Below are 461,373 nucleotides of genomic sequence, written 5' to 3'. Positions count from 1 at the left end.
CGTCGATGATGCGGGCGCGGGCCGGCTTCTGCTCCATGTGCTCTCCAACGAAGCTTGACGAGTGGGTGAGTACCCACTCACTCTAGAGGTGAGTGAACACTTACCCACCCTAGGAGGGTGTGCCATGAAGCTCACGGTGTTCGGCGCGACAGGCGGTATCGGGCAGGAGATCGTCCGCCAGGCGGTGGCGGCGGGGCACGAGGTGACGGCGGTGGTCCGCGATCCCGCGCGGCTGCCGGTGCCGCTCTCCGGCCTCACGGTCCACACCGCGGCCCGTATCGACGACCCGGAGGCGCTGCGCGAAGCGGTCGCGGGCCGCGACGCGGTGCTCTCCGGTCTCGGCGCCCGGGGCCGGAAGGCCGACGGGATCGCGGAGCGGCTGACCCGCAGCGTGCTGACGGCCATGGAGGCGGAGGGGACCCGGCGGCTGCTCGTGGTGAGCGCGGCCCCGGTCGCCCCGAAGCCCGCGGACGACCCGCTGCTCGACCGCATGATGCTCGCGGCGATCGGCGCGATCCTGAAGGAGGTCTACGCGGACCTCACCGCCATGGAGGCCGCGCTGGCGGCCTCCGCGACGGACTGGACGTCGGTCCGTCCCCCGAAGCTCACCAATGGACCGCTGACGGGCCACTACCGGACGGTCATCGGCAGCAACCCGCGCAGCGGCCGGTCCATCTCCCGGGCGGACGTGGCGCACGCGATGCTGGCGCTGACCGACGACCCGGCGTCGGTGAAGCAGGGGGTGGGCGTGGCGTACTGAGGCCCCGCGCCTACAGGCTCACGCCGACGGTCACCGGTTCGTTGACGAGCGTGACGCCGAAGACGTCGTGGACACCGGCGACGACCTCGCGCGCCAGGGCCAGCAGATCCTCGGTGCTCGCCGCGCCGCGGTTCGTGAGGGCCAGGGTGTGCTTGGTGGAGATGCGGGCGGGCCCGGAGCCGTATCCCTTGGTGAAGCCGGCCCGGTCGATGAGCCAGGCCGCCGAGGTCTTGGTGCGTCCCTCGCCCGCGGGGAAGGCGGGGGGCGTGACGTCCGGTCCGAGGTGCTGCGCCACCCGGGCGAGGAAGGCCTCGAACTGCGCCGGATCCAGGATCGGGTTGGTGAAGAAGGACCCGGCCGACCAGGTGTCGTGGTCCTCGGGGTCGAGCACCATGCCCTTGCCGGCGCGGAGCCGGAGCACGGTTTCACGGGCGGCCGCGGCGGGAACGCGCTCCCCCTCCTGCACACCCATGGCACGTGCCGTCTCGGGGTACTTGAGGGGCGCGGAGAGGCCGCCCGCCTCTTCCAGCCCGAAGCGGACACGCAGCACCACGAACCGGTCAGGTTCGGCCTTGAAGCGACTGTGCCGGTACGCGAAGGCGCACTCGGAGTTCGGGATCGTCACCGTCTCCCGGGTGCGCCGGTCGTAGGCGACGACTTCCGTGATGGTGGACGACACCTCCTGCCCGTACGCCCCGACGTTCTGGATCGGGGTGGCCCCCGCCGAACCGGGGATGCCGGCCAGGCATTCGAGCCCCGCCAGTCCGGCCTCCACACTGCGGGCGACGGCGTCCGTCCAGACCTCCCCGGCGGCCAGCTCGAGCGTGGGACCGTCCAGCACGAAGCCCTTGGTCGCGATGCGCAGGGCGGTGCCTTCGAAGCCCTTGTCACCGATGACCAGGTTGCTGCCGCCGCCGATGACCAGGAGCGGGGTGCCACTGTCGTCTGCCTCGCGAACGGCCTCGACCACTTCGGCGTCGGTCGTCGCGGTGAGGAGGCGGGTGGCGGGGCCGCCGAGCCGGAAGGTGGTCAGGGGGGCGAGGGGCGCGTCGTGGAGTTCCTGCACGGGGACAAGAGTACGGTCCGTGCTCCGGGGACCGGGCACCTCGGCCCCTGGGCCGCGCCCCCTGCGTGACGGGCGGGCCCCAGGGTGACGACCCCATGCGTAAGGGGCACGGCCCCATGGACCGCGCCCCTTACGTCAGTACCTCGCGACGGTGTCAGCCGAGCTGCACCACGGCGCGGGACATGCCCAGCACCTTCTTGTCACCGCTCGTCGCCGTCAGGTCGACCCGCACCCGCTTGTCGTCCAGCAGCGCGCCCACCTTGGCGCTGACCTCGATCAGCGCGCCCTTGTCGTCATTGGGGACGACGACCTGCCGGGTGAACCGCACCCCGTACTCGACGACCGCACCCGGGTCACCGGCCCAGTCCGTGACCACGCGGATCGCCTCGGCCATGGTGAACATGCCGTGGGCGATCACGTCCTCCAGCCCGACCTCGCGCGCGAACTTCTCGTTCCAGTGGATCGGGTTGAAGTCGCCCGAGGCGCCCGCGTACTGCACGAGCGTCGCGCGGGTGACCGGGAAGGACTGCGGCGGCAGCTCCGTACCGACCTCGACCGAGTCGTAACTCACCTTCGCCGTCATCACGCCTCCTCGGCGGCGCGCGCCACCAGCTTCGTCCACGCCGTCACGACATGCTCACCGGACTCGTCGTGGACCTCGCCACGGATGTCCACGATGTCGTTGCCCGCCAGGGACTTGATCGCCTCGATCGTCGAGGTGACCGTCAGCCGGTCCCCCGCCCGCACCGGACGCACATAGACGAACTTCTGGTCACCGTGCACGACGCGGCTGTAGTCCAGGCCCAGCAGCGGGTCCTGAACGACCTGACCGGCGGCCTTGAAGGTGATCGAGAACACGAACGTCGGCGGCGCGATGACATCGCTGTGACCGAGCGCCCTGGCCGCTTCGGGGTCGACGTACGCCGGATTGGCGTCGCCCACCGCCTCGGCGAACTCTCGGATCTTCTCCCGGCCGACCTCGTACGCCGGGGTGGGCGGATAGGTCCGCCCCACGAAGGACTGGTCGAGCGCCATGAGCTCGCAACCTCCTGATGAAAGATGAAGGGGCCGCAGCACAGCTACAGCCACAGCTACAGGTACAGCCCAGTACAAACGACACGAGGCCGCCCCCAATGGGGACGGCCTCGTGTACGAGCCTGATTCAGCGCGTTTCGCGGTGCGCAGTGTGCGAGTTGCAGCGCGGGCAATGCTTCTTCATCTCAAGACGGTCCGGGTTGTTACGCCGGTTCTTCTTGGTGATGTAGTTCCGCTCCTTGCACTCCACGCAGGCCAGCGTGATCTTCGGGCGGACGTCGGTGGCAGCCACGTGAGTGCTCCTTGGACGGACGATGGACGGATGAACGCAAAAAAAAGAGTAGCCGATCGGAGGACCGACCCCACAATCGGCTACTGTTAGTAGCGGTGACCGGACTTGAACCGGTGACACAGCGATTATGAGCCGCTTGCTCTACCGACTGAGCTACACCGCTTTGATGACTGAGTCCCCCCGCCGAAGCGGGGTTTCCCGATCACCAGAGCCCCAATGCGGAATCGAACCGCAGACCTTCTCCTTACCATGGAGACGCTCTACCGACTGAGCTATTGGGGCGAGCGATGAAGACATTACACGGTCGGCCGCCGATCGCCCAAATCCGTTTCGAAGCCCCGTCCCGAGCCCTTGATCAGCGCCGCTCCACGGCCTCGGCAGGCCCCGCTCCAGGCCCTTGATCAGCAACTCCTCCACCCCTGTCCCTCACGTGAGCCCCGGCCTCTCACGCCCCACGGGACCGCGCCGGTACGACTATTTCGCTCCTCCTCGAACCGGGCCGGGCACACCCCTAGGCTCGTCTCACTCTGAGTGATCCTGACCCCCTCCCAGGAGCCGTGATGCCCGACAGTCAGCCGCGGCAGCCGGACGACCACACGGCCGACGCCACCGGCATCCCGGCGAGCTCCGCGCTGACCCTCTGCGGCGCCCGTCTCACCGACGGCCGTCTCGTGGACGTACGGCTCGGCAGCGGCCGCATCGAGGCCGTCGGCACCGCCGGGAGCCTCGTCGCGCCCGGCGCCCGCCTGGACCTGCGCGGCCACCTGCTGCTCCCCGCCCCCGCCGAACCGCACGCCCACAGCGACACCGCGCTCACCGCCGACGGCGCCGGACCCGGTACCCCCGGGCCCGCCTCGCAGCACCCCGACGACGTCCAGCGGCGCGCCACCGAGGCCGCGTTGCTGCAACTCGGCCACGGCGCGACCGCCCTGCGCTCGCACGTGCGGATCGGCGACGTACAGGGCCTGGGCGCCCTCGAAGCCGTCCTGCAGGCCCGTCGCTCGCTGCGCGGGCTCGCCGATCTGACCGCGGTCGCCGTCCCCCGGCTGCTCACCGGCGTCGCGGGCGCAGGCAACCTGGCGATGCTGCGCGACGCGCTGAAGATGGGGGCCGGCGCGGTCGGCGGCTGCCCCGATCTGGATCCCGACCCGGCCGGGTACACGGAGGCCGTCCTGGAGGTCGCGGCCGAGCACGGCTGCCCCGTCGACCTGCACACGGACAGTGACGATCCGGCCCGGCTGGCCCGGTTCGCGGCGATGGCGGGCGGAATGCGGCAAGGGGTCTCCATCGGCCCGTGCGCCGGCCTCTCCCGGCTTCCCGAGGAGGCCGCCGCCCGCGCCGCCGACCAGCTCGCCGCGGCCGGTGTGACGGTCGTCTGCCTTCCCCAGGGCGCCTGCTGCGGGGCCGAGCGGCGGGGCACCGCTCCCGTACGGCTGCTGCGGGCGGCCGGTGTGCGGGTCGCGGCGGGCAGCGGGGCGTTGCGCGACCTCGCCAACCCGGTGGGGCGCGGCGACCCGCTGGAGGCCGCCTTCCTGCTGGCGTCCCAGAGCGGACTGCGGCCCGAGCACGCCTACGAGGCCGTCTCCACGGAGGCCCGGCGTGCCATGGGGCTGCCCGAGGTCCGGGTCGAGGCGGGCTTCCCCGCGGAGTTGCTCGCCGTGCGCGGGGAGCAGCTGGCCGGGGTGCTCTCGCTGGCGTACAGCCGCATCGTGGTGCACCGCGGCCGGGTGGTCGCCCGGACCAGCGCGGTGCGCGAGTACTGCGACTCCGGGACGGACGGCTCGTTCGGACTGCCACGCCAGGGAAGGCCGGATTCCGGGACGGGCGGCGGGCCTTGAGCGCGGCGGCGCTCCGCGGCGTACCGTCGACTTCATGCGCATTGTCATCGCAGGTGGACATGGTCAGATCGCGCTGCGGCTGGAGCGGCTGCTCGCTGCGCGCGGGGACGAGGCGGCGGGCATCATCCGCAACCCGCAGCAGAGCGAGGACCTCCGGGCCGCAGGAGCCGAACCCGTGGTCCTGGACCTCGAGTCGGCCACCGTGGAGGAGGCCGCCGAGGTGCTGCGCGGCGCCGACGCGGCGGTCTTCGCGGCCGGAGCGGGCCCGAACAGCGGCACGGACCGCAAGGACACGGTGGACCGGGGAGCCGCGGTGCTCTTCGCGGACGCGGCGCAGCGGGCCGGGGTGCGGCGTTACGTCGTGGTGTCGTCCATGGGCGCCGACCCGGACCATCCGGGCGACGAGGTGTTCGATGTCTACCTGCGGGCCAAGGGGGCGGCGGACGCGTACGTGCGCGCGCAGAAGGCCCTCGACTGGACGATCCTGCGCCCCGGGATGCTGACCAACGACGCGGGCACCGGCCAGGTCCTGCTCGCCGCGTCGACCGGGCGCGGCCCGGTGCCGCGCGACGACGTGGCGGCGGCGCTCGCGGAGCTGCTGGACACCCCGGCGACGGCGGGCCTGACGCTGGAACTGATCTCGGGCAATGTCCCGGTGTCGGTCGCCGTGAAGGACATCGCGGGGAACTGACGCGCCGGGGCCGCGCGGAGGTCGCGGCCGGTCAGTCGCCGGTCGCGGGGCGGACGGCGATGCCGTGCCGCTCCAGCAGGGCTGCGGTGACCCCGTCGCCCTCGCGCAGCTCGCCGGTGAACGTACCGTCATAGACCGTGCCGCGCCCGCAGGAAGGGCTGCGGGCCAATGAGCACCGCCTCGGTGCAGCCCGTCCCGCGCGCGGCCTCCAGTGCCCGCCTGGCGCCGTCCACGAAGGCCTCGGTCACATCGTGTCCGGTGTCGTCCACGACACGGGCCCGGCCGTCCAGCACGTCGTACCCGTCGCCGCCGACGATCTCGGCGGGGCGGCGGGGCGTGGGCAGTCCCGCCGCGACCTCGGGGCAGAAGGGGACGGGCGCCCGCCCGCCGAGGGCGGCGGTCATCTCCACCGAGGCCCTGCCCCGCCCGTCGAACCGGCAGGGCACACCCCGCAGACACGCGCTGACCAGCACGGATTCCATGTTCACGCCCCTCGTCGCAACACAGCGTGGCACAACAGAGAAGGCCCCCGTCCATAGGACGGGGGCCTTGCTATGTGGCGGCGCCAGGGTTCGAACCTGGGTAGGCTGAGCCGGCAGATTTACAGTCTGCTCCCTTTGGCCACTCGGGCACACCGCCAAGGGATGCTGCCGTCGGACCCCGCCTTGCGGCGGCGCTCTGTGGCAACGACGTAAACGATACCTGATGCCCGGGGGTGCTACGCCACTGGATTGATCAGCGGCCGGGACGGGCGCGGGTGGCTAGGCTTTGTGGGCGGCGTGGTGCCCGAGGGCGCCGCGACCGCCCCTGTAAGCACTTCCTTTCCAGCACCCCGATACAAGGAGCCACACGTCATGGCCGACTCCAGTTTCGACATCGTCTCGAAGGTCGAGCGGCAGGAGGTCGACAACGCCCTCAACCAGGCCGCCAAGGAGATCTCCCAGCGCTACGACTTCAAGGGCACCGGGGCGTCGATCTCCTGGTCCGGCGAGAAGATCCTGATGGAGGCGAACGGCGAGGAGCGCGTCAAGGCGATCCTCGACATCTTCCAGTCCAAGCTGATCAAGCGCGGTATCTCGCTGAAGTCGCTGGACGCGGGCGAGCCGCAGCTGTCCGGCAAGGAGTACAAGCTGTTCTGCACGATCGAGGAAGGCATCTCCCAGGAGAACGCCAAGAAGGTCGCGAAGATCATTCGTGACGAGGGCCCCAAGGGCGTCAAGGCCCAGGTCCAGGGCGACGAGTTGCGGGTCAGCTCGAAGAGCCGGGACGACCTGCAGGCCGTGCAGGCGCTGCTGAAGGGCCAGGACTTCGAGTTCGACGTCCAGTTCGCGAACTACCGGTAGGACGCGGCGGTCCGGGAGCGGGGCGGAACACGCCGTTCCGCACCCGGACTGCATGTCCGAATACCGCCGGTCGCGGGAGTTCGGGCGACGCAGACTGGTCCGTGCCTGCCGGCGATCCGGCGGGCCGACGGACGAGGAGAGGGACGAGTCATGACCATGTACGCGACGGTCGACAGCCCGCTGGGCGAGCTGCTGCTGGTCGGCGAGGAGACCGCGGGCTCCGCGGGAATCGCGCTTGTCTCGTTGTCCCTCCCGGCCCAGAAGGGCGCGGCTGTCGTCCAGGACGGCTGGCGGCACGAGCCCGCGGCGTTCGAGGGGATCGCCGCCCAGTTGCGGGAGTACTTCGAGGGGCGGCGGACCCGCTTCGACGTCCGGTACGCCGACGGGCGGGGCACGGACTTCCAGCGCCGGGTCTGGGCCGCGCTGGACGCCGTTCCCTACGGGGAGACGGTGTCGTACGGGCAGATCGCCGAGCGGGTCGGTTCCGCCGGGGCGGGTGTCCGGGCCGTGGGGACGGCGATCGGGCGCAATCCGCTGCTGGTGGTGCGGCCGTGCCACCGGGTCATCGGTGCGGACGGGGCGCTGCGCGGTTACGCGGGCGGCCTGGAGCGCAAGGAGCAGCTCCTGGGGCTCGAGGGCGCCCTGGCCGCGGGCTGATGACCGGGCTCTTCCCCAGGCCGCGGGCGGTGGTCGCGCCGGGCGCCGTACACGTACCGGAGTGGCTGTCGGCCGAGCAGCAGCGGGAGTTGGTGGCGGCGTGCCGTGCGTGGGCGCGCGGGCCCGTTCCGTTGCGGCACACGGCGCTGCCGGGTGGTGGGGTGATGTCCGTGCGGACCGTGTGCCTGGGGTGGCACTGGCAGCCGTACCGGTACACCCGCACGGCGGACGACGTGAACGGTGCGCCGGTCGCCCCGTTCCCGCAGTGGCTCGCGGAGCTGGGGCGGGCGGCGGTGGCGGAGGCGTACGGACCGGAGGGTCCGGTACGGGCGTACGCGCCCGACGCCGCGCTGATCAACTTCTATGACGACGCCGCACGGATGGGCATGCACCAGGACAAGGAGGAACGGTCCGGTGCCCCCGTCGTATCGCTCAGCATCGGCGACACCTGCGTCTTCCGCTTCGGCAACACGGAGAACCGGGGGCAGCCCTACACGGACGTGGAGTTGGGCTCCGGGGACCTGTTCGTCTTCGGCGGGCCGTCACGCCACGCGTTCCACGGAGTTCCGAGGATCCGTCCCGGCACGGCGGGCCCCGGGACGGGGATGAGCGGCGGCCGGCTCAATCTGACGCTGCGCGAGACGGGTCTCGGGGCCCCGGGGCCCGGCGAGGCGCGTCAGCGGCGTTCGCGGGAGTTCCCGAACAGCAGCCGGTAGCCGATCAGCAGGACGAGCGAACCGCCTATGGCCGAGACCCAGGTCGCCGGGTCGAAGAAGTCCTCGTTGTCGATCGTGCGGTCCAGGAAGCGTGTCGCTATCCAGCCGCCCAGGAAGGCGCCGACGATCCCGATGAGGGTGGTCCCCACGAGGCCGCCGGGGTCGCGGCCCGGCAGCAGGATCTTGGCGATGACGCCCGCGACGAGTCCGAGAATGATCCAGCCAATGATGGTCATGCGCGCCAACCTACCCGTCACTCGGTCCTGGAATCCAAGACGTTCGTGCCGGGTCGGCTGGTTGCGGAGAACGGCTGTGAACTGGTGTGAACCGCCTGTCCTCCGCTCGCCGTGCGGCTTGGCTACCAGCCGGCGAACTGGTCGTCGGTGCTGACGATCTCCTTGCCGAAGGGCATCAGCGAGACCGGGATCAGCTTGAAGTTCGCGATGCCCAGAGGGATGCCGATGATCGTGATGCACAGCGCGATACCGGTGGTGATGTGACCGAGCGCCAGCCACCAGCCGGCGAGCACCAGCCAGAGCACGTTGCCGACGCAGGAGGGCGCGCCCGCGTCCCGGCGGTCGACGACGCGGTGGCCGAAGGGCCACAGGGCGTAGAGGCCGATACGGAAGGCCGCCAGGCCGAACGGGATGCCGATGATCGTGATGCACAGCAGGAGTCCCGCGAGGATGTACCCGAGGAACATCCAGAAGCCGCACAGGACCAGCCAAATGACGTTCAGAATTGTCTTCACGGGCGATGACCTGCCATCTGCTCGAGTCGGGCGATGCGCTCCGCCATCGGCGGGTGGGTCGAGAACATCTTGGACATGCCCTGCCCGGGGCGGAACGGGTTCGCGATCATCATGTGGCTCGCGGTCTCGATCCGGGGCTCGGGGGGCAGGGGAAGCTGCTTGGTGCCGGCGTCCAGCTTCCGCAGGGCACTGGCCAGGGCGAGCGGGTCGCCGGTCAGCTGGGCGCCCGAGGCGTCCGCCTCGTACTCCCGGGAACGGCTGACGGCCAGTTGGATCACGGACGCGGCGAGCGGGCCCAGGATCATGATCAGGAGCATACCGAGCAGGCCGGGGCCGTCGTCGTCGTTGGAACGGCCGATCGGGATCAGCCAGGCGAAGTTGACCAGGAACATGACCACGGAGGCGAGCGCCCCGGCAACGGACGAGATCAGGATGTCGCGGTTGTAGACATGGCTGAGCTCGTGGCCGAGGACGCCGCGCAGTTCCCGTTCGTCCAGGATCTGGAGGATGCCCTCGGTGCAGCAGACCGCGGCGTTGCGCGGGTTACGGCCGGTCGCGAAGGCGTTGGGGGCCTGCGTCGGGGAGATGTAGAGCCTCGGCATGGGCTGGCGGGCGGCGGTGGAGAGCTCCCGGACCATGCGGTAGAGCTGGGGCGCCTCGAACTCGCTCACCGGACGGGCGCGCATGGCCCGCAGCGCCAGCTTGTCGCTGTTCCAGTACGCGTAGGCGTTGGTGCCGACGGCTACGAGGAGCGCGACGATCAGGCCCGTGCGTCCGAAGAAGCTGCCGATGACGATGATGAGTGCGGACAGGCCCCCGAGGAGTACGGCGGTTCTCAGCCCGTTGTGCCGGCGGTGCACGGTACGCCCTCCAAATGGTGCAGCAGGGGAACCCTTGCTTGGTGGTGCTCCACTCCCCAGTGGAGCCTCCCGTACTGGTCAACGCCAGGCGGGGAAAGCTAGTTCCCTTGTGCTCACGGCCGCGGGGCCCGGCCCGCTCCGGGCGTTCGTGCCGGAGCGGGCCGTAGGCCGTACGGGTGGAGGGGTGCCGCCGGCTCAGCGCTGGACGGGCAGCTTCGCGAGCGCCAGGGCCTCGGGGTCGGGCTCGACCTCACTGGTGCAGTGGGCGCAGCGGGAGGCGACGGCGGGGATCGCCGTGTAGCAGCGGGGGCAGTCGCGCAGGGCGGCCTTGATGTCGACCTGCTCCTGGTCCTTCTTGGCGGTGAAGCGGTCCTGGACCTTGGCCATGGGCACGACGACGCAGAAGTAGAGGACCGCGGCGGTGATGAGGAAGGCGATCGCGGCGCTGACGAAGAGGCCGTAGGGGAAGTCGACGCCGTCCAGCTTGAAGTGCGCCTTGCTGAAATCACCGGTTCCGCGGGTGATGACGCCGATCAGCGGCACGATGAACGCGTTGCTGAACCCGGTGACGACGGCCGTGAACGCCGCTCCGACGGCGAGGCCGATCGCCATGGAGATCACGTTTCCGCGAAGGATGAAGTCCTTGAACCCGTTCAGCACTGCCTCTGACTCCTCTGTTGTGATGTGAAGGTTGTATGCGCCATGCGCGCGGGCATGACCCTGCCCTGTGCGGGCTGCCGGGGGCAAACCGATCTTGCAGGCGCGGCGGGAGAAGGCGTCAGAACAGGTTGACGTCGGCGAATCTGAGGACGGTCTGCGGGGCGCCCGACAGGGCGATACCGGCGACGGCCGTGAGCACGATGGCGACGGTGAGCGGGGCAGGGGCGCGGTGCCGGGTGACGGGCCCCTGCTCCTGCGTACCGTCCTCGGCGAGACTGCGGAACAGGGCCGCGGTCCACTGGAGGTAGTAGTAGAGCGCGATCACGACGTTCACCGCCATGACGACGGCGAGCCAGCCGAGTCCGGCGTCGACGGCCGAGGAGAAGACCGTGACCTTGGCGAAGAGTCCGATGATGCCCGGCGGCAGTCCGGCCAGGCAGAGCAGGAAGAAGCCCATCGCGAGTGCGGCGAGCGGGCGCGTGGCGTACAGACCCCGGTAGTCGGCGATGCGGTTGCCGGGGTGGGTACGGGCGACGAGCGCGGCGACCGCGAAGGCGCCGAGGTTCACGACGGCGTACATCAGGGCGTAGGCGACCGTGGAACCGATCTGCCGGTCTCCTGCGTAGGCGGCGGCGGCGATCGGGACCAGGAGGTAGCCGGCCTGGGCGACGGACGACCAGGCGAGCAGGCGTACGGCGCTGCGGGCGCGGGTGGCGCTCTGGCGCAGCGCGGCGACGTTCCCGACGGTCATGGTGAGTGCGGCGAGGACGGCGAGGGCGGGGCCCCAGACGTCCGCGTACGACGGGAAGGCGACCACGGTGACGAGGATGAGGCCGGAGAAGCCGACCGCCTTGCCGACGACCGAGAGGTAGGCGGCGATCGGCAGGGGGGCGCCGACGTAGGTGTCGGGGACCCAGAAGTGGAAGGGCGCCGCGGCCGTCTTGAAGGCGAAGCCGACGAGGGTGAGGGCGACTCCCGCCTGGGCCAGGGTGGAGAGCTGACCGGGGACGTCGTCGAGGCGGGCGGCGATCTCCGTGAGGTGGAGGGTGCCGGTCGCCGCGTACACGAAGCTGACGCCGAGGAGCATCACGGCGGTCGCGACGACGGAGGAGAGGAAGAACTTCAGCGCGGCCTCGGAGGAGCGCCGGTCGCCGCGCTTGATGCCGACGAGGGCGAAGGCGGGCAGCGAGGCGACTTCGAGGGCGACGACGAGGGTGGCGAGGTCGCGGGCGGCGGGCAGGAGTGCGGCGCCCGCGGCGGAGGACAGCAGCAGGAACCAGAACTCGCCGGCGGGCAGCTTGCGGGTGTCGCCGATGGAGAGCAGCGCGGTGAGCAGGGCGCCGCCGAGGACGAGGGCCTGGATGACCAGCGTGAAGTGGTCGGCGGTGTAGCTGCAGGCGCGGGTGCCGCTGGTGAGGCAGAAGGTGGAGCGGTCGCCGTCGTGCAGCGGGACGATGAGGGCGAGCGCGGCGACGAGTCCGGCCACGGCCCCGTAGCCGAGGAGCGGCTTGCGGGCCGCGGGGACGAAGAGGTCGGCGACCAGGACGGCCAGGGCGACGGCCGCGACGACGACCGGGGGCGCGATCGCGAGCCAGTCGACGGACTGGACGAGGCTGGTGGTGCTCTCGGCCGCCGACTGGGCGATGCCGGCGGTTGCGGCCGCGGTGGTCACGACTTGCCTCCTGCGAGGAGCTTCTGCACGGCCGGGTCGGTCAGGCCGAGGAGGACGGCGGGCCACAGGCCGGCGAGGACGGTGAGGGCGGCGAGGGGCGTCCAGGCCGCGAACTCGTAGCTCTGGACGTCGGCGATCGGGTGCGGTTCCTCGCGCTTGGCGCCCATGCAGACGCGGCGGACCACGATGAGCAGGTACGCGGCGGTGAGCAGGGTGCCGAACGCGGCGATGGACATGAAGGTCAGGAAGGCTGCGCGGTTCAGGCCCTCGGCGGGGTCGAAGGCGCCGAACAGGGCGAGCATCTCGCCCCAGAAACCGGCGAGGCCTGGCAGCCCGAGGGAGGCGACCGCGGCGAACGCGAGGAGGCCGCCGAGGCGGGGCGCGCGGCCGTAGAGCGCGGCGCCGGTGGCTCCGGCGAGGGTGTCGAGGTCGGCGGTGCCGTACCGGTCCTTGACCGCGCCGACCAGGAAGAACAGCAGGCCGGTGATGAGGCCGTGGGCGATGTTGGCGAAGAGCGCGCCGTTGACGCCGGTGGGGGTCATGCTCGCGATGCCGAGGAGGACGAAGCCCATGTGGCCGACGGAGGAGTACGCGATCAGCCGCTTCAGGTCGCCCTTGGCACCGGGCCGGGCGAGCGCCAGGCAGGCGAGCGATCCGTAGATGATGCCGGCGACCGCGAAGGCCGCGAGGTAGGGCGCGAAGGTGTGCATGCCGTCGGGGGCGATCGGGAGCAGGATCCGGACGAATCCGTACGTGCCCATCTTCAGCATGACGCCGGCGAGGAGGACGGAGCCGACCGTCGGGGCGGCGGTGTGGGCGTCGGGGAGCCAGCTGTGGAGCGGCCACATCGGGGTCTTCACCGCGAGCCCGATACCGATCGCGAGAACGGCGATGACCTGCACGGACGAGGTGAGCCCACGGCCGTTGTCAGTGGCGAGTGCCACCATGTCGAAGGTGCCGCTCTTCAGTCCGATGAGAAGCAGGCCCAGCAGCATGACGACCGAGCCGAGCAGTGTGTAGAGGATGAACTTCCAGGCGGCTGCCTGCTTCCGGGCACCGCCCCAGCGGGCGATGAGGAAGTACATCGGGATGAGCACCATCTCGAACGCCAGGAAGAACAGCAGCAGATCGAGGACGGCGAAGGTCGCGAGGGTGCCGGACTCGAGGACGAGGATCAGTGCGACGAAGGCCTTCGGGGAGGGGCCCTCAGGCATTTTGAAGTAGCTGTAGAGCGCGCAGAGGAAGGTCAGCAGCGCGGTCAGTACGAGCAGGGGGAGCGAGATGCCGTCGATGCCGAGATGGATGCGGACGTCGAGCGCCGGGATCCAGCTGATGTCGGTGGTGGCCTGCATCTTCGACGGGTGGTCGTGGTCGAAACCGGCGGCCAGCACGATCGCCGCGATGAGGATCACGCCGGTGACGGTCACGCCGTGGCGGAGCACGGCCTGGTCCGGGTTCCTGCCCTTCAGCCCGGGCGGGGCCGGCAGAAGAGCGGCCACGGCACCGAGGAGCGGGGCGACGACGACGAACGCCAGAAGGAACTGCATCACGGATGCGCTGATATCGATCACGGCTCACGACCCGGCGTTGACGTTGGCGAAGACGACGGCGGCGACCGCCAGGACCAGCGAACCGGCGAGCAGTGCGCTGAGGTAGGTCTGCACGTTGCCGGTCTGTGCACGGCGGACGGCGGTGCCGAGCCAGCGTGCGCCGGTGGCGGAGCCGCGTACGTAGGTCTCGACGACCTCGCGGTCCAGGAAGCGGACGAGGCTCGCCGAGGCCTGGACGGGGCGGACGAACAGGGCCGCGTACAGGGCGTCCAGGTGGAAGCCGGTGGCGGCGTGGCGGTGGAGGGGGCCGAGCAGCAGGCGGCCGGGGTCGGCGGGGTCGGGGGCGTCACCGGCGGTGCCGTAGGCGGCGGTGTGGCTCTCCAGGGCCTCGATCTCGACGAGGGCCGGTTCCGCGTCGGGGTGGGCGACGACCGAGCCCATGGGGATGCGGGCGGCGAGTGCCGTGGTGTGGCGCCAGGCTCCGTAGGTGACGAGGCCGCCGACGAGTCCGACGCCGGTCGACAGCACGGCGGTGGTCAGCGACGGGGTGAGGCTGTGGCCGTCGAACCAGTCGGCGATCACACCGACGGTGAGTCCGAAAGCCATGGTGGGGACGGCCAGCACCCACAGGACCGTGGTCATGGCGACGGGCTGCCTGCCGTGGTCGGGGGCTTCGGCGCCACGGCCACGGAAGGCGAGGAGCCAGAGGCGTGTGGCGTAGGCGGCGGTGAGCACGGCGGCGAGGAGGCCGGCGACGAGGACGGTCCAGCCGGCCGCGGCCGGCGCGACGTGCCGGTCGCCGAGGGCGGTGTGTTCGGCGGCGACGAGGACGGCTTCCTTGGAGAAGAAGCCTGCGAACGGCGGGATGGCGGCCAGCGCGAGGAGGGCGACCGTCATCGTCCAGTACGCGTCGGGGATCCGCTTGGCCAGGCCTCCCATGCGGGACATGGCGGCCAGTGAATTGGTGCCGGCGGCGTGGATGACCACGCCTGCGGCGAGGAAGAGGACGGCTTTGAACGCACCGTGCGAGATGAGGTGGAAGACGGCGGCCCCGCGGTCGCCGACGGCCAGGGCGCCGGACATGTATCCGAGCTGGCCGATGGTCGAGTAGGCGAGGACGCGCTTGATGTCGTCCTGCGCGAGAGCGGCGAGTCCGGAACCGATCATCGTGACGGCGGCCATGACCGCGAGGACGACGAGGGCGGCGCCGGATTCGGCGAAGACGGGGAGGAGCCGGGCCACGAAGTAGATGCCGGCGGCGACCATCGTCGCCGCGTGGATCAGCGCGGAGACGGGCGTGGGGCCTGCCATCGCGTCGGGCAGCCAGGTGTGCAGCGGGAACTGCGCGGACTTGCCCGCGACACCGGCGAGGAGGAGCAGCGCGATCAGCGTGGGGTGGTCGAGACCGCCGTGGGCGACGGAGCCCAGGATGCCGGTGATGCGGAAGGTGCCGGTGTCGGCGGCGAGGGCGAACAGACCGATGAGGAAGGGGACGTCGCCGAGCTTGGTGACCAGGAAGGCCTTGAGGGAGGCGGCGCGGGCCTCGGGCGTCTCCCAGTAGTGGCCGACCAGGAAGTACGAGCAGATGCCCATGATCTCCCAGCCGACCAGGAGCACCATCAGGTCGCCGGAGTAGACGACGAGCAGCATCGCGGAGGTGAAGAGGGAGACCAGGGCCGCGTACGAGGGGTAGCGGGGGTCGTCGCGCAGGTAGGCGGTCGAGTAGATCTGCACACAGCTCGCGACGAGGCCGACCAGGACGGCGACGAGGACGGCGAAGCCGTCGAGGTGCAGCGCGAGGTCGATCGGGACCGAGCCGGTGGGCGTCAGCTGGGTCGCGGCGTCGATGGCCGGGCCGCCGCCCTGGCGTGCGGCGACGACGGCCGCGAGGACGAGCGAGGCGAGGGAGGGCAGGACGGCGAGCGGCCGGACGAAGCCCGGTGCGCTGCGGCCGAGGAGGAGGCCGGCCGCCGCGCCCAGGAACGGGAGCAGGGGCACGAGTACGGCGAGGGTCGTGGTGGTCACGCGGTGGCCTCAGCCTTCTTTGCCTTCCCTGCCGGAGCAGTGGTCTGGTCTTCGGTGGCTTCGGCGTCGGACGCGTCGTTTGCGTCGTCCGGGAGTTCCTCGGCGTCGTCGGTCTCGGCGGTGTCGCGGAGGCGGTCGACGTCGGAGCTGCCCCGGTTGCGGTAGACGGCGAGGACGATCGCCAGGCCGATGCCGATCTCCGCCGCCGCGATGGCGATGGTGAACAGGGTGAGGGCCTGGCCGGAGTGGAGGGCGTCGCGGAGCCACACATCGAAGGCGACGAGGTTGAGGTTGACGGCGTTGAGCATCAGCTCGACGGACATCAGAACGAGGATCGCGTTGCGCCGGGCCAGGACTCCGTACAGCCCGGTGCAGAAGAGGAGGGCGGCGAGCACGGCGGGATAGGCGAGGTGCATCAGCGCTTGTCCTCTCGGGGTGCGTTCGCTCGGGGTGCGCTCACTCGTGGGGCGTTCGCTCCGGGCGCGGTCCCCCGGGGGGCGTTCGCTCCGGGTGCGGTCTCCCGGTCCTTGCGGGACAGCACGATCGCGCCGACGAGGGCGGCGAGCAGGAGGACGGAGAGCGCCTCGAAGGGCAGCACCCAGTGCCGGAAGAGGAAGGATCCGGTCGCCTCGGTGGAACCCTGGGCCGGTCCGTCCAGTTCGATCCAGGTGGTGCGGAAGGCGTCGACGACGACCCAGACGAGGGTGCCGGCGGCGGCGACGGCCACCGCGAGGGCAGCCCAGCGGTTCTCCGAATCGGCGTCCGGAGAGTGGCCGATGGGGGCCCTCGTGAGCATCAGGCCGAAGAGGAGGAGGACGACCACGGAACCGACGTAGATCAGTACCTGAACCCAGGCGATGAACTCCGCGGTGAGCAGGAGGTACTCGACGGCGAGACCCCCGAGCGCCACGATCAGCCAGAGGGCGGCATGCACCAGCTGTCTGGTCGTGACGGTGACGAGCGCTGCGCCGAGGGTGGCGATGCCGACGAGGACGAAGGCGATCTCGACCCCGGTCGGGGAGAGGAAGCCGGGGTGGCTCGCGGCTGCGGTGAGGACGGGACCGGGGGCGTCCACGAGGGCGGCGCCGATGGTGGTGATCACGCCTGTCCCTCCTGATCCGTCGGTGCGGGCCCGGCTTCCTCGGCCGCGGCTTCCTGTTCGCGCTGGGCGCGGAGTTTGTCCGCCGTCTTGCGGGCGGCTGCGATCTCCTTCGGTTCCTCGGCGGCCGGGTCGAGGGCCGGCGGCTCGGGAACCGTCCACATCCAGTCGCGCAGCTTGTCGCGCTCATGGGTGAGTTCGAGGATGTCCGTCTCCGCGTACTCGAACTCCGGTGACCAGAACAGCGCGTCGAACGGGCAGACCTCGATGCAGATACCGCAGTACATGCAGAGCGAGAAGTCGATCGCGAAGCGGTCCAGCACGTTGCGGCTGCGCTCGCGGCCGCCCGGGACGGCTGCGGGCACGGTCTCCTTGTGGGAGTCGATGTAGATGCACCAGTCCGGGCACTCGCGCGCGCAGAGCATGCAGACCGTGCAGTTCTCCTCGAACAGCGCGATGACACCGCGGGAGCGGGGTGGCAGGTCGGGCTGCACGTCCGGGTACTGCGCGGTGACGGTCTTCTTCGTCATCGTCCGCAGGGTGACGGCGAGGCCCTTGGCCAGACCTGAGCCGGGGATGCGGGGCCGGGAGGGCGGGAGCGGTGCGGCCACTAGTTGATCGCCACCTTCACGATGCCGGTGAGCGCGATCTGCGCGAGGGCGAGCGGGATGAGTGTGGTCCAGGCGAGCTTCTGGAGCTGGTCCTCGCGCAGCCGCGGATAGCTCACGCGCAGCCAGATGACGACGAAGGCGAGGATGCCGACCTTCAGGAGCGTCCAGACCCAGCCGAGTCCGTCGGCGCCGAGCGGACCGTGCCAGCCACCGAGGAAGAGGACGGTGGTGAGTCCGCACAGCACGACGATGCCCGCGTACTCGGCGAGCAGGAAGAGCGCGAAGCGGAGGCCGGTGTACTCGGTGTACGCGCCGAAGATGATCTCGGAGTCGGCGACCGGCATGTCGAACGGCGGGCGCTGGAGTTCGGCGAGTCCGGCCACGAAGAAGACCAGGGCACCGACGATCTGCCAGGGCAGCCACCACCACTCGAAGGCGTCGAGGATGCCGGGGAGCGAGACGGTGCCGGCCGCCATCGCCACGGAGGCGGCGGCGAGCAGCATCGGCAGCTCGTACGCGAGCAGTTGCGCGGCGGTACGGAGGCCGCCGAGCAGGGAGAACTTGTTGGCGGACGCCCAGCCCGCCATGAGGGAGCCGAGCACGCCGACGCCCATCACGGCGAGCACGAAGAAGATGCCCGCGTCGACGACCTGGCCGACCGCGCCCTCACCGGGGCCGATCGGGATCGCGACGAGGACGAGGAGATACGGAAGCAGCGCTACGGCGGGGGCGAGCTGGAAGACCCTGCGGTCGGCCTCGGCCGGGACGATGTCTTCCTTCTGCGCGAACTTCACACCGTCCGCGACGAGCTGGGCCCAGCCGTGGAAGCCGCCTGCGTACATGGGGCCGAGGCGGCCCTGCATGTGGGCCATCACCTTGTGTTCGGCCTGCCCCACGACGAGGGGGACGACCATGAACACGGCGAAGACGATGACGAGGCGGAGGGCGACGTCCAGTACGTCGTTCACTCGGGGTCGCCTCCGGCGGGGGTGTTGGGGGGCCCTTGGCCCTCGGGGGCCTCGGGGGGCTTGGGGGCCTCGGGGGGCTGCTCGGTGGGGGGTTCAGGGGTGGTCGGCGCGTCGGGGGTGGTCGGCGCGTCGGGGGTGCCGCTGCGCGGGGCTTCTCCCCTGCCCGCCCCTTCCCGTACCGGGGGCTCCGCCCCCGGATCCCCGCTCCTCGATCGCCGGAGGGGCTCGATTTCACGGGCGTCAGCAGGTTCGTCGAACGCCGGGCGGGCGTCGTGCCACGGCGCGGCGGGGGCAGCGGCCGGGGGTGCGGGCGTGGCAGGGGCCGGGGCCGTCGTCGCCTCCGGGGCCGTCTTCGCCTCCGGGGTTGCCGATTCCTGGCTGGCCGAGCCCTGTGATGCGCTGCGGGTGCGACGGGGCGAGGGCGCCGGGTCCGTGGCCGGCGCGGCAGGTGTGGCGTCGCTCGCGCTGCGGGCGCGGCGGGGCGGGCGGTCACCTGTGGCGCGGGCCGCGCGGGCCGGGGCCGGCGGGAGCTGGCCCTTCAGGGGGCCCCACTCGTTCGGGTCGGGAACGCCGGGTGGCAGCATCGTGCGGCGCTTCGGGCCGCCGTGCTCCGACTCCCCCGGCTCCTTGGCTCCCGGCCAGGCCTTCGCGACCCGGGCCGCCAGAACGAAGTCCTTGCGCAGGGGGTGGCCCTCGAAGCCCTCGGGCAGCAGGAGGGGGACCAGGTGCGGGTGACCGTCGAAGCCGATCCCGAACATCTCGTGGGTCTCGCGCTCGTGCCACTCGGCGCCGGCGTACACACCGATCGCGGTGGGCAGCACGGCAGCCTCGTGCGGAACCGTCGTACGGAGCAGCAGTCGGCGGACGCCGCCGCCGTCCGCGTCCGGCAGCGCGGCGACATGGGCGCAGACCCGGAACCCGGTGCCCGGTTCGTCCACGGCACTCAGCCAGTCGAAGTAGGTGCAGCCGAGCCGGTCGCGCGCCGTTTCGAGGGCGGTGGTCCAGGAGGCGGGTGGCACATCGACGGTCAGCAGTTCGTACGCCTGCTCCGCCGTGGCGTCCTCACCGAAGATCTCGGTGACGGCGTCCGGGAGCCGGCCGAAGTCTTCGGTGCGCTCGGAGGCGGTCACTTTCCCTCCTCCCCCGACGAATCCGACGAGTCCGATGAGCCCGACGTGCTCGGCGTGCCCGACGTGCTCGGCGTCGGCGGTGCGGCGACCAGGCCGCTGCGGAGTGCGGCGGTGGAGGGACGGCTGCCGGCGCCCGTCGCGTAGCGCTCACCGAGCGACTCGCGCGCGATCTTCTCCTGGAGCTTGAGAATGCCCTGGAGCAGGGCCTCCGGCCGGGGCGGGCAGCCGGGTACGTAGACGTCGACCGGAATGATCTGGTCGACGCCCTTGGTCACGGAGTACGAGTCCCAGTACGGGCCCCCGCAGTTGGAGCAGGCGCCGAAGGAGATGACGTACTTGGGCTCGGGCATCTGCTCGTACAGCCGCTTCACCGCGGGCGCCATCTTGTCCGTCACCGTGCCGGAGACGATCATGAGGTCGGCCTGGCGGGGCCCCGGCGCGAACGGGATCACACCGAGCCGGATGAAGTCGTGACGGGCCATGGAAGCGGCGATGAACTCGATGGCGCAGCAGGCGAGTCCGAAGTTGAAGACCCAGAGGCTGTAGCGGCGGCCCCAGTTGAGGACCACCTTCATCGGCTCGGGAGCCAGCCGGGAGAGCACCCCCAGGCGTTTCGGTTCCGGGAGGAACGTGGGTACGGGGGCGAGTTCGCCACCCGACTCGGAGGACGACGGGCTCGTCACGTCCATTCGAGGACGCCCTTCTTCCATGCGTAGAGCAGTCCCACGGCCAGGAAACCGAGGAAGATGAACATTTCCACCAGCGTCGTCGCGCCGTATCCGGGCGCGGCGAACACGGTCGCCCAGGGGAACAGGAAGATCGAGTCGACGGCGAAGATCACGTACAGGAAGGCGTAGACGTAGTAGCGGACCTGGGTGTGTGCCCAGCCCTCCCCCACGGGGTCCACGCCGCATTCGTACGTGAGGAGCTTCTCCGGCGTCGGCACCACGGGACGCAGCAGTCGGCCGGCTCCGAAGGCGACGGCGACGAACAGCACGCCGATCACCGCGAGCAGGCCGACCACCGAGTAGCTGTGGAAGTAGTCCGACGCGAGAACGGCCGATCCCGACGGGCTCGTCACGTCGGGCAGAGCTGTCAGGCTCGTCACGTCGGGCAGAGGTGTCAGGTCCGTCACGCCCGGCAGAGCTGTCAGGTCCGTCACGTCCGGCAGGCTCGTCACGTCCGGCAGTTCCGCCACGTCCGTCACGTCCGCCCCCTCGCTCCCTCAGAACCTGTTCGCCGATCTGTACGCACGGGAGTCTAGGCCCTGTAAAGGGACGGTAAGCAGCCGCGTCGGGCAACTGGTAGGGATATCCCTACTTCGCCCCCACCCACGAGCCCCATGGCGTCCGGGGGCCGGGCCCGGCAGGCTGGTCGTATGACCATGAGCCCTCAGGTACCCGACCACGACGGGCCGCCTCCTGTCCGCTTCGCCTTCGACCGGTGGACGTGGAAGGAGATCGCGCATCTCCTCGCCAATCTCCCCATGGCGATCGCCGGATTCGTCTACACCGTGCTGATGGTCTCCATCGGCGTGGGGCTGGCGGTCACGGTGATCGGTCTGCCGTTGCTGGCGCTGGGGCTCCAGGGCGCCCGGCTGCTGGGGCGGGCCGAGCGGGGCCGGGCGCGGGGGCTGCTCGGCGTGCGGATCGAGGAGCCGAGCCCGATGGCCCGGGTCCGCCGGGAGGAGGGGTTCTTCGCCTGGCTGTGGTCGAGCCTGAAGGATCCGGTCGGCTGGCGCTCGGTGCTCTACTCGTTCATACGGCTGCCGTGGGGCGTGGTCACCTTCGCCGTGACACTCGTGGGCCTCTTCGTCCTGTGGCCGGTGCTCCCCTTTGTCGCGCGGTTCCTGACCAACGCCGACCGCGGGATGGTGCGCGGGCTGCTCTCCCCCTCCGACGAGCTGGAACGCCGGATCGCCGAGCTGGAGTCGGACCGCGGTGTGGTCGTGGACACGGCCGCCGCCGACCTCCGCCGCATCGAACGCGACCTCCACGACGGGGCCCAGGCCCGACTCGTCGCCCTCGCCATGGGTCTCGGGCTGGCGAAGGAGAAGCTGACCGACGACCCCGAGGCCGCGGCCAGGATGGTCGACGAGGCCCACGGCGAAGTGAAGGTCGCCCTCCAGGAACTCCGCGACCTCGCCCGCGGCATCCACCCCGCCGTCCTCACCGACCGCGGCCTCGACGCCGCACTCTCCGCCATCGCCTCCCGCTGCACCGTCCCCGTCACGGTGGCGGTGGATCTGCCGGGGCGGCCGGCGCAGGCCATCGAGGGCATCGCCTACTTCACCGTGTCCGAGCTGCTGCAGAACGTCAGCAAGCACAGCGGGGCGCGTGCGGCGTCCGTCGATGTGTGGCGTTCGGCGGACCGGCTGCTGATCCAGGTCACCGATGACGGACGGGGCGGGGCCTCGATGGACGGCGGTACGGGGATGTCGGGCCTGGCCGAGCGGCTGGGCGCCGTCGACGGGTTGTTCGTCCTCGACTCCCCGGCCGGCGGCCCGACGACCGTCACCGCCGAGCTGCCCTGGCGCGACCGCGAGAGCGAGAAGAGCGCCGCCGGAGCCCGTACGGCCTGACTCCTGCCGGGGGACGGGCGACAGCCCGCAGGCCGGGGTGGGGAAAACCCCCGGTCGAAGAGGGAGACCGCCCTCATGGTGCGCAGACGTACGGGCCAGCACTCTTCTCAGTAGACGCACGAAGTACGTACACGGCACACAGTCGCAGCCCCGCAGGCGCAGAAGCAGAAGCAGAAGCAGCACACGCAGCGGACACACGGACACAGCGGACACAGAAGAAACGGACGGAATCCCATGGCCACGGCATACGGACCGGACACACGGGACCCCCAGCGGTCGGGTAGCAGTTCGGAGAACCGCCTCGCGGCGAATCGCTTCCTGCCGGCCGCGCTGCGGGCCCCCGTCGAGGCCAGGACCTGGCGCGAGTTCGCCTACCTCATGCTGAGCTTCCCGATCAGCACCGTGCTGTTCTGCTTCGCGGTCACGATGACCTCGCTGAGCGCCGGGCTGCTCATCACCTTCCTGGGAATCCCGCTGCTGGCCGCCGGCCTGGCCGCGTGCCGCGGCCTCGGCATCCTGGAGCGGGCCCGCGCCCGTGCCCTGCTCAAGCTGGACGTGGCCGAGCCCGAGCCGGTCCGGGGCCGGACCGGCGGCCTGATGTCCTGGGTCGGGGCGGTCCTGAAGAGCGGAGTGTCCTGGCGGCACCTGCTCTACACGCTGCTGCACTTCCCGTGGGCGGTCTTCGCCTTCTGCGTCTCGCTGAGCCTGTGGACGTGGGGCTGGGCGGCCCTGACGTACCCGGTGTACGCCTGGGCCTTCCCGGCCTACGCGGGCATCGACGGGGTGCAGCTGTACGGCGACGGCACGCACAACGTCTACCTCGACTCCCCCTTCGAACTCGCGCTGACCAGTGCCGTCGGGCTGGCGGTCGTCCTGGGCACGGCATGGGTCATCCGCGGCCTGGCCGCGGTGGACCGCCTGATGGTGGTGGGGCTGCTCGGCCCGTCGCGGCTGGCGACCCGGGTCACGGAGCTGGAGTCGGACCGCGGTGTGGTCGTGGACACGGCCGCCGCCGACCTCCGCCGCATCGAACGCGACCTCCACGACGGAGCCCAGGCCCGGCTCGTCGCCCTCGCCATGGACCTGGGGCTGGCGAAGGAGAAGCTGACCGACGACCCCGAGGCCGCGGCCAAGATGGTCGACGAGGCCCACGGCGAAGTGAAGGTCGCCCTCCAGGAACTCCGCGACCTCGCCCGCGGCATCCACCCCGCCGTCCTCACCGACCGCGGCCTCGACGCCGCACTCTCCGCCATCGCCTCCCGCTGCACCGTCCCCGTGACCGTCGAGGTCGACCTGGCGTCCCGCCCCGCGCAGGCCATAGAAGGCATCGCCTACTTCACCGTGTCCGAACTGCTGCAGAACGTCAGCAAGCACGCCCGCGCCACCCGCGCCTCCGTCGACGTGTGGCGGTCGGCCGACCGGCTGATGCTCCAGGTCACCGACAACGGGCGCGGCGGTGCCGACCTGACGTCGGGCAGCGGCCTGGCCGGTCTGACCGAGCGGCTGGACGCGGTGGACGGCATCCTCGTCGTCGACTCCCCGGTGGGCGGCCCGACGAAGGTCACGGCCGAGCTGCCCTGGCGCGGCTGAGCCGCCGGCTCCCTTCCCGTACCCGGTCGCCGGGCGGACCCGTACACCGGGCCGCCCGGCGACCGGCCGTTTCCGTCCGCCCAGGACCGCCCAACGGCCCGCGCCGGGCCCCGAGCCCGGAATCGGGGCCGGGCCCGCCACGACGCAACTCCGCGAAGGCTCGCGGCGTCACTGCCGGTACTGGGATGCTGGACGGCGTACAGGCGGGACAGCCGGACCAGCGGTCTGCCCGACCGGCGGACCTGTGAACAAGCGGACAACCGAACAGTGGGGGATTCAGCGTCGTGGTGGAGGACAGGGTGCGTGTAGTCATCGCCGAGGATTCGGTACTGCTCCGGGAAGGACTCACCCGGCTGCTGACCGATCTCGGGCATGACGTCGTGGCGGGCGTCGGGGACGCGGAGGCGCTGATCAAGACGGTGGGCGACCTCGCCGGGCAGGACGCGCTGCCCGATGTGGTGGTCGCCGACGTGCGGATGCCGCCGACGCACACCGACGAGGGCGTGCGGGCCGCGGTGCGGCTGCGCAAGGAGTATCCGGGGATCGGCGTGCTGGTCCTGTCGCAGTACGTCGAGGAGCAGTACGCCACCGAGTTGCTGGCCGGGTCCAGCCGGGGCGTGGGGTATCTGCTGAAGGACCGGGTCGCCGAGGTCCGCGAGTTCGTCGACGCGGTGGTCCGGGTGGCTCAGGGCGGCACGGCTCTGGACCCGGAGGTGGTGGCGCAGCTGCTGGGCCGGAGCCGTAAGCAGGACGTGCTGGCCGGGCTGACGCCTCGCGAGCGCGAGGTGCTCGGCCTCATGGCGGAGGGGCGGACGAACTCGGCGGTGGCCAGGCAGCTCGTGGTGAGCGACGGCGCGGTGGAGAAGCACGTCAGCAACATCTTCCTGAAGCTGGGGCTGTCCCCCAGCGACGGTGACCACCGGCGCGTCCTGGCCGTGCTGACCTATCTGAACTCCTGAGCTGCCCGAGCACCCTGACCGAACACCCCGCCCGAGCTCCCGAACCCGGTCCGAACTCCTGAACTCCTGATGCCGCACCGCGATATCTGACATTCTGTCAGATATCTTTGGAGGCACTCCCCGCACCGCCCCGACCAGGCAACCCGCGACTCGCTCCACGCTGACTCCACCAAAGGTCCGACGAGGAACCGCGCGGCTGATGAATCATGACGGAACAGCACCGAAAAGCGTCTCAAAACGCCGTCCACCATGTGATCGGCCAGAGGAAGGCGACCCTTACAGACGTAGGGTGGGGCTCGGGACCGCCGGCGGGCCGGATGGTTCCGAGCCGCCGCGCCGAGGGAGGTCCAGTAAGTGACCAGCCAGGTCAGTAGCCCAGCCGAACAGGCCGATGGAGCCAGTGAGGCACTCGTAGGGGGACAGCGTGCCCCCCAGTCCGCAACAGCAGGCGCCGGCGGGAAAGAGATCCGCCGCCTGGACCGGGTGATCATCCGCTTCGCGGGTGACTCCGGAGACGGCATGCAGCTCACGGGTGACCGGTTCACCTCGGAGACCGCTTCCTTCGGGAACGACCTCTCCACGCTGCCGAACTTCCCCGCCGAGATCCGTGCCCCCGCAGGAACCCTGCCGGGCGTGTCCTCGTTCCAGCTCCACTTCGCCGACCACGACATCCTGACCCCGGGCGACGCCCCGAACGTGCTGGTCGCGATGAACCCGGCCGCGCTCAAGGCCAACATCGCCGATGTGCCGCGTGGTGCCGACATCATCGTCAACACCGACGAGTTCACCAAGCGGCCGATGGCGAAGGTGGGTTACGAGACCAGTCCGCTGGAGGACGGCTCGCTGGAGGCGTACCACGTCCATCCGGTGCCGCTGACGACGCTCACCATCGAGGCCCTGAAGGAGTTCGGGCTCTCCCGCAAGGAGGCCGAGCGCTCCAAGAACATGTTCGCGCTGGGCCTGCTGTCGTGGATGTACCACCGGCCGACCGAGAACACCGAGAAGTTCCTGCGGACCAAGTTCGCCAAGAAGCCGCAGATCGCCGAGGCGAACGTGGCGGCGTTCCGGGCCGGGTGGAACTTCGGGGAGACCACGGAGGACTTCGCGGTCAGCTACGAGGTGGCCCCCGCGTCCCATGCCTTCCCCACCGGCACGTACCGCAACATCTCGGGGAACCTGGCGCTGTCCTACGGTCTGATCGCCGCGGGCAGGCAGGCGGACCTGCCGCTGTACCTGGGCTCGTACCCGATCACTCCGGCCTCGGACATCCTGCACGAACTGTCCCGGCACAAGAACTTCGGCGTACGCACCTTCCAGGCCGAGGACGAGATCGCCGGCATCGGCGCCGCGCTCGGCGCGGCCTTCGGCGGCAGCCTCGCGGTCACGACCACCTCCGGCCCGGGCGTGGCCCTCAAGTCCGAGACGATCGGCCTGGCCGTGTCCCTCGAACTCCCCCTGCTCATCATCGACATCCAGCGCGGCGGCCCGTCCACCGGCCTGCCGACCAAGACCGAGCAGGCCGATCTCCTCCAGGCGATGTACGGGCGCAACGGCGAGGCCCCGGTGCCGATCGTGGCCCCGAAGACCCCGGCGGACTGCTTCGACGCGGCGCTCGACGCCGCCCGGATCGCCCTGACCTACCGCACCCCGGTCTTCCTGCTCTCCGACGGCTACCTGGCCAACGGCTCCGAGCCGTGGCGCATCCCGGAGGTCGACGAACTCCCCGACCTGCGCGTCCAGTTCACCCAGGGCCCGAACCACGAGCTGGCCGACGGCACCGAGGTGTTCTGGCCCTACAAGCGCGACCCGCAGACCCTGGCCCGCCCCTGGGCCGTCCCGGGCACCCCCGGCCTCGAACACCGCATCGGCGGCATCGAGAAACAGGACGGCACCGGGAACATCTCGTACGACCCCGCCAACCACGACTTCATGGTCCGCACCCGCCAGGCCAAGGTGGACGGCATCGAGGTCCCGGACCTGGAGGTCGACGACCCGGCGGGGGCGAAGACCCTGGTGCTCGGCTGGGGGTCGACGTACGGCCCCATCACGGCCGCCGTCCGCCGGCTGCGCGCCGCCGGGCAGCCGATCGCGCAGGCCCATCTGCGCCACCTCAATCCGTTCCCGCGGAATCTCGGCGAGGTGCTGAAGCGTTACGACAAGGTGGTCGTCCCCGAGATGAACCTCGGGCAGCTGGCCATGCTCATCCGGGCCAAGTACCTGGTGGACGCGCACAGTTACAACCAGGTCAACGGCATGCCGTTCAAGGCCGAGCAGCTTGCGACGGCCCTTCAGGAGGCCATCGATGCCTGAGACCAACGAACTGCTCCAGCTGGTGCCGAAGGCCGAGGCCAAGCAGTCCATGAAGGACTTCAAGTCCGACCAGGAAGTGCGCTGGTGCCCCGGCTGCGGTGACTACGCGGTCCTCGCCGCCGTGCAGGGCTTCATGCCCGAGCTCGGACTGGCGAAGGAGAACATCGTCTTCGTCTCCGGCATCGGCTGCTCCTCCCGTTTCCCGTACTACATGAACACGTACGGGATGCACTCGATCCACGGCCGCGCCCCGGCGATCGCCACCGGACTCGCCTCGTCCCGGCGGGACCTGAGCGTCTGGGTGGTGACGGGGGACGGCGACGCGCTGTCCATCGGCGGCAACCACCTCATCCACGCCCTGCGCCGCAATGTGAACCTGAAGATCCTGCTGTTCAACAACCGGATCTACGGGCTCACCAAGGGCCAGTACTCCCCCACCTCCGAGGTCGGCAAGATCACCAAGTCGACGCCGATGGGTTCGCTCGACGCCCCCTTCAACCCGGTGTCCCTGGCCATCGGCGCGGAGGCCTCGTTCGTCGCCCGTACCGTCGACTCCGACCGCAAGCACCTCACGAGCGTGCTGCGCGCGGCGGCCGACCACCCCGGTACGGCGCTGGTGGAGATCTACCAGAACTGCAACATCTTCAACGACGGCGCGTTCGAGGTCATGAAGGACAAGGACCAGGCCCAGGAGGCGGTGATCCGGCTGGAGCACGGCCGGCCGGTCCTCTTCGGCACGGACGACTCCAAGGGCGTCGTACGGGATCCGCTGACGGGTGATCTGCAGGTGGTCGCCGTCACCGAGGAGAACCGTTCGCAGATCCTCGTCCACGACGCGCACGCCCCCAGCCCGACCACGGCGTTCGCGCTGTCCCGGCTGGCCGATCCGGACACGCTGCACCACACCCCGATCGGAGTGCTGCGCGACGTCGAACGGCCGGTCTACGACACCCTCATGGCCGACCAGCTCGACACGGCCGTCGAGCAGCAGGGCAAGGGCGACCTCGGCGCCCTGCTCGCGGGCAACGACAACTGGACGGTCGCGGGCTGAAGCCCGCACGGTCCCGGAGCGCCTGCCCTTCCCGTACACACGGGAAGGGCAGGCGCTCCGCCGTTCACACCCCCGGCTCGCGCTCCTGCTTGCGCGCGTCGTACGCCGTGCGCGCCGCGTCCACCGCGTCCAGACTCCGTTCCGACCAGCGCGCCAGGGCCCACACCTGCCCGGCGGCCTCCCGGCCCAGGTCCGTGAGGGAGTAGTCCACCCGCGGCGGGATCACCGGCTTGGCGTCCCGGTCGACGAAGCCGTCGCGCTCCAGGGTCTGGAGGGTCTGCGCCAGCATCTTCTCGCTGACACCGCCGACCTCGCGGCGCAGCTCGCTGAAGCGGTACGAGCGCTCCAGCAGGGCGGCGAGGACCAGGACGCCCCAGCGGCTGGTGACGTGTTCGAGGACCAGCCGTGAGGGGCACATCGGCTGCCGCACATCGGGCCCGCGCTCCAGGTTGCTTACGCTCATACCAGTACCTTACTTCAAAGTGGGTACTTTCGTTTAGTTAGCGCCATCCCTAAGGTGAGTGAAAGAACGCACGAACAGGAACATGAGCACCTGAAGAGGAGAAACACCCCCATGAGCATCGTCGTCACCGGAGCCACCGGAGAGCTCGGCCGTCTCGTCGTCGAGCAGCTGCTGACCACCGTCCCCGCGAGCGGCATCGCCGCCGTCGTGCGCGACAAGGAGAAGGCCGCCGGTCTCGCCGTCCGCGGCGTGGAGCTCCGGATCGCCGACTACAACCGCCCCGAGACGCTGGCCGACGCCTTCCGGGCCGGGGACCGGGTGCTGCTCATCTCCGGCAGCGAGGTCGGCCGCCGCGTCGCACAGCACACCGCGGTCATCGACTCGGCGAAGGCGGCGGGCGTGGCGCAGCTCGCGTACACCGGCATCCTCGGCGGCCCGGACGCGGACATCCGGCTGGCCGACGAGCACAAGGTGACCGAGCAGCTGATCCTCGACTCCGGCCTGCCGTACACGTTCCTGCGCAACGGCTGGTACACGGAGAACTACACCGCGAACCTGGCCCCGGTCCTGGCCCACGGCGCCGTCGTGGCCAACGCGGGCGAGGGCAGGATCGCCTCCGCCACCCGTGCCGACTACGCGGCCGCGGCCGCGGCGGTCCTGACCGGCGAGGGCCACCTCGGCAAGGCCTACGAGCTGAGCGGGGACGTCGCCTGGTCGCTCGCGGAGTACGCCGCCGAGATCGCCAAGGCCTCCGGCAAGGAGATCGTCCACGAGAACGTCCCGGCCGCCGTCCACCAGGAGATCCTGGTCGGCGCCGGTGTGCCCGAGGCCTTCGCCGAGATCCTCACCGACGTGGACGAGGGCATCCGGCGCGGGCTGCTGGCCGGCACCAGCGGCGACCTGGCCCGGCTGATCGGCCGCCCGACGACGCCGCTCGCCGAGACCGTCGCCGCGGCGGTCGCCGCCCAGTAGGCACCCGGGCGCACCGCGGGCCAAGGGCTCCCGAGCCCGGTGTCATGACCGTCTGGCGATACGGCAATGACACCGGGCCGCGTCGGCGCTACCTTCGTCAGGTTGACGAAGCCGTCGACGGACACCCGCCAGGAGGGGCCCGTGAAGGGAAAGAACGAACAGCGGGCCGGGCTTCTGTCCGGTGTGGCGGCCTACGGACTGTGGGGGATCGTCCCGCTCTTCTGGCCGCTGCTGAAGCCGTCCGGCGCGGTCGAGATCCTCGCCCACCGCATGGTCTGGTCCCTCGGCGTCGTCGGTGTCGCGCTGCTCGTCCTGCGCCGCTGGGCCTGGATCGGCGAGCTGCTCCGGCAGCCGAGGAAGCTGGGGCTGATCACCGTCGCGGCGGCCGTGATCACCGTCAACTGGGGCCTGTACATCTGGTCCGTCAACAACGGGCACGTCGTCGAGGCCTCCCTCGGCTACTTCATCAATCCGCTGGTCACCATCGCCATGGGCGTCCTGCTCCTCGGCGAACGGCTGCGCCCCGTGCAGTGGGTGGCGGTCGGCACGGGCGTGGCGGCCGTGCTCGTGCTGGCGATCGGTTACGGGCAGCCGCCGTGGATCTCACTGGTCCTGGCCTTCTCGTTCGCGACCTACGGCCTGGCGAAGAAGAAGGTCAACATGGGCGGCCTGGAGTCGCTCGCCGCCGAGACCGCGGTGCTGTTCGTGCCCGCGCTCGGCTATCTGGTGTGGCTGGGCACGCGGGGCGAGTCGACCTTTGCCTCCGAGGGCGCCGGCCACACGGCACTGCTCGCCGCCACCGGTCTGGTGACCGCGATTCCGCTGATCCTGTTCGGGGCCGCCGCGATCCGCGTACCGCTGTCCACGCTGGGCCTGCTGCAGTACCTGGCACCGGTCTTCCAGTTCGTTCTCGGGATCCTGTACTTCCACGAGGCGATGCCCCCGGAGCGGTGGGCGGGCTTCGGTCTGGTCTGGCTGGCTCTGACCCTGCTGACCTGGGACGCGCTGCGGACCTCACGGCGTACGCGCGTCCAGGCGCAGGCCGCACGGCTGGCCGCGGCCGGGCAGACCGCCGCGGCGTCTCCGGAAACCCGGGTGATCCCGGAGGCACCGGAGACACCGGAGGCACCGGAGACCTCGACCTCCGCTCGATCCATTACCTAGTTGCTTTTTTAACTCGGTTACGTTTCCATTGGCCGCAACGGACACGCACCCGAGGAGTACGCATGCCCACCTCTCCGACCACCGTTCTCGTCGTCGGCTCCGGGCCGACCGGACTGACCCTGGCCATCGATCTCGCCCGGCGGGCCGTCGACGTGACGATCATCGACAAGGCCCCGCAGTTCCCGCGCAGCTCCCGCGCCAAGGGCCCCAACTCGCGCTCGCTGGAGGTCCTGGAGGACCTCGGAGTCGTCGAGGAGGTCCTGGCCGCCGGTGCCGCGCCGCTTCCGATGCGCAAGTACCGGGGCGGGGTGGCAATCGCCGAGGCCGACCCCTTCGCCGAGGTGCGCCCGACACCGGACTCCCCGTACGCCCTGCCCCGGACGGTCGCCCAGTGGCGGCTGGAGGAGGTCCTGCGGGGCCGGCTCGCGACGTACGGCGTACGGGTCGCCCTCGGCGCCGAGCTGGTGGGGCTGGCCCAGGGCGACACCTCCGCGACGGCGACCCTGGCCGACGGCCGCGAGATCGAGGCGCGGTACGTCGTCGGCTGCGACGGCGCCCATAGCGCGGTGCGCAAACTGCTCGGCATCCCCTTCGAGGGAAAGACGGACGAGACGCAGATGATGGTCTGCGGCGACGTCGAGGCCGAGGGCCCGGACCGCGGAGTCTGGCACCAGTGGTTCGACGAGGACGGCGCCGTGATGCTCTGCCCGATCCCCGGCACCCGGTCGGGCTGGTGGTTCCAGGCCGGCCCCGAGACCGACGCCTCCGGCACTCCCGTACCCCCGTCGCTGGACAGCTTCCAGCGGTTGTTCGCCAAGCACACGGGGCTGCCGGGCACCCTGCTGTCGCAGGCCGCCCTGCTCTCCACCTACCGCGTCAACGAGCGCATGGTGGACCGCTACCGGGTGGGCCGGGTGTTCCTGGCGGGTGACGCCGCGCACGTGCACTCGATCGCGGGCGGACTGGGCATGAACACCGGCATCCAGGACGCGTACAACCTCGGCTGGAAGCTCGCCCGGGTCGCCTCCGGCCGGGCGGACCCGGCCCTGCTCGACACGTACGAGGAGGAGCGGCTGCCCGTCGCGGCCGACGTCCTGGACCTCAGCGCGGAGCGGCTGCGCGCCACGCTGGAAGCGATCAAGAAGCCGGGCGGCGGTCTCGACTCGGCGAACACGCCGCTCTCCCACGGCCCGGGCTCCAGCTACCCCTGGAGCTCGCTGGCCCGCCTCGGCGCCACGCCCCGGCTGCGCGCGGGCGACCGCGCCCCGGACGCCCCCTGCCGCGACCTGGCCACCGGAGCCCCCCTCCGGCTGTTCGAGGCCTTCGCCGGACCGCACTTCACCCTGCTCGGCTTCGGCGCGGGCACGGCACCCGAACTGCGGGAGGCGTCGGTGGCGTACGAGGGCGAGCTGCGGGCGTACGGAGTGGACGCGGGCCACAGCGCGGAATCGGGCGGCACGCGCGGCCTGGCCGATGACGGCGGCCACGCCGGCTCGGCGTACGGCATCGCGCCGGGCGAGGACACCCTGGTCCTGATCCGCCCGGACAACCACATCGGACTGATCGTCCCGGCCGGAGAACTGCGGGCGGTCGGGGAGTACCTCAACGCTGCGGCATTGGAGCGAGCTTGAGCGCGTCACGGTGGGTAATCCACCCTTGACGCACAGTTTATAATTTCCTCACACTTATGACCCGACCCCTGCGCACCTCCGGGACGTCACGCACGCTCCTGCGCACCGCGACCACCACCGCCGCCCTGTCCGCTCTCACACTCCTCGCCTGCGGGATCGCCCCCACCGCGGGCGCGGAGGACACGGTGCAGACCGTCAACCCGTCGGGCCTCGGCCCGGCGGGCCCCTGGTTCCGACTCCAGGAAACGACACCCGACCGGGACCCCGGCATCCAGGAGGTCTCCCCGAAGCCCGACCCGGTCCATCTGAACGGCAGCCTGCGCCTGGCCATCGGCGCGGGCGAACAGGCCCAGGCCGCCCACTACTTCAACTCGACGTGGACCCCCGAGCCGATGCAGCCGCTGCTGGACGCGGGCATCTCGTACTGGGCGTACACCTCGACCGAGGGCTCCAGCAACACCAGCATCGGCGCCAACCTCCAGCTCCCGGCCTCCTGCGGCGGATTCACCACCCTGTCGTTCGAGCCCGGCAGCAATGCGGACGTCGAGGGCTCGGCGCTGAAGCCGGACACCTGGCAGAAGTACCGCTTCACCGCCGACTCGGTGATGCGGACCTCGCGTGCCGTGGCCGGCATCCCGGCGGGCGGGGACGCCCCGCTGTCGCACTTCGTCGCGGAGTGCGAGGGGGCGTACGGGGTGATCGCCAACATCGGCCGGCTCGGCGACCCGAACGGCACGCTGAACACCTACGTCGACAACATCACCGCCGACGGCACCGCCTGGGACTTCGCCGTCACCGGCAGGGCGACGGCCGCGCTCACCGTGCCCGAGGAGATCGAGGCAGGGGACGGCCCCCGCCCGGCCGACGCCTCCTACACCGACCCGGCGGACGGCCCGCAGTACCCGGGCATCGGCACCCACCTCACCCTCAAGGGACCGGCCGGCCTCCGGGCTGACCAGCTGACCGTCATGTCCGAGGGCTCCGAAGTCCCCCTGACCCAGGGGACGGACGGAACGCTCACCGGCGAGCTGCGGACCAACCTCCGGGCCGGCGGCACGCTGGAGCCCGGCGGGAAGGCGGGCGCCGCCTTCACCCTCGCCGCCGCCGAGGGCGCACCCACGGGCCCGCTCGACGTGACGACCGAACTGACCGTCACCATCGCCGGAGTCGACGGCCCGCAGCGCACCGGCGTCAGCGCCACGGACCGCACCCTGATCACCGCCCAGGACGTGGAGCCCAGCCCGTCACCCAGCCCCACCCGCACCCACCACCCCAAGCCGACACCGTCCGGTGGCCACGGCGGTGGCAACGGCGGTGGCCACTGGGGCGGCGGCCACGGGAACGGGAGCGGTGGCAACGGCGGCGGCCACGGGAACGGCCCCATGCCCAACGGCCCGGTCGACGCGGGTGACGGCTCCACCGCCCTGACCGGCAGCGGCTCCACCGGCCTCTCCGGTACGGCCCTGGCGGCCGGCGCGGCCGGACTGCTGGCAGCGGCGGGCGCCGCTCTCGGCGGGCTCCGCACCGTCCGGCGCCGACGCGGTTGAGCGCGCGCACCCCGCGGGAACGGCCCTCACGGCGGCCGTTCCCGCGCCTGATCGCGGCGGCCGGGCTGGTCCCGGCCGCCGCGGCGGCACTCGTCCTGCTCCTGGGCTCGCCCCTGACGGAACCCGGCGCCCCTGCCGCCCCCCGGTCGGGCGCCGCGTCCACGACGACGGCACCCCTGCCCGCCGCCCCCCGCCCCCTCCGCGTCGACATCCCCGCCCTCCACGTCAGCGCACCCCTGGTGGACCTGGCCCTGGACAGCCGGGGCAAGCTCGGCGTGCCCGATCCGGCGGAGCGCAATCTCGCCGGCTGGTACCGGGCCGGGGTGACCCCCGGTTCCCCCGGCACCGCGATCGTGGTCGCCCACGTCGACACCCCGACCGGCCCGGCCGCCTTCGCCGGGCTCGACACCCTGCGCCCCGGCGCGACGGTCGACGTGCACCGGGCGGACGGGACGGTCGCGGCCTTCCGTATCTACGCGATCGAGGAGTACGAGAAGAGCGCCTTCCCCAGCACCCGCGTCTACGGCCCGGCCAAGGACGCCCAACTCCGCCTGCTCACCTGCGGCGGCGCCTACGACCCGGCCGCGGGCGGCTACCAGTCGAACGTGGTCGCCTTCGCCCGCCTGATCGCGATTCACCCACCGGAATCAACCGTTCCGGGCCAAAATGATCCTCATGACTCTTGAGTGGAAAGTCGTCGTCGACGCCGCGGACCCGCACGCCCAGGCCGGCTTCTGGGCCGCGGCACTCGGCTACGAGATCGAGGACAACAGCCCCTTGGTCGAACGCCTCCTGGGCCTCGGAGCCGTACCGGAGGCGATCACGACGACCGCACACGGACGGCGGGCCTGGCTCGACCTGGCGGCGGTGCGGCACCCGGACGACCCCTTCGAGCCGGAGAGCGGGACGGGCCTGGGGCGGCGGCTGCTGTTCCAGCGTGTACCGGAGCCCAAGACGGTGAAGAACCGCCTCCACCTCGACCTGCACGCCGGCCCCGAACGCCGGGACGCGGAGGTCGCCAGGCTGGAGGAACTGGGCGCGAAGGTGCTCCGCAAGGTGGCGGAGCAGGGCGGGACGTGGACGGTGCTCAGCGACCCGGAGGGCAACGAGTTCTGCGTGCAGTGACCTATTCGCGGACCCGGCGCGCATCCTCCGGCGCCCGCGCGTCCTCCGAGGCCCGCGCGTCACCGCCGTCCGCGCTGTCCGTACTCTCCGCGCCGAGTGCCGCGAGCAGCCGCAGCCCGTCCTCGGCGGGGCTGCCGGGGGCCGCCGACAGCACCAGCAGCTCCGTGCCGGAGTCGTCCGGCAGCGCGAAGTTCTCCTGGTGCAGCTCCAGCAGTCCGACCAGCGGATGCCGGTACGCCTTGCGGCCGTGGGTCCGGGCGCGCACGTCCGCACGGGCCCAGAGGCGGCGGAAGCGCTCGCTGCCCATCGCCAGCTCGCCGATGAGCGAGGCCAGGCGGGGATCCTCGGGATATCTGCCGGCGGCCAGGCGCAGGTGCCCGACCGCGTCGAGCGTGCAGGTCTCCCAGTCCGCGTAGAGGCCGCGCTCGGTCTCCTCCAGGAAGAGATGCCGGGCGGTGTTCAGCCCCGGCACGGGCCGGCCGTACAGCAGCCCCGCGAGACGGTTCCCGGCGAGGACGTCCAGGCGGTGGTCCATGATCAGCGCAGGTGCGTCGACGACCAGGTCCAGTACGCGCAGCACCTCCGGCCGCACCCGCCCGCCCGGCGCCTTCGCACGTCGCCGCCGCTGCCGGGCGAGGCGGTGGAGGTGCTCGCGTTCGGTCTCGTCGAGGCCGAGGACGCGGGCGAGTGCGTCGAGGACCTGCTCGGAGGGCTGGGTGGCCCGGCCCTGCTCCAGGCGTACGTAGTAGTCGACGCTGACTCCGGACAGGTGGGCGACCTCTTCGCGGCGCAGCCCCTCGACCCGGCGGCGGCTGTCGGCCGGGATGCCGACGTCCGCCGGGTCGACCCGGGAACGCCGGGTCCGCAGGAAGCCCGCGAGATCGAGATCGTCCATTCCTCCAGTATCACCGCGGTCCGGCCCGTGAGGGTGGCCCTGCCAGTCCCAGGAAGTCCGGTCCGACGGAAGAGGCGCCCCTGAACGCCGGGCCCCGGAACGCCTTGAATCGAAGGCACCCGACCTTCCCGAAGGAGTTCCCATGAAGACCCTGATCGTCCACGCCCACCCGGAGCCGAAGTCGCTCAACAGCTCGCTGAAGGACCTCGCGGTGTCCACCTTGGAGGCCGCCGGCCACGAGGTGCGGGTGAGCGACCTGTACGCGATGAACTGGAAGCCGGTCGTGGACGCCTCGGACTACGGCCCCGACGCCTCCAGCCCGCTGAGTGTCGCCCGGGACTCGGGCCGGGCCTTCGACGCCGGCACGCTCACCCCGGACGTCCGCGCCGAGCAGGAGAAGCTGCTGTGGGCCGACACGATCATCTTCCAGTTCCCGTTGTGGTGGTACTCGATGCCCGCGATCCTCAAGGGCTGGGTGGACCGGGTGTTCACCTTCCACTTCGCGTACGGCGTAGGCGAGCACAGCGACACCAAGTACGGCGAGCGCTACGGCGAGGGCACCCTCGCGGGCCGCAGGGCGCTGCTGTCGGTGACAGTCGGCGGCCAGGAGTCGCACTACACCGCTCGCGGCATCAACGGCCCCATCGACGACCTGCTGTTCCCGATCCAGCACGGCATCCTCTACTACCCGGGCATCGAGGTACTGCCGCCCTTCGTGCTCTACGGCACCGACCGGATGACCGGCGCGGACTTCCCGGACGCCGCCAAGGCCTGGGAACAGCGCCTGCTCACCCTGGAGTCGACCGAACCGATCGCGTTCCGGCGCCAGAACTTCGGTGACTACGAGATCCCGTCACTGCACCTCAAGGAGGGACTGGAGCCGGCCGGCCACACGGGGTTCGGGCTGCACGTGCGCGGCTGACCGCCATCGCACCCTGCCGACCGGCCCGGCGGGGCCTTGCGTCAGCGAGCCGCACAGGCAGGGAAGGCGAGCCGCCCGAGCTCCGTCTCAGGCCGATCCGGCCCGCGGAAATCGTCACCTCCCACGGAGATCCCGCCGTCGTCCTGCCGGCCGACATGGCGCGCGATCATGCCGTCCCCGCCCGACTGGAGGACCTGGAGCTCGGAGCGGCCGTCGCGGTCGGTGTCCGTGACCCACACCCCGGACACGAACGCCTGGCTGCCCGTGCGGATGGTCCCGGTCCGGTCACCGCCCAGGTCGCGGGCGAGAGGCCCGTAGCGCACCTCGTAACAGCATCAGGCAGCAGACTCACCCTCGCGGCCTTCGTCGTGGTCACGTGCACCTTGGTCGGAGCACATGATCAGACGAGGGCCGCCGCCACGTTCGGCGAATCCCCAGGTGATCGACTCAGTTCGAGACGCCATTCGAGGCCGGAGGATGAAGAACAAGCCCGTGCAGGCGACGACCGCTTGCCGACCTGACGATGATTCAGCCCAGCAGATTGCGGATCTCCCGGGCGAGGTCGATGGAGGCGTCGATCTCCAGTTTGCGGTTGGTGAGGCTTTCGACGTTGATCCCGAAAGGCAGGCCAAGGCGGCGGCAGTACGCGATCAGGGCCCGGGCGTTGAGGAGGCACTGCTCGTACGACGCGGCGAGGGGGTCGCCGCGGGTGATCTCGGCCTGGAGCCATCGCGGGACCTCGATGCCGAGCCAGGTCATGAACTCCAGGGTCTTCACCGACCCGCACGGGGCCAGGGTCAGCACCACCGGCTTCGGGGCCAGGCCCTGATCGCGGCAGCCGTGGGTGTAGTCGGAGAGCAGGTTGCGGGTGTGGTCCAGGTCGTAGCAGACCTGGGAGACGAAGAACTCGCAGCCGGCGTCCTGCTTGTGCAGCATGCGTGCGTGCTCCGTCCCCGAGGCGGCGTGCCGTTCGGCGATGACCACGCCGCCCATCCGCGGCGGGAGGGAAAGCCCGGCATGCCGGCGGTAGGCCTCGGGAAGGCTCGTCCGGCCCACCTGGTGCCGGGAGGCCGCGCCAACCAGGACGGTCAGCACCCGGTCGCGGTCGGCCTGCGACCACCAGCGGTCCAGCTGGTCGCCGGTGTACTTGCCCACGGCGCGGTAGACGATCACCGGGCCGGCCCAGTCGGCGAGGTGGCCGTCGAGGAAGTGGGCCGGGTCCATCATCGGCATGAACGGGAACGGTCGCGGGGCCTCGGTCCGGTCGGCCTCGGCGTCCACGTCGTAGAGGATGAGCCCGTCGACCTGCACCGACCGGAGCCGGGTCAGGGCCGCGGCGGCGACGGCGTCGGCCTGCTCGGGGGTGGTGGTCTGCCGTGGCGGGGTCAGGCCGAAGAGCAGGACGCCGTCACGGGTGCGGTCCATGAGCTCGGCGGCCGTCACGGTTTCGGGGGAAGCCATTCGTGCATGATGTCATCCCACTCCTTGTTCTTTATTTACCAAGATCTTCCGGGCTTGCCGATGGCCTTGAGGGCTCGGGGCGTTTGACGGTTTTGCCGACGTTGTAGCGGGGTGCCCGGTGTCTGTTCGGCAGTGGTGGGTTTCTCCCAGGGCCTGCAAAGGTCCGCGGCGAGCGGCCGGGCAAGCCCGGAAGATCTTGGTAAATAAGGAACACGTTTAGGACGTGTTTCGAATGTCCCCCTGCTCGGCGACGCCTGGCACGCACGCTCGCTCCGGGCCGCGCGCGGATTCTCCCCCGCCCGCTCCCCGACGCTTGCCGCGCAGCCGGTACGTTTCCTCCCGATACGCACCCACGCCCTCCCGGCCGCCTCCCCGTTTCGGACCATCGCCGCAGGTCAGCGCATCACGGCGGAATCCCGATCTCCCTAGGCTTGACCCATGCCCTTCCCGCCCGCATATGCCCTCGTCGCCACGGACCTGGACGGCACCCTGTTGCGTCGCGACGACACCGTGAGCCCTCGCACCCGCGCGGCGCTCGGCCTCGCCGCAGCCGCCGGAGCCCGGCACCTCGTGGTCACCGGCCGGCCGGTGCCCGGAGTGCGGGCACTGCTCGCGGCCCTGGACTACCAAGGGCTCGCGGTCTGCGGTCAGGGGACGCAGCTGTACGACGCCGGGGCGGGGCACATCGTCCACACAGTCACCCTTGACCGGGAGTCGGCCGACGCGGCGCTCGGCAAGATCGAGGCGCAGGTCGGCCAGGTCTTTGCGGCGGTGGACCAGGACGGGCCCGACGGCCGGACCCTGATCGAGCCCGGCTACCGGATGCCGCACCCCGCGCTGCCGGCCCAGCGCGCCCGACACCGGGACGAGTTGTGGGCCGCCCCGGTCGTCAAGGTGCTGATCCGTCACCCGGACCTGGACGACGACGCCCTGGCAGCCGCCGCCCACGCGGCGGTCGGGGACCTCGCCACCGTCACGCATTCCGGCCCGGGAACGGTCGAACTCCAGCCGTACGGCATCGACAAGGGCGCCGGAATCGCGGCGGCCGCCGAGCACCTGGGCCTGGACCCGGCGACCGCGATCGCCTTCGGCGATATGCCCAACGACCTCCCGATGTTCCGAAGTTGCGGGTACGGCGTGGCGATGGCCAATGCCCACCCGCTCCTGCGGGCGGCGGCGGACGAAGTCACGCTGTCCCACGAGGAGGACGGGGTCGCCGTGGTCCTGGAACGCGTCTTCGGCTGACGCCGCCGCCGGGGCCCGGAAGTTGAGAGCGAATCACGGGTGCGACGGGCGCGTTGACGGGGCGCTGCTGGTAAGTGGGCGCGGCAGGGGCGGCCTCGTCGCAGGGTGGGCGCGCACATCGCTCTCGACTCCGAGTTGCGTGAGGTGCTGCTCCGCCGGACTGGCCCCCAGGGCGTCGCCCGTCAGCCCTCCCCCGCCCCCAGCGACCGCAGCACGTGCCCGACCAGCGCCCCCACCGTCCCCTCGTCCTGCATCGGCTTGCGCAGGACGTGGCGGTAGTAGACCGGGCCGTAGAGCATCTCCACCGCCAGGCGCAGATCGGCGCCCGGCGGGATCTGGCCCTGTTGCTGGGCGCCGCGCAGGCGGTCGACGGCGGCTTCGAAGCGGGGATCGATCAGTTGGGTGCGGACCGTTTCGGCCAGGGCGTCGTCGTGGTGGAGCTCGGAGAGTATGCCGGCGTACGCGGGACCGAAGGGCGGATCGGCGAGGAACCTCACCGCGCCCGTCACATGGGTGCGCAGGTCCGCGGCGATGTCGCCGGTGTAGGCGAACGGGGTGGCGGTGACCAGGGCCTCCGTGAACGCCTCCAGCAGCACCGCGCTCTTCGACGGCCACCAGCGGTAGATCGTCTTCTTGCTGACGCCCGCCCGGGCCGCGATGGCCTCGACCGTGACTCGGCCGTACCCCTTCTCGGTGCAGAGGTCGAGGGCGGCCTCCAGCGTCGCCCTGCGTGAGCTCTCGCTCCGGCGCAGCGAACTCGGCGATGTGATCATTCGGTGAGCATAGGTCCGATCGAGCCAATCCTTGTTGACAGTCCGTCGCCAGAAGTCGAACAATGCCCATGCGGGAAACGGAACGTACCGTGTCGGCTCGTTCCTTGCCTTTCGCACCGTTCGTGCCGTTCGTGCCGCGACGAGCCGATCGGGGGACGGCTCGCCGGCCGACGGTACGGGTGCCGGAGCCGCTCCCGTCAGGCCGTGATGTCCTTCGCCGTGAAACGGGCCCAGGCCGCCGAGCCGAACACCGCCGCGTACAGCGCCTGCAACTCCAGGTTCTTCAGCACCTCGTCCCAGTAGAACGGCTCGCGCAGCAGGTCCGAGAAGGACAGCCAGTAGTGCGAGAAGAGGTAGGGGGCGATCCCGCTCAGCTGCGGGATCGCGTCCAGGATCTGCACGGTGATCAGCACCCCGACCGTCGCCGCCATGGCCGCGATCCCGCTGTTGGTGAGGGTCGACACGAAGAGTCCGAGTGCCGCGAATCCGATCAGTGACGCCGCGACCGCCACCGCGACGAGGCCCGCCCGGAGCAGTCCCTCGCCGAAGCTGATCCGGGTCCCGGAGATCGTCGTGAGGTCGTCCACGGGGAAGAGCAGCGCGCCCACGGCCAGTGCGGAGGCGGCGACGACCAGGGTCGCGATCAGGCAGAAGACCAGGGTGGAGGCGTACTTGGCGAGGAGCAGCCGGGTGCGGCCGGCCGGTGCGACCAGGAGGTAGCGCAGCGTTCCCGCGCCGGCCTCGCCCGCCACCGAGTCGCCCGCGACGACGCCCACCGCCATCGGGAGGAAGACCGGGAGGACCGCGGCGAGGGAGGCGAAGACCAGGAAGAGGCCGTTGTTGGTGACCTGGGAGAGGAACGCGGGGCCTGCGCCGCCCTCGCCGGGACCGGCCGGCGAACCGTCGGCCGTCTCGATGCGGACCGCGATCCCGATCAGTACGGGGACGGCGGCCAGCACACCGAGCAGGGCGAGGGTGCGCCAGCGGCGCAGGGTGGTGGTCAGTTCGGAGCGCAGGATGCCGAGTGTCCACAGCGGGCCCTGCCGGTCCCTGGTGGTCCCGGCCGGTGCGAGTTCAGCCTGCGACATCGAATCCCTCTCCGGTCAGTGCGACGAACGCGTCCTCCAGCGAGGCCCGTTCGACGCCGAAGGAACGGACCCGGATGCCTGCGTGGACCAGGGCCGCGTTCAGGTCCGCGAGTTCGACGGTGCCGGCCGGGGAGTCCGCCCGGACCCGGTCGCCGTCGAGGGTGATGCCGGTGATGCCGTGCTCCTTCAGGACGCGGGCGGCGTCGGCCGGGTCCGGTGTGGTGACGGCGAGCCGGCCGAGCGAGCCCGCGGCGAGGTCGGCGACCGGTCCCTGGGTGATCAGGCGGCCCCGGGCCATGACCGCGGCGTGCGTGCAGACCTGCTCGATCTCGTCGAGGAGGTGGGAGGAGAGGAACACCGTGGTGCCCTCGGCGGCCAGCTCCCGGATCAGGGCGCGGATCTCCCGCATGCCCTGCGGGTCCAGGCCATTGGTCGGCTCGTCCAGGACGAGCAGCCTGCGGGGCCGGAGCAGGGCGGCGGCGAGGCCGAGCCGCTGCTTCATGCCGAGCGAGTAGGCCCGGGCCTTCTTGCCGGCCGCGGCGGCCAGCCCGACCCGTTCCAGGGCGTCGCCGACGCGGGCGCCACGGGTGCGCGGATCGGCGGTGGGGTCGGCGCAGTCGAAGCGCACGAGGTTGTCCCGGCCGCTCAGGAACCCGTACAGCGCGGGGCCTTCGATCAGCGCCCCGACCTCGGGCAGCACGCTGCGGGTCGCGTCCGGCATGGGGCGGCCCAGGACGCTCGCGGTGCCGGACGTCGGATCGATCAGGCCCATCAGCATCCGGATCGTGGTGGTCTTCCCGGAGCCGTTGGGCCCGAGGAAACCGAAGACGCTGCCGCCCGGAACGGCGAGATCGAGCCCGTCGACGGCGAGCTGGCCGCCCCGGTACCGCTTGGTGAGACCCCGTGTCTCGATCACGGGCACGGTGTCGGCCTCTGTCATGTGTGCTCCCCAGGTCGCCCGTTTCGCGTTCGCCCCGTCCCGCCGTACGGAGGCTACGGCGGGACGGGGCGGTGCCGGAGCGGGACGGCGTACGAAGTGGTGTCAGCCGGCCTGGTTCGCCGCGTCCACCAGCGCGTCCTTGGTGACCGCGCCGACGTAGACACGGCCGTCGTCCGTCATCAGGGCGTTGACCAGGCGGGTCTTGAAGACCGTGCCCGAGCCGAACTTTCCGGTGACCTTGTCGCCGAGGGCGTCCAGGAACTGCTGCGCCCCGGCCGGTACCTCGCCCGATTCCGCCGACGGGAGGGCTGCCCCGCCGGGGGTCTTGATCTCGGCGACGGTGTTCCAGCCCTTGCCGATCACGTTCATGCCCTCGAAGGCGCTCAGGTCGCCCATCGCCTTCTCGGCCTCGGCCTTCCCGTGGCCCTCCGCCTCGTCCGCCTCGGTCACCTCGGCGCCCTTGGGCGGGGTGAAGGAGAACGAGGACGCGTCGGGCTTGCCGAAGTCGACCGTGGTGAACCCGGCGTCGACCGCCGCCTTGCCGCCGCTGCTGGGCCGCAGGGTGAACTTGAGCGGTACGCCGGTCTCCGCGTCCACCGCGATGGTGATCGAGCCGATCGTGGAGCCGCTCTGCTCGGGCTTGACGACCAGACGGTACGCGTCGCGCCCGGCGACCTGCGCGGTGCCGTCGACCGTGACGGACGTCGTGCCGTCGGCGGCCTTCAGAGCCTGATCGGCCAGTGCCTTCGGGGTGGTGGGTACGCCGTCGGGGGCGGTCTGCTCCTTGCCCCGGCCGGCCTTGTCGTGTGCGTTCCCGGCGCTCTCGGCGTGGTACACCGCGTTGGACTTGCTGTCGTACGCCCACACCTGATCCCCGTTGTGGATCAGGCTGTACTCGGACGCGTCGTCCAGGATGGACAGGCGCTGCTTGTCGGGGCCGTCGGCGGCCACCCGGAGGGTGTGGGTGCCCGAGGCCAGTTCCGTGAGCTTCTTCTGCGGGTCGGCGCTCGCCGAACCCTGGTCGCCCCCGCCGTCGGGGGCGAAGGAGCCGGCCAGGCCGCCCATCGACGGGATCCCGAGGTCGGTGCTGATCTTCACCGTGCCGGAGAGCTGCTGCGTGTCCGAGGCGGCGATCTTCTCGATGAGTTCCTGCGCGGTGATCTTCGGCAGATCGGGGTCTCCCGAGCTCGCGAGCGCCGGGACCAGCCCGATCGTCGCGGCCGCCACCCCCGCCACCGCGACGGGGACGATGTAGCGCACCGCCTTCCGGCGGCCTGCGCCGGCGACCGTGGTGCCCCGCACTGCCGAGCCGTTGGTGTCTGCGCTGTCGTTCGGTGCCATGTGTGCCCTACCTCCGTGGTCGGCGGCTTCCTTCCGGATGCACTCGTCCACTCCGTGCCGCCATTCTCGCCCGATTCGCTCAGGAGTGGTTGTTCTCCATCTGACCAAATCGGGCGGCTTCAGGCGTCAACCCGCGGGAGCAACTCCGCCTACCTCTCCGGGATGACACCGAGGGGCGGTTTCTCCGCCGACCAGTAGGGGTCGGGAAGCAGGCGCTCAGCCCGCGCGGTGCACCACGGCGTCGCACATCTCTTCCAGCGCGTCCTTGGCGTAGCACGAGGGCAGCGGCTTCAGGGTGGCCCGCGCCTCCTGCGCGTACCGGACCGTGTCGCGTCGTGCCTGGTCGAGCGCGGGGTGGGCGCGCAGCCGGCGCAGTGCCTCGTCGAGCCGGCCGGGCTCGTTCAGGTCGCCGTCCAGCAGTTCGACGAGCTCCAGGTCGTCCGGCTTGCCGTCGGCCGCGGCCTGCGCCCTCAGGTGGAGCACCGGCAGGGTCGGGATGCCTTCGAGGAGGTCGGTGCCGGGGGTCTTGCCGGACTCGTGGGAGTCGGACGCGATGTCGAGGACGTCGTCGGCGAGCTGGAAGGCGACGCCGAGGCGCTCCCCGTACTGGGTGAGGATGTCGGTCGTCGACTCGTCGGCGCCGGACATCATCGCGCCGAAGCGGCAGGCCACGGCGATCAGTGAGCCGGTCTTGCCGCGCATCACGTCGAGGTAGTGCTCGACGGGGTCGCGCCCGTCGCGCGGTCCCGCGGTCTCCAGGATCTGGCCGGTGACCAGGCGCTCGAACGCCTCGGCCTGGATACGGACGGCCTCGGGGCCGAGGTCGGCCAGGATGTGCGACGCGCGCGCGAAGAGAAAGTCGCCGGTCAGCACGGCCACCGAGTTGCCCCAGCGGGAATTGGCACTGTCGACTCCGCGGCGTACGTCGGCCTCGTCCATCACGTCGTCGTGGTACAGCGTCGCGAGGTGGGTCAGCTCGACGACCACGGCGGCGGGCACCACGCCCGGGGCGTCGGCGTCACCGAACTGGGCGGCGAGCATCGCCAGCAGGGGCCGGAACCGTTTGCCGCCCGCGCGCACCAGGTGCTGGGCGGCCTCCGTGATGAACGGGACCTCGCTCTTGGTGGCATCGAGCAGCCCCGACTCGACAGCAGCCAAACCGGCCTGGACACCGGCCTCAAGAGCCTGGTCCCGCACGCTCAGTCCGAACGGCCCGACGACGGTCACGAGGGGATCTCCTGTCTGCTGACGATCACACGGAATGTCGATGTGTCGCTGTCATCACTCAAGTCAGCGTATCCGGTCCTGTTTGGATCACCGTGGGCGCCTTCCCGCCACCGCCGGTATGTTCGGGATCAGCTCATACGATCAGGAGTTGTCCCTTTGTCCCACACCGCCACCGACACCGAACCGACCCAGCCGCCGCCGGGCGACGACCATGCCTTCTTCGGCCAGCCACGGGGTCTGATGACCCTGTCCGGCCTGGAGGTCTGGGAGCGGTTCTCGTTCCTCGGCATGCAGGCGATCCTGGTCCTCTACTTCGCCGACACCGTCGCCAACGGCGGCATGGGGATGGAGGCCGGCACCGCCGCCTCGGTCTCCGCCGCCTACGGAACCCTCGTCTACCTGGTCTCCGTGGCCGGCGGCTGGCTGGCGGACCGGATCCTCGGCTCGTACCGCGCCGTCCTGTACGGCGGCATCCTCATCGCCATCGGCCATTACGCCATGGCGGTGCCCACCGATGCCATGACCTGGGTCGGCCTGGGGCTGATCAGTGCCGGAACGGGCCTGCTCAAGCCCAATGTCGCCACCATGGTCGGCAAGCTCTACCGCACCGACGACGAGCGCCGCGACGCCGGCTTCGCCCTCTACTACATGGGCATCAACATCGGCGCGTTCCTCGGCCCGCTGATCACCGGCTGGCTCGGTGACCACGCGAGCTGGCACTGGGGCTTCTCGGCCGCCGCCTTCGGCATGACGCTCGGCCTGATCCAGTACGTGCTGGGCCGCCGTCACCTGGCCGGGCGTAAGAACACCGCCGAATTCGCCCTGGCTCCCGGACCCATGCGCCGGGCGGTCCGGCTCATCGTCATCGGCATCGTCGTGGTCGCCGCCGTCGCGACCGCGCTGGCCCTGGCGGGCTGGCTGACGATGGACCGCTTCGTCGACCTGCTCACCCTCGTCTCCGTGATCGCGCCGGTCGTGTACTTCGCGGTGATGTTCAGGAGCCCCCGGGTCACCGCGGAGGAACGCGGCAGGCTGCGCCCGTACGTGGTGCTGTTCCTGGCCTCCGTCGTGTTCAACTTCATCCTCTTCCAGGCGTACTCGACGATGATGCTGCTCGCGTCGACCAACGCCCGCACGGAGATCTTCGGCTTCCACTTCCCGGCCAGCTGGTACGCCTCCGCGCTCGGGGCCTTCGAGGTGGCGCTCGCCCCGGTGGTCGCGGCCGTCTGGGCGAAGATGGGGCCGCGCCAGCCGCACGCGTCCAACAAGATCGCGATCGGGGTGATCCTCGGCGGGCTCTCGTTCCTGCTGATGGTCCTGCCCACCTCCGGGCACTCCTCGGACACGTACAAGATGGCCGCCTGGTGGATCGTCGGCTCGTACCTGCTGCTCGGACTCGGCGACATCCTGCTGGAGACCTCCGGCATGTCCGCGACCACCAAGCTCGCCCCGAAGGCGTTCGCCAGCCAGACGATGGCGCTCTGGTTCCTCTCCCTGGCCCTCGCCAACGGCATCCAGGCACAGATCGTGAAGCTGTACGGCGAGGTCTCCAACCCCGCCTACTTCGGTGTCAATGGCGCCATCGCGGTCGCGGCCGGTGTGGCCGTCATCGCCGCCGCCCCCTGGCTCAGGCGCACCATGCACCCCGTCCACTGAGGTAGCCCCCCATGCACATCCAGACCTCTTTCCCGTACGAGACCACCCGCGAGGACATCTACGTCCCGCTCCCGGACGGCACCCAGCTGTACGCCCGGATCTGGCGGCCGGTCACCGACGAACCCGTGCCCGCGCTGCTGGAGTACCTGCCGTACCGGCTGAGCGACTGGACCGCGCCGCGGGACTGGCAGCGCCACCCCTGGTACGCGGGCCACGGCTACGCCTCGGTCCGGGTCGACGTGCGCGGGCACGGCAACAGCGAGGGCATGCCGGGCGACGAGTACGACGCGCAGGAGCTGGCCGACGGGGTCGCCGTCATCCACTGGCTGGCCCAGCAGGAGTGGTGCTCGGGCCGGGTCGGCATGTTCGGCATCTCGTGGGGCGGCTTCAACTCGCTCCAGATCGCCGCGCTCGCCCCCGAGCCGCTGAAGGCCATCGTCACGGTGTGCTCGGCCGACGACCGCTACGACAACGACGTCCACTACATGGGCGGCTCGGTCCTCGCCGTGGACATGCACGCCTGGGCGGCCACCATGCTGGCGTTCGTCTGCCGGCCGCCGGACCCGGCGGACGTCGGCGACGACTGGCGGCAGATGTGGCTGGACCGGCTCGAAGCCGTGGACCCCTTCATCCACACCTGGCTGTCGCACCAGACGCGCGACGACTACTGGAAGCACGGCAGTGTCTGCGAGGACTACTCCGCCATCAAGGCGAACGTCCTCGCGGTCGGCGGCTGGCACGACCCGTACCGCGACACCGTGCTCCGCCTCGTCGAGCACCTGGCCCCGGAGAAGGTCCGCGGGCTGATCGGGCCCTGGTCGCACCAGTACCCCGACCGCGGACTGCCGCCCGGGCCCGGGATCGGCTTCCTCCAGGAGACGCTGCGCTGGTGGGACCAGCACCTGAAGGACAAGGACACCGGCGTCATGTCCGAACCGCTGCTGCGGTCCTGGATCAGCGAGTCGCACCGGCCGGCCACGGTCTACGAGACGCTGCCCGGCCGCTGGGTCGGGGACACCAGCTGGCCCTCGGAGAACGTGGCGCCGGTCGCGTACGCCCTCCAGGGCGGGCCGCAGATCGTCGACTCACCGCAGCAGACCGGGCTGGACGCCGGCCGGTTCTTCCCGTTCGGCAACGACGCCGACCTGCCGCCCGACCAGCGTGACGAGGACGCCAAGTCGGTCTGCTTCGAGTTCCCCGTGGAGGCCGCCCCGATCGAGATCCTCGGGCGCCCCCGGGTGAAGCTGCGGATCCGGATGGACGTCCCGCGCGGCCAGGCCGTCGCCCGGCTCTGCGACGTCGCCCCCGACGGCTCCTCCACCCTCGTCACCCGCGGCGTCCTCAACCTCGCCGCCCGCGACGGCCGGGACCGTACCGAGGACTGGCCCGTCGGCGAGACCGAGGACGTCACCTTCGACCTGAACGGGATCGGGCACACCTTCCCGCCCGGCCACCGGATCAGGCTCGCGGTCTCCTCCTCGTACTGGCCGTGGATCTGGCCGCAGGCCGGTTCGAAGGGCTTCACCCTGGACGCCGACGGCAGCTTCGTCGAACTCCCGGTGCGCCGGCACACCGAGGACCCCTCGATCCGCTTCGAGGAGCCCGAGCAGTCCGAGCCGCTCGGCGTCGTGTTCCCCGTCACGCTCGACGAACAGCGACCCGAGCGGCTGGTGGTCCGTGACGTCGCCAAGGGCGAGTGGCGGATGGAGGTCGACCCGCGGTACGGCGGCACGCGCGTCTACCCGGACGGTCTGGAGTTCACCGAGGACGCGGTGGAGACGTACACGATCCAGGAGAGCGATCCGCTCTCCGCGCGCACCCGCTCCGACTGGACGATCCGGCTGCACCGGCCGGAGATGGCCTGGGACGTGCTGGTCGAGACGCGCTCCGAGATCTCCGCCGACGCGGACGACTTCATCACCTCCAACGAGGTGGTCTGCAAGGAGGGCGGCGAGGTCGTCTTCCACCGGACCTGGGAGAAGCGGATTCCGCGCACGGCCGGGTGAACCCCGCCGCCGTGTCCCCGTGTTCGCGGGGACACGGCGGAACTTTCCGGGCAATGGGGATGGTTGCGGATGATTGAGGCACTGCCGCTGGGGGATGTCCCCCACGTAACGTGTCCCCCACAGCGACCTGGAAAGCGAGGCAGCAACAGATGCCCGAGCAGAGCAGCCCGCTCGACGTGGCCGAGGGCGATCCCTTCGGTCCGCACCACCTTCCGTACGGTGTCTTCTCCACCACCGACCGGCCCGGCGAGCGGCGCGTCGGCGTCCGCATCGGCGATCACGTGCTGGACGCCGGGGCGGCCGCGCACGCGCTGGGTTCGCCCTATGCGCAACTGCTGGCCCAGCCCGACCTGATGGCCCTGCTCGCGGCCGGCCGCACCGCCTGGAGCGATGTGCGCCGGGCGCTGACCGCCTGGGTGACGGTGCCGGCCCACCGCGCGGACATCGAACCGCTGCTGCACCCCGTCGACTCCGTGACGCTCCACCTGCCCTACCGGGTCGCGGACTACGTGGACTTCTACGCCAGCGAGCACCACGCCACGAACGTCGGCCGCATCTTCCGCCCGGACGGCGACGCGCTCACCCCCAACTGGAAGCACCTGCCCATCGGTTACCACGGCAGGGCGGGCACGGTCGTGGTCTCCGGTATGGACGTGGTGCGCCCCTCGGGGCAGCGCAAGGCCCCCACCGACCCGGCTCCCGTCTTCGGCCCGTCCGTCAAGCTGGACATCGAGGCCGAGGTCGGATTCGTCGTCGGCGTCGGTTCGGAGCAGGGCCGGCCGGTGCCGCTCGCCGACTTCCGCGACCACGTCTTCGGCCTGTCGCTGCTCAACGACTGGTCGGCGCGGGACATCCAGGCCTGGGAGTACGTCCCGCTGGGCCCGTTCCTCGGCAAGTCCTTCGCCACGTCCGTGGCCGCCTGGGTGACACCGCTGGAGGCCCTGGACGCCGCCCGGACCGCGCCGCCCGCACGGGACCTCCCGCTGCTGCCCTATCTCGACGACGCGGACGAGGAGGAGCCCGGCGGCTTCGACCTGCGGCTCTCCGTCGCGATCAACGGCCGGGTCGTCTCGGAGCCGCCGTTCTCCACGATGTACTGGACGGCGGCCCAGCAGCTGGCACAGATGACGGTCAACGGCGCCTCGCTGCGCAGCGGTGACCTGTACGGCTCCGGCACCATCAGCGGCGCCGAGCCGGCCCAGCGTGGCTCCCTGCTCGAACTCACCTGGAACGGCCGCGATCCGCTGGACCTCCCGGACGGCAAGCGGACGTTCCTGGAGGACGGCGACACGGTGACGCTGACGGCCTGGGCCCCGGGCCCGCACGGCACCCGCGTCGGCCTGGGCGAGGTCACCGGACGCATCGTGCCCGCGGCATGAACCTGCCCCCCGGACCCACGCTGCCCGAGGAACTGCTGCTGCTCGCGCTGGACCCCCTGCGCGGCACCCCGTACTGCCGCAACCGGATCCTCGAGTACGCGCTGGCCGGGGCGGCCCTGGCGGAGCTGGAGCTGCAGGGTCGGGTCACCGGACAACGCGGCGACATCCAGGTGGTCAACCCGCTGGAGCCGCCGGACCCGATCCTGGCCGCGCTGATGCGCAGCCTGCCCGCTCCGGGCAAGGGCCGCTCGGGCGTCCCGGCCCAGGGCTGGGTCCGGCGCGCCGGGCAGCCGGCCGGGGCCATGTATCTGGAGGCCGCCGTGCAGCGCGGTCTGCTGCTCCGGGAGACCCGCCGCTTCCTCGGCCTGGTGCCCTACCACCGCCACCCGGCGGGGCCGCAGAGCTACGCGGTCCATGTCCGGGAGCGGTACGCGGCGGCCGAGCGGGCCGGGCTGCCGGACCACCGCAGCCGCGCACTGGCCTCGCTCGTGGCGGCGGCCGGCCTCGACCGGCATGTGCCCGGGGCCGGCCTGGCGTCCCGTTCGGCGACGCGGTCACTGGTCCACGAGCGGTGGCCCGCCCACGCGGTGTACCGCAACGTCCGCCGGGACGCGACGGATCAGTCCGGGAGGCGGGCAGGGGGTATGACGACGAGCAGCGGTGGGGAGTGAGCCCGGGCTTCCGGTGAGTTACGGCCCGGGACGCCGGTCTGACCTGGGCGGGGCGGGCGAGTGACGGCGATACGGGGGCGGTCAAGGGCGCGTGACCCGCTCACACGTTTGGGTAGGCCCGAGCTGGTTCCTTACGGATACGCTGGACGAACCCGCCAGACTCCGGCACATGGGAGCACTGATGAGCGTCGAACCCGAGGCCCCCGAGCCGCGGTGGGCGGTCCCGCCCGTGGGCGGCTGGACCGCCGATGACCTGGACACGCTTCCGAATCTGCCTCCGCACACGGAGCTGATCGACGGGAGCTTGGTTTTCGTGAGTCCGCAGACCCTTTTCCATTCGCGGGCGGTCGACTTCTTCAATTGGCAGTTGCAGTCACTAGCTCCGCCCGAGCTGGAGGTCGTGCGGGAGTTCACTATCGACGTCGACTTCCAGAACCGGCCCGAACCCGATGTGGTCGTCGTCCGCGGCGACGCGGTCGAGAGTCTGCGGCAGACCCGGTTCCCCGCAAGCAGCGTGCTGCTTGCGATCGAGGTCGTGTCCGACGAGTCCGTCACCCGTGACCGGGAGACCAAGCCCGTGAAGTACGCGCGGGCGAAGATCCCCCACTACTGGCGGGTGGAGAACCAGGACGGCCGCGCGGTCGTGTACGTCTTCGAGCTGGAGCCGGCGACCGGTGCGTACACCTCGACCGGGATCTTCCACGACCGGATGAAGGTCTCCGCGCCCTTCCCGGTCGACCTCGACCTCACCGCGATCGTGTCGCGCCGCCGGGCGGCGGATCCGCAGTAGGTCCGCCGCTCCCCCGCCTCAGTCGAACTCCGGCGGTTCCTCGTCCCAGCCGAACTCGGGGTCGGCAGCCGGAGCGGAAGTCCGGGCCGGGGCCTGGCTCGCAGCCGCGGGTGCCCCCGGGGCCGCCTCCGCAGGGGCCGCCTCGCCCGGAAGGTCCGCCAGCACCTCCAGCACCCCCTCCCCGTACGTCGCCAGCTTCTTCTCGCCCAGGCCGCTGATCCCGCCCAGTTCACCGAGCGACGACGGACGCAGGGTCGCGATCTCGCGCAGCGTCGCGTCGTGGAAGATCACATACGCGGGCAGGCCCAGCTCCTTGGCCTGCGCGCCGCGCCAGGCGCGCAGTGCCTCGAAGACCGGGAGGGCCTCCGCCGGGAGCTCGGCCGCGGCTGCCGAGGACTTCGCCTTCCGCTCGCCCTTCGACGAGGAGCGGGACGACGTGGGCTTCTTCGGCTCCTTGCGCAGCAGCACCTCGCGCTCCCGGCCGAGCACGGTGCCGCTCTCCTCCGTGAGCACCAGCGTGCCGTACTCGCCCTCGACGGCGATCAGGCCCTGGGCCAGCAGCTGGCGGACCACTCCGCGCCACTCCGCCTCGGCCAGCTCCTCGCCGATGCCGAACACCGAGAGCTGGTCGTGGTCGAACTGGATGACCTTGGCTGTCTTGCGGCCGAGCAGGATGTCGATGATCTGGCCGGCGCCGAACTTCTGCCCTCGTTCCCGCTTCAGCCGGACCACCGTGGACAGCAGCTTCTGGGAGACCACCGTGCCGTCCCAGGTCTCGGGCGGGTTCAGGCAGGTGTCGCAGTTGCCGCAGGAGGACGCGGCGGGGTCCTGGCCGAAGTAGGTGAGCAGCTGGGCCCGGCGGCACTGGACGGTCTCGCAGAGCGCCAGCATGGAGTCCAGGTGCGCGGCGGCCCGGCGGCGGAAGGCCTCGTCGCCCTCTCCGCCCTGGATGAGCTTGCGCTGCTGGACGACGTCCTGGAGTCCGTACGCCATCCACGCCGTCGACGGGGCTCCGTCACGGCCGGCCCGGCCGGTCTCCTGGTAGTAGCCCTCGACGGACTTCGGCAGGTCGAGGTGGGCGACGAAGCGGACGTCCGGCTTGTCGATGCCCATGCCGAAGGCGATCGTCGCGACGACGACGAGGCCTTCCTCGCGCAGGAAGCGGGACTGGTGGGTCGCACGGGTCCCGGCGTCCAGGCCCGCGTGGTACGGGACGGCCTCGATGCCGTTGCGGCAGAGGTACTCGGCGGTCTTCTCGGTGGAGTTGCGCGAGAGGCAGTAGACGATGCCCGCGTCGCCCTCGTGCTCCTCCTTCAGGAAGGAGAGCAGCTGCTTCTTCGGGTCCGACTTCCCCACGATGCGGTACTGGATGTTGGGCCGGTCGAAGCTGGCCACGAAGTGCTTGGCGTCGGGCATGCCGAGGCGCTGGGTGATCTCGCGGTGCGTGGCGCCCGTCGCCGTGGCCGTCAGGGCGATGCGCGGGACGTCGGGCCAGCGCTCGCCCAGCACGGACAGGGCCAGGTAGTCCGGCCGGAAGTCGTGGCCCCACTGGGCGACGCAGTGCGCCTCGTCGATCGCGAAGACGGAGATCTCGCCGCGGGAGAGCAGGCCGAGGGTGGAGTCCAGGCGGAGCCGCTCGGGGGCGAGGTACAGCAGGTCGAGCTCGCCGGCGAGGAACTGGGCCTCCATCGAGCGGCGCTCGTCGAAGTCCTGCGTGGAGTTGATGAAGCCGGCCCGCACACCGAGCGCCCGCAGTGCGTCGACCTGGTCCTGCATCAGGGCGATCAGCGGGGAGATCACGATGCCCGTACCCCGCCTGACCAGGGACGGGATCTGGTAGCAGAGGGACTTGCCGCCGCCGGTGGGCATGAGTACGACGGCGTCCCCACCGGCCACCACGTGGTCGACGACGGCTTCCTGCTCGCCGCGGAAGGTCTCGTACCCGAAGACCCGGTGCAGCGTCTGCCGCGCCTCGCTCTCGGTCACGTCCGTGGTCACGCCCGTGGTCGAATCCGTGGTCATGTCCGTCACGCCTGTCCCGCCCGTGCTCACGTCCGTCACGCCTGTCCCGCCCGTCATGCTCATTGCTCTGTTCCCCCGACGGCTGTCCCGTTCTGTCCCTGCGCTCTCCCCTGCCACGATAGGCGCCGCCTACGACAGCGCCGGACGGGCTTGACTTCCAAGCCCGTCCGGCGCTGGTCCAGCAGTGGTGCTTTCGGCTACCTCACGAACACTCCCGCCTGGCTCGCCAGGTCCAGGAAGTACTGCGGGGCCAGGCCCAGCACCAGGGTGACCGCGACGCCGACCGCGATCGTCGTCATCGTCAGCGGGGACGGGACGGCGACCGTGGGGCCGTCCGCCTTCGGCTCGCTGAAGAACATCAGCACGATGACGCGGATGTAGAAGAACGCGGCGATCGCCGAGGAGATCACACCGACGACGACGAGTCCGCTCGCGCCGCCCTCGGCCGCGGCCTGGAACACCGCGAACTTTCCGGAGAAGCCCGAGGTGAGCGGGATACCGGCGAACGCCAGCAGGAACACCGCGAAGACCGCGGCGACCAGCGGGGAGCGCCGGCCGAGCCCGGCCCACTTCGACAGGTGCGTCGCCTCGCCGCCCGCGTCACGCACCAGGGTGACGACGGCGAAGGCGCCGACCGTCACGAAGGAGTACGTGGCCAGGTAGAAGAGCACCGAGGAGATGCCCTGCGGGGTGGCCGCGATGACACCGGCGAGGATGAATCCGGCGTGCGCGATCGAGGAGTAGGCCAGCAGGCGCTTGATGTCGGTCTGGGTGATGGCGACGATCGCGCCCCCCACCATCGTGACGATCGCGATGCCCCACATGACCGGGCGCAGGTCCCAGGTGAGGCCCGGCAGCACCACGTACAGCAGGCGCAGCAGCGCACCGAACGCGGCGACCTTCGTGGCCGCGGCCATGAAGCCGGTGACCGGGGTCGGGGCGCCCTGGTAGACGTCCGGGGTCCACATGTGGAACGGGACGGCGCCGACCTTGAAGAGCAGTCCGGTCAGGAGCATCGCGCCGCCGATCAGCAGCAGCACGTCGTTGCCCATGGTGTCGGCGAGCGCCGGATCGATCTGCTGGATGGACCCGTCGACGACGGTGGCGATCTGTGCGTACGAGACGGAGCCCGCGTACCCGTAGAGCAGGGCGATCCCGAAGAGCAGGAACGCCGAGGAGAAGGCGCCGAGCAGGAAGTACTTCACCGCGGCCTCCTGCGACATCAGCCGCTTGCGGCGGGCGACGGCGCACAGGAGGTAGAGCGGGAGCGAGAAGACTTCCAGGGCCACGAACAGCGTCAGCAGGTCGTTGGCCGCCGGGAAGACCAGCATGCCCGCCACCGCGAAGAGGAGCAGCGGGAAGACCTCGGTGGTGGTGAACCCGGCCCTGACCGCGGCCTTCTCGCTGTCGCTGCCGGGGACCGACGCGGCCTGCGCGGCGAACGAGTCGACGCGGCTGCCGTGCGACTCGGGGTCGAGGCGCCGCTCGGCGAAGGTGAAGACGGCGACCAGCGACGTCAGCAGGATGGTGCCCTGGAGGAACAGGGCGGGTCCGTCGACGGCGATGGCGCCCATCGCGGCGATGTGTGCCTTGGTCGTGCCGTATCCGGCGGCGGCCAGGCCGATCACCGCGGCGAACGCGGCGACCAGGGCGGCGACGGTGAGGAACACTTGTGTGTAGTAGCGGGCCCGGCGCGGCACGAAGGCCTCGACGAGCACGCCCAGGACGGCGACTCCGATGACGATCAGGACCGGCGTCAGCTGGGTGTACTCGATGACGGGGGCCTTGAACTTCTCGTCCGGGGCGGCCGATGTCACCCCGCCCGCCATTGTCCACAGGCTGTGGACAGCTGTTGCGCTCACTTGGCGGCCTCCACCTCGGGCTGGGGGTCCTTCTTCTGTACGTCCGACATGGTGTGCTGCACCGCCGGGTTGACGATCTCCGTCAGCGGCTTCGGGTAGACGCCCAGGAAGATCAGCAGAGCGATCAGCGGGACGACGACCACCAGCTCGCGGACCTTGAGGTCCGCCATGCCCTGGACCTCGGCCTTGACCGGTCCCGTCATCGTCCTCTGGTAGAGGACGAGGACGTAGATCGCGGCGAGCACGATCCCGGTGGTGGCGATGATGCCGACCGCCGGGTACGCGGCGAACGCGCCGACCAGGACGAGGAACTCACTGACGAACGGGGCGAGCCCCGGCAGCGACAGCGTGGCCAGACCGCCGATCAGGAACGTGCCGGCCAGGACCGGCGCCACCTTCTGCACTCCGCCGTAGTCGGCGATGAGCCGCGAGCCGCGCCGGGTGATCAGGAAGCCCGCCACCAGCATCAGCGCGGCGGTCGAGATGCCGTGGTTGACCATGTAGAGCGTCGCGCCCGACTGGCCCTGGCTGGTCATCGCGAAGATGCCCAGGATGATGAAGCCGAAGTGCGAGATCGACGCGTAGGCGATGAGCCGCTTGATGTCGCGCTGGCCGACGGCGAGCAGCGCCCCGTAGATGATGCTGATCAGCGCCAGCACCAGGACCACCGGGGTGGCCCACTTGCTGGCCTCCGGGAAGAGCTGGAGGCAGAAGCGCAGCATCGCGAAGGTGCCGACCTTGTCGACGACCGCGGTGATCAGCACGGCGACGGGGGTGGTCGCCTCACCCATGGCGTTGGGCAGCCAGGTGTGCAGGGGCCACAGCGGGGCCTTCACCGCGAAGGCGAAGAAGAACCCGAGGAAGAGCCAGCGTTCGGTGCTCGTCGCCATGGTGAGCGAGCCGTCGGCCCGGGCTGCGGCGATCTCGGAGAGCGAGAACGTCCCCGTGACCACGTAGAGCCCGATGACCGCGGCCAGCATGATGAGGCCGCCGACCAGGTTGTAGAGGAGGAACTTGACCGCGGCGTACGAACGTTGGGCCGCCGCGTTCTCGTCGCTCCCGGAGTGGGCCCGGTCCCCGAAGCCGCCGATGAGGAAGTACATCGGGATGAGCATGGCTTCGAACAGGATGTAGAAGAGGAAGACGTCGGTGGCCACGAAGGAGAGGACCACCATCGCTTCCACCATCAGGATCAGGGCGAAGAAGCCCTGGGTGGGGCGCCAGCGGGAGGAGTTCGTCTCCAGGGGGTCGGCGTCGTGCCAGCCGGCCAGGATGACGAACGGGATCAGCAGGGCGGTGAGCGCCATGAGCGCCAGCCCGATGCCGTCCACCCCCAGCTCGTACCGCACGCCGAAGTCCTTGATCCAGGCGTGCGATTCGGTGAGCTGGTAGCGGCTGCCGCCGGGCTCGAAGCGGGCGAGCGCGATGCCCGCCAGCACGAGGGTGCCCAGCGAGAAGGCGAGCGCCAGCCATTTGGCGGCGGTGCGCCGGGCGGCCGGGACGGCGGCGGTGGCGACCGCGCCGATCGCCGGGAGCGCCGCCGTCGCTGTCAGGAGGGGAAAGGACATGTGATCAGACCGCCCTCATCAGCAGGGTCGCGGCGATGACGACCGCCGTACCGCCGAACATCGAGACCGCGTAGGTGCGGGCGTAGCCGTTCTGCAGTTTGCGCAGCCGGCCGGAGAGCCCGCCCATCGAGGCGGCCGTGCCGTTGACGACGCCGTCGACCAGGGAGTGGTCGACGTAGACCAGGGAGCGGGTGAGGTGCTCGCCGCCCCGGACCAGGACCACGTGGTTGAAGTCGTCCTGGAGGAGATCGCGGCGGGCCGCCCGGGTGAGCAGCGAACCGCGCGGGGCGACCGCGGGCACGGCCTTGCGTCCGTACATCGCCCACGCGATGGCGACACCGATGACGAGCACCACCATGGTGGCGGCCGTGACGGTGGTCGCGCTGACCGGGGCGTCCCCGTGGCTGTGTCCCGTGACGGGCTCCAGCCAGTGCAGGAAGCGGTCGCCGATGGAGAAGAACCCTCCGGCGAAGACCGAGCCGAACGCCAGGACGATCATGGGGATGGTCATGGACTTCGGGGACTCGTGCGGATGCGGCTCGTTCCCCTCCGCGTCGGGCTGCCAGCGCTTCTCGCCGAAGAACGTCATCAGCATCACGCGCGTCATGTAGAACGCGGTGATCGCGGCGCCCAGCAGCGTGACCGCTCCGAGGATCCAGCCCTCGGTGCCGCCCTTGGCGAAGGCCGCCTCGATGATCTTGTCCTTGGAGAAGAAGCCGGACAGACCGGGGAAGCCGATGATCGCGAGGTAGCCGAGGCCGAAGGTGATGAAGGTGACCGGCATGTATTTCCGCAGGCCGCCGTACTTCCTCATGTCGACCTCGTCGTTCATGCCGTGCATGACCGAACCGGCGCCGAGGAAGAGCCCGGCCTTGAAGAAGCCGTGCGTGACCAGGTGCATGATCGCGAAGACGTAGCCGATCGGGCCGAGCCCGGCGGCCAGGATCATGTAGCCGATCTGCGACATCGTCGACCCGGCGAGGGCCTTCTTGATGTCGTCCTTCGCACAACCGACGATCGCACCGAAGAGCAGCGTGACCGCTCCGACGACCACGACGACCAGTTGGGCGTCGGGCGCGCCGTTGAAGATCGCGCCCGAGCGGACGATCAGGTAGACACCCGCGGTCACCATGGTGGCGGCGTGGATCAGGGCCGAGACCGGGGTCGGGCCCTCCATCGCGTCACCGAGCCAGGACTGCAGCGGCACCTGGGCGGACTTGCCGCAGGCGGCGAGCAGCAGCATCAGGCCGATCGCCGTCAGCTTGCCCTCGCTCGTCTCCCCGGTGGCTTCGAGGACGGGGCCGAAGGCGAAGGTGCCGAAGGTGGTGAACATCAGCATGATCGCGATCGACAGGCCCATGTCGCCGACCCGGTTGACCAGGAACGCCTTCTTGGCGGCGGTGGCCGCGCTGGGCTTGTGCTGCCAGAAGCCGATGAGCAGGTACGACGCCAGACCGACGCCCTCCCACCCGACGTACAGCAGCAGGTAGTTGTCGGCGATGACCAGGATCAGCATCGCCGCGACGAACAGGTTCAGATAGCCGAAGAAGCGGCGCCGGCGCTCGTCGTGCTCCATGTAGCCGATCGAGTAGATGTGGATCAGGGTGCCCACACTCGTGATCAGCAGCACGAAGGTCATCGACAACTGGTCGAGCTGGAAGGCCACATCGGCCTGGAAGCCCTCGACCGGAATCCAGCTGAACAGCTTCTGGTGCAGCGCGCGGTCCTCGGCGCCCTTCCCGAGCATGTCGGTGAAGAGCACCACGGCGACGACGAAGGAGGCGGCGGCGAGCGCGGTGCCGAGCCAGTGGCCCACGCGGTCAAGGCGTCGGCCGCCGCAGAGCAGCACCACCGCTCCGAGCAGGGGCGCCGCGACAAGCAGCGCAATCAGGTTCTCCACAGTTCAAGCGCCCCTCTACAGCTTCATCAGGCTGGCGTCGTCGACCGAGGCCGAGTGGCGGGAACGGAACAGCGACACGATGATCGCGAGCCCGACCACGACCTCCGCGGCAGCCACGACCATCGTGAAGAAGGCGATGATCTGGCCGTCGAGATTGCCGTGCATCCGGGAGAAGGTGACGAACGCGAGGTTGCAGGCGTTGAGCATCAGCTCCACGCACATGAACACCACGATCGCGTTCCGCCTGATCAGCACCCCGGCCGCGCCGATGGTGAACAGCAGAGCGGCGAGATAGAGGTAGTTGACCGGATTCACTTGGCGACCTCCTCTTCTTCTGCGGTGTCCCGGCCGAGCCGCTCACCGGAGCGCTGCTCCAGTGCCTTGAGGCCGGCCAGCGACTCGTGGGACACATCGCGCATCTGGCCGCGCTTGCGCAGCGTCTGCATGACGGTGAGTTCGGACGGTGTGCCGTCCGGGAGGAGTCCGGCGATGTCCACGGCGTTGTGCCGGGCGTAGACGCCGGGAGCGGGCAGCGGCGGCAGGTGGTTGCTGCGCACGCGGTCCTCGGACATCTCCCGCTGGTTCTTCGCCCGTTCGGTGCGCTCGCGGTGCGTGAGCACCATCGCGCCGACCGTGGCGGTGATCAGCAGAGCGCCGGTGATCTCGAAGGCGAAGACGTACTTGGTGAAGATGAGGCTGGCGAGCCCCTCCACGTTTCCGCCGTGCGCGGCGTTGGCGGCACCGAGCCCGTTGAAGCTGTTCAGCGAGGCGTTGCCGATACCGGCGACCAGGAGGACGCCGAAGCCGAGCCCGCATCCGGCGGCCAGCCAGCGCTGGCCCTTCAGGGTCTCCTTCAGCGAGTCCGCCGCCGTGACACCGACGAGCATGACCACGAAGAGGAACAGCATCATGATCGCGCCGGTGTACACGACGACCTGGACGATGCCCAGGAAGTAGGCGCCGTTGGCGAGGTAGAAGACCGCCAGGATGATCATGGTCCCGGCGAGGCTCAGCGCACTGTGCACCGCCCGCTTCATGAGCACCGTGGCCAGGGCGCCGATCACGGCGACCGTGCCGAGCACCCAGAACTGGAAGGCCTCGCCGGTCGAGGTCTGGGAGGCCGCTGCGGCCAGGCCGTTCATGCGTCCACCTCCTGCGCCGCGCCGTTGCTCTCGTTGTCCCCGTCGTCCGGCTTCTCACCCTTGGAGACGGCGAGCTGCCGTTCCGTACCCGGGGCGGCCTCGGTCACCAGGCCCCGGTAGTAGTCCTGTTCGTCCGTGCCGGGGAAGATCGCGTGCGGGCTGTCGACCATGCCTTCCTCCAGGCCCGCGAGCAGCTCGTCCTTGGTGTAGATGAGGCTCTCGCGGGTGGTGTTGGCGAGCTCGAACTCATTGGTCATCGTCAGCGCCCGGGTCGGGCAGGCCTCGATGCACAGTCCGCAGAGAATGCAGCGCGCGTAGTTGATCTGGTAGACGCGGCCGTAGCGCTCCCCCGGGGAGTAGCGCTCCTCTTCGGTGTTGTCCGCGCCCTCGACGTAGATCGCGTCCGCCGGGCAGGCCCAGGCGCACAGCTCGCAGCCGACGCACTTCTCCAGGCCGTCCGGGTGGCGGTTGAGCTGGTGCCGGCCGTGGAAGCGCGGCGCCGTGACCTTCGGCGTCTCCGGATACTGCTCGGTCAGCCGCTTCTTGAACATGGCCTTGAAGGTCACGCCGAAGCCGGCCACCGGATTCTGGAACTTGTCCTCCGAAGAATCCGAGGACCGCGAAGCTTCCGAAGATCCCGAGGAACCGGAAGCCTGCGTGGACTTCGCCGGCCTCTTGGACCCTGGCGACTCAGACAGTTCAGACACCGCCGGCCTCCTTTCCGTCACTCGGATTTCCGTCACTCTGAGTATCCATGCCGCCACTGACAACGAGCTCCCGCTCGCGGCGCGGCCTGCGCCGGGGCACGGGCGGCAGGGTCTGTCCGGGCAGCGGCGGCACCGGGAATCCGCCCGCCATCGGGTCGAACGCCGGCTCCGGTTCCGCGTGGGCCTCGGCTTCCCGGCCCTTCCTGTCGCGGAAGATGTCGACCACGAAGGAGATCAGCAGGACCGCGATCACGGCCCCGGCCACGTAGAGCAGGATCCGGGAGAAGTCGTAGCCCTCGTTGCGCAGCGCCCGTACCGTCGCGACCATCATCAGCCAGACGACGGAGACGGGGATCAGGACCTTCCAGCCCAGCTTCATCAGCTGGTCGTAACGGACCCGGGGCAGCGTGCCGCGCAGCCAGATGAAGAAGAACAGCAGAAGCTGGACCTTGAGGACGAACCAGAGCATCGGCCACCAGCCGTGGTTCGCGCCCTCCCAGAAGGTGCTGATCGGCCACGGGGCCCGCCAGCCGCCCAGGAACAGGGTCACGGAGACCGCGGAGACGGTGACCATGTTGACGTACTCGGCGAGCATGAACATCGCGAACTTGATCGACGAGTACTCGGTGTTGAAGCCGCCGACCAGGTCGCCCTCGGACTCCGGCATGTCGAACGGGGCGCGGTTGGTCTCACCGACCATCGTGATGATGTAGATGATGAAGGAGACCGGCAGCAGGATGATGAACCAGCGGTCCTCCTGCGCCTCCACGATCTTCGAGGTCGACATCGACCCGGAGTAGAGGAAGACCGAGGCGAACGCGGCGCCCATCGCGATCTCGTAGGAGATCATCTGCGCGCAGGAACGGAGTCCGCCGAGCAGCGGGTACGTCGATCCGGAGGACCAGCCCGCCAGCACGATGCCGTAGATCCCGACCGAGGCGACCGCGAGGATGTAGAGCATCGCGATCGGCAGGTCGGTGAGCTGCATCGCCGTACGGTGCCCGAAGATCGACACCTGGTTGTCGGACGGCCCGAACGGGATGACCGCGATCGCCATGAACGCGGGGATCGCCGCGATGATCGGGGCGAGGACGTAGACGACCTTGTCCGCCCGCTTGACGATGACGTCTTCCTTCAGCATCAGCTTGATGCCGTCGGCGAGCGACTGGAGCATGCCCCAGGGGCCGTGCCGGTTGGGGCCGATGCGCAGCTGCATCCAGGCGACGACCTTGCGCTCCCACACGATGGAGAAGAGCACGGTCACCATCAGGAACGCGAAGCAGAAGACCGCCTTGATGACGACGAGCCACCACGGGTCGGTGCCGAACATCGACAGGTCCTCGGCGGCGAGCACGGCGCCGTTCGGGGCCGTGGCCAGTTGAGCGAAGGCACTCACGCCCCCACCTCCGGTGTGACGTCGGAAATGCCGGGTGCGGCGGGACCGATCCGGACCGGGCTGCCGGGCTGGACGCCGGTGTCGCCCGGGACACCACGCCCGACGGAGTTCAGCGGCACCCAGACCACCCGGTCCGGCATCTCGGTGACCTGGAGCGGCAGTTGTACGCTGCCCGCCGGGCCGGAGACGGCCAGCAGATCGCCGTCCTTGACGCCGGTCTCGGCGGCGGTGGCGGCGGAGAGCCGGGCGACCGCCGCGTGCCGGGTGCCGGCCAGCGCCTCGTCGCCCACCTGGAGCCTGCCCAGGTCGAGCAGCATCCGGTGGCCGGCGAGGATGGCCTCGCCGTCGGCGGGCCGGGGAAGCGGCTGGGCGGAGGCGCGCGGGTCGTCCGCGTGCGCGCCCTGCCAGCCGCCGAGCCGGTCCAGCTCACGGCGCACGGACTTCAGGTCCGGCAGCGCGAAATGGACGTCCAGCGCGTCGGCCAGCATGTGCAGCACCCGGGCATCGCCCGGCGCGAGGTTCCGCGTCATCTGCTCGGGCTTCAGCGCGGCCTCGAACATCCGCGCCCTGCCCTCCCAGTTGAGGAAGGTGCCGGACTTCTCCGCGACCGCGGCCACCGGGAACACCACGTCGGCGCGGTCGGTGACCTCGCTGGGCCGGAGCTCCAGGGAGACCAGGAAACCGACCTGGTCCAGGGCCTCCAGGGCGCGGGCCGGATCGGGCAGGTCGTCGGCCTCGACACCGGCGACGAGCAGCGCGCCCAGTTCGCCGGAGGCCGCGGCCTCGACGATCTGGCCGGTGTCGCGGCCGAAGCGGGACGGGAGTTCGGCGACGCCCCAGACGGACGCCACCTCTTCCCGGGCCCGCGGGTCGGTCGCCGGGCGGCCGCCGGGCAGCAGCGACGGGAGTGCGCCCGCCTCCACCGCACCGCGCTCGCCGGCCCGGCGCGGGATCCACACCAGGGTGGCCCCGGTCGCGGTCGCCGCCCGTACCGCGGCGGTCAGCCCGCCGGGCACCCCGGCCAGCCGCTCACCGACCACGATCAGGGCGCCGGCATCGCGCAGCGCCTCGGCCGCGACGGCACCGTCGCCGTCGAGGCCGACACCGCCCGCGATCGCGTCCAGCCACTCGGTCTCGGTGCCGGGCGCGGCGGGCAGCAGCGTGCCGCCCGCCTTCGTGAGGCCGCGGGTGGCGTGCGAGGCGACGGAGAAGGTGCGCTGTCCGTGCTTGCGGTTCGCCTTGCGCAGCCGCAGGAAGACGCCGGGCGCCTCCTCCTCGGACTCGAACCCGACCAGCAGCACGGTCGGGGCCTTCTCCAGCGAGGTGTACGTGACCCCGCTGCCGTCCAGGTCACGCCCGCGTCCGGCGACGCGGGCGGCCAGGAAGTCGGCCTCCTCGTTGCTGTGCACCCGGGCCCGGAAGTCGATGTCGTTGGTGTCCAGGGCGACCCGGGCGAACTTGCTGTACGCGTAGGCGTCCTCGACGGTCAGCCGGCCGCCCGTGAGGACACCGGTCCTGCCGCGTGCGGCGGAGAGACCGGCGGCCGCGGCGGCCAGCGCCTCGGGCCAGCTCGCCGGCTCCAGCTCGCCCGCCTCGTTACGTACCAGCGGGGTGGTGAGCCGGTCGCGCTGCTGGGCGTAGCGGAAGCCGAAGCGGCCCTTGTCGCAGAGCCATTCCTCGTTGACCTCGGGGTCGTTGGAGGCGAGGCGCCGCATGACCTTGCCGCGCCGGTGGTCGGTGCGGGTGGCGCAGCCGCCCGCACAGTGCTCGCACACCGAGGGCGTCGACACCAGGTCGAAGGGACGGGAGCGGAACCGGTACGCCGCCGAGGTCAGCGCCCCGACCGGGCAGATCTGGATGGTGTTGCCGGAGAAGTACGACTCGAACGGGTCGCCCTGGCCGGTGCCGACCTGCTGGAGCGCGCCGCGCTCGATCAGCTCGATCATCGGGTCGCCCGCCACCTGGTTGGAGAACCGGGTGCAGCGCGCGCAGAGCACGCACCGCTCACGGTCCAGCAGCACCTGGGTGGAGATCGGGACGGGCTTCTCGTACGTCCGCTTCTTCCCGTCGAAGCGGGAGGTCGCGTCGCCGTGCGACATCGCCTGGTTCTGCAGCGGGCACTCGCCGCCCTTGTCGCAGACCGGACAGTCCAGCGGGTGGTTGATGAGCAGCAGCTCCATCACACCGCGCTGCGCCTTGTCGGCGACCGGCGAGGTGATCTGCGACTTGACGACCATGCCGTCGGTGCAGGTGATGGTGCAGGACGCCATCGGCTTGCGCTGGCCCTCGACCTCGACGATGCACTGGCGGCAGGCGCCGGCCGGGTCGAGGAGCGGGTGGTCGCAGAAGCGCGGGATCTCGATGCCGAGGAGTTCGGCGGCGCGGATGACCAGGGTGCCCTTGGGCACGCTGATCTCGATGCCGTCGATCGTCAGCGTGACGAGGTCCTCGGGCGGGAGCGCCGCCTCGCCGCCCCCGGAGGGCGCGTTCGTGGTGACTGTCATGCCTTCACCCCCTGGGATGCGTTCTTGTCGTCGGCCCAGACGGTCGACCTGGCGGGATCGAAGGGGCAGCCCTTGCCGGTGATGTGCTGCTCGTACTCGTCGCGGAAGTACTTCAGCGAGGAGAAGATCGGCGAGGCGGCGCCGTCGCCGAGGGCGCAGAACGACTTGCCGTTGATGTTGTCGGCGATGTCGTTCAGCTTGTCGAGGTCGGACATCTGGCCCTTGCCCGCCTCGATGTCGCGCAGCAACTGGACGAGCCAGTACGTGCCCTCACGGCATGGCGTGCACTTGCCACAGGACTCGTGGGCGTAGAACTCGGTCCAGCGGGTGACGGCCCGCACGACGCAGGTGGTCTCGTCGAAGCACTGGAGCGCCTTGGTACCGAGCATGGATCCGGCGGCGCCGACGCCCTCGTAGTCGAGGGGCACGTCGAGGTGCTCCTCGGTGAACATGGGGGTGGAGGAGCCGCCCGGGGTCCAGAACTTCAGCCGGTGGCCGGGGCGCATCCCGCCGCTCATGTCGAGGAGCTGGCGCAGCGTGATGCCGAGCGGGGCCTCGTACTGGCCGGGTCCCGAGACATGGCCGCTGAGCGAGTACAGCGTGAAGCCCGGGGACTTCTCGCTGCCCATGGACTTGAACCAGTCCTTGCCCTTGTTCAGGATCGCGGGAACCGAGGCGATGGACTCGACGTTGTTCACCACGGTGGGGCAGGCGTACAGACCGGCGACCGCGGGGAAGGGCGGGCGCAGCCGGGGCTGGCCGCGGCGTCCTTCGAGCGAGTCGAGCAGCGCGGTCTCCTCACCGCAGATGTACGCACCGGCACCCGCGTGCACGGTGAGTTCCAGATCGAGTCCGGAGCCCATGATGTTCGTACCGAGATAGCCCGCCTCGTACGCCTCGCGGACGGCCTCGTGCAACCGCCGCAGTACGGGGACGACTTCGCCGCGCAGGTAGATGAAGGCGTGCGAGGAGCGGATCGCGTAGCAGGCGATCACGATGCCTTCGATCAGGCTGTGCGGGTTGGCGAAGAGGAGCGGGATGTCCTTGCAGGTCCCGGGCTCCGACTCGTCGGCGTTGACCACCAGGTAGTGCGGCTTGCCGTCGCCCTGCGGGATGAACTGCCACTTCATCCCGGTGGGGAAGCCTGCGCCGCCGCGGCCGCGCAGACCGGAGTCCTTGACGTACGCGATGAGGTCGTCCGGTGACATGGCCAGCGCCTTGCGCAGCCCTTCGTACCCCTCGTGGCGGCGGTAGGTCTCCAGGGTCCAGGATTCCGGCTGGTCCCAGAAGGCGGACAGGACAGGCGCGAGAAGCTTCTCGGGACTGGTCCCGTTCTTGTCGATTTCGGCGGCCAACGTCATCACTCCCCCTCCTCGGCGGCGGGACCGGCCGGGTGGTCCGGGTCGGAGGCCGAGGTCTGCTGTGGCGCGTCATGGGAGCTGAGGTGTTCGGCGCCCTTCTGCGGTTCGTCGCGCGGGGCCTCGCCCCGCGGTCCCACCACGCGGGGCTGCGGTGCGGCCTCGCCCTTGGCCAGCTTCAGGCCGATGAGCGAGGCGGGGCCCGCGCCGCCGGACGCCGCGACGGCGCCGGGGCGCTCGTCGGGGAAGCCGGCCAGGATCCGGGCGGTCTCCTTGTACGAGCAGAGCGGGGCGCCGCGGGTCGGCTCGACGGTGCGGCCGGCGATCAGGTCGTCGACGAGCTGCGTCGCGCTCTCGGGCGTCTGGTTGTCGAAGAACTCCCAGTTGACCATCACGACGGGCGCGAAGTCGCAGGCCGCGTTGCACTCGATGTGTTCGAGGGTGACCTTGCCGTCCTCGGTCGTCTCGTCGTTGCCGACGCCGAGGTGGTCCTTCAGCCGCTCGAAGATCGCGTCGCCGCCCATCACCGCGCAGAGCGTGTTGGTGCAGACGCCGACCTGGTAGTCACCGCTGGGCCTGCGCCGGTACATCGTGTAGAAGGTGGCGACCGCGGTGACCTCGGCGGTGGTGAGGCCGAGCACCTCGGCGCAGAACGCCATGCCCGTACGCGAGACGTACCCCTCCTCCGACTGCACGAGGTGCAGCAGCGGCAGCAGCGCGGAGCGGCTGCCGGGGTAGCGGGCGATCACCTCCTTCGCATCCGCTTCGAGCCTGGCGCGCACCTCGGCCGGGTAGGCGGGGGCGGGGAGCTGCGGCATCCCCAGACTGACTTCGCTACGTGCTTCGGTCACCGGTCGACGCCTCCCATCACGGGGTCGATGGATGCGACGGCGACGATGACGTCGGCGACCTGGCCGCCCTCGCACATCGCTGCCATGGCCTGGAGGTTGGTGAAGGACGGGTCGCGGAAGTGGACCCGGTAGGGGCGGGTGCCCCCGTCCGAGACGACGTGCACGCCGAGTTCGCCCTTGGGCGACTCGACCGCGGTGTACGCCTGCCCGGCCGGGACCCGGAAGCCCTCGGTCACCAGCTTGAAGTGGTGGATCAGGGCCTCCATGGAGGTGCCCATGATCTTCTTGATGTGGTCGAGCGAGTTGCCGAGTCCGTCCGGTCCCAGCGCGAGCTGCGCGGGCCAGGCGATCTTCTTGTCGGCGACCATGACCGGTCCCGGCGCGAGCCGGTCGATGCACTGCTCGATGATGCGCAGCGACTGGCGCATCTCCTCCAGCCGGATGAGGAAGCGTCCGTAGGAGTCGCAGCTGTCCGCCGTGGGGACGTCGAACTCGTAGTTCTCGTACCCGCAGTAGGGGTCGGTCTTGCGCAGGTCGTGCGGGAGCCCGGCGGAGCGCAGGACCGGGCCGGTGGCGCCGAGCGCCATGCAGCCGGTGAGGTCGAGGTAGCCGACGTCCTGCATACGGGCCTTGAAGATGGGGTTGCCGGTGGCGAGCTTGTCGTACTCCGGCAGGTTCTTCTTCATGGTCTTCACGAACTCGCGCAGCTGGTCGACCGCGCCCGGGGGAAGGTCCTGGGCGAGGCCGCCGGGGCGGACGAACGCGTGGTTCATCCGCAGGCCGGTGATCAGCTCGAAGAGATCGAGAACGAGTTCACGATCGCGGAAGCCGTAGATCATGATCGTGGTGGCGCCGAGCTCCATGCCGCCGGTGGCGATGCACACCAGGTGCGAGGAGATCCGGTTGAGCTCCATCAGGAGCACGCGCAGGACGGTGGCCCGGTCGGGGATCTGGTCCTCGATGCCGAGGAGCTTCTCGACCCCCAGGCAGTACGCCGTCTCGTTGAAGAACGGCGTCAGGTAGTCCATGCGCGTGACGAAGGTGGTGCCCTGCGTCCAGTTCCGGAATTCGAGGTTCTTCTCGATGCCGGTGTGGAGGTAGCCGATGCCGCAGCGGGCCTCGGTGACGGTCTCGCCGTCGATCTCCAGGATCAGCCGGAGCACACCGTGCGTGGACGGGTGCTGGGGGCCCATGTTGACGATGATGCGCTCGTCGTCGGACTTGACCGCCGATTCGACGACCTCGTCCCAGTCGCCGCCGGTGACCGTATATACAGTCCCCTCGGTTGTCGCACGAGGTGTTGCGTGGGGAGTGGTCATCAGGAGTACGACCTCCGCTGGTCCGGAGCCGGGATCTGGGCGCCCTTGTACTCGATGGCGATGCCGCCGAGCGGGTAGTCCTTGCGCTGCGGGAAGCCCTGCCAGTCGTCCGGCATCATGATCCGGGTGAGGGCGGGGTGCCCGTCGAAGACGAGCCCGAAGAAGTCGTAGGTCTCGCGCTCGTGCCAGTCGTTGGTCGGGTAGACCGCGACGAGGGACGGGACGTGCCGGTCGTCGTCCGGCGCGGACACCTCCAGCCGGATGAGCCGACCGTGGGTGATCGAGCGCAGGTGGTAGACGGCGTGCAGCTCGCGTCCCTTGTCACCGGGGAAGTGGACGCCGCTCACCCCCGTACAGAGCTCGAAGCGCAGTGCCGGGTCGTCGCGCAGGGTCCTGGCGACGGTGGGCAGGTGCTCGCGGGCGATGTGGAAGGTGAGCTCGTCGCGGTCGACGACCGTCTTCTCGATGGCGTTCTCCGGAAGCAGTCCCTGTTCTTCCAGGGCCCCTTCGAGCTCGTCGGCCACCTCGTCGAACCAGCCGCCGTACGGGCGCGCGGTGGCGCCCGGCAGGGCGACGGTACGGACGAGGCCGCCGTAGCCGGAGGTGTCGCCGCCGTTGTTGGCGCCGAACATGCCCTTGCGTACGCCGATGACCTCGCCGTGCTCGTCACGCGGGGCGGGAACGCCGCCCGCGCCGGACTCCTGGTCGCTCATCGCAGCAGCCCCTTCATCTCGATCAGGGGCAGTGCCTTGAGGGCCGCGTCCTCCGCCTCGCGGGCGGCCTCCTCGGCGTTGACCCCGAGCTTGGAGCCCTGGATCTTCTGGTGGAGTTTGAGGATCGCGTCCATCAGCATCTCGGGCCGCGGCGGACAGCCCGGCAAATAGATATCAACCGGGACAATATGATCAACACCTTGAACAATGGCGTAATTGTTGAACATTCCGCCCGATGACGCGCAAACCCCCATGGAGATGACCCATTTGGGGTTCGGCATCTGGTCGTAGACCTGCCGCAGGACGGGCGCCATCTTCTGGCTGACCCGTCCCGCCACGATCATCAGGTCCGCCTGCCGCGGCGATCCGCGGAAGACCTCCATGCCGAACCGGGCCAGGTCGTAGCGCCCGGCCCCGGTCGTCATCATCTCGATGGCGCAGCAGGCGAGGCCGAAGGTGGCCGGGAAGACGGAGGACTTCCGTACCCAGCCGGCGGCCTGCTCGACAGTGGTCAGCACGAAGCCGCTGGGCAGCTTCTCTTCGAGTCCCATGTGTGCCCCTCAGCCCCTCAGTCCCATTCCAGGCCGCCACGTCGCCATACATACGCATAGGCGACGAAGACGGTGAGCACGAAGATCAGCATCTCGACGAGCCCGAAGATCCCGAGGGCGTCGAAGGTGACCGCCCAGGGATAGAGGAAGACGATCTCGATGTCGAAGACGATGAAGAGCATCGCCGTCAGGTAGTACTTGATGGGAAAACGGCCGCCTCCGGCTGGAGTCGGGGTGGGTTCAATACCGCACTCGTACGCTTCGAGCTTCGCCCGGTTGTACCGCTTGGGACCGATAAGCGTGGCACTGACCACGGAGAAGATCGCAAAGCCTGCCCCGAGGGCGCCGAGCACGAGGATGGGCGCGTAGGCATTCACGCTCCTCGCTCCTTCCAGTCGTCCTTGACCGTTGGACCGCATCGGGCGACCTGGCTCGCCACCTCACCAAGATCGTGCACATGTGAGGCAGTTCACAAGCCCGACTGCCCCGCATCCTATGCCTGCCGTCCTGTGATCTGCGACACGGGGTACGACAACGCCTTTGTGATCTCCACCACCTGACGAACGATCATGAAGTCGGATGAGCGGTGATCTTCGTACACGAAGCGGCCGAGTGATCACGAGACGTGACACCTCCTGCTGTTACCCCTGGTCAAAGGGGTGTCGCTCTATCAAGCGACAGCGCCGGGCACCAAATTGGCGATGGACGCGATCGGGTGATAAAGGGATCTGCCCCACTCTGGGCCCAGGCCGGCGTCACTCGCGCGGGGGCCCGAGGGAGCGAAGTGGACGCACCCCGGCATACGCCCCCAATCGGGCGAATCATTCGCGGCACGCGGCCAGTTCCCCGGCGCCGGACATCCGCGGCGGAGCACTCCTCGCGCGAGCCCCTCGTATGCCCGTCAGGCAGAGACCATGCTGTGACCTGCGTCACTCGCGCGAGGGGGCCGGAGAAGCGGGCTTGGCCAACGGTGTGAACGGATGGTAAGTGACGGGCAATTCGGGCGTATTGCTGAAAACCCGTGATCACAGCGGTGATCACGGGTGCCCGTTTTGCCCGTTACGGCGTCAATAAAGGCCCTCAGAAAGCGGATTCACAGATTCCGGACGTAACTGTGTCGCAACACACGTTTCTTGATGGGACCCCTGAGGCCCTGATAGCGCTAGTACCCATGTCCCACACCGCTCTCATACCCAGCCACCGGAAGCCCCGCCGAAACGCCTCGAAGACGGCGCTGCGAGCCGGAGTTGCCGGTGGCGTCCTCAGCACCATCGCGGTCGCAGGCGCTGCCGGTCCGGCCCAGGCCGAGCCGGTGACCCAGACGATCGAGATGCCGACCATCACGGCCGGGGTCTCCACCACCGTCGCGGCGTCCGCCGAGGCCACGCAGCAGGTCGCCCTGGACCTGGAGACGCAGGCCCACGAGGAGGCAGCGGCCGCCACCGCCGCCAAGGACGCCAAGAAGGCCAAGGCCGAGGCGGTCCGCAAGGCCGAGGCCAAGAAGAAGGCCGAAGCCAAGGCGAAGGCCGAGGCCGAGGCCAAGGCGGAGGCCGCCGAGCGCGCCTCCCGCTCCGCCGAGCGCACGACGCTCAGCACGTCCTCCGGCTCGTCCTCGTCCGGCTCCTCGTCGACCGCGACGACGTCGTACTCCTCCACCGCCACCGGCACCGCCGCCTCCGTCGTCGCGTTCGCGCAGGCGCAGATCGGCGACGCGTACGTCTCCGGCGGCACCGGCCCCAACTCCTGGGACTGCTCCGGCCTCGTCCAGGCCGCGTTCCGCACGGTGGGCGTCGACCTGCCGCGCGTCTCGCAGAGCCAGTCGACCGCGGGCACCCAGGTCTCGCTGAGCAACCTCCAGCCGGGCGACATCCTGTACTGGGGCGGCGCGGGCAGCGCGTACCACGTCGGCATCTACGTGGGCGGCGGCCAGTTCGTCGGCGCGCAGAACTCCTCCACCGGTGTGGTGCAGAAGTCCCTGGACTACGACCCGCCGTCGGGTGCGGTCCGCGTCCTCTGAGTTCACGGATTCGAGTTCACGGATTCGAGTTCACGGATTCACAAGCGCCTCGGCGCACATCGAAGGGCCGCGGCTCCCCCGCTCGGGAGCCGCGGCCCTTCGGCGTTCCCGGCAGGTTCCCGACCTCACCCCCAGCGGCCGGGGGTGAGGTCGGGAACCTGCCGGACTCCGTACCCGGGAGCTTGTGAACTGGAGCGAACAGCTCCCGCGTCACCGAACCCAGGACGGCCCGCCATGTCCACCACGACCGCACCCCGTACCGACACCGCGTCCCCCACGCCCTTACGCGGCCCACTGGCGGTCCTCTCCGTGACGCTGGGCATCTTCGCCGTCGTCACCACCGAGATCCTGCCGGTCGGTCTGCTGACGCCGATCGGCGCCGACTTCGCCGTCGCGGACGGCACGGCGGGCCTGATGATGACGATGCCGGGCCTCCTGGCCGCCGTCGCCGCCCCGGTCGTGACCCTCGCGACGGCCCGCGCCGACCGGCGGCTGATGCTCGCCGCCTTCGTTCTGCTCCTCGCGGTGGCCAACTTCCTCACCGCCGCCGCGACCGCCTACTGGGTCGTGCTCGTCGCCCGGGTCCTGGTCGGCATCACCATCGGCGGCTTCTGGTCGATCGGCGCCGGTCTGGCCGGCCGGCTGGTCCCCGCCCCGTCCGCCGCCCGGGCGACCGCGGTCATCTTCGCCGCGGTCCCCCTCGGTTCCGTGCTCGGAGTCCCCGCCGGAACCCTCATCGGCGATCTGGCGGGCTGGCGCACCGCGTTCGTCACGATGGGGCTGCTGTCCACGGGCGTGCTGGCCCTGCTGCTCCTGACGCTGCCCGCGCTGCCGCCGGAGCGGGTCACCCGCCCGGCCGTGCTCCGCGCCCTGCTGCGCCGCCCGGACACCCGGTTCGCACTGCTGATGACGTTCCTCGTCGTACTGGCACATTTCGGCACGTACACGTATGTAACGCCGTTCCTCCGGGAGTTCGCCGACGCCGGTCCGGGGACCATCACCGGATTCCTGCTCGTGTACGGGGCAGCAGGCGTGGCCGGCAACTTCCTCGGGGGCGCCCTGGTGACGCGCCGGCCGCACACCGCCTTCGGGGCCGCCGCCGCCACGATCGCCGCGGCGACGGCGCTCCTGCCCGTCCTCGGCCGGTCCGAAGCGGGCGCGCCGGCACTCCTCGTTCTGTGGGGGCTCGGCTACGGCGCGGTCCCGGTCTGCTCACAGACCTGGTTCACCCGCGCGGCGCCCCGCACCCCCGAGGCGGCCTCGGTCCTGTTCACCGCCTCGTTCCAGGCGACGATCGCCGCCGGCGCACTGGCGGGCGGCTCCGTCGTCGACCACGCCTCGCTCCACGCGGTCATGTGGCTCGGAGCCGCGACGGCACTTCTCGTGGTGCTCGCGGCCCCGGTCCACTTCGTACGGACGAGGCAATGCCCCAAGGCCTAGGCGCGGAGCGCGACTACGCCCCCATGCCTAGGCGCGGGGCGCAACCTTCGTCAGGCCGTTAATGATGCGGTCCATCGCGTCGCCGCCCGTCGGGTCGGTGAGGTTGGCGAGCATCTTCAGGGTGAACTTCATCAGCAGCGGGTGGGTGAGGCCGCGCTGGGTCGCGACCTTCATGACCTTCGGGTTGCCGATCAGCTTCACGAAGGCGCGGCCCATCGTGTAGTAGCCGCCGTAGGTCTCCTTGAGCACCTTCGGGTAGTTGCTCAGGGCCAGTTCGCGCTGGGCCGGGGTCGCACGGGCGTGGGCCTGGACGATGACGTCCGCGGCGATCTGACCCGACTCCATGGCGTACGCGATGCCTTCGCCGTTGAACGGGTTGACCATGCCGCCCGCGTCACCGACGAGCAGCAGGCCCTTGGTGTAGTGCGGCTGACGGTTGAAGGCCATCGGGAGGGCGGCACCGCGGATCGGCATCGTCATGTTCTCGGGCGTGTAGCCCCAGTCCTCGGGCATGGACGCGCACCAGGCCTTGAGCACCTCGCGCCAGTCCAGCTCCTTGAAGGCGGAGGAGGAGTTGAGGATGCCGAGGCCGACGTTGGAGGTGCCGTCGCCCATGCCGAAGATCCAGCCGTAGCCGGGCAGCAGACGGTCCTCGGCGCCGCGCTTGTCCCAGAGTTCCAGCCAGGACTCCAGGTAGTCGTCGTCGTGGCGGGGCGAGGTGAAGTACGTACGGACCGCGACACCCATCGGGCGGTCCTCGCGGCGGTGCAGGCCCATCGCGACGGAGAGCCGGGTCGAGTTGCCGTCGGCGGCGACGACGAGGGGGGCGTGGAAGGTGACCGGGGTCTTCTCCTCGCCGAGCTTCGCCTCCACGCCGGTGATCCGGCCGGTGCGCTCGTCCTTGACGGGGGCGCCGACGTTGCAGCGCTCGTACAGCCGCGCGCCGGCCTTCTGGGCCTGGCGGGCCAGCTGCTCGTCGAAGTCGTCGCGCTTGCGGACCAGTCCGTAGTCCGGGTACGAGGCGAGATCCGGCCAGTCCAGCTGGAGCCGGACGCCGCCGCCGATGATGCGCAGGCCCTTGTTGCGCAGCCAGCCGGCCTCTTCGGAGATGTCGATGCCCATGGAGACGAGCTGCTTGGTGGCACGCGGTGTGAGGCCGTCGCCGCAGACCTTCTCGCGCGGGAAGGCGGTCTTCTCCAGGAGGAGGACGTCGAGTCCGGCCTTGGCGAGGTAGTACGCGGTGGTGGAGCCGGCCGGGCCTGCCCCGACGACGATCACGTCCGCACTGTGTTCGGACAGGGGCTCGGTCACGGTCGGATCTCCCGAAGACTCGAAATCGCGTGCCGCGCGGCACATGTCCCGTGCAGTCTATGGGGGCCTGTAGATCAACCCTCCGAAGGGCTCCCCGATGTCGCTCGCACCTCCCGCGCTCCCCGTCGTACAACTGCGTGTCCCGACCGACGAGGACGCGGTGGCCTGGCACCGCGTCTTCGACGACCCGGAGGTCATGGAGTTCTTCGGCGGCCGTCCGTCCGAACTGTCCATGTACGAGGAGTGGACGGCCCGCCAGCGCAGACATGACGCTGAGCTGGGCTTCTGCCTGTGGACCGTGCTCGACGGGAACGGCGAGGTGCTCGGCTTCACGGGTGCGCAGCCGTGGCCGCACAGCACGTACGGTCCCGTGGGCGAGATCGAGATCGGCTGGCGGCTCGCCCGTCCGGCCTGGGGCCGCGGCTACGCGACCGCGGCCGCGCGCCTCACGCTGGAGCGGCTGCGCGCGGCCGGGGTGGAACGGGTGGTGGCGACGATCGACGCGCTCAACGAGCGGTCGATCGCGGTGGCCCGGCGTCTGGGCATGGAGCAGGCGGAGAGCTTCACGACGCCACGGGCGGGCCAGGAGGCGGTGTGCTTCCGGCTGGAGCTGTCACGGTGACGTCCCGGGCCGGCCGTTGACGTGAAGCGTCGGGAGCGGCGGGGGCGTTGACCGGCGGACATGTCGGTGTCGGACTGTTCCGTGGCGGGCTCCTCGGTCCCCGGCACCGGATGTCTCCCGGCGGCCCCCGCCGGGAGCGCCCCCGGACGCCGTCAGGCGCGTACGCCCCGGTGCAGCGCGACGATGCCACCGCTGAGGTTGCGCCAGGCGACCTTCGACCAGCCGGCCTGCTGGAGCCTGGACGCCAGCCCGGCCTGGTCGGGCCAGGCGCGGATCGACTCGGCGAGGTAGACGTACGCGTCGGGGTTGGACGACACCGCACGCGCGACCGGGGGCAACGCCCGCATCAGGTACTCGGTGTAGACGGTCCGGAACGGTGCCCAGACCGGCTGGGAGAACTCGCAGATGACCACCCGGCCGCCCGGCTTGGTCACCCGGTACAGCTCGCGGAGCGCCGCGTCCGTGTCCTGGACGTTGCGCAGCCCGAAGGAGATGGTCACCGCGTCGAACGTCTCGTCGCGGAACGGCAGTTTCGTGGCGTCGCCCGCGGTGAAGGGCAGCCAGGCGTTCCGCTTCTTGCCCTCGCGCAGCATGCCGATGGAGAAGTCGCACGGCACGACGTACGCACCGGTCGCCGCGAACGGGAGCGAGGACGTCGCCGTCCCGGCGGCCAGGTCGAGGACCTTCTGCGCGGGCCGGGCGTCGACCGCCTTGGCGACCTCCTTGCGCCACAGCCGGGCCTGGCCGAGCGAGAGCACGTCGTTGGTGAGGTCGTAGTTCGCCGCCACGTCGTCGAACATCGAGGCGACTTCGTGCGGCTGCTTGTCCAGGGAGGCTCGGGTCACCCACCCATTCAAGCAGCCCGGCCCTGCCGCGACGGGGCGGGCCCGCTGTCGGGGAACCCCGCGCCGCCGATCAGCGGCGCATGGCCTCGGGGGATCCGACGAGGGAAGCGACTTAGGGGATGCGCCGCCGTCACCGGCCGAGCCGATGCCGGCTGCGGGCAGGAGACCACTTGAATGCTCCCGTTCACGGCCTGGCCGGCCGGTGCCGTATCCACCGCGCCCGAGCGCGTTCCGAGGGGGCCGGCAGGCAGACACGCCGGCCCGTGAGCACGCCCGCCACGGCACCCACCCTGTGTGTCCGGGAACCACTCCCGATCCGGCTTCAACCTTTCCGGCCCGTCGGCACTCAGTAAGAGACGTATTGACGTCCTCCCTCAGCTGAAGCAGGGGGATTCCTAGCTCAGGCAGCCTCCGGGAGCGGTGCTCCCGGAGGGCTTCCACCATCAGCACCAGCCGGGTTGAGACCTGCCCGGACGAGCATCACGCGGGCGGAGTTCCTGTCCCTGGGGGACACGGCTCCGCACGCGGTGCACGCGTACGTTCGTTCAGAAAGGGGGAGCGTGTGCTTGGTTCTCGCACCGCACCGTGCGCAGTCCATCGTGGTGTGGGCCGGGTGCACGAGGTGCACGATGCGGCCGTGCTTGCGGGCCGTCCCGGTCAGCGCGGTCCTGGTCACGCCGATCGCGGCGTCGGCGGCCTCGCGGGCCAGCGTGGACTTCGCGCGGAACTTCGGCTCGAAGTCCTCGACGGCGAGCTGGTCGAAGTCACGCACGACCGTCTTGGCCCACTTGCGGCCGGTGTCCTGCCGCTGCCGGGCCACCTTCTTATGAACCCTGGCCGCCGCGCGGGACGCCGTCCGGTAGCCCTTCGACGCAGCCTTCCCACGTGGGGGCTTCCGCCTCGCCATCTGCTTCTGGTGCCGGGCCGGCTTCGCGGCGGCGGTGCGGCCGTGCTGCGCGTGGGGAAGGTCATGCGCGTCCGAGGTGGTGGTCGCGGTCTCCTTGGCACCCCAGTCGATACCGATCACCGTGCCAGTCGCGGGCAGCGGCTCTGCGGCCGTCTCCACGACGAACGAGGCGTACCAGTGGCCGAGGCTGTCCCGGTACACCCGGACCGACGTCGGGTCGGCCGCCAGGTCACGGGACCACACCACGGTCAGCGTGATGCCGCCCGCGAGGTGCGGGCGTCCGTCTTTCAACCGGAAGCCGCGCCGCGTGGAGTTCATCGACGGCAGCGCATCGCGCTTGCGCTTGATGCGGGGCATCCCGGCGCGCTGCCGCATCGGCAGCCCGGCCTTGACGTCCTTCAACGCTTTGGCGCGGGACGTGGCGAAGTCACGGATGGTCTGCTGCTGCGGCACCGAGCCTTCGCGCAGCCATCCCATGGCGGTGCGGGCCTCGGTCAGCATCTTGTCGAGCTGCGCCGGACCGCACGTCACCTTCTCGGTGGCGGTCTTGTTCAGGCCATGGACCTTGCGGGACATGGCCACGCATTCATTCCAGATCCAACGGCAGCGTGCCCACTCGGCATCGAGTCCGGCGAGCGCGGTCGACGACACGCTGAGGCGGTAGGCGTACCGGGCATGCCCGGACCTCACCTGCTTGCTGTCGCGTCGTCATGCCACCACTTTGCCACCAGAATTGGCGTAAGAATCATGAAGAAACCCGCATCACGCTCCGCCTGCCCACCGACCTCCATTCCTGGCTCACGGCACAGGCCAAGACCAATCGGCGGTCACTCAACTCCGAGATCCTTCACCGCATCGAGGGCGACTTCCGCACCGCCACAGCAAACACCGAATCGCCCTGACGGCAATTCGACCACCCCTGCCCTGCTCCACAGGAGTCCGATACCTCCCCGGCCCGAAGGCCGGGCGTCCGCGGAGGACTTCGGTGACCACCGACAGACCGCAGAGGAGGCCGGATGACAGCCGGACGCAGCCCGGACGCCGCTGGCTTCGAGGAGTTCGCCCGCGCGAGTCAGCGCCGGCTGTACCGCACCGCGTACCTGCTGTGCGGGGACGCCGACGCCGCCCGTGATCTGACCCAGACGACGCTGGCGAAGCTGTTCCAGCACTGGGGCCGGGCGAGCGCGGCGGATCATCCGGACGCCTACGCCCGCACGGTGCTGACCCGTACCTACATCGCCGAGCGCCGGCGCCGGCTGCGGGACTTCCGTGCCCACACGCCGATCGCCGCGCCCGCTCCCGAGGTGGGTCCCGAGCTGACGGTCACGCTGCTGGCCGCGCTCGCCGAACTTCCGGCCCGCGCCCGGGCCATGGTCGTCCTGCGGTACTGGGAGGACCTGAGCGTGGAGACGGTCGCCGGACTGCTGCGCTGCAGCCCGTCCACCGTGAAGAGCCAGTGCTCACGCTCGCTCGCCACCCTGCGCACCCGGCTGGGCGACGCGCGTCTCTACACCACCCGAAGCTGAGGAGACCGTCGTGGACATGTTTACTGACCGTTCCCCCGGCCGGGGCCCGGACCCCGAGGCCGATGACCTGCTGATCAGAGCCGCCATGAAGCAGGCCGTCGAGGGCGCGCCGGCCCTGCCCGATCTGGTGCCCGTCGCCCTGGTCCAGGGCCGCAGGCGCCGCAACCGCGCCCGTGCCGCCGTCGGGGCGGGGGTGACCGGTGTGGTGGCCCTGGGCGTGTTCGGCGCGGTGGTGTCGATGTGGGGCGGGGACGGAGGTACGCAGCCGACGCAGACCTGGTCCGCGGCCTCGCAGAGCACGGCCGTCAGCCCGCCACCGTCCCCGGCCGCCACATCGACCCCCCGGCCCGTCCCCACGCCCGTGCACATCGAGCCGGACCCGGGCGAGTCGAGCATGGCCGACCTGCCGGCGGCCGAACGGCTCCGGCAGGAGGAGTTCCAGCTGCAGGCCGCGGCACTGCTCGACGAGTTGTTCCCCCGGCGGCTCGGCCCGGTCCGGCCGGTCGATCTGGCCGTCAACCAGTACCGGGCCGGGCAGGACGGCAACACGTTCCCCGTCATCTTCTCCGTACGCCCCAAGGCCGCGCCACGCGGCGCCCCCGCCGATCCCCCGTGCCGCGACATCCCGTCGAAGGGTCTCCGGTGCCGGTCCGTGACGCTGCCCGGCGGCATCACCTTCCGCTCCGTCACGGTGGCGGGAGACGCGAAGGAGTCGCCGACCGTCACCGATGTCGACATCCGTTTCAGCTACGGCTTCAGCACCGTCCGGCTCTCGGTCGACGGGGACCACTCCTCGATGGTGTCGGCGCCGGTCAACTCGGACCAACTGCTGGCGGTCGCCCACGACCCAAGGTTCATGGAGCTCGTGAAGTACGCGGACAGACATCCGATGGAAGACAAGGAGCACTCCGTTCGTGGCGGCTGACAGAGGACGGCAGCAGGCATCGATGCGTGGCCGGGGGCGGCGGCGCTCCCGGCAGAACCGGCGTCGCGACCGAATACGGGTCCTGGCCGCGGTACTCGTTCCGGCGGCGCTGATCGGCGTGGCCGTGATCGCCGCTCCCCGGTGGGCGGGCGGGGACGGCCCGTCGGCCGCGGCGGCCGCTCCGGTGTCCCCGGACCCCGCCCACACGTCGCCCTCCCCCGCCGCGAAGCCGAAGGAGAGGCCGAAGCCGACGACCGTGTCCCCTTCCCCGTCTCCGTCCGTCACCGCCACTCCTCCCCGTATCCCGGCGTCCGGCCCCGGCACCTTCGCGGTCGCCCGCGCGGGCGCCTCCTCCGGCGGCGGGAACGCCTACCGGGTCGAGGTGGAGGACGGTTCGGGCGTCGACCCGGACACGGCGGCCGCCCTGATCGCCGACGTGCTGGCCGCGCCGCGCGGCTGGGGGCACGGCGGGGCGCACACGTTCCACCAGGTGGCGAACGGGCCCGCCGGGCTGGTGGTCCGGATCGCCACCGCGGCGACCACCGACCGCATCTGCGGGGCGCAGGGCCTCAACACCCGTGGCGAGGTCAACTGCCGCGTGGGCGAGACGGTGATGGTGAACCTGAAGCGCTGGCAGACCGGTTCGCCGGAGTTCCACGGCCCGCTCGCCGACTACCGTGCCCTGATCATCAACCACGAGGTCGGCCACTGGCTCGGACACGGCCACGAGACCTGCCCCGGCAAGGGCCGCCCCGCCCCCGCGATGATGCAGCAGATCTACGGCCTCAAGGGATGCGTCTCCAACGCCTGGCCCTACGACGCCGAAGGGCAGTACCTCGGCGGTCCCTCCGTACCGTGACGCTCCGCCGGACCCGTACCCGGCGATGGATATGGTTGTGGACTGAACCAATTGGCCCCGGCGCGGGTCCTTACAGCGGGGAAGGCAAACCGCAGAGGACTGGGGAGGGGAGCGGATGTCCGCAGGGGATGTGCGCCGGAGAGGGCCGCGGGAACGCGGCCGGAACCGGCTGTTCGCCAAGGCCGTCGCGCCGGTGGTGCTGATCGCGGCGTCCGTCGTGGGCATCCGGTGGAGCGGTGGGCACGATCCGAGCACCTCCTCCGCGTCCGCCACCTTCACGGTCGCCCGCGAAGGTGCCACGCGGACCGGTACGGGCGACGCCTACCGGGTCGAGGTGGAGAAGGGCTCCGGACTGGACGCGGACGAGGCCGCCGCCGAGGTCGCCCGCATCCTGGCGGCGCCGCGCGGCTGGACGCACCACGGCGAGCACGTCTTCCGGCAGGTCGCCGAGGGCCCGGCGGGACTGGTCATCCGGATCGCCACCCCGGAGACCACCGACCGCATCTGCGGAAAGGGCGGCCTCGACACCCACGGCGAGGTCAACTGCCGGGTCGGGACGGACGTCATGGTGAACCTCAAGCGCTGGGAGACGGGTTCGCCCGAGTTCGACGGTCCGCTCGCCGACTACCGTGCCCTGATCATCAACCACGAGGTCGGCCACTGGCTCGGACACGGCCACGAGACCTGCCCCGGCAAGGGCCGTCCCGCGCCGGCGATGATGCAGCAGATCGACGGCCTCAAGGGCTGTGTCGCCAACGCCTGGCCGTACACCGCCGATGGGAAGTACCTCGGCGGCCCTTCGGTGCCGTGACACCGGGGGCGGGGAGCGTTGCCTGCCGGCCCTTGTTCCTAACGGCGCCGGTAGACCAGTCGTCCCGCCGCCACCGTCGCCACACAGCTCGCCGCGCCCGCCGCCAGCAGTGCTGCCTCGTCCGGCACGTCGAAGGCCGCGAGATCGGCCCGTCCTCCGACGGTGAGCGGCGCCGCCGTCACGTCGGCCACCGCCCCGGCCCCGGCCAGCGGGTCGAGCCGCGGCGCGGTGCCGGGGCGAGCCGGAGCGCCGGTGACCAGGAGCCCGGACCGGCGCATGGCCGTGATCAGGGCGGGCGGTGCGGTGGGGCCGGCCGTCGCCGCGGTCGTGCCGTGCCGGAGCATCCGGTGCAGCCCCCGCCGCACGCTGCCGGCCCGCCAGGTGTCGTCCGGCCCGAGCGTGTCGAGTGCCTCGCCGGTCAGCGGCTCCGTGCCCAGGGTGTCCGCCTCGCGCGGATCGGGGAAGTACGACTCCTCCAGCAGCCGGACCGCGTCCCGCTGCAGCAGCCCCGGGGTCAGGACGCCCGGCCAGCGCCGGACCCGGGCGGCGGGGTGGGCGGCGGCCAGTTCCCCGTACGGTCCGAAGTCCGCGACGACCGCGTCCTGCACGGCGACCGCCCCGCCGGGCACGGGTGCACGGCCGCCGCCCGGCAGGAGCAGGGCGGCGGCGTGGATCGTCAGCAAGGCTGAAGACCCTAGTTGGCGTTGAGGAGCTTGAGCTCCGGGTGGGCCGTGCCGCCCTCGATCGCGGTGGACGAGATGTGCGAGACGACGCGCTCGTCGACCGGGTCGTTCGCCGGGTCGTCGTGGATCACCAGGTGCTCGTACGTGGTGGCGCGCTGGGCGGGAACCCGGTCCGCCTTGCGGATCAGATCGATGATCTCCAGGCGGTTGGAGCGGTGCTTGGCACCGGCGGAGGAGACGACGTTCTCCTCCAGCATGATCGAGCCGAGGTCGTCCGCGCCGTAGTGCAGCGACAGCTGGCCGACCTCCTTGCCGGTGGTGAGCCAGGAACCCTGGATGTGGGCGACGTTGTCCAGGAAGATCCGGGCGATGGCGATCATCCGCAGGTACTCGAAGAGCGTGGCCTGCGTCTGGCCCTTCAGCTTGTTGTTCTCCGGCTGGTACGTGTACGGGATGAAGGCGCGGAAGCCCCCGGTCCGGTCCTGTACGTCGCGGATCATGCTCAGGTGCTCGATGCGCTCGGCGTTCGTCTCGCCGGTGCCCATCAGCATGGTGGAGGTCGACTCGACACCGAGGCCGTGGGCGATCTCCATGATCTCCAGCCAGCGCTCGCCGGACTCCTTGAGCGGGGCGATCGCGGTGCGCGGCCGGGCCGGGAGCAGCTCGGCACCGGCACCCGCGAAGGAGTCGAGCCCGGCGGCGTGGATGCGGCTGATGGCCTCCTCGGCGGAGACCTTGGAGATCCGGGCCATGTGCTCGATCTCGGAGGCGCCCAGCGAGTGGATGACCAGCTGCGGGAACGCCTTCTTGATCGCGGAGAAGTGCTCCTCGTAGTACTCCACGCCGTAGTCCGGGTGGTGTCCGCCCTGGAACATGATCTGCGTGCCGCCGAGCTCGACGGTCTCCGCGCAGCGGCGCAGGATGTCGTCGAGGTCGCGGGACCAGCCCTTGGCGGTGTCCTTGGGCGCGGCGTAGAAGGCGCAGAACTTGCACGCCGTGACGCACACGTTCGTGTAGTTGATGTTGCGCTCGATGATGTATGTCGCGATGTGCTCCGTACCCGCGTAGCGGCGCCGGCGCACGGCGTCCGCGGCCGCGCCCAGGGCGTGCAGGGGCGCCGACCGGTAGAGGTCGAGGGCCTCCGCCGGAGTGATCCGGCCGCCTTCGGCGGCTCGGTCGAGGATGGGCTGGAGGTCGGCCTTCTCGGTCACCGGGCTGTCACCTTTCGGCGGTTCTTCAACGGATCGTAGGGTCTGTGCCGGGTTCCCCGTCGTCGCCCGAAGGGCGGCCCCGGGACCCGACACAGTCCCTTTCGGACCGGTTCAGCGTACGCCAGCCCTGCTCCGGGTCATTGGCCGGACCGGGTCAGCGTGCCGTACGGAAGTCCGGCGCCCCGCTCGTCCGACCGGTACCGCAGGGTTCCGTCGGCGGCGAGGGTGAAGTGGACGCCGGAGACGGTGCTCGTGCACAGGCCCGCGGTGCTGGGCCGGTCCGGATCGGCGCGTTCCCGCAGCGTCAGCTCCTTGTCGGTGCCGGAGGTGAGGGAGGCGATGCTGTTGCAGCTGACCTCGATGCCGAGGGTGGAGACCGTCGTGTTCATCGTGACGACGTCGGCGCCCTTCTTCCCCTCCTTGAACACCGCGGTGAGCGTGCCGTGCGGCTGGCCGCTCGTCTTCTCGGTGACCGGCCCCTTCCAGGTGCCGATGAAGCCCTTGGGGACCTCGGTGACCTGCCGGGCGCCGCCGGTGGCGGAGGCCGAGGGTCCGGGTGTGGGTTCCTTGCCCGACGGGGTGGCGGCCGGGGCGGTGCCGGTGTCGGTGCCCCCGTGCTCGGCCGTGGGGGAACTGCTGCCGCCCGGCATCAGGTCGAAGAGGAACGCGCTGCCCACGGTCACCGCGGCGAGCGCGCCCGCCACCGCGAGGGCGACGGTGCAGCTCAGCCGTCGCCCGCCGCGCTCCCCCGGACCGGACTCGGTGCTCACACCGACGGTGAACCGCGGATCGGGGGTGCGCTGCCCGGGCACCCCGCCCGCCCCGGCGGTGGGCGGATACGACGGCGGGGTCGGGCCGGGCGTGGCGTACGGGCCGGCTGCGGGGTACGGGCCGGGCGTGGACTGCGGGCCGGGCGTGGACTGCGGTTCGACCGGCGGGCCGAACGCACCCGGGGCAGGGCCCCCGTTGAAGCCGAACGACGCCTGGGTGAACGGCACCGGCCCCGACTGCACCGGCGCTTCCTGCGGTTCCAGGTCGAGCAGCGCCACCGCCGACCTGCTGACCTCGCGCACCAGCGGACCGGGCAGCCAGCCCGCCGCCACCGCGGCCGCCGCACCGCCGGGCACCAGCTGCCGCGCGAGCTCCGCCGGAGTGGGCCGTCCGGCCGGGTCCTTCGCGAGGCAGGAGGCGATGACGTCACGCAGCCCGCCCTCCAGCTCACCCAGTTCGGGCTCCTCGTGCACCACCTTGTAGAGGAGTACGGCGGAGGAGTCGCCGAGGAAGGGAGCGGACCCGGTCGCCGCGTACGCCAGCACGGCGCCCAGTGAGAAGACGTCGGCCGACCCCGAGACGTCCAGGCCGCGGATCTGCTCCGGCGCCATGTAGCCGGGCGAGCCGACCGAGACGCCGGTGGAGGTGAGCGAGGCGGTGGCGTCGATGGCCCGGGCGATACCGAAGTCGATCAGCCGGGGGCCGTCGAGGGCGAGCAGCACGTTGGACGGCTTCACGTCCCGGTGGATCAGGCCCTGGCCGTGGACGGCGGCCAGCGCCTCGGCGAGCCCGGCGCCCAGGGTGCGTACCGCCTGCTCGGGCAGCGGGCCGTGCTCGGTGACGGCCTCCGAGAGCGGCGGCCCTGCCACGTAGCCGTGGGCCACCCACGGAACGGGGGCGTCCGGGTCGGCGTCCAGGACGGGTGCGGTCCACTGCCCGCCGATCCGCCGCGCCGCGTCCACCTCCAGCCGGAACCGGGCACGGAACTGTTCGTCGAGCGCGAAGTGCGGGTGGACGACCTTGACCGCGACGGTCCGGCCGCCCGCACTGCGCCCCAGATACACCCGGCCCATGCCGCCGGCCCCGAGTCGGCCGAGCAGCCGGTAGGCACCGATGCTCAGCGGTTCGCCGGCTTCGAGCGGCTGCATATGAGGACTCCCCTTGTGGACCGGCCGGACCTCCGACCGAAGCCTAGGGGCGAAGGTCATCGGGTCACAGGGGAAACCATCCGCCGATTTCGCCCCCAAGGGAACGAACGGCGCCATTCACCACAACAAAAGGCGTGAATGTGCCGTTCCCCGGTTCGATTGGGGGAGACGCCGCGAACGCACTCCCGCTCTCCCCGGGCCTCCCGCCAATCGGCCATTCACCGCGAATTCACCCGAACCGATATCCATACATCCGCACGGGTTGCGAGTTGTTGTCGATCGGCACGCGGCGGGAGAGCCCATGGACGGTCAGCCGCCGAGCAGTTCCACGTTCACGTCCGCGGGAAAGCCCGTGGTCGGGCCGGTCCGGCGGGCGAACTCCGTGACACCGGCCAGCTGGGCGGGGCCGAAGCGGAAGTCGAGGGTCGTGAAGTAGCGTTCCAGGACCTCCGCGTCGAAGGCCTCCCAGCGCGCGGCCTGCTCCGCGACCTTGGTGACCTCCTCCAGGGACACGTCCCGCGAGGCCAGGAACGCCTCGTGCACCTTCTTCACCGCGAGGGGTTCGGCCGCCAGGTAGTCCTTGCGCGCGGCCCAGACGGCGAAGACGAACGGCAGCCCCGTCCACTCCTTCCACATCGCGCCCAGGTCGTGGACCTGGAGCCCGAGCCGGGGGGCGTCGTGCAGGTTGGCGCGCAGCGCGGCGTCACCGATGAGGACGGCGGCGTCCGCCTCCTGCATCATCAGGCCGAGATCGGGCGGGCAGGTGTAGTAGTCGGGCGTGACGCCGAACCGCTCGGCGAGCAGCAGCTGCGCCAGCCTCACGGAGGTGCGGGAGGTCGAGCCGAGCGCGACCCGGGCCCGGTCGAGGTCCTCCAGGGGGCGCTGCGACACGATCACGCACGACATGACGGGCCCGTCGCACCCGACCGCGATGTCGGGGAAGGCGACCAGGTCGTCGGCGTTGCGCAGGAACTCCACGAGGGTGACGGGACCGATGTCCAGATCGCCTCTGATCAGCTGCTCGCTGAGCTTCTCCGGGGTGTCCTTCGAGAGCTCCAGATCGAGCAGGGTTCCGGTCCGTGCGAGCCCCCAGTAGAGGGGAAGGCAGTTGAGGAACTGGATGTGGCCGACGCGCGGCCGGCTGCGACGGTCGTCGCCTGCGACGGTTGAGACGGTTGAATTGTCCACATCGCGAGGCTAGACCCGCGACCGGCGGACGGCCTCACCGGGGGCGCGCGGCGTCGCGCCGGCCCCTCTTCCGGCGCTCCGGGAATGGTCGCCGAAGGGGTCTCGGAAGGCCTCTCGGGAAGGGGCCGGGAGTCACCCGGAAGGAGCATCCCGAGCGCTCATCCGCACGGCTGCCAAACATCCGATTGAAGTGATCTTTCCCTCTACCGTTCCTCACATGCTGCGTGCTAGGCTCATCGCCAAGTTGCAGTTTGGTTTCCCTTGCAGTACAGAGCCTGCGGAGCATGTAACCCGCAGGCTTTTGTAGTTTTCAGACTTCTTTGCAGGTTCTGGAGCAGGGCAACCCTTTGGCCCAAGGAGGGCTTATGGCTACCGGAACCGTCAAGTGGTTCAACGCTGAAAAGGGCTTCGGCTTCATCGCCCAGGACGGCGGCGGCCCGGATGTCTTCGTCCACTACTCCGCGATCAACGCGTCCGGGTTCCGCTCCCTCGAGGAGAACCAGGTCGTGAACTTCGACGTCACTCAGGGACCCAAGGGTCCGCAGGCTGAGAACGTCACCCCGGCCTAGTTGCCCGGGTCGGCCGATCGCGGCCGGTAATGCAGTACCCAAGGAGCCCCGCTCCCCCGCCCCGGCGGAGGAGCGGGGCTCCTGCCTGTATGGGGGAGCGCACCGTCCGCAGCGCCGGCGCTTGACCTTCACGCCGTGTGAGGCCTTGCACTGGGAGACATCATGTTCACCATCGGAGACTTCGCCAGGTACGGACGGGTGTCGGCCCGGATGCTGCGTCACTACGACGCCGTCGGACTGCTGCCCCCCGACCGTACCGACCCGGCCACCGGCTACCGCTACTACGGCGCCGCCCAGCTCGCCCGGCTCAACCGGATCATCGCCCTCAAGGACCTCGGCTTCACGCTCCAGCAGGTGCGGGCCGTCCTCGACGAGGAGGTGGGCCCGGAGGAGCTGCGCGGAATGCTGCGGCTGCGACGCGTGGAGCTGGAGGCGGCGATGGCCGCGGCGGCGGCCCGGCTGGCACAGGTCGAGGCGAGGCTCCGGTCGATCGAGAGCGAGGGACACATGTCCATGGACGATGTCGTGATCAGGTACGTCCCGGCGGTACGGGTCGCGGAGCTGACCGCCGTGGCCGCGGGGTACGGACCGGAGGAGATCACGCCGGTGATCAGCCCGCTGTACGAGCGGCTCTTCCCGCTGCTGGACGAGGCCGGGGTGCGCCCCACGGGCCCGGGGATCGCCCGTTACGAGGACGCCCCGGAGGGCGGCGGCGCGATCGTCGTCCATGCCGGGGTGACGGTCTCGGCTCCGGTCGGGCCGCTGGGTGACACCGGGGTCGCGGTGATCGAGCTGCCGCCGGTCGAGGCGGCGACCATCGTCCACCGGGGCTCCATGGACGGGATCCTGCCGACGGCGCAGACCCTGGCCCGGGGGATCGAGGCGAGCGGCTACCGCTCGGCGGGGTACGCGCGCGAGATCAATCTGGAGTGCCCCGAGGACCGGGAGAAGTGGGTGACGGAGCTCCAGGAGCCGGTGACCCGGGCCTGAGGACCATGGGCGAGGGGTGGGGGCGGGCCCGCGTGCGGCCCGTCCCCGCCCCTCCCCCGTTCACGCGCCGGTGCCGGGCCCCGCCCAGAGCCCGTCGTCGGTCAGCCCCAGCAGGTCGATCGCGTTGCGGCGCACGATGCGGTCCACGACATCGGCGTCCAGGTGCCCCATCTGTGCCTCACCGACCTCGCGGGACTTGGGCCAGGTCGAGTCGGAGTGCGGGTAGTCCGTCTCGTACAGGACGTTCCCCACCCCGATCGAGTCCAGGTTCTTCAGCCCGAAGGCGTCGTCGAAGAAGCAGCCGTAGACGTGCTCGGTGAACAGCTCCGACGGCGGACGGTGGACCTTGTCGGCCACTCCGCCCCAGGCGCGGTTCTCCTCCCAGACGACGTCGGCGCGTTCCAGGATGTACGGGATCCAGCCGATCTGGCCCTCCGCGTACATGATCCGCAGGTTCGGGAAGCGTTCGAACTTGCCGCTCATCAGCCAGTCGACCATCGAGAAGCAGCAGTTGGCGAAGGTGATGGTGGAACCGACGGCCGGCGGGGCGTCGGCGGAGGTGGACGGCATCTTCGAGGACGAGCCGATGTGCATGGCGATCACCGTCCCCGTCTCGTCGCAGGCCTGGAGGAACGGGTCCCAGTCGTCCGTGTGGATGGACGGCAGCCCGAGATGCGGCGGTATCTCGGAGAACGCCACGGCCCGCACCCCGCGCGCGGCATTGCGCCGGACCTCGTCGGCCGCCAGCCGCGCGTCCCAGAGCGGGACCAGGGTGAGCGGGATGAGCCGGCCGTGCGCGTCGGGCCCGCACCACTCCTCGACCATCCAGTCGTTGTACGCGCGCACCCCGAGCAGGCCCAGTTCGCGGTCCTTCGCCTCGGTGAAGGTCTGGCCGCAGAAGCGGGGGAAGGTCGGGAAGCAGAGGGCGGACTGGACGTGGTTGACGTCCATGTCGGCGAGCCGCTCGGGCACCGAGAACGAGCCGGGACGCATCTGCTCGTACGTGATGACTTCGAGCTTGATCTCGTCCCGGTCGTAGCCGACGGCGGTGTCGAGCCGGGTGAGCGGGCGGTGCAGGTCCTCGTACACCCACCAGTCGCCGATCGGCCCGTCGTCCCCCTTCGCACCCATCACGGGCGCGAACTTGCCGCCCATGAAGGTCATTTCCTTGAGCGGCGCCCGGACGATGCGCGGACCGGAGTCCGCGTACTTGGACGGGAGCCGGTCCCGCCAGACATGAGCGGGCTCCACCGTGTGGTCGTCCACCGAGATGATCTTCGGGAAGGTCTCCATGTGTACCAAGGTAGCGCTGATCTGACGAACCGTCAGCTGTTGGGACCCGTCCGGAACTCCGGACAGGCCCCGCGACGGGGCCCCGTTCCACAATCGTTGTCGAGGGCTTGTGCAGAGAGTCACCCACTGCTGACGCGCGCCCCGTTCACAAGGCAGACTGTTGACGGCGATACCAACGGTATGGAGCAATCCGGATGGTCCAGGTGAATCCGGATAAATGCCAGGTGCCGGGCAGCGCACAGAGCAGGACAAGGAGACAGCAATGGGCCGTGACGACGGGCCACGGGTACGTGTTCCGGAGCAACGCGCCCCGGACCGGGCGACGGTGGAGGAGGCCGGGCTGCACTTTTCCCTGCTCGGCCCGGTGCGGGCCCGGCGGGGCGAGGAGTCACTGCCCTCCGGCTCACCCCAGCAGCGCGCCCTGCTGACGGCTCTGCTGCTCAGAGGCGGCCGCACCGCGACGGCCGCCGAACTCATCGACGCCATCTGGGGCGAGGACCCGCCCTCCCAGGCCCTGGCCGCGGTGCGCACCTACGCCTCACGCCTCCGCAAGACCCTGGGCCCGTCGACCCTGGCGAGCGATTCCGGCGGGTACGCGATGCGGATCGGGCCCGAGGCGCTCGACCTGACCGTGGCCCAGGACCGGGCCGCCGACGCGGAGAAGGCCCGGGCCTCGGGCGACCGCTGCAGGGCCCGGACCCTGCTGAACGAGGCGCTCGGCCTCTGGGACGGCGAGGCCCTCGCCTCGGTGCCCGGCCCGTACGCGGAATACCAGCGCTCCCGGCTGGAGGAGTGGCGGCTCCAGCTCACCGAGACCCGCCTCGACCTGGACCTGGAGGTCGGCTGCCACGCGGAGGCCGTCTCCGAACTGACCGCGCTCACCGCCGCGCACCCGCTGCGCGAACGGCTGCGGGAACTCCTGATGGTGGCCCTGTACCGCAGCGGCCGCCAGGCGGAGGCCCTCGCCGTCTACGCCGACACCCGGCGGCTGCTCTCCGAGGAACTGGGCGTCGACCCGCGCCCCGAACTCGCCACGCTCCAGCAGCGCATCCTCCAGGCGGACGAGGACCTGGCCCGCCCGGCGGACGAACCCACTCCGGCCGCCGCACCGGTCCGCCCGGCGCAGCTCCCCGCCACGGTCCCGGACTTCACCGGACGCTCCTCCTTCGTCCGCGAGCTGGGCGACCGCCTGGCCACGGCGGAGGGTTCCGTCATGGCCGTCTCCGCCCTCGCCGGCATCGGCGGCGTCGGCAAGACGACCCTCGCCGTGCACGTCGCCCACCAGGCCCGCCCGCACTTCCCCGACGGGCAGCTCTACGTAGACCTCCAGGGCGCGGGCGCCCGCGCCGCCGAGCCGGAGACGGTGCTCGGCGCGTTCCTGCGGGCCCTGGGCACGGCGGACTCCGCGATCCCCGACTCCCTGGACGAACGCGCCGCCCTCTACCGCTCCACGCTGGACGGCCGCCGCATCCTGATCCTCCTGGACAACGCGCATGACGCGGCCCAGATCCGCCCCCTGCTGCCCGGCACGGCGGGCTGCGCGGCGCTGGTCACCAGCCGGGTCCGGATGGTCGACCTGGCGGGCGCTCACCTGGTCGACCTCGACGTGATGTCCCCCGAGGAGGCGCTCCAGCTCTTCACCCGGATCGTGGGCGAGGAGCGCATCAACTCCGAGCGCGAGGCGGCCCTCGACGTGGTGGCCGCCTGCGGCTTCCTCCCCCTCGCCATCCGCATCGCGGCCTCCCGGCTGGCGGCCCGCCGCACCTGGACGGTCTCGGTGCTGGCCGCGAAGCTCGCGGACGAGCGGCGCCGGCTGGACGAGCTCCAGGCGGGCGACCTCGCGGTGAAGGCCACGTTCGAACTCGGCTACGGCCAGCTGGAACCGCCCCAGGCCCGCGCCTTCCGCCTCCTGGGCCTCGCGGACGGCCCGGACATCTCCCTGGCAGCGGCGGCGGCCCTGCTGAACCTGGAGGTGCATACGGCGGAGGACCTCCTGGAGGCGCTGGTCGACACGAGCCTTCTGGAGTCGGCGGCCCCGGGCCGCTACCGGTACCACGACCTGGTGCGCCTCTACGCGCGTTCGTGCGCGGAGCGGGACGAGGAGGCTCCGGAGGAGCGGGAGCTGGCGCTGTCGCGGCTGCTGGACTTCTATCTGGCGACGGTCGCGAAGGTCAGCGCGATGGAGAAGCCGGGCGACACCCTGGTCAACCACCTCACGGCAACCTCGTACCCCGGCCTCGGGTTCGCCGGACGACGCGAGGCACAGGACTGGCTGTACGCCGAGGCCGGCACCCTGCTCGCCTGCGCCCGGCAGTCCGCCGGGGGCAGAACGCTCTCCCGGGCGGTCGACCTGCTGTGGATCGCCATCGATCTCGCGGAGTCCGGCGCCATCTCCAAGGAATACGAGGCGACCGTGACCGCGGCCGCGGCGGCCGCGCAACTCGCCGGTGACGCCAGGTCGGAGGGCCGCGCCCTGCTCATCCTGGCCAACGTGCACCACGTCTCCGGCCGCTTCGACCTGACCACCGAGGAGTGCAGCCGGGTGCTGCACCTGTCGGGCATCGCGCAGGACCCGCTGCCCGCCTGCTGGGCGAGCAACCTGCTCGGCATCATCTCCCTCTACGAGAACCGGCACACGGAGGGCGAGAGACATCTGGCCCGTGCCATAGAGCAGTTCCGCGACCTCGACGACCTTCCCGGTCAGGCTTCCGCCCTGTGCAATCTGTCGCGCGTCCATCTGGCGATGGGCCGGACGCCGACGGCCGTCTCGCTGGCGCGTCAGGGAACCGCGATGTACGACGAGATGGACCATGCGCTCAAGGGTGCCAACGGCCGCTACGCGCTGGGCCTGGCACTCACGCAGAGCGGGCAGCTGGACGCCGCGGCGGAGAGCCTGCACCAGGCTTACCAGGTCTTCAAGGACAGCCGGCAGCGGCTCTGGGAGGGCATGGCGCTCTTCCGCCTTGCCGAGGTCGACATCGCGGCCGACCGGCCCGCGCAGGCCGCGGCCGGGGCCGAGGTCGCCCTCACGGTCCTGCGCGGTATAGGCGGTGAGTGGCGGCGTGCCAACGTGCTCACCGTGCTGGGCAGTTCATTGGCAGGCATCGGCCAGACGGGCCGCGCCCAGGTCTGCTGGCGCGAGGCCCTGGCCATCTTCGAGACGCTCGACTCCCCCGAGGCGGAAGAGGTGCGTACGCTTCTGCGCGCCAGTGTGGGAGTCTGATCGCCCCCCTGCCAGGCCGTTCATCGTTCGTTTATCGCGGCACGACACTCTCTGAGCAGTCGATCCGTCGCGTCGGGGGGCAGACGGGGCGACCAAGGGCCGTGGCACTAGTGTGAACGGCCCCGACAGGCCCGTCCGGCAGTCCACGGGGGAACAGCCGGACGGGCCTTGCCGCAGCACACCGAATTACCAACGGGAGTAGACGATCATGGCCGACGCACAGAGCAACGACCCGATCATCAAGCCGCTCAACACCCACGCCACCAGCGAGCCGCTGAACGTCCTGGGTGCGGACGGCGAGATCAAGCCCTTGAACACCCACGCCACCAGCGAGCCCGCCGGCGGGGTCACGGACACCACCGACAACACCCACGCCACCACGGAGCCGGCCAACTGACGACTTCTCTCGACGGGGGCAGCGGCCGCGGCGGCGCGGAGGGGGAGCCGTCGCGGCCGCTGCATGTCCGTGCCCGATGGTCGGCGCGATGGCGTCGGCGTTCGCCGCTCTCCGCCCAGGGGCCCGCCACCGTCCTCGGCCGCGGTCTCACGCGGACGACCGGGCCCGCCTCCGGGCGCCCCGCACCCGGCCGCCGCACAGCGGCTGGGCGGGGCCGCCTCCGGGACGTCGTCCACGACGAGCGGCCGGGCGAGCCCGCGGGGGAACGGGGCCTGCCCGGAGCGGGCCGGGTACGCGGTACGTCAGCGCCCCCGCAGCTCCCCCTTCACCACCTTGCCGCTCGCGTTGCGCGGGAGCTCGCTGACGAACTCCACCGCCCTCGGCACCTTGTAGTTCGCCATCTCCCGCCGCGACCATGCGATCAGGTCGTCCGCCGTCACCGTCGCACCCGGCCGGCGCACCGCGTACGCCTTGCCGACCTCGCCGAGGCGCGGGTCGGGGACGCCGATCACCGCGACGTCGGCGACGTCCGGGTGCAGGCCCAGGAGCTGTTCGATCTCCGCGGGGTAGGCGTTGAAGCCGCCGACGATGAACATGTCCTTGATCCGGTCCGTGATGCGCAGGTTGCCGTCCTCGTCGAGGATGCCCACGTCGCCCGTGTGCAGCCAGCCGTCCGAGGTGATCGTGGCGGCCGTGGTCTCCGGGTCCTCGAAGTAACCGCTCATGACGTGGAAGCCGCGGACCAGGATCTCGCCGGGTTCGCCGGGGGCGGCCAGCACGCGGAGTTCCGTGCCCGGGATCGCCCGGCCCGAGGTCGAGGCGATCACCTCGGCCGGGTCGCCGCGGCGGCACATCGTGACGATGCCGCTCGCCTCGGAGAGGCCGTAGGCGGTCAGGACCGTGGCGATGTGCAGCTCCGTGCGGAGCCGTTCCACCAGTTGGAGGGGGACGACCGCCGCCCCCGTCACCACCAGGCGCAGGGCCGACAGGTCGTGGGAGGAACGGGCCGGGTGGTCCAGCAGGGACTGGTGGAGCGTGGGCGGGCCGGGCAGGACCGAGATGCGTTCGGCGGCGATGTTGGCGAGGACCGTGTCCACGTTGAAGACCGGCTGCGGGACCATCGTCGCGCCCCGCATCAGGCACGCGATGATGCCCGCCTTGTAGCCGAAGGTGTGGAAGAACGGGTTCACGATCAGATAGCGGTCGCCCTCGCGCAGACCTGCCAGCTCGCTCCAGATCGCGTAGCAGCGCAGGGTCTGGGCGTGGCTGATGACGGCGCCCTTGGGGCGGCCCGTCGTGCCCGAGGTGTAGATGATGTCGGAGGGCGCGGAGGCCGGGACCGCGTCGGCCCGTGACCGTACCTGCTCGGCGGATGTCCCCTCCCCCGATGCCAGGAAGTCCTTCCAGGTCATGTAGTCGTCGGCCTCGGGTGCGGTGTCGGCCAGCACCACCACCCGCTCCAGGTGCGGGAGTTCGATCTCGGACCGGCGCAGGGACGCCACGTACGACGTACCGAGGAAGGTGCCCGTGACGAAGAGCAGCTTCGCGCGGCTCCGCTCCAGGACGTACGCCGCCTCCGTGCCCTTGAAGCGCGTGTTCAGCGGGACCAGGACCGCGCCGGCGGTCACCGCGCCCAGTGCGGAGACGATCCAGTCCAGTGTGTTCGGCGCCCAGACCGCGACCCGGTCCCCCGGCTCCACGCCCGAGGCCATGCACGCGGCGGCGGCCCGCTCCACGCGTTCGCCGAGCTCCGTGTACGTGATCCGGGTGCGGCCCTCGACGACCGCCTCCCGCTCGCCGTACCGTTTCGCCGCCGCCCGCACCAGGTTCGGGACGGTGGACCATTCCTCGTCGCCGCGCATCTCGTGCCCTCCCGCCGAACCGGAACCCGCAGTAGCCGCCTCGTAGCTGACTATCCGTCAGATTAGCTGTAGCCTCCTCCGCTGTCAGCAGTCATGACGGCCTCGGAGGTGGCGGGTGGCGACGCTCAAGGACAAGGCAGCGATAGCCGGTATCGGGCAGACGGAGTTCGCGAAACACCTGCCCGAGTCCGAGAAGACCCTGGCGTGCCGGGCGATCACCGCGGCGCTGGACGACGCGGGCATCGCCGCGTCGGAGGTGGACGCGTTCGCCTCGTACACGATGGAGGAGACCGACGAGGTCGAGGTCGCCAAGGCGATCGGCGCCGGTGACGTCACCTTCTTCAGCAAGGTGGGATACGGGGGTGGTGGTTCCTGCGCCACGCTCGCGCATCTCGCCGCCGCCATAGCCACCGGACAGGCGAGCGTGGGCGTCGCCTGGCGGTCGCGGAAGCGCGGGTCGGGACCGCGGCCCTGGAAGAACACCGCCGTGCAGCTGCCCACCCCCGCCCAGTGGACCCGGCCCTACGGGCTGCTGCGGCCCGCCGACGAGATCGGGATGCTGGCCCGGCGGTACATGCACGAGTACGGGGCGACCCGCGACCACCTCTTCAACGTCGCGCTCGCCTGCCGCAACCGGGCCAACCAGAACCCGGCCGCCGTGATGTTCGAGCGCCCGCTGACCCGCGAGATGTACATGACCTCGCGCTGGATCAGCGAACCGCTCTGCCTCTTCGACAACTGCCTGGAGACGGACGGCGCCCTGGCCTGCGTCATCGTCTCCGCCGAACGCGCCCGCGACTGCCGGCAGAAGCCCGTCTACCTCCACTCCGTCGCCCAGGGACTGCCCGCCCAGCACCACGGGATGGTCAACTACTGGAACGACGACCCGCTCACCGGACCCGCCTGGACGGCGGCCCGACAGCTCTGGAAGCAGGCCGACTTCGGGCCGCAGGACGTCGATGTGGCCCAGATCTACGACGCGTTCACCCCCCTCATCCCGCTCTCCCTGGAGGGCTACGGGTTCTGCGGGCGCGGCGAGGGCGCCGCGTTCACCGAGGGCGGGGCGCTGGAGAGCGGCGGGCGGCTGCCGATCAACACGGGCGGCGGCGGACTCAGCGAGGGATACGTGCACGGCTTCAACCTCATCAACGAGGGCGTGAAGCAGCTGCGCGGCATCTCCACCGCCCAGGTCCCCGACGCCTCGACCTGCCTGGTCACCGCCGGGGAGGGCGTCCCGACGTCCGCCGTACTGCTGAGGAACTGAGGAGCTGACCTCGATGGCCCCGATGGATGACCTTCTGCTGCCCGTCGTCGACGAGGACGGCGCACCCTTCTGGGAGTACGCGGCCCGCGGCGAACTGCGCGTCCAGGCGTGCGCCGCCCCGGACTGCGGCCGGCTCCGCTTCCCGCCCCGGCCGTGCTGCCCGCACTGCCAGTCCTTCGAGAGCGAGTGGCGGGTGATGAGCGGACGCGGCCGCATCTGGTCGTACGTGCTGCCGCATCCGCCGCTGCTGCCCGCGTACGCCGCCCAGGCCCCGTACAACGCCGTGATCGTCGAGCTGGCGGACGCACCGGAGATCCGGCTGGTCGGCAACGTGGTCACGGGGCCGGACGCCCCGCTGAACTCCGTCGACCCGGCGCGGCTGCGGATCGGGGCGGCGGTGAAGGCGGTCTTCTGCCCCGTCTCCCCCGACGCGCCGCCCCTGGTCCGCTGGACGCTGGAACGGTGACCCGATATGACCCTGCGCACGGAGACGGACAAGGAGACCGGGGTCGCGCTGCTCACCCTGGACCGACCGGAGAAACACAACGCGATCGACTTGGCGACCGCTTCCGAACTCACCGCTGCCTGGCGGGCGTTCCGGTTCGACGACGAGGTGCGCGCCATTGTGGTCACGGGAGCGGGAGGGCGGGCGTTCTGCACGGGAATCGACCGGAACGTGGACGTCCCGCAGCCCTCGTCCCCGTACACGATCGACGATCCGCTGCTCACGATCGGGCCGAAGGCCAACGACCTGTGGAAGCCGGTCGTCGCGGCCGTGGAGGGGATGGCCTGCGGCGGGGCCTTCTACCTGCTGGGCGAGTCGGAGTTCGTCATCGCGTCCGAGGAGGCGACGTTCTTCGACCCGCACACCACGTACGGCATGGTCAGCGCGTACGAGGCGATCGCCATGGCCCAGCGGATGCCGTTCGGTGAGGTCGCCCGGATGACCCTGATGGGGACGGCGGAACGGGTCTCCGCCCGTCGTGCGTACGAGACCGGGCTGGTCAGCGAGGTGACCCCGCCCGGTGGCGCGGTGGCTGCGGCGCTGCGGGCGGCGGCCGTCATCGCCTCGTACCCGTCGGTCGGGGTCCAGGGGACGGTGCGCGCGCTCTGGTCCGCGAAGGAGGCCGCCCGGACCCAGGCGTTCGTCCACGCCCCGCACCTGATCGCCCTCGGGAACCTGGCGCCGGAGCGGCAGGCGGAGCTGTTCAGGGAGCGGGGCGGGGGTGGCGACGCGTTCCGGCTGCGGTGAGGACGGGGCGGCCGGTGTCGGTCAGTAGTCGAGTTCGGCGATGACCGAGCACTTCTTCACCCGGGAGACCTTGCTCGGGCTGGCCATCCGGACGGAAACGGTCTTCGTCTCGCCGCCGTCCGCGGACACGGTGGTCTCACCGGTCGTGACGACGTTGCCCGCCGCGTCGAGGAAGCGCACGTCGACCTCGTACGAGTGGCTGCCGACCGCGTTCGCCGTGAGCCGCACCGTGGAGGTGGTGACGGCCTTGCGCTTGCCCTTGCGGGGGGTCACGCAGCGGAACACGTACGCCTGCGGGGCGTCCGTGGCGGTGGCGGTGGGGGTCACGTTCGTGGAACCCGAGGAGCCGCTCGACGAGCCGTAGTCGTCATCGTCGTAGTCGGAGTCGGTGTCGTGGTACGTGCCGTTGCTCTTCTTCGAGCTGGAGCACCCGCCGCCGCTGCTGCTGCTCGACTTGCTCTTCCCGCTCCTGCTCTTGCTGCCGCCCTTGCCGCCGCTGCTGGAAGTGGAGAAGCCGGTGAGCGCGAGTACCACCGCGACCAGGACGACTGTGAGCTTCACGTGTTGCCGCACCATCGGTACGTCCCCCTTGTGTTGTGCTTCGTCTGTGCTGCGTGCCGGCCCCGTTGCCGGACGGCCGCGCGACACCGTAGCGCAGAGCATGGCGGGTCCCGACCGGCAGCCCGGTCATGACCCTGTCACGGTCTCGTCATCATCCGTCTGGTGGCGTGGGTCATGCCTCCGGCGTAGCGTCGAGTCGAGAGCGGTGAAGATCGGCGTCGCCGGCCGGCACGCGTCTCCCGCCCGCGGGAGGTACCGGACATGATCCGCAACGTCCTCGGCTCGATCGTCGCTCTCCTAGGAGCGGCGGCCGCCGTGCTGAGCCCCTTCCGTGACTGGTACGACGGCCGCCTCGGGCGGTACTACGGGGTCGACGACCTGTTCACCGGCGTCACCTCGGCCCACCCCGGCGTGCTCGGCTCGATCCTGCTTCCCTTCCTCTTCGCCGCGGTCCTGGCGATCGTGGGCGTGGTGCTCCGTTTCCGGCCGCTGGTCGCGCTCGCGGGTGTGCTGGTGCTCGGGTTCACGGTGTTGTGGATGGTGCGTCAGGGGCAGGCGGCGGGCAGCCTGACGGTGGCGGGTGACGGTTCCGGACTGCAGCAGGGGGTGGCGGGCGCGGCGGGCGGTGGCGTACTGCTTCTGCTGGGTGCGGCGCTGATGTCGGGGCGCGGGCGCCGTGTCCGGCCGGACCGCCGCGAGCAGCCGTACGCGGCGCCGGGGTCGGCGGACCCGGACACGTGGCCGCCCACGCGGGAGCCGGGGCCGTCGGTGCAGACGAGTCCCTGGCCGGAGCCGGAGGCGGACCCGTACGTGGGTCCGGGGTCGGGTGCGTCACCCGGGCCCGGGGCCGGGCCGCCGCCCGGACCGCCGCCCGGCCCCAGGACCGGGCCGCCGGCCGGGGCCCCGCGTGACCCCGACACGGAGCCGACCGCGACGTACCCGGTCCAGGACCGCCCGGATGACCCGGACCGCTCGGATGGCCCGGGCAAGGCAAGCCCGCCCGGCCAATCAAGCCCGTCCGGCGATTGAGGACGAAGCGGCCACCGGGCGCCCCCGGACCCTCTGTGTACCGCCCACCACATCCCCGGTTCCGTCCTCAAACGCCGGACGGGCTGGAGGTGGGCGGCCCAGCCCCCGGACGCCCCGGGGCGGGCGGCGCGGCCCCCGGACGCCCCGGGGCGGGCGGCGCGGCCCTCGGACGGGCCGGGGTGGGCGGCCAAGCCCGGGTCGGGAAGGGTTACGCGCGGGCCCGGTTCCCCGTGCCCGTGCCCTTCAGCGCGTCCAGCGCGTACACGCAGCGGTCCTTGCTGCACGCATAGACCACCCCGCCCTGCGCCACCGGCGACCCCGTGATCTCGCCGCCCGTGGCCAGCTTCCAGCGGAGCTGGCCGCCCGCCGCGTCCAGGGTGTAGAGCACATGGTCGGCCGAGCCGAAGTGGACACGGCCGTCGGCGACGACCGGCGCGCCCACCACCTCGCCGCCCGCGGCGAACCGCCACTTCGGGGTGCCCGTGACCGCGTCCAGCGTGTACAGCGCGCTGCCGCTGCCGACGTGCACGTTGCCCGCCACCACCAGCACCGGCTCGATGGACTGGCGGGACTCGGTGGCGATGCGCCAGCGGTCCTTGCCGGTCGAGGCGTCGAGGGCGTACACCGTGCCGAGGTAGTCCGCGAGGTACACCCCGCCGCCGGTGACGGCCGGGCCGGGGACGAAGGCGGGCGGGGAGAGGAAGACGGCCGGGGACTCGAAGTGCCAGCGCACATGGCCCGAGGCGATGTCCACGGCCAGGACCCGGGTCCCCGCCGAGACGTACACGTAGCCGTCCGCCGCCGGGGTCACCCGGACGGGCACCCCGCCGCAGGAGGCCGCGTCGCCGACCGGGTAGGACCAGCGCTCAATGCCGGTGCGGGCGTCGACGGCCCGCAGCCGGGCGTCCTGCCAGAGGTAGACCGTGCCGTCGTGCAGCGCCGGTCCGGCCTCCGCCGTCTCGAAGTCCGTCTGCGCGCCGTGGATCTCCCAGAGCCGCTCGCCCGTGGAAGCCTCCCACGCCTGGACGCCGCCGCCCCGCGTACCGGTGACGACCGTGCCGCGTTCGGCCTTGAGGGAGTACACCCACGCGTCGGACTGAAGCCGCCAGCGCTCGGTGCCGGTCGTGGCGTCCAGGGCGTAGAGGGACGGGCCGTCGGAGGCGAGGATGCTGCCGCCGTCCACGGCCATCGCCCAGGCCACGTCACGGGTCTTGAACTGGCGCCGGCCGTTGCCGGTGTCCAGCGCGTGCACCTCGAAGGAGGTGACGTACAGCAAGTCACCGACGACGACCGGCGTCCCCCACACGTCGTTCGACATCCGGAACCGCCAGGGCCGCCAGCGCCCCGGGCCCTCGGGCGCGCTGTCGGGCGCCTGCGCGGGAGCGGGTACGGGCGCGGTCGGGGCGGTGACTGCCCCGTTCACCCCGGCGGGTGGTCGCACCCAGCCGGTCGCCGGACCGGCCTCGGCGGTGGCCGCCGAGCCACGTACGTCCTGGGCGCGCGGGCCCGGACCGATCGGCACGTGCACACCGGACAGCCGCACCGGACCACCGTCGGACACGTGGGCCGGCGGCTGCGCGGGCGGCGCCACGGGTGCGGGAGGGACAGGCGCGGGAGGAACGGGTGCGGGCGCGACGGCGACCGCGCGTCCGCCGCCGCGGCGCTGTTCGATCATCGCGGTCGCGGAGGCCGGCAGCCAGGCCGAGGCCGTGCCGCTGTCGTCGCTGCCGGAGGCGAAGAGGTGCGGGGAGAGCTGGGCCTGCAGTTCGGCGGGGGTGGGCCGCATCGAGGCGTCCATCTGCATGCACGACTCGATCAGCGACCGCAGGTCGTCGGGCAGACCGCTCACGTCCGGGCCCTCGCGCAGCAGCATGAAGACCGTCTCGACCGGGTTGGCCCCGTGGAACGGGGCATGGCCGGTCGCGGCGAAGACGAGGGTCGAGCCGAGCGAGAAGATGTCGCTCGCGCCGGTGACGCTGCGCGAGTCACGCGCCTGCTCGGGCGACATGTACGCCGGTGTGCCCACGGCGACGTTCGTCATGGTGAGCCGGGTGTTGGAGACACCGGACGCGATCCCGAAGTCGATCACCCGGGGGCCGTCCTCGACGACGAGCACGTTGGACGGCTTCATGTCGCGGTGGACGAGCTTCGCCCCGTGGATGGACTGGAGGGCCTCCGCGATGCCCGCCGCCAGCCAGCGCACGGCCTGCGTCGGCATCGGCCCGCACTCATTCACTATCTCCTCGAGGGAGGGCGCGGGCACGTAGGCGGTGGCGAGCCAGGGCACCGCGGCGCGCGGGTCGGCGTCGACCACGGCGGCCGTGTAGAAACCGCTGACGGCTCGGGCGGCCTCCACCTCACGCGTGAAGCGGACCCGGAACAGCTGGTCCTCGGCCAGTTCCGTACGGACCGTCTTGATCGCCACCCGTCGGCCGGACGCCGAGCGGGCGAGATAGACCAGCCCCATGCCACCGGCCCCGAGCCGTCCCAGCACCTCGAACGGACCGATCCGCCTCGGGTCGTGCTGCGTCAGCTGCTCCACCACTTGCCTGCCACCTCCCCGTACGGACCTCGGTTGAGGAGAGGTCCGCGAAAAACCCGCCGTGTGCAGCGTCTCATCAGTGGGCACCACTCGGCGGTGCGCACCCCGATTGTTCCTGGCCCGGGCCCCGGTTGCGAACCCGGGGGCGGATCGGGGTGTCCCGGCTCACTTTGCCCCGTATCAGGACACCGGCGGCTGAAGTACGGCGAACACGGCGCCCTGGTCGTCCTGGAGGACCGCCATCCGCCCGTAGGGGATGTCGAAGGGCGGCTCGGAGACGCGGCCGCCGAGCCGTTTGACGGTCTCGGCCGACGCGTCGCAGTCCGCCACGGCGAAGTAGGTGAGGAAGTAGCTGGGCATCACGGCGGGGAACGCGTCCGTGATGACGCTGCGCCCGCCGACCGCCGTGTCGGGGCCCGGTTCGGTGCCGGCCGGGGACCACATGCGGAAGTCGACGCCCGACTCGGCGGTGCCCGGGTCGCCGGTGCCGGACTCGTCGAGCTCCGCCGACCTGAAGCCGAAGACCTCCTCGTAGAAGGCGTCGACCCGGTCCTTCTGGCGGGTGTAGACCTCGGTCCAGCAGAAGGAGCCGGGCTCGTTCTGCTTCTGGAAGCCCTTGCGCTCACCCGCCTGCCAGAGGCCGAACACCGCACCGCCGGGGTCTGCGGCCTGGGCGAGCACCCCGGACCGGCCGGCCCGGACGGGGTCCGTGATCACCTGGCCGCCGTTTTCGCGGATCCGGGCGACGGAGGCGGTGATGTCGTCGGTGGCGAAGTAGACGCCCCAGGCCGTCGGCATCCGGCCGTCCTGCTTGGCGGCGAGGGCGGCCACGAGAGCGCCGCCGCTGAGGGCGTCCGCGTACGGCCCGTCGCCCGCCCGGAAGGTCCAGCCGAAGAGCTCACCGTAGAAGCGCTTGCCCGCTTCGAGGTCGGGGAGCTGCACATCCACCCAGCACGGGGCGGACTGCGCGAATGCGGCCATGGGCCCGGATCCTTCCGTCGTGGTGACGCTCATCCGTGGTGACGCTCGTCCGTGGTGACGCTCGTCCGTGGTGACGCTCGTCCGTGGTGACGCTCGTCACACCCAACGTAGCCGCGCACCGGCCCGCCCGCGCCCCAGCCCCTCCGATGCGAACACATTTTCGATACGCACGCCGCGCGCACCCTCGTTACGGAAAGTTATCCACCGAAGTTGTCCACAGGCTGTTGATAACACTAGTCAGACCGTGGAGAACCGGCGGTGCACCCCTGGGGCGCATCCCCCGAAATCCCCCCACTCCCCCCACCGCACCTGCCGCACTCCCCATTTGCAGTCGGCCGAATCGCGCTCCGATCACCCGTCGGTAAGCTGACGGCATGACAGGACAAGTACGCACCGTCGACGGCCGCGTGGCCGGTCGGCGAGGACAGGCGACGCGGCAGAAGCTGCTCGACTGCCTCAGCGAGATGCTCAGCTCCTCGCCGTACCGGGACGTCAAAGTCATCGACGTCGCCCGGAAGGCGGGGACTTCACCCGCAACCTTCTACCAGTACTTCCCCGACGTCGAGGGCGCCGTCCTCGAAATCGCCGAAGAGATGGCCAAGGAGGGCGCCGGACTCACCGAACTGGTCGCCGGACGCTCCTGGGTCGGAAAATCCGGATGGCAGGCAGCCGAAGAACTCGTCGAGGGATTCCTCGACTTCTGGCGGCGCAACGACGCCATTCTGCGCGTGGTCGACCTCGGTGCCGCCGAGGGCGACAAGCGGTTCTACAAGATCCGCATGAAGATCCTGAACTCCGTCACCAACTCCCTTACGGACTCGGTCAAGGAGCTCCAGGCCAAGGGCAAGGTCGACAAGGACGTCAGCGCCGCGGCGATGGCGGGCTCCCTGGTCGCGATGCTGGCCGCCGTCGCCTCGCACCAGAAGGGCTTCACCACCTGGGGCGTCAAGCAGGCCGAACTCAAGCCGAACCTCGCGCTGTTGGTGCATCTGGGCATCACCGGCAAGAAGCCCACGAAGTAGCGCCCGCGCCGGAACCCCGTACTGGGTGACGCGCGGTGATCCCGGGCGCCCCAGGTCCTGTCTCACCGACGGCGGACCACGCATGTGGTCCGCCGTCGGCGTTCCCGGACACCTCCGGACATCACACCGGAGATCACGCAGGACCGTCGCACCCCTCCACCGCATCCGCCCCGTCCACCGGCTCCGCCCCATCCACCCGATCCACCGCATCCAGCCGGAACAGCCGGATCTCCCGGTCGATCCGGGCCTGGTACGCGGCATAGGGCGGCCAGAACTTCAGCGCCGCCTCCCACACCCCGGCCCGCTCCTCCCCCGCCAGCAGCCGTGCCCGTACGGGAATGTCGCGGCCCTTCCAGTTGATGACGGCCGCCTCCGGGTGCGCCAGCAGGTTCGCCGTCCAGGCGGGATGCCCCGGACGGCCGAAGTTGCTGCCGACCAGGATCCAGTGGCCCGGACCGCCGTCACCCGGCTGCGGCATGCAGGCCAGCGGGGTCGTCCTGAGCTGCCCGCTGCGCGCCCCCGGCACCGTCAGCACCACCCCCGGCAGCATCTGCGCGCTGAGCAGCACCCGGCCACGGGTGAGCCGGTGCACGGTGCGGTCCATGGCGGGCACGACGTGCGGGGCGATCCGCGCGAAGACGCGGGTCGAGGACACCTTCTGGACGAGCCGGACCCCGGGCGCCATCAGACCGCCACCTGACCGGCCGGCCCGCACCCCGCCGGGCCGCCGGCCCGCTCCTGCCCGAACAGACCGGCCTGCCCCTGTCCGAACAGTCCGGCCCGCTCGGCCGCATGGTCGCGGAGCCGGTGCACGGGGCCGAGGAGCAGCTCGTCGGACGCGGCCCGGTTGAAGTACAGCCGCGCCTCGTCCTCCCAGGTGAAGCCGGCGCCGCCGTGCAGCTGCACGGCCTCGGCGGTGGTGATCCGCAGCGCTTCCAGCGCCTGGGCGAGCGCGAGACCGCCGGATTCCGGGTCCCAGGCCGCGTAGTACGCGGCGGAGCGGGCCGAGCGCACACGTACGTACAGGTCCGCCAGGCGGAGTTTCACGGCCTGGAAGGCACCGCCCGCCCTGCCGGACTTCTCCCGCTCCCCGACGTGGTCGGCCGTCCGCTCCAGTGCGCTCGCCGCCGCCCCGGCCGCCTCGGCGGCGAGTGCGACGGCCGCCGTGCGCCCGGTGGCCGCGAGCGCGGCGATCGCGTCCACGGCGTCGTCGGCGCCGAGGAGTTCGGCCTCGGTGTCGCGCAGTTCGATCCGGGCGAGCGGCCGGGTGACGTCGAGCGAGGTCTGCCGGGTGCGGACGAGACCGGCGGGCGGCTGCGGCCCGTCGGTCCTGACCAGGAACAGCAGGGTGCGGCTGCGCGGAAAGCCGCCCGTGTGCGCGGCGACCAGGAGCAGTCCGGCGCTGTGCCCGTCCAGCACCTGGGCGGCCTCCCCGTACAGCCGCCACCCGCCGTCGCCGCCGGCCGGCCGGGCCTGCACGCCGCCCGCCCGTCCGCCGCCCGCCCAGGCGCCGCCGGTGAGATCGCCGGTGAGGCCGAGCGCGGTGGAGAGCGAGCCGCCGGGGACGGCCAGGGCCGCGGTGAGCTCGCCCGCCGCGAGGGGCGGCAGCAGGGCGGCACGCTGCTCGTCGGTGCCGAGGGCGAGGACCAGGGGGGCGGCGAGTACGGCGGTGGCGAGCAGCGGGGACGGCAGCAGAGCCCGGCCGGTCTCCTCCAGGGCGACGGCGAGCTCGGCCGGGCCGTGGCCCCCGCCTCCGTACTCCTTCGGGAGCGCGAGTCCGGGCAGCCCGAGCTCCCGGGAGAGCCGGTGCCACAGGGCGGTGTCGTACTCGTCCGGCGTCGCCGCAGCCCTCCCCGCATCGTGTTCGGCCAGCAGGTCACGCAGGGTGCGGCGGATCTCGTCCTGTTCCGCGGTGAAGGCGGCATCCATCGGCGGGCTCCTTCTCCTCGGAGGCCGACGGCCTCCGATCTGACGGGCCGTCATGCTAGGGGGGAAGCAGCGAGATTCCCAGAGTCTCGCAGAGCGACAGGCGCCACAAGATCCGCGCACTGCACGGCGGTTCACCTTCCATAAATCTGATGTACCGTCAGATCCATGCCTGCCACGCCCTCTTCCCGCCGCAAGGTCGCTGCCGTCGGCATATCCCTCGCCGACTGCGGACGCGTCGACACGGCCACCCCGTACGCCCTGCACGCCCAGGCCGCCCGCCGGGCACTCGCCGACTCGGGCCTCGACCGGTCGGTCGTCGACGGCTTCGCCTCCGCCGGCCTGGGCACGCTCGCCCCGGTCGAGGTCGCCGAGTACCTGGGACTGAAGCCGACCTGGGTGGACTCCACCTCGGTAGGCGGCTCGACGTGGGAGGTCATGGCGGCCCATGCGGCCGACGCCATCGCGGCAGGCCGCGCCAACGCCGTCCTCCTGGTGTACGGATCGACGGCCCGCGCCGACATCAAGGCGGGCCGCCGCACGTCCAACCTCTCCTTCGGGGCCCGTGGTCCGCTGCAGTTCGAGGTGCCGTACGGGCACTCGCTGATCGCCAAGTACGCGATGGCCGCCCGTCGCCACATGCACGAGTACGGCACCACACTGGAGCAGCTCGCCGAGGTGGCGGTGCAGGCCCGGGCGAACGCGGCGGCCAACCCGGACGCGATGTTCCGCACCCCGGTCACGGTCGACGAGGTGCTGTCGGGCCCGATGATCGCCGACCCGTTCACGAAGCTGCACTGCTGCATCCGCAGCGACGGCGGCTGCGCGGTGCTGCTGGCGGCCGAGGAGTACGTACCGGACACGGCGAAGGCCCCCGTCTGGATCCTCGGCACCGGCGAGCACGTCTCGCACTCCACCATGTCGGAGTGGGACGACTTCACGGTCTCCCCCGCCGCCGTGTCCGGCCGCCTCGCCTTCGAACGGGCGGGGGTGACGCCCGCGGACATCGATCTGGCGGAGATCTACGACGCGTTCACCTATATGACGCTGGTGACGCTGGAGGACCTGGGCTTCTGCGCGAAGGGCGAGGGCGGGTCATTCGTGGAGAAGGGCCGCACGGGCCTCACCGGCGAGCTCCCGGTCAACACGGACGGCGGCGGCCTCTCTGCCTGCCACCCCGGAATGCGCGGACTGTTCCTGCTGGTCGAGGCGGTACGCCAGCTCCGCGGCGAGGCGGGGGCCCGCCAGGTGCGCAAGGCGGGGGGCCGGCTGCCGGAACTGGCGGTGGCGTCGGGGACGGGCGGCTGGTTCTGCTCGTCGGGGACGGTGGTGCTGGGGCGGGGGTGAGGGGGCGGGCTCGCCGCACGGGGTGGAATGGGGGGATGACTGACGCATCGGCCTCCCCCACGCAGGACGCCTTCCTCGACCTCCTCCACGCCCAGCGCGTCTGGGACATCGAGCTCCCCGCCTTCGACCCGGCCGGGGCGCCCCCCGCTCCCCTCCCCCTCTTCCACGCCTGGTTCGCGGAGGCGGTCGCCGCCGGGCAGGCCGAGCCGCACACCATGACGCTGGCCACGGCCGACGCGGAGGGCCTGCCCGACGTACGCACGCTGATGCTGCACGACGCCGACGCGCGCGGCTGGCACTTCGCCACGCACGCCACCAGCGCGAAGGGCCGCCAGCTCGCCGCACGTCCGTACGCCGCGCTCGGCTTCTACTGGCCGGCGCAGGGGCGGCAGGTACGGGTCCGGGGACCCGTCACCACCTGCTCCCCCGCCGAGAGCAGCGTCGATCTGCACGCCCGCTCGACGGGCGCCCTCGCCTCGGCGCTGGTGGGGCGGCAGAGCGAGGTGCTGGGCTCGACGGGGGAACTCGACCGGGCCTCGGACGCCGCCTGGCAGCGGGCGCAGGAGGAGCCGGACGCGGAGGTGGCGAGCTGGACGCGGTACGTGGTCGAGCCGCGCGAGGTCGAGTTCTTCCAGGGCGACGCCCGGCGGCGGCACGTACGGCTGCGCTACCGCCGGGACGGCACGGGCTGGGAGCGGGAGCTGCTCTGGCCCTGATCCCTGACGCCTGACCCCTTGCTCAGGTCACCGTGATGGCCTGTACGGGGCAGGCGCGGGCCGCCTCGCCGACCATGGGCCCGGGCTCGGCCTCCGCCAGGAGCTCGCTGAGCCCGTCGTCGTCCTGCGTGAACACCTTGGGCGCGGCGAGCGCGCACTGCCCGGCGCCGATGCACACGTCCCTGTCGATATCGATCCGCATGTCCGCCATCTCCGTCCGTCCTTCCGCTCGGGTCCCGGTCACCAGGTCACGGGCAGTTCGATGAGCCCCTGGACCGTGTCCCCCGGTTTGAACGGGATCTCCTCGGCCGGCACCGCGAGACGCAGGCCGGGCAGCCGGCGGAAGAGCGCGGGCAGGGCGATCTCCAGCTCGGCGCGGGCGAGGTTCTGGCCCAGGCACTGGTGGATGCCGAACCCGAAGGCGACGTGGTTCCGCGCCCCCCGGCCGAGGTCCAGCTCGTCCGGCGACGGATAGGCGGCCTCGTCCCGGTTGATCACCGCGGTGGACAGCAGGACTCCGTCCCCGGCCCGCAGGGTCACCCCGCCCACCTCGATGTCCTCGACGGCCACCCGTGAGAGCCCGTCGGCGATGGACAGGAAGCGGAGCAGTTCTTCGACGGCGGCCGGAACCCCGTCGCCCCCGTCACGCAGCCGGGCCAGCTGGTCCGGGTGCTGGAGCAGGGTGAGGGTGCCGAGCGAGATCATGTTCGCCGTCGTCTCGTGGCCGGCCACGAGCAGGATCTGGGCCAGCCGCACCAGCTCCTCCAGGTCCACCGCCCCGGTCTCCAGCTGTTTGGCGATGAGCTCGTCGAGCAGCCCGTCGCCCGGGTCGCGCCGCTTCCGCTCGATCAGTGCGCGGAAGTACGTGCTCAGAGCGTCCCGCGCCGCCTCGACATCGGATCCCGCGGGGCCGCGCAGCAGCTTGCGGGACTGCGCCTCGAAGAACTCGTGGTCCGCGTAGGGCACGCCCAGCAGCGCGCAGATGACCATGGAGGGCACGGGCAGCGCGAAGGCTTCGACCAGCTCGGCCGGCGGGCCCTGCGCGACCATCGCGTCGAGCAGCCGGTCGACGATCTCCTGGATGCCCGGCCGCAGCGCCGCCGCCCGCCTGACCGTGAAGCTCGGGATCAGCATCCGGCGCTGCACGTTGTGCTCCGGGTCGTCGAGGCCGAGCAGTTCGACGCGGCGCTGGGTGGTGGCCGCCAGCCGTCGGGCGAAGAACGGGAACCCGGGATTCTCCCGGTCGGAGGACAGCCTCGGGTCCACCAGCAGGGCCCGCGCCTCGGCGTGCCCGGTCACCAGCCACACCGTACGGCCGTCGAAGAGCCGGACACGGGACACGGACTGCTGGCCCCGGCTCGTGCTCGGGTAGCCGGTCGGCGGGTGGTAGGGACAGGTTCGGTCCTGCGGGAAGACGACGGTCTCTGTCTGGGCCTGTGTCACGGCGGGCCTCGCAAGGAGAGGGGGGTGTCATACCGATCACCCACCACTAGATGCCTCAGGCACCTAAACGACTAGGTCCTGTTCGGCCAAATGCCCGGAACGGAGCGGGCGCATCCACTTTCGGCCACCGAGGAGCACCATGGAGGCAGGTGAGGACTGGAGGTCACCCATGACCAAACCCCGTAGCCGGTACGCCCCCGACCGCGGTCTGACCACACGCATGGTCACCACCATGTTCCTGATCGGCCTGCTGTACGTGGTCCTGGTCGGCGTCCTGCTGGCCGTGATGCGCGGCGCCTGGCCGATCATCCTGATCATCACCGGCGGCATGTTCGTCGCCCAGTTCTGGTTCAGCGACCGCATCGCGGCCTTCAGCATGGGCGCCCGCGAGGTCACCCCCGAGCAGGCGCCGGAGCTGCACGGCGCGATCGACCGGATCTGTGCGCTCGCCGACATGCCCAAACCCCGGGTCGCGATCGCCGAGAGCGACGTACCGAACGCCTTCGCCACCGGCCGCAGCGAGAAGACCGCCCTCGTCTGCGCCACGACGGGCCTGCTGCGAAGACTGGAACCGGAGGAACTGGAGGGCGTCCTCGCCCACGAGATGTCGCACGTCGCCCACCGCGATGTCGCCGTCATGACGATCGCCTCGTTCCTGGGCGTCCTCGCAGGCATGATCACCCGCGTCGCGCTCTGGGGCGGCTTCTCCCGCAACAGCCGCAGCAACGACCCCATGGGCATCGCGATCATGCTGATCCCGCTGGTCAGCGCGGTCGTCTACGCCCTGAGCTTCCTGCTGACCCGGCTGCTGTCGCGCTACCGCGAACTCTCCGCCGACCGCACGGCCGCGCTGCTCACAGGCAAACCCTCGGCCCTCGCCTCCGCCCTCACCAAGGTCAGCGGCCAGATGGCCCGGATCCCGACCCAGGACCTGCGGAAGGCGGAGCCGTACAACGCCTTCTACTTCGTCCCCGCCTTCTCCTCCAAGGAGAGCCTGAGCCGGCTGCTCTCCTCGCACCCGACCCTGGAACAGCGCCTGGACCAGCTGGCCCGCATCTCCGCCGACCTGTCCCGCCCGTGACCGAGGAGTACGCCCGTGGGTCTGCTCGACACCATCCTGGGCCGGAGCAAGCCGGTCCGCCCCGACCTCGACCAGCTCTTCGCCGTCCCGTCCGCCGCGCTGACCCTCCAGGCGGCCACGGGCTTCGCCCCGACCGGCCTCGGCTCCGTGTGCTTCGCCGGCGTGGAGGGCGCCGCCTTCGCCCGTATCCAGCAGGACGTACGGGAGCTGCTCGACGCGGACACCGGGCGCGGCGGCGTCCCGGTGGACTTCAGCCGGGACACGTACGGCTACACCTGGCTGCTCGCCCGGCAGCCGCCCGATGACCTCGCCGCGCTGGTCAACGACCTGCACGCGGTCAACACCCTGCTCCAGGACGGCGGCTTCGGCCCACAGCTGCTCTGCTCGCTGATCGCCTTCCGGGACGCGGAGGGCCGGTCGCTGGCGCTGGTCTACCTCTACAAACGCGGCACGTTCTACCCGTTCGCCCCGGTGCCGGGCGGCGGCGAGAAGCGGGACAACCAGCTGGAGTTGGAGGTCCGGGCCGCCCTTGGGGACGACCTTCGGGTGGAGAAGGACCTGGGGCGGTGGTTTCCGGTGTGGGGGGCGCCGGGGTTGTGAGGGCGGGCGCCGCGCTTCGGCCGGGGCTGATTGGCCGGCCTCCGGTCCATGGTCACCGCCGATGCCCTCGATGCCCTCGTCTGCCTGTGCCCACCGCCCGCCGATCCGTCGCCGGTGCGCGACTGGGCCGGGACCGTGCTCTACAACGAGGGCCAGGGCCCGCTGTGGGAGGCCCACGACATCGGATGCCTCGCCTTCCTGCCGGCCGTGCTCACGGGAACGGCGGAGACGGCGCACTTCGGGTACCTCTACGAAGTCCTGAAGCCGGCCGAGCACCGCTTCGCGACGGCCGGCCAGGTCCTCGGACCACCCGCACGGTGCCCCCGGGCGGTCCTCAGCCTTTCGGACCCGGCTTCCAGTCCTGGGCGAGCAGCCCGAGCACGACCTCGTCGAGGAACTCGCCCATCACCCAGGCCGCGGAGCGCAGCACGCCCTCGCGGACGAAGCCGTTGCGCTCGGCTGAGCGCAGCATCGCGGCGTTGTCCGGCAAGGTCTCGATCTGCAGCCGGTGCAGGCCGCGTACGACGAATCCGTACTGGCACAGGACCGCCACCGCGTCGGTGCCGTAGCCCTTGCCACGAGCGGACGGCCGCAGCCCGAGACCGATGTGCGCGGACCGGTTGTGGTGGTCGATGCCCCACAGCGTCGCGGTGCCGACCAGCGTGCCCTCGCCCAACTCCACGACGGAGAACGGGACGCACGCCTGGTCCTCGTCGTCGCCCACGAGCCGCGGGTCCTTCGACTCGGGCCCCACCGGCCGCCACGGCCCGCCCTCGGCCCGCGAGGCGTTGACCACGTCGTTGTAGAGCTCGGCCCGGAGGATCGGGATGTCTTCCTCGTGCCGGGCCCTGAGCCCGACCTTGCTACCGCTCAGCATGCAAGCTTCCTAACCGACCGGTGCCGCCGCCTGCAAGCGGATATCCCCTGGGAGAAGCCAGCTGCCCCGGTCCTGCTCACGGGCGGGAGCCGATGTCTTCGCACCGCTCCCCGCTGTCCTGGTCAGCCAGGATCCCTCCATGGCAAAGTGTGCCTGCGCCGACGAGCAGCCGCGGAGCCCCGGAATCGCACCAGCGATCCGGAGGACCCGGTGTGCTGAGGGCCGAGGGCATCGGCGCACATCCATGGGGAGGGGATCACCACACATGCGGAAGCATCTCGTGCGGGGCCTGGCGACGCTCGCCGGTCTCACGCTCACGTGTACCGGCCTGAACACGGTGAGCGCGGAGCCGGCCGCCGCCAAGGACGTGTACGGCTGCACGGTGGGCTACTGGTGCGGATGGTCGCGCGCGGACGGCACCGGGACGCGGTACATGACGAAGAAGAACGTCGCGGACCTGGGCAGTTGGAACAACAAGATCCGGTCGCACGTCAACCGCACGAACCTCATCGCCTGCACCTACGAGGAGAAGAACTACGCTGCGGGGGGAGGCTACTTCGCCGAGGATCCCGCCGGAACCGGCCTGGCGTGGAGCTCGGACACCCCTCCGACGACCAGCTCGATCAAGTTCGTCCGTACGGAGCGCGAGTGCGGCTGGACCGCCTCTCCCTACTGGTACTCCGAGACGTCTCCCAAGGCCCTGGGCTTCGGTGACATGAACGGCGACCGCAGGGCCGACGTACTGGCCCGCGACAAGGTGGGACGGCTCTGGCTGGCCTCGGGCAACGGGACCGGCCGCCTCGTCGGCACGGGCGGCTGGAACGCCATGAACGCCCTCACCCGGCACGGGGACTTCAGCCGCGACGGCCGCGAGGACCTCATCGCCCGCGAGGCGTCCACCGGCAAACTCTGGCTCTACCCGGGCACCGGCACCGGCTCCCTCGGCGCACGCAAGCTGATCGGTACGGGTGGCTGGAACGGCATGAGCAACATCACCGCCTTCGGTGACCTGACGGGCGACGGCCGCTCCGACCTGATCGCGCGCGAGGCGTCCACGGGCCGGCTCTACCTGTACCCGGGCACGTCGACCGGCAAGCTCGGAGGACGCAAGCTCATCGGCACCGGCGGCTGGAACGCGATGAACGCGCTCGCCGGCGCCGGCGACGTGAACGGCGACGGCCGCCCCGACCTCTACGCCCGCGAGGCATCCACCGGCAAACTCTGGCTCTACCCCGGCACGTCCACCGGCAAGCTCGGAGCGCGCAAGCTCATCGGCACCGGCGGCTGGAATGTCATGGCGAACTTCATCGCCGTCGGCGACTTCACCGGCGACGGCCGTCCCGACCTCGCCACCGTGACCAACACCACGTACGCCATCGACGGCTTCCGGGGCAACCCGGGCTGGCTCCTCACCTACCGAGGCCTGAGCAACGGCTCCCTGGCACGAGGCGAGCAGACCAACGGCGACTGGTGGGGCCTGAACGGCTTCAGCTAGTACTCCAGCATTACTTCGTGGCTTTCGCGGCGTGGCCCAGGAACGCGGTCCACGCCGCGGGGGCGACGGCGAAGGTGGGGCCGTCGGTGACCTTGGAGTCGCGGACGTGGACGGTGTGGGGGCAGGTGGCGACCTCCACGCAGGCTGCGTCCCACTTGTCGCTGTAGCTGGACTTGTGCCAGTCATAGGCGACTTCGATGCAGGCCTCGCCCTCGTTGCCGCTGTAGCTGGACTTGAACCAGGTCAGCCGGGGTCCGTGGATCACAGTTGCCTCACCTTCGTCTCGATGATCTCCGCGGACTTCCAGGGGTTCAGCGCCTGCGCCCGCAGGATGCCGAAAAGGTCGAGCTGATCGCTCACTTGCTCCGGCTTCGAGATCAACCTACCGCCGCCCTGCGCCTCCACATACATCAAGTTGCGGCCTTCCGCTGTGGACATGAGCTGCATGGGACCCATCAACCCCGCATGCGTGTGCTGCGCCGACGGCATCACCTGCACCGTCAGGTGGTTATGGCGCTCCACGCAGTCGAGCACATGCCGCAGTTGCTCCTTCAGTACCTCGGGGCCGCCGAGTGTCCGGTCCAGGACCGATTCCTCGATGACGTACCCGATACGCGGCGGCGGTGTGCGCGCGAGCACCGTCTGCCGTTCCAGCCGCGCCCCGACGTGCCGGGCGATCTCGTCCTCCGTGTACGCCGGTACCCGCGATCGGTACAGCGCGTGCACGTAGGCCTCCGTCTGGAGCAGGCCCGGGATCAGCATCGTCTCGTACGCACTGATGACCCGCGCGTGCCGCTCCAGCTTCGCCCAGTCCAGGAACTTCGGCGGGTACTTCTCCTCGTCCACCAGCTCACAGCACGCCTTCAGCGCCCCGCCCGCCCCGAACACCCGGTCCGCGTCGATCAGCAGGTCACGCGCGGGGATGCGCTCCGCCCGCTCCACCGCGCCCATCAGCGACTCCGAGATCAGCAGCTGCTCCGCCGCCTCCTTCTGCGTGAGCCCGGCCCGCACCCGGTGGATGCGGATCAGCTCCCCCACCAGCCGCCGCCCGCGCGTCGTCTCGCCACTCGTCCCCACAGCCGTCACCGCCCTCCCCACATCGCATGGATGTGGATCGCGTCCTGCTGGTCACGCTACGCAGTCGGCACGAAGCTCATAGGCATGACGAGCAAGAAACTCCCCGAATGGGTACCCGTCTCGGGGCTCCAACTCCACCTGACCGGAATCCACTTCGATGCCATCCGACTGCGCGGCGTACGGGGCGAGGCAGTACTGCACCACCTCGCCACCCTCACCGACGGCGATCCCGGGCCCGTCGTGCGGGAGGTCGCGGGAGGGCGGTGGACGTACTTCCTGCTCGAACCCGGCGCGAGCCAGGACTTCGGCTGGCCGCCCGGCGCGACGTGCTTCGGGCCGACAGCCCGTGACCAGTACGTGGGGATCCCGGCCGCGCACGGCAACACGTACCCGCTCAGCTGGCGGTGCGGGCCGCCCGAGGTCGGGGACTTCGTGGACGCGGAGTTGCTGCACGGCGTGGTGACGGCTCAACTCGCGCCCGAGGACATCCGGTTCCTCTCCTGATCAGCCCTGGCGACTACGCTGCCCCACCGGGGACAACCGAAGGGCGGGGCAAAGCAATGGCGGAGGCCGATCCGGAGACGGCGGACGCCCTGTGCCTCGCCGTCGCCGCGTTCGACGGGCACGTGGCGGATGCCCTGCTGGACGCCGGCGCCGATCCGCTCCGGCCGCTGCCCGACGGAAGCACACCGCTGCTGCGGGCCGTGGCCACCGGCCATGCCGGCGTGACCGTCGCCCTGCTCAGGCATGCCGAGGACCGGCTCACGGAGGAGCAGCGGGCGGGCCTTCTCGCCTGTGCTCGGCACTGGCACGAGACCGGCGCCGAAGCCGGGCTTCGCCTCGCGACCGGCGCGTCGGGCCCGGTCGAAAGCCGCCGGCTCGTTGACCATTTCGACGGCAACGAGTACCACGTGATCACGCTCGGCGGGATGCGTGTGTGCGACGGCCATTCCGCCGTCCTCACCTGCCTGGAAGCGGAGTTGGGGTTCCGCCGCTCGTTCGACGAGCTGTTCGCCCGGGCGCTCGCCCGCGCCGACGGGGCACACGCCGACTGGTGGGAAGCGACCCTCGCGCTCGCCAAACGGTCCGACGTGGAGGCCTGGGAAGCGGCCCTGGCGCTGCGCTCCGACCCTGATCCCCTGCGCCGGCAGTTCGCTGCGGACCTCGTGTGGTGTTTTCTCCTCGTCGACCATCCCGCCCCTTCGGGGGAATGGCCCTGGGAGCAGCAGGCCATGGACGTACTCCTGCCGTGGTTCGCCGAGGAGACCGACCCGACGGTGCTCGTGTCGGTCCTGAGGGCGCTCAACTCCGACGACATCGACGTCCCGGACCTCGAAGAGCTGGGGCTGGCCCTCCGCACGCACCCGGACCCGAGGGTGCGTGTCCAGGTGCCGAGCATGCTGCACAGAACGCGATACGCGTACACCCACCCCGAGGCGTTGGACGTGCTCGCCACGCTGGCTCGCGACCCGGACGCGCACGTCCGCGCCCACGTGTGCGAGGTCCTCTACGAGTTCGAGGGCCGCAGCCCCGCGGTCGCCGACATCCTGGCCGGATTCCTCGACGAGGACGACCAGTTGGTCCGCATCAAGGCCGTCAGCGGCCTCGCCGACGCCGATGACCCGCGCTGCCTGGAGGGCGCCCGCCTGATCGGCCCGGTCGACCGGGCGGAGTGGCAGGACACCTGGCTGCTGGATGCGCCGTGGCGCTACGAGCAGCGCCACGGCGGCTGAACCGGGCGGCCGGCCGGCGGGAGCGATTGCCGCGGTATCAGGCGAGGGCGGTGACCAGCAGGGTGAACGCGGCGACGATGACGGCGACGCGGACGTAGTGGTAGCGGTCCCAGCGGCTCATCTGGTCCTTCCAGTCCGCGGGCCGGTTCTCGGGGGTCCACGTCTTGCCCCGGTTGTTGATCGGGACGAGCAGCAGGATCGACATGATCACGCTCACGATCAGCAGCGCGGCGGCAATGACGACGAGTCCGGCGCCTGGGCGGTCCCATCCGGCTATGGCCCAGACCGCGCTGAGGACGAGCGAGCCGATGTACCAGAACGGCATGAGGGCGCCGAGCATCCGGCCTCCGTGGGCACGGGCGAGCTGGCCACTGTCCTCGGGAAGGGCGTTGAAGATCCGGTTCATGACGAAGGCGACGGAGAACTCCACCCCCACCATCAGGCCGACGACGACGGTGGTGACGACCTCAAGTGTGCTGAGCATGACGATCCCTCCGAGAACTAGCGTTGCTAGGCGATGGGGCAACGCTAGCGCTACGAACGCTCGGTTGTCTAGCGGTGCTAGGATCCGGTCATGTCGGTAAAGGAACGCAAGGAACGCGAACGGGCGGAACGTGAGCGCCTCATCGTGGTGACGGCCCGCGAACTCGCCGAGCAGCAGGGCTGGGACGCAGTCACCACCCGCCGGCTCGCCGAGCGCATCGAATACAGCCAGCCCGTCCTCTACAGCCACTTCCGCGGCAAGCGCGAGATCATCGGCGCCGTCGCCCTGGAAGGCGCCACCGAGCTGGCCGCGGCGGTACGGGCCGCGGCCGCCGCCGCTGACGGTCCGCGCGAGCGGGTCGCCGCCCTCGCCCGCGCCTACCTCGACTTCGCCGAGCACAACCCGGCGGTCTACGACGCCCTGTTCCAGCTCGACGGCGGCCTGGCGTACGCACAGGAGGACACCCCCGAGCAGCTGAAGGACGCCTTCGCGGCCCTGCTGGAATGCCTCACCGAGGCCGCCGGCGACGGTGTCCACCCGGCACTGTTCACCGAGGTGTTCTGGGCGGCCCTGCACGGCCTGGCGACCCTGACCCGAGCCGGCCGTCTGCTGCCCGAGGACGCCGCGCCGAGGGTGGAGCTGCTGGTGGACCGGCTCGCCATGGTCTGACGCACCGTCCCGGCTGCGTGCCTGCCGGGACGGTGCGTCGGGTCAATACGCCTAGGTGCGCTTGAAGTACTCGATCTCCCCGAGCGCGATCGGCCGCCCGCTCTCCTGGCCTGCCGCTTCCCGCACGGTGAACTCGATGGAGACGACGTCGCTGATGCCCGTCCGTACGGTCTGCTCGCCGGGCTTGTCGGTGAGTGTCCAGGCCTTCTCGTGGATCTTGCCGTCCTTCGTCCTGATGCGGAGATCCGCCTGTGTCGGCCGGGCGCCCTGCCGGAACGCCTCGGCCTTCGTCGACACCCCGGTGTGGACCGTGACGCCGACCAGCCGGAACGGCTTCTCGAACTCGGCCGTCAGCGCGGCGCCCGTCTTCGGGGCGCCCCAGTAGGTGTTCGTCACGCCGTCCACGGCCAGCTTCGCCGAGTGGCCGGGGGCGGACGCGCTCGCCGTGACGTCGGTGGGGCTGATCTCCCCCGTTCCGCCGAGCTTGTCCCGTACGTCCTCGACGACGTAGCGCCCGGCCGGTACGAGCAGGAAGCCCGCGACCAGGAGGCCTGCGATGACCAGAGCGATCAGGCTGCCTCGCAGCAGGCGCCCCGAGCCTGCCCGGACCCTGCGGTCGAACGGCCACCTGGTACGCCACCAGGGCAGCGGTTCCTCCTGCTCGCCCGGATTCAGCGGCGCCGCGCAGCGGCGGCAGAACTTCCGCCCCGGCCGGTTGGACGCCCCGCACGACGGGCACGGCGTACCGTCCGGCTCCTCGTTCGCCACGACCGGTCGGACGACGGGGCGCTGGGCGATCGGGACGCCGGGCTGCACGGCCACCACCGGCTCGACCGCCACGGGCTCGACCGGGCGTCCCGGCCGTACCGGAGCCGGGGCCGGAGCCGGAGCCGGGGCCGGAGCCGGTGGTGCCGGTCGTACGGGGGCGGGTGCGGGCTCGGGCGTGGCCTCGGGTGCCGAAGGACGGGGCGGCTCCTCCGCGACCGGTGCGGGCGGGGCCGGGGCGACCACGGGCGTGGGGCGCGGGGCCGGGGGTGGAGGCGTCACATCGGCTTCGGGTTCCGGCGCGGGCGCGTCGGCCACCGGTGCCGGCTCCGGTGTCCGGGCGCGCCGCGAGGACGACCCGCCCAGATACGTACCGCAGCTTCCGCAGAAGTCCTCGTACTCCTCGTTGGCGGCCCCGCACGCCGGGCACGAGCGCGTCACATCAGTCTCCTGTCTCGTGCGGTGTGCCCGGCAGGATCTCCACCCGGCAGGTGAGGTGGGCGGGGCACGAGGCCCGGACCACGGCCAGGACGCGGGCCGCGTCCACCGGCCGCCCGTCCGGTGCCCGGACCCGTACCAGCAGTTCCCCGGTCGGGGCGGGAGGGAGCGGGCCCCCGGGTTCCGACGACCACGCGGCGCCGCCCCCGTCGTGGATGTCGGCCTCCACACCGAAGCAGAGCCGCAGGTGTTCGGTGAGGCCGCGGCGGGTTCCGCGCCACCGGTGGAGCTCGACGGCGCGGGCGACGACGGCCCGGCGCAGGTCCACCGGCCAGGCCGGGTCGAGGTCGGCGCCGACCCAGGACGACAGCCAGGGCAGGAAGTCGTCCGGGGTCAGCGCGGGGTCGAAGTAGGACGGGAGGTTGTCGAGGGTGGAGAGGACGGGGGCCAGGACCGTGTCGAGGCCCGCCGTGAAGCGCTGGGCGAGGTCGTCGTCCGCGTACAGGGCGGGCAGCAGTCCGCCGATCGGGTAGCGGCTGGGAAGTCCGGGGACCGAGGCCCTGGTCATGAGCGCCCGCCGGGCCCGGCGGCCGTGACGACGACCTGGTGCTGGTGGGAGAAGACCAGCGCGTTCTCGGCGACGTCGATCCGGTCCGCCGCCGCTCCCCGGCGCCCGGTGAGCGGGTCGGCGGGGAACAGCCGTACCTCGTCGACGAGTCGGACTCCGGGCACGCTCTGCAGTACGGCGAAGATCTCGCCGTACTGCACGGGCCTGCCGAAGGGCCAGCCCGTCCCGTCCGTGCCGCCCCGCAACGGGTCGATGTGACGGAACAGCGCGTCGAGCGCCTGGGCCCGGACGCGGTCCATGTCGCCGGTGTCCGCCACCAGTTCGGCTACCACGGTGACGCCCACGTAGGCGGGCGGTTCCACGATCAGCCGGGTGCCGACCAGGCGGCGTTCGTCGAGCCGCCCGGAGACCGCCGCCAGCACCGGGTCCGGCGGGATCAGCTGCTCGAACCGCAGCCGGCCGCCTTCGTCGGGGACCGCGTCGGGCACCACCAGGACCCGCACGGCGCCGCCCTCGCCCGCGACGGCCGGCAGACAGCGGACCCTGCGCAGCGAGCGCGCGGCCTCCCGGGCGATGACCTCGTGGTCCTCGGCCGTGACCGCCCGCTCCTGGACCCGGAGGATGTGGGGCGCGCGCACCTTGGCGTTCTCGACGCTCTCGCCGTCGACCCCGCCGCGGGCCGCCTCCCGGTTGGCGACACCGGCGACGTACGGCACCGAACTGCGCAGGACCCGGATGGCGCCCCGGGCCACGTTCCCTGCTGCCCCGCCGCCCGTCCGGTAGCGCGGGACGCGGAGCTGGGCGCCCTTCGGGGGCACCGCCCCGTACCCGCGCATCGTGCCGTCCGCCTCGCGGACCTCCGGCGGGAAGGAGAACCGGCCGGTGACGGCGTCGATCCGTACGTGCCGGTCGTCCGGCGACGAGGCGCCGAAGTGCTCCACCGGTGTCCATACCTGCCATCCCTCGGCGGAGGACACCTGGACGACGGGCGGTTCCCCGTCCATCAGGAGCGGCACCTTCGTCACGGAGAAGTGCTGGCCGGCGACCCCTTCCGAAGTGCCGAGCGGGACGTCGAGGACGGTCTCCGCGTGTTCGACGCCGGTGGTGCCGCCGACGGTGAAGACCTCGGCCTCCCGGATCGTCGGCGACTCCGAGTAGAAGGGCTGCCCGGGTTCGGGCGCGGTGACCCGGCAGCGCAGCCATCCGGCCCTGATCCCGGCCGTCACCGAGGCGGTGTGCCCGGCGGGGACGAACACGGTGATCTCACCGGGCCTGTTGAGCCCGCCGGTGCTGTCGGTCCCGGTCTCGCAGGACACCCAGCGGGCACCGTCCCATGCCTCCCACACCAGCGGCGGCTGCCGGGGGTCGACGCCGACACCCTCCACCCGGCTGTCCAGGCGTACGGCGACGATGCACCGGGGCACGGCGGTGGGCAGCCCGAACAGCAGGGCGTCGCCCGGCTCGGGGCGTGACTGGAAGCAGGGGATGTCCTTGCCGGCGCCGAGCGGGGCGGTGCGGTCGGTCTGGTCCCCGGACGCGGGGGCGGTGACCAGCCTGATCAGCGAACTCGGCACGATCGCCAGGTCCTCGGTGGTCGAGAAGACCACCGCCTCCTCCGTCTCACCGCGGGCGGTGGCGACCTCCGTACCGGCCGGGAGCCGTACGGTGTCCGGCTGCGGGGCGGACAGCCAGAAGTCGACGTCCGCACGGGCGACCGTCGGCGGGAACAGCTGGACGCCCAGCAGGTCGAGGAAGGCGGAGTAGTTCCGGTCGGGCACCCGGTTCAGCCGGTAGAGCAACTGGTCGACCATGTACGCGAACGTCTCGATGAGCGTCACCCCGGGGTCCGACACGTTGTGGTCGGTCCATTCGGGCGAGCGCTGCTGGACGTACCGCTTGGCCTCGTCGACGAGTTGCTGGAAGCGGCGGTCGTCCAGGTTGGGGGAAGGCAGGGACATCAGGCCGCCCCCGCTTCTTCGGAGCCCGCTTCGGAACTGCCGGAGGACGGGATCGTGTAGAAGGGGAAGACGAGGTTGCGCAGGTCGTTGGTGGACCGCACGGTGTAGTGCACGTCGATGTAGAGGGTTCCCTCGTCGACGGTGTCGAAGGCGACCACCACGTCCCTCACCTCGATGCGTGGTTCCCAGCGCTCCAGTGACGTACGCACCTCGTGCGCGATGCGGCCCGCGGTGGCGCCGTCGCCGGGTGCGAAGACGTAGTCGTGGATGCCGCAGCCGAACTCGGGGCGCATCGGCCGCTCCCCCGGTGCGGTGCCGAGCACCAGGCCGATGGCCTCCTCGATCTCCTGGTCCCGCTCGACCATCCCGATACCGCCCGTGGCGCCGACCCGCAGCGGGAAGCCCCAGCCACGGCCGACGAATCCGGCCCCGCTCATATCGGGCCTCCGATCAGGACGTTCGGCGCACCCATGACGATCTTGGCGCCGCAGCTGGTGGTGTCGCCCATGCGGGCGGCCGGCAGTCCGCCGATCAGGACCGCGCCACCGGCCATGGCCGCCGGGTTCGGCATGACGACGTTCCCGGGTCCGAGCAGGGCGTGCGGAGGGATCACGCACACGTGGAGGCTGCCGGTGACGGCGGCCGGCCTGCCGCCGATCAGCACGGTGGCGACGGCGACCGCACCCGGTGGCGGGGTGCCGATGACGCCGCCGTGGACGGTGGGGTCGCCCGAGCGGGCTGCGGGGGGCATGGCTGCTGTTCTCCTTGCTGGGCCGGGAAGTTGGTTGCGGTGACGGGTTCGGGGGGTCAGTTGATCCGGATGAGCCTGGCCTTGAGGACGGCGAGCAGACCGCCGTCGACGGTGACCCCGGTCTTGCCGTTGATGGTCACCGAGGCGCCCTTCACCTCCACGTTCCCCGTACCGGCGTCGAGCGTGATCCCCGACCGGCCGAGGGACAGGGAGCTCAGCACCCGGGACGTGCCGCGGGCGAACACCTTCAGCGCGATCTCGCCCTTCCGCTCGTCCAGGGTGACCTCCAGCTGCTTGTCGCCGGTGGCCAGCCGTACTCCGGACGGGCCGCGCGGGGCGTCGAGCAGTTCGATCCGGTTGCCCGAACGGGAGACGAGGGAGCGGCGGTTGACCTTGCCGCTGGTCGGGTCGACCAGCGGCACGTCGTGGGGCGACGGCTTGTCGACGCCGTTGTACAGGCCGCCCAGCACGTAGGGGCTGTCCAGCAGGCCCTGTTCGAAGCCGACCAGTACCTCGTCATTGACCTCTGGGCTGAACACCCCGCCGCCGCCCTGGCCGCCCCACTGCACCGTACGGACCCAGTCGGACACATAGGTGTCGTCGAGCCAGGGGAACTTCAGCCGGACCGAGCCGCGTTCGCCCTTGCCCCTGCCTTCACGGATGTCGGTGACGACGCCGATCGCCAGGCCGGGGATGCGGGGGCCGCGCGGGGGTGCCTCGCCGCCGCCGATGAGTCCGGTCAGGGAGCGGTCGGGGGACGCGCTGACCAGTACGGTCGTGCGGTAGCCGCCGTGCGGGTCGAGGACGTGGTGGGACGCCGTCGCCGTGTAGCGGCCGGCGAAGGCGGGTCCGACGTTGCCCAGGGTGACGGGTTCACCGGCCCGCAGCCGCGGGTTCCCTTCGGCGACCGCCTCGATCTCCCCGAAGCCGGAGCTGACCCGTGCGGCCACCGCACCGGCGACCGCACCGGCTTCGGCCTGGGTCCGGTACGGGGTGTCGGCGACGGTCATCCGGGCCTTCGGGCCGAACGCGCCGGCTGCGGCGGACGGGCTCAGCCCGGGGACGACCGTGGTGGAGCGGACGGACGGCTGGCGCGCCACGAGCCGGGTCTTCGTCTCCACGTCCCAGCCGCGCACCTCGACGCTGTCCGCCCCGTCCGCACCGGTCAGCACGGCGCGCAGGGCCAGCAGGTTGCGCCCGTACTCCAGCACCATCGGATGCTTGGTGGCGGACGTGGCGGGCGAAGGCGCCGAGGCCGCCGGCTTCGGCTTCACGAACTGGAGCAGGCCCTTCTCGTCCACGCGTACGTGCGCACCGCTCTCGCCCGCGAGGTACTGGAGGAAGTCCCAGTCCGAGATGTTGGGCTGGGTGAGCTGCTTGTACATCACGGGGGCCGCCTCGACCTTCCCGCAGGTGAGTCCGGCACCGGCGGCGACCTTGCGGACGATGTCGGCGGCCTTCATGTTGCGGAAGGCCACCACCTTCCGGCCGCGCTGGAGCCGGTGGGCCTTGGAGAAGGCCCGGACGACGGTGAAGGAGCCGGTGGTGTCGCTGTCGAGTTCGAGCGCGGTCACCTCTCCGGTGAACAGCCGCTCGCGGGCCCGCTCCCGGACCGTGACCACGGAGATCTTCAACGGGGTGCCGATGGTGATCCCGGTGGCGGTGAGCAGGGTGTGGTACGGATCCCGGTACGTCAGTACGGCGGTGTCCGGAAGGCCGACGTTCTCGTCGACCGCGCAGCTCACCAGCTGCGCGGCCCAGGCCGCGGGCAGCTCGGCGGGCGCCTCGACGATCGGGTCGGCGGCGAAGGAACGGGCGGGTGCGATTCCGGTCACCGAGCGTCCTCCGCGGCATGGTCTTCCAGTGCGGGCACGAGGAGTTCCGTGCCCGGGGCCAGCTGCATGGGGTCGTCGATGTCGTTGGCCTCGGCGATCGTGCGCCACGCGGTGGCGTCGCCGTATTCGCGCCAGGCGAGCAGCGGCAGGCTGTCACCGGCGACGACCCGGTGGGTACGGCGTGCTTCCTTCGATCCGGACGTGGGGTTCTGCCCGGCCGGGTCGACGCTCGCCTCCTCGATGGAGAGGGAGCAGGTGGCGCGCAGCGGCTTCCCGTCGACGTCGAACAGCGTGTACGACACGGAGAGGCTGGAGAGCACCCCGTCGAACGACGTCGTCTTCGACGTCCCCCAGTCGAACCGCACCCAGGGGCTCGACGGCTTCTTGCGGCCCAGGCTGCTCGGGGTCGGCACACAGGCGGTCATCAGCTGCTCCACGGCCTTCTCCACCGAGTTGTCGTGGGTGGCGGTGGCGTCCAGGAAGACGTCCAGGGACAGCGACCGGGGCCCGCTGCCCACGAATTCGGGCAGCGCGGACTCACCTGCCGTCCGGGAGGGGGTACGCCGCCACTCGGTGCTCTTGGACAGGGAGAGCGTCGCCGGATTGAACTGGAGCGTGAGCCGGGCGAGGGTGCCGGACGGTTTGGCGCCCACGTCCGTCGGCGGTTCCATGATGGTCAGCTGAGCACGGGCACGGCTCGTGCGGGCGGCTGCGGCCACGGTGTTCCTCCTTCCTGCGCGTCTGGGTCGTCGACTCGGTCGAGGGCGCGGGCCATCAGGACGGCACCAGGCCTTCGTGCGCGATCTCCAGGGTCTCGATCGCCGCCTCGGAACTGGACGGGTCGAAGGACGGCCCCTGCCAGCGCACGGGCACGATGCCCTGGATCTGCCAGCTGATGATCCGGCTGAGGTCCGGCCGGAGCGCGACGATCTCGCCGTCCTTGCGTTCCACCCGCTGGGTCGTCTCGTTCAGCCATCGCGCGATCTTCAGGGTGTCGGCGGTGACGGGGCGGGTCAGCGTGATGTTGGTCCAGGTGATCCGCCCCGGCAGCTGCCAGGTGAAGCCGTTGTTGCCGCCCTCGGCGTACTGCTCCAGCTCCACCTCGGCGCCCAGCCCCGAGCAGGTGTGAAAGGCGCCCAGGTCGCTTCCCCCGATGGCGAGTTTGAAGAACACGCTCGTCGCGAAGATGTTGTCCGTCATGTGCGCTTCTCTTCTTCTCTGCGGTCCGTGGTGGGGCGGGGGTGGGCGGGGAGTGGCGGGGCGGCGGTGTCAGCGGCGGCCGTCGTACGGCCGTCCGGAGCGTTCCCGTCCTCTGCGCAGGTCGGCCCGGAGCAGCCTGCTGACCGGGTCGAGCAGCCGGCGGGCGAGCTCCTCGATGTCCACGCCGGTGGCCTCGTTCGGCTGCGGCGTACCGGGCGTGGTCGGTGCGGTGGTGGCGGGGGCGGGCTTGGGCTGGACCACCCGTACGGGCACTCCGGCGAGCCCGGCCTCGGCGACCGCCCGCTGGACCGCCTGGGCTCGGGAGCCGGGGGCGGGGGTGCCGGGGGCGGGGCCTGCCGGGCCACCGCCGCTCCGGTCCGTGCCGGGCCGGGCCGGGCCGGGGCGTGTGGCGCGCACGGTGAGCGCCGGCGGTCCGGCCGTCGGGGCGTCGTGGGGCGGGACCGGTCCCGTGGCGGGTGCGCCGGTTTCGGGTACCACCGGCAGCTGGAGGCGCTGGACCGGCACGGCGGCGCCTCCGGGCCGGGCGGAGCCGGGCGGATGCGGGCGCACCACGGGCACGGGCGGCGCCGCGGGTGCGGTGGGCCCGGCGGGCGGGGCGGACTGCGGTGCGGGGGACGGCGGTTCGGGCCTGCGGGCAGCGGGCGGCGTGGCCGGCGCCCGCCCGGACACCGGTGCTCCCGCAGGGGTGGCGCCACGCGCCGAGCGCTGGACCAGCCGTACGAGCGAGTGCACGGAGGGTCTGGCGGAACGGGCCGTGGCGGGGCGGCCGTTGTCTCCGGCCTTCGCTTCCCGGACCGGTGCGTCCCCTCGCGGGGTGGTCCGGCGCGCGAGGGCCGGGGACGTCTGCGCCCGGGTGTCCCGAGCCGCCCCGGCGGCCGGCGGGGAGTTGGGCACGGACCGCTGGACGGTTCCGCCGCGCGTCCCCAGTCCCGGCCCCGCGGACGGGGTGGCGGTGTCGGCGGAGGTCCGGACGGAGGGCTCGGCTGCTGCCGCGCCCCGGCGTGCCGGGGTGGGTACGACGGGGTGCGCCGCAGCGGGGTGCCCGCCGCCGCCCGGCCGTGCGGCGGCGCGCTGGGCCGGGGCGGCCTGGGCACCCGGCCGCGCGGTGGTCCGGGCTCCGCCACCGTTCGGCGGCGTCCCGTCCGCGCCCGGCGGCCTGACATCCCGCCGCCAGGTCGCCGCCACGACGGGCGGCCGCGCGGTGGTGGCGGCCGGCACCGATGCCGTGAAGCCCTCGGCCGCGCCGGTACGCACGGACAGCGTCCGCCCGCCGAGCAGGCCACGCGACCGCTGGACCACCGCCGGTGCGGGACCGGTCGCCTGCTCCTGGAACCCCTGAGGGGCGATGCGCCGGATGCGTGCCGGGGTGGCAGTGCTCGTGGAGGTGCGGGTGGTGTCCGTGGAGCGTGGGACTGCTGCGGACTGCGGAGCGGACGCCACGGGCCCGGCACCGACGTGGACGGGCGGGGCCGGCGCGCGCAACGGCATGCCGGACGGGGCGGACGGGGACGCCGGGGCGGGTGTGGACGCGGGCGGCCCCCCGGCCGTCGGGCCGCTCCGCAGCGGGCCCCCGGTTCCGGGCCGCGCACGGCGGGGGTCACCCAGCAGGGGCGCGTCGTGTGTGATGCCGGCGGTCGGCGGGAGAGCGGACAGGGGCGCACCGAGCCCGCCCCGGGTACGGGCCTGCGAGCCCGGTCCGCCGGGCGCGGGGGCGGTCGGCCGGTGCGCGGCTGCGGGGCCGCCGTCCGGGCCGGACGGCTGGTGCGCGGCGGGTGCGGGTGCGGGCGCCCGCTGCACGGGCGGCGGCGGGCCGGAGGTGCCGGACCGGGGTGCGGCGGGCCCGGATGCGGGAGCCGCACCGGGGACCGGGCGCTGCCGTTCTGCTGACGGGCCTTCTGTTGCCGTACGGCCCGTTGTCGGGCGCTCTGTTGCTGTACGGCCCGCTCCCGTACCGCCGTTTCCGTTACGGCCCGCTCCTGTACCGCCGGTTCCGGTACGGCCCGCTCCCGTACCGCCGTTTCCGTTACGGCCCGCTCCTGTACCGCCGGTTCCGGTACGGCCCGCTCCCGTACCGCCCGTCGAAGTCGCCGCGGGAGCGACGGGAGCCGCCGTCTCGGGCGTCTGCCGCTGGACCACGGGCAGGGCAGGGCCCTGCGGCGCGGCCGGGCCGGAGGCCACGTCGGGCGCGCCGTCCCCGGTCCGGCCGAACGGGACCGCGTCCGGGGGAAGTTGTCGCAGGGGCTTGCCGAGGGCGGGGCGCACCGGAGGCGCGGCCGGCGTGTTCGCGGCGTGCTCCGGCCGGACGGTGGGCCTGCGCTCCCCGGGGCCCGCGTGCCCCGGCTCTCCCGGCGCCTCGACCGAGCCGGCCGGGCTGCCCGGGGCGGGAGTCGCGGGCGGTGCGGGAGTCTCGGCCGGCGCGGGAGTCGCAGGAGTCGCTGCCGGTGCGCGCGCGATCAGGTTGCGCGGAGGCGTCACCGGTCGGCGGGCGACGATCAGAGATGGTGCGGTGCGCCGGGGGCGGACCGGGGCGGGCCGCGTCTGCGGGGCCGTGGCGGGACCGGTGGACGCGGAGGCGCGGGGATCCCGAGTGGCGGGCGGCTGCGCACCGGCCTCGGTCGCGGGGCCGGCGCCCGTGCGGTCGGCCGCGTCGGCAGGACCGGGCTGCCGCCCGGCGGTTTCACGGCCCACGGCGCTCCGGGACCGCGCACCGCCCGACCGCTGGACGGCGGCGAGGGTCCGCCGCGTGACAGGCGTACGACCGGGGACGCCGGCCGCGGGCGGCTGTACCGGCTCCGGCTCCTCCGGTGCTCCGCCGGCGGCGCGCAGGAGCAGGGGTGTTCCGGGTGCGGTGGTGCGGGCGCCACCGGGCCGTGCCACACCGTGGATGAGGCCCACGGGCGCGGACGGCAGGACGGCGTGGCCGAGCTCGCCCCCGTACGCGATGTTCTGCCACGAGGCGAGCCGGGACCTGAAGCGCAGTCCGTCGCTCACCCCGATCGAGGACCGGGCGACGGTCACGGCGGGCGGCGCCACCCGCCGCCAGCCGCCGTCCCAGTCCGCCTCCCGGCTCACCGCGGGGACGTCCTCCTCCGACGGCTCCGGCCCGGCGGACGGGGTGCCGTCGCCGGCCGCGCCGGCGTCGGGGGCGGCAGCCTGCCGCCGGTCCGCCCTGCGGAACCAGTCCCTGAACTCCACGCCCTCACCCGCTCTCGTTGACGCGGGTGTTGATCCGCGCTATCTCCCTCACCCACTCCTGCCGCTCACCATGGGTGAGGTCGAGGATGTCCTCACGCTGCCAGTGGAAGTGGTAGGCGATGTACGCGAGCTCCTCCCGCAGCCGGGAAGGCGCGTACGTCACGATTCCCCCAGGCGTTCACCCGAGAGGTCCACCTCGAACGACCCGTGGCACAGCGGGCACGTCACCGCGGCGTGCGTGTGACCCTCGCTGTTGATGCGGCGGTAGAAGTCCTGGAGGAACGCCACGTCGGTGGCGTACATCCGCTCGACCACCCCGGCGTGCACGTCGGTGACGGTGCCGAGCCGGGTGATGACCTGGCTGAGCAGCACCACGCTCAGGTACGCGGGGTTCTCCTTGACGCGCAGGTCGATCTGCGGGCGCAGCTCGTCCCGTGCCGTGGCGAGCCGCATCGACCCGCTCCGGTGCACCTGGCCCTCGTCGTCGACGTAACCGCGCGGGAGCTCGAACTCGAACTCCGTACGCAGGTCCTGACGGTCCCGCTCCCGGGCGGGAGGAGGCGTCGGGGCTTCCTCCCGCGGGGCGGGCGCGGCGGCGGCGAGGCTGTCGAGGACCTCGTCGAGGCCGCCGCCGGAAACGGTCCTGCGCCTCATTCGACGACGATCTCCTCGAAGGTGATGGTGACCGTCTCCGTCGCAGCGCTGGACTCGCCGGCCTTCAGCGAGGGGCCCTCCCACTTGCTGGCCCAGCCCTGCATCAGCTGGATGCGGCGGACGGTCTCACCCTTCGAGTCCTTGATCTCGATGGTGAGGTTCTGGCGTGCGGTGTCGACGGCTCCGTTGTTGAGCGTCTCCTTGATCCACTTGGTGAACTCGCTGCTCTTGTCGAGCCCGCGGGTGATCGTCACCTCGCCGGCCTGGCGCGCACCGGGCTGCTTGCGGATGATCTGCTTGCCCTCGGCGGTCACCTGGCGGACCTCGACGACTTCTTCCTCGACGGTCAGCCCGCTGATCTCCTGGATCGACTCCACGAGATAGCCGCCGAGCTGCACGCCGAAGACGTGGGTGGAAAGAGCATCGCCCTCTGCCATGACTGTGTGTCACCTGTTCTGTTCGTTGTCTGCGGGGTCACTCATCGACGAGGAGCGGTCACTCGTCGACGAGGCTGGTGCTGTCCGAGAACTGCGCGAGGCGGAAGATCACGAACTCCGCGGGCTTCACCGGGGCGACACCGATCTCGCAGACGACCTGGCCGAGGTCGATGGACTCCTGCGGGTTGTTGTCCCGGTCGCACTTGACGTAGAAGGCCTCCTCCGCCGTCCGGCCGAAGAGCGCGCCCCGGCGCCATTCCTCGGTGAGGAAGGCGGTGACGTTACGGCGGATGCTCGACCAGAGGCGGTCGTCGTTCGGCTCGAAGACCACCCACTGGGTGCCCAGGAGGATGGACTCCTCCAGGTAGTTGAAGAGCCGGCGCACGTTGAGGTAGCGCCAGGCGGGGTCGGACGAGAGCGTGCGGGCGCCCCAGATGCGGATGCCCCGGCCGGGGAAGGCGCGGACGCAGTTGACGCCGATCGGGTTGAGGAGGTCCTGCTCGCCCTTGCTCAGGCGGAGTTCCAGGTCCAGTGCCCCGCGGATGACCTCGTTGGCGGGCGCCTTGTGCACCCCGCGCTCGCCGTCGCTGCGCGCCCAGACGCCGGCGACGTGGCCGCTCGGCGGGATCAGGGTCTGCTGGCCGGTGGCCGGGTCGAGGACCTTGAGCCAGGGGTAGTACACGGTCGCGTAGCGCGAGTCGTATCCGGCGTCGTCGTTGCGCCAGGTACGGACGCGCTGGGCGTTCATCCCCGGCGGGGTGTCCAGGACGGCGACCCGGTCGCCCATCTGCTCGCAGTGCGCGATGACGGCCAGCTGCACGGCCCTGACGCCCTCGTCGTCGATGTCGCCGCGGCGGTGGGCGCTCATCAGGTCCGGGACGGCGACCATGGTGATCTCGTCGATGGCCTCAAGGGCCGCGATGCCCGTGCGGGCCGACGCGTCGCCCACGTACTCGCTCGGACCGGTCCGGACGGTCCCGCCCGCGGCCGGGGCGGCGGGCGAGAGGGAGAGGCTCTGGTTCTCGGGGCGGGTCTGCGCCGCACCGGGCTGTTCCGTGACCTCGACGAGCTTGGACTGGCGGGCCTGGGTGACCAGATAGCCCTTGACGTTCTTGCGTACGGAGGTGTCGTACGTCTCCACCACCTTGCCGCCCTGGCGCACCAGCAGCCGGAACCGGTCCTCCGGAGGGTTCTCGCCCTCGGGGTCGGCGACCTCGATGGAGAGGCCCTCACCGGCGCCCGGACGGGCGGAGACCAGGAAGCCGCCGAGTGCGACGGGCGGGGCCGCCACGGGCGCGGAGCCCTGCGGCGCGTCCTCGGCCGGGCCGCCGATGCGGACGATGTACGCCGCGCCGCCGCCGTTGCTGAAGTAACCGTGGACGGCCAGCGTCAGGTAGGTGTCGGGCGTGAAGGTGCCGAAGGCCGATACGTACTGGTCCCAGCTCGTCACCAGCGTCGGCCGGTGGAAGGGGCCCGTCTCCGCGAACCCGACGAAGGCGGCGACCGCGGTGCCGACTCCCTCGATGGGCCGTGCTCCGGACTGCACCTCCTCCACGTATACACCTGGGGTGAGGTACGACGGCATGCTCGCTCCTTCGGGTGGTCAGTCGTTCGCTTGTTCAGTCTTGCCCGGGGTGCCTGCGGGATGTAGGCCTCAAAGTCCTGGCCACGGGGCAGGGTGACTGCCTTCCCGGGCACCCCCGCCCCGGGCGCCCGGGAGTCCCGCGGAGGCCCTGCGAGGGCCCTGCGGCCCGGGGGAGGCCTTTCTCACATTCCGCCACCGAAATATTTCGCTCGGAATCCCTGTGACCCGCCCTCCGTCGCGAGGATTAGTTTCAGCCAGAAACTACTGGGCCGACGGGGCCGAACCGGCCGGATTTCCACGGCCGTTCGGCCCTCTGGACACCCTGACGCGCTCCGGTGAGCGGGGTGTGCGCGGTCCGAGCGGATGCCGTCCTCGGCAAAGGGCGGGGAATCCACCGCGGAAGACCGTCAATCACCGGCCAGGGCCCGCCCGTTCCCTTGGTTCCCGATCCGGACGGGTGTGTTCAGGACCACACCCCGGCGCGCCGCCATGTGGAGGTTTCCGCTGGCAGGGACCCTGTTTGTTCATGCTCCCGGAACGGAGGGGCAGGAATCCGGCGCTATCGTTCCTACGGCGTGAAATCGCTCAGCACACCACTGACATTGAGTACTTGGTGGCACTTGGAGGCCTGCTTACCGGTCGCCGGAGTCCCGGGTTTGGAACAGGTCACGGAAACGGTGACCTTGTCATTCTGTTGTATCCGAATGGGGGTGACCCAGTGATAGTCCTGGTTGCGGAACGTCTCCAGCGCAATGGTGGTGATCTTCCGCTCGCCGAAGGAGATGGTCAGCACCCCTTCGTCTCCCTGGAAGTTCGCCACCACGATGTCGGTGACGCCGAAGACCTTTCCTACCGGGACCGGATAGGTCCCGTCCCTCTCGGCACCGGCCTCCGTCTGCACGTCGATGGTCTGCGAGCTCTGCTGGGCGTCCGCCCCGCCGCCGCCCGTCGAACCCGAACCGCCCGTACCGGCACCGCCGGTACCGTCCGTCCCTGTTCCGGCGCTCGCCCCCTTCTCCTGGCCCTGCCCTCCGGCCGGATCGCCGCCGCCCGTGGTGCCACCGGTCGTCGCACCGCCCTGCGGCCGGGCCTTGTTCTCCTCCTGGGCCGCCGCGGCGGCCGCCTCCTTCGCGGTGCTGCGGACGGCGGGGCGCACCAGCGCGAACCACGCGACCAGCAGCGCGAGCAGGGCCGCCAGGACGATCAGCAACCACTTCGGAAGCAGCGGAAGTTGCGCGAACTCACCGGGCAGGGGCTCCGGCCGGCCGGGCCGGTCGGCCTCCGCCTCCGCCCCCTCGCTCTCCGCCACCCGGACCTCGAACGGCCAGGTGGTGGGGGCGCCGAACCAGATCAGTTTCCGGGCCCGCACCCGCAGGCCCGACTCGGCGGACTCGCCCGGCTTCAGGCTCAGGCGCTCCGGTGTGAAGGCGAGGCGGAGCTCCTCCCCCTCCTGCTTCGCGGTGAACACGACGTCCACGGGAGCGTTCCCACGGTTCTGCACCGAGGCCCGGAACCGGGCACCCAGCCAGCCCCTGCGCCGGCCCGGCTCCAGTCGCGTCCGCAGTTCACGGAACGGCTCGACGACCACCGTCGCCTCGGGCACGGCCACCGATTCGGGGTGCTCCGCCGGCAGGACGCGTACGCCCAGGGGTACTTCGCCCGCCTTGACCTCGTGGGACCGGGGCGGCGCGAGCCGCACCGTCACGGTCTCGGAGGTGCCCGGGTAGAGGGAGACCCGCGCCGGTTCGACCGTGGCCCACGCCGCGCAGTCGCCGACCACTTCGAGGGTGTACGCCTCGACGATGTCGCCGTCGTTGCGCACGGTCAGCGTGGTCGTCGCTTCGGCGCCCGGCGACACCGTCACCGTGGATATGTCGAATTCGGCAGATGTGGTCACGATGCGACGTTAGGCCGCGCCCCGCTCCCGGCAGCAGAGGCGGGAGGGCAACGTGCGGGCAGGTCCGGTGCCCCGGCGGAACACCCGCGCCGTCTCCTCGCACCCTGCCCGCGCGCCAGGTCCCCCTGCCCGGGGCCGGGAGGAACGTGCACGACACCCGACTTACCGGAAACCGGCGCAACCACCTATCGGGGAACCTGCGGAAGTAGCTGAGGAAGACGAGCACATGACCATGATCACGAAAGAAGTGACGCCGCCCGTGACGGGGGGCGGCCGCAGCCGCGGCCCCTCCGTGCCGGAGCAACGCACGGAGGGCACGCAGGCGGCGTCACCGGGGGGCCGGGTCTCCGTGGCCGTGTACGCGGAGGACCTGATCCTGCAGACCGGCATGGTGCACCAGTTGCGCATGCGGCCGGAGATAGAGCTGATACCGGAAGAGGAGGCCGACCGGGCGCAGGTCTCCTTAGTAGTGGTGGACATGGTGAACGAGCCCACCGTCCAGCTCCTGCACCGCCTCCAGCGCAACACCGCCACCCGCACCGGGCTCGTCGTCGGCTTCTTCGAGACGGGGGCGCTGCAGACCCTGATCGAGTACGGGGTCGCCGCCGTGCTGAGGCGTGGCGAGGCCGACCAGGACCGTCTCGTCCATCTGGTCACGGCGATCGCGAAGGGCGAAGGAGTGCTGCCGGGCGACCTGCTCGGGAAACTCCTCGACCACGTCAGCAGCCTTCACCGCACGGTCCTGGACCCCCGGGGGCTCTCGCTCTCCACCCTCACCGCGCGGGAGGCGGAGATGATCAGGCTGGTGTCGGAGGGCTACGGCACCGCGGAGATCGCGCAGAAGACCTCGTACTCCGAACGGACCGTCAAGAACGTGCTCCACGAGGTGGCGGCCCGGCTGGAACTGCGCAACCGGGCCCACGCGGTGGGCTACGCCATGCGGCACGGCCTCATCTGAGGTGTCCCTGGGCTCCACCCCCCGGAGCCCGCGCCCACGGGCCCCGGGGGCAACGGGCGTTGCCCCCGCGGTGCCCGGGGCTCCGCGGGGCGGGCCGCACCGGGCTCCGCGACCGTCGGCGGCCCGGTCGCGGTTCCGGAAGGGCAGCGTTCTGTGCACCCCTCGCCCTTCACCGCACCGCCCCGGCCGCGATATCCAGGAACAAGCATCCGACCGGCCGGCAGAGATCACCCGCAGGGATCCGCCCGCAGAGAGCAGAGAGGCGTGCTCCCCATGCGTACGCACAACCCCGGCAAGTCGCCCGCCGCCGGTGAGGCGCGCGGTCCGGTACGCCCGGCCGTCACGGCTCCGGCGACGAGTGCCGCGAGCCCGCCCTCCCCCGTGCGGCTCGCCCTGCTGCGCGGCGCCGGCAACGCCGACGTCGTCCAGATGCTGCGGCAGGCGGGACACTCCGGTACGTACGCCGCCGAGCCGGCTCCGCAGGTCGCCGGCGAAGGTCACGAGCAGCCGGGGCAGGCTGCGGTGCAGCGTTCCGCCGTGCCCGATGTGCTGCGCTCCGGCGGACGGCCGCTGGACGAGGCCACCCGCACCGACATGGAGTCCCGCCTGGGCGCGGACTTCTCCACGGTCCGCATCCACGACGACGCCACCGCCCGGCGCTCGGCCGCCGAGATCGGGGCCCGCGCCTACACCTCCGGCGATCACGTCGTGATCGGCGACGGCGGAGGCGACCGGCACACCCTCGCCCACGAGCTCACCCACGTCATCCAGCAGCGCCTGGGCCCGGTGGCCGGGACGGACAACGGGAGCGGGCTGCGGGTGTCCGACCCCGCCGACCGCTTCGAGCGCGAGGCCGAGGCGAACGCGCGCCGTGCCCTCTCCGGCCGGGCCGCCGTCCGGCAGACGTCCGGACCGGACACGGCACAGCGCTCCGCGCGGACCGGGGCCGTACAGCGCGTCGTCCAGGACCCGGAGAACATCCAGGACCTCTGGACCCACAGGTACTGGCAGGAGCAGGCCGGGAACAGCGCCGCCGTGGCTCCCAAGGCGTCGGGGTCGAAGCGGGAACTCCCCACGATCCTCAGGGACGTGGCGAAGAAGCTCCTCAGGGATCTGCGCAACGCGGGCCCGCAGGAGAAGGAGCTGCGGCTCTTCCGGACGATGACCGTCGAGGAGGCTGACGCGATCATGGAATGGAAGGGCGCCGGCAAGCACGCAGGCACCGAGGCGTGGCTGGAGGGCGACAGGAACCAGGGCGCGTCGGCCACCCAGAACTTCCACGCGGACAAGAACGTTGCGGATTCCAGCGTCGGAGCCATGCCGGTCAAGAAGCACCTCGGTGACATGGACCAGGCGTACGAGTACTACAGGCGCAACCACGAGCAGCACTACGAGATGGGGGCGAGGGCCGGCAACGGCCGGCTCGTCGACGGCCCGCCGACCCGCGTACTCGAGTTCACGCTCAAGCCCGGCGCCCACCGGCACCTGTTCACACCGGAGCACATGGCCCTGGCCGGGAACACCGGCGCACCCGAGGCCCTGCGCAGGATCCACGGCGAGAACAGCCAGTTCGAGACGGGCTCGGGCGGCGAGGGCAACCTCACCGGGCGCATCGGCATGAAGCTCGAGAGCCACGGCGACTTCAGTCTCAGTCTCGGATCGGAGACCGAGGCGACGCAACTGCTGTTCCAGCTGTTCGTCAAGGACGTCCAGGACGTGACGAAGAGGGCCAGTCACCGGTGGAACAACGAGACGGACCATTACTAACGACCTGGTGCACGATGAGAGCGGATCAGCGAGCGGCGTCATGCGGCTTCGAATCCAAGGCGGAGGAGGGAGGCGACGCGGAGCGTCGTTGACCGACGACAACGTCGGAGGCGGAGTCGCAGGGCGCCGGGAGCCCGCTCGCTATCGTGCACCAGGTCGTAAGGGCTGTCCGCCCGTACGTCCGCCGGGGCCGCAAAGGGCACCAGGTCTTCCCCCGCCCCGGGTACTCCGGCCCCTGCCCATCGTCCCCCGCGCCCACGATGCTCGAGCTGGAGAACCATCGACCAGACTGTGAGGTGGACCGTGGGCGGTCCTGCTGGCCCGGCACGCCGTACCCGGTTGCGCCGGCTGAGCGGTGTCGTGGTGTTGCTGGCCCCGCTGCTGGTGGCGGGTTCCGTGTCCGTCCCACAGGGCGCGACACCGGCGGCCGCCGCCTCGGACGCGGCTCCCGCGGACACCGCGCGGATCGCCTACGCCGGTACCGGGCATCGCAGTCTCGGGGAGCGTTCGTCCGGGACGACCAGCGCGGACCTGTTCGCATCCGGTCCCGCCCACTACGACCAGGACGCCTTCGGGCGCGGCAGCACGCTGGTCTTCACGAGCCTGCGCGACGAGGCGAAGCCCCAGGTGTACGTGCGCCGGACGGACGGTTCCGTGCTCCGGCTCACCACCGGCCGTGACGCCGCGCACCCCGAACTCTCCGTCGACGGGCAGACCGTGGTGTTCGACTCGGCGGAGCCGCGCGCCGGGCAGGCCGCGCAGCGTGACCTCTGGTCGGTCGCCGTCGACGGCTCCTCCGATCCGCAGCGGCTGACGGACACCGCCGCGAACGAGACCCACCCGACGCTCTCCCCGGACGGCACCCGCATCGCGTACGCGAGCGACGGCGGCCCGGAGAAGGGCACGCAGATCTATCAACGGGACCTGTCCGGTGGGGCGGTGACCTGTGTCAGCAACCCGGCGGAGGGCGACGCGAGCGAGCCGGAGTGGAACCCGGTGAACGACGCGGACCACCGGCAGATCCTCGTCTACACCCTGCACCAGGAACCCGAGTCGGACACCGACACCGGGAACCGGCTGCGGGTCACCGACGGTCCGGGCACCGGACGCCCCCTGCTGACCGGCGCCTTCGCCGGCTGGGGAACCCGCTCGGCCGCCTGGCTGCCGAACGGCGAAGGTCTGTACTTCCTCAGCCCCAACACGGACTGCGGGTGCTCCGTCTACGACCATGTGTACCGGACCGACACCCTCGACGACCCCGAACCGGTGAAGGAACTCGACGAGGACCGGACGGTGGAGTCTCCGGCCGTACTCGTGCGGGCGGGCACCCCGACGGTGGTCGTCACCCGCAGGACCACCGTGAAACCCGACGTCGTCACGCTCCAGGACATCCGGCAGGACGGCTCGGACCCCCGGGACCTCCGGCTCGACGTGCTGCGCGAGGACCCGAAGGCCCTCACCAACACCAGTGACGACCCCGCCAAGGATCCGCTGTTCCACCCCTCGGAGGGCTACGACCCCTGGACCGAGCGTCAGACCTACACGCCGAACGGCCTGAACATCGCCGTGACCCGCTTCCAGGACGTCGGCGGCGTGCGGGTCCAGCGGATCTGGCTGACCGACACCGACGGGATGCACGCGGAGGTGATGGACCTGGAGGGGCGGGGCGCCGGCGACTGGGACACCGACCCCTCCTTCTCGCCGGACGGTACGCGGATGGCGTTCACCCGGACCTCTCCGGGAGGCGTCGGTGACGCGGCGGGCCCCAGCCAGGTGCTGGTCGCCGATGTCGCCACGAAGAAGATCATCGGCAAGGTGGTCCCGCCCGCGGGGGAGGTGGCCGGCCAGGACGCCCAGCCCGCCTGGTCCGCGGACGGCACCACCCTGGCTTTCACGCGTAATGAGGTGATCCGGGGCCTCGGCGGCATCAAGCACGTCTGGACCGCCCAGGTGAAGGACCTCGGCCAGCAGCGGGACATGGACCTGAGCCGGCAGCAGGACCTCAGCGTCACCGGCTGCCCCGGCGAGTGCAAGGTGATCGACGACAGCCCCGCGTTCTCCCCCGACGGCACGTCCATCGCCTTCAACCGCAAGGACCGGGCCGATCAGATCAACCACCGGGCGAGCATCGTCGTCACCTCGCCCACCGGAACCGGCTGCCGGGTCGTGCTGCCGTCCGACCGGCGCAACGACCCCGACGCGTGCGGCGAGCAGATCCCGGACGTCACGGCGACCGGGCCGTACCAGCCGCGTGACGTGGCCTGGTCACCGGACGCCAAGCGGCTGGTCCTGAGCCACCGCCGGGACATCGCGCCGAACTCCCCCGAGCAGCTGTCCGAACTCGACCTCGCCACCGGCACGTTGACCGCGCGGACCGCGACGCTTCCGGGCCGCCAGAAGGAGCCCGCCTTCCGCCAGTCGGTCGACCTGGCCGTGACCGCACAGCCCGTCGGCCCGTCGGTGGAGGCCGGCTCCTCGGTGTCGTTGACGGTCACCGTCACCAACCGCGGCCCGGCCCCCTCCCCCGGCACCACGTTCGTCGCCGACACCCCGCCGGGCGTACGCCTGGAGGAGCTCGCCACCCCCGCCGGTCCCTGCGCCGCCGACCTGCTGCCGAGCTGTGATCTCGGCCTGCTCGCGCCCGGCGGCAAGGTGGAGGTCACCGCAACGCTCACCGGCGTGACGACGGGGCCCTGGCAGATCGGCTGGTCCGTCACCGGAGCCGTCGTCGACCCGAACCCCACGGACAACGACACCGCAACGGACGTCCGGGTCCGCGACGTCCCCGAGCTGCCCGATCCGACCCCCTCGGCGCCCACGCCCGCCCCGCCCCACACCACTCCCCCGTCACCGGCTCCGGCACCGCCCGCGCAGCCGCCCGTCCCGCTGCCGCCCGAGCCCGAGGCGGGCCCCGGCGTCGCCGTGCGGGCCCAGCCCAGCCCCGGATACGTCGGCGGGCGGGTCGTGGTGACGTACACCGTGCGCAACGGGAAGAACGCGCTCGCCACCGGTCTGCGGCTCCGCCTCGGGCTGCCCGCCGGGATTCCGGTGACGACCCTTCCGGCCGGCTGCGCGGGCGGGGTGTGCGCGCTGCCCGACCTGACGCCGGGCGCCAGGTCCGTCCTGCGGGTGGTGCTCGCCCCGGACCGGGCACTGCGGACCAGCGTCACCGGGACGCTGACCACGACCGGCACCGACGCGGACCGCGGCGACAACGTCTCCCGGATCCCGCTGCGCATCCTCCAGCCGCGCATCGTCTCGGTGCCCGAGGTCGGCAAACCGGGGTTCGTCACGTCCGTGCGCGGCAAGGACTTCCCGCCCGGCGTTCCGGTGAAGCTCACCTGGAAGCCCGGGATCACCGCGACCGCGCCGCCGGCCCGCCCGCTCGGTGACGGCACCTTCATCGCGCAGTTGCTGATCCTGGTGAAGGACCGGACGGGACCGCGCACCATCACCGCGTCGGGGCCGGGATTCAGCCCGGTCACCACCGACTTCCTGGTGGTCGGCGGCACCATCGTGCCCCCGGACGAGGTGGGGCGCAGGTGATCCACGAAGTCGACGAGGGGCTGCGGCTGTTGCTGGTCGACGCCGGGCTCCAGGACAGCGGCGTGGACCTGGTCTTCGACGCCCCCACGAAGGACTGGTCCGCGCGGCGCAACGCCCCCACGGTCAGCGTCTTCCTCTACGGCATCCGCGAGGACGCCACCCGCCGCCGTACCGGAACGAGCGAGGAGTACGACGACGAGGGCGTGGTCACGGGGCGGCGGACGCCGCCGCGCTGGTTCGAACTGACCTATCTGCTGACCGCGTGGACCAACCGCCCGCAGGACGAACACCGCCTGCTCTCCGAGGTGTTGCGCTGCCTGATCCGTACGGACGTCCTGCCCGCCCGGATGCTCACGGGCAGCCTTGCCGCGCTCGGGATGACCGTGGAGATGGAGGCCGCCTCGGCGGGTTCCGGCGACCGGCCGTCGACCGTGGACGTGTGGTCCGCACTCGGCGGCGAGCTCAAGGCCGCGATCGACCTGCGGGTCTGGGCGCCGCTCGGCGGAGAGGTGGTGGCCGCAGGGCCGCCGGTCACCGAGGGTCTGCTGGTACGGACGGTGCCCGAGGCCGACGGCGAGCCCACGGAGCCGGGGCGGCGGCTGCGCTACGACGGGGCGTCCGAGCCCCGCGGGCAGGGCTTCGCCGCGGAACGTGAACGGCAGCTCCCGCCGGGCCGCCGCAGGCGTGGAGGTCCGGCCCGGTGACCACGGCGTATCGGGCCCCGGGCGTCCGGGAGCCGGCTGTCCGGGAGCCGGGCGGCACCCCGGCGGCGGACATCGAGGAACTCTGGGCACGGCTGGGGGACATCGAGCGACGGGTACGGCACGCGGTCGCGCTGCGCCTGGAGACCGATCCGGAACCGAACGATCCGTACCGGGGGCAGTATCTGACCCCGGCGGCGGCCGAGCGGATCCTGGACTCCCGCGACGCGTTCCTCCCTGTCCCGGCGTACGGCGCCGACGCCGCACCGGACTCGCCTGACTCCCCCGACTCACCGGCCGGGGGCCGGATCGCGGCCCTCGCGGAGCGTTTCGGCCTGGTCGCGCCGGACCTCGATATGCTGCTGGTCGCGATGGCCCCGGACATCGACGCACGGTTCGAGCGGCTCTACGGCTATCTCAACGACGACCTCACCCGGCGGCGCGCGACGACCGGCCTGGCCCTCGAACTCTGCGAACTGCCCGCCGCGGGCCCCGGCCGCTTCCGCTTCGCCCCGTCCGCCCCGCTGGTCGCGTCCGGCCTGGTGGAGGTACTGGAGGCCGAACGCCCGCTGCTCTCACGGGTACTGCGCGTACCGGACCGGGTCACCGCGCATCTGCTCGGCGACGACACAGTGGACGGCAGGCTGCACGGTCTCGTCCGCGTCGCCGGGCCGCAGGAGGAGCCCGACCCGTGTCCGACGACGCTGCGGGTCGCGGCGGCGCTGGGCACCGGCAGCGGCCTGGTGCATCTGCTGGACCGCGGCGGCGACCCCGGCCGGCTCGCGGCGGACGCGCTCCTCGTGGCCGGGCTCCGACCGCTGGTGGTGGACGCCACCGCGCTGGCCGCCGCCCCGGAGCCACTGCGGACGGCGCGGATCCTGGCGACCGAGGCGCGGCTGAGCGGCGGCGGTCTCGTCCTCGGGCCGCTGGAGACGCTCACCCCCGAGCAGCCCAAGGGCGCCGGCCTGATCGACGCGCTCTGCGAGGCAGTGGGCGGCGGCTCCCCGCTGATCGTGTACGGAAAGAAGCACTGGGACCCGTTGTGGTCCGCCGAGAGCCCGGTGACGGTCCCGGTCCCGCCCCCGGACCCGGCGGACGCGGCACGACGGTGGCGCCGGGCACTCACCGGGGCCGGTGCCCCGGCCGGCCTCGCCGCCGGCACCGCGACGGCCGACGCGCACCTGGTCGACGCCACCCGCGCCTACCGCCTCGACTCCGGCCAGATCCGCAGGGCCGCCACCGTCGCCTCCCGGCTGGCCGGTCTGGAGGGACGCCCGGTGGAGGCCCGGGACCTGCGCACCGCCGTGCGGGCCCAGAACGGGGCGGGGCTGGCACGGCTCGCCCGCCGCATCGAGCCCACGGTCGGCTGGGACGACCTCGTGCTGCCCCCGTCGACCCGCCGCCAGCTGTCCGACCTGGCGCTGCGCGCACGCCACCGCGAGCAGGTGCTCGGCCGGTGGCGGATGCGGCCGGGCGGCGGCCGGGGCCGGGGCATCGTCGCGCTGTTCGCCGGCGAGTCCGGGACGGGCAAGACCATGTCGGCGGAGGTGGTGGCGGCCGATCTGGGCATGGAGCTCTACGTCGTGGACCTGTCCTCCGTGGTGGACAAGTACATCGGTGAGACCGAGAAGAACCTGGAGCGGATCTTCGTCGAGGCGTCCGACGTCAACGCGGTGCTGCTGTTCGACGAGGCGGACGCCGTCTTCGGGAAGCGCTCGCAGGTCAAGGACGCCCAGGACCGGCACGCCAACGTGGAGTCGGCCTACCTCCTCCAGCGGATCGAGTCCTTCGACGGCATCGCCGTCCTCACCACCAATCTGCGGGCCAACCTCGACGAGGCCTTCACCCGCCGCCTCGACGTGGTCGCCGACTTCCCCGTACCGGACGCGGAGCAGCGCCTCGCCCTGTGGGAACGCTGCCTGGGCACGGAGATCCCCCGCGCACCGGGCCTCGACCTGCGGACCTGTGCGGAGCGTTTCGAGCTGACGGGCGGCTCCATCCGTGCCTGCGCGGTCACCGCCGCCTACCAGGCCGCGGAGTCGGGCCGCCCCCTGGACACCGATCAGCTCGTCTCGGCCGTACTCGCCGAGTACCGCAAGCTCGGACGACTGGTCCTGGACAGCGAGTTCGGCCCCTGGCTGGAGCGCGCCCGACGGGCGGACTGACCGGGCCGCGCTGCCCATCCGGAGCGCTGGACTCCCGTACCACCGTCCGTATCATCTGCTTCATGACTGCCGAACCCGCCCGATCCGCCGGCCGTATGCGCGCCTCCGACGCCGACCGTGAAGCGGTCGTGGAACAACTGCGGGAGGCGGCGGCCGAGGGCCGCATCGATCTTGAGGAACTGGACGAGCGCCTGGGCCTGGCCCTCACGGCCAAGACGCACGCCGAACTCGCCCCGCTCACCGACGACCTGGGACCGGTCGTGATCGAATCGGGCGAGCCGCTGGTCCTCAAGGGCGGCATCCACGGCGCACAGCGGACGGGCCGCTGGAAGGTGCCGCCGCGGATTGTCGCGTACGGGGGCATGGGCAGCGTGCTCCTCGACTTCACGCAGGCCGAGTGCCGGCTGCGCGAGATCGACGTGGAGGTGGACGCGCAGATGGCCGGGGTGGTGTTCGTGGTCCCGGAGGGCTGGAAGGCGGACACGGACGCGCTGGATCTCGGCTTCGGCGGGCTGAAGGACAAGACCACGGGTGAACGGCTGCCCGGCACGCCCGTGCTCCGGATCACGGGTTCGTGCGGCGCGGGCGGCGTGGTCGTCCGCCACCCGAACCTCCGGGAGCGCCGCAGAAGGCGCAAGGAACTGTCGCGTTGAGCCGCGCCGGCGCAATGCCGCACACCACGTGGCCGAGGAGCTGTCGATGAAGTGGTTCCAGCGGGATCGCACGGAGCAGGACCCCGGCGTGACACCCCTCGTCGGAGTCACCAAGACCGCAGGAGCGTCCGGGCAGGCGCCTCCGCTGCTCACCGCGGGTGGACCGGTGCTGCAACGCGTGGGCGGCGACGGCAACCAGGTCGCACCGCTGACGACCGGAGCGGGACCGGTCGTTCTGGACATCACCCACCACGGGGCCGGCCATTTCGTCGTGGACGCGCTGGGCCCGGACCTCCAGTCGCAGAGCCAACTGGTGTACACCGACGGGCCCTTCTCCTGCCGCTCGCTGGTCAACGCCGACGACAGGTCCGTGCGGGCGCTCCGGGTCCAGGCCGACGGGCCGTGGACGATCGAAGCGACCTCGGTGTCGAGCGCACTGCCCCTGGACGACCATGCGCGGCGGCCCGCATCGGACGTCCTGCGCTACGAGGGCGGCCCGGGCATCGCGACGCTCCGCTACGAGGGCGACCCGCAGTCGGACGACGGCGGCTACTTCCTCGTCGACACCTTCGAGACGGACGGCAGCGGTTTCCTGGACGAGCTGGCCAACCACATCGGCCCGTGGCGGGGCGAGGCGCCGCTGCCCGGTCCCTGCCTCGTCCACGCCCGCTCCGACGGCCCGTGGTCCATCAGCGTGCAGCGGCTGGGGTGAAGACCGGTCGGGCCCGACCGTACGCGGAACCCGAGGTGAAGCCGGTCCCGTCCGTCCGGCCCGAACACCGCCGCTTCACGAGGGCCGGACGGTGAGGATCTGCTCGGCCCGGCCGACGGGGCCGTGGATGTCGTGCAGGACCGTGCTGGTGATGCCCTGGCCGGTGGGGCCGAACACGACCGTGGTGTCGAGCCCGGTCCAGTCGCCCCCGGGCCGGCGGTGCAGGTGGATGGTCAGGTCGACGTTCGGGAACATCCAGGCGGTGGGCTGCTCGCGTACGGCGATGCCGTTGGCGGTGTCGACGAGCGCGACGTACGACGCGAGCGGGCCGGCGGGTTCGCCCGCGACGAGGTCGAGGGGCGTGGAGATCCAGGCCGCCGTACGGCCCGGCCGGGGCGGCGCGAGCGGACGGACGTCGAGGGACGCGATGTAGCCGCCCGGCCAGAGATCGGCCATGGGCCAGGGTGCGAGCGCCTCGGGAGGGGTGAGCCGGTCGGCCTCTCCACCGGCGACGGCGCCGGTGTCGCCGGAGGCGAGGCACCAGGCCCTGGCGCGTACGACGGGACGGTCGCCGATGAGGGCGACGGCTTCGACCAGTTCGATGGTGCGGCCGGGCCGGATGGTCTCGACCCGGATCTCGCACGTGTCGAGGGCGAGCCGGCCGAGGATGTCGAAGCTGATCCGGGACAGCAGGAGCGGCTCGCCCGGCCGGTCGGCCAGGTGCCGGTCGATGGCGTGGGTGATGAGGCCACCGAGCGGGCTGAAGTGCACTTCGTCCGTGCTCCACGCACCGCTCGCGTGGGCGGTGGGCTTGAAGCTGTGTGCGTCGATGCGCTCGTAATAGCTGCCGGTGCTCATGCGGTGGTTCCCTCGCGGCTGTGCGGATCAAGGAACACCAGCGTGTCACCGCACGGATGCCGACCGCCGCCCGGGTCCCGGCCGCGTAGTCCCCGCAAGGCCGGTCACGGCAGGTCCGGGGCCCAGGCGCCCGGGTCCCGGCCGTGCCTTCCCGGCAAGGCCGGTCACGGCAGGTCCGGGGCCCAGGCGACGCCGTTGATGTGCGACCCGCCGTCGACGAAGAGCGTGTTGCCGGTGACGTAGCGAGCGCCCTCGCCCGCGAGGAACGCGGCGACCGGGGCGATGTCCTGGTCGGGGTCACCGACCCGCCCCATGGGGTTCGTGGCGTCGGCCTGCCCCTCCAGTTCCGGGTGCTCGCTCATCATCCGCCGGAAGGCCGCGCTCTTCGCGCCCGGGCAGATCGCGTTGACGACGACCCCGGTGGGGGCCCACTCTCGGGCGGCGGTCCGGGTCAGGGTGCGCAGGGCCTCCTTGGCCGTGTTGTACTCCAGGGTTCCCATGTGGGCGTTCACGCCGTTGAGGCTGCACATGTTGATGACCCGGCCCCATCCCCGCGCCTTCATGTGCGCGAACGCCGCCTGCATCGCCCAGAACGGCCCGTAGAAGCCCACGCCCAGACCGCGGGCCAGCATCTCGTCGGTCTTGTTCTCGACCCGGCCGACATCGCCCGCTCCCCAGGCGTTGTTGACCAGGATGTCGACGCTGCCCCATTCCCGTACGGCGGTGTCGACCATCGCCAGCACCTGCGCCCGGTCACTGACGTCGGTGCGCACGAAGCGGCCGCCGATCTCCTCGGCCGTGGCGCGGCCGGTCTCCTCGTTCAGCTCCGCGACCACGACCCGGGCCCCTTCGGCGGCGAACCGCCGGGCCACGGCGGCTCCGATGCCGTCCCCGGCGCCGGTGACGATCGCGACGCGTCCTTCGAGTGACATGTGCGTACTCCCAGCAGTCGGGGCAACAGAACCGGCGTTACGCATCCAAACCGGTACGGCCCCTCCGGGCCGCACGCCGTCCCGCTGGGCGGGACACCGTCCCCGCACGCCCCGTCCGGTGGGGGCACCGTTCCCGCACGCCCCGCTCAGGGCCGGAAGACCGCCACCGCCTCGCACCCCTCCTCCCGCCGGAACGTCACCCGCAGCTCCATCCCGATGGCGAGGGCGCTCTCCTCGCACTCCACGACCTCCGTCATCATCCGCGGCCCCTCCGCGAGATCGACGACCGCGGCGACGTACGGGACACGGCCGCCGAACGGCGGCAGGTCGTTGCGGTGGACGACGGACCAGGTGTAGAGCGTGGCCCGGCCGCTCGCCCGCACCCAGTCGACCTCCTCGCTCCAGCAGTGCGGGCAGAACTCGCGCGGGTAGTGATGCGCCCGGTCGCAGGCGCGGCAGTGCCGCAGCAGCAGATGCCCCTCGGCGGCGGCGTCCCAGTAGGGGCGGGTGAACGCGTCGGGTTCCGGGAGGTCGTAGCGGGGAGCCCGCACCGCGCCCGTCACAGGAAGAGCCCGAACGCCCGGTCCAGGGACCAGGCCTGCCAGGACATCGCGAACAGCGCGACGAGGGAGATCAGCGCCATCATCGCGTTCTGTCCCTGCTCGGCCCAGTCGTGGATCATCAGCACCAGGTAGAGCAGATTGAGCAGCAGCCCGGCGACGAGCGCGACCGGGGTCAGGAGGCCGGTCACCAGGCCCAGGCCCAGGGCCAGTTCCGCGTAGACGACGAGGTACGCCATGGCCTTCGGCCGGGGCGCGACGATCTTCTCGAAGCCGGTCCGGACCATCGGCCAGCGGTGCTTGCCCGCGACGTCCGACGCCCAGGCGATGCCGGTGCCGCGTTCGAACCAGCCCTTCTTGTCCTTGTGGCGCCAGCTCTCCAGCCACCACAGGCCGAGGCCTATTCGGAGCACGGCGAGCCATTGGGCTCCGTCGAGCCAGATCGTCCGCATGTGGGGCCTCCCGTTCGCTGGATCTGACGGTACGTCAGTTCACCCGATGGCGGCGGCCCGCGCAAGAGGCGCGCACCCGTGATCAATTCGCAATCGATTCCGGTCTTGACCGAGACCCATCAAGGGGGCGCGCGATTACGCTCCGAACCATGTCCGACAGCACACCTACCGCCGGTAGCAGCAATACCCCGGCCCCCACCGACATCACCGAGGACCGACCGGTCTACGTCATCGGCGGCGGTCCGGGCGGCCTGGCCGCCGCCGCGGCCCTGCGCGAGCAGGGGGTCCGCGCGGTCGTCCTGGAGAAGTCCGCGGACGTGGGGGCGTCCTGGCGGCGCCACTACGACCGGCTGCACCTGCACACCACCCGGCGCTGGTCCGCCCTGCCCGGGCTGCCCATGCCCCGCAGGTTCGGCCGCTGGGTCTCCCGGGACGACGTGGTGCGCTACCTGGAGAAGTACGCCGAGCACCACGAGCTGGAAGTGGTGACGGGCGTCGAGGTCTCCCGCGTCGACCGGGCGGCCGACGGCACCGGATGGCGGCTGACCGCGACCGGCGGACGGGAACTGACCGGCCGGGCCGTGGTCGTGGCCACCGGCTACAACCACACCCCGCGGATCCCCGACTGGTCCGGACGCGACACCTTCACCGGCGAACTGCTGCATGCCTCCGCGTACCGCAACCCGGCTCCGTACGCGGGCCAGGACGTCCTCGTCGTGGGCGTCGGCAACACGGGCGCGGAGATCGCCGTCGACCTGGTGGAGGGCGGCGCGGCGCGCGTACGGCTCGCGGTGCGCACCGTCCCGCACATCGTGCGCCGCTCCACGGCGGGCTGGCCCGCACAGGCGACGGGCATCCTGGTGCGCCGGCTGCCCGTCGCGCTCGTCGACCGGGCGGGTGGGCTGATGGCCCGCGTCGCGGTGCCCGACCTCGCGGAACAGGGGCTGCCCCGCCCGGACACGGGCCTGTACTCCCGGGTCAAGGACGGGGCGATCCCGGTCCAGGACGTGGGACTGATCGACGCGGTGAAGGACGGCCGGGTGGTACCGGTGGCGGCCGTCGAGTCGTTCGACGAGGACGCGGTGGTGCTGGCGGACGGGACCCGGATCACCCCGGACACGGTGATCGCCGCGACCGGCTATCGGCGGGCCCTGGAACCGCTGGTCGGCCATCTCGGGGTGCTGGACGCGCGGGGCCGTCCGGTGGCGCACGGCGGCCGCACGCCGAAGCAGGCGCCCGGCCTGTACTTCACCGGGTTCACCAACCCGATCAGCGGCATGTTCCGCGAAATGGCCCTGGACGCACAGAAGATCGCGAAGCGGCTGGCGCGCAGCGTTTGATCCGCCCCCGCCCGCGCGAAGACCCCGCAGTCGTCGGCCGGGAAACCGGACCCGGCCGTGATCCGTCCCCGCCCGCGCGAAGACCCCGACCGGTTCGTGCTCCAGCGCCGGGACAACGAGACCCACCTTCCGTGGTGGCCCGGTCAGCCACGTCCCGCCCGGCACCCTGACCCGCTACGGCGCCGCGCTGCGCGCGCCCGTCGGAGCGGGGACGGACGGCGCCGTCCGCTCGGGCGAGCGCGTCGCCGAGGAGGTCGTCGCCGCACTCTGACGCCCGTGGGGCGTCCCGAGGTCGAGAGCGGTGGTCCGGTGGCAGGATCCCGGACCACCGCTCTCAGGTCCTTCCGGACCACCGCTCTCAGGTCCTTCCGGAGCTCCGCTCTCAACCTTTCCCTGCACGCCCATTCCTGACGGGCCGTCAGTTCAGTAACCTGACAGAGCGTCAGTTTTGTGCCCGGGCACCGCGCGTGCCGACGGACTTTCGAGCAGGAGTGGGCGGAACGATGCTTGGATCGACTCACGGCACCCTCACCACCGACTTCCGCGCCAGGGTGGTGGCCTGCGGCGAGGAACCGCACGCCGCCGTCCACAGCATGGCGGCCGCCGCCGCGGAGGGCGACCTCGACGTCAGCGGCCGCCCGCTGCACGCGCCCGTACCGGATCTGGACCGGTTCTTCCGGCCGGAGTCCGTCGCCGTCATCGGCGCGTCCGACACCGAGGGACGCCCCAACACCGGGATCACCCGTCAGCTGATCGCCTGGGCCGAGCGCGTCGGGGCACGGCTGCATCCGGTGCACCCCACCCGCGAGTCCGTCTTCGGCCGGGCCTGCGCTCCCTCCGTCGCCGATCTGCCGGAACAGGTGGACCTGGCGGTCCTGCTGGTCGGCGACCCGCTCCCCGTGATCGAGGAACTCGCGCAGGCCAAGGTGAAGTTCGCCGTCGCCTTCGCCTCCGGATTCGCCGAGACCGGTGCGGAGGGCGCCGCCGCACAGGCCCGGCTGGCCGCCGCCGTCGAGCGGTCGGGGCTGCGGCTGCTCGGCCCGAACACCAACCTCAACGCCTTCGAGGAGTTCCGCGACGACCTGGACGGGCCGGCGATCGCGCTGATCACCCAGTCCGGCCACCAGGGACGCCCCGTCTACACGCTCCAGGAGCTGGGCGTGCGGCTCTCGCACTGGGCTCCCACGGGCAACGAGGCCGATCTGGAGACCTCCGACTTCATCGCGTACTTCTCGCAGCGCCCCGAGGTCGGGGCGATCGCCTGCTACGTCGAAGGGCTCAAGGACGGGCGCTCCTTCCTGCTCGCCGCGGACCGCGCCGCGCGGGCCGGGGTCCCGGTGGTGGCGGTCAAGGTGGGACGTACGGAGACGGGGGCCAGGATGGCCGCGTCACACACCGGCAAGCTGACCGGCGCCGACCAGGTCGTCGACGCGGCGATGCGGCAGTTCGGCGTGATCCGGGTGGACGGCCTCGACGAACTCCAGGACACCGCGGCCCTCCTGGCCCGGGCCCGCAAGCCCCTCGCCGACGGCGTCGTGGTGTATTCGATCTCGGGCGGCACGGGCGCGCACTTCTCGGACCTGGCGACGGAGGCCGGTCTGTCGCTCCCGGTCCTGTCCGAGGCGAAGCAGGCCGAACTCCACACCTGGATCCCCTCCTACCTGAACGTGGCGAACCCGGTCGACAACGGCGGCCACCCGGTCGGCGACTGGCGCGGCCGGAAGATCATCGACGCGATCCTCGCCGACCCGGAGGTCGGGGTGCTGATCTGTCCGATCACCGGCCCCTTCCCGCCGATGAGCGACAAGCTCGCGCAGGACCTGGTGGACGCGGCGGAGGCCACGGACAAGCTGGTGTGCGTGATCTGGGGGTCGCCGGTCGGCACCGAGGACGCCTACCGCACGACGCTGCTCGGCTCGTCCCGCGTCGCCACCTTCCGTACGTTCGGCAACTGCATCACCGCGGTGAAGGCGTATCTGGACCACCACCGGTTCACCGCCTCCTACCGCTCCCCGTTCGACGAGGCGCCGCGCACCCCGTCGCCCTCCTTCCGCAAGGCGCAGGCACTGATGCGCCCGGGCCACCAGCTGAGCGAGCACGCGGCGAAGCAGCTGCTGCGCGCGTACGGAATCCGGGTGCCCCGCGAGCAGTTGGTGACCAGCGCCGCGGCGGCCGTCCGGGCGGCGGGGCTCGTCGGCTACCCCGTCGTCATGAAGGCGTCCGGCGCGCGGCTGGCGCACAAGACGGAACTGGGCCTGGTCAAGGTCGGTCTCACCTCCGCCAGCCAGGTGCGGGACGCCTATCGCGAACTCACCGACATCGCGCGCTACGAGGACGTCGAGCTGGACGGCATCCTGGTCTGCCAGATGATCGAGCGGGGCGTCGAGATGATGGTCGGCGTCACGCAGGACGCCCTGTTCGGACCGACGGTGACGGTCGGCCTCGGAGGCGTACTCGTCGAGGTGCTGCACGACGCGGCGGTGCGCGTGCCGCCGTTCGGCGAGGACCAGGCGCGGGCGATGCTCGGCGAACTGCGCGGCCGGGCACTGCTGGAAGGCGTGCGGGGCGGTCCGCCGGTGGATGTGGACGCCCTCGTCGAAGTCGTCCTGCGGGTGCAGCGGATGGCCCTGGAACTCGGCGACGACCTCGTCGAGCTCGACATCAACCCGCTGATGGTGCTGGGCCGGGGCCAGGGCGCCGTCGCCCTGGACGCGCTGGCGGTCTGCCGCTGACCGACCCCGCCACCACGCCGACCGCCCACCCCGCCACCGGGCCCACCACCCGCCCAGGAGCTGCCTCATGCCGTCCTCCCCCGAAGACACCACTGACCACGCCGACCCGTCCGGATCGCCTGAATCATTGATACTCCACGCCACTGACAACGGCGTCTCGTGGATCACGCTCAACCGCCCCGCGGCGATGAACGCCGTCACCTGGGACCAGCGCGAACGCATCATCGCCCTGCTCGGCGAGGCCTCCGCCGACCCCGGCATCCGGGCCGTGGTCCTCACCGCCACCGGCCGCGGCTTCTGCGCGGGCGCCGACCTTCGCGGCGCCCCGGCCACCGGTTCCCAAGCCACCCGTTCCCCCGCCACCGGCGACCGGGTCCCGGGCGACGTGGCCCGTACGATCCGGCTCGGTGCTCAGCGCCTGATCGCCGCGGTCCTGGACTGCGAGAAGCCCGTCCTCGCGGCGGTCAACGGCACGGCGGCGGGCATCGGCGCGCATCTCGCGTTCGCCTGCGACCTGGTGCTGGCCGCCGAGTCGGCCACGTTCATCGAGGTGTTCGTGCGCCGCGGCCTCGTACCGGACGGCGGTGGGGCGTACCTGCTGCCGCGCCTGATCGGCCCGCAGCGCGCCAAGGAGCTGATGTTCTTCGGCGACTCGCTGCCGGCGGCGGAGGCGGAGCGTCTGGGCCTGGTCAACCGGACGGTCCCGGACGAGGAGCTGGCGGCTACGGCGAAGGCCTGGGCCCAGCGCCTGGCCGAGGGACCCACCCGCGCGATCGCCCTCACGAAGCAGCTCGTCAACGCGTCGCTGGACGCGGACCGGACCACGGCGTTCGCGGCCGAGGCGATGGCTCAGGAGATCAACATGACGACGCAGGACGCCAACGAGGGCGTGGCGAGCTTCGTGGAGCGGCGGGTGCCGAAGTACCGGGGCGTGTGAGGGGCGCCCGCGTCACGCGGGGGACAGCCCGCTCGTGTCCAGGTCCAGGCCGAACGGGTCCGGCAGCCGCAGAACCGTACCGAACGGGTGCGGGCCGTCCACGTGGGTGTACCCGAGATCGCCGGGCTCCGAGAACAGGGTGACGCTGCCTTCGATCCGGTCGACGAGGAGGTAGAGGGGGGCACGGTACTCGGCGTACCGGCGGCGCTTCACGACCCGGTCGGTCTCCGCGTCCGACTCGGACGTGACTTCCACGACGAGAAGCGTCTGGTCGGGGAGCAGAGCCCCGCCGCCCTTGGCGAGCGCCTCGGGTACGACGGCGATGTCGGGGACGTACCAGTTCGACGAGCCGGGCAGGTCCAGGTTCCCCGAGCCCTCGACGCATCCGAGTGCGTCGACACGGTCCTCGATCTGGCGGCGGACCACCCGGGCGGCGCGTTCGTGCTCCCAGGTCGGTGACACGGGCTCGATGATCCCCTCGATGATCTGGACACGATCTCCGCGGATGCGCTGTACCGCGCATTTCAGGGCGCGTTCGGAGTCGATGCCCTGCCCGTAGTCGGGCGCACTGGTCATCTCGCATCTCCTTTCGCTCCCCCACTTGTGACAACTCCGGGTATCCGCTGCGCCACCCGGTGTCGCCGCTGTACGGGAAGCCGCGGCCAACCTCCATGTGCGGGCGTCGGGCACCCCTGACTTTCGGCAGTGCCGCCGCAGCCTCCGGTTGCGTACGGTCGGCCGGGTGGAGAGAGCGACGATCAGCGACGCGGCCCGGCGGGCCGCCGCACCGGGGAGCCTGCTGACCGTGGCCGCCGGGGCCTGCGTCGCACTGAGCACGGTCAGCCTGTGGTGGGCGCTGCCTGCCGCGGTGACGGCGTTCCTCGCCGGGCGCGAGCCGGGCAGGACCGGGCCGACCCTTCTGGTGCTCGTCACGCTGGTGGCCGGTGGAGTGGTGGCGGTTGCCCTGGTGCCTTCCTGGCTGCTGATGGCGGGGCGGTTCGTCGCGGTGGTCGTGGTGGCCGCGATGCTGCCGTGGTTCGCGGGACGGTTCTGGCGTCAGTACCAGGAGCTCGTACGGGCCGGCTGGGAGCGGGCGGCCCGGCTGGAGCGCGAGCAGCAGCTCGTCGCGGAGCAGGCCCGGTCCCGTGAGCGGGCCCGCATCGCGCAGGACGTGCACGACGTCCTCGGGCACGAGCTGAGCCTCATCGCCCTGTCGGCCGGCGCCCTCAAACTCGCTCCCGGGCTGGACGAGGTCCACCGGGCAGCGGCCGGCGAGATCCGGGCCCGGGCGGCCGCCTCGGTGGAGCGGCTCGGCGAGGTGATCGGCCTCCTGCGCGAGGAGGCTGACGACGGGCCGCCCGGACCGCCCGGCACCGGCATTCCCCGGCTGGTCGCGGAGGCGGCCGCCGCCGGTCTCCCGGTCGCCCTCCACACCGAGGGCGACGCCGCGGCCATGCCCCCGCCGGCCGCACGGGCCGCCCACCGCGTCGTCCAGGAGGCCCTGACGAACGCGGCCAAGCACGCGCCGCGGGCCCGGGTGGACGTGCGGCTGGTCCACGGAGGCGGGGTGACGACGGTACGGGTCGAGAACGGCCCGCCGCCCGGAACCACGGGCTGGTCGGGCGCCCCCGGCACCGGGCTGGGGCTGATCGGGCTGGACGAACGCGTACGGCTGGCGGGGGGCACCTTCACCCACGGCCCGTACGCCGACGGCTTCGCGGTCGTCGCGCGCCTCCCGCACACCCCGCCCGTCCAACTCCTCCCCACCGCCGCGCCCGAAGCCGTCCGGCAGGACCTGCCCCCGGAGCACCGGCGCGCCCGCAGCCGCGTCCGCCGGGCCCTGGTCCTCGCCGTCGTGCTGCCACTGGCGGCGTGGGCGGTGCTGAGCGCCGCGCTCATGGGGTGGGACATCCACTCGGCCCGGCAGTCCGTCCTGCACCCGGGCGACTACGCACGGCTCCGGGTGGGCCAGGAACGGGCCTCGGTCGCCCACCTGCTGCCCGAACGCGAGACCAGGCAGCGGCCGGTGGCCGGGGAGCCGAAGGGACCGGGCGTCACGTGTGTGTACTACGCGATGACCGCCGACCGCTTCGATGACCGGTCCGGGGACGCGTACCGGCTCTGCTTCCGGGACGGCAGACTGCTGTCCAAGGAGGCACTCGCCCCGTGAACGCCGCACGCCCCCTCCCGCACCACGAAGGAAGACAGATGATCCGCGTCCTCATCGCCGACGACGAGCCGATGATCCGTGCCGGGGTGCGTGCTGTGCTCTCCACCGATCCGGGCATCGAGATCGTCGCCGAGGCGTCGGACGGCCACGAGGCCGTGGAGCAGGTGCACCGTCACCACCCGCACGTGGCCGTGCTCGACATCCGGATGCCGGGGACCAACGGCATCGAGGCGGCTGCCGAGATCCGGCGCACCGTCCCGGCGACGGGCGTCGTGATGCTGACGACCTTCGGCGAGGACGACTACATCCTCCAGGCGCTCGGGGGCGGCGCCGCCGGTTTCCTGATCAAGTCGGGTGAGCCCGAGGAGCTGATCGCGGGAGTCCGCGCGGTGGCCGACGGCGCCGCCTACCTGTCACCGAAGGTCGCGGCCCGGGTCGTCGCCCATCTCTCGGCGACGGGCGCGGGCGCCCTGGCAGGCCGCCGTACCGCCGCCCGGGAACGGGTCCGCGCGCTCACCGCCCGGGAACGCGACGTGCTGGCCTTCCTCGGCGGCGGGCTGTCCAACGGGCAGATCGCGCGCCGGCTCCACCTGGTCGAGGGGACGGTCAAGGCCCATGTGAGCTCCATCCTGGCCCGGCTGGGCGTGGACAACCGGGCCGCCGCCGCGGTCGTCGCCCACGAGGCCGGGGTCGCCTCCCCCGCGCAGCCGCCCGCCGATCGCTGACGCCGCCGCCCGGGCGAGCGGCAGGAAAGCGAGCAGTACGGCCGCGGCCACCGAGCCTCCGAGCACCGCACCGGCCAGCACGTCGTGCGGATAGTGCGCCCCCACCAGAACCCTCAGCAGCGCCGCCGCCGCTGCCAAGGGCAGGGTGACGGCGGCCAGTCGGGGCCGCAGCAGTGCCAGGCCCACGCCCAGACCGGCCGCGAGGGTGGCGTGGTTGCTCGGGAAGGACCAGTCACCCGGTGACGGGCACTCGGCGAGCGCCGCCGCGCCGTGGAGCAGTACCCGGCAGGGGCGCTCCTCGTCGACGACGAGCTTCACGGCCTCACTGATCGCGTAGGCGAGCACGGTGCCGGACCCGATGAGCACCGCACCGGCGGAGACCTGGGTGTCACCCCGCCGTACGGCACGCCACCAGACCCACACCAGCAGCAGTCCGAGGGCCACCAGCATCCCGTCACAGGCTGCTTCCAGCAACGTTCCCGCCCAGGCGGGTACGTCGTCCACCGCCCCGGTCACCGAGCGGTATACCGACGCCGAGGCGCCGTCCGTCACCTCCACGGCCCGTTCGGTCCCCAGGCCTCCCGGGGCGAGGCCCATGACGGTGGCCGCTCCCGCCCCGAGGACCGCGCAGGCGACCAGGGGCCGTGCGTTCCGGGTCCGGCTTCCGGTTTCTCTTCTCATGGGGCCCGAACGTAGGCGCGACGGCGGCGGGACTCCCGGGCCGAACGGCAGGGGTCACCCCTGACGAAGGTCGGGGGTCCTTCCTTCCCCGCCCTTCCCATCTGACGCATCGTCAGCTCTAATCGAGGGGTGATGGGACACGCAGGCATGGCCGCAACCGCAGTCCGCTATCTCAGGTCCGTCGGCGCTCCGACGGCCGTCGGCCCGGAGCGGGTCGATCCGCTGCCGCGGCCCTCGCTGCGGGCCGTCGCCGAGGACGAGCGGCTGCCGCTCGACCGGGGCGAGTTCCGGCGCGTCCTGGGGCACTTCGCGAGCGGGGTCACCGTGGTCACGGCACACGACCCGGGCGACGCCGACGGATCGGCCGGCCCGGCGGGCTTCGCCTGCCAGTCGTTCTCCTCGCTCTCGCTGGACCCGCCACTGGTCACGTTCATGGTCGCCCGTACGTCGACGACCTGGCCCCGCATCGCCCGCGCCGGGGCCTTCTGCGTCAACATCCTGGGCGCGGACCAGGGCGCGCTGTGCCGGGGCTTCGCGGTGAGCGGGGCCGACAAGTTCGCCGGAGTGGCGCACTCCCCCGCGCCCGCGACCGGTTCGCCCCTGCTGCACGACGTGCCCGCGTGGGTCGACTGCCGCATCCAGGCCGTCCACACCGGCGGCGACCACCTGATCGTCGTCGGCCGGGTGGAGGCGCTGGGGGCGACGGCGGACGAAGACGGAGAGGGTCCGCTGCTCTTCCACCGCGGGTCGTTCGGACGCTTCAGCGGCTGAGCCGGCTCACCCCGCGACGGCGTCCGCCGCCATCGACCGATCGGCTCACCCCGCGACGGCCGCGGGCAGCCCCTTCACCCGGCGGATCATCAGTGCCATCAGCGCCGCCATCGCGCAGAGCGCCCCCGCCGCGTACCAGACCACGTCGTACGAGCCGAAGTGGTCGCGCGCCACCCCGCCGAGGAACGCCACCAGCGCCGCGCCCACCTGGTGGGAGGCGAGGACCCAGCCGAAGACGATCGCGCTGTCCTCGCCGTACTGCTCCCGGCACAGGGCCAGGGTCGGCGGGACCGTGGCGACCCAGTCGAGGCCGTAGAAGACGATGAAGAAGATCATCGGCGGCTCCACGGTGGCGGACATCAGAACCGGAAGGAAGAGGAGCGAGACGCCTCGCAGGGCGTAGTAGACGGCCAGCAGCCGGCGGGCGTCGAAGCGGTCGGTGAGCCAGCCGGAGAAGACCGTGCCGATGATGTCGAAGATCCCGATGACGGCGAGCAGCGAGGCCGCCGCGGTGATCGGCATGTGGTGGTCGTGGGCCGAGGGCACGAAGTGGGTGCGGATCAGACCGTTGGTGGAGGCACCGCAGATCGCGAAGGACCCGGCCAGCAGCCAGAACGGTCCGGTGCGGGCCGCGTCGAACAGGACGCGTACGGTGCGCCTCGCCGCCCCGCGTGCGGGCGCGGGCTTGGCGACGTACTCACCGCCGTACGGGGCGAGGCCCACGTCGGCCGGGTGGTCGCGCATCAGGAGCATGACGAACGGGACGACGGCCAGGGCGGCCAGGGCGACGGTCACCGAGGCGGGCTGCCAGCCGTGCCGGTCGACGATCCAGGCGCACAGGGGCAGGAAGACGAGCTGCCCCGAGGCGCCGGCCGCGGTGAGGATGCCGGTGACCAGGCCCCGGCGGGCGACGAACCAGCGGTTGGTGACCGTCGCGGAGAAGGACATCGCCATCGCGCCGGTGCCGAGCCCGACGAGCAGCCCCCAGTAGATCATCAGCTGCCAGGCCGCGGTCATCCAGACGCTGGCCAGCGCACCGGCCGCCACGGCGCTGAGGGCGACGACCACGACCCGGCGGATGCCGAACCGGTCCATCAGCGCCGCGGCGAACGGCGCGGTGAGCCCGTACAGCGCCATGTCGATCGAGACGGCCAGCCCGATCTCCCCGCGCGACCACCCGAAGTCCTCGTGCAGAGGGTCGATCAGCAGCCCGGGCAGGGCGTTGAAGGCGGCGCCGCCGATGATCGTCACGAAGGCGACGGCGGCGACGATCCAGGCGCGGTGAATGCGGCGGGGCCGGGGGGCCTCGTGGCCGGTCCGCGGGCTGTCGTCGCTGGTGGCGGGTTCCGTTGTCTGGGTCACGCCGCCAGCATCCGGCCTCCGCGGCCCCTCCCACGAGTGGCCCGGAGGACATGGTTCGCAGGGATCGGGCCACGCGTTCCCCGACACCGTCCGGAAGCCGGCTTCTCGCATACGCGTACGATCTGCGTCGATCGGCGGCCGGGCACACCGCACACGGAGCGGGCCCACGCGTCCGCGCCGCTCCGTCCGCGTCCCGGGGGTCTCGCATGCAGTGGGTCGAACGTCAGCACTTCCACCACAGGTCGGCGCTGATGCAGGGCTGGGGGGCCGTTCTGCTGCTCGTGGCCTGTGGGTTGTGGGTGCGGCTGGGCTTCCTGATGTGGGACCAGGACGACTCGTTCTACTGCTCCCGCGCGTCGATCTGCGAGCTGGACGGCACCATGTCCACGCAGCTGATCCTCCTGGCCGTCTCCGCGCCCCTCTCGGTGGCCGGCTCGGCGCTGCTCGTCGCGGGCAGTGCGCGCCGGCAGACCACCGAACACGTCCTGCGGGTCATCGAGATGCAGCAGTCCGAGGAACGGGCCCGCCGCAAATAACCGCACGGTGAGCCGCCCAGACGGCCGTCGCTCCCACCGCGTACCAGAACAGGTCGGGCGCGTTGAACGTCGAGCCGAACACCAGCCGTGCCACCGCGCTGCGTTCGGACAGTTCGGCGGGTACGCCGGTGAGCTGGAAGAACTCCACCGCCCAGCTGATCCCCAGTCCGGCACCGGCCACGGCGAGCGGCCGGGCGCGGGGGGCGCACAGAACGACGAGGGCGCAGACCAGGACGGTGTAGAGCGCGTCACCCGCGTACTTGGCGACCGCTCCGTCCGCCACGGTACGCACTCCGAGCCCGGCCGCGACGGTCAGCACGGCCGCCCCGGCCGCAACTCCCCGGATGCGGGGAACACTTCGCCCGCTCACCCGATCCGCTCCAGCCGCCGGATCGGCCGGGCCGCCAGCAGGACGCCCACCGCCAGCATGTTGATCACCGCACCGGCGAGCAGCACCTCCGGGGCGCCCAGCCGGTCCGCGACCGGTCCGGCCAGCGCGCGGCCCGCCGCCAGCATCAGCAGCGAGCCGGCCACGTCGTACGCGTGCAGCCGGTTCAGCGCCTCCGGCGGTACATGCGTCTGCACGGTCGTCGACCACATCACCAGCCAGAACGCGAACGCCGCGCCCGCCACGAACTGTCCGGCCCCCAGCGCGAGCACCGGCAGCCCGAGCCCCAGCACCACCAGGTTCACGCACACCCCGGTCAGGGCGAAGGCCCCCGCGGTCAGCGGGCGGCGCGGGCGCAGCCGCAGGGCCAGCAGGCCGCCGAGGACGCTGCCCGCGCCGTTCACCGCCATCATCGCGCCGTACGTCCCCGAGCCGTGCGCCTCGGTGACCTCGACGGCGGTCAGCGGGAGCATCGGCCCGAGCACGGCGAAGCCGTACACCGTCCAGATCGCGATCACGCCCCACAGCCAGCTGCGCGCCCTGAACTCGCGCCAGCCGTCGACCAGTTCCGCGACGAACGTCCCGCGCGGCGCCTCGTCCGACGGGGCGGGCGCGAGCCGCAGCAGGAAGAGGCAGACACCGGAGACCAGGAACGTCGCCGCATTGGCCGCGTAGACCGCGCCGGCGCTCGCCAGCCCGACGAGCATGCCCGCGAACGCCGGGCCGGCCATGGTCATCAGCGCCTCGGACACCCGCAGCACCGCATTGCCGCGCTGCACGTCCGTCGCCACCCGCGGGGTGGTCGAAGCGACCCCCGGCTGGAAGAGCGCCGCCCCCACACCGGCCACCGCGCTCAGCGCGTACACCGCCCACAGCGGCGGGTTGCCGGTGGCGAAGGAGACCGCGAGCACCGAGGCGCCGATCAGCCGCAGCGCGTCAGCGATGATCATCATCCGGCGCGGGGTGAAACGATCCGCCAGGACGCCGCCGAAGAGGACGAACAGGGCCAGCGGGCCCATCCAGGCCGCCAGCGCGAATCCCACCGAGGAGTGCGGCCGCCCGGCTCCCAGCAGCCCCGCGGTGAGCGCCACCGGGATCATTCCGTCGCCGAAGAGGGCGGCGGTCCGGGCCACGAAGAAGAGCCGGAAGTTGCGGTTCCAGAGCCGGTCCGGTCCGAGGGGCGCACACGGCAGGGGCGGCGCATCGCGCGGAGCGCCTTCATGATCCGCGGCGGGAATGCCCGCGAGGTCTGCTGACTTTTCCTTCACACCGAGGACATGTATCAGCTTATGGTCTACACCAGCTAGTGCGAAGGGAGTCCGTACCGTGCCGCACCGGGTCGTCGTTCTCGCCCTCGATGGGCTGCTCCCCTTCGAACTGGGCATCCCTCAAAGGATTTTCGGCCGTTCGCTCGGTTCCGAGCCGCTGAACCGAGGCCGGAAACTGTACGAAGTCGTGACCTGCTCGATCCGGCCGCCCGGCCCGGTCAGCACCGACGCGGACTTCACGATCACCGTCGAGAACGGCCCGGAGGCGCTCGCCACGGCCGACACCGTGGTGATCCCCGCCAGCTACGAACTCGGCCCCGTCTACACCGAGGGCCGGCTGACGGACGAGCTCGCCGCCGCGTTCGCGCACATCAGGCCCGGCACGCGGATGGTCTCCATCTGCACCGGCGGCTACGTCCTCGCCGCGGCCGGATACCTCGACGGGCGCCCGGCCACCACCCACTGGTCCGCCGCCGACCACTTCCAGAAGCTGTTCCCCGCCGTCCGGGTCGATCCCGACGTCCTGTTCATCGACGACGGGGACGTCCTCACGTCCGCCGGGGTCGCCGCCGGCATCGACCTCTGCCTGCACATCGTGCGCCGCGACCACGGCACCGCCGTCGCCAACGACGTCGCCCGGCGCACGGTCGTACCGCCGCACCGCGACGGCGGCCAGGCCCAGTACATCCAGCGCCCGCTCCCCGACCCGGGCGTCTCGGCCACGACCACCGCCCGGGCCTGGGCGCTCGGCCGGCTGGAGTCGCCGATCCTGCTGCGCGACATGGCGCAGCAGGAGTCGATGAGCGTACGGACGTTCACCCGGCGGTTCCGCGAGGAGGTCGGGATCAGCCCGGTCCAGTGGCTGACCCAGCAGCGGGTGGAGCTGGCCCGCCGGCTGCTGGAGTCCACCGATCTGTCGGTCGACCGGATCGCGCGTGACGCCGGCTTCGGCACCCCCACCTCCCTCCGGCAGCATCTGCAGGCGGCGCTGGGGGTGTCGCCGACGATGTACCGGCGGACGTTCCGGTCGACGGCGGCCGGGGCCCGGCCGCGCGGTGTCAGGGCCTAGAGGAGTGTCAGGGCCTAGAACACCAGCACGCCCCGGGCCACCCGCCCGTGGTGCGCGTCGTCCGCCGCCTTGGCGAAGTCCTCCACCGGGTAGGTCTCGGTGACCAGTTCGTCCAGCAGCAGCCGGCCCTCGCGGTACAGCTCCGCGTACAGCGCGATGTCGCGCTGCGGCCGCGAGGAGCCGTAGCGGCAGCCCAGGATCGACTTGTCCAGGTACATCGACGAGACCAGGAACGACGCCTCGGCCGTCGCCGCCGGCACGCCGAGCAGGATCGCCTGGCCGTGCCGGTCCAGCAGGTCGATCGCGGTACGGATCAGCTCGGTGCGACCCACGCACTCGAAGGCGTGGTCGGCGCCGTGCGGCAGGATCTCCTTGACGCCCTCCGCCGAGGTGAGGAAGTGCGTGGCGCCGAACTGCCGGGCCACGGCCTCCTTGTCGGGGTTGGAGTCGACCGCGACGATGGTCAGCGCTCCGGCGATCCGCGCGCCCTGGATCACGTTGAGCCCGATGCCGCCGGTGCCGATGACGACGACGCTCTCGCCGCGGTCGACCTTGGCCCGGTTGAGTACGGCTCCGACTCCCGTCAGCACCCCGCAGCCGATCAGGGCGGCCGAGGTCAGGGGCAGGTCGGCGGGGATCTTCACCGCCTGCACGGCCTTGACCAGGGTCCGTTCGGCGAAGGCCGAGTTGGACGCGAACTGGTACAGCGGTTTCCCGCCGCGCGAGAACGGCTGCCCCGGCATGCCGATCGCCTTGCGGCACATCGTGGGCCTTCCCCGGTCGCACTGCGCGCAGGCGCCGCAGCTGGCGAGCGTGGACAGGGCCACATGGTCGCCGGGCGCGACATGGCTCACGCCTGCGCCGACCGCCTCGACGACGCCGGCGCCCTCGTGGCCGAGCACGACCGGCAGCGGGAACGGGATCGTCCCGTCGATCACCGACAGATCGCTGTGGCAGAGCCCGGCCGCGGCGATGCCCACCAGCACCTCGCCGGGGCCGGGGTCGCGTATCTCCAGGTCGTCGACGACCTCGGTCCGTTTGCCGTCGAAGACGACGCCTCTCATCTCGACTCCCTCGCTGGGCCGAGCACGCGCTCGGCGGTGGTGTTCCTTGAATTGCCGGTGTGCTTCCCGCACTTGTGCGTGTACGTGGCCAGATCAAGCCCCTCCGGCGAGTGAGGAGCGGGGTCCGGGGCAGCGCCCCGGCGACGCGCCCGCGCCAGGCAACCGGAGCTCGGCCCCGACCGGGGGCTCCGCCCCCGCACCCCCGCTCCTCAATCGCCGGAGGGGCTTGATTTCACGCCCCGCTCCCGCAGGGCAAGCCCCCTCAGGCAGGAGGACACAGGCCCACTCCACCCCGCAGGAACGAATCCGCGCCCGCCCCACCCCGCAGGGACGAATGCGGGCCGCCCCACCCCGCAAGGGGAAGGAACCCGTGCCGCAGAGGCGGTGGCAGGCGCCCGCCCCGGGGCGGGAAGGCTCACCCGGCTACGCGTTCGGCCGCGCCGCGGCCTTGGCCGCCGCCGCCATCTCCTCCAGCTGCGCCAGCATCGGCATCGGGTCCGTCCCGACCGTCCCGGGCAGGAAGTCCGCGATGCGTTCCGGAGTCCACGCCGCCCCTTCCGCGTACCCCGCGCGCAGTTCCCTCGGCTGGGCCCAGACCGCGATCTTCGGGCCCGCGATCGTGTACACCTGGCCGGTGATCCTCTCCGCGCGGGCGCGCTCGCTGAGCAGGTAGACGACGAGTGCCGCCACGTCCTCCGGTTCGCCGATCTCCTTCAACTCCATGGGGACGTTCGCGGACATCCGGGTCCGCGCCACCGGCGCGACCGCGTTCGCCGTGACGCCGTACTTGTGGAGGCCCAGCGCCGCGCTGCGGACCAGCGAGATGATGCCGCCCTTGGCCGCGCTGTAGTTCGCCTGGGCGACGCTGCCCTGGTGGTTGCCGCTGGTGAAGCCGATGAGCGTGCCGGCGCCCTCCTGTTTGCGCATCACCGCGGAGGCCGCCCGGAAAACGGTGAACGTGCCCTTGAGATGGGTGGCGACCACGGGGTCCCACTCCGCCTCGGACATGTTGAAGAGCATGCGTTCACGCAGGATCCCGGCCACGCAGACGACCCCGTCGATCCGGCCGAACTCCGCCAGCGCGGTGTCCACGACCCGCTGTCCGCCGGCCATCGTGGAGATGTCGTCCGCCACCGCGACCGCTTCGCCGCCCGCCGCCACGATCTCCTTGACGACGGACTCCGCTATCTCGCTGGCGGGCTCACCTCCCTCGATGGAGACGCCGTAGTCGTTGACCACGACCCTCGCCCCCTCCGCCGCCGCGGCGAGCGCGACGGCCCGCCCGATGCCGCGCCCGGCACCCGTCACTGCCACGACCTTGCCTGCCAAGAAGTTCCCCATGCCCGGCCCCTTCCCGCGGTTTCTGACGGACCGTTAGATTCTATGGGTCATCAGGTCCACCGGCACAAGCCCCAGGAGGCGCCATGTCTTTGCCGGCCGAGTTCCACGACCTCGCCAAGCGCGTGAACAACTGGGGTCGCTGGGGTGCCGACGACGAGATCGGCACCCTCAACCTCATCACCGACGAGGTCGTACAGGAGGCGGCGGCCACCGTCCGCAGCGGCCGACGTATCGCGCTCGCCCTGCCGCTCCAGCAGGACGGCGTACAGAGCGGGCTGATCCCCGGGCGGGTCAATCCGCTGCACACCATGGTCCAGATCAATCAGGAGATCTTCGGCCCCGGCACCGTCGCCACCAGCGACGACACCGCCGTCCTGGGGCTCCAGGCCGCGACCCACTGGGACGCGCTCACCCACGCCTCGCACTCGGGGAAGATCTACAACGGGCGGCCGGCGGCCACGATCACCGCCCACGGCGGCGCGCAGTTCAGCGGCATCGACAAGGCGCCGCACATCGTCTCGCGCGGGGTCCTCCTCGACGTCGCCCGTGCCCACGGCGTGGACCGGCTGCCGGGCGGCCACGCGGTCACCCCCGAGGACCTGGAGGCGGCCGAGGAACTGGCCGGGGTCAGGGTACGGTCCGGGGACATCGTCCTCGTACGGACGGGACAGGTGCAGGTGTACCTCTCCGGGGACAAGAACGCCTACGGGTATCCGTCACCGGGCCTGTCGATCCGCACGCCGGAGTGGTTCCGGGCCCGCGACGTGGCCGCGGTCGCCAATGACACGCTGACCTTCGAGATCTTCCCGCCGGAGATCGAGGACCTGTGGCTGGGGGTGCACGCACTCGACCTGGTCGAGATGGGCATGCTCCAGGGCCAGAACTGGAACCTGGAGGACTTGTCCACAGCCTGTGCGGACGCGGGGCGCTACGCCTTCCTGCTCTCCGCCATGCCGGAGCCCTTCGTCGGCGCCACCGGCACGCCGGTCGCCCCGGTCGCGATCCTCTGAGCCGCCGCCGCGCGCACGGAACCCGCCATACCGGCCGCCCCGTGCGCGGGTGGGCGCGCCGGACCCCGCGAGCCCGGCCTGATCCGAACGAGAGGCCCTACGCGCGGTGGCTGCCCGCGTGCGCCTCGTGTGCCTCGTACGCGGCGCCCGCGCCGCAGCCGTCGGCATTCTCGCGCTCGGGAGGGCCTGGCTGCATCTGCACCTGGATCAGCGGGATACCGCGGTCGACCTCGCACCAGATGCGCTTGCCCGCACCTTCCGGCTGCCAGCCCCAGCGGTCGGCCAGGCCGTCGACCAGTTCAAGGCCGCGGCCGCCGGTGTCCTCGCCCTCCGCGTGCCGCTGCTGCGGCGGGCGGCAGCTGGTGTCGGCCACCTCGACCCGGACGGTCCCGGCATTGCCCGGGGCCCCGGTCGAGCCGAACAGCATGCGCAGCACGGCCGGACAGCCCGTGTGCACGACCGCGTTCGTGACCAGCTCCGAGATGAGCAGGATGAGCGTCTCGGCCAGCGGCTCGTCGTCTCCTATCCCGGATCCGACGAGCCTCGAACGCGCCCATCTGCGGGCCCGTCCGACCTCCGCGGGGTCGGGCCCGACCTCCAACTGAACCTGAAGCACCTGCACCGCTCACACCATCCGAACCGGCGGACACATCGCCTCGCGCCTCCTCAGGGTCACGGAACGTGATTCCCTTACGAGACAGCATGGTTGACGTACAGTCACCGCAACAAGCGCTTCGGGCATATTCCAACGCGAAGGAGTACGCGTGGTGCATACTGTGCGACGCACGTTGCGGAGAGTCGAACAGAGGCGCGCAGTCACCCCGGGAATCGCTTCCCCGGCAGGCCCGGCGCTTCCGCGTGGATCACGAGCAGGGCACCTCTCGCGGACCGGAGTCGCCGCACAGGCCACATCCGGATCGCCAGGTTCCAGAACCACTCGCATCCAACGGAGCGTACCCGAGCCCGGCGCCGACTCCGGCCCGTGACGAATTACGCATAGGACACAAGCCGGTATCGGGACGTACCGACTGCGCTGCGTCACTCCGCAGCGTGAACCTCTGGGGCCCGTCGCGTCACCTGCGTGCACGGGGCACCCTTGCACCCCGCTCAGCCCAGATCGGCCGCCAGCACCTCCTCCGCGTCCGCCGCCGTCAGCCACTGCCCGGACCGCAGCCAGGCCCGCTTGAGACGCAGATGGACATCCGCCTCCCAGGTGAAGCCCATGCCGCCGTGCACCTGGAGGCAGTCGCGGGCGTTGTCGACGGCCGCCTCGTCGGCAAGGAGCTTGGCCCCGGCGGCCTCCACCGGGTCGCCGGTCACCGCGGCCGCGTAGACGGCAGTGCGGGCCGGCTCGGCGCGCACCAGCATTCCGGCACACAGATGTTTGACCGCCTGGAACGCCCCGATCGGCACACCGAACTGTTCCCGCGAACCGGCGTGTTGGACGGCCGCCTCCAGGCTGCGGGCGGCACTGCCGAGCTGTTCGGCCGCGGCCAGCAGCGCACCCTCGCACCGCAGCCGCGCCCCGTCGGGCAGCACCTCGCCCTCGTACGCGGACAGGTCCGGCACCCGCCACAACGGCGTACCCGGATCCAGCGACCGCACGGGCCGGGCCTCGTCCACCAGCCGTCGCAGCGCCCCGCCGCTCACCAGCCGCGTCCGGTCCCCGTCCAGGACCAGCAGCGCGTCGGCCCCCTCCAGGTGCCCCACGGGCCGCCCCGCCTCCGCCAGCGCGACCACGGCCTCACCCTCGGCCGCCCCCTTCACCGCGCCCGCGGCCAGCTGGGTGGCGGCCAGCGGTCCGGGCAGCAGCGCCCGCCCCACCTCCTCGAACAAGAGTACGGATTCGGGCAGTCCGAGACCGACCCCGCCCGCCGCCTCCGGGAGCCGCAGCGCGAAGAACCCGGCCGCACCGAGCTCCCGCCACAGCGCCCGGTCCACGCCCCCTCCCCGCTCGTGCGCCGCCCGCATCCGGTCCCTGTCGAACCGGCCGGCGAGCAGGCCCCGTATCCCCGCCCGCAGGGCGCGCTGGTCCTCCGAGAGCTGGAAGTCCACTCCCCGCTCACCGCCCCTTCGGCAGGCCGAGAATCCGCTCGGCGACGATGTTCCGCTGGATCTGCGAAGTACCGGCCGCGATCGTGTACGAGAGCGAGGAGAGCCGGTCCAGCACCCACTCCTGGTCCAGATCCAGGGCGTCCGTGGCCCCGAGCACCTCGGCCGCCGCCTCGTACAGCTCCTGGCGGACATGCGAGTACCGCAGCTTGAAGACCGAACCGCCGATCCCGGGCACTCCCCCACTGGCCTGCGCCTCACTGACGTTCCACTGGGTGAGCCGCCACAGCGCCCGGAGCTCGGCACTCAGCCTGCCCAGCCTCCGGCGCAGCACCGCATCGTCCCAGCGCCCGTTCCTGCGGGCCTCGGCGGCCAGCGCGTCCAGCGTCCGGCGGCAGGCGACGACCTCGCCGACGAAGGCCGTCCCGCGCTCGAACGAGAGCGTGACCATGGTGACCCGCCAGCCGTCGTTCTCCGCCCCGACGCGGTGCGAGACGGGCACCCGCACCTCGTCGAGGAACATCTCGGCGAACTCGGTGGACCCGGCCAGCGTCCGCAGCGGCCTGACCGTGACCCCCGGACTGTCCATCCGCATGGCGAGCCAGCTGATGCCCCGGTGCTTCGGCGCCTGCGCGTCCGTCCTCACCAGCAGCTCGCACCAGTCGGCGACCTCCGCGTGCGAGGTCCAGATCTTCTGCCCGCTCACCACGTAGTCGTCGCCGTCGCGCACCGCCCGGGTCCGCAGCGAGGCCAGGTCCGATCCCGCGTCCGGCTCGCTGAACCCCTGGCACCACATCTCCTCGCCCCGCAGCACCGGCGGCAGCCAGCGGGCCCGCTGTTCGGCGGTGCCCTCGGCCGCGACGGTGGGTCCGGCGTGCAGCAGCCCGACGAAGTTCGCCCCGACGTAGGGCGCCCCGGCCCGCTCCGTCTCCTCCAGGAAGATCAGGTGCTGCGTGGGTGTGGCGCCCCGGCCACCGGCGTCGGCGGGCCAGTGCAGCCCCGCGTACCCGGCGTCGTACAACAGCCGCTGCCAGCCGGCGTCGTACGCCCTGCGCCCCGGCCAGTCACCGGGGTCCGGCTTCCCGGGCAGCCCCGGGAGCACCGAACCCAGCCACTCCCGCAGCCGCGCCCGAAAGGCTTCCTCTTCCTCCGTGTACGCAAGGTCCATGACGTGCGCGCCTACTTGTCGAGGTCGAGACCGAGCATCCGGATCGCGTTCCCGCGCATCAGTTTGTAGACGGTCTCGTCGTCCAGTCCCTTGACGTGGTCGAGCGCGACCTCCTTGGTGTGCGGGAAGGTCGAGTCCACGTGCGGGTAGTCCGTCTCGAACGTCGCGTTGTCACGCCCGACGACATCGAGCGACGCGACGCCGTGCTTGTCGCGGAAGAAGCAGCAGAACATCTGCCGGTAGTAGTACGTGGACGGCGGCTCGGGAATCAGATCGCGCACCCCTCCCCAGGCCCGGTGCTCCTCCCAGACGTCGTCGGCGCGCTCCAGGGCGTACGGGATCCAGCCCATCTGGCCCTCGCTGTACGCGAGCTTGAGCTGCGGGAACTTCACCAGCACCCCGCTGAACAGGAAGTCCATCATCGAGGCCATCGCGTTGTTGAAGGAGAGCGAGGCCTGGACGGCCGGCGGGGCGTCCGGCGAGGCGGCCGGCATCTGCGAGCTGGAGCCGATGTGCATGTTCACGACCGTGCCGGTCTCCTGGCAGACGGCGAAGAACGGGTCCCAGTACCCGGTGTGGATCGACGGCAGCCCCAGATAGGTCGGGATCTCCGAGAAGGTCACCGCCCGCACTCCCCGCGCGGCGTTCCGCCTGATCTCCGCAACGGCCAGATCGATGTCCCAGAGCGGGATGATGCAGAGCGGGATCAGCCGGCCGCCGCTGTCCCCGCACCACTCCTCGACCATCCAGTCGTTGTACGCGCGCACACAGGCGAGCGCGACCTCCTTGTCGTGGGCCTCGGCGAAGGTCTGCCCGCAGAAGCGCGGGAAGGTGGGAAAGCAGAGGCTCGCCTCGACATGGTTGAGGTCCATGTCCTTCAGCCGCTCGACGGGGTCCCAGCACCCCCGCCGCATCTCGGCCCGGGTGATCCCCTCCAGCGTCATGTCGTCCCGGTCGAAACCCACGGCGGCGATGTTCCGCTTGTACGGGAACTTGAGGTCCTCGTAGATCCACCAGTCGGTCGGCGGCCCGTCCGGGTCCATCGTGATGACGTACTTGCCGCCGGTGTACGCCAGCTCGCCGATGCCCGCGGTCAGGGGCTGCGGTCCGCGCTCGCGGTACTTGGCGGGCAGCCAGGTCGAGAAGAGGTGCGGCGGCTCGATCACATGGTCGTCGACGCTGACGATCCGAGGCAGTTCCGTCATGGTGTCCCCTTCGGCGCACGCATTTCTGATGACCCGTCAGATTGACGTCGCCCACAGGCTAGCCCCGCACCCCTGGACCGACAAGGCGCAGCGCTCTACGCTCTCCGCACGATCTGACTACCCGTCAGCTGTGAGGGGTTCGCCGTGAACGAGACCGCACACGCCCTGGGTGCATCGGGCACCTTCTGGGAGCTCATCGAACGCCGGGCCGCCCTGACGCCGGAGCGGACCTTCCTGATCCAGGACGACCGCACGCTCACCTTCGGCGAACTGCGCACCCGGGCCGAACGGGTGGCGGCGGGCCTGTACGCCCTGGGCGTACGCCCCGGCACCGTCGTCGCCTGGCAACTGCCGACGCGCCTCGAAACGGCGCTGCTCTCCTTCGCACTGGCCCGGATCGGGGCAGTGCAGAGCCCCGTCATCCCCTTCTACCGCGACCGCGAGGTCGGCTTCGCCCTGCGCGAGTCGAAGGCGGAGTACTTCGCGGTGCCGGGCACCTGGCGCGGCTTCGACCACACCGCGATGGCCGCCCGCCTCTCCGCGGACCTCGCACACCCGCCGGAGCTCATCGAGGCGTACGACACCCTCCCGGACGGCGACCCTTCCTTCTTGCCCCCACCGCCCTCCGACGGCACGGCGGTGCGCTGGATCTACTGGACCTCGGGCACCACGTCCGACCCGAAGGGCGTCCTGCACACCGACCGCAGCCTGATCGCGGGCGGCTCCTGCCTGGCCCACGCGCTGCACCTGTCGGCGGACGACATCGGCTCGGTGGCCTTCCCGTTCGCCCACGTCGGCGGCCCGGACTACGCGGTGATGCTCCTCCTCTACGGCTTCCCCGCAGTCCTCTTCGAGCACTTCGCGATGCCGGACGCCCTTGCGGGCTATCGGCGCCACGGGGTCACGGTCGCAGGGGGCTCCACCGCGTTCTACTCGATGTTCCTGGCGGAACAGCGCAAGGACCCGGGCCGCCCGGTCGTCCCCACCCTCCGGCTGCTGGCCGGCGGCGGCGCCCCGAAACCCCCCGAGCTGTACCACGCGGTGGTCCGCGAGATGGGCGTCCAGCTCACCCACGGCTACGGCATGACCGAGGTCCCGATGATCACGATGGGCGCCCCCGACGACACGGTGGAACACCTCGCCGAGACGGAGGGCCGCCCGCCCGAGGGCATGGAGATCCGGATCACCGACGAGGACGGCAAGCCGGTGCCGCACGGGACGGACGGCGAGGTACGGCTCCGGGGCGAGGCGGTCTGCCGGGGCTACCTGGCGTCCACCTCCCCCTCCCCCTTCGACGCCGAGGGCTTCCTGATCACGGGGGACGTCGGGCATGTCCGGCCGAGCGGGCACCTCGTGCTCACCGGCCGGCTGAAGGACATCATCATCCGCAAGGGCGAGAACATCTCGGCGAAGGAGATAGAGGACCTCCTGGCCCGCCACCCCGGCGTGGGCGACGCGGCGGTGATCGGCCTCCCGGACCAGTCACGCGGCGAACGCGTCTGCGCGGTGGTGGAACAGCCCCCCGGCGCCGCCGCACTCACCCTCCCCGAGCTGACGGCCTACCTGCGGGGCGAGGGCCTGTCGGTCCACAAGCTCCCGGAGCAACTGGAACTGGTCGACGCGCTGCCCCGCAACGAGGCGCTCCGCAAGGTCCTGAAGTACCAGCTGCGCGAACGGTTCGCGTGAGGCGGGGTTCCGTCCTCAAGCGCCGGACGGGCTTGTTTGTGCGGCTTGCTCCGCGGGGTGCGCCTTGACCCCCGGGTGGGGTCCGGTGCCCCTCCGGGGCGTCTCCTCAAACGACGAACGTTTCCAGTCCCACGCAGCGGACCCCGGTATCCGTTCGTCGTCCTGCGGGGACTCCCCTGCACGGCCCCGGACCGGCCGCCTTGCGTCTGCGGCAGCAGTCCCACCGGCGTGCAGACGCAGGCGATGCCGGGTGGGGGCGTGCAGGGGAGTCCCCGCAGAAAATGGCGTACGACCCGGGTCGTTTACGTACCGGGGTACACACGCCATTTTTGAGGAGTCTCCCCGGAGGGACCCCACCCCCACCCACCGCACACAGGCGCACCCCGCGGCGGGGCCGCACACAAGCCCGTCCGGCGCTTGAGGACAAAACCCGCGCCCCGGACAGGGGCAAGGTCAAAGCACCGCCGCCGCCCGCCCAAGGGCTACGCGTCAGGCTCGATCACAGTGACATACGCGGCGAACGCCGCCACCGCGTCCGCCTCCGCGATCCGCCCGTCCCGGTCCGCGTCCAGGCTCTGCGCCGCGAACGCCGCCGCGTCCGCGCTCGCGCCGAGGACCCGCAGGGCCCGCTCGACGGCGGACACCGCGGCGGCGCCGTCGTTCTCCGGGTCGGCCACGGCGATCGCCGCCCGCAGGAAGGGGCGGGCGATCTCCGCGAAGCGCTCGGGGTTGTCGCGGAGGCGTTTCACCGCGCCGCCCACGAATTCCTCCCGGGTGACCCGCTGGTCCCCGTCAACGTCGGCGATGCCCGCCATGCCCTGCCAGAACGCCTCGGCGCCGCTGTAGAGCGCCTGGCCCTTGTCGCAGCGGGCCGTCGTACCGAATTCGGTGAGCAGACGGGCCGCGGCGGCACTGAAATCCGCGCGATCGATGTATCCGTTGCCGTCCTGGTCGAAGGCGGCGAAGCGGAAGGCGATCTTGCGCTCATACTCTGCGCTGTCCATGCGGGGAGCGTACGACGCCCGCAGGCGTCACGTGTCACTTACGCGCGTCACCAGTGTGACAACCCGGTATTAATGTCCGCCGCGGGCGGGCGGTGGCGGCCGTTCAGGCCGAGAGCGGCTGGGCTTCGTCGTCGACGGCGGAGTCCCAGTCCGGGTAGACCTCGAACAGCCGCCGTACGCCCAGCGCACCGAGCACCCGGTTGACGTGGGAGCCGTCCTCGGCGCCCCGCGCGGGCAGGATCAGCCGCAGCCGGCCCCCGCAGGAGCGCATCAGACGGCGGGAGGCGATCAGGACACCGACGCCACTGGAGTCGCAGAAGAAGACCTCGGAGAGGTCCAGCACGACGTTGTGGCGGCCCACCGCCACCGCGTCGTGGACGGACTGGCGGACGACGGGTGAGGTCACCAGGTCCAGTTCGCCGTGCATGTGCAGAACGGTCCACTCGCCCCGCTCGGTCTCGGCCACTCTCAGTGTCACGCGACTGGGCCTCTCGCTCCGGGGATCCCGGGGGATTCCAGTGATCCGGAAGTTTGCGTTCCTCCTCGCGGCTGCCCCGGCGTACTCCCCATGAAACACCGCCCCCCGCAGGAAGGCCCAGAACGGTTTCGGGCAGAAATGATCACTTCGGGTCCGATTCCGACCCTGCGGGGCGCCGCATTCCCTACCATCCAGGGCGATCGCGGGGACGTACTTGCCGTAAAGGGGCGTGCTCGGTCAGCCTTGCCGACTACATTCGATGTGACGAGGGGTACAGGGCACGAGGCCCTGACGGGACAGGGCTGGGGGTCGTATGGCTAAAAACGCACCACCCCGCTGGGACCGCAGCATGCAGCAGCGGCTGGCACGCGGCGAGGCCGCGGCCCTCGGTGAGCTCTACGACCGGTTCGCCTCCCTCGTGCACAGTCAGGCCAGCCGGATGCTGGACGACGAGAGCGCCGCGGACCTCGTGACCCGCGAGGTGTTCGGCTACGTGTGGGAGAACCCGAACGCGTACGACCCCAAGCAGGGCTCGATGCGCGCCTGGGTCGCCCGGCTCACGCACCGCGAGTCCGTGCAGCGGCTGCGCAGGGCCGCCGCCGCGCGGACGGACGACGAGTACGGCGTCCGCGAGGACGACGACGGGGACGACGCGGCCGGCTTCGCCCCGGCCGACCTGGAGGAGCGGGTGCGGCTGGCCACCGCGGCGGCCCGGGCCGACTACATCGTCGCGTCCATGCCCGCGCCGCTGCGGGCCGCGCTGGAGCTCGCGTACATCCAGCGCCGCGACTACCGGCAGACCGCGACCGACCTCGGGGTCACCGAGGACGAGGCGCGTCGCCGGCTGCGGCTCGGGCTGCAACTGCTGTCCACCGCGCACACCCGTCCGCTGGAGGGCTCCTCGCCGCCCGGATACGGGCGGCCGCTGTGACCGACGACCCGGACGGCCACGAGGCGGACGGACGGGACGACGAGGTGCGGGGCGCCCGGCGCATACCGGGCCCACGGGCCGCCGCCGACGACTTCGGCCCCGACCGGTTCGTCCCGCCACCGAAGGCCGTCTCCGTGATCCAGGAACCCGACGCGGAACCGCCCGCCCCGAAGCTGTCGCACCGCGTCCTGAAGGCCCTTCTCGGAGCCTGGGCGCTGACCGCGTGCTCGGCCGCGGAGACCGAGGCCGTCGAGGCGCACCTCACGGAGTGCGCCCCGTGCGCGGACGAGGCGCTGCGCCTGCGGGACGCGGTCGGCCTGCTGCACACGGACCGCAGCCTGGACCTGGATCCGATGCTCCGGAGCCGGGTGCTGGAGAACTGCCTGAGCCGCCGGCCGGCCAGGATCCCGGTTCCGGGGTGGGCCTCCCCGTACGACGCGGAGACGGCCCGGCTCGACGCGCTGCTGCGCGACATCGGTGACTCCGAGTGGCACGCCCCGGTACGGCTGAAGTGGTTCGAGGGCGAGCGCGGGGTGAACCGCAAGACGACGGTCGCCGGCGTCATCGGTCATCTGATGACCGTCGACGGCCTGGTCAGCACCGCCCTCGGTCTCGACGACCCGCTCGCCGACAGCGTCCCCGGCATCCCGCGCCGGGGCTCAGAGCTGCCGCTCGCCCCCGCCCCGCGCACCGAGACGTACTGGTCGGCCGCCCGGCGTCCGCCGACCCGCACCGTCCGCGAACCATGGCGCGACCAGAGCCACACCCTCATCCGCACCGTGTCCTTCGCGGGGCGCGGCGTCTCGGATCTCTCCGTCTCGTACGGCGACTTCGCCCTGCCGTTGCAGGACGCGCTGCTGGACCGCGCCTTCGAGTGCTGGGTGCACGCCGGTGACATCGCCGAGGCGGTGGACTACCCGTACGAGCCGCCCGCCGCCGCCCATCTGCACCGCATGATCGATCTGGCCGCGCGGCTCCTGCCGGCCGCCCTGGCCGAACGACGCCGGGCGGGCCTGGCCGGTCCGGCCCGCCGGCTGGTGACGGCGGGGTCGCCGGGCCGCTCGCTCCATCTGGAGGTCGAGGGCTCCGGCGGCGGCAACTGGTACATCGCGCTGGACTCCCCCGCCGCTCTCGGTTCGCCCGATCACACGGTGGCGCAGGTCGCGCTGGACGGGGTCGAGTTCTGCCAGCTGGTGGCGGGGCACGTGCCGCCCGTGGAGGCCGCGGCCGGTCAGCGCGGGGACCGGGACGCGATCCGGGACGTGCTCTTCGCGGCGGCCTCGCTCAGCAGGCTGTGACCGACACCCGCCCTAGGCGAAGATCACCGTACGGCGGCCGTTCAGCAGGATGCGCCGCTCCGCGTGCCACTTCACCGCGCGCGCCAGGGCCTGGCACTCCACATCGCGCCCGATGGCGACCAGCTGGTCCGGCGTGACGCCGTGGCCCACCCGCTCGACCTCCTGCTCGATGATCGGCCCCTCGTCGAGGTCGGCCGTGACGTAGTGCGCCGTCGCACCGATGAGCTTCACCCCGCGGGCGTGCGCCTGGTGGTACGGCTTGGCGCCCTTGAAGCTCGGCAGGAACGAGTGGTGGATGTTGATGATCCGGCCGCTGAGCTGCTTGCACAGATCGTCCGAGAGGACCTGCATGTAGCGGGCCAGGACGACGAGCTCCACGTTCTCCTCGCGCACGAGCTCCAGCAGCTGTGCCTCCGCCTCTGCCTTGTTCTCCCTGTTCACGGGGATGTGGCGGAAGGGGATGTCGTACGAGGCGACCAGTTCGGCGAAGTCCGTGTGGTTGGAGACGACCGCCGCGATGTCGACCGGCAGGGCCCCGATCCGGGACCGGAACAGCAGGTCGTTGAGGCAGTGGCCGAACTTGCTGACCATCAGCACGATCCGCATCCGCTCCGAGGAACGGTGGATCTGCCAGTCCATCCGGAAGGAGTCACCGATCGCCGCGAAGCTCGCCCGCAGCTTCTCCGGCGTCACCGGGCTGTCCGCCGAGAAGTGGACGCGCATGAAGAACAGACCCGTGTCGTGGTCCCCGAACTGCTGGCTGTCCTCGATGTTGCAGCCCGTCATGAAGAGATAACTCGACACGGCGTGCACGATGCCCTGTTTGTCGGGGCACGAGAGGGTGAGGACGTACTGCTCGGGGGCGGTGTCAGCAGGCTGCGGTGCGGTCATCCCCGTAGCGTGCCACACCGTCAACCTTTACGAGGCGGCCTCTCAGCTCCTAGTCATGATGCGGAGCACGTCCAGTGAGCGCGGCGGGACGTCCGGGTCCTCGCCGTCGTTCGTGGCGAGCAGCACATGGGCCTCGCGGGCGGCCCTGACGGCCTCCGGCCAGCCGTGGTGCTCCAGGTAGGCGGAGACGGGGGCGTCCGCGCCGACCTGGTGCATGATGCGCAGCACCCGCAGCACGGCGACGTCGACGAGGGCGGCCTCACCGGAGTCCCGGAAGACCGTGCCGACGTACTTCTCGGCGGACCAGTTGTCGAGCCAGGTGTCCTCGACCAGGCGGTACACGGCGTCGGTGACGTCGCCGTATCCCTCCCGGCCGGCCAGCCAGCACTCGTGATGGAAGACGGGGTCGGAGAGCATGTGCAGCGCCGAGCGCACGTTGCTGCGCCAGCGCCACCACGGAATGTCATTGAGCGGCATGCCGCCCATGGTGGAGGAGCGACGGCCGCGACGGGAAGAGTTCTCGGAACCTTGCTGCACGGTTGTCGATCGTACGTTCCCTTTTCGGCTTTCCGTACGGCCCCCTGCAATTCACCTGGACGTCACCGAGCGTTGAACGGAGCACACTGCGGCGTTACCCGGGGACGGGAAGTGTCTGGGTCCATGACCGGACGGCGACGCCCCCTCTCCCCCCGCCCCTTCAGATTGCTCACCGGTGCGGTGGCGGCAGGGGCTCTGCTGATGACCGGCTGCGGTGTGCTCCCTGGGGCCTCGGGGGACTCCAGGGAGCCCGTCACCGTCGTGACCTGGGCCCCGAGCGGTGCCGCGGGGCCGGACGCCGCCAACATGGCCGGCATGACCGCGATGGCGCAGACGTACGCCCGCTGGATCAACGGCGAGGGCGGCATCGACGGGCACGAGCTGCGCGTGGTCACCTGCGACGAGCAGGACAGCTCGATCGGCGCGGGCAACTGCGCCCGCCGGGCGGTCAAGGAGAAGGCCGTCGCGGTCCTCGGCTCCTACAGCCGGCACGGGCGGGCGTTCATGGCACCGCTCGAAGTGGCCGGGATCCCGTACATCGGCGGCTACGGCGCCTCCGAGGAGGAGTTCCGGAGCTATATGTCCTACCCGGTCACCGGCGGCCAGTCGGCGCTCCTGGCGGGCAACGCGAAGCAGCTGGCCGCCACCTGCGACCAGGTCTCCCTGGTGCGTCCCGACACCCTGGGCGGCGACAGCCAGGCGTGGCTCCTCAACACCGGCCTCACCGAGGCCCGCCGGCCCGCACCGGTCGACGTCCGGGCGGACGAGGGGGCCACGTCGTACGACGGGGCGGCCGGGCGCGCACTGACGGGAGCGGGCGAGGACGGCGGCTGCGTGACGGCCGTGCTCGGCGACCGCACGGAGACCTTCTTCGACTCCTTCCGGCGGCTGGAGCCGGCCGGCGGATCGGTGCGGATCTCCTCGGTCCTCGGCAGCATCGGCCAGCCGCTCATCGACCGCACCGGCGGTCGCGACAGCCCGTTCGAGGGCGCGTACGTCACCGGGTGGTACCCGGCCCCCGGCGATACGCGCTGGGACCTGATGCGGGACGTGATCGGCAAGCACGCCTTCGGAGACAACCGCATCGATCCGGACGACACGGGCGTACAGACGACCTGGATCGCCTACACCGCCCTGAAGTCGATCGTCGAGTCGCTGGACGAGGCGCACATCACGGCCCGGAAGGTCACCAAGGCCCTCAACAAGGGCACCCGGGTGGACACGGGCGGCCTCACCCCCGCCCTGCGCTGGCGTTACGAGGACATGATCGGCTCGTCCTCGTATCCGCGCATCGTGAACAGCAAGGTGACGTTCCAGGTCGTGCGCGACGGCCGGCTGGTCGCCGACAGCAAGGGCTTCGTGGACGTGACGAAGACGCTGTCGGACGCCAGCGCGACCGGCTGAGGGCGGTCCGCCGGGCTCAGAGCGCGGTGGACGCCCGCTTCGTCAGGCCGTACTTCGTCGCGATGGCGTTCCACAGCCTGGATGCCTGCTTCTTGGCCGCGGTCGCCTCGCCGCTCTGCACATTGGCCTGCTGGTAGTGCGTGGTGAAACGGGCCTTGCCCTTCTTGCACACCTTCTTGCTCTTGGCCTGCGTGGCCCAGGCCGCGTAGTGGTCGTCCGCCGAGGCGGACGCCTGCCAGGCCTTGGTGAGGGAGGCGGCCAACTGGACGTTGTCCGGCAGCTTGTCGACCGACAGCCCCTTGAGCCGGGTCACCAGATCGCGGCGCTGCTGGGCGGCGCCCTTGAGGTCGGCCACGGCCTTGTCCAGGTCGGTGCAGTTCTTGGCCTTCTCCACCGCACCGATCACCGCGGACCGGCTGTTGTTGCTGTCCGCGAGCAGCTTGTCGAGCGCCTCGGCCTGCGGCTTCGCCGGGTCGGGAGCGGCCTGCGTCGCGGGCTGGGAGGCGGGTGAACTCGCCGCCGCCACCGGCTGCTTGGCCTCGTCGCCCTTCTCGTCGCCACCGCTCAGCAGGGCGCCGGCCCCGAGCCCGATCACGGCGCAGCCGACGACGACCGCGGCGATCAGCGGGACGTGCGCGGACTTCTTGCGCCGCCCGTCCTGCCCGCTCTGCGGCAGCCCGTGCTCGGGGCCCGTGTACGGGGGCGCCTGCTGGTACGCCTGAGGGGGCGGCCCGCCCTGGTACTGCTGCTGCCCGCCCTGGTGCTGCTGGTGCTGCTGCGTGGGGTCGAACCGGGGCATCTGCTGGGTGGCGCCCGCGGGTTCGTCGCTGCGGAAGAGGTTGTCGAACTCCGCGGGCGGCTGCCGCTCACCGGGTGCCCCGGGCCGGATGCCGTACGGGGCGCCACCGGGCACGGGCGGTATGTACTGGGTCGCGTCGGCGTCCTGGCCGCCCTGCGGGGGCGGCGGCGCGGCGTGGCCGCCGGACTGCGGGTACGCCTGCTGCGGGTCACGGCCGAGGAACCGCGTGGACTCGGCGGGTGCCTCCGGCGGCAGGCCGCCCGGCCCCGGACCGGCCGGAACCGCCGCGATGTACTGCGTGGCGTCCGCGTCGCCGCTCGCGCCGGGCACCGCCTCGGGCGGCAGCGGCATGGCGTACGGCGACGGCGGGGACTGCTGGGGCTGCTGGAGTTGCTGTCCGTGCTGGGGCTGTGCGGGCGGCTGCGGCTGCTGAGCCTGGCCGTACCCGGAACCCTGCTGCCCCTGCCCGTACTGACCGTGCTGCGCCTGCTGCTGCCCGTACTGCCCCTGCTGCTGACCGTACGCGCCGCCCTGCTGGTCCTGCCCGTACCCGCCCTGCGGGGCGGCGTCCTGGTGGGACGTCTGCGGTCCCCAGGGCTGCCCCCACGGCTGACCGCCGGCCGGGACCGCCTGGTCCGCGGGTCCCCCCGGCGTCCAGGGCTCGCCGCCGCCCGCGGGCAGCACGACGCCCTCGTGCGCGGGTCGTACAGCAGGGAGCTGCTGCTCGTCACCCTGTCCGCTCTGTGTCACCGGGACTCCTACGTGTGAACCTATGGAATCGTCGGCTCACGCTATCGGGTGGTCCCTGCCGTTCGCCAAGCGCGTGTTGTCACTCACGACCCCTTCACACGGGCTGTAACGCCCAGCGCCCTCACGACGCAGTTAAGGGGGCGCCCGTGCACCGCAGGTCCGGACGCGTCCTCCCCTCAGGCCGCCTGGAGCTCCAGGCGGGCGCCGAACTCCCGTACCGCGGGCTCGTCCCCGTACGGCACGAGGCGCTGTTGCAGGTCGTCCAGATACTCCGTGCCCCGGCTGGAGCGCACCGTGCCCAGCAGCTCCATCGCCCGCGTCCCGGTGTGACAGGCCTGCTCCACCTCGCGCAGCTGCACCTGCGCCGCGGCCAGCAGGGCCAGGCCGATGCCGCGGCGGCGGGCGCGGGACTCCGGAAGGCCGCCCAGGGCCTCCTTCGCCCGGCGCGCGGCCGCCTCCGCCTGGCCGAGGTCACGGTGGCAGTGCGCCAACTCGTCGGCGAGATAGGCGTGGTCGAAGTGTGTGATCCAGTCGGGATCGTCCCCGCTGTCCGGATCGGCCTGCTCCAGCGCCGTCAGCGCCCGGCCGGCCACCACCTGCGTGGTACGGGCGTCCCCGAGCAGCGCGTGGCCGCGCGCCTCCGCCGCGTAGAACATCGCCTCCGCCCGAGGCGTCACCCTGCCGCGCGCTCCCTCCTGCGCCGCCCTGGCCAGCTGGGCGATCTCCCGCGGATTGCCGAGCTGGGCCGCGAGATGACTCATCGAGGCGGCCAGCACATAGCCCCCGTAGGCCCGGTCGCCCGCCGCCTGGGCGAGGCGCAGCGCCTGGATGTAGTAGCGCTGGGCGAGGCCCGGCTGGCCCGTGTCGATCGCCATGTACCCGGCGAGCTCGGTGAGCCGCGCCACCGCGGCGAACAGCTGCCGCCCGGTCGATTCGCGGTACGCCCCCGAGAGCAGCCCGGAGACCACGCTGTTCAGGTAGTGCACCAGAACCGGCCGCACATGGCCGCTGCCGAAGCGGTGGTCCAGGTCGACCAGCGCCGCCGTCGTCGCCCGCACCGCCTCGACGTCCGGCATCCCGACCCGGGCCCCGGCCACCCGCGCCACCTGCGGGTCCGCGCCGGTGATCAGCCAGTCCCGGCTGGGCTCGACCAGTGCCGAGGACGCGACCGCGGAACCGGACAGGAAGTCGCGGCGGCCGACGTCGCTGCGCCACAGCTCGCAGACCTGCTCGATCGCCCCGACCACCGTCGGGGCGAACTGCAGGCCGACGCCGGAGGCCAGGTTCTTGCCGTTGGCCATGCCGATCTCGTCGATCGTGACCGTACGGCCGAGCTTGCGGCCGAGCGCCTCGGCGATGATGCCCGGTGCCCTGCCGCGTGGTTGCTGCCCGCGCAGCCAGCGGGCCACGGAGGTCTTGTCGTAACGGAGGTCGAGCCCGCGCTCGGCCCCGACCATGTTGACGCGGCGGCTGAGGCCCGCGTTGGAGCATCCGGCTTCCTGAATGAGCGCCTGGAGCCGTTCGTTCGGCTGGCGTGCGACGAGAGGCCTGGCTGCCATGTGTGTCCCCCTGAGGCCGCAGTGATCGGTAAAGGATCACTGCCCGACATATGCCTGAGAAATTCGCCGATTCATCGTGTTGGTCACTTTTGAGCTGTCTCCGCCCTTTCCTCCCGGCACGCGCCCTAGGATGCCGAACGAACTGTGCCGGATCTCCGGTATGTGGCTACCCGCCCACCGCCCACGTCCCTCCCGCGCGCCCCCACCCGTGCACCAGTGCGCCCCACATGCGGAAGCGTTGGACCGTAACCGCGCCGCCACGCCCGTAACCCCAGGTGGCGGCGGGAGTTGTGCTGTGCGTGGAAAAGCCCATCGGAGTCATGGAAGCCGCACAGATCCCCCAGCAGCGAGCCGAGCAGCTGCTCGACGCCGCGGTGCGGTACGCGGAGGAGCGGCACTGGGACGTGTGCCCGGGCACCTGGCTGGAGCCGGCCGGCGGCACGGAACGGTGCTCGTGCGGCGAGGCGGCCTGCGCGGCGCCCGGCGCCCACCCGACCCGGGCCGACTGGGCGGGCCGGGCCACCGGCAGCGGTGCGGCGGCCCGCCGGATGTGGTCCCAGCACCCCCGTTCCTCGATCCTGCTGCCGACCGGACGCGCCTTCGACGCGATCGACGTACCGGAGTCGGCGGGCTTCCTGGCGCTGGCCCGGATGGAGCGGATGAGCCTGCCGCTCGGCCCGGTCACCCGCACCCCCGACCGCCGGATGCAGTTCTTCGTCCTGCCGGGCGCCGCCGCCAAGGCCGACGCCCTTGTCCGGAGGATCGGCTGGGACGCGGGGGCCATCGGTCTGCGCGGACTGGGCGAGGGCCACTACCTCGCCGCCCCGCCGACCCGTGTCGGCGGCACCGGGGTGGTGCAGTGGGCCCGCAGTCCTTCCACCGCCAACCGCTGGCTGCCCGAGGTGGACGAGCTCATCAGCCCGCTCGCGTACGCCTGCGGGCGCGAAGCCGCCGACGCGCGGGGGCGCCTTTCGTAGGGTGTCCCCAAGTACGGGGACTTCGAAGGGCGTGCAGCATGCCGGACCGGACAGACAGCGACAACGCCGACCGGGCCGTCAGGCCCGGCGTACGGGCGGAAACGCCCGCGGTACGGGTGGAAGGGCTGTGGAAACGGTTCGGCGAACACACCGCGGTCGCCGGGATCGATCTGGTGCTGCCCGCGGGCAAGTTCATCGGGCTGGTGGGTCCCAACGGCGCCGGCAAGACCACCACCCTGTCCATGGTCACCGGTCTGCTCCGCCCGGACCTGGGCCGGATCGAGATCGGCGGCCGTGACGTCTGGCGCGACCCGGTCGAGGTGAAGTCCCGCATCGGCGTCCTGCCCGAGGGGCTGCGGCTCTTCGAACGTCTCTCGGGGCGTGAACTCCTCGCCTACACCGGCCGGTTGCGCGGTCTGCCCGGCGAGGAGGTGGACAGCAGGGCCACTCAGCTGCTGGACGTCCTGGACCTGGCGGGCGCCCAGCACAAACTGGTCATCGACTACTCGACGGGCATGCGCAAGAAGATCGGGCTCGCCGCCGCACTGCTGCACAACCCCGAAGTGCTGTTCCTGGACGAGCCGTTCGAAGGCGTCGACCCGGTGTCGGCGCAGACCATCCGCGGGGTGCTGGAGCGCTACACCCGCTCGGGGGCCACCGTCGTCTTCTCCAGCCATGTGATGGAACTCGTCGAGTCGCTCTGCGACTGGGTGGCCGTCATGGCGGCGGGCACCATCCGCGCCCAGGGCACCCTCGCCGAGGTCCGCGGCGACGCGTCCTCGCTGCAGAACGCCTTCCTGGAACTCGTCGGCGCGGGCGACCGCGACGACAGCGCCGCCCTCGACTGGCTCGGCGGTGCCCGATGAGCGTGCTCGACGCCCCGGCCGCCTCGGGCCCCCGCGCAGGCCGCCCGCCGGGCGGCACGGAGCTGGTGCCCGTTCTCGTACGGCTGAAGCTCGCCCTGCTCCGCAACGGGCTGCGGCAGTCGGCCGGCCGCCGGGCCGTGTACATCGCCTCCGTCGTCGCGACCCTGCTGATCGCCCTGGGACAGCTGGTCGGGCTGATCGCGCTGCGCGGCAACGCCCACGCGGGTTCCCTCGTCGTGCTGCTGGCCGCGGTCCTGGCGGTCGGCTGGGCCGTGATGCCGCTCTTCTTCGCCGCCGGCGACGAGACCCTCGACCCGAGCCGCCTCGTGATGCTTCCGCTGCGGCCCCGGCCCCTGATCACCGCGCTCCTGGTGTCGTCGCTGGTCGGCATCGGCCCGCTGTTCACGCTGTGCCTGGCGGCCGGATCGGTGACCGCGCTGGTGCACGGGGCGGGCGCGGTGGTCTTCGCCGTCCTCGCGGCCCCGCTGACCCTGCTGGTCTGCGTGGCGCTGGCGCGGGCCGTCGCCACGGCCAACACCCGGCTGCTGACCTCGCGCAAGGGCCGCGATCTCGCGGTGCTCAGCGGGCTCGTGATCGCGGTCGGGATCCAGGGCGTCAACTTCGGTGTCCAGCGGCTCGGTCAGGCCGGCGGGCTCTCCGCACTCGACCCGGCGGCGGACGTGGTGCGCTGGCTGCCGCCGGCCTCGGCGATCGGCTCGGTGGACTCCGCGTCCCAGGGGGCGTACGGGCGGGCCGCCGTGCAACTCCTCCTCTCCGCGGCCGCACTCGTCCTGCTGCTGGTGCTGTGGCGGCGCAGCCTGGAGAGGCTGATGACGGAGCCCGACGGCTCGACGCTCTCCGCCGCCGAACCGGCCGGTACGAAGTCCGGCACGGACGGCTCCGGCTTCTGGGCGCTGTTCCCCGAGGGCCGCACCGGCACGGTGATGCAGCGCAGCCTGCGGTACGTCGCCCGGGACCCGAAGACCAAGGCCGCCTGGGTGACGGCGCTGGCGATCGGGCTGATCGTGCCGCTGTTCAACGCCCTCCAGGGCACGGGGTCGTTGTACTTCGCGTGCTTCGGCGCCGGGATGCTCGGCATCCAGATGTACAACCAGTTCGGGCAGGACACCTCGGCGTTCTGGATGGTGGCGCTGACGATCTCCTCGACCCGTGACGCGTATCTGGAACTGCGGGCGCGGGCGCTGGCCCTGTTGCTGATCACCCTGCCGTACACGGTTCTGGTGACGGTCCTGACGGCGGCGGTGCTCGGGGACTGGGGGGCACTGCCGGAGGTCATGGGGCTGTCGTTCGCGCTGCTGGGCGCGATGCTGGCCACGGGTGCGGTGGCCTCGGCGAACTTCCCGTACTCGATCCCGCAGGACGGTGCGTTCAAGAACGTGGCGCCCGGGCAGGCCGGGCTCGCCTGGATCTCGATCTTCGGCGGCATGGTCTCGGCGGCGCTGCTGTGCTCCCCCGTGATCGGCCTGACGGTCTGGCTGCATCTCGGCGACGCGGAGACCTGGCTGTGGCTCCTGCTGCCGCTGGGGGCCGGCTACGGGGCCCTGATCGCCTGGGCAGGGGTGCGGGTCGCCGCGCCCCGCACGGCGGACCGGCTGCCGGAGATCCTGACGGCGGTCAGCAAGGGGTGACGGGCGGGACGGACCGGGCGGGCTCCGCCCCGGGGCCCCGGGGAGCCGCCGGTTCCCGGTCGTCCCGGACGTCCTCGGCGAGCTGCTCCAGGAAGGGTTCGACCGCGGCGCGCCAGCCCTCGGGCCGGTCGTAGTGGACGAGGTGTCCGGCGTCGGCCACCTCCGCGTACTGCCCGCGGGGCAGCACCCGGACCATCTCCTGGGCCTCGGCCCTCCCCAGCTCGCCGTCGAGGCCGCGGAGGACCAGGGTCGGGCAGCGGACCTGGGCCAGCTCCTCCCAGTGCGCGTCGTGGACCCAGGTGGCGCGGGACCGGAGCATCTGCCGGCGGGAGAAGACGGGCCGCCATCCGTCGGCCCGCTCGGCCATGACCTCGGCGAAGAACTCACCGCGGGCCGGATTGGGCCGTTCCACCCAGGGGTCGTCCTCGCCGAACCACTTCCGTACGTCGGACAGGGTGGCGAACGGAAGCGGCCAGGACCTGAACCAGTCCTCCCACTCCCGCTGCGAGGCCGCGCCCAGCGCGGAGGCCCGCATGTCGCAGATGACCAGGGCCCGGACGAGGTCGGGGCGCTTCGCGGCGAGCTGCCAGGCGGTGAGCGCTCCCATCGAGTGCCCGACGAGGGTGACGGGGGCGAGGCCGAGCTGTTCGATCGCGGCTTCCGCGTCGGCGACGTACGCCTCGCGGGTGTACGGACCCTCGGCCGGTTTCTCGCTGCGGCCGTGTCCGCGCTGGTCGAGGCCGACCGCGCGGTGCCGCTCGGCGAGCCAGCGGGCGGTGGAGGCCCAGTGCGAGGCCCGGCCCATCAGCCCGTGGAGCAGTAAGACACCTCCGGGGCGCTCCGCTTCCCCGCGCCCCTTGGGCGGATCCGCGAACTCCCAGGCCGCGAGGCGTACGCCGTCGGTTCCGGTCACATCGATGCGCCGCACCATCTGTTCTGGCACCCCCTTCTGGTCCCTCGATCACCATGTGGTCGCGTCGGCCAGACTATCGAACCTTTATTCGAAAACCGGGTTCCGGCACACAACACCGCTCGTTCGAGTGACCGCCTCTCAGGATTGACGTCGGCCACGGCGGGGAGATCTTCTCCGGGAGGCGGGTCACTCGGGGATGAGGGCTCGCGGGAACCGACCTCGAGAGCTCGGGGCTCCAGGTCGGGACAGGGGAGGACAGGCCCCGGCGCCTTGCGGCGCCGGGGCCATCCGCCATTTCAGGACCGCTCGCCACGGCCGCGTGCACGGACCGGGCCCGCGGGACCGCGGGAGCACTCTCGCGGTACGCGGACAGGGCCTGCGGGACCACAGGAAGCCTCTCCCGGTGCGCAGGCCGGACATGCCAGTACGACGGGCGCATTCCCTGCTCCCCTCCCCGACCGCGCGGCCAGACGGCCGACACTCTCAGGTATCCCTCAGCCACAGACTGGCACGCGATCCGTCCGGGCGCTGCGATTCCGGACGGAAAAACGGAAAACGGACGTCAGCAACCGCTGATCGTCCGCCACCCGCACTTCGGCGCCTGCTCATCCTCCGAGCATCGCCACGTTCAACGCCGCACCCGATGCAGCGCCGCCCGCTCCTTCCGGACTGCTGAGCACCGTGCCCTGTTCAGCGCTTCGCCACGAACACGTGCGACGCGACCTCCGCGTCCAGTTCCGCCGCCTCTCCGCTGCTGCCGACCAGCACTCCGCCGGGCGACTGCGTCACGCTGACCACCGAACCGGGCTGCACGCCCGCCCGTCGCAGCGTGTACATCAGCTGGGCGTCCGTCTGGATCGGCTCACCGATCCGGCGGACCACCACGGTCTTGCCGTCGGCGCCCGGGTCGAGCTCCGCCAGGCTGACCATGCTCGCGTCGAGGAACGGGTCGGCCTCGGCCTTCTCGCCCAGCTCCTCCAGTCCCGGGATGGGATTCCCGTACGGGGACTCCGTCGGGTGGCGCAGCAGCTCCAGCACCCGCCGCTCCACGGCCTCGCTCATCACGTGCTCCCACCTGCACGCCTCGGCGTGGACCTGCTCCCACTCCAGGCCGATCACGTCGACGAGCAGACACTCGGCGAGCCGGTGCTTGCGCATCACGCGGGTCGCCAGCCGGCGCCCTTCCTCCGTCAGCTCCAGGTGCCGGTCCCCCGCGACCTGCACAAGGCCGTCGCGCTCCATTCGCGCCACCGTCTGGCTGACGGTGGGACCGCTCTGGTCCAGCCGTTCAGCGATCCGGGCGCGCATGGGGACCACGCCTTCCTCTTCGAGTTCGAGGATGGTGCGGAGATACATCTCCGTCGTGTCGATCAGTCCGGACATTCGTGCCCCTCGATGCAGTCGTGCGCTGGCCCTCGTCCAATTCTGACGCATAGCGCCGACAACCGTGCCGCACCGTCCGAAGGAGCTGTCCCCGCGGGGCCCGGAGCGGCCTGTGCGGTATTGACATGTCACTGGTCCAGACCGCAACGTGATCGGCGGCAAGGACGTCCCGCACACCCCCCACTCCGCCGGAAAGGCCCTCCTCGATGAGCGAAAGCAAGCTGGCCGGTCAGTTCTTCGACGCAGCGATCGGCCTGCTGGAGCGGGTGCGCGACGAGGAGTCCGGCTCCATCGCGGCCGCCGGTGCCGCGATCGCCGACACCGTCGTGGCCGGCGGCAGGCTCTTCGCCTTCGGCGCCGGACACTCCTCGCTGGCCGCCCAGGACGTCGTCTACCGTGCGGGCGGCCTCGCCCTGATGAACGTGCTGGCCGTCCCCGGCACCCTCGGCGTCGACGTCATGCCGGCGACCCTCGGCTCCGCCCTGGAGCGGGTCGACGGCCTCGCGGGCGCGGTGCTCGACTCCAGCCCGGCGAAGGCGGGCGACGTCCTCGTGATCATCTCGCTCTCCGGCCGCAACGCCCTGCCGGTCGAGATGGCGCTGAACGCCCGCGCGCTGGGCCTGAAGGTCATCGGCGTCACCTCCGTCGCGTACGCGGAAGGCACCCGCTCCCGGCACAGCTCGGGCGGATTCCTCCGGGACCACTGCGACATCGTCCTCGACAGCAAGATCTCCATCGGCGACGCCGAACTGGACGTCGACGGCATCGAGGCCCCCTTCGCCCCCGCGTCGACGGTCGTCACCAGCGCGATCATGCAGTCGATGATGGCCGCCGCGGCGGAGAACCTGCTGGAGCGGGGCGTCGAGCCGCCGCTGCTGCGGTCGGGCAACGTCGACGGGGGCCACGAGTGGAACGGGCGCGTGATGACGGAGTACGCGGACCGGATCTTCTACCGCCACTGACCGCCCCGCCGGCCCGTCGAGGCACCGTGCGAGCATGCCGCCATGACATCCGGCCGGATCATCTTCCTCAACGGGACGTCCAGTTCGGGGAAGTCCAGCATCGCCAGGGAGCTGCTGGACATCCTCGACGACGGCGTCTTCTTCCACCTGGCGGTCGACAGCTTCAACGCGATGCGCAGCAAGCGGGAGCTCGGGGCGCAGGAGCTCGACGGCGCGCTGCGCCGGACCAGGATGGGCTTCCACCGCTCGATCGCGGCCATGGCCGAGGTGGGCAACGACGTCGTGGTCGACCATGTACTGAGCGAGCCGTGGCGGCTGCTCGACTGCCTGACGGTGCTGCCGCCCGAGAACGTCCTGTTCGTCGGCGTTCGCTGCCCGCTGGACGAGCTGGTCCGCCGCGAGCTGGCCCGGGGCGACCGCCCGCCGGGGCTCGCGGCTCTCCAGTACGACGCGGTCCACGCCCACGGCGACTACGACCTGGAGTGCGACACGGGTACGGCGAGCCCGCGCGCCTGCGCCGAGCGCATCAAGGAGTTCCTGCCGCACCGCACCGGCCCGACCGCCTTCACGCGCCTCCGCCGGCAGCATCTGCCGGCCGCGCGGTAGCCGTCGGCGCGCAGTCTGCGGCTGCGCCGCGGGAACGGGTTTGACCGGACGCGATGCCGCAGGCCGGCGGCGAGCCCGAGTGCCCCGACCGCACGCCGCCCCCTGAGCGACCGCACGATCGAAAGCGATGTGGACGCCCCCCGGACCCCGACCAACCCCGAATTGCACCCACATCACTCCCAAGCCGGAACGGGCGGCGGCCGGAACGGGGGCGCGTTTCAGGCGCGGGACGGGGCGGGGCCGCTCGTCGCCTGATGCAGGTCCACCGACGCCGCCACCCGGTCCGCGACGCTCTCCGCGTACACCGCGTCCGGGCGCTCGAACGCGGCGCGGTGGGAGGAGCGCAGGAACGTCACCACGCCCAGGGTCCGGCCCCGGCTCCGCAGCACCACGCACAGCGCGTGCACCGCGTCGGCCGGCCAGCGGCGCTCCGTCGCCCACTCCCCGGCCGCCCGGGCCGAACCGGCACCCGCCGACGCCCGCACCGAGCCCGTACGGTCCACCGCCTGGAGGGCGGGGTGGCCCGGGGCGTACCGCAACGGGATGCCGCCGCCGGCCACCGGCAGGCACGGGCCCGGGGCGTCGGACGGGGTTCCCGCGGCGCGTACCAGGCGCTCGCCCGCCACCAGGTCGATCAGCGCGTGGTCGGCGAAGCCCGCGAGGGCGTAGTCCAGCGACGACGTGGCCGCCTCCATGGGGTCCTCGCACTCGGCGGCCGAGCGTGAGGCGCGGTGCAGCTGGCTGGACCGGAACCGGGACCGGTCCGCCTCCTGGGCCGCCAGTTTCGTCGCCGTCACGTCCTGGAACAGCCAGCCGACGCCCAGCGGCACCGGCTCCTCCGCGAGCGGCGAGGCCAGCCGCAGGAAGCCGCTGCGCCAGCAGCGGCGCCGGTCGCCGTCGCCCGTCCGCAACGTCACCCACAGCTCGGCGGGCGCGGGCGGTGCGCCCTCGGCCAGTACGTGCTGGAGGGCGCCCTCCAGGTCCTCGACGCCCTGCACGATCAGCTCGCCGAGCGGCCGGCCCAGCAGCGTCGTCCGGCCACCGCCCAGGGCGCGGGCCGCGTGCGCGTTGACGACGGTCGGCCGCAGGTCGACGTCCACGAGGACGACACCCCACGACGCGTCCTCGAACAGCGCCTCGCTCAGCGCGATGGACCGCTCCAGGTCGATCTGCGCATGGACCTCGCTGAACGCGCAGTACACCCCGGCGGGCTTCCCGTCCGCGCTCCGCACCCCGGCCGACTGGGTCCGTACGAGCACCCGCCCGCCGTCCTTGCGCAGCAGCGCGAACTCGTGGACCTGCCGCCCGGGCCCGTCCATGACGGCCATCAGCCGCCCCTGCACCTCACCCGCGTCGGCCCGCCGCACGGCCCAGCCGGCGAACCCGGGCCGCCCGACGGCCTCCTCGGCGGACCAGCCGAGGATCCGCTCGGCCTCACGGTTCCAGTGGGTGACGGTCCCGTCCGCGTCGAAGGCGCAGAGGGCCGCGTCCATCCCGTCGAGGAGAGCCGCCAGCAGCTCCGCCCCGGGAGCCGGATCGGGACCGTTGGGACCCTCGGGACCGAGAGCGTCGGTCGTTCCGCTGGTCGTGGAAGGACTCATCCCGGACCCCCGACAGGTCGTGTCCGCCATTGCCGCACGTCAGACCATTGAACTCGAACGTGACCCAGCACACAGCGACTTCCCCGAAATCAATGGCTCCGATAATTCGGTTGTGCGGCGCCGGGGAGCTTCCTAGGCTGAAGCCACACGTAGGGAAAGGAGGTGTTCCGGAAGTGATTTCTTCTCGGACTCGTGAGGTGACTGCGGGCTGACGCCCGTTGTCGCGCTCTTGCAGTGCAGGCCGGTCATCGGCCAATCCCAAGCAGTCACCGACCCGCAGGCTCGCCGGTAAGTCCGGCCGGCTCCTCCGCAAGGAGGGACCAGAGCCTGCGGGTTTCTGCATGCCGGGGCGGCTCCCTTGCCGGTGGTTTCCCGGGCGGCGCGGCTGAGGGTACGGGCGTCCCGCGCCCCGGGCCCTACGGGCAGAGCCGCTCCACGCGCCACGCCCCGCTTTCCCGCACGTAGCGCAGCCGGTCGTGAAGCCGGTTCTCGTGCCCCTGCCAGAACTCGATGGTGTCGGGGACGACGCGGAAGCCGCCCCAGTGCGGGGGTGCGGGGACCTTCTCGCCCTCCGGGTAGCGGGCCTCAAGGTCCTCGTAGCGGTGGATCAGCTCCTCCCGGGAGCCGATCACCGTCGACTGCTCGCTCGCCCACGCGCCGAGCTGGGAGCCGTGGGGACGGGTGCGGAAGTAGGCGACCGTCTCGTCGCGGGGAACGCGGGACGCGGTGCCGGTGACGATGACCTGGCGGGCCAGGGGGTGCCAGGGGAAGAGCAGCGAGACATGCGGGTTGGCGGTGAGTTCCCGGCCCTTGCGGGAGTCGTAGTTGGTGAAGAACACGAAGCCGCGCTCGTCGTACATCTTCAGCAGGACCGTGCGGGAGGACGGGCGGCCTTCGGGGGTCGCCGTGGACACCACCATGGCGTTCGGCTCGTGGAGCATGCCGCCGGCGGCGACCTGCCGGAACCAGTGGGCGAACTGCCGCATCGGATCGGCGGCGAGTCCGTCCTCGGTGAAGGCCTCGGACCGGTACTGCTCGCGCATCGCGGCCGGATCAGTGGTGGAATCGAAGGAGGAGTCTGCGGTGGGCACGGTGTCATCCTGCCGCAGCGGCCGGACACAGGTCGTAAGGAGGTCCGCCCCGCCGTAACGCGGTGGAACGGGAAGGCTGTGCCGGATGTCACGCTTCCCGGTCACGTCGGAACCCGCCAGTATCTTGGGTGGGCCCTGGGGCCCGCTCGCAGCCGCCGATCCGAGGGAGCCGCCTGATGTCCGACTTCGTACCCGGACTCGAAGGAGTCGTCGCGTTCGAAACGGAGATCGCCGAACCCGACAAGGAAGGCGGTTCGCTGCGGTACCGAGGCGTCGACATCGAGGATCTCGTCGGCCACGTGTCGTTCGGCAACGTGTGGGGCCTGCTGGTCGACGGGGCGTTCGCTCCCGGCCTGCCGCCCGCCGAGCCGTTCCCGATCCCGGTGCACTCCGGTGACATCCGGGTCGACGTCCAGTCCGCCCTGGCGATGCTCGCGCCCGTGTGGGGCCTGAAGCCGCTGCTGGACATCGACGAGGAGACCGCCCGCAACGACCTGGCGCGGGCCGCCGTCATGGCGCTGTCGTACGTCGCGCAGTCCGCGCGCGGACAGGGCCGGCCGATGGTGCCGCAGAGCGAGATCGACAAGGCCGGATCCGTCGTGGAGCGGTTCATGATCCGCTGGCGCGGCGAGCCGGATCCGCGCCATGTGAAGGCCGTCGACGCGTACTGGACGTCGGCCGCCGAGCACGGCATGAACGCCTCGACGTTCACCGCCCGCGTCATCGCCTCCACCGGCGCCGACGTGGCCGCCGCGCTGTCCGGTGCGGTGGGCGCGATGTCGGGCCCGCTGCACGGGGGCGCGCCGTCCCGCGTCCTCGGCATGATCGAGGAGATCGAACGGACCGGCGACGCCACCGCGTACGTGAAGCAGGCCCTGGACCGGGGCGAGCGCCTGATGGGCTTCGGCCACCGCGTCTACCGGGCCGAGGACCCGCGCGCACGCGTCCTGCGCCGGACCGCGGAGGAGTTGGGCGCGCCCAGGTTCGAGGTGGCGCAGGCGCTGGAGAAGGCCGCGCTGGAAGAGCTGCACGCGCGGCGCCCGGACCGGGTGCTGGCGACGAACGTGGAGTTCTGGGCGGCGATCATGCTGGACTTCGCGGAGGTGCCGGCGCACATGTTCACGTCGATGTTCACGTGTGCGCGTACGGCGGGCTGGTCGGCGCACATCCTGGAGCAGAAGCGGACGGGGCGCCTGGTGCGCCCGTCGGCGGAGTACGTCGGCCCGTCGACGCGCAGTCCGCGGGAGATCCCGGGGTTCGAGCAGCTGGCGGACCTCGGTAACTGACGCTGCCGGAACCGAAGAGCGACGGGCGCGGCCTCCCTCCAAGGGGGTCGCGCCCGTCGCGTACCTGTGCCGCGCCTGTGGCGAGCCTGTGTCATTCCCGCCGCAGTCTGGGATGGGCGTCGCGGCGCGCCTCGTTGACGCACCGCCGTCAGCGTGTCGCTCCGTCGCATCCGGTCGCCTGACCGGGGGCTTCGTCCAGTTGTTGTACGTTCCGGCTGTCGTACAGGGCAGCCCTCACTGCCAGTTAGGCCAAAATGACACACAAGGGACGCATCGTCTTCGCAGTTGCCCTCACCAGCACCCTGGGGCTCGGCCTCACGGCCTGCAACGACGGCGAGGACTCGGCATCGGCGCAGGAGTCGCCTTCGGCCTCCGCCCCGGCGTCGTCCGACCCGGCATCGTCGGACCCGAGCAGCGAGAGCCCGTCCGCGGACACCGGTGACGACGCGGCCGATGCGGCCGGCGGTGACGTCGCCGCGCCGGGCACGAAGCTCAAGATCGGTGACCGGGCGGTCGTGCCGTTCAAGTACGGGACCGACAAGAAGGGCACGATCGCCGTGACGGTCACGGCGATCGAGAAGGGTGCCGAGGCCGACATGTCCGCATTCGGCGAGAAGGCGAAGGGCATGACGCCCTACTACATCCGGATGAAGGTGGAGAACGTCGGCGGCACCGACCTGTCGTACTCCTCGCTGAAGCTGCGCGGCAAGCTGGCAGGCGGCGGCCCCACGGGCGTCATCCTGATCGGCGACCTCAAGGGCAAGTGCGACAGCGAATCCGCTCCCCGCGACTTCACCACCAAGGGCGCGTCGTACGAGACCTGCTCGCTCAGCGCCACGAAGACCGACCCCATCGCGGCCGCCTCGTTCGAGGAGGGTGACGCGTACCGCGACAGCCCGGTCCTCTGGACCAGCTGACCAACCGATTCCGTGTCCGCGCGCCGGGCATCTCGTCCTGGACGGATGCCCGGCCGGCGGCCGGCCCGCGCCCTACAGCTTTCCGGCGAGGAGCACGGTGCGGTGGCCGCCCAGTGTGCGGCGGACCTCCCGGGTGAAGCCGGAGGTGAGCTCCGCCCAGCCCCAGAACGTGAACCCGAGCTGCCCGCACGCGTAGTAGTCGTCCTCCCAGCTCCACCGGGCGATGCCGGAGGAGCCTCCGCAGGACGGGCAGTGCACGATCCCTTCGCCACCGCCCTCGGCCCAGTCATGGAATCGCCCCTTGAAGGGCTCCCAGGCCGACTCGATGGGCTGCCACATCTCGTCTACCAGCCGGATCTCGGTCCGGCAGAGCGGACAGACGGCCGCGCCCGCGTCTCCCTGGCCGCTGTCGAAGACGGTACGGCCGGTCTCGACATGGACCCCGTTGGACCACAGCTCGACCGGGTCCGGGTCGTCGACGGCCTTGGTGAAGTGCGGGCCGGGCGCGTGGCCGTACCCGTCACCGCCCAGGACGCAGTCGGTCCGCTCGGCGGCCACGATGCCTTCCGCGATCAGCCACTCCAGGACCCGGGCCCCGAGCTCCTGCGCGTCCCGCTCGGTGGCGTCGAGGTCGACGATCGTCTGGAAGTAGTCCCCCACGGTTCTCCCTTTCCTCAGCGGCCCACGTGTGCGGTGAAAGCGGCCCGAGCGGTGGGCGGGAGCGCCGGGCCCTCGGAGTTCAACGAGTCATGGACACGTAAGGCGGCCGGACGAGCGCGGACTTGGCGACACGGGCCGCCCTCCCGCCGCCGTCGGCTGAACCTGAACCACGCGCGCAGGACCCATTGTTCTCCCAGCAGACGACCCAACAGGCCCGAGATTCCTCGGGGCTGAGGGCCTGGACCCGCAGCATCGCATATTTCCGGGACGGGATGCCGACCTCATCGGAGTCGGCCACGAGCAGGCTGCCGCGCTGCGTCCCGGAGTACGCGAGGCGGGGAGAGCCGGCCGTTCCCAGCACGGTGAAGGGCCCGTTCGGCCCGGCACGGACCCGGCAGGCGCGGTTCGAGGACCAGAAGGCTGGCGCCCGGCAGCACGGCGCACGTGCTCAGGTACCGGGGCTGCCCCCTGTGCGCTTCCCCGTCGGTGAGTCGAAGCCTCACCCCTGACGAGCGCGAGGGCGCCGCGCGCCTCGCCGGACTCCGTGACCTTCTCGAAGCGCCCCGAATCACTGATGCACCAGTGGCCACCGCAGGCGTAGAGTCCGCCTGTTCACAGGGGAGGGACAGAATTTCAATGGAGATCCACAGAGCCGTCCGGGCGGCCGTCACACTGGGCCTCATCGGAGCCTTCGCGGGATGCGCACCGGGCGCCACCGAGGCGAAGGACGCCCGTCCGGCAGCACGGACCAAGACGGTCGGCTACGCGAACACCACACTGCTGCCCGAACGACCGGCCTCTGACGGGACGACGATCGTGGTCGGGAATCCCGAAGCACGCTCGACGGTGCACGTGTACGAGGATCCGCGGTGTCCCGTCGTCGAGGAGTACGAGCGGACGGGGGCCAAGGGGCTCAAGGAGCTGCTGCTCAAGGGGGAGATCAAGGCCGAGTACACCTTCGCCTCCTTCAAGGACGACCGTCTCGGCGGCGACGGTTCGAAGCGAGCGGTCAACGCGCTGCGGGCCGCGCTGGAGAAGGGGAAGTTCGTCGAGTACCACGCCCTGCTCATCGCGAACCAGCCTGTTGCCGAGCTCAGGGACGGGTTCACGACCGACTTCCTCCTGAGTCTGGCCAAGTCGATCCCGGGGCTGCGTGACGACGCCTTCGACCGGGCGGTCAGGACGATGAAGTACAGCTCCTTCGTCACGGCTTCCCAGAAGGCGTACGAGCAGACCGGTGACGATCCGATCGGACCGGGCACGCCCACGGTGGTCGTCAACGCCCACACCATCGACGGTGGTCTGTTCGGTGCCGTCTTCGACGCGGAACTGTTCGGCCTTCTGGTGACGGACCTTCACGAGCGCCCCTACGCGTGGACCACGGAGTACGAACCGATCAGGGAAGCGCTGGAGGACGCGGCCGTCGAGTCCTGAGAACGGTCGGGCGGGCGCGCGCGATGCCGGGCCTCATGGCAACGGGCGCGTCAGCCAGACCACTTCGCCCTTGTCCTCCACGGTGACGTGGTCCCGCACGAACCCGAGCTTCTCCAGGACGCGGAACGACGGGGTGTTCCACGCGGCGACGGTCGCTCCGATCCGCGGCCGCCCGGTCGCCGCAGCGGCATCGAGCACCGCGCGGGCCGCCTCGGTGGCGTAGCCGCGGCCGTGCACCCGCTGGAAGAGCTCGTACGCGATTTCGGGCTCCTCCAGGGTGGAGCGGCCGATGATCAGTCCGCAGTAGCCGATGAAGTCGCCCTCGTCACGGCGCTGGATGGGGAGCAGGGCGATCCCCGTCGTCTGCGTCGCGGCGATCAGCTTCGCGATGAGCGTGCGGGAGTACTCGACCGTGCGTGTCCCCTCGCCGCGTTCGGCGTACAGGGCGGTGAGCTCGGCGGCGTCCGACTCGGCCCACGGCCGCAGGATCAGCCGCTCGGTCTCCAGGTGGAACGACATCGTCTCGTACGTGGTCATGCCCCGCCCCTCCCCCTCACCGGCCTGCACGAATCATCGCCCCGTTCGCCTCAGGGACGGTTCAGACCCCACGTCTGCAGGACGAACGGCCGGCCCTTCTCCTCGCCCTCGATCAGCGGCACGTCCAGCCGGCTGAAGCCCGACTTCTTCGCCACCGCGACGCTGGACGTGTTCTCGGCCTCCAGCTCCAGGATCACCTGCTCCACGCCCAGTTCCTCGAAGGCGTACGCGGCCATCACCCGCACCGCCCGCGCGGCGAGCCCCTGGCCGCGGTGGGCCGGGCCGACCGCGTAGCCGAGTTCCGTGCCCTCGGGCGCGCGCCGCAGCATCACCTCACCGAGCGCCGCGCCGCCGTCGGTCGTGATGGCGAGCAGGATGGTCGTGCCCTCCGCGCGCAGCCGCCGGTCCTTGTCCAGCCGGGCACGGGAAGCGGCTTCGTCGAAGGGGGAGACGAGCGGTGTCCAGTACGCGGTGTCGGGGTGGTCGAACAGATCCGGCATCACGGCCAGGTCGTCCTCGGTCCAGTCGCGCAGGACGAGGCCTTCCCCTCTGAGCTCCATGTGCTCGGGAAAGGGTGCTGCGGCGGTGGTGCTGCTCATGGTGCGGGCCTCCCTGGCGGGTTCAGGACGAGGAAGGATATCCGGGGCCCCGGACCCCCAGCCCCTCACCCCAGCGCGTCGTCCAGCAGCGCCGCCCACTGCGCGACGACCCGTCCCCGGCGGGCCGTGTCGTCGGTGAGGACGTTGGCGAGGCCGAGGCCGCGGGCCATGTCGAGGAGGCCCTGGACCGTTTCCCGTACGCCGGGGCGGGTCTCGTCGGCGTTCAGGAGACCGACCGCGATGCGGTGGGTCTCGCGGCCGACGCGGGCTTCGAGTTCGGTGACGCGGGGGCGGAGCTGTTCCTCGTTGGAGGCGGCGACCCAGAGCTGGAGCGCGGCGCGGAAGAGCGGGCCGGTGTAGAGGTCGACGAGGGCGGCGACGACCGCCGCGCGGTCCTGGTCGGGGACGGCGCGCAGGGCGGCGGAGCGTTCCTCGGCGACGTATTCGACGGCGGCGGTGAACAGGTCCTCGCGGGTCGGGAAGTGGTGCTGGGCGGCGCCGCGCGAGACTCCGGCGCGCTCCGCGACGGCGGAGACGGTGGAGCCTGCCCAGCCGTGTTCGGCGAGGCAGGCGACCGCGGCTTCCAGCAACCGTTGGCGGGTGGCGCGGCTGCGGTCCTGCTTGGGTGATGTCACAGCAGCCATGCGGGATCCCGTCGTTCCAGGAAGGCCGTCATCCCCTCCCGTGCCTCGTCGGAGGCGAAGAGTGCCGCGGAGCGGGCGATGAGGTCTTCCGCGTACTGGTCGAAAGTCTCCCGCACAGTAGCCGTGACCAGCTCCTTCGATGCGGCCAGCCCCTGGGGCGAGGCTCTGCGAAGTCCGTCGAGTACCGGTACGAGCGCCTTGTCCACGTCCTCGGCGGCGAGGGTGACGAGGCCGGTCCTGGCGGCTTCCGTCGCGTCGAAGCGTTCGCCGGTGAGGTAGTAGCGGGAGGCGGCGCGGGGGTCCATGCGGGGCAGCAGTGGCAGGGAGATGACGGCGGGGGCGAGGCCGAGGCGGGATTCGGTGAGGGCGAAGGAGGAGTCGGGGCCGGCCACCGAGATGTCGCAGGAGCCCAGCAGTCCGAGGCCGCCCGCCCGGACGTGGCCCGTGACCCGGGCGACGACCGGTTTGGGCAGGGTGATGACGCGGAGCATGAGCGCGACGAAGGCGTGCGGGTCGGCCGGTGCCTTCAGGTCCGCGCCCGCGCAGAACGTGTTGCCGGTGTGGGTGAGGACCACCGCTCGTACGGTGTCGTCGGCCGCGCAGGCGTCGAGGGCTTCGGACAGGCCCGCCACGAGCGGTGCGCTCAGGGCGTTGCGGTTGGCCGGGGCATCGAGGGTGAGCGTGGTGATGCCCCGGTCGTGGGTGGGTGGGGCGAGGGTCATTGCTGCTGCTCCTTCTCCCTGTCGCGCAGTTCACGGCGCAGGATCTTCCCGGAGACCGCGCGCGGTACGGCGTCGACGAACTCCACGCGGCGGATCTTCTTGTACGGGGCGACATGTGCGGCGACGTACGCCATGACGTCCTCGGCGGTGAGGTCCGGGGTGCCCGGCTGGCGTACGAGGAAGGCCTTCGGGATCTCGTTGCCGTCGGCGTCGTTCACGCCGATGACGGCGGCGTCGGCGATCGACGCATGGGTGAGGAGGAGCGCTTCGAGTTCGGCGGGGGCGACCTGGTAGCCCTTGTACTTGATGAGTTCCTTGACCCGGTCGACGACGAAGAGCCAGCCGTCCGCGTCGACGCGTCCGACATCGCCGGTGTGCACCCATCCGTCGCCGTCGATCATGGCGTCGGTGGCTTCGGGGCGGCCGAGGTAGCCCTTCATCACCTGGGGGCCGCGGATGAGGATCTCGCCGTCGGCGTCGATGCCGAGGTCCGTCCCGGGGTCCTCGATGGACGTGATCCGCATCTCGGTGCTCGGCAGCAGCTTCCCCACGGCTCCGGGCGGCGGGTTCTCCGCTTCGAGGGGCACGACATGGGTGCCGGGCGAGAGTTCCGTCATGCCGTACGCCTGCCGTACGGGCGGGATGCCGAGGCGGGCGGAGCAGGCGGCGGCGAGGTCGGCGTCCAGGGGTGCGGCGGCGCTGACGATGTATGCGAGGGAGGACAGGTCGTAGTCGCCTACGGCCGGATGCTTGGCGAGGGCCAGGACGATGGGCGGGGCCACGTACAGCCCGGTGATGCGGTGCTCCTGGATCACGCCGAGGAACTGGTCGAGGTCGAAGCGGGGCAGCACGACGACGGTGGCTCCGCAGCGCAGCGGGACGTTCATCAGGGCGGTCAGCCCGTAGATGTGGAAGAAGGGGAGGACGGCCAGGATGCTGTGGCCGGGCTCCATGGGGATGAAGGGGCGCAGCTGCTCCAGGTTGGTGCCGATGGAGCGGTGGGTGAGCATGACGCCCTTGGGGGCGCCGGTGGTTCCGGAGGAGTACGGGAGTGCGGCGATGTCCTCGGGGCCGAACTCGATCTCGGGGTCGGGGGCCGTGGAGCCGAGCATGTCGAGTACGGAGGTGTGGCCCTCGGCCTGGTCGCAGACGAAGATCTCCCGGATGCCGCCGGCGAGTTCGGCGGCCCGGCGGGCGACGTCGAGGAACAGGGACACGGTGACGATCCAGCGGGCGTCGGAGTCGTTGAGCTGCTGGGCGAACTCCTCGGCCGTGGACAGCGGGTGCACGGTGGTGACCGACGCTCCGGCGCGCGTGGCGCCGTAGAAGACGGCGGGGTAGGCGATCGTGTTGGGGCTGTGCAGGGCCAGGACGTCGCCCTTGCGCACGCCCGCCTCGGCGAGGTGGGCGGCGATGCGGCGGTGGAACGTGTCGAGCTGGGCGTACGTGACGGAGAGGCCGTTCGTTCCGTCGATCAGGGCGACGGTGTCGCCGAAGGCCGCAGCCCCGCCGAGGACCGTTTCGTGGATGGGTGTCTCGAGGGCCGGAACGTCTTCGTACTCGCTGTGGAACACCATGGCGGTTCCCTTCGACGCGGGCAGGGCAGGCCGGGGACGATGAGCAGGAGCCGGCGGGCTCAGTAGGACTTGGGGAGGCCGAGGGACTGGTGGGAGACGTAGTTCAGGATCATCTCGCGGCTGACCGGCGCGATCCGGGCCACCCGGGACGCGGTGATCAGGGACCCGAGGCCGTACTCGCGGGTGAGGCCGTTGCCGCCGAGGGTGTGCACGGCCTGGTCGACCGCCTTGACGCAGGCTTCCCCGGCGGCGTACTTCGCCATGTTGGCGGCCTCGCCCGCGCCGATGTCGTCGCCGTCGTCGTAGAGCCGGGCGGCCTTCTGCATCATCAGCCGGGCCAGTTCGAGTTCGATGTGGGCCTGGGCGAGGGGGTGTGCGATGGCCTGGTGGGCGCCGATGGGTTCCTTCCACACCTGGCGGGTCTTCGCGTACTCGACGGCACGGCCCAGCGCGTACCGGCCCATGCCGATCCCGAACGCGGCGGTCATGATGCGTTCGGGGTTGAGTCCGGCGAAGAGCTGGAGGAGTCCGGCGTCCTCCTCGCCGACGAGCGCGTCGGCGGGCAGCCGTACGTCGTCGAGGACGAGTTCGAACTGCTTCTCCGGGGCCTGGAGTTCCATCTCGATGTGGGAGCGCTGGAAGCCGGGGGCCTCGCGCGGGACGATGAACAGGCAGGGCTTCAGTTTGCCGGTCCTGGCGTCCTCGGTGCGCCCGACGATGAGGGTGGCGTCGGCGATGTCGACGCCGGAGACGAAGACCTTGCGGCCGTTCAGCACCCACTCCTCGCCTTCGCGGCGGGCGGTGGTGGTGATGCGGTGGGAGTTGGAGCCGGCGTCGGGTTCGGTGATGCCGAAGGCCATGGTGAGGCTGCCGTCGGCGAGGCCGGGGAGCCACTGCCGCTTCTGGTCGTCGGTGCCGAAGCGGGCTATCACGGTGCCGCAGATGGCGGGTGAGACGACCATCATGAGGAGCGGGGAACCGGCAGCCCCCAACTCCTCCAGGACGATGGAGAGTTCGGCCATGCCCGCGCCTCCGCCGCCGTACTCCTCCGGGAGGTTCACGCCGAGGTAGCCGAGCTTGGCGGCCTCGGCCCACAGTTCGCGCGGGTGGGCACCGTCGCGGACGACGGACGTCATGTAGTCGCGTCCGTACCGCTGTCCGAGTGCGGCGACGGCGGCGCGCAGGCCCTGGTGCTCTTCGGTTTCGAGGACGGTGCTCATGCGGTCGGTTCCTCCTGTGCATCAGTGACGACGGCGAGCAGCGCGCCGACCTCCACCTGGAGGCCGGGTGCGGCGTGCAGGGCGGTGAGGGTGCCGGAGGCGGGGGCGAGGATGCGGTGTTCCATCTTCATCGCCTCCAGCCAGATCAGCGGCTGCCCGGCCTCGACGGCGGCCCCGGCCGCGAGTCCGTCCGCGAGGCGGACGACGGTGCCGGGCATCGGGGCGAGCAGGGAGCCGGGTTCGGTGCGGTCGGTGGGGTCGGTGAAGCGGGGCAGGGCGGTGAAGGCGTACGAGCCGGTGGCGGTGTCGACGTACACCCGGTCGTCACCGGTGGCCACCGCGAAGTGCCGGGTGACGCCGCCGGTTTCGAGGGTGACGCGGTCGGGGCGGGCGGCGACGACGCGCATGCCCGGTTCGAGGGCGAGGCCTCCGCGGGTGGTGCGGTAGGTGATGTCGTGCTCGCGTCCGTCGGGTTCGCCGCGGTAGCGCCGGAGCCGGGGCTGCGAGGCGACGTTGCGCCAGGCACCGAAGCGGGCGACGCCGCCGGTGGCGGTGCGGCGGGCGGCTTCGGCGAGGGCGGCGGCGGTGGCGGCGAGCCGCCGGCCGCTCTCGTCGGCCTCCGTGGTCAGGGCTGCCAGGTGCCGGTCGTAGAAGCCGGTGTCGAGGCGGGCGGCGACGAAGTCCGGGTGGCGCAGGGAGCGTACGAGGAGCTCGCGGTTGGTGACGGGGCCGTGGATGCGGGCGCGCTCCAGGGCGCGGGCGAGGAGGCGTACGGCTTCGGTCCGGGTGGGGGCGTGGGCGATGACCTTGGCGAGCATCGGGTCGTAGTGCACCCCGATGGTGTCGCCGCCGGTGTATCCGGTGTCCAGGCGCAGTCCCGGCTCGTCCGGCATGTCGAACGAGAGCAGCGCTCCGGTCTGCGGCTGCCAGTCACGGGCCGGGTCCTCGGCGTAGAGCCGGGCCTCGACGGCGTGCCCGGTGGGCGTCGGCGGTTCGGCGGCGGGCAGCGGCTCGCCCTCCGCGATGCACAGTTGCAGCGCCACCAGGTCGAGGCCGAACACGGCCTCGGTGACGGGGTGCTCGACCTGGAGACGGGTGTTCATCTCCAGGAAGTACGGACGCCCGTCGGCGGCGACGAGGAACTCGACGGTGCCGGCACCCCGGTATCCGACGGCCCGTGCGGCGGCCGTGGCGGCGTCGTGCAGCCGGTCCCGGAGCGCGCCGGTCAGACCCGGCGCGGGGGCCTCCTCGATGACCTTCTGGTGGCGGCGCTGGAGCGAGCAGTCACGGGTGCCGAGCGCCCAGACACCCTCGTGGTCGTCAGCCATGACCTGGACCTCGACGTGCCGGCCACGCTCCACGTACGGCTCGGCGAACACCTCGCCGTCCCCGAACGCGGACAGCGCCTCGGCCGCCGCAGCCGTCAACTCGCCCGGCAGATCGCCCAGTTCCCGGACGATCCGCATGCCGCGCCCACCGCCTCCGGCAGCCGCCTTCAGCAGCAGCGGCAGGTCCTCGGCGGTGGCGGCCGACGGGTCGACGGGGGCGAGCAGCGGCACCCCGGCTGCGGCCATCAGCTCCTTGGCCCGGGTCTTGGACGCCATCAGCTCGATGGCCTTGACCGGCGGACCGACCCAGACCAGCCCCGCGTCCTGCACCGCGGCGGCGAATCCGGCGTTCTCGGAGAGGAAGCCGTACCCGGGGTGGACGGCGTCGGCACCCGCGGCGAGCGCGGCGGCGACCACGAGGTCGCCGCGGAGGTAGGTGTCGGAGGGCGCGGCCCCCGGCAGCCGTACGGCGGTGTCGGCCTCCCGTACGTGCAGCGCTCCGGCGTCCGCGTCGGAGTACACGGCGACGGTGGCGATGCCGAGCGCACGACAGGTACGGAAGATCCGGCATGCGATCTCGCCCCGGTTGGCGACGAGGAGTGAGTGAATAGTGGCTGTCAACGAAGAACCCTTTCCGCTAGAACACCGCGACCATCGATGAGGAACCCCGGCGGCGAGCAACCACCTCCGCGAGAGCGGCGGCGGTTCAGCCGCGAAGGGGGCCCTCACATCCGGAAGACGCCGAAGCCGCCGCGGGCGCCCTCGACCGGTGCGGTGTGGATGGCGGACAGGCACATCCCGAGGACGGTCCTGGTGTCGCGCGGGTCGATGACCCCGTCGTCGTACAGCCGCCCGGACAGGAACATCGGCAGTGACTCGGCCTCGATCTGCTGCTCGACCATGGCGCGCAGTCCGGCGTCCGCCTCGTCGTCGTACGGCCGCCCCTTCGCGGCGGCGGAGGCGCGGGCGACGATCGACAGCACCCCGGCCAGCTGCTGCGGGCCCATGACGGCGGACTTGCTGCTGGGCCAGGCGAACAGGAAGCGCGGGTCGTAGGCCCTGCCGCACATGCCGTAGTGGCCGGCTCCGTAGGAGGCGCCCATCAGGACGGACAGGTGCGGGACCTTCGAGTTCGACACCGCGTTGATCATCATCGCGCCGTGCTTGATGATGCCGCCCTGTTCGTACTCCTTGCCGACCATGTAGCCGGTGGTGTTGTGGAGGAAGAGAAGCGGGATGTCCCGCTGGTTGGCCAGCTGGATGAACTGGGCGGCCTTCTGCGACTCCTCGCTGAACAGCACGCCCTGCGCGTTGGCGAGGATGCCGACCGGATAGCCGTGCAGCCTGGCCCAGCCGGTGACCAGGCTGGTCCCGTAGAGCGGTTTGAACGCGTCGAAGTCCGAGCCGTCGACCAGCCGGGCGATGACCTCGCGCGGGTCGAAGGGCACCTTCAGATCGCCGGGCACGATGCCGATCAGCTCGTCCTCGTCGTACTTGGGCGGCTCGGCGGGACCCGGATCGGGGTGCGCCTTGCGCCAGTTGAGGCGGGCGACGATGCGGCGGGCCTGGCGCAGGGCGTCGTGCTCGTCGACGGCGAAGTGGTCGGCGAGGCCGGAGGTGCGGGCGTGCATCTCGGCGCCGCCGAGCGACTCGTCGTCGCTCTCCTCACCGGTGGCCATCTTGACCAGGGGCGGGCCGCCGAGGAAGACCTTGGACTGCTCCTTGATCATGACGGTGTGGTCGGACATGCCGGGGACGTACGCGCCACCGGCCGTGGAGTTGCCGAAGACGACGGCCACGGTCGGGATTCCGGCGGCGGACAGCCGGGTGATGTCGCGGAACAGCGCCCCGCCGGGGATGAAGATCTCCTTCTGGGACGGGAGGTCGGCGCCACCCGACTCGACCAGGCTGATGCAGGGCAGGCGGTTGGCGAAGGCGATCTCGTTGGCCCGCAGGGCCTTCTTCAGCGTCCAGGGGTTGGAGGCTCCGCCGCGTACGGTCGGGTCGTTGGCGGTGATCAGGCACTCGACGCCCTCCACCACCCCGATCCCGGTGACGAGCGAGGCGCCGACCGCGTAATCGCTGCCCCAGGCGGCGAGCGGCGACAGCTCCAGGAACGGGCTGTCCTCGTCGACGAGGAGCTCGATCCGCTCCCGGGCGAGCAGCTTGCCGCGCGAGCGGTGCCGCTCGACGTACTTCTCGCCGCCGCCTTCCAGCGCCTTGGCGTGCGCGGATTCCAACTCGGCGAGCTTGTCGAGCATGGCGGAGCGGTTCGCGCCGTATTCCGGGCTCGTGGTGTCGAGCCCGGTGGGCAGGACGGTCATGCGTGCACCTCCGGTGCGTCGGAGCCTTCGCCCAGCAGGGCCACGGGTATCTCCAGCCGGCGCGAGCGCAGCCACTCCCCCACGGCCTTGGCCTGCGGGTCGAAGCGGTGCTGGGCGGCGACGCCTTCGCCGAGGAGTCCGTGGACGGTGAAGTTCAGGGCGCGCAGGTTCGGCAGCACATGGCGTACGACGGGAAGGCCGGCGGTCTCCGGGAGGAGTTCCCGCAGCCGTTCGACGGTCAGCTCGTGGGCCAGCCACCGCCAGGCCTCGTCGCCGCTGACCCACACCCCGATGTTGGCGTCGCCGCCCTTGTCGCCGCTGCGGGCACCCGCGACGAGCCCGAGGGGCGCGGTGCGGGTGGGGCCCGCGTCCAACGGGGCGGGCAGCGGCGGAGAGTCGACTTCCGCCAGTTCCCGGGTCCGGACGGCCGGCTCCTGCGCCTCGCGCCGCCCGTCGGGCAGCACCGCCACCTGCTCCACGTCGCCCGCCGGTACGTACCGGGCCTCGAACACCCCGTAGGGCGCGCCCTTCCCGGGCGGGGCGGTGACGTGGAAGCCCGGGTAGCTGCCGAGGGCCAGCTCGATCGCGGCGCCGGACAGGGCGCGCCCCACGGCCTCGGGGTCCTGGTCGCGGACGACGAGCCGGAGCAGGGCGCTCGCCGTCTCCTCGGTCGGCGCGTCGGTCCGGTCGGTGCGTACGAGCTCCCAGCGCACCTCGTCCGGCTGCCGCCCGGTCCGGGCGAAGGCGTCGGCGATCTGGTCGCGGACGAGCTGCGCCTTGTCCTCGATGTCCAGTCCGGTGAGTACGAAGACGACCTCGTTCCGCCAGCCGCCGAGCCGGGTGAGTCCGGCCTTGAGCGTGGGCGGCGGGGCCTCACCCCTCACCCCGGAGATCCGGACCCGGTCGGGGCCGTCGGCGGCCAGTCGTACGGTGTCGAGCCGGGCGGTGACGTCGGGTCCCGCGTACCGGGCGCCGCCGGTCTCGTACAGCAGTTGGGCGGTGACGGTGCCGAGGTCGACGACGCCGCCCGTGCCGTCGTGCTTGGTGATGACGGACGTCCCGTCGGCGTGGATCTCGGCGACGGGGAAGCCGGGGCGGCGGATGTCGTGGCCGCGGAAGAAGGAGTAGTTCCCGCCGGTGGCCTGGGTGCCGCACTCCAGTACGTGCCCGGCGACGACGGCTCCGGCGAGTGCGTCGTGGTCCTCGGGCCCCCAGCCGAAGTGGGCGGCGGCGGGTCCGGTGACCAGGGCGGCGTCGGTGACCCTGCCGGTGACGACGACGTCGGCGCCGGCCCGCAGACAGGCGGCGATGCCCGCCCCGCCCAGGTAGGCGTTGGCGGTGAGGAAGCCGTCGGGCACGGGCAGGCTGTCGCCCTCCACATGGGCGACGCGCACGGGCACGCCGACCTTCTCGGCCAACGCCCGTACGGCATCGGCCAGTCCGGCGGGGTTCAGGCCGCCCGCGTTGGCGACGATCTTCACCCCGCGCTCGTGGGCGAGCCCGAGCCCTTCCTCCAACTGGCGCAGGAAGGTGGTGGCGTATCCGCGCCCGGGGTCCTTGAGCCGGCTGCGGCCGAGGATGAGCATGGTGAGCTCGGCCAGGTAGTCCCCGGTGAGGACGTCGAGCGGGCCGCCGGTGAGCATCTCGCGCACGGCGTCGAAGCGGTCGCCGTAGAACCCGGAGGCGTTGCCGACCCGCAGCGGCGCGGTCACCGGTCCGCCTTCGGGGCCCGTCCGGTTCCGGCGGGCCCGGCGAAGGCCTGCGCGATGTCCAGCCAGGCGTCGGCGTCGGCACCCTCGGCCCGGACGGCAAGGTCGTCGCGGTGGGCGCGCTGGGTGACCAACAGGCAGAAGTCGTGCAGGGGCCCGGTGACTCGCTGGGCGGCACCCTCGGGGCCGTAGGCGATCAACTCACCGTCCGGTCCTTCCAGTTCCACCCGGAACTCCTCTCCCGGCGCCTGGATTCCCCGGACGAGGAAGGCGTAGTCGCGGGCCCGGACCCCGATCCGGGCGACGTGCCGCAGGCGGGCGGTGGGGGTGCGGGTGACGCCGAGGGCCTCGGCGACGTCCTGGCCGTGGGCCCAGGTCTCCATGAGCCGCCCGGTCGCCATGGAGGCCACGCTCATCGGCGGGCCGTACCAGGGGAAACGCGTCCCGGCCGGCGCCGCCCTCAGCGCTTCCTGGAGCCGCTCCCGGCCGGTACGCCAGCGGACGAGGAGCGCGTCGGGGGCGTACGCCGCGACGACCTCATCGGCGGCGCGGTCGACGAAGCCCTCGGGGTCCTTCATCGCCTTCTCCACCTCGTCCCCGAACCGCTCGGGTTCGGTGACGGCGATCAGGGCGACCTCGTCGGTCCAGCTGAGATGGGCCACCTGGTGGGCGATGGTCCACCCCTCGGCGGGTGTGGCGCCCGCCCATTGCGGGGTGCTCAACCCGGCTACGAGCAGGTCGAGTTCCTCACTCTCGCTGCGCAGGTCGTCGAGCACGGGTGCGGCATCGGACACGGTGCGCTCCCCTCGGGGCGTGGCGGTGTGTCCCGGAGCCTGCCAGCGTTACGGAAAACAATCAAGCATGCTTGCATGATTTTCCTCCGGACTCGGTCCGGCGCTGCGGAACGTGCGCGAACCACCCTGGGGCATGGCGCCCGTCAACAGTCCCGCCAGATTCTCCTTCGAGGAAGTCGGTACGGACCGGTGGCAATGGGCCGGGTCCGATCACCATGGTGCGAGGCCGTACACCGCTGTGCGATAAGGGCCTTGGGCTGTCGGCCGGTACCGCTCAAGCTCGTCCGGTACGAGCTCGACCGCCACCTCACGTGATCGATTGAACCGCGGCTTCTCACTCATCCATGCGGCGGTTCCCACCCGGCCGGCCGGCGCCCCACACCCACGGGACCGCCTGCCGGCGTCAGTACGGACGTAAGCGAGCCGTAGGGCCGGATGTCAGTCAGCTGACGGAGGCTGTCGGCACGGCGGCCGAGCCATTCTCGTGGAGACAACGAATCCGCCCGGTACCCGGGCGAGACCACGAGGAGCGGACCATGAGCACCATCGCGCAGCACTGGATCAACGGACAGTGGACCGGCTCCGGCCCGGTTCTGGAATCGGTCAACCCGGCCGACGGCACGGTCGTCGGCTCGTTCCACGACGGTGGCGAGGCGGAGGCCTCGGCCGCCGTGGACGCCGCCGCCGCCGCGTTCGAGACGACCGAATGGGCGCGCACTCCCTCTCTTCGGGCGACCGCGCTCAACCGGCTCGCCGATGCCCTCGAGGCCCGGGTGCCCGAGGTTGCGGCCATGCTGTCCCGGGAGAACGGCAAGCTGCTGGGTGAGACCACGTGGGAGGTCAGCGGTGCGGTGGGGTGGCTGCGCTACGCGGCGGCGTCCGCGCGTACCCAGACCGCCGGGCGCGCCGCGGAGACGGCACCCGGCCAGTACACCCACTCGGTGCCCGAGCCGCTCGGCGTCGCCGGGATCATTTCTCCCTGGAATTCCCCCATCATGCTGACCGTGCGGGCCCTGGGCCCGGCGCTGGCCGCCGGCTGCACCGTCGTGGTCAAGCTTCCGGCTCAGACGGCGCTGACCAATGAGCTCTTCGCGCAGGTCCTGGCCTCGGTCCCGGAGATCCCGGCGGGCGTGGTCAGCGTGTTCACCGAGTCCGGCAACACCGGGGCCCCGTTCCTCGTCTCCTCGGACAAGGTCGCCGTGATCAACTACACCGGCAGCACGCCGGTCGGGCGCAGTATCGCGGCTGCGGCCTCCACCACGCTCAAGCGGCTCGGTCTGGAACTGGGCGGCAAGGCGCCGATGGTGATCCTTCCGGACGCCGATCTGGACATGGTGATCCCGACCGTGGTGCAGTCGCTGGTGCTGATGAACGGGCAGTTCTGCTGCACCGGCTCCCGTGTACTGGTTCACCGGGACATCGCCGACCAGGTGCGCACTCGGCTCACCAGCGCGCTCGCACAGGTGCGGCTCGGGTCGGGCGACGACGAGAAGGCCCAGCTCGGCCCGGTGATCGACCGGGCGTCCGCCCAGCGGGTGGACGCGATCGTCGAGGAAGCCGCCACATACGGCACGGTGCTGCTGCGCGGCGGTGCGGTCACCGACGGCCCTCTGGCCGCCGGGGCGTTCTACCGGCCGAGCCTGATCGAGGTGGACCGCACCGACGTCCGGATCGTGCAGGAAGAGGTCTTCGGTCCGGTCCAGACGTTCGAGGTCTTCGACGACGAGGACGACGCCGTGACCAAGGCGAACGCCACCATCTACGGCCTGGCCGCCTCGGTGTTCAGCTCGGACTCGATGAAGGCCCGCCGGATCGCCCGGCGCATCCGCACCGGCACCGTATGGATCAACACCTGGGGAGCCATCAGCGAGGACTTCGAGGAGGGCGGCGTCAAGGGAAGCGGCTACGGCTACCTGTGCGGCCCGCGAGCGATCGAGGAGTTCCAGGCCCTCAAGGTGTACGTGGAGCAGGACCACACCCAGTCCGCTCACTGATCCAGATCATCACCTGGCCCGGCGCCCACCTGGGCGCCGGGGAGCCCCCTGCACGAGAAGCGTGCACCACGGCGTCGCGTCTGATCACCGGAGCGACGAACGCTCCGTCTCGCCCCGGCTGAGGAGCTTGCGGAAGGCGGATACCAGCAGCGGCCGGCGGTGAACCATCTGAGCCCTGAGCCCTGAGCTGCTCACCCGGCAACTGCTGCCGCTGTTGCGCGCGCGGGCAGCCCATCACGCAGCGCCAACATCGCCTCGGTCGCGCAGGAACCGAGGGAATCAAAACGATACGCAGCATTTCGATGTGGAGTGGTCCATGAACGAGAGAACTGTTTCCCATGCCTACGGTGCTGACGATCCTGGACTGCCGAGCCCACCGGCAGTGACAGACATCCGGCACATGCTCCGGGATCAGCGCCGGAACGGGGTCGCGAACGCCGAACCCCGGCTCGGCCCCACCGTTCCGGCCCCCGTCCGGCGCTGGAAGCTGTGGCTCCTCACCGTGTGCGGCATCTACCCCACCATCGTCCTGCTGGGCCTGGCCACGAACCCTGTGCTGGAGGATCTGTCCCTGCCGGTGCGACTCGCTGTACTCGTCCCGGTGGCGGCAGCAGCGATGGTCTGGCAGATCAATCCCCGACTGCAGCGGCATTTCGGGGCTTGGCTCACCAGATGACAAGCAGCCCGGCTCCGCCGCCGGTGTGCTCCGCGGCGCCCGCACACCACAGACCACTGCGCAGGCTCACGGCGCGAGGCCGCGACGAGACCCACCGCGGCGTCTCCTCACTGGAGCTCTTCTTCGACCTGTGCTTCATCGTGGCCATAGCTCAGGCAGGCGCCCAGTTGGTGCACACCATGGTCGAGGGGCACACGGGCGAGGGGATCCTCGACTACTTGATGATCTTCTTCGCCATCTGGTGGGCGTGGATGAACTTCACGTGGTTCGCCTCGGCTTACGACAACGACGACGTGCTGTACCGGATCGTCACGCTGATCCAGATAGCCGGCGTGCTCGTCCTGGCGGCGGGCGTCTCCCAGGCGTTCGAGGAACACGCGTACCTGGTCGTCATCCTGGGCTACGTGATCATGCGGCTCGCCATGACGGCGCAGTGGCTGCGCGTGGCACGGTCGAGCCAGGGCCCCGAGCGGACGATGGCACTGCGGTACGCCATCGGGCTGTGCCAGATCGGCTGGCTGGGGCTGCTGGTCCTGCCGGAGGCCGACCGCCCGTGGGTCTTCCTGGTGATGGCGCTGCTGGAGATGGCCGTACCGCTGTATGCGGAGCGGTCCCACGCCACGGCCTGGCACCCCCACCACATCGCCGAACGGTACGGGCTGCTCACGCTCATCGTGCTCGGCGAGACCATTGCGGCGGCCACCGTTGCCGTGAAGTCGGGGATCGACGAGCACGAGGCCCTGGGTGAGTTGCTGCCCATCGCCGCCGGCGGACTGCTGATCATCTTCGCCGCCTGGTGGGTGTACTTCGCGGTCCCCATCCACGGGCACCTCCGGTCCAACCGGCAGTCCTTCCTCTGGGGCTACGGCCATTACCTGATCTTCGTCTCGGGTGCCGCGATCGGGGCCGGCCTGGAGGTGGCGGTGGAGCAGGCGGTGGGCAAGACGCACCTTTCGGCGCTGTCCGCGTCGGCGGCGGTGACGCTCCCGACAGCGCTGTTCCTGCTCACGGTGTGGGCGCTGCACTCGCGCTTCTACAAGGTCGGGATCGCCCAGCAGTCGGTGCTGCCGGCCACGGCGCTGCTGGTGGTCGTCTGTACGTTCCTGGGTCACTGGGCAGTGCTCGCGGCGGGGCTGGTGGCGGCACTGGCGGTGGCAGTCGGGGTGACGCTGACGGCGCTCGGGGCGAGCCCGGAGCGTGGGAGGGGCGAGGAAGGCGTCGCGGTGCCAGTTCCGTAAGGGAGCCCTCGTCGCTGCGGGAACCTGGCCGGCACGGCGTACGACGGCGCCCGTGCCGTGCGACCGGTGCATCTTCGTCTGGGAGCTGCGGGTGTCGACGAAGCAGATGGCTTTATGTTCCGTTTGCCGGTGGGTGCGATAATTGCTGGTCAAGCGCGTGGCTGGTGGTTCGACTGCTTCGCGGGATACGGCGAAGGACGCGGCGGATGTGGGCGAAGCCAAGTACAGGCATGGGTGTCGGCCCGACCGGTCTGGTCGGCCGGGAGGGCGAGCTCGCCGAGCTTGCGACGTTCCTGGACATGGCCGGGGCGGACGGAGCCGTCCTGCTGCTCACCGGTGATCCGGGCGTGGGGAAGACGGCGCTTCTGGACGCGACCGCCGAGCTGGCGGCGGCGAAGGGAGTGCGGGTCGTCCGCGGAAGCGGCGTCGAGTACGAGACGGACATCAGCTTCGCGGGGCTCCATCAGCTCGTCGGCTCGCTGCCGGACGAGCTCGGTCGTCTGCCGCGTTCCATGCGGGAGGCCCTCGAGGTCGCCCTCGGTCTCGGTGCCGGTCCCGCGTCGAGCCGGATCGCCGTCCTGAACGCGGCACTGGCCCTGTTCGACGAGGCCGCGAAGGAGCGGCCGTTGCTCCTCGTGGTCGATGACCTTCATGTCGTCGACCAGGCGAGCCAGGCTGCGGTGGGTTTCGTCGCCAGAAGACTGGAGGGCCGCCGTATCGGGCTGCTCGGAGCGCAGCGGCCGGAGTCCGGTACATCCTTCCCGTCCACCGGTCTGCCGGAGTTCGAGATCGCGCCGCTGGACGACGCGGACGCCCTGCGGCTGCTGTCCCGGCGCTTCGCCCACCTCCCCCGCCGGGTCCTTTCGACCGTGGCGCACGAGGCGCGGGGAAACCCCCTGGCGCTGCTCGAGTTCGCCGGGTCCACCGGGGTGTCCGGCGACCAACACGGCCAAGGGGCGGGGCGGGCGAGCGGCCCGGGGCGGGATGTCCGCGCTCTGTACGGCGCCCGCGTCGGACGGCTGCCGCAGAGGACGCGCGAGGTACTGCTGCTCGCGGCTCTCGAGGGCTCCGGCGACATCGGCATTCTCGAGGCGGCCGGCGGGCCGGGCAGCCTTGAGGAACTCGCTCCCGCGGAGCGTGACCACCTGGTCATGGTCGAGGAGAACGGCCGCGTGGTGCGCTTCAGGCACCCGCTGGTCGGGTCCGCGGTGGTCGACGGTTCCACCGGCGAGCAGCGGCGCAGCGCCCACCGCCGGCTGGCCGGCGCACTGGCCGACCACCCCGAGCGGCGCGGTGATCACCTCGCGAGAGCCACGACGGCGCCCGACGAGGCGGTCGCCGCCATCGTGGAGTCGGCGGCCCGGAGCAGCCTGCGGCGCGGTGACGCCGACGGCGCGATCGCGAGGCTGCGGCGCGCGGCCGAGCTGAGCACCGACCGAGCGGAGCGCAGGCGCCGCCTGTCCCAGGCCGCCTATACCGCCGCCTGGGTCGCGGGTCATCTGGAGGTCAGCCAGGAGATCATGCGTGAGGTCAAGGGTGATCCGGCGGCCCGGTCGCTCTCGGCGGCCGCGACGGCCGGCTTCCTCGTGCTCGTCATGGAAGGCGACGCCGATACGGCCCATGCACTCCTGATGGAGGCGGTCGGGCAGGCCTCGGTGATGCCCGGACCGCCGCGTGAGGAGCTGGAGACCGCGCTGTTCACCCTCACCCTCGCCAGCCAGTACTCGGGCCGGCCCAAGCACTGGAAACCTCTGGTCGACGTGCTCGCCCGGTCCCCCGAGGCGGCGCCCGCCGCCGCGGCGTCGCTGGGGCGCGTCCACCACGACCTCGGCTCCGTCACCGACGGCATGCTGCGCCGCCTGGACGAGGAGATCTCGCGGCTGAGGGACCGGAGTGACGCCGACATGGTCATCCGCACCGCCCTGACCGCCTCGTACCTCGACCGGCTTCCGGGCTGCCGCGAGGCCGTGTCCCGGGTCATACGCGACGGCGGCGCGGTGGGATCGAGCATGCCGGCCCTGATGTTCGTCGCCCTGGACGACCTGTACACCGGCCGGTGGCAGACCTCGGCCGACGCCTCGGACGAGCTCATCGCACTGTCCGAGGAGACGGGATACCACCTGTTCGCCCAGGTGGGGCACTACGTCGCCGCGATGGCCGCGGCCCAGCGCGGCGACCTCGACGCGTGCCACCGCCACTGCGAGGACATCTGGGGGTGGTCGGGTCCCAGGGGCCTGCGGCGGCTGGAGAACTGCGCCCACCAGGCGGCGGCCCGGGCGGCCGTCGGCGCCGCCGACTTCGAGACGGCCTTCCGGCACGCCACAGCGATCTGTGCCCCGGGTGTGCTGCCGCCGTTCAACCCCGAGGCCGTGTGGTCCGCGCCGGACCTCGTCGAAGCCGCCGTACGCACCGGGCGGCACGCTGAGGCGCGACGACACGCGGACGCGCTGTGCGACGCCGGTGTCGGTCACCTCTCGTCGCGGTTCGCGCTGAGCGTGGCCACGGTCACGGCGATGACATCGGCTTCCGAGGACATGGTCCGGTGCTTCGAGGAGGCACTCGGACTGCCGGGCGTCGAGCAGTGGCCCTTCGAGGTCGGCCGTGCCCATCTGGCGTACGGCGAAGGGCTGCGCCGTCAGGGGCTCAACCGCGAGGCCCGGGTGCAGCTGACTGACGCCCGCGGCCGCTTCGAGGAGCTCGGGGCCCGTTCGTGGGAGGCCCGGGCGGCGGCGGAGCTCCGCGCCACCGGGATGACGCGGACCGGCCGGGGCAAGGCCGGTGAGGCCCTCACCCCGCAGGAACTGGAGGTTGCCAGGCTGGCGGCGACGGGGCTGTCGAACCCGCAGATCGCGTCGCGTCTGTTCCTTTCGCCGCGGACCGTGTCGTCGCATCTCTACCGTGTGTTCCCGAAGCTGGGGATCACGTCGCGGGCCGGGCTCCGCGACGCTCTGGAGGCGCTGCCTCCCGAGCCTTCGGCCACCCGGCCGTGAGAGCTGCCGCTCGGGTCTCAGCACTGCCCTGTGCTGACGTAAGCGTGCCGTCGGCCGGATGTCAGTCAGATGACGGAGGCTGTCGGTAGGGCGGCTGAGCCATTCTCGTGGAGACAGCGAATCCGCCCGGTACCCGGGCGAGACCACGAGGAGCAGACCATGCCGTTCGTCACCGTCAGCGACGGAACCGAAATCTTCTACAAGGACTGGGGCACGGGCCGGCCGGTCATGTTCCACCACGGCTGGCCGCTGAGCTCGGACGACTGGGACGCCCAGATGCTGTTCCTCCTCCGGCACGGCTACCGGGTCATCGCCCACGACCGCCGCGGGCACGGGCGCTCCACCCAGGTCGGCCACGGACACGACATGGACCACTACGCGGCGGACGCCGCCGCCGTGGTGGCGCACCTCGGCCTGCGCGACGTCGTCCACGTCGGCCACTCCACCGGTGGTGGAGAGGTCGCCCGGTACGTCGCCGGGCACGGTGCCGGGCGGGTCGCCAAGGCCGTCCTCATCGGAGCGGTCCCGCCGCTCATGGTCCAGACCGAGTCCAACCCGGGAGGGCTGCCGGTCGAGGTCTTCGACGGCTTCCGTGAGGGTGTGGCCACCAACCGCTCCCAGTTCTACCTCGACATCGCCTCCGGGCCGTTCTACGGGTTCAACCGCCCGGGCGCGGACGTGTCCCAGGGTGTCATCCAGAACTGGTGGCGTCAGGGGATGGCCGGTGGCGCGCAGGCGCACTACGAGGGGATCAAGGCGTTCTCGGAGACCGACTTCACCGACGACCTCCGGGCGATCGACGTGCCCACGCTCATCATGCACGGCGACGACGACCAGGTCGTCCCGATCGCCGCCTCCGCCGAGATGGCGATCACGTTGGTCAAGAACGCGCGCCTGAAGGTCTACCCCGGGCTGTCGCACGGCATGTGCACCGTCAACGCCGATACCGTCAACGCCGACCTCCTCGACTTCATCGAGAGCTGACACCGGCCCGGTACCGGCACACAGCCCGTCAGCACGGAACAGAAGAGTAATCACCATGACCGCAACACCCACCGGCTACGTGACCGTCGTCTGGGACGCGAAAGCGCAGCCGGGCAGGGAGGCCGACCTCAAGGCGTTCGTCACCGCCGCCGTCACCCCATCGCGCAACGACCCCGGCAACATCGACTACGAAGCCCACGAAGTCGAGGGCAGGCCCGGCGAGTTCGTCATCTACGAACGCTGGGAGACCCGCGCCCACCTCGACGCCCACCTCGCCGCGCCCCGGATGCAGGAACTCGTCCCGCAGATGCTCGAACTGATCGACGGATCCATCGAGGACGGCATCCGCCTGCTGCGCCCGTTCCGCCCCGCCCAGTAGGCCTCCGCCGGCGGGCCGCACCACCGCGGAACGATCCGCGGGGTGCTCCCGGTAACCGCTTTCCGGGAGCACCCCGCTCCGACGACCGAGTTCACCGGCCACATCGGGCAGAGCGCCGAGGAGGCCGCCATCACCCTCCACACCACCTGAACCCACACCGCGACGACGCCCGGTGAGCGGGCCCACCAGTCACCCCGCCACCGGAACGTGTCGCGCTGCTCCGCATCGCCGGAGCCGATGACGCAAGGAGAACCGCCGTATGACTGTCATGAAGAGCACGATTCCCGATGCGGTCCGTCAGGTCGCCGGGAGCGCGCTGCAGAGCACCCTCGTGGACCTCCTCAGGATCTCGCTGATCGGGAAGCAGGCGCACTGGAACATCGTGGGGCCTCGCTTCCGCTCCATCCACCTGCAGCTCGACGAACTGGTCACGGTGATCCGCGAGGCCGCCGACACGGTCGCCGAACGGGCTGCGACGCTCGGTCTCCAGCCGGACGGCCGGCCGGAGACGATCGCCTCGTCGTTCGCACTGCCCAGCCCGAAGGACGGCTGGATACGCGACGACGACGCCGTCGAGATGACGGTCGAAACCCTGGGGGCCGCCGCCACACGGCTGCGCGAGCGCATCGACGCCACCGAGGGGGCCGACCCGGTCACCCAGGACCTCCTGATCTCGATCAGCGCCGAACTCGAGAAGCAGGCCTGGATGTTCGCGGCTCAGGGCGCCTCACGAACGGACTGAACGGCGGACCACGCCCACCTCCGCACCACACCGAAGAAGGGAGGGCGCCGTGCCGGCATCCCCGATCCGGACACGCCGAGGACTTCGCCCACAGGGCAGCGCGTGTTCGAGATCCGCAGAGACAGCACACCGGCCCGAGCAGACCCGGGTCTGTGCAGCGAACGTCGAATTTGCTGTGCGCGACGGCGATGGAGCGGCCGGCGCCTTCCGGTCGTCGGCTCCTTCAACGTCTGGCCGGCCCTTGCTGCTCGGCGAGGGGAAGGTCAGCCGCCGTGAGCGTCAGCAGCCGCGTCCTTCATCCTGAGCGTCGTGCTGGCGCCGTCCAGCGCCTCGCGGATGATGTCGGCGTGGCCGCTGTGGTGGGCGATCTCGCGGAAGATGTGCCACAGGACGCGGCGGACCGTCCAGAGAACGGGCTCCGGCGGTGACCACGGGTACACCGGCAGCGTGACCTCGCGGTCGAGGTCGGCCTCCTCGCGCACCGTACGGTCGAACGCGGCCGCCGCGGTGTGGAAGGCCTCCAGGAGGTCGGGCAGCTTCTCGGTGTCCGTCATCCGGTTGCCGTCGGGGTCGAGGTCCGCCCAGTCGATCTTCGCGGGGGCGGTGCCCTCGATGACGTCCAGCCAGCTGCGCTGCACGAGCCCGAGGTGCTTCAGCAGTCCGCCCAGCGTCAGCTCGCTGACGGTCGTGCGGGCGCGTGCCTGGGTGTCGTCGAGATTCTCGACGGTGAAGAGAAAATTGGTGCGCTGGTCGGTCACGAGCGCAAGCAGATCGTCGCGTTCCGGCATGTTTTCCTCCCGGTCGGATATCGCGATCACCCTAGACCGTAGGGAAGTTGTGGGCGTGGAACATGGCCGTGCCCGGGGCGGCCTCTCCAGGGAGAGGCCGCCCCGGGCACGGTGGGGGGTGAGCGAAATGGGCCCCAGCGGTCAGAGAGCCGCCACGTGGTACGGCGACACGTTCATCCATCCGTTGGCCGCCGCACCGTTGCGCGTGCCCTTGGTGGACTTGGCCAGGGTGTACCAGGAGTCGACGTAGTCGGGGTCGTCGGTCCACCAGGCGGTGGGAATGGCGTCCAGGAGGGCGTCGGCGAGGGGGATGTACACCCCCTGGTCGGTGATCGTCAGCAGGACCGTGACGATGGCCTTGGCGAGCGCCTGGTAGTTGGTGTCGCCGTCGTCCTCCATCATCACGGCGTCGGCCATGTCGTACTTGTAGTTCGACCAGTTCACGAGGACCTGGTTCGGGTAGTACGTGGTGGAGTCCTTGTTCAGGTAGGGCATCTCGACAGTGTCGACGCGCGGCTTGCCGTCCTTGCCGAAGCCTGTCACCAGGGTGAAGATCTCGGCGTCACCCTTGAACCACGGCTCCTCGTCGTCGGAGAGCCGCACCGAGTTGATGAGCGTGGTATCGATCCCCGCGGCGGCGGCCGGAGCCACGGCGTTCAGCCGCGCAGCCGGGACCGGTACGTCGAGTCCCTTCGCCTCCAGCGCCTCGTTGATCAACTTCATGCCCTCGGTGACAGCCTTGGTGCCGTCGATGTCGACGAGGTAGACGGGCCGGTCGGGGGCGGCGTCGAGGGACAGCTCATGGGCAGCACCCTCGCTGTCGTACGCGGTGAAGGTCGACGCGTCGTCGTCGGACGGGGCCGCGGCCACCAACGGGGCCGCACCCCTGGCGAGCGCCGTCTCCATCGACGGGTCCGCCAGGCGGACCCGCAACAGCGAACCCATGTCGCTTCCGAGCCCCTTGGCGGCGGCGACGCCCCGGTCGGCCGCGGCGACGCCCGAGGAGAGGCGCTTGCCCGCAGACGTGGTGGAGGCGCCGGTCAGCGCCCGCAGGTCCACCGAATCCGCAGCCAGCGTGGCCGTACGCACCTGTCTCTGCCAGGCCTGGTCGGTGAGGGAGCCGGCGAGCGCGAGAGCCGTCTCGTCCTCGATTCCGGCGACCGACGTGGCCGAGGCGGGGGCGGGGGCGGCCGGGCCGGCGGTGTCGTGCTGCGCGGCGAACGCGGTGCCCTGGAGGGGTATCAGGGCTGTCGCGGACAGCACGACCCCGATCAGGGCGACGCGCAGCGGTGATGACGTGGTCAAGGCTTTCTCCTGCTGAGTGAATGGTGCACTTCAGGGGGAACGGGCCTATCTATGCGAGTAGACCCGTTCGAAAAGATGTACCGCGCAGGAGCTGACCAAACCTTTGGGCACCAGGGGTTTCGATTTCAACTACTGGCGCGTACTGCCGCGTTGAGTGATATCCGGCCACGCCCGGCCGACTCCCGCCACCTATGGGCCCGCCATCCGTGGACCGGCAGCCCCGCCGCCCCGCCCCCGTCCCCCGTGCGAGCTACGCGCAGGTGCGCTCCGCGAGGTGACGATTCACGGCCGCCGTCTCCGTAACGTTCGGGCCAGCGGAGGAACACAGCCGCAGAAGCAGACAACTCCCCCCACTCACCTCCCCGTTCGGAGAACGAAGTGACGCGCATCATCAGGAAGACCGTCATGGCAGCACTGTGCATCACCGCGATCGGTGCGGGTCTCGTGGCCTGCGAGGACGACGACGAAGGCTTCCTGGAGGGGCTCGACGGCGACCCTTCGGTGTCGAAGCCCGCCCTGGACGAGCTCTCCGGAACGAAGAAGGTCACCATCCAGGGCAGCTCGGTGGCCATCGCCTGCTCCGGAGACCGGAAGGACGGCAAGCCGGTCGTGGTCGTGATGGCCGGGCTGGGCGACGCGCTGGACAAGACGGCCGCCTTCCGCAAGACCCTGAGCACGCAGCACCGGGTCTGCTCCTACGACCGGCTCGGCGAGGGCGGGAGCGACAAGCCGGCCGGCCCTCAGTCCATCACCGCCGGCGGGAAGATCCTCACCGGCGTGCTCGACCAGGTCGCCGGTGACATCCCGGTCGTCCTGGCCGGCCACTCGCTGGGCGGGCTCCTCGCCGGCCGGTACGCCCCGGAGCACCAGGACCGGGTCAAGGGCCTGGTGCTGATGGACGCCACCTCGCCGACGTCGAGCGCTGACATCGAGAAGGTGATCCCCGCGTCGGCCACCGGCACCAGCGCTCAGCTGCGCACCGCGACCGCCAGGACCTCCAAGGGTGAGAACCAGGAGAAGCTCGTCTTCCCCGACGGCGAGGTGAGCTCGGCCGGGAGCATCCCGGTGGAGGTCATCCAGCACGGCACCAAGTACCTCGGCACGTTCCCCGTGTACGGGGACGGCCTGGAGAAGGTGTGGACCGAGGGGCAGCGCAAGTGGGCCGGGATTTCCGGCAACAGCAAGCTCAGCACGGCCGCCGGCAGCACCCACCACATCTACCTGGACCGCCCCGACCTTGCCGTCAAGGCGGTCCAGCGCGTCACGGAGCAGGTCGCCCGGTAACCCGCCGAGACCTCCCGCCGCGCCGGGAGGGGCCGATCTGACCGCGTACCGCTCCCATGCTCGCGCCGATGACGAGCGCGATGGCCAGGGCGTCCGTCGTGGAGAGGGCCTGGTCGAGGATGAGGAAGCCGGCCGCTGCCGCGATCGCGGGTTCCAGGCTCATCAGGATGGCGAAGGTGGGCGCGGGCAGCCGGCGCAGCGCCATGAGTTCGAGCGTGTACGGCAGGACCGAGCTCAGCAGCGCTACGGCGGCGCCCAGGCCGAGCGTGGACGGGACGAGGAGTTTCGAACCCGACTCCATGATGCCGAGCGGCAGCGAGAGGACGGCCGCCACCACCATCGCCAGGGCCAGTCCGTCGGCCTGCGGGAAGCGGCGGCCGGTGCGGGCGCTGAAGACGATATAGGCCGCCCACATGGCACCTGCGCCAAGTGCGTACGCGGCGCCCACCGGATCGAGCCGGTCGAAGCCCCCGCCGCTCAGCAGCAGCACACCGCCCAGCGCGAGCCCGGCCCAGACCACGTTGACGAGGCGGCGCGAGGCGATCACCGAGAGGGCGAGCGGGCCCAGCACCTCCAGCGTCACCGCGGCGCCGAGCGGGATGCGGTCGGCGGCCTGGTAGAAGAGCGTGTTCATGCCGCCCATGGCGAGGCCGAAGGCCACCACCGTGCCCCAGTCGGCCCGCGAGTGGCCACGCAGCTTCGGGCGGCAGACGACGAGCAGGACGAGAGCCGCGGCGGCGAGTCGCAGCGTGACGACGCCGAGCGCGCCGGCCTTCGGCATCAGCAGCACCGCGACCGCCGAGCCGAACTGGACGGAGAGCCCGCCCGCGACCACCAGCGCCACCGGCGTGAGCGCCGCCCTGCGGCCTCCGGTGCGGGGTCCGCCGCCGAGGGCGGTGACCGCCTGGGGGACGGCGACTGCGGCGGCGGCCGGTTCTGCGGCGGTGCCCTGGTCGTTCACCTGTTGGCCTGACTTTCTGAGTTCACGGAGCAAAAAGTGCAACACAATGCACTGTTGAATTGAAGATACTGCACTCACCTCATGCAGCCCATCCCTTTACCGTAGGGACCTGAGCGCGGCGCGTGAAATGCCGATTGGGCTCCCGTTATGCTCCACACGCATGAGCACGGGACAGGGCGCGGGCGACGCCGCGGGCAGGAGCGCGGGCAGCAGCGCCGGAAACACCCACCGCGCCATCGAGATCCGCCATCTGCGGGCCTTCCTCGCCGTCGCGGAGGAGTCCAGCATCACCCGGGCGGCAGCCGGGCTCCGCCTCACCCAGCCGGCCGTCTCGCGCACCCTGGCCGCCCTGGAGCGCCATCTCGGCGTCCGGCTCGTCGACCGTTCCACCCACCACCTGGAGCTCACCCCCGAGGGCGTCGCCTTCCGCGACCGGGCGGCCGCGGCGGTCGCCGCCTTCGACGCCGCGACCGACGCCGAGGGACTGCGCCGGTGGCCGCTGCGCCTCGGCCACGCCTGGTCCGCGTTCGGGCGCTACACCACCCCGCTGCTCCGGAGCTGGCAGGAGCGCTACCCGCGGACTCCGCTCGAACTCCGCCGGATCGACGACCGCACCGCCGGGCTGACCCGCGGCGAGGTCGACGCCGCCCTGCTGCGCGGCCCCGTGGACGCGCCGGGGCTCGTCACGGAGGTGCTGTACGAGGAGGAGCGGGTCGCGGCCGTGGCGGCGGACGGCCCCCTCGCCTCCCGCGCCACGCTCCGGCTGGCCGACCTGGCGACCGGCACCGTCGTCCTGAACACCGTCTCCGGCACCACCACCCCCGAACTGTGGCCGCCGTCCGCCCGCCCCGCCGCCACCCTGACCGTCGCCAACACCGACGACTGGCTCGCCGCCATCGCGGCCGGGCGCGGGACCGGGGTCTCCGCCGCGTCGACAGCCGGAATACACCCGCATCCCGGGGTCGCCTACCGCCCGCTCGTGGACGCCCCGGCCCTCCCGGTACTGCTCGCCCGCCGCGACGCCCCCGGCCACCCGGCGCTCGGCGACCTCGCCGCCCTGGCCCGCGAGATCGTGGCCCGGGACGCCTCCGCCGGCACCTCCGGCGACTCAGGCCCTTAGGTCCCGCTCCAGCCCCTCCGCCAGCACCTCCGCGAGGTGCCGCGCCCGCACACCTCCCACCTGGGCCAGCTGGGTCCGGCAGGAGAACCCGTCCGCCAGGACCACCGCGTCCTGCGACGCGCCCCGCACCGCGGGCAGCAGCTGGTCCTCCGCGCAGGCCACCGAAACCTCCCAGTGGCCCCGCTCGAAGCCGAAGTTGCCCGCCAGGCCGCAGCAGCCTCCCGTCAACTCACCGCTCAGACCAGCCCGTTCGCGCAGCCGACGGTCCGCCGCATCGCCCAGGACCGCGTGCTGGTGGCAGTGCGTCTGGCCGGTGACCGGCCGGTCGAGACGCGGGGGCTCCCACTCCGGGGCGCACTCCTCCAGGTACTCGGCCAAGGTGCGCACGGAGGCGGCCAGTTCGGCGGCGCGGGGGTCGTCGGGCAGGAGCTCCGGCAGATCCGTGCGGAGCGTCGCCGCACAGCTCGGTTCCAGGACGATCACGGGGCTGCCGAGCACGCCGCCCAGCCGCTCCAGCGTGCGGCGCATCACCTTGCGGGCCCGGGTCAGCTGGCCGGTCGAGACGTAGGTGAGGCCGCAGCACAGGCCGTTCCCGGGCGTCAGCGCCGTCCGTCCCGCCGCCTCCAGCACGCGGACCGCCGCCCGGCCCACCTCGGGCGAGAGGTGTTCGGTGAAGGTGTCCGGCCACAGGAACGCCACCTGGTCGTTGGAGTGGAGAAACGTCCCCTTGCCCTGACGCCGCAGGAGCCACCGGGTGAACGTCTCCCGCGCCAGGACCGGGATCCCGCGCTCCGGCGCGATGCCCGCCGCCCTCCTGGCCAGGACCGCGAGCGGGCGCACCCGGGCCAGGGCGTTGAGCGCACCCGCGAGGGGGGATGCGAGGCGCAGCCACCGGGGCAGCCACCCCATCGCGTAGTGCGCGGCGGGCCGCAGCCGCCCCCGGTAGTGGTGGTGCAGGAACTCCGCCTTGTACGTGGCCATGTCGACACCCACCGGGCAGTCGCTGCGGCAGCCCTTGCAGGACAGGCACAGGTCGAGCGCGTCGCGCACCTCCGTCGAGCGCCAGCCGTCCGTGATCACGCCACCCGCGGTGCCGGCCAGCATCTCGTGCAGCAGCCGGGCCCGGCCGCGCGTGGAGTGGGCCTCCTCGCCGGTCGCGCGGAAGGAGGGGCACATGACGGACGGGCCCGAGGCCTGTTCCGTACGGCACTTGGCGACGCCGACGCATCTGCGGACCGCTGCGGAGAAGTCTCCGCCGTCGTGCGGATAGCCGAACACGACGTCGACCGGCTCTTTCGGGAGCACCTCGAAGCGGAGGTTCTCGTCGAGGCGGGCCGGGCGGGTGAGGATGCCCGGGTTCATGCCGCCGTCGGGGTCCCAGAGGTCCTTGAACCGGCCGAAGAGGGCGACGAGTTCGTTCCCGTACATCTTGGGGAGCAGTTCGGCGCGTGCCTGGCCGTCGCCGTGTTCGCCGGACAGGGAGCCGCCGTGGGCGACGACGAGCGAGGCCAGGTCCTCGGAGAAGCGGCGGAAGCGGGCCACGCCGTCGGCGGTCAGCAGGTCGAAGTCGATGCGGACGTGGATGCAGCCGTCGCCGAAGTGCCCGTACGGGGTGCCGCGCAGGCCGTGTTCGGCGAGCAGGGCGCGGAAGTCGCGGAGGTAGGGGCCGAGCCGGGCGGGCGGCACGGCGCAGTCCTCCCATCCGGGCCAGGCCTCGCCTCCGCCCGGCATGCGGGTCGCCGTCCCGGCCGCGTCCTCGCGGATCCGCCACAGGGCCCGCTGCCCGGCGGGGTCGGTGACGACTGCGGCGTCCACCGCGTCGGCGGACGCGGCGCGCACGATCCGCTCGGCGTGCGCGCGGGCCTCGGCCGGGGTGGCGCCGCCCGTCTCCGCGAAGAGCCAGGCGGCGCCGCGGGGCAGTCCGGCCGGTTCGCGTACGAGGTCGGCGGCCATGCCCTCCACCGTCAGCGGGTGGAAGGGCAGGAGGCCGGGGGCGGCCTCGGCGGCCGCGGACTCGTCGGCGTAGCCGAGGACGGCGAGCGCGCGGGCGGCGGGGGCCTCGACCAGGCGCAGCGTCGCCTCCGTCACCACGCCGAGCGTGCCCTCGCTCCCGCAGAACGCGCGGGCGGGGTCGGGTCCGTTCTCGGGGAGCAGGGCGTCGAGGGCGTATCCGGAGATGCGGCGCGGGAGTTCGGGGTATCCGGTGCGCAGGAGGGCGAGGTGGCCGGCGACCAGTTCGCGGAGTCCGGCGGGGCCTTCGGCGCCTCGTTCCAGGCGCAGGGTGTCGCCGCCGTAGCGGGCGACGGTCAGGGCGTGGACGTTGTCGGCGGTGGTGCCCCAGGCGACCGAGTGGGAGCCGCAGGAGTTGTTGCCGATCATGCCGCCGATGGTGCAGCGGCTGTGGGTGGAGGGGTCCGGGCCGAAGGTGAGCCCGTGCGGGGCGGCGGCGGCCCGCAGGTCGTCCAGGACGACGCCCGGCTGGACCACGGCGGTCCGTGCGCCGGCGTCCAGTTCGACGATCGACCGCAGGTGGCGGGTCAGGTCGAGGACGACGCCGGTGCCGGTGGCCTGCCCGGCGATGGACGTCCCGCCGCCGCGCGGCACGACGGGCACGCCGTGCGCCCGGCAGACGGCCAGCGTGGCGGCGATGTCGTCGGCGTCGCGCGGGGCGACGACTCCGAGCGGCACCCGGCGGTAGTTGGAGGCGTCCATCGTCGTCAGGGCCCGCGCGGTGGCGTCGAACGCGACCTCGCCCCGTACGGAGGCGCGCAGTTCACGGACGAGCGCGTCGGGGATGCCACCGTGCGGAGGGTTGCCGGTCGGGGGGTTGCCGGTCGGAGCGTTGCCGGATGCCATGCGGCCAGGATGCCGTCGGCCCGGCGGACTCGTCCGGCCGCCCCGCCCGACAGCCCCCGTGCGTTTCCGCCGATTACGTCAGTACGTCGGAATATGCCGGACTCGCAAACACAAATGGAACAGAGAACACCACAAGTTCTTCCCAAACAGATCGTCAATTCTCATATAGTGACTCAGACTTGTCTGGGAATCATGTGTTCCAGTTGTCGCATTTGATCACCCCAGTCACGACTCGCCCGAACCGTCCCATCCGTCACCGTCCGCTCCCCGAGGACTCCGCTTGCGCCCCTCAACCCGGCCGACCGCACTGGCCCTGCTGGTCACCGTGGCCCTCACCGGATCCCTGTGTCTGTGGGCGGCCGCCGCCGCTCCCGACTCGGCCAGGACCGCAGTGGCCTGGGGGGCGAGCGCCGCCGCAGTGCTGCTCTCCGCCGCCGTCGCCACCGCCGTACACGCCCGCCTCACCGCGCGCCGGCTCCGCGAACTGCTCGCGGCCGAGAGCGGGCGGTTCACCGCCGAGACCTCGCGGATGGTGTCGGCCTCCGCCGCCGAGGCCCAGCGGTTCACCGCCGAGACCGCCCGGATCAAGGCCGCGGCAGCCGCCGAGACGGCCCGCGTCGCCAAGGAGGCCGCGGCCGGCTCCGAGCGGCTCACCGTCGACAACGCGCGCCTCAAGGCCCGCGCCGCCCGCAGTGAAACCGAGCGCTCCGCCGCCGTCGCCGCCTGCGCCAACGCCGCCGGACGCATGCAGGCCCTGGCCACCAGCATGCTCGCCGACCTGCGCGACATGGAGCACCGGCACTCCGCCGAGGACGTCCTGGGCGACCTGCTGCACCTGGACCACCGCACCGCCCAGGCGGGCCGGCTGGCCGACTCCATCGCCGTGCTGACCGGAGCCCGCTCCGGGCGGCGCTGGGCGAAGCCGATCGTGATGGAGTCCATCCTGCGCGGCGCGATGGGCCGGATCAGCGGATACCAGCGCATCCGTCTCCACTCGACCAGCGACGTCGCCATCGCCGGCCACGCGGCCGAGGGCGTCATGCACGCACTGGCCGAACTCCTCGACAACGCCGCGAACTTCTCGCCGCCCACGGCCGAGGTCCACGTGTACGTCGAAGAGGTCCCGGCCGGCATCGTGCTGACCGTCGAGGACAGCGGTCTGGTCATGAGCGACGTGCAGCTGCGCCGCGCGGAGCGGGCCGTCTCCGCGACCGACCAGGACCTGACCGGCCTCTCCGGCACCCGGCTCGGCCTCGCCGTCGTCGGCCGCCTCGCCCGCAAGCACGGTCTGACCGTCTCGTTCCGGCCCTCGGCGCGCGGCGGCACGGGTGCGCTGATGATGCTCCCGCAGGAGATCATCACCCGCACCCCGGTGCCCGCACCCGAACCCGCCGAACCGGCCGTCCCCGCCCCGCGCGAGCCCGAGCCGGTCCACGCCTCCGGCGCCGACCGCACCGTCGCCGAGGCCCCCGACACCGCCCGCCCCCAGGAGCCCCTGCGCTCCGACTCCGGCTCGGAGACCACCGGCGGCCTCCCCCGGTTCGGCGAGAGCGGCCTGCCCAAGCGCTCGCGCGGCCGCACCCTGGCCGCCGCCGAGTCCCGCGCGCGGGCGGCCTCCGAAGCGTCGGAGGCCGAGACGGCCGACGGCTCCACCCCCCGGTCCCGTACGTCCGACCCCAAGGCCCAGGCAGCCCGCTTCAGCAGCTTCCGCCAGGCCGTACGGCCCAACTCCCCGCACCCGGAAGGCAACACCCGATGACCGCGACCACCGACGAGAAGCTCAACTGGCTGCTGGAGGGGCTCCTTGAGCGCACCCCCGGCGCCCGTCACGCCCTCGTGCTGTCCAGGGACGGCCTCAAGCTGTGCCGTACCCCCGAGCTCTCCGTCGACCAGGCGGACCAGCTGGCCGCGATCTCGGCCGGAATCCAGAGCCTCTCGCACGGCGCGTCCGTCGAGTTCGGTGACGGCACCGGCGGCGTACGCTCCGCGATGGCCGAGTTCTACGGCGGGGTGCTGTTCATCGTGGAGGCGGGGGCAGGCGCCCACCTCGCGGTCGTCGCCTCCGACACCGCCGATGTCGGCCTCGTCGGCCACAACATGAGCGAGCTCGTGGAGCAGCTCGGCGAGCATCTCGTCGCCCCGCCGCGCGAGTCCGTCCAGGCCTCCGAGACCGCGACCGTATGACGCCCCGCCCCCGCCCCGGCCGGGACGACGACCCGGACCGGCTGTACACCCTCACCGGTGGCCGCAGCCGGTCCGATTCGGCCGCCTTCGACCTGGTGACGCTGGTCGTCTCCGAATGCGAGCCGGCCCCCGGCATGCAGTCGGAGCACGTCACGATCCTGCGGATGTGCGAACGGCCCACCGCGGTCGTCGAACTCGCCGCCGGACTGAACCTGCCCGTCAGCATCGTGCGCATCCTGCTGTGCGATCTGCTCGACACCGGCCGGATCAGCGCCCGCCACCCCCGTACCGCACGTGTCGCGGACCGGCTCCCCGACCCCGACATCCTGGAACAGGTGCTCGTTGGACTCCGCAACCTCTGACCGTGCCGCCCTGCAGGCCACGGCCGACAACGGACTGAAAATAGTCGTCGTCGGCGGCTTCGGGGTCGGCAAGACCACCATGGTCCGATCCGTGAGCGAGATCCGTCCGCTCAACACGGAGGAGACGATGACCCGCGCGGGCGAGGCCGTCGACCACCTCGACGGGGTGCAGTCGAAGACGTCCACCACCGTCGCCTTCGACTTCGGCCGGATCACGCTCGACGCACGCTCCGTGCTGTACCTCTTCGGCGCACCCGGCCAGGAGCGCTTCTGGTTCCTGTGGGACCGGCTGTTCTCCGGAACCCTGGGCGCCGTCGTCCTCGTCGACACCCGGCGCCTCGCCGACTCCTGGTACGCCATCGACCGCCTGGAGCACCACGGCACCCCGTTCATCGTGGCGTGCAACGACTTCGGCGGCCCGCTCCACACCGAGCAGCAGATCCGTGAGGCGCTCGCCCTCTCGGACGACGTACCGCTCGTGGAGTGCGACGCCCGGGACCGCTCCTCCAGCAAGTACGTCCTGATCACGCTGGTGGAGCACTTGTACGCCCTCTCTCGGGGCACGGCCGGATCCGCCGCCTCCGTCTCCTCCGCCACCCGTCCGGAAACCGCTCCGGAGAAGACCCCGGAGCCCACCCCGTGACCCAGCCGCCAGAACCACCCCCGGGCTGCCCCGCGCACGGACGCGTACCGCTGTCCGGCCCGCGGTTCCAGACCGAACCCACCCAGCTGTACCGGGAGATGCGCCGCGACCACGGTGCCGTGGCCCCCGTCGTCCTGGACGGCGACGTCCCGGCCTGGCTGATCCTCGGCTACCGCGAACTGCACCAGGTCACCAGCGACCCGGTGCTGTTCAGCCGCGACTCCGACCTCTGGAGCCAGTGGGAGCACATCCCCGACGACTGGCCGCTGCTCCCGATGATCGGCCGCAAGCAGCCGTCGATCCTCTACACGGTCGGTCCGCGCCACGTCGAGCGCGCCCGGATGATCAGCAACGCCCTGGAGGCGGTCGACCCGTTCGCCCTCAAGCGGTACGCGGAGGAGTTCGCCGACGAACTCATCGACCGGTTCTGCTCCAAGGGCTCGGTCGACATCATCGCCGAGTACGCGATGCTGCTCCCCGCCCGCGTCCTCGCCAGGATCTACGGCGTCAGCGACGAGGACGGCGACGCGCTCGTCGGCTCGATCAACGACATGATCGACGGCCGGGAACGCGCCCTGGCCGGCCAACAGCACCTCGGCGCCACGATGTTCACACTGCTGGCCGACAAGCACGCCGAACCCGGCGACGACGTCGCCACCCGGATGCTGGCCGACCCCGGCGCCTTCACGGACGAGGAGGTCATGCAGGACCTCATGGTCATGATGGCCGCAGGCCACCAGCCGACCGCCGACTGGATGGGCAACTCGCTGCGGCTGATGCTCACCGACGACCGCTTCGCCGCCTCGCTCTCCGGCGGCCGGCACAGCGTCGCCGAGGCCATGAACGAAGTCCTCTGGGAGGACACCCCGACCCAGAACGTCGCCGGCCGCTGGGCCTCGCGCGACACCCATCTCGGGGGCCGTCACATCCAGGCGGGCGACCTGCTGCTCCTCGGGATCGCCGCCGCCAACGCCGACCCGCAGGTCCGCACCGACGGCTCCGCGCTGACCGGCGGCAACAACGCGTTCCTCTCCTTCGGCCACGGCGAGCACCGCTGCCCGTTCCCGGCCCAGGAGACCGCCGAGGTCATCGCCCGTACCGGCATCGAGGTCCTCCTGGACCGCCTCCCGGACATCGACCTGGACGTCCCCGCCGAGCAGCTCACCCGGCGCCCCTCCCCATGGCTGCGGGGCCTGACGGACCTGCCCGTCGCCTTCACTCCCACCCCCGCCACAGGATCCGCCAACGGAGGCCAGACATGACCCGCATCGCCCTCGACCCGTTCGTCGCCGACCTCGACGGCGAGAGCGCCGCCCTGCGCGCCGCGGGTCCGCTCGCCGAGGTGGAGCTGCCCGGCGGGGTGCACTGCTACGCGGTCACGCACCACGCCGAGGCGAGACAGCTGCTGACCGACTCCCGCATCGTGAAGGACATCAACGTCTGGGGCGCCTGGCAGCGCGGCGAGATCCCGATGGACTGGCCGCTGATCGGCCTGGCCAACCCGGGCCGCTCCATGCTGACGGTCGACGGCGCCGACCACCGCCGGCTGCGCACCCTGGTCGCGCAGGCCCTCACCGTGAAGCGGGTGGAGCGGCTGCGCGCGGGCATCGAGGCGCTGACGACCGCGAGCCTGGACCGGCTCGCGGCCCTGCCCAAGGGCGAGAAGGTCGACCTGAAGGCCGAGTTCGCCTACCCGCTGCCGATGAACGTGATCAGCGAGCTGATGGGCGTCGACGGCGCCGACCACCCCCGCCTCAAGGAACTCTTCGAGAAGTTCTTCTCGACGCAGACGCCGCCGGAGGAGGTCCCGCAGATGATGGCGGACCTCGGCACGCTCTTCACGAAGATCGTCGACGCGAAGCGGGCCGAGCCGGGCGACGACCTGACCAGCGCCCTGATCGCGGCCTCCGAGGACGGCGACCACCTCACCAACGAGGAGATCGTCAACACCCTCCAGCTGATCATCGCGGCGGGCCACGAGACGACGATCAGCCTGATCGTCAACGCCGTCGTCGCTCTCGAAACCCACCCCGAGCAGCGCAAGCAGGTCCTCTCAGGCGAACTGCCGTGGGAGAACGTGATCGAGGAGACCCTGCGCTGGAACACCCCGACCTCGCACGTCCTGATCCGTTTCGCGACGGAGGACGTGGCCGTCGGGGACAAGGTCCTGCCCAAGGGAGAGGCCCTGATCGTCTCCTTCGGCGCGCTGGGCCGGGACGAGGCGCAGTACGGCCCGACCGCCGGTGAGTTCGACGCGGGCCGCACCCCCAACCGCCACATCGCCTTCGGCCACGGCCCGCACGTCTGCCCGGGCGCGGCGCTGTCCCGCCTGGAGGCGGGCGTCGCGCTGCCCGCCCTGTACGAGCGCTTCCCGGAACTGGAGCTGGCCGTACCGGCCTCCGAGCTGCGGAACAAGCCGATCGTCACCCAGAACGACCTGTTCGACCTCCCGGTCGACCTGGGCTGACCGGGGTGCGTACGGGGGCGGGCTGCCCCGTCCCCGTACGGACGTACCTCCAAGGTCCACGCGTCGGCTCCCCTGTCTCATCCGACGGACAGGGTGCGTGGCCGCTTCACCGAGCGGCTACGCTCCGAGTCGTGGCCGACATCCAGATTCCCGCTGACATCAAGCCCGCCGACGGACGCTTCGGCGCCGGTCCTTCCAAGGTGCGGACGGAGGCGCTCGACGCGCTGGCCGCCACCGGTACGTCTCTTCTCGGTACGTCCCACCGCCAGGCCCCGGTGAAGAACCTGGTCGGCGCGGTACGTGACGGCGTGCGCGACCTCTTCTCCCTCCCCGAGGGATACGAGGTGATCCTGGGCAACGGCGGCTCCACCGCCTTCTGGGACATCGCGACGCACGGCCTGATCGAGTCGAAGTCCCAGCACCTGAACTTCGGCGAGTTCTCGTCGAAGTTCGCGAAGGCCGCCAAGCTCGCCCCGTGGCTGGCCGACCCGACCGTCATCGCCTCCGACCCGGGTACCCACCCGGACCCGAAGGCCGAGGCGGGCGTCGACGTCTACGCCTTCACCCACAACGAGACCTCCACCGGTGTCGCCGCGCCCGTCAAGCGCGTCGCGGGCGCCGACGAGGGCTCCCTGGTCCTGGTGGACGCCACCTCGGGCGCGGGCGGCCTGCCGGTCGACATCGCCGAGACGGACGTCTACTACTTCGCCCCGCAGAAGTCCTTCGCCTCCGACGGCGGCCTGTGGATCGGCGTCTTCTCCCCGGCGGCCCTGGAGCGCGCGGCGCGTGTCCACGCCTCCGGCCGGCACATCCCGGAGTTCTTCTCGCTGCCGACGGCGATCGACAACTCCCTGAAGAACCAGACGTACAACACCCCGGCGCTCGCCACGCTGTTCCTCCTGAACGAGCAGCTGACCTGGATGAACACCCAGGGCGGCCTGGGGTTCACCACCGGCCGCACGGCCGCCTCCTCCGGCCACCTGTACGGCTGGGCCGAGGAGTCCAAGTACGCGACCCCGTTCGTCACGGACCCGGCCAAGCGCTCGCAGGTCATCGGCACGATCGACTTCGCGGACGAGATCGACGCGACGGCCGTCGCCAAGGCGCTCCGCGCCAACGGCATCGTCGACACGGAGCCGTACCGCAAGCTGGGCCGCAACCAGCTGCGCGTGGCGATGTTCCCGGCGATCGACCCGTCGGACGTCCAGGCGCTGACGGCGTGCATCGACTACGTGATCGAGAAGCTGTAGTCCGTACGCCCCGGAACGGCCCTGCGCACCGCCAGGTGTGCAGGGCCGTTCCTGCTTCACTCGACCGAGTGGCATATGCCAGAACCACGGTCCATGGCCGTCCCGCTCTACGATGATGCTCTCGACACCAGCCATTTCAGGAGGACCGCAATGTCTGCAGCCGCAGTCGAGCACCCCTGTGAAGACGAGCCGGAGCTGTCGTTGCTCGAAGAAGCCAACGGGCTCGCGGAGCAGCTTCCCGGACGTCGCGTCGAGATCATCGGAGGCGTCATCACCGTGGCCCCACCCCCGGACGGCCCGCACGCGGACGCGTTGACCACGCTCATGATCCCGTTCCTCGCCGCAGGGCTCCACGGCGAGGAGTCGAGAGTCCTCCAGGGCGTCGGCCTCTGGCTGCCGGGCGGTCCCGAGGACTACGCCATCCCCGACCTCGCCCTCGTCGACGCCGATCTCGACGAGCACAGACTTGAGAACAACTGCTACGACCCCGCCGTCTTCCGCCTGGTCCTGGAGGTCACCTCCAGCAACTACAAGAGCGACCTGCGGCACAAGGTCGCCGCGTACGCCGAGGCCAAGATCCCCGTCTACGTGATCCTCGACCGCAAGCACGGCCGGGTCCACGTCCTGACCGAGCCCGTCGGCGGCACGTACGACCGCCACGAGGTGTACGCCCCCGGCCAGGAGGCCCCGCTCCCCGACTCGATCGGCGCCGAGGTGGTCCTGGACGTCGCCGAGCTGATCAAGGCGGGCCGGGCGAAATCAAGCCCGTCCGGCGCTTGAGGACACAGAGTCCCCCGAGGCCCACAGCCGCCACCGCTCCTCGCCGTCCTCCCACTCACCGGTCGGCACGAGCCCGGCCGCAGCGGCCACCGCAGCGGACGCGGCGTGGTCGGGGTGGATGTCCGCGACGACGGTACGCAGCACTCCCGCGTCCCACAGGTGCGCCACCAGGCCCACCGCCGCCTCCTTCGCGTAACCGTGCCCCTGCCACTCGGCCCCGACCACCCAGGCGACCTCCGCACCCGCGCCGCGCACCGTCGCCTGCACGTAGCCCGCGAGGCGGTCCTCGTCCCGGATCCTCAGCACCCAGTTCCACCAGAGCTCCTCCGGGTCCGGGGATCCGGCGGTCTGGCGCTCGTACCGGGCCCGCAGTTCCGCAGCCGACTCCGGGGCGCCGCCCGTGAAGGTGTGCAGGGCGGGATCGTCGAGCACCACCGCCATCTCGTCCGCGTACGCCACCCGCAGCGGCAGGGCGTCCAGGCGGGCGGTGGTGAAGGGCTCGGGGCCGTGGTTCGTCGTCATAGACGGACGACCTTATGCCGGGCCCCGATATGCCGGGTCCGCCGATGCCCGCGAAACGCTCGTTCGGCGCCGCCCGCGCAGATGACACGACGCCGGGGCGGCGGACCATGGAGGGTATGGAGACGGTCACCGAGCTGAAGCCGTTCGTGAAGCAGTACGCCGTGCTGCTCAGCACACGGCGGCAGGACGGCACGCATGCGGACACCCCCGTCAACATCGCCGTCGAGGGCGACCACGCCTACATCCGTACGTTCTCCTCCGCGTGGAAGGTGGAGCGGATGCGCAACCACCCCCTCGTGCGGATCGGCCCGTGCACCCTGCGGGGCCGGCCGACGGGACCGCAGATCACCGCGCACGCCCGCCTCCTCCAGGCCGGGTCGAAGGAGAACACGCACGCCGCCCGGATGCTGTCCCGCAAGCACCCGATCGTGCAGGGCGTCCTCGTCCCGCTCGCGCACAGGATCAAGCGGGACCGGACCCTGCACTACGAGATCCGGCCGCTCGACACGTAGAGCGCCGTCAGCCCTGCCGGCGCCGCCTCCCCAGGAACAGCAGCAGCCCGATCCCGGCGAGCACGGCGATCCCGGTCAGCGTCGTGCCCTTCACCGGCACCCCGTTCCCGTCCGCCGTACTCCCCGCCCCGGCGGACGACGGCGACGTGCCACCGGCCCGGGCGGGCCCGTCGCCCTCACCCTTCTTCAGGTCCACCCGCACCACCTCGCTCTGCTCGCCCTCGGAGCCGTACATCAGCGCCGAACCGTCCGCCGTGTACGTCACCGACTCCGACTGCCCGAGCAGCGGGGATTCGACCGGGTAGTCCTTGCCGAGCCGCCCGTTCGCGAAGGGGTACCCCCGCGCGCTGAAGTACGAGCGCAGCACCAGCTCCTTGCCGTCCGGCGAGAACGCCCCGTCCGTCACCCACGGCACCTCCCCGACCCGCCGGAACACGTTGTCCCCGCCGGTCGTGAGCTTCGCGGGACCTTCGTACAGCCCGCCGCCGTCCTCGTTCTTCGACGCGATGTACACCCGGCCCGTCTTCGGGTGGACCATCAGCGCCTCCGCGTTGCGCGGACCGTCGACGTACTTCACATCGAACTGGGTGGCCCGGACGGTCGCGTCCCGGAGCACCTTCGGCTCGGGGAAGCGGTAGATCCAGACATGGTCCCAGCTGCCGTTCAGGTTGTCGCCGATGTCACCGACGTACAGGTTCCCGTCGGGCCCCAGCGAGATCGCCTCCACGTCCCGGGGCGCGCCCACGCCCTTCATGGTGATCCTGGCGACGGTCTTCCCGGTGCGGGAGTCGACGGCGAAGACGTACGGCCCGTCGTCGCTGTCGTTGTGCGTCCAGTAGATCCCCGGATGGGCACGGCTGGCGGCCAGGCCGCTGGACTCGGTGATCTGCGGGTCCTCGATCGTGAAGCTCCGGTCGGCCTCCCCGTCGTCGGCCACGGCAGGAACCACCGCCGCGAGGGACAGCAGCGCGGCGGCAGCGGAAACGGTCAGTCGGTACGAACGCATGGCACAAGTGTCCATCGTCACGTCGCAGGCCGGAGCCATGATCGGCCATGATGGCGCCATGCGTTTCATGTGTGTCGGCGATTCCATGACCATCGGACGCGCCGGGGACTTCACATGGCGCTACCGCATGTGGCAGCACCTCGAAGCGTCATTCGACGGCCCGTACGCCATCGTCGGCCCGCGCACCGAGCTGTACGCCACCGACACGGGCACACCCGCCTCGACCGCGTACGCCGCCGAGGACTTCCCGCCCGACGCCCGCCGCCACCTGGCCGGCTGGGGCGAGGGCTGGCTGCACATGGCGCCCGTGATCGCGGACACGGTCACCGAGCACCGGGCGGACGTCCTGCTCGTCTCGCTCGGCCTGATAGACCTCGGCTTCTACACGGACAGCGACCAGACCGCGCTGAACGCCCACGCCTTCCTCACCGCCGCCCGCACGGCGAACCCGCACATCAGATGCGTACTGCTCCCCGTCATACCGAACATCCGCGCCGAATCCGACGCCCCCTTCGCCGCCGAGTGCACCCGCTTCAACGAGCTCCTCGCCAAAACGGTGGCCGACCTCGACACCCCGACGTCTCCCCTCCTCCTGGCCTCGCACCCGCCCGGCTACGACATCCACACGGACACGTACGACGGCACGCACCCCGGCCCGTCCGGCGAGCACAGACTCGCGGCCGCCTACGCCGACGCGATGCACCAGGCGTGGGGGCTGGGCGGGCCGTACCGCGCCGAGGACGACTTCCTCATCCCTTCCCCGTCGGCTTCGCCCGTACGTGCATCCGCTCGCCCTGCGGTCCGAACAGGCTGAGGAACTCCACCGGCTCCGGCCCCGCCGCACCCCACCAGTGCGGGGTGTGCGTGTCGAACTCGGCCACCTCCCCCGCCGTGAGCACCAGGTCGTGATCCCCCAGCACGAGCCGCAGCCGCCCCGAGAGCACGTACAGCCACTCGTACCCCTCGTGCACCCGCTGCTCGACCGGACCCTCGTTCCCCGTGGCACCGGGCATGACCTGCTTGTACGCGTTCACCCCGCTGAGGTGCCGGGTCAGCGGCACGAACGTCATGCCGTGCCGCTTGAACGGCCGGAACGTGACCCGGGGGTCCCCCGTCTCCGGAGCGCCGACCAGCTCGTCCAGCTGCACCCCGTACGCCTTCGCCAGCGGGAGCAGCAGCTCCAGCGTGGGCTTGCGGCCACCGGACTCCAGCCGGGACAGCGTGCTGAGCGAGATCCCGGTCGTCTCGCTCAGCTGCGACAGCGTCGTCCCGCGCTCGGTGCGCAGGGCGCGCAGCCGCGGCCCGACGCCGGTCAGGACGGACGACAGCTCGTCGTCCCCCATCGTGGAGCTCTCTGTTCCACCCTTGCCTTCTGCCATTCCTCCATTTGCCGACCCGGCAAGCGGTGTTGTCAACCGGAGGCGTCTGCGGACTCCACGGGACCGGCCCCCGCCGGTCCGATCATGGCCATGGACAGCCGGGTGAACTCACTGGTCAGCCACGCGGGCGGCACCTGGCGGGGGCGGCGGCCGTGATGGGCGAGGAGCTCGTCGACGGACCGGGTCAGCACCTTCACCACCACGGCGAGGTTCCCGTCGACCCCGTGGCCGCGCAGCTTGGCGCGCTCGGCCTCCTGGGTCAGGAACTCCACCCACACCGACCGCCACATCGTGAGGTGCTCCTCCATCTCCCGGCTCACCCCGAGCACCTCCACGAACGCCACCCTCGCATCCCGCGGATCCCGAGTGACGGCCTGCACATAGGCGTCGAAGAGCCGGTAGACGCGCTCCTCGGTCGGACAGGTCTCCATGCCCTCGGCGGACAGCTCCGTCTCGGACGCCCGCATGCCCCGGGTCGCCACCTCGTCGTACAGATCGACGAGCAGCGCCTCGCGCGACTCGAACTCGCGGTGGAACTCCCACACTTCCACCTGCGCGGCAGCGCACAGAGCCTCGACGCCGGTGTGGGCGTAGCCGTACGTGGCGAACAAGGTCCGCCCGGCCTCCATGAGCTGCGCACGCACCCACGCAGGGTTCCGCGCCGCTCGCGCTCCGCGCCACAGCTCCATCACGGCATCCGTCATCGGTCCTCCTCGGTCCGCCGTCCAGGCCCCCGGGCCCACTGTCCTCGCTCCACCGTGCGGACGGCACCACCGCCACACGGCGAACAGCCGTACGCCCTCACTCGGCAGCGCTCGCTTCCGCCGCCCGGAGGATGGTGAACCGCTCCCGCCAGGGCAGCGGTTCGGGCTCCTTGTAGTCGTCGGGCAGGGGCGGCGGCACCCACTTGACCATGTGCGCCTCCCAGGCGGCCTCCTGCCTGCACGGCCGGCACACGGTCTCCTCGCCCGTGGGCCGGAAGAGGTGCTCGGCGCCCTCCTGCTGCGTCTCGCACGCGATGAGCTGCCGAAGGGCGGGGGGCGCAGGAACAGGCGGCTCCACGGGCAGGGGCTCCGGCATCAGGGCCTTCAGCCGCTTCCCCAGGAACCCGGGGGCATACCGGACCCCGTCCTCGGGCAGCGCCCGGCTGAGCGCCAACCGCAGCTCCGCCGCGCTCACCCCACGCCGCAGCCATTCGGCGGCCGTCCCGGCGAGGCGCCGGGCCTCGGGTACGCCGAGCCGCAGCTGGAGGTCGGCATGCCGGAGGGAGAGCAACACGCGTTCGGCCTGGATGACTTGGGGGTCGGCGGGCTCGGGCACGACCTCGGGCTCGACCTCGGGCACGACCTCGGGCTCGGGCTCCGCGGTTTCGTCCGCGAGCTTCGGCTCTTCGGTGGGTGGGTGGGAGGAGTTCTTCTCCCGTTCTTCACCTTCAGGTAGGTAACCACCGACGGACCGAGTCCTCGGTTGACCGACCGTCGGATAGTGATCACTCGGTCCCACCTGCGGCGATCCAGCTCTTTTGTCATGGATGCGCCGGGCCTCGCGGTCCGTGAGCGGAACATTGGACAGGAGCTGATCGGTCACCCAGAGCCCGCCGTCGTCCTGCCGCCGCCGCTCGTGGAGGTACCCGAACTCCTTGAGCAGCCCCTTGGCCTTCTGGTAGGCGCGCCCTTTGAGGCCCAGCCTCTTGGCGTGCTCACCGAGGGGCTTACCGGTCCACTTCTCGGGGAGGCCCTGCACGTAGGCGATGAGGATCTTCGCGTCACTGTCGAGCTTCGGATGACGGACGACATCGTGCGACGCCTTCACGAAGCCGTAGGACGGCGAGATAGCATGGCAAAGCATTCTCGGTGGACCTCTGATCCATCGCGGGGTGAAGGCCCTCGGCATACGGTGCTGGTAACACCGCCGGGGGCCGCCCCATGCGCCGAGGCGCACGGAGCGTAATATCGCGATCACCGTACATCACATTTCTCGCGCTCGACCACCTCCCGCAGCAGCTCGAACAGCAGTTCCGCATCCACGAACGGGACTTGAGCGCTCGGCAGAGAACGCCAGTCCAGCGGGTACGTCAGCCCGTGGACAGCGGGCACCCCGACGAAGGCCGCCCCCTCCCGCACCAACGCCTCGGCCCCGACGGGCCATCGATAGGCGCGGGCACTTCCGGGCGGCAGCAGGAAGTACATACTGCGGTCGCCGATCCGGGACCGGATGATGGGCCCGGCCCGGAAATCCGTGAACTGCATGACCTCGTACGCCACTTGCTCGCCCAGGATGCCGATGATCCGCACGGCGTCGAAGTGGATCCCGGCGTGGCGGAGGGCATGGCCGGTCGCGGGGATCCAGGAGGGCATCAGGTCCGGTGAACTTTTCTGATCCATACGGAAAGCGTCGGCACTCGCACGTACCGTGACCAGGGACACAAGGCGTCTGTGCACTGTTGTGCACCTGGGGGGTGGGCTGTGCACACCAGTAACCATGGGGGCGGCAATGCGGAGATGTTCGGGGCGTTGTTGCGGCACTACCGTGAACGAGCCGGACTCTCCCAGGAGGGGTTAGGGCAGAAGATCGGATTCTCCAAGTCGCAGGTGGCGATGGTGGAGCGGGGGGACCGCCCTCCGAAGGGGGTATTCACCCCACAGGCTGATGCCGCGCTCGGCGCCGACGGTGCTCTGATCGCCGCGGGTCAGAAGTTGACGTCAAGCCGCGTGGCTTCCTGGTTCGAACCTTTCGCCGAGGAGGAGGCCACGGCCAGGGCGCGGTACGAATACGAGTCCCACCTCGTGCCCGGACTACTGCAGACCGAAAAGCACGCACGTGCCCTGTTCAGAGGCGCCTGCCCGCCTCTTGACGACGACGAGATCGAGGGATTGGTCGCGGGCCGCCTCGCACGACAACGCATGCTGACCCGCAAACCGTTGCCGGACATCAGCTTCGTCCTGGAGCTCAGCCCACTCACCCGCCCGATCGGCGGACGGGACGTGCATCGAGCACAGCTCCATCACATTCTTGAGGTCAGTCGACTACGGCACGTGCACATGCAGGTCATGCCGCCTCAGCGGGAGACACACGGGGGACTGAGCGGGCCCTTCGTCCTGCTGGAGACCGACGATCGGCGCCGGTTGGGCTTCCTGGAGGTCCAGACCCGGAGCTTCCTTGTTGACGAACAGCCAGAGCTGGGAAGCCTGTTCGCCCGGTATGGCATTCTGCGGACCCAGGCTCTCGGACCGGAAGAGTCACGCGAACTGATTGAACAGGTAGCAGAAGGACTATGAGTACTGACCTCCAGTGGATGAAGAGCAGCCACAGCAGCACAGAGGGCGGCAACTGCGTAGAGGTGGCCACCCGCCCCCACGCCATCCACGTCCGCGACTCCAAGGACCTCACCGTCCCCCCGCTCACCCTCTCCCCCGCCGCCTGGGCGGCCTTCCTCAAGCACACGGTGGTATAGCTCCATGACGACCTGGTTCGACGAACTGCCCGAGGTCATCACCCGGGCCGATTTCGGTGCCCTGGTGGGACGTCCGCCGCGCAGCATCGAGCTGATGGGGTACCGGGGCCTGGTCGCCGAACCCGCGTTCCGCAATCGCAACAAGCTCGTGTGGAACGAGGAGGCCGCGCTCGGCTGGTTCCGCTCGCTGCACAACCACGCGGTGATCGTTCCGGCGAACGAACAGGCCCTGCGCGACCTCGCCGCGCACCGCGCGTACATCTGCCCGCTCGACAGCAAACACGTGGCCCTCGCCCGGCCCCGGATGCTCATCATGTACGAGCGGGGCGGCAGCGGAACGGTATTCGGCGTCGACGCGGTGGAGACCCTCAACCAGGAGATCGACGGAACCCGCAGCCCGAGCCCGCGGACGCGGCAGATCCTGCGTGACGGGGAACCCCTGGGCACCAACTCGTTCCCGCACCCATGGACCGTTTTCCACCTCCGCGAGGCCGGCACCATCGGCCGGATCACACCGGCGATCCAGCAGGGCCGCTACCTGCGCGTGGACGACGTCCTGGACGCGATGACGTCCGACCACCTCTCGGTCCCCACGCTGGACGAGGCCTTCCCTTCCCGGAAGTGAGCGCGCGGCCCCGGCACCACGAACGCCGACCGCCTCGGTTCGACGCAGGCAGTGGTCCCCGGTCTCGCGGGCCGAACAGCAGTGCTGCCGTACGCCTCACAAACCACAGCTGCCGCGACAGTTCCCCTCAGAATGCTCAAGTCCCGCTTAAATCAGGAGCATTCCTTGATCATCCCGCAATAGGCTGGGTCGACCGGCCCTGGCCAACTGGGCGGGTCGGTGACCATGTGGCCCGCGGACAAGGGGCCACTGAAGAAACGCGGGGGAAACAGCATGAGCAAGAGATTCCTGTCGACGGTCGTGGCCGCTGGTCTGGCCTCCGTCTCCTTGGTGGCGCTGGGCCCGGCGGGCTCGGCGAATGCAGCACCGATCGTCTGCGAGCCTGGCTACAAGTCCGCGAAATGGACCAGCCTGAGCAACAGTTGGGTGATCACCCACGCGAAGCAGATCAACATCCCCAAGGACGGCACCGGCTCCTACACCAAGTCGGCGACCTACCGGCAGACGGTCACCTCCGGGCGCGAAGTGTCCGCAGGCGCCAGCTACTCGGCCAGCTGGGTCATCAGCAGCATGGACGCACATGTCTCCGGGACCCTCTCCAAGGCCGGGGAGAAGACCAAGGAGAAGAGCGAGTCGGTCACGTACAACTTCAACAAGCCGGGTGTCTACGTGGTGTTCAGCGGCGTCAAGAAGGCGTCCGGCTACTACACCGCCAAGACCTGCAACACCCGCGGCACCGGTTTCGGCAAGACGGGCTACGGCAAGGCCCGCAGCTGGAACGTCCAGGCCGAGGGTGCGGTGAAGTGCACCGAAGCGCCCAAGAAGGGCACCGCCAAGCGGGCGGCCAAGGCCTACTGCTGAGGTGACACCGTCCCGGTGGGCATAGGCCTGGCGGGACGGGACGTCGTGAGGGCCGGACCGAGAAGGTCCGGCCCTTCCACGTCGGACGCCTCGGGCACCTCGGCGAGGTAGCCGTCGACGTCTCCCGCCTGGCTCTGCACCATGATCCGACCGTAGGCGCCGCCGTCGCGGGCCACGCCCCGTACGGCGTGGGTTCAGCGCGTCTCGTACCGGTCCTGTGCGTCGAGCACGCTGTCCGCGTAGCGCGCGGCCCAGGCGCCCATCCCCCGCATCGGTGTGAGCAACGCCGTGCCGGCCTCGGTCAGTGCGTAGTCCACACGTGGTGGGGCCTCGGCGTACGCGTGGCGTTCGACGAGGCCGTTGTACTCCAGCCGCCGCAGCGCCTCGTTCAGTACCTTCGGGCTGATCCCGCCGATCCGCGCCACGAGCGCGCGTGGCCGCATCGGCCCGGTCGCTCCGAGCGTGAAGACCACGACGCTGTCCCAGCGGTTGGCCAGCACCTCGAACGCGACGCGCGCCTGACAGTCCGCCGTGTACGCGAGGTCCGGCAGACCGGCGGCCGGATCAGTCAGCTTCTCCATGCCGCCCATCCTGCACCCGCCGATGGACACCGAACGGTGCGCGTCGGCCTTCGTAGCGTCGTCCCACCGAACGGAACGAGCAGGACGAGAGGGAGCACGACGATGCGCATTGGCGTACTGGGTACGGGGGGCATGGCGGCGGCCCTGGGCGGCGCGTGGGTGCGGGCCGGGCACGAGGTGTTCATCGGCGGGCGGGACGCGGCCGCCGCCGGGGCACTCGCCGGACGGATCGGGGCGGCCGGGCACGGGACACCCGGGCAGGCGGCGGGGTACGGGGAGGCGGCGCTGCTCGCCGTACCCGCCGGGGCGGCCCCGACGCTGGCTCGGGAGCACGCCGGGGCCCTGGCCGGGCGGACGGTCGTGGACTGCACGAATCCCCTCACTCCCGGGCCCGGCGGAGTGATGCTGACGACCGGAGCGGGGGAGAGCGCGGCCGGCCTGATCGCGGCGGCGGCGCCGGGCGCCCATGTGGTGAAGGCCTTCAACCTGGCCCACGTGAGCATGTGGAACCACCCGGCGGGCGCCTTCGGCCCGGCCCCGCCCGCAGTGCCGTTCTGCGCGGACGACCCGGGGGCCACCGGGCACGTCACGGAGCTGATCACCGGAATGGGGTGGAGCCCGATGCCGGCGGGCGGGCTGGACCGGGCGGCGTACGTGGAGGCCACGGCCGCGTTCGTGATCGGCGTGTGGTGGGCGGGCGGCTCACCCGCCCTGGCCTTCCCGGAGGCCCCGGGGACCGCCTGAGACCCTGCGGGGCCCCGCGAGTCCGGGCGGAACCCCTCCCCGAGCACAGCTTGTCCCGGCCAACTACGGTTTCCCCATGACGACTTCGACGCCCCGCCCCGATCTTCGGCCACCAGGTCTGAACACCGACGAGAAGACCACCCTGCTGACCTTCCTGGACTACCTGCGCGAGTCCGTCCTCGCGAAGGCGGACGGCGTCTCCGAGCCGGCGGTCCGCACGGCCGGTGTGCCTTCCGGGACCAGCCTGCTCCAGCTGCTCAAGCACCTGACGGCCACCGAGCTCAACTGGTTCGTGTGGGCCTACACCGGCACCGGCCGCGAGCCCTGGGACGACGAGGGTGCGGTGTCCGCCGACGACACCGCGTCGGACGTGGCGGCCGCCTATCGCGCGGCGATCGCCCGGGCGAACGAGGTCGTCCTCGCCTGCGCCGACCTGGACCGGCCCGGCGCCCGCTCGCTGCGCGAGACCCCGCCGCCGTCGATGCGCTGGGTCCTGGTCCACATGATCGAGGAGACCGCCCGGCACGCCGGTCACGCGGACATCCTGCGCGAGCAGATCGACGGCTCGGTCGGGCGATGACGCGAGTGCGGTGCATCAGGCGCACTCGCGGCGGCCGGCGAGGGACGAACGAGCGGCGATCCGGGTTCGGGCGGTGACCGGTACAGGCGACTGCCGAACGCGTGTCAGTAGGACGCGTGTCAGCCGCAGGCGTGTCAGTCGGACATCGCGACCAGGACCCGGCGCGGACCGGTGAAGGGCCGCCGGCCATGCCCGACCAGGACGTTGTCGATGAGCATCAGATCACCGGTGCGCCAGTCGACGTCCACCGCCGCTTCGAGCCCCTTGTCCCGCACCTCGATCACGTACTCGTCCGGGATCGGGCTCCCGTCGGCGAACCGCACCGACTGCGGCAGCTCCTCCTCGGGAAGGATCTGCGCGAGCTCGGCGGCCATGTCGTCGCCGAGAGCCGCGGGATGCCACTGGTCCGACTGGTTGAACCACACCTCGACGCCCGTCACCGGGTGCCGGGTGGTCGACGGCCGCGACTGGGAGATCCGCAGCCCACCGTCCGCCAGCCATGTCCACTCGGCCTCGGTGCCCTTCAGGAAGACTTCCACCTCCGCCCGGTCGGTGGTCTCGAACGTGTCCTGCCAGCTCTTGCCCAGCCCACGCCCCCCGTGCAGGTTCTGCGCGTAGCGGACGCCACCCGCGAAGGCCTTACGGATCGCGGGGTCGAGGGACTCCAGCCAGCGCACTCCGTCGACGACGGGCGTCGCGCCGCCCGTGGTCGGCTCGTGCGCCGCGAAGAAGAGCAGCCGCGAAGGCCAGGCATAGGCGTACGAGAGTTCGTTGTGCATCGAGATCGTCAGCTCCGACGGGTACTCCGTCGACGTGTAGACGTTGCTGCCCACCTTGCTGCGCGGAGAGTTCCCGTGCACGTAGGCGAGACGGTTGGGCAGCAGCCGGTCCATCACCGGATCGAGCGTGTCCTCGGCCACCTGGAACCCACGGAACACCAGGGCCTTCTCGCGGACGAGCAGTCCGCTGATCTTCTCGGCATCGCTCAAGAACTCCACGAGACCGGCCGCCGACGCCTCGACGCCCGCGTCGGCCGCGGTGATTTCCAGCGGCTTCCAGCCGTACTGATCGCTCATCAGTTCCTCACATCGCTCTGGGACGGTCGGGGTGTGCCGGACCATCGGGGTTGGACCATCAGGGTTGGACCGTGCGGAAGAACTCCAGGACGCCCTTGTTCACGGACTCCGGGTCTTCCAGGTAGCCGTAGTGACCACACCCGGCGACCGTCTCGAAGCTCGCGCCCGGAATGGCCTCGGCGACTTCCCGCCCCAGCTCGGGCGGGGTGACCAAGTCGTCCTGGAACGCGATGACATGGACGGGCACCGAGATGCTCCGGTAGGCGACGAGACGGCCCGCAGGCGGATCGAGCACCAACTGCCGGCGCTCCCCGGGCCCGACCCCGGAGGTCATCTCGAAGATGTCGAGCCAGTCGCGAATGTCCGCGTCGTTCGACAGCGTGCGGGGCGAGAGGTTCCGCATCGCCTGGACCACCGCGCGCAGGAGAGGCGGCTGCTCGACCCCCGAGTCGTACAGCTCGATCTCCGCCCGCGTGAGGGCGGCGCGCAACACGTCCGTACGCCCCCGGGTCGCCATCAGCACGGCCTGCTGTACGAGATCGGGGCGCAGCAACGCCAGCTCCTGGACGATGTACGCGCCCATGGAAGTGCCGATCAGCCGACACCGGCTCAGCCCCAGCACTTCGAGCAGACCCACGAGGTCGGCCACCATGTCCTGGATGGTGAACCCCTCGGCACAGACGTCGCTCGGCGCGATCCCCCGGTTGTCGAAGGTGATGACCCGGTACCCCGCGGCCCGCAGCGCGGGCACCTGGTGCAGGTGCCACGCCTGGCCCGAGGCTCCTGAGCCCATGACAAGGACGACGGGCTCTCCGGCACCTCCTGTGTCGTCGTAATGCAGGCGTATTCCGTTGACGGGGACGATGGGCATGGTGGTCACCTACGAGTGAGAAAGTCCGGTGGGAGTGGGGAAAGGACGGTGCGGCGCGGCCGAGGCGTTCAGGCCTCAGGCACCCCACTCGGCCTGTAGCCGCTCGATCTCGTCCTGACTCAGCCCCGTCAGGGCCCCCTCCGCCGCCAGTTCGGCCCTGTCGTCCTGACTTGTCTCGCCGGTGGCTGTGTTGGTGTGGAGTTGGGCGAGGGCGGCGACGGTTTTGTGGTCGAAGATGTCGCGGACGGTGAGGGTGAGTCCGGTGGTGCGGGCTTGGGTGATGAGTTGGAGGGAGCGGATGCTGTCGCCGCCGAGGGTGAAGAAGTCGTCGTCGATGGTGACGTGGTCGAGGTCGAGGGTGTTGGCGAAGAGGCGGCAGAGGGTTTCTTCTTGTGGGGTGCGGGGGGCGCGTCCCTGGGGTGTGGCGGTGTAGTGCGGGGTGGGGAGTGCGTTGCGGTCGAGTTTGCCGTTGGGGGTGAGGGGGAGGGCGTCGAGGGAGACGTAGGTGCTGGGGAGCATGTAGTCGGGGAGGGTGTGGGCGAGGTGTTGGCGCAGGGTGGCGGGGTCGACCGGCGTGGCGGGCACGATGTAGGCCGTGAGGCGTTTGTCGCCGGGTTGGTCTTCGCGGACGATGACGGCGCACTGGGTGACGGAGTGGTGGGTGGCCAGGACGGTTTCGATTTCGCCGAGTTCGATGCGGAAGCCGCGGAGTTTGATCTGGTGGTCGGCGCGGCCTTGGTAGTGGAGGTGGCCGTCGTGGGTCCAGCGGGCGAGGTCGCCGGTGCGGTAGAGGCGGGAGCCGGCGGGGCCGTGGGGGTTGGCGGTGAAGCGTTCGGCGGTGAGGTCGGGCCGGTCGAGGTAGCCCCGGGCCAGACCCGCCCCGGCGATGTAGAGCTCGCCCGTGGTGCCGGGCGGGACTGGCTGGAGGCGGGAGTCCAGGACGTAGGTCTGGGTGTTGCTCAGGGGCTGCCCGATGGTGACGGGGGTGTGGGGGGTGATGGTGGCGGTGGTCGACCAGATCGTCGTCTCGGTCGGCCCGTAGACGTTGAGCAGGGGCCGGCCCGTCGCGGACGTCAGCTGGGTGGCCAGGTCGGCGGGGAGAGCCTCGCCACCGATCAGGACACGGACACCCCGCAGACTCCCCCCACCGACCGCACTGCCCGCGTCGCTGACCAGGGTGCGCCAGAGACTGGGAGTCGCCTGAACGACAGTGATGGCCTGCTCAGTGATCGTGGCGTGCAGGCGGGCAGGGTCGTGCGTCAGGTCGGATGAGGCCAGGTGGAGGGTGGCCCCGCAGGTCAGAGGGGCGAACAGCTCCAGCCCTGCGATGTCGAACCCGATCGTGGTCACCGCCAGCAGCCGGTCCTCGGGGGTGAGGGGGATGCGGGTGTGCATGTCGGTGAGGAGATTGGTCAGGGCGGCCCGGGAGATGACCACACCCTTGGGCCGTCCCGTGGAGCCGGACGTGAACAGGACATAGGCGGCACTGTCACCACGCACCGGCTGGGGCGAAACGGCGTGAGAAGCGGGCTGGTGGGTGTGAAGTTCCGCCAGGAGCTCCGGGTCGATCGTCAGGACGGGACGGGTCGCGTCGAGCATGTGCTGGATACGGTCCGCCGGATAGTCCAGATCGATGGGCAGATAGGCACTGCCGGTCTTCAGGACGGCCAGCAGCGCCACGACCAGGTCGGCTGAGCGGGGCAGGGCCACCGCCACGAACCGCTCCGGCCCCGCACCCCGCTCCAGCAGCGCACCCGCCAGACGGTCGACGCGCCCGGCCAGCTGGGCGTAGGTGAGGCCGGTGTCGGCGAAGGCTATTGCGACGGCGTCCGGAGTCTCGGCTGCCCGGGCCTCGAACAGCCCCACCACATCACTGCCGCCCAGATCCCGGCCGGTGTCGTTCCACTCGGTCAGCACCCGCTGCCGCTCCTCCGCACCGAGCAGGGGCACCTGCCCGACCCGGGTCCCCGGATCCGCGGTCACCGCCTCCAGCACCCGCACGAACCGCGCACACAACAACTCCGCGGACCCCTCATCAAACAAATCCGCACTGAACTCAAGCACCGCATGCATACCGGCGTTGTTTCCCAACTCCGCATAGGAAAGGGAGAGGTCGAACCGCGAGGCCCCCGTGCTGCTCGGCTGGTGGACCGCCTTGAGGTTGCCGAACTCCGCGCCCCCGCCGGCCGAATCGCTGGTCACGTTCGGGCTGAGCATGGTCTGGAAGAGGGGGTGGCGGGCGCTGGAGCGCTGGGGGTTGAGAGCTTCGACGAGCCGCTCGAAGGGAACGTCCTGGTTGCTGTAGCCGGCCAGGTCACTGTGGCGGACACGAGTGAGCAGTTCGCTGAAGGTGGGATCGCCGGCAAGGTCGCTGCGGAGGACCAGAGTGTTGACGAAGAACCCGACAAGGTCCTCGACGGCATCGTCCGTCCGGCCTGCGATGGGCGTCCCGATGGGGATGTCGGTGCCCGCACCGAGCCGGCTGAGGAGTACGGACAGTGCGGCCTGGAGCACCATGAACGTACTCGCCTGGTGCTCACGGGCCACGTGAGTGATGCCGGCGTGCAGCTCCTGAGGAATGTCAAAGGTGATGGTGCCGCCACGGTAGGACGGCGTGGCCGGGCGGGGGCGATCGGTCGGCAGGTCCAGTTCGGCAGGCAGGTCGGCCAACGCGTCACGCCAGTACGCCAACTGACGTGCGATGGCACTCTCCGGGTCGTCCTCCGAACCCAGCACCTCACGCTGCCACAGCGTGTAGTCGGCATACTGCACCGCCAACGGCTCCCATACAGGCGGCGCACCCTCGCAACGAGCCGTGTACGCCTCCGTCAGATCCCGGGCCAGCGGAGCCAGCGACCACCCATCGGCCGCGATGTGATGCACAACGACAAGCAGCACGTGCTCATCAGGTGCCAGCTCGAACAACGTCGTACGCAAAGGAGTCTCGGCGGCGAGGTCGAAACCATGGGCCACGGCCCGGGCCAGATCACCTTCCAGCGCACTCTCATAGGTAGCGGCCACAACCAGACGGGGACGGGCCCCGTCGCCGTCGAGAACCACTTGGTGAGCGCCCTCGTCATCCTCCGCCACAACCGTGCGCAAGGACTCGTGCCGGTCCACCACATCACCCAGCGCCGCCTCCAACGCCACCCGGTCCAAAGCCCCGTTCAGACGCAGCGCGACCGGAATGTTGTAGAGCGAGTTACCGGGCTCGTACTGCTGCAGGAACCACAACCGCCGCTGCGCGAACGACAACGGCACCCGCCCGGGACGCACCCCGGCCACCAGACCAGCACGCGCCACCGAAGCACCGGCCAGCCCCGCCGCGATACCAGCAACCGTCGGCGACTCGAAAAGACGACGAACCGACAGCTCAACACCCAGCCCCGAACGAATACGGGAAACCAGACGCGTAGCCAGCAGCGAGTGCCCACCCAACTCGAAGAAGCTGTCATCGACACCGACCCGCTCCAGACCCAGGACATCCGCGAACAGCCCGCACAGGATCTCCTCCTGCGGACTACGCGCCCGACGCGACACCTCCGCGCCCACACCGTAATCAGGAGCGGGCAACGACCGGCGATCCAGCTTGCCGTTGGCGGTGAGGGGCAGAGCATCGAGGTGGGTGAACGCGGACGGAATCATGTAGGTGGGCAGGGCTTTGGCGAGGTGTTGGCGCAGGTCGTTGATGTCGGGGGTGTCGCCGGTGGTGTAGGCGACGAGGCGCCTGTCGCCGGGCTGGTCCTCGCGGACGATGACGGCGGCTTGGTTGATACCGGGGAAGGCGATGAGAGCCGATTCGATCTCGCTGGGCTCGATGCGGAAGCCGCGGAGTTTGATCTGGTGGTCGGCACGGCCGAGGTAGTGGAGGTGGCCGTCGTGGGTCCAGCGGGCGAGGTCGCCGGTGCGGTAGAGGCGGGACCCGGCGGGGCCGTGGGGGTTGGCGGTGAAGCGTTCGGCGGTGAGGTCGGGCCGGTCGAGGTAACCCCGGGCCAGACCCGCCCCGGCGATGTAGAGCTCACCCGTGGTCCCCGGCGGGACCGGCTGGAGGCGGGAGTCCAGGACGTAGGTCTGGGTGTTGCTCAAGGGCTGCCCGATGGTGACGGGGGTGTGGGGGGTGATGGTGGCGGTGGTCGACCAGATCGTCGTCTCGGTCGGCCCGTAGACATTGAGCAGGGGCCGGCCCGTCGCGGACGTGAGCTGGGTGGCCAGGTCGGCGGGGAGAGCCTCCCCACCGATCAGGACACGGACACCCCGCAGACTCCCCCCACCGACCGCACCGACCGCGTCGCTGACCAGGGTGCGCCAGAGACTGGGAGTCGCCTGAACGACAGTGATGGCCTGCTCAGTGATCGTGGCGTGCAAGCGGGCAGGATCGTGCGTCAGGTCGGATGAGGCCAGGTGAAGGGTGGCCCCGCAGGTCAGAGGGGCGAACAGCTCCAGTCCCGCGATGTCGAACCCGATCGTGGTCACCGCCAGCAGCCGGTCCTCGCGGGTGAGGGGGATGCGGGTGTGCATGTCAGTCAGGAGATTGGTCAGGGCGGCCCGGGAGATCACCACACCCTTGGGCCGTCCCGTGGAGCCGGACGTGAACAGGACGTAAGCGGCACTGTCACCACGCACCGGCTGGGGCGAAACGGCGTGAGAAGCGGGCTGGTGGGTGTGGAGTTCCGACAGAAGGTCCGGGTCAATCGTCAGGACGGGACGGGTCGCATCGAGCATGTGCTGGATACGGTCCGCCGGATAGTCCAGATCGATGGGCAGATAGGCACTGCCGGTCTTCAGAACGGCCAGCAGCGCCACGACCAGATCCGCCGAGCGGGGCAGGGCCACTGCCACGAACCGCTCCGGCCCCGCACCCCGCTCCAACAGCGCACCCGCCAGACGCTCCACACGCCCGGCCAGCTGGGCGTAGGTGAGGCCGGTGTCGGCGAAGGCTACTGCGACGGCGTCCGGAGTCGCGGCCGCCCGGGCCTCGAACAACCCCACCACATCACTGCCGCCCAGATCCCGGCCGGTGTCGTTCCACTCGGTCAGCACCCGCTGCCGCTCCTCCGCACCGAGCAGGGGCACCTGCCCGACCCGGGTCCCCGGATCCGCGGTCACCGCCTCCAGCACCCGCACGAACCGCGCACACAACAACTCCGCGGACCCCTCATCAAACAAATCCGCACTGAATTCGAGCACCGCATGCATCCCACCCGCTTCGGCCTCCCCGGAAGCTTCGAGCTCCCGGATGGCCAGCAGCAGATCGAACTTCGCCACAGCGTTGTCCGCGTTCATGGTGCTCACGTCGATACCCGGGAGCCGGCCGACGCCGGAGTCCACGGTCGGGTCGACGTTGTGCAGGGTGAGCATGGTCTGGAAGAGGGGGTGCCGGGCGGTGGAGCGCTGGGGATTGAGGATCTCCACGAGCCGCTCGAAAGGCACGTCCTGGTTGCTGTAAGCAGCCAGGTCACTGTGGCGGACCCGCCCCAGGAGCTCGCCGAACGAAGGATCACCGGAGAGATCACTGCGCAGCACCAGCGTGTTGACGAAGAACCCGACAAGGTCCTCGACGGCATCATCCGTACGGCCCGCGATCGGCGTACCGATGGGAATGTCGGTACCCGCACCGAGCCGGCTGAGAAGCACAGCCAGCGCCGCCTGGAGCACCATGAACGTACTCGCCTGATGCTCACGAGCCACCCGGGCGACACCCGCGTGCAGCTCCTGAGGGATATCGAACGTGATCGTGCCACCACGGTAGGACGCCATGGCCGGACGAGGACGATCCGTCGGCAGGTCCAGTTCAGCAGGCAGATCAGCCAACGCCTCACGCCAGTACGCCAACTGACGTGCGATGGCGCTCTCCGGGTCGTCCTCCGAACCCAGCACCTCACGCTGCCACAGCGTGTAGTCGGCGTACTGCACCGCCAACGGCTCCCAGACGGGGGCCTGACCGACCGCGCGCGCGGAGTACGCCGCCGTCAGATCGCCGGCCAGGGGTGCGAGCGACCATCCGTCGGCCGCGATGTGGTGCAGCAGGAGCAGCAGGACGTGCTCGTCCGGACCGATCCGGAACAGGGTGGCCCGCAGCGGGATCTCCGTCGCGAGGTCGAACGCGCGCGCCGTGGCCACGGCCAGCGCCTCACCCAACCGCTCCTCGTCGGCGACCTGCTCCACCGCCAACGGCACCGCCGTGTCAACGGGTCGCACGACCTGGTACGCGCCCCCATCGTCCTCGGCGAAGACGGTCCGCAGCGACTCGTGCCGGCCGACCACGTCCGCGAGCGCCGCCTCCAGCGCCTCCCGGTCCAAAGCCCCGTTCAGACGCAGCGCGACCGGAATGTTGTACAGGGAACTGTCGGGCTCGTACTGCTGCAGGAACCACAACCGCCGCTGCGCGAACGACAACGGCACCCGCTCCGGACGCACCCCGGCCACCAGCCGGTGACCCGAGCGGCCCGCCACGGTCATCAGCTTCGCGAGACCGGACACCGTCGGGTTGTCGAACATGTCGCGCACCGACAGTTCCGAACCGAGGACCGAACGCGCCCGCGCCAGCAGGCGGATCGCGAGCAGCGAGTGCCCGCCCAGCTCGAAGAAGCTGTCGTCGACGCCGACCCGCTCCAGACCCAGGACATCGGCGAACAGCCCGCGCAGGGCGTCCTCCCACGGGTTGTGGGCGCCGCGCGTCACGAGCGACTCGGTCCCGCGGCCGGAGTCCGCCTCGTGGACGGGGGCGGGCAGCGCCCCCCGGTCCAGCTTCCCGTTCGACGTCAGCGGCAGCGCGTCCAGGGACATGAAGGCCGACGGCACCATGTAGTCGGGCAGGCGCTGCTCGACGTACGAGCGGAGCAGTGACGGCGCCGTGTCGCCACCCTGCTCAGGTACCACGTACGCGACGAGGCTCTTGTCCCCGGAACCGTCCTCGTGGACGACGACCGCAGCCTGCCGGACGCCGTCGACACCCACGAGCGTGGACTCGATCTCGCCCGGTTCGATCCGGAAGCCACGCAGCTTCACCTGCTGGTCGGCCCGGCTCACGTACCGCAGTTGCCCGTCGGCAGTCCACAGCGCCAGGTCGCCCGTGCGGTACATGCGCGACCCTGCGGGACCGAAGGGGTTCGCCACGAAACGTTCCGCTGTCATGCCGGAGCGGTTCAGGTAGCCGCGGGCCAGCCCCGTGCCGGCGATGTACAGCTCACCGGCGACCCCGGGGGCCGTCGGCCGAAGCCCCGCGTCCAGGACGTAGGCCTGTGTGTTCCAGAAGGGGCGCCCGATGGGCACGGGGCCCGTGGGCGTCGGGGCGCCCGGCTCGATCCGGAAGTCCGTGCAGTTGACCGTGGCCTCGGTCGGACCGTACGCGTTGATCACCACCGCGTCGGGATGCCGGTCGCGCCACGCGGCGAGCTTCTCGCCGAGGAGTTGCTCCCCGCCGAGGATGAGCGTGCCCGACGGCGAGGCGGCGTCGCCAAGTGTTTCGAGGAGCGCCAAGTGGCTCGGCGTCGCCTTCATGAATGTCGGCCTGCCGGCGTCGGCGGGCACCTCGTCCTGGAGATCGGCGATCCGTACGCAGCCGCCGGACACCAGCGGCGTGTACAGGGCGGTGACGGTCAGGTCGAAGGCGATCCGGGAGTGCAGCAGTGCCTCTCCGGCGGCGTCCGGATACACGTGGCGTGCCCGCTGGAGGTAGGCGCCCACGGAGCGGTGCTCGACGACCACGCCCTTGGGCAGGCCCGTCGATCCGGACGTGTAGATCACGTACGCGGGATGGTGCAGGGCTGTCGTCCCGGACGTGTCCGCGGCCGCGAGCGCCTGCCCGGACAGCTTCGCCAGCTCGCCCCGGACCACCTCGTCGTCCAGCAGGAGTGTGTCGACGCCCTGCACGAGCCCGGACCACTCCTCATTGGTGAGGGCGCAGACGGGCGCGGTGTCCGCGAGCATGTACTGGATCCGCTCGGACGGGTACTCGAGGTCCAGCGGGAGGTACGCACTGCCGGACTTCAGCACCGCGAGCAGGCCCACGATCAGTTCGGCGGACCGGGGCAGCGCCACCGCCACGTACCGCTCGGGCCCCGCACCGCGCTCGATCAGGAGCCGTGCCAACCGGTTACTGCGCAGGTCCAGTTCGGCGTACGAGAGCGAGGTGCCGTCGACGATGAGCGCCGGGGCGTCCGGGGTACGGGCCGCCTGCGCCTGGAAGAGGGTGACCACGCTCGCGGGCTCGACGTCACGCGCGGTGTCGTTCCACTCGTCGAGCATCCGGTGGCGCTCCGTGGCGGACAGCACCTCCACACGGCCGACCCGCTGCTCCGGCTCGGTCACGACCGTGGCGAGTACCCGGAGGAAGCGCTCGCACAGCGACTGCGCGGTGGACGCGTCGTACAGGTCAGCGCTGTACTCGAGCACGCCCCCCAGGCCCGCCTCCTTTTCGTAGAGACGGAACAGCAGGTCGAACTTGGCCCCTTCGGCGCCGGTCGGCACCATGGACGCCGAGAGCCCGGGCAGTCCGAGAGCAAGGCCGGCCGAGCTGCGCGGGTCCGCGTTCTGCACGACGAGCCGCACCTGGAAGAGGGGGTGGCGGGCGGCGGAGCGCTGGGGGTTGAGGACTTCGACGAGCCGCTCGAAGGGGACGTCCTGGTTGCTGTAGGCGGCCAGGTCGCTGTGGCGGACGCGGGAGAGGAGTTCGCTGAAGGTGGGGTCGCCGGAGAGGTCGGTGCGGAGGACGAGGGTGTTGAGGAAGTAGCCGATGAGGCCTTCGACGGCGTCGTCCGTGCGGCCTGCGATGGGCGTTCCGATGGGTATGTCGGTGCCCGCGCCGAGCCGGTTGAGGAGTACGGACAGTGCGGCCTGGAGCACCATGAACGTACTGGCCTGGTGCTCACGGGCCACGTCGGTGATGCCCGCGTGCAGCTCCTGGGGAATGTCGAACGTGATCGTGCCACCACGGTGGGACGGTGCGGCCGGGCGAGGGCGATCGGTGGGAAGGTCGAGCTCGACGGGGAGGCCGGTCAACGCGTCGCGCCAGTAGTTCAGTTGGGCCGCCAGCCGGCTGTCCGGGTCGTCCTCGGAGCCGAGCACCTCGCGCTGCCACAGGGTGTAGTCGGCGTACTGCACCGGCAGCGGCGCCCAGTCCGGCGCCGCACCCTCGCAACGAGCCGTGTACGCCTCCGTCAGATCCCGGGCCAGCGGTCCGAACGACCACTCGTCGGCCGCGATGTGGTGCAGCAGGAGCAGCAGGACGTGCTCGTCCGGACCGATCCGGAACAGGGTGGCCCGCAGCGGGATCTCCGTCGCGAGGTCGAACGCGCGCGCCGTGGCCACGGCCAGCGCCTCACCCAACCGCTCCTCGTCGGCGACCTGCTCCACCGCCAACGGCACCGCCGTGTCCACGGGTCGCACGACCTGGTACGCGCCCTCATCGTCCTCGGCGATGACCGTGCGCAGCGACTCGTGCCGGCCGACCACGTCCGCGAGCGCCGCCTCCAGCGCCTCCCGGTCGAGAGCGCCGCTCAAGCGCAGAGCGACGGGAATGTTGTAGGTGGCGTTGGGGCCCTCCAGCCGGTGCACGAACCACTGGCCCCGCTGCGCGAACGACAACGGCACCCGTTCGGGGCGCACCCCGGCCACCACCCCGGTACGAGCCGTGCCCGTGCCCCGTGCCACTTCGGCTGCGATGCCGGCGACGGTGGGGGCTTCGAAGAGGCGGCGTATGGAGAGTTCCGCGCCCAGCGCGGTACGGATGCGGGAGACGAGGCGGGTGGCCAGCAGGGAGTGCCCGCCCAGTTCGAAGAAGCTGTCATCGACGCCGACCCGCTCCAGACCGAGGACGTCGGCGAACAGCCCGCACAGGATCTCCTCCTGCGGAGTACGCGCCCGGCGCGACACCTCCGCGCCCACACCGTAATCGGGGGTGGGGAGTGCGTTGCGGTCGAGTTTGCCGTTGGGGGTGAGGGGGAGGGCGTCGAGGGAGACGTAGGTGCTGGGGAGCATGTAGTCGGGGAGGGTGTGGGCGAGGTGGGTGCGCAGGGTGGCGGGGTCGGGGGTGTCGCCGGTGGTGTAGGCGACCAGGCGCCTGTCGCCGGGTTGGTCTTCTCGGACGATGACGGCGCACTGGCTGACGGAGTGGTGGGTGGCCAGGACGGTTTCGATTTCGCCGAGTTCGATGCGGAAGCCGCGGAGTTTGATCTGGTGGTCAGCGCGGCCTTGGTAGTGGAGGTGGCCGTCGTGGGTCCAGCGGGCGAGGTCGCCGGTGCGGTAGAGGCGGGACCCGGCGGGGCCGTGGGGGTTGGCGGTGAAGCGTTCGGCGGTGAGGTCGGGCCGGTCGAGGTAGCCCCGGGCCAGCCCCGCCCCGGCGATGTAGAGCTCACCCGTCGTGCCGGGCGGGACGGGCTGGAGGCGGGAGTCCAGGACGTAGGTCTGGGTATTGCTCAGGGGCTGCCCGATGGTGACGGGGGTGTGGGGGGTGATGGTGGCGGTGGTCGACCAGATCGTCGTCTCGGTCGGCCCGTAGACATTGAGCAGGGGCCGGCCCGTCGCGGACGTCAGCTGGGTGGCCAGGTCGGCGGGGAGAGCCTCGCCACCGATCAGGACACGGACACCCCGCAGACTCCCCCCACCGACCGCGTCACTGATGAGAGTGCGCCAGAGACTGGGAGTCGCCTGAACGACAGTGATGGCGTGCTCAGTGATCGTGGCGTGCAGGCGGGCAGGATCGTGCGTCAGGTCGGATGAGGCGAGGTGAAGGGTGGCCCCGCAGGTCAGAGGGGCGAACAGCTCCAGCCCTGCGATGTCGAACCCGATCGTGGTCACCGCCAGCAGCCGGTCCTCGGGGGTGAGGGGGATGCGGGTGTGCATGTCGGTGAGGAGATTGGTCAGGGCGGCCCGGGAGATGACCACGCCCTTGGGCCGTCCTGTGGAGCCGGACGTGAACAGGACGTAGGCGGCACTGTCACCACGCACCGGCTGGGGCGAAATGGCGTGAGAAGCGGGCTGGTGGGTGTGGAGTTCCGCCAGGAGCTCCGGGTCGATCGTCAGGACGGGACGGGTCGCGTCGAGCATGTGCTGGATACGGTCCGCCGGATAGTCCAGGTCGATGGGCAGGTAGGCACTGCCGGTCTTCAGGACGGCCAGCAGCGCCACGACCAGGTCGGCTGAGCGGGGCAGGGCCACCGCCACGAACCGCTCCGGCCCCGCACCCCGCTCCAGCAGCGCACCCGCCAGACGGTCGACGCGCCCGGCCAGCTGGGCGTAGGTGAGGCCGGTGTCGGCGAAGGCTATTGCGACGGCGTCCGGAGTCTCGGCTGCCCGGGCCTCGAACAGCCCGACCACATCACTGCCGCCCAGATCCCGGGCGGTGTCGTTCCACTCGGTCAGTACCCGCTGCCGCTCCTCCGTGTCGAGCAGGGGCACCTGCCCGACCCGGGTCCCCGGATCCGCGGTCACCGCCTCCAGCACTCGCACGAACCGCGCACACAACAACTCCGCGGACCCCTCATCAAACAAATCCGCACTGAACTCAAGCACCGCATGCATACCGGCAGTGCTGCCGTCGTCGCTGTGCCGTTCTCCCAGGTTGAAGGAGAGGTCGAACCTGGCGACGTCCGAGCCGATGGGCTGGTCGGCGGCCTCGATGCCGGGCCACGTGGTGAGCGACTTCGCGGCTCCCTGAAGGCCCAGGTTGTGCAGGGTGAGCATGGTCTGGAAGAGGGGGTGCCGAGCGGTGGAGCGCTGGGGATTGAGGATCTCCACGAGCCGCTCGAAAGGCACGTCCTGATTGCTGTAAGCGGCCAGGTCACTGTGACGGACCCGACCCAGGAGCTCGCCGAACGAAGGATCACCGGAGAGATCACTGCGCAGCACCAGCGTGTTGACGAAGAACCCGACAAGGTCCTCGACAGCGTCATCCGTACGGCCCGCAATCGGCGTCCCGATGGGAATGTCGGTACCCGCACCGAGCCGGCTGAGAAGCACAGCCAGCGCCGCCTGAAGCACCATGAAGGTACTCGCCTGATGCTCACGAGCCACCCGGGCGACACCCGCGTGCAGCTCCTGAGGAATGTCAAAGGTGATGGTGCCGCCACGGTAGGACGGCGTGGCCGGGCGGGGGCGATCGGTCGGCAGGTCCAGTTCGGCAGGCAGGTCGGCCAACGCGTCACGCCAGTACGCCAACTGACGTGCGATGGCACTCTCCGGGTCGTCCTCCGAACCCAGCACCTCACGCTGCCACAGCGTGTAGTCGGCATACTGCACCGCCAACGGCTCCCATACAGGCGGCGCACCCTCGCAACGAGCCGTGTACGCCTCCGTCAGATCCCGGGCCAGCGGAGCCAGCGACCACCCATCGGCCGCGATGTGATGCACAACGACAAGCAGCACGTGCTCATCAGGTGCCAGCTCGAACAACGTCGTACGCAAAGGAGTCTCGGCGGCGAGGTCGAAACCATGGGCCACGGCCCGGGCCAGATCACCTTCCAGCGCACTCTCATAGGTAGCGGCCACAACCAGACGGGGACGGGCCCCGTCGCCGTCGAGAACCACTTGGTGAGCGCCCTCGTCATCCTCCGCCACAACCGTGCGCAAGGACTCGTGCCGGTCCACCACATCACCCAGCGCCGCCTCCAACGCCACCCGGTCCAAAGCCCCGTTCAGACGCAGCGCGACCGGAATGTTGTAGAGCGAGTTACCGGGCTCGTACTGCTGCAGGAACCACAACCGCCGCTGCGCGAACGACAACGGCACCCGCCCGGGACGCACCCCAGCCACCAGACCAGCACGCGCCACCGAAGCCCCGGCCAGCCCCGCCGCGATACCAGCAACCGTAGGCGACTCGAAAAGACGACGAACCGACAGCTCAACACCCAGCCCCGAACGAATACGGGAAACCAGACGCGTAGCCAGCAGCGAGTGCCCACCCAACTCGAAGAAGCTGTCATCGACGCCGACCCGCTCCAGACCCAGGACATCCGCGAACAGCCCGCACAGGATCTCCTCCTGCGGACTACGCGCCCGACGCGACACCTCCGCGCCCACACCGTAATCAGGAGCGGGCAACGACCGGCGATCCAGCTTGCCGGTGGGGGTCAGGGGCAGGGTCTCCAGCACGGCGACGGCCGCCGGAACCATGTGGTTGGGGAGGCGCTCGGCCAGGTGACGGCGGAGTTCCGCCGGGTCGGCCGTGGTGCCGTTCGCCGACGTGACGTAGGCGACGAGGCGTTTGTCGCCGGGCTGGTCCTCGCGCACGATGACCGCGCACTGGCCGACGGAGTCGTGCGCGCCGAGGACCGATTCGATCTCGCCGATCTCGATGCGGAAGCCGCGCAGTTTGACCTGGTGGTCGGCGCGGCCGATGAACTCCAGGACGCCGTCGGCCGTCCACCGCACCACGTCCCCGGTGCGGTACATGCGGGAGCCCGCCGGGCCGAAGGGGTTGGCAACGAAGCGCTCGGAGGTGACCTGCGGCCGCTTCAGGTAGCCGCGCGCCAGGCCGGCGCCCGCCACATAGAGCTCTCCCGGGATGCCGACGGGCGCGGGCCGCAGCGCACCGTCCAGCACGTACACCTGCGCGTTGGAGACAGGAGTGCCCAGTTCCGCGGGGCTGCCGTCGCGTACGGGGCCGGTGACGCTGTCGGCCGTGCACTCGGTCGGACCGTAGAAGTTGAAGCCGGACAGGCCGTCGACGGCTGCCAGGTCCCGGCGCAGGGCCTCGCCGATGGCCTCGCCTCCGAGCACCACGAGGGCGGGGCGGTGCCGCTCGGGTGCCAGGAGTCCCGCCGCTATGAGGTGCTGGCACTCGGAGGGTGTCATGTCGACGACGTCGATGCGCTCGGCGTCGACCTGGCGGGCGAAGGCCTCGGGGTCGTGCCGGGTCTCGTCGTCGACCAGGTGCAGCTCGTGCCCGTGGGCCGCCATCCACAGGAACAGGCCCCAGGAGGCGTCGAAGGAGAACGACGCGGTGTGCGCCATGCGCAGCCGCCGGCCTCCGACGGATTCCACGACGGGGGCCAGGACCTCGGCCTGGTGGTGGTGGAGCAGATTGGTCAGGCTGGAATGGTGGATCAGGGCGGCCTTCGGCCGGCCCGTCGACCCGGAGGTGTAGAGGATGTACGCGCCGTTGTCCGGGGTCGCGCGCTCGCCCGCCGGGGCGGTGGAGGGCAGCGCGTCGAGGTCGGCCACGAGCTGCGGGTCGTCGAGGCGCAGCACGGGGACACCCGTGCCGTCCAGGACGTCGGCGCGCCCGGAGGCGGCACCGGCGGTCACCACGAGGGCCGGGGCCGAGTCGGTGAGCATGAACGAGGTGCGCTCTTCGGGGTACTCGGGGTCGACCGGCAGATAGACCGCACCGGCCTTCATGGCGGCCAGGAGCGCGACGACGGACTCCACGGAGCGCGGCAGGACCACGGCCACGACGTCCTCAGGGCCGACTCCGTGGTGGACGAGCAGCTGGGCCAGCCGGTTCACGCGGTCGTCGAGTTCCCGGTAGGTGACGGCGGTGCCCCGGAAGACCACCGCCGTCTCGTCCGGGGTGCGCGCCACCTGTGCCTCGAAGAGCCGGGGGAGGATCTCACCCGGCACCGCCCGGTCCGTGAGGTTCCAGTCGACGAGCATGCGCCGTCGCTGCCCCTCGTCGAGGGTGTCGATCCGGCCGACCGGCGTCCGCGGGGCGGTGATCAGCAGTCGCAGCGTCCGCAGCAGCCGCTCGGCCAGCTCCTCGGCCTGGGCGTGCTCGAATACGTCGGGGCGGTAGTCGAGCTGGAAGCGCAGCGTGCGGTCCGGCATGGCCACGAGACCGAGGGGGTAGTGCGTGGCGTCATAGCCGACGGAGCGCAGGATCTTCAGGGCGCCGGACGACTGGTTCAGGTCGTCGGCGTCCAGCGGATAGTTCTCGAACACCACGGAGGTGTCGAAGAGTTCACCGACGTCGGTGAGCTGCTGGATCTCCGCGAGCCCCAGGTGCTGGTGGGCGAGGAGGCGTGCCTGCTCGTCCTGGATGCGGGTGAGCAGCGCGGCGAAGGGCTCCTGCGGGCGCAGCCGTACCCGCAGGGGCAGGGTGTTGATGAAGAGGCCGACCATCTCCTCGACCCCGTCGAGCTCCGGCGGCCGGCCGGAGACGGTGATGCCGAACACGACATCGTCAAGGCCTGTCATGGCGGAGAGCAGCAGCGACCAGGCGCCCTGCACGATGGTGCTGGGCGTCAGGCCGTACTCGCGGGCGAACGCGGTCAGTTCCTCGCTCTCCCGCTCGTCGAGCCCGAACAGGACACGCTCGGGGACCACGGGCGGCCGGCCGGGAGGAAGAGCGGCGACCAGGGTGGGCTCTTCGAGGCCGGCCAGCGCATCGGCCCACGCGGCGCGCGCGCCGGCGGTGTCGGCCTCCGACAGCCAGGTGAGGAACGCGCGGTACGGACGCACCGGCGGGAGGCCCGTGGCGTCGCCCTTCGCGAGATAGAGGGCGAACAGGTCCTTCATCAGGACCTGCATGGACCAGCCGTCGAGCAGGATGTGGTGGTTGGTGAGGATGAAGCGGTAGCGCTCGTCGCCCAGGCGGATGAGGGTGAAGCGGACCAGGGGAGCCTGCCCCAGGTCGAATCGCCGGTCGCGGTCCTCGGCGGCCTCGCGTTCGGCGTGCGGCTCGCGTTCCGCGTCCGGGACCGAGCGGAGGTCGACGGTCCGCCAGGGGAGCGTGACGTCGCGCAGGACGAGCTGGGCCCACTCCCCCGACTTGCGCTGGCGGAACGCGACGCGCAGGTTCGGATAGCGGGTGAGGAGGGATTCTCCGGCGGCGCGGAGTGCGTCGCCGTCGAGCGGGCCCTCGAAATCCGTCGCCACCTGTGCCACGTAGACGTCCGTGCCGTCCGGCCCCTCCGCGTCCGCCTCTTCGAGGACATGGTGGAAGAGCAGGCCTTCCTGGAGGGGAGACAGCGGGTAGATGTCCTCGATCTTACGCGGCTGACGCTTCACTGACATGTCTCCCACCGGACCACATTTAGCCTGAGAAGCCAGCTTCGAGAATACGGCTGGCAGCAATAGCAGCCCGCAGCCTATGAAGTTGACCGGACATCACGCAAGCAAACTCCGGCGGTTATTAACCCCCAGCTTAAAATACGGCGCAGGATCCACCGGAGGCAGCCGGGGCATACTAAATCCTGCCTTAAACAAGTTGGCGTCCGGCCGCCCGGTTCCCCGCAGTGTTACCGTCGCTGCTCTTATGTCGGAACGGGAGACGCCATGACGCAGCAGGGGCTCGAGGAGGAATTCATCTCCTGGGTGGGCAGCGATTCATTCAGTTGCCTGGCAGCGCGTGCAGCGCTTCGACAGAATACGCTGTTCATGCATGTCTACGAGGAACTGGACTCGGACAAGTACAGCCAGGAGTTACATCGGGATCTGGTCGAGTTCATCGATACGCGACTGAAGGACGAAAGCGACTTCGCATCCTTCGTGGCCATATTCCGCATGCCGTACGAGCTCTCCGAGGAGGAGTTCGAAGAGGGGCTCTGGGGGCAGCTTGCCCGGCTGCACGACATCGACTCCAGGGCGTATTCATGGAGTGCCGACGTATCCAGCGACGTGAACGCGGCAGATTTCGCCTTCAGCGTCGGGGGCAGGCCCTTCTTCGTGGCCGGGCTCAATCCGGGGTCCTCCCGAATATCCCGGAGGTTCTCCCGGCCGGCCCTCGTGTTCAATGCGCACGAGCAGTTCCGGCGGCTGAAGGCCGACGGGACGTACTACGGGCTCCAGCGCACGATCCGCGCGAAGGAGATGAAGCTCCAGGGCAGCGTCAATCCGATGCTGACCGACCACGGGGTGTCGTCGGAGGCCCGGCAGTACTCGGGCCGGGCCGTACCGCACGACTGGCAGTGCCCGTTCCGGGCCGGGCCCCAGGTCTCGACCCCGGTCGGCTGACCCGGCTCTTCCGCCCGGTCCGCCGTCGGAGCGCCCGAGCGGCCGACTGTCCTGCGGGCGTGATCGCCGGTGGCCTCGCGGCCCGATCAGTCGCCGTCCTCACGCAGCAACGCCTTCGCCACGAGCTTTCCGTCGGTGAAACAGAGCCGGTACACCTCGGACCGCAGCGAGAAGTACCCGCTGCTCTCGGCACGGTAGAACCTGCAGGAGGCTCGCGCGGGCTTGGGAGGCTGCTCGAAGTCGGCGCCCACCCGCACCTGCTGGGACGGAAGTTGGTCTCGCAGGCGCTCCCAGGTCTGGCCGTTGCGCAGGCCGTCGTAGGTCTCGGCGTCCAGCGTCATGCGGTCGAGGTTCCGGGAGGAGTAGCTCACCATGAGCACCCCCACCGCCACTGTCGCCAGGGCCGGGACCGCCACCGCCGTCACCAGGCTGCGGCGGACGCGCCGCTGGGCCTGCTGCCGGGCGCCGAGCGACACGGGGGCCTCCACGTGCCCGGTCGGGGGCGCCGGTTCGGTGCCGTGCGCGGGGCCGGAGTGCGGCAGCCGCGCGGTCACTTCGAACCCGCCGTCCTTGCGCTCCTGTGTGATCAGTGAGCCGCCGAGGACCCTGACACGTTCGGCGAGGCCGACCAGGCCCATGCCGGTGCCGCTGCTGTCCCCGGGGGGAGAGTCGGGGGCCTCGTTGGTGACCGAGACGCTCGTCCGGTCCGTCCACCTCTCCAGATGCACCCGGACCTCGGCGCCCGGCGCGTGCTTGGCGGCGTTGGTGAGGGCTTCCTGCACCACGCGCTGCACCGTCTCCTCCACCATGGGAGGTGAGGTGGCATCGAGGCCGACGGGCCGCAGTTCGACCAGCATCCCCGCCTTGCGGGCCCGGTCCACCGTGCTCAGGACGTCCTCACGTGGGCTGCCGGCGACGTCCTGGCCGCCGTCCACGCGCAGCACACCGATGATGTCGCTGAGCCGCTCGATGGCGCGGGCCGAACTCAGCCGTAGATCACCCGCCGATGCCCGCGCCGACGCGTCGAGTCTCGGATTGACCTCCAGGGCACCGGCCTGCATGGCGATGAGCGTGAGGTCGTGGCCGAGCTGGTCGTGCATGTCCTGGGCGATACGGGCCCGTTCGCGGGTGCGGACGCGGTCCGCCGCGAGCACCTGCTCACGCTCCAGGTTCTGGGCGTGCTGCCAGCCCGCGAGTTCGAGTTCACGCCGCTGGTACCGGTGGCGCCCGGCCAGGCCCGCGGTGACCGCGCACACGAGGAGGGGTGCGTTGTTGAGCACGGCCGTGAACTGCCCCGCCCTGATGCCCATGCCCACGAGGGTCAGGGCCACCAGACTCACCGCGAGTGTCACCTCCGCCGGCCGCCCCCGCACATTGCGGCGGCCGATCAGATAGCTCATCGCGAACATCGCCGGCGAGAACCACGCGTTGATCAGGGCGAGTACCGTACTGACGCACCAGGACAGCGGCAAATAGCGGTTGCGAAACGCGATGGCCGGCAGCAGGAGGGCCACCCCCGCGAGCCTCCACCAGATGGACGTCGAGGTCAGCTCGGCGGGGGAGGCGAACAGGGGCGGGAACGTGAGGGCCGCCCACAGGGCCGCCGTGCTGACGGGTTTGCGCCGGGCCAGGGATTCCATCAGGGTGCGCAGCCGGTCGGCCCGCCGCTCAGGCGCGGAGGCCTGCCCGGAGTCTGTCACTGTGAGTCCTGGTGGGAAAGCGGCGCAACGGATGCCGTGCCGAAGGAAAGAGAGAGAATCCTGTGATTCGAGTTCTGCTGGCGGACGACGAGGTGATGATGCGGGCGGGCGCCCGGGCCATCCTGTCGGCGGACCCGGAGATCGAAGTGGTGGCGGAGGCCTCCGACGGCCGGCAGGCCGTGGAACTCGTGCACCGTCACCGGCCGGACGTGGCGCTCCTCGACGTGCAGATGCCTCACCTGAACGGACTGGACGCGGCGTCGGCGATCCTGCGGTCCGACACGCCCACGGCGGTGATCATCCTCACGACGTTCAGCAACGACGACTACATCGCGCGGGCGCTGAGCGACGGTGCGAGCGGATTCCTGCTGAAGTCCGGCGACCCGCGCGAACTGATCGCGGGCGTACGCGCGGTCGCCGATGGCGCGGCCTATCTGTCGCCCGAAGCCGCACGGCGGGTCATCCGCGGCCTGCCTTCGAGCCGTACGGCGGGCCAGCAGGCCGCGCGTGAGCAGATCCGCAAGCTCAGCGGACGCGAGCAGGAGGTGCTCGGCCTCCTCGGCGCGGGTCTGTCGAACGCCCAGATCGCCCGCCGTCTGCACCTTGTCGAGGGAACGGTCAAGACGCATGTCAGCTCCATCTTCACGAGACTGGCGGTGGGAAACCGGGTGCAGGCAGCCATCATCGCCCATGAGGCGGGACTCATCGAGGAGGCCAAGGGGCGGTAGGAACCGCCCCGTCGGCCCCCGGGCCGCCCCGGTGCCCGGCTCACCCCCGGTGCCGGCCCGTGCCCCCGGCCCCGGCGTGCGAAGCCGGGGACCTGCCCGTGACGACCGGGCACGGCACCGTCCGGAACCCACGGCCGCCGCGGCCGCCCTGGAAGCCACCGCCCTCACCCCGTGGGGGTGCGCAGCCGGTCCGCGAGGACACGGCCGACGCCGGCGACGTGCGTCGCCTCCGTCATCAGGTCTCCGTGCGTCGATTCGATCGGGTGCACATCGACGTGACCGCCGATGAACGGTTGCCAGGAGCCGACGTCGAGGCGTTCACGGTCCTCCTCCGCCATGAGGGTCGCGGAGAAGAAGAGCACGTCGCCGTCGAAGAATCCCGGCTGGAACTTCCGCATGATCCGGATGTTGTTCACGAAGACGTCCTTCAGGGCCACGATGCCCGCGGCCTCCAGGTGGGCGAGGGGCTCATCCGTGTTCTTCAGGAAGTCCGGGAGACGCATCAGCACCGCGTCCTGGTCCGCCCTGAGCTCCGCCTCGTCGAATTCGAAGCCCATCGCCCGCAGATTCTGCGCGACGATCTCGTGGTCGACGACCTCCCGGTCCTTGGCGTCGTCGGTCGGCGGATAGGCGTCGAGCAGCGCGAGCAGCTCGACGCGCTCCCCCTCGGCCCGCAGCCGGACCGCCAGGGCGTGCGCGGTGAGCCCGCCGAAGGACCAGCCCGCGATGCGGTAGGGGCCGTGGGGCTGCACGGACCGGATCCGGGCGAGGTAGTCGTCGATCATCTCGTCCATGTCCGCCGGGAGCGCCCCGTCACCGTCGAGACCGCGCGACTGGATGCCGTACAGGGGCACGTCCGGGCCGAGATGCCGCACCAGACCCGCGTAGCACCAGCCGTAGCCGCTGCCCGGGTGCAGGCAGAACAGCGGGGCGGACGAGCCACGCGCCTGCAGCGGCAGCAGCACGGCCGCGGCGTCCCGCGCACCCGCTCCCCCACCGCCGGCGAGCGAGGCGGCCAGGGCCGCGACGGTGGGCGCCTCGAAGATCCGGCGCACCGGCACGTGGGTGCCGAGCTCCGCGTGGATCCGGCCGACGAGGCGTGCCGCGAGGAAGGAGTGGCCACCCAGCTCGAAGAAGTCGTCCTCGACACCGACCCCGGCCACGCCGAGCACGCCACCGAACAATTCACACAGCGCCCGCTCCAAGGCGGTCTGCGGCTCCCGCGAGACGGCACCGACCGACTGCTCGGGCGCGGGCAGCACCGCCCGGTCCAGCTTGCCGTTGGCGGTCAGCGGCAGCGCGTCCAGCACGACGAACGCCGACGGCACCATGTGATCGGGCAGCAGCCCGGCGCAGTGGCCACGCAGGCCGCCGCGGTCGGGCGCCGCTCCGTCGTGGGCCACGAGGTAGGCGACGAGGCGCCTGTCACCGGGCCGGTCCTCGCGCACCACGACGGCGGCCTGCGCGATGTCCGGGTGGCCGGTGAGGACCTTCTCCACCTCACCCGGCTCGATCCGGAATCCGCGGATCTTCACCTGCCCGTCGGTCCGGCCCAGGTAGAGGAGCTGTCCGTCGTCGGTCCACCGGGCCAGGTCGCCCGTGCGGTACATGCGCGCGCCCGCGGTCCCGTACGGGTCGGCGACGAACCGGCCCGCGGTCAGCGCGGGCCGCCCGCCGTAGCCGCGGGCCAGGCTCGGACCCGAGATGTACAGCTCTCCCGGCACACCCGCGGGCAGCGGGCGCAGCCGCGCGTCGAGGATCCGGACGGCGGTGTTGGCGACGGGGGTGCCGATCGGCACCGCCACGGGCCAGCGGCCCGTGTCCGCCGGCAGCTGATACCCCGTCACCACGTGTGTCTCCGCGGGTCCGTAGTGGTTGTGCAGGCGCAGGCCCGGGCGGGCGGCGAGCAGGGCGCGCAGCGCCCCGTGCGGGGTCAGCGCCTCCCCGGCCTGCACCAGGTCGGTCAGCCGGGAAAGTTCCCGGCCGTGCGCCACGGCCGCCTCGGCCACCGCGTCGAGGACCAGGTTCGGCGCGTACAGCTCCTGGATCGCGGCGTGCTCCAGCCACGCGGCCAGCGCCACCGGGTCCCGCCGGGTGTCCTCGTCGCACACCACGAGCGTCTTGCCGGACAGCAGCGCGGACAGGGTCTCCTGCACCGACACGTCGAAGCTGACCGCGGTGAACTGGGCGACGCGAGTGCCGGGGCCGCCGGGCAGCGCGCCCTCGTGCCACTCCAGCAGGTTGGCGGTCGAAGCGGCGGGCATCACGACGCCCTTGGGGCGGCCCGTCGACCCCGACGTGTAGATCACGTACGCCGGGTGTGCCCCGTCGAGCGGCGCGCGCCGCTCGGCGTCGGTGACGTCCGTGGCGGGCAGCGCGGCGAGCACGGCCGCCGTGGGGGCCGCGTCGACGGTCACCGTCGCATCGACGACCTCCGGCGGCAGCACGTGCGCGTGGGCGGCGGTGGTCAGGACGCAGGCGGGCCGCGCGTCGCGCAGCATGTACGCGATCCGCTCCGCCGGGTACTCCGGGTCGAGCGGCATATAGCCCGCGCCCGCCTTGAGGACGGCGAGCAGCGCGGTGACCAGTTCTGCCGAGCGGGGCATGGCGACCGCGACCAGGCTCTCCGGGCCCACACCGCCGGCGATCAGCGCACGGGCGACACGGTTGGCGCGTTCGTTGAGTTCCGCGTAGCCGACCGCGCCACCGGGGTGCTCCACCGCGACGGCGTCGGGGTGGCGGGCCGCCTGCTCCTCGAACCGCTCGGGCAGCGAGGCTCCGCCCACGGCGAGCGCGGGCCCGTCCCACTCGGCGAGGACCTGGCGGCGCTCGGCGTCCGAGAGGATCTCGATGTCCCCGATCCGGCGCCGCGGGTCGGCGGTCGCCACCTCCAGCAGGCGCAGCAGCCTGGCCACGAACGACTCGGCCGTGCTCCGGTCGAACAGGTCGGTGCTGAACTCCAGGACCGCACCGAGCCCGGCCGGGGCGCCGTCGGCGTCGCGTCGCTCGATGAACGCGAAGAACAGGTCGAACTTGGCGGTGGCCACGTCGGCCCTCACCGGCGCGACGGTCAGGCCCGCGAGCTGCCCGGACCCGGGCCGCGCAGCCGCATCCTGATCGGCGTTGCTGTACGTCAGCATCGTCTGGAACAGCGGGTGCCGCGCCACCGACCGGTTCGGCCGCATCTCCTCCACCAGGCGCTCGAACGGCAGGTCCTGGTTGCTGTAGGCCGCCAGGTCCGTCTCCCGCACCCCCGCGAGGAGCTCACCGAAGGTGGGGTTGCCCGAGGTGTCGGTGCGCAGGACGAGGGTGTTGACGAAGAACCCGACGAGGTCGTCCAGGGCGTCGTCGGTACGCCCGGCTACCGGAGTGCCGAGCGGGATGTCGTCGCCCGCGCCGAGCCGCGTCAACAGGGCGGCGAGGGCGGCCTGGAGCACCATGAACGGGCTGGCCTGGGCGGAGCGGGACAGCGCCACGATCCGCTCGTGAACGTCCTTGGGCACCTCGTAGCGCACCCGGTCGCCGCGGTGGGACTCGGTGGCGGGCCGCGGCCGTTCGGTGGGCAGCGCCAGCTCATCAGGGGCCCCGGCGAGGGTCTCCTTCCAGTAGGCGAGCTGGCTGGCGGCCCGGCTGTCGGTGTCGCTCTCGTCGCCGAGCGTCTCGTACTGCCAGAGGCTGTAGTCGGCGTACTGCACCGGCAGCGGCTCCCAGTGCGGCGCCGCACCCTGGTGACGGGCCGTGTACGCCTCCGTCAGGTCGCGGGCGAGCAGCGGCATCGACCATTCGTCACCCGCGATGTGGTGCAGAAGCAGCAGCAGGACGTGACGGTCCTCGCCGTCCGCGAACAGCGTGGCCCGCAGCGGCACCTCGGCGCTCAGGTCGAACGCGTACGCCGCTGCGGCCGCCACCTCGTCGGCGAGCGGCTTCTCGGACACGCGCCGCACGTCCAGCACGGGCCGGGCCCGGTCGCCGTCGAGGACGGTCTGGTACGGGCCTTCGGCGTCCTCGGCGAAGACGGTGCGCAGGGACTCGTGGCGCTCGGCGAGGTCCGCGAGGGCGGCGCGCAGCGCATCGTGGTCGAGGGCGCCGGTCAGGCGCAGGCCGAGGGGGATGTTGTAGGTGGCGCTCGGGCCCTCGAACCGGTGCAGGAACCAGAGGCGGCGCTGCGCGAAGGACACCGGCACCCGGTCGGGCCGCGGCACGACGGGCATCACCCTGCGGCGGGCGCCGTTGGCCCCGTCGAGGAGCCGGGCCAGAGCGGCGACGGTCGGTGTTTCGAAGAGTTGGCGTACGGAGAGTTCGGTGTTGAGGGTGGTGCGGATGCGGGAGGTGAGGCGGGTGGCGGTGAGGGAGTGGCCGCCGAGGTCGAAGAAGTTGTCGTCGAGGGTGATGGTGGGGAGGCCGAGGATGTCGGCGAAGAGGGTGCAGAGGATTTCTTCTTGGGGGGTGCGGGGGGCGCGTCCCGTGGTCTCGGTGTGGGTGGGGGTGGGGAGGCTGGTGCGGTCGAGTTTGCCGTTGGTGGTGAGCGGGAGGGTGTCCAGGTGGGTGAACGCGGACGGGATCATGTAGGCGGGCAGGGTGTTGGCCAGGTGGTCGCGCAGGGCGCCGGTGTCGGGGGTGTGGCCGGTGGTGTAGGCGAGGAGTCGTTCGTCGCGGACGATGACGACGGCCTGGTCCACTCCTTCGAAGCCGGCCAGGGCGGCTTCGATCTCGGCGGGCTCGATGCGGAAGCCGCGGAGTTTGACCTGTTGGTCGGTGCGTCCCAGGAAGCTGATGGTGCCGTCCGCGTTCTGGCGGGCGAGGTCGCCGGTGCGGTAGAGGCGGGAGCCGGCCGGGCCGTGGGGGTTGGCGATGAAGCGTTCGGCGGTGAGGTCGGGCCGGTCGAGGTATCCGCGGGCCAGTCCCGTCCCGGCGATGTAGAGCTCGCCGGGGGTGCCCTGCGGGGCGAGACGGAGCCGGGAGTCGAGGACGTAGCAGGCCATGCCGTCCAGCGGGCGGCCCACCGGCACACTGTCGGGTACCTGCCCGGGGTCGGTGAGCCGGTGGTGGAGGGCGAAGGTGGTGGTCTCGGTGGGACCGTAGCCGTTGACGACCTGGGTGCCCGGCGCGGCGGCGAGCACGCGGCGTACCGCGTGGGCGGGCACCACATCACCGCCGGCCCACACCTCACGGACCCCGGCCAGGGCGGCGGGGTCCTCCTCGGCAATGAGCTGGAACAGGCCCGCGGTCAGCCACAGACCACTGACCCGGTGCTCGGCGACCACCCGGGCAAGGACGCCCGCATCGACGTCACCGGGCGGGGCGATCACGACACGGCCGCCATTGAGCAACGGCACCCACATCTCGTACGTCGAAGCGTCGAAAGCATGCGGGGAGTGCAGCAGCATCGACTCCCGCCCACCCCCGGCGAAACACGACGCCGCCGCGAGCCCGGCCACGTCCTCATGCGTGACCGCGACCCCCTTGGGCACCCCCGTAGAACCCGACGTATACATCACATACGCCAACTGACCCGGCAACACCACCGGCAACCCACCACCACCAGCACCACCACCACCACCAGCACCACCCTCCGCAGGCACCCCACCGGTGTTGTGGCCGGTGTCGTCGCCGGTGTCGTCGCCGGTGTCGTCCACGACCAGGACCTCGACTCCCAACCGCTCCGCGGCCTCCACCCCGGCACGATCAGTGATCACCACCCGCGCACCCGTCCGGGCCACCACCCCCGCGACCCGCTCCCACGGAGCGGACTCATGCACCGGCACATACACCCCACCGGCCTTCACCACACCCAACGAGGCCGCCACCACCCCCGCACCCCGCGGGAGCAACAACACCACCGGCGACTCCGAACCCACCCCCGACGCCACCAGCCGACCCGCCACCCGGTCCGACCACACACCCAACTCCCCGTACGACCACCGACGCCGCCCCCACTCCACCGCCACCGCATCCGGCACCCGCTCCACCTGCTCACCGAACAACCCACCCAACGACACAGCCGCAGCACACAGACCAGGCCCCTCAGCCCCCGCCAGCAAACCCACACGCTCAGCCTCACCAAGCACACCGATCTGACCGACCGGCCGATCCGGCACGGCCAACAACCCCTCAAGCACGCGCACCAACCGTTCACCCAGGGTCTTGGCTGCGGCGTGGTCGAAGATGTCGGGGCGGTGGTCGAGGCGGAAGCGCAGCGCGGGGCCCGGGACCGCGACCAGCGTGAGCGGGTAGTGCGAGTGGTCCGTGGTGCGCTGTGCGACGACCCGGACGGCACCCGGATCCGCCGGCCCGGAGTCCGCACGGGTCAATCGGCCCGCGTCGTGCGGGTAGTTCTCGAAGACCAGTACGGAGTCGAAGAGTTCGGCGTGACCGGACGCGTCCTGGATGTCGGTGAGGCCCAGGTACTGGTGCGGGAGCAGTCCGGCCTGGGTGCGCTGCAGACGGGTCAGCATGTCCGCGGCGGTCTCCGCCGGGCGCAGGGCGAGGCGCAGCGGCACCGTGTTGATGAAGAGCCCGACCATGTTCTCGACGCCCGGGATCTCCGGCGGACGGCCGGACACGGTGACGCCGAAGGCCACGTCGTCGCGGCCGAGGAGCTGGGCGATGAGCAGCGACCAGGCGCCCTGGACCACGGTGTTCACGGTCAGCCCGTGGGCCCGGGCCCGGGCGGTGAGGGTCGCGGTCGACTCCTCGGACAGGCCGAAGTCGATGCGCTCGGGCAGGCCGGGCTCCGCGTCGGCCCGCTGCCCCGCCGGTGCGAACAACGACGGTTCGTCCAGGCCGGCCAGGGCGGCGGACCACTCGGCGCGCGCCTCGTCCCGGTTCTGCGCGGCCAGCCAGCCGAAGAAGGCGCGGTACGGCGCCACCGGCGGCAGCGCGGCGGCGTCGCAGCCGTTGGCGTAGAGGGCGAACAGCTCGTTGAGCAGGACGGACAGCGACCAGCCGTCGAACAGCACATGATGGAACGTCAGGGCGAAGCGGTAGCGCTGCGCCCCGGTCCGGACCAGGGTGAAGCGGAGCAAGGGAGGGGCGGCGGGATCGAACCGCGTCTCCCGGTCGGTGCGTATCCGCTCCTCGGCCCGGGCTGTACGAGCGGCGTCGTCCGCTACCTCGGTGAGGTCGAGCTCCGACCACGGGGCGGGCACGGAGCGCGGCACGATCTGCACGGGGGTGCTCAGGCCGTCGTGCCGAAAACCGACCCGCAACGTGGCGTGCCGTTCGAGCAGGGTCTCGACGGCGGTCCGGAGCAGCCCGGTGTCGAGCGGGCCCTCGATGTCGAGGATGTGCTGCGACACATAGACGTCGGGTGCGTCCAGGTCGTACAGACTGTGGAAGAGCAAGCCCTCCTGCAGTGAGGTCAAGGGCAGGATGTCCTGCAGTCCGGACCGGGGCGTCGTCACAGCGTCCTCCACTCGTTTTCCGGCAGGTCGATGTCGTTCTGGCTGAGCAGGTTCAGCGACATGTCGGAGACGGTCAGCCCGCCCGCATCCAGGGGCCGGCCGTCCGTGGGCCGGGCCCTGCCGACGTGCGGGCCTGGAGCAGGATCCGCTCCACCTCGTCGTCGCGCCGCCGCGGGGGCGCCCCAGGTCTCATGACGTCGTCACAGTGGAATCGGGGGCGGGCATGGCTGACAATGCCCTCCCCCGAAATGCGATCCCGTACGGGAGACGTTCGTCCTCATGCGGCCGGGGAAGTAATTCGCCTTCTCACGGCCACAGTCGGGGCAGCGAAACAAGCCAAGAAACGAACGACCTTGACTTGGCACATATTTTCGACCGACTCGATCGAAACTACCCGGCCGCTGTCGGCAGGTCAAAGAGAATGCGGGCGGATTCAAGCACTCTCCGACCTCGACCGGAAGTTTCTGCACGCGTTGTGCGGCGGTTCTCCGAAATACCTCGGCTGCGCCTCGATACGGCCTTGAGCACTCCTCGACCGGCCGCGCCCTGCACCTGCGGTCGGCTACGAACGCGAGTGCGGGGCCGGTCTCACCATCGAGTCGGCTGCATAGGGACGACTCCACAGTTCGAGGGGATCGGCACCCCGCCCGCCGGAGACAGGCGCCTGGGTTGCGGTGTGCTCCCGTGCCGGCTCGCCTCAGGCACGGTCAAGGTCTCCGCGGCCAGGGAGATGCCGTCGAGCACCGCGCTGCCCAGAGCGGTGATCCGGTGGTTCACGGTGTTGTGGTGGCGCTCCGACTGGATCAGCCCCGCACGGCGCAGGACGCTGGTGTGCTGGCTGACGGCGGCGGCGGACGTGCCGACCCTGCGGGCGAGTTCGCTGGTGGTGCCACCGGCCTGGGTGAGGCGCAGGAGCTGGGCCCTGGTGCGCCCCATGAGTGCGCCCAGCGCCTCGCCGTCCTTCACCGGGGAGCCCCACAGAGTGCGGGCCGCTGTGGGTGTCAGTTGGGCGGAGAAGACCAGGACGGGCCTGCCGTTGGTGCCTGCCACATGACGAAGCAGCACGGCGGGCCGGTCACCGAGAAAAATGGAAGGGGCAACGAGAAGGCCGTTACCGTCGGACTCGATCTCCCTGTCGTCGCCACCCTGCACTTCGAGCACATGGCCATTCAGTTTAATGTCGGGATGCAAATAGTTGAGCAGGTTCCCACCGCCGTTCAAGCACGCCCTGAGCCGCCCCTCCCGCTGCTCCGCCAAATAGGTGAGCATCGACTGCCAATACGGCATTATGGACAGCTTCGTAAATTCTTCCACAGCCGCCCGGCCTTCGGGCCAGCCGAGGCTCAATGCTCGAAGTCGGCTCCCTGCGGGTGCGTTCTCGATGGGGCCGAGAAGCCAGGTGAGGTCGGAGGCCCTGGCGAGCGTCCGCAGCACGTCAGGGACCGTCGCACTCGTCCCGAGGCGGGCATCGAGCTGCTTTCTCCACTCCTGGAACGCCGGTGCGGCTCTGTTCGCCATATAGCGAACGGAGAATACCCCTTCGGACACGGGGCCCAGGGTCGCCATCATATGGACCCGGTCGACTCCCGTACTCTTCAGATCAATGCGCAACACGCCAGCCCCATCCCCGTAACCAGAGGGGAATTCCCTTGCCGGGACCCCCGTCCGGACTTGTTACGTCTTATAGAAACCGCACACGCCTGCCGACCGACCGCATCGACTTGTGTCCGCGCCAGTACTTCGGCGGCGCCGGCGGGCACTATTCATGCAATGACGCTCCAGCGAGTCAAGCATCACCAAGGAGAGTCAATGAACCGGGCACACTTGATGCCTCAGAAGTCAATCCTGGAATTCAGTCCTGAAATTCAATCACATCGACCTCGTGTCGGGACGACCTTGCGAGACGACAGCCGAAAGCAACCGCGGGAACTGTGCCCCCAGCGGCGATCCAGCCGATCGGCCGACTCATGGTGCGCTTAACACATTCCCGCCCTCCCCGGTCGCCCTCGGAATCAGGAATGCGAATCGGATAGAAAATCAAAATTCGCACATGAATTCGACTGACATGGCTGACGCTACCCCTTCGGTTCAGGCCAGTCAAAGGATTCTTGTGCTGTCTTGAGTGTTCTCCGACCTTAATTTGAAGTTTCCCTGTGCGGTCTTGAGTGGTTTTCAGGCCCTCCTTGAGGTGTCCTGGCCCCGAACACGTGTGAGTCCCCGTCAGCTCGCTGACGGGGACGTTGCGCCTGTGGCGTGGGGTCGCCTCGGGGCGGGGGCAGGCCGAAGGCCCGTCTCACGCGTTGGGCGCCCTCCGGAAGCACTTCGCGGCGACGAACATCGCGACCGTCATGAGCCCGGCACTCGTGGCGAGTGCGCTGAGCACACCGAGCCCCGGGTCCCAGCCGAGCGCCAGGTCCCTGGCGCCGTCGACCGCGTACGTCACCGGGTTGGCCTCGGCGACGAACCGCAGCCACCGTGGCAGCACTTCGAGCGGGACGAAGGCACTGGAGGCGAACATCAGCGGGAACATCACGAGGACCGCAATGCTCGACATCACCTCCACGCTGCGCAGCCAGGCGGCCAGTGCGATGAAGCCCCAGATCAGGGACCAGATGACGAACAGGGTGAGCAGAAGCGCCGCGCCGGTTCCCAGGATCCCGCCCGAGGGGCGGAAGTCGAAGATGAGGAAGCCGGAGAGCAGCAGGGCGACCAGCTCGGCGAAGACGCGCAGCAGATCCGCCAGTGAGCGCGCCACGAGGACCAGGAACAACCGGGTCGGCAGCACACGAAAGCGCGCCACGATCCCGTTGTCCATGTCCCTCACCAGGCCCACCCCCGCGGCCTGTGCCGAGCCGATGCCCGTGGTGACCAGGAGCGCGGGTATCAGATAGTCGATGTAGCGCACCCCGTGCGGGAAGTCGTCGCTGTTCGCCATGCTCCCGAAGACCTCGTTGAGCAGCAGGAGCATGATCAAGGGTTGGGCCAGGCTGAAGAAGGCCAGGCGTGTGTCGCCGTACATCGAACGGACCTGCCGTGCGGTGAGCACCCACAGCTGAGTGGTCGCACTGCTGCCGCACCACGCCGCCCGGTCGTCGTGCGCGGCGGCTGCCGAGACGGCCGGGGTGCGTTCCTGGAGGGCCACCGGAACTCCTGTGATCAGGCCGCGCCGCCGAGGGACGCCGGCGAGGGGTCGGGCGATTGGGTGAGCGCCAGGTAGACGTCGTCCAAGGACGGTTCCTTGACGGTGAGTTCGACGAGCTCGGCATCCACGGTGTCCAGTGCCCGTACGACGGTCGCGACCTCGGCCGAGGTGTCGACGGGGATCGTCAGCGTGTGGGTGTCCGGCTCGGTGTGGGGCTGGAAGCCCGCGGCGGCCAACGCTCCGGACGCCGCGGACAGCACGGACCCGGGTGCGAGGACGGCGCGTACGGAGCGGCTGCCCAGGTCGGCCTTGAGCCGTCCCGCGGTGTCCGAGGCGATGACCCGGCCCTTCGACAGGACGGTGATCCAGTCGGCGAGCCGGTCGGCCTCGTCCAGGTACTGCGTGGTGAGCAGCACGGTCGTGCCACGCGCCACCAGGGACTCGACCGTCTCCCACAGGGAGAGGCGGGTGGCGGGGTCGAGCCCGGTCGTCGGCTCGTCCAGGAACAGCACGTCGGGACGGCCGACGAGGCTGGCGGCGAGATCGAGGCGCCGGCGCATGCCGCCCGAGTACGTCCGGGAGGGCTTGGCGCCGGCGCCGGTGAGGTCGAACAGCTCCAGGAGCTCTCCGGCCCGCGCCGCCGCGTCGCGCCGGCCGGCGCCGAGGAGACGGGCGATCAGCACGAGGTTGTCGTACCCGGACAAGTGCTCGTCCACCGAGGCGAACTGACCGGTGACACCGATCCGGGCCCGCACCTGGGCGCCCTGGCGGGCCACGTCGAAGCCTGCGACCGTGGCCTTGCCCGACGTCGCGGGTGACACCGTGGAGAGGATGTTCACCAGCGTCGTCTTGCCCGCTCCGTTGTGACCGAGCAGTCCGAGGACCTTGCCCCGGGTGACCTCGATGTCCACGTCGCTCAACGCCCGGACCTCGCCGAACGTCTTGCCGACGCCGACCGCCTCGATCACGACCTCGCTCAAGCCGCGTCCCGTGCGGCCGCGTCCATCGCATCGACGAGGCTCTTGGGACGCATGTCGGTCCAGTTCTCGTTGATGTACTCCAGGCACGCCGAGCGGTCCGTCTCCGCCAGAGCGACGGTCCAGCCCGCGGGCACTTCCGCGAAGGACGGCCACAGCGAGTACTGCGCCTCGTCGTTGATCAGTACGACGTACGTGGCTTCCTCGTCCTCGAACGGGTTACTCATGTCCGGTTCTCCCTCTTGCTGCTGGTGATGGGTGGGACTGGTGCAGGTGGCGTTACTGATGCAGGTGGTGCGAGTGGCCGGTGGAAGAGAAGACCTTCCTGCGTTCCTCTCGCATGTCCCGCAGTAATTGAGCGCGTGTATTCAAGCCGAGCATCGGCGATCTGTCACTGAATTAAGCCCTGACTCAATCGGGCAGCTTGATGTCGCGGAAATCCACATCCAGTCGATCGGGGCCGCGCAGACTCAGATTCGGCTTGTACGGGATTTCTTCGCCGGTCAGCCGGGGATCGATCACACGCGTCGCGAACAGTTCGAAAGCGATACGGACTTCGAGGCGGGCGAGCGCGGCGCCCAGACAGAAGTGCGCACCGGCGGAGAAGGACAGATGCTGAGAGGCGCGCGGGCGGCGGATGTCGAAACTGTCCGGGTCCTCGAAGACCTGCGGGTCGCGGTTGGCCGCGCCGATCAGGACGAGCAGCATGTCTCCGGCCCGTGCCACCGTGCCGCCGACGGCGGTGTCCTGCCGGGCCACGCGCGTGGTCAGCTGCACCGGGGCGTCGTACCGCAGCACCTCTTCGACGGTGTTGCCGGCCAACTCGGGCTCGGCGCGCAGCAGGCGGAGCGCGTCGGGGTCACGCAGCAGCGCCAGGACACCGTTGGCGATGAGGTTGACGGTGGTCTCGTGGCCCGCGTTGATGAGCAGGATGCAGGTGGCGAGGAGTTCGCTGTCGGTGAGCTGGTCACCGTTCTCGTTGACCTGGATCAGTTGGGAGACGAGGTCGTCGCGCGGGGAGGTCCTGCGCTCGGCGATGACCTCGCTGAAGTATCGGATGAACTCGGCGCGGGCCCGCGCCGCTTCGCCCGTGGCCCGTGGCGCGACGAGGCCGGGCAGCGGTGGCTCCAGGGCCTCCGAGAGCTTCGCCGACCACGCCTGGAACAGGTGGTGGTCGGCGACCGGCACACCCAGCAGTTCGCAGATCACCTGGAGCGGCAGCGGATAGGCCAGGTCGGAGACGATCTCGAAGCGGCCGCGCTCGGCCGCGGCGCGGAACAGGTCCTCCGTGAGCGTCCGGATCCGCGGCTCCAGGGCGGCGACCACCCGCGGGGAGAACGCCTTGGTCACCAGGCGGCGCAGCCGGGTGTGGTCCGGCGGGTCCAGGTGGATGAAGTTGCGGGTGCGGGGGCCCCGCGCGGTCGGGGAGAGCCGGAAGAGGTCACGTTCGCTGCTCATGGCGGGGTCGCGCAGGACCTTCGAGCAGTCGGCATGCCCGGCCACCACGACCAGGCCGTCCGACGCGGTGTGCGCGGACGCCTCGCGCAGGCGGCGCAGCACCGGGTAGGGGTCCGGGCGGCCGGCGGGATCGACGAGGGCTTCGAGGTCGGCACTCAGGCCCGCTCCGCGGCCGGGCGCACGGTCGGAAATCTCAGGTATGCCACCCGTCATGCGTGGAGCTCCTTTTACGCCGTGAGGTTTGCGATCTGGCGGCCGTGAAGTCTGCGATCTGCCGGGACAAGGGCAGCGCGACACTAACACTGCACCGCTTTCCCCCTGCATCATTAAGCCGAAACTAAAGGACGACCGACCGGCCCTTTCGGCTCCTACGGGGGTATTTAAGGTGAGCGTGAACGTCCGTTCGGAAATCCTTGACACGCTCTGGCCGCGATGACGTAGCTTGATCTCCCAGCTGAGGTGAGATCCGGCAGGCAATTCACATACCACCCGAATCACCGGTCTCTTTCCGACCTCTTTCCGGTTCTGAGACTCATGGCCAGCGCACAGCCGTCGGAAGGTCGAATGGGCAATGTACGACATCACGCAATCCGCCAGTGTCGTTGAGGCATTTCGCCGCAGCGTCTCCACGCGGCCCGACCAGGACGCAGTCGCCTTCCTGACCGACCCCGACCGGCCCGACCTCGCCTCCCCCCTGACCTACGCCGAGTTGGACCGCGAAGCCCGCGGCATCGCCGCCCGGCTCCAGGAGGAGGGGCACCGGCCGGGCAGCCGGGCCCTGCTCCTCTATCCGGTCGGCACCGAATTCGTGGCCGCGTTTCTCGGCTGTCTCTACGCCGGGGTCATCGCCGTACCCGCGCCGCTGCCCAGCCAGTTCCGCCACCACCGCACGAGGTTGCGCAACATCGCCCTCGACGCGGGCGTCACGGTCGTCCTCACCGACGGAGCGAGCGCCGACGACTGCCGGGAATGGGCGGACGCCGTCCAGCTCACCGGCGTGGAAACCGTCGTGACCCGCCCCGAGGGCCGGCGGCTCGCCGACCCGGACGCCTGGACCCCCGTTCCCCTGGACCAGGACACCCTGGCGCTGCTCCAGTACACGTCCGGTTCCACCGGCGACGCCAAGGGCGTGATGATCACCCACGGCAATGCGCTGCACAACGTCGAGGCGTTCGCCAGGGCCGTCCGCTGGACCGAGGAGACCCGCAGCGGCGGCTGGGTGCCGCTCTACCACGACATGGGCCTGAGCGCCCAGTTGCTGCCTGCCCTGCTGCGCGGCGGCAGTTGCGTCCTGATGGACCCCATGGCGTTCGCCCGCAGGCCGGTCCGCTGGCTGCGCGCCATCGGCACCTGCGGGATCAACGTCTCCTTCGCGCCCAACTTCGCCTACGACCTGTGCACCCGCCGGGTCACCGATGCCGAGGTCGCCCAGCTCGACCTGTCGCACTGGACCTACGCGGCCAACGGCTCCGAGCCCGTACAGCCGGATGTCCTCACCGCCTTCACCAAGCGGTTCGCCGCCGCCGGCTTCCGCGAGGAGGCGTTCGCCCCGAGCTACGGCATGGCGGAGGTCACCGTCTATGTGAGCACCCGGGGTCACCAGCCCCCGCTGGTGCGCTCGGTCGACGCGGAACGGCTCGCGCAGGGCGAGTTCGTCCTCGCCGAGCCGGGCCGCCCGGCCCGCCATCTCGTCAGCAACGGCCCCGCCCCCGCCTTCGACATCCGGGTCGTGGACCCGGTCACCCACGACGTGCTGCCCGAGGGGCGCATCGGTGAGATCTGGATCAGGGGCGCCAGCGTCGCCGTCGGGTACTGGGGCCGCGAGGAGGCGACCCGGGAGACGTTCCGGGGCACGACCGCCGACGGTGACACCGGCTATCTGCGCAGCGGCGACCTCGGCACGGTGCACGAGGGCGAGCTCTACATCAACGGGCGGATCAAGGAAATGATCATCGTCAACGGCCGCAACCTCTACCCGCACGACATCGAGCACGAGCTGCGCTCCCAGCATCCCGAGCTCGGCAGCTGCGGCGCCGTGTTCACCGCACCGGAGCGGGACGATGCGCCCGGTGCGGCCACCGAGAGCCTCGTCATCACCCATGAGGTCCGCGGCGTCCCCGCCGACGAACTGGCCGCCCTGGCGGGCCGGATACAGATCACGGTCAGCCGGGAGTTCGGCGTGCGGGTCGACGACGTCCTGCTGCTGCGCCCCGGCACCGTCCGGCGTACCACCAGCGGCAAGATCCAGCGCGCCGAGATGCGCTCCCTGTACCTGGCAGGCGAACTCAAGACCGCCGGGAACCGCGGGTGACCACCCCACAGGCCACTACCACCAAGGAGATCGACGTGACCGCCTCTGACCTCGACCACGGCAATCCGGCACCCCGGACCGCCGGCTCGTCACCCGACGAAGTCCGCGCGTGGCTCATCGACTGCGTGGCGGAACACGTACGGCTGCCCGCCGAGGAGATCGCCCCGGAGACCCCGCTGGCCGCCTACGGCCTGGACTCCATCACTGCCGTGTCCATATCCATCCGGATCGAGGACCACTTCGCCATCACGCTCGACGCGAACGCCATGTGGGACCACCCCACGGTGGCCGCCCTCGCCGAGATGCTCAGCGGTCGGCTGCTCTCCGCGGCCTGAGGCACACACCGCAGGGATTGGGGACCCGTCGGCACGACGGGTCCTTTTCCCGTGCCCCCGATCCGCCCTGCCGTGCCTCCATTTCCTGTTGTCCTTCCTGTTGTTCGCAAGGCTCCCGTGAAGAGAAGGGTGTGGGTGGACGATGTCCGACTCCCGCATGGTCCACCGTTCGGTAACAGCCGCCCAGGCAGAGATGTGGATGGCGCAGCAGCTCGACCCCGGCAGCGCGCAGTACAACATCGGTGCCTACCTCGACATCGACGGCCCGGTCGACGTCGAGATCTTCCGGCTCGCCGTGGCCCGTGCCGTGGCGGAGACGGAGGCCCTGCGCGTCCGGTTCGCCGAGGACGCGCAGGGCGTGCACCAGGTCGTCGACCCCGACCATGACGCACCCGTGCTGTTCGTCGACGCCACGGACCGGCCGGACCCGCGCGCCCACGCCGTCGCCGAGATGCGCGCGGACCTCGCCGTCCCCGTCGACCTCACCACGGGCCCCGTGTTCGCCCACACCCTCTTCAAGGTGGCCGACGAGCAGTACCTCTTCTACCTCCGCTGCCACCACATCTCCCTCGACGGCTTCGGTCAGGCCCTGTACTGGCGCCGCCTCGCGGAGCTCTACACCGCCCTGGCCGCAGGACGGGAGCCCCTCCCCCGCGACTTCGGCACCCTCGCGGAACTGCTCGCGGAGGACGCCGGCTACCGCGCGTCCCAGGCCCACACCCGTGACCGCGACCACTGGCTCGGCAGCCTCGCCGGGGCCCCCACGACCACCGGCCCGGCCGGCCGCACCGCCGCCCCGTCACCGCACGGGCTGCGCCGCACCGTACGGCTCACCGACGCCGAGGCCGCCCGCCTCGCCGAGGCCGCCGATGCCTCCCGCACCCGTTGGTCCTCCCTGGTCGTCGCCGCGGTCGCGGCCTACGTCCACGGGCTTTCCGGGGACCGGGACCTCGTCCTCGCCATGCCGTTCACCGGCCGACTCACCCCCACGTCCCTGTCCACCCCCGGCATGCTCGCCAACGAACTGCCGGTGCGCCTGCGGACCGACGGCACCGACGGGCTCGCCGCACTCGCCGCACACGCCACGCAGCAGATCGGCCTGGCGCTCCGCCACCAGCGCTACCGCGGCGAGGAACTGACGCGTGAACTCGGCGACGAGGCGCCGCGCGGCGACGTCCTGGTCAACGTCATCGGCTACGACCTCGACCCGGACTTCGGCGGACACCCCGCTCACGCCCACCAGCTGTCCATACCGCCGGTCGCCGGCCTCGCCGTCAACGTCTCCGGCGCGCCCGGCAGCACCGGTGGCGTGCGCGTCTCCTTCGACGCCAACCCCGACGTCTACGACGAGGACGAACTCGCCGCGCACCTGGCCCGGTTCGTCGCCTTCCTCGACCGGGCCGTCCGCGATCCGCAGCGCCCGCTCGGTCAGATCGGTGTGCTTGGTGAGGCTGAGCGTGTGGGTTTGCTGGCGGGGGCTGAGGGGCCTGGTCTGTGTGCTGCGGCTGTGTCGTTGGGTGGGTTGTTCGGTGTGCAGGTGGAGCGGGTGCCGGATGCGGTGGCGGTGGAGTGGGGGCGGCGTCGGTGGTCGTATGGGGAGTTGGGTGTGTGGTCGGACCGGGTGGCGGGTCGGCTGGTGGCGTCGGGGGTGGGTTCGGAGTCGCCGGTGGTGTTGTTGCTCCCGCGGGGTGCGGGGGTGGTGGCGGCCTCGTTGGGTGTGGTGAAGGCCGGTGGGGTGTATGTGCCGGTGCATGAGTCCGCTCCGTGGGAGCGGGTCGCGGGGGTGGTGGCCCGGACGGGTGCGCGGGTGGTGATCACTGATCGTGCCGGGGTGGAGGCCGCGGAGCGGTTGGGAGTCGAGGTCCTGGTCGTGGACGACACGGGAGACGACACCGGTGGCGTGCCCGTGGAGGGTTCCGGTGCCGATGCTGGTGGTGGTGCTGGTGGTGGTGGGTTGCCGGTGGTGTTGCCGGGTCAGTTGGCGTATGTGATGTATACGTCGGGTTCTACGGGGGTGCCCAAGGGGGTCGCGGTCACGCATGAGGACGTGGCCGGGCTCGCGGCGGCGTCGTGTTTCGCCGGGGGTGGGCGGGAGTCGATGCTGCTGCACTCCCCGCATGCTTTCGACGCTTCGACGTACGAGATGTGGGTGCCGTTGCTCAATGGCGGCCGTGTCGTGATCGCCCCGCCCGGTGACGTCGATGCCGGCGTCCTTGCCCGGATGGTCGCCGAGCACCGGGTCAGCGGTCTGTGGCTGACCGCGGGCCTGTTCCAGCTCATTGCCGAGGAGGACCCCGCCGCCCTGGCCGGGGTCCGTGAGGTGTGGGCCGGCGGTGACGTGGTGCCCGCCCACGCGGTACGCCGCGTGCTCGCCGCCGCGCCGGGCACCCAGGTCGTCAACGGCTACGGTCCCACCGAGACCACCACCTTCGCCCTCCACCACCGGCTCACCGACCCCGGGCAGGTGCCCGACAGTGTGCCGGTGGGCCGCCCGCTGGACGGCATGGCCTGCTACGTCCTCGACTCCCGGCTCCGTCTCGCCCCGCAGGGCACCCCCGGCGAGCTCTACATCGCCGGGACGGGACTGGCCCGCGGATACCTCGACCGGCCCGACCTCACCGCCGAACGCTTCATCGCCAACCCCCACGGCCCGGCCGGCTCCCGCCTCTACCGCACCGGCGACCTCGCCCGCCAGAACGCGGACGGCACCATCAGCTTCCTGGGACGCACCGACCAACAGGTCAAACTCCGCGGCTTCCGCATCGAGCCCGCCGAGATCGAAGCCGCCCTGGCCGGCTTCCAAGGAGTGGACCAGGCCGTCGTCATCGTCCGCGACGAACGACTCCTCGCCTACACCACCGGCCACACCCCCGACACCGGCGCCCTGCGCGACCACCTGGCCAACACCCTGCCCGCCTACATGATCCCGTCCGCGTTCACCCACCTGGACACCCTCCCGCTCACCACCAACGGCAAACTCGACCGCACCAGCCTCCCCACCCCCACCCACACCGAGACCACGGGACGCGCCCCCCGCACCCCCCAAGAAGAAATCCTCTGCACCCTCTTCGCCGACATCCTCGGCCTCCCCACCATCACCCTCGACGACAACTTCTTCGACCTCGGCGGCCACTCCCTCACCGCCACCCGCCTCACCTCCCGCATCCGCACCACCCTCAACACCGAACTCTCCGTACGCCAACTCTTCGAAACACCGACCGTCGCCGCTCTCGCCCCCGTCCTCCACACCGTCAGCCACCCGCCGCACACCCCGCTCACCCCCACACCCCGTTCCTCTCGCACACCCCTCTCCCACGCGCAGCGCCGCCTCTGGTTCCTGCACCGGTTCGAGGGCCCGAGCGCCACGTACAACATCCCGATCGTGCTGCGGCTGAAGGGCGCTCTGCACCGCGACGCCCTGGAGGCCGCGCTGGGTGATGTGGTCGAACGGCACGAGTCGCTGCGTACCGTCTTCGCCGACGACGTCGACGGCGCCCACCAGATCGTGCTGGAGGCCCCCCGTGTCACGCTGGGCGTCGCGGCCGACGAGGAGGAGCTGCGCGGGGCGGCACTGTACGCCTTCGACCTGGCAGCCGAGATCCCGCTACGGGCGACCGTGTGCGAGGTCGCCGAGAACGAGCACCTCCTGCTGATTCTGCTGCACCACATCGCGGCCGACGAGTGGTCTCTCGCACCGCTGGCCCGCGACCTGACGGATGCGTACACCGCTCGTCACCAGGGTGCGGCGCCGCACTGGGAGCCGCTGCCGGTGCAGTACGCCGACTACACCCTGTGGCAGCGTGAGGTGACCGGCTCCGAGGACGACCCGGACAGTCGACTCTCCGCACAACTCGCCTACTGGCGAACGGCGTTGGCCGGCATCCCGCAAGAGCTGGAACTCCCCCTGGACCGGACACGTCCGGCCACCGCCTCCTATCGGGGCGGCTTGTTGGAGTTCGCGGTGCCGGACGGGACCCTTGAGGGCCTGGCCCGGGTGGCGCGCGAGAACGGCGTGAGCGAGTTCATGGTGCTCCAGGCCGCGCTGGCCGTGCTCCTCAGCCGGCTCGGCGCGGGCACCGACATCCCCATCGGGACGCCCATCGCAGGCCGCACGGACGACGCCGTCGAGGACCTCGTCGGCTACTTCCTCAACACCCTCGTCCTCCGCACCGACCTCTCCGGCGACCCCACCTTCGGTGAACTCCTCGCCCGTGTCCGGCACACCGACCTGGCGGCCTACAGCAACCAGGACGTCCCCTTCGAACGCCTCGTCGACGCGCTGAGCCCGGAGCGGTCGGTGGCGCGGCATCCGCTGTTCCAGGTGATGCTGACAACGACGCGGCAGTCCAGCGCGTTCGACGTCTTCGACCGGCTGCCGGGGCTCTCGGTCCAGACGGAGGCGCTCCACACCGGCACGTCGAAGTTCGATCTGCTGTTCAGCTTCGGGGGTGCCACGGGTTCGCTCGAGTTCAGTGCGGATCTGTTTGATGAGGGGTCCGCGGAGCTGTTGTGTGCGCGGTTCGTGCGGGTGCTGGAGGCGGTGACCGCGGATCCGGGGACCCGGGTCGGGCAGGTGCCCCTGCTCGGCTCGGAGGAGCGGCAGCGGGTGCTGACCGAGTGGAACGACACCGGCCGGGATCTGGGCGGCAGTGATGTGGTGGGGCTGTTCGAGGCCCGGGCAGCCGCGACTCCGGACGCCGTCGCAGTGGCCTTCGCCGACACCCGCCTCACCTACGCCCAGCTGTCCGGGCGTGTGGAGCGTCTGGCGGGTGCGCTGCTGGAGCGGGGTGCGGGGCCGGAGCGGTTCGTGGCGGTGGCCCTGCCCCGCTCAGCCGATCTGGTCGTGGCGCTGCTGGCCGTCCTGAAGACCGGCAGTGCCTATCTGCCCATCGATCTGGACTATCCGGCGGACCGTATCCAGCACATGCTCGACGCGACCCGTCCCGTCCTGACGATCGACCCGGACCTCCTGGCCGAACTCCACACCCACCAGCCCTCCGCCCAGGCCATCACTGCGCCCCAGCCGGTGCGTGGTGACAGTGCCGCCTACGTCCTGTTCACGTCCGGCTCCACAGGACGACCCAAGGGTGTGGTGATCTCCCGGTCCGCCCTGACCAATCTCCTGACCGACATGCACACCCGTATCCCCCTCACCCCCGAGGACCGGCTGCTGGCGGTGACCACGATCGGGTTCGACATCGCGGGGCTGGAGCTGTTCGCACCCCTCACCTGCGGGGCCACCCTCCACCTCGCCTCATCCGACCTCACCCACGACCCCGCCCGCCTGCACGCCACGATCACCGAACACGCCATCACCGTCGTCCAGGCGACTCCCAGCCTCTGGCGCACCCTGGTCAGCGACGCGGGCAGTACGGTCGGTGGGGGGAGTCTGCGGGGTGTCCGTGTCCTGATCGGCGGCGAGGCCCTCCCCACCGACCTGGCCACCCAGCTCACGTCCGCGACGGGCCGGCCCCTGCTCAACGTCTACGGGCCGACCGAGACGACGATCTGGTCGACCACCGCCACCATCACCCCCCACACCCCCGTCACCATCGGGCAGCCCCTGAGCAATACCCAGACCTACGTCCTGGACTCCCGCCTCCAGCCCGTCCCGCCCGGCACCACGGGCGAGCTCCACATCGCCGGGGCGGGTCTGGCCCGGGGTTACCTCGACCGGCCCGACCTCACCGCCGAACGCTTCACCGCCAACCCCCACGGCCCCGCCGGCTCCCGCCTCTACCGCACCGGCGACCTCGCCCGCTGGACCCACGACGGCCACCTCCACTACCAAGGCCGCGCCGACCACCAGATCAAACTCCGCGGCTTCCGCATCGAACTCGGCGAAATCGAAACCGTCCTGGCCACCCACCACTCCGTCACCCAGTGCGCCGTCATCGTCCGAGAAGACCAACCCGGCGACAAACGCCTCACGGCCTACATCGTGCCCGCCACGCCGGTCGACCCCGCCACCCTGCGCACCCACCTCGCCCACACCCTCCCCGACTACATGCTCCCCAGCACCTACGTCTCCCTCGACGCCCTCCCCCTCACCCCCAACGGCAAACTCGACCGCAACGCACTCCCCACCCCGCACTACACCGCCACACCCCAGGGCCGCGCCCCCCGCACCCCACACGAAGAAACCCTCTGCCGCCTCTTCGCCAACACCCTCGACCTCGACCACGTCACCATCGACGACGACTTCTTCACCCTCGGCGGCGACAGCATCCGCTCCCTCCAACTCATCACCCAAGCCCGCACCACCGGACTCACCCTCACCGTCCGCGACATCTTCGACCACAAAACCGTCGCCGCCCTCGCCCAACTCCACACCAACACAGACACCGGCGAGACAAGTCAGCCCGACAGGGCCGAACTGGCGCCGCTGCCTGCCGCGGAGCTCGAAGCTCTGCTCGCGCGCGACGGAGACGTCGCCGACGTGCTGCCGCTTTCGCCCTTGCAGGAGGGCCTGCTCTTCCACCACATCTACGACGAGCAGGCGCCCGACGTCTACACGACCCAGGTGACCCTGGACCTCGAAGGCCCGCTGGACGCCTCGCTGTTGCGGGCCGCGGCGCAGACCCTGGCCGACCGGCACACGAGTCTGCGTGCGGGTTTCCGGCACGAAGGGCTCAGCCGGCCCGTCCAGGTGATCCCGCGCACCGTCTCCGTACCGTGGAGCGAGCGCGACCTCTCCGGGCTCGACGAGGCCAAGCGTGCGGCGACCGCCGCGGCTGCCGCGGAGCAGGACCGGACGCGGCGGTTCGACCTCGCGGCGCCGCCGCTGCTGCGGTTCTCGCTGCTCCGGCTCGGCGCGGACCGGCACCAGCTGATTCTGACGGCGCATCACATCCTGTTCGACGGCTGGTCGATCCCGGTCATCGTGCAGGAGCTGTTGTCCGCGTACGCGGGCGCCGAGCTGCCCGCCGTACGCCAGTACCGGGACCACCTGGAGTGGCTGGCCGTCCAGGACGACGCGCCGGCACACGAGGCGTGGGGCGAGGCGCTCGCCGAGGTCACCGCGCCGACGCTGGTCGCTCCGGAGGACGGCGCCGCCGTCAGCGCGGCCCCGGAACGGCTGGACATCGAGCTGCCCCCGGCACTGTCGCGGGATCTGGCGGACGGCGCACGGGCACACGGGCTCACCCTCAACACGGTGGTGCAGGGCGCCTGGGCGGTGCTGCTCGCCCGACTGACCGGCTCGCAGGACGTCACCTTCGGGGTGACCGTGTCGGGCCGGCCGCCGGAGCTCGACGGTGTCGAGCGCATGGTGGGGCTGTTCATCAACACGCTGCCGCTTCCGGTGACGCTGCGGCCTGCGGAGTCGCTGGTCCGGTTTCTCGCCCGGGTGCAGGGCCGGCAGGCCGCACTTCTCGCGCACCACCATGTCGGCCTCGCCGACCTCCAGCGCATCGCGGGTGTGGAGAAGCTCTTCGACACCGCGCTGGTCTTCGAGAACTTCCCGCTGGACCGCTCCGCCATCGACGCGGTGGCACACAGCGCCGGCCTGAGGCTTCTGTCCGCCGAGGGCCGCGACGGCACCCATTACCCGCTGAGCCTGATCGCGCTGCCCGGAGAGGACCGGATGCGCTTCCGGCTCGACTACCGGCCCGACCTGTTCACCGCGGGTCAGGCCGCGGCGCTCGCCGACCGCTTCCTCGCCGCCCTGGAGGCGGTGGCCCGGACACCTGACCGCCCGCTGGGACAGCTCGACCTGCTCTCCGACGGGGAGCGGCAGCGGAGTCTCGGTGCCCTGAACGACACGGCGCGCGAGGTGCCGGACACGACTCTCGTCGAACTCCTGCACACCCAGGCCGACCTGAGCCCGGACCGGCCCGCTGTCATGTTCGAGGGGACGACTCTGTCCTACGCACAGCTCGACGCCCGGGCCAACCGCCTCGCGCACCGGCTGATCGAGGACGGTGCGGGCCCCGAGCGTTTCGTCGCCGTCGCCCTGCCTCGTTCCGAGGACCTGGTCGTGGCGCTCCTCGCGGTGCTCAAGACCGGTGCGGCGTACGTCCCCGTGGACCCGGACTATCCGGCCGACCGGATCGCGTATCTGCTGGGCGACTCGCGGCCCGCGCTGCTCGTCACCTCCGAGGCGCTCGCGCCGCGCCTGGCCTCGTCCGGGGCGCCTCTGCTGCTCCTGGACGCCGAGGACACGGCGCGGGCACTCGCGGCCCTCCCGGACAGCCGCCCGCGCGGGCAGGCTCCACGGCCCGCCGGCCCGGCGTACATGATCTACACGTCGGGTTCGACCGGCCGCCCCAAGGGCGTGGTCGTGTCGCACGAGGCGATCGTCAACCGGCTGCTGTGGATGCAGGACCGGTACGGGCTCGACGCGAGCGACCGGGTGCTGCAGAAGACGCCCTCCGGCTTCGACGTGTCGGTCTGGGAGTTCTTCTGGCCGCTCATGGCCGGCTCCGTCCTCGTGGTCGCCAAGCCCGAGGGCCACCGCGACCCGGAGTACCTGGCCGAGGTGATCCGAACGCGACGGATCACCACGGTCCACTTCGTGCCGTCGATGCTGCGCGCCTTCGTGGAGTCCGGCGCGGCCGAGCGCTGCGGCGGGCTGCGGCGCGTCATCTGCAGCGGCGAGGCGCTCCCTGCCGATCTCGTCGAACGCTTCCATTCGCTGCTCGACGCGGAGCTGCACAACCTGTACGGCCCCACCGAGGCCGCCGTCGACGTCAGCCACTGGGCCTGCGCGCCCGGGCGTGGGACCACGGTCGTGCCCATCGGCCACCCGGTCTGGAACACCCGGCTGTACGTCCTCGACGGCAACCTGCTCCCGGTGCCCGACGGCACCCCGGGCGAGCTGTACCTGGCCGGGGCCCAGCTGGCCCGCGGCTACTTCGACCGGCCCGGCCTCACCGCCGAGCGGTTCGTCGCCGACCCGTTCGCGACGGCGCCCGGCGCACGCATGTACCGCAGCGGCGACCTGGCCCGCCGACGCGACGACGGAGCCCTGGAGTACCTGGGCCGCACCGACGACCAGGTGAAGCTGCGCGGCCAGCGGATCGAGCTGGGCGAGATCGAGGCCGTGCTCGCCGGGCACCCCTCGGTCGCCCACGGATCCGTCGTCGTGCGCGAGGACACGCCGGGTGCCCAACGCCTGGTCGCCTATGTCGTGCCGGCGCCCGAAGCGCCCGCCGCCGACGCCGAAGCACTGCGCACCCACATGGGGCGGAGCCTGCCCGAGTACATGGTGCCGTCCGCCGTGGTCGTGCTGGACACGCTGCCGCTGACGCCCAACGGCAAGCTCGACCGCAAGGCCCTGCCCGCGCCCGGACCGGCCGAGGGCCGGGCCGTGGGTCGGGAGCCGGGCACCACTCAGGAACGTCTGCTGTGCGAGCTGTTCGCCGAACTCCTCGGTGTCGAACGGGTCTTCGCCGACTCCGGCTTCTTCGCCCTCGGCGGCGACAGCATCCTGTCCATTCAGCTGGTGAGCCGGGCCCGCCGCTCCGGCCTCGTCCTGTCGCCGCGTGACGTCTTCGAGCGGCAGACCCCCGAGGCGCTCGCGGAGGCGGCGGTGAGCGCCGCCGGTACGGCGGGCGCCGCCGGGGAGCCCGTCTCCGGATCGGGTGCCGTGCCGGTGACGCCGATCGCCGCCTGGCTTTCCGAGCGGGGCTCCGCCCCCGGATTCGCGCAGTCGATGGCGGTGTCCGTGCCCGCCGCCCTGACCCACGCGTCACTGGTCGCCGCCGTACAGGCGCTCATCGACCACCACGACGTCCTGCGGCTGCGGCTGCTTCCCGGCCAGGAGTGGTCGTTCGAGATCGCCGAGGCAGGTGCCGTGGCCGCCGGGCCGTGCGTGACCCGGGTCTCCGCGGCCGGGCTCGACGCGGACTCCTTCGACGCACTGGTGCGGGAGCGGGCCGGCCGGGCCCGCGGGGAGCTGGCGCCCGCCGCCGGTGCCGTCCTGCGCGCCGTGTGGTTCGACCGCGGCCCCGACGAGCCGGGCCTGCTGATGCTCGTGGCCCACCACTTGGTCGTCGACGGAGTGTCCTGGCGCGTGCTGCTGCCCGACCTCGCGCAGGCCTGGCAGGAAGTCGACGCGGGCGGCACTCCTGCCCTCGACCCGGTCGGCACCCCCTTCCGACAGTGGGCCCAGCTGCTCCACGAGGCCGCCGTAAGCCCCGCCGTCGTAGCCGAACTCCCCTGGTGGGACAAGGCGTTCGCGCAGCCCGACCCGCTCCTCGGCGACCGTCCTCTCGATGCCGCCCGCGACACCTACGGCACCGCGGGCCGGCTCACACCCCGGATCGCGGACGACGTCACCCGCGCCCTGCTCACGGAGGTCGCGCCGACCTTCCGGGCCGGCGTCGACGAGATCCTGCTGACCGCGCTCGCACTCGCACTCGACGCCTGGCGCGGCGGCGCCCGCGACGGCGCCACGGGCCTGCTCGTCGACATCGAGGGCCACGGCAGGCACGACGACGCGATCCCGGGCACGGACCTGTCCCGGACCGTCGGCTGGTTCACCACCCAGTACCCCGCGCGACTCACCCCGGGTTCCGGCCGCGACAGTGCCGCCGCGCTCAGGCGCGTCAAGGAACAGCTCCGCGCCGTGCCGGGCCACGGCCTCGGCTACGGGCTGCTGCGCCACCTCAACCCCCGTACCAGGGAGGCGGTGGCGGCGCTCGGCCGTCCGCAGATCGGCTTCAACTACCTGGGCCGCGTCGCCGTCGGCGCACCGGCGGGTACCGGTCCGGACGCCGCCGACTGGTCGATCGTCGCCGACCTCGCGAACGCGGCCGGCGCCGCCGACGCGGAGCTCCCGCTCGCGCACGCCCTCGACCTGGACGTGGCCGTTGTCGACGGTGCCGCGGGGCCGGAGCTCAACGCCGCGTTCACCTGGGCCGCCGAGCTGCTCCCCGAGGCCGAGGTCCACCGCATCGCCCAGCTCTGGACCGCCGCCCTCACCGGTCTCGTAGCCGCAGCCGGACAGCCGGACGCGGGCGGTTTCACGCCGTGCGACCTCCCGCTGGTCTCGCTGGGCCAGGACGACATCGACACCCTGGCCGAGCGCGTCCCCGGCCTCGCCGACGTCCTGCCGCCGACCCCGCTCCAGGAGGGTCTGCTCTTCCACCACGTCCTCGACGAGGACGGGCCGGACGTCTACACGGCCCAGCTGGCCGTGGACCTCGCCGGGCCACTCGACGCCGACCGCCTGCGCGCGGCCGCACAGGCCGTCCTCGACCGTCACCCCCACCTCAGGGCCGGATTCCACCACGCGGACATCTCCCGGCCGGTCGCCGCCGTCCACGCCACGGCGGCCGTGCGCTGGCACACGGTCGACCTCTCGGCTCTCGACGACGCCGAGCAGGACCTGCGCAGCACCGCGCTGGCCGAGTCCGACCGTACGGAACGCTTCGACCTGACGGCGCCGCCCCTGCTGCGTCTGGCGTTGGCCCGGCTCGCCGAAGGCCGCCACCGGCTGATCGTGACGAGTCATCACCTCGTGCTCGACGGCTGGTCCATGCCGCTCGTGCTGCGCGAGCTGCTGACCCTGTACGCCGCCGGGACGCCGCTGCCGCGCCCGCGCCCCTACCGCGACTACCTGTCCTGGCTCGCCCGGCAGGACCGCGCGGCCGCGCGCGACGCCTGGTCCGCGCACCTCGAAGGCCTGACCGAGCCGACGCTGGCCGCCCCGGCCGGCCACGCCGAGGCGGCCGTGGTGCCGCACCGGGTGACCTTCGGCCTCACCGGCGCCGGCACCGCGGAGCTGACCGGGCGACTGCGGGCGCACGGTCTCACCCTCAACACCGCCGTCCAGGCCGCCTGGGCGCTGGTCGTCGGAGGGTTCACCGGCCGCGACGACGTCGTCTTCGGCGTCACCGTCTCCGGGCGCCCCGCCGAACTCGCCGGCGTACAGGACATGGTGGGTCTCTTCATCAACACCGTGCCCGCACGCGTCCGCCTGAGCCCGCGGGAGCAGCTCATCCACCTCCTGGGCCGCGTCCAGCGCGCCCAGGCGGAGCTCCTGGAACACCAGCACCTCGGTCTCGCCGACATCCAGCAGCGCGCCGGACTCGGTGAGCTCTTCGACACCTCCATGGTCTTCGAGAACTATCCCGTCGACGCGGCGGGCCTCGGCGGCTTCGCGGCGAGCGGCGGCCTCACCGTCACGGCTGTGGACGGCCACGACGCGACCCACTACGCACTCGGTCTCGTCGTCCAGACCGGAACCGGCCTGGACTTCCGTCTGGACTACCGGCCCGGCGTCTGCACGGCCGACGAGGCCCGGGCCCTGGGTGAACGCCTGCTGCGCGTCCTCGACCTCGTGGTACGCGCCCCCGAGACACCGATCGGCCGCCTCGACCTGCTCGGGGACGCCGAGCGGCGTTTCCTCACCGACGTCAACCGCACCGCGCGCGCCCTGCCGGCCGGCACCGCCGTCGAGCAGTTCCGGGAGGTGGCCGCCCGCACCCCGGACGCCACGGCCCTCGCCTTCGGCACCCGGACGATGTCGTACGCCGAACTCGACGCGGCGTCGGACCGCCTCGCCCACCGGCTCGTCGCGCGGGGCGCCGGGCCCGGGCGGTACGTCGCCGTCGCGCTGCCGCGCTCGGCCGACCTGGTGACCGCGCTCCTGGCCGTACAGAAGGCGGGCACGGCCTACGTGCCGGTCGATCCCGCCTACCCGGCGGAGCGCATCGCGTTCGTCCTCGCCGACACCCGCCCCGTACTCCTGGTGACGGACTCCGCGACAGCCGGCGCGCTGCCCGCACCGTGCCCGCCACTGCTGCTGCTCGACGCCGACGGTGTCCCCGGCCCGTCCGTCGAGGAAGCGGAGCCGGCGGGCGCCCTGCCCGTGGTCGTCCCCGACAGCGCCGCGTACGTCATCCACACCTCGGGCTCCACCGGCGTGCCCAAGGGCGTCGTCGTCTCGCACCGGGGCATCCCGAACCTGGCGCACGCCCAGATCGAGTCCTTCGCCATCGACGCGTCGAGCCGGCTGCTCCAGTTCGCCTCCGTCAGCTTCGACGCCGCCGTGTCGGAGCTGTGGACCGCCCTGCTCGCCGGCGCCTGCCTGGTCCTCGAACCCGCCGACGCGCTGCTGCCGGGCGAGCCGCTGGCCGCGACCCTCACCAGGCAGCGGATCACCCATGTGACCCTGCCGCCCGCCGTCCTGCCCCAGCTCTCCCCCGACGCGCTGCCGGCGGGCGCGACGCTCGTCGTCGCGGGCGAGGCCTGCCCGCCCGCCCTGGTGGAGACCTGGTCGCGCGGCCACCGGATGATCAACGCCTACGGCCCGACCGAGACCACGGTGTGCGCCACGGCCGGCGAGCCCCTGTCCGGTTTCGTCACGCCCCCCATGGGCCGGCCGCTCCCCAACACCCGCGTCCACGTCCTGGACGGCGCGTTGCGCCCGGTCCCCCTGGGCGTCGCGGGTGAGCTGTACGTGGCCGGCGACGGCCTGGCCCGCGGCTACCTCAACCGCCCCGGCCTCACCGCCGAGCGGTTCGTGGCCAGCCCCTTCGGCGGGGCGGGGGAACGGATGTACCGCACCGGCGACATCGTGCGCTGGAGCTCCCAGGACCGCCTGGAGTACCTCGGCCGCGCCGACGACCAGGTCAAACTCCGCGGCTTCCGCATCGAGCTCGGTGAGATCGAGACCGTCCTGGGCGCGCACGGCTCCGTCGGCCAGTGCGCGGTCATCGTCCGCGAGGACCAGCCCGGCGACAAACGCCTCACGGCCTACGTCGTGCCCGCCGCGCCGGTCGACCCCGCGGCCCTTCGCGCGGCCGCCGCCGCCCGGCTGCCCGACTACATGGTGCCGTCCGCGTTCGTCGTGCTCGGCGAACTGCCGCTGACCGCCAGCGGGAAGGTCGACCGCAAGGCTCTGCCCGCACCCGACTACAGCTCGTCGGACACGGCGCGCGGACCCCGCACGCCCCGCGAGGAGATCCTGTGCGGGATCTTCGCCGGCATCCTCGGCGCCGCTCGCGTGGGCATCGACGACAGCTTCTTCGACCTGGGCGGCCATTCGCTGCTCGCGACGCGCCTCGTCAGCCGGATCCGTGCCGTGCTGGGGGTGGAGCTCTCGGTGCGGCAGCTCTTCGACACGCCGACGGTCGCCGGGCTCTCAGCGGTCCTCGACGGCGACGGAGTCGGCATCGCGCGTGCGGGCCTCGTCGCGGGCCCGCGCCCGGAACGACTGCCGCTGTCCTTCGCCCAGCAGCGCCTGTGGTTCCTGCACCAGTTCGAGGGCGCCAACCCGGTCTACAACATGCCCATGGCGGTGCGGCTCTCCGGCGTCCTGGACCGGGACGCCCTGGAACAGGCACTCGCCGACGTCGTGCGCCGCCACGAAGCTCTCCGTACCGTCTTCCGGGAGGACGAACACGGAGCCCACCAGGTCGTCCTGGCCGACGCGCGACCGGACCTCGTCCTCAGCACCGGCCCGGGAACGCCGGCCGACCGGATGGCCGAGGCGCTCGCGGAAGGCTTCGACCTCACCGCCGGGCTCCCCCTGCGCGCCGTACTCGTCGAAACGGCTCCCGACGACCATGTGCTCTTGCTGGTGGTTCATCACATCGCCGCCGACGGCGCCTCGTTGGAGGTCCTCGCGGGTGACCTGACGGCGGCGTACGGAGCGCGCTGTGCGGGCCAGGCCCCCGACTGGGAACCGCTGCCGGTCCAGTACGCGGACTACACCTTGTGGCAACGCGAGGTACTGGGATCGGAGACCGACCCGGACAGCGCCGCCGCACGCCAGCTCGCCCACTGGGTCAGCGCCCTGGCCGACCTCCCCGCCGAACTGGCACTCCCGGTGGACCGGCCACGCGGCGCGACACCCTCCTACCAGGGCGGAGCCGTGGGCTTCGACGTACCCGCCACCCTCCACGCCGACATGACAGCACTCGCACGCGAATGCGGCGCCAGCGTCTTCATGATCGTGCAGGCCGCACTCGCCGTACTGCTGTCACGACTCGGCGCGGGCCACGACATCCCCGTCGGCACCCCCATAGCCGGACGCACCGACGAAGGACTGGAAGACCTCGTCGGATTCTTCGTGAACACCCTGGTACTCCGCACCGACGTATCCGGCGACCCGACCTTCCGCGAACTCCTCCACCGCGTCAGAGAATCGGACCTCGCCGCCTACGACAACCAGGACATCCCCTTCGAACGCCTCGTCGACGCCCTCAACCCACCCCGCTCCACCGCACGCCACCCCCTCTTCCAGGTCATGCTCGCCGCCGACGACTCCGTACGCGACGGCGTGCTCGGCCACTTCGCGGGACTGCCCGGTCTGACCGCCACCGCGGAGAGCAGCGGCGGCGCCACCTCGAAGTTCGACCTCGTCTTCAACGTCTCCGAGCGCCGCACCGCCGACGGCGGGCCCCACGGCATCGAAGGCGCCCTCGAATACAGCACGGACCTGTTCGACGCCGACACGGCCGCGTCGATCGCCACACGGCTGGTGTGTGTGCTTGAGGGGTTGCTGGCCGTTCCGGATCGGCCGGTCGGCCAGATCGACGTGCTGACCGGGGACGAGCGGGCACGGTTGCTGGCACCGCCGACTCCGGCCGGTACGCCCGGGCCCGTCCTGCCCGAACTGTTCCAGGCACAGGCCGCACGCACCCCCCACGCCACCGCCGTGGTCTTCGAGAACGAACACACCACCTACGCCGACCTCAACGCCCGCGCCAACCAGCTCGCCCGGCTCCTGACCGAACGCGGCGCGGGCCCCGACCGGCTCATCGCGGTCGCCCTGCCCCGCTCCACCGAACTCGTCGTCGCGCTCCTCGCCGTGATCAAAGCCGGCGCCGCCTACCTCCCCATCGACCCCGACTACCCCGCCGACCGCATCGCCTTCATGCTCGCCGACGCCGACCCCCTTCTCCTGATCACCCACACCGACGTCGCCGGCCAACTCCCCGGCAGCACCCCCGCCCTGACCCTCGACACCCCCGACACCGCCCACCTGCTCGCCACCACCGACAACAGCAACCCCACCCACACCACACTCCTGCCCCAGCACGCCGCATACGTCATCTACACCTCGGGATCCACCGGCACCCCCAAGGGCGCCGTCATCCCGCACCACAACGTCACCCGCCTCTTCGACGCCACCCGCCCCTGGTTCCACTTCGACGACAACGACGTATGGACCCTCTTCCACTCCTACGCCTTCGACTTCTCCGTATGGGAGCTGTGGGGCCCCCTCCTGCACGGCGGCCGCCTCGTCGTCGTCCCCCACACCACCAGCCGCTCGCCCGCCGACTTCCTCCACCTCCTGGCCGACCAGGGCGTCACCGTCCTCAACCAGACACCCTCCGCCTTCTACCAACTCATCCAGGCCGACGCCGCGGACCCCCGCACCAGCCACCGCCTGACCCTGCGCACCATCATCTTCGGCGGCGAAGCGCTCGACCCCGGCCGCCTCACCGACTGGTACGCACGCCACCACGACGAACACGCACCCCAGCTCGTCAACATGTACGGCATCACCGAAACCACCGTCCACGTCACCCACCAACCCCTCGACCCCACCACCGCCACCACCCAGCCCGGCAGCATCATCGGCGAAGCCATCCCCGACCTCGGCCTCTACGTCCTGGACAACGCCCTGCGCCCCGTTCCCCCGGGCACCGCCGGCGAGCTCTACGTCACCGGCGACGGCCTCGCCCGCGGCTACCTCAACCGCCCCGACCTCACCGCCACCCGCTTCATCGCCAACCCCCACAGCACGACGCCCGGCCAACGCATGTACCGCACCGGCGACGTCGCCCGCTGGACACCCCAACACCGGCTGGAATACCTCGGCCGCACGGATCACCAGGTCAAGCTCCGCGGCTTCCGCATCGAACTCGGCGAGATCGAGACCGCACTCACCACCCACCCCACCATCGCGCAGGCCGCCGTCATCGTCCGCGAGGACCAGCCCGGCGACCAACGCCTCACCGCCTACGTCACCGGCGACTCCCCGGACCCCACCACCCTGCGCACCCACCTCGCCCAGACCCTCCCCGACTACATGATCCCCAGCACGTACGTCACCCTGAACGCACTCCCACTCACCCCCAACGGAAAGCTCGACCACAAAGCACTCCCCGCCCCCGACCACACCCCCACCGCCAACGGCCGCCACCCCCGCACGCCCCAACAAGAGATCCTCTGCACCCTCTTCGCACACACCCTCGACATCCCCGCCGTCACCCTCGACGACAACTTCTTCGAACTCGGCGGCCACTCCCTGACCGCCACCCGCCTCGTCAGCCGGATCCGTGCCGTGCTGGGGGTGGAGCTCTCGGTGCGGCAGCTCTTCGACGCGCCGACGGTCGCCGGGCTCTCAGCGGTCCTCGACGGCGACGGAGTCGGCATCGCGCGTGCGGGCCTCGTCGCGGGCCCGCGCCCGGAACGACTGCCGCTGTCCCACCCCCAGCAGCGCCTGTGGGTCCTCCACCAGCTTGAGGGGCCGAGCGCCACCTACAACATCCCCCTCGGCCTGCGCCTCACGGGCACCGTGGACCAGGAGGCCCTGGAGGACGCGCTCGCCGACGTCGTGCAGCGCCACGAGTCCCTGCGCACCGTCTTCGCGGAGGACGACGAGGGCGGCCACCAGGTGGTCCTCAAGGACGCGCGGCCGGCCCTGCATCTCCTGCGGGGCCCCGTCGACGCGGAACAGCTCCGCGAGACCGCACGGCACGCCTTCGACCTGGCGGCCGAGCCCCCGCTCCGCACCACACTCGCCGAACTCCCCGACGGCGATCATGTGCTGTTGCTGGTGGTCCATCACATCGCCGCCGACGGAGCCTCGTTGGAGGTCCTCGCCGGTGACCTGACAGCGGCGTACGGAGCGCGCTGTGCGGGCCGGGCCCCCGACTGGGAACCGCTGCCCGTGCAGTACGCGGACTACACCCTGTGGCAACGCGAGGTACTGGGATCGGAGACCGACCCGGACAGCGCCGCCGCACACCAGCTGGCCCACTGGGTCACCGCCCTGGCCGACCTCCCCGCCGAACTGGCACTCCCGGTGGACCGGCCACGCGGCGCGACACCCTCCTACCAGGGCGGAGCCGTGGGCTTCGACGTACCCGCCACCCTCCACGCCGACATGACAGCACTCGCACGCGAATGCGGCGCCAGCGTCTTCATGATCGTGCAGGCCGCACTCGCCGTACTGCTGTCACGACTCGGCGCGGGCCACGACATCCCCGTCGGCACCCCCATAGCCGGACGCACCGACGAAGGACTGGAAGACCTCGTCGGATTCTTCGTGAACACCCTGGTACTCCGCACCGACGTATCCGGCGACCCGACCTTCCGCGAACTCCTCCACCGCGTCAGAGAATCGGACCTCGCCGCCTACGACAACCAGGACATCCCCTTCGAACGCCTCGTCGACGCCCTCAACCCACCCCGCTCCACCGCACGCCACCCCCTCTTCCAGGTCATGCTGACCGTCGAGAACGAAGACAGTCAGGCCTCCCTGGAGCGGGTGCGGGAACTGCCCGGTCTCGCCGCGCGCCCCTACCCGGTGGAGACCGGGGTGGCCAAGTTCGACCTGACCTTCGGCCTCGCCGGCCGCAAGGGCCGCATCGAGTACAGCCAGGACCTGTTCGACGCCGGCACGGCCGACACTCTCGCGGCACGCTTCCTGCGGGTGCTCGAAACCGCCGTGGACCGGCCCGACCGCCCGGTCGGCGGCATCGACGTGCTCGACACCGCCGAGCGGGAGCGCGTCCTCGGTCTCTGGTCGGGCGCGACGACCGGGCCGGCACCGGTCGAAGGACCCGTGCACGAGCACTTCGCCCGGCAGGCGGCCCGCACCCCCGACGCCGTGGCGCTGCGGGCCGGGGACGAACTGCTGACCTACGCCGCTCTCGACTCCCGCGCGAACGCCCTGGCCCACCGCCTCAGGGCCGCGGGCGTCGGGGCCGAGTCGCCCGTGCTGCTGGTGATGGAGCGTTCGGCCGACCTCGTCGTGGCGACCCTGGCCGTCCTGAAGGCCGGCGGGATGTACGTCCCCCTGCACGCCGCCCATCCGGGCTCACGGGTCAGGGAGGTCGCGGCGGAGAGCGGCGCCGTGGCCGTCCTCACCGACGAGGCCATGGCCGGCAGGGCCGCGGCCGCGGGCCCGCCGGTCCTCGTCGTCACCGGCGACGACACCGCCGCCGCACCGCCCGCCGGCCCGGCCGTGTCCGCCGACCGACTGGCGTACGTGATGTACACCTCCGGCTCGACCGGCGTCCCCAAGGGCGTCGCCGTCACCCACCGCGACGTCCTCGAACTGGCCCAGGACCACAGGTTCGCGAGTGCCGCGCACCAGCGGGTGCTCCTGCACTCGCCGCACGCGTTCGACGCTGCCACCTACGAGCTGTGGGCGCCCCTCCTCTCGGGCGGCCAGGTCGTCGTCGCGCCCCAGGGTGACCTCACCCCCGCGGTGCTTGCGGAGACCGTCGCGCACCAGCGGGTCACGGCGCTGTGGCTGACCGCGGGGCTCTTCCGGCTCATCGCGGACGAGGCACCCGAGGCGCTGCGCGGCGTGCGCGAGGTGTGGACCGGGGGCGACGTCGTGCCGGCCCACGCGGTACGCCGCGTCTTCGAGGCCTGCCCCGGCCTGACCGTCGTGGACGGCTACGGGCCGACCGAGACCACGACGTTCGCCACCAGCCACCGGATCGAGGCGGACCTCCCCGTCCCGGACCGGATCCCGATCGGCCGCCCCCTGGACGGCACCCGCGTCTGGATCCTCGACGCCGGACTCGGCCCCGTGCCCACCGGCGCCCCGGGCGAGCTGTACATCGCCGGAGCGGGTCTCGCCCGCGGCTACTGGAGGCGTCCCGGGCTGACCGCGGAGCGGTTCGTCGCCGACCCGTACGGCCCGCCCGGAGGCCGTATGTACCGCACCGGCGACCTCGCCCGCTGGCGGGCCGACGGAACCGTCGAGTACCTCGGCCGCGCCGACGACCAGGTGAAGCTGCGCGGCTTCCGTATCGAACCGGGCGAGATCGAGGCCGCCCTCGCCGCGCTCCCGGCGGTGGGTGAGGCCACCGCCGTCCTGCGCGAGGACCGGCCCGGTGAGAAGCGCCTGGTCGGCTACGCGGTGCCCGCGGCGGGCTCGGCGCCCGTGCCCGAGGAACTCCGCGCCGAGCTGGCCGAGCGGCTGCCCGCCTACATGGTGCCGTCCGCGGTGATCGTCCTGGACACACTGCCGCTGACACCCAACGGCAAGGTGGACCGCCGGGCCCTGCCCGCCCCCCGGTCGGGGCCCGCCGCGGCCGGCCGCGAGCCGCGCAACCGGCGCGAGCAGGTGCTGTGCGACCTGTTCGCCGAGGTGCTCGGCGTCGAACGGGTCGACATCGACGCGGCGTTCTTCGACCTGGGCGGCGACAGCATCCAGTCGATCCAGCTGGTCTCCCGCGCCCGCAAGGCGGGCCTCGTCCTGACGACGAGGGACGTGTTCGAGCGCCGCACGGTCGCCCGGCTCGCCGAGATCGCGGAGGGCGGGACCACCGTCCTGGCCGACACCGCCGAGACCGCGCTCGGCGAGTTCCCGCTCACCCCGGTCATGGCGTGGATGCGCGAACGCGGCGGCCCCGTCGACGGCTTCGCCCAGTCCATGGCCCTGCACGTACCGGTGGGCCTCGACCGGGGCCGGCTCACCGCGACCCTGCAGGGCCTGCTCGACCACCACGACGCGCTGCGCCTGCGGCTCGACGTGGATCCCTCCGGCGCCTGGACGCCCGTCATCCAGGCTCCCGGTGCGGTGGACGCGGGGGCCTGCCTGTCCCGGGTGGACGTCTCGGGGCTGGACGAGGAGTCCGCGCGGGCCGTCGCACGCGAGGAGGCCGACGCCGCCCGGCGGTGGCTGGCCGCCGCCGACGGTGCCGTGTTCCGGGCGGTCTGGATGGACCGCGGGCCTCGGGTGCCGGGCTGGCTGCTGCTCGTCGTCCATCACCTGGCGGTGGACGGCGTGTCCTGGCGGATCCTCGTACCCGACCTGGCACAGGCCTGGGAGCAGGTGCGGCAGGGCCGCGGGGTGCGGCTCGACCCGGTCCTGACGTCCCTGCGGGGCTGGGCGCGCAAGCTCGCCGACCACGCGGCGACCACGGAACACGAGGACGAACTCCCGCTGTGGGAGGACATGCTGACCACGGGCGCGGACGAGCGGCCGCTCGGCTCCCGGCCCCTCGACCCGGCCCGCGATCAGCACGCCACCGCGGGGCACCTCAGCCTGCGGCTGCCGCACGACATCACGAAGGACCTGCTGACCACCGTGCCCACGGTGACCCGGGCGGCCGTCGACGAAGTGCTGCTGTCCGCCTTCGGCCTCGCGGTGACGGCATGGCAGCGCGAGACCGGACGCACCGGCGGCGCCCCACTGGTGACCGTCGAGGGGCACGGCCGGCAGCAGGACCTGCTGCCCGGTGTCGACCTCTCCCGCACGGTGGGCTGGTTCACCAGCCTGCACCCGGTGCGCCTGGACCTCGGCGACACGGACATCACCGAGGCCCTGGCGGGCGGCGCGGCCGCCGGGCAGGTCCTGCGCCGGACCAAGGAGCGGCTGCGGGCGGTGCGGAACGGCGGCATCGGCTACGGCCTGCTGCGCTACCTCAACCCGCGGACCTGGAAGCGCCTCGCGGACGTCCCGGCACCCCAGCTCGGGTTCAACTACCTGGGCCGCTTCAGCACGGCCGAGCCGGACCGGGACGCACCGTGGGGCGTGGTCGCCGAACTGGCGGGATCCGGCGGCGGATACGACCCGCGCACCCCGCTCGCGCACGCCGTCGAAGTGAACGCGCTCACACAGGACGGGCCCACGGGATCCGAACTCATCGCCAACTGGACCTGGGCAACCGGCCTTCTGACGGAACAGCAGGTGACGGACCTCGCCGAGCGCTGGTTCGACGCACTGCGCGCCCTCGTCACGCACGCGCAGCAGCCCGACGCCGTGGACCTCACGCCGTTCGACGTGGCGCTCGACTCCATCAGCCAGAGCGAGATCGACGCGTTCGAGGCGGAGTTCCAGGACGAGTGGGACGACTGACCGCGGCCGACTCTGCCGAAAGTCATAGAGCCGCTCTGTCGAACGGCCGATGACCCGACAGGGGGAGATTCCATAGCGTCTCCCCCATGACGCGAGACCTGAGGATGTGGCGACGATGATCACGTTGCGCGAAGTGACCAAGCGATACGAGTCGACCGTTGCCGTGGACAACCTGAACCTGGAGATCCCGGCCGGCCGGGTGACCGGCTTCCTGGGCCCCAACGGTGCCGGCAAGTCGACCACCATGCGGATGATCATGGGGTTGGACCGGCCGACGTCCGGTGAGGCACTGATCCACGGCAAGCCCTACTCGGCGATGAAGTACCCGCTGCGCGAGGTCGGGGCGCTCCTTGAGGCCAAGGCGCTCCACCCGGGCCGCAGCGCCCAGAGCCACTTGCTGGCCATGGCCCAGACGAACGGCATCCCGCGCAAGCGCGTCAGTGAGGTGCTGGAGATCGTGGGCCTGGAGAAGGTGGCCAAGAAGCGCGCCGGCTCCTTCTCGCTGGGCATGGGGCAGCGCCTCGGCATCGCCAGCGCTCTCCTCGGCGATCCCCAGGTGCTGCTCTTCGACGAGCCGGTCAACGGCCTGGACCCGGACGGGGTCCGCTGGGTCCGGGAGCTGATGCGCTCGCTGGCCGCCGAGGGCCGCACGGTCTTCGTGTCGAGCCACCTCATGAGCGAGATGCAGCTGACCGCCGACCATCTGGTCGTCATCGGCAAGGGGCGCCTCCTCGCCGATGACACCATCGAGCAGGTCATCGCGCGCAGTTCGCTGACCGCTGTCAGGGTGCGCACGCCCGACAGCCACGGGCTCAACAACCTGACGGCCGGTCTGGCGATGCCCGATGTCGACATCCAGCGGAACTCCGAGAACGAGATCATGGTCTCCGGCACGACGGTGGAGGTCATCGGCGACCTCGCCTTCAACCTCGGCGTAAGGCTGCACGAACTGCGGGTAGTGGAGGCCTCGCTGGAGGAGGCCTACATGGAGATGACCGCAGGCAGTATCGAGTACAAGTCGCCGAAGCCCGCGGGCGCGGACACGCCCCGGCCCGACGCCCAGCAGAAAGTCGAGGCCTGAGCCATGTCGAGTGCGATCACGAATCCGACCGGCACCGGCCGCGAGTCGGTCCTCGCGAACACCTCCTCCTACGGCCGCGGCCGCACCGTCGGCGCGGTGGCGGCGGAGTGGACCAAACTGTGGTCCGTGCGGGCCACCTGGTGGTGCCTCGCGGGCTCCGTCGTATTGATGGGCCTCTTCGCGCCCGCCCTCGGCGGCAGCATCGCGAACAACTACCGCACCGACGGCGTCGACACGGACGTCCCCATCGCCCACTCGTCCGCGTTGGCGATGAACCTGGTGCAGTTCGCCATCGTGGCACTCGCCATGCTGTCGATGACGACCGAGTACTCCACGGGCAGCATCCGGACGACGCTCCAGTGCGTGCCGGTGCGCGGCCGGATGCTCTTCGCGAAGTCCGCGATCGCCGCGCCGGTCATGTTCGTCGTCGGGATCGTCCTGGCGGTGGTCGGCACCCTCACCACCACGCCGCTGCTGTTCGAGTACGCGGACACCGACATGAGCAAGGCCGTCCCGACCATCCTGAACGCCGGCGTCTACGTCGCCCTCGTCGGCGTCTTCGCCATCGGGGTGGGGGCCGCGGTGCGCAGCGCGGTGGGCACGCTGACGACCGTCTTCATGGTCCTCGCGGGCCTGCCGGGCGCCCTGGCGGTGTCCAGCAACGACATCACCCAGAAGATCCTCGACTATCTGCCGTCCACCGCGGGCCAGCACCTGATGGACGGCGACACCGACCCGTACGGAAGGCCGGCGGCGCTGCTCATCATCCTCGTGTGGGTGGCAGCGGCCCAGGTGGTCGGGTACATCGTCCTGAGCAAGCGGGACGCCTGAGCGGATGGCGGCGGCTGTCCTCCCCCGGCAGCCGCCGTCATCTCTTTTCCTGTCTCTTCCTGCCCCTTCCTGTCCAAGGGTTGGGGCGGGCGTGTGGTGAAAGGCCCGCCTGCCCGGTGCGGTGGCGGTCCTGCCGGACGCACGGTGTGGCCGCCCCGACTCCCGACCGCCTCCTTTCCGTCTCCCCGCTGACCACCGGCCACCCGGCCACCCGGCCGCCTGATGCTTTCCGGGCCGGCCGCTGACGTACCGGACGGGCCCGGCCGCTGACGTACCGGACCGGCGCCGCCGTCCGGGTGCTGCGTGCCCTCCACGGCCCTGGCGTTGCCCCCGGAATCCGTACTCGCGAAGCAGGGCACGGGCTTCCGGAGCCGACGTGCCGCGCCCGGCCCGGGTCAGCTTTCCGGCCGGGGAGCGGGCCGCCTCGGTGCCGTCGGGCTCTTCGGCCGTGCCACGAATGTCGGGCCCTTCGGCCGTGCAACGAATGAGGGAGGAGCGTAAACCCATGCCACCATTGGCAACCGCTAAGACGGTTTATTATCGGCGCCATACATCAGCCCTAGAGGGAGCCAATAGGGAGTTATCGGGAATGAGGCAGGAGCGCGCCGTCCGGACTCGTCAAGCGCTCATCCTTTCGGCCGCCGAGGTCTTCGAGCGGTGCGGCTATACCCGGACGAAGCTGACGGAGATCAGTTCCAACGCCGGGGTCAGCCGTGGCGCGCTGCACTTCCACTTCGAGAACAAGGCCGTGGTGGCCGCCACCGTGGAGGCCACGGCGGCCGCGACGCTGCGCCGGACGGCGACCGAGGCACGCCGTCCGGGCGACAACGCGCTGCAGCGGCTCATCGGCACCTCACGGGCCATGGCCGAGCAGTTGTCCGATGACGTGGTGGCCCGCGCCGGATACCACCTGAGCTGCGAGGCAAGCGACGGCACCGGTCTGGATCTGCGCGGCGAGTGGTATCGCTGCGTCCAGCGGATGATCACCGAGGCGGCCACCGAACGTCTGCTCGCCGAGAACGTCTCCGAACAGGAGGCGGTGACCTCGATCGTGGCCGCGACCACCGGTTTCGAGGTGCTCGGCCGTACCGATCCGCGCTGGCTCGCGGCCGAGGGGATCGACCGGTTCTGGCGTCTGCTGCTGCCGTCCCTGGTCACGGCCGAGGCGCTCGCCACCGTGGACGCCCCGGCGCACCGCGCCGACGCGGCGTAGGGAACGGGCCGCGCCGACACGGCGGACGGGACCGGGGCGGCCGGCGCCCCGAAGGGCCGCGGCACACCGTGGCCGCGGCCTTGCGGGACCGCCGGCCCGGAGCGGGTGTCCTCGGCACCGCGCCGCCCCGTCGGCGCGGGCGCGGCCGGGCCCGGGGCGGTCGGGCCACCGACGCGTCGAGCAGCACCGGTGACTGCGCGTAGCCATGGACGGTGGGTGAGCGAGTGCCGCACGGCGTGGTGCCGAGCGAGCCCCTGGTGTCCCGCCCGGCCGCGACCCCCAGGTGCGGCGTGCCCAGGAGTCCCTGACCGCCCGAGCCTTCGCCCTGCTCGGAGGGGTGCGATCAGCGAGGACGCCAGGTCGCCGCCGGGCGCGAGCCGCTCTCCGGCGATGGCTGATGGATCACCGAGCGGACTCACCCGATGAGTGCGGGCACGAACTCGTCCTCTTCCTGGTCACGCTGCGTCGCGGCCTCACGCCAGGTGCGCTGCCCGGCCCGGAGGACGTCCCGCGGATGAGCGCTCCCGGAACCAAGTCCGATGCCGGCAGGTGCTGGAGCGTCCCCGTCACCCGCCCGAAGATGTCTGCGTGATCCGTCGGGATCTTCGGCAGCGCCCGGGCGCCGGTGAACGGACGATGAACATTCTCGCCACGGCCTCGGAGTCACCGTGCGGCAGAAGTTCTCCAACACCCTTGGCCCGGGCCGACAGGACGGCGTTGTGGCCCGCTTACGCCCTCATGGGGACCCGATCCGGTCCAGGACGCCCTGCGGGGCGTCCTGTTCGACGTCAAGGCCCTCTCCGCGGCGATCGAGTACGCCATCGGCGACTCGCACCCCGCCTACCAGCGCCTCTCCCCGTACACGGAACAGACGCAGTCGGCGCGCCGCCTTCACCCGGCAGCCACGGAATGCCCTCCCTTCCTCTATATGAGACCCGGCAGCCATCTTCCGCTTCCTTGTTCTTCTTCCTTGCGAGCGCTTCAAGAGGGCAAATCAAGGTGACCTGGAGGGTGTTTGGAGCACTTGTCAGGTGTTTCGCGACGGATTCTCCGGGCTAATTGGGGAAAAGGTCGCTATGGTTCGGATCGTTTGCATTGACAAAGCCGACCGGGCGGGTTTTTTATGAAAGGGTTCGGTGGAGGCCTGCTGCAATGCACGGCGTCGACAGCACGATGAGCACGGGCAACCCGCCTGGCGCTCGTCCGGGTCCGTACTGCGCAGGTCACCGATTCAGGTCTGTGGCCGGCGGGTTCGTGTGACTTCGATGCCGAGGAGTTCGAGGGGGTGGAATTGGACACCGCGGGTGATCTGTACGGTCGGCGGATCGGCCATGTTCCCGATCCTCGGGCGGAGTTCGCCGAGTCGGCAGGGGGCCGTCCGGCGGGTGCACCGCACTCTGCGGCATCCCGGGCGGAGCCCGGCCGGGGTCCGCTCCGGGCCCGGGGCGCGTCCGACCTGACGCACCACCACACAGAGTCCCAGCAAGGCGAGATACCGACACGGACGGGCGGCCACGCCGTGCTCTGCGGCGACGTTCTCGACGGTCGTACAGCGGCTCCCGCCCGCCGCGCACGCGACCTGGTCCTTCATCGCGTCGGCGACTTAGAGGATCTCGGCGGCCCCGCCGTCGAAGACGCGCGCGTGGACGGGGATTCCGCCGTCGCCGGCGGCCGCGAGGCCCGCTCCGACCTTCTTCAGCTCCGTGCGCAGGCCCTTGGGATGCCCGTACGTGATGGCCGGCAACCGCTCGTCCGGGTGGACGCCGTTGAGCAGGGCCGGCTCCGTGCCGAACCCCTCCTCCACCACTCGGGCGCGGGCCCGGCCCCCGGCCCGGAACAGCACCATCGGCACCGGTATCAGCGAGGCGAGCCGGTTCGCGACGAGCGCCTCCACCCCCTGACCGTGTGTCACGTACGCCCGCGCAGCGCAAGGGCACAGCCCATCGACGACCGCGGCCACGTCCAGCCGGCGCAGAGAGTCGCCGGCGACAGGCAGGGCGCCCCGGCGCCTCTCCTCCACGGGCGCCACCACGCACTCAGGACGCTGGCGCTCAGCCCGTGGCCGCGAGGACCCCGGCAGTCATTGACACACCCGGTCCAACGCCACCAAGCCGGCCCAGGACACCCGTCCCGAGCCCTCACCATCCGATCGAACGAGCCGCAAAGTACCACTCAACGGGGAGCAGAATATGGACATCCAGGTTCTGGGTTCGATGTCAGTGCGCGTAGGCGGACACTCCGCCGCCCCTTCCGCGCCGAAGCCAAGACAGGTTCTCGCTCTACTCGCGCTGCACGCCGACCAGATGGTCCCCGTGTCGATGCTGGCGGAGGAGTTGTGGGGCCACAATCCGCCGCGCAGCGCCCGTACAACGCTGCAAACGTACGTGCTGCAACTGCGCGACCTCATCGGTGAGGCGCTCGCCCGCGAGGGCAGCGGCCGCGAGGGCGCCAAGGACATCCTGGTCACCCTGCCCGGGGGGTACCGGCTCGAGACGGGAGGCGGCAGCGTCGACTTCCGGACCTTCGAACGCCGCGCCGCCGCCGGGTTCCGCGCCATGGACATCGAGGACTACCAGGGCGCGACCCGCAAGCTGCGCGAGGCCCTGGACCTGTGGTCCGGCGAGAGCGCGCTCGCCGACATCCAGGCGGGCAGCCTGATCACCATGGAGGTCGAACGGCTCGCAGAGGCACGCCTGTTCGCCCTCGACCAGCGCATCGAGGCCGACCTCCGCCTCGGCCGCCACCGTGAACTGGTGTCGGAACTGACGTTCCTCGTCCACCGCTACCGTACGCACGAGGGACTGCATGCCCAGTTCATGCTGGCGCTGCACCGCTCGGGGCGGCGCGGCGAGGCCCTGCGCGCCTATCAGCGGCTGCACGCCGCGCTCGACAGCGAGTTGGGCCTGGAGCCCTCGCTGCCGCTGCAGCGCCTCCAGCGGTCCATCAGGACCCAGTCGGACACCTTCGAGGTGGACGGCACGGTGAGCCACGCCGCCGGGGTGCGGGGCACCGCATCGGGACCCAAATCCGCCCGCGTGTGCTGAACCGGCCGGGACGCACCGCCCCCGCGCACAGCGTCCCTCGACACCAATCGACCTCGGCATCTTTCTCGAAGGGTACGCCGCCCCCCTGCCGGCACATGCCGGGCCTCGGCTGCCTGCGCACGCCCGACGGCATCAGTGGTGCCCGGTCACGACGGACGGAGAGGGCTTCCGTGGAAGTACGGCTGCGGGACGTGCTGATCGACGTCGCGAGCTGACACCGTACTGTCCGCCGAGTGTGGTGCCAAGATGCCTGAGCAGTCCTCAGTACTCCAGTCGGACGTCGGTGTATGTCCTGCTGGAGTACTAGGGGGAACACCTCCGGGCCTAACCAGGGATCGTCCCGATGGACCGCGCCCCCGGCCTCCGCAACCGTAGCCACATGACCGAAACCACGCGCACAACTCGCCTGTTCGCCGTGCTCGTTCCGCTGTTCATGCTTCTCTACGGTGTGTTCCGCCTCATCGACGGCAGGGACGGCGACCACGGGCCCGGGCTCGCCTGGAACATCGGGCACTCCTTCTTCTTCGCCGCCTTCCTCCTGCTCGGCGCGCTCGTCGTGGAGCTGCGCAGCCTGGTCCACGTCGATACGGCGCGAAGGGCGGCGGCCGCCGGGGCGGCCATGGTCGCCGGGGTGTTCGGCGCCGGGTGCTTCCTGTGGGTGATCACCGGGGACCTGTTCCCCCGCTTCGACGACGCCGCCCCGCTGCCCGAACCGCTGGAGCTCGTGGGTCCCCCGGCCTTCCAGGTCGGCATCCTCACCCTGCTGGTCATGCTGGTCGCGTCCCGGCCGCGGCAGCTTCCGGCGTGGAGCCCGGTGCTCGTCTTCGCCGCCTTCCTCCTCATCGCCGTGAACCTCGATCTGATCCCGGTCGCCGCCCTGGCCCTCATGGCGGGCCTCGCGCCTCTGGTCCGTACGCGGAGCGGCAGCATGCGGGCGTCCTGATCAACCCGGTGGCGTGAAGCACGAAAACCGGTGGAACGCCGTTGCCACGCTCCCCTACCGTGCTGCCGAGCCACCACGTCGTCCAGGCAAGGATGTTCCGTTGTACACCGCGTGAGACCTCCCCACTGCTGATCTGTCGCGCGTCGCGCCTGTGCGCCGCGCTGTTTTCTGCTGCGGACTTCTCACCTGAAACCGGTGCACCTCTGTGCTCAACAACTGGCTCGTCATGCCCACTTGCCTGCCACTCGTCATCCGTCGCTGCCACTCGTGCGCGGCCGAACGCTTCCGGGCGAACGGCAAGTTCCGCGTCAACGCGAACCACAAGCTGCTCGACGCCTGGCTCCTCGCTCTCTGCACCGCATGCGGGGAGACCACGAAACTCACGGCCTTGGAGCGGACCCATGTGCGCTCCGTACGACCTGAGCTGCTGGACCGCATGCACGCCAACGATCCCGGCTTGGCAGCGGAGTTGCTCCAGGATCCGGTCGTACGTCACCGCAACCACGTCGCCCTCGACTGGGCCGGCGCCTGGCGTCTCTGCACCGGCGGAACGGATCGCCTGGACCGCGAGGGGATCGATGTCGCGGTCCGCTTCGCCGCCCCGATACCGGTCAGGCCGGCGCGGCTCATCGCCGAAGGCTGCGGGCTCTCGCGGGGCGCGGTCGGGCGGCTGATCACGGAGGGGAGGCTCGTCTCGGCCGTCCGGCTGAGCGGCAAGCTCTCCGCCGACTTCACCTTCACGCTGAAGCGCTGAGTACGGTTCACCCGCCTCCGGGCCCGGTGGCCTGTCCGGCACGATCCGCCGGACAGGCCCGCCGCCCGGACCCCCGTACCGGGCTTCAGCGCCGGGCCAGTGCCAACAGGCTCAGGCCGAACATCAGGACTCCCAGGGGAAGATGGACCGACGGTACGTGGGCGATCCCGAGGACCACCTGGACCGAGGCGAGGACCAGGAAGCCCGAGGCGTACCAGATGGGCCTGGCCGGGCCGCCGCCCGGCTTCCACGCCAGTACCGCCGCGATCACGTACAGCATCGCGGCCCCGTACATGACGCGGGCGCCCGCGCTGTGCAGCGTCTCTCCGTAGGACGAGGTCAGCAGCAGTCCGGCGGAGATCGCCTGGAGGAAGATGGTCAGGGCCTGCAGGGCGATCGCGATCTGCAGAAACGAGATGCGACGCGGTGCTGCCGTTGCCTGGGTCGCCATGCGACGGTCCCCTTTTCCGCCCCGCTGGGCAGTAGATCGATAGGGTCTTACCAGCCCGACGACGCGGGCCCGCGAAACGTAAGGCGAGGGGGCGTTCGGGACGTGGGGACGGCGAGGGCGGCCATCGATGACATAGCCGGCGAGCGGCGCCAACTGCTCAATGTTGCCTACCGGTTGCTCGGCTCACTGGCCGAGGCAGAAGACGCCGTCCAGGAGGCGTACGCACGCTGGTACGCCCTGTCACAGAACCGGCGGGACGAGATCGTGTCCCCCGGCGCCTGGCTGTCGACGGTGACCGGTCGCATCTGCCTGGACGTGCTCGGCTCGGCGCGGGCCCGGCGCGAACGGTACGTCGGCGCATGGCTGCCCGAGCCGTTGCCGGACCGTACCGAGTGGGACCGCGGCCGGGGCGCCGATCACACCGATCCCGCCGACCAGATGGTCCTGGACGAATCGGTGACGATGGCCTTCCTCGTCGTCCTGGAGTCGATGACGCCCGCCGAGCGGGTCGCGTTCGTCCTGCACGACGTCTTCCGGTACCCCTTCGCCGAGATCGCCGACGTCCTCGGCCGGACCTCCGCCGCCTGCAAGCAACTCGCGGCCTCCGCCCGGCGCCGGGTGCGGGCGGCCGAGTCCCCGGCGACGGGGACCGGGCAGGCGGAGGCGGTGCGGCACGTCAAGGAGGCGTGGGAGACCAAGAACGTAGCGGCTCTCGTCGGCCTTCTGGACCCCGCCGCCGTGATGACCGCCGACGGCGGCGGCCTGGTCGGCACCGCGTTGCGCCCGATCGAGGGCGGCGCGCTCATCGCCCAGTACATGGTCGCCATCGCCGACAGGGCCCCGGGCCTCGAACTCCTGGAGCGGTCGGTCAACGGCGCGCCGGGGCTGGTGGCCCAGCGGGGCGGCGCCGTGATGACCGTGGCCTCGTTCGAGATCGTCGACGGCCGCATCACCCGGATCTGGGTGGTCCGCAACCCGGAGAAGCTGCGGCCGTGGCTGGGGGACGGTGACGAGCCGGCGTCCGGGTGAGCGCACCCCTGAAGGTGCGCCGCTCCTACGGCAGAGATGAGATCCCCTCAATTCCGCAACTCAGAGACCCACGATGGGTGCCGAACAGTCGTGCCCGTCGCCCGAAAGCCCCACGCCGTGCAGCACGGGTGACTCACCCTCGGGGATCGCGAAGGTGAGGCTCGCTCCCGTCGGCGTCACCACGAGCGTGCGCTGGTCGCCGAAGGTGAGTGACGGACAGGGCTCCCAGGAACAGTCGGCCCTGTCCAAGGCGGCAACCACGTCCGTGTACGTGAGCCCTGAGGGAAAGGTGCCCGCTCCCCCGGTGACGGACGGGGGGAGTTCCACCACGTCACGCCAGGTCTGGACGCAGATGATGCCCACCTTCCGGCAGCGGCAGACACTCAGCTCAAGATCCCCGTAGCCGAAGAGCCGCGGCCACTTTCGCCTTCGGCTCGTCGTGCCGATCTCCCACGGCTCGCCGAAAGCCTCGGTCACATCGCGCCAGTCCGCTCCGCTGAACGCCGGCCCCAGTCGGCCCGTCTTCGCCATAGCGGCCAGAACATCGAGAATCTCCACGAACCGGAGCCTGACACGTGCCCTGACCAGCAGTCCAACGAGTTCGGGGGATGCCGCCGCGGCCTGTTCGGCTCAGGAGTAGACGATCGGGCACCCCCGCCGCACGGAGTGCTCGGCAGCGCAAAGGAACAGTGCGACGTAGAACGCCGCATCCAGGTCGTCGGCCCACGGCCCCGGTCGGGCAGCGGCCAGTTCCTTCGCTGCTCCTTCCCGGAACCACACGGTCAGATCGAGGTTGTCGCACATGCGCGGGGTCTCCGCCGGCAACTCGATCGCTGTCGCCAGGCGTTGGGCGAGGGCCAGGACCTGGGGTGCACCGGCGACCACGGTCGACGACTCGGCGTAGGCGGAGCCGATCGGCAGCCGGATCTCCTCGTCGAGCGAGAACGGCACCAGCACCGACCAGTTGGACAGGGTCTCGGTCTCCTCCCGCGAGAGGTGCGCTTCGCACAGCGCGTCGAACCCGTCCATCGAGGAGCTCAGCTTCTCCTCGAAGGCCTGCCCGGAGCCGCGGACGAAATCCGGCTCCTCCGGTACGGAGTCGTAGGGCGGCAGGCCGCGTTGCCGCAGGTCATCGTTGAGCGCCGTGGCGATCTCGCCCCACCCCTCCTCCTCACCGAACCACTCCTCCGCGCCGACGCTGATCAGGTATACGCCCATGACCGCAACGTACGCCCTGCCACTGACACTCCCGTCGTGGCCGGCTCGGTTCAGGCGTGCAGCGTGGGCCGGTAGGTGAGTTCCTGGATGTCGCCGTCGAGTGTCCGGTGGCCGGTCAGCTCCAGGTCGAAGTCGGCCGCGCCCTTGAAGACCGGGGCCAGACCGGTCCGGCCGGTGATCACGGGGAACAGGGTCACCTGGACGCGGTCCACCAGGCCGGCCGCCATCAGCGCCCGGTTCATCGACAGGCTGCCGTGGGAGCGCAGCGGGACGTCGGACTCCTTCTTGAGCCGGGCGACGACGTCGACAGCGTCGCCGTGCGCGACGGTGGCGTCCGGCCAGTCCAGTGGGCCTTCCAGCGTGGTCGACACCACCGTCGCCGGCAGGGCCCTCATCCGGGTCACCCAGGGGTCGCGCACGTCGGAATCCTCGGTACTCTCGGCCAGCATCTGCGCGAACAGGCGGTACGTGTTCGCACCGAAGATCATCCGCTGCTCGTCCCGGTACAGACCCAGGCGGTGGTCGAGGAGTTCCGGGCCCTGCTTGCCCCAGTAGCCGGTCCAGTCACCCCCGGCGCCGCCGAAGCCGTCGAGACTGGAGAAGACGTCGAAGGTGTAGGTGGCGGTCATGATGCTCTCCTCACGTGCGGCTGGTCGCGCGCTGCGGGGCGCGCCGTAAGTAGAGACTGACCACCGCGTCGGGACTCATCGCCCGCCGCGCCGCCTCACCCCCGAATGCCGCGCAGAAGGTTGCCCACCAGGGCGTCGGCGAAGGCCGTGTCGAGTGGCTCGTCCGGCATCATCAGGCGGTGGTAGCAGGCGCCCCAGAGCTGGTCGACGACCACCTGGGGGTCGACCTCGGCACGGATCTGGCCGACGTGCTGGGCGCGGGTGAGCCGGTCCACCGCGAGACGGCGGCGCGGGTGAATGTAGTGCTGCGCGAGGGCGTCGGCCAGCGCGGGGTCGGTCTGCGCCGCGCCGACGAACTGGGCGATCACCGGACCGGCGGGCCGGCCGGTGAGCAGGCCGACGAAGGAGTGGAGCTGGGCCGTGAGATCGCGTTCGATGTCGCCGGTGTCCGCGAACGCGAGGGTGTCCTCGACCGCCGTGAAGTACGCCTCGAAGGCGAGCGCCCCCGGCGAGGGCCACCATTTGTAGAGCGTCATCTTGCTCGCTCCGGCGCGGGTGGCCACCTTCTCGAAGGTGATCCCGGGCAGTCCCGCCTCGAACAGCATCGCACCGGCGGTCTCCAGTACGGCCTGCCGTACCTCCGCGGCCGGGCGGCGGCCTCGGCCGCGCCTCTCCGGGCCCTTCGGCGGCTCGTCCACGTGTTCCAGCCTTTCAGGCTTGCCGTATATGGACGATCAGTCTACATTTATTTTATGGACGAATCGTCCATAAAATAAGGGAGGCCACACATGAACCCCGCGAACCCCACCGCAGACACCACACACACCGCAGACACCGCAGCCACCGCACCGCGCGTGGCCATCGTCACCGGCGCCTCCGGCGGCATCGGCCGCGCCGTCGCCGAGCGCCTGGGCTCCGACGGTCTCGCCGTCGTCGTGCACTACGGCCGGGACAAGGCCCGCGCCGACGAGGTCGTGGCCGCCGTCACCGCAGCCGGCGGGGCCGCCACCGCGGTCGGCGGCGACGTGGCCGACGAGGACGCGATGGGCGCGCTCTTCGCCACGGCCGAGCAGCTGTACGGGGGCGTGGACGTGGTCGTGAACACGGCCGGGATCATGCTCCTCTCGCCGATCGCCGAGCTCGACCTCGCCGACTTCGACCGCATGCACCGCACCAACGTGCGCGGCACGTTCGTCGTCTCGCAGCTCGCCGCCCGTACGCTCAGGACCGGTGGCGCGCTGATCAACTTCTCGACGTCGGTGACCCGGCTCCAGCAGCCCACGTACGGGGCCTACGCCGCCACGAAGGGCGCCGTCGAGGCGATGACGCTGATCCTCGCCCGCGAACTGAAGGGCCGCGACGTGACCGTGAACGCCGTCGCGCCCGGCCCGACGGCCACGCCGCTCTTCCTCGACGGAAAGCCGAAGGAGGTCATCGACGCGATCGCCTCCCGCACCCCGCTCGACCGCCTCGGCACGCCGGACGACATCGCCGAGGCCGTCGCCTTCCTCGCGGGTCCCGGACGCTGGATCAACGGGCAGGTCCTGTACGCGAACGGCGGGATCGCCTGACCCGCGGCCGGCCCGGCACGAGGCAGTGGCGTGCGGAGTCGGGTCGAGAGAGATTTGGGGTGCACGGGGCGACCGCCCCGGCAGCCCGCCTCCCCGAAAGGCGCACGTGAACGACCGACCGCACCCGACCGCAGAGTTCGCGATTCGCTCCGCCCGCACGGACGACCCCGCGGAGACCGACCGGCTCTACGACATCTGTCTGCGCACCGCCGCATCGGGCAAGGACGCGACGGGTTCCTTCGAGGACCCCCGGCTCCCCGGCGACATCTTCCTCGCGCCCTATCTCCGGTACGCCCCCGACCTCGCCTGGGTCCTCGCCCGCCCGGACCGGCCCGCCTCCGGGTACGTCCTCGGCGTCGCCGACACCGCCTCGTTCGAGCAGACCCTGGAGCGGGAGTGGTGGCCCGCACTCCGCGCCCGACGCGAAGGAGTGCCGGTCCGTGAGGGTTCCGCCGACGCCTTCGCCCGGACGTGGATCGATCGTCCCCCCACCGCTCCGGCCGAGGTGACGGCCGCGTACCCCGCCCATCTGCACATCGACCTCCTGCCGGAGGCGCAGGGCGGCGGGAACGGGTCCCGGCTGATCCACACCCTGCTCGGGGCGCTGCGGAGCCGTGGCGTCCGCGGCGTTCACCTCGGCGTGGGCAAGGCGAACGCCGGTGCGGTCGGCTTCTACCGGCACCTCGGGTTCGAGGTGCTCGTGGAGGAGCCGGGTTCGTTCACCCTCGGCATGAGGCTTCAGGAACGGGGCGGGGGCGAGGGCCGGGGCTGACCCACGCCGTCCTCACAGACGGGAGGCGATACCGCATCCCTCGTCGACACCGTCCGGTACGAGTGCCTCCATCGGCGTGCTCCTGTCGTACGGGTCCACCACGTCGCCTTCGCCCGAGCCGTCGCCGACGGCGCGCTCGGCGGCGAACTCCGGGACGAAGTACCCGGTGTGGTTGTCGCACCCGCCGTTCGCGGTGTCCGAGCGATAGGAGACGAGGGAGAACGTCCCCTGCTCGGTAATGATCTTCGCCGGGTCGTCCCAGCCCATCACGACCTCGCGGCGCACGATCGTACGCGCGACCTCGTCGCTGCCCTCGGCGGCGCGGACCACGGGGTACACGAACGTCACATCGGCCGTCACCTCGACCGCACCACGCTTTCCTTCGCGGTACGTGATCCGGCCCCGGGTCTTCACCACGTCCCCGACGATCCGCACCTTCGACGGCGCGAAGCGGCTGAACAGCTTCAGGGGATCGTTCTCGGCGCCCGGTGCGCCGAACGCGCCGGCCACGTAGTCCTGGACGTCCTTCTGATGCGGGTTGATCAGCGCGATCGCCTTCTCCGGCCGCTCACCGCGCAGCGCTCCGGCGTCGAGGTTGGACGAGGCGAGGAAGTCCAGGGACCGTTCGAGCGCCTGGGCGACCTGCGCCTTGCTCATCCAGCCCGTGGCGCGCGCCGCGGGAAGGGTGAGCGCGGCCACCCCGTCACCCCAGGCGGCTGCGGGGGAACCCCTGAACGGGTCGTCCGGGGTGGGGCGTTCCGCTGCGGCCTCCGTCGGGGGCGGCCCGGTCGGGCGCTCCGACTCGGCGGCGGGAGACACGGTGTCACCGCTGCCGCCGTCCGCTCCGAACCACCCGGTGACCCGCCCCGGGTCCAGGGCCACGACGAGCAGGGCCACCAGGACGAAGAAGGCGACGAAGTACCACGCCCTGCCCCCCGACCGCGCCGGCGGCCGGTGCGTACGCCAGCCCTCCGGCGGTCCGGGCTTCTCCGCCAGCCGGCTCGCCACCATCCGGGCCCGTGCCGACGGTTCCTCGGGCGCTCCCGGGGTGCCGGCCTCGGCGTCCCGGAGGAAGCGCTCCCATTCCTCGTCCGGTATCGACGTCTCGTCCTTGCCCACGTCCGCGCTCCCACCCCTGCTCCGCACCCGGCCCCTCCCCAGGGCCCCGGGGCCAAATTTGTCCGTGCATCATCACACAGGCGGGGTGCGGCGGGGCTGTCGCCGATACCTCAGCCCAGCGTGACCCGAGCGGTGATCGGCAGATGATCGCTGCCGGTCGCGGGCAGGGTGTGGATGCGGCCGACCGTCGCCGAGCGGGCCAGGACCTGGTCGATCCGGGCCAGCGGGAAGGACGCGGGGAAGCTGAAGGCGAAGCCGCGTTCCGACACGTTCAGCTGCGAGGTCAACGGGGAGAGACCGCGGTCGTCGACCGTGCTGTTGAGGTCTCCCAGCACGATCACCCTGCCCACCGTCTCGGCGGCGACGGCCCGGCCCAGCAGATGGGCGCTCTCGTCCCGCCAGGATGAGGCGAATCCGCTCGTTCCGACGCGGATCGACGGCAAGTGGGCGACGTAGGCGGCGACTTCGCCCTGCGGGGTGTGGACCACGGTACGCAGCCCGCGGCTCCAGCCCTCCTCGATCCCCTTCGGCTTGATGTCCACCACGCGGGTGCCGGTGAGCGGATGCTTCGACCAGATCCCGACCGTCCCCCGGACCTCGTGGAACCGGAAGTCCGGGGCGAGGGCCTTCTCGTACGCCGGCAGAGCGGCCGGGACCAGTTCCTCCAGCGCGATCAGGTCCGGCCCGGCCCCGGCGAGCGTCCGGGCCGTGCCTGCCGGGTCCGTGTTCACATCGCTCACGTTGTGCTGCACCACGACCAGATCGCGCTCACCGGGCTCCGGCGCGGCGAGGAACAGACCGCCGAACGCGTACGCCCAGGCCGCCACCGGCAGGAGCACGGACAGGAGTGCCGTGACCGAACGGCGCAGCAGGGCGCAGGCGATCAGGACGACGACCATGAGACCGAGCCAGGGCAGGAACGCCTCCAGCAGGCTTCCCAGATGACCGGGCCGGTTGGGCAGCACCCGGGGGAAGGCGAGCAGGAGTGCCGTGAGGAGGGCGAGTCCGGCGATCACCCGGCCCCGCGTCCACCGCCCGGGCCGCTCCCACGCCCACCGGGAGACACCGGCCCCCGCCGCCGGGGCCGCACCACTGTCCGCCCTCCCAGCCGGGGCCGCCGAGGCCGCCGCACCGCTGTTCGTCCTCTCCGCCATCGTGTTCCGCTTGTCCCGTCCGCTCGTTGACCCTTGGTTGACCTTGCTTTCGAGGACGGGCTGCCGGGCCGGACAGTTCCCGGCGGCGCGGCAGGCCGCGTCGGCCGCCCCGTGTCAGGCGGTGGCCGAGCGGGGTGGCCGGCCACCGCCCGGCACGGGGCGGCGGCGCCCGGCCCGGGCCCCGTCGGCAGCCGGACGATGCGTCAGAAAGCGTTACCGCACACGCGTTTGGGGGCTGGATCAGGCCCGGGCACGCCTCCGCTAACCTGTGGCCATGCACGGGGGAACTGAAGAAGACTCTGGTTTGAGCGGCAGCGGAGCCAGGCCGCTGGAGGCGCGGGATCCACGGCGTATCGGCTCGTTCCGGCTGCTCGGGGTGCTCGGCTCCGGAGGCATGGGCCGGGTCTATCTCGGCGTCACGCCGGAGGAATCGAAGCCTGCGGGGCGGGATGCGGGGCATTACGCCGCCGTGAAGCAGGTGCTCCCCGCGCTGGCCGAGGACACCGCCTTCCTGGGGCACTTCGGACACGAACTCGACAACCTCGGCAAGCTGCCCGACGGCACGAGCGCGCGGCTGCTGGCGAGCGACCGGACCCACCGGCCCCCGTGGTTCGCCACCGCGTACATCCCCGGCATCACGCTCAGCGACGCCATGCGGCTGCACAACGACCCGCTGCCCGCGGACTCCCTGTGGCGGCTGCTGCGCGACGCCGCGGCCGGGCTGCGCGCGGTCCACGCCACCGGCATCGTGCACCGCGACCTCAAACCGTCCAACGTCATGCTGACGCTCGACGGCGTCACCCTGATCGACTTCGGAGTGGCACGGGCCGCCGACCAGAGCCGGCTCACCAAGACCGGCATGGTCGTCGGCACCCCCGCCTACATGGCGCCCGAACAGGCCATCGCCAACCAGAAGCTGACCGGCGCAGCCGACGTCTTCGCGCTCGGCAGCCTGCTGCTGTACGCGGCCAACGGGCGGCCGCCCTTCGGGGACGGTTCCGGGCTCGACCTGCTCTACCGCATCGTTCATGAAGCGCCCGACTTCGGGCGGCTGCCGGAGAACGATCCCGAGCTGGCCGATCTCCTGCGGTCCTGCCTGGCCAAGGAGGCCGCGGACCGGCCCACGACCGACGAGCTCTTCGCCCAGGCCGCCGACCACGTCCCCGCCGCGGCCTCCTCGCCGTGGCCGCCGGCCGTCACGGACCGGATCACCGAGCGCGAGGCATTCGCCGCGAAGCCGCCCCCGCCCGAGGCCGATGCGCCCGGCTCCCCCGGTGACGCAGGGAGCACGGCGGGCGCCGGCACGGACCCCGAGCCCTCCCCCGTGCAGATCGTGAAGCCCGGCACCGGACCGGACGGGAAACCGGCCGGCGCGCCACCCGAGCGGCGCTCCCGTCGCCGGCGGGTGCTGCTGATCGCACTGCCCGTCGTCGTGGTGGCCGGCGGCACCCTCACGTTCAGGCTCGCCCCCTTCGACATCCCTGACGCGGACGCGCGCCCCGGGGCATCGGGCCCGCAGACCCCCGGCACCCCGTCCGCGTCGGCGGCGGGCGGCGGGGCGACGAAGTCCGCGAAGCCGTCGGCCGAGCCCTCGGGTTCCAAGAAGGCGCCGAGCGCCCCGGCCGCCGAGGAGGCGGAGGGCGGCGGCGCTGCGGGTGCAGCGGGTGGAGCCGCCGGCGAGGGCGCGGCCGGGAGCGGCGGTACGGGCGGCGCCACCGCTCCGGCGGGGACGGGCGGCGGGACGGGCGCCGGGGCAGGCGGCTCGGACGGGGGCGCGCAGACCCCCGCGAAACCCGCGCCCACGGGAACGCACTGGATCGAGAACGCGGGCAGCGGGCGGTGCCTGGCCGCGTCCGTCAACCGGTTCTCGGGCAGCGCGAGCGTGACGACCACGACGTGCGGCGGCACGTCGGGCAACGGGACCACGATGAACTTCGCGTGGACGTACACGTCGGGTTCGGGCGGCACCTTCAGGCTCATGAACCAGGGGACCGGGAAGTGCCTGGAGCCCCAGCAGTTCCAGGGGTACGCGTTCAAGGACTGCACCGGCTCCTCGAACCAGACGTGGAAGATCGGCGCCACGTCCGGCAAGGGCCGCACCTTCACCAACGTCCGCCTGGGCGCGTGCCTGGGCGTGACCCCCTACAGCGCCCTCACCACGGTCACCTGCGACGCCCAGGACAGCTCCCAGCTCTGGTCCGACATCGCCCCGTCCTGAACCCCGACGGTCCGCACCTGGCCAGGGGGCCCGGACCGGCCGCCAGTCGTGGGAGTGCGGCGCCCGTGCGAGTGACCCTGCGGCCTCGTCGTTCCGTACGGTCGGACCATCACACCTACGGTCCCCGGCATGAAACGCACCAAGCTCGCCGCTGCCGCAGCCGCCACCACAGCCGCCGTCACCACGGTCTGCGCCCTGTGCCTGACCTCCGCCGCCCCCGCCGCGGCCGACTACTCGGGCAATCCGCTGGCCGGGGACAACGGCTTCGGCGTACTCGTCCAGGACGACGCCACCCTGGGCAGCACGGAGACCGAGGGCTCGGTGGCCATCGGCGGGAACCTCACGTACGGCCCCGGGTACAACGTCGCGCTGCACACCCCCGGCACCTTCACCGCACCCGGTGACGCCAACCCGACGGCCCTGCTCGTGGGTGGCAGGGCCGATCACGCGAGCAGTTCCCCGCAGGGAGTGCTGAAGGTCCTCAGCGACGGCTACGTGAAGATCGGCGACGGAACCGGGTCGTCCGTCCTCAACACGGACGCCAACAACGCCGAGGTCAACACCCAGGTCGTCGCGGCCGGTGCCGCGCACAACTCCACACCGCGGATCGAGACGACCGTCCGCCAGCCCGTCGAGTCGGTCACCGACACCACAGGGCTGCCGGACCTCGACACGCTCTTCTCGGCCTACCGCGACCGCTCCGACGCGATCGACACCTGCGACACGAACGTCATCCTGCGCGATGCCGCCGGAAACCCGCTGCCCGACCAGACCGGCTTCCCGGCGGGCACCAGCGCGCACGTCACCCTCACCGAGGGGGAGACGAACGTCCTCCGGCTGACCGGGGAGCAGTTGAACAACCTCTCCGAGATCGCCTTCGACACACCCCCGACGGCGACGACACCGTTCGTCGTCGACGTCGACACGACAGGCACGAACGGTACGTACGTCTGGCACATGCCGAACCTAGCCGGGACGTCCGGCGAACAGGCCCCGTACATGCTGTGGAACTTCCCCGACGCCACCGACATCACGATGGCGGACGGCGACTCCCTGGAAGGCACCTTCTTCGCACCCCGGGCCCACCTCACGGACCTCGACGCGTCCAACATCGAGGGCACGATCGTGGTACGGGAACTGACGGCCGGCCCCCTGACGGCGGGTGGCGCCTCGTCCGTCGACGCGGGCGAGATCCACCAGTTCCCGTTCGCCGCCGAGATCGACTGCGTCGGGGACGAGTCCCCCTCCCCGACGGCGACCGACCCGACGCCGACTCCCACGGAGCCCACGCCCACACCCACGGAGCCCACGCCCACACCCACCGAGCCGACCCCCACCCCGACCGAGCCGACACCGACACCGACACCGACCGAGCCGACACCGACGCACGGCCGCCCGACCCCGCCCCCGCCGGACCAGGGCGGCCACCACCACAAGCCCGGCGGCGGGCTCGCCGACACCGGTGCGTCCACGACCCTCTTCGCGGCGAGCGGCAGCCTTCTTCTCGTCGCCGCCGGTATCTGGATCCTGGGACGGCGCCGCCGGCCGCGGCACTGACGCGAGCCGCCGGGTCAGCGGCCCGGGAAACGTTCCCCGCACTCGGCGCAGTACTTCGGTGCGGACTCCTGCGACATGCGCCCGCACTCGGGACACACCCGGTCCAGGGAACAGGGCGCCTCGCCTCCCTCGGACGACACCGCGGAAGCCGGGGCGCTCTTGATCGCGAGGCCCGGGCGGCGGCGGTGCACCGTGAGGTAGGCCAGGCCGTCCGGACCTGCGGTCAGGGAGCGGCGCGAGGTGCGCGGGAGCCACATGACCGTGGTGGGGCCGAGAACGAGGGGTTCGCCGCCGTCGCCCGGGGTGAGGCGGCCGCCGCCGTCGACGACCACGAGAAGAACGTCCAGGACGTCCTCCTGATGCACCCCCACCTCGCCGCCCGCCGGAAGACGGATCAGGTTGGCGTCCAGCTCCCGTCCCTGCCGGTCGAGTTGCCAGAGTGCTCCGCGGTCGCCGGGAGCTGCTGCGGCGAGCAGGCCGCTGAGCACGGTCAGTACCTCGGGAGTGGCGTTCACGGCTCCCAGGCTACGCCGTAGGGTGGTGCGCTTCCGCGTCCCCGTCGCGGACAGGAGACATGGAGGGCCGGCACATGGACCGTCACCCCGACGACAAGTACCCGCCCATCGAACCGTACGAGCACGGCATGCTCGATGTGGGCGACGGCGACCTCGTGTACTGGGAGGCGTGCGGAAACCCGGCCGGCAAGCCCGCCCTGGTCGTGCACGGGGGCCCAGGTTCCGGCTGCGCGGAATGGCCGCGCCGGTACTTCGACCCGGACCGCTACCGCGTCGTCCTCTTCGACCAGCGCAACTGCGGCCGCTCCACCCCGCACGCGAGCGACCCGGCCGCCGACCTGCGGCACAACACGACGGACCACCTGATCGCCGACATGGAGCGCCTGCGCGTCCACCTGGGCATCGACGCGTGGCTGCTGTTCGGCTGGTCCTGGGGCTCGACGCTGGCCCTGGCGTACGCCGAGCGGCACCCGGAGCGGGTCAGCGAGATGGTGATCGACTCGGTCACCACGTCCCGCCGCTCCGAGATCGACTGGCTGTACCGCGGGGCGAGCCAGTTCTTCCCCGACGCGTGGGACGTCTTCCGGGCCGGCGTGCCGGAGGCCGCGAGCGACGCGACCCCGGACGTCCTCGCCGCGTACGCCCGGCGGACGGAGAGCCCCGATCCGGAGGTACGGGCCCGGGCCACCGCCGACTGGTGCGCCTGGGAGGACGCGGTGCTCTCCCTGGAGACGTACACCGGCCCGCCCCCGTTCAGCGGCCGCCCCGACCGGGCGCAGCGGGCCATGGTGCGGATCTGCGCGCGCTACTTCTCCCGCGGCGCCTGGCTGGAGGAGGGCCAACTGATCCGGGACGCGGGCCGGCTGGCGGGCATCCCGGGCGCGCTGGTGCACGGGCGCCTCGACATGGGCGGCCCGCTGACCACCGCGTGGGAGCTGGCCAAGGCGTGGCCGGACGCGGAACTGACGGTGATCGCGGACGCGGGGCACCTGGGCGGGGCGGCGACGACCCGGGCGGTCCTGGCGGCGCTGGACGGGTTCGGCGGGCCACGGAACCGCTGAAGCCGGCAGCCGGTACCGGGATGTGCTGGGCCCCGCACCATCTGTCGGGCCATCATGTACGGGGCAGGCAGGGCCGGATGAGCGGGGGGCGACGCATGCGTGGTGAAGTGCTCGACGGACGGTACCGGCTGACGGAACCGGTGGGTTCCGGAGGAATGGGCCGGGTCTGGGTGGCCGAGGACGAACGCATCGGGCGAAAGGTCGCGGTCAAGGTCCTCTCCCGCATCGACGAGGACACCTCGGCCACCCGCTTCGCCCGTGAGGCCCGGGTCGTCGGCGGGCTGTCGAGCCCGCACATCGTCACCCTGCACGACTTCGGCGAGGCCCAGGTGGCCGGGGAACGCGTGCTGTACCTGGTCATGGAACACCTCCAGGGACGGGACCTCGGGGCCGTACTGGAGAGCAGGAAACCCGAACTCCCCTCCCCCGCCGAGGTGATGGGCTGGGGCGTCGAGATCTGTGCGGGGCTGGAGACGGCCCACCGGGCAGGCGTCGTGCACCGGGACATCAAACCGGCCAACGTCCTGCTCACCGCGGACGGCACCATCAAGATCCTCGACTTCGGGATCGCGCGCATGCTGTCGACGGCCGCCGCGATGACCCGCACCGACCTGACCGCCGCCGGCTTCGTCATCGGCACCCCGCTGTACATGTCGCCGGAGCAGATACGGGCGCCCGACGTCCTGGACAGCCGCAGCGACCTGTACTCCCTCGGCTGCCTGCTCCACACGCTGCTCACCGGCGGACCGCCGTTCACCGGAGCCGGTACGGCCGTCCTGGCGCAGCATCTCGGCGACGTCCCCGAGCCGCCGAGCGCACGGCGCGCGGACCTCGCCGGGTTCGGTGAACTCGACGCGATCGTGCTGCGATTACTCGCCAAGGAGCCGGGCGAGCGGCCCGAGGACGCGGCGGAGACGGCTGCTCTCCTGCGGGCCGCGATCACTTCCGGGCCGGCTCCGGCCGCCCCCGCCCTGCCGGAGCGTGCCCCCACCGTCCTGGGCTCGGTCCCCCACTCCGCGGCCCCGGCCGAGTCCGCCCCCGCCGCTCCGGTCCCGCATCCGCCGGTTCCGCCCACTCTCCCCTTCCAGCCGTCGATGCCGGCCTACCCGTTCCCGCTCCCGGGCGGCCCGCAGCCCCCGGCCACGTCCCAGCGGCTGCGCATCGCCGGGCGGGCGTCGCGCGACGGAGTGGTCTCCACCCGGACCGTCGCGGCCACCTGGCTCGCCGGCGGAGGTTCGGCGCTGGTCACGGCGCTCCTGGTGGCGTTCTGCTCCCCGGCCGGTGCGAAGGGGGTGCTCGCCGGCGCCGTACTCGGCTGTCTGCTGGGCATGGCGGGAGCCCAGGGGTTCACCAACATGTTCGACCCGCAGGAGAAGTCGCTCTTCAGCCGGCTCGTCTCCGCGCTCCTGCTCGCCGTCCCCCTCGGCGTGGGCGGTGCGGCCATCGACAACTCGGTCACGGACGAACTCTCCTGGCGCTACCTCGTGATCGCGTTCGCGGCCTGCGTCGCCGCGCTGACGGTGGGAGTACTGATCGCGGACCAGCTCATCACCCGCCTGCGCCTGTCCCCGCGCGCGGCGCTGATCCTCTCCATGAGCGGCTGGATCAACGGCGTCGGCGCCTGGGCGGTGCTCGCCTACCGCTCCCCGCTCGAAACCGTCGGCGCGGTGCCGGTCGCCTGCGGCGTATGGCTCGTCACCGCCGCCTTGCTGGGCCGGATCGTGGCCCCGTCCGCGCACCGGAGCGGCCGGGCGGCCTGAGTGCGCACAGCACCCCGGGCCGCCCGGCCGGCCGGGTCCAGGGGGCTCGCGGGCCCCTGCCCCGGCCCCTGCCCCGGCCTGATCCGGACGAAAGGCCCTACCAGGCGAAGGCCTCCGGCGACGGGCCCGGGCCCGGGAAGATCTCGTCGAGGCCGGCGAGCAGCTCGTCCGAGAGCTCCAGGTCGACCGCGCGCACCGCGGACTCCAGCTGCTCCAGGGTGCGCGGACCGCTGATCGGGCCCGTGACACCGGGCCGGGTCAGCAGCCAGGCCAGGCCCACCTCGCCCGGCTCCAAGCCGTGCTTGTCGAGCAGGTCCTCGTACGCCTGGATCTGCGCCCGCGCCTTGGGGTCGGCGAGCGTGTCGGCGGCCCGGCCGGACGCCGAGCGGGAGGAGCCGCCCGTGCTCTCCTTGCGGATCGCGCCGCCGAGCAGTCCGCCGTGCAGCGGCGACCACGGGATGACGCCGAGGCCGTACTCCTGCGCGGCCGGGATGACCTCCATCTCCGCGCGGCGCTCCGCGAGGTTGTAGAGGCACTGCTCACTGACCAGACCGAACGAACCCCGGCGCTGCGCCGTCTCGTTGGTCTGCGCGATCTTCCATCCGGCGAAGTTGGACGAGCCCGCGTAAAGGATCTTGCCCTGCTGGATCAGGACGTCGACGGCCTGCCAGATCTCGTCGACCGGGGTGTCCCGGTCGATGTGGTGGAACTGGTACAGGTCGATGTGGTCCGTCTGGAGCCGCTTGAGGCTGGCGTCGACGGCACGCCGGATGTTCAGCGCGGAGAGCTTGTGGTGGTTGGGCCAGGCGTCGCCTTCGGCGGCCATGTTCCCGTACACCTTCGTCGCCAGGACCACCTTGTCCCGGCGCTCGCCGCCCTGGGCGAACCAGGTGCCGAGGATCTCCTCGGTGCGGCCCTTGTTCTCGCCCCAGCCATAGACGTTCGCGGTGTCGAAGAAGTTGACGCCCGCGTCGAGTGCGGCGTCCATGATGGTGTGGCTGTCGGACTCATTGGTCTGCGGACCGAAGTTCATGGTGCCCAGTACGAGGCGGCTGACTTCGAGTCCCGTGCGTCCCAGATGTGTGTACTTCATGAGGCCCAAGCCAACGCCTTCGAGTCCGCTCGAAGCAAGCACCCGTCCACATCCGGGCGGGGAGTCATTCCTCCAGTCCGGCCAGGGTCCCGGCCAGCCAGCCCAGTTCCGCCTCACTGGTCGCGCGGGCGATCCTCAGCAGACCCCGGCGGAAGGGGTCGTCGAACGCCTCGGCGCCGAGCGGCCGCTCCCCCTCGTAGAAGAAGCTGCTGGGCTCCTCCAGGAACGTCAGCCGCCTGCGGAGTACGGCGGCCTGCTCGGCCGGGTCCGTGAGGTGGCGCAGGAAGGCGAGGACGGTGAACCAGCGGTTCTCGTCGCTGATGTCCAGCTCACCGGCCTCGCGCAGCCGGCGGAGCAGCTCGTCGCGGCCCTCGTCGGTGAGGGTGAGCGTGTGCCGGGGGGCGGCCCTGCTGCCGGGTTCGGTGCGGCGGCCGAGCAGGCCGGCGCGCTCCAGCCGTTTGATCGCCGGGTAGAGGGTGCCGTCGGCGATCGGGCGCACATGGCCGGTGAGGTGGGCGACCCGCCGCTTCAGTTCGTACCCGTGCAGCGGCTGCTCGTACAGAAATCCCAGGATGGCCAGTTCCAGCATTCCCGTATCTTCCCCCATCCCGTTATACCTCGACGCCGATGTATAGTCCCAGCGATGCTCAGGCGAGGCAGCGGGATCCGAGGAGGAGACATGCAGGACGCACAGGTGACGGCCGGCGGCGCGCGCATCCGGTGGGTGGAGATCGCGGGCCGCGACGCCGCCGAACCGGCCCGGCTCTATCTCCACGGACTCGGCGCCTCCAGCGGGCCCTACTTCACGGCGAGTGCCACCCACCCGCTGCTCGCCGGCGGCCGCGCCCTGCTGATGGATCTGCTCGGCTTCGGCATCAGCGACCGGCCCACGGACTTCGGCTACACGCTGGAGGACCACGCGGACGCCGTCGCGGCCGCGCTGCAGCAGGCCGGGGTCCGGGACGCGGAGGTCGTCGCGCACAGCATGGGCGGCGCGGTGGCGATCGTCCTCGCGGCCCGCCACCCGCACCTGGTGGCACGGCTGGTGCTCGTGGACGCGAATCTCGACCCGGTCGCCCCGTCGACGGTGCCACCGGCGGACAGCAGCGGCATCGCCGCGTACACGGAGGAGGAGTTCCTGGGCCACGGCCGGGACGAGGTCCGCGAGCGGGTGGGCGCGCACTGGTGGTCGACCATGCGGCTCGCCGGGCCCGAGGCCCTGCACCGCAGCGCGGTCCACCTGGCGCGCGGGACGACACCGACGATGCGGGCACTCCTGCTGGAGCTGCCGATCCCGGTGACGTACCTGCGCCCGGAGAGCGACGGCCCGCTGCCCGGCGAGGACACACTCACGGCGGGTGGGGTGCGCGTGGTCGCGGTCCCGGACTGCGGGCACAACATCATGCTCGACAACCCCGAGGCGTTCGCGAAGGAGACGACGCTGGGGTTCAGCTGAGAGCCGTGGCCGTCATCAGCCGACCGCGGCCGCCACGGCGACGACGGCGAACATCAGCACGAGCACGGCGGCCATGATGCGGTTTCTGGTCTTCGGGTCCACCCGTCGAGCGTAACCGCCCGGCTCAGCGCCCCAGCGGCCAGGCCCGCACGACCTCGTACCTGGGCTGCTCCCCCGGCACCCCGTCCACCGGCAGACGGCTGCGTACGAGACTCAGCTCACCCACCTCCCAGTGCAGGCCCTCGAAGCCCTCCAGGGCGGCGGCGAACGGGGTCAGGTCCGCCGGGACACGGCTGCGGGCCAGGGTCAGGTGCGGGGTGTAGCGGCGGTGCTCCTCCATCGGCACCCCGGCCCTGCGCGCGGCGGCGTGGGCACGCTCGGCCAGCAGCCGCAGGGTGTCGAGCGCGCCCGCGGCCCCCGCCCACAGCGCCCGCCCGTCGAACCGGCCGCTGCCGTGGACACGCATCCCGAACGCCTCGGTCCGGTGCGCGGCCCGCTCCAGCCGGCTGTACAGATCCGGCAGCAGCTCCTCGTCGACCTCCCCGAGGAAGGCCAGCGTGAAGTGCCAGCCCGGGGTCCCGGTCCAGCGCAGGGTGTCGGCGCCCGGCAGGGAGCGCAGAGGGACCACGGCACGGCGCAGCTCCTCGACCGCGGGGGCCGGCGGCAGGACGGCGGCGAAGAGTCTCATGCGGCGAGTCTGGCAGCCCCCGGCGCGCCGCCCCACGCGTACGGCCCCGCCCGATTCCCGGGCGGGGCCGTATCGCGTCCGTTGCGGCGGCTCTCAGGCCGCCGTAGCCAGCTGCTCGCGCGGGACGAACCGCACGTGCGGGCGGCCCGGGCGCAGGTCGACCTTGAGGCGCAGGCCGCCGACGCGGGCCAGCATGAAGCCGACGCCGAGCGCGGCCACCAGGGAGAACGCCCCGCCGACCGCCATGCCGGTGCGGACGCCGTACGTGTCGCTGATCCAGCCGACGATCGGGGCGCCCACCGGCGTACCACCGGCGAAGACCATCATGTACAGGCTCATGACCCGGCCGCGCATGGCCGGGTCGGAGGCCATCTGCACGCTGGTGTTCGCGCTGATGTTGGTCGTCAGGCCGATCATGCCGATCGGGACGAGCAGGGCCGCGAAGAGCCAGACGGACGGCGCCATGGAGGCGATGATCTCCAGCACGCCGAAGACCGTGCCGGCGGCCACCAGCATCCGCAGCCGCGAGGAGCGGCGACGGGCGGCGAGGAGTGCGCCGGCGAGGGAGCCGGCCGCCATCAGGATGTTGAAGAACGAGTACATCCCGGCGCCGCCGTGGAAGATCTCGTCCGCGAAGGCCGTCAGCCAGATCGGGAAGTTGAAGCCGAACGTGCCGACGAAGCCGACGAGGACGATCGGCCAGATCAGCTCGGGACGCCCGGAGACGTACCGCAGCCCTTCGCGGAGCTGCCCCTTGGCGCGGGGGACGACGACGGCCTTGTGCAGTTCACTCGTACGCATCATCAGCAGGCCGACGAGCGGTGCGAGGAACGACAGGCCGTTGAACATGAAGGCCCAGCCGCTGCCGACCGAGGTGATCAGCACACCCGCGACGGCGGGACCGATGAGCCGGGCGGACTGGAAGTTCGCCGAGTTCAGGCTGACGGCGTTCCGCAGCTGGGCGGGGCCGACCATCTCGGAGACGAACGCCTGGCGGGCCGGGTTGTCCACGACCGTGACCATGCCGAGCAGGAAGGCGATCAGGTAGACGTGCCACACCTCGACCACACCGGAGAGCGTGAGGACGGCGAGCGCGATCCCGCACAGGCCGAGTGCCGCCTGGCTGATGAGAAGGAGCTTGCGCTTCGGGAGCCGGTCGGCGATGACGCCGCCGTACAGGCCGAAGAGCAGCATGGGGAGGAACTGGAGCGCCGTGGTGATGCCGACGGCGGTGGCGGACCCGGTGAGGCTCAGGACGAGCCAGTCCTGCGTGATGCGGGACATCCAGGTACCGGTGTTGGAGATCACGGCGCCGGTTGCGAACAGGCGGTAGTTGCGGATCTTCAGCGACGAGAAGGTCCCGCCGGGCTTGCTCTCGTGGGTGGAAGTCGGTGCGGGGGCGGAGTCTGCTCCGGATCCCGTACTCAAAAGGGTTCGCCTCCTCGGGCGTGGACATTGCGCTGACTGACGGGGATGCGGCGGGGGGCGGTGCGCCGGGTCCGTCCGGCGCGGCCCGCTCCGCTACAGGTGGGCGAGCTTCTCCAGCACGGGCGCCGCGTTGCGCAGCGTCTCCCACTCGTCCTCGTCCAGGCCTTCGGCGAGGGTGGTCAGCCAGGCGTTCCGCTTGGAGCGGCTCTCGGCGAGCATGGCCTCGGCCTGCTCGGTCTGGCTGACCATCTTCTGACGACGGTCATCGGGGTGCGGTTCCAGTCTGACCAGTCCCTTGGCTTCCAGCAGCGCGACGATGCGGGTCATCGACGGCGGCTGCACATGCTCCTTGCGGGCCAGCTCACCGGGGGTGGCCGAACCGCAACGCGCGAGTGTGCCGAGCACCGACATCTCGGTGGGGCTCAGCGACTCGTCGACGCGCTGGTGCTTGAGGCGCCGGCCGAGCAGCATGACGGCGGAACGAAGGGAGCTCACGGCGGCGGCACTGTCGCTGTCGTGGATCAGGTCAGGCATGTTTGTTAGCGTAACTCATTACCTACCCTAAAGACCACTCGGTGGTACACGCGCGAGGCCCAGATCACCAATCGATCACCCAAACGAGTGAGTCGATTCCGGAAAGTCACGCGGATCGGGCTCGCGGGACGTAACCCTGCATGCCATGGGATCGACAGTGCTCAGCCTGCGGATAGACGGTGAGCTGCTCGACCGGCTCAAGCAGCACGCCGCCAAACGCGGAATGAGCGTCCAGGACTATGTGGTCCGGACGCTCATTCGCGACGATTTCGACGAGCGCTTCCAGGCGGCCGTCGACGAGACGGAGAAGTTCTACGGAGCGGAGGGGGTCGCGGCCGAGGAGGTCACCTGACGGAGACCTCCGGGCCGTGGGCCCACGCCCCTACCCCTCCGGGTGATCACGTGAGGCCGAGCGCCGGCATCGCGTAGTAGAAGACGAAGACCGCCGACACCGCATACATGGCCACCGGCACCTCGCGCCCCCGCCCGACGGCCAGCCGCAGCACGCAGAACGTGATGAAGCCGATCCCGATGCCATTGGTGATCGAGTACGTGAACGGCATCATGACCATGGCCAGGAAGGCCGGGACGGCGAGCGTGTAGTCGCTCCAGTCGATGTCCCGCACCGAGCCGGCGATGATCAGGAAACCCACCGCCAGCAGGGCCGGAGTGGCCGCCTGCGAGGGGACCATGGTCGCCAGCGGTGTGAGGAACAGCGACGCCGTGAACAGCAGACCCGTGACGATGCTCGCGAAGCCGGTGCGGGCCCCCTCGCCGACGCCCGCCGTGGACTCCACGAAGCAGGTGCCCGCCGATGCGGAGCTCGCGCCGCCCGCGGCGACCGCGATGCCGTCGACGAACAGCACCTTGTTGATACCCGGGAAGTTGCCGTCCTTGTCGGTCAGCCTGGCCTCGTCGCCGACGCCGAGAATGGTGCCCATCGCGTCGAAGAAGCAGGACAGCAGCACGGTGAACACGAACAGGATGCCGGTGAGGACACCGACCTTGTCGAAGCCGCCGAACAGGCTGACATCGCCGATCAGCCCGAAGTCGGGCGAGGCGACCGGGTTGCCCGGCCACTCGGGCACGGTCAGGCCCCAGGCCTCGCCCGGCAGGTCGGCGACCGCGTCGATGATCAGCGCGACGACCGTCATCGCCACGATGGAGATCAGGATCGCGCCCGGCACCTTGCGGACGATCAGCGCGAGGGTGAGCAGCGCGCCGAGGACGAAGACCAGGACCGGCCAGCCGTTGAGGTGACCGTCGTTGCCCAGCTGGAGCGGGACCGTGGTGTGCGCGAGGTCCGGGATGCGGGAGACGAAGCCCGAGTCGACGAGGCCGATCAGCAGGATGAAGAGGCCGATGCCGATCGCGATGCCCTTGCGGAGCGAGGTCGGTACCGCGTTCATCACGCGTTCCCGCAGACCGGTCGCGACGAGCAGCATGACCACGATGCCCGCGAGGACGACCATGCCCATCGCGTCGGGCCAGCTCATCCGGGGGGCGAGCTGGAGGGCGACGACCGTGTTGACACCGAGGCCCGCGGCCAGCGCGATCGGCACGTTGCCGATGACACCCATGAGCAGCGTGGAGAACGCCGCGGTCAGCACCGTCGCGGTGACCAGCTGACCGCTGTCCAGCTGGTGGCCGTACATGTCCTTCGCGCTGCCGAGAATGATCGGGTTCAGCACGATGATGTACGCCATCGCGAAGAACGTGGCGAAGCCACCGCGGATCTCACGCGCGACCGACGACCCCCGCTCGGAGATCTTGAAGAAACCGTCCAGGCCACCGGTGGTCCGGGGTGAAGGAGGCGGAGTGGGGTCGACCGGAGCGGTGGCCGAGGGGGACATGTATGACCTCAGTCGTGCGTAGAGGGGGGTTAAATCTGGTCAGCTTTGGACGTTCACACGAATAATTCGAGACAGCCGTAAGCAGATTCAGTATGAATACATAAGGCAAAGATCGCTATCTCCGCGCGTAGACCCTTGCGTCGACTGGCCTGACCAGCTTTGCGTACGCCGCGCATACACTGGCCGCATGGCGAAGTGGACAGCGAAGCACGAGGCACCCGAGCCCCTGGAGGGCCCGGTCGTCGCGACCATCACCGGCGGCACGATCCTCTGGTTCGTCCTCTTCCTGGTCCAGCTCCCGTTCTACGGCTGGTTCGACGACCACGGACACCTGTGGTGGGTGTGGACCTGTCTGGCCGGTGCCGGCCTCGGACTGATCGGCATCTGGTACGTACGGGGCCGCGACGCGGCACTCAAGCGGGCCGCCGCGGCCGCCGCACCGCAGGACGGTTCCGGCGACACCCCGCCCGCCACCGCCTGAACCGGACCGCCTCCACCGCTCCCGTACGACCACGGGACCATTCCCCTCCTCCCCCGGTCTGATCTTCCGGCTGCTCGGTGGGTGAACCGCACGATCCGCCCGTACCGTCGGAACCATGACTCAGCGGGCAATCGATCCCTCCGGGGAACAGCCGACAGGTTCCTCCGGACCCCCCGGCACCGGCCGGCCGGTGAAGATCGACGCCGGTTCCGAACTCGACCCGGTCCACCCGGTGGACCCGCCCGCCCCGGCCGCCGCCGCCCGCGGACTGACCGCGGCCGAGGTCGCCGAGCGGATCGCCCGCGGCGAGGTCAACGACGTACCGGTGCGCTCGTCCCGGTCCGTGACCGAGATCGTCCGCGCCAACGTCCTCACCCGGTTCAACCTGATCATCGGCGTGCTCTGGGTGATCATGCTGTTCGTCGCGCCGATCCAGGACAGCCTCTTCGGCTTCGTGATCATCGCCAACACCGGCATCGGCATCGTGCAGGAGTGGCGGGCCAAGAAGACCCTGGACAGCCTCGCGGTCATCGGCGAGGCGAAACCCACGGTGCGGCGGGACGGGGTGGCGGCCGAGGTCTCCGTCTCCGAGATCGTCCTCGGCGACCTCGTCGAGCTGGGCCCCGGCGACAAGGTCATCGTGGACGGCACGGTCACCGAGGCCGACAGCCTGGAGATCGACGAGTCCCTGCTCACCGGCGAAGCCGACCCGGTGCTGAAACGGACCGGGGACCCCGTCATGTCCGGCAGCTTCGTCGTCGCCGGCGGCGGCGCCTTCACCGCGACGAAGGTCGGCCGCGAGGCCTACGCCGCGCAGCTCGCCGAGGAGGCCTCCCGCTTCACGCTCGTCCAGTCGGAGCTGCGCAGCGGCATCTCCACCATCCTCAAGTACGTCACCTGGATGATGATCCCGACCGCGATCGGCCTGATCATCAGCCAGCTCGTCGTCAAGGACAACAACTTCAAGGAGTCGGTCGCCCGGACCGTCGGCGGCATCGTCCCGATGATCCCCGAGGGTCTGGTCCTGCTCACCTCGGTCGCCTTCGCGATCGGTGTCGTACGGCTGGGGCGCAAGCAGTGCCTGGTCCAGGAGCTCCCCGCCATCGAAGGGCTGGCCCGGGTCGACGTCGTCTGCCTGGACAAGACCGGCACCCTCACCGAGGGCGGCATGGACGTCAGCGAAGTCCGCGCGCTGAACGGGACGGACGAGCCGTACCTGCGCCGCGTCCTCGGGGCCTTCGGTGCCTCCGACCCGCGGCCCAACGCCAGCCTCCAGGCCATCATCGACACCTACCCGGTCCCCGAGGGCCAGGCCTGGACCGTCACCCAGGCGCTGCCGTTCTCCTCGGCCCGCAAGTACAGCGGCGCCGCGTTCGACGAGGGCGAGGGGCGTGAGTCGTCCTGGCTGCTCGGCGCCCCGGACGTGCTGCTCCCGGAGGCGGACCCGGCCCTCACCGAGATCGAGCAGCTCAACGAGCAGGGCCTGCGGGTCCTGCTGCTCGCCCGCGCGCGGGGCGAACTCGACGCCCCGGACAGCGCCGACGGGGCCGTGCCGAGCGCGCTGGTCGTCCTGGAACAGCGGCTGCGGCCCGACGCCGGGGAGACCCTCGCCTACTTCGCCGACCAGCGGGTCGCCACGAAGGTGATCTCCGGGGACAACGCCGTCTCGGTCGGCGCCGTCGCCGCGAAGCTCGGGCTGCCGGGCGCCGAGCACACCATGGACGCACGCAAACTGCCGACCGACCCCGACGCGATGGCCACCGCCATGGAGGAGAACACGGTCTTCGGCCGCGTCACCCCGCAGCAGAAGCGGGACATGGTCGCCGCCCTCCAGTCCCGCGGCCACACCGTCGCGATGACCGGCGACGGCGTCAACGACGTCCTCGCCCTCAAGGACGCCGACATCGGCGTCTCGATGGGCTCGGGCTCGGAGGCGACCCGGGCGGTCGCCCAGATCGTGCTCCTGAACAACAGCTTCGCGACGCTGCCCTCCGTCGTCGCCGAGGGCCGCCGGGTCATCGGCAACATCACCCGGGTCGCCACGCTGTTCCTCACGAAGACCGTCTACTCGGTTCTGCTGGCCGTCCTGGTCGTCTGCTTCCAGGTCGAGTACCCGTTCCTGCCCCGCCATCTGACCCTGCTGTCGACGCTGACGATCGGCGTCCCGGCGTTCTTCCTGGCCCTGGCGCCGAACAAGGAACGGGCCCATCCGCACTTCGTGCGCCGCGTCATGCGGTACGCGATCCCGTCGGGCACCATCGCGGCCGCCGCCACCTTCACGATGTACCTGATCGCCCGGAACCACTACTCCGGTACGGGCGCGCTGGACGCGGAGACGAGCGCCGCCACGCTCACGCTGTTCCTGGTCTCGATGTGGGTCCTGGCGATCATCGCGCGCCCCTACACCTGGTGGCGGATCTGTCTGGTGGCGGCGATGGGCCTGGCGTTCCTGATCGTGCTCGTGGTGCCGTGGCTCCAGGACTTCTTCGCCCTGAAGCTGGTGGGCACGACGATGCCGTGGACGGCGGTGGGCATCGCCGTGGTGGCCTCGGTCGCCCTGGAGTACGCCTGGCGCCTGGTGGGCCGCCGCTTCCCGGCGTAGCGGCAGCCCGGGGCCGCCCCGTACTCAGTCGAACCAGCGGTCCCGGGCCAGTTCGTCCGTGCGGGACGGGTCCTCCAGCAGGGCCGCGACCTCGAACCGGCGCGGCCACTGGCCCGCCGCCCAGGCCAGGCCCGCCGCGACGCCCTCCAGGGTCGCGGCGTGGACGACACCGTCCGGGGTGCGGCGCCAGTCCAGCTCGACGCCACCGGCCCGCAGTTCGCCGTGCTCGACGTACGTGTCCGGGGTGCCGGGGCCGAGCAGGATCCGGACCGGGCCGGGGACCTGGTGTTCCTCCCCCTCGGACGTCACCTCCGCCTCGACGCTCTCGCCGAGCCGCCGCACCTGGAACAGCTCGGCCAGCTCCGCCGCGCTCGACGGGGCGACGGGCAGCAGCGCCACGCCGCCGGTCAGCGGCAGCAGGTCCGGGGCGTCCGCGATCATCGCGTCCGCCGCGTCGACGACCCGCACCTCGCCGTCGACGACGGCCCGCAGTTCGTCCGGCAGCGTGACCTGCTCCGGATCGAGTTCGGCGAGCGCCGTGTACAGGGAGTGCAGCTGTACGGGGCCGACCGGACGGTCCTCGTCCGCGAGCCGCCCGAGGAGTTCGGCCGCACCGCCGGGCTCGTCCAGCAGGGCCGCGACCGACGTCCGTACCCCGAGGGCGCGCAGCACCTGCGCGTCGTCGAAGCCGGTCGCGTCGGCGGAGTCGTACAGGCCCGCGAGCCGGGGGTCCCCGCCGTGGGCGCGCAGGCCGGCCGGGCGGCGGCCGTCCAGCACCGGGTGATCGCGCAGCCACCAGGCCGTGTACGGGCGTACGGACTGCGTCGTGCCGTCCGGGAGCAGCACGCGCACCGGCTGGGTCAGCGCGTCCCGCAGCGGCGGCCTGGCGAGCAGGGCGAGCGCCTGGGGCCAGGCGTCGTCGTCGACGAGGTCGAGGTCGCGGACGGCGACGATCTCGGTGGCGACCGGCGGCACGGGGGTGTCGGGGAGCTGGTCGAGGATGTCCTCGCACCACACGTCGACGGCGTCGAGCAGCCCGGCGTCGTCGGGCTCGGCGAAGTCGCTGTCCCGGGGTTCCAGTTCATCGGGGTCGAGCACCACATCCGTGGCCCTGACGAGCGCGAACGTGGCAAGCACCCCGCAGGCGGTGAGCGGCTGCTCGCCCCACCGGCCGGCCAGCTCCTCGTCGCACAGGGCGAGTTCGCCCTCGCGCATGATCGCGGCGAACGGGCTGCCCGGCAGCACCAGTTCACCGGCCGGCGCGAGCTCGCCGTCCTCGTCGGGCAGGGCGAGCGCACCGAGCCAGGGCTCGTCGCCGGGTGCCAGGTCGGCGTCCCGGACCAGGGTGAGGACGGTCTCCACGAGCTCGTCGCCGTCGAGCGCGTCCTCGTCCCAGATCTCGCCCGCGTCCAGCGAACCGGCGACGGCGGCCCGCACCTGCGGGGTCGTCAGCACGGCGCGGGGCGTGGCGGGCAGGGCGCCCAGCTTCTCCAGGAGCGGGTGCGCGGCGTCCGGATGCGCGACCTTCAGCCCGAGCCGGCCGAGCCGGTCCAGGACGGGACCGGTCAGCGCGTCGGGCAGCGGGAGCAGGATCTGCCGGGGCCCGATCGTCGTCCGCGGGACGGCCGGCGCGTCGGGGTCCGGGCCCTGGGACTCCGTGCCGGCGAGCGGCACCGGAAGGCCGGAGAGCCGGTCCGGCTCGACACCGGCCAGGCTGTCGTACAGCCGCCGCCACCAGCCCGGGTCGCGTTCCAGACCCGCGAGCCGGTCGATCGCCTCGGTCAGCGGCACCCGGGCGACGCCGAGTGTCCGCAGTTCGACGCGGCGCTCAAGTCCCGCGGGCAGCAGGCACGGCAGCACCTCGGCCAGCACGGCGACGGTCTCGGCGCCGACCCCCTCCAGCACCTCGGCCTCGATCGGCCGCAGCGCGGTGGTGGCCTTGCGGGCGCTCTCCGTCCCCGCGTCCCAGCTGTCCCACCGGTCGGGTTCGGCGGCGGGGTCGCGCGGGGCGGCCGGTTCCAGGAACGCGACCCGGGGCAGCCGCTCCAGTACGGCGCCCCGCAGCGCGCCGTCCAGTTCGCCCTTGCCGAGCGGCCCGGGCACGAGCCCGATCGTCGCGACGGTCACCGGCTGCCAGTCGGCGAGCAGTTCCGCGTACGCGTCGGCCGCGCGCTGCACCAGGAAATCGGTGAGCAGACCGGGCGCGGGGTGCCGGCGGGTGGTGTCCAGCGGCAGCGAGGCGATGAGCAGCGCGGGAAAGCCGAGCGGTTCGTCGGTGGGCGTCGGGGCGTGCACGACGGGGGCCGTGCGGGGCTGGACCGGGGCGCCCTCCGCGTCCACGGGGACCGCCCAGGTCACCGACCAGTGCGGGCGCAGCCGTTCCTCCAGCGGGCGGTCGGCGAGCAGGGCGGGCTCGACCGGACCCTGGTGGGTGACGGTCCGCCAGCGGTTCGTGCCGTGCCCGGAGTCCTCGACGTGCGTGTACGGGCCGTGCTGCGAGCGGCGCAACGTCCGTACGGTGTCCGGGGTTTCCACGACGATCTCGTCCAGGCCGGACAGGGTCAGGAGCAGGGCGTCGTCGATCGCGCCGAGCAGCCGGCCGACCAGGTCCTCGGCGACGCCGTCGCGCAGCGGCAGGATGACGACGGTGTCGTAGCCGTCGGGTGCGGTGCCCTCGGCGGGCAGCGGGAGGCGCAGCAGCGGTACGTGTCCGTCGCGGCGGCGCAGTTCGTCGCCGAGGCCGGGGCTGCCGACGGCCGCCTCGCGGGCGAGGTCCCGGGCCTCGGCGAGGGACCAGCGCACGCCTCCGTGCCGGCCCACGACGGCCGGCTCGTCGCTCACGGCGAGGACGGCGGCGAACCCGACGCCGAACCTGCCGACGGCCCCGTCATGCCCCTCACGCTTGGCGGAGGCCCGCAGGGTGGACAGCGACTCCACGCCGGTGGCGTCCAGGGGTGCGCCGGTGTTCGCGGCGGCGAGGACCGCGGGGGCGGTCGCCGTCGCCGGGTGCAGGGTGAGCCGGAGCCGGCCGGGCACATGGGCGCGGGCCGCGGCGTCGGCGGCGTTCTGGGCCAGTTCGACGACGAGGCGGTCGCGGTAGCCGCCGAGCGCGAGGTCCTCCTCGGCGTTGGCGTCCTCACGGAAGCGGGCGGGGCCGGCGCCCCAGGCATCGAGCACGCCGCGTCGCAGCCGCGCGGTTCCGAATGGGTCGGCCCCCTCGGTCGCATTCATGCTCACGCCGTGACTCCCTCATCCGTCGTCCGGTTTACGCGTACCCCGTGCCGCCAAGTGTGCGCCCCGAAGCTACCGGGTCTTCCGGGTACGGGTGCTCCGCCGGGTGCGGCACGCCCCTGTCCGGTGGGTGGGGGTGGGGTCCCTCCGGGGAGACTCCTCAAAAATGGCGTGTGCACCCCGGTACGCAAACGACCCGGGTCGTACGCCATTTTCTGCGGGGACTCCCCTGCACGCCCCCACCCGGCATCGCCTGCGTCTGCACGCCGGTGAGACTGCTGCCGCAGACGCAAGGCGGCCGGTCCGGGGCCGTGCAGGGGAGTCCCCGCAGGACGACGAACGGATACCGGGGTCCGCTGCGTGGGACTGGAAACGTTCGTCGTTTGAGGAGACGCCCCGGAGGGGCACCGGACCCCCACCACCGGGCAACGGCGCACCGGGGCGGGGGACCCGCACCCATCAAGCCCGTCCGGCGCTTGAGGACGGAACCCCGAGCCCCGGACCGGGGCAACCCGCACCCCGCCGGAAACCGCCCCCGGGCCACTGCCTACGAGTGGCCGAGGTCCTCCGTCGGCGCATCCGTCTCCACCGGCACGGAGCCGGAATCCCGCGCCGGACGCAGCGGGTACTCGTCCACCTGCATCGTGTCCAGCGCATGCGGCGCCGGCTTCGGCGGCTTCGGCATGACCGCGGCCTCCGAATGCCCGCCGCACCCGTACGACAGGGACACCACGTGCCCGTCCGCCGGACCGAACTCGTTCGCGCAGACCCCGAAGGCCTGCTTCAGCGAACCCGCGAGCGGCACCAGGAAGGCGCACGACACACACGTCGCCGGGGCCGCCTGGGCCATCGGCGTCTTCGCGCCGAACCCCTCGTCCCAGCGGTCGGCCGCCGCATAAAGCCCGTACCGGGACAGCACCCGCGCACGCCGCATGCCGAGCTCGTCCGCGACCGCCGCGATCGAGCCGCGGCGCGGCGGCTCCGGGCGCGTCGTCAGTTCCGCGTCCTCGGACTCGACGAGGTCGGCCAGCTCGCCCGAGACCGCGGCGACCGCGGAGTTCGGCGGGAGCTCGTCCTCACCGGTGTAGCCCGGCTCCAGGCGCAGGTCGTCCGCCTCGGTGGGCAGCAGGTCGCCCGGCCCCATGTCGCCCGGCCGCAGCCGCTCGCTCCACGGCACCCACTCCGGCGCGAGCAGCGCGTCGGTGCCCGGCAGCAGGACCGTCTCGTCCAGCGTGACGTTCTTCGCGCGGGAGGCCCTGGCGACGGTCACCGCCCAGCGCCAGCCCCGGTAGGCCGGGTCCTTGCACTCGAAGTAGTGCGTGACGACGCGGTCCCCCTCGGGGACCACGGCCACATGCTCACCCACCACTCCCGGCGCGGCCGCTTCCTCGGCCGCCGCGCGGGCGAGGTCTACGGCCTCTGCGCACAGGCGGTCGGGAACGGGGGTACGGGCCGTACGGCTTCTCGTCGTCGCAGCACTCACAGGTCTCGCTTCTCTCCTACGCCAGTCTCACGAGCGCGCCAGCACATCCATCGATTTCGGCCATACGGTTGCGGGCGGAGCGGACCTGGGGGCCGCGTCGACGTCCACACCCGTTTGTACCTGCCTCGGGCGCACCTTCTGCGATCCATTCTGCGGGATCGCCGAGAGGCGCGCGGCCAAGAACAACCGCCGGTGGCGCGCTACGCACGCTACCCTCTCCGCCGCTCCCCGCCCACCTGCCCGTCCCAAACGACGTCGTATCCGACGCCGTGTCCCCGCTGAAGAACGCTCTCCGGTCCTCCCGGTCCGGCCCTCCGCACCCCCTGCGACCTGGCCGATCACTGACCCGACGGGGCGGTCCACGTCGCGCGCCGCGCCGATCTCGGTTCGTGACGCCGGGGACTGGGGCACTATGACCAAGTGGCTTCTGCCAGGTCGCACGACGAATCCGGCCCGCTCCGCAGAACGGGCCGGTCGATCGGTCATGCCCTCCACACCCCGTTCACCGGAACCGCCCGCGGCATCCGGAAGGCGACCCACGCCCACGGGGCCGGTGAGTCGGGCCTCGGCAAGCTGATCGAACTGCACGCGGTGAACGGCGCGGGCGACGTGATGATCACGGTCGCGCTCGCGTCGACCGTGTTCTTCTCCGTACCGACGGACCAGGCCCGCGGCCGGGTCGCGCTTTATCTCGCCGTCACCATGGCGCCGTTCATCCTGCTCGCCCCGGTCATCGGCCCGCTCCTGGACCGCCTTCCGCACGGCCGTCGCGCCGCCATGGCGGGCTCCATGCTGGCGCGGGCCGTCCTGGCGCTCACCATGTCGGGCGCGGTCGCCACCGGCGGGCTGGAGCTGTATCCGGCCGCTCTGGGCGTACTGGTGTGCTCGAAGGCGTACGGAGTGGTGCGCAGCGCCGTCGTACCGCGTCTGCTGCCACCCCGTTTCTCGCTCGTGAAGGCCAATTCGCGGGTCACCCTCGCCGGTCTCCTGGCGACCGGCGTGGCCGCGCCCATCGGGGCGGGGCTCCAGACCATCGGTCCGCCGTGGCCGCTGTACGGGGCGTGCACGATCTTCGTCGGCGGCGCCGTCCTCGCCTTCACGCTGCCGCACAAGGTGGACTCGGCGAAGGGGGAGCGGAAGGCGCATCTGGTGCCGCCGCACGGCGAGGGTGCCGTCCGGCCCGAACCACTCCGGAAGAACGCCGCGCCCGGGAACGGAAAGAAGCCGGCCAAGGAGAAGGGCGGGGAGAAGCGGCCCGGGCTGCGCTCCGTCGGCCCGTCCGTCCTGCACGGGCTCCAGGCCAACGCCTCCCACCGGGCGCTCTCCGGGTTCCTGATCTTCTTCCTGGCGTTCCTGCTGCGCGAGCACCCACTGGCCGGGCAGAGCGCCGCGATCTCACTCGGCATCGTCGGTGTGGCCGCCGGAGTGGGCAACGCGCTGGGCACCGCGGTCGGCTCCTGGCTCAGAGCCCGCGGTCCCGAGATCATCGTCGCCTCGGTGCTGGGCCTGGCGCTGGGCGTCGCCGTGCTGGCCGCCGTCTTCTTCAGCACGGTGATGGTCGCCGCGCTCGCGGCCATGGCGGGCTTCACCCAGGCCCTGTCGAAGCTGTCGCTGGACGCGATGATCCAGCGCGACGTACCGGAGGAGGTGCGGACGTCCGCGTTCGCCCGCTCGGAGACGTTGCTCCAGATGGCCTGGGTGGCCGGCGGCGCCGTCGGGATCGCCCTCCCCCTCAACGGAGTACTGGGCATGTCGGTCGCCGCGGGCATCCTCGCGCTCGGTGCCGCCACGTCCGTACGGGGTCTGCTGGGCGCCGCGCGGGGCGGCTCGCCGCACCCCCGCGTGGCGTGAGCGTGAGCGACCGATAGCCTTCGGCCCATGACCGTTGCGTTCTTCTCCGGTAAGGGCCGTCGAATCGGCGTCGCTCTTGGTGCCGTGTCCGCGGGACTCCTTGTCCTCTCCGCCTGCGACAAGCCGACGCCGCTCGCCACCGTGACGGTCGGCGACAACTCGGTGAGTGCCGAGGCGTCCTGCTACAACGACGGCAAGGCCCTCAAGGAGTCCGATATCCAGGGCTGCCTCAACAAGAAGGCGGAGAAGACCGTCAAGGCCGCGATGGACGACAAGGTCCGCTTCGGCGTCGACCCCGAGGTCGCGGACAACGGCTGGACCCTCTTCATCAACGGCCAGCAGGCCGAGCAGGAGCCGTACAAGAAGACCTACCGGTCCATCCCGGGCAGCGCCTTCTTCTCCAGCCAGACCGGCGAGACCACGAAGTCCACCCAGATCAGCATCGTGGAGACCGACGGCAAGAAGCTGACCGGCATCTGGCACTTCAAGCTCGAGAAGTCCGACTGATTCCCTCCTGACCTCGGAGGACTCCCCCGTGCGTGTGCTCGTCGTGACCGCTGTCCCGGTGGAACGGGACGCGGTCACGCGTGCGTCCGGGCCCGACAGCGACGTCTCCGTCCATACGGTTCCGGGCGCCGAGATCCATCGCGCGGGCCCCTACGACGTCCTCGCGGGCGGCGCGGGGCCGGCAGCGGCGGCGGCCTCCGCCGCGTTCGCCCTGGCCTCGGACCGCTATGACCTGGTGATCTCGGCCGGTATCGGCGGCGGGTTCGCCGGTGCGGCCCCGGTCGGTTCCCTCGTCGTGGCCGGCCGCATCGGCGCGGCGGACCTGGGCGCCGAGACCCCCGCGGGCTTCGTGCCCGTCACCGAGCTGGGCTTCGGCCAGGTCTGGCACTTCCCACCCCGCTCCCTGGTGAGGGCGGCGGTCGCCGCCACCCGTGGGGTGACCGGCGACGTCCTCACCGTCTCCACGGTCACCGGCAGCGCCGAACGCGCCGCCGCGCTCCGCACCGCGCACCCCGGCGCCGTGGCCGAGGCCATGGAGGGCTTCGGGGTCGCGGAGGCGGCCGCACTGGCCGGTGTCCCCGTCCTGGAGATCAGGGCCGTCTCCAACGCCGTCGGCCCGCGCGACCGCGACGCCTGGCGCATCGGCGACGCGCTGGCCGCGCTCACCGAGGCGTTCGGGAAGCTCACCCCCGTACTGGAAGGCTGGATCCACCATGACCGACACGACTCCTGACCCGCTGCGGATCGCCTTCTCGCCGTGCCCGAACGACACGTTCGTCTTCGACGCCTGGGCGCACGGCAGGGTGCCCGACGCGCCCGCGCTCGACGTCACCTTCGCGGACATCGACCTCACCAACGGCATGGCCGAGCGCGGCGAGCTGGACGTCCTCAAGGTGTCGTACGCGGTACTGCCCTGGGTGCTCGACGAGTACGCGCTCCTGCCGTGCGGCGGGGCCCTGGGGCGGGGCTGCGGGCCGCTCGTCCTCACGAAGGAGGCGGGCGCGGACCTGACGGGGAAGACGGTCGCGGTGCCGAGCGAGCGCTCCACCGCGTACCTGCTCTTCCGCCTCTGGGCGGCGGAGGTCGTTCCCGGCGGGGTCGGTGAGATCGTCGTCATGCCGTTCGACGAGATCATGCCGGCGGTGCGGGACGGCAAGGTCGACGCCGGGCTCGTCATCCACGAGGCGCGCTTCACGTACCAGAACTACGGTCTGCACAACCTGGCCGACATGGGCCGGCACTGGGAGGACACGACCGGGCTGCCGATCCCGCTCGGCGCGATCATCGCCAAGCGCTCCCTGGGCGCCGACACGCTGAAGCTCCTCGCCGACTCGGTGCGCACGTCGGTCCGGATGGCCTGGGACGACCCGGAGACCTCGCGCCCCTACGTCCTGGAGCACGCGCAGGAGATGGACCCGTCCGTCGCCGACCAGCACATCGGTCTGTACGTGAACGAGTTCACCGCCGACCTCGGCGAGGACGGCTACGCGGCGATCCGGGGCCTGCTGACGCGCGCCGCGGCCGAGGGACTGGTGCCGCCCCTCGGCCCGGACGCGCTGTCGTTCGTCTGAGCGCCTGGGGCGTGTTTCGGAAGTAGCGCCGTCCGCCCGGAGAGCAGGCGGGACTTCCGAAACACGCCCTAAAAGAGCGTTTTGTCCCGGCAGGGGTGCTTCATCGCAGTTCAGGTGGCAGAACGGTTCGGGTCGGCTGAGGCTTCGGACGTCTGTTGTGGGCAGGCGGGGCGGGTGACGTCTTTCGAGGGTCCGTTTCGATCCCTTCGCTCCTGTCTGATCCCAACGCGCCCCCGGTCGCGCCTGTTTGCGCCCTTCAACGGGAAGGCCGCCATTGCTACTACAGAAACATGCCTCGCGGACCGCGACCGTATCCGAGCGACTTGTCCGATGCCCGTTGGAAACTGCTGGAACCAACTCTTACGGCCTGGCGGACCGAGCGAAGGGGGAAGGGCTTGGACATCGGCCGGCCGCCCGAGCACGATCTGCGCCGGATCATGGACGCCATCCTCTACGTCGACCGGACCGGGATCCCATGGAGGTATCTGCCACACGACTTCGCTCCGTGGGAAACCGTCTACGGATACTTCGCCGCCTGGCAGAAGGACGAGGTCTGCGACCAGCTCAACGGCCTACTGCGGCACTTGGTCCGGAAGGCCGAAGGCCGCGATGTCGAGCCCAGCGCCTGCGTTCTCGACGCCCAGAGCGTCAAGACCTCGGCCAATGTGCCCGCGGCCGGTCAGGGCATCGACGCGGGCAAGAAGATCGCGGGCCGCAAACGTCACATCGGCGTCGACACGCTCGGCCTCCTCCTGGCCGTGCTGGTCACCGCCGCCAGCGTCTCCGACAACGCCGGTGGCATCCATCTGCTCTCGGACATCGCCGAAGGCCACCCCCGCGTCACGAAGGCGTGGGCCGACAGCGGCTATCGAACCAAGGTCATCGACCACGGCGCGCGCCTGGGCATCGATGTCGAAGTCACGCGTCGCGACCCCGCCCAGAAGGGCTTCAAGGTGATTCCGCGGCGCTGGGTCGTCGAGCGGACCTTCGGCTGGCTCATGCATCACCGCCGTCTCGCCCGCGACTACGAAACCCACCCCCACCGCTCTGAAGCCATGATCAAGGTGGCCATGGTCGACCTCATGAGCCGACGACTCACCCACGAATCCACCTCGAACTGGCGCGACTCCTGAATCAGGAGAAAGCGCCCTGAGCAGGGCAGTGCCAGTCGGCCGAGTCGATCACGTTCGCGTCCGTGTCACTGAGGTGGAAGCAGTTTCCGTTGACCCACACCGTGATCGACTCGGGCCGATAGTCGACCTGGAATGGTTCGTCCTCCCGCAGAGTTCCGGACCATGAGCCATCCGCTGCAGGCGAGTGGGTGACAACGACCCACGTCTGCTTCGGGAGCATCTGGTGCGTCTCTGCCCAGGGTTCCACGGTCAACTCCAGCGCGGACTCACCTCCATTGCTGATCAGCAGCCGCGCTGTTCCGACGCTGTCCATTCCCTGCCCCCCTCCTTGCCCCTACGGGCGATCCCGCACGCAGCTGCAGAGTACGGGCGCGCACGACCCGATCGTCACGCACGACTGTCTGAAGTCGCCCTGCCACCCGAGATATCAAACAGCCCTGCCGGGACAAAACGCTCTTTAAACGTCGAGCTGGTCCGCGACCGCCCGCAGCAGGCCGGCGATCTTGGCGCCGGACGCCTTGTCGGGGTAGCGGCCGCGCTCCAGCATCGGCGTGATGTTCTCCAGCACCGTCGTCAGATCCTGCACGATCGACGCCAGTTCGTCCGGCTTGCGGCGCTGGGCAGCCGCGACGGACGGGGTGGGGTCGAGGATCGCCACGGAAAGTGCCTGGTCACCACGTTGTCCGGCGACCACGCCGAACTCGACGCGCTGGCCGGGCTTGAGTGCGTCGACTCCGTCGGGAAGCACGGAGGAGTGCACGAAGACATCGCTGCCGTCGTCGCGGGAGAGGAAGCCGAAGCCCTTCTCGCTGTTGAACCATTTGACCTTGCCAGTCGGCAAAGCACGCACCCCATCTCAACCCGTATGCCGGAACAAAGCCCTCAGCAGGTCAGGCCGTCCTGTGGTCGTGCTTCCCCTGCTGGCAGAAGCCTCCACAGGTGAAGTACCCCTCGTCAAGCCTGGTCATCCGGACTCTGTCCGGAAACGGCACCTGCCCCGCCCGGGAGCGGCCCGACGCCGCCGGGAACTACCCTGACGGGGTGAGTACTCCCACTTCCGGCGCAGGCGACCGTCTGGTCCGCATCGGCGCGATCGTCTTCGTCCTCGGCGCCCTGTCGACCCTCGCCACCATGGCCCCGCTCTTCCTCGGCACCGACCCGTTGCCATCCGTCTTCTGGTCCCTGTGCATGCTGATGGGTGTCGGCTTCCTGATCGCCGCGGCGGGCGTGGTCCGTTCGGCGCGGGCGGGCTCGGCGCAGCGGTAGGGGCCGCGTCTCAGCCCGCCGCCCCCTCTCCCGCTCCGCCCGTGTAGCGGGCCAGTTCCCACGGATCGTGCGCGGAGAAGATCTCGACCCGGCCCCCGTGGTCGCGGAGCAGTTCGCGTAGCCGTGCCCGGGTTCCCAGGCGCAGCTCGCGGTGGACCTGTGAGGTGGTCTGGACGAAGTCGAGCAACGGATGGGTTTCCTTGAGCGGGCCGACCTCACGGTGGTAGTAGTAGGCGTCGCCGCAATGAAGGAGCCACCGGTCGCCGTCCTGTACGGCGATCCCCGTGTGGCCGGCGGTGTGACCGCCGAGCGGCACGAGCCTGAACTCCGGCCCCAGCCCCTTCGGCCGCAGCGCGGTGAACCCGAACCACTGCTCGTCGGACTCGGTGCCGTAGGTGATCCACTGGGGCTCGTGCGACCAGTGGGCAGGCCGGTAGCGGAAGCTGGGCGCCTCGGAGCGTGCCGCGTCGAGTTCGGACGCGAGTACGTGGACCTGGGCATCGGGGAAGTCGGGCAGGCCGCCGCTGTGGTCCACGTCCAGGTGCGTGAGGAGGATGTGGCGCACGTCGGACGGCGCGTATCCCAGCCGGGCGACCTGCCGCAGGGCCGTCTCCTCCTCGTCCAGCGCGGGACCGGCCATCTCGACCCACTCCGTGCCGAGCGTGCCTGCCGGATCGCGGACATCACCGAGCCCGAGTCCGGTCTCGACCAGGACCAGGCCGTCGGCAGGGGTCTCGATCAGCAGACAGTGGTTCACGGCGGGAGCGGGCCGCAGTGCGGCGTAGGTGGGCTCGATCGTCCGGACGGATCCACAGTTCAGGTGATGAATCTTCATGCCGACTAGGCTGCGACTTGAACCGCGATTCAAGTCAAGGGGGCTTTTCATGGCGGAACAGTTGCTGGACATCGCCGACGTCGCGCGGTGCTCCGGACTGGCACCCTCGGCGCTGAGGTTCTACGAGCGGAAAGGCCTCATCGCTCCCGCGGGCCGCAACGGGCTACGGCGTACGTATCACCCGGATGTGCTGGCGCGCCTCGCCCTGATCACGTGCGCGCGCGGCGCCGGGCTCTCGGTCGCCGAGATCGGACGGTTCCTGGTGGCACAGCCGTCGGATCCGGACCTGCGTACGCGCATGGCCGCCCGGGCCCGTGACCTCGACGAGCAGGTCGGCCGTCTCACACGTCTGCGTGACAGCCTTCGCCACGCGGCCGTCTGCGACCACGAACCGATCGTCGACTGCCCCGACTTCAAACGGGCCATCGGCGAGGTCGCCCCACCGGCGCTCGCCGCCGGCGCGTCAGCCCTGTGACGCCGTGTACGCCGCCAGCCACGCCGGGAACTCCGTCAGCGACGTGAGAACGACGTCCGCGCCCGCCGCGCGGAGTTCCGCCTCGTCGCACGGCCCCGTCGTCACGCCCACCGAGACCGCGTTCGCCGCCTGCGCGCCGCGTACGTCGCCCGTGTGGTCGCCCACGTAGACGCCCGCTCCGTGCTCGCGCAGTGCCTCCGCCTTCGCCTCGGCCCACAGGCCGCCCACGATCACGTCGGGTTCGATGCCGAGGTGGGTCAGGTGGAGCTTCGCGTTCGGTTCGTACTTCGCGGTGACGACCATCGTGCGGCCGCCGAGTGCGCGGATCGCGTCGATCGACTCCCGCGCCCCGGGCATCGCGAGCGTCGGGCGGATCGCGTGCGTGGGATAGATCTCACGGTAGCGGTCAGCCATCGCGGCCACTTCGTCGGCCGGGAACCAGTGCGCTATCTCCTGCTCCAGCGGCGGACCGAGGCGGCTCACCGCCAGATCGGCGTCTATGAACGTCCCCGTCTCGGCGGAGAACGCCAGGAAGGCGGCCTTGATGCCGGGCCGTGAGTCGATGAGCGTCATGTCCAGGTCGAAGCCGACCGTCAGCGTGTGGGAAGCCATGTGGTCCATTGTGCCGAGCCCCCGGCAGAGCCGGTACACCGCCGGAGAACCCCGGACAGGCGACGCTTAGACTTAGCCAAGCCTTACTTTGCTTGGCTTTGTCTCGCTTGTCTCGCCTGTCTATGGGGTTCGATGCCAACCGCCGCACCACGCCGCTCCAGACGCGCTCTCGCGACGGCGGCGGCCGTTGTGGCGCTGCTGATCGCGGTGCTGCTCAGCCTCGCCGTCGGGGCACGCTCCATACCCCCGTCGGAGGTGTTCGACGTCCTGCTCCACGGCGGGCACTCCGACGCCGCCGAGGTCATCCGGAACATGCGGGTGCCCCGCACCCTGATCGGTCTGATGGTCGGCGCCTCGCTCGCCCTCGCCGGCACGGTGCTCCAGGGCATCACCCGCAACCCCATCGCCGACCCCGGCATCCTCGGCATCAGCCAGGGCGCCTCGGTCGGCGTCGTGCTGGCCATCGCGTACGCGGGAATCCACACGCTCACCGGATACGTCTGGTTCGCCTTCGCGGGGGCGGCCGTCGCATCCGTCGCCGTGTACGCCATCGCCTCCAGCGGGCGCGGCGGCGCCACCCCGGTGAAGCTCGCGCTCGGCGGCGCGGCGATCAACGCGCTGCTGGTGTCCGTCACCATGGCCGTGCTGACCACGAAGGCGTCCGCGCTGGACGAGTTCCGGTTCTGGCAGGTCGGCTCGATCGCCGGACGCGAGGCCGACGTGGCCCAGCAGATCTGGCCGTTCCTGCTGCTCGGCACCGTGCTCGTGCTCTGCGTCGCCCGCGGCCTCGACGCCCTCGCGCTCGGCGAGGACATGGCGAAGGGCCTCGGGCAGAAGATCGCGACCGTACGCATCGTCGGCGGCATCGGTGCCACCGTGCTGACCGGCGCCGGCGTCGCCGCGGCCGGCCCGATCGCGTTCATCGGCCTCGCCGTTCCCCACATCGCCCGGGCGATCGTCGGCAGCGACCACCGCTGGGTGCTCCCGATGGCCGCCCTGATCGGACCCGTGATGCTGCTCGTCTCCGATGTGATCGGCCGGATCGTCTTCCCGCCGAGCGAGGTGCCCGCCGGGGTCATGACGGCCCTGATCGGGGTTCCGTTCCTGGTCACGCTGGTGCGCCGGAAGGCGGTGCCCGCATGAGCGCCACCACGGCCGCGGTGCGGCCCGCCGGATACAGCCTCGTACGGATCGGGACCCGCGGGCGGTTCCTGCTGCACCGGCGGGCCACCGTCGTCGCCGCGTCGCTCGTCGTCCTGCTGGCCGTCGTCTGCGTCGCGTACCTCTGCGTCGGCGAGAGCTTCGTCGCACCGTCCGAAGTCCTGAACGTGATCCTGGGCCGGCCCTCCCCCGACGAGCTCGTCGTCGGCACGCTGCGGCTGCCCCGCATGGTCGTCGGGCTCCTCGTCGGCCTCGCCTTCGGCATCGCCGGCGCGCTGATCCAGACCGTGGCCCGCAACCCCCTCGCCAGCCCCGACATCATCGGCATCAGCCAGGGCGCGAGCGCGCTCACGGTCGGCGCGATGACGTTCGGCATCACCTCGTACACCGTCCTGCCGTACCTGTCGGTGATCGGCGGAGTCGCGGCCGCGGCGCTCGTCTACGCCTTCGCGTGGCGCGGCGGGCTGCACGCCACCCGCTTCGTCCTCATCGGCATCGGTTTCGCGATCGCGCTGCGCTCGGTCACCACCCTGTTCCTGACCAAGGGCGACTACCTCGTCGCCCAGCAGGCCCAGATCTGGATGACCGGATCGCTCAACGGCCGCGGCTACGACGAGGCCGCACCCATCGGCTGGACCCTCCTCGTCCTGCTGCCCGCCGTCCTGTGGGCCGCCCGCGCCCAGCGGTCCGTGTCCATGGACGACGACACGGCGACCGCCCTCGGGGTCCGGCTGGGGCGGGTACGTCTGGGACTCGTCGCCCTCGGCGTGATCCTGGCCTCCGTGGCCACGGGAACGGCCGGACCGGTCGACTTCGTCGCCCTGCTCGCCCCGCAGATCGCCCGCCGCATGACCCGCACCGCACAGATCCCGCTGCTCTGCTCGGCGCTGCTCGGCGCGGTGATCGTCGTCTTCGCGGACCTGCTGGCCCGCAGGCTGTTCTCCCCCACCGAACTCCCGGTGGGCGTCCTGACGGCGGCGGTCGGCGCCCCGTATCTGATCTGGCTGATCATCCGCGGTCACGGTGGCCGCTCGGGAGGCAACGCATGACCACGACCAGCCGACTCACGGTGCGCGAGCTGACCCTCGCGTACGAGGACCGCACCGTCGTCCACGAACTCGACCTCGCCGTCCCCGACGGCAAGGTCACCGTCATCGTCGGGCCGAACGCCTGCGGCAAGTCGACGACGCTGCGCGCGCTCGGCCGGCTCCTCAAGCCGCGCGGCGGGGCAGTGCTCCTGGACGGCACCGAGCTGTCGAAGATCCCCACGAAGAAGATCGCCCAGTCGATCGGGCTGCTCCCGCAGACCCCCGTGGCCCCCGAGGCGATCACCGTCTCCGACCTCGTCGCCCGCGGCCGCCAGCCCCACCAGCACTGGTGGCAGCAGTGGTCCCAGGAGGACGAAAGGGCGGTGACCGAGGCCATGGAACGTACCGACATCACCGCACTCGGCTCCCGGTCCGTGGACGAACTCTCCGGCGGACAGCGCCAGCGCGTCTGGATCGCGATGGCCCTCGCCCAGGACACGGACCTGCTGCTCCTCGACGAGCCGACCACCTACCTCGACATCGCCCACCAGGTGGAGGTCCTCGACCTGGTCCGCCGGCTCGCCGCCCCCGCCGCCGACGGGACCCGCGGCCGGACCGTGGTCACCGTCCTGCACGACCTCAACCAGGCCGCCCGCTACGCCGACCACCTGGTCGCCATGAAGGCAGGCCGGATCGTCGCCGAGGGCCACCCGCGGGACGTCGTCACCGCCGAACTCGTACGCGAGGTCTTCGGCCTCGAAGCCGTGATCGTCCCGGACCCGGTGACGGGCTCCCCGCTCGTCGTACCCGGCGCGCCCTGGCAGCCCACGCCTTCCTCCTGACGCCGCACCCCACCCACGAAAGGCATCGCATGTCCTCCGCCCTCCGCCGCCGCGGAATCACCCTCGGCGCCCTCGCCCTGACCGGCGCGCTCGCGCTCACCGCCTGCGGTTCGTCCGACTCGGACTCCGGCGGCGGCGACAGGGCCGACGCCGCCGCGACCCACACCGTCAAGACGGCCATGGGCGACGTGAAGGTCCCCGTGACGCCCAAGCGCGTCGTGGTCCTCGACACCGGCGAGCTGGACTCCGCACTCACCCTGGGCGTGCAGCCCGTCGGCGCGACGCACTCCGCCACGGAGGACGGCTTCCCCGCCTACCTGCCGGCGGAGAAGACGAAGAAGCTCACGGAGGTCGGCGAGATCGCCAACCCCAACATGGAGACCGTCGCCTCCCTGAAGCCGGACCTGATCCTCACCAGCAAGGTCCGTGACGGCGACCGCTACGAGCAGCTCAGCGCCATCGCCCCGACCGTGATGACGGAGTCCACCGGCACCGCCTGGAAGGAGAACTTCCAGGTCCACGCCGAGGCGCTCGGCAAGCAGCCCGAGGCGAAGAAGATCGTCGCTGCGTACGACGCCCATGTCGCGAAGGTGACCGCGGCGATCGGCGGCAAGGAGAAGGCGGCGGCCACGGACGTCAACTTCGTGCGCTTCGTCGAGGGCGCCGACATCCGCATCTACGGCAAGCAGAACTACATCGGCTCGTTCCTCGCCGACCTCGGCATGGGCCGGCCCGCCATCACGGACAAGGCCAAGGACGGCTTCTCCTACGACGTCTCCCCCGAGAAGATCGACCTCGCGGACGCGGACGTCGTCTTCACGTCCACGTACGGCGACCCGGACAAGGCGGGGGCGACGAAGACGATGAAGAGCGGCCTGTGGAAGGGCCTGACCGCCTCGAAGAACGGCAAGGTCTTCAAGGTCGACGACCGCCTGTGGATCGCCGGCATCGGCTACACGGCGGCGGGCCAGATCCTCGACGAGTTCCAGACGAAGCTGGCCGGCTAGCCGTTGCCGCCGGTCCGGGGCTCGGGGTTCCGTCCTCAAGCGCCGGACGGGCTTGAGTTGTGCGGGTGCCCCGCGGGGTGCGCCTTGACCCCCGGGTGGGGTCCGCTGCCCCTCCGGGGCGTCTCCTCAAACGACGAACGTTTCCAGTCCCACGCAGCGGACCCCGGTATTTGTTCGTCGTCCTGCGGGGACTCCCCTGCACGGCCCCGGACCGGCCGTCCCGCGTCTGCGACAGCAGTCCCACCGGCGTGCAGACGCGGTCGAGACCGGGTGGGGGCGTGCAGGGGAGTCCCCGCAGAAAATGGCGTACGACCCGGGTCGTTTGCGTACCGGGGTGCACACGCCATTTTTGAGGAGTCTCCCCGGAGGGACCCCACCCCACCCACCGCACAGGGGCGCACCCCGGACCGCCGCAACCTCACCGCCCGCCCGGCCGAGGGCCCCGTGCCCGCCACACCAGGTAGAGCGCGGAGGCAACGGCCGCACCCCGCACCACCCACGGCCACGTAGCGCCGATCGCGGGGCCCATCTGCCCCTCCGCGATGGGTGCGCCCCACCGCCCGTCCATCCGGCCCCACAGCCAGACCAGGGCGCCCACCGCGACGATCCCGGGCAGCCCCATCACCGCCCACTTCGCCTCCGTGCGCGACAGCGTGCGGGAACCGTACGCGAGCAGCCAGCCGCCTGCGAGGGCCAGCAGGGCCTGCGGGGTGTCCATCACCGCACCGGCCACCAGCAGCGCGGCGGCCAGCAGGAGCAGGGGGTGCGAGAAGCCGCGGCGCGCGGCGGCGTCGCGGTCACGCGCGCGGCGCAGCCGCGGCAACCGCCTCCGGCGCGGCGCCTCGGCCTCCGCCTCCGCCTCCGCCTCGAACTCGTCGTCCTCCGCGTACTCCTCGTCGTCCTCGTCGCCGTCGCCGTCCTCCGCCGCCACCGGCGGCCTCAGCACCGCCGGGATCTCCACCCCGCCCCGGAAGCCCGGCACATCGGTCCCCGCGCCGAACTCACCGACGTCACCGAACCGGCCCGGGGCCACGCTCCACCAGTCCGCGTCGTCCCCCGACGGGCCGAGTTCGTCCGACCCCGCCCGGTGCGGCGGGGACGGCGCCGGGCGGGGCGGCGGCCCCGAAGCGGCTTCCCGCGCTTCCGACGCGCCCTTGCGCGAACTGTCTTTCCGGAGCTTCCCCCGGCGCGGGCGCGGGATCCCCGCCGGCGGCGCGCCGCCCGTGTCCGGCTCCTGCGGCAGCAACGGCGTCCCGTCGCCCGACGAGGCCGCCGCCGCGACCAGTTCGTCGGGGGTGCCGAGCTTCCCGATGATGCGGCGCACCGCCCCCGGGGTGTCCGCGGCCTGCGCCACCCGCTGCCGGTCGATCTCGCCCCGCAACTCCGACACGAGTCTCATCCGGGTGCCCGAGGACAGCTGTTGCTGCTGTGCCAGGTCGCCGACCCGGCTCAAGTAGTCGTAGACCAGCTGGTCGCTCTCGATCCCCACGCGATCGTTCCCCTCTTACCGCCCTGCACCGACGGTAGCGTCCTCGGGCCTGTCCGGAGCGACTACCGTGGGACGGATGGGGATGACCACACCACCGCGGACGCTCGCCGAGGCTCTGCGCGCCCGGGACGACGAGTCACTGGCCGGGCTGCTGCGTGCCCGGCCGGATCTCCTCACCCCCGTGCCCGGCGACATCACCCAGCTCGCGACACGCGCCGGCACCCGTGCCTCCGTCGTCCGCGCCCTGGAGCACCTCGACCGCTTCGCCCTGCAGACCGCCGAGGCCCTGGCCGTCGCACCCGACCCGGCGCCGTACGACATCCTGCTGGGCCTGCTCACGGGCGACGGCCGGGACGACGGGGAGCACCGGGACGACGCGGGCGCCGCGATCGTGGCGGCGCTGCCAGGTGCCCTCGGCACGCTGCGCGAACAGGCCCTCGTCTGGGGCGAGGACGACCGGCTGCGCCTGGTGCGCACCGCCCGTGAACTGCTGTCACCGTCTCCGCAGCACCCCTCTCCCACCGGTCTCGGGCCGACCGTCGCCGAGGCCACCGCCGGCATGTCGCCCGGCCGGCTCCAGGAGATCCTCCACGAGGCGGGGCTGCCCGCCACCCATGACCCGGTCTCCGCGGTCGGCGCCCTCTCCGCGCTGTTCACCGACCGCACCCGGATGGGCGAACTCCTCGACACCGCCCCGGTGGAGGCCCTGTCGGTGCTGGACCGGCTGGTCTGGGGCCCGCCGTACGGCGAGGTCACCCCGAACCCCACCCCGCCCGTGAAGTGGCTGCGTGACCGCGGGCTCCTGCTGCCCGTGTCGACCCGCACCGTCGTCCTGCCGCGCGAGGCCGCGCTGCATCTGCGCGCGGGGCGCGCCCACCGCGTGCCCGAACCGCAGCCGCCCGCCCTTGTCACCGTCGCCGAACGCGATCCACAGGCTGTGGACAGTGCCGCGGCCGGACAGGCGTTCCTCGCGGTGTCCACCGTCGAGGAACTGCTCAAGAGCTGGAACGGTGGCGGCCCCGCGATACTGCGGGCCGGCGGCCTCAGCGTCCGCGAGCTGAAGAAGACCGCCGCCACCCTGGACGTCTCGGAACCCGTCGCCGCGTTCTGGATCGAACTCGCCTACGCGGCCGGGCTGCTGGCCTCCGACGGCGAGGCGGACGAGCGGTACGCACCGACTCCCGCGTACGACGAGTGGACGGAGCTGTCCGCCCAGGACCGCTGGGTGGACCTCGCCTCCGCCTGGCTCGCCGCCACCCGCACCTCGGGCCTGATCGGCGGCCAGGACGCCAAGGGCCGCGCCCTGTCCACCCTCGGACCCGAACTCGACCGCTCCGCCGCGCCGGAGGTCCGCCACCGGGTCCTGGCCCTCCTCGCCGCGCTGCCGCCCGGCACCGCGCCTGACCCCGCGTCCCTTCTCGCCCGGCTCCGCTGGGAACGGCCGCTGCGCGGCGCCTCCGCCTCCGCCGGGGACACCACCGACCTCCGGTCCCGGATCGCCCTGTGGACGCTGAACGAGTCGGAACTCCTCGGCATCACCGGCCGCGGCGCCCTCGCCTCGCAGACCCGCGCCCTGCTCTCCGGCGGACGCGTCGAGGCCGCCGCCCGGCTCGCCCCGCTCATCCCGGAGCCCCTCGACCACGTCCTGCTCCAGGCCGACCTGACGGCCGTCGCCCCCGGCCCGCTGGAACGCCCGCTCGCCGACATGCTCTCCGCGCTCGCGGACATCGAGTCGAAGGGCGGCGCCACGGTCTACCGCTTCACCCCCGGCTCCGTACGCCGCGCCCTGGACGCCGGGCAGTCCGCCGCCGACCTGCACGCCTTCCTCGCCGCGCACAGCCGCACGCCGGTGCCGCAGCCCCTCAGCTACCTCATCGACGACGTGTCGCGCCGCCACGGCCATCTCCGGATCGGCGCCGCCTCCTCGTACGTACGCTGCGACGACGAGGCCGTCCTCAACGAGATCCTCGCCGACAAGCGCTCCGCGACCCTGCGGCTGCGCCGGCTCGCCCCGACGGCCCTGGCCGCCCAGATCGACCCGGCGTCGCTCCTCGACGGCCTGCGCGAGATGGGGTACGCGCCCGCCGCGGAGTCCGCCGAGGGCGACGTCCTGATCACCCGCGCCGGCGCCGTCCGCACACCGCCGCGCCGGGCCCCCGTCCCCGTGCCCGAAGGCCCGCCAGTGCCCGACCCGACCCTCCTCGGAGCGGCGGTCCGGGCGATCCGGGCCGGGGACACGGCGGCGACGGTCGTCCACAAGGAGACCGGCCCCACCGCGTCCGCGGCGGGCGCACTGCCCCGTACGACCTCCGCCGAGACCCTGGTCACCGTCCAGGCCGCGGCGATGACGGGCTCGGCGATCTGGATCGGCTACGTCAACGCGGAGGGCGCCGCCAGCCAGCGCGTGATCGCCCCGGTCCGCGTCGAGGGCGGCTACGTCACCGCGTACGACCACACGGCGGACGAGGTCCGCACGTACCCCCTCCACCGGATCACGGGCGTGGCGGAACTGGCCGACGACCAGACGTGACGTCGCCCCTGGGGCGGTGAGGTTGCGGCGGTCCGGGGTGCGCCCCTGTGCGGTGGGTGGGGGTGGGGTCCCTCCGGGGAGACTCCTCAAAAATGGCGTGTGCACCCGGGTCGTACGCCATTTTCTGCGGGGACTCCCCTGCACGCCCCCACCCGGCATCACCCGCGTCTGCACACCGGCCCTGCGACTGCCGCAGACGCAAGGCGGCCGGTCCGGGGCCGTGCAGGGGAGTCCCCGCAGGACGACGAACGGATACCGGGGTCCGCTGCGTGGGACTGGAAACGTTCGTCGTTTGAGGAGACGCCCCGGAGGGGCACCGGACCCCACCCACCGGGCAACCGCGCACCCCCACGGAGCAAGCCGCACCCATCAAGCCCGTCCGGCGCTTGAGGACGGAACCCCGAGCCCCGGACAGGGGCAACACCACCCCGCCCCCACATACGGCACACTGGAGGTTTGGCCAACCCGCCGCCTCCGGGCGGCCCCGTAGAAAGGGCCGAAGCGCGTGACCGGACCCCTCATCGTCCAGAGCGACAAGACGCTGCTCCTCGAAGTCGACCACGAGCAGGCCGACGCCTGCCGCCGTGTGATCGCCCCCTTCGCGGAGCTGGAGCGTGCGCCCGAGCACATCCACACCTACCGGCTGACCCCGCTCGGGCTGTGGAACGCCCGCGCCGCAGGGCACGACGCCGAGCAGGTCGTCGACGCGCTCGTGAAGTACTCGCGTTACCCCGTACCGCACGCGCTGCTCGTCGACATCGCCGAGACGATGGACCGCTACGGCCGCCTCACGCTCTCCAAGCACCCGGTCCACGGACTCGTGCTGACCTCCACGGACCGGCCGGTTCTGGAGGAGATCCTCCGGTCGAAGAAGGTCCAGCCGCTGGTCGGCGCCCGGATCGACCCGGACACCGTGGCCGTGCACCCGTCCGAGCGCGGGCAGGTCAAGCAGACGCTGCTGAAGCTGGGCTGGCCCGCCGAGGACCTCGCCGGGTACGTGGACGGCGAGGCGCACCCGATCGACCTGGACGAGAACGGCTGGGCGCTGCGGCCCTATCAGCAGCAGGCTGTCGAGGGGTTCTGGCACGGCGGGTCCGGGGTCGTCGTGCTGCCGTGCGGGGCAGGGAAGACCCTGGTCGGGGCGGGTGCGATGGCGCAGGCCAAGGCGACCACGCTGATCCTGGTCACGAACACCGTCTCGGCCCGGCAGTGGAAGCACGAGCTGGTGAAGCGGACGTCGCTGACCGAGGAGGAGATCGGCGAGTACAGCGGTACGCGCAAGGAGATCCGCCCGGTCACCATCGCCACGTACCAGGTGCTGACGACCCGCAGGAAGGGCGTCTACCCGCACCTGGAGCTGTTCGACTCCCGCGACTGGGGTCTCGTGATCTACGACGAGGTGCATCTGCTGCCCGCGCCCGTCTTCAAGTTCACCGCGGATCTCCAGGCGCGGCGCCGGCTCGGGCTCACGGCGACGCTCGTGCGGGAGGACGGCCGCGAGTCGGACGTCTTCTCGCTGATCGGGCCCAAGCGGTTCGACGCCCCGTGGAAGGAGATCGAGGCGCAGGGCTACATCGCGCCCGCCGACTGCGTCGAGGTACGGGTCAACCTCACGGACAGCGAGCGGCTCGCGTACGCGACCGCCGAGGCGGAGGAGAAGTACCGGTTCTGCGCGACGACCGCGACGAAGCGCAAGGTCACCGAGGCGCTGGTGCGCAAGCACCAGGGTGAGCAGACGCTGGTCATCGGGCAGTACATCGACCAGCTCGACGAGCTGGGTGAGCACCTGAACGCCCCGGTGATCAAGGGCGAGACCAGCAACGCCCAGCGCGAGAAGCTGTTCGGCGCCTTCCGGGAGGGCGAGATCAGCGTGCTGGTCGTGTCGAAGGTGGCGAACTTCTCGATCGACCTGCCGGAGGCCACCGTCGCCATTCAGGTGTCGGGCACGTTCGGTTCGCGTCAGGAGGAGGCCCAGCGGCTGGGCCGGGTGCTGCGGCCGAAGGCAGACGGGCACGAGGCGCGGTTCTACTCGGTGGTCGCGCGCGACACGATCGACCAGGACTTCGCGGCGCACCGCCAGCGGTTCCTGGCGGAGCAGGGCTACGCGTACCGGATCGTGGACGCGGACGAGCTGCTGTCGGACAACTGAGAGGGTGCGGAGGGGCGGGTTCAGCTCCTGCGGCGGACGCCCGCCTCCTCCGCGTACTCGCCGAGTACGACGACGCCGAACGCGGCCCTTGCGTAGACCTTGACGGCGCGCAGCGCGTCTCCGGCGCGGTGGCTGTGGGAGTGACCGGTGGCCGCGGTCGCGCCGTGCGCGGGGCCGGTCCTGCGGGGGTTCAGGGTGACGGTGCTCATGTCTCCATGGTGCTCCGGCCGGGTGTGCCGCCGCGTCGGTCCGGAGGTGGAAGCCCGTGGTCGCGCGTCTACCCCCGTGGTCGCATGCCGTCCCCTACGGGGTGGAGGGCCGCCCTCGTCCTCCGCGGGGGTGGAGGGCGGCCGAAATTCGTTCGCGCCCGGCCTGGACGGTCGATACAATCGCCGGTCTGCCCGCCTCCCGCACCGTGGTACCGGCCGTCCGCAAGGACCCGCGCCGGCAGCCGGGGGAGCGCCGCCGACCGGACGGAAACCGGCCGACAGCCGTACGTACGGCCACGTGCGTACCAGTGATCGATCCCCGAGCGGACCGCATCGCCCCCGAAGGACTGACCGGGGCGGGGGCGGTCCGCCGTCCTGCGTTGAATGCCGGAGGCAACACCGTGCCCGCGCACGAACACGAAAGCGACACCACCACCGACCCTCTCGCCCATGAGCGCGCCCATCTCGCCGCCTCACGCGCCGCCCTGCGCGCCATGCGCGAGGACGCCCAGGCCCTGAACATCCGCGATGTCACGGCGAACTGGGTGAACGCCGCAGTGCTCCAGGCCCAGATCGCCGACCGCATCAAGTCGCTCGCCGACCTCTCACACACCCCGCTGTTCTTCGGGCGGCTGGACTACCTCCATGTGGTGGGTGCGGCGCAGGCCGAGGGCGCGGAGGGCGAGCAGTTCTACATCGGGCGCCGCCACGTCCATGACGCCGACGGTGATCCGATGGTCATCGACTGGCGTGCGCCGGTCTCCCAGCCGTTCTACCGGGCGTCCCGGAAGGACCCGCTCGACGTCGGCCAGCGGCGCCGCTTCGGTTACACGGGCGGCGAGCTGACCGCGTACGAGGACGAGCACCTCACCGACCCTTCCGAGGCCGCGCAGACGAGCAAGCTCCTCCAGGCGGAGATCGAGCGGCCCCGTGTCGGCCCGATGCGTGACATCGTCGCGACGATCCAGCCCGAGCAGGACGAGATCGTCCGCAGCGACCTCGGCGGCACCGTGTGTGTGCAGGGCGGGCCCGGCACCGGGAAGACGGCCGTGGGCCTGCACCGGGTGGCGTATCTGCTGTACGCGCACCGCGAGCGCCTCGCCCGTACCGGGACGCTCGTCATCGGGCCGAACAAGTCCTTCCTGCACTACATCGAGCAGGTGCTGCCGGCTCTCGGTGAGCTGGAGGTGAAGCAGGCGACGGTCGACGACCTGGTGACGGCGCAGGTCGAGGTCCGGTCCACGGACGAGGCGCGGGCCGCCGTCGTGAAGGGCGACGCCCGGATGGCGGAGGTGTTGCGCAGGGCGATCCGTTCGCACGTGACGATGCCCGTCGAGCCGGTCATGGTGGTGCGCGGGTCGCGGCGCTGGCGGGTCCCGGCGTACGAGATCGAGGAGATGGTCAAGGAGCTGCTGGCCAGGGACATGCGGTACGGGGCCGCGCACGAGGCCCTTCCGCAGCGCATCGCGCACGCCGTGCTGGTGCGGATGGAGGAGGCGGGCGAGGCGCCCGACGACCGGGTGCAGAACGCGGTGGCGCGCACCCCGGCGGTGAAGGCGGCCGTGAAGGCGGTCTGGCCCGCAGTCGAGCCGTCGAAGCTGGTGCTGCGGCTGTTGTCGGACCCGGAGTTCCTGGCCGCGCACGCGGACGGGCTGCTCGGCGAGGACGAGCAGAAGGCGATCCTGTGGACGAAGCCGGCCCGCAGCGTGAAGGCGGCGAAGTGGTCGGCGGCGGACGCGGTGCTGATCGACGAGGCGAGTGATCTGGTGGCGCGTACGCACTCGCTCGGTCATGTCGTCATCGACGAGGCCCAGGACCTCTCGCCCATGCAGTACCGGGCGGTGGGCCGGCGGTGCTCGACCGGTTCGGCGACCGTGCTCGGTGACCTGGCGCAGGGCACGACCCCGTGGTCGACGCAGAGCTGGGAGCAGGCGCTGCACCATCTGGGGAAGTCGGACGCGCTGGTGGAGGAGCTGACGGCGGGCTTCCGTGTGCCGCGCGAGGTGATCGCGTACGCCTCCCGGCTGCTGCCGGTGATCTCGCCCGGGCTCGCGGCGGTGGAGTCGGTGCGTGAGTCGCCCGGTTCGCTGTCGGTGCGGGAGGTGACGGGTGCGGAGGCGCTGGACGCTGCGGTGGTCGCGGCGTGTGCGGAGTCCCTGGAGCAGGAGGGTTCGACCGGTCTGATCGCCGCCGACGCGCGCATTCCGGCACTGGCCGGGGCGCTGACCGCGGCGGGCCACAGCTACCTCTCCCCCGGCCAGGAGACGACCGCCGAGTCCCGGCTGACGCTGGTCCCGGCGTCGCTGGCGAAGGGGCTGGAGTACGACTACGTGGTGCTGGACGAACCGGCCGCGGTGGTCGACGGCGAGCCCGACGAGCGGACGGGGCTGCGCCGGCTGTACGTCGCGCTGACCCGTGCCGTGTCGGGGCTGATCGTCCTTCACGCGGCGCCGCTTCCGGAGGAACTGGCCTGACGTACGCGGGGTGGGGGCGGGGCCCGCCCCCACCCCGCGTTCGGTCAGCCGGCCGTGCAGGCCCTCCCGTTCAGCTTGACCGTGCCCGGGTCGGCGGCCGCGCCCGAGACGCTGCTGTTGAACCCGAAGTCGATCTCCGCGCCCGGTGCGAGGGTGCGGTTCCAGGACAGCGGTGCGGCGGTGACCGTACGCCCGTACTGGGCGAGTTCGGCGCTCCAGGTGTGGCTGAGCTGCTGGTCGCCCGGAAGCAGCCAGGTCAGGGACCAGGGGGTGAGCGCCTCGGTTCCGGTGTTCTTCACCGTGACCGTGGTGGTCGAGCCGGTGCTCCACGGGTGCGAGGAGTACGTGACGCGGCAGGCGCGGGCCGGGCCCGCCCCGTCAGCGGCGTCGTCCAGGTAGGAGGCGATGTAGGCCAGCGGTGCGTTCCAGTTGATGGCGACCTCGTTGGTGGCGTACGAGCCGATGTCGTCGAGGTAGCACATCGCCGCCGCACAGCCCGTGAGCTTGGCCGCGGCCTCCGGGTCACCGGAGGTGGGGGCGGTGAGGTTCGGTCCGCCCGCCAGGGAACCGGCCGGCGGGTGGGGCAGGTCGGGGTCGCTCTGGTGCGCCCACGTCCGGTGGTGCTGGTTCTGCGAGCTGCGCTCGCCGTATCCGGTGACGTAGGACTGGTTCAGCGGGTTGCGCCCGAAGAGGTAGTCGGCGCCGCGCAGTACGGCGTCGCGGTACCCGGCCTTTCCGGTGAGGTCGGCCGCGGTGGCGAGCACGATCATGTTGTTGAGCACCTGGCTGTTGGATCCCCAGGCGTAGTTCTGGCCGGCCGGGGCGTACGGGACGCCGTAGAGCTGGTCCCGGGTCTGGGCGGCGTAGCGGTCGGCGGCCGTGGTCACCACGGTGCGGACCTGGGCGAGCTGGTCGGCGGTGAGGTCATTGGGGACGGTGGCGAGGGTCAGGACGCCGAGCCCGGCGGTTCCGCCCCACCACATGCCGCCGTCGGCCGGGAAGACCTTGTCGGTGTCGCCGTGCAGCGGCGACGCGAGGAGCGCCTGGCGGTAGGTGTCGGCGCCGGTGGTGGTGAAGAGTTCGGCCGCGGCCCAGTAGAACTCGTCGGAGACGTCGTTGTCGCTGTAGGTGCCGCCGCCCGTGCCGTCGTTGGGGTCGGCGAGCACGTCCGGGTGGGCCTTCGCCGCGGTCCACGCCGTCTCGGCCGCCGTACGGCACCGGTCGGCGAAGTCCGCGTCGTACGGGGCGTAGAGCCGGGCGCACTGGGCCGCCGCGGCGGCCAGGTTCAGGGTCGCGGCGGTGGACGGCGGGTGCAACTCGCGCTGCTGGGGGTCGAGATGGGGCAGCAGCGGCAGGCCGGTCCACTGGGCGTCGTGCATCTTGTGGTGGACCATTCCGGCGAGCGGCTGCCCGGCCGGGACCTGCATGCGCATCATGAAGTCGAGTTCCCAGCGCGCCTCGTCGAGGATGTCCGGCACGTCGTTGCCGTGCTCGGGCACTCGCAGTGCGCCGTCGCCGAGTTCGGCGGACTCGGCGCCGTCTGCCGTCAGGGTCCGCTCGTACGTGTCCATCAGCTCGGCGACCGCGATGCCGCCGTTGACGACGTACTTGCCGTGGTCACCGGCGTCGTACCAGCCGCCCCGCACATCGAGCCGGTAGTCGCAGACGCCCGGCTGGCAGGGCACGTCCGTGTCGCCCTTGTTGGGGGCGACTCCGAGGTGTCCGGCCGGGCGCGCGTACTGCTCGCCGACGAGGTCCGCGTCGATCTCGATGCCGCTGCGGTTCTGGTAGAAGTACGCGAGCGAGTCGCCGCGCAGCGCGTCGTAGAGGTCGGCCCCGATGGAGAAGGGCTCGCTGACCTGCCCGTCCGCCTCGACGGTGTACCCGTCTCCGGCGGTCGTGACGTCGCCGAAGTCGAAGGTGTGGACGTTCTGGCGGGAGGTCGGGTCGACACCGCCCGGGACGGTGGTGCCGGTGGCGGCGGCCGATCCGTCGGCGGCCCTGAGTGTCCAGGGCAGGGGCTCGGTCGCGTCGGTGACCAGGGTGCCTTCCTTGGGGCCCTGCGGGAGGTAGCCGACCTGGTTGACGCGGACCCGCGAGCCGGTGTCGGGCACGTACACGGGCGGTTCGGCACCGCCGCGCAGGGACACGTCGTCGAGACAGAAGGTGGCCGCCTCGTCGCTGCCGCCTATCTGGAAGGCGAGCTGGGCGGCGTCGCGGTCCGCGGTCGCGGTGAAGAAGTGCGTGACGGGGGCCGCTTCGGTGCCGATCTGGTCGGTCGAGGAGAGGTCCGTGGTCCACGGGTCGACGGCCAGTTGCACATTGGTGTGGATGGACAGCGGTGTGGTGGAGGTGGCCGTATAGGTGAGGCTGTACGTCTCCCCCGCGACGAGCGGGATGTCGTTCTGGCCGACGATCACGTCCCACGGGTTGGCCGTTCCGGCCGGTACGTCGGTGCAGAGCCGGCCGTCCGTGACCGCGGCGGCGGTGTTGGCGGTCCACCACCAGGGCGCGGTGCCGGCGGCGAAGTCACCGTTGGTGATCTGCTCCGGGGCCGGTTCGGCGTCCTCGGCGGCGGCGCCCGGTGCGGTGAGGACACCGCCGAACAGGGCGGTGAGAGCTAACGTGCCGAGCACTCGGCGGCCGCGCCGGGCGCGGGCGCGACCGGTGGGGGACGGGGGCGGAGAGGCGTTCACCGGGGGCCTTTCGGTAGGGGCGAATACGTCCAGGGGGTGGCGGATGAGCGGTGGGAACGCTCCCATGAGCAGTAGAAAATGCCGGGGAGGCACCGTGGGAGCGTTCCCACACCGCCGTGTCGCCATTGTGAAGCCGGGGGCGTTTGTTGCGCCAGGGTCATGACAGCACGAGCCTGCGAACGCCGCCGGAAACGACTGGGGGGCGGGCTGCCGTGTCCCGGCATCCCGCCCCCGCCCTCAAAGTCCGCACGCGAATGCCCTACCCGTCGAGCACGTCCCGCCACTGCCGTACCGCCGCCACGTCCACCGGCCCCGCCCAGCCGCCCGGCCGGGCCGCTCCGCCGATGTGGACGGCGTCGATGCCCGCACCCAGCAGCTCCGGCAGGTGCTCCAGGCGCAGACCGCCACCCACGAGGATCTGGGGCTCGTACCCCGGCTCGCCCTTGCGTGCCGCCTCGACGATCAGCGTGGGGATGCCGTCGTCCACCCCGGCGGCCGAACCCGCGGTGAGGTAGGTGTCCAGGCCCGGCAGGTCGGCGAGGGACTTGCGCAGCGCGTCCCGGTCGGCCGCGCGGTCGATCGCACGGTGGAACGTCCAGCTGCAGCCGTCCAGCTCGGCGACGATCCGCTCGACCGCGACGAGGTCGGGGTGGCCGTCCTCGTCCAGGAAGCCGAGCACGAACTCGTCCGCACCCTCCGCCCGGAGTTCGCGCGCCTTGCGGACGAGGACGCCGACGTCGCCGGCCGCGAAGCCGTCCGCCACCCTGAGCATCACCCGCAGCGGGATGTCCACCGCCGCGCGGATCGCCGCGAACGTCGCGCAGGACGGGGTGAGGCCGTCCGCCGCCATGTCGGTGACCAGCTCAAGCCGGTCCGCACCACCCGCCTGGGCAGCGACCGCGTCCTCCGCGTCGAGAGCGATCACCTCCAGGACTGCACGGTTGCTCATGGGAACCCAATCCTCCAGAAACCATCAATAGGTCTAGTCCAATGCCAGCCTACGGGGCGGTAGGCCTGGGGCGCAGCCTCACCGTGAACGCGAAGATACGCGAGGCCGGACGCATGGCCGTCGACCGGACGCGCGCGGTCCGCGGTTCCCTCGCAGATCACCCTTGCGTTCGCATAGGGGCAGGGGGTATACCTGAGTCATCAATACATACCCCCCAGGGGTATGTAGGACCGATCGAAGGAGGCCCCGTGTCCGCGCAGACCGCAGCCACCACCGGCACCACTGCCCCCAGTGGCTCCACCGGTACCGGCGTCGCCGCAGAGGTCGAGCTCGCCATCGGCGGCATGACCTGTGCCTCGTGCGCGGCCCGTATCGAGAAGAAGCTCAACCGGATGGACGGGGTCGAGGCCACCGTCAACTACTCCACCGAGAAGGCCAAGGTCAGCTACCGGGGCGAGGACGTCTCCGTACAGGACCTGATCGCCACGGTCGAGAAGACCGGCTACACCGCGCACGAGCCCGCTCCGCCGGTACGCGGCGGCGACGCCCCCGCCGGGACGGTGGAGGCGGACGAGCTGCGCCAGCTGCGGCAGCGGCTGATCACCGCGGTCCTGCTCGCGGTGCCGGTGATCGCGATGTCGATGATCCCGGCGCTCCAGTTCGACAACTGGCAGTGGCTCTCCCTCACCCTCACCGCCCCCGTCGTCACGTACGCCGCCTGGCCCTTCCACCGTGCCGCGTGGACCAACGCCCGGCACGGCGCGGCCACCATGGACACGCTGATCTCGGTCGGCACCTCGGCCGCGTTCCTGTGGTCGCTGTGGGCACTGTTCTTCGGCACCGCCGGGATGACCGGCATGACGCACCCCTTCGAGCTGACCATCGGCCGCAGCGACGGCTCCGGGAACATCTATCTGGAGGCCGCCGCGGGCGTCACCGCGTTCATCCTGGCCGGGCGCTACTTCGAGGCCCGTTCCAAGCGGAAGGCGGGCGCCGCGCTGAAGGCGCTGCTGGAGCTCGGCGCGAAGGAGGTCACCGTCCTGCGCGAAGGCCGTGAGGTCACCGTGGCCACGGAGGATCTCCGGGTCGGTGACCGGTTCCTGGTCCGCCCGGGCGAGAAGATCGCGACCGACGGCACCGTGGTGGAGGGCAGTTCGGCGGTGGACGCGTCGATGCTCACCGGTGAGTCCGTGCCCGTCGAGGTCACGGTCGGCGACACGGTGACCGGCGCGACGCTGAACGCGGGCGGCCGGCTCGTCGTCGAGGCGACGCGGGTCGGCGCCGACACCCAGCTGGCGCGGATGGCGAAGCTGGTCGAGGACGCGCAGAACGGCAAGGCCGCGGCCCAGCGGCTGGCCGACCGGATCTCGGCGGTGTTCGTCCCCGTCGTGATCGCGCTCGCGCTCGGCACGCTCGGCTTCTGGCTGGGCAGCGGGGAGGGCCTGACGGCCGCGTTCACGGCCGCCGTCGCCGTACTGATCATCGCCTGCCCGTGCGCCCTGGGCCTCGCCACCCCGACCGCCCTCATGGTCGGCACCGGACGCGGCGCCCAGCTCGGCATCCTCATCAAGGGCCCCGAAGTCCTGGAGACCACCCGCCGCGTCGACACCATCGTCCTCGACAAGACCGGCACCGTCACCACCGGAAAGATGACCCTCCAGACTGTCCACACCGCACCCGGCACCACCGAGAACGACGTCCTGCGCCTCGCCGGAGCCCTGGAACACGCCTCCGAACACCCCATCGCCCAGGCCGTCGCCACCGGAGCCACCGACCGCACCGGCGCCGCGCTCCCCACCCCCGAGGACTTCGCCAACGTGCCCGGACTCGGCGTCCAGGGCATCGTCGAGGGCCACGCCGTCCTGGTGGGCCGCGAGCAGCTGCTGTCCGAGTGGGAGATCCACCTGCCCGTGGAGCTGGCCCGTCGCAAGGCCGAGGCGGAGGCCGCCGGCCGTACCGCTATCGCGGTCGCCTGGGACGGCGAGGCGCGTGCGGTCCTGGAGGTGGCCGACGCGGTGAAGGACACCAGCGCGGAGGCGATTGCGCGCCTGCGCAGGCTCGGCCTGACACCGATCCTGCTGACCGGCGACAACCGGGCGGTCGCGGAGTCGGTCGCGGCCGAGGTCGGCATCGACGAGGTGTACGCGGAGGTCATGCCGCAGGACAAGGTCGACGTCGTCAAGCGCCTCCAGGGCGAGGGGCGTTCGGTCGCTATGGTCGGCGACGGAGTGAACGACGCCGCGGCCCTCGCCCAGGCCGACCTGGGCCTCGCCATGGGCACGGGCACGGACGCCGCGATCGAGGCCGGCGACCTGACCCTGGTACGCGGGGACCTGCGGGCCGCCGCGGACGCGATCCGGCTGTCACGGAAGACCCTCGGCACCATCCGTACGAACCTGTTCTGGGCCTTCGCCTACAACGTGGCGGCGCTGCCGCTGGCCGCGATGGGCCTGCTGAACCCGATGATCGCGGGGGCCGCGATGGCGTTCTCCTCGGTGTTCGTGGTCGGCAACTCGCTGCGGCTGCGCGGGTTCCGGGCGGGGGTGTAGGGCACTGCCGTACGCGGCACGCGCGTGTGGGGTCGGTCCGGTGGATCAGGCCCCACCGGCGCGTGCGATGCGCTCTTCGAGCGCCTTCCGGCGGTCCGGCCACTCCTCCGCCGTGATCGAGAAGATCGCGGAGTCCCGCAGGCGCCCGTCCTCGCCCGGCGCCCACGACCGGGACCAGTTCCGCAGCACGCCCTCGAAGCTCGCGCCCGCCGCTTCGATCGCGGCACGGGAACGGCTGTTGCGGGCATCGGTCTTCAGGTCGACGCGCGCCACGCCCCACGCCTCGAACGCGTGCCGGAACAGCAGGTACTTGGCCTCGGCGTTGATTCCCGAGCCCTGCGCGGAGGCGGCGAGCCAGGTGAAGCCGACCTCGATCGCGCTCAGCGTGTCCTCGCCCAGCCAGTACCGGGGCTCCCAGTACGCCGTGACGCCGACCGCTCGGCCGGACGCCCGGTCGATCTGCGCGTACGGGAACAGCTTCCCGGTGGCGGTGCGGGCCAGCTGGGCGTCGACGTACTCGCCGACCTCATGCGCGCGAGGCACCCACGTGAACCGGTACGAGGTCCGGTCCTCCTCCGCGGCGACCGCCAGATCCTCCGCATGTCGGTGTCCCAGCGGCTCCAGGCGCACACGCGCACCCTCCAGAACCGGCCCTTGCAGCGCGAAAGCCATCACTCGTCCGTTCAGTCGTCTGGAACGCTCCGTACGCGGGCGCGGGCCCGCGTACGGAGCGTTCCAGAGGCGCCCGGCCATGTCGTGCGAATATCGCGCGACGCCCCACACGACTCCTGTGCCACCGCTCACCTCCCGGCGCGTACGAACCGCACCACCGACCCCGCCCCCGCCTGGGCGGCAGCCGCCAGCGCCGCTTCGGGGACGACGCCCACCACCGGATAACCGCCCGTCGTCGGGTGGTCGTTGAGGAACACCACCGGGCGGCCGTCCGGCGGGACCTGGACGGCTCCGAGCACCATGCCCTCGCTGGGCAGTTCACCGGTACGGGCCCGCTCAAGCGGCGGGCCCTCGGTGCGCAGGCCGATGCGGTTGCTCTGCGCGGAGACGCGGTACGCCGCGGTGGTGAACGTACGGAGCGCGGCGGGCGTGAACCAGGTGTGGCGGGGGCCGAAGTGCACCGGGAGCACGAGTCCGCCGGGCGCGCCCGGCCACGGCACCGCGCCGGCGGGCGGCTCGCCGGCCTGCGGGGGCGGGCCCAGGGGCAGTACGTCCCCGTCGCGCAGGGGCGCGGGGCCCAGACCGGAGAGCAGGTCGGCGGATCTGCTGCCGAGCACCGGGTCCGCCGCCACGCCGCCCGCGAACGCCAGGTAGCTGCGCAGTCCGTGCACCGCGGGCCCCGCCTCCAGCACCGCACCCGCCGGCACGTGCACCGCGGCGCCCCACGCCACCGGCCGCCCGTCCACCGTCACCCGGCACGGCGCCCCGCCGACGACCACCCGCACCGCACGGTCCGGGCGGACGGCGCAGCCGGTGGCGGTCGTCTCCAGGACGGCCGCGGTGACCGGGTTGCCGGCGAGCCGGTTGGCGAGCGCGGCGGCGGGTGCGTCGAGGGCGCCCGCCCGTCCGACGCCCAGATGGGCCAGTCCGGCACGGCCCTCGTCCTGCACGGTGGTCAGGGCCCCGGCGCGGACGACCTCCAGCCCTGCGCTCATTCCCCCGCCTCCACGAAGCGGACCCGCGCGCCCGGCCCCAGCAGCGCGGCCGGTTCGCGGTGCGGGTCCCACAGCGGGCCGGGGTCCGGCAGCCGGCCGATGAGCTGCCAGCCGCCGGGGGACGGGCGCGGGTACACCCCGGTGTACGGGCCGGCCAGCGCGACCGCGCCCGCCGGGACCCGGGTGCGCGGGGTCGCCCGGCGCGGCAGGTGGAGGCGGTCCGGCAGGCCGGTCAGGTAACCGAAGCCGGGGGCGAACCCGCAGAAGGCGACCCGGAACTCGGTTCCGGCGTGGATGCGGGACACCTCGGCGACGGCCACCCCCCAGGCCTCGGCGACATCGGCCAGGTCCGGGCCGTCGTACACGACGGGGAGCTCCACCGCCGCGGCCGCACCGGGGAGCGGCGGCGGTATGTGCCAGGCCGGCAGCTCCCGGGCGAGCGCGGCGGCGGCGTCCCGTGCGATGCCGTCGAGCAGCACCGTCCGCTCGCCGGGCACGATGTCGCGCACGTCGGGCAGTTCACCCGCCGTGCGGCGCCGCAGCACCTCCGCGTGGAACGCCTCCGTGGCCTCCCGGCCGTCCAGCTCGACCAGCAGCGCCCGGGGTCCGGCGGGCAGCACGACGAGCGGCCGACCGGTCCGTCCTTCCGCGCTCATGCGAACGCCCGCACCGCGACGCCCGCCTCTTCCAGCGCCGCCCGCACCCGCCGGGCGAGTGCGGCGGCGCCGGGGGTGTCGCCGTGGACGCACAGGGACCGGGCGACGACGGGTATCCGGCCGCCGTCCGCCCCGGTCACCCCGCGGTCGACGGCGAAGCCCACGCTGCGGCGTACGACCTCGTCCGGGTCGTGCACCACCGCCCCGGGCTCACCGCGCGGCACGAGGGTGCCCTGCGGGGTGTACGCGCGGTCGGCGAAGGCCTCCTCCACGGCGGTCAGACCCGCCTCCGCGGCGCGGGCGAGCAGCCGGGAACCGGGCAGCCCGAGGACGGCCGGGTCCCCGCCCGCCAGCCGGACGCCCTCGATGACGGCGGCGGCCTGCTCGTCGTCGCGGACGGTGCGGTTGTAGAGGGCGCCGTGCGGTTTCACGTACGAGACGCGGGAACCGGCCGCCTCGGCGAACACCCGCAACGCACCGATCTGGTAAGCCACTTCGGCGGCGAGTTCGTCGGCCGGTACGTCCATGGCGCGGCGCCCGAAGCCGGCCAGGTCGCGGTACGAGACCTGCGCCCCGATCCGTACGCCCCGGACGGCCGCCGAGTCGCAGACCCGCCGCATCACGGAGGCGTCCCCCGCGTGGAATCCGCAGGCCACGTTGGCGCTGGTCACACAGGCGAGAAGAGCCTCGTCGTCGGTGAGCGTCCAGCGTCCGAAGCCCTCGCCCAGGTCCGCGTTGAGGTCCATGACCGCGACCGACCGGCCCCATGGGTCCGGCCGGTCTGCGCTGCCGGGCACGTTCGTCAGATTGGTCACGGCCGCACGGTAGCGCCCGTCCCGCCCCGTGCGGCGGTCCGTCTCAGTCGAAGAGGCCGAGCTCGCGCTCCCGGACGCCCTCCAGCTCGTACCGCGTCCCCACGAGGGGGCGGCCCGCGCACAGCCTGATCAGGGTCGACCCGTCGCCCCGGTACCGCCCGGGGGCCCGGCCCTCCTGCTCGACGCCGAGGGTCACTTCCCGCCCGCTGTCCGTGAGCTCCGCGACGAGCAGCGGCACCTTGCGGCGCAGGGCGCGCGGGACGAGGAGGCCGAGCGCGTACGGGAACCCCGGGCCCGCGTACGCCCCGGGCAGCCCCCATGCCTCGCGTACGTCCCCCGCGTGCACCCACTCCCCCAGCGCCACCGCGTCCAGGATCCCGCCCGCCGCGGCGATCGCCGGACCGGCGTCGGTCATGCCCCGCTCCAGTTCGTCCACGACCTGCGGGTGCGTCCAGTCGGCGCGTTCGGCGATGTCCCGGTCGTTGCACTCGGGGCTGAACACATCCGGTCCGAAGCGGCTCTCCACGACCCGGCTCAGCACGGATCCGCAGTGCGCGAGCACGTCCCGCACCGTCCAGCCGGGGCACGCGGTGCGCAGGTCGAAGTCGCCGTCCGCGGCGGACCGCAGCAGCGGGAGCAGGGCGTCCCGCTCCGTGCGCAGGAGGAGACCGGGCAGTTCGGGATCGCGTTCGTCAGCCATGGGACCAGCCAACCATCCCGGCCGCGGGCGGACTTGGGATTCACCGCCCACGGTGAACAAGGACACAGCCTGCCGAACGCCCTAAGGGCTGTCCCGCAATTCCTGGTGGATCAGCGCGCGGCGTCAGATGCGGTGCATCGCAAGGCGGAGAGGCGCTCGCATACTGGATGTATTCGGGCGTTTCGACAACGCGGCGAGGTGCCGTAGCTGGCGTCGCGCGCCCGCCAGGAATTGCGGGACAGCCCTTAGGCTCGGAGCATGGACGACATGGACCCGGCCCCGCGCAGCGGTGAGGCCGACACGCTCCGCGGCCGCTGGCACGAGTGCCTCGTCGCGGCCCGGGGCGGCGATGCGGGCCCCGACCCGCTGCCGTACGCCGACAACCTCCTGGAGCGGTGGGCCGAGCCCCAGCGGCGCTACCACACCACCGCCCACCTGGCCGCGGTCCTCGGCCACATCGACACGCTCGCCGGACATGCCGCGGACGCGGACGCGGTACGGCTGGCCGCGTGGTTCCACGACGCGGTCTACCGGCCGGACCGTTCCGAGAACGAGGAGCGCAGCGCCGTCCTCGCCGAGCGCGCCCTGTCGGAGGCCGGGGTGCCCGCCGCGACCACCGCCGAGGTCGCCCGCCTGGTCCGGCTCACGGTCACGCACGACCCGGCCGCCGGCGACACGAACGGCGAGGCGCTGTGCGACGCGGACCTCGCGATCCTCGCGTCACCGCCCAAGGAGTACGCGGAGTACGCGGCCCGGGTGCGCGAGGAGTACGGCTTCGTCCCCGACGAGGCGTTCCGTGAGGGCCGGGCGGCGGTGCTGCGGCAGCTTCTGGAGCTGCCGCGGCTGTTCCGTACCCCGCACGGGGCCGCCGAGTGGGAGGCGCGGGCCCGGCACAATCTGGCCACCGAGCTGGAGCTGCTCACGCACTGAGTGCCTCACCCGCACCGGGGGCAGAGCGGAGCGCGGGGAATGTGCGGGACCGTTTGGCCGTTGGAACCTGTCATGCCCGACTCCGCCGCTCGCCGCTCCCGTATGCCCCTGGCCGTGTACATCCTCGGCCTCTCGGTCTTCGCACTCGGTACCAGCGAGTTCATGCTCTCCGGGCTGCTGCCGCCCATCGCCGATGACATGAACGTGTCGATCCCACGGGCCGGGCTCCTCATATCCGCCTTCGCGATCGGCATGGTGGTCGGCGCCCCGCTGCTCGCCGTGGCCACCCTCCGGCTGCCGCGCCGCACCACGCTCATCGCGCTGATCTCCGTCTTCGGCCTCGGCCAGGTCGCGGGTGCGCTCGCGCCGACGTACGAGGTGCTCTTCGCGTCCCGGGTGATCAGCGCACTCGCGTGCGCCGGGTTCTGGGCGGTCGGGGCGGCCGTCGCCATCGCGATGGTGCCGGTGAACCAGCGGGCCCGTGCGATGGCCGTGATGATCGGCGGACTGTCCGTCGCGAACGTGCTGGGAGTGCCGCTGGGTGCCTTCCTGGGCGAGAACCTGGGCTGGCGGTCGGCGTTCTGGGCGGTCGGGGCGGCCTCCGCCGTGGCGCTGGCCGGGGTGGCGACACTGATCCCCCGCATCCCGCTGCCGGACGAGAAGCCACAGCTCAAGCGGGAGCTGGCCATCTACCGCGACCGGCAGGTGTGGCTCTCCATCGTGCTCACCGCGCTCGCGGCGGGCGGTGTGTTCTGCGCGTTCAGCTATCTCGCGCCGCTGCTGACGGACGTCGCCGGGCTGGACTCGGGCTGGGTGCCGACCGTGCTCGCGCTGTTCGGGATCGGTGCGCTGATCGGCACGGTGATCGGCGGCCGGGTCGCGGACGCGCACCTCTTCGGGGTGCTGCTGAGCGGGATCGCGGCCTCGACGGTGTTCCTGGCGGCGCTGGCGCTGTTCGCGTCGAACCAGGCCGCCGTGATCGTGCTCTCGTTCCTGCTGGGACTGTCGGCGTTCTACACGGCTCCGGCGCTGAACGCCCGCATGTTCAACGTCGCGGGCGCCGCCCCGACGCTGGCGGGCGCGACGACCACGGCCGCGTTCAACCTGGGCAACACCGGCGGGCCCTGGCTGGGCGGCACGGTGATCGACCTGGACTTCGGTTTCGAGGCCACCGCGTGGGCGGGGGCGGCGATGACCGTGCTGGCGCTGGTGACGGTGGTCCTCTCGCTGCGGTTGCAGCGCAGCCGCAACGCCTCGTCCCGGCTGGTGGCGGGCGCCCCGGCCGCGGCTTCGCGGGAGGCGGCGCAGGACGCGACGGTGTGCGCGCCCTCGTCGGCCGGCTGAGCGCGGGGCGGGACCTCAGCCCGGAGCGGGGCGGCCCTTGGGGCGCCGCAGGCCCGCTTCGGTGATGCGGCGGACCAGTTCCTTGGAGCCGATCTGCCGGGCCCCGGCCCGTACCGCGTCCTCGTACCGTGCGGCCGGTACGTCGTAGTGGTCCCGCTCGAAGGCGCGGGGCGGGCAGCCGATGGACGCCGCGAAGGTGTGCAGTTCCTCGAAGGACACGTCGCTGACCAGGTGCGACCAGAAGCGCCCGTGGCCCGGCCAGTCCGGCGGGTCGATGTAGACGGTCACGGCCGCAGTATCCCGGTGAGCGAGCCGACCGGGGCGACGGCGACGGCCGCCTTCGTGCAGACCCAGTGCGGGTCGGGCCCGAGCTCCGGCTCGACGTCCAGGGCGTGCGGGTCGCCCGCGTCGCACACCGGGCACAGCGGCCAGCGGCCGTACCGCTCCAGCAGTGCGTCCTGTACGTCCTGGGCGACGAGGCCGACCAGGAACTCCACCCCGTCCGGCCACTGCTCGACCCACCAGCGGCGGTGTGTGACCGCGTCCTCGACCAGCGAGACGATCTGTGCCTCGGCGACATCTCCGGCGGCGAGATCGGCCATGACCAGTGCGCGGGCGGTGTGCAGCGCCTGCTCCAGGGTGTTCAGCTCCATGCAGCCATTGTCCACCTGTGCGCCGGGCGTCCGGTGCGCACGCGTGCTGCCACAGGTCGGGACCAAAGGGGGGTTGACGGTCACCGGGGTTGAAAATATCTTTCAAAGGTGACCAATGACCTGAAGGAAAGTTTCAGCGCCGATTCGCCGCCCGCCCCGGCAGCCCTCGCGGCGAAGGTGCGGACGCTCGCGCCGTCCATGACCCGCTCCATGCAGCGGGTCGCCGAGGCAGTCGCCGGCGACCCGGCCGGCTGCGCCGCCCTGACGGTCACCGGTCTCGCCGAGCTCACCGGCACCAGCGAGGCGACCGTGGTCCGCACCGCCCGCCTCCTCGGCTACCCCGGCTACCGCGACCTGCGCCTCGCGCTGGCCGGTCTCGCCGCCCATCAGGAGTCCGGCCGCGCGCCCGCCGTCACCGCGGACATAGCGGTCGACGACCCGATCGCCGACGTGGTCGCGAAGCTGGCCTACGACGAGCAGCAGACCCTCGCCGACACCGCCGCCGGGCTCGACACCGTACAGCTCGGTGCCGCCGTGGCCGCGGCCGCCACCGCCCGCCGGATCGACATCTACGGCGTGGGCGCGTCCTCGCTCGTCGGCCAGGACCTGGCCCAGAAGCTGGCCCGTATCGGCCTGATCGCGCACGCCAACATGGACCCGCACCTCGCGGTGACCAACGCCGTGCAGCTGCGCTCCGGCGACGTGGCCATCGCGATCACCCACTCCGGCTCGACGGGCGACGTCATCGAGCCGCTGCGCGTCGCCTTCGACCGCGGCGCCACGACGATCGCGATCACCGGCCGCCCCGACGGCCCCGTCACCCAGTACGCCGACGTCGTACTGACCACGTCCACGGCCCGCGAGAGCGAGCTGCGCCCGGCCGCCATGTCGAGCCGCACGAGCCAGCTGCTGGTCGTGGACTGCCTGTTCATCGGGGTCGCGCAGCGTACGTACGAGACGGCCGCCCCCGCCCTTGCCGCGTCCTACGAGGCACTGGCCCATCGCCACGCCCCCCGCACCCGCTGACCAGCGGCACCACCCCGCACCCGCACCCGCAGAACCGCACGAGTTCAAGAAAGCAGAGCCGCTCTCCATGACCTCCCTCACCGACGCCGACGCCACCACCCCCGACGGTTACGGCGAACTGCGCGCCCAGCTCGCCACCCTCACCACCGAGGCATTCCGCCCCGAGCTCGCCGAGATCGACCGGCTGGCCACTGCGGAGATCGCCCGGATCATGAACGACGAGGACCGGACCGTGCCGGCCTCCGTCGCCGAGCTGCTGCCCGAGATCTCCGCGGCGATCGACGCCATCGCGGCGCGCATGGCCCGCGGCGGCCGGCTGATCTACGCGGGCGCCGGCACCGCGGGCAGGCTCGGTGTCCTGGACGCGAGCGAGTGCCCGCCCACCTTCAACACCGACCCGGCCGATGTGATCGGTCTGATCGCGGGCGGCCCGTCCGCGATGGTCACCGCCGTCGAGGGCGCGGAGGACAGCAAGGAGCTGGCCGCCGCCGACCTCGACGCGCTGGGCCTGACCGCCGAGGACACGGTGGTCGGCATCTCCGCCTCCGGCCGTACTCCGTACGCGATCGGGGCCGTGGAGCACGCCCGCGCCCAGGGCGCCCTGACCCTCGGCCTGTCCTGCAACGCGGACTCCGCGCTGGGCGCCGCCGCCGAGCACCCCCTGGAGGTCGTCGTCGGCCCCGAGCTGCTCACCGGCTCCACCCGGCTCAAGGCGGGCACCGCCCAGAAGCTCGTCCTCAACATGCTCTCGACGATCACGATGATCCGGCTCGGCAAGACGTACGGGAACCTCATGGTCGACGTGCGCGCCTCCAACGAAAAGCTCCGCGCCCGGTCCCGGCGGATCGTCTCGCTGGCCACCGGCGCATCGGACGCCGAGATCGAGGCCGCGCTGGCCGCCACCGACGGCGAGGTGAAGAACGCCATCCTGACCATCCTCGGCCAGGTCGACGGCCCCACCGCCGCCACGCTGCTGTCCGCGTCGGACGGCCACCTCCGCGCCGCGCTCGCCGCGGCCCCCCGCACCACCTGACCCTCCCCGCACCACCTCCGCTCCCCCGCACAGCAAGGCACCACGCACCATGGCTACAGAAGACAAGAACCGCGCCACTGCCGCCGCGATCCTTCCGCTCGTCGGTGGCGCCGCGAACGTCAGCTCCGTTGTCCACTGCATGACCCGGCTCCGGCTGGGTCTGCGCGATCGTTCGCTCGTCCAGGACGAGGCACTGAAGGCCGTGCCTGCCGTCATGGGCGTGGTCGAGGACGACACGTACCAGATCGTCCTCGGTCCCGGTACGGTCGCCCGCGTCACTCCTGAGTTCGAGAAGCTCGTCAAGGAGGGCCAGGAAGCGGCCCCGGCACCCGACCCGGCCGTCACCCCGCTCAGCGCGGAGGAACTGGCCGCGCAGGGTGCCGAGATGAAGGCGGCCAGGAAGGCGAAGAACGCCACCCCGTTCAAGCTGTTCCTGCGCAGGATCGCCAACATCTTCGTACCCCTGATCCCGGCCCTGATCGGCTGCGGCATCATCGCGGGCCTCAACGGCCTGCTGGTCAACCTGGAGTGGCTGCCCTCGGTCACCCCGGCCCTGGCGGCGATGGCGTCCGGCTTCATGGCCCTGATCGCGGTCTTCGTCGGCTACAACACGGCGAAGGAGTTCGGCGGCACGCCGATCCTCGGCGGTGCGGTCGCGGCCATCATCGTCTTCCCGGGTGTCGCGAACATCGAGGCGTTCGGCCAGAAGCTCTCCCCCGGCCAGGGCGGCGTCCTCGGTGCCCTGGGCGCGGCGGTGCTCGCGGTGTACGTGGAGAAGTGGTGCCGGCGCTGGGTGCCGGAGGCGCTGGACGTCCTGGTCACCCCGACCCTGACGGTCCTGGTCTCCGGACTGGTGACGATCTTCGGCCTGATGTACGTGGCGGGTGAGGTCTCCACCGCGATCGGCACGTTCGCCGACTGGCTGCTGTCCAACGGCGGTGCGGGCGCGGGTCTCGTCCTCGGCGGCTTCTTCCTGCCGCTGGTCATGCTGGGCCTGCACCAGGCGCTGATCCCGATCCACACCACGCTGATCGAGCAGCAGGGTTACACGGTCCTGCTCCCGATCCTCGCCATGGCGGGTGCCGGCCAGGTCGGTGCGGCCATCGCGGTCTTCTTCCGCCTCCCGCGCAACGAGTCGATCCGCCGGACGATCAAGTCCGCCCTGCCGGCGGGCTTCCTGGGTGTCGGTGAGCCGCTGATCTACGGTGTCTCGCTGCCGCTGGGCCGCCCGTTCATCACGGCGTGCGTGGGCGGTGCGTTCGGCGGTGCGTTCGTCGGCTTCTTCAACCAGCTCGGCGACGCGGTGGGGTCCACCGCGATCGGCCCGTCCGGCTGGGCGCTGTTCCCGCTGCTGGACGGCAACCACGGCCTGGGTGCGACGATCGCGATCTACGCGGGCGGCCTGGTCGTCGGCTACCTGGCGGGCTTCGTCGCCACGTACTTCTTCGGCTTCAGCAAGGACCTGCTGGCGGAGTTCAACGTCTCCCAGGAACCGGCCGTCTCCACGGTCGCGGCCACCGGCCCGTCGGCTCCGGCGGTCGGCACCACGGGTCCGGACACCACCGCGAAGGAACCTGCGGGGGTCTGACGGATCACGGAACCACGGAAGGGCGGCGCCCCGCGAGGGTGCCGCCCTTCCGCCGTTGTCCGCCTCAGACCGGAAAGGCCTCCGTGGACAGCGTGACGTCGAAGGGCGCCGGCAGCACGAGCGGCTTGCCGAACGGCACCGGGGCGGAGCGCTTGTACGTACCGTCCTCATTGGGTTCGGTGAACAGCGTGGCCATGGGCCCACGGGCGTCGAACCGGTCGATCAGCAGGTACATGAGCACGCCTCCGCGCGCATAGGCGCGGTACTTCTTCGTCCGATCCTCGCGGGCGTTGCCCTTCGTCGATCTCGGCGCGCCACCCCTCGGGCACGTCCAGTTCCTGCCAGGTGCGCAGCAGGTAGTCCCACGGGCGGCCTTCAGAGTTCTGCTGGTGCTCGACCATCGCGGCGGTCATCGCGGGTCCCTTCTCCTGAAGCCAGTCCGGGGAGCGTAGATCGACGAATCAGCGACGCCGGGCCGCTTTCCTCAGCGTCCCACGGTCGAGTGACCGGCGCGCCGAGCACCGCGCACTCCGGGACGGCCCGTTCGGCAGCGTGCCGATTTCACTTTCCGTGATTATTTCGCTACCTTCCGTGACGAGCGACCATGATCATCACGGTCGGCCCCGCACCCCTGGAGATCGTCATGCGACACCTCTTCACCAAGGCCGCAAGCCTCGCGGCCGTGGCCATGCTCGCCCTCACCGCCGCCCAGCCCGCCCAGGCCACCCAGAGCCGGGAGGGGGCACGTGACGCGGCGGTCGCGCCCGCGTACTTCGAGATGACCGACATCACGCGGAGCACGTTCGTCGTGAAGCTGGTCGAGGAGCGCGAGATCAACCACGCCAGGGACCTGGTGAGCGGCGAGACCACGGACCGGCCGCACGTCGTCGGCCGCATCATGAAGCGCCAGGCCGACTACAACCCGCGGTGGAGCTTCCACCTCGACCCGCAGACGGTCCAGTTCTTCGACGTCGCCATCGAGGTCTGCGACGCGACGATTCCGTATGTCGAGGACCACCTCGACGAGGCGGGCGGCGCCTTCCTGCCCGGAGCCATCTTCTGCCCGTGGTCCTCGAAGCTCGTCCGGGAAGTCCCGGCCCCGTAGTACCGGTTGCACGAAGGAAGGGCGGCGCCGCGACAGGGGTGCCGCCCTTCCGGAAGCGGCGGATTGCCGAAGGGGAGCCTTCCTGGAGGGCAACCGGGGATGTGCACAAAGAACACTGCCGCTGAGAGAGCAGGACTCCCGAACGGGGACGTCGAACCGGTCAGCGTCCGGCCGGAGCCTGCGCCTTCACCATCTCCAGCAGCGCCTGATGCGTCTCCGGGTCGGCCGCCGCGATCAGCCCGCCCGCGCCGGTGTGCACCGGCAGGCCGCGCAGGTCCGTCACCACACAGCCGGCGGCTTCGCACAGCGCGATCCCGGCGGCGAAGTGCACGCTGTCGCGCAGGTCGCCGTCGGTGACGTACGCGGCCCTGCGACCGGCGGCGACCCAGGCCACGGCCAGCGTGGTGGAGACGACACGCGGCCGGAACCGCTCGGTGAACTCCGGGGCGGCGAGCAGGTGTACGGCCCGGAAGTCCGGCGCGCTCGGGAACGGGGGATCGAGATTGACGTCAACCAGCCGTGACCCGGACGAGGGTGAGAGCTCTTCGTCCGCGCCGTCCCTCCGGACACGGGCGTGTGTGCCGTCGGTCCAGAACACCTCGCCGCTGAAGGGGTCGGCGGATGCGGCGGCCGTGACGCCGGTCCCCACCCGCAGGGCGACGTTCACCGCGACCAGCATGTTCCGCACGGCGTAGTTCAGCGTGCCGCACAGCGGATCGACCAGCCACCTGCGCTCCGCACCGGCCGCACCGGTGTCCCCGCTCTCCTCGCCCGTCACCGCGTCCTCGGGCCGGGCCGTCCGCAGCACGTCGAGGATGGCCTGCTCGGCCGCGAGGTCGGCGGCCGTCGCGAAGTCACCGCCGGACTTCTCCGTACGCGGGAGCACGGCCCCGTACATGCCGCGAACCACCGCCGCTCCCGCCTGCGCTGCTTCGACGGCCAGTTGCGCATCGCTTGCCGTGCCCATGCTCACCATGCCCGCAGGCTATCGGCGACTCCTGACCACCCGGTCCCGGGCACCGCCGCAGCCATCGGCAGCTCCTGCTCACACGGCCCCGGCACCGCCGCAGGCATCGGCGACTCCAGCTCACACGACCCCGGCACCGCCGCAGGCATCGGCGACTCCGGCTCACACGACCCCGGCACCGCCGCAGGCTATCGGCGACTCCGGCTCACACGGCCCCGGCACCGCCGCAGGCTATCGGCGGTCCGCCCCGGCGCACCTCCGGGCCGCCCCGCCGCCTCATCGCGGCAGCTGCCCCTCGCGGTTGATCTCGGTGACCCGCGCGCGCAGCGCGAGCCCCGGTGGGGCCGGCCGGACGGAGTCGGGCGGGCAGTCCCACTCCGCGCCGCCTCCGGGCGGGCGCAGCTGCACATAGGGCCCGACCCACCCCATCACCCGGCCCACCCGGCCGTCCCGCTCGTCGACGGCGAACGCCCCCCGCTCCGGCACGGAGACATCCGGGCCCCTGCCACCGTCACCCGCCATGACCGGCCGCCTTCCCGCACAGCAGCCCGTGCTGCTCCTTCATCTCCATGATCCATTCATTCCACGCTGAGTAACCGAAATGCATACTCAGCGTGCTTATTCTTCTGCGGACCCGAAATCGACACAGGTCACGCACTCCGCATGCCGAACCGGAGCACGCCGCCCCGCACGGGCCCACTCGGAGCCCCAGGCGCGCGGGCGTCGCACGCCACCGGCCCGCACTTCCCTCGCGTATCAACAATCGAGACGGAACGTCCCACTCCTCAAGACGATTGATAGGTTCGATCTCCGCCTGCCCAGCCAGGTCGCCGAGCGGAAGGTTGCGACAGATGCCGAAGACGGTCATTCACGTGTTCCACGACGACGACGCCTCGATCACGACAGGGACCCGCGTCGCTCAACGGATCCAGGAGGTCGCGGCCGAGAACGACACCACCGTCGAGGTGCTGTGCTTCGGACCGGCCCAGCGCCGCCTCGGTGACCCGGAGCCCTCCGGGGCGAGCGCGGTCTTCAACCGGCAGGTCGACGAACTGATAGCCGACGGCGTGACCGTGGGCGCCTGCGTCAACGCGGCCCGGGCCGACGGGACCGAGGCCGGACTCGCCGGGCGGGGGCTGAACCTGCGGGTGGCCCGGGACGAGTTCCTGCGCTTCACCCTGGAGGGCGCCACGGTCATCACCTTCTGACGTCGCACACCGGCCGATCGACGCGCCCCGAGTCCTACGCCCCCACGGGCGGAGGGGCCCGGAGCTCGATCCCCGGACCCCTGCGCCCCTCACTGCGGTCGCGTCAGCCGCCGACGTACGCCGCCAGATGCTCGCCCGTGAGGGTGGAGCGGGCCTCGACGAGGTCCGCCGGCGTGCCCTCGAAGACGACCTTGCCGCCGTCGTGACCGGCCCCGGGGCCGAGGTCGATGATCCAGTCGGCGTGCGCCATCACGGCCTGGTGGTGCTCGACGACGATGACGGACTTGCCGGAGTCGACGAGCCGGTCCAGCAGGCCGAGCAGCTGCTCGACGTCGGCGAGGTGAAGTCCGGTGGTGGGCTCGTCGAGGACGTAGACCCCGCCCTTGTCACCCATGTGGGTCGCCAGCTTCAGGCGTTGGCGCTCGCCGCCGGACAGCGTGGTGAGCGGCTGTCCGAGGCTGAGATAGCCGAGCCCGACGTCGGCGAGCCGGGCGAGGATGCGGTGCGCGGCCGGCAGGTGCGCACCGCCCGCGCCGAAGAACTCCTCGGCCTCGGCCACCGACATCGCGAGGACCTCGCTGATGTCCCGGCCGCCGAGCTTGTACTCCAGGACCGCCGGCTGGAACCGCTTGCCCTCGCAGTCCTCGCACGGGGTGGCGACCCCGGCCATCATCGCCAGGTCCATGTAGATGACACCGGCGCCGTTGCAGGTGGGGCAGGCGCCCTCGGAGTTGGCGCTGAACAGCGCCGGCTTCACGCCGTTCTCCTTGGCGAACGCCTTGCGGATCGGTTCGAGCAGCCCGGTGTACGTCGCCGGGTTGCTGCGCCGCGAACCACGGATCGGGCTCTGGTCGATCGAGACCACGCCCTCCCCTGCCGGAATCGAGCCGTGCACGAGCGAGCTCTTGCCGGAACCGGCCACGCCCGTGACGACGACCAGCACCCCGAGCGGGACATCGACGTCGACCTTGCGCAGGTTGTTCGCCGTCGCCCCGCGGATCTCCATCGCGCCCGTGGCCTCGCGCACCGTCTCCTTGACGGCGGCCCGGTCGTCGAAGTGCCGGCCGGTGATCGTGTCGCTGGCCCGCAGCCCTTCGACGGTGCCCTCGAAGCAGATGGTGCCGCCGCCCGAACCGGCGCCCGGGCCGAGGTCGACGACGTGGTCGGCGATCACGATCGTCTCCGGCTTGTGCTCGACGACGAGCACCGTGTTGCCCTTGTCGCGCAACCGCAGCAGCAGGTTGTTCATCCGCTCGATGTCGTGCGGGTGCAGACCGATCGTGGGTTCGTCGAAGACGTAGGTGACATCGGTGAGCGACGATCCGAGATGGCGGATCATCTTGACGCGCTGTGCCTCACCGCCCGACAGCGTGCCCGCGGGCCGGTCGAGCGAGAGGTAGCCGAGGCCGATCTCCACGAACGAGTCGAGCGTTTGCTGCAACGCGTCGAGCAGCGGCGCCACCGACGGGTCCTTGATGCCGCGCACCCATTCGGCGAGGTCCCTGATCTCCATCGCGCACGCGTCGGCGATGCTGATCCGCTTGATCTTCGAGGAACGGGCGCCCTCGCTCAGCCGCGTACCGTCGCACTCGGGACAGGTGGTGAAGGTGACCGCACGCTCCACGAACGCCCGGATGTGCGGCTGCATCGCCTCCTTGTCCTTGGACAGGAACGACTTCTGGATCTTGGGGATCAGCCCCTCGTACGTGAGGTTGACGCCGTTGACCTTGACCTTGACCGGCTCCCCGTAGAGGAAGTCCCGCAGCTCCTTCTTCGTGTACTTGGCGATCGGCTTGTCCGGGTCGACGAAGCCGGACTGGGCGTAGACCTGCACGGTCCACTGGCTGTCCGACTTCCAGCCGGGGATGGTGAACGCACCCTCGGAGAGCGACTTGCTGTCGTCGTAGAGCTGGGTGAGGTCGATGTCGGAGACCGAACCCCGGCCCTCGCAGCGCACGCACATGCCGCCGGTGCGCTGGAAGGTCGCCTTCTCCGCCTTCGTCTTGTTGCCGCGCTCGACGGTGATCGCGCCGGTCGCCCGGACCGATGCGGTGTTGAAGGAGTACGCACTGGGCGGCCCGATGTGCGGCTTGCCGAGCCGGCTGAACAGGATGCGGAGCATCGCGTTGGCGTCGGTGGCGGTGCCGACCGTGGAGCGGGGGTCGGAACCCATCCGCTGCTGGTCGACGCTGATCGCGGTGGTCAGCCCTTCGAGTACGTCGACCTCGGGCCGCGCCAGCGTGGGCATGAAGCCCTGCACGAAGGCGCTGTAGGTCTCGTTGATCAGCCGCTGCGACTCCGCGGCGATGGTGCCGAACACCAGGGAGCTCTTGCCCGAGCCGGAGACTCCGGTGAACACCGTCAGCCGGCGCTTCGGAATCTCGACGCTGACGTCCTTGAGGTTGTTCACGCGCGCGCCGTGCACCCGGATCAGATCGTGGCTGTCGCCCGCGTGCGGCGCGGCCGACTGCGCGTCGTCCGTCCTCTTCGCCCTGGTCATCGTGTCTCCCTCTGTGGGCGGGACCGCCCCCGCGGTCCCGTCGGCTTCGTACGGTTTACGACTGGGGTCGTACGACGGCTCAGCGCCGTTCCTGGACGCGGATCAGGTTGCCTGCGGGGTCCCGGACGGCGAAGTCGCGCACGCCGTAGGGCTGCTCGGTCGGCTCCTGGACGATCTCGGAGGTGCCGGACTGCACCTTCTCGAACGTGGCGTCGAGGTCGGGCGTGGCGAGCAGGACGCGGGCGAAGGTGCCCTTGGCCATCATCGCGACGACGGTGGCGCGCTCCTCGTCGGTGACGGAGGGGTCGGCGTACGGCGGCTCCAGAACGATGGACGTTCCGGGCTGCCCGACCGGGCCGACCGTGATCCAGCGCATCGCGCCCTGGCCCACATCGCCCCGTACCTCGAAGCCGAGAACGTCGCGGTAGAAGGCCACCGAGGCGTCCGGGTCGTCGTGCGGAAGGAAGGTGGAGTGAATGTTGATGTCCATGTCCGCCACGCTATTCCGGCTTACGGGCGGGCGCTTCTCGATTCCTGACCGGTCGCGTCACCTGCTTCTCCAGACACGACGGCACCCCCGCCCGGTCCCGGTCCGCCTCACGCTTGTAGACACTGGGCGACACCCCGACCAGTTCGGTGAAGCGGGTGCTGAACGTACCCAGGGACGAGCAGCCGACCTCGAAGCAGATCTCGGTGACGCTGAGGTCGCCGCGGCGCAGCAGGGCCATCGCCCGTTCGATGCGCCGGGTCATGAGGTAGCCGTACGGGGGCTCGCCGTAGGCCCGCCGGAACTCCCGGCTGAGATGCCCGGCGGACATGTGCACGCCACGGGCAAGCGCCTCGACGTCCAGCGGCTGCGCGTACTCCCTGTCGATGCGGTCACGGACGCGACGGAGCCGGGCGAGATCGCTCAGGTGCTGTGCAGGGTCGGTTCTGCTGGTCACCTGTGCAAGCGTGCCACGCCGGGTCGGGGAATGCCCGGCGTTGCCTGAAGGTCGCGGGCGCGCCTCGGCTGTCTGCCTCCTGGGGAGGGCGGCGGGCGCGCCGCGGCTGCCTGCCTCCTGGGGAGGGCCCGGGCAGCCGCGGCGCACCGTCCTACGCGCGCCTCACCACGCCCCCGGCGCCGGCGGCGGGACGACCGTCGGCCGGTCGTCGCAGGTGATCGTGTTGGGCAGCAGCCAGGGAGCGAGCCAGCCGCCGTCGTTGCCGCCCCGGTCGGCGAGGGAGAACTCCGAACCGGTCGCGGCGAAGTGGAACGAGCCGCAGTTGTTGACGCCGACCGCGCCCACGTTGCGCGCGTCCACGTTCTCGAAGCTCGCGCCACCCGCCGCCCGGGCGCTCAGCACCGAGGTGCCGGTGCCGTCGACCCGGATGTCCTTGAAGTGGACGCCCTCGATGTCGTACTGGTCCTTCACCGCCCAGTCGGAGACGAGCATGATCGCGTTGTAGGTGCTGTCGAGGTAGTGGTCACCGGTGACCCGGATGTCGGCGGCGTCGATGCTCCTGTCCAGGGCGAAGATCCAGAGCGCGCCGAGCCCGATGTTCCAGTTCAGCTCGTACGTACCGGCCCGGGCCGTCGTGTTGTTCGTGAGGTCCAGCTTCCCGGCGAAGGGCTCGGCGCCGAAGCGGGAGCCGATGTGCAGGGCGCTGCCCTCGCGGACCGGGTCGGCGACCAGGTTGCCCGAGACGGTGGTGTCGGTGCCGCCGTAGATCGCGATGCCGTTGGCGAGGACCGGGCTCTGGACGGTGTTGTGGTCGAAGGTGTTGCGGGCGTTGGCGGTCTTCTCGCTCCACATCGCCAGACCGTCGTCGCCGGAGTTGCGTACGAAGGTGTGCGAGACCCGTGAATCGGTCACACCCGTGTGGAAGTTGATGGCGTCGGCGATCTGGTCGACGATGATGTTGCCGTCGATGCGCAGGTTCTTCATCGGCCCGTCGAACCACATGCCGACCTTGGTGTGGCTGATGTGCAGACCCTCGATGGTCGAGTCGCTCATCGCGCCGCCGATGCCGTTGACCTGGTCGGTGTCGATACGGCTCCGTACGTCGCCCTCGATGGCGAAGCCGGACAGGTGCACGTTGCGGCTGCCGCCGTCGGCCGCGTCCTTGCCGTAGAACCCGACGCCGGTGTGGGTGGAGCCGTCGGCGGCGGGCTCGTCGAGTGCGACCTCGCGCCCCTTGATCTTCGTGTACCAGGTGCCGGCGCCGGTGATCGTGACGTCGTCGACGACGATGTGCCGGTCGACGCGGTACGTACCCGGCGGGATGTACACCTTGAGGTGGGTGCGCCGGGCGAAGGCGATGGCCTTCTCGATCGCGGCCGCCGCGTCGCGCCGGCCGGTCGGATCGGCCCCGAACGCCAGGACGTTGGCGGCGAGCAGTTCGACGTGCGGCCGGCCGACGAGCTCCGAGTCCAGCAGGTCGACGACCGTCCACGCGGCCCGGCTCCCGGCCGGGACGGTGAGCCGCACGGTGTCTCCCGCGCGGTACGTACGGCCGAGCAGGAGGCGCTGCTCGTCGTAGAAGTGGCTGGGCCGGAACGGCTTCTCGATGACCGGGGCGGGGGTCGTGGCAGCGGGCACGCAGGAGCATTCGGTGATCCACCAGTCGGGGTGGAGCAGCCCGGCGCCGGGGTCGTTGGAGAACGGGTACTGGTTGTACAGCCAGGAGTACTGCGAGGTCAGCGTCATGCCGGCGCGCTTCTTGCCGTTCACCGCGACGTCCAGCGGCGCCGTGATCCCGCCGCCGCCCGGCGCGTCCGGGATGCTGTAGCGCACGGTGATCGCGTTGGACGCGGCCGGGAGCGTGAACTCGACGTGCTCGCCCGGGGTGAGCCTGACCGCCTTACGGCCGGACGCCTCGGCCGGGAGCGTGTAGGCGGTGCGGTCGGGCCCGATGACGGTGCCGGTGGTGACCGCGTTCTCCGCCTCCTGCTCGGCGAAGGCGACCTTCGCGCCCCTTCCTGCGACGAGCGCGGGGTCGAGGGCGGCCCGGGTGACTACGGGGGTCGGGGCGGCGGGGGCCGGGGCTGCGGCGGGGTGGGCGCCCGCGGGCGTACCGACCAGCACGCCGATGCCGAGGGCGGCCGCGGTGAGTGAGGCAACGGTGGCCGCGTGCAGACCTGTTGGGCATCGCGGTCTTCGCACCCGCGTTCCGAATCCGGTGAACTTCCGTGACATCGCAGGCCCGTTTCTCTTGGGAGGGGTGCGTCCGGGGGGTGGGGCGGCCGCCGAGAAGGTGAGGCGACAGTAGGACCCGCACACCCCGCCTCACAAGACTCCTGCGAGGAGATTTCCACTCCCTGCCGCCCAACTGCGCATACTCGTCGTCTTTTTGCAGGACTCAGGCACGTCATTGCGGAAGGTGTTTACGCGTCACAGAAGGAAGGGGCACCCCGTCACCGCACGGATCCGGGCCGTTCGCAGGGGTGCGGCATCTCACCACTGGCCCGCAGCAGAGAAGGGATTCGGGCACGAGTCGGCCTCCTGCCCACGGAGAGATGGCGGGTCAGAAGCCGGGTGCCGAACAGGGCGAAGGCGGCCTGGTCACGGCCGCCTGTCACACCTCACGTCCTTGCGGCCCTCAAGGCCGGACCGACCGCACCGCCATGAGGAGCCCGCTCGCCCAGGCCATGCGGACGGAGCGGAAGTCCTCGCGCTCTTCCAGGTCGGCCAGGAGGCGCTCAACCGAGGCCTCGTGGCCTTCCGGCCAACCGGGCTGCGGGTCGAGGTCGTCGATCAGATACGTTCCGCCAGGGGCCACGAGCCGCAAGGCTTGTTCCAGGTGCGTGAACTTGCCGGGCCAGGTGTCCGCGAACACCAGGTCGAACGGTTCTCCGTCATAGGACTGAAGCCATTCGCCGCCGTCTCCGGCCACAAAGGTCACCCGGGGATCGGAGCCCAGCTGCTCGCGGGCGACTTCCTGTACGGTCTCGTCGAGTTCGACCGTGACGAGGCGAGAGTCGCTGTCCATCCCGCTCAGCAGCCAGCCGGTGCCCTCGCCCACACCCGTGCCGAGTTCGAGGATGCGGCCACCGGGACGTGCGGCCGCGAGAACGGCCAGCAGACTGCCGGTGCGCTCCTCGCAGGACAGGGTGAAGCCCGCGTCGCGCGTCGCGGCACGCAGGGCCGGCAGGGAAGCAGGGAGGTGGCTCGGCTCGTCGTCCATCCGAAGATGATGCGGCCACCGCACCTGCCCCGCAACGTCTTTGCCGTCCCGTCAGCGGATCCCGGCCGGCCCTCACCACCGTCGCGCCTGCCCGCACCGGATCGAATCGGCCCGGCAAGGACGGCGGGGCACGCAGCTCACCCAGGCAGCCGCACATACGGGCCGACCCGGCCCACCCGCACGGCCCGCCATCCGCCCCATCACCCGGCCCACCGCCCGTCCCGCGCATCGACCGCGAACGCTCCGGGCTCCGGGCTCCGGGCCTCGGCGTACACGCCTTCGGGTCACCGGCCTCCGCCGCCACGCCCCGCACCCTCCCCCGCAAGCACCTGCGACAACCTCAACGCCGTGTCCAGGTTGCAGCGGCCCAGGTCGACGAGCACGCCGGACCCGTCACCCGCGTACGAGAGCGGGTCGATCCGCAGCGACGGCAGCACGACCCCGACCCTCGCGAACCCACCACGCAACCGCGCCACCACTTCCTCGGCCTCCCGCACTCCGCCCACCGCCGCCTCGCACCGTTCCGTAGTCGTCATGATCCATTCCTTCCACTCTGAGTAGTTTCGATGCATACCCAACGTGTCCATTTGCTCGCCGACCTGGAAAGGGTGCGGTTCCGACAACCCCGCGTGAGCCACGGGGATTCGTCATGCCAGCCCCCAGAGAGGTCGCCCCTCCTCGCCACGGGCCCTTCTCGGCGCCGCACTCCGCCACTGAACCGAGGACGCGCGCATCGGAGCGGGCGTGGCCCGAACCTCCGCCGTCGGCAACGGGGCTGAACCGGCGTCCGGCAGTGAGCCCGCCGAGGCCTGGACCACCAGAAGCGGAGGGATCACTTCCCCATGTCGATATGGCGTGAAGAGGCTTTACGATCACCGGAAACTCACTCAAGCCGACTGAAAGGGTTCCCCGTGCACCACTCCGCACCAGCCGTCCCGGCCTCGGGCCGACGAAGATCCGGACGCAGACAACGAGGCCTGGTGGCCGCCGTGTTGGCCGCACTCGTCTGCGCCCCGCTGCCCCTGCTCGACGGCCCCGCGTTCGCCGAGAACGCCACCCCGGCCGCCGACAGCTCCGAAGCGCGGCAGCCGATGCCCGCGCGGACCGAAATAGTCTCCGAACGCACCGAATCGACCACCAGTTGGGCGAACGCCGACGGCACGACCACCGTCGAGGCGTCCACGGGCCCCATCCGCGTCAGGCAGCCCGACGGGAGCTGGCGGCCGATCGACACCACCCTCGTGGCCGAGGACGGCACGGTACGGCCGAGGACCGCAGCCGCCGACATCAGCTTCTCCCCCGGCGGATCGGGCGCACCCCTGGCCGAGGTCTCCCGGGGCGGCCGCACGCTCGGCCTCAACTGGCCCGGCAAGCTGCCGGCACCACGCCTGGACGGCCCGACCGCGGTCTACCCCGGCGCCGTCGAGGGCGGTGACCTCGTGGTGACAGCCCTCAAGGAGGGCTTCTCCCACTCGGTCGTCCTGCACGAGCGCCCCGACGGCCCGGTCACGTACCGGCTGCCCGTCTCGGCCGAAGGTCTCACCCTCCACGAGACCGCCGACGAGCGGCTGCGCTGGAGCGACGGCGGCGGCCGCACGGTGGCCACCGCGCCGCTGCCGGTGATGTGGGGTTCGTCCGAACAGCACGCCTCCGGTGAGCCCGAGGACCTCGCGGCCATCGACGTCACGATCGAGCGGGACGCGGACACCGGTGACCAGGTCCTGGTCCTGGAGCCCGACGAGAAGTTCCTCGCCGACCCCGACCTGGAGTACCCGGTCACCATCGACCCGACCGACTCCCTGCTCGGCCCGGTGACCGACACCTGGGTCCAGTACGACGACTACCTCACGTCGCAGCGCGGTTCGACGGAGCTGAAGGCCGGTACCTACAACGGCACCGAGAAGGCCCGCTCGTACCTCAAGTTCGACGTGGCGAAGTACGCCGGCAAGCACGTGCTCGACACCGACCTGCGCCTGTACTCGTACTACTCGTCCACGTGCGACACCACCGGCTCCGGCAACCAGGTACGCCGCATCACCTCGGCCTGGGACCCGTCGGCCATCACCTGGGCCGAGCAGCCGACGGTCACCTCGACCGGCGCCGTGACCTCCACCGCCGCCAAGGGATACAACGCCAACTGCCCGGCCGGACACGTCTCCTGGGACATCGACGGGATCGTCCAGGCCTGGGCGGACGGCCAGCCGAACCACGGTGTACGGATCGCGGCCGTTGACGAGACGGACCCGCTGACCTGGCGCCGCTACCACTCGGCGAACCAGACGGACGGCTCGCACAACGCCGCCTACGAGCCCTCCCTGACCGTCACCTACAACTCCAGGCCCGGTACCGCGACGGCCGTCTCCCCGCTGTCCGGCACCTACACCGCGGACACGACACCCACCCTGTCCGCCAAGGCCACCGACGCCGACGCCCAGCAGCTCACGCTGGCCTTCGAGGTCTGGGCGGCGAACGGCAGCGCGGCCCTGCAGTCCGGCACGTCCGCCTCCGTGGTCTCCGGAGCGGTGGCGACCCACACGGTGGGCACCCTGGCGTCGGGCGACTACAAGTGGCGGGCCAGGGCGTCCGACGGCACCGATACCGGGGCCTGGTCGGCGTGGCAGACGTTCACCGTCGACACCGTCGCGCCCTCGACCCCCACCATCACCTCCACCAGCCACCCCTCCGCGTCGGCCTGGTACAACGCGACCGCCTTCACCGGCACGCTCGCCGCGACGGACGCCTCCGGCGTGACCGGGTACGCCGTCAAGCTCGACCAGAGCCCGGCCACCGCCGCCGGAACCACCGTCACCCAGACGACGGCCGACGTCAGCTGGTCCGGGCGCACCGACGGCACCTGGTGGGTGCACGCGGCCGCCAAGGACAAGGCGGGGCGCTGGTCACCGACCCAGCACCGCGCGTTCAACGTCGACACCACCGCCCCGGGCTCGCCCGGCGGCCTGGTCTCCTCCACCCACCCCGTGACGACCGGCGCGTACGCCAACCGCACCGCGTCCTTCAACTGGTCGGCACCGACCGACCTGTCCGGCGCCGCCGGATACGTGGTCACCGCGGACCGCGTCGCGAGCACCCTGCCGGCCACCACCGGCACCGTGCAGACGGCGACGACGTTCACCACCACCGTCGACGCGGACGGCACCTGGTACCTGCACGTGCGGGCCAAGGACCAGGCGGGCAACTGGTCGCCCACCGCCGCGCACCTGCCGTTCCGGGTCGACATGACGCTGCCGCCGAGCCCGGTGATCAGCTCCTCCACGCACCCCGACCAGACGGGCGCGTACAAGAGCGGTTCCTTCAGCGCGACCTGGACCGCGCCCTCCGGCGCCTCCGCCGGGTACAGCATCGTCGTCGACGGCACCGCCGACACCGTGCCCGACAGCACGGCCGAGACGACCGGCACCTCGTACACGACGACCCGCACCGAGGGCACCTGGTACCTGCACGTGCGCGGCATCGACGGCAACGGCACGGGCGGGGCGACCTCGCACCACCGCTTCACCGTCGACACCACCGCGCCCGGCGCCCCGGCCGTGACCTCCGCGGCCTACCCGTCGGACGCCTGGGCCGGTGGTGCTCAGGTGCCCGGGACATTCACGCTGACGCCGGCCGGGACCGACACCCGCGCCCTGACGTACTCGGTCGACGGTGGCACCGCCCGGACCGTCACGACGACCGGCGGTCCGGTGGCGCTGCCCCTCACTCCCGACACGGACGGCAGCCACCAGCTCGTCGTCACCGCGACCGACCGGGCCGGAAACGTCTCGACCGGGACCAAGCGTGCCTTCCACGTCGGACGGGCGGCCGTGACCGCGCCCGTCAACGGCGAGGTGCTCGTCGGCTCGGTCGACCTCGCGGTCAGCGTCCCGGCCTCGCTGACGGACGTCACCTTCCTCCAGCGGAGCTCGTCCGCAGACGCGTGGCAGGTCCTCCCGGCGTCCCAGGTGACCCGCGCCACCGACGGTTCCGCCGTCACCTGGCCGGTGCCTCTGAGCGGCGGTGTGGCGCCGAAGCTGCTGTGGGACACCTCGTCCCTGTCCAGCAGCGGCGGACTGCAGATCGGCGCACGCTTCGGTGGGTCGTACACCCCGCCGGGGGCCGATCCGGTCTCGGTGATCATCGACCGTGTGGAGGTCATCGAGGGCGGCACGGGCGACGACATGGAGGAGTCGGAGCCCGCCCGGGCCTACGCCCTGGAGCAGGCCGAGACCCGCGCGGCGGAGAACCCCGACGCCTACGCCCCGCCCTACGTCGACCCGGCGACGGGTGACCTGGTCGCACCGGTCGTGGAGCCGGCCTCGGCCGACGCGGCGTCCGCCCCGATCCAGGTGACCCAGGCCCCGGCCGACGAGGGCAGTGGACTGCCCGCCGAGGACACGGAGGACGGCACCAAGCCCGATACCGCGAGCACGGAGGAGGAGACTCCGACGCCGCCCGCAGACGAGTCCGCGGAGACCACCGGCGAGGAGTCGTTCGCCCTGCCCGAGGACGCCGAGGAGACCACGCCCGCACCTGCCGGGCCGACCGTCACCGAGCAGGTCGCCCCGCGCACCGAAGTGGTGGAGCACAGCGTCACCGCGCTGGAGTCCGTACGCGACGAGGTGCTCCAGCTGTCGGACGCGGAACTGCCCGGCGCGAGCGGACTGCGCATCGCGTCCGTGGACGCGGCGGAGAACCGTGTCGTCGTGGCGACCGAGACGGCGGACCCGGCGCTGGTCGCGGCCCTGGGCGAGCGGTACGGCACCGACGCCGTGGCCGTGCAGGTCATGCCCGGGGTCGACGCGCTGGGCCCCCAGGCGAACCGCTACAACGACACCTCGCCCTACTACGGCGGGGCGCGCATCTACTCGCAACGGACCGTCAGCGCCGCGTCCTGGTGCACGGCGGGCTTCTCCTGGAGGTACGACGGCAAGTGGTACATGGCGACCGCGGGCCACTGCACCACCGGCAACGGAGCCATCCTGAACCCCAGCCAGAGCGACTACATAGGCCCCGTCGTCCGGGACACCTGGAAGAACGGGTACGGCACGGTGAAGCTGTCCGGGCAGGGCTACTACGCCGGCGATCTGGCCCTGTACCGGGTCAACAGCGACAGCTCCGCGTCGGCGCGGATCTACAAGGGCGGCAAGACGTCCTCCTCCTCCCGGCCCGTCCATGACTACTGGCGGCGCTGGGCGCAGGAAGGTGACAAGGTCTGCACGGGCGGCATGATGACCGGCGAGAAGTGCGGCTGGAAGGTGACCGACACCCAGGTGAACTTCACCTACTCCGGCGGAACGAAGGCCAAGAACATGGTCGTCGCCAAGAAGACGTCCGGATCCTGCACGATCAACGGTGACTCCGGCGGTCCGGTGTACACCGTCGACAGCAGCGGCCGCGCCTTCGCCAAGGGCATCATCTCCGGCGGAGGCGGTGGCGGCGGCGACAACAGCGGTGGATTGTTCGACCCGTGCTGGCTGTACTTCACCGACATCGGACTGGCCAACAGTGCCTTCCCCGGCACGGTAGCGAGGTACTGACATGCGCCGCGCACTTCTCACGCTGATGCTGGCGGCAGCCCTGACCGGCTGTTCGTCCCTCGGCGACGACGCACCGTGCACCAAGATCGGCGCGGACTCGCAGGTCTCCGCCGTGTGGCAGCCCGCCGACTTCGGCGGCCGGGACGAGGTCAGAATCCGGCTGTGCGTGGACGACACCTGCGAGGAGCGGACATCGGGCGGTCCGGACGATCCGTACGCCACGCTGTCGGTCAGACTCCCCGACGACGTCGGTGCGTCCACGGTGCCGGTACGGCTCACCGTGACCTCCGCGAAGAGCGGCGCCACGGTGGTCGAGGACAGCACCCGGGCCAAGCTGAAGAAGCAGCACCCCAACGGCGCGTCCTGCCCGCCCTCCGTGTGGACGGCGACATTCCGCGCCCATCCCGACAAGGGCCTCACCTCACCCGAGGGCATGAAGCTCCAGTGATCCGGCAACCCGGGACGCCAACGGCCCCGTAAGGACCCTGCGCCCCGCGTCCGCGAAGCGCCCCTGCCCCGGCACCATCGGGGCAGGGGCGCTTCGCGCGGTTCTCCCACCACGTCGTCGGCCGGTCCCTCAGGCATACGTCATGGCCCGGGGCCCAAGCGTCAAGATCCGAGCGCTCTTTCAGCGGAATGGTGCGGGATTTCGCACTTGCTGCCCTTCCCGGCAGGCGCACATATGGCACTCGAAGGTTCACTCAAGTCCATGCCCTTCGCCGACGCGCCACCACTCGCCTGTCTACAGGGCCTGACGCATGGGCAGTTGCGGGACGATCAGGCCTCGGTCCGTCAGTACGAACCGGCCTATGCTCTGGTGGTGTCCAGCGCGATCTCACCGGCAGCGCCCCTGGCCTTGATCGAATCGGTGGCGGAGGGTTACGAGCATGAAGCGAAGAGGTCCTGAAACCAGCTCTCTCCAGCCTCGCGCCACCACGCGGTGTGCCATGACGCCTTCGACCGTTCGCGGCCTCGCCCTGCCCACTTCGCTGATGTCTCTCATCGAGCGCGGCCTCTGGCGTCACCCCGGTGACGCGGTACTGACGGAGGTCATCCCGTGGTTCGAGGATCCGCTTGCCTTCGTGAAGAACCCGGAGCAGATGACATACGCGTCCCAATCCATGGACATGTTCGCCGACGATCCGCACTCCACCTACTTTCGCCAGGCACGCGGCAGCAGCAGCGCCGCCCCGCTCGAACTGCCATGGCTAGACGTTGAACAGGCGGTACTGATCTCCATCACCCGCAACCCCGGGGACGACGGTGCCCTGGCCCTCGACTATCGGACCGACCCCTCGGATCCCCGCGTCGTCGGCAGTGACTACTGGGCGGACCCGCTGATGTGCCGGTGGCGGGTCGTAGCACCCACGTTCTCGGATTTCGTCTCGCGCTTGGGCCTGCAAGGGCAGACACATCCGATCGACTGACCAACCCCTCAAAGAGGCAGGTCCCAGAGGGGCGCTGACAGCCCGGAGCTCAAGCCTCGGTCCCCGGGCCGGTCGGCACAGGCCCCGCGACGGAGCCGTGTGCGGCCGTGGACGGATGACGGCACCGCGTCACCCCGGCCGAACGATCTCTGGCTGGTGTTCCGTGGGCGAGGGAGTGCGTCATGTCTGTTCGACTGCTCAACGACGCCGATGTCCGTGCCCCTCTCGAGAGTTGAGAGCGAAGTGAGCACACCGGTGCGACCGGGGGGCGGACTCACGTATACGGGCGCGGTCTCACGTCTACGGGCGCGCCCACATCGCTCTCAACTGCGATTTTTGCCCGGGGCTCAAGCCCCGAGATCCGAGCGCTCTTTCAGCGGAATGGATGGCGGGATTGATTCCCACCCACCCTCCCTGCCTGGCGGGTTGACTTTTCGCGATCGACTTGCAACGGAGGGTAGCGACGCTCTAGCGTCAGCCGTGACACGACGGCCCCCGCCGGTGCGCAAACACCGAGCAGGGGCCTGACCAGGACGATCGAAGAAGGCGATCTCATGGCTGCCAGCCAGCTTAGTGCTGCCCCTGTTTCCGTGCCCGGCCCCACACCCTGCCCCGCGCCCGCGCTCGGCCACCCGATGGCGAACCCCGGCTACGGCAAGCGTTCGGCCCCCGACCAACGCCCCCGCACCGGCCACGACTTCGCCCACCTCCTCCCCCGCGACGCCGCCATCGCCGCGTACATCGACGGACTGTGCGACGGCGCCGACATCTCCGTGAAGATGCTCGCCAAGGTGCTGCCGTACGGGCAGTGCGCGCTGCGGACCTCACTGAACCGGCTTCAGGCGGAGGGCCACCTGCGCCGGGGCAGTGAGTGCGTCGCGACGGAGGAGGCGCTGATCTGGGTGACGCGTACGTTCTTCTCCCGCACCGCGCGCAAGGACGACTGGTGGGCGGCGTACACGCGGGGCGACGTACCGCAGACACCCCAACGCCCCACCCGTTCGCGCTCGTTCATTCTCCTGGCGGCGCTCGGCGAGACGGCCCCCACGCTGACCTTGTCCGAAGTGAACTGCGTGACGCTGGAACCGCGGCTCAGCGAGTGGTTCGAGCGCGGCGCCACCGAAGCGGAGGTCATGTCCGCGCTGACGCAGGGACTGCCGTCGGTCGTCCACAGCCCGGTCGACTTCGTCGGCGCGAGGCTGCTGAAGAAGCTGCCACCCGCCCGCATCGCCCCCGTCCACCAGGTCCTCCTGCGCACCCTGGAATGCAGCGAGTGCCGGGCTCCCGGAAGCCCCGAGGCGATGCGGGGCGGCATCTGCGGAGCGTGCCGGGGCAACCCCACCGCCGCACCCAGCGGTCCGGCGGGGGCCGTTCCCGTACAGGGCGTGCGGGCCCGGATGAGCGCGGTGCGGGCGGGGCTGGTGCCGCGGGCGGAGCGCAACCGTCGGTGACGCCCCGGCCGGGGTGCGCGTGGGGCTGACCCCGACGGCGGTCTTCCACTACGGGCCCGACCGGACGCTCGTCACCGCCAACGGCAGCTCCCACGATGTCCCGAAGGGCAGCCCCGACCTTGCGCTCAAGGAGATCGAGGGCATGGTCGCCGCACAGCGATGACGAACCCCACCACTGTCAGTCGTAGAAGAAGAGCTCAAGGTCTTCGATGGATCCCGGTCCGGTGAAGAAGGCCTCGGCCTGCGCGACTTCGTCCTCCGGAGGCAGCTCGCCCTTCAGGAGCTGCTTCGTCCAGATCTCGCCCTGCTCGCCGACCGCGTAGATGCCGGACAGCAGCTCAGCCATACCCGCAGGGTGCGGAGGGAGGAGGCCGACGACCGGCTGGAGGACCCAGCCGCCCGACCCGGCAGCGAGCCGCAGCACCCCGGCCCAGTTCGCGATCCTTCCGACGCGTACGTGCCAGGAGTCCTCGGTGAACGGGGCCGACCGCCCGCCGTGGAGGGGGTTGGTGGCGCAGCCGATGTCCTTGATCACTTGCCGCTCCACGGCATCCCGGACCCATCGCCCTTCCTGCGCTTCGTCGATGGCGGCCTCCCACCATTTCCACCCGTGGTCGAGGCGCTCCGCGAACGTGTCCATGGGGACAGGCTTCCATGCGCGTTGCCGGGACGGAGCCGACCGATCACGTCGAGTTGGGCGGCTGCGGCCCGTCCTTCAACCGCCGCTCAGCGGCGAACCCCAGGCGGGATCGTGACGCGATCTCCTCGTCAGGTGGGAGAGCAGGTGCTCCGCCGTACTGGAGGCGGTGGCCGGCGGAGCTCCGACCGAGATCAGGGCGGCGCTGACCCGGGCCGGCGCCGGCTCCGGCACCTCCGAGTCGGCCAGGAGGGGAAGCACCAGCAGAAGGCGGGCGGCCGTGTCCTGGACGCCTTCGGCCACAGGGGACGGGGACGGGCTGTCGGCGAGTCGGACCAGTTCCTCCCACGTCAGCCCGACTCCCGAAAGGTCTCCTTCCCAGCTCGCCACCTGCTGGGCGTGGCTCCGCCCCGCATGAGTGAGGAGGTAGTCGATGCCGTACTCGCCGATCATGTTGCGATGGATGACCACAACTCCGGGACCGTCATCGGCCGGCACACGGAACACCGGCCAGCGTTCGGGATCGAAGAGGACCTCGGACAAGGCATCGGCATCGGCGCCGTCGTCGCCGAACCACTCCGGACCAGGACGCGCTGCACTCGCTCCTCCGCCGCACACCGGCATGAGGTGGTTCGACCAGAACCCCGGGCGATCCAGCAGAGCCTCGCCCGCCACCAGTGGCCCGTCGTCGTATCCCTTGATCAGCACCCCTGGATCCTGTCACCGGCCACTGACACGATTCGGTCCGGTTCGGCTCGGGATGGGTTGCGGGGGCCACTGAGCGTTGTCAGCGTTGCCTCTCCAGGGTGAGGACGGCTTTGGTGTTTGCCCGCGTTTGTGGACATCTCTTGAGGGTCAGATCGTGAGATCTGGCATGGAGGTGTCGTGGTGGGTACAGCCCGGTATTCGGAAGAGTTCAAGCAGGACGCGATCAAGCTGGTGGCCTCCACCGGCCGGTCCGTCAACTCCGTGGCCAAGGACCTCGGTGTCAACACCGAATCCCTGCGGAAATGGGTACGCGCGGCCGAAGACGCCGAGGTCGGCGGGGGTGGTGAGCCGGTGACCCCGGCGGAGCGCGAGGAGCTGAAGCGGCTGCGTAAGCAGGTGCGTGAGCTGGAGCTCGAGAAGGAGATCCTGAAGAAGGCGGCCCAGTATTTTGCGAAGGAGATGGGTCGATGACCGGCCGCTGGCGGTTCATCTCCGACCACCACATGGAGTACGGCATACAGCGGCTGTGCAGAATCTTCGGCGTCTCCCGGTCCGGCTTCTACCGCTGGCGGGCCGCCGCGCCTGCCCGGGCGGCCGGGGCCGCGGCAGAGGCGGCGCTGACCGAACGGATCCGCGGCATTCACACCGGGACCAAGGGCGCCTACGGCGTCCCCCGGATCACTCGTGAGCTGCGGGAATCGGGTCCGGTGGTCAATCACAAGCGGGTCGCGAGGCTGATGCGGTCCGCCGGCATCGCCGGCCGCCACCTACGCAAGGGGAAACGGGCCACCGTCCAGGACGCACGAGCGCCCAAGGCCCCGGACCTGGTGAAACGCGACTTCACCGCGCACAGGACGGACGTGCGCTGGTGCGGCGACATCACCTACCTGCCGGTCGGAAACCACTGGATGTATCTGGCGACGGTCATCGACATGCACTCCCGGCGAGTGGTCGGCTGGTCCCTGGCCGAGCACATGCGTGCCGATTTGGTCATCAATGCGATCGAGGCCGCTGTCGCCACCCGTGGCGGATCTGTCGATGGCGTGGTATTTCACTCGGATCGCGGCACGCAATATACATCGGACGCGTTTGCCGCAGCATGCCGTCGACATGGAATTCGCCGCTCTATGGGCCGAGTTGGATCCAGCTATGACAACGCAATGGCAGAATCCTTCTTCGCCAGCATCAAACGCGAACTCCTCCACGGAGAACGCTGGAAGCATGCTCCCGAGGCCCGTATGGCGGTGTTCTCCTGGCTCGCCTGGTACAACAACCGGCGCCGTCACTCTGCCCTCGGTCACATCAGCCCGGTCGAGTTCGAACGACAGGCCATCACATCACGTAGCCTGAAACTGGCTGCATAGGTCGTAGATGTCTACATAATCGGGCAAAGCCCATCACAGCCTTCGCCCCACGGGACGGACGCGACCACAGCGCGTGACACCCGCTTCCCATCCACAACAGCGGGCAGCAGAACACCGACTACACGATCAACGACGCCTACCATTCCCGAGGCCGGAACAGTTGGACATCGGTGATCCGTCGGTGCTGACGGCGTACGGCGAGAGGGAGAACACCCGGCTGGAGCATGTGCGTGAGCTACGGCGGGTCCTGGAGTACCGGAAGTTCGCCGAGACGGAGGGCGAGCCGCGGGAGTGGGTGGACGCGCGGGCCTGGACGACGGGTGAGGGGCCGAAGGCGCTGTTCGACGCGGCGGCGGGTTGGCTGCGGGAGCGGCGGGTGCTGCTGCCGGGGGTGACGACGCTGACACGGCTCTCGGCCGACCGAACAGGGCCCACCGCGAGTGCGTGAACCCGGCCAGGGGCCGCAAAGCTCACACCGGCCCGAATCGCACACGCAGCACCCTCCGGGTGCCGGGGTGTACAGTTTTTCCGGAACGCATTCCGTTTAACGTTCTAAACGGAATGCGTTCCGGAACATGAGTCGGGGCGATCGAAGGAGGATGCAGCATGCCCACCGCCCCCCGCAGGACCAGGAGCGATGCGCTGGAGAATCGCGAGCGACTGCTGGAGATCGCCGCGCGCGCCTTCGCTGAGCAGGGCCCGGAGGCCACGCCGGCCGCCATCGCCAAGCAGGCGGGCGTCGGGGTCGGCACGCTCTACCGGCACTTTCCGACCCGTGAAGCCCTCCTCGTCGCCGCCCACACGCGGCAGATCACCCTCGTGTGCGAGAAGGCCGGCGACCTCGCAGCCCGGCACACCGGCGCCGAGGCCACCCGGGCATGGCTGGACCACTTCCTGGACCACGCGATGGCCAACAGCAACATGTGCGCGGCCCTGAACGCCGCCCTCGCCTCCGACGCCGACCCCTACGCCCATACGCACACGCTCCTGAACGACGCCGTCACCACCCTGATCGACGCCGGAGCCCGGGACGGCTCCCTGCGCGCCGACATCACCCCGGGCGACGCCCTGCTCCTGGTGGGCAGCGCGGCCGCCTCGGCGCAGCACAGCACCAGGGAGCAGGCGCACCGGCTAGTCGAACTCCTCATGGACGCGCTGACCAAGAACGCGACCGCGGCCTGAACCCGCACCATCGCACCGGCGGGGCGGCGTTACGCCCGCAGAACCGAAAGGCACCACCATGGCAACAGCCCTGATCATCGGCGCGTCCGGAACGGTCGGATCGCAGCTCGTCAACGAGCTGGACAAGGAGCACGAGGGACTTGAGGTCCGCCTCGCGACACGGCGCGCCGATGTCGCCGAGCGGTGGCGCGCCCAGGGGCGCGAAGCCGTGCTGCTGGACCTGGACCGGCCCGAGCAGTTCACCGACGCACTGGACGGGGTCGACCGGGTCTTCCTCCTGACCGGGTACACCGCGGCCATGCTCCACCAGAGCAAGACGTTCCTCGACGCCGCCGCGCAGGCCGGGGTGGCTCACATCGTCCACCTCGGCGTCTTCAGCGCCGGACGCCACGACATTCCCCACTACAGCTGGCATGAGCTCATCGAGACCTACATCGAGGCCAGCGGGATCGCGTGGACGCACCTGCACCCCAATGTCATCACCGACACGGTACTGGCCACGGTCGCCGAGACCGGCTCGTTCAACGTCCCCTGGCAGGAGAGCGCACGCGGATGGGTGTGCGCCGCCGACATCGCCGCAGTCGCAGCTGCCGTGCTGCGCGAAGGACCAGACGAACACGGAGGCAAGAACTACTGGCTGAGCACGGAACTGGCCACCGGTCCGCAGGTCGCCAAGACCCTCAGCGAGGTACTGGCAACCGAGATCACGTGCTCCGTGTCGGGCCCCGACGACCTGGCGGCGTACGCGAGCTCAGTCCCCTCAGCCGCCGAACGCCTCTACATGGAGAGCGCCGTCGCGACGATGCGCCAGACAGTGCTCGGCAACATGGGATTTGAGGCCGTCGTCCGCGACGACGTCCAGACCGTTCTGGGACGCCCTGGGACCACGATGGAGCAGTGGGCGCGGGAGAACCTCGGTCCCACGGCCTGAGTCCGGACGATCCGGTGCCAGACGTACCGGTGCCGCTCAGCGACGGACGTCGCCCGGAGCCAGAAGACTGGTCAGCTCGGCGATCGCCTCGGGGGACGCAGAGGCGCGCCTCCGGCGTCAGTCCTCCACTGGTTCCACTCGAATGGGTGCAGCACCACCCAGATAGAGCATGCACCCCGCATCCTCCACATCCGATTGCTCTGGTGGGACCACGTAGATTCCCGCAGTGGGAGCAGGTACCCAGCCAAGATTACGCGGAGGGCCATAAGCCTCGTAATACCCGACGTAGAGCCTTGTCGGCGGGATGGACACCGTACAAACGTCTCCTGCACGGAGCTCAGCCAGGGGCGGTTCCACCCGATATGGAACCCATTCCCGATGAGCATTGTCACCCGGGAAGGAGAATGTGCCATCCCACCGAAAATTGGAGGAGTGGTCGATCACTCCCCATGGCCATTCCAAAGTAATTCGACGCGAATCCACCGTGACTACTCGCGCACTTGCCGCCTCACAGGAGACTATAACTTCGTCGCCGACCTGAGGAACCATATCTTCTCGCCGCCATCCTTCTGGCCGTGACTGGGGTTGGTGCGCGGAACCTGCCGCTCGCACCGGAACACATTACGCACCTGAGAGGTTACAGGTCAGATCACTATTCTCGCCAAAACATCCTGAATGGCGAGGCCTTTGGGCCACCACGGAACTGCCCACCACCGAAGACAATTCCCGGGTCCGATGACAGCGCCGAGTGGCAACCCCAGCAGACATTGCGGGAAGCAGCACCAAACACGACCTGTTCGTCGGGGGCGAGACTGCCGAAGATCGTCGTCTCGGCATGACCTTCACCCTGCACAAAAGCGTCCCGCGCCCACTGCGGCCAACTATCCGGAGCAGCGCCGCTATGGTTTACCGCAGTACGGATTGTGACGTCTCCGGTGGTGGTGTTGCGAACTCCGATGACGGCTGTCGTCCCGTACTCTCCCTGCGCTCCCCTGACTCCGGAAATGGTCTCGTTCGTGGCCCGGTAGCGACCTTGCTGAAGGGTGTCGGCGGCTATGTAAGCATGCTCCGCCTCCTCCGCATTGCCACAATTGTGAACCAGGACCGGCGTAGCCCCCGCCAGCACATAGTACGTGTGGAGGTCGTTGACGGTGAGGTTGTGGACTACCTCGCGCTTCGCCGTCCACCGCTCAATTGCCGTGACCTGGACGTAGGTGCCGGCGCTCGTGCGCAGCCATTCGCCCGGCTTCAGGTCGGTGGCATCGACCCAATCCCCGAGCGACTGCACCCAGAACGGGTGGCCGTCGGTGGCCGTGAGCGTGGCGGTTGCCGATCCCACGTCAGCATCGGTGTCGACCGTCACCTTGACCAGGTGCTTGACCCCGGTGCCCTCAATCTCCGCCGTAACCGGCTCACCAGTGGTCTCACCGGTTTCGGGGTCGGTGGCGAGGACCACGTCGCCGCCCTCGATGTCCTCGATGGACTTCGTAGAGCCATCGGCCATGAGCACCTGTGTACCCGGGACGAAGCTGTTGCTGGTCGGGCAGCCCTTGCTCCTCTGCGCGGCGCTCTTGACCTTCTCGCCGGCCTTGGCGGTTGCCTTCTTGGCCTTCTGAAGCTGGTTCCCGGTCTTCTGAGCCGCCTTCTTGGCCTGTCGGGTGGCAGCTTGTTTCGCCTTCTTCGCCGCTGCCTGGGCCGCCTTCTTCGCTGCCGTCTTCGCGGCCGTGGCCGCCGCCTTCGCCGCTTCGCGGGCCGCCTTGGCCGCTGCAATGACCTTGCGGGCCTTCTCCTGGGCCTTGCGCCAGGCGCTGATCGCATTGAAGGTCTTCTCGACCGCGCGCCAGATCTTCTTGCCCTTGCTGAACACCGACGTCCACGGGATCGCGTCGATGACCATCGAGCCGCACGCCCACATATCACCGCGGGAGAAGCAGGAGACGGCGTCGTTCCAGCCGATGAACTCCTTGAACACCGCCCATCCGACGTCCTGGACAACGTCGGACACCGAGGTGTTCAGGACCTTCTTGGCCTCGTCCTCGTTCGTGGGGTCCTCTACGTAAGTACCACCACCACTCCGATTGGCCTGGGCCATCATGCCGCTGGGGTCGGAGTAAGTGACCGGGTTGTTCTCGCAGTACACGTACCCGTTCATCTGAACCGGATCGACCAGGTCAAGCACCGGGTCCGCCGAAATGAACCGGCCCGTCGACGGGTCGTATTCCCGCGCACCCAGGTGGATGAGGCCGCTGGAGCGGTCGTCGTCACCGCCGATGTAGCCCTCGTGCGAGCGCCACGAGCCGTGGTCCGTCCGCTTCACACCGAACGGGTCGGTCTTCTCGAACTTCACCGCATTGCCGGTGCCGAGCTTGATGTTGGCGTAGGCCGTGCCGTTCTGGTCGGCTATCTGGACCGACAGTTCCGGGGTGCCCGAACCCTGCCGGAACCGCATCACCGTCGGGGCACCGGGCTGCGCGTAGTACCGCTCGGTGTACGAAGGAGTGCCGTCCACGTTGACCGCGACTGTCGTGTCCCCGAGGTACAGGGTCCGCTCACTGCCGGTCAGCGACATCAGCCGCTCGCCGGAAGCGCCGTAGATGTACGTCGTCTCGTCCGCCGGCGCCCAGGACTGGGCGGCACCCGACGCATCACACGTACCGAGCTGCAGGTCCGTGCCGCTCGCGGTACTGCCGCCCGGCACGACCAGACACTTACCGGACGCGACGTGCTTGAGCTTGTGCCCGGTGGTGGCCGGCGCCCATTTCTGAGCCTCGGCCCCCGTGCAATCCGCGATCACGACGGGCGTGCCATCAGCAGTGCCGCCGTCCTTCGGCACCACGCAATGACCGAGCACCTTCAGGCCGCCCGTGGACGAGTCGGTCGGGGACGAGCCCTCGACCCTCAGCTTCTGTGCCCGGGTTCCGTTACAGGCATAGAGCTGGAGAGGTGAGCCAGCGACCGTCGACGAGGACTGCAGGTCCAGGCACTTGCCTGAGAGCCCGGTCCAAGCCCCAGCACCGCTCTCACCGAAGCCCGTCACCGTCTCCAGCTTGCCGTCCCAGGTCCACGACATCGCCTGCTCGTCGCCGCCGTCGACGCGCTCGGTGGTGTTGCCTGCCGCGTCGTACTCCCGGGTCGACAGCTCGTCCACCTTGGCGCCGCTGTCCGCGATGTACGTGGAGGACAACTTCGTCAGGGTATGCGGCTGAGTACCGTCGGCCTTCCCGTACTCGTACGTCGTCGTCGCATCCAGATCCGGATTGACGACTGTCTTGCCGTCGGTGAGCCCGAGGTAGTGGTCGACCAGCTTGGTGCGGTTGCCCACTTCGTCGTACGTGTACGTCTTGCGGTAGCCGTCGCCCGCCGTGCCCGCGGTCACCGTGCTCGGGGTGCCGTCCGCTGCCTTTGTGGCGCATGTCGCATCGTTGGTCGTCCACGCCTGGGTCATCTCGCCCAGAACGTCATACGTGAAGCACTGCCGGTCGGTCACCGCCTCAACGGTGTCCTCGATCTTGGTGACGTTTCCGGCCGGGTCGTAGGCGTAGGAGCGGGAGTTGACGCGGTGGTCGGGGACCGTGGTGGTGTCGCTCGTGGACTCACGGTCCACGATGCTCTGCGTCAGCTCACCGGTCGACTCGTTGAACAGATTGGTGGTCCACACGCGGTTCGGGTTCTCACCGCTGACCGAGCGCAGCACCTCGCCGTAGACGCTGTAAGTGGTCTGGGCGGTGTAGTAGTCCAGGCCGGACGTCGAGATGGGCAGCCCGTCATCGTTGTACCGGGTGACAATCTTCTCCGGCCCGAGCCCGCCAGCAGCCGGCAGTGAGGCCGACTTCAGCTGTCCGGACTTGCTGTACTCGTAGGCGTACGCATAGGTCTCCTGAAGCCCGTACGCGGCGGCAATGGACGCGGGAAGCGTGAGCTTCTTGCCGGTCGGCTGATAGTCGGAGGTGTAGCCGGTGACCGTGGTCGTGTACGGAAGTCCGTCGGTGTAGCGCGTCGACGTGGCCGGCAGCCCCTGGCCGCCGATGACCGTGTCGTACGTCGCGGAAGTCAGGAGTTCGCCCGTGTCGGAACCCCGACGCTGCTCTGTCGGCCGGGACAGCTTGTCGTAGCCGTTCCAGACGGTGACGCCTCGACTGTCCGTGATGGTCTCCGGACGGCTCAGGACGTCGTAGGTCGTACGCGTCGTCCCGGTGTCCGGGTCGGTGGCCGTGACCTGACGTCCCAGCGCGTCATAGGTCCAGGACCAGGTGTTGCCCTTCGCGTCCTTGGCCTTGACCTGGTCGCCGCGTGCGTCGAACTCGTACGAGGTCGAGCGGTAGGCGGTCCGTGCGGCGTTGGTGAACGTGTCGACGCGCACCGTGCGACCGAGGGCGTCGCTGTAGGAGCGCTGCGCCGCACCACCCTTGGGCTCGATGGTGGTGGCCCAGTCGTAGCCGTACTCGTAGGTGGTGGCCTTTTCCGTCTTGGTCGCGCCTGCCTCGTACGGCGTCTCGGAGAGGACTCTTCCCATGCCGTCGTATTTGTAGAGCGTGGCGTTGGGAATCTGGAAGTCGGTGTCGGACTCGAACATGACGTTCTGAGGCTCGCCGGTGGCGTAGTAGCCATTGTTCGTACGGGAGATGGTGCCGTTCGCACTGTAGAACGTGTCGGTGATCAGCCGCCCCTCGCCGACCGCCGGCGACTGGCGTTGGCGTTCGCGTCCGAGGCCGTCGTAGAAGACGATCGATTCGTCGTAGCTGCCGTCGTCGTTGAGGGTGGAACTGACCACGGAGACCGGTTCACCAGGCGTGGTGTTGTAGGTGAACTTTGCCGACGCCGGTTCGGTGGTGGCCTGCGAAGTCGCCCAGCCGGCCTTGGTACGGCCGAGGGCGTCGTAAGTGTAGACCGTGGTCTTCCCATTGACGTCGACGTCCTTGAGCGTGGTGCCGCGGGCCGGCTCCAGGTACGACGTCTCGCTCTGGTCGAGGGCGTTGGTCGTGGTCACCGAGTACACCTGACCGGTGGCGGGGGTGTACTTGGTCGTCTCGGTGGCTCCCTTGGCATCCGTCGTGGACAGAGCTCGCCCGTAGGAGTCGTACGTCAGGGAAGACGTTTTGGCCCAGGCGTCGCCGGCCCCGTTGAGGGACCACGTGGTGGTGGCAAGCCCGGTCGTGGGTTCGGCGCCGAAGGCCCCCTTGTCGTAAGCGACGCGGGCACCGGATATCCGGCTGGAGGCCGGCGCGGTGGCTGCTGCGTCGCAGGTGCCGGAAGTGGTGAGGGTTTCCTTGTCCAGGCCGATGAGGTGCTTGGCGGTGTTGTGGACGTAGCTCATCACCGAGCAGGACTCGTCACCGGTTACACCGGTGTCGCCCAGGGATTCGACCTTCACCGGAAGCCCGTAGGCATCCTCATACGTGGTGGTGGTCTCCAGCGTCCGCCAGGTGCGGGTGTCCTTGATGTTCGTACCCGACGACCGAGTGACCGTCTTGCTGTGGTCCTCCAGTACCCGGTACGCGTTCAGGTCCGGGACACCGCCGGTACGAGCCCGGGTAGCGAGCAGTACAGCTCTCGGATAGTCGACCGACCTCGATACGAGCGCACCACCGTACTCGGTATAAGTGAGTTCCTCCGCCACCCGCCCCTGGAAGGGCAGCAGGTCTGCGGCGATGAGTTTCCCGTCAGCGTCCAAAACGTCGACATCACGCTTCCCTCCTCCGGGAAGCGGGTCGCCGTCCATGCCGCGGAAGTATCGGATCTCCGACATGGACCGCTTCGAACCCTCGCTCGGGTCGGAAGAGTCTGCGCCGCTGATGGTGCGGACGAGCCCGTAGCCACGCCACTGGTCATAGGTACGGGTCTTCTTCTTGGAGAATTCGGCTTCGTTCAGCGCCCAGGCACCATCACCCACGTACTCGTATGACGTGTTGACCGGTTCGACGCCCTTGACGCCGGGCAGTTCCTGGATGGTGTCGACGACGTACTTGTTGAACCATTCCGTGGACTCGTCGGACTTGTCGGGATCCGGATGCCAGTACGCCGGGAAGCAGAGCCCCTTGTTGGACTCGGGTGAGGGAAAGCCGGTTCCTGTGGCGCAGGGGCCGGTCGGTTCGCGATAGTCGACGAAGGTCTCGCCACCGTACTCGCTGATGACGCGTTCGATGCGCAGCCGGTCGAAGGTGGGGTTGGGGTCCTTGGCGCCCCTCTTGACCCGGTTCGGCATGGGTACGGTGTTGGCGACGAACGTCACGGGCTGCAGGGGGATTCCCTCACCGCCTGTTCCGAAGCCCGTGCGGGTGATGGAGTTCAGCCAGAGCGCGGTTCCTTCGTCGGTCCGCTCGGACGGCAACGTTTGCTCGAGCGTCCAGGTGTCCACCTTGGAGAGAGCGGTCGAGCCCTCGGTGCGCTGGGTGTACGTAGCAACTTGCCCCAGGCGCACTTTCGACCAGAACGTCGGCACTGGCACGTGGCAGTCAACGGACTTCTTGCAGAACAGGTCGGCCGGGGTGTCGTACCAGATCCGGTTCTTGGCGAACTCGCCCGATTCGAAGTTTTCGTCCGAGCAAGTGATGGAGCCTTCAAGTCGGCATCGGGGGGCGACAGTGAAGTCGACCCGCGAGATCGGGGCGGCACTGAACAGAGTGGACTCGTTCTGCCCGTACTCAATGCGTTCCAGGTAGCCATCACGGTCGTACGCGACTGAACTGTCGAACTTCATGTTCTTCGCGTAGTAGTTGACATCCTTGTGCCACCACAGAGACATGGCGCTGCCGTTGGTGTCCACGACGTAGTCGAGGTTCCAGCGCCAGGCCTGATCGCAGAAGGAGTCGGCGAACGCGGTGGCATGGCAGGGTTCGCCCGTCTGGTTGCCGGCTACCGGGACGGTCAGTACCGAGTTGGTGACAGGGTCGTCCGGGGCGTCACCGTTGTTCTTCCAACCGGGAAGCCTGTGCATGCCGAAGTAGTACCGAGTGCCGTCACGGGTAGTGACCTCCCAGTACTCGTTTTCCTTGTCGCCGTTGGCGAGACCAGCGTTGTCGCCGTTGGCGAGACCAGCGTTCGCGAGGAGCCGCACGCGGGAGCCGTCGCCGTTTGCAGTCACCCACTCGTTTCCGGTCTCGTCCTTGTCCTTCACCAGTTCGGTGGTCGTGCCGCCCAGACTGAGAGTGGCGTTGTCCGACCCCCAGCACATATCTGCAGTCTTGTGGTTGGCGTTGTTGCCATCCGTCTGGTCGTCGCGGCAGGTGCGGTAGGTGCGTGTGATGGAACCCGGGTTGTACTCCCAGCCGTCGCCGATCCAGGACGCCTGGTTGTTGGTTGCCGAGGTTCGGCCATCCGCGCTCTGCGAGTTGTAGCTGAAGGCCAGGCTTGGAGCCGGACCTGCGGGCACGACCGGGGCCTGGAGGTTGTACGTGTACGAGAAGCCGCCGGAACTGCTGCCCGCGGTCCAGGATCCGGCGCTCGCAAGCGGAGTCGCAGAGAAGTCGCCCTTCGCACCGCCACCTGCCGAGGTTGCGACGAAGACGGATGAGCTAGCACCGGACGTGGCCGCGCTCAACTGCGGGGCAATCGCCGGAGTGGCAGTGCGTGTCCGGTACGCGGCGTTCGTGGCGGTGGACGCGCCGTCCTGAGAGGCGGCTTGAGCCGCAGGGGGAACGGCGCTTGTCAGGTCGGCAACATCCAGGGTGGCTGCGATACGTCGATTGCCGTCCATGATGCCGTCGCCCTCGACGTCGGCTTCGATGGGCTGCACTTCGTTGGTCGTGTCCACTTCGGTCGGCTCGGAACAGCCCTCGACCTCTGGGGTGCTCAGAAAGCACTCGGGGTACTTGACCAGTTGGAGCCGGTCCGCCCAGTTGGCGCCGTAGAGCTCGGCGAACTCGGTGTAGTCAAGAGCGACAACAGCATCACCGGTCGCGGTCGCGGGCGGGGTCACGGTGAACACGAGGCCGTGGATGTTCGTGTCGGCCAGCTCGCCCTGGCTCGCCAGGGCAACCTTCCAGGCCCCTTCCAGGGCCGCGGCCTCCGCAGCCGTGGCTCCGTCAGGGGCCCCGACCTCGATCGGCAGGGATGCCACGGGCTTGGTCTGCCCCGCGGTCAGCCCGGTCACCGACCCGGTGACCGGCGTAGTGATGCCCGTTCCGGACGGCGCCTCGGTCTTTGTCGGCTCATAGTCTTCGCCGGCCTGCACGGCAGCGGTTGTCAGCTCCGCCAGACCGGCACCGTCCTCACCGGGCACCACATCGGGCTTCGGCAGATCGACCAGCTCGACCCCGGCCCGGTTGTCCGGCGGGGGCATGGAGTACGCGGCGGGCAACAATCCCACCGTCACAGCCGTCGCGACAACGGTAACCAGACCGACGCGGGCATGACGCCGTCGGCGTCGTTGTGCCTCGGTGCCGGGCAGTCTCCCCCGGCCGCTCCAAGAAAACGATCCCCACACGACGGCCGCGGCCCCCCACAGTCGATCCGACCACCGGATGACACGCGTCGGGCACGCAGCGCCGGGGGCTTATTGATGCGCCGAATATTCCGCCATGAATTCACATGCCGTCAAACGTTCTTCACAAGTAGTGATTTCAAACACGCGAAAATTCACCACCTAAGTGAATCATCATTTGCTTTTCGCCGATTTGAGAATAAGTAACTCAAGAGTTGCAGATCAATTCGAAAGCATCAATTCGTATTACAGAGTGGCGAATGATCACATACGGCCTGCCGATTCCTCACACTATGGATAGATTCAGTGCGTTTCGAGTCAACGACGAACGCAGCGGCGAGTCCAGAGTTCGCGCTGGTCAGGGGCGCGGAACCTGCCACTCCACCTCCATGCTGCTGTCATCACGGAATGGGCACATGTATGGATGCCAAGTGCTCAATCCGTCATGCTTCTGCTTCGCCCCTACCTGCCGTGACGCCACCTCGGCCGGGTCCAGCAAAGGTCGACAAGGGGGCACGGGCTATTAGGCATCGTGACGACTTTCGCCTGCCCCGAACCATTTCCGCGACGCGGCATTTGACGCTTCCCGGGTGTCGGTTCGGTCAGCCACTGTCGTACTCGGGAGGGAATCCAGCACCGTGGAACGTCGTCGTCTCATCCGGGGTCTGCCTCGGCGCACCACGGCGGGAGTCTCCGCGCTCATCGCGGCCGCTCTCGGGTTCGCACTTCTCGTACCCGGCCAGGAGGACGGGCCTTCACCGAGCCAAGCGCGGCCTGCCCACGCCACTGCACTCCTCGACGAGAGCAGCGCCCAGGAGCGAGCAGTCCGCACCGGCAAGCGGGTGGAGGTCACCGCACTGCGGGACGCCACTTCCACTACGTACGCTCTGCCCGACGGCGATTTCGAACTGACCGCCCACGCAGTGCCGGTACGGGCCAAGGTCGGCGATACGTGGAAGCCCATCGACACCACGCTGACCCGCACCAAGGACGGCTGGGCACCGAAGGCGGCTGCCGACCCCGTGATCTTCTCCGACGGAGCCCAAGGGGCCCCCCGTCCGACAAACAGCAGCCCAGGCAACACAACCGGACGAGCACCCTCCACCGCCGACCGGGCCTCCTACTCCGTCTCGCGTGCCTCGCGCCTGCCCATGGCGGGCAGGGCAATAGCAGCGGGAGCCGAGGACACCGAGTTCAGCGACCTCGTGACCTTCACCTCGGCCGGACACGTCATCACCCTCGGATGGCCCGGACCGCTCCCCGTCCCCACCATCGACGGCGCCAGCGCCCTTTACACCAACGTGTTCGACGGCGTTGACCTCCTGCTGACCGCTCGGGACAGCGGCTTCAGCCACGTCCTCGTCGTGCACAGTCCCGAAGCGGCAGCCTCCGGCCAACTCGCTGAGCTCCCTTACATGTTCTCCTCTCCCGATTTGACGTTTCACCTTGATCCGATCACCCACGCAGTCAGCGCGAAGGATGCGAAGGGTGAGGAGATAGCGGTGTCCCCGACGCCGTACATGTGGGACTCGGCCGGCAAGCTCGCTGTCACCGAAGGTGACGACCCGCAACCCCCGGCTCCGTCGGCCGATCCCGCTCCGACCTACTCCGAGGAACCCGGTGAACCGGTGTCGGACAACCCGGAGGGCGGAGACACCGATGGCAACGCGGCACCCGACCCGTTGCCGTCGGAACCCTCACAGAGCCCAGCCCCCTCCACCGTCGCACCCCCGGCTTCCCCCGTCGATCCCTCCGAGAGCCCGGACGATCAGACTGCGGTGCACAACACGGCCCTGAGCGGCGGCAGTGGAGACGGCAGCCTCAAGAGGTTGGCCGGCTTCTCGACCACCGGCAGTTCTTACAGCCCGCAGGACGTATTCGCTCTGCCGGGGCTCGAAGGCCCTCAGCCCGGCACACATGCCGCCGTGGGAACCGCTGCGCTCGCCGGCCAGGGCACCACCTCCGCCCTGCTGACAATGACGCCGAACAAGCCCCTCCTGACTGACGAGAAGACGGTCTGGCCCGTCTTCATCGACCCCTCGATCACCGGTCAAACCGCGAACTGGACCACGACCTACCAGAAGCACCCTGACTCCAGCTTCTATGACGGCGCCAACTACAACACAGGCACCACCGAGGCCCGCGTCGGCTGGGAATCCACCACGAACGGGCTATCGCGGTCCTTCTTCCATCTCAACTGGAAGACCAACTTCAAGGGTGCCGCCGTCAGCTCGGCCTACATCCAGTTGCTGGAGACATACGCCTGGTCGTGTGAGGAGCGCGAGATGCAGGTCTGGCAGACTGCAGCGATCTCGTCAGCCACGACGTGGAACAAGCAACCGCAATGGATGAAGGAGCTCGGCCGCAAGTCCTTCGCCAACGGCTGGAAATCATCCTGCCCGGATGCCTACGTCACCTACGACATGTCTGCAGTCAAGGCCCTGGCACAGGACGCTGCCGATGGCGGCTGGACCAACATCACCATCGGGCTGAAGGCCACCAACGAAGAGTCTTCGTACTCCTGGAAGAAGTTCAAGGCCGAGACCACTGCCGCGCCCAAAATGGTCGTCAAGTACAACCGCCGGCCCAAGGAGCCGACCGGTCTGAGCATGACTCCGGGTGTCGACTGCGACCTCACATCCCCGTACAGCTCGGTCGGATTGAGCGACTTGACCTTCGCCGCGCAGTCGTCCGATCCGGACGGTGACCTCAAGTACATCGATTTCGAGGTGTGGGAGTCCGGGAAGACGACCAAGATCTATGACGGCAACAGGACCGTTGACTCGCAGGGCAAGGCAAGTATCACCTTGGACGGCGGCGACGGCACGGCCAGTAGCTTCGCCAACGGAAAGACATACTTCTGGCGACCGCGCGCCATCGACTCCACCGGTGCGGCCTCGACCTACGCCCCGCCAGGAACCGATGACTGCGGCTTCGTCTACGACTCCACCGCACCCGCGTCCCCTGAAGTGTCCTCGGATTCCTTCCCTGAGCCTGTCGGCACGGACAGCAAGTGGAGTACCGTCAAGCTTGGTACCAAGGGCGAGTTCACGTTCCAGGGCAGTGCCGACACTGTTGAGTACCGGTACAAGTTCAATACGACCTCGAATCCCGTAGTCATCAAGCCAAGCAGTCCGGGCGCGGCAGTCACTGTCCTCCTGGCTCCGCCAGTCGCCGGTCCGAACGTTCTCTTCGTCTGGGCCGTGGACGCCGCCCTGAACATCTCGCCCACACCGCGTAAGTACCTGCACTACGTCACCCCACGTGCAACTGCTGACGCACCCGGAGACGTCACCGGAGACAGCTACCCGGACCTGCTCGCCGTCGACAGCCTCGGTGATCTGCGTTCCTACCCCGGCGACAGTCGGGGCGACATAGCCACCCACAGCCTGGGGGCTCATGACGGCGACGATCCGGCGCCCGACGGCTACTGGGTCGGAAGCGACGGCGCTCACGCACTGATCACGCACATGGGAGACCAGTACCCCGGTGACGGTCTCACCGACCTTGTGGCCCGCATGCCTGACGGACGCCTCTACACGTATCCCGGCGACGGCTACGGCGGCTTCGACATCAACGAACGTCTGACCGTGGACCTCCCGTCGAATGCTCCGGCCCCGGCCACGCTCACGGAGATCGTGTCCACCCCGGACATCACCGGCGACGGCCTCCCTGACATGTTCGCCCTCGCCGGGGACCAGTTGTGGGCATTCACCGGTTACACCGGAGCAACGTTCACCGAAGCCCGCCAGCTGGCTGTCGGTTCATGGGACGAGCGCAACATCGTCAGCGTCGGTGACATCAGCGGAGACGGCATCGCGGATCTCCTCTGGCGGGGAGACAACACTGGGCGAGGCCTGTCACTGCGCCAGGGAAAGCCAGCTGCGGGCGGGGGCGTCGACCTCGCGTCACTCGCTCTGGGTGCCACTTCGGCCACCGGCCAGGACGAAACGTACGGAACCGGGGGATGGTCCCGAGCCGAAATGCCCCTCATCAAGGGAACACCTGACGCGACAGGGGACGGCATCCCTGACATCTGGGGTGTGGAGGACGACGGAAAGCTCTACTTCTACCCGGGTGGCAAAGCTACGCACGGCACACGCTTCCTCGCCGGAGAGGCCGGCTGGATGACCCTGCGCATCCTCGGCTGACGGGCATGCCGGGCCGCCTCAGGAATGGCGCGGCCCGGCCACAGCGCAGAGGCGTAGCAGAACGAACAGAGATGAGCTGGGGGCAACCAGATGGGGCAGTCCGAGAAGGCACGCAGGAATATCGGAGTCCTGACCGTCATCCTGCTGGGGATCACTGGGTGCAGTGTCGCCGGAGGCGGCGGCGCAGGTGAATCCGGCCCCGGCTTGAAACTCCAGCCGGAGTCAAGTGCCTCAGCCATACCGTCCGGCGGCCTCGACCACCTCTCGCTGGCTTCAGGCGACGCCGCCGGGTACTCGATAGGGGTACTCGACGATGCGGCGCAGGTGCACCCGAGCGACGTGGTTGCGGACGAGGTCTGCCGCGCACTTGCCTACGTGCTTGCGGGTGCCGCCCCAGGCAGCCCGGCATCCACGACCGTGCGCCGCGCACTGGGCAAGGAGTCGGAGACCACCGTGGCACTCGCCTCTTACACGGACAGCAGGGCCGTCGGTATTCTGACCGACCTCAGCACGGCCGCCGACGCCTGCCCGGGTGGCTTCGACCTGACGGTTCGCGGTCAGAAGCGCCACGTCACCAAGGTGAGCCGGGCACTGGCGCCCCCTGGGACGGATCAGGCGATGGCGTTCAACATGACCGTGGAAACCGGCGGAACGAAGGAACCCGCGCAAGTGATCGTGGTCCGCAAGGACTCCACCATCGGCATCTTCAGTTCCTCTCCGGTCGGAGCCGCGAAGCCCCCCGCGAACTTTGCCGTCCCGGCCCCTGTTGTCGAAGCCCAGTTGATCAAACTCGGTTGACCAGCAGAGCAGTCGCGATCTATTCCGCAGGCGGCTCCCGGCCCGGGGCGGGTGGCGCCCCGAATATCCCGTTGCGCCGAACGCGCCACCAACTATCTTGGCCCGATGACGAAGATCAAGCAGGTCCAGATCACCTTCGACTGCGCCGACCCCGAGCGCGTCGCCCGGTTCTGGTGCGAGGTGCTGGGGTACGTCGTGCCGGAGCCGCCGGAGGGGTTCGACAGCTGGGAGGCCTACAAGAGCTCCCTGCCGGCCGAGGATCTGCCGCTTTCGGGGTTCTCCTGTTCCGATCCCACCGGGGCCGGCCCCCGCATGTACTTCCAGCGCGTTCCCGAGGGCAAGGTCGTCAAGAACCGGGTGCATGTCGACGTGCGGGCCGGTACCGGGCTCGTGGGTGAGGAGCGGCTCGCCGCGCTCGAGGCCGAGTGCGCACGGCTGATCCCGCTCGGGGCCGTACGCGGGAAGCTGCTGCTCGCCGACGAGGAGAACGAGTCGTGCCAGCTGATGCAGGACATCGAGGGCAACGAGTTCTGCCTTGACTGAGCGGACGGTGGTGCGCGCGGGCTCGCTCCGGACATCGTCACGCCGCGGTCGGTGGTTCATACGCGGGCGGTAACAACCCCTGACGGTAGGTGAGTTACTGGTTCGGTCTCGGTCACACTCGACTGTGTCGCTTGTACACAGGGCCGGTCCGCGGGCCGGTCTCGGGGGAATCGGGATGCAGCATGAACGCGAAGACAGTCGGAGTCGGTTCGGTACGTCAGGCCCTGCGCAGCACCCTCCTGGGGGCGGGAGTGGTCGCTGCCCTGCTGGCGGCCACCGCCTGCCAGCCGTCCGGGGGTGACGACAACGCCGCCGGCCAGGCGGGCTCCGCCTCTGCGGGGAAGAGCCCGGCGAAGAGCACCGAGTCGTCCAGCGACTCCGGGACCGGGTCCGGCAGCAGCGCCGGTGACGAGGCGACCGGCGACAGCGGCGAGACCAGCGGTGGCAACGGCACCGATCACCAGGACTGCCAGGTCACCGACCTCACAACCGCGGTCGAGCTCCAGGACGCGGCCGGGGAGACGCCCCGCCACTTCCTGCTGACCGTCACCAACGGCAGCGCGTCGCCGTGTGTCCTCAACGAGGCGCCGACGGTGCGGCTCGGAACGGGCGACGACGCGTCGATCGTCGAGACGCTCGAAGAGCCGGACACCGAGCCCCTCGTCGTCGAGGCAGGCGGGAAGGCGTACGCCGGGTTGTACATCTTCGGCAACGACGAGGGAGGCGAGGCGGAGTACGACCAGTCCGCCCGGTTCACCGCCACCCTGGTCGCCGGCGAGGGCACCGAGCTCAACGGGAAGCTCGCCTTCGACCTGCCCGACGGTCTCCACACCGTCTCGTACGACGACGCGGCGCGGGTGAACGGCTGGGCCGGCACCGAGGGCCTGGCCATGCGGCCGATCAACCAGCTCTGACGGACGCGTGCGACGGGGGCGCCCCGGAACGCCGCGCCCCCGTTCAGCCCCCACCCTGCGGAAGCAGCAGCGCGGAGTCCGCGTGGACCGTGACCCGCACCGGTACGAACTCCCGTGCCTCCAACCGGGGTTCGCCCGTGCCCGGGTTCCGCGCATAGCGCGGGTGCGCACCCGCGCTGATCTGCCAGCGCAGGCGGTGGCCGGCGGCGAAGCGGTACGCCGTGGAGCCCATCGGGACCGTGACGTGGGCCGGGTCCTCGCCCGGCGTACGCAACTGGGCGAAGCCGTCGCACACATTGGTGGAGCGGCCCGCCGCGTCCACGTCGCACAGGCGGGTGAAGACGTCCCCGTGGCCGGTGTCCGTGGATGCGGAGATCCTCGCGGAGACCGCGCCCAGCACCGTGACGGGTTCGGTCAGGACCGGGCCCGTGAACGTGAGGACGTCGTCGCGGGACTCCAGCGTGCCGTTGTCCCGGGCGCCGGCCGGGAGGGAGAGCAGCGGGCCGCCGACGGAGGGGGTGGGGTCGGCGGGGTCGTGGCGGAACGCGGCCAGGGCGGCGGTGTCCGTGGGCGGCTGCCGGGTGAGGTGGCCGTCGGAGGTTGGGAACCAGGAGGTGGTGGCGGGGTCGAGCGGCCAGGTGTCGAGGTCCTGCCACGCCGCGTCCGCGCCGCCCGTGTGGACGCGTACGGGGGTGGGGCGCAGGTCCGAGGGGTCGTCGCACAGGTGGGCGCGGAGCCAGGCCAGGCTTTCGGCGAACACGTCGGGCCAGCCCTGCTGCAGGGCGGAGGCGTGGGTCCAGGGGCCGGCGAGCAGGGTGGCCTCGGCGCCCGCCGCGCGCAGCCGGGCGTACTGCGCGAAGGTCTGGTCGACGAGGGCGTCGTGCCAGCCGGTGATCAGGGCGGTGGGGATGCCGGGGCGGTCGGCGGCCTCGGCCGCCGATGCTCCCTGCCAGTACGGGTCATCCGCGTCCGGGTGTGTCATCACGTCATCCAGCCAGGGCACCTCCTGCCCGAGTGCGGCCGTGTGGGCGCCCCTGAGCGGGCGGGCGTCGACGATGTCCTTCAGGTGGCGCTTCAGCCGCAGGGTCGCCTTGACGAACGGCCCCATGCCGCGGTGCTGGTACGTCATTCCGGCGCCGACGAGGAGCGCGTTCTCCAGCTTCAGCGCGCCGTCCGTGTGGAAGAGGGAGTACGGGTCGTGCAGGCCGACCTGGACCACCATGGCCTTCAGCTCGGGCGGCGGGTCCAGGGCCAGCGCCCACTGGACGTAGCCGAGGTAGCTGGGTCCGACCGTGCCCAGGGTTCCGTTGAACCAGGGCTGTTCGCGCAGCCAGTTCACCGCGGCTCGGCCGTCGGCGGCCTCGTTGCGCCATAGGTCGAACGTGCCTCCGGAGCCGCCCGTGCCGCGGCAGCTCTGCAGGATCACATGGAAGCCCTGTTCGGCGAAGAGCATCCCGTACTGCGGGGACCAGGGCACGCCCCGCCCGTAGGGCGAGCGCACGAGGAGGGTGGGGAAGTCGCCCTGGTCGCGGGGGAAGTAGTGGTCCGTGATCAGCGGGCTGCCGTCGGCGGCGGGGACGGCGAGGCCCGGCTCCCAGCCGATCCGGTGCCGCTTCGGCGGGAGCCCTCGCCAGGTGGCGCGCATCATGCGCGCGGACAGCGGCGGCTTCGCGGCCGACGGTGTCCAGGCAGGCCTCGGCCGGGCGTCGTACATGGGTGATGTCATCGTTCGCCTCCGTCGCTCCATTCATTCTCGTACTGTGTACGAGAATAGACGATGCTTGGATGAACGAGACAGGAGCCGCAGCATTGAGGCCGCATCGGTGAGGAAGGGAACAGCAGGATCGTGACCCGTGCCGAAGGGTCCGGCACCGCCGGTGTCGACCCCCGAGAACTCTGGCTGACCCCGGCCCCGGACCGGCCCCGCCGGGGGCGCAGGCCCGCCTTCAGCCGCGAGGCCATCACCGTGGCGGCCGTCGCCCTGGCCGACGCCGAGGGAATCGACGCGGTCACGATGCGCCGGGTCGCCGCGGAGGTGGGCGCCGGCGTCATGTCGCTCTACAGCTACGCCCCCGACAAGGAGACGCTGCTGGACCTGATGATCGACCACGTCAACGGCGAACTGTCCGGGGCCGGGCCGCTCGACGGCGAACCGTCCGAGGCCGAGACGCTCGACGGCGAACCGTCCGGGGCCGGGACACTCCCCCGTGAACCGTCCGCGCCCCCGCCGCTCACCGGCGACTGGCGGGCCGATCTCAAGGCCATCGGGCACCTCCAGCGCGACCACATGCTCCGCCACCCCTGGCTGGCCACCGCGGTCCCCGCCCGCCGGACCCTCGGCCCCCGCACCCTCGCGTTCCTGGAACACGCCCTGGCCGCCCTGCGCCCCAGCGGCCTCGACGGCGGTGCCCGGCTGGAGGTCTTCGCCCAGCTCACCGCCTTCGTGGCCGGGCATGTGGCCCATGAGGTGGCACAGGCCGAGGCCGCCCTGTCGCCGGACCGGGCCGAGGCCGAGGTGCTCTACCTCACCGCCGTCGCCGCGGACGGCCGTCACCCGGAACTGGCCGAGGCCCTCGCCTCCGCCGGACGCCCCGTCACCCCCGACGCCACGTTCGCCCGCTTCCTGAACCGCCTGGTCGACGGCCTCGACGCGGGCTGACCGGGCGGTCCCGCCTCGTAGTCGCGATGCGCCGGCGGTGCCGGTTCGCCTCCTGCTGCCCGCATTGAGCGGTCCGAAGGCCCGGGACAGGAACCCACCCACCGCGACCGGGACCGCGACCGGCACCGCGACGGCGACCGGCACCGGGACCGCGACCGGCACCGGCACCGGGCTCAGGTGGTGCGTGCCCTGATGTGCGCGCGTTCCCCCTGCCGGCCGAAGAGGATCAGCAGCTCGACGGCTCTCCCGTCGGCGCTGCCCAGGAAGTGCGGAAGCGCGGTGTCGAACTCCGCGGCCTCGCCGGGTGGCAGCACGAGGTCCTGATCGCCGAGGACCAGCCGCAGCCGCCCGTTGAGGACGTACAGCCACTCGAACCCCTCGTGCGTCTGCGGCGTCGCTTCGGCCGGGGTGCCCCGGCCGGGGATGAGCATCTTGAACGCCTGCATCCCGCCCGGCCTGCGGGACAGCGGAATGAACGTCATGCCGTGCCGGTGAAGCGGCTTGAGGTGGACCCGGGGGTCACCGGTGGGCGGCGCGCCCACGAGGTCGTCCAGCGGGACGCCGTAGGCGCGGGCCAGGGGGAGGAGCAGCTCCAGGTTGGCGCGGCGCCGGCCGCCCTCCAGCCGGGAGAGCGTGCTCTCCGAGATGCCCGTGGTCGCGGCCAGCTCGGCCAGGGTGATCCGGCGCTGCCGACGCAGCGCGCGCAGTCTCGGGCCGACGGCGTCGAGCACGCCCTCCAGATCGTCCGAGTGGTCCGGGTCGCGCCGGTCGTCGTCCATGGTCGGCATCATGCCGATACGGCAAGTTCTCGTGCAATTCCGGCCGGTGCCCGGGCAGTCTCGTCCCACCGCCTCCGATGAGGAGCACCGTCCGTCGAGGAGCACCGTCCATGACCGAGAAGACCATTTCCGAAGGCCACTCCGATGCGGGCCGCTTCTGGGAGGCGCACTACAGCTCCCGTGAGGTGCCCGCCGGGCGCCGGGTGAATCCCCTGCTGGTGGAGATCGCCTCCCCGCTCGCCCCGGCTACCGCGCTCGATCTGGGCTGCGGAGCCGGTGGTGACACTCTCTGGCTGGCCGGTGCGGGCTGGCGCGTGACCGCCGTCGACGTCTCCGGCACAGCCACGGCACGGGTCGCCGACGCGGCCCGGGAACGCGGGCTCGGTGACCTCGTCCGTGCCGAGCGGCACGACCTGGCCGTCGGCTTTCCCGAAGGCCGCTTCGACCTGGTGATCGCCCTGTACCTCCAGTCGCCGTTCGACCTGCCGCGCACACAGGTGCTGCGGGCGGCGGCGCGGGCGCTGGAACCGGGCGGACGGCTGCTGATCGTCGACCACGGATCGATCGCCCCGTGGTCGTGGAACCAGGACCACGACGCCACGCACCCCACACCGCACGAGATCGCCGCCGGCCTCGCCCTGGACCCGGACCACTGGTCGGTCGAAAGGGCGGCCTCGCCACGACGGATCGCCTCCGGGCCGGACGGCCGAACCGCCGAGGTCATCGACCACGTCCTGCTGATCCGCCGGACCACCGGCTGAGCAGCGCGACGACCTGTCTCACCCACCTACCCACCTGCTCAGACCTTCCCGCAGAAGGGCACTTCCATGAGTCCCACCCGCCGCCGTGACCTGCCGCCGCCGAGCACAGGCCCCTCGGAGAAGGACGTACTGCTCGGCTCCCTCGACTACCTGCGCGCCTGCATGGCGGCCAAGATCGAGGGCGTGCCGGAGCCGCAGGTCCGCACGCCCGGTGTCCCGTCGGGCACCAACCTGCTGGGTCTGGTCAACCACCTTGCACACGTGGAGCGTTCGCTGTTCCTCGGCGAGCAGGTCACCGACTGGCAGGCCACCTTCGCCGCGGCTCCCGGCGACACGGTCGACGACGTCCTGGCCGCCTACCGCGACGCGGCCGCCCGGGCGAACACGGTCGTCCGTGCCGCCTCCGACCTGACCGTCACCGTCGCCCGCCCGGCGTCCCGGCCGAAAGGACCGTCCCTGCGGTGGGCGCTCACGCACATGATCGAGGAAACGGGACGCCACGCCGGCCACGCCGACATCCTGCGCGAACTCCTCGACGGAACCACGGGCCGCTGAACCGTCCCGGCCGGGCGGCGACAGACATGACATCGGCCCCCGGGGACGAATCCCCGGGGGCCGATGTCGTGTACAGCTGTGCAGGAGCTACCGATCCGTCAGGATCAGAAGTCCATGTCACCGCCGGGCATGCCGCCCGGAGCGCCGCCGGCAGCGGCCTTCTCCGGCTTGTCGGCGATGACGGCCTCGGTGGTGAGGAAGAGCGCGGCGATGGACGCGGCGTTCTGCAGGGCGGAGCGCGTGACCTTCGCCGGGTCGAGAATGCCCTCGGCGATCATGTCGACGTACTCGCCGGTCGCGGCGTTGAGGCCGTGACCGATCGGCAGGTTGCGCACCTTCTCGACGACGACGCCACCCTCGAGACCACCGTTGACGGCGATCTGCTTGAGCGGAGCCTCCAGCGCCAGCTTGACGGCGTTGGCGCCGGTCGCCTCGTCGCCCGTGAGCTCGAGCTTCTCGAAGACGGCCGAGGCCTGGAGCAGAGCCACGCCACCACCGGCGACGATGCCCTCCTCGACGGCGGCCTTGGCGTTGCGCACCGCGTCCTCGATGCGGTGCTTGCGCTCCTTGAGCTCGACCTCGGTCGCGGCACCGGCCTTGATGACGGCCACGCCGCCGGCCAGCTTCGCGAGGCGCTCCTGGAGCTTCTCGCGGTCGTAGTCCGAGTCGGAGTTCTCGATCTCGGCACGGATCTGGTTGACGCGACCCTGAACCTGGTCGCTGTCACCGGCGCCGTCGACGATCGTCGTCTCGTCCTTGGTGATGACGACCTTGCGGGCGCGGCCGAGCAGGTCGAGACCGGCGTTCTCCAGCTTGAGGCCGACCTCCTCGGAGATGACGGTGCCACCGGTGAGGATGGCGATGTCGCCGAGCATGGCCTTGCGGCGGTCACCGAAGCCCGGAGCCTTGACGGCGACGGACTTGAAGGTGCCACGGATCTTGTTGACGACCAGGGTCGACAGGGCCTCGCCCTCGACGTCCTCGGCGATGATCAGCAGCGGCTTGCCCGACTGCATGACCTTCTCGAGCAGCGGAAGGAGGTCCTTCACGTTGCTGATCTTCGAGTTCACGATCAGGATGTACGGGTCGTCCAGGGACGACTCCATGCGCTCCATGTCCGTGGCGAAGTACGCCGAGATGTAGCCCTTGTCGAAGCGCATACCCTCCGTGAGCTCGAGCTCCAGACCGAAGGTCTGGGACTCCTCGACGGTGATGACGCCTTCCTTGCCGACCTTGTCCATGGCCTCGGCGATGAGCTCGCCGATCTGGGTGTCGGCGGCGGAGATGGAGGCCGTCGAAGCGATCTGCTCCTTGGTCTCCACGTCCTTGGCCTGCTCCAGGAGGGCGGCGGAGACGGCCTCGACGGCCTTCTCGATGCCCCGCTTGAGAGCCATCGGGTTCGCACCCGCGGCCACGTTGCGAAGGCCCTCGCGGACGAGTGCCTGAGCGAGAACGGTGGCGGTGGTCGTACCGTCGCCGGCGACGTCGTCCGTCTTCTTGGCGACCTCCTTGACCAGCTCCGCACCGATCTTCTCGTACGGGTCCTCCAGCTCGATCTCCTTGGCGATGGAAACACCATCGTTGGTGATCGTGGGGGCGCCCCACTTCTTCTCAAGGACGACGTTGCGGCCCTTGGGGCCGAGGGTGACCTTGACGGCGTCGGCGAGCTGGTTCATGCCGCGCTCAAGACCGCGCCGGGCCTCCTCGTCGAAGGCGATGATCTTGGCCATATGAAGTGGTCCTCCCGGACAGGGGTGGATTTCTCCGGACCGAGTGGCGCCCGCGACGGACGGCCTGCGTGCCGCCGGTTCCTTGCCCCGGAGGCCTGCGGGCCTCACCGGCCCGGTCCAAGTTTCTGTCACTCTCACCCAGAGAGTGCTAAGCCAATAATTAGCACTCGACCCCCGAGAGTGCAAGCGCCTGAGACTCCCTGAGGGTGACGGCCGGGCGACGGGTGGGCGCGAGCGTCCCCCTCGGAGTGCGGACAGCCAGGGGGCACGACGGAAGCGGGCCCGGGACGTGCGCAGGCGCTCCTCGCCGCGGCGGGCCGGGGCGCGCGCAGAAGATTCCGTGGCAGCGGGCCCGGGACGCGCGGAGGGCCCGTACCTCCCGGGTACGGGCCCTCCGTGCGTGAGTAGTGTCGTCGGCCGACTGTTCCGCGACCGGCGGGCTCAGCCGACGGCGAGCTTGACCATGTCCGCCTGGGGCCCCTTCTGGCCCTGCGAGATCTCGAATTCAACTCGCTGACCCTCTTCGAGGGTGCGGTACCCGTCCATCTGGATCGCGCTGTAGTGGACGAAAACATCCGCACCACCGTCGACCGCGATGAAGCCGTACCCCTTCTCCGCGTTGAACCACTTGACGGTGCCCTGAGCCATGCCTAACTCCCCTATTACTGGCCCTTGCACGGGACCGCACTTCGCGGGCCCGGGTCAGAACTCACCCTCCGACAGGAGAGGGTGTGTGCGCCGGAACGCGTCGACCGCGGCCGAATGTATCTGCCCAACTGCCCTCTGCAACAGGTCAATCGGACGAGAATTCTGGGCAGCACCGATCGCCCGAATGTGAGGGATTCATGAGATTCCAGGGCAAGTCAGGCCAGGCAAAGGCGACTTATGGCGCAAGGGGCTCACGTACTTTGGCTGCATCTTGTCGTGGCCAGGCGCATTCTCATATGCGGGGGGCACGGGCAGCGGAGGGGACTTCCCTCACTGTACCCCGCTCAACCATGCAGAATTGCCCCCTCCGCTTCTCTTGCGGAGGGGGCAATCGTGGTCACGCTGTGAAGTCGGCCCGGCGGCCTCGAAGGGCCCGGGCCGTGGCTCAGCAGCCGCCGGCGACGGCCGGGATGATGGAGATGCCGGCGCCGTCCGGGGTGACCGCGTCCAGGCCGCCCTCGAAGCGCACGTCGTCGTCGTTGACGTACACGTTCACGAAGCGGCGCAGCTTGCCCTGGTCGTCCAGGACGCGGGCGGCGATGCCCGGGTGGTCCTTCTCCAGGGACTCGATGACCTGGGAGAGGGTCTCGCCCTCTGCCGGGACCTCGGCCTGACCGCCCGTGTAGGTGCGGAGGATGGTGGGGATACGGACCTTGACGCTCATGGTGGGTGCCCTTCCTGAAGTCTCGGGTGGTCGGAAGCTTCTCAGCTGGTCGCGGCGAGGCCCGCGGCGCGGAAGGCGTCCAGGCTCGGGCGGATCGTGGCGCTCACCTGCGAGGTGGCGGCCACCGCGTCCAGCGTCTTGAGGCCGTCACCGGTGTTCAGGACGACGGTGGTGAGCGACGGGTCCAGCAGACCGGCGTCGATCAGCTTCTTCGTCACGCCGACCGTCACCCCGCCCGCCGTCTCGGCGAAGATGCCCTCGGTGCGGGCCAGCAGCTTGATCGCGTCGACGACCTGCTCGTCGTTGACGTCCTCGACGGCGCCACCGGTGCGGCGGGCGATGTCCAGGACGTACGGGCCGTCGGCCGGGTTGCCGATCGCCAGGGACTTGGCGATCGTGTTCGGCTTCTGCGGCCGTACGACGTCGTGCCCGGCCTTGAAGGCGGCGGAGACCGGGGAGCAGCCCTCGGCCTGGGCTCCGAAGATCTTGTACGGCTTGTCCTCGACCAGGCCGAGCTTGATCAGCTCCTGGAGACCCTTGTCGATCTTCGTGAGCTGCGAGCCGGACGCGATCGGGATGACGATCTGGTCGGGCAGCTGCCAGCCGAGCTGCTCGCAGATCTCGTAGGCCAGCGTCTTGGAGCCTTCGCCGTAGTACGGGCGCAGGTTGACGTTGACGAAGCCCCAGCCCTCGCCGAGCGGGTCGCCGATGAGCTCGGAGCAGAAGCGGTTGACGTCGTCGTAGTTGCCCTCGATGCCGACCAGCTCACCGCCGTACACCGCGGCCATGACGACCTTGCCCTGCTCCAGGTCGTGCGGGATGAACACGCAGGAGCGCAGGCCGGCCCGGGCGGCGGCGGCGCCGACGGCCCCCGCGAGGTTGCCGGTGGAGGAGCAGGACAGGGTGGTGAATCCGAAGGCGCGGGCGGCCTCGACGGCGATCGCGACGACGCGGTCCTTGAAGGAGTGCGTCGGGTTGCCGGAGTCGTCCTTGACGTACAGACCGCCGGTGACGCCCAGTTCACGGGCGAGGTTGTCGGCCTTGACCAGCTTGGTGAAGCCCGGGTTGATGTTGGGCTTGTCGGCGACATCGGAGGGGACCGGCAGCAGCGGCGCGTAGCGCCAGATGTTGTTGGGCCCGGCCTCGATGCGCTTCTTCAGCTCGTCGGGAGAGCCGCTCGGCAGGTCGTACGCCACTTCGAGCGGCCCGAAACAGGACGCGCAGGCGAAAAGGGGGCCGAGTGCGAATCGCTCTCCGCATTCGCGGCAGGAAAGCGCCGCGGCGGGACCGAGGTCCACGGAAGTTTCGGTGGGTGCTGCAACAGTCTCGATAGCCATGATGGCGAGGCCCTTTCTCCTCATCTTCCTCGCGACGCATTTCGTCACGAGACGGAATTGGCACCTTCCCCACCTGACCTCGCGGTCGGCGGGAGGGTTGCCGGGACTTCAACGGGCCGTTCCCTCTGTCCCTCTGGATGAGCGCTGTGGCACTGGACCATGGATCCAGGCGTTTATCGGCGGACGGACCCCGGCATGCGACGGCCATCTGCGTTGTTCAAGACTGTAACCGAAGCACTGGACTGTTGAGATAGTCGTCCGTACCGCGAGATGGATCACATACAGGGAGTATCGACCGTGCTGGAAGAGGTCGAACGCTGGCTGACCAGGCGTTCCTGGTCAGCCGCCGACCGTCCGCTGGACCGTCTGCTCGACGCCAGGAACGAGGCGCACGGCCGCCCGACGGTGAGCGTGGTGCTGCCGGCGCTGAACGAGGCGGAGACGGTCGGGGACATCGTCACGACGATCCGGCGCGAGCTCATGGAGAAGGTCCGGCTGGTCGACGAGCTCGTGGTGATCGATTCCGGTTCGACGGACGCCACCACCGCGGTCGCCCGCCGGGCCGGCGCCCGCGTCGTCCACCGCGACGCGATCCTGCCCCGCGTTCCGGCCGTCCCCGGCAAGGGCGAGGTGCTGTGGCGGTCACTCCTGGTGACCGGCGGCGACATCGTCTGCTTCATCGACGCGGACCTGAAGGACTTCTCGGCGGACTTCGTCTCCGGCATCGTCGGCCCGCTGCTGACCGAACCCTCGGTGCAGTTCGTCAAGGCCATGTACGACCGCCCGTTCGGCGACACCACCGGTCAGGGCGGCCGGGTCACCGAAATGGTGGCACGCCCGCTGCTCAATCTGCACTGGCCCCAGCTGGCCGGGTTCGTCCAGCCGCTGGGCGGCGAGTACGCCGTGCGCCGCTCGCTGCTGGAGCGGCTGCCGTTTCCGGTCGGTTACGGAGTGGAGCTGGGCCTGCTCGTCGACGCCCTGCACACGGTCGGCCTGGACGCCCTCGCCCAGGTCGACGTCGGCGTCAGGAAGCACCGCCACCAGGACGGCCAGGCGCTCGGCCGGATGGCGGCCGCCATCTACCGGACCGCTCAACTCCGGCTGTCCCGGGGGCATCTGGTCCGCCCGTCGCTGACCCAGTTCGAGCGCGGCGAGCACGGGTTCGTGCCGCACACCTACCCGGTGGACACCGAGGAACGGCCGCCGATGCGCGAGATCGAGGAGTACGTCTCACGCCGCGCGGCGTGAATCGAGGGGCACGTTTCACGCCGCGCGGCGTGACGTGGCCTGCTTTCGCACGTTTGGGCGGTTCATGATCGGGCTAGATTTCGCCCATGGTCTCCGAGCACGCCCCTCAGCCCGCTGCCCAGGTACTCGTCGCGTCCAACCGCGGCCCGGTCTCGTACGCGCTGCGCGAGGACGGCACCCTCGACGCCAAGCGCGGCGGGGGCGGTCTCGTCTCCGGCCTGAGCGCCGTGGACGACAAGATGTGGGTCTGCGCCGCCCTCGGGGACGGTGACCGGGAGGCGGTGCGGCGCGGGGTCGGCGAACCGGGTGTCCGGATGCTCGACATCGACGCGGGAGTGCACGCCGACGCGTACAACGGCATCGCCAACTCGGTGCTCTGGTTCGTCCACCACCTGCTCTACCAGACCCCCGTCGAGCCCGTCTTCGACGCCGAGTTCCGGCGGCAGTGGGCCTCCTTCGAGACGTACAACCGGGCCTTCGCCGAAGCGCTCGCCGAGGAGGCGGGCGAGGGCGCGGCGGTCCTCGTGCAGGACTACCACCTGGCGCTGGTGCCCGGGATGCTCCGCGAGCTCCGGCCCGACCTGCGGATCGGCCACTTCTCGCACACCCCGTGGGCGCCCGTCGACTACTTCCGGCTGCTGCCCGACGACATCGCCGAGCAGCTGCTGCGCGGCATCCTCGGCGCGGACCGGGCGGCGTTCCTGACCCGCCGCTGGGCGGACGCGTTCATCGGCTGCTGTGCGGAGATCCTCGGCGGCACCGGGCACACCCGGATCGGGGTGCACGGCCTGGGCGCCGACGCGGACTTCCTGCGCCGCCGCGCCCATGAGGCGGACGTGGACGAGCGGATGGCGGCGCTGCGGGAGCAGGTCGGCCCCGGCCGGAAGACGATCGTGCGGGTGGACCGTACGGAACTGTCCAAGAACATCGTCCGCGGGATGCTCGCCTACCGCGCCCTGCTCGACGAGCGGCCCGAGTGGCGCGGGCGCGTCGTCCACATCGCGTTCGCCTACCCCTCACGGCAGGACCTGGCGGTCTACCGGGAGTACACGGCCGAGGTGCAGCGCGTCGCCGACTCCGTCAACGAGGCGTACGGGACGGCCGACTGGACCCCGGTCGTCCTCCACGTGAAGGACGACTTCGCCCGCTCGCTGGCGGCGTACCGGCTGGCCGACGTCGCACTCGTCAACCCGATCCGGGACGGGATGAACCTGGTCGCCAAGGAGGTCCCGGTCGTCTCCGACCACGGCTGCGCGCTGGTCCTGTCGCGGGAGGCGGGGGCGTACGAGGAGCTGGGCGCCGACGCGATCACGGTGAACCCGTACGACGTCTCCGCCACCGCCTCGGCCCTCCACGAGGCGCTGACGATGGCGGACGACGAGCGGGCTGCCCGTACGAAGCGGCTGGCCGCGGCGGCCACCGCGCTGCCGCCGCAGCAGTGGTTCCTGGACCAGCTGGACGCCCTCGGCCAGGGCTGACCGACCGTCCGGACCCCGCCGCCCGGACCCCGGCGCTAGAGGCGCTCGGCCAGGGCGGACAGGAGCCCGACGACGGCCCCCGGGCCCGGCAGCGCCAGATCGGCGCGCTCCGCCAGTTCCGGCACTTCCGTGCCGCTGCAGACGAGCAGGCCCGGGATGCCGTCCGGGCCCTCGGTGCGGAGCTTCTCCACGGCGGCGTACGCGGCCAGGTCGCCCAGGTCGTCGCCCGCGTAGAGCACGGACCCGGCGCCGTTCTCGCGTACGTACTCGGTGAGGGCCACGCCCTTGTCCATGCCCGGAGGGCGCAACTCCAGGACCAGGCGCCCCGGTTCGACGATCAGGCCGTGGCGGGCGGCGAGCTCGCCCAGGGGGCCGCGCAGGGCCTCGAAGGCGGCCTGCGGGTCGGCGGCGCGGCGGGTGTGGACGGCGAGCGCCTGGCCCTTCTCCTCTGTCCAGGTGCCGTGCCAGGAGTCGAACCGGTCGAGTACGCCGGGAAGTTCGGCCCGGACCGCGGCGACGCCGGGGTGCGGGGCGGGGGCGTGGACGGTGCCGGAGACGGCGTCCCAGCGTTCGGCACCGTAGTGGCCGAGGACGACGAGCCGGTCCAGTCCGGTGACCCCGGCGAAGCCGCCGTAGCGGACCGCCACGCCGGCCGGGCGGCCGGTGATCACGGCGATCGACGCGACCTTGGGGGCCAGCGCGGCCAGTGCCTCGACGGCGCCGTGGTGGGCGCGGGCCTGTTCGGGGTCCGGGACGATGTCGGCGAGCGTGCCGTCGAAATCGAGTGCGATGACGGCGCGGTCGGGCCGGTCGAGGAGCGCGGCGAGGCCCTCCCGTCCGGCGGAGGTGACCGGGGCCGGCAGGGGTGGGGTGTGCGGAGTGCTGCCCATGGGCCGAGCCTATAGGCGGTGGCCTGCGAGCGGGCGCCTGCGGGCGGAGTGCCTGTACGGGTGGCCGGGGCGCTGACTTGATTCCCACTCCTCGGCGGCCGGAAGGGCTTAAAGTGTCCGCCCCGAGGAAGGACCGCGCTGTGCCCGATGCCCCGATACATCAACTGCTGTTACGGCGACAGACCTGGATGTACGTGCTGTACTGCCTCCTGCTGCCGCTCGCGCTCAGTCTGGTCCTCGTTCTGCGATACGTCCTGAAGGCCGCCCAGGACCACGGCCATGAGGAACTCGCGCCGCTGATCCTGCTGGCCGTGCTCGCGGTGGTCGCCGTGTCCGGCCCCGGCTTCGAGCGGATCCGTGCCCGGTTCTGGCTGGGTGAGGAGATCGGCCGCCGCAGCGGGGACGGGCGCCTCGTCCGCCATGTCGCGTTCTTCTTCCTCAACATGCTCGTGGGCGCGCTGGGGTTCCTCGCGGTGGCCGGCTGGCTGATCGTCTGCGCGCGCAACCTCACGTACCCGGTCTGGGGCTGGCGTTCCTACCCGGACCCGGCGTGGGGCGGCCCGCATCCCCTCGGGGTCGTCGCGCTGCACTTCGCGGGAGGTGTGGCGGCCCTCTTCGCAGGTCCGTGGATCATCGTGCGGCTGGCGAGGCTGCAGGTCCGTGTGGTGCGCGGGCTCATCGGTTCGGGTCAGGCCGGCTGACCGGCCGGGCGGTGTGGCATACGACCGCGGCGCTGTAACCGTGCGGCACGTCCACCATGTCCACGGTCCGGTCCGCGATGATCCCCGGCCCCGTGCACCCGCCGCGCATCACCGCGCGGCCTCCGGCCGTCAGGCGGGCCGCCCGTCGCGCGGCCGCTGCCGCGTCCGGATCACCGTGCTCGGCGAGCAGGGAGACGCCTGCTCCCACCGTCGTTCCGGACACTGCGTAGACCACTAGATCGCCACACCGGTCCCAGGAGAAGTGCAACGGCGCCGCCCCCGCCACAGCCGCGACGCTGTCGTGCAGCCGTGTGCACAGCGGACAGGGTCCGTCCAGGAGCGCGATCCTGGACGGCGGGCACCCCAGGTGGGCCGAGGCGAGCAGGCGCAGTCCGCCGCGGACCAGGGCGAACCGGCGTCGAGCCGCGCCCGGTTCGAGCGCGCTGTACACCCCGCGTTCGGGCGCGGCGAGCGCGGCGGCACCGGCGGCCTCGGCGGCCGGGCCCTGTGCCGTCAGCAACAGGGTCCACACCTCGGCGCCCTCAGCCCTCTCGGCGGGAAGGCCGGGCTGCTCCGGCGGTGCGGAGAGGTCGAGCGCCGAGGCGGAAACCCAGCTGTCGGACCGTGGCCCCAGCCGCACCGGGAGAGGCAGCGGCCGGGCCGCCCGCATCCGTTCGGGCGTCCATCGGTCCGGAGGTTCTCCGGCCGCCCCGGGCCCCCCGGACGTCACCGCCGCCCCCGCCGTGCCTCCCGCACCCGGCGCAGGCGGTTCACCGTCACCGGGTCCTCCTCCAGTGCCCGCCGGTCGTCCAGCAGGGCGTTCAGCAACTGGTAGTAGCGGGTCGGGGAGATGCCGAGCTGTTCCCTGATCGCCCGCTCCTTCGCGCCCGGCCCCGCCCACGACTGACGCTCGACCGCGAGGACCGCACGGTCCCGGTCGGAGAGTGCGGCAGGAGGGGCGGGCTCGTCGGGGCCGTTCGGGGGGAGGGCGGTCATATCAGCCAATATATTGCGCGGGCCGTGGACCGCTACTCCGCGCTCTCGGCCGCCGAGGACTCCTGCGCGATGTGCTGGAGCACGCTCTCCGGGTTCGCGCCCGGCTCGACCGCCTTGCCGATGTTCTCCTTGATCGACTCACTGGCCTGGGCCCAGGACGTCTTGCCGAACGGATAGAACTCCGCGTCCGGCAGCGCGGCCAGGAACTCGTGCAGCGGCTTGTACTTGGCGGTGTCCTCCATCGACGCCGACGCGCTGTCCGTGACCGGCAGCAGGTCGTACTTGTCGGCGAACGCGATGACGTTCTCGTCGCTGAACATGAAGTCGAAGAACTTGCCCATCTCGACACGATGGCCGTTCTGCTTGAACCCCATGATCCAGTCGGCGACGCCCATCGACGTCTTGGTGGGCCCGTCGGCGCCGGGCAGCTGCACCATGCCGAAGTTGACGCCCTGCTTCTGGGCCTCCTCCATCAGGGTGGGGTGGCCGTTGAGCATGCCGACATGGCCCTTGGTGAACGCCTCGAAGGCCTTGGCCCGGTCGAGCTTGCGGGGGGCGACGGGTCCGACGAGACCCTTGTCTACGAGGTTCGACTTCAGCCAGTTGAAGGTATGGACGTTCTCCGCCGAGTCGATGTCGTACGAGCCGACGTCGTCGGTGTAGCCACCGCCGCCGCTGAGCAGCCACATCATGGTCTCGGCCTGGGACTCCTCCTGGCCCAGCGGCAGCGCGAACGGGTACGTCACCCCGCGCTGCTTGAGCGCCGCGGCGTCGGAGGCTATGTCGTCCCAGGTCCGCGGGGCCTTGAGGCCCGCCTGGGAGAAGAGGTCCTTGTTGTAGAAGAGCAGCCGGGTGCTGGCCACGAACGGCAGCCCGTACTGGATACGGCTGACCCGGCCGGCGTCCGCGAGCTTCGGCAGGAAGTTGGCCTGGGTCGGAATGCTGAGCATCTGGTCGGCGGAGTAGAGCTTGCCGGCCTTGGCGTAGTCCGCGTACGCGCCGATCTGCGCGATGTCGGGGGCCTTTCCGTCCTTCACCATCTCGGCGACCTTGCGGTCGACGTCCGTCCACGGATAGACGGTCACGTCCACCTTGATGCCGGGGTGGGACGCCTCGAAACTCCGGGCGACCCCGTCCCAGTACGTCTGTGACTTGTTGCCCTCGCCGGTGCCGTAGTCGGCCGCGACCAGTTTCAGCGTGACGTCGCCCGAGCTCCCGTCGCCTCCGCAGCCCGCCAGCGCGACAGTCATCCCCAGTGCGGCAACAACCGCCGTCAGTCCCAAGTAACGCCGCTGCACAGCCCAGTCCGTCCTCGTTGATTGCGCCACCCGCGGCACCCACGTCGGCATGGGTGCCCTCCGGATGAGCTGCGATTTTGCATCACGCCCGAGAAGGAGGTCTACACCACCGGGGTATCGCTTCCGCAACACGGCAGCATTGCACGGGACGCGGAGCGACTGCTAAGGAGGTCTCGGCCGGGCCCGACCCGGCCGCCGCCCAGCCGCGAGGAGCCGTCCAGCATGTCCCGTACCGCATCAGAAATTGCCACCCAGCCCAGCTGCTGGCGACGTGCCGCAGAGGCGGGTGCGGCCTTCGACGGGCTGCCGCGTCCGGGCGAGCGGGTCGCCGTGACCGGGTGCGGCACCTCCTGGTTCATGGCCATCGCCTACGCGGCACTGCGGGAGGCCGCAGGACAGGGCGAGACGGACGCGTACGCCTCCTCGGAGTTCCCCGCCGGGCGGACGTACGACCGGGTCGTGGCGATCACCCGTTCCGGTACGACGAGCGAGGTGCTGGCGCTGCTGGGCGAGCTGCGCGGCAAGGTGGCCACCGTCGCGCTGACCGCCGACCCGAAGACGCCCGTCATGGACGCCGCCGACACCGTGGCCGTGCTGGACTGGGCGGACGAGGAATCGGTCGTCCAGACCCGGTTCGCCACCACGGCACTCGCGTTCCTGCGGGCCGGCCTGGAGGCGGCGGGCCCCCTGCCGGCCGGGGTGAAGACGGTCGCCGAGGCCGCCGTCGACGCGGAGCTCGCGGTGACCGAGCCGCTGGACGAGACGGTGGTCGCGGCCGAGCAGTGGACGTTCCTGGGGCGCGGCTGGACCTACGGGCTCGCCCAGGAGGCCGGGCTGAAGATGCGCGAGGCGGCGGGCGCCTGGACCGAGTCGTACCCCGCGATGGAGTATCGGCACGGCCCGATCGCGATCACCGGTCCGAACCGGGTGGCCTGGGTCTTCGGCCCGCTGCCCGAAGGCCTCGCCGGTGAGGTCGCGGCGGTCGGCGGGACGCTCGTCGCGCACCGGTCGGCGGACCCGATGGCCGATCTGATCCGGGCGCAGCGGCTCGCGGTCGTCCTCGCGGAGTCGAAGGGCTACGACCCGGACCATCCGCGGAATCTGTCGCGCAGCGTGATCCTTCCCGGATAGTTCGGACAGCTCCCTCGTCGGGTCGCACCCGGGTCGCGGCCGGTTGCCACCGGGTTGCGTCCGGGTTGCGGCCGGTTGCCGCCGGGTTGCGGCCCCGATTTTGTATGGATGCGCAACAAACAGCGATAGTGGACTAGACCTTTTGGGGGTCGTCGGGCGAAACTGTTTCCCGTGAAACACGTCATCGCCCTCGATGTGGGCGGCACCGGAATGAAGGCCGCACTGGTCGGGGCCGACGGCACCCTGCTCTACGAGGCACGGCGCGCGACCGGCAGGGAGCGGGGCCCCGACGCCGTCGTGGAGTCGGTCCTCGCCTTCGCGGCGGATCTGCGCGCGTACGGCGAGGAGCACCTCGGCGAGAGCGCCCTCGCGGCCGGCGTCGCGGTGCCCGGCATCGTCGACGCCGAGAACGGGATCGCCGTCTACGCGGCGAACCTCGGCTGGCGCGACGTACCCATGCGCCGACTGCTCGGCGAACGGCTCGGCGGCGTACCCGTGGCCCTCGGTCACGACGTCAGGACCGGCGGGCTCGCCGAGGGCCGGATCGGTGCGGGCAACGGCGCCGACCGCTTCCTGTTCGTGCCGCTGGGCACCGGGATCGCCGGCGCCATCGGCATCGCCGGCAGCATCGAGGCGGGCGCCCACGGCTACGCGGGCGAGATCGGCCACATCGTGATCCGGCCGGACGGCCCGGACTGCCCCTGCGGCCAGCGCGGCTGCCTGGAGACGCTGGCCTCCGCGGGCGCCGTCAGCCGGGCCTGGGCCGCCGCCTCCGGCGACCCGGAGGCCGATGCCGCCGACTGTGCCAAGGCCGTCGAATCGGGCGACCCGAAGGCCGTCGCGGTCTGGAAGGACGCCGTCGACGCGCTCGCCGCCGGACTCGTCACCGCGCTCACCCTGCTCGACCCCCGCACGCTCATCATCGGTGGCGGTCTCGCCGAGGCCGGGGAAACCTTGTTCACACCACTCCGTGCGGCCGTCGAGGAACGCGTCACGTTCCAGAAGCTGCCCCACATCGTCCCGGCGGCCCTCGGGGACACCGCCGGATGCCTGGGCGCAGGGCTGCTCGCCTGGGATCTTCTCTCCACGGAGGTATCCGCCTGATGGCCGGACGCGCAGACAGCACCGTTCTCGCAGGTGCCCGGGTGGTACTCCCCACCGGGACCGTCGAGAACGGCCGGGTGATCGTCGAGGGCACCCGCATCGCCGGCAGTTCGGCGGAGGGCGCCCCGACCGTCGACCTGTCCGGCCACTGGATCGTTCCCGGCTTCGTGGACATGCACAACCACGGAGGCGGCGGCGCCTCCTTCACCTCCGGCACCGTGGACGAGGTCCTGACCGGCGTCCGCACCCACCGCGAGCACGGCACCACCACCCTGGTCGCCTCCACCGTCACCGGCGAGATGGACTTCCTCGCCGAGCGCGCCGGCATCCTCTCCGAGCTGGTCGAACAGGGCGACCTGGCCGGCATCCACTTCGAGGGCCCGTTCATCTCCCCGTGCCGCAAGGGCGCCCACAGCGAGGGCCTGCTGCGCCACCCGGACCCGGCCGAGGTCCGCAAGCTGATGGACGCGGCGCGCGGCACCGCGAAGATGTTCACCCTCGCCACCGAACTGCCCGGCGGCATCGACTCCGTACGGCTGCTCGCCGAGCACGGCGTCATCGCCGCGATCGGGCACACGGACGCCACGTACGAGCAGACCGTCGAGGCCATCGACGCGGGCGCCACCGTCGCCACGCACCTGTACAACGCGATGCCCGGCCTCGGCCACCGCGCGCCCGGCCCCATCGCCGCCCTCCTGGAGGACGAGCGGATCACCGTCGAGCTCATCAACGACGGGACGCATCTGCACCCCGCCGCCCTGGAGCTCGCCTACCACCACGCGGGCGCGCACCGCGTCGCGCTGATCACCGACGCCATGGACGCGGCCGGGTTCGGCGACGGCCAGTACCAGCTCGGCCCGCTCGCCGTCGAGGTCAAGGACGGTGTCGCGCGGCTCGTCGAGGGCGGCTCCATCGCGGGCTCCACCCTCACCCTGGACACCGCCTTCCACCGGGCCGTCACCATCGACCGCATCCCGGTCGGCGACGTGGTGCAGTCCATCTCCGCCAACCCGGCCCGGCTCCTCGGTGTGTACGACCGGGTCGGCTCCCTGGAGCCCGGCAAGGACGCCGACCTCGTCGTCCTGAACGAGGACTTCCGGGTCGAGGGCGTCATGCGCAAGGGCGAGTGGATCATCCAGCCGCAGGCCGTCCGGTCCGCCTGACCGGGTTGCCCTCCGCGTAACGAAGAGACGGCGGTTGGTCCCGACGTCTGGGCCGACCGCCGTCTCTTTGGCATGATCGCGAAGGAAACCAGCAGGGAAAGCGCGTTCTGGAAAGAGATCCGCGCTCCACGGATCGAGAGGGGCCGAGGGTGATCCTCACGGTCACGCTGAACACGGCACTCGACCTGACGTACGACGTCCCGGCACTCGTCCCGCACTCCAGCCACCGCGTCACCGCCCTCTCCGAGCGCCCCGGCGGCAAGGGCGTCAACGTCGCCCGGGTCCTCACCGCCCTCGGCCACGACAGCGTCGTCACCGGCTTCGCCGGAGGCGCCACCGGGGCCGTCCTGCGCACCATGCTCGCCGCGCTCCCCGCCGGCCCCGCCGCCGTCACCGACGCACTCGTGCCCGTGGCCGGCGACACCCGCCGCACCCTGGCCGTCGTCGACCGCGCCACCGGGGACACCACCCAGTTCAACGAACCCGGACCGCACGTCACCGCCGACGAGTGGACCGCGTTCCTCACCTCGTACGGCGAACTGCTCGGCGCCGCCGACGCCGTCGCCCTGTGCGGCAGCCTGCCGCCCGGCATCCACGTCGGCGCCTACGCCGAACTGGTCCGCCTCGCCCGCACCGCCGGCGTCCCCGTCCTCCTGGACACCAGCGGCGAACCGCTGCGCCGCGGCATCGCCGCCCGCCCCGACCTGATCAAGCCGAACGCCGACGAGCTCGCCCAGCTCACCGGCTCCCGCGACCCCCTGCGCGGCGCCCGGGACGCCCGCCGGCGCGGGGCACACGGGGTGATCGCCTCGCTGGGGGCCGACGGCATGCTGGCGGTCTCCCCCGACGGCACCTGGCAGGCGTCCCCGCCCGCGCCCGTGCGGGGCAACCCGACCGGGGCAGGCGACTCCGCGGTGGCCGGGCTCCTGTCCGGAATCGTGGAGGGCCTGGACTGGCCGGACCGGCTGCGACGGGCGGTGGCACTGTCGACGGCGACCGTGCTCTCCCCCACGGCCGGTGAATTCGACCGTGCGGCGTACGAGGAGCTGCTGCCGCGCGTCGGTATCGAGGAACACGCAGACGCGGCCTGAAGGCCGCGCCCCCACCGGACCCGCCCGCCGGGCCCGAGGAAACCACAGAGGTCAGCATGCCGCTCGTCAGCACCGGTGAACTCGTCTCCGCCGCCCAGGCCCGGGGACACGGGATCGCCGCCTTCAACGTCATCACGCTGGAGCACGCCGAGGCGATCGCCGCCGGGGCCGAGCGCGCCGGCGCCTCCGCCATCCTCCAGATCTCCGAGAACGCCGTGAAGTTCCACGGCGGCCGGCTCGCTCCCGTCGCCGCCGCGGCGGCGGCCGTCGCCCGCACTTCCAGCGCCCCGCTCGCCCTCCACCTCGACCACGTCGAGTCCGTGGAACTGCTGCACCAGGCGCACGAGACGGGCTTCGGCTCGGTGATGTTCGACGCCTCCAAGCTGAGTTACGAGGAGAACGTGCGGGCCACCGCCGCAGCGGTCGCCTGGGGCCACGAGCGCGGCGTCTGGATCGAGGCCGAACTCGGCAAGGTCGGCGGCAAGGAGGGCGAGGCACCCCTCGACGCCCACGCCCCCGGTGTCCGCACCGACCCGGACGAGGCCGCCGCGTACGTCGCCGCCACCGGTGTCGACGCCCTGGCCGTCGCCGTCGGCTCCTCGCACGCCATGACCGAGCGCACCGCGGCCCTGGACCACGAGCTGATCGGCCGGCTGCGCGACGCCGTCCCCGTCCCGCTGGTGCTGCACGGCTCCAGCGGCGTCCCGGACGAGGAGATCCGCCGGGCCGTCACGACCTCGGGCATGGTCAAGATCAACGTGGGTACGGCGCTGAACACCGCGTTCACCGGAGCCGTGCGCGCCCATCTGGCCGAGCACACCACGGGCGTGGACCCGCGCAAGTACATCGCCCCGGGCCGCGAGGCGATGACCGTGACAGTGACGGGATTCCTGGCGCTGATGAATTCGGACACAGCATGACTCAATCGTATGTTCGATTTTGATCAGCCGAAAAATATGCTCACTACTTCGACGCCCAGGAGAAGGAGCACAGTGAGAAGGAAGACGATGGCTGGGGCGATCCTTTCGGCCGCCCTGCTGACTGCAGCAGCCGCAAATCCCGCCCAGGCCGCAAGCTCCGCCACCCCCTCGTACCGGGGATGCAGCACGACCGGATCATCCGGCCAGATCAAGATCGAAAACTGGCACGGCCCCGGCGCCACGGTGAAGCTGACCATCGGCGTGTACGACACCGCGGCTGATGGTCACCACGCCCGAATCCGGCTCCTGTCCCAGGACACGTTCGGCAAGACGCACTACTGGCCGTGGCGGATGAACTATGACGGCTCCGGCACCAGCAAGACCTGGACCACCACCGCTTCGCACACCAACGGCCTCTTCGAGCTCGGTGTGAACGTGGCTACGTTCGAGGGCAACACTCTGCTGCGTTCCTGCACGGACTGGTAACCGCCGGTCCCGCAGAACAGTCTGTGCTCGTTGGCGGCGCTCCGCGCGCCGCCAACGAGCAGTTCATCACTGGAGGTGACCCGACTTCAGCGACAACTGGTCGAGATACGCTTCACACGAATCTCCCTGCTCACAGGCGAGCTTGATGGTGTTTGAGCCCTCATTGAGACTGATCCAGCCGAACGTGGTCGTCCAGCCCTTCTCCCAGTCGCCCTCCGCCGCCTGTGCGAAGTTCTTCATGTTGATCGATTGAGGCTTGGCACCATTGACGGACAAGGACGTCTTGCCGTCCTTGCCGGGCACCGCGTACGTCACATAGAGCGTGTAGTCACCGCTCTTGGGCACATCAACAGTCCATTCGGCGGACCGGCCCACCCCGTTGAGATCGACGTACGAACCGCCCGCACCCTTTGCGCCCTTGACCGTGTTTGCCAGAACGGCGGTGCCACCGAGCTTCAGCGACGCCGCGTCCTGCTTCGGGAGCTCGACCGGGGCGTCGGCGCTCTTGGACTGCTCCGGCGTCGGGGACTGCTCGACCTCACCGGACGCACCGGCCGAGGACGTGGCCTCGTCCTTCTTCCCGCCCTTGTCGTCGTCGTCCGTCATCAGCGCGACGCCGATGCCGATGAGCACGACCGCGACCACCGCGAGTGCCCCGATCAGCAGGCCCTTGTTGTTCGGACCGCTCCGGCCGGGACCGCCACCACTGCCGCGGCCGCCCTGGTGCGGCACCTGCGCGGTCGTTCCACCGGGGTACGTCTCGGGGGCCGCGTACTGCGCGTTCGGCTGGCCGTACTGGCCGGGCTGTCCGTTCGGCTGGCCGTACTGCGCGTTCTGCTGGCCGTAGGGCGCCTGCTGCTGCCCGTACGCCTGCTGCGGCGGCACCTGCCCGTACTGGCGCTCGCCGACGGTCCGCACCTGGTTGTACGAGGTCCGGGGCACGCCCGGCTGCGCGGCGGGTCCCGGGTAGCCGTAGCCGCCCTGTCCCGGCGGCTGCGCGCCGGCCGCCTGTCCGTCCTCGTAGAGGTAGCCGAACGGATCGTCGTCCTCGGGTGTGCTCGCGCCGTTGTTCCCGGCCATCCCTGGGTCACTCCTCACCATGTCGCCAGCCGTCGCCGAATCTCGCCAGCCGTCGCCGACCGGCCGAGCCTACCCCGAACGGACCACACCGAGAATTGCCGGAGGCGGGGCGGCGACCGGCGTGAGACAGCCCACGCACCCCCGCGGCGACGGGGCGGCGAACGTCAGCCGGCCCTGCGGTGAACCTTGGACCGGGACCGCTTCTCGACGTACATCCGCTGGTCGGCGGAGCGCAGCACCTCTTCCGCGGTCATGCCGCAGGCGGCCCAGCCGATGCCGAAACTCGCCCCGACCCGCACCGCCCGGCCGTCGACCCGAATGGGCGGAATGATGGCGTTACGCAGGCGTACGGCCAGGTCCGCGGCGTCTGCGGACCCCAGCCCGTCTGCGAGGACGACGAATTCGTCACCCCCGAGCCGGGCGACGGTGTCCCCGTCGCGGACACAGGTGGTCAGCCGCCGGGCGACCTCGATGAGAACCGCGTCACCCGTGTGATGCCCGAAGCGGTCGTTGATCGACTTGAAGCCGTCCAGGTCGCAGAAGAGGACCGCGAGCCCCTTCGCCCCGTCGTCCTTCACCGTGTCCGGTGCGACGGAATGCACATGGTGGTCGTACGGCCCGACGCCCCGGCCGACGTCGAACCCGTCGGCGGGGAAACCGTGCGCCCGCGCCTCGTCGACATCTCCGTACGCCGCGTCCAGCGCCTCCACGTCCGTGGACACCACGGAGTGCGGGCGCTCGCACAGCCGCGCACTGAGCCGGGCCCGCAGCTCCGCGCTGTTGGGCAGCCCGGTCAGGGCGTCGTGCGAGGCGCGGTGCGCAAGGTTCAGCTCGTGACGCTTGCGCTCCTCTATGTCCTCGACGTGGGTGAGGAGGAAGCGCGGCCCGTCCGCGGTGTCCGCGACGACGGAGTTGCGCAGCGAGACCCACAGATAGGTGCCGTCCCTGCGGCCCAGCCGCAGCTCGGCACGGCCGCCCTCGGCGGAGGTGCGCAGCAGGGTGCCGATGTCCTCGGGGTGGACCAGGTCGGCGAAGGAGTAGCGGCGCAGCACGGAGGCGGGACGGCCCAGGAGCCGGCACAGGGCGTCGTTGGTGCGCAGCAGCCTGCCGTGCTGGTCGCCGCCCATCTCCGCGATGGCCATGCCGCTGGGGGCGTACTCGAAGGCCTGGCGGAAGGATTCCTCGCTGGCCCGCAGCGCCTGTTGTTCACGCTCCAGGCGGACCAGGGCGCGCTGCATGTTTGCCCGGAGCCGGGCGTTACTGATCGCAATGGCCGACTGGGACGCGTACATCTGGAGCGCCTCGCGGCCCCAGGCGCCGGGCCGGCGGCCGTTGCGGGGGCGGTCCACGGATATGACGCCGAGGAGGTCGCTGCCGCCGCCCGAGGCGTACATCGGGGCGTAGAGCCGGTCCTGCGGGTGCCACTCGTCCTCGAAGCGGGGCTCGGGGCCCTCGGTGTGCCACTGCGGGACGTCGTCGTCGAGGAGGACCCAGCCGTCGGTGTGGGGTATGAAGCGGAGCTCGTCCCATATCTCGCCCATGGCCAGCCGGCGTTCCCAGGAGGTACGGGAGCCGACGCGGCCGGTGATCAGGGCCTCGGCGGCGCTGTTGCCGGCGAAGGCGGCGACCACGAGATCACCGTCGGGACGGACGAGGTTGACGCAGGCAAGCTCGTAGCCGAGACCGGCGACGATTCCGTCGGCGACGGTCTGCAGTGTGTCGGCCAGGCTCCGCGCCGTGTTGAGATCGGCTACGGCCTGGTGCAGCTGCCGCATCGTCGCAAGACGGACGTACGGCTCCGACTCGGCCTCCATTGCTCGCACTCCCCGAGACCTCGACAGCACTCCAGATTTCATATCGACGTACCTGACGTACTCACTGCAGTGTCACGGCCACTGAATCACAGTGAGCTGTGCACCCGGTACACAGGGTCAACAAATATTGCGCTCTGTGACTCAAGTCACAACAGATGGTGAAGGGTGTTGTGTGGTAAGCGTCAGCGGTCCGTCCTTTTCTTGAACGCAAAACGCAAATCCCTGTCACCGCGGGCCCGGAACGCGCAGGTCCTAGGACCCGGCTGGTCCCCTGGCCCGATGCGGGGGCCCACCGTACGCGGCTAGCGTTCCCGGTGTGTTGCAGACGAAGCCCCCCGCCCCGCGTACCGAAGCCGTCCCCCATGCTGAGGGGGTGAGCAACGACGAGTTCCGCGGCGCCCTCGCCCGGCTGGCAGCCGGAGTGGTGCTGATCACCGCGCAGGAGCCCCCGCTCGACGAGCACGGCCGCGGCGAGGACGTGGGCATGACGGCGACCGCCTTCATGTCGGTCTCGCTCGACCCGCCGCTGGTCATGGTGAGCCTGCGCAACGACTCCCGGATGGACGACCTGCTGGCGGAGCAGCCGCTGTGGGCCGTCTCCGTACTGGCGGAGAGCCAGCGGCACATCGCGGGACGGTTCGCCATGAAGGGCCGGATCAGCGACCGGCTGCTGTTCGAGGACATCCCCTATGTACGGGGCGACGTCACCGGCGCCCCTCTGGTCGGGGGCGCGCTCGCGACGCTGGAGTGCCGCACCGAGCAGCGGATCACCGCGGGTGACCACACGCTCGTGATCGGCCGGGTGCTGGGTGCGCAGCTGCCGAGCGGGGACGGCAGCCCGCTGACGTACTTTCGCGGGCGCTACCGGCAGCTGGGCTGACGCGGCAGTACGGAGACGGGCTCGGTACGGAAGACGGGCTACCCATCGCGGGCGGCTCTACCAGTCGCGGGCGGCGCTACCAGTCGCAGGCGGGCGCTACCAGTCGCGGCCGGAGCGGCCTCGCTTGGTGTCGCCGCGCTGCTTCTTCTCGCGCAGCCGGCGTTCGTTGATCCCGCGCGGGATCTTCCGCTTGACCCGCGGCTTGGGGGGCGGCGCCGTGGCCTCGGCCAGCAGGGCCGTGAGCCGCACGAGGGCCGTCTCCCGGTTGCGCCACTGCGAGCGGTGCTCCGAGGAGCGGACGGATACGACGCCGTTGACCAGCCGGCTCGCCAGTCGCTCCAGCGCGCGCTCCTTCCACACCTCGGGGAGCGACTCGGTCGCCGCGAGGTCGAAGCGCAGCTCCACCTGGGAGTCACTGGTGTTGACGTGCTGCCCTCCGGGCCCGGAGGACCGCGAGAAACGCCACATGAGCTCGGCCTCCGGCAGGGAGACCGCACCGCGGATGAAATAGGGCCCGGACATGACACCCATGTTCCCCGCCCCACGCATGGTTCGTCACCTCCTTTTGCCGCACGCTTCCTCCGTCTGCCCGCACCCCGTCATCAGTTCGGTAAAGAAAGTAAAGGCGGAAGGAACCTCACGGTCCCCTGCCTGCGTTAGGAACTGTGACGGTAGCTTCGTGATGGCACGAAGCCCGCAGACGACAGATGAAAGGGACTTCCCATGGCAGTAAGCCTGTCCAAGGGCGGCAACGTCTCCCTCACCAAGGAGGCCCCCGGCCTCACCGCCGTCACGGTCGGCCTCGGCTGGGACGTCCGTACCACCACCGGCACCGACTTCGACCTCGACGCGTCCGCGATCGCGGTCAACGCCGCGGGGAAGGTCTTCTCCGACGGCCACTTCGTCTTCTTCAACAACAAGGCGACGCCGGACCAGACCATCGTGCACACCGGTGACAACGTCACGGGTGAGGGCGAGGGCGACGACGAGCAGATCAACGTCAACCTGGCGGGCCTGCCGGCGGACATCGACAAGATCGTCTTCCCGGTGTCGATCTACGACGCCGAGACCCGCAGCCAGAACTTCGGCCAGGTGCGCAACGCCTACATCCGCATCCTCAACCAGGCCGGCGGCGCCGAGATCGCGCGCTACGACCTGAGCGAGGACGCCGCCACCGAGACCGCCATGGTCTTCGGCGAGCTCTACCGCAACGGTGCCGAGTGGAAGTTCCGCGCCGTGGGCCAGGGCTACGCCTCGGGCCTGCGCGGCATCGCGCAGGACTTCGGCGTCAACCTCTGACGCTCAGCACAACGCTTCACGGGAGCCCCCGGCCGAACGTCCTGCGGCCGGGGGCTCCCGCGTGTCCGCATACCCCGCGTGCCCCCCGCACCGAATGCGCACGTACCACTGAACGCACCCAACGTGGCGCGCGACACGCGCTGTTGCCCCATCGATGGGAGTCCGCCGGATAGCGGACACGGACGCAGTCCAGTCGGACAAGAAACGGTCAAAGAATTGTGAGGTAATTGTTGGTACACCGTCAAAATTGGTCATTCGGTGGCACGCTCCCTGCTCGTAACCCCCCACGGAACGAGCAACGGAGAACGCATGACCCCCCACATGAACACCCGTCGCGCCGCAGCCCTGGCCGCCGTGGCCGCGATGGTCGTCGTCGGAGTGCAGACCGGTGCGGCGAACGCCACCCCGGGCGCCTCCGACGGCGGTTCCTCCGCCTCCCCCCGCACGTCCACCCCCGCCTCCCCCGCCTTCAACAGCGCCTCCGCACGCACGAGCGCCATCAAGTCGGCCCAGACCGAAGCCTCTTCTGCCGCCGCCGCCCTCGGGCTCGGCACCCAGGAGAAACTGATCGCCCGTGACGTGATCAAGGACGCCAACGGCACCGTCCACACCCGCTACGAGCGCACCTACGCCGGACTGCCCGTCCTCGGCGGCGACCTCGTCACCCACACCGCCGGCAGCGGCAAGCTCAAGGGCGTCACCAAGGCGACGAAGGCCCGGATATCCGTGCCGTCCACGACGCCGAAGATCAAGACGGCGGCAGGCGCCCGCAAGGTGATCTGGGCGCGCGGCACCACGCCCGTCCTCGCCTTCGAGACCATCAGGACCGGCGTACAGAAGGACGGCACCCCGAGCCGGCTGCACATCATCACGGACGCCGTCACCGGCAAGAAGCTGCACAGCTACGAGGCGATCGAGACGGCCGGTATCGGCAACAGCCAGTACAGCGGCAAGGTCGACCTCTCCACCACCGCGTCCGGCTCGGGCTTCGAACTGACCGACGGCGACCGCGGCGGCCACAAGACGTACGACCTGAACCAGGGCGAGAGCGGCACCGGCGACCTCGTCACCGACGACGACGACACCTGGGGCGACGGCACCGGCGACGACCGCCAGACCGCCGCAGTCGACGCCCACTACGGCGCCGCGAAGACCTGGGACTTCTACAAGTCGGCCCTCGGCCGCGACGGCATCGCCGGTGACGGCAAGGCCGCCTACTCCCGGGTCCACTACGGCGACGCGTACGTCAACGCGTTCTGGGACGACAGCTGCTTCTGCATGACGTACGGAGACGGCGCCGACAACAAGAGCGCCCTCACCGGCCTCGACGTCGCCGGCCACGAGATGAGCCACGGCCTGACCGCCGCCACCGCCAACCTCGACTACGCCGGGGAGTCCGGCGGTCTCAACGAGGCGACCAGCGACATCTTCGGCACCTCCGTGGAGTTCTTCGCCGACAACGCCACCGACGTCGGCGACTACCTCATCGGCGAGAAGATCGACATCAACGGCGACGGCACCCCGCTGCGCTACATGGACAAGCCCAGCAAGGACGGCGGCTCGGCCGACTACTGGGACAGCAGCGTCGGTGACCAGGACGTGCACTACTCGTCCGGCGTCGCCAACCACTTCTTCTACCTGCTGGCCGAGGGCAGCGGCGCGAAGACCATCAACGGCGTCGACTACGACTCCCCGACCTCCGACGGCTCCACCGTCACCGGCATCGGCCGGGACAAGGCCGTCCAGATCTGGTACAAGGCCCTCTCCGAGTACATGACCTCCACCACCGACTACGCGGCCGCCCGCGTCGCGACCGAGAAGGCGGCGACCGACCTGTACGGGGCGGACAGCGCCGAGCTCGCCTCGGTCAGCGCCGCCTGGAGCGGCGTCAACGTGAAGTAACCCTCTCCGCGTTGCTCCAGGGAGCCGGTCAGCCGTCCGCGGCGGGCCGGCTCCTGCGCTTCCGGAAGCCGATCAGCCATCCGCGGCAGGCCGGTCCCTGCCGTACAGCCAGTCCTCCCACAGCTCCGACAGGTCCTCGCCCGTCTCCTCCTCCACATACGCCGTGAAGTCCGCCGTCGAGGCGTTGCCGTGCCGGTGCGCCTTCGTCCAGCCGGCGAGCAGCGCGAAGAACTCCTCGTCGTCGTCGACCGCTTCGCGGATCTTGTGGATGACCATGGCCCCGCGCCCGTACACCGGCTGCTCCGAGATGTCCGCGGCGCTCGGCGGATCGGCGGGCGGGAAGGCCCAGTTGTCCTCGTCCTCGTACGCCTCGTCGAACGACTCCTGGGCCGGGACGTCCTCCTTCTCCTCCTCCCAGAGCCACTCCGCGTACGTCGCCAGTCCCTCGTTGAGCCACATGTCGCGCCAGGTCGCGGGCGTCACCGAGTCGCCGAACCACTGGTGCGCCATCTCGTGGACGAGCAGGCCGACACTCGGCGGGCCGGGGAAGAACGGCCGGTTCTGCGTCTCCAGCGCATAGCCGGAGTCCCCCTTGCGGTCCACGATCGCGCCCGTCGCGGAGAACGGGTACGGGCCGAAGTGCTCGGCCTCCCACTTCACTACCTCGGGGAGCCTGGCCAGCGTTGCCGCGCTCGCCCTCGCCGACTCCGGGTCCACGGCGGTGAACACCGTGATGCCGTCCGCCGTCGTCGACGTCTTCGTCGTGAAGCGGCCGACGGCCAGGGTCGCGAGGTAGCTCGCCATCGGTTCGGCGGTGTGCCAGCGGTAGGTGGTGCGGTCCCCCACCGTCGTCGGAGGCCCGGCCGGCACCCCGTTGGAGACCGCCGTCAGCCCCTTGGGGACGGTGACCGTCAGGTCGTACGCGGCCTTGTCGCTCGGGTGGTGGTTGCCGGGGAACCAGGCCATCGAACCCGTCGGCTCCCCGAGGGCGAGCGCGCCGTCGTCGGTCGGCAGCCAGCCCTCCTCGGAGTCGTCCGCATCGGTGATCGTGCGCGGGGAGCCCGAGTAGCGGACGACGGTACGGAACGTCTCGCCCCGTTGGAGCCGGTCCTCGACCTTCGCGTCCGTACGCAGCGTCAGCTCGTTGCCCGCCCGGTTGACCGCGGCCGGACGCCCCTCCACGGTCGCCGAGTCCACGGTCAGACCGGCGAGGTCGAGGTTGAACGAGCTCAGGTCCTGGGTCGCCCGTGCGGTGATCACGGCGGTCCCGCGCAGCGTCTGCTCGTCCGGGTCGACGTCGAGCGTGAGGTCGTAGTGCGTGACGTCGTAACCGCCGTTGCCGAGCTTCGGGAAGTACGGGTCGCGCAGCCCGGAGGCGCCGGGCTTGCCCTCCACCCCGCCGCTGCCGGCGGTGCAGGCGGGGGCGAGGACGGCGAGGGCGAGGAGCAGGGCGGCGGAGCCGGCCGCCCTGCGGGGTGCGCGTGCCGTGCCGCGTGCCGTGCCGCGTGTCGTGTCGCGTGCCGGAGGTCGGTGATCCACGCCGGTGATCCTATGTGCGGAATGTCCGGGTCCGGTGGCTGTCGGTCCGCCCCCGCACGGTCCACCCCAGCACCCCAGCACCCCCGCACCCCCGCAGCCGTCAGAGCACCGCGATGCCCAGCGGCCGCTCGCCCGCCGCCAGCCGGACCGGGTCCGTCCTTCCGGCGAGGTCCACGACCGTGATGCCGTTCCAGTACCCGTCCCGGGTGAAGCCGCCGGTGACGTACGCCGTGCGGCCGTCGTCGGACACCGCCACGTCCTCGTGCGGGCCGTCCAGGCCGATGACGCGCTCGGTGCCGTCCGGCTTGCGAACGGTCAGCGACGCCTCCTCGTCGTCGGAGGCGATCGGGCCGGTGCCGACGACGAGCAGCGTGCCGTCGGGGGTCGTCGTCACGCCGTGCTGGTGCGTGTTCGCCGTCATCGGCTCGACCGCCACCTCGCCGGTACGCGGATCGAGGACCGCCAGCCGCTCGCCCTCGAACGGCAGCAGCAGCTTCCCGTCACCGGGGCGGACGACCGCGTAGTGCGGCTTCAGCCAGGAGCCGAGACCGCCCTCGGTGCCGTACGGGGCCACCTCCATCCGCCGGGTCCGCAGGGTGTCCGTGCGCACGGAGGTCACGTCGAAGGAGTCGTGGCCGGTGGCGTACACCTCGTCGCCGTCGGGCGATACGTCCACGTCGAAGGGCCGGCGGCCGACCGGGACGGTGTCGGTGACCTCGCGGGTCCCGGTGTCGATCACCTCCAGGACTCCTTCCGCATCCGGGACGTTGACGCCGACGTAGACGTGCCGGCCGTCGGGCGCCAGCGCGATGCCCATGCCGCCGCCGCGGTATTCGCCCGTGGTGACGGGTCCGGTCTCCGTCCCGTACGGGATACGGGCCTGCCGGGTACGGGTCAACGTGTCCACGACCGCGACGCCCTCGGCCGTGGCCACCCAGGCCCGGCCGTCCGCCCCGACCACCAGCCCGTACGGAGCGGTGCCGACCTCGACCCGGTCGAACGCACCGCGTTCCGGATCGACGAACGTCACCGTGTCCCCACCGAAGTCGGCGACGAGGAGCGTGCCGTCGGGGGTGCGCCCGGCCGGGGCCGCCGCGGACGGAATGCCCGCCGGGCTCTTCACGGCGGCGCTCCCGTCCGGTGTGCCCGTGGCCTCCGTGGCGCAGCCCGCGAGCACCGCCGCCGCGGCCAGCAGGAGTACCGCCCGCCGCGCCCTCACCGGGGCTCCCGATCGCCCGAGGCGTCCCGCAGCAGCGCCGCGATCTCCGCGAAGCCGCGGCGTTCCGCGTGCGCCAGAGCCGTGACGCCGTCGCCGTCCGGCAGCCCGGGCGTCGCCCCGGCGGCCAGCAGCAGCTCGACGATCTCCTGGTGCGCACGGCCTCCGTCGCCGAGGATCACCGCCTCCAGCAGCGCCGTCCAGCCCAGCCGGTTGACGTGGTCGACGTCGATGTCGGTAACCCGGAGCAGCTCCCGTACGTAACCCACGTGGCCCCGCTCGCTCGCCGGGATCAGCGCGATGCCACCGAACCGGTTGCGGAGCCTCAGGTCCGGCCCGGCCGGCAGCAGGACGTGGAGCATCGCGACGCTGCCCGTCACACCGGTGGCCAGCCAGGGGCTCTCCTCGCGGCTGTCCTGCGCGTCCGGGTCCGCGCCCGCGTCGACGAGCAGCCGGGCGGTCTCCACATGGCCGCCGTGAACGGCCAGGAGCAGCGGGGTGCGCAGCTCCTCGTCGCGGGCGTCCACCCGGGCGCCGCCCTCGACCGCGGCCCGCACGGCATCGGTGTCTCCGGCGCGTGCGGCGCCGAGCAGTTGCTGATCGAGGGCGTTCATGTCCGTCTCCCGTGGGTTGTCGCGGCTGTCCGGCTACTTCGCGAGGGCGGCGACGCCGGCCCGGGCGAACTTCTCGTCGAGGTCGCCGCTGGGTGCGCCGGCCACGCCGATGCCCGCCACCGGAGCACCCTTGACCTGCACCGGGGCGCCGCCCGCGAGGAACAGGGTGCCAGGGATGTCCTTCAGGTTCGGGGCCTGGGCGAGCCGCCCGGCCAGCTCCGAGGTCGGGGCGTTCCAGGACACGGCGGTGTACGCCTTCTTCTCGGCGGACTCGTACGCCTGCGGGCCCGAACCGTCGCCGCGCAGCGTCAGGATGGTGTTGCCGTTGCGGTCGACGACGGAGACGGCCACCCGCTGGTTCTCCTTCTCCGCGGCGTCGAGGGCGGCCTGCGCGGCCTTCGTGGCGGCGTCCACGGTCAGGTGCGTGGACTGCTGGAGGTTGCGGTTCGCGGTGTCCGCCTTGACCGTGGTGGCGGGCGCGGCGGCCGGGGCGGAGGCGTTCGCGGACATGGCGCCGAAGGTGCCGGCCCCGAGGGCGGCTGCGGCGACGGCACCGGTCAGGACACGGGTGCGCAGCGACATCTTCTTCATGGTGGGCTCCTCAGCAAGGTGGTGCGTGGCTTCTGCGTTCTGTGTTCCATCCTTGGGCCGGTTCCGGGGCCGTACGGTCGTCGTACCGGCTCGACGCCGCGCGCGGGACGGCTGACGGCCCCATCGGCCGATCGGTTGATGCGGGGACGCCCGTTCGGGGTGACGATGAAGGTCCGCGCAGGTCAGGAGCAGGGGTACGAGGTGGAGCAGGGGTACGAGGCGAAGCGGCGGGGCCCGTCGGCGCCCGGCACCGGGCAGGTCGGCGACCCCGGCACCCGCGGGCTCGCGCTGCTCATGCACGCCGCCTTCTTCCTGCTGCTGGGCGCCTCGCTGACCCGGTTCCTGCTGCGGCACCCGGGCGAGACGCGCACCCCGTGGATCATCGGCCTGTCCGCCGCCCTCGCCGTCCTGTACGTACTCGGCCCCGTCCTCGGCTCCCGCCCGACGCCACGCCGCCTCGTGTGGCTCGGGGTGCTGGTCGCCGTGTGGATGGTGCTCGTCGTCCTCGCGCCGAGCTTCGCCTGGTGCGCGGTCCCGCTCTTCTACACCGGGCTGCGCATCCTGCCGCCGCGTGCCGCGCTCGCCCTCGTCGCGCTGCTGACCCTGTTCGTCGTCGCCGCACAACTGCGGCTGGCCGACGGCTTCGACCCGAACCTGGTCCTCGCCCCGCCCGCCGTCGCGGCCGTCGCCACCGCCGTCTTCATCCATATGCAGCGCCAGGCCGCCACCCAGGCGGAGCTCATCGACGACCTGCTCCGCACCCGCCGCGAACTGGCCGCCACCGAACGGCGCGAAGGCACCCTCGCCGAACGCCAGCGGCTCTCCATGGAGATCCACGACACCCTGGCCCAGGGGCTGTCCAGCCAGCAGATGCTGCTCCAGGCCGCCGACCGCACCTGGGACGCCGACCCGGCGACCGCCCGCCGCCACGTCCGTACCGCCACCGGCATCGCGGAACGCAACCTCGCCGAGGCCCGCCGCTTCGTCCACGACCTGGCCCCCGCCGACCTCGCCGAGGGCGGCGGCCTGGAAGCGGCGCTGCACGCGCTCGCCACCCGCGAGACCGCGCAGTCACAGGGCCGGCTCACCGTCCGCTGCCACGTCGAGGGCACACCCCACACGGCCCTGCCCGACCGCGTGCAGTCCGCCCTGCTGCGGATCGCCCAGGGCGCCCTGGCCAACGTCACCGAGCACGCGGGCGCCACCGAGGCCGCCCTGACCCTCACCCACCTCGACGACCGGACCGTCCTCGACATCGCCGACAACGGCCACGGCTTCACACCCGCCCCGCGCACCGGAACCCCGGACGGGGTCCGCGGACACGGACTGCCCGCGATGCGCGCCCGGCTCCAGCAGCTCGGCGGCACCCTGGCCATCGAGTCCGCACCCGGCGAAGGCACCGTGGTGACCGCCGCCGTCCCCCTCACCGGCGAACCGCCCGCCGCCCCCAGCCCCGCCCCCGGCCACCAGGACTCGCCATGACCGCTCCGCACCCGCCCGTCCGGATCCTGCTCTGCGACGACCACGCCGTCGTACGCGCCGGACTCCTCGCCCTCCTCGGCAGCGAGCCCGACATCGAGGTCGTCGGCGAGGCCGGCAGCGGCGAGGAGGCCGTCGCCCTGACCGCCAAACTCACCCCCGACGTCGTCCTGATGGACCTCCAGCTGGGCGAGGGCATCGACGGCGTCGAGACGACCCGACGCATCGTGGCCGGCACCGCGGGCGCCCACGTCCTCGTCCTCACCACGTACGACACCGACGCCGACATCACCCGCGCCATCGAGGCGGGCGCCACCGGCTACCTGCTGAAGGCCGAGCGCCCTGAGGAACTCTTCGCCGCGATCCGCTCCGCCGCCCAGGGCCGCACCACCCTGTCCCCGCCCGTCGCCAGCCGCGTCATGGCCCGGATGCGCGCCCCCCTGCCCACCCTCACCGACCGCGAACGCGACATCCTGGGCCAGCTCTCCCAAGGCCTCGGCAACCGCGACATCGCCCGCGCCCTGTTCATCAGCGAGGCCACCGTCAAAACCCACCTGGGCCGCATCTACGACAAACTCGGCGTCGACACCCGGGCCGGCGCGGTCTCCGTCGCCAAGGAACAACGGCTTCTGCCCTGAGCGATCCCGCCCCCGCCTCCACTGATGCGGGAGCGGCCCGCCGGGCATGACACCATCGAACCGTGCTCGACATCGGCTACTCCCTCTCCCGACGCTTCCCCGATCCCCCGCAGACCGACTACCGCCGAGCGGACGTCCACGCCCTGCGCCACGATCTCTTCTCCGGGGACGTCTACCTCGCGGACACCAAGGAGGACCGCGAAGTATCCACAGCCTGGGGATGGGTACCGGTGCTCGACTTCGCCTGGGCGCTGTGCGACATCGTCGAGAAGATCGACCAGGACCCCCGCGGCAACCGCTCGCACCGCCGCCAGTTCGCCGAACTCGACTTCACCGAGTCCTCCGACCGCATGCTCTTCGAGCGCCGCTTCGGCTGGGTCGACGTCGAGGCCGACTGGATGCCCGCCGAGGAAGCCCCCCTCACCTTCAGCCACTCCCTGCTGCGCCGCGAGGCCCGCGACTTCCTGCACGACCTCATCGCCGACCTCGCCGACATGCACGAAGGCCTCGCCGACAACCCCACCGTCTGGGACCTCCAGGCCCGCTTCCCCCGCCTCTGACCCGGCCGCCGGCGGCTCCCGTCACACCTCCACCCGCACCCCGATCTGCGCCGCGAACGCCGGAGCCAGCTCCATCAGCTGCGACGGACTGATCACCGCACCGGCCAGCCGCTCCACGCCCCGCGCGATGTCCAGCTCCGCGACCGTCCGCAGATCCACCGACTCCATCCGCGCCGCACTGAAATCGGCCCGCTTCAGCACACAGTCCCGGAACTCCACCCGGGTCAGCTGCGCATCCCCGAAATCCGGCTCGGACAACACACACCCCTCGAACACCACGTCCTTCAGCCGGGCCTTCCGCAGATTCAGGTAGTCGATCTTCCCGCCCCTGATCAGGACCCGCTCCAGCACCGCACCGTGCATCTGCACCCCGCCCAGACGCGCGTCCACGATCTCCACATCCCGCAGCGCCACCCCCGCGAGATCGGTGCCCACCCCCCGCACCCCCGTCAGCACCGAGTCGATGAACCGGGCCCTGACCAGCTCCGTACGGTCCAGAGCGCAGCCGTCCAGCGCGCAGTCCATGAAACGCGCCCCCGGACCCGACTCGTCCGCCAGATCCACCCCGTCGAACCGCACACCGTCGTAATCCCCGTCCGGCTCCAGCCCACCGCCCTCGTACGCCACCAGCACAGGCAGCCGCACCTCCGGGCGCCGGGCCTCGGCGACCCCGCCCTTCGCTCCCCTGCCGGCCCTGCCCGTACCGCCACCACTACCGCCGCTGCGCACCATCCCCCCATCGTGACGCACCCCACTGACAACGCCCCGCCGGTCCGGCCGGGAACACCACCCCACGCCGGCACACCGCTTGACCTCAAGCGCACTTGAGGCCGGAGGGTGGGCACACCGAGACCACACCCCGGGGAGCCCACCATGCACGCCGTCCGCCTCCACACCTTCGGCCCCGCCGAGAACCTCACCTACGAACACACCGACGACCCCGTCCCCGGCCCCGGCCAGGTCCGCATCGCCGTCCGCGCCGCCGGCGTACACCTCCTCGACACCGCCCTGCGCGAAGGCATGACCGGTCCGTACCCCGCCCCCACCCCGCTGCCCACCGTCCCCGGCCGCGAGGTCGCCGGCATCGTCGAATCACTCGGCGAGGGCACCGACCCCACCTGGCTCGGCCGCCACGTCGTCGCCCACATCGGCAACGCCCCCGGCGGCTACGCCGAACTCACCGTCACCGAGGCCGACAAGCTCCACCCGGTACCCGACGGCCTCGACGACGCCGCAGCCGTCGCCATGATCGGCACCGGCCGCACCACCCTCGGCATCCTCGGATTCACGCCGCTCGGCCCGGACTCCGTCGCCGTCGTCACCGCGGCCGCAGGCGGCATCGGCACCCTGCTCGTCCAGTACGCCAAGAACGCCGGAGCCACCGTCATCGCCCTCGCCGGCGGCCCCGCCAAGGTCGCACTCGCCCACGCCAACGGCGCCGACCTCGCCGTCGACTACACGCTCCCCGACTGGCCCCGCCACGTCCGCGCCCACCTCGACACCCTCGGCCGGACCGCCACCGTCGTGTACGACTCCGTCGGTTCCACCACCGCCCGCGCCGCCGTCGACCTCCTCGGCAAAGGCGGACAGCACATCGTCTACGGCTGGTCCGGCAGCGGACTCCACGACGGCCGCCCGCTCACCTTCACCGACGACGAACTCGCCACCCGCTCCATCACCTCCGAGAGCGTCCTCGGCCCCGCCATGATCCAACGCGGCGGCGGCCTGCGCGCCCTCGAAACCCGCGCCCTCGCCGAAGCCGCGGCCGGCCGGCTGCGCCCCGCCGTCCAGCGCTACCCGCTCGCCGAAGCAGCCGCCGCCCACCGCGACCTCGAAACCCGCGGCACGACCGGCAAAGTCGTGCTCATCCCCTGAACCGGGCGGGACCTCAGCCCCCGAGCTCCGCCAACGCCCCGTCCGTCAGCCGGTACACCGTCCACTCGTCCTGCGGCCGCGCGCCCAGGGACTCGTAGAACGCGATGGACGGGGCGTTCCAGTTCAGCACCGACCACTCCAGCCGCTCATAACCACGCTCCACACAGATCCGCGCCAGCTCCGTCAGCAGCGCCTTCCCGTGCCCGCCGCCGCGCCGCTCGGGACGCACGTACAGGTCCTCCAGGTAGATGCCGTGCACCCCGCGCCACGTCGAGAAGTTCAGGAACCACAGAGCGAAACCGACAGCCTCGCCGTCCTCGTCCGACTCCGCGACGTGCGCGTACGCGGCAGGCCGCTCACCGAACAACGCCTCGTGCAACTGCTCCTCGGAGGCCTTCGCCTCATGCAGCGCCTTCTCGTAATCGGCCAGCTCACGGACCATCGTGTGAATCGCGGGAACATCGGCAGCGGTAGCAGTACGAATCATGGAGGCAGCGTAAACAGCCCCGGCGCGCCCGCCACCCCCGGCCCGCCAACCGCCGACACCAGCGCTCCCCTACCCCCGCCCCAGCAACCGCCGCGCCAGCTCGGCATGCTTCCGGACCAGGCGACGCCCGCCCTCCTCCGTTTCCCAGCCCGCGTTCTGCAGCACCCTCCCCAGCGTCCACGCCCGCGCCCGCCCGCGGTCCAGCCCCAGCGCCTCCGTCAGCAGATCGAACCGCCACACCACGTCCGCCGCGTCGAACCGGTCCGCCAACGCCGGAAACAGCTCGAACCCCGCATCACCCACCAACGGCTTCGGATCGATCGCCACCCACCGGCCGCTCCGTCCACCGCCCTCACCCCGCCCCGCCAGCACATTCCCGAAATGCAGATCCCAGTGCAGCAACCGGTCCCCCGGCTCCCCCGCCACCTCCCGCACCGCCGCCGCGCAGTCCGCCACCAGCTGCCGCTCCCCCGCATCCGCCAACCGCGCCGCCACCACCGGCGCCGCCTCCACCATCCGCGCCGCCACCTCCCCCAGCCCCCGCAACCCCGCCCCCTCCGCGACCCGTACCGACGTCAGCCCCGCCAGCAGCCCCCCGACGACCCGCACCGCCTCCCGCGCATCCGCCACCCCCGACAACGCACGCGCGCCGTCCAACCGCTCCAGCAACATCGCCCCCGTCACCGCGTCGTGCTCCAGCAACTCCACCGCACCCGCATCCGCCTCACCCCACCACCGCAGCGCGACCGGCTCCCCCGCCGTCTCCTCGTCCACCGGCTGCAACTTCAACGCCGCCGGCCGCCCGTCCGCCACCCGCACCACCGGAAGAACCAGCGCACACACCCCGTACATGGCCGCACCGTCCGGACGCAGCCCCCACCGCTCCAGGAGATCCGCCGCCATCCCCGGCAGCGCGGCCACGAACGCCCGCCCCGCCGCACCGTTGTACTTGGTCTGAGTGGCGATCAGCGCATCCGGAATGTCAATCACGCCACCGATCCTAGGAGCGTGCGTCAATCGGCTATGCCCCCGAGCCACCCCGCCCCGCCCACACGGCCCCGCCCCGCACCCGCCGCGTGGATCCGCAGCGCCGGCTCCTGGGTCCGCAGCGCACCCGGCACGTACATCTGGCTGACCGTCCTCTTCGTCACCACCGTCATCGTCCACCAGATGTCACCCGCCTTCGAGGAGGACTTCCTCCGCCAGCGGTCCACCAACATCCACGAGCTCTCCCGCAACCCCGTCCGCGTCCTCATCAGCAGCGCCTTCTGGATCGACGGCGGCACCTGGCTCCCCTACGCCGCCCTCTACACCGTCTTCCACGCCCCCGCCGAACGCCGCCTCGGCACCCTGCGCTGGCTCACCGTCGCCGCCACCGCCCACGTCCTCGCCACCCTCGTCAGCGAAGGCGTCCTCGCCTGGGCCATCCAGCACGGCCACGCCCCCGAGACCGCCGTCAACACCCTCGACGTCGGCGTCAGCTACGCGCTCGCCGGCATCGTCGCCGTCCTCACCTACTACGTGGCACGCCCCTGGCGGTACGTCTACCTCTTCGCCGTCCTCGTCATCTACGGCGCCCCCCTCGTCACCGGCGCCACCTTCACCGACGTCGGCCACTTCACCGCCGCCCTCATCGGCCTCGCCTGCTACCCGCTCACCCGCACCGCCCACAAGACGAATCCCCGCCCCGAGCAGTAACCTCCCGCCACAGAACACCGCACTCCACAGCCACACGGACAGCAGGGGAAACATGAGCACCGTCAACGGCGGCATATCCTTCTGGTACGCGGACCGGGGCATTCCGACCCCCCGCGAACCCCTGCCCGGCGACAGCACCGCCGACGTCTGCATCGTCGGCGGCGGATACACCGGACTCTGGACGGCGTACTACCTCAAGAAGGCCGTCCCCTTCCTCAACATCACCGTCCTGGAAGCCAAGTTCTGCGGCTACGGCGCCTCCGGGCGCAACGGCGGCTGGCTCTACAACGGCATCGCCGGCCGCGACCGCTACGCGAAACTCCACGGCCACGACGCCGCCGTCCGCCTCCAGCAGGCGATGAACGACACCGTCACCGAAGTCATCAACGTCGCCGCCGAAGAGAAGATCGACGCCGACATCCACCGCGGCGGCGTCCTCGAAGTCGCGTACACCCCCGCCCAACTCGCCCGCCTCAAGGACTTCCACAGCGTCGAGATCGCCTTCGGCGAAACCGACCGCACCCTGCACGGCGCCCGCGAGACCGCCGAGCGCATCCGCGTCAACGGCGCCGTCGGCTCCACCTGGACCCCGCACGGCGCCCGGCTGCACCCCGCGAAACTGGTCACCGGCCTCGCCGACACCGTGGAGGCACTCGGCGTCACGATCCACGAGTCGACCCCCGTCACCGAGATCAGGCCCAAACACGCCGTCACCCCCTACGGCACCGTCCGCGCCCCGTACGTCCTGCGCTGCACCGAAGGCTTCACCGCAGGCCTCAAGGGCCAGAAGCGCACCTGGCTCCCGATGAACTCCTCCATGATCATCACCGAGCCCCTGCCCGCCTCCGTCTGGGACACCATCGGCTGGGACGGCCGCGAAACCCTCGGCGACATGGCCCACGCCTACCTGTACGCCCAGCGCACCGCCGACGACCGCATCGCCCTCGGCGGCCGCGGCGTCCCCTACCGCTACGGCTCCGCCACCGACAACGACGGCCGCACGCAACCCGCCACCATCGAGGCCCTGCGCGAACTCCTGACCCGCCTCTTCCCCACCACCGCCGGCACCCCGATCGCCCACGCCTGGTCCGGCGTCCTCGGCGTCCCCCGCGACTGGTGCGCCACCGCCACCCTCGACCGCTCCACCGGTCTCGGCTGGGCGGGCGGCTACGTCGGCTCGGGCGTCGCCACCACCAACCTCGCCGCCCGCACCCTGCGCGACCTCATCCAGCAGGACTCCGGCCAGTCCGGCCCCACCGAACTGACCACCCTCCCCTGGGTCAACCACCGCGTCCGCCGCTGGGAACCCGAACCCCTGCGCTGGCTCGGCGTCCACGGCATGTACGCCGCCTACCGCGCGGCCGACCGCCGCGAACTCACGTCCCCGCGCCCCGGCACGGACCGGATCGCGAAGGTCGCGGACCGGCCGTCGGGGCGGGGGTGAGCGGGTCCGGACGCAGAACGGCCGGGCCGGCGAAGCCGCCGGCCGGTCCCGGAGCGACCCGCGATGAGCCCGAGCCGGGCACGAGGTACCCGTGCGCACGGAAGCGCACGCGCACCTCGTGTCCGGAGCCCCTGTTCGCCATTTATCTGTAGATACAGGTAAAGTGAAGCGCGCCTCAGCCGCAGCCCCGATCGGAGCTCACCATGCCCACTCCACTGACTCCGCGCCAGGAGATCTGGCGGGGCCTGCTGCTCGGCCAGCGCTCGATGCTGACCGGCCTCGCGGCAGAACTCAAGAACGGCTACGGGCTCACCGTTCCCGCGTACGAGGCACTGCTCTCCCTCTGGGAGGCGCCGGACCACACGCTCCGGACCACCCAGCTGGCACAGTCACTCCTCTACAGCTCGGGATCGGCTTCGCACCTCATCAGCCGCCTGACCGAGGCGGGACTCGTCAACCGCGAGGCGAGCCCGGACGACGCACGCGTCATCCAGGTCTCCCTGACGGAACGAGGAGCCGACCTGATCGAGCGGGCCACCGCGGCACACCTCGCCGGCATCGCCCGGGAATTCGAGCCACTCATCGACGATGCGGACGTCGCACCGCTCCTCGCCTTCGCCCGCCGCATGGTGACGCACGAGGGCGTGGCACCCGCCCGCACTCGCCCGTAGAGCGACACGCCCACCACGGCCCCGCCCGCAGAACGCATCCCACACCACCCCGACCGCAGGGAATGAAACCCATTTATCTGTAGTTACAGATAAATGGGTCGCACCACCCCCAGAGAAGGAGAAGGTCATGTCGAGGAACGGCCGCATCGCCGTCGCACGCCGCTTCGGCCCGCCGACGGTCATCGCCATCGAGGAACACCCGTCTCCCCCGCTGGGGCGACGCCAGGTACGCGTCGCCGTGCGCACCGGCGGTCTGAACCCCGTCGACGCCCGTCGGCGCGCAGGCACCTTCGGCGGAAGCGTGCCGATGGTCCTCGGGACGGAGTTCGCCGGCGTCGTCGTCGAATCGGACGACCCCGAGTGGCAGCCCGGCGACGAGGTCATCGGCTGGGGCGCCCAGGGCGCCGACGCCGACCTGGTCACGACCGACGGCACCCTCCTCCACACCAAGCCGGCGGACCTCGACTGGGCGCTCGCCGGAGGCCTGAGCGGCGTCGGCCAGTCCGCGCTGACCGCGCTCGACGCGGTGTCGCTCACGCCGGGCGACGTGCTCGTCGTCCACGGAGCAGCCGGCGGCGTCGGCACGGTCCTCACCCAGTTGGCGCACGCCCGCGGCCTCACCGTCATCGGCACGGCGAGCACGCCCAACCACGAGCACCTGCGCCTCCTCGGCGCGATCCCGGTCGCGTACGGTCCCGGTCTCGCCGGCCGGATCCTGGCGGCTGCGGACGGGCATCCCGTCGCCGCGTCCATCGACCTCGCCGGGTCGAAGGAGGCAGGCGAGATCGCCGTTTCCGTCGCCGCGGCCGGAGGCCAGGCGGTCACCCTGGTGCCCGAGACGATGGCATCGCACGGGATCCGCCTCGTCCAGACGCGGCGCAGCCGGGCGCAGCTGAGCACGCTTCTCGACGGCATCGCCGCGGGGACGCTGAAGCTCCCCGTGAAAGCCCTCCCGTTCACCGAGATCGTCGAGGCCCATCAACGCCTCGACGCACAGCACGCACGCGGAAAGCTCGTCCTCGACCTCTCCGACAACCCCCACCTGCCCGACTTCGACAAGGACGCATGACATGGCCTCCCTCGCGCTCATCGGTCCCGGACGCCACGGCACGGCGATCGCCCAGCTCTTCGCCTCCCACGGCGTCGACGTCACCCTCTACCACCACCGTCCCGAGAAGGCGGAGGCCGCCGCCCGTGCGGTGCGCGCGGTCGCGAAGAGGGCCGGCGTATTCGTCGCCCCGAGCCTCGCGGCAGCCGTGGAGGGTCAGGAACTGGTGGTTCTGGCAACCCTCTGGGACGCCCCCCAGCGAGCCGTGATCACCGAACTCGGCGACAGGCTGGCCGGAAAGATCCTCCTCGACGTGTCGAACCCGCTCGACGTGACACCGGCCGGGATCATCCCCCGCCAGCCGCGTGAAGGATCGGCGGGACAGTTCGTCGCCACCCTCCTGCCGCACGGCACGGCGCACGTCAAGGCCTTCTCCAACCTCGCGACCATCGCGATCCGCGAGGGCGCCGACCACGAGCCCGCCGCGGTCCTCCCCTTCGCCGCCGACTCCGCCGCGACGGCCGACCGGATCCGCCCGCACCTGGAGCGCACCGGCTGGCAGCCGTGGCTCACGGGAGACATCTCGATCTCGCGCGAGCTCGAGATCGGCGGCCACTACAACGGCGTGCACGGCCGATGGGGGCGCTCCAGGCTCGACGCCGAGGAGATGCTCGCCCACTCGGGACCCGAGGCAGACCTTTCCCCGACCACCCTTGAGAACGGATTCTGAAATGACCACGACAGCAACAGCAACAGCGGCAGCCGGCACGATCTTCGCGGACCACCTGGTCTCAGGGCCGTACGAGCGCGTCTTCTTCGAGCCGGGCCAGGAACTGCAGTACATCCGCAACTACCTCGACTACCTGGACGGCACGGTCGAGTACGACTTCCGCATCGCGGAGTACTTCAACCTCCGCGTGGTCGGGCTCCAGTCGCCTCTCGGCCACGTCTCCCTGGTCGCCATCGGCTCCGAGGACCGCAAGAAGCTGCCGGACTTCATCCAGGAGACGAAGATCCTCTTCGTCGTCGACTCGATCGACGCCGTCTACGCCGTGGCGGAAGCGAACGGGATCCCGGTCCTGCAGCCCCGCACCGAGAACATCATGGGCGCGCAGGGAAGGCTGGAACTCGCCCCCGGCTACATCGTCGAGCTCGCGGAGACCACCAACGAGTCCCTCTTCCACCCCGACGTCGACTCGCTCGGGCTGCCCCCGTCGCGGCGCTGAGCCCGTGGGCGCAGCCGCCCGTCGCGGCACTGAGCCCGTGGGCGCAGCCGCCCGCCGCTCACGCACCCAGCCCCGCCCCGGAGCCGATCGCGAAGTTCGCGGCCCGGCTGCCGGGGCGGGGCTGACCCCCTCAGTCCTTCGGAACCGCAGACGGACGCCGCGCGTCATTACGCGAAATGAATGAGCAGGGCCTCCGGGAATGGAACTGGAACCGGAAGCACCCCTTCGGTAACTCGCCGCCGATTCTTGGCACTTATGCTCGAATTCCCGTTGCAGTGATCGAAACAACTGGTTAGGGTCACATCGAAACAAGGGCCGATTCCACGGGGGAACGAGTCCAAGCTTTCCACGCACGAGGCACGAGGAATTCCAACGCACAGCGGAATTTCCCCTGCCCGTGCGCACGTCGGGAATTTCCCCGTACGGCCCCGATGACCACGGCCCGCGACGGCCCGACCGCCGCGGGCACAACACGGGGACTCAACTTTGAGGCGTACTCACACACGTACCACCGCCCGCATCGCGGCCGTTGCCGCGTTCGCGCTGGCTGTCGGTCTCAGCGGAACGACATCGGCCCAGGCGACCTACTACAGCGGCGGAATGCCCGGCTCCAAGTTCAACGTCAAGGCCGTCGGCATCAACGACACCTGGGTCGGCTTCCTCGACACCGGGCGCAAGAACTGGAACAACGCCGGCGCCGGCGCCTCCATCGGCCGCAAATCCACCGCCAAGGCCACCTTCACGGCCGGCCGATACAACGAGAGCTGGTACGGCCTCTATTCGCCGTCCGGCCTGCGCCCCATCAACCGCATCTTCAAGATCAAGGTGAATGCGAAGACGCTCGCCCGCGATTCCGGTTCCAAGATGACCCAGTGGTGCCGCAGCACATCCACCCACGAGCTGGGACACGCCCTGAGTCTCGCCGACAATCCCAAGACCTCGAAGGCTTCGCTCATGAAGCACAGCAGGAACAGGACAACGGTGCAGAAGCCGTTGTCGTACGACATCTCCGAGGTCAAGAGGATCTACTGATGAAGCGAATGCGTCACGTCGTCGCGAGCAGCTCCCTTCTCGTCCTCGCCCTCGCCGCAGCGGGCTGCGCGAACGGCGAACCGGCCTCGGAGAAGGCGGCCGAGACATCAGATGTCATCGCCTACGAGGCGGACTACCCGGTCTACGACTCACTCGACCAGGTCGTCGAGAAGGCCGACGTCATCGTGAAGGGCACGGTGGTCGGCTCCTCCGTCAGGGAACTGGTTCCGGAGACCTCCACCGACACCGACCCGCTCGCCAACCCCCAGGCAGGCCTCTCCGAGGAAGAGGCGGCCGACGAGGACCCGGTCGTCATCACCGTCTCCCGGGTCAAGGTCTCCGAGGTGCTGTCCGGCAACGTCAAGCCGGGCGACATAGTCGAAGTGAGCCAACTCGGCGGTCAGCGAGGGAAGGTCACCTACAAGGAGAAGCACACGACCGCCCTGACGGCCAACGGCACGCAGTACGTGCTCATGCTCGCCGCCCACGGGCCGGCCGCCCCGTACGACCTGCTCAACCCCGAGCAGGCCCTGTACACCGCCGGCGGAAGCGGCAAGGTCGAGCCCGTCGGCGACGCCGGCTTCAAGAACGTCGGCACGGTCAAGAACCTCAGGGAACGGGCCGTCCGAATCAAGTGAACATCGTCGGCCCCGGGCCAGGAGCCGCCCGGGGCCGACCGGGCCCGGTCGCGACGAGGGGGTGCCGCCCGCACGGGCGGCACCCCCCTTTCGTCGTAGCGCGCACCTCCGCGGGAGTCAGCCGGTCAGCCGGAGCGCCTCCAGCACACCCAGGCTCAGCGTCACCGCATTGCCCTCACCGGCCACAGCCCTGCCCCCGCTGACGCCATAGGCACCCTGGGTGGAGTTGACCAGGGTGAACCGCCCGTCGTCCTGTCGCTCCAGCAGAAACACATACTCCTTGCCGGGAGCGAGAGCGGCGCTCTCCGGCCCTCCCGCGTCCGCCGGCGTGTACGACACGGTGACCTGCGGCCCCGGTGCGGTTCCCTTGGCTGTCGCCAGCACCTTGGCAGGGGCCTGAATCGAAGTGACGTCATCGACGGTCCGCTCCGCGCCCTTGCCGAGCTCCGCCCGCACGATGAGACCAGCCGCACCCTCCAGCTCCTGGGCCGATTCGTAGACCGGCTCATCGGCCACCAGCCCGCCACCCGACTCGCCCGCCGTGGTGTCCACCGCGTACACCGCCACCGCCGCGACGACCGCGGCCGCCCCGCACGCCGCGACGGCGATCAGGCCCACGCGCCGGCGGCGAGGCGGGGGTACGACCGCGGTGACGGATCCGGTCTTCTCGTACAACATGCTCAACTCCCTTGTGGCACGCGGGGAAAGGCTGGACAAGGCGGTGTTCGACGACAAGGGATCGGCGCGTCGGATCAGTGACTCCGCCTGCTTCGAGGAGATCACGGCCTTCTTGGACTGCGTACGCTTCATGCCGACTCCCCTGACGAGGTGTAGTGCTCACGGAACGCCTTGCGTGCTCGGTGCAGACGGACCCAGACGGCCGAGGTGCCGCACCCGAGCACCGCACCGGCCTCCGCCGCGGTGAGGCCGTCCCAGTAACTGAGCAGCAACACCTCCCGATGCGGTCCCGGCAGGCGATCGAGCGTGTCCAGCACCGCCGATTCCTCCGGCGGCGCGGCAGCGCGGCCCGCTTCCTCGCCGATGCGCCGATGCAGCTCGCTCAGCCTGGTGGCGGTCCGGTAGTGGTTGCCGAGCACGTTCCTGGCGGTGACGAACAACCAGCCGGGGGTCGTCTCCCCGCCGCCGAGCTCGTGTTCCCAGGCGATGCGGAACACCTCCGCGGCAATCTCCTCGGCCTCACCCCCGTTGCCCGTCCTGCGGTGCGCGAAGGCGTGCACCCGCGGGTACTCCCGTGTGTACAACGCGGTGAACCGGGTGCTCCGCCCCGGCTCGCTCACGGTCTGGTTGCTCTCCACATCCTCTATATGTCATGCGCGGGGCAGATCCTTACAGGGCGGCGGAGGTAATTTCCGTGACCGCCGCGCGGCCGACCGCAGGGAACTCACCTCACCGCGCCCCGGCACGGCCCGATCGCGAAGATCGCGGACCGCTTGTCGGGCGGGTCTGAGCGGGGGCGGGCATAAAAAAATCCCAGGTCAGCGAGGTGCTGACCTGGGGTTTGAGCCGCCTGTCGGAATCGAACCGACGACCTATTGATTACAAGTCAATCGCTCTAGCCAACTGAGCTAAGGCGGCGTCGCGCGCGGTTCGAAGAAGCGTGCGCGCGAGCCCTCACTCTACACAGCGCCCCACCCGCCGATCCAGGAAGTTCCACCGCCCCGTAACCATCCGAGCACCCGTGCGTTAAGAACACTGACGTGCTGATCCGGATATCGGACAGTCGGGGGAGGGAAGCATGACGGACACCACAGACCAGCCGACAAGGGTGGCGGGCGACGAGGCCAAGCGCATCAAACGTGAGGCTCTGGGCATCGCCGACCGCAAGAAGCACCAGGGTCGGGCGGCGGCCGCCATGAAGAGCCGGGCCAAGGAGCCCGGCACACAGCAGCGCGTGTACCGGTACCGCTTCTATCCGACCCCGTCGCAGGCCGAGCAGTTGGAGAAGACCTTCGGAGCCTGCCGCTGGGTCTACAACGAGGGGCTGGCGCTCCGGGTGGGCGCCTGGGAGCGGCATCGCGTTTCGGTGGGGTTCGCCGAGACCTGCCGGGCGTTGACGGGGTGGCGGCAGGCTTCGGAGACGTCGTGGCTGCGCGAGGTGTCCTCGACGGTGTTGCAGCAGTCGTTGCGCCATCTGGACGGTGCGTTCACGCGGTTCTTCAAACAGTTGGCGAAGTACCCGCAGCGAAAGGCGAAACGCCGGTCGCGGGATTCGGCGACGTACGTACGGACCGGTTTCCGCTGGGCGGAGGATCCCGAGCGGCCCGGAACGGGGCTGGTGACGCTGGCGAAGCAGACGGTGCCGCTGGATGTGCGGTGGTCGCGGCCGTTGCCGGCCGGGGTGACACCCGTGAAGTTGTCGGTGACGCGGGACCGGGCCGGCCGGTACTTCGTAGCCATGCTGGTCGAGGAGCGGATCGATCCCCTGCCCACCGCCTTCGTACGGGGCGGACGCGCACCGAAAGCCGTGGGGATCGATCTGGGGCTGGCTGCGCTGGTGACGCTGGACGACGGAACGAAGGTGGATCACCCGCGCCTGCTGAAGAAGTACGAAAGGGAGCTGGCGCGGCTGCAGCGGGGGCTGCATCGCAAGACGAAGGGGTCCAAGAACCGAGGGAAGGCCCGAGAGCGCGTCGCCCGTCTGTACGCCCTGATCAGCGACGTACGCAGAGACATGCTGGACCAGCTGACCACCCGCCTCGTGCGCGAGAACCAAGTGCTCGTGGTGGAAGATCTGGCCATCATGAATCTGCTGCGTCCGGCGGTCGGAAAGGGGCGTCGGCGCAAGGCCCGGCTGAGCCGTTCGATCATTGATGCGGCCTGGGGCGAACTGCTCCGGCAGCTGCGCTACAAGTGCGCCTGGTACGGGCGAACGCTGGTGATCGTGGACCGCTTCTTCCCGTCGACGCGTCGGTGTTCCGGCTGCCACGCGAAGGGGCCGTCGCTCGATGTGTCCGTACGCGAGTGGACGTGCGCGGAGTGCGGTGCGGTGCACGACCGCGACGTGAATGCGGCGCGGAATCTCCGGGAGGAAGGCATGCGGCTGTACTGGCTCGTGGCCTCCGCACTCCCGCCGGGGCGGATGCCTCCGTCTGTGATCAAGGCATCGGAGCTGGCAGACGTACTGCTGGCCGCATGAAGAAGTGAAGGACTGCGGTACGGACCGACGGGCCGTCGGCCGTAATGCCTGTGGAGCCCATGTAAGACCGGCCCGGTCCACCTCTCAGGGGTGTGCTGAGACGGCAGGGGTGATGAAGCAGGAAGTGTTGAAGCTGGCACAGAGCCAAAAATCCGGCGCTCTGCCACCACATACACAGGGTCAAAAGTATGCTGCTCTCCCCAGCATGCGGCCAGTGGCAGATTGTTCCCCGCGGCGACCAGGAGATATTCCTCCCCAGAGAACTACTGACAGATCCGAAATCGCCAGGTAGCGTCGCTGAAGGTTCACTCAGTTGGACCAGACCACTCCCTTTACAACGGATCGTCCGGCACGTTCCTGCCGGTTGAGGAGAAGATTCAGCATGGCCAGTGTCACGTTCGACAAGGCGTCCCGCGTCTACCCCGGCTCCACGAAGCCGGCCGTCGACCAGCTCGAGATCGACATCGCGGACGGTGAGTTCCTCGTCCTCGTCGGTCCCTCCGGTTGTGGCAAGTCGACCTCCCTGCGCATGCTCGCGGGTCTCGAGGACGTCAACGGCGGTGCCATCCGCATCGGTGACCGCGACGTCACGCACCTGCCGCCGAAGGACCGGGACATCGCCATGGTGTTCCAGAACTACGCGCTCTACCCGCACATGTCCGTCGCGGACAACATGGGCTTCGCGCTGAAGATCGCCGGTATCAACAAGACCGAGATCCGCGCGAAGGTCGAAGAGGCCGCCAAGATGCTGGACCTCACCGACTACCTGGACCGCAAGCCGAAGGCGCTCTCCGGTGGTCAGCGTCAGCGTGTGGCGATGGGCCGCGCGATCGTGCGTGAGCCCCAGGTCTTCCTCATGGACGAGCCGCTGTCGAACCTCGACGCCAAGCTCCGTGTCTCCACCCGTACGCAGATCGCCTCGCTCCAGCGCCGTCTGGGCATCACGACCGTGTACGTCACGCACGACCAGGTCGAGGCCCTCACCATGGGTGACCGTGTCGCGGTCCTCAAGGACGGTCTGCTGCAGCAGGTCGACTCGCCGCGCAACATGTACGACAAGCCGGCGAACCTCTTCGTGGCCGGCTTCATCGGCTCCCCGGCCATGAACCTGGTCGAGGTCCCGATCACCGACGGTGGCGTGAAGTTCGGCAACAGCGTCGTCCCCGTCTCCCGCGAGGCGCTCACCGCCGCCGCGGACCGCGGTGACCGCACCGTCACGGTCGGCATCCGTCCCGAGCACTTCGACATCGTCGAGCACGGCGGCGCCGCCGCGACCGGCCTCACCAAGGCCTCCTCGGACGCCCCGGCCGGCCTGGCCGTCTCGGTCAACGTCGTCGAGGAGCTCGGCGCCGACGGCTTCGTCTACGGCGCCGCCGAGGTCGGTGGCGAGCACAAGGACCTGGTCGTCCGTGTCGGCGGCCGTGCCGTCCCGGAGAAG

The 461,373-nt window shown here is 71.2% G+C and carries 387 protein-coding genes, 4 tRNA genes, 5 pseudogenes and 1 riboswitch (2 of these 397 running past the window's edge); of the genes and pseudogenes, 189 read left to right on the top strand and 207 right to left on the bottom strand.

Features of this window, described 5'->3' with window-relative positions; all coding sequences use genetic code 11:
* A protein-coding gene (locus OG446_RS22685) for a TetR/AcrR family transcriptional regulator (protein WP_328895769.1) crosses the window boundary here: on the bottom strand, positions 1-37 show its 5' portion. Its footprint begins 569 nt before the window's first position; the window shows 37 of its 606 coding nt (coding positions 1-37); its start codon is at positions 35-37; its stop codon lies beyond the left edge, outside the window.
* Between the two features lie 87 nt (positions 38-124).
* Here OG446_RS22685 and OG446_RS22680 point away from each other — a divergent pair, with 87 nt between their 5' ends.
* Positions 125-760, top strand: a complete 636-nt coding sequence (locus OG446_RS22680) for an NAD(P)-dependent oxidoreductase (RefSeq protein WP_328895768.1) — start codon at positions 125-127, stop codon at positions 758-760.
* Positions 761-770: 10 nt separating this feature from the next.
* On the opposite strand, the gene OG446_RS22675 is transcribed toward OG446_RS22680, so the two are convergent.
* The 6 genes from OG446_RS22675 to OG446_RS22650 all read right to left on the bottom strand — a co-directional run bounded on the left by OG446_RS22675 (position 771) and on the right by OG446_RS22650 (position 3,435).
* The gene (locus tag OG446_RS22675; RefSeq protein WP_328895767.1) at positions 771-1,826 is read right to left on the bottom strand and encodes a UDP-N-acetylmuramate dehydrogenase; all 1,056 of its coding nucleotides are present in this window, start codon (positions 1,824-1,826) and stop codon (positions 771-773) included.
* Positions 1,827-1,980: 154 nt separating this feature from the next.
* Positions 1,981-2,409, bottom strand: coding sequence for a MaoC family dehydratase (locus tag OG446_RS22670; RefSeq protein WP_148020205.1), 429 nt, complete (start codon positions 2,407-2,409; stop codon positions 1,981-1,983).
* Positions 2,409-2,861, bottom strand: coding sequence for a MaoC family dehydratase N-terminal domain-containing protein (locus tag OG446_RS22665; RefSeq protein ID WP_328895766.1), 453 nt, complete (start codon positions 2,859-2,861; stop codon positions 2,409-2,411). Before OG446_RS22665 ends, OG446_RS22670 begins: the two co-directional genes overlap by 1 nt.
* A gap of 127 nt (positions 2,862-2,988) precedes the next feature.
* Entirely contained in the window at positions 2,989-3,153 is a 165-nt protein-coding gene (rpmG, locus tag OG446_RS22660; RefSeq protein WP_003956487.1) for a 50S ribosomal protein L33, read from the bottom strand.
* Positions 3,154-3,243: 90 nt separating this feature from the next.
* Positions 3,244-3,316, bottom strand: a tRNA-Met gene (locus OG446_RS22655).
* Positions 3,317-3,362: 46 nt separating this feature from the next.
* A tRNA-Thr gene (locus tag OG446_RS22650) sits at positions 3,363-3,435 on the bottom strand.
* Positions 3,436-3,713: 278 nt separating this feature from the next.
* Between OG446_RS22650 and OG446_RS22645 the strand changes: the two genes are divergently transcribed.
* Together OG446_RS22645 and OG446_RS22640 are read left to right on the top strand one after the other, a co-directional pair.
* Complete coding sequence (locus tag OG446_RS22645) at positions 3,714-4,991, top strand: amidohydrolase family protein (protein ID WP_328895765.1); 1,278 nt, start codon at positions 3,714-3,716, stop codon at positions 4,989-4,991.
* 34 nt (positions 4,992-5,025) lie between these two features.
* Positions 5,026-5,682 carry an SDR family oxidoreductase gene (locus tag OG446_RS22640; protein ID WP_328895764.1) on the top strand — a complete coding sequence of 219 codons (657 nt, stop codon included), beginning with the start codon at positions 5,026-5,028 and terminating at the stop codon, positions 5,680-5,682.
* Between the two features lie 31 nt (positions 5,683-5,713).
* Here the strand turns inward: OG446_RS22640 and OG446_RS22635 are convergent.
* Both OG446_RS22635 and OG446_RS22630 read right to left on the bottom strand, forming a co-directional pair.
* Positions 5,714-6,164 (bottom strand): annotated as a pseudogene (locus OG446_RS22635) (DUF523 domain-containing protein).
* A 75-nt stretch (positions 6,165-6,239) separates the two neighbouring features.
* A tRNA-Tyr gene (locus OG446_RS22630) sits at positions 6,240-6,321 on the bottom strand.
* A 215-nt stretch (positions 6,322-6,536) separates the two neighbouring features.
* Here OG446_RS22630 and OG446_RS22625 point away from each other — a divergent pair.
* The 3 genes from OG446_RS22625 to OG446_RS22615 all read left to right on the top strand — a co-directional run bounded on the left by OG446_RS22625 (position 6,537) and on the right by OG446_RS22615 (position 8,398).
* On the top strand, positions 6,537-7,025 hold the full coding sequence (locus tag OG446_RS22625; RefSeq protein WP_148020201.1) for a YajQ family cyclic di-GMP-binding protein: 489 nt from the start codon (positions 6,537-6,539) through the stop codon (positions 7,023-7,025).
* Positions 7,026-7,175: 150 nt separating this feature from the next.
* On the top strand, positions 7,176-7,682 hold the full coding sequence (locus OG446_RS22620) for a methylated-DNA--[protein]-cysteine S-methyltransferase (RefSeq protein ID WP_328895763.1): 507 nt from the start codon (positions 7,176-7,178) through the stop codon (positions 7,680-7,682).
* Positions 7,682-8,398 carry an alpha-ketoglutarate-dependent dioxygenase AlkB family protein gene (locus tag OG446_RS22615; protein ID WP_328895762.1) on the top strand — a complete coding sequence of 239 codons (717 nt, stop codon included), beginning with the start codon at positions 7,682-7,684 and terminating at the stop codon, positions 8,396-8,398. The genes OG446_RS22620 and OG446_RS22615 overlap by 1 nt, the downstream gene beginning before the upstream one ends.
* Here OG446_RS22615 and OG446_RS22610 read toward each other — a convergent pair.
* The 14 genes from OG446_RS22610 to OG446_RS22545 form a co-directional block, all read right to left on the bottom strand.
* Positions 8,359-8,634, bottom strand: a complete 276-nt coding sequence (locus OG446_RS22610) for a GlsB/YeaQ/YmgE family stress response membrane protein (protein WP_148020198.1) — start codon at positions 8,632-8,634, stop codon at positions 8,359-8,361. The two genes, OG446_RS22615 and OG446_RS22610, sit on opposite strands and share 40 nt — an antisense overlap.
* A 122-nt stretch (positions 8,635-8,756) precedes the next feature.
* Positions 8,757-9,149 (bottom strand): YccF domain-containing protein, encoded by a 393-nt coding sequence (locus tag OG446_RS22605; RefSeq protein WP_328895761.1) that lies wholly within the window; start codon positions 9,147-9,149, stop codon positions 8,757-8,759.
* Positions 9,146-10,009, bottom strand: a complete 864-nt coding sequence (htpX, locus tag OG446_RS22600; protein ID WP_328895760.1) for a zinc metalloprotease HtpX — start codon at positions 10,007-10,009, stop codon at positions 9,146-9,148. Before htpX (OG446_RS22600) ends, OG446_RS22605 begins: the two co-directional genes overlap by 4 nt.
* 195 nt (positions 10,010-10,204) lie before the next feature.
* Positions 10,205-10,669 carry a large conductance mechanosensitive channel protein MscL gene (gene mscL / locus OG446_RS22595; protein WP_328895759.1) on the bottom strand — a complete coding sequence of 155 codons (465 nt, stop codon included), beginning with the start codon at positions 10,667-10,669 and terminating at the stop codon, positions 10,205-10,207.
* A gap of 118 nt (positions 10,670-10,787) precedes the next feature.
* Positions 10,788-12,341 carry an NADH-quinone oxidoreductase subunit N gene (locus tag OG446_RS22590; protein ID WP_328895758.1) on the bottom strand — a complete coding sequence of 518 codons (1,554 nt, stop codon included), beginning with the start codon at positions 12,339-12,341 and terminating at the stop codon, positions 10,788-10,790.
* On the bottom strand, positions 12,338-13,888 hold the full coding sequence (locus OG446_RS22585; protein ID WP_328898386.1) for a complex I subunit 4 family protein: 1,551 nt from the start codon (positions 13,886-13,888) through the stop codon (positions 12,338-12,340). Before OG446_RS22585 ends, OG446_RS22590 begins: the two co-directional genes overlap by 4 nt.
* Positions 13,889-13,915: 27 nt before the next feature.
* Complete coding sequence (locus OG446_RS22580) at positions 13,916-15,916, bottom strand: NADH-quinone oxidoreductase subunit 5 family protein (RefSeq protein WP_328895757.1); 2,001 nt, start codon at positions 15,914-15,916, stop codon at positions 13,916-13,918.
* A complete protein-coding gene (gene nuoK, locus OG446_RS22575) occupies positions 15,913-16,332 on the bottom strand; it encodes an NADH-quinone oxidoreductase subunit NuoK (protein WP_328895756.1) in 420 nt (139 codons plus the stop codon). The genes OG446_RS22580 and nuoK (OG446_RS22575) overlap by 4 nt, the downstream gene beginning before the upstream one ends.
* Positions 16,332-17,018, bottom strand: coding sequence for an NADH-quinone oxidoreductase subunit J family protein (locus tag OG446_RS22570; RefSeq protein WP_443050199.1), 687 nt, complete (start codon positions 17,016-17,018; stop codon positions 16,332-16,334). Before OG446_RS22570 ends, nuoK (OG446_RS22575) begins: the two co-directional genes overlap by 1 nt.
* Positions 17,015-17,545 (bottom strand): 4Fe-4S binding protein, encoded by a 531-nt coding sequence (locus OG446_RS22565; protein WP_328898384.1) that lies wholly within the window; start codon positions 17,543-17,545, stop codon positions 17,015-17,017. The genes OG446_RS22570 and OG446_RS22565 overlap by 4 nt, the downstream gene beginning before the upstream one ends.
* Positions 17,546-17,625: 80 nt before the next feature.
* Entirely contained in the window at positions 17,626-18,594 is a 969-nt protein-coding gene (locus OG446_RS22560) for a complex I subunit 1/NuoH family protein (protein ID WP_148020193.1), read from the bottom strand.
* On the bottom strand, positions 18,591-19,724 hold the full coding sequence (locus OG446_RS22555) for an NADH-quinone oxidoreductase subunit C (protein WP_328895755.1): 1,134 nt from the start codon (positions 19,722-19,724) through the stop codon (positions 18,591-18,593). The genes OG446_RS22560 and OG446_RS22555 overlap by 4 nt, the downstream gene beginning before the upstream one ends.
* On the bottom strand, positions 19,721-20,413 hold the full coding sequence (locus OG446_RS22550; RefSeq protein WP_328895754.1) for an NADH-quinone oxidoreductase subunit B: 693 nt from the start codon (positions 20,411-20,413) through the stop codon (positions 19,721-19,723). The genes OG446_RS22555 and OG446_RS22550 overlap by 4 nt, the downstream gene beginning before the upstream one ends.
* Complete coding sequence (locus OG446_RS22545) at positions 20,404-20,814, bottom strand: NADH-quinone oxidoreductase subunit A (protein ID WP_389261855.1); 411 nt, start codon at positions 20,812-20,814, stop codon at positions 20,404-20,406. The genes OG446_RS22550 and OG446_RS22545 overlap by 10 nt, the downstream gene beginning before the upstream one ends.
* Before the next feature lie 288 nt (positions 20,815-21,102).
* Between OG446_RS22545 and OG446_RS22540 the strand changes: the two genes are divergently transcribed.
* From OG446_RS22540 to OG446_RS22520, 5 genes are all read left to right on the top strand, one after another.
* On the top strand, positions 21,103-22,305 hold the full coding sequence (locus tag OG446_RS22540) for a sensor histidine kinase (protein ID WP_328895753.1): 1,203 nt from the start codon (positions 21,103-21,105) through the stop codon (positions 22,303-22,305).
* Positions 22,306-22,539: 234 nt separating this feature from the next.
* Positions 22,540-23,895, top strand: a complete 1,356-nt coding sequence (locus OG446_RS22535) for a sensor histidine kinase (RefSeq protein WP_328895752.1) — start codon at positions 22,540-22,542, stop codon at positions 23,893-23,895.
* Positions 23,896-24,194: 299 nt separating this feature from the next.
* Entirely contained in the window at positions 24,195-24,854 is a 660-nt protein-coding gene (locus OG446_RS22530; protein WP_148022109.1) for a response regulator transcription factor, read from the top strand.
* Positions 24,855-25,208: 354 nt separating this feature from the next.
* Entirely contained in the window at positions 25,209-27,164 is a 1,956-nt protein-coding gene (locus OG446_RS22525; protein WP_328895751.1) for a 2-oxoacid:acceptor oxidoreductase subunit alpha, read from the top strand.
* Positions 27,157-28,215, top strand: coding sequence for a 2-oxoacid:ferredoxin oxidoreductase subunit beta (locus OG446_RS22520; protein WP_328895750.1), 1,059 nt, complete (start codon positions 27,157-27,159; stop codon positions 28,213-28,215). The genes OG446_RS22525 and OG446_RS22520 overlap by 8 nt, the downstream gene beginning before the upstream one ends.
* 64 nt (positions 28,216-28,279) lie before the next feature.
* Here the strand turns inward: OG446_RS22520 and OG446_RS22515 are convergent, their stop codons facing one another.
* Positions 28,280-28,678: a winged helix-turn-helix transcriptional regulator gene (locus OG446_RS22515; protein ID WP_328895749.1), complete on the bottom strand. Its 399-nt coding sequence runs from the start codon at positions 28,676-28,678 to the stop codon at positions 28,280-28,282.
* Between the two features lie 111 nt (positions 28,679-28,789).
* Between OG446_RS22515 and OG446_RS22510 the strand changes: the two genes are divergently transcribed.
* The 6 genes from OG446_RS22510 (at position 28,790) to OG446_RS22485 (ending at position 35,117) form a co-directional block, all read left to right on the top strand.
* Positions 28,790-29,650, top strand: coding sequence for an SDR family oxidoreductase (locus OG446_RS22510; protein ID WP_328895748.1), 861 nt, complete (start codon positions 28,790-28,792; stop codon positions 29,648-29,650).
* Positions 29,651-29,791: 141 nt separating this feature from the next.
* Positions 29,792-30,814 (top strand): EamA family transporter RarD, encoded by a 1,023-nt coding sequence (gene rarD / locus OG446_RS22505; RefSeq protein WP_328895747.1) that lies wholly within the window; start codon positions 29,792-29,794, stop codon positions 30,812-30,814.
* A 62-nt stretch (positions 30,815-30,876) separates the two neighbouring features.
* Positions 30,877-32,445 carry an FAD-dependent monooxygenase gene (locus OG446_RS22500; RefSeq protein WP_328895746.1) on the top strand — a complete coding sequence of 523 codons (1,569 nt, stop codon included), beginning with the start codon at positions 30,877-30,879 and terminating at the stop codon, positions 32,443-32,445.
* A 56-nt stretch (positions 32,446-32,501) separates the two neighbouring features.
* Complete coding sequence (locus OG446_RS22495; protein ID WP_328895745.1) at positions 32,502-33,992, top strand: hypothetical protein; 1,491 nt, start codon at positions 32,502-32,504, stop codon at positions 33,990-33,992.
* The gene (locus OG446_RS22490; RefSeq protein WP_328895744.1) at positions 33,989-34,678 is read left to right on the top strand and encodes a class F sortase; all 690 of its coding nucleotides are present in this window, start codon (positions 33,989-33,991) and stop codon (positions 34,676-34,678) included. The genes OG446_RS22495 and OG446_RS22490 overlap by 4 nt, the downstream gene beginning before the upstream one ends.
* Positions 34,659-35,117 (top strand): VOC family protein, encoded by a 459-nt coding sequence (locus tag OG446_RS22485; RefSeq protein WP_328895743.1) that lies wholly within the window; start codon positions 34,659-34,661, stop codon positions 35,115-35,117. The genes OG446_RS22490 and OG446_RS22485 overlap by 20 nt, the downstream gene beginning before the upstream one ends.
* 1 nt (position 35,118) lies before the next feature.
* Here OG446_RS22485 and OG446_RS22480 read toward each other — a convergent pair whose 3' ends face one another.
* Complete coding sequence (locus OG446_RS22480) at positions 35,119-36,012, bottom strand: helix-turn-helix transcriptional regulator (protein ID WP_328895742.1); 894 nt, start codon at positions 36,010-36,012, stop codon at positions 35,119-35,121.
* Between the two features lie 142 nt (positions 36,013-36,154).
* Between OG446_RS22480 and OG446_RS22475 the strand changes: the two genes are divergently transcribed.
* Positions 36,155-36,934 (top strand): NAD(P)H-dependent oxidoreductase, encoded by a 780-nt coding sequence (locus OG446_RS22475; RefSeq protein WP_328895741.1) that lies wholly within the window; start codon positions 36,155-36,157, stop codon positions 36,932-36,934.
* Positions 36,935-36,975: 41 nt separating this feature from the next.
* On the opposite strand, the gene OG446_RS22470 is transcribed toward OG446_RS22475, so the two are convergent.
* Together OG446_RS22470 and OG446_RS22465 are read right to left on the bottom strand one after the other, a co-directional pair.
* A complete protein-coding gene (locus tag OG446_RS22470; RefSeq protein ID WP_328895740.1) occupies positions 36,976-37,257 on the bottom strand; it encodes a hypothetical protein in 282 nt (93 codons plus the stop codon).
* A 205-nt stretch (positions 37,258-37,462) separates the two neighbouring features.
* Positions 37,463-38,395: a methylenetetrahydrofolate reductase gene (locus OG446_RS22465; RefSeq protein WP_328895739.1), complete on the bottom strand. Its 933-nt coding sequence runs from the start codon at positions 38,393-38,395 to the stop codon at positions 37,463-37,465.
* 438 nt (positions 38,396-38,833) lie between these two features.
* Between OG446_RS22465 and OG446_RS22460 the strand changes: the two genes are divergently transcribed.
* The gene (locus OG446_RS22460; RefSeq protein WP_328895738.1) at positions 38,834-39,640 is read left to right on the top strand and encodes an HAD family hydrolase; all 807 of its coding nucleotides are present in this window, start codon (positions 38,834-38,836) and stop codon (positions 39,638-39,640) included.
* A 182-nt stretch (positions 39,641-39,822) separates the two neighbouring features.
* Here OG446_RS22460 and OG446_RS22455 read toward each other — a convergent pair whose 3' ends face one another.
* From OG446_RS22455 to OG446_RS22435, 5 genes are all read right to left on the bottom strand, one after another.
* Positions 39,823-40,413 (bottom strand): TetR/AcrR family transcriptional regulator, encoded by a 591-nt coding sequence (locus OG446_RS22455; protein WP_328895737.1) that lies wholly within the window; start codon positions 40,411-40,413, stop codon positions 39,823-39,825.
* A 197-nt stretch (positions 40,414-40,610) separates the two neighbouring features.
* Positions 40,611-41,501: an ABC transporter permease gene (locus tag OG446_RS22450; protein WP_328895736.1), complete on the bottom strand. Its 891-nt coding sequence runs from the start codon at positions 41,499-41,501 to the stop codon at positions 40,611-40,613.
* Entirely contained in the window at positions 41,488-42,441 is a 954-nt protein-coding gene (locus tag OG446_RS22445) for an ABC transporter ATP-binding protein (protein ID WP_328895735.1), read from the bottom strand. The genes OG446_RS22450 and OG446_RS22445 overlap by 14 nt, the downstream gene beginning before the upstream one ends.
* 102 nt (positions 42,442-42,543) lie before the next feature.
* Entirely contained in the window at positions 42,544-43,782 is a 1,239-nt protein-coding gene (locus OG446_RS22440; protein WP_328895734.1) for a LolA family protein, read from the bottom strand.
* A 216-nt stretch (positions 43,783-43,998) separates the two neighbouring features.
* Positions 43,999-45,009 carry a polyprenyl synthetase family protein gene (locus OG446_RS22435; RefSeq protein WP_328895733.1) on the bottom strand — a complete coding sequence of 337 codons (1,011 nt, stop codon included), beginning with the start codon at positions 45,007-45,009 and terminating at the stop codon, positions 43,999-44,001.
* A gap of 156 nt (positions 45,010-45,165) precedes the next feature.
* On the opposite strand from OG446_RS22435, the gene OG446_RS22430 reads away from it, so the two are divergent.
* From OG446_RS22430 to OG446_RS22410, 5 genes are all read left to right on the top strand, one after another.
* The gene (locus OG446_RS22430) at positions 45,166-46,665 is read left to right on the top strand and encodes a peptide MFS transporter (RefSeq protein WP_328895732.1); all 1,500 of its coding nucleotides are present in this window, start codon (positions 45,166-45,168) and stop codon (positions 46,663-46,665) included.
* 11 nt (positions 46,666-46,676) lie between these two features.
* The gene (locus OG446_RS22425) at positions 46,677-48,671 is read left to right on the top strand and encodes a CocE/NonD family hydrolase (protein WP_328895731.1); all 1,995 of its coding nucleotides are present in this window, start codon (positions 46,677-46,679) and stop codon (positions 48,669-48,671) included.
* 149 nt (positions 48,672-48,820) lie between these two features.
* Positions 48,821-50,050 carry a fumarylacetoacetase gene (gene fahA / locus OG446_RS22420; RefSeq protein WP_328895730.1) on the top strand — a complete coding sequence of 410 codons (1,230 nt, stop codon included), beginning with the start codon at positions 48,821-48,823 and terminating at the stop codon, positions 50,048-50,050.
* The gene (locus tag OG446_RS22415; protein ID WP_328895729.1) at positions 50,047-50,721 is read left to right on the top strand and encodes a GOLPH3/VPS74 family protein; all 675 of its coding nucleotides are present in this window, start codon (positions 50,047-50,049) and stop codon (positions 50,719-50,721) included. Before fahA ends, OG446_RS22415 begins: the two co-directional genes overlap by 4 nt.
* Before the next feature lie 181 nt (positions 50,722-50,902).
* The gene (locus OG446_RS22410; RefSeq protein WP_328895728.1) at positions 50,903-51,511 is read left to right on the top strand and encodes a Uma2 family endonuclease; all 609 of its coding nucleotides are present in this window, start codon (positions 50,903-50,905) and stop codon (positions 51,509-51,511) included.
* Between the two features lie 18 nt (positions 51,512-51,529).
* Here OG446_RS22410 and recQ read toward each other — a convergent pair whose 3' ends face one another.
* The 15 genes from recQ to OG446_RS22335 all read right to left on the bottom strand — a co-directional run bounded on the left by recQ (position 51,530) and on the right by OG446_RS22335 (position 69,781).
* Entirely contained in the window at positions 51,530-53,533 is a 2,004-nt protein-coding gene (gene recQ / locus OG446_RS22405; RefSeq protein ID WP_328895727.1) for a DNA helicase RecQ, read from the bottom strand.
* Positions 53,534-53,730: 197 nt separating this feature from the next.
* The gene (nuoN, locus tag OG446_RS22400; protein ID WP_328895726.1) at positions 53,731-55,395 is read right to left on the bottom strand and encodes an NADH-quinone oxidoreductase subunit NuoN; all 1,665 of its coding nucleotides are present in this window, start codon (positions 55,393-55,395) and stop codon (positions 53,731-53,733) included.
* Positions 55,392-56,963: an NADH-quinone oxidoreductase subunit M gene (locus OG446_RS22395; RefSeq protein WP_328895725.1), complete on the bottom strand. Its 1,572-nt coding sequence runs from the start codon at positions 56,961-56,963 to the stop codon at positions 55,392-55,394. The genes nuoN and OG446_RS22395 overlap by 4 nt, the downstream gene beginning before the upstream one ends.
* Before the next feature lie 4 nt (positions 56,964-56,967).
* Positions 56,968-58,863: an NADH-quinone oxidoreductase subunit L gene (nuoL, locus tag OG446_RS22390; RefSeq protein WP_328895724.1), complete on the bottom strand. Its 1,896-nt coding sequence runs from the start codon at positions 58,861-58,863 to the stop codon at positions 56,968-56,970.
* Between the two features lie 15 nt (positions 58,864-58,878).
* Entirely contained in the window at positions 58,879-59,178 is a 300-nt protein-coding gene (gene nuoK / locus OG446_RS22385) for an NADH-quinone oxidoreductase subunit NuoK (protein WP_018101339.1), read from the bottom strand.
* Positions 59,175-60,005 carry an NADH-quinone oxidoreductase subunit J gene (locus tag OG446_RS22380; protein ID WP_328895723.1) on the bottom strand — a complete coding sequence of 277 codons (831 nt, stop codon included), beginning with the start codon at positions 60,003-60,005 and terminating at the stop codon, positions 59,175-59,177. Before OG446_RS22380 ends, nuoK (OG446_RS22385) begins: the two co-directional genes overlap by 4 nt.
* Positions 60,002-60,712, bottom strand: a complete 711-nt coding sequence (gene nuoI, locus OG446_RS22375) for an NADH-quinone oxidoreductase subunit NuoI (protein ID WP_328895722.1) — start codon at positions 60,710-60,712, stop codon at positions 60,002-60,004. Before nuoI ends, OG446_RS22380 begins: the two co-directional genes overlap by 4 nt.
* Positions 60,705-62,108 carry an NADH-quinone oxidoreductase subunit NuoH gene (gene nuoH, locus OG446_RS22370; RefSeq protein ID WP_328895721.1) on the bottom strand — a complete coding sequence of 468 codons (1,404 nt, stop codon included), beginning with the start codon at positions 62,106-62,108 and terminating at the stop codon, positions 60,705-60,707. Before nuoH ends, nuoI begins: the two co-directional genes overlap by 8 nt.
* Complete coding sequence (locus tag OG446_RS22365; protein WP_328895720.1) at positions 62,105-64,612, bottom strand: NADH-quinone oxidoreductase subunit G; 2,508 nt, start codon at positions 64,610-64,612, stop codon at positions 62,105-62,107. Before OG446_RS22365 ends, nuoH begins: the two co-directional genes overlap by 4 nt.
* The gene (gene nuoF / locus OG446_RS22360; protein WP_328895719.1) at positions 64,609-65,976 is read right to left on the bottom strand and encodes an NADH-quinone oxidoreductase subunit NuoF; all 1,368 of its coding nucleotides are present in this window, start codon (positions 65,974-65,976) and stop codon (positions 64,609-64,611) included. The genes OG446_RS22365 and nuoF overlap by 4 nt, the downstream gene beginning before the upstream one ends.
* Positions 65,973-66,788 (bottom strand): NADH-quinone oxidoreductase subunit NuoE, encoded by an 816-nt coding sequence (gene nuoE / locus OG446_RS22355; RefSeq protein ID WP_328898382.1) that lies wholly within the window; start codon positions 66,786-66,788, stop codon positions 65,973-65,975. The genes nuoF and nuoE overlap by 4 nt, the downstream gene beginning before the upstream one ends.
* Positions 66,789-66,817: 29 nt before the next feature.
* A complete protein-coding gene (locus OG446_RS22350; RefSeq protein ID WP_328895718.1) occupies positions 66,818-68,140 on the bottom strand; it encodes an NADH-quinone oxidoreductase subunit D in 1,323 nt (440 codons plus the stop codon).
* Positions 68,140-68,853 (bottom strand): NADH-quinone oxidoreductase subunit C, encoded by a 714-nt coding sequence (locus tag OG446_RS22345; RefSeq protein WP_328895717.1) that lies wholly within the window; start codon positions 68,851-68,853, stop codon positions 68,140-68,142. The genes OG446_RS22350 and OG446_RS22345 overlap by 1 nt, the downstream gene beginning before the upstream one ends.
* Positions 68,850-69,404, bottom strand: coding sequence for a NuoB/complex I 20 kDa subunit family protein (locus OG446_RS22340; protein WP_030926341.1), 555 nt, complete (start codon positions 69,402-69,404; stop codon positions 68,850-68,852). Before OG446_RS22340 ends, OG446_RS22345 begins: the two co-directional genes overlap by 4 nt.
* A 17-nt stretch (positions 69,405-69,421) precedes the next feature.
* Positions 69,422-69,781 (bottom strand): NADH-quinone oxidoreductase subunit A, encoded by a 360-nt coding sequence (locus tag OG446_RS22335; protein ID WP_136328529.1) that lies wholly within the window; start codon positions 69,779-69,781, stop codon positions 69,422-69,424.
* A gap of 794 nt (positions 69,782-70,575) precedes the next feature.
* On the opposite strand from OG446_RS22335, the gene OG446_RS22330 reads away from it, so the two are divergent.
* Together OG446_RS22330 and OG446_RS22325 are read left to right on the top strand one after the other, a co-directional pair.
* The gene (locus OG446_RS22330; RefSeq protein WP_328895716.1) at positions 70,576-71,421 is read left to right on the top strand and encodes a C40 family peptidase; all 846 of its coding nucleotides are present in this window, start codon (positions 70,576-70,578) and stop codon (positions 71,419-71,421) included.
* 234 nt (positions 71,422-71,655) lie between these two features.
* Positions 71,656-72,861, top strand: a complete 1,206-nt coding sequence (locus OG446_RS22325) for an MFS transporter (protein WP_328895715.1) — start codon at positions 71,656-71,658, stop codon at positions 72,859-72,861.
* Positions 72,862-72,888: 27 nt separating this feature from the next.
* On the opposite strand, the gene OG446_RS22320 is transcribed toward OG446_RS22325, so the two are convergent.
* On the bottom strand, positions 72,889-74,172 hold the full coding sequence (locus OG446_RS22320; protein ID WP_328895714.1) for a geranylgeranyl reductase family protein: 1,284 nt from the start codon (positions 74,170-74,172) through the stop codon (positions 72,889-72,891).
* 97 nt (positions 74,173-74,269) lie between these two features.
* On the opposite strand from OG446_RS22320, the gene OG446_RS22315 reads away from it, so the two are divergent.
* A complete protein-coding gene (locus OG446_RS22315; RefSeq protein WP_328895713.1) occupies positions 74,270-74,794 on the top strand; it encodes a GNAT family N-acetyltransferase in 525 nt (174 codons plus the stop codon).
* A gap of 152 nt (positions 74,795-74,946) precedes the next feature.
* Here the strand turns inward: OG446_RS22315 and OG446_RS22310 are convergent, their stop codons facing one another.
* Together OG446_RS22310 and OG446_RS22305 are read right to left on the bottom strand one after the other, a co-directional pair.
* Positions 74,947-75,639 carry a demethylmenaquinone methyltransferase gene (locus OG446_RS22310; protein ID WP_328895712.1) on the bottom strand — a complete coding sequence of 231 codons (693 nt, stop codon included), beginning with the start codon at positions 75,637-75,639 and terminating at the stop codon, positions 74,947-74,949.
* Positions 75,640-76,039: 400 nt separating this feature from the next.
* A complete protein-coding gene (locus OG446_RS22305) occupies positions 76,040-77,236 on the bottom strand; it encodes an RNA-guided endonuclease InsQ/TnpB family protein (protein WP_389261875.1) in 1,197 nt (398 codons plus the stop codon).
* Positions 77,237-77,256: 20 nt separating this feature from the next.
* On the opposite strand from OG446_RS22305, the gene OG446_RS22300 reads away from it, so the two are divergent.
* The 5 genes from OG446_RS22300 to OG446_RS22280 all read left to right on the top strand — a co-directional run bounded on the left by OG446_RS22300 (position 77,257) and on the right by OG446_RS22280 (position 80,667).
* Positions 77,257-77,448 (top strand): Arc family DNA-binding protein, encoded by a 192-nt coding sequence (locus tag OG446_RS22300; protein WP_328895710.1) that lies wholly within the window; start codon positions 77,257-77,259, stop codon positions 77,446-77,448.
* A gap of 114 nt (positions 77,449-77,562) precedes the next feature.
* On the top strand, positions 77,563-78,072 hold the full coding sequence (locus OG446_RS22295) for a SigE family RNA polymerase sigma factor (protein WP_328895709.1): 510 nt from the start codon (positions 77,563-77,565) through the stop codon (positions 78,070-78,072).
* 16 nt (positions 78,073-78,088) lie between these two features.
* A complete protein-coding gene (locus OG446_RS22290) occupies positions 78,089-78,997 on the top strand; it encodes a hypothetical protein (protein WP_328898381.1) in 909 nt (302 codons plus the stop codon).
* Positions 78,998-79,019: 22 nt separating this feature from the next.
* Positions 79,020-79,856, top strand: a complete 837-nt coding sequence (locus tag OG446_RS22285) for a DUF3152 domain-containing protein (protein ID WP_389261901.1) — start codon at positions 79,020-79,022, stop codon at positions 79,854-79,856.
* Between the two features lie 115 nt (positions 79,857-79,971).
* The gene (locus tag OG446_RS22280) at positions 79,972-80,667 is read left to right on the top strand and encodes a DUF3152 domain-containing protein (protein WP_328895707.1); all 696 of its coding nucleotides are present in this window, start codon (positions 79,972-79,974) and stop codon (positions 80,665-80,667) included.
* A 38-nt stretch (positions 80,668-80,705) separates the two neighbouring features.
* On the opposite strand, the gene OG446_RS22275 is transcribed toward OG446_RS22280, so the two are convergent.
* The 4 genes from OG446_RS22275 to OG446_RS22260 all read right to left on the bottom strand — a co-directional run bounded on the left by OG446_RS22275 (position 80,706) and on the right by OG446_RS22260 (position 85,668).
* The gene (locus OG446_RS22275; RefSeq protein ID WP_328895706.1) at positions 80,706-81,350 is read right to left on the bottom strand and encodes a hypothetical protein; all 645 of its coding nucleotides are present in this window, start codon (positions 81,348-81,350) and stop codon (positions 80,706-80,708) included.
* Between the two features lie 11 nt (positions 81,351-81,361).
* On the bottom strand, positions 81,362-82,561 hold the full coding sequence (gene mqnC, locus OG446_RS22270) for a cyclic dehypoxanthinyl futalosine synthase (RefSeq protein ID WP_328895705.1): 1,200 nt from the start codon (positions 82,559-82,561) through the stop codon (positions 81,362-81,364).
* Between the two features lie 137 nt (positions 82,562-82,698).
* Positions 82,699-84,480: a serine/threonine-protein kinase gene (locus OG446_RS22265; RefSeq protein ID WP_328895704.1), complete on the bottom strand. Its 1,782-nt coding sequence runs from the start codon at positions 84,478-84,480 to the stop codon at positions 82,699-82,701.
* A gap of 309 nt (positions 84,481-84,789) precedes the next feature.
* Positions 84,790-85,668, bottom strand: coding sequence for a menaquinone biosynthetic enzyme MqnA/MqnD family protein (locus OG446_RS22260; RefSeq protein ID WP_328895703.1), 879 nt, complete (start codon positions 85,666-85,668; stop codon positions 84,790-84,792).
* Between the two features lie 365 nt (positions 85,669-86,033).
* On the opposite strand from OG446_RS22260, the gene OG446_RS22255 reads away from it, so the two are divergent.
* The gene (locus OG446_RS22255) at positions 86,034-86,237 is read left to right on the top strand and encodes a cold-shock protein (RefSeq protein ID WP_003967102.1); all 204 of its coding nucleotides are present in this window, start codon (positions 86,034-86,036) and stop codon (positions 86,235-86,237) included.
* Positions 86,238-86,399: 162 nt separating this feature from the next.
* Complete coding sequence (locus OG446_RS22250) at positions 86,400-87,227, top strand: MerR family transcriptional regulator (RefSeq protein ID WP_328895702.1); 828 nt, start codon at positions 86,400-86,402, stop codon at positions 87,225-87,227.
* Between the two features lie 60 nt (positions 87,228-87,287).
* On the opposite strand, the gene OG446_RS22245 is transcribed toward OG446_RS22250, so the two are convergent.
* Positions 87,288-88,520, bottom strand: a complete 1,233-nt coding sequence (locus OG446_RS22245; RefSeq protein WP_219576102.1) for an amidohydrolase family protein — start codon at positions 88,518-88,520, stop codon at positions 87,288-87,290.
* A 262-nt stretch (positions 88,521-88,782) separates the two neighbouring features.
* Here OG446_RS22245 and OG446_RS22240 point away from each other — a divergent pair, with 262 nt between their 5' ends.
* Both OG446_RS22240 and OG446_RS22235 read left to right on the top strand, forming a co-directional pair.
* The gene (locus tag OG446_RS22240; protein ID WP_328895701.1) at positions 88,783-91,743 is read left to right on the top strand and encodes an AfsR/SARP family transcriptional regulator; all 2,961 of its coding nucleotides are present in this window, start codon (positions 88,783-88,785) and stop codon (positions 91,741-91,743) included.
* Between the two features lie 208 nt (positions 91,744-91,951).
* The gene (locus OG446_RS22235; protein WP_328895700.1) at positions 91,952-92,140 is read left to right on the top strand and encodes a hypothetical protein; all 189 of its coding nucleotides are present in this window, start codon (positions 91,952-91,954) and stop codon (positions 92,138-92,140) included.
* Positions 92,141-92,442: 302 nt separating this feature from the next.
* Here the strand turns inward: OG446_RS22235 and OG446_RS22230 are convergent, their stop codons facing one another.
* A complete protein-coding gene (locus tag OG446_RS22230; protein WP_328895699.1) occupies positions 92,443-94,002 on the bottom strand; it encodes a FadD3 family acyl-CoA ligase in 1,560 nt (519 codons plus the stop codon).
* A 115-nt stretch (positions 94,003-94,117) separates the two neighbouring features.
* On the opposite strand from OG446_RS22230, the gene OG446_RS22225 reads away from it, so the two are divergent.
* Genes OG446_RS22225 through OG446_RS22215 form a run of 3 tightly spaced genes read left to right on the top strand, consistent with a single transcriptional unit; the run spans position 94,118 to position 96,518 of the window.
* Complete coding sequence (locus OG446_RS22225) at positions 94,118-95,266, top strand: lipid-transfer protein (RefSeq protein ID WP_328895698.1); 1,149 nt, start codon at positions 94,118-94,120, stop codon at positions 95,264-95,266.
* 13 nt (positions 95,267-95,279) lie between these two features.
* A complete protein-coding gene (locus OG446_RS22220; RefSeq protein ID WP_443050196.1) occupies positions 95,280-95,732 on the top strand; it encodes a Zn-ribbon domain-containing OB-fold protein in 453 nt (150 codons plus the stop codon).
* Between the two features lie 6 nt (positions 95,733-95,738).
* Entirely contained in the window at positions 95,739-96,518 is a 780-nt protein-coding gene (locus OG446_RS22215; RefSeq protein ID WP_328895697.1) for an enoyl-CoA hydratase/isomerase family protein, read from the top strand.
* A gap of 21 nt (positions 96,519-96,539) precedes the next feature.
* Here the strand turns inward: OG446_RS22215 and OG446_RS22210 are convergent, their stop codons facing one another.
* On the bottom strand, positions 96,540-97,094 hold the full coding sequence (locus OG446_RS22210) for a hypothetical protein (protein WP_328895696.1): 555 nt from the start codon (positions 97,092-97,094) through the stop codon (positions 96,540-96,542).
* 246 nt (positions 97,095-97,340) lie between these two features.
* Between OG446_RS22210 and OG446_RS22205 the strand changes: the two genes are divergently transcribed.
* A complete protein-coding gene (locus OG446_RS22205) occupies positions 97,341-98,108 on the top strand; it encodes a hypothetical protein (RefSeq protein WP_328895695.1) in 768 nt (255 codons plus the stop codon).
* 208 nt (positions 98,109-98,316) lie between these two features.
* Here OG446_RS22205 and OG446_RS22200 read toward each other — a convergent pair whose 3' ends face one another.
* Together OG446_RS22200 and OG446_RS22195 are read right to left on the bottom strand one after the other, a co-directional pair.
* The gene (locus tag OG446_RS22200) at positions 98,317-100,650 is read right to left on the bottom strand and encodes an outer membrane protein assembly factor BamB family protein (protein ID WP_328898379.1); all 2,334 of its coding nucleotides are present in this window, start codon (positions 100,648-100,650) and stop codon (positions 98,317-98,319) included.
* A gap of 180 nt (positions 100,651-100,830) precedes the next feature.
* Positions 100,831-101,631 carry a VOC family protein gene (locus OG446_RS22195; protein WP_328895694.1) on the bottom strand — a complete coding sequence of 267 codons (801 nt, stop codon included), beginning with the start codon at positions 101,629-101,631 and terminating at the stop codon, positions 100,831-100,833.
* 374 nt (positions 101,632-102,005) lie between these two features.
* On the opposite strand from OG446_RS22195, the gene OG446_RS22190 reads away from it, so the two are divergent.
* A complete protein-coding gene (locus OG446_RS22190) occupies positions 102,006-102,653 on the top strand; it encodes a TetR family transcriptional regulator (RefSeq protein WP_148019260.1) in 648 nt (215 codons plus the stop codon).
* A gap of 133 nt (positions 102,654-102,786) precedes the next feature.
* Here OG446_RS22190 and OG446_RS22185 read toward each other — a convergent pair whose 3' ends face one another.
* Together OG446_RS22185 and OG446_RS22180 are read right to left on the bottom strand one after the other, a co-directional pair.
* Positions 102,787-103,338 carry a nitroreductase family deazaflavin-dependent oxidoreductase gene (locus OG446_RS22185; protein ID WP_328895693.1) on the bottom strand — a complete coding sequence of 184 codons (552 nt, stop codon included), beginning with the start codon at positions 103,336-103,338 and terminating at the stop codon, positions 102,787-102,789.
* Complete coding sequence (locus tag OG446_RS22180; RefSeq protein WP_328895692.1) at positions 103,338-104,582, bottom strand: acyl-CoA dehydrogenase family protein; 1,245 nt, start codon at positions 104,580-104,582, stop codon at positions 103,338-103,340. The genes OG446_RS22185 and OG446_RS22180 overlap by 1 nt, the downstream gene beginning before the upstream one ends.
* 165 nt (positions 104,583-104,747) lie before the next feature.
* On the opposite strand from OG446_RS22180, the gene OG446_RS22175 reads away from it, so the two are divergent.
* Positions 104,748-105,926, top strand: coding sequence for a thiolase C-terminal domain-containing protein (locus tag OG446_RS22175; protein ID WP_328895691.1), 1,179 nt, complete (start codon positions 104,748-104,750; stop codon positions 105,924-105,926).
* Between the two features lie 35 nt (positions 105,927-105,961).
* Positions 105,962-106,642: a pyridoxine/pyridoxamine 5'-phosphate oxidase gene (locus OG446_RS22170; RefSeq protein WP_328895690.1), complete on the top strand. Its 681-nt coding sequence runs from the start codon at positions 105,962-105,964 to the stop codon at positions 106,640-106,642.
* 22 nt (positions 106,643-106,664) lie between these two features.
* Here OG446_RS22170 and OG446_RS22165 read toward each other — a convergent pair whose 3' ends face one another.
* Together OG446_RS22165 and OG446_RS22160 are read right to left on the bottom strand one after the other, a co-directional pair.
* A complete protein-coding gene (locus OG446_RS22165; protein ID WP_328895689.1) occupies positions 106,665-106,844 on the bottom strand; it encodes a ferredoxin in 180 nt (59 codons plus the stop codon).
* Positions 106,845-106,882: 38 nt separating this feature from the next.
* A complete protein-coding gene (locus OG446_RS22160; protein ID WP_328895688.1) occupies positions 106,883-108,085 on the bottom strand; it encodes a cytochrome P450 in 1,203 nt (400 codons plus the stop codon).
* A gap of 169 nt (positions 108,086-108,254) precedes the next feature.
* Here OG446_RS22160 and htpX (OG446_RS22155) point away from each other — a divergent pair, with 169 nt between their 5' ends.
* Both htpX (OG446_RS22155) and pspAB read left to right on the top strand, forming a co-directional pair.
* Positions 108,255-109,166, top strand: coding sequence for a zinc metalloprotease HtpX (gene htpX, locus OG446_RS22155; RefSeq protein ID WP_328895687.1), 912 nt, complete (start codon positions 108,255-108,257; stop codon positions 109,164-109,166).
* Between the two features lie 15 nt (positions 109,167-109,181).
* Entirely contained in the window at positions 109,182-109,766 is a 585-nt protein-coding gene (gene pspAB / locus OG446_RS22150; protein ID WP_328895686.1) for a PspA-associated protein PspAB, read from the top strand.
* 334 nt (positions 109,767-110,100) lie between these two features.
* Here the strand turns inward: pspAB and OG446_RS22145 are convergent, their stop codons facing one another.
* On the bottom strand, positions 110,101-110,643 hold the full coding sequence (locus OG446_RS22145) for a GNAT family N-acetyltransferase (protein WP_328895685.1): 543 nt from the start codon (positions 110,641-110,643) through the stop codon (positions 110,101-110,103).
* A gap of 265 nt (positions 110,644-110,908) precedes the next feature.
* Between OG446_RS22145 and OG446_RS22140 the strand changes: the two genes are divergently transcribed.
* Positions 110,909-112,138, top strand: coding sequence for an FG-GAP-like repeat-containing protein (locus OG446_RS22140; protein ID WP_328895684.1), 1,230 nt, complete (start codon positions 110,909-110,911; stop codon positions 112,136-112,138).
* 10 nt (positions 112,139-112,148) lie between these two features.
* Here OG446_RS22140 and OG446_RS22135 read toward each other — a convergent pair whose 3' ends face one another.
* Positions 112,149-112,403 carry a DUF397 domain-containing protein gene (locus OG446_RS22135; protein ID WP_328895683.1) on the bottom strand — a complete coding sequence of 85 codons (255 nt, stop codon included), beginning with the start codon at positions 112,401-112,403 and terminating at the stop codon, positions 112,149-112,151.
* On the bottom strand, positions 112,400-113,224 hold the full coding sequence (locus OG446_RS22130; protein WP_328895682.1) for a helix-turn-helix domain-containing protein: 825 nt from the start codon (positions 113,222-113,224) through the stop codon (positions 112,400-112,402). The genes OG446_RS22135 and OG446_RS22130 overlap by 4 nt, the downstream gene beginning before the upstream one ends.
* A gap of 75 nt (positions 113,225-113,299) precedes the next feature.
* Here OG446_RS22130 and OG446_RS22125 point away from each other — a divergent pair, with 75 nt between their 5' ends.
* On the top strand, positions 113,300-113,719 hold the full coding sequence (locus tag OG446_RS22125; RefSeq protein WP_328895681.1) for a hypothetical protein: 420 nt from the start codon (positions 113,300-113,302) through the stop codon (positions 113,717-113,719).
* Positions 113,720-113,775: 56 nt separating this feature from the next.
* Positions 113,776-114,948 carry a HEAT repeat domain-containing protein gene (locus OG446_RS22120; protein WP_328895680.1) on the top strand — a complete coding sequence of 391 codons (1,173 nt, stop codon included), beginning with the start codon at positions 113,776-113,778 and terminating at the stop codon, positions 114,946-114,948.
* A gap of 37 nt (positions 114,949-114,985) precedes the next feature.
* Here the strand turns inward: OG446_RS22120 and OG446_RS22115 are convergent, their stop codons facing one another.
* Entirely contained in the window at positions 114,986-115,432 is a 447-nt protein-coding gene (locus OG446_RS22115) for a DUF1772 domain-containing protein (RefSeq protein WP_328895679.1), read from the bottom strand.
* A gap of 90 nt (positions 115,433-115,522) precedes the next feature.
* Here OG446_RS22115 and OG446_RS22110 point away from each other — a divergent pair, with 90 nt between their 5' ends.
* On the top strand, positions 115,523-116,101 hold the full coding sequence (locus OG446_RS22110; protein ID WP_328895678.1) for a TetR/AcrR family transcriptional regulator: 579 nt from the start codon (positions 115,523-115,525) through the stop codon (positions 116,099-116,101).
* Positions 116,102-116,152: 51 nt separating this feature from the next.
* Here the strand turns inward: OG446_RS22110 and OG446_RS22105 are convergent, their stop codons facing one another.
* The 14 genes from OG446_RS22105 to OG446_RS22040 all read right to left on the bottom strand — a co-directional run bounded on the left by OG446_RS22105 (position 116,153) and on the right by OG446_RS22040 (position 131,381).
* Positions 116,153-117,307: an NADase-type glycan-binding domain-containing protein gene (locus tag OG446_RS22105; protein ID WP_328895677.1), complete on the bottom strand. Its 1,155-nt coding sequence runs from the start codon at positions 117,305-117,307 to the stop codon at positions 116,153-116,155.
* 1 nt (position 117,308) lies between these two features.
* Positions 117,309-117,872 (bottom strand): phage tail protein, encoded by a 564-nt coding sequence (locus OG446_RS22100; RefSeq protein ID WP_328895676.1) that lies wholly within the window; start codon positions 117,870-117,872, stop codon positions 117,309-117,311.
* Positions 117,869-119,830, bottom strand: a complete 1,962-nt coding sequence (locus OG446_RS22095; RefSeq protein WP_328895675.1) for a putative baseplate assembly protein — start codon at positions 119,828-119,830, stop codon at positions 117,869-117,871. Before OG446_RS22095 ends, OG446_RS22100 begins: the two co-directional genes overlap by 4 nt.
* Entirely contained in the window at positions 119,830-120,267 is a 438-nt protein-coding gene (locus OG446_RS22090; RefSeq protein ID WP_328895674.1) for a GPW/gp25 family protein, read from the bottom strand. Before OG446_RS22090 ends, OG446_RS22095 begins: the two co-directional genes overlap by 1 nt.
* Positions 120,264-120,581 carry a PAAR domain-containing protein gene (locus tag OG446_RS22085; RefSeq protein WP_328895673.1) on the bottom strand — a complete coding sequence of 106 codons (318 nt, stop codon included), beginning with the start codon at positions 120,579-120,581 and terminating at the stop codon, positions 120,264-120,266. Before OG446_RS22085 ends, OG446_RS22090 begins: the two co-directional genes overlap by 4 nt.
* Before the next feature lie 56 nt (positions 120,582-120,637).
* The gene (locus tag OG446_RS22080; RefSeq protein ID WP_328895672.1) at positions 120,638-122,416 is read right to left on the bottom strand and encodes a VgrG-related protein; all 1,779 of its coding nucleotides are present in this window, start codon (positions 122,414-122,416) and stop codon (positions 120,638-120,640) included.
* On the bottom strand, positions 122,413-123,087 hold the full coding sequence (locus OG446_RS22075) for a CIS tube protein (RefSeq protein WP_389261285.1): 675 nt from the start codon (positions 123,085-123,087) through the stop codon (positions 122,413-122,415). The genes OG446_RS22080 and OG446_RS22075 overlap by 4 nt, the downstream gene beginning before the upstream one ends.
* A 103-nt stretch (positions 123,088-123,190) precedes the next feature.
* The gene (locus OG446_RS22070; RefSeq protein WP_148017400.1) at positions 123,191-123,616 is read right to left on the bottom strand and encodes a phage tail protein; all 426 of its coding nucleotides are present in this window, start codon (positions 123,614-123,616) and stop codon (positions 123,191-123,193) included.
* 69 nt (positions 123,617-123,685) lie between these two features.
* Entirely contained in the window at positions 123,686-126,832 is a 3,147-nt protein-coding gene (locus OG446_RS22065) for a hypothetical protein (RefSeq protein WP_328895670.1), read from the bottom strand.
* Positions 126,833-126,836: 4 nt separating this feature from the next.
* Positions 126,837-126,995, bottom strand: coding sequence for a DUF6760 family protein (locus tag OG446_RS22060; protein ID WP_167535327.1), 159 nt, complete (start codon positions 126,993-126,995; stop codon positions 126,837-126,839).
* Positions 126,992-127,486: a hypothetical protein gene (locus OG446_RS22055; protein ID WP_219574296.1), complete on the bottom strand. Its 495-nt coding sequence runs from the start codon at positions 127,484-127,486 to the stop codon at positions 126,992-126,994. The genes OG446_RS22060 and OG446_RS22055 overlap by 4 nt, the downstream gene beginning before the upstream one ends.
* A complete protein-coding gene (locus tag OG446_RS22050) occupies positions 127,483-127,923 on the bottom strand; it encodes a phage tail protein (protein WP_124720830.1) in 441 nt (146 codons plus the stop codon). The genes OG446_RS22055 and OG446_RS22050 overlap by 4 nt, the downstream gene beginning before the upstream one ends.
* A gap of 58 nt (positions 127,924-127,981) precedes the next feature.
* A complete protein-coding gene (locus tag OG446_RS22045) occupies positions 127,982-129,508 on the bottom strand; it encodes a phage tail sheath family protein (RefSeq protein WP_328895669.1) in 1,527 nt (508 codons plus the stop codon).
* A 568-nt stretch (positions 129,509-130,076) separates the two neighbouring features.
* A complete protein-coding gene (locus OG446_RS22040; RefSeq protein ID WP_328898378.1) occupies positions 130,077-131,381 on the bottom strand; it encodes a COG1470 family protein in 1,305 nt (434 codons plus the stop codon).
* 250 nt (positions 131,382-131,631) lie between these two features.
* Here OG446_RS22040 and OG446_RS22035 point away from each other — a divergent pair, with 250 nt between their 5' ends.
* The 7 genes from OG446_RS22035 (at position 131,632) to OG446_RS22005 (ending at position 141,907) form a co-directional block, all read left to right on the top strand.
* Entirely contained in the window at positions 131,632-132,363 is a 732-nt protein-coding gene (locus OG446_RS22035) for a helix-turn-helix transcriptional regulator (RefSeq protein ID WP_328895668.1), read from the top strand.
* Between the two features lie 273 nt (positions 132,364-132,636).
* Positions 132,637-134,130, top strand: a complete 1,494-nt coding sequence (locus OG446_RS22030; RefSeq protein ID WP_443050194.1) for an eCIS core domain-containing protein — start codon at positions 132,637-132,639, stop codon at positions 134,128-134,130.
* Positions 134,131-134,433: 303 nt separating this feature from the next.
* On the top strand, positions 134,434-137,676 hold the full coding sequence (locus OG446_RS22025; protein WP_328895667.1) for a hypothetical protein: 3,243 nt from the start codon (positions 134,434-134,436) through the stop codon (positions 137,674-137,676).
* Positions 137,673-138,380, top strand: coding sequence for a DUF4255 domain-containing protein (locus OG446_RS22020; protein ID WP_328895666.1), 708 nt, complete (start codon positions 137,673-137,675; stop codon positions 138,378-138,380). Before OG446_RS22025 ends, OG446_RS22020 begins: the two co-directional genes overlap by 4 nt.
* Before the next feature lie 71 nt (positions 138,381-138,451).
* Positions 138,452-140,542 (top strand): ATP-binding protein, encoded by a 2,091-nt coding sequence (locus tag OG446_RS22015; RefSeq protein ID WP_328898376.1) that lies wholly within the window; start codon positions 138,452-138,454, stop codon positions 140,540-140,542.
* 62 nt (positions 140,543-140,604) lie between these two features.
* Positions 140,605-141,195 carry a DUF1707 SHOCT-like domain-containing protein gene (locus tag OG446_RS22010; RefSeq protein WP_328895665.1) on the top strand — a complete coding sequence of 197 codons (591 nt, stop codon included), beginning with the start codon at positions 140,605-140,607 and terminating at the stop codon, positions 141,193-141,195.
* 46 nt (positions 141,196-141,241) lie between these two features.
* Positions 141,242-141,907 (top strand): hypothetical protein, encoded by a 666-nt coding sequence (locus OG446_RS22005; RefSeq protein ID WP_328895664.1) that lies wholly within the window; start codon positions 141,242-141,244, stop codon positions 141,905-141,907.
* Positions 141,908-141,982: 75 nt separating this feature from the next.
* On the opposite strand, the gene OG446_RS22000 is transcribed toward OG446_RS22005, so the two are convergent.
* The 4 genes from OG446_RS22000 to OG446_RS21985 form a co-directional block, all read right to left on the bottom strand.
* Entirely contained in the window at positions 141,983-142,765 is a 783-nt protein-coding gene (locus OG446_RS22000) for a thioesterase family protein (protein WP_328895663.1), read from the bottom strand.
* A 164-nt stretch (positions 142,766-142,929) separates the two neighbouring features.
* Positions 142,930-143,697, bottom strand: a complete 768-nt coding sequence (locus tag OG446_RS21995; protein ID WP_328895662.1) for an SDR family NAD(P)-dependent oxidoreductase — start codon at positions 143,695-143,697, stop codon at positions 142,930-142,932.
* Between the two features lie 146 nt (positions 143,698-143,843).
* Positions 143,844-144,260 (bottom strand): Zn-ribbon domain-containing OB-fold protein, encoded by a 417-nt coding sequence (locus OG446_RS21990; RefSeq protein WP_328895661.1) that lies wholly within the window; start codon positions 144,258-144,260, stop codon positions 143,844-143,846.
* On the bottom strand, positions 144,257-144,709 hold the full coding sequence (locus tag OG446_RS21985) for a DoxX family protein (protein WP_328895660.1): 453 nt from the start codon (positions 144,707-144,709) through the stop codon (positions 144,257-144,259). The genes OG446_RS21990 and OG446_RS21985 overlap by 4 nt, the downstream gene beginning before the upstream one ends.
* Positions 144,710-144,858: 149 nt before the next feature.
* Between OG446_RS21985 and OG446_RS21980 the strand changes: the two genes are divergently transcribed.
* From OG446_RS21980 to OG446_RS21965, 3 genes are all read left to right on the top strand, one after another.
* Positions 144,859-146,049, top strand: coding sequence for a flavin-containing monooxygenase (locus tag OG446_RS21980; RefSeq protein WP_328895659.1), 1,191 nt, complete (start codon positions 144,859-144,861; stop codon positions 146,047-146,049).
* Positions 146,050-146,552: 503 nt separating this feature from the next.
* Positions 146,553-148,781 (top strand): acetate--CoA ligase family protein, encoded by a 2,229-nt coding sequence (locus OG446_RS21970; RefSeq protein WP_328895658.1) that lies wholly within the window; start codon positions 146,553-146,555, stop codon positions 148,779-148,781.
* A gap of 67 nt (positions 148,782-148,848) precedes the next feature.
* The gene (locus OG446_RS21965; protein ID WP_328895657.1) at positions 148,849-149,718 is read left to right on the top strand and encodes an enoyl-CoA hydratase/isomerase family protein; all 870 of its coding nucleotides are present in this window, start codon (positions 148,849-148,851) and stop codon (positions 149,716-149,718) included.
* A gap of 12 nt (positions 149,719-149,730) precedes the next feature.
* On the opposite strand, the gene OG446_RS21960 is transcribed toward OG446_RS21965, so the two are convergent.
* The gene (locus OG446_RS21960; protein ID WP_328895656.1) at positions 149,731-150,294 is read right to left on the bottom strand and encodes a Uma2 family endonuclease; all 564 of its coding nucleotides are present in this window, start codon (positions 150,292-150,294) and stop codon (positions 149,731-149,733) included.
* 166 nt (positions 150,295-150,460) lie between these two features.
* On the opposite strand from OG446_RS21960, the gene OG446_RS21955 reads away from it, so the two are divergent.
* Together OG446_RS21955 and OG446_RS21950 are read left to right on the top strand one after the other, a co-directional pair.
* Complete coding sequence (locus OG446_RS21955) at positions 150,461-151,888, top strand: sensor histidine kinase (protein WP_328895655.1); 1,428 nt, start codon at positions 150,461-150,463, stop codon at positions 151,886-151,888.
* Between the two features lie 38 nt (positions 151,889-151,926).
* The gene (locus tag OG446_RS21950; RefSeq protein WP_328898375.1) at positions 151,927-152,613 is read left to right on the top strand and encodes a response regulator transcription factor; all 687 of its coding nucleotides are present in this window, start codon (positions 151,927-151,929) and stop codon (positions 152,611-152,613) included.
* Here OG446_RS21950 and OG446_RS37225 read toward each other — a convergent pair.
* A pseudogene (locus OG446_RS37225) lies at positions 152,575-153,294 on the bottom strand (phosphatase PAP2 family protein); the annotation flags it as partial. The gene OG446_RS21950 and the pseudogene OG446_RS37225 overlap by 39 nt on opposite strands.
* Before the next feature lie 147 nt (positions 153,295-153,441).
* On the opposite strand from OG446_RS37225, the gene OG446_RS21940 reads away from it, so the two are divergent.
* The gene (locus OG446_RS21940; protein ID WP_328895654.1) at positions 153,442-154,065 is read left to right on the top strand and encodes a flavin reductase family protein; all 624 of its coding nucleotides are present in this window, start codon (positions 153,442-153,444) and stop codon (positions 154,063-154,065) included.
* A 45-nt stretch (positions 154,066-154,110) separates the two neighbouring features.
* On the opposite strand, the gene OG446_RS21935 is transcribed toward OG446_RS21940, so the two are convergent.
* The gene (locus OG446_RS21935) at positions 154,111-155,427 is read right to left on the bottom strand and encodes an MFS transporter (protein ID WP_328895653.1); all 1,317 of its coding nucleotides are present in this window, start codon (positions 155,425-155,427) and stop codon (positions 154,111-154,113) included.
* A gap of 206 nt (positions 155,428-155,633) precedes the next feature.
* On the opposite strand from OG446_RS21935, the gene OG446_RS21930 reads away from it, so the two are divergent.
* The gene (locus OG446_RS21930; RefSeq protein ID WP_328895652.1) at positions 155,634-155,963 is read left to right on the top strand and encodes a hypothetical protein; all 330 of its coding nucleotides are present in this window, start codon (positions 155,634-155,636) and stop codon (positions 155,961-155,963) included.
* Here the strand turns inward: OG446_RS21930 and OG446_RS21925 are convergent.
* Together OG446_RS21925 and OG446_RS21920 are read right to left on the bottom strand one after the other, a co-directional pair.
* Positions 155,920-156,333 carry a ribosomal maturation YjgA family protein gene (locus tag OG446_RS21925; RefSeq protein ID WP_328895651.1) on the bottom strand — a complete coding sequence of 138 codons (414 nt, stop codon included), beginning with the start codon at positions 156,331-156,333 and terminating at the stop codon, positions 155,920-155,922. The genes OG446_RS21930 and OG446_RS21925 overlap by 44 nt on opposite strands.
* Entirely contained in the window at positions 156,330-157,619 is a 1,290-nt protein-coding gene (locus OG446_RS21920) for an MFS transporter (RefSeq protein ID WP_389261243.1), read from the bottom strand. The genes OG446_RS21925 and OG446_RS21920 overlap by 4 nt, the downstream gene beginning before the upstream one ends.
* A 58-nt stretch (positions 157,620-157,677) precedes the next feature.
* Between OG446_RS21920 and OG446_RS21915 the strand changes: the two genes are divergently transcribed.
* Complete coding sequence (locus tag OG446_RS21915) at positions 157,678-158,688, top strand: GlxA family transcriptional regulator (RefSeq protein ID WP_328895650.1); 1,011 nt, start codon at positions 157,678-157,680, stop codon at positions 158,686-158,688.
* Between the two features lie 14 nt (positions 158,689-158,702).
* Here the strand turns inward: OG446_RS21915 and OG446_RS21910 are convergent, their stop codons facing one another.
* Complete coding sequence (locus OG446_RS21910) at positions 158,703-159,752, bottom strand: Zn-dependent alcohol dehydrogenase (RefSeq protein ID WP_328895649.1); 1,050 nt, start codon at positions 159,750-159,752, stop codon at positions 158,703-158,705.
* Between the two features lie 423 nt (positions 159,753-160,175).
* A complete protein-coding gene (locus tag OG446_RS21905) occupies positions 160,176-161,093 on the bottom strand; it encodes an SDR family oxidoreductase (RefSeq protein WP_328895648.1) in 918 nt (305 codons plus the stop codon).
* Positions 161,094-161,176: 83 nt separating this feature from the next.
* Between OG446_RS21905 and OG446_RS21900 the strand changes: the two genes are divergently transcribed.
* A complete protein-coding gene (locus tag OG446_RS21900) occupies positions 161,177-162,103 on the top strand; it encodes a cyclase family protein (protein WP_328895647.1) in 927 nt (308 codons plus the stop codon).
* Positions 162,104-162,200: 97 nt separating this feature from the next.
* Here OG446_RS21900 and OG446_RS21895 read toward each other — a convergent pair whose 3' ends face one another.
* The 4 genes from OG446_RS21895 to OG446_RS21880 form a co-directional block, all read right to left on the bottom strand.
* Positions 162,201-162,725, bottom strand: a complete 525-nt coding sequence (locus OG446_RS21895; RefSeq protein WP_328895646.1) for an ATP-binding protein — start codon at positions 162,723-162,725, stop codon at positions 162,201-162,203.
* Between the two features lie 485 nt (positions 162,726-163,210).
* Positions 163,211-164,158, bottom strand: a complete 948-nt coding sequence (locus OG446_RS21890; RefSeq protein ID WP_328895645.1) for an acyl-CoA dehydrogenase family protein — start codon at positions 164,156-164,158, stop codon at positions 163,211-163,213.
* Positions 164,159-164,165: 7 nt separating this feature from the next.
* A complete protein-coding gene (locus OG446_RS21885) occupies positions 164,166-165,323 on the bottom strand; it encodes an acyl-CoA dehydrogenase (protein WP_328895644.1) in 1,158 nt (385 codons plus the stop codon).
* Between the two features lie 11 nt (positions 165,324-165,334).
* On the bottom strand, positions 165,335-166,528 hold the full coding sequence (locus OG446_RS21880) for an amidohydrolase family protein (protein WP_327709537.1): 1,194 nt from the start codon (positions 166,526-166,528) through the stop codon (positions 165,335-165,337).
* Between the two features lie 144 nt (positions 166,529-166,672).
* Between OG446_RS21880 and OG446_RS21875 the strand changes: the two genes are divergently transcribed.
* A complete protein-coding gene (locus OG446_RS21875; protein ID WP_328895643.1) occupies positions 166,673-168,214 on the top strand; it encodes a class I adenylate-forming enzyme family protein in 1,542 nt (513 codons plus the stop codon).
* Positions 168,215-168,696: 482 nt separating this feature from the next.
* Here the strand turns inward: OG446_RS21875 and OG446_RS21870 are convergent, their stop codons facing one another.
* Both OG446_RS21870 and OG446_RS21865 read right to left on the bottom strand, forming a co-directional pair.
* Positions 168,697-169,218 (bottom strand): EF-hand domain-containing protein, encoded by a 522-nt coding sequence (locus OG446_RS21870; protein WP_328895642.1) that lies wholly within the window; start codon positions 169,216-169,218, stop codon positions 168,697-168,699.
* A 103-nt stretch (positions 169,219-169,321) separates the two neighbouring features.
* The gene (locus OG446_RS21865) at positions 169,322-169,696 is read right to left on the bottom strand and encodes an STAS domain-containing protein (RefSeq protein WP_326658866.1); all 375 of its coding nucleotides are present in this window, start codon (positions 169,694-169,696) and stop codon (positions 169,322-169,324) included.
* 313 nt (positions 169,697-170,009) lie between these two features.
* On the opposite strand from OG446_RS21865, the gene OG446_RS21860 reads away from it, so the two are divergent.
* The gene (locus OG446_RS21860) at positions 170,010-170,627 is read left to right on the top strand and encodes an RNA polymerase sigma factor (RefSeq protein ID WP_328895641.1); all 618 of its coding nucleotides are present in this window, start codon (positions 170,010-170,012) and stop codon (positions 170,625-170,627) included.
* Positions 170,624-171,925: a zf-HC2 domain-containing protein gene (locus OG446_RS21855; protein WP_328895640.1), complete on the top strand. Its 1,302-nt coding sequence runs from the start codon at positions 170,624-170,626 to the stop codon at positions 171,923-171,925. The genes OG446_RS21860 and OG446_RS21855 overlap by 4 nt, the downstream gene beginning before the upstream one ends.
* Positions 171,926-171,937: 12 nt before the next feature.
* Here the strand turns inward: OG446_RS21855 and purU are convergent, their stop codons facing one another.
* Together purU and OG446_RS21845 are read right to left on the bottom strand one after the other, a co-directional pair.
* Positions 171,938-172,816 carry a formyltetrahydrofolate deformylase gene (purU, locus tag OG446_RS21850; protein ID WP_328895639.1) on the bottom strand — a complete coding sequence of 293 codons (879 nt, stop codon included), beginning with the start codon at positions 172,814-172,816 and terminating at the stop codon, positions 171,938-171,940.
* Positions 172,817-172,858: 42 nt separating this feature from the next.
* The gene (locus OG446_RS21845; protein ID WP_148019301.1) at positions 172,859-173,302 is read right to left on the bottom strand and encodes an SCO4402 family protein; all 444 of its coding nucleotides are present in this window, start codon (positions 173,300-173,302) and stop codon (positions 172,859-172,861) included.
* 174 nt (positions 173,303-173,476) lie between these two features.
* On the opposite strand from OG446_RS21845, the gene OG446_RS21840 reads away from it, so the two are divergent.
* Positions 173,477-174,757 (top strand): ABC transporter substrate-binding protein, encoded by a 1,281-nt coding sequence (locus tag OG446_RS21840; protein WP_328895638.1) that lies wholly within the window; start codon positions 173,477-173,479, stop codon positions 174,755-174,757.
* A 16-nt stretch (positions 174,758-174,773) separates the two neighbouring features.
* Here the strand turns inward: OG446_RS21840 and OG446_RS21835 are convergent, their stop codons facing one another.
* Entirely contained in the window at positions 174,774-176,306 is a 1,533-nt protein-coding gene (locus OG446_RS21835; RefSeq protein WP_328895637.1) for a hypothetical protein, read from the bottom strand.
* Positions 176,307-176,482: 176 nt separating this feature from the next.
* Positions 176,483-177,865: a transcriptional regulator gene (locus OG446_RS21830; RefSeq protein ID WP_328895636.1), complete on the bottom strand. Its 1,383-nt coding sequence runs from the start codon at positions 177,863-177,865 to the stop codon at positions 176,483-176,485.
* A gap of 320 nt (positions 177,866-178,185) precedes the next feature.
* On the opposite strand from OG446_RS21830, the gene OG446_RS21825 reads away from it, so the two are divergent.
* Genes OG446_RS21825 through OG446_RS21815 form a run of 3 tightly spaced genes read left to right on the top strand, consistent with a single transcriptional unit; the run spans position 178,186 to position 181,357 of the window.
* Positions 178,186-178,842 carry a bifunctional DNA primase/polymerase gene (locus tag OG446_RS21825; RefSeq protein WP_328898373.1) on the top strand — a complete coding sequence of 219 codons (657 nt, stop codon included), beginning with the start codon at positions 178,186-178,188 and terminating at the stop codon, positions 178,840-178,842.
* Positions 178,843-178,880: 38 nt separating this feature from the next.
* Positions 178,881-179,708, top strand: coding sequence for an ABC transporter ATP-binding protein (locus OG446_RS21820; RefSeq protein WP_328895635.1), 828 nt, complete (start codon positions 178,881-178,883; stop codon positions 179,706-179,708).
* Positions 179,705-181,357 carry a transporter gene (locus OG446_RS21815; RefSeq protein ID WP_328895634.1) on the top strand — a complete coding sequence of 551 codons (1,653 nt, stop codon included), beginning with the start codon at positions 179,705-179,707 and terminating at the stop codon, positions 181,355-181,357. The genes OG446_RS21820 and OG446_RS21815 overlap by 4 nt, the downstream gene beginning before the upstream one ends.
* Here the strand turns inward: OG446_RS21815 and OG446_RS21810 are convergent.
* Positions 181,344-182,288, bottom strand: a complete 945-nt coding sequence (locus tag OG446_RS21810) for an alpha/beta fold hydrolase (RefSeq protein ID WP_328898372.1) — start codon at positions 182,286-182,288, stop codon at positions 181,344-181,346. The two genes, OG446_RS21815 and OG446_RS21810, sit on opposite strands and share 14 nt — an antisense overlap.
* A gap of 672 nt (positions 182,289-182,960) precedes the next feature.
* Complete coding sequence (locus tag OG446_RS21805; RefSeq protein WP_148019304.1) at positions 182,961-183,653, bottom strand: metal-dependent transcriptional regulator; 693 nt, start codon at positions 183,651-183,653, stop codon at positions 182,961-182,963.
* A gap of 206 nt (positions 183,654-183,859) precedes the next feature.
* Between OG446_RS21805 and OG446_RS21800 the strand changes: the two genes are divergently transcribed.
* Positions 183,860-184,615, top strand: coding sequence for an SIS domain-containing protein (locus tag OG446_RS21800; RefSeq protein WP_328895633.1), 756 nt, complete (start codon positions 183,860-183,862; stop codon positions 184,613-184,615).
* A gap of 42 nt (positions 184,616-184,657) precedes the next feature.
* Positions 184,658-185,221, top strand: a complete 564-nt coding sequence (locus tag OG446_RS21795) for a chloramphenicol phosphotransferase CPT family protein (protein WP_328895632.1) — start codon at positions 184,658-184,660, stop codon at positions 185,219-185,221.
* Between the two features lie 218 nt (positions 185,222-185,439).
* Here the strand turns inward: OG446_RS21795 and OG446_RS21790 are convergent, their stop codons facing one another.
* Entirely contained in the window at positions 185,440-186,822 is a 1,383-nt protein-coding gene (locus OG446_RS21790; protein ID WP_328895631.1) for a PAS domain-containing protein, read from the bottom strand.
* 416 nt (positions 186,823-187,238) lie between these two features.
* Positions 187,239-187,865, bottom strand: coding sequence for a pyridoxamine 5'-phosphate oxidase (pdxH, locus tag OG446_RS21785; RefSeq protein WP_328898371.1), 627 nt, complete (start codon positions 187,863-187,865; stop codon positions 187,239-187,241).
* A gap of 224 nt (positions 187,866-188,089) precedes the next feature.
* Between pdxH and OG446_RS21780 the strand changes: the two genes are divergently transcribed.
* Together OG446_RS21780 and OG446_RS21775 are read left to right on the top strand one after the other, a co-directional pair.
* A complete protein-coding gene (locus OG446_RS21780; protein WP_328895630.1) occupies positions 188,090-189,199 on the top strand; it encodes a citrate synthase 2 in 1,110 nt (369 codons plus the stop codon).
* 254 nt (positions 189,200-189,453) lie between these two features.
* The gene (locus tag OG446_RS21775; RefSeq protein ID WP_328895629.1) at positions 189,454-190,116 is read left to right on the top strand and encodes a hypothetical protein; all 663 of its coding nucleotides are present in this window, start codon (positions 189,454-189,456) and stop codon (positions 190,114-190,116) included.
* 72 nt (positions 190,117-190,188) lie between these two features.
* Here OG446_RS21775 and OG446_RS21770 read toward each other — a convergent pair whose 3' ends face one another.
* A complete protein-coding gene (locus OG446_RS21770) occupies positions 190,189-190,776 on the bottom strand; it encodes a hypothetical protein (RefSeq protein WP_328895628.1) in 588 nt (195 codons plus the stop codon).
* A gap of 79 nt (positions 190,777-190,855) precedes the next feature.
* Positions 190,856-191,158 (bottom strand): annotated as a pseudogene (locus OG446_RS21765) (Scr1 family TA system antitoxin-like transcriptional regulator); the annotation flags it as partial.
* Between the two features lie 254 nt (positions 191,159-191,412).
* On the opposite strand from OG446_RS21765, the gene OG446_RS21760 reads away from it, so the two are divergent.
* Positions 191,413-192,210, top strand: coding sequence for a DsbA family protein (locus tag OG446_RS21760; protein ID WP_328895626.1), 798 nt, complete (start codon positions 191,413-191,415; stop codon positions 192,208-192,210).
* A gap of 33 nt (positions 192,211-192,243) precedes the next feature.
* On the opposite strand, the gene OG446_RS21755 is transcribed toward OG446_RS21760, so the two are convergent.
* From OG446_RS21755 to OG446_RS21710, 10 genes are all read right to left on the bottom strand, one after another.
* Entirely contained in the window at positions 192,244-192,747 is a 504-nt protein-coding gene (locus OG446_RS21755; RefSeq protein WP_328895625.1) for a GNAT family N-acetyltransferase, read from the bottom strand.
* Between the two features lie 50 nt (positions 192,748-192,797).
* Positions 192,798-193,346, bottom strand: a complete 549-nt coding sequence (locus tag OG446_RS21750) for a GNAT family N-acetyltransferase (protein WP_328895624.1) — start codon at positions 193,344-193,346, stop codon at positions 192,798-192,800.
* Positions 193,347-193,411: 65 nt separating this feature from the next.
* Positions 193,412-193,990, bottom strand: coding sequence for a TetR/AcrR family transcriptional regulator (locus tag OG446_RS21745; RefSeq protein ID WP_328895623.1), 579 nt, complete (start codon positions 193,988-193,990; stop codon positions 193,412-193,414).
* A complete protein-coding gene (locus OG446_RS21740) occupies positions 193,978-194,712 on the bottom strand; it encodes an enoyl-CoA hydratase family protein (protein ID WP_328895622.1) in 735 nt (244 codons plus the stop codon). Before OG446_RS21740 ends, OG446_RS21745 begins: the two co-directional genes overlap by 13 nt.
* Positions 194,709-196,289 (bottom strand): 4-coumarate--CoA ligase family protein, encoded by a 1,581-nt coding sequence (locus OG446_RS21735; protein ID WP_328895621.1) that lies wholly within the window; start codon positions 196,287-196,289, stop codon positions 194,709-194,711. The genes OG446_RS21740 and OG446_RS21735 overlap by 4 nt, the downstream gene beginning before the upstream one ends.
* Before the next feature lie 59 nt (positions 196,290-196,348).
* Positions 196,349-197,509: an acyl-CoA dehydrogenase family protein gene (locus OG446_RS21730; RefSeq protein ID WP_328895620.1), complete on the bottom strand. Its 1,161-nt coding sequence runs from the start codon at positions 197,507-197,509 to the stop codon at positions 196,349-196,351.
* A complete protein-coding gene (locus tag OG446_RS21725) occupies positions 197,506-199,458 on the bottom strand; it encodes an acetyl/propionyl/methylcrotonyl-CoA carboxylase subunit alpha (protein ID WP_328895619.1) in 1,953 nt (650 codons plus the stop codon). The genes OG446_RS21730 and OG446_RS21725 overlap by 4 nt, the downstream gene beginning before the upstream one ends.
* A gap of 104 nt (positions 199,459-199,562) precedes the next feature.
* A complete protein-coding gene (locus tag OG446_RS21720) occupies positions 199,563-201,161 on the bottom strand; it encodes an acyl-CoA carboxylase subunit beta (protein ID WP_328895618.1) in 1,599 nt (532 codons plus the stop codon).
* Entirely contained in the window at positions 201,158-202,873 is a 1,716-nt protein-coding gene (locus OG446_RS21715) for an acyclic terpene utilization AtuA family protein (protein ID WP_328895617.1), read from the bottom strand. The genes OG446_RS21720 and OG446_RS21715 overlap by 4 nt, the downstream gene beginning before the upstream one ends.
* Positions 202,870-203,664, bottom strand: coding sequence for a TIGR03084 family metal-binding protein (locus OG446_RS21710; RefSeq protein WP_328895616.1), 795 nt, complete (start codon positions 203,662-203,664; stop codon positions 202,870-202,872). The genes OG446_RS21715 and OG446_RS21710 overlap by 4 nt, the downstream gene beginning before the upstream one ends.
* 536 nt (positions 203,665-204,200) lie before the next feature.
* On the opposite strand from OG446_RS21710, the gene OG446_RS21705 reads away from it, so the two are divergent.
* The 7 genes from OG446_RS21705 to OG446_RS21675 all read left to right on the top strand — a co-directional run bounded on the left by OG446_RS21705 (position 204,201) and on the right by OG446_RS21675 (position 212,667).
* On the top strand, positions 204,201-205,658 hold the full coding sequence (locus OG446_RS21705) for an aldehyde dehydrogenase family protein (protein WP_328895615.1): 1,458 nt from the start codon (positions 204,201-204,203) through the stop codon (positions 205,656-205,658).
* Positions 205,659-206,058: 400 nt separating this feature from the next.
* A complete protein-coding gene (locus OG446_RS21700) occupies positions 206,059-206,334 on the top strand; it encodes a hypothetical protein (protein ID WP_328895614.1) in 276 nt (91 codons plus the stop codon).
* Positions 206,331-207,572, top strand: coding sequence for a low temperature requirement protein A (locus OG446_RS21695; protein ID WP_328895613.1), 1,242 nt, complete (start codon positions 206,331-206,333; stop codon positions 207,570-207,572). The genes OG446_RS21700 and OG446_RS21695 overlap by 4 nt, the downstream gene beginning before the upstream one ends.
* A gap of 206 nt (positions 207,573-207,778) precedes the next feature.
* On the top strand, positions 207,779-210,562 hold the full coding sequence (locus tag OG446_RS21690) for an ATP-binding protein (RefSeq protein WP_328895612.1): 2,784 nt from the start codon (positions 207,779-207,781) through the stop codon (positions 210,560-210,562).
* Positions 210,563-210,721: 159 nt separating this feature from the next.
* The gene (locus OG446_RS21685) at positions 210,722-211,546 is read left to right on the top strand and encodes an alpha/beta fold hydrolase (RefSeq protein ID WP_328895611.1); all 825 of its coding nucleotides are present in this window, start codon (positions 210,722-210,724) and stop codon (positions 211,544-211,546) included.
* A gap of 55 nt (positions 211,547-211,601) precedes the next feature.
* A complete protein-coding gene (locus OG446_RS21680) occupies positions 211,602-211,925 on the top strand; it encodes a putative quinol monooxygenase (protein ID WP_328895610.1) in 324 nt (107 codons plus the stop codon).
* Between the two features lie 259 nt (positions 211,926-212,184).
* On the top strand, positions 212,185-212,667 hold the full coding sequence (locus tag OG446_RS21675) for a Dps family protein (RefSeq protein ID WP_328895609.1): 483 nt from the start codon (positions 212,185-212,187) through the stop codon (positions 212,665-212,667).
* A 263-nt stretch (positions 212,668-212,930) separates the two neighbouring features.
* On the opposite strand, the gene OG446_RS21670 is transcribed toward OG446_RS21675, so the two are convergent.
* Complete coding sequence (locus OG446_RS21670) at positions 212,931-213,455, bottom strand: DinB family protein (protein ID WP_328895608.1); 525 nt, start codon at positions 213,453-213,455, stop codon at positions 212,931-212,933.
* 141 nt (positions 213,456-213,596) lie between these two features.
* Positions 213,597-214,760: a DUF3103 family protein gene (locus tag OG446_RS21665; RefSeq protein ID WP_328895607.1), complete on the bottom strand. Its 1,164-nt coding sequence runs from the start codon at positions 214,758-214,760 to the stop codon at positions 213,597-213,599.
* A gap of 405 nt (positions 214,761-215,165) precedes the next feature.
* Between OG446_RS21665 and OG446_RS21660 the strand changes: the two genes are divergently transcribed.
* Positions 215,166-216,044 (top strand): alpha/beta fold hydrolase, encoded by an 879-nt coding sequence (locus OG446_RS21660; protein ID WP_328895606.1) that lies wholly within the window; start codon positions 215,166-215,168, stop codon positions 216,042-216,044.
* Here the strand turns inward: OG446_RS21660 and OG446_RS21655 are convergent.
* Positions 216,022-217,005, bottom strand: coding sequence for an EamA family transporter (locus OG446_RS21655; protein ID WP_328895605.1), 984 nt, complete (start codon positions 217,003-217,005; stop codon positions 216,022-216,024). The genes OG446_RS21660 and OG446_RS21655 overlap by 23 nt on opposite strands.
* Before the next feature lie 160 nt (positions 217,006-217,165).
* Here OG446_RS21655 and OG446_RS21650 point away from each other — a divergent pair, with 160 nt between their 5' ends.
* Positions 217,166-218,125: a LysR family transcriptional regulator gene (locus OG446_RS21650; RefSeq protein ID WP_328895604.1), complete on the top strand. Its 960-nt coding sequence runs from the start codon at positions 217,166-217,168 to the stop codon at positions 218,123-218,125.
* Here the strand turns inward: OG446_RS21650 and OG446_RS21645 are convergent.
* The gene (locus tag OG446_RS21645) at positions 218,114-220,981 is read right to left on the bottom strand and encodes an FAD-binding and (Fe-S)-binding domain-containing protein (RefSeq protein WP_389261196.1); all 2,868 of its coding nucleotides are present in this window, start codon (positions 220,979-220,981) and stop codon (positions 218,114-218,116) included. The genes OG446_RS21650 and OG446_RS21645 overlap by 12 nt on opposite strands.
* A gap of 280 nt (positions 220,982-221,261) precedes the next feature.
* Here OG446_RS21645 and OG446_RS21640 point away from each other — a divergent pair, with 280 nt between their 5' ends.
* The 8 genes from OG446_RS21640 to OG446_RS21605 all read left to right on the top strand — a co-directional run bounded on the left by OG446_RS21640 (position 221,262) and on the right by OG446_RS21605 (position 228,667).
* Positions 221,262-222,740, top strand: a complete 1,479-nt coding sequence (locus OG446_RS21640) for an ATP-binding protein (protein ID WP_328895603.1) — start codon at positions 221,262-221,264, stop codon at positions 222,738-222,740.
* Positions 222,737-223,165, top strand: a complete 429-nt coding sequence (locus OG446_RS21635; protein WP_326658935.1) for a roadblock/LC7 domain-containing protein — start codon at positions 222,737-222,739, stop codon at positions 223,163-223,165. The genes OG446_RS21640 and OG446_RS21635 overlap by 4 nt, the downstream gene beginning before the upstream one ends.
* Positions 223,162-223,527, top strand: coding sequence for a DUF742 domain-containing protein (locus tag OG446_RS21630; protein WP_219573777.1), 366 nt, complete (start codon positions 223,162-223,164; stop codon positions 223,525-223,527). Before OG446_RS21635 ends, OG446_RS21630 begins: the two co-directional genes overlap by 4 nt.
* Positions 223,508-224,170 carry a GTP-binding protein gene (locus OG446_RS21625; RefSeq protein ID WP_328895602.1) on the top strand — a complete coding sequence of 221 codons (663 nt, stop codon included), beginning with the start codon at positions 223,508-223,510 and terminating at the stop codon, positions 224,168-224,170. Before OG446_RS21630 ends, OG446_RS21625 begins: the two co-directional genes overlap by 20 nt.
* Complete coding sequence (locus OG446_RS21620) at positions 224,167-225,432, top strand: cytochrome P450 (RefSeq protein WP_328895601.1); 1,266 nt, start codon at positions 224,167-224,169, stop codon at positions 225,430-225,432. Before OG446_RS21625 ends, OG446_RS21620 begins: the two co-directional genes overlap by 4 nt.
* Positions 225,429-226,637 carry a cytochrome P450 family protein gene (locus OG446_RS21615; RefSeq protein ID WP_328895600.1) on the top strand — a complete coding sequence of 403 codons (1,209 nt, stop codon included), beginning with the start codon at positions 225,429-225,431 and terminating at the stop codon, positions 226,635-226,637. The genes OG446_RS21620 and OG446_RS21615 overlap by 4 nt, the downstream gene beginning before the upstream one ends.
* Positions 226,638-226,768: 131 nt before the next feature.
* Positions 226,769-227,887, top strand: a complete 1,119-nt coding sequence (serC, locus tag OG446_RS21610; protein WP_328895599.1) for a phosphoserine transaminase — start codon at positions 226,769-226,771, stop codon at positions 227,885-227,887.
* Positions 227,888-228,037: 150 nt separating this feature from the next.
* A complete protein-coding gene (locus OG446_RS21605) occupies positions 228,038-228,667 on the top strand; it encodes a Uma2 family endonuclease (RefSeq protein ID WP_328895598.1) in 630 nt (209 codons plus the stop codon).
* Here OG446_RS21605 and OG446_RS21600 read toward each other — a convergent pair.
* The gene (locus OG446_RS21600; RefSeq protein WP_328895597.1) at positions 228,647-229,189 is read right to left on the bottom strand and encodes a GNAT family N-acetyltransferase; all 543 of its coding nucleotides are present in this window, start codon (positions 229,187-229,189) and stop codon (positions 228,647-228,649) included. The two genes, OG446_RS21605 and OG446_RS21600, sit on opposite strands and share 21 nt — an antisense overlap.
* Positions 229,190-229,305: 116 nt before the next feature.
* On the opposite strand from OG446_RS21600, the gene OG446_RS21595 reads away from it, so the two are divergent.
* On the top strand, positions 229,306-229,701 hold the full coding sequence (locus OG446_RS21595; protein ID WP_328895596.1) for a PPOX class F420-dependent oxidoreductase: 396 nt from the start codon (positions 229,306-229,308) through the stop codon (positions 229,699-229,701).
* 7 nt (positions 229,702-229,708) lie between these two features.
* Here the strand turns inward: OG446_RS21595 and OG446_RS21590 are convergent, their stop codons facing one another.
* Complete coding sequence (locus tag OG446_RS21590) at positions 229,709-230,707, bottom strand: WD40 repeat domain-containing protein (protein ID WP_328895595.1); 999 nt, start codon at positions 230,705-230,707, stop codon at positions 229,709-229,711.
* Here OG446_RS21590 and OG446_RS21585 point away from each other — a divergent pair.
* Positions 230,706-231,521, top strand: coding sequence for a GDSL-type esterase/lipase family protein (locus OG446_RS21585; RefSeq protein WP_328895594.1), 816 nt, complete (start codon positions 230,706-230,708; stop codon positions 231,519-231,521). The genes OG446_RS21590 and OG446_RS21585 overlap by 2 nt on opposite strands.
* On the opposite strand, the gene OG446_RS21580 is transcribed toward OG446_RS21585, so the two are convergent.
* The 4 genes from OG446_RS21580 to OG446_RS21565 form a co-directional block, all read right to left on the bottom strand.
* A complete protein-coding gene (locus OG446_RS21580) occupies positions 231,457-232,050 on the bottom strand; it encodes a helix-turn-helix domain-containing protein (RefSeq protein WP_328898369.1) in 594 nt (197 codons plus the stop codon). The two genes, OG446_RS21585 and OG446_RS21580, sit on opposite strands and share 65 nt — an antisense overlap.
* A 68-nt stretch (positions 232,051-232,118) precedes the next feature.
* Positions 232,119-232,790 (bottom strand): TetR/AcrR family transcriptional regulator, encoded by a 672-nt coding sequence (locus OG446_RS21575; protein ID WP_328895593.1) that lies wholly within the window; start codon positions 232,788-232,790, stop codon positions 232,119-232,121.
* Positions 232,791-232,887: 97 nt separating this feature from the next.
* Complete coding sequence (locus OG446_RS21570; protein ID WP_328895592.1) at positions 232,888-233,934, bottom strand: hypothetical protein; 1,047 nt, start codon at positions 233,932-233,934, stop codon at positions 232,888-232,890.
* Between the two features lie 110 nt (positions 233,935-234,044).
* A complete protein-coding gene (locus OG446_RS21565) occupies positions 234,045-234,470 on the bottom strand; it encodes a hypothetical protein (RefSeq protein ID WP_328895591.1) in 426 nt (141 codons plus the stop codon).
* 81 nt (positions 234,471-234,551) lie between these two features.
* On the opposite strand from OG446_RS21565, the gene OG446_RS21560 reads away from it, so the two are divergent.
* The 4 genes from OG446_RS21560 to OG446_RS21545 all read left to right on the top strand — a co-directional run bounded on the left by OG446_RS21560 (position 234,552) and on the right by OG446_RS21545 (position 237,026).
* Complete coding sequence (locus OG446_RS21560; RefSeq protein WP_389261183.1) at positions 234,552-235,364, top strand: helix-turn-helix domain-containing protein; 813 nt, start codon at positions 234,552-234,554, stop codon at positions 235,362-235,364.
* Positions 235,361-235,540, top strand: coding sequence for a DUF397 domain-containing protein (locus OG446_RS21555; protein ID WP_328895590.1), 180 nt, complete (start codon positions 235,361-235,363; stop codon positions 235,538-235,540). Before OG446_RS21560 ends, OG446_RS21555 begins: the two co-directional genes overlap by 4 nt.
* A 4-nt stretch (positions 235,541-235,544) precedes the next feature.
* Positions 235,545-236,165 (top strand): hypothetical protein, encoded by a 621-nt coding sequence (locus OG446_RS21550; RefSeq protein ID WP_328895589.1) that lies wholly within the window; start codon positions 235,545-235,547, stop codon positions 236,163-236,165.
* Positions 236,166-236,438: 273 nt separating this feature from the next.
* Positions 236,439-237,026: a hypothetical protein gene (locus tag OG446_RS21545; RefSeq protein WP_328895588.1), complete on the top strand. Its 588-nt coding sequence runs from the start codon at positions 236,439-236,441 to the stop codon at positions 237,024-237,026.
* On the opposite strand, the gene OG446_RS21540 is transcribed toward OG446_RS21545, so the two are convergent.
* Both OG446_RS21540 and OG446_RS21535 read right to left on the bottom strand, forming a co-directional pair.
* Positions 237,017-237,169, bottom strand: a complete 153-nt coding sequence (locus OG446_RS21540) for a hypothetical protein (RefSeq protein WP_328895587.1) — start codon at positions 237,167-237,169, stop codon at positions 237,017-237,019. The two genes, OG446_RS21545 and OG446_RS21540, sit on opposite strands and share 10 nt — an antisense overlap.
* Before the next feature lie 51 nt (positions 237,170-237,220).
* Positions 237,221-237,607, bottom strand: coding sequence for a winged helix-turn-helix transcriptional regulator (locus tag OG446_RS21535; RefSeq protein ID WP_328895586.1), 387 nt, complete (start codon positions 237,605-237,607; stop codon positions 237,221-237,223).
* A gap of 102 nt (positions 237,608-237,709) precedes the next feature.
* Here OG446_RS21535 and OG446_RS21530 point away from each other — a divergent pair, with 102 nt between their 5' ends.
* Together OG446_RS21530 and OG446_RS21525 are read left to right on the top strand one after the other, a co-directional pair.
* Complete coding sequence (locus OG446_RS21530; RefSeq protein WP_328895585.1) at positions 237,710-238,351, top strand: NADPH-dependent F420 reductase; 642 nt, start codon at positions 237,710-237,712, stop codon at positions 238,349-238,351.
* A gap of 76 nt (positions 238,352-238,427) precedes the next feature.
* Positions 238,428-238,931, top strand: a complete 504-nt coding sequence (locus tag OG446_RS21525) for a DinB family protein (RefSeq protein WP_328895584.1) — start codon at positions 238,428-238,430, stop codon at positions 238,929-238,931.
* Positions 238,932-239,065: 134 nt separating this feature from the next.
* Here OG446_RS21525 and OG446_RS21520 read toward each other — a convergent pair whose 3' ends face one another.
* The 3 genes from OG446_RS21520 to OG446_RS21510 all read right to left on the bottom strand — a co-directional run bounded on the left by OG446_RS21520 (position 239,066) and on the right by OG446_RS21510 (position 256,829).
* Positions 239,066-240,007 (bottom strand): TauD/TfdA family dioxygenase, encoded by a 942-nt coding sequence (locus OG446_RS21520; RefSeq protein WP_328895583.1) that lies wholly within the window; start codon positions 240,005-240,007, stop codon positions 239,066-239,068.
* A gap of 58 nt (positions 240,008-240,065) precedes the next feature.
* Entirely contained in the window at positions 240,066-240,878 is an 813-nt protein-coding gene (locus OG446_RS21515; RefSeq protein WP_328895582.1) for an alpha/beta fold hydrolase, read from the bottom strand.
* A gap of 75 nt (positions 240,879-240,953) precedes the next feature.
* Positions 240,954-256,829 carry a non-ribosomal peptide synthetase gene (locus tag OG446_RS21510; RefSeq protein ID WP_328895581.1) on the bottom strand — a complete coding sequence of 5,292 codons (15,876 nt, stop codon included), beginning with the start codon at positions 256,827-256,829 and terminating at the stop codon, positions 240,954-240,956.
* Positions 256,830-257,090: 261 nt separating this feature from the next.
* Between OG446_RS21510 and gntA the strand changes: the two genes are divergently transcribed.
* Positions 257,091-257,768 (top strand): guanitoxin biosynthesis heme-dependent pre-guanitoxin N-hydroxylase GntA, encoded by a 678-nt coding sequence (gene gntA, locus OG446_RS21505; protein WP_328895580.1) that lies wholly within the window; start codon positions 257,091-257,093, stop codon positions 257,766-257,768.
* Positions 257,769-257,854: 86 nt separating this feature from the next.
* On the opposite strand, the gene OG446_RS21500 is transcribed toward gntA, so the two are convergent.
* Entirely contained in the window at positions 257,855-259,468 is a 1,614-nt protein-coding gene (locus OG446_RS21500) for a sensor histidine kinase (RefSeq protein ID WP_328895579.1), read from the bottom strand.
* Positions 259,469-259,530: 62 nt separating this feature from the next.
* On the opposite strand from OG446_RS21500, the gene OG446_RS21495 reads away from it, so the two are divergent.
* Entirely contained in the window at positions 259,531-260,196 is a 666-nt protein-coding gene (locus tag OG446_RS21495; protein ID WP_328895578.1) for a response regulator transcription factor, read from the top strand.
* A 164-nt stretch (positions 260,197-260,360) separates the two neighbouring features.
* Here the strand turns inward: OG446_RS21495 and OG446_RS21490 are convergent, their stop codons facing one another.
* From OG446_RS21490 to OG446_RS21465, 6 genes are all read right to left on the bottom strand, one after another.
* Entirely contained in the window at positions 260,361-267,599 is a 7,239-nt protein-coding gene (locus OG446_RS21490) for a non-ribosomal peptide synthetase (protein ID WP_328895577.1), read from the bottom strand.
* 588 nt (positions 267,600-268,187) lie between these two features.
* Positions 268,188-269,213: an ArsR/SmtB family transcription factor gene (locus tag OG446_RS21485; RefSeq protein ID WP_328895576.1), complete on the bottom strand. Its 1,026-nt coding sequence runs from the start codon at positions 269,211-269,213 to the stop codon at positions 268,188-268,190.
* Positions 269,214-269,892: 679 nt separating this feature from the next.
* Complete coding sequence (locus OG446_RS21480) at positions 269,893-270,741, bottom strand: ABC transporter permease (protein WP_328895575.1); 849 nt, start codon at positions 270,739-270,741, stop codon at positions 269,893-269,895.
* A 14-nt stretch (positions 270,742-270,755) separates the two neighbouring features.
* Positions 270,756-271,721, bottom strand: a complete 966-nt coding sequence (locus OG446_RS21475; RefSeq protein WP_328895574.1) for an ATP-binding cassette domain-containing protein — start codon at positions 271,719-271,721, stop codon at positions 270,756-270,758.
* Positions 271,718-271,945 (bottom strand): MbtH family protein, encoded by a 228-nt coding sequence (locus OG446_RS21470; protein ID WP_328895573.1) that lies wholly within the window; start codon positions 271,943-271,945, stop codon positions 271,718-271,720. Before OG446_RS21470 ends, OG446_RS21475 begins: the two co-directional genes overlap by 4 nt.
* Positions 271,946-272,129: 184 nt before the next feature.
* Entirely contained in the window at positions 272,130-273,389 is a 1,260-nt protein-coding gene (locus OG446_RS21465; protein ID WP_328895572.1) for a cytochrome P450, read from the bottom strand.
* Positions 273,390-273,747: 358 nt separating this feature from the next.
* On the opposite strand from OG446_RS21465, the gene OG446_RS21460 reads away from it, so the two are divergent.
* From OG446_RS21460 to OG446_RS21435, 6 genes are all read left to right on the top strand, one after another.
* Entirely contained in the window at positions 273,748-275,487 is a 1,740-nt protein-coding gene (locus OG446_RS21460; protein WP_328895571.1) for a fatty acyl-AMP ligase, read from the top strand.
* Between the two features lie 35 nt (positions 275,488-275,522).
* Positions 275,523-275,822 (top strand): acyl carrier protein, encoded by a 300-nt coding sequence (locus tag OG446_RS21455; protein ID WP_328895570.1) that lies wholly within the window; start codon positions 275,523-275,525, stop codon positions 275,820-275,822.
* Between the two features lie 142 nt (positions 275,823-275,964).
* Complete coding sequence (locus OG446_RS21450; RefSeq protein WP_328895569.1) at positions 275,965-297,828, top strand: non-ribosomal peptide synthetase; 21,864 nt, start codon at positions 275,965-275,967, stop codon at positions 297,826-297,828.
* 115 nt (positions 297,829-297,943) lie between these two features.
* Positions 297,944-298,909, top strand: a complete 966-nt coding sequence (locus OG446_RS21445; RefSeq protein WP_328895568.1) for an ABC transporter ATP-binding protein — start codon at positions 297,944-297,946, stop codon at positions 298,907-298,909.
* A 3-nt stretch (positions 298,910-298,912) separates the two neighbouring features.
* Positions 298,913-299,740: an ABC transporter gene (locus OG446_RS21440; protein ID WP_328895567.1), complete on the top strand. Its 828-nt coding sequence runs from the start codon at positions 298,913-298,915 to the stop codon at positions 299,738-299,740.
* 589 nt (positions 299,741-300,329) lie between these two features.
* Entirely contained in the window at positions 300,330-300,953 is a 624-nt protein-coding gene (locus tag OG446_RS21435) for a ScbR family autoregulator-binding transcription factor (RefSeq protein WP_328895566.1), read from the top strand.
* A 1,603-nt stretch (positions 300,954-302,556) separates the two neighbouring features.
* On the opposite strand, the gene OG446_RS21430 is transcribed toward OG446_RS21435, so the two are convergent.
* On the bottom strand, positions 302,557-302,847 hold the full coding sequence (locus tag OG446_RS21430) for a hypothetical protein (RefSeq protein WP_328895565.1): 291 nt from the start codon (positions 302,845-302,847) through the stop codon (positions 302,557-302,559).
* 295 nt (positions 302,848-303,142) lie between these two features.
* Here OG446_RS21430 and OG446_RS21425 point away from each other — a divergent pair, with 295 nt between their 5' ends.
* From OG446_RS21425 to OG446_RS21415, 3 genes are all read left to right on the top strand, one after another.
* Positions 303,143-303,997, top strand: a complete 855-nt coding sequence (locus OG446_RS21425; RefSeq protein ID WP_328895564.1) for an AfsR/SARP family transcriptional regulator — start codon at positions 303,143-303,145, stop codon at positions 303,995-303,997.
* 379 nt (positions 303,998-304,376) lie between these two features.
* Complete coding sequence (locus OG446_RS21420) at positions 304,377-304,940, top strand: hypothetical protein (protein ID WP_328895563.1); 564 nt, start codon at positions 304,377-304,379, stop codon at positions 304,938-304,940.
* A gap of 226 nt (positions 304,941-305,166) precedes the next feature.
* A complete protein-coding gene (locus OG446_RS21415) occupies positions 305,167-305,694 on the top strand; it encodes a DUF1062 domain-containing protein (RefSeq protein WP_328895562.1) in 528 nt (175 codons plus the stop codon).
* 85 nt (positions 305,695-305,779) lie between these two features.
* On the opposite strand, the gene OG446_RS21410 is transcribed toward OG446_RS21415, so the two are convergent.
* On the bottom strand, positions 305,780-306,145 hold the full coding sequence (locus tag OG446_RS21410) for a hypothetical protein (RefSeq protein ID WP_328895561.1): 366 nt from the start codon (positions 306,143-306,145) through the stop codon (positions 305,780-305,782).
* Between the two features lie 102 nt (positions 306,146-306,247).
* Here OG446_RS21410 and sigJ point away from each other — a divergent pair, with 102 nt between their 5' ends.
* Entirely contained in the window at positions 306,248-307,174 is a 927-nt protein-coding gene (gene sigJ, locus OG446_RS21405; protein ID WP_328895560.1) for an RNA polymerase sigma factor SigJ, read from the top strand.
* A 60-nt stretch (positions 307,175-307,234) separates the two neighbouring features.
* Here sigJ and OG446_RS21400 read toward each other — a convergent pair whose 3' ends face one another.
* From OG446_RS21400 to OG446_RS21385, 4 genes are all read right to left on the bottom strand, one after another.
* Positions 307,235-307,732, bottom strand: a complete 498-nt coding sequence (locus OG446_RS21400) for a hypothetical protein (RefSeq protein ID WP_328895559.1) — start codon at positions 307,730-307,732, stop codon at positions 307,235-307,237.
* Positions 307,733-307,804: 72 nt separating this feature from the next.
* Entirely contained in the window at positions 307,805-308,392 is a 588-nt protein-coding gene (locus OG446_RS21395; protein ID WP_328895558.1) for a hypothetical protein, read from the bottom strand.
* A gap of 50 nt (positions 308,393-308,442) precedes the next feature.
* Positions 308,443-309,021: a dihydrofolate reductase family protein gene (locus OG446_RS21390; protein ID WP_328895557.1), complete on the bottom strand. Its 579-nt coding sequence runs from the start codon at positions 309,019-309,021 to the stop codon at positions 308,443-308,445.
* A gap of 95 nt (positions 309,022-309,116) precedes the next feature.
* The gene (locus OG446_RS21385; protein ID WP_328895556.1) at positions 309,117-309,719 is read right to left on the bottom strand and encodes a TetR/AcrR family transcriptional regulator; all 603 of its coding nucleotides are present in this window, start codon (positions 309,717-309,719) and stop codon (positions 309,117-309,119) included.
* A gap of 90 nt (positions 309,720-309,809) precedes the next feature.
* Between OG446_RS21385 and OG446_RS21380 the strand changes: the two genes are divergently transcribed.
* Both OG446_RS21380 and OG446_RS21375 read left to right on the top strand, forming a co-directional pair.
* Positions 309,810-310,592 carry an SDR family oxidoreductase gene (locus tag OG446_RS21380; RefSeq protein WP_328895555.1) on the top strand — a complete coding sequence of 261 codons (783 nt, stop codon included), beginning with the start codon at positions 309,810-309,812 and terminating at the stop codon, positions 310,590-310,592.
* A gap of 106 nt (positions 310,593-310,698) precedes the next feature.
* Positions 310,699-311,364 (top strand): GNAT family N-acetyltransferase, encoded by a 666-nt coding sequence (locus OG446_RS21375; RefSeq protein WP_328895554.1) that lies wholly within the window; start codon positions 310,699-310,701, stop codon positions 311,362-311,364.
* Between the two features lie 12 nt (positions 311,365-311,376).
* Here OG446_RS21375 and OG446_RS21370 read toward each other — a convergent pair whose 3' ends face one another.
* Together OG446_RS21370 and OG446_RS21365 are read right to left on the bottom strand one after the other, a co-directional pair.
* The gene (locus OG446_RS21370; protein ID WP_328898367.1) at positions 311,377-312,483 is read right to left on the bottom strand and encodes a hypothetical protein; all 1,107 of its coding nucleotides are present in this window, start codon (positions 312,481-312,483) and stop codon (positions 311,377-311,379) included.
* A 110-nt stretch (positions 312,484-312,593) separates the two neighbouring features.
* Entirely contained in the window at positions 312,594-313,637 is a 1,044-nt protein-coding gene (locus OG446_RS21365) for an endonuclease/exonuclease/phosphatase family protein (RefSeq protein ID WP_328895553.1), read from the bottom strand.
* Between the two features lie 304 nt (positions 313,638-313,941).
* Here OG446_RS21365 and OG446_RS21360 point away from each other — a divergent pair, with 304 nt between their 5' ends.
* Positions 313,942-315,855, top strand: coding sequence for a protein kinase domain-containing protein (locus OG446_RS21360; protein WP_328895552.1), 1,914 nt, complete (start codon positions 313,942-313,944; stop codon positions 315,853-315,855).
* Positions 315,856-315,984: 129 nt separating this feature from the next.
* Positions 315,985-317,412: a choice-of-anchor A family protein gene (locus OG446_RS21355; protein WP_328895551.1), complete on the top strand. Its 1,428-nt coding sequence runs from the start codon at positions 315,985-315,987 to the stop codon at positions 317,410-317,412.
* Positions 317,413-317,426: 14 nt separating this feature from the next.
* Here OG446_RS21355 and OG446_RS21350 read toward each other — a convergent pair whose 3' ends face one another.
* Complete coding sequence (locus tag OG446_RS21350; protein ID WP_328895550.1) at positions 317,427-317,927, bottom strand: hypothetical protein; 501 nt, start codon at positions 317,925-317,927, stop codon at positions 317,427-317,429.
* Between the two features lie 74 nt (positions 317,928-318,001).
* On the opposite strand from OG446_RS21350, the gene pip reads away from it, so the two are divergent.
* Positions 318,002-318,988 (top strand): prolyl aminopeptidase, encoded by a 987-nt coding sequence (pip, locus tag OG446_RS21345; RefSeq protein ID WP_328895549.1) that lies wholly within the window; start codon positions 318,002-318,004, stop codon positions 318,986-318,988.
* A 95-nt stretch (positions 318,989-319,083) separates the two neighbouring features.
* Positions 319,084-320,748 carry a serine/threonine-protein kinase gene (locus OG446_RS21340; protein WP_328895548.1) on the top strand — a complete coding sequence of 555 codons (1,665 nt, stop codon included), beginning with the start codon at positions 319,084-319,086 and terminating at the stop codon, positions 320,746-320,748.
* 97 nt (positions 320,749-320,845) lie between these two features.
* Here OG446_RS21340 and OG446_RS21335 read toward each other — a convergent pair whose 3' ends face one another.
* The gene (locus tag OG446_RS21335) at positions 320,846-321,841 is read right to left on the bottom strand and encodes an aldo/keto reductase (RefSeq protein ID WP_328895547.1); all 996 of its coding nucleotides are present in this window, start codon (positions 321,839-321,841) and stop codon (positions 320,846-320,848) included.
* A 64-nt stretch (positions 321,842-321,905) separates the two neighbouring features.
* Entirely contained in the window at positions 321,906-322,430 is a 525-nt protein-coding gene (locus OG446_RS21330; RefSeq protein WP_328898366.1) for a PadR family transcriptional regulator, read from the bottom strand.
* Positions 322,431-322,520: 90 nt separating this feature from the next.
* Here OG446_RS21330 and OG446_RS21325 point away from each other — a divergent pair, with 90 nt between their 5' ends.
* The gene (locus OG446_RS21325) at positions 322,521-323,297 is read left to right on the top strand and encodes an alpha/beta fold hydrolase (RefSeq protein WP_328895546.1); all 777 of its coding nucleotides are present in this window, start codon (positions 322,521-322,523) and stop codon (positions 323,295-323,297) included.
* A 124-nt stretch (positions 323,298-323,421) separates the two neighbouring features.
* Here the strand turns inward: OG446_RS21325 and thpR are convergent, their stop codons facing one another.
* The 3 genes from thpR to OG446_RS21310 form a co-directional block, all read right to left on the bottom strand.
* Positions 323,422-323,985 (bottom strand): RNA 2',3'-cyclic phosphodiesterase, encoded by a 564-nt coding sequence (thpR, locus tag OG446_RS21320; protein ID WP_328895545.1) that lies wholly within the window; start codon positions 323,983-323,985, stop codon positions 323,422-323,424.
* A 93-nt stretch (positions 323,986-324,078) separates the two neighbouring features.
* Positions 324,079-325,413, bottom strand: coding sequence for an MFS transporter (locus tag OG446_RS21315; RefSeq protein WP_328895544.1), 1,335 nt, complete (start codon positions 325,411-325,413; stop codon positions 324,079-324,081).
* Between the two features lie 93 nt (positions 325,414-325,506).
* On the bottom strand, positions 325,507-325,947 hold the full coding sequence (locus OG446_RS21310; RefSeq protein ID WP_219573152.1) for a MarR family winged helix-turn-helix transcriptional regulator: 441 nt from the start codon (positions 325,945-325,947) through the stop codon (positions 325,507-325,509).
* Between the two features lie 145 nt (positions 325,948-326,092).
* On the opposite strand from OG446_RS21310, the gene OG446_RS21305 reads away from it, so the two are divergent.
* Positions 326,093-326,299 carry a ribbon-helix-helix protein, CopG family gene (locus OG446_RS21305; RefSeq protein ID WP_326737854.1) on the top strand — a complete coding sequence of 69 codons (207 nt, stop codon included), beginning with the start codon at positions 326,093-326,095 and terminating at the stop codon, positions 326,297-326,299.
* 46 nt (positions 326,300-326,345) lie between these two features.
* Here the strand turns inward: OG446_RS21305 and OG446_RS21300 are convergent, their stop codons facing one another.
* A complete protein-coding gene (locus tag OG446_RS21300) occupies positions 326,346-327,800 on the bottom strand; it encodes an NCS2 family permease (protein ID WP_328895543.1) in 1,455 nt (484 codons plus the stop codon).
* Positions 327,801-327,987: 187 nt separating this feature from the next.
* On the opposite strand from OG446_RS21300, the gene OG446_RS21295 reads away from it, so the two are divergent.
* Together OG446_RS21295 and OG446_RS21290 are read left to right on the top strand one after the other, a co-directional pair.
* Positions 327,988-328,281: a DUF2530 domain-containing protein gene (locus OG446_RS21295; RefSeq protein WP_328895542.1), complete on the top strand. Its 294-nt coding sequence runs from the start codon at positions 327,988-327,990 to the stop codon at positions 328,279-328,281.
* 115 nt (positions 328,282-328,396) lie between these two features.
* The gene (locus OG446_RS21290) at positions 328,397-330,883 is read left to right on the top strand and encodes an HAD-IC family P-type ATPase (RefSeq protein WP_328895541.1); all 2,487 of its coding nucleotides are present in this window, start codon (positions 328,397-328,399) and stop codon (positions 330,881-330,883) included.
* Positions 330,884-330,907: 24 nt separating this feature from the next.
* Here the strand turns inward: OG446_RS21290 and OG446_RS21285 are convergent, their stop codons facing one another.
* Together OG446_RS21285 and OG446_RS21280 are read right to left on the bottom strand one after the other, a co-directional pair.
* On the bottom strand, positions 330,908-334,114 hold the full coding sequence (locus tag OG446_RS21285) for a sacsin N-terminal ATP-binding-like domain-containing protein (RefSeq protein ID WP_328898365.1): 3,207 nt from the start codon (positions 334,112-334,114) through the stop codon (positions 330,908-330,910).
* A 547-nt stretch (positions 334,115-334,661) separates the two neighbouring features.
* Positions 334,662-335,597 carry a DUF3027 domain-containing protein gene (locus tag OG446_RS21280; RefSeq protein ID WP_328895540.1) on the bottom strand — a complete coding sequence of 312 codons (936 nt, stop codon included), beginning with the start codon at positions 335,595-335,597 and terminating at the stop codon, positions 334,662-334,664.
* 420 nt (positions 335,598-336,017) lie between these two features.
* Between OG446_RS21280 and OG446_RS21275 the strand changes: the two genes are divergently transcribed.
* The 5 genes from OG446_RS21275 (at position 336,018) to OG446_RS21255 (ending at position 340,659) form a co-directional block, all read left to right on the top strand.
* Positions 336,018-337,448 carry an MFS transporter gene (locus tag OG446_RS21275; RefSeq protein ID WP_328895539.1) on the top strand — a complete coding sequence of 477 codons (1,431 nt, stop codon included), beginning with the start codon at positions 336,018-336,020 and terminating at the stop codon, positions 337,446-337,448.
* Between the two features lie 27 nt (positions 337,449-337,475).
* Positions 337,476-337,955: a DUF2771 domain-containing protein gene (locus OG446_RS21270; protein ID WP_148019345.1), complete on the top strand. Its 480-nt coding sequence runs from the start codon at positions 337,476-337,478 to the stop codon at positions 337,953-337,955.
* Between the two features lie 28 nt (positions 337,956-337,983).
* Positions 337,984-338,688 (top strand): futalosine hydrolase, encoded by a 705-nt coding sequence (locus OG446_RS21265; RefSeq protein WP_328895538.1) that lies wholly within the window; start codon positions 337,984-337,986, stop codon positions 338,686-338,688.
* On the top strand, positions 338,669-339,526 hold the full coding sequence (locus OG446_RS21260; RefSeq protein ID WP_328895537.1) for a 1,4-dihydroxy-6-naphthoate synthase: 858 nt from the start codon (positions 338,669-338,671) through the stop codon (positions 339,524-339,526). The genes OG446_RS21265 and OG446_RS21260 overlap by 20 nt, the downstream gene beginning before the upstream one ends.
* 290 nt (positions 339,527-339,816) lie before the next feature.
* The gene (locus tag OG446_RS21255; RefSeq protein ID WP_328895536.1) at positions 339,817-340,659 is read left to right on the top strand and encodes an IS5 family transposase; all 843 of its coding nucleotides are present in this window, start codon (positions 339,817-339,819) and stop codon (positions 340,657-340,659) included.
* Between the two features lies 1 nt (position 340,660).
* On the opposite strand, the gene OG446_RS21250 is transcribed toward OG446_RS21255, so the two are convergent.
* Together OG446_RS21250 and OG446_RS21245 are read right to left on the bottom strand one after the other, a co-directional pair.
* Positions 340,661-340,972 (bottom strand): hypothetical protein, encoded by a 312-nt coding sequence (locus OG446_RS21250; protein WP_328895535.1) that lies wholly within the window; start codon positions 340,970-340,972, stop codon positions 340,661-340,663.
* A gap of 144 nt (positions 340,973-341,116) precedes the next feature.
* The gene (locus OG446_RS21245) at positions 341,117-341,500 is read right to left on the bottom strand and encodes a cold-shock protein (RefSeq protein ID WP_136328972.1); all 384 of its coding nucleotides are present in this window, start codon (positions 341,498-341,500) and stop codon (positions 341,117-341,119) included.
* Between the two features lie 200 nt (positions 341,501-341,700).
* Between OG446_RS21245 and OG446_RS21240 the strand changes: the two genes are divergently transcribed.
* A complete protein-coding gene (locus OG446_RS21240; protein ID WP_328895534.1) occupies positions 341,701-341,925 on the top strand; it encodes a hypothetical protein in 225 nt (74 codons plus the stop codon).
* 10 nt (positions 341,926-341,935) lie between these two features.
* Here the strand turns inward: OG446_RS21240 and OG446_RS21235 are convergent, their stop codons facing one another.
* Entirely contained in the window at positions 341,936-342,760 is an 825-nt protein-coding gene (locus OG446_RS21235) for an MBL fold metallo-hydrolase (RefSeq protein ID WP_328895533.1), read from the bottom strand.
* 49 nt (positions 342,761-342,809) lie between these two features.
* Here OG446_RS21235 and OG446_RS21230 point away from each other — a divergent pair, with 49 nt between their 5' ends.
* Complete coding sequence (locus OG446_RS21230) at positions 342,810-343,235, top strand: MerR family transcriptional regulator (RefSeq protein ID WP_328895532.1); 426 nt, start codon at positions 342,810-342,812, stop codon at positions 343,233-343,235.
* Here the strand turns inward: OG446_RS21230 and OG446_RS21225 are convergent.
* Positions 343,224-343,856, bottom strand: coding sequence for an HAD family hydrolase (locus OG446_RS21225; protein WP_328895531.1), 633 nt, complete (start codon positions 343,854-343,856; stop codon positions 343,224-343,226). The genes OG446_RS21230 and OG446_RS21225 overlap by 12 nt on opposite strands.
* 123 nt (positions 343,857-343,979) lie before the next feature.
* Between OG446_RS21225 and OG446_RS21220 the strand changes: the two genes are divergently transcribed.
* Genes OG446_RS21220 through OG446_RS21205 form a run of 4 tightly spaced genes read left to right on the top strand, consistent with a single transcriptional unit; the run spans position 343,980 to position 347,885 of the window.
* Positions 343,980-344,990 carry a FecCD family ABC transporter permease gene (locus OG446_RS21220; protein WP_328895530.1) on the top strand — a complete coding sequence of 337 codons (1,011 nt, stop codon included), beginning with the start codon at positions 343,980-343,982 and terminating at the stop codon, positions 344,988-344,990.
* Positions 344,987-346,057, top strand: coding sequence for a FecCD family ABC transporter permease (locus OG446_RS21215; protein ID WP_328895529.1), 1,071 nt, complete (start codon positions 344,987-344,989; stop codon positions 346,055-346,057). Before OG446_RS21220 ends, OG446_RS21215 begins: the two co-directional genes overlap by 4 nt.
* Complete coding sequence (locus OG446_RS21210) at positions 346,054-346,878, top strand: ABC transporter ATP-binding protein (RefSeq protein WP_328895528.1); 825 nt, start codon at positions 346,054-346,056, stop codon at positions 346,876-346,878. The genes OG446_RS21215 and OG446_RS21210 overlap by 4 nt, the downstream gene beginning before the upstream one ends.
* 29 nt (positions 346,879-346,907) lie before the next feature.
* On the top strand, positions 346,908-347,885 hold the full coding sequence (locus OG446_RS21205) for an ABC transporter substrate-binding protein (RefSeq protein ID WP_328895527.1): 978 nt from the start codon (positions 346,908-346,910) through the stop codon (positions 347,883-347,885).
* Positions 347,886-348,303: 418 nt separating this feature from the next.
* On the opposite strand, the gene OG446_RS21200 is transcribed toward OG446_RS21205, so the two are convergent.
* Positions 348,304-349,374, bottom strand: coding sequence for a hypothetical protein (locus tag OG446_RS21200; RefSeq protein WP_328895526.1), 1,071 nt, complete (start codon positions 349,372-349,374; stop codon positions 348,304-348,306).
* A 76-nt stretch (positions 349,375-349,450) separates the two neighbouring features.
* Here OG446_RS21200 and OG446_RS21195 point away from each other — a divergent pair, with 76 nt between their 5' ends.
* Both OG446_RS21195 and OG446_RS21190 read left to right on the top strand, forming a co-directional pair.
* Complete coding sequence (locus OG446_RS21195; protein ID WP_328895525.1) at positions 349,451-351,904, top strand: helicase C-terminal domain-containing protein; 2,454 nt, start codon at positions 349,451-349,453, stop codon at positions 351,902-351,904.
* A 505-nt stretch (positions 351,905-352,409) separates the two neighbouring features.
* Positions 352,410-354,053 carry a DNA repair helicase XPB gene (locus tag OG446_RS21190; protein WP_328895524.1) on the top strand — a complete coding sequence of 548 codons (1,644 nt, stop codon included), beginning with the start codon at positions 352,410-352,412 and terminating at the stop codon, positions 354,051-354,053.
* A 20-nt stretch (positions 354,054-354,073) separates the two neighbouring features.
* Here OG446_RS21190 and OG446_RS21185 read toward each other — a convergent pair whose 3' ends face one another.
* Complete coding sequence (locus OG446_RS21185; protein ID WP_328895523.1) at positions 354,074-354,262, bottom strand: hypothetical protein; 189 nt, start codon at positions 354,260-354,262, stop codon at positions 354,074-354,076.
* A 401-nt stretch (positions 354,263-354,663) separates the two neighbouring features.
* Between OG446_RS21185 and OG446_RS21180 the strand changes: the two genes are divergently transcribed.
* Positions 354,664-356,736, top strand: a complete 2,073-nt coding sequence (locus OG446_RS21180; RefSeq protein WP_328895522.1) for a HelD family protein — start codon at positions 354,664-354,666, stop codon at positions 356,734-356,736.
* A gap of 44 nt (positions 356,737-356,780) precedes the next feature.
* On the opposite strand, the gene OG446_RS21175 is transcribed toward OG446_RS21180, so the two are convergent.
* Entirely contained in the window at positions 356,781-359,432 is a 2,652-nt protein-coding gene (locus tag OG446_RS21175) for a glycoside hydrolase family 9 protein (protein WP_443050186.1), read from the bottom strand.
* 259 nt (positions 359,433-359,691) lie between these two features.
* On the bottom strand, positions 359,692-360,381 hold the full coding sequence (locus OG446_RS21170) for a copper homeostasis protein CutC (protein ID WP_328895521.1): 690 nt from the start codon (positions 360,379-360,381) through the stop codon (positions 359,692-359,694).
* Between the two features lie 248 nt (positions 360,382-360,629).
* On the opposite strand from OG446_RS21170, the gene OG446_RS21165 reads away from it, so the two are divergent.
* Positions 360,630-362,930 carry a heavy metal translocating P-type ATPase gene (locus OG446_RS21165; RefSeq protein WP_443050185.1) on the top strand — a complete coding sequence of 767 codons (2,301 nt, stop codon included), beginning with the start codon at positions 360,630-360,632 and terminating at the stop codon, positions 362,928-362,930.
* 45 nt (positions 362,931-362,975) lie between these two features.
* On the opposite strand, the gene OG446_RS21160 is transcribed toward OG446_RS21165, so the two are convergent.
* The 5 genes from OG446_RS21160 to OG446_RS21140 form a co-directional block, all read right to left on the bottom strand.
* Positions 362,976-363,602 (bottom strand): GNAT family N-acetyltransferase, encoded by a 627-nt coding sequence (locus OG446_RS21160; RefSeq protein ID WP_328895520.1) that lies wholly within the window; start codon positions 363,600-363,602, stop codon positions 362,976-362,978.
* A 128-nt stretch (positions 363,603-363,730) separates the two neighbouring features.
* The gene (locus OG446_RS21155) at positions 363,731-364,597 is read right to left on the bottom strand and encodes a biotin-dependent carboxyltransferase family protein (protein ID WP_328895519.1); all 867 of its coding nucleotides are present in this window, start codon (positions 364,595-364,597) and stop codon (positions 363,731-363,733) included.
* A complete protein-coding gene (locus tag OG446_RS21150; RefSeq protein WP_328895518.1) occupies positions 364,594-365,253 on the bottom strand; it encodes a 5-oxoprolinase subunit B family protein in 660 nt (219 codons plus the stop codon). Before OG446_RS21150 ends, OG446_RS21155 begins: the two co-directional genes overlap by 4 nt.
* A complete protein-coding gene (locus OG446_RS21145) occupies positions 365,250-365,999 on the bottom strand; it encodes a LamB/YcsF family protein (protein ID WP_328898362.1) in 750 nt (249 codons plus the stop codon). The genes OG446_RS21150 and OG446_RS21145 overlap by 4 nt, the downstream gene beginning before the upstream one ends.
* A 112-nt stretch (positions 366,000-366,111) precedes the next feature.
* The gene (locus tag OG446_RS21140) at positions 366,112-366,768 is read right to left on the bottom strand and encodes a maleylpyruvate isomerase family mycothiol-dependent enzyme (RefSeq protein ID WP_328895517.1); all 657 of its coding nucleotides are present in this window, start codon (positions 366,766-366,768) and stop codon (positions 366,112-366,114) included.
* Between the two features lie 258 nt (positions 366,769-367,026).
* Between OG446_RS21140 and OG446_RS21135 the strand changes: the two genes are divergently transcribed.
* Together OG446_RS21135 and OG446_RS21130 are read left to right on the top strand one after the other, a co-directional pair.
* Positions 367,027-367,698 (top strand): HD domain-containing protein, encoded by a 672-nt coding sequence (locus OG446_RS21135; RefSeq protein ID WP_328895516.1) that lies wholly within the window; start codon positions 367,027-367,029, stop codon positions 367,696-367,698.
* 102 nt (positions 367,699-367,800) lie between these two features.
* Entirely contained in the window at positions 367,801-369,042 is a 1,242-nt protein-coding gene (locus tag OG446_RS21130) for a Cmx/CmrA family chloramphenicol efflux MFS transporter (RefSeq protein WP_328898361.1), read from the top strand.
* A gap of 15 nt (positions 369,043-369,057) precedes the next feature.
* On the opposite strand, the gene OG446_RS21125 is transcribed toward OG446_RS21130, so the two are convergent.
* Both OG446_RS21125 and OG446_RS21120 read right to left on the bottom strand, forming a co-directional pair.
* On the bottom strand, positions 369,058-369,330 hold the full coding sequence (locus tag OG446_RS21125) for a DUF4031 domain-containing protein (protein WP_328895515.1): 273 nt from the start codon (positions 369,328-369,330) through the stop codon (positions 369,058-369,060).
* Positions 369,327-369,695, bottom strand: a complete 369-nt coding sequence (locus OG446_RS21120) for a hypothetical protein (protein ID WP_328895514.1) — start codon at positions 369,693-369,695, stop codon at positions 369,327-369,329. Before OG446_RS21120 ends, OG446_RS21125 begins: the two co-directional genes overlap by 4 nt.
* A 108-nt stretch (positions 369,696-369,803) precedes the next feature.
* On the opposite strand from OG446_RS21120, the gene OG446_RS21115 reads away from it, so the two are divergent.
* From OG446_RS21115 to OG446_RS21105, 3 genes are all read left to right on the top strand, one after another.
* Positions 369,804-370,721 (top strand): MurR/RpiR family transcriptional regulator, encoded by a 918-nt coding sequence (locus OG446_RS21115; RefSeq protein ID WP_328895513.1) that lies wholly within the window; start codon positions 369,804-369,806, stop codon positions 370,719-370,721.
* Between the two features lie 67 nt (positions 370,722-370,788).
* Positions 370,789-371,754 (top strand): N-acetylmuramic acid 6-phosphate etherase, encoded by a 966-nt coding sequence (gene murQ / locus OG446_RS21110; protein ID WP_328895512.1) that lies wholly within the window; start codon positions 370,789-370,791, stop codon positions 371,752-371,754.
* A gap of 49 nt (positions 371,755-371,803) precedes the next feature.
* Entirely contained in the window at positions 371,804-373,342 is a 1,539-nt protein-coding gene (locus OG446_RS21105; protein WP_328895511.1) for a PTS transporter subunit EIIC, read from the top strand.
* A gap of 64 nt (positions 373,343-373,406) precedes the next feature.
* On the opposite strand, the pseudogene OG446_RS21100 reads toward OG446_RS21105, so the two are convergent.
* Positions 373,407-373,755 (bottom strand): annotated as a pseudogene (locus tag OG446_RS21100) (Uma2 family endonuclease).
* A 191-nt stretch (positions 373,756-373,946) separates the two neighbouring features.
* On the opposite strand from OG446_RS21100, the gene OG446_RS21095 reads away from it, so the two are divergent.
* Complete coding sequence (locus tag OG446_RS21095; protein ID WP_328895510.1) at positions 373,947-374,447, top strand: BP74-related protein; 501 nt, start codon at positions 373,947-373,949, stop codon at positions 374,445-374,447.
* A 160-nt stretch (positions 374,448-374,607) separates the two neighbouring features.
* Here OG446_RS21095 and OG446_RS21090 read toward each other — a convergent pair whose 3' ends face one another.
* A complete protein-coding gene (locus tag OG446_RS21090) occupies positions 374,608-375,423 on the bottom strand; it encodes an inositol monophosphatase family protein (protein ID WP_328895509.1) in 816 nt (271 codons plus the stop codon).
* A gap of 267 nt (positions 375,424-375,690) precedes the next feature.
* On the bottom strand, positions 375,691-375,936 hold the full coding sequence (locus OG446_RS21085) for a hypothetical protein (RefSeq protein WP_328895508.1): 246 nt from the start codon (positions 375,934-375,936) through the stop codon (positions 375,691-375,693).
* A 329-nt stretch (positions 375,937-376,265) separates the two neighbouring features.
* Between OG446_RS21085 and OG446_RS21080 the strand changes: the two genes are divergently transcribed.
* Positions 376,266-376,622, top strand: a complete 357-nt coding sequence (locus OG446_RS21080) for a hypothetical protein (RefSeq protein WP_328895507.1) — start codon at positions 376,266-376,268, stop codon at positions 376,620-376,622.
* 103 nt (positions 376,623-376,725) lie between these two features.
* Here OG446_RS21080 and OG446_RS21075 read toward each other — a convergent pair whose 3' ends face one another.
* From OG446_RS21075 to OG446_RS21050, 6 genes are all read right to left on the bottom strand, one after another.
* The gene (locus OG446_RS21075; protein WP_328895506.1) at positions 376,726-379,122 is read right to left on the bottom strand and encodes an excinuclease ABC subunit UvrA; all 2,397 of its coding nucleotides are present in this window, start codon (positions 379,120-379,122) and stop codon (positions 376,726-376,728) included.
* Positions 379,123-379,201: 79 nt separating this feature from the next.
* On the bottom strand, positions 379,202-379,612 hold the full coding sequence (locus OG446_RS21070) for a VOC family protein (RefSeq protein WP_328895505.1): 411 nt from the start codon (positions 379,610-379,612) through the stop codon (positions 379,202-379,204).
* A 10-nt stretch (positions 379,613-379,622) separates the two neighbouring features.
* On the bottom strand, positions 379,623-380,066 hold the full coding sequence (locus OG446_RS21065) for a helix-turn-helix transcriptional regulator (RefSeq protein ID WP_328895504.1): 444 nt from the start codon (positions 380,064-380,066) through the stop codon (positions 379,623-379,625).
* Between the two features lie 162 nt (positions 380,067-380,228).
* Positions 380,229-382,301, bottom strand: a complete 2,073-nt coding sequence (locus tag OG446_RS21060; RefSeq protein WP_328895503.1) for a glycosyl hydrolase family 28-related protein — start codon at positions 382,299-382,301, stop codon at positions 380,229-380,231.
* Positions 382,302-382,704: 403 nt separating this feature from the next.
* Positions 382,705-383,289, bottom strand: coding sequence for an O-methyltransferase (locus OG446_RS21055; RefSeq protein ID WP_328895502.1), 585 nt, complete (start codon positions 383,287-383,289; stop codon positions 382,705-382,707).
* 284 nt (positions 383,290-383,573) lie between these two features.
* On the bottom strand, positions 383,574-383,825 hold the full coding sequence (locus OG446_RS21050) for a hypothetical protein (RefSeq protein ID WP_328895501.1): 252 nt from the start codon (positions 383,823-383,825) through the stop codon (positions 383,574-383,576).
* A 444-nt stretch (positions 383,826-384,269) separates the two neighbouring features.
* Between OG446_RS21050 and OG446_RS21045 the strand changes: the two genes are divergently transcribed.
* From OG446_RS21045 to OG446_RS21020, 6 genes are all read left to right on the top strand, one after another.
* Complete coding sequence (locus OG446_RS21045) at positions 384,270-388,823, top strand: DNRLRE domain-containing protein (RefSeq protein ID WP_328895500.1); 4,554 nt, start codon at positions 384,270-384,272, stop codon at positions 388,821-388,823.
* 1 nt (position 388,824) lies between these two features.
* A complete protein-coding gene (locus tag OG446_RS21040) occupies positions 388,825-389,271 on the top strand; it encodes a hypothetical protein (protein WP_328895499.1) in 447 nt (148 codons plus the stop codon).
* Positions 389,272-389,478: 207 nt separating this feature from the next.
* Complete coding sequence (locus OG446_RS21035; protein ID WP_328895498.1) at positions 389,479-389,730, top strand: Scr1 family TA system antitoxin-like transcriptional regulator; 252 nt, start codon at positions 389,479-389,481, stop codon at positions 389,728-389,730.
* Positions 389,731-389,770: 40 nt separating this feature from the next.
* On the top strand, positions 389,771-390,250 hold the full coding sequence (locus OG446_RS21030; RefSeq protein ID WP_328895497.1) for a hypothetical protein: 480 nt from the start codon (positions 389,771-389,773) through the stop codon (positions 390,248-390,250).
* A gap of 635 nt (positions 390,251-390,885) precedes the next feature.
* On the top strand, positions 390,886-391,701 hold the full coding sequence (locus OG446_RS21025; protein WP_328898360.1) for a hypothetical protein: 816 nt from the start codon (positions 390,886-390,888) through the stop codon (positions 391,699-391,701).
* A 19-nt stretch (positions 391,702-391,720) separates the two neighbouring features.
* A complete protein-coding gene (locus OG446_RS21020) occupies positions 391,721-391,864 on the top strand; it encodes a hypothetical protein (RefSeq protein ID WP_328895496.1) in 144 nt (47 codons plus the stop codon).
* Positions 391,865-391,879: 15 nt separating this feature from the next.
* Here OG446_RS21020 and OG446_RS21015 read toward each other — a convergent pair whose 3' ends face one another.
* On the bottom strand, positions 391,880-392,341 hold the full coding sequence (locus tag OG446_RS21015) for a hypothetical protein (RefSeq protein ID WP_328895495.1): 462 nt from the start codon (positions 392,339-392,341) through the stop codon (positions 391,880-391,882).
* A gap of 75 nt (positions 392,342-392,416) precedes the next feature.
* Positions 392,417-393,046, bottom strand: a complete 630-nt coding sequence (locus OG446_RS21010; protein ID WP_328895494.1) for a hypothetical protein — start codon at positions 393,044-393,046, stop codon at positions 392,417-392,419.
* A gap of 180 nt (positions 393,047-393,226) precedes the next feature.
* On the opposite strand from OG446_RS21010, the gene OG446_RS21005 reads away from it, so the two are divergent.
* From OG446_RS21005 to OG446_RS20990, 4 genes and pseudogenes are all read left to right on the top strand, one after another.
* Positions 393,227-394,410 (top strand): IS3 family transposase gene (locus OG446_RS21005; RefSeq protein WP_328898359.1). Its coding sequence is split into 2 segments (ribosomal slippage): positions 393,227-393,496 and positions 393,499-394,410, totalling 1,182 coding nucleotides; the frame shifts between segments, so codons are not numbered across the junction.
* Between the two features lie 154 nt (positions 394,411-394,564).
* A pseudogene (locus OG446_RS21000) lies at positions 394,565-394,828 on the top strand (DUF4158 domain-containing protein); the annotation flags it as partial.
* Positions 394,829-395,016: 188 nt separating this feature from the next.
* Positions 395,017-395,592, top strand: a complete 576-nt coding sequence (locus OG446_RS20995; protein WP_328895492.1) for a TetR/AcrR family transcriptional regulator — start codon at positions 395,017-395,019, stop codon at positions 395,590-395,592.
* 58 nt (positions 395,593-395,650) lie between these two features.
* The gene (locus OG446_RS20990; RefSeq protein ID WP_328895491.1) at positions 395,651-396,523 is read left to right on the top strand and encodes an NAD(P)H-binding protein; all 873 of its coding nucleotides are present in this window, start codon (positions 395,651-395,653) and stop codon (positions 396,521-396,523) included.
* 652 nt (positions 396,524-397,175) lie between these two features.
* On the opposite strand, the gene OG446_RS20985 is transcribed toward OG446_RS20990, so the two are convergent.
* Positions 397,176-404,834: a polymorphic toxin-type HINT domain-containing protein gene (locus tag OG446_RS20985; protein ID WP_328895490.1), complete on the bottom strand. Its 7,659-nt coding sequence runs from the start codon at positions 404,832-404,834 to the stop codon at positions 397,176-397,178.
* Positions 404,835-405,784: 950 nt separating this feature from the next.
* On the opposite strand from OG446_RS20985, the gene OG446_RS20980 reads away from it, so the two are divergent.
* The 4 genes from OG446_RS20980 (at position 405,785) to OG446_RS20965 (ending at position 411,348) form a co-directional block, all read left to right on the top strand.
* A complete protein-coding gene (locus OG446_RS20980; RefSeq protein WP_328895489.1) occupies positions 405,785-409,093 on the top strand; it encodes an FG-GAP-like repeat-containing protein in 3,309 nt (1,102 codons plus the stop codon).
* Between the two features lie 90 nt (positions 409,094-409,183).
* Positions 409,184-409,891, top strand: a complete 708-nt coding sequence (locus tag OG446_RS20975; RefSeq protein WP_328895488.1) for a hypothetical protein — start codon at positions 409,184-409,186, stop codon at positions 409,889-409,891.
* Positions 409,892-409,996: 105 nt separating this feature from the next.
* On the top strand, positions 409,997-410,434 hold the full coding sequence (locus OG446_RS20970; RefSeq protein WP_328895487.1) for a VOC family protein: 438 nt from the start codon (positions 409,997-409,999) through the stop codon (positions 410,432-410,434).
* A 182-nt stretch (positions 410,435-410,616) separates the two neighbouring features.
* On the top strand, positions 410,617-411,348 hold the full coding sequence (locus OG446_RS20965) for a DUF4232 domain-containing protein (RefSeq protein ID WP_328895486.1): 732 nt from the start codon (positions 410,617-410,619) through the stop codon (positions 411,346-411,348).
* Between the two features lie 43 nt (positions 411,349-411,391).
* Here OG446_RS20965 and OG446_RS20960 read toward each other — a convergent pair whose 3' ends face one another.
* On the bottom strand, positions 411,392-413,074 hold the full coding sequence (locus tag OG446_RS20960) for a CocE/NonD family hydrolase (protein ID WP_328895485.1): 1,683 nt from the start codon (positions 413,072-413,074) through the stop codon (positions 411,392-411,394).
* Between the two features lie 120 nt (positions 413,075-413,194).
* Here OG446_RS20960 and OG446_RS20955 point away from each other — a divergent pair, with 120 nt between their 5' ends.
* Positions 413,195-414,007 carry a TetR/AcrR family transcriptional regulator gene (locus tag OG446_RS20955; protein WP_328895484.1) on the top strand — a complete coding sequence of 271 codons (813 nt, stop codon included), beginning with the start codon at positions 413,195-413,197 and terminating at the stop codon, positions 414,005-414,007.
* Positions 414,008-414,180: 173 nt separating this feature from the next.
* Here OG446_RS20955 and OG446_RS20950 read toward each other — a convergent pair whose 3' ends face one another.
* Positions 414,181-414,786, bottom strand: coding sequence for a helix-turn-helix domain-containing protein (locus tag OG446_RS20950; protein WP_328895483.1), 606 nt, complete (start codon positions 414,784-414,786; stop codon positions 414,181-414,183).
* Between the two features lie 110 nt (positions 414,787-414,896).
* On the opposite strand from OG446_RS20950, the gene OG446_RS20945 reads away from it, so the two are divergent.
* Positions 414,897-415,547 (top strand): class I SAM-dependent methyltransferase, encoded by a 651-nt coding sequence (locus tag OG446_RS20945; protein WP_328895482.1) that lies wholly within the window; start codon positions 414,897-414,899, stop codon positions 415,545-415,547.
* 66 nt (positions 415,548-415,613) lie between these two features.
* Positions 415,614-416,102, top strand: a complete 489-nt coding sequence (locus OG446_RS20940) for a DinB family protein (protein WP_328895481.1) — start codon at positions 415,614-415,616, stop codon at positions 416,100-416,102.
* Between the two features lie 104 nt (positions 416,103-416,206).
* Here the strand turns inward: OG446_RS20940 and groL are convergent, their stop codons facing one another.
* From groL to thrC, 4 genes are all read right to left on the bottom strand, one after another.
* Positions 416,207-417,832 carry a chaperonin GroEL gene (gene groL, locus OG446_RS20935; RefSeq protein WP_219573636.1) on the bottom strand — a complete coding sequence of 542 codons (1,626 nt, stop codon included), beginning with the start codon at positions 417,830-417,832 and terminating at the stop codon, positions 416,207-416,209.
* A 441-nt stretch (positions 417,833-418,273) separates the two neighbouring features.
* Positions 418,274-418,480 carry a cold-shock protein gene (locus OG446_RS20930; RefSeq protein WP_003967346.1) on the bottom strand — a complete coding sequence of 69 codons (207 nt, stop codon included), beginning with the start codon at positions 418,478-418,480 and terminating at the stop codon, positions 418,274-418,276.
* Positions 418,481-418,925: 445 nt separating this feature from the next.
* Positions 418,926-419,204, bottom strand: coding sequence for a MoaD/ThiS family protein (locus OG446_RS20925; protein WP_328895480.1), 279 nt, complete (start codon positions 419,202-419,204; stop codon positions 418,926-418,928).
* A 41-nt stretch (positions 419,205-419,245) separates the two neighbouring features.
* Positions 419,246-420,541 carry a threonine synthase gene (gene thrC / locus OG446_RS20920; RefSeq protein ID WP_328895479.1) on the bottom strand — a complete coding sequence of 432 codons (1,296 nt, stop codon included), beginning with the start codon at positions 420,539-420,541 and terminating at the stop codon, positions 419,246-419,248.
* A 17-nt stretch (positions 420,542-420,558) separates the two neighbouring features.
* Positions 420,559-420,685: riboswitch (SAM riboswitch) on the bottom strand.
* Positions 420,686-420,838: 153 nt separating this feature from the next.
* On the opposite strand from thrC, the gene OG446_RS20915 reads away from it, so the two are divergent.
* The gene (locus OG446_RS20915) at positions 420,839-421,789 is read left to right on the top strand and encodes a glucosyl-3-phosphoglycerate synthase (RefSeq protein ID WP_328895478.1); all 951 of its coding nucleotides are present in this window, start codon (positions 420,839-420,841) and stop codon (positions 421,787-421,789) included.
* 86 nt (positions 421,790-421,875) lie between these two features.
* Positions 421,876-423,267, top strand: a complete 1,392-nt coding sequence (locus tag OG446_RS20910) for an alpha,alpha-trehalose-phosphate synthase (UDP-forming) (RefSeq protein ID WP_328895477.1) — start codon at positions 421,876-421,878, stop codon at positions 423,265-423,267.
* Between the two features lie 35 nt (positions 423,268-423,302).
* On the opposite strand, the gene otsB is transcribed toward OG446_RS20910, so the two are convergent.
* Entirely contained in the window at positions 423,303-424,157 is an 855-nt protein-coding gene (gene otsB / locus OG446_RS20905) for a trehalose-phosphatase (RefSeq protein ID WP_328895476.1), read from the bottom strand.
* A gap of 140 nt (positions 424,158-424,297) precedes the next feature.
* On the opposite strand from otsB, the gene OG446_RS20900 reads away from it, so the two are divergent.
* The gene (locus OG446_RS20900; RefSeq protein WP_328895475.1) at positions 424,298-424,858 is read left to right on the top strand and encodes a sensor domain-containing protein; all 561 of its coding nucleotides are present in this window, start codon (positions 424,298-424,300) and stop codon (positions 424,856-424,858) included.
* Here the strand turns inward: OG446_RS20900 and OG446_RS20895 are convergent.
* The 3 genes from OG446_RS20895 to OG446_RS20885 are packed head-to-tail and all read right to left on the bottom strand — an operon-like array spanning position 424,833 to position 427,104.
* A complete protein-coding gene (locus OG446_RS20895; RefSeq protein ID WP_328895474.1) occupies positions 424,833-425,528 on the bottom strand; it encodes a hypothetical protein in 696 nt (231 codons plus the stop codon). The genes OG446_RS20900 and OG446_RS20895 overlap by 26 nt on opposite strands.
* Before the next feature lie 56 nt (positions 425,529-425,584).
* Positions 425,585-425,854 carry a DUF3263 domain-containing protein gene (locus tag OG446_RS20890; protein ID WP_328895473.1) on the bottom strand — a complete coding sequence of 90 codons (270 nt, stop codon included), beginning with the start codon at positions 425,852-425,854 and terminating at the stop codon, positions 425,585-425,587.
* A gap of 32 nt (positions 425,855-425,886) precedes the next feature.
* Positions 425,887-427,104: an extracellular solute-binding protein gene (locus OG446_RS20885; protein WP_328895472.1), complete on the bottom strand. Its 1,218-nt coding sequence runs from the start codon at positions 427,102-427,104 to the stop codon at positions 425,887-425,889.
* A gap of 270 nt (positions 427,105-427,374) precedes the next feature.
* Here OG446_RS20885 and OG446_RS20880 point away from each other — a divergent pair, with 270 nt between their 5' ends.
* The 6 genes from OG446_RS20880 (at position 427,375) to OG446_RS20855 (ending at position 433,047) form a co-directional block, all read left to right on the top strand.
* Positions 427,375-428,283: an SIS domain-containing protein gene (locus tag OG446_RS20880; RefSeq protein WP_328895471.1), complete on the top strand. Its 909-nt coding sequence runs from the start codon at positions 427,375-427,377 to the stop codon at positions 428,281-428,283.
* Positions 428,284-428,454: 171 nt separating this feature from the next.
* The gene (locus tag OG446_RS20875) at positions 428,455-429,387 is read left to right on the top strand and encodes an ROK family protein (RefSeq protein ID WP_328895470.1); all 933 of its coding nucleotides are present in this window, start codon (positions 428,455-428,457) and stop codon (positions 429,385-429,387) included.
* On the top strand, positions 429,387-430,550 hold the full coding sequence (gene nagA / locus OG446_RS20870; RefSeq protein ID WP_328895469.1) for an N-acetylglucosamine-6-phosphate deacetylase: 1,164 nt from the start codon (positions 429,387-429,389) through the stop codon (positions 430,548-430,550). Before OG446_RS20875 ends, nagA begins: the two co-directional genes overlap by 1 nt.
* A gap of 149 nt (positions 430,551-430,699) precedes the next feature.
* Complete coding sequence (locus OG446_RS20865; protein WP_328895468.1) at positions 430,700-431,641, top strand: 1-phosphofructokinase family hexose kinase; 942 nt, start codon at positions 430,700-430,702, stop codon at positions 431,639-431,641.
* Between the two features lie 56 nt (positions 431,642-431,697).
* Complete coding sequence (locus OG446_RS20860; protein ID WP_328895467.1) at positions 431,698-432,561, top strand: class II fructose-bisphosphate aldolase; 864 nt, start codon at positions 431,698-431,700, stop codon at positions 432,559-432,561.
* A gap of 87 nt (positions 432,562-432,648) precedes the next feature.
* A complete protein-coding gene (locus tag OG446_RS20855) occupies positions 432,649-433,047 on the top strand; it encodes a hypothetical protein (protein WP_328895466.1) in 399 nt (132 codons plus the stop codon).
* 66 nt (positions 433,048-433,113) lie between these two features.
* On the opposite strand, the gene OG446_RS20850 is transcribed toward OG446_RS20855, so the two are convergent.
* Together OG446_RS20850 and cdgB are read right to left on the bottom strand one after the other, a co-directional pair.
* Complete coding sequence (locus OG446_RS20850; protein WP_328895465.1) at positions 433,114-434,127, bottom strand: CBM35 domain-containing protein; 1,014 nt, start codon at positions 434,125-434,127, stop codon at positions 433,114-433,116.
* A gap of 164 nt (positions 434,128-434,291) precedes the next feature.
* A complete protein-coding gene (cdgB, locus tag OG446_RS20845; RefSeq protein WP_328895464.1) occupies positions 434,292-435,941 on the bottom strand; it encodes a diguanylate cyclase CdgB in 1,650 nt (549 codons plus the stop codon).
* A 373-nt stretch (positions 435,942-436,314) separates the two neighbouring features.
* Here cdgB and OG446_RS20840 point away from each other — a divergent pair, with 373 nt between their 5' ends.
* The gene (locus OG446_RS20840; protein ID WP_328895463.1) at positions 436,315-436,821 is read left to right on the top strand and encodes a flavin reductase family protein; all 507 of its coding nucleotides are present in this window, start codon (positions 436,315-436,317) and stop codon (positions 436,819-436,821) included.
* A gap of 96 nt (positions 436,822-436,917) precedes the next feature.
* On the opposite strand, the gene arfB is transcribed toward OG446_RS20840, so the two are convergent.
* Complete coding sequence (arfB, locus tag OG446_RS20835; protein WP_148019380.1) at positions 436,918-437,343, bottom strand: alternative ribosome rescue aminoacyl-tRNA hydrolase ArfB; 426 nt, start codon at positions 437,341-437,343, stop codon at positions 436,918-436,920.
* A gap of 201 nt (positions 437,344-437,544) precedes the next feature.
* On the opposite strand from arfB, the gene OG446_RS20830 reads away from it, so the two are divergent.
* A complete protein-coding gene (locus tag OG446_RS20830; RefSeq protein WP_328895462.1) occupies positions 437,545-438,120 on the top strand; it encodes a TerD family protein in 576 nt (191 codons plus the stop codon).
* A gap of 309 nt (positions 438,121-438,429) precedes the next feature.
* On the top strand, positions 438,430-440,022 hold the full coding sequence (locus OG446_RS20825; protein ID WP_328895461.1) for a M4 family metallopeptidase: 1,593 nt from the start codon (positions 438,430-438,432) through the stop codon (positions 440,020-440,022).
* Between the two features lie 72 nt (positions 440,023-440,094).
* On the opposite strand, the gene OG446_RS20820 is transcribed toward OG446_RS20825, so the two are convergent.
* From OG446_RS20820 to OG446_RS20805, 4 genes are all read right to left on the bottom strand, one after another.
* A complete protein-coding gene (locus tag OG446_RS20820; protein WP_443050179.1) occupies positions 440,095-441,561 on the bottom strand; it encodes a M1 family metallopeptidase in 1,467 nt (488 codons plus the stop codon).
* Positions 441,562-441,661: 100 nt separating this feature from the next.
* Complete coding sequence (locus OG446_RS20815) at positions 441,662-442,780, bottom strand: YncE family protein (protein ID WP_328895460.1); 1,119 nt, start codon at positions 442,778-442,780, stop codon at positions 441,662-441,664.
* Entirely contained in the window at positions 442,777-443,391 is a 615-nt protein-coding gene (locus OG446_RS20810) for an ankyrin repeat domain-containing protein (protein ID WP_328895459.1), read from the bottom strand. The genes OG446_RS20815 and OG446_RS20810 overlap by 4 nt, the downstream gene beginning before the upstream one ends.
* 33 nt (positions 443,392-443,424) lie before the next feature.
* Positions 443,425-443,982, bottom strand: coding sequence for a GlcG/HbpS family heme-binding protein (locus tag OG446_RS20805; protein ID WP_328895458.1), 558 nt, complete (start codon positions 443,980-443,982; stop codon positions 443,425-443,427).
* A 201-nt stretch (positions 443,983-444,183) separates the two neighbouring features.
* Here OG446_RS20805 and OG446_RS20800 point away from each other — a divergent pair, with 201 nt between their 5' ends.
* The 3 genes from OG446_RS20800 to OG446_RS20790 all read left to right on the top strand — a co-directional run bounded on the left by OG446_RS20800 (position 444,184) and on the right by OG446_RS20790 (position 446,659).
* Entirely contained in the window at positions 444,184-445,464 is a 1,281-nt protein-coding gene (locus OG446_RS20800; RefSeq protein ID WP_443050280.1) for a sensor histidine kinase, read from the top strand.
* On the top strand, positions 445,461-446,099 hold the full coding sequence (locus OG446_RS20795; RefSeq protein ID WP_328895457.1) for a response regulator transcription factor: 639 nt from the start codon (positions 445,461-445,463) through the stop codon (positions 446,097-446,099). Before OG446_RS20800 ends, OG446_RS20795 begins: the two co-directional genes overlap by 4 nt.
* A gap of 62 nt (positions 446,100-446,161) precedes the next feature.
* Positions 446,162-446,659, top strand: a complete 498-nt coding sequence (locus OG446_RS20790) for a hypothetical protein (protein ID WP_326659261.1) — start codon at positions 446,162-446,164, stop codon at positions 446,657-446,659.
* A 21-nt stretch (positions 446,660-446,680) separates the two neighbouring features.
* Here OG446_RS20790 and OG446_RS20785 read toward each other — a convergent pair whose 3' ends face one another.
* Entirely contained in the window at positions 446,681-447,391 is a 711-nt protein-coding gene (locus OG446_RS20785; protein WP_328895456.1) for a pentapeptide repeat-containing protein, read from the bottom strand.
* Positions 447,392-447,532: 141 nt separating this feature from the next.
* Here OG446_RS20785 and OG446_RS20780 point away from each other — a divergent pair, with 141 nt between their 5' ends.
* Entirely contained in the window at positions 447,533-448,534 is a 1,002-nt protein-coding gene (locus OG446_RS20780) for a zinc-binding dehydrogenase (RefSeq protein WP_328895455.1), read from the top strand.
* A 13-nt stretch (positions 448,535-448,547) separates the two neighbouring features.
* Here the strand turns inward: OG446_RS20780 and OG446_RS20775 are convergent, their stop codons facing one another.
* Both OG446_RS20775 and OG446_RS20770 read right to left on the bottom strand, forming a co-directional pair.
* A complete protein-coding gene (locus tag OG446_RS20775; RefSeq protein ID WP_328895454.1) occupies positions 448,548-449,021 on the bottom strand; it encodes a GNAT family N-acetyltransferase in 474 nt (157 codons plus the stop codon).
* Between the two features lie 69 nt (positions 449,022-449,090).
* On the bottom strand, positions 449,091-450,011 hold the full coding sequence (locus tag OG446_RS20770) for an aminoglycoside phosphotransferase family protein (RefSeq protein ID WP_328895453.1): 921 nt from the start codon (positions 450,009-450,011) through the stop codon (positions 449,091-449,093).
* A gap of 33 nt (positions 450,012-450,044) precedes the next feature.
* Between OG446_RS20770 and OG446_RS20765 the strand changes: the two genes are divergently transcribed.
* From OG446_RS20765 to OG446_RS20730, 8 genes are all read left to right on the top strand, one after another.
* Positions 450,045-450,719, top strand: coding sequence for a rhomboid-like protein (locus tag OG446_RS20765; protein ID WP_328898356.1), 675 nt, complete (start codon positions 450,045-450,047; stop codon positions 450,717-450,719).
* Between the two features lie 52 nt (positions 450,720-450,771).
* Positions 450,772-452,163 carry an NAD(P)/FAD-dependent oxidoreductase gene (locus OG446_RS20760; RefSeq protein ID WP_328895452.1) on the top strand — a complete coding sequence of 464 codons (1,392 nt, stop codon included), beginning with the start codon at positions 450,772-450,774 and terminating at the stop codon, positions 452,161-452,163.
* Between the two features lie 203 nt (positions 452,164-452,366).
* The gene (locus OG446_RS20755) at positions 452,367-452,834 is read left to right on the top strand and encodes a MarR family winged helix-turn-helix transcriptional regulator (RefSeq protein ID WP_328895451.1); all 468 of its coding nucleotides are present in this window, start codon (positions 452,367-452,369) and stop codon (positions 452,832-452,834) included.
* Positions 452,835-452,961: 127 nt separating this feature from the next.
* On the top strand, positions 452,962-453,903 hold the full coding sequence (locus tag OG446_RS20750) for an NADP-dependent oxidoreductase (RefSeq protein ID WP_328895450.1): 942 nt from the start codon (positions 452,962-452,964) through the stop codon (positions 453,901-453,903).
* Between the two features lies 1 nt (position 453,904).
* Positions 453,905-454,612: an NAD(P)-binding domain-containing protein gene (locus OG446_RS20745; RefSeq protein WP_328895449.1), complete on the top strand. Its 708-nt coding sequence runs from the start codon at positions 453,905-453,907 to the stop codon at positions 454,610-454,612.
* A gap of 1 nt (position 454,613) precedes the next feature.
* Entirely contained in the window at positions 454,614-455,108 is a 495-nt protein-coding gene (locus OG446_RS20740) for a hypothetical protein (RefSeq protein WP_328895448.1), read from the top strand.
* A gap of 486 nt (positions 455,109-455,594) precedes the next feature.
* Complete coding sequence (locus tag OG446_RS20735; protein WP_328895447.1) at positions 455,595-456,140, top strand: hypothetical protein; 546 nt, start codon at positions 455,595-455,597, stop codon at positions 456,138-456,140.
* Complete coding sequence (locus OG446_RS20730; RefSeq protein ID WP_328895446.1) at positions 456,140-456,778, top strand: hypothetical protein; 639 nt, start codon at positions 456,140-456,142, stop codon at positions 456,776-456,778. Before OG446_RS20735 ends, OG446_RS20730 begins: the two co-directional genes overlap by 1 nt.
* Before the next feature lie 117 nt (positions 456,779-456,895).
* Here OG446_RS20730 and OG446_RS20725 read toward each other — a convergent pair whose 3' ends face one another.
* From OG446_RS20725 to OG446_RS20715, 3 genes are all read right to left on the bottom strand, one after another.
* Positions 456,896-457,456: a hypothetical protein gene (locus tag OG446_RS20725; RefSeq protein ID WP_328895445.1), complete on the bottom strand. Its 561-nt coding sequence runs from the start codon at positions 457,454-457,456 to the stop codon at positions 456,896-456,898.
* A 128-nt stretch (positions 457,457-457,584) separates the two neighbouring features.
* Complete coding sequence (locus OG446_RS20720) at positions 457,585-458,094, bottom strand: RNA polymerase sigma factor (RefSeq protein ID WP_328895444.1); 510 nt, start codon at positions 458,092-458,094, stop codon at positions 457,585-457,587.
* Positions 458,095-458,300: 206 nt separating this feature from the next.
* Positions 458,301-458,374, bottom strand: a tRNA-Thr gene (locus OG446_RS20715).
* Between the two features lie 160 nt (positions 458,375-458,534).
* Between OG446_RS20715 and OG446_RS20710 the strand changes: the two genes are divergently transcribed.
* Together OG446_RS20710 and OG446_RS20705 are read left to right on the top strand one after the other, a co-directional pair.
* Entirely contained in the window at positions 458,535-459,935 is a 1,401-nt protein-coding gene (locus tag OG446_RS20710) for an RNA-guided endonuclease InsQ/TnpB family protein (protein ID WP_328895443.1), read from the top strand.
* A 382-nt stretch (positions 459,936-460,317) separates the two neighbouring features.
* Positions 460,318-461,373 carry the 5' portion of an ABC transporter ATP-binding protein gene (locus OG446_RS20705; RefSeq protein ID WP_328895442.1) on the top strand. 81 nt of this gene lie beyond the right edge of the window, so only the first 1,056 of its 1,137 coding nucleotides appear in the window; its start codon is at positions 460,318-460,320; its stop codon lies beyond the right edge, outside the window.

It is taken from the genome of Streptomyces sp. NBC_00236, from assembly GCF_036195045.1.
GTDB lineage: Bacteria > Actinomycetota > Actinomycetes > Streptomycetales > Streptomycetaceae > Streptomyces.
The sequence above is the reverse complement of the archived record's forward strand: the minus strand, read 5'-3'. Positions and strand labels throughout refer to the sequence as shown.

What these genes read in the sequence shown, in the direction of transcription:
- OG446_RS21155 (WP_328895519.1), bottom strand. Translation starts at nt 364,597, where the DNA reads ATGAGCGCAGGGCTGGAGGTCGTCCGCGCCGGGGCCCTGACCACCGTG.
- OG446_RS21700 (WP_328895614.1), top strand. Translation starts at nt 206,059, where the DNA reads ATGCTCCGGGATCAGCGCCGGAACGGGGTCGCGAACGCCGAACCCCGG.
- OG446_RS21060 (WP_328895503.1), bottom strand. Translation starts at nt 382,301, where the DNA reads ATGTCACGGAAGTTCACCGGATTCGGAACGCGGGTGCGAAGACCGCGA.
- OG446_RS22290 (WP_328898381.1), top strand. Translation starts at nt 78,089, where the DNA reads ATGTTTACTGACCGTTCCCCCGGCCGGGGCCCGGACCCCGAGGCCGAT.
- OG446_RS21860 (WP_328895641.1), top strand. Translation starts at nt 170,010, where the DNA reads ATGGCTAAAAACGCACCACCCCGCTGGGACCGCAGCATGCAGCAGCGG.
- OG446_RS21030 (WP_328895497.1), top strand. Translation starts at nt 389,771, where the DNA reads ATGACGCCTTCGACCGTTCGCGGCCTCGCCCTGCCCACTTCGCTGATG.
- OG446_RS22495 (WP_328895745.1), top strand. Translation starts at nt 32,502, where the DNA reads ATGACCCGACCCCTGCGCACCTCCGGGACGTCACGCACGCTCCTGCGC.
- OG446_RS21130 (WP_328898361.1), top strand. Translation starts at nt 367,801, where the DNA reads ATGCCCCTGGCCGTGTACATCCTCGGCCTCTCGGTCTTCGCACTCGGT.
- OG446_RS21270 (WP_148019345.1), top strand. Translation starts at nt 337,476, where the DNA reads ATGACCGTTGCGTTCTTCTCCGGTAAGGGCCGTCGAATCGGCGTCGCT.
- OG446_RS22465 (WP_328895739.1), bottom strand. Translation starts at nt 38,395, where the DNA reads ATGGCTTCCCCCGAAACCGTGACGGCCGCCGAGCTCATGGACCGCACC.
- OG446_RS21135 (WP_328895516.1), top strand. Translation starts at nt 367,027, where the DNA reads ATGGACGACATGGACCCGGCCCCGCGCAGCGGTGAGGCCGACACGCTC.
- OG446_RS21615 (WP_328895600.1), top strand. Translation starts at nt 225,429, where the DNA reads ATGACCCGCATCGCCCTCGACCCGTTCGTCGCCGACCTCGACGGCGAG.
- OG446_RS20995 (WP_328895492.1), top strand. Translation starts at nt 395,017, where the DNA reads ATGCCCACCGCCCCCCGCAGGACCAGGAGCGATGCGCTGGAGAATCGC.
- OG446_RS21535 (WP_328895586.1), bottom strand. Translation starts at nt 237,607, where the DNA reads ATGGAGAAGCTGACTGATCCGGCCGCCGGTCTGCCGGACCTCGCGTAC.
- OG446_RS21070 (WP_328895505.1), bottom strand. Translation starts at nt 379,612, where the DNA reads ATGGACATCAACATTCACTCCACCTTCCTTCCGCACGACGACCCGGAC.
- OG446_RS21760 (WP_328895626.1), top strand. Translation starts at nt 191,413, where the DNA reads ATGGAGATCCACAGAGCCGTCCGGGCGGCCGTCACACTGGGCCTCATC.
- OG446_RS22215 (WP_328895697.1), top strand. Translation starts at nt 95,739, where the DNA reads ATGACCCTGCGCACGGAGACGGACAAGGAGACCGGGGTCGCGCTGCTC.
- pdxH (WP_328898371.1), bottom strand. Translation starts at nt 187,865, where the DNA reads ATGCGCGAGCAGTACCGGTCCGAGGCCTTCACCGAGGACGGACTCGCC.
- OG446_RS22095 (WP_328895675.1), bottom strand. Translation starts at nt 119,830, where the DNA reads ATGTCCCTGCCTTCCCCCAACCTGGACGACCGCCGCTTCCAGCAACTC.
- OG446_RS21055 (WP_328895502.1), bottom strand. Translation starts at nt 383,289, where the DNA reads ATGGACGACGAGCCGAGCCACCTCCCTGCTTCCCTGCCGGCCCTGCGT.
- OG446_RS21460 (WP_328895571.1), top strand. Translation starts at nt 273,748, where the DNA reads ATGTACGACATCACGCAATCCGCCAGTGTCGTTGAGGCATTTCGCCGC.
- OG446_RS22345 (WP_328895717.1), bottom strand. Translation starts at nt 68,853, where the DNA reads ATGAGCGACCAGGAGTCCGGCGCGGGCGGCGTTCCCGCCCCGCGTGAC.
- OG446_RS21185 (WP_328895523.1), bottom strand. Translation starts at nt 354,262, where the DNA reads ATGAGCACCGTCACCCTGAACCCCCGCAGGACCGGCCCCGCGCACGGC.
- OG446_RS20940 (WP_328895481.1), top strand. Translation starts at nt 415,614, where the DNA reads ATGAGTCCCACCCGCCGCCGTGACCTGCCGCCGCCGAGCACAGGCCCC.
- OG446_RS21815 (WP_328895634.1), top strand. Translation starts at nt 179,705, where the DNA reads ATGAGCGTGCTCGACGCCCCGGCCGCCTCGGGCCCCCGCGCAGGCCGC.
- OG446_RS21105 (WP_328895511.1), top strand. Translation starts at nt 371,804, where the DNA reads ATGGCTACAGAAGACAAGAACCGCGCCACTGCCGCCGCGATCCTTCCG.
- OG446_RS22510 (WP_328895748.1), top strand. Translation starts at nt 28,790, where the DNA reads ATGAGCATCGTCGTCACCGGAGCCACCGGAGAGCTCGGCCGTCTCGTC.
- OG446_RS22480 (WP_328895742.1), bottom strand. Translation starts at nt 36,012, where the DNA reads ATGGACGATCTCGATCTCGCGGGCTTCCTGCGGACCCGGCGTTCCCGG.
- OG446_RS22450 (WP_328895736.1), bottom strand. Translation starts at nt 41,501, where the DNA reads ATGTCGCAGGCTGAACTCGCACCGGCCGGGACCACCAGGGACCGGCAG.
- OG446_RS22485 (WP_328895743.1), top strand. Translation starts at nt 34,659, where the DNA reads ATGATCCTCATGACTCTTGAGTGGAAAGTCGTCGTCGACGCCGCGGAC.
- OG446_RS22670 (WP_148020205.1), bottom strand. Translation starts at nt 2,409, where the DNA reads ATGACGGCGAAGGTGAGTTACGACTCGGTCGAGGTCGGTACGGAGCTG.
- OG446_RS21335 (WP_328895547.1), bottom strand. Translation starts at nt 321,841, where the DNA reads ATGAAGTACACACATCTGGGACGCACGGGACTCGAAGTCAGCCGCCTC.
- OG446_RS21900 (WP_328895647.1), top strand. Translation starts at nt 161,177, where the DNA reads ATGTCTTTGCCGGCCGAGTTCCACGACCTCGCCAAGCGCGTGAACAAC.
- OG446_RS20755 (WP_328895451.1), top strand. Translation starts at nt 452,367, where the DNA reads ATGCCCACTCCACTGACTCCGCGCCAGGAGATCTGGCGGGGCCTGCTG.
- OG446_RS22115 (WP_328895679.1), bottom strand. Translation starts at nt 115,432, where the DNA reads ATGCTCAGCACACTTGAGGTCGTCACCACCGTCGTCGTCGGCCTGATG.
- OG446_RS22045 (WP_328895669.1), bottom strand. Translation starts at nt 129,508, where the DNA reads ATGCCGTCGTACCTCACCCCAGGTGTATACGTGGAGGAGGTGCAGTCC.
- OG446_RS22625 (WP_148020201.1), top strand. Translation starts at nt 6,537, where the DNA reads ATGGCCGACTCCAGTTTCGACATCGTCTCGAAGGTCGAGCGGCAGGAG.
- OG446_RS22205 (WP_328895695.1), top strand. Translation starts at nt 97,341, where the DNA reads ATGATCCGCAACGTCCTCGGCTCGATCGTCGCTCTCCTAGGAGCGGCG.
- OG446_RS21415 (WP_328895562.1), top strand. Translation starts at nt 305,167, where the DNA reads ATGCCCACTTGCCTGCCACTCGTCATCCGTCGCTGCCACTCGTGCGCG.
- OG446_RS21910 (WP_328895649.1), bottom strand. Translation starts at nt 159,752, where the DNA reads ATGAGAGGCGTCGTCTTCGACGGCAAACGGACCGAGGTCGTCGACGAC.
- fahA (WP_328895730.1), top strand. Translation starts at nt 48,821, where the DNA reads ATGCCCGAGCAGAGCAGCCCGCTCGACGTGGCCGAGGGCGATCCCTTC.
- OG446_RS21510 (WP_328895581.1), bottom strand. Translation starts at nt 256,829, where the DNA reads ATGTCAGTGAAGCGTCAGCCGCGTAAGATCGAGGACATCTACCCGCTG.
- OG446_RS22035 (WP_328895668.1), top strand. Translation starts at nt 131,632, where the DNA reads ATGACCATGATCACGAAAGAAGTGACGCCGCCCGTGACGGGGGGCGGC.
- OG446_RS21880 (WP_327709537.1), bottom strand. Translation starts at nt 166,528, where the DNA reads ATGACGGAACTGCCTCGGATCGTCAGCGTCGACGACCATGTGATCGAG.
- OG446_RS22340 (WP_030926341.1), bottom strand. Translation starts at nt 69,404, where the DNA reads ATGGGACTCGAAGAGAAGCTGCCCAGCGGCTTCGTGCTGACCACTGTC.
- OG446_RS22140 (WP_328895684.1), top strand. Translation starts at nt 110,909, where the DNA reads ATGCGGAAGCATCTCGTGCGGGGCCTGGCGACGCTCGCCGGTCTCACG.
- OG446_RS21465 (WP_328895572.1), bottom strand. Translation starts at nt 273,389, where the DNA reads ATGACGGGTGGCATACCTGAGATTTCCGACCGTGCGCCCGGCCGCGGA.
- OG446_RS21755 (WP_328895625.1), bottom strand. Translation starts at nt 192,747, where the DNA reads ATGACCACGTACGAGACGATGTCGTTCCACCTGGAGACCGAGCGGCTG.
- OG446_RS20885 (WP_328895472.1), bottom strand. Translation starts at nt 427,104, where the DNA reads ATGACTGTCGCGCTGGCGGGCTGCGGAGGCGACGGGAGCTCGGGCGAC.
- OG446_RS21545 (WP_328895588.1), top strand. Translation starts at nt 236,439, where the DNA reads ATGAGCAAGAGATTCCTGTCGACGGTCGTGGCCGCTGGTCTGGCCTCC.
- OG446_RS22440 (WP_328895734.1), bottom strand. Translation starts at nt 43,782, where the DNA reads ATGGCACCGAACGACAGCGCAGACACCAACGGCTCGGCAGTGCGGGGC.
- OG446_RS22330 (WP_328895716.1), top strand. Translation starts at nt 70,576, where the DNA reads ATGTCCCACACCGCTCTCATACCCAGCCACCGGAAGCCCCGCCGAAAC.
- OG446_RS21780 (WP_328895630.1), top strand. Translation starts at nt 188,090, where the DNA reads ATGTCCGACTTCGTACCCGGACTCGAAGGAGTCGTCGCGTTCGAAACG.
- OG446_RS20775 (WP_328895454.1), bottom strand. Translation starts at nt 449,021, where the DNA reads ATGATTCGTACTGCTACCGCTGCCGATGTTCCCGCGATTCACACGATG.
- OG446_RS20950 (WP_328895483.1), bottom strand. Translation starts at nt 414,786, where the DNA reads ATGGACGACGACCGGCGCGACCCGGACCACTCGGACGATCTGGAGGGC.
- OG446_RS21230 (WP_328895532.1), top strand. Translation starts at nt 342,810, where the DNA reads ATGGCGGAACAGTTGCTGGACATCGCCGACGTCGCGCGGTGCTCCGGA.
- OG446_RS21970 (WP_328895658.1), top strand. Translation starts at nt 146,553, where the DNA reads ATGCTTGGATCGACTCACGGCACCCTCACCACCGACTTCCGCGCCAGG.
- OG446_RS21645 (WP_389261196.1), bottom strand. Translation starts at nt 220,981, where the DNA reads ATGGCATCCGGCAACGCTCCGACCGGCAACCCCCCGACCGGCAACCCT.
- OG446_RS22295 (WP_328895709.1), top strand. Translation starts at nt 77,563, where the DNA reads ATGACAGCCGGACGCAGCCCGGACGCCGCTGGCTTCGAGGAGTTCGCC.
- htpX (WP_328895687.1), top strand. Translation starts at nt 108,255, where the DNA reads ATGACCAAACCCCGTAGCCGGTACGCCCCCGACCGCGGTCTGACCACA.
- OG446_RS21085 (WP_328895508.1), bottom strand. Translation starts at nt 375,936, where the DNA reads ATGGCGGGTGACGGTGGCAGGGGCCCGGATGTCTCCGTGCCGGAGCGG.
- OG446_RS21040 (WP_328895499.1), top strand. Translation starts at nt 388,825, where the DNA reads ATGCGCCGCGCACTTCTCACGCTGATGCTGGCGGCAGCCCTGACCGGC.
- OG446_RS21660 (WP_328895606.1), top strand. Translation starts at nt 215,166, where the DNA reads ATGGCAGCACTGTGCATCACCGCGATCGGTGCGGGTCTCGTGGCCTGC.
- OG446_RS21330 (WP_328898366.1), bottom strand. Translation starts at nt 322,430, where the DNA reads ATGCTGGAACTGGCCATCCTGGGATTTCTGTACGAGCAGCCGCTGCAC.
- OG446_RS21395 (WP_328895558.1), bottom strand. Translation starts at nt 308,392, where the DNA reads ATGGGCGTATACCTGATCAGCGTCGGCGCGGAGGAGTGGTTCGGTGAG.
- OG446_RS20785 (WP_328895456.1), bottom strand. Translation starts at nt 447,391, where the DNA reads ATGGTGCGCAGCGGCGGTAGTGGTGGCGGTACGGGCAGGGCCGGCAGG.
- OG446_RS22540 (WP_328895753.1), top strand. Translation starts at nt 21,103, where the DNA reads ATGACCATGAGCCCTCAGGTACCCGACCACGACGGGCCGCCTCCTGTC.
- OG446_RS21355 (WP_328895551.1), top strand. Translation starts at nt 315,985, where the DNA reads ATGAAACGCACCAAGCTCGCCGCTGCCGCAGCCGCCACCACAGCCGCC.
- OG446_RS21745 (WP_328895623.1), bottom strand. Translation starts at nt 193,990, where the DNA reads ATGGCTGCTGTGACATCACCCAAGCAGGACCGCAGCCGCGCCACCCGC.
- OG446_RS21790 (WP_328895631.1), bottom strand. Translation starts at nt 186,822, where the DNA reads ATGAGTCCTTCCACGACCAGCGGAACGACCGACGCTCTCGGTCCCGAG.
- OG446_RS21930 (WP_328895652.1), top strand. Translation starts at nt 155,634, where the DNA reads ATGCAGTGGGTCGAACGTCAGCACTTCCACCACAGGTCGGCGCTGATG.
- OG446_RS21205 (WP_328895527.1), top strand. Translation starts at nt 346,908, where the DNA reads ATGTCCTCCGCCCTCCGCCGCCGCGGAATCACCCTCGGCGCCCTCGCC.
- OG446_RS21840 (WP_328895638.1), top strand. Translation starts at nt 173,477, where the DNA reads ATGACCGGACGGCGACGCCCCCTCTCCCCCCGCCCCTTCAGATTGCTC.
- OG446_RS21515 (WP_328895582.1), bottom strand. Translation starts at nt 240,878, where the DNA reads ATGCCCATCGTCCCCGTCAACGGAATACGCCTGCATTACGACGACACA.
- OG446_RS22620 (WP_328895763.1), top strand. Translation starts at nt 7,176, where the DNA reads ATGACCATGTACGCGACGGTCGACAGCCCGCTGGGCGAGCTGCTGCTG.
- OG446_RS21390 (WP_328895557.1), bottom strand. Translation starts at nt 309,021, where the DNA reads ATGACCGCCACCTACACCTTCGACGTCTTCTCCAGTCTCGACGGCTTC.
- OG446_RS21680 (WP_328895610.1), top strand. Translation starts at nt 211,602, where the DNA reads ATGACCGCAACACCCACCGGCTACGTGACCGTCGTCTGGGACGCGAAA.
- OG446_RS21325 (WP_328895546.1), top strand. Translation starts at nt 322,521, where the DNA reads ATGCAGGACGCACAGGTGACGGCCGGCGGCGCGCGCATCCGGTGGGTG.
- OG446_RS22415 (WP_328895729.1), top strand. Translation starts at nt 50,047, where the DNA reads ATGAACCTGCCCCCCGGACCCACGCTGCCCGAGGAACTGCTGCTGCTC.
- OG446_RS21825 (WP_328898373.1), top strand. Translation starts at nt 178,186, where the DNA reads ATGGAAGCCGCACAGATCCCCCAGCAGCGAGCCGAGCAGCTGCTCGAC.
- OG446_RS21820 (WP_328895635.1), top strand. Translation starts at nt 178,881, where the DNA reads ATGCCGGACCGGACAGACAGCGACAACGCCGACCGGGCCGTCAGGCCC.
- OG446_RS21220 (WP_328895530.1), top strand. Translation starts at nt 343,980, where the DNA reads ATGCCAACCGCCGCACCACGCCGCTCCAGACGCGCTCTCGCGACGGCG.
- OG446_RS21550 (WP_328895589.1), top strand. Translation starts at nt 235,545, where the DNA reads ATGACGACCTGGTTCGACGAACTGCCCGAGGTCATCACCCGGGCCGAT.
- OG446_RS22515 (WP_328895749.1), bottom strand. Translation starts at nt 28,678, where the DNA reads ATGAGCGTAAGCAACCTGGAGCGCGGGCCCGATGTGCGGCAGCCGATG.
- pip (WP_328895549.1), top strand. Translation starts at nt 318,002, where the DNA reads ATGGACCGTCACCCCGACGACAAGTACCCGCCCATCGAACCGTACGAG.
- groL (WP_219573636.1), bottom strand. Translation starts at nt 417,832, where the DNA reads ATGGCCAAGATCATCGCCTTCGACGAGGAGGCCCGGCGCGGTCTTGAG.
- OG446_RS22235 (WP_328895700.1), top strand. Translation starts at nt 91,952, where the DNA reads ATGGCCGACGCACAGAGCAACGACCCGATCATCAAGCCGCTCAACACC.
- OG446_RS22280 (WP_328895707.1), top strand. Translation starts at nt 79,972, where the DNA reads ATGTCCGCAGGGGATGTGCGCCGGAGAGGGCCGCGGGAACGCGGCCGG.
- OG446_RS20990 (WP_328895491.1), top strand. Translation starts at nt 395,651, where the DNA reads ATGGCAACAGCCCTGATCATCGGCGCGTCCGGAACGGTCGGATCGCAG.
- OG446_RS21985 (WP_328895660.1), bottom strand. Translation starts at nt 144,709, where the DNA reads ATGCGGACGATCTGGCTCGACGGAGCCCAATGGCTCGCCGTGCTCCGA.
- OG446_RS21410 (WP_328895561.1), bottom strand. Translation starts at nt 306,145, where the DNA reads ATGGCGACCCAGGCAACGGCAGCACCGCGTCGCATCTCGTTTCTGCAG.
- OG446_RS22170 (WP_328895690.1), top strand. Translation starts at nt 105,962, where the DNA reads ATGACTGACGCATCGGCCTCCCCCACGCAGGACGCCTTCCTCGACCTC.
- OG446_RS21420 (WP_328895563.1), top strand. Translation starts at nt 304,377, where the DNA reads ATGACCGAAACCACGCGCACAACTCGCCTGTTCGCCGTGCTCGTTCCG.
- OG446_RS21305 (WP_326737854.1), top strand. Translation starts at nt 326,093, where the DNA reads ATGGGATCGACAGTGCTCAGCCTGCGGATAGACGGTGAGCTGCTCGAC.
- OG446_RS21140 (WP_328895517.1), bottom strand. Translation starts at nt 366,768, where the DNA reads ATGGCTGACGAACGCGATCCCGAACTGCCCGGTCTCCTCCTGCGCACG.
- OG446_RS22010 (WP_328895665.1), top strand. Translation starts at nt 140,605, where the DNA reads ATGACTGCCGAACCCGCCCGATCCGCCGGCCGTATGCGCGCCTCCGAC.
- OG446_RS21255 (WP_328895536.1), top strand. Translation starts at nt 339,817, where the DNA reads ATGCCTCGCGGACCGCGACCGTATCCGAGCGACTTGTCCGATGCCCGT.
- OG446_RS20860 (WP_328895467.1), top strand. Translation starts at nt 431,698, where the DNA reads ATGCCGCTCGTCAGCACCGGTGAACTCGTCTCCGCCGCCCAGGCCCGG.
- OG446_RS21555 (WP_328895590.1), top strand. Translation starts at nt 235,361, where the DNA reads ATGAGTACTGACCTCCAGTGGATGAAGAGCAGCCACAGCAGCACAGAG.
- purU (WP_328895639.1), bottom strand. Translation starts at nt 172,816, where the DNA reads ATGACCGCACCGCAGCCTGCTGACACCGCCCCCGAGCAGTACGTCCTC.
- OG446_RS21635 (WP_326658935.1), top strand. Translation starts at nt 222,737, where the DNA reads ATGACCGCGACCACCGACGAGAAGCTCAACTGGCTGCTGGAGGGGCTC.
- OG446_RS21600 (WP_328895597.1), bottom strand. Translation starts at nt 229,189, where the DNA reads ATGACGACGAACCACGGCCCCGAGCCCTTCACCACCGCCCGCCTGGAC.
- OG446_RS22175 (WP_328895691.1), top strand. Translation starts at nt 104,748, where the DNA reads ATGCCTGCCACGCCCTCTTCCCGCCGCAAGGTCGCTGCCGTCGGCATA.
- OG446_RS21675 (WP_328895609.1), top strand. Translation starts at nt 212,185, where the DNA reads ATGACTGTCATGAAGAGCACGATTCCCGATGCGGTCCGTCAGGTCGCC.
- OG446_RS21740 (WP_328895622.1), bottom strand. Translation starts at nt 194,712, where the DNA reads ATGACCCTCGCCCCACCCACCCACGACCGGGGCATCACCACGCTCACC.
- OG446_RS22645 (WP_328895765.1), top strand. Translation starts at nt 3,714, where the DNA reads ATGCCCGACAGTCAGCCGCGGCAGCCGGACGACCACACGGCCGACGCC.
- OG446_RS22245 (WP_219576102.1), bottom strand. Translation starts at nt 88,520, where the DNA reads ATGGAGACCTTCCCGAAGATCATCTCGGTGGACGACCACACGGTGGAG.
- OG446_RS20965 (WP_328895486.1), top strand. Translation starts at nt 410,617, where the DNA reads ATGAACGCGAAGACAGTCGGAGTCGGTTCGGTACGTCAGGCCCTGCGC.
- OG446_RS21525 (WP_328895584.1), top strand. Translation starts at nt 238,428, where the DNA reads ATGACGACTTCGACGCCCCGCCCCGATCTTCGGCCACCAGGTCTGAAC.
- OG446_RS21570 (WP_328895592.1), bottom strand. Translation starts at nt 233,934, where the DNA reads ATGCTTTGCCATGCTATCTCGCCGTCCTACGGCTTCGTGAAGGCGTCG.
- OG446_RS22145 (WP_328895685.1), bottom strand. Translation starts at nt 110,643, where the DNA reads ATGCTGAGCGGTAGCAAGGTCGGGCTCAGGGCCCGGCACGAGGAAGAC.
- OG446_RS22300 (WP_328895710.1), top strand. Translation starts at nt 77,257, where the DNA reads ATGCCACCACTTTGCCACCAGAATTGGCGTAAGAATCATGAAGAAACC.
- OG446_RS21195 (WP_328895525.1), top strand. Translation starts at nt 349,451, where the DNA reads ATGGGGATGACCACACCACCGCGGACGCTCGCCGAGGCTCTGCGCGCC.
- OG446_RS20960 (WP_328895485.1), bottom strand. Translation starts at nt 413,074, where the DNA reads ATGACATCACCCATGTACGACGCCCGGCCGAGGCCTGCCTGGACACCG.
- OG446_RS21750 (WP_328895624.1), bottom strand. Translation starts at nt 193,346, where the DNA reads ATGAGCAGCACCACCGCCGCAGCACCCTTTCCCGAGCACATGGAGCTC.
- OG446_RS21210 (WP_328895528.1), top strand. Translation starts at nt 346,054, where the DNA reads ATGACCACGACCAGCCGACTCACGGTGCGCGAGCTGACCCTCGCGTAC.
- nagA (WP_328895469.1), top strand. Translation starts at nt 429,387, where the DNA reads ATGGCCGGACGCGCAGACAGCACCGTTCTCGCAGGTGCCCGGGTGGTA.
- OG446_RS22315 (WP_328895713.1), top strand. Translation starts at nt 74,270, where the DNA reads ATGTCGCTCGCACCTCCCGCGCTCCCCGTCGTACAACTGCGTGTCCCG.
- OG446_RS21150 (WP_328895518.1), bottom strand. Translation starts at nt 365,253, where the DNA reads ATGAGCGCGGAAGGACGGACCGGTCGGCCGCTCGTCGTGCTGCCCGCC.
- OG446_RS21095 (WP_328895510.1), top strand. Translation starts at nt 373,947, where the DNA reads ATGATCATCACGGTCGGCCCCGCACCCCTGGAGATCGTCATGCGACAC.
- OG446_RS22075 (WP_389261285.1), bottom strand. Translation starts at nt 123,087, where the DNA reads ATGGAACCGCCGACGGACGTGGGCGCCAAACCGTCCGGCACCCTCGCC.
- OG446_RS21450 (WP_328895569.1), top strand. Translation starts at nt 275,965, where the DNA reads ATGTCCGACTCCCGCATGGTCCACCGTTCGGTAACAGCCGCCCAGGCA.
- OG446_RS22395 (WP_328895725.1), bottom strand. Translation starts at nt 56,963, where the DNA reads ATGTCCTTTCCCCTCCTGACAGCGACGGCGGCGCTCCCGGCGATCGGC.
- OG446_RS22220 (WP_443050196.1), top strand. Translation starts at nt 95,280, where the DNA reads ATGGCCCCGATGGATGACCTTCTGCTGCCCGTCGTCGACGAGGACGGC.
- OG446_RS20730 (WP_328895446.1), top strand. Translation starts at nt 456,140, where the DNA reads ATGAAGCGAATGCGTCACGTCGTCGCGAGCAGCTCCCTTCTCGTCCTC.
- OG446_RS21025 (WP_328898360.1), top strand. Translation starts at nt 390,886, where the DNA reads ATGGCGAACCCCGGCTACGGCAAGCGTTCGGCCCCCGACCAACGCCCC.
- OG446_RS22265 (WP_328895704.1), bottom strand. Translation starts at nt 84,480, where the DNA reads ATGCAGCCGCTCGAAGCCGGCGAACCGCTGAGCATCGGTGCCTACCGG.
- OG446_RS21870 (WP_328895642.1), bottom strand. Translation starts at nt 169,218, where the DNA reads ATGGACAGCGCAGAGTATGAGCGCAAGATCGCCTTCCGCTTCGCCGCC.
- OG446_RS21250 (WP_328895535.1), bottom strand. Translation starts at nt 340,972, where the DNA reads ATGGACAGCGTCGGAACAGCGCGGCTGCTGATCAGCAATGGAGGTGAG.
- OG446_RS22180 (WP_328895692.1), bottom strand. Translation starts at nt 104,582, where the DNA reads ATGGATGCCGCCTTCACCGCGGAACAGGACGAGATCCGCCGCACCCTG.
- OG446_RS21630 (WP_219573777.1), top strand. Translation starts at nt 223,162, where the DNA reads ATGACGCCCCGCCCCCGCCCCGGCCGGGACGACGACCCGGACCGGCTG.
- OG446_RS22090 (WP_328895674.1), bottom strand. Translation starts at nt 120,267, where the DNA reads ATGAGCGGGGCCGGATTCGTCGGCCGTGGCTGGGGCTTCCCGCTGCGG.
- OG446_RS20890 (WP_328895473.1), bottom strand. Translation starts at nt 425,854, where the DNA reads ATGACCGCCCTCCCCCCGAACGGCCCCGACGAGCCCGCCCCTCCTGCC.
- OG446_RS21905 (WP_328895648.1), bottom strand. Translation starts at nt 161,093, where the DNA reads ATGGGGAACTTCTTGGCAGGCAAGGTCGTGGCAGTGACGGGTGCCGGG.
- OG446_RS22615 (WP_328895762.1), top strand. Translation starts at nt 7,682, where the DNA reads ATGACCGGGCTCTTCCCCAGGCCGCGGGCGGTGGTCGCGCCGGGCGCC.
- OG446_RS22230 (WP_328895699.1), bottom strand. Translation starts at nt 94,002, where the DNA reads ATGCGCGGCGACGAGGAATGGTCCACCGTCCCGAACCTGGTGCGGGCG.
- OG446_RS21960 (WP_328895656.1), bottom strand. Translation starts at nt 150,294, where the DNA reads ATGACCAGTGCGCCCGACTACGGGCAGGGCATCGACTCCGAACGCGCC.
- OG446_RS22085 (WP_328895673.1), bottom strand. Translation starts at nt 120,581, where the DNA reads ATGCCCCCCGCAGCCCGCTCGGGCGACCCCACCGTCCACGGCGGCGTC.
- OG446_RS21340 (WP_328895548.1), top strand. Translation starts at nt 319,084, where the DNA reads ATGCGTGGTGAAGTGCTCGACGGACGGTACCGGCTGACGGAACCGGTG.
- OG446_RS20975 (WP_328895488.1), top strand. Translation starts at nt 409,184, where the DNA reads ATGGGGCAGTCCGAGAAGGCACGCAGGAATATCGGAGTCCTGACCGTC.
- OG446_RS21685 (WP_328895611.1), top strand. Translation starts at nt 210,722, where the DNA reads ATGCCGTTCGTCACCGTCAGCGACGGAACCGAAATCTTCTACAAGGAC.
- OG446_RS21445 (WP_328895568.1), top strand. Translation starts at nt 297,944, where the DNA reads ATGATCACGTTGCGCGAAGTGACCAAGCGATACGAGTCGACCGTTGCC.
- OG446_RS21285 (WP_328898365.1), bottom strand. Translation starts at nt 334,114, where the DNA reads ATGAATGCGACCGAGGGGGCCGACCCATTCGGAACCGCGCGGCTGCGA.
- OG446_RS22030 (WP_443050194.1), top strand. Translation starts at nt 132,637, where the DNA reads ATGCGTACGCACAACCCCGGCAAGTCGCCCGCCGCCGGTGAGGCGCGC.
- OG446_RS21830 (WP_328895636.1), bottom strand. Translation starts at nt 177,865, where the DNA reads ATGGCAGCCAGGCCTCTCGTCGCACGCCAGCCGAACGAACGGCTCCAG.
- nuoE (WP_328898382.1), bottom strand. Translation starts at nt 66,788, where the DNA reads ATGCCGCAGCTCCCCGCCCCCGCCTACCCGGCCGAGGTGCGCGCCAGG.
- thpR (WP_328895545.1), bottom strand. Translation starts at nt 323,985, where the DNA reads ATGAGACTCTTCGCCGCCGTCCTGCCGCCGGCCCCCGCGGTCGAGGAG.
- OG446_RS21805 (WP_148019304.1), bottom strand. Translation starts at nt 183,653, where the DNA reads ATGTCCGGACTGATCGACACGACGGAGATGTATCTCCGCACCATCCTC.
- otsB (WP_328895476.1), bottom strand. Translation starts at nt 424,157, where the DNA reads ATGGGCAGCACTCCGCACACCCCACCCCTGCCGGCCCCGGTCACCTCC.
- OG446_RS21260 (WP_328895537.1), top strand. Translation starts at nt 338,669, where the DNA reads ATGACCGACACGACTCCTGACCCGCTGCGGATCGCCTTCTCGCCGTGC.
- OG446_RS20925 (WP_328895480.1), bottom strand. Translation starts at nt 419,204, where the DNA reads ATGAGCGTCAAGGTCCGTATCCCCACCATCCTCCGCACCTACACGGGC.
- OG446_RS22240 (WP_328895701.1), top strand. Translation starts at nt 88,783, where the DNA reads ATGGGCCGTGACGACGGGCCACGGGTACGTGTTCCGGAGCAACGCGCC.
- OG446_RS22520 (WP_328895750.1), top strand. Translation starts at nt 27,157, where the DNA reads ATGCCTGAGACCAACGAACTGCTCCAGCTGGTGCCGAAGGCCGAGGCC.
- OG446_RS22425 (WP_328895731.1), top strand. Translation starts at nt 46,677, where the DNA reads ATGCACATCCAGACCTCTTTCCCGTACGAGACCACCCGCGAGGACATC.
- OG446_RS20740 (WP_328895448.1), top strand. Translation starts at nt 454,614, where the DNA reads ATGACCACGACAGCAACAGCAACAGCGGCAGCCGGCACGATCTTCGCG.
- OG446_RS20710 (WP_328895443.1), top strand. Translation starts at nt 458,535, where the DNA reads ATGACGGACACCACAGACCAGCCGACAAGGGTGGCGGGCGACGAGGCC.
- OG446_RS21965 (WP_328895657.1), top strand. Translation starts at nt 148,849, where the DNA reads ATGCCGTCCTCCCCCGAAGACACCACTGACCACGCCGACCCGTCCGGA.
- OG446_RS22680 (WP_328895768.1), top strand. Translation starts at nt 125, where the DNA reads ATGAAGCTCACGGTGTTCGGCGCGACAGGCGGTATCGGGCAGGAGATC.
- OG446_RS21160 (WP_328895520.1), bottom strand. Translation starts at nt 363,602, where the DNA reads ATGGCTTTCGCGCTGCAAGGGCCGGTTCTGGAGGGTGCGCGTGTGCGC.
- OG446_RS20850 (WP_328895465.1), bottom strand. Translation starts at nt 434,127, where the DNA reads ATGGCCGGGAACAACGGCGCGAGCACACCCGAGGACGACGATCCGTTC.
- OG446_RS21225 (WP_328895531.1), bottom strand. Translation starts at nt 343,856, where the DNA reads ATGGACCACATGGCTTCCCACACGCTGACGGTCGGCTTCGACCTGGAC.
- OG446_RS22565 (WP_328898384.1), bottom strand. Translation starts at nt 17,545, where the DNA reads ATGACGAAGAAGACCGTCACCGCGCAGTACCCGGACGTGCAGCCCGAC.
- OG446_RS21590 (WP_328895595.1), bottom strand. Translation starts at nt 230,707, where the DNA reads ATGCGTTCGTACCGACTGACCGTTTCCGCTGCCGCCGCGCTGCTGTCC.
- OG446_RS21670 (WP_328895608.1), bottom strand. Translation starts at nt 213,455, where the DNA reads ATGCCGGAACGCGACGATCTGCTTGCGCTCGTGACCGACCAGCGCACC.
- OG446_RS21075 (WP_328895506.1), bottom strand. Translation starts at nt 379,122, where the DNA reads ATGACCAGGGCGAAGAGGACGGACGACGCGCAGTCGGCCGCGCCGCAC.
- OG446_RS22120 (WP_328895680.1), top strand. Translation starts at nt 113,776, where the DNA reads ATGGCGGAGGCCGATCCGGAGACGGCGGACGCCCTGTGCCTCGCCGTC.
- OG446_RS21735 (WP_328895621.1), bottom strand. Translation starts at nt 196,289, where the DNA reads ATGGTGTTCCACAGCGAGTACGAAGACGTTCCGGCCCTCGAGACACCC.
- OG446_RS22000 (WP_328895663.1), bottom strand. Translation starts at nt 142,765, where the DNA reads ATGAGCACCGGCAGCTATTACGAGCGCATCGACGCACACAGCTTCAAG.
- OG446_RS21585 (WP_328895594.1), top strand. Translation starts at nt 230,706, where the DNA reads ATGGCACAAGTGTCCATCGTCACGTCGCAGGCCGGAGCCATGATCGGC.
- OG446_RS22325 (WP_328895715.1), top strand. Translation starts at nt 71,656, where the DNA reads ATGTCCACCACGACCGCACCCCGTACCGACACCGCGTCCCCCACGCCC.
- OG446_RS22005 (WP_328895664.1), top strand. Translation starts at nt 141,242, where the DNA reads ATGAAGTGGTTCCAGCGGGATCGCACGGAGCAGGACCCCGGCGTGACA.
- OG446_RS22365 (WP_328895720.1), bottom strand. Translation starts at nt 64,612, where the DNA reads ATGACAGTCACCACGAACGCGCCCTCCGGGGGCGGCGAGGCGGCGCTC.
- OG446_RS22380 (WP_328895723.1), bottom strand. Translation starts at nt 60,005, where the DNA reads ATGAACGGCCTGGCCGCAGCGGCCTCCCAGACCTCGACCGGCGAGGCC.
- OG446_RS20825 (WP_328895461.1), top strand. Translation starts at nt 438,430, where the DNA reads ATGACCCCCCACATGAACACCCGTCGCGCCGCAGCCCTGGCCGCCGTG.
- OG446_RS21995 (WP_328895662.1), bottom strand. Translation starts at nt 143,697, where the DNA reads ATGTCACTCGAAGGACGCGTCGCGATCGTCACCGGCGCCGGGGACGGC.
- OG446_RS21435 (WP_328895566.1), top strand. Translation starts at nt 300,330, where the DNA reads ATGAGGCAGGAGCGCGCCGTCCGGACTCGTCAAGCGCTCATCCTTTCG.
- OG446_RS20765 (WP_328898356.1), top strand. Translation starts at nt 450,045, where the DNA reads ATGCCCCCGAGCCACCCCGCCCCGCCCACACGGCCCCGCCCCGCACCC.
- OG446_RS21650 (WP_328895604.1), top strand. Translation starts at nt 217,166, where the DNA reads ATGAGCACGGGACAGGGCGCGGGCGACGCCGCGGGCAGGAGCGCGGGC.
- OG446_RS21300 (WP_328895543.1), bottom strand. Translation starts at nt 327,800, where the DNA reads ATGTCCCCCTCGGCCACCGCTCCGGTCGACCCCACTCCGCCTCCTTCA.
- OG446_RS22610 (WP_148020198.1), bottom strand. Translation starts at nt 8,634, where the DNA reads ATGACCATCATTGGCTGGATCATTCTCGGACTCGTCGCGGGCGTCATC.
- OG446_RS20780 (WP_328895455.1), top strand. Translation starts at nt 447,533, where the DNA reads ATGCACGCCGTCCGCCTCCACACCTTCGGCCCCGCCGAGAACCTCACC.
- OG446_RS21885 (WP_328895644.1), bottom strand. Translation starts at nt 165,323, where the DNA reads ATGGACCTTGCGTACACGGAGGAAGAGGAAGCCTTTCGGGCGCGGCTG.
- OG446_RS22055 (WP_219574296.1), bottom strand. Translation starts at nt 127,486, where the DNA reads ATGAGGCGCAGGACCGTTTCCGGCGGCGGCCTCGACGAGGTCCTCGAC.
- OG446_RS20970 (WP_328895487.1), top strand. Translation starts at nt 409,997, where the DNA reads ATGACGAAGATCAAGCAGGTCCAGATCACCTTCGACTGCGCCGACCCC.
- OG446_RS20945 (WP_328895482.1), top strand. Translation starts at nt 414,897, where the DNA reads ATGACCGAGAAGACCATTTCCGAAGGCCACTCCGATGCGGGCCGCTTC.
- OG446_RS21575 (WP_328895593.1), bottom strand. Translation starts at nt 232,790, where the DNA reads ATGACGGATGCCGTGATGGAGCTGTGGCGCGGAGCGCGAGCGGCGCGG.
- OG446_RS22535 (WP_328895752.1), top strand. Translation starts at nt 22,540, where the DNA reads ATGGCCACGGCATACGGACCGGACACACGGGACCCCCAGCGGTCGGGT.
- OG446_RS22665 (WP_328895766.1), bottom strand. Translation starts at nt 2,861, where the DNA reads ATGGCGCTCGACCAGTCCTTCGTGGGGCGGACCTATCCGCCCACCCCG.
- OG446_RS22210 (WP_328895696.1), bottom strand. Translation starts at nt 97,094, where the DNA reads ATGGTGCGGCAACACGTGAAGCTCACAGTCGTCCTGGTCGCGGTGGTA.
- OG446_RS21705 (WP_328895615.1), top strand. Translation starts at nt 204,201, where the DNA reads ATGAGCACCATCGCGCAGCACTGGATCAACGGACAGTGGACCGGCTCC.
- OG446_RS21520 (WP_328895583.1), bottom strand. Translation starts at nt 240,007, where the DNA reads ATGAGCGATCAGTACGGCTGGAAGCCGCTGGAAATCACCGCGGCCGAC.
- OG446_RS22585 (WP_328898386.1), bottom strand. Translation starts at nt 13,888, where the DNA reads ATGCAGTTCCTTCTGGCGTTCGTCGTCGTCGCCCCGCTCCTCGGTGCC.
- OG446_RS21050 (WP_328895501.1), bottom strand. Translation starts at nt 383,825, where the DNA reads ATGACGACTACGGAACGGTGCGAGGCGGCGGTGGGCGGAGTGCGGGAG.
- OG446_RS22100 (WP_328895676.1), bottom strand. Translation starts at nt 117,872, where the DNA reads ATGACCAGGGCCTCGGTCCCCGGACTTCCCAGCCGCTACCCGATCGGC.
- OG446_RS22460 (WP_328895738.1), top strand. Translation starts at nt 38,834, where the DNA reads ATGCCCTTCCCGCCCGCATATGCCCTCGTCGCCACGGACCTGGACGGC.
- OG446_RS22050 (WP_124720830.1), bottom strand. Translation starts at nt 127,923, where the DNA reads ATGGCAGAGGGCGATGCTCTTTCCACCCACGTCTTCGGCGTGCAGCTC.
- OG446_RS20725 (WP_328895445.1), bottom strand. Translation starts at nt 457,456, where the DNA reads ATGTTGTACGAGAAGACCGGATCCGTCACCGCGGTCGTACCCCCGCCT.
- OG446_RS21580 (WP_328898369.1), bottom strand. Translation starts at nt 232,050, where the DNA reads ATGGGGGACGACGAGCTGTCGTCCGTCCTGACCGGCGTCGGGCCGCGG.
- OG446_RS21120 (WP_328895514.1), bottom strand. Translation starts at nt 369,695, where the DNA reads ATGGAGCTGAACACCCTGGAGCAGGCGCTGCACACCGCCCGCGCACTG.
- OG446_RS21800 (WP_328895633.1), top strand. Translation starts at nt 183,860, where the DNA reads ATGAGCGAAAGCAAGCTGGCCGGTCAGTTCTTCGACGCAGCGATCGGC.
- OG446_RS20805 (WP_328895458.1), bottom strand. Translation starts at nt 443,982, where the DNA reads ATGAAGAAGATGTCGCTGCGCACCCGTGTCCTGACCGGTGCCGTCGCC.
- OG446_RS22500 (WP_328895746.1), top strand. Translation starts at nt 30,877, where the DNA reads ATGCCCACCTCTCCGACCACCGTTCTCGTCGTCGGCTCCGGGCCGACC.
- OG446_RS21145 (WP_328898362.1), bottom strand. Translation starts at nt 365,999, where the DNA reads ATGGACCTCAACGCGGACCTGGGCGAGGGCTTCGGACGCTGGACGCTC.
- OG446_RS21530 (WP_328895585.1), top strand. Translation starts at nt 237,710, where the DNA reads ATGCGCATTGGCGTACTGGGTACGGGGGGCATGGCGGCGGCCCTGGGC.
- OG446_RS21950 (WP_328898375.1), top strand. Translation starts at nt 151,927, where the DNA reads ATGATCCGCGTCCTCATCGCCGACGACGAGCCGATGATCCGTGCCGGG.
- OG446_RS21720 (WP_328895618.1), bottom strand. Translation starts at nt 201,161, where the DNA reads ATGACCGTCCTGCCCACCGGGCTCGACACCACGAGCCCGGAATACGGC.
- OG446_RS21795 (WP_328895632.1), top strand. Translation starts at nt 184,658, where the DNA reads ATGACATCCGGCCGGATCATCTTCCTCAACGGGACGTCCAGTTCGGGG.
- OG446_RS20750 (WP_328895450.1), top strand. Translation starts at nt 452,962, where the DNA reads ATGTCGAGGAACGGCCGCATCGCCGTCGCACGCCGCTTCGGCCCGCCG.
- OG446_RS21365 (WP_328895553.1), bottom strand. Translation starts at nt 313,637, where the DNA reads ATGGCGGAGAGGACGAACAGCGGTGCGGCGGCCTCGGCGGCCCCGGCT.
- arfB (WP_148019380.1), bottom strand. Translation starts at nt 437,343, where the DNA reads ATGTCCGGGCCCTATTTCATCCGCGGTGCGGTCTCCCTGCCGGAGGCC.
- OG446_RS21565 (WP_328895591.1), bottom strand. Translation starts at nt 234,470, where the DNA reads ATGGATCAGAAAAGTTCACCGGACCTGATGCCCTCCTGGATCCCCGCG.
- OG446_RS22110 (WP_328895678.1), top strand. Translation starts at nt 115,523, where the DNA reads ATGTCGGTAAAGGAACGCAAGGAACGCGAACGGGCGGAACGTGAGCGC.
- OG446_RS21425 (WP_328895564.1), top strand. Translation starts at nt 303,143, where the DNA reads ATGGACATCCAGGTTCTGGGTTCGATGTCAGTGCGCGTAGGCGGACAC.
- OG446_RS21295 (WP_328895542.1), top strand. Translation starts at nt 327,988, where the DNA reads ATGGCGAAGTGGACAGCGAAGCACGAGGCACCCGAGCCCCTGGAGGGC.
- OG446_RS21810 (WP_328898372.1), bottom strand. Translation starts at nt 182,288, where the DNA reads ATGGTGCGGCGCATCGATGTGACCGGAACCGACGGCGTACGCCTCGCG.
- OG446_RS21595 (WP_328895596.1), top strand. Translation starts at nt 229,306, where the DNA reads ATGGAGACGGTCACCGAGCTGAAGCCGTTCGTGAAGCAGTACGCCGTG.
- OG446_RS20930 (WP_003967346.1), bottom strand. Translation starts at nt 418,480, where the DNA reads ATGGCTCAGGGCACCGTCAAGTGGTTCAACGCGGAGAAGGGGTACGGC.
- OG446_RS22410 (WP_328895728.1), top strand. Translation starts at nt 50,903, where the DNA reads ATGAGCGTCGAACCCGAGGCCCCCGAGCCGCGGTGGGCGGTCCCGCCC.
- OG446_RS21015 (WP_328895495.1), bottom strand. Translation starts at nt 392,341, where the DNA reads ATGGACACGTTCGCGGAGCGCCTCGACCACGGGTGGAAATGGTGGGAG.
- OG446_RS21845 (WP_148019301.1), bottom strand. Translation starts at nt 173,302, where the DNA reads ATGGGCGGCATGCCGCTCAATGACATTCCGTGGTGGCGCTGGCGCAGC.
- OG446_RS21380 (WP_328895555.1), top strand. Translation starts at nt 309,810, where the DNA reads ATGAACCCCGCGAACCCCACCGCAGACACCACACACACCGCAGACACC.
- OG446_RS22455 (WP_328895737.1), bottom strand. Translation starts at nt 40,413, where the DNA reads ATGATCACATCGCCGAGTTCGCTGCGCCGGAGCGAGAGCTCACGCAGG.
- OG446_RS21235 (WP_328895533.1), bottom strand. Translation starts at nt 342,760, where the DNA reads ATGAAGATTCATCACCTGAACTGTGGATCCGTCCGGACGATCGAGCCC.
- OG446_RS21080 (WP_328895507.1), top strand. Translation starts at nt 376,266, where the DNA reads ATGCCGAAGACGGTCATTCACGTGTTCCACGACGACGACGCCTCGATC.
- OG446_RS20830 (WP_328895462.1), top strand. Translation starts at nt 437,545, where the DNA reads ATGGCAGTAAGCCTGTCCAAGGGCGGCAACGTCTCCCTCACCAAGGAG.
- OG446_RS20795 (WP_328895457.1), top strand. Translation starts at nt 445,461, where the DNA reads ATGACCGCTCCGCACCCGCCCGTCCGGATCCTGCTCTGCGACGACCAC.
- OG446_RS21690 (WP_328895612.1), top strand. Translation starts at nt 207,779, where the DNA reads ATGTGGGCGAAGCCAAGTACAGGCATGGGTGTCGGCCCGACCGGTCTG.
- OG446_RS22445 (WP_328895735.1), bottom strand. Translation starts at nt 42,441, where the DNA reads ATGACAGAGGCCGACACCGTGCCCGTGATCGAGACACGGGGTCTCACC.
- nuoK (WP_328895756.1), bottom strand. Translation starts at nt 16,332, where the DNA reads ATGCACCTCGCCTATCCCGCCGTGCTCGCCGCCCTCCTCTTCTGCACC.
- OG446_RS20910 (WP_328895477.1), top strand. Translation starts at nt 421,876, where the DNA reads ATGGTCTCCGAGCACGCCCCTCAGCCCGCTGCCCAGGTACTCGTCGCG.
- OG446_RS22475 (WP_328895741.1), top strand. Translation starts at nt 36,155, where the DNA reads ATGAAGACCCTGATCGTCCACGCCCACCCGGAGCCGAAGTCGCTCAAC.
- OG446_RS21310 (WP_219573152.1), bottom strand. Translation starts at nt 325,947, where the DNA reads ATGCCTGACCTGATCCACGACAGCGACAGTGCCGCCGCCGTGAGCTCC.
- OG446_RS22125 (WP_328895681.1), top strand. Translation starts at nt 113,300, where the DNA reads ATGACGAGCAAGAAACTCCCCGAATGGGTACCCGTCTCGGGGCTCCAA.
- thrC (WP_328895479.1), bottom strand. Translation starts at nt 420,541, where the DNA reads ATGGCTATCGAGACTGTTGCAGCACCCACCGAAACTTCCGTGGACCTC.
- OG446_RS21775 (WP_328895629.1), top strand. Translation starts at nt 189,454, where the DNA reads ATGACACACAAGGGACGCATCGTCTTCGCAGTTGCCCTCACCAGCACC.
- OG446_RS22550 (WP_328895754.1), bottom strand. Translation starts at nt 20,413, where the DNA reads ATGGACGTGACGAGCCCGTCGTCCTCCGAGTCGGGTGGCGAACTCGCC.
- OG446_RS22255 (WP_003967102.1), top strand. Translation starts at nt 86,034, where the DNA reads ATGGCTACCGGAACCGTCAAGTGGTTCAACGCTGAAAAGGGCTTCGGC.
- OG446_RS22350 (WP_328895718.1), bottom strand. Translation starts at nt 68,140, where the DNA reads ATGACCACTCCCCACGCAACACCTCGTGCGACAACCGAGGGGACTGTA.
- OG446_RS21440 (WP_328895567.1), top strand. Translation starts at nt 298,913, where the DNA reads ATGTCGAGTGCGATCACGAATCCGACCGGCACCGGCCGCGAGTCGGTC.
- OG446_RS20855 (WP_328895466.1), top strand. Translation starts at nt 432,649, where the DNA reads ATGGCTGGGGCGATCCTTTCGGCCGCCCTGCTGACTGCAGCAGCCGCA.
- OG446_RS22195 (WP_328895694.1), bottom strand. Translation starts at nt 101,631, where the DNA reads ATGGCCGCATTCGCGCAGTCCGCCCCGTGCTGGGTGGATGTGCAGCTC.
- gntA (WP_328895580.1), top strand. Translation starts at nt 257,091, where the DNA reads ATGACGCAGCAGGGGCTCGAGGAGGAATTCATCTCCTGGGTGGGCAGC.
- OG446_RS22165 (WP_328895689.1), bottom strand. Translation starts at nt 106,844, where the DNA reads ATGCGGATCGATATCGACAGGGACGTGTGCATCGGCGCCGGGCAGTGC.
- OG446_RS20745 (WP_328895449.1), top strand. Translation starts at nt 453,905, where the DNA reads ATGGCCTCCCTCGCGCTCATCGGTCCCGGACGCCACGGCACGGCGATC.
- OG446_RS21290 (WP_328895541.1), top strand. Translation starts at nt 328,397, where the DNA reads ATGACTCAGCGGGCAATCGATCCCTCCGGGGAACAGCCGACAGGTTCC.
- OG446_RS21090 (WP_328895509.1), bottom strand. Translation starts at nt 375,423, where the DNA reads ATGGTGAGCATGGGCACGGCAAGCGATGCGCAACTGGCCGTCGAAGCA.
- OG446_RS22185 (WP_328895693.1), bottom strand. Translation starts at nt 103,338, where the DNA reads ATGGCGCCCGGGGTCCGGCTCGTCCAGAAGGTGTCCTCGACCCGCGTC.
- OG446_RS20760 (WP_328895452.1), top strand. Translation starts at nt 450,772, where the DNA reads ATGAGCACCGTCAACGGCGGCATATCCTTCTGGTACGCGGACCGGGGC.
- OG446_RS21980 (WP_328895659.1), top strand. Translation starts at nt 144,859, where the DNA reads ATGTCCGACAGCACACCTACCGCCGGTAGCAGCAATACCCCGGCCCCC.
- OG446_RS21605 (WP_328895598.1), top strand. Translation starts at nt 228,038, where the DNA reads ATGTCTGCAGCCGCAGTCGAGCACCCCTGTGAAGACGAGCCGGAGCTG.
- OG446_RS21695 (WP_328895613.1), top strand. Translation starts at nt 206,331, where the DNA reads ATGACAAGCAGCCCGGCTCCGCCGCCGGTGTGCTCCGCGGCGCCCGCA.
- murQ (WP_328895512.1), top strand. Translation starts at nt 370,789, where the DNA reads ATGACCTCCCTCACCGACGCCGACGCCACCACCCCCGACGGTTACGGC.
- OG446_RS22070 (WP_148017400.1), bottom strand. Translation starts at nt 123,616, where the DNA reads ATGACGGACAACATCTTCGCGACGAGCGTGTTCTTCAAACTCGCCATC.
- OG446_RS21470 (WP_328895573.1), bottom strand. Translation starts at nt 271,945, where the DNA reads ATGAGTAACCCGTTCGAGGACGAGGAAGCCACGTACGTCGTACTGATC.
- OG446_RS20895 (WP_328895474.1), bottom strand. Translation starts at nt 425,528, where the DNA reads ATGCGGGCGGCCCGGCCGCTGCCTCTCCCGGTGCGGCTGGGGCCACGG.
- cdgB (WP_328895464.1), bottom strand. Translation starts at nt 435,941, where the DNA reads ATGGAGGCCGAGTCGGAGCCGTACGTCCGTCTTGCGACGATGCGGCAG.
- OG446_RS21170 (WP_328895521.1), bottom strand. Translation starts at nt 360,381, where the DNA reads ATGAGCAACCGTGCAGTCCTGGAGGTGATCGCTCTCGACGCGGAGGAC.
- OG446_RS22285 (WP_389261901.1), top strand. Translation starts at nt 79,020, where the DNA reads ATGCGTGGCCGGGGGCGGCGGCGCTCCCGGCAGAACCGGCGTCGCGAC.
- OG446_RS21215 (WP_328895529.1), top strand. Translation starts at nt 344,987, where the DNA reads ATGAGCGCCACCACGGCCGCGGTGCGGCCCGCCGGATACAGCCTCGTA.
- OG446_RS22250 (WP_328895702.1), top strand. Translation starts at nt 86,400, where the DNA reads ATGTTCACCATCGGAGACTTCGCCAGGTACGGACGGGTGTCGGCCCGG.
- OG446_RS20880 (WP_328895471.1), top strand. Translation starts at nt 427,375, where the DNA reads ATGTCCCGTACCGCATCAGAAATTGCCACCCAGCCCAGCTGCTGGCGA.
- OG446_RS22190 (WP_148019260.1), top strand. Translation starts at nt 102,006, where the DNA reads ATGACAGGACAAGTACGCACCGTCGACGGCCGCGTGGCCGGTCGGCGA.
- OG446_RS21730 (WP_328895620.1), bottom strand. Translation starts at nt 197,509, where the DNA reads ATGAGCACCGTCCTCGAAACCGAAGAGCACCAGGGCCTGCGCGCCGCC.
- recQ (WP_328895727.1), bottom strand. Translation starts at nt 53,533, where the DNA reads ATGACCACGGATTCGACCACGGGCGTGACCACGGACGTGACCGAGAGC.
- OG446_RS22640 (WP_328895764.1), top strand. Translation starts at nt 5,026, where the DNA reads ATGCGCATTGTCATCGCAGGTGGACATGGTCAGATCGCGCTGCGGCTG.
- OG446_RS20810 (WP_328895459.1), bottom strand. Translation starts at nt 443,391, where the DNA reads ATGAACGCCCTCGATCAGCAACTGCTCGGCGCCGCACGCGCCGGAGAC.
- OG446_RS21540 (WP_328895587.1), bottom strand. Translation starts at nt 237,169, where the DNA reads ATGGTGCAGAGCCAGGCGGGAGACGTCGACGGCTACCTCGCCGAGGTG.
- OG446_RS21940 (WP_328895654.1), top strand. Translation starts at nt 153,442, where the DNA reads ATGGCCGCAACCGCAGTCCGCTATCTCAGGTCCGTCGGCGCTCCGACG.